The organism is Curvibacter sp. T50, assembly GCF_057219955.1.
The window spans coordinates 504,753-956,030 of sequence record NZ_JBXVVU010000001.1; the positions used below are offsets into that span (position 1 = coordinate 504,753).

Annotated in this window: 421 protein-coding genes, 6 tRNA genes and 5 pseudogenes (1 of these 432 cut by a window edge); 197 read left to right on the forward strand and 235 right to left on the reverse strand. The window is 64.6% G+C overall.

Going from position 1 to position 451,278, the window contains the following annotated elements; translation table 11 throughout:
* Positions 1-321, forward strand: partial view of a LysE family translocator gene (locus AC2EBU_RS02395; RefSeq protein ID WP_484608782.1) — the 3' portion only. Its footprint begins 312 nt before the window's first position; the window shows 321 of its 633 coding nt (coding positions 313-633); its start codon lies off the left edge, out of view; the stop codon is at positions 319-321.
* Here AC2EBU_RS02395 and AC2EBU_RS02400 read toward each other — a convergent pair.
* The 3 genes from AC2EBU_RS02400 to AC2EBU_RS02410 are packed head-to-tail and all read right to left on the reverse strand — an operon-like array spanning position 284 to position 3,023.
* Positions 284-844 carry a DUF1499 domain-containing protein gene (locus AC2EBU_RS02400; protein ID WP_484608783.1) on the reverse strand — a complete coding sequence of 187 codons (561 nt, stop codon included), beginning with the start codon at positions 842-844 and terminating at the stop codon, positions 284-286. The two genes, AC2EBU_RS02395 and AC2EBU_RS02400, sit on opposite strands and share 38 nt — an antisense overlap.
* A gap of 3 nt (positions 845-847) precedes the next feature.
* On the reverse strand, positions 848-1,477 hold the full coding sequence (gene upp / locus AC2EBU_RS02405) for a uracil phosphoribosyltransferase (protein WP_484608784.1): 630 nt from the start codon (positions 1,475-1,477) through the stop codon (positions 848-850).
* A gap of 28 nt (positions 1,478-1,505) precedes the next feature.
* The gene (locus AC2EBU_RS02410; protein WP_484608785.1) at positions 1,506-3,023 is read right to left on the reverse strand and encodes a helicase HerA-like C-terminal domain-containing protein; all 1,518 of its coding nucleotides are present in this window, start codon (positions 3,021-3,023) and stop codon (positions 1,506-1,508) included.
* Between the two features lie 72 nt (positions 3,024-3,095).
* On the opposite strand from AC2EBU_RS02410, the gene AC2EBU_RS02415 reads away from it, so the two are divergent.
* The 8 genes from AC2EBU_RS02415 (at position 3,096) to rng (ending at position 10,169) form a co-directional block, all read left to right on the forward strand.
* Entirely contained in the window at positions 3,096-3,821 is a 726-nt protein-coding gene (locus tag AC2EBU_RS02415) for a YebC/PmpR family DNA-binding transcriptional regulator (RefSeq protein WP_484608786.1), read from the forward strand.
* 11 nt (positions 3,822-3,832) lie between these two features.
* A complete protein-coding gene (purD, locus tag AC2EBU_RS02420) occupies positions 3,833-5,113 on the forward strand; it encodes a phosphoribosylamine--glycine ligase (protein ID WP_484608787.1) in 1,281 nt (426 codons plus the stop codon).
* Between the two features lie 67 nt (positions 5,114-5,180).
* Positions 5,181-6,098 carry an oxygen-dependent coproporphyrinogen oxidase gene (gene hemF / locus AC2EBU_RS02425; protein WP_484608788.1) on the forward strand — a complete coding sequence of 306 codons (918 nt, stop codon included), beginning with the start codon at positions 5,181-5,183 and terminating at the stop codon, positions 6,096-6,098.
* A complete protein-coding gene (nadD, locus tag AC2EBU_RS02430) occupies positions 6,089-6,721 on the forward strand; it encodes a nicotinate (nicotinamide) nucleotide adenylyltransferase (protein ID WP_484608789.1) in 633 nt (210 codons plus the stop codon). Before hemF ends, nadD begins: the two co-directional genes overlap by 10 nt.
* Entirely contained in the window at positions 6,714-7,499 is a 786-nt protein-coding gene (rsfS, locus tag AC2EBU_RS02435; protein ID WP_484608790.1) for a ribosome silencing factor, read from the forward strand. The genes nadD and rsfS overlap by 8 nt, the downstream gene beginning before the upstream one ends.
* A 15-nt stretch (positions 7,500-7,514) precedes the next feature.
* Positions 7,515-7,982: a 23S rRNA (pseudouridine(1915)-N(3))-methyltransferase RlmH gene (gene rlmH, locus AC2EBU_RS02440; RefSeq protein WP_484608791.1), complete on the forward strand. Its 468-nt coding sequence runs from the start codon at positions 7,515-7,517 to the stop codon at positions 7,980-7,982.
* Between the two features lie 13 nt (positions 7,983-7,995).
* A complete protein-coding gene (locus AC2EBU_RS02445) occupies positions 7,996-8,670 on the forward strand; it encodes a Maf family protein (RefSeq protein ID WP_484608792.1) in 675 nt (224 codons plus the stop codon).
* Between the two features lie 11 nt (positions 8,671-8,681).
* Positions 8,682-10,169: a ribonuclease G gene (gene rng / locus AC2EBU_RS02450; protein ID WP_484608793.1), complete on the forward strand. Its 1,488-nt coding sequence runs from the start codon at positions 8,682-8,684 to the stop codon at positions 10,167-10,169.
* A gap of 18 nt (positions 10,170-10,187) precedes the next feature.
* On the opposite strand, the gene msbA is transcribed toward rng, so the two are convergent.
* Positions 10,188-11,978 (reverse strand): lipid A export permease/ATP-binding protein MsbA, encoded by a 1,791-nt coding sequence (gene msbA, locus AC2EBU_RS02455; protein ID WP_484608794.1) that lies wholly within the window; start codon positions 11,976-11,978, stop codon positions 10,188-10,190.
* 125 nt (positions 11,979-12,103) lie between these two features.
* Between msbA and tolB the strand changes: the two genes are divergently transcribed.
* From tolB to AC2EBU_RS02485, 6 genes are all read left to right on the forward strand, one after another.
* Positions 12,104-13,414 carry a Tol-Pal system beta propeller repeat protein TolB gene (gene tolB, locus AC2EBU_RS02460; protein WP_484608795.1) on the forward strand — a complete coding sequence of 437 codons (1,311 nt, stop codon included), beginning with the start codon at positions 12,104-12,106 and terminating at the stop codon, positions 13,412-13,414.
* Between the two features lie 42 nt (positions 13,415-13,456).
* On the forward strand, positions 13,457-14,047 hold the full coding sequence (gene pal / locus AC2EBU_RS02465; protein WP_484608796.1) for a peptidoglycan-associated lipoprotein Pal: 591 nt from the start codon (positions 13,457-13,459) through the stop codon (positions 14,045-14,047).
* Positions 14,047-14,898 (forward strand): tol-pal system protein YbgF, encoded by an 852-nt coding sequence (gene ybgF, locus AC2EBU_RS02470; protein WP_484608797.1) that lies wholly within the window; start codon positions 14,047-14,049, stop codon positions 14,896-14,898. Before pal ends, ybgF begins: the two co-directional genes overlap by 1 nt.
* A gap of 36 nt (positions 14,899-14,934) precedes the next feature.
* On the forward strand, positions 14,935-16,050 hold the full coding sequence (locus AC2EBU_RS02475; RefSeq protein WP_484608798.1) for a YeeE/YedE family protein: 1,116 nt from the start codon (positions 14,935-14,937) through the stop codon (positions 16,048-16,050).
* Complete coding sequence (locus AC2EBU_RS02480) at positions 16,050-16,874, forward strand: tRNA threonylcarbamoyladenosine dehydratase (protein ID WP_484608799.1); 825 nt, start codon at positions 16,050-16,052, stop codon at positions 16,872-16,874. Before AC2EBU_RS02475 ends, AC2EBU_RS02480 begins: the two co-directional genes overlap by 1 nt.
* Positions 16,875-16,915: 41 nt before the next feature.
* Positions 16,916-16,991: transfer RNA gene (locus AC2EBU_RS02485), tRNA-Lys, on the forward strand.
* 104 nt (positions 16,992-17,095) lie between these two features.
* Here the strand turns inward: AC2EBU_RS02485 and AC2EBU_RS02490 are convergent.
* From AC2EBU_RS02490 to dapC, 9 genes are all read right to left on the reverse strand, one after another.
* Positions 17,096-17,314: an HP1242/YdcH family protein gene (locus AC2EBU_RS02490; protein ID WP_484608800.1), complete on the reverse strand. Its 219-nt coding sequence runs from the start codon at positions 17,312-17,314 to the stop codon at positions 17,096-17,098.
* A 119-nt stretch (positions 17,315-17,433) separates the two neighbouring features.
* A complete protein-coding gene (locus tag AC2EBU_RS02495; protein ID WP_484608801.1) occupies positions 17,434-17,979 on the reverse strand; it encodes a hypothetical protein in 546 nt (181 codons plus the stop codon).
* Positions 17,979-18,236, reverse strand: a complete 258-nt coding sequence (locus AC2EBU_RS02500; RefSeq protein ID WP_484608802.1) for a GlsB/YeaQ/YmgE family stress response membrane protein — start codon at positions 18,234-18,236, stop codon at positions 17,979-17,981. Before AC2EBU_RS02500 ends, AC2EBU_RS02495 begins: the two co-directional genes overlap by 1 nt.
* Positions 18,237-18,394: 158 nt before the next feature.
* On the reverse strand, positions 18,395-20,434 hold the full coding sequence (locus AC2EBU_RS02505; protein WP_484608803.1) for an ABC-F family ATP-binding cassette domain-containing protein: 2,040 nt from the start codon (positions 20,432-20,434) through the stop codon (positions 18,395-18,397).
* The gene (gene prmB / locus AC2EBU_RS02510) at positions 20,431-21,366 is read right to left on the reverse strand and encodes a 50S ribosomal protein L3 N(5)-glutamine methyltransferase (protein ID WP_484608804.1); all 936 of its coding nucleotides are present in this window, start codon (positions 21,364-21,366) and stop codon (positions 20,431-20,433) included. Before prmB ends, AC2EBU_RS02505 begins: the two co-directional genes overlap by 4 nt.
* Positions 21,363-22,532 (reverse strand): succinyl-diaminopimelate desuccinylase, encoded by a 1,170-nt coding sequence (gene dapE / locus AC2EBU_RS02515; RefSeq protein WP_484608805.1) that lies wholly within the window; start codon positions 22,530-22,532, stop codon positions 21,363-21,365. The genes prmB and dapE overlap by 4 nt, the downstream gene beginning before the upstream one ends.
* Before the next feature lie 10 nt (positions 22,533-22,542).
* Entirely contained in the window at positions 22,543-23,691 is a 1,149-nt protein-coding gene (locus tag AC2EBU_RS02520) for a PilT/PilU family type 4a pilus ATPase (RefSeq protein WP_484608806.1), read from the reverse strand.
* A 24-nt stretch (positions 23,692-23,715) separates the two neighbouring features.
* A complete protein-coding gene (dapD, locus tag AC2EBU_RS02525) occupies positions 23,716-24,540 on the reverse strand; it encodes a 2,3,4,5-tetrahydropyridine-2,6-dicarboxylate N-succinyltransferase (RefSeq protein ID WP_484608807.1) in 825 nt (274 codons plus the stop codon).
* Positions 24,537-25,757: a succinyldiaminopimelate transaminase gene (dapC, locus tag AC2EBU_RS02530; protein WP_484608808.1), complete on the reverse strand. Its 1,221-nt coding sequence runs from the start codon at positions 25,755-25,757 to the stop codon at positions 24,537-24,539. The genes dapD and dapC overlap by 4 nt, the downstream gene beginning before the upstream one ends.
* Positions 25,758-26,012: 255 nt before the next feature.
* Here dapC and smc point away from each other — a divergent pair, with 255 nt between their 5' ends.
* The 5 genes from smc (at position 26,013) to AC2EBU_RS02555 (ending at position 33,962) form a co-directional block, all read left to right on the forward strand.
* The gene (gene smc / locus AC2EBU_RS02535) at positions 26,013-29,525 is read left to right on the forward strand and encodes a chromosome segregation protein SMC (protein WP_484608809.1); all 3,513 of its coding nucleotides are present in this window, start codon (positions 26,013-26,015) and stop codon (positions 29,523-29,525) included.
* A 19-nt stretch (positions 29,526-29,544) separates the two neighbouring features.
* Complete coding sequence (locus tag AC2EBU_RS02540; RefSeq protein ID WP_484608810.1) at positions 29,545-30,585, forward strand: cell division protein ZipA C-terminal FtsZ-binding domain-containing protein; 1,041 nt, start codon at positions 29,545-29,547, stop codon at positions 30,583-30,585.
* 23 nt (positions 30,586-30,608) lie between these two features.
* Positions 30,609-32,729: an NAD-dependent DNA ligase LigA gene (gene ligA, locus AC2EBU_RS02545; RefSeq protein ID WP_484608811.1), complete on the forward strand. Its 2,121-nt coding sequence runs from the start codon at positions 30,609-30,611 to the stop codon at positions 32,727-32,729.
* Complete coding sequence (gene def, locus AC2EBU_RS02550; RefSeq protein ID WP_484608812.1) at positions 32,716-33,255, forward strand: peptide deformylase; 540 nt, start codon at positions 32,716-32,718, stop codon at positions 33,253-33,255. The genes ligA and def overlap by 14 nt, the downstream gene beginning before the upstream one ends.
* Before the next feature lie 95 nt (positions 33,256-33,350).
* Entirely contained in the window at positions 33,351-33,962 is a 612-nt protein-coding gene (locus tag AC2EBU_RS02555; RefSeq protein WP_484608813.1) for a class I SAM-dependent methyltransferase, read from the forward strand.
* A 5-nt stretch (positions 33,963-33,967) separates the two neighbouring features.
* Here AC2EBU_RS02555 and AC2EBU_RS02560 read toward each other — a convergent pair whose 3' ends face one another.
* Together AC2EBU_RS02560 and map are read right to left on the reverse strand one after the other, a co-directional pair.
* Entirely contained in the window at positions 33,968-36,634 is a 2,667-nt protein-coding gene (locus tag AC2EBU_RS02560) for a [protein-PII] uridylyltransferase (RefSeq protein ID WP_484608814.1), read from the reverse strand.
* Positions 36,635-37,459, reverse strand: coding sequence for a type I methionyl aminopeptidase (gene map, locus AC2EBU_RS02565; RefSeq protein WP_484608815.1), 825 nt, complete (start codon positions 37,457-37,459; stop codon positions 36,635-36,637). It abuts the gene before it with no gap.
* A 172-nt stretch (positions 37,460-37,631) separates the two neighbouring features.
* On the opposite strand from map, the gene purL reads away from it, so the two are divergent.
* A complete protein-coding gene (gene purL / locus AC2EBU_RS02570) occupies positions 37,632-41,720 on the forward strand; it encodes a phosphoribosylformylglycinamidine synthase (RefSeq protein ID WP_484610098.1) in 4,089 nt (1,362 codons plus the stop codon).
* The gene (locus tag AC2EBU_RS02575; RefSeq protein ID WP_484608816.1) at positions 41,717-42,703 is read left to right on the forward strand and encodes a DUF808 domain-containing protein; all 987 of its coding nucleotides are present in this window, start codon (positions 41,717-41,719) and stop codon (positions 42,701-42,703) included. The genes purL and AC2EBU_RS02575 overlap by 4 nt, the downstream gene beginning before the upstream one ends.
* Positions 42,704-42,734: 31 nt before the next feature.
* Here the strand turns inward: AC2EBU_RS02575 and AC2EBU_RS02580 are convergent, their stop codons facing one another.
* The 5 genes from AC2EBU_RS02580 to AC2EBU_RS02600 form a co-directional block, all read right to left on the reverse strand.
* A complete protein-coding gene (locus AC2EBU_RS02580; protein WP_484608817.1) occupies positions 42,735-43,241 on the reverse strand; it encodes a phasin family protein in 507 nt (168 codons plus the stop codon).
* A gap of 202 nt (positions 43,242-43,443) precedes the next feature.
* The gene (locus tag AC2EBU_RS02585; protein WP_484608818.1) at positions 43,444-43,905 is read right to left on the reverse strand and encodes a universal stress protein; all 462 of its coding nucleotides are present in this window, start codon (positions 43,903-43,905) and stop codon (positions 43,444-43,446) included.
* Between the two features lie 32 nt (positions 43,906-43,937).
* Entirely contained in the window at positions 43,938-45,905 is a 1,968-nt protein-coding gene (locus AC2EBU_RS02590) for a peptidase U32 family protein (protein ID WP_484608819.1), read from the reverse strand.
* Between the two features lie 73 nt (positions 45,906-45,978).
* Positions 45,979-46,878, reverse strand: a complete 900-nt coding sequence (locus tag AC2EBU_RS02595; protein ID WP_484608820.1) for a transporter substrate-binding domain-containing protein — start codon at positions 46,876-46,878, stop codon at positions 45,979-45,981.
* A gap of 30 nt (positions 46,879-46,908) precedes the next feature.
* On the reverse strand, positions 46,909-47,526 hold the full coding sequence (locus AC2EBU_RS02600; protein WP_484608821.1) for a DUF3011 domain-containing protein: 618 nt from the start codon (positions 47,524-47,526) through the stop codon (positions 46,909-46,911).
* An 85-nt stretch (positions 47,527-47,611) separates the two neighbouring features.
* Here AC2EBU_RS02600 and AC2EBU_RS02605 point away from each other — a divergent pair, with 85 nt between their 5' ends.
* Together AC2EBU_RS02605 and AC2EBU_RS02610 are read left to right on the forward strand one after the other, a co-directional pair.
* A complete protein-coding gene (locus AC2EBU_RS02605; protein WP_484608822.1) occupies positions 47,612-48,382 on the forward strand; it encodes a heparan-alpha-glucosaminide N-acetyltransferase in 771 nt (256 codons plus the stop codon).
* Between the two features lie 135 nt (positions 48,383-48,517).
* Positions 48,518-50,221, forward strand: coding sequence for a hypothetical protein (locus tag AC2EBU_RS02610; protein WP_484608823.1), 1,704 nt, complete (start codon positions 48,518-48,520; stop codon positions 50,219-50,221).
* A 156-nt stretch (positions 50,222-50,377) separates the two neighbouring features.
* On the opposite strand, the gene AC2EBU_RS02615 is transcribed toward AC2EBU_RS02610, so the two are convergent.
* The 6 genes from AC2EBU_RS02615 to AC2EBU_RS02640 form a co-directional block, all read right to left on the reverse strand.
* Entirely contained in the window at positions 50,378-51,157 is a 780-nt protein-coding gene (locus AC2EBU_RS02615) for a peptidylprolyl isomerase (RefSeq protein WP_484608824.1), read from the reverse strand.
* Positions 51,158-51,222: 65 nt separating this feature from the next.
* The gene (locus tag AC2EBU_RS02620; RefSeq protein WP_484608825.1) at positions 51,223-51,501 is read right to left on the reverse strand and encodes a BolA family protein; all 279 of its coding nucleotides are present in this window, start codon (positions 51,499-51,501) and stop codon (positions 51,223-51,225) included.
* The gene (locus AC2EBU_RS02625; RefSeq protein WP_484608826.1) at positions 51,498-52,043 is read right to left on the reverse strand and encodes a septation protein A; all 546 of its coding nucleotides are present in this window, start codon (positions 52,041-52,043) and stop codon (positions 51,498-51,500) included. The genes AC2EBU_RS02620 and AC2EBU_RS02625 overlap by 4 nt, the downstream gene beginning before the upstream one ends.
* Positions 52,044-52,153: 110 nt before the next feature.
* A complete protein-coding gene (locus AC2EBU_RS02630; protein WP_484608827.1) occupies positions 52,154-53,164 on the reverse strand; it encodes an LLM class flavin-dependent oxidoreductase in 1,011 nt (336 codons plus the stop codon).
* Positions 53,161-53,571, reverse strand: coding sequence for a peptide-methionine (R)-S-oxide reductase MsrB (gene msrB / locus AC2EBU_RS02635; protein ID WP_484608828.1), 411 nt, complete (start codon positions 53,569-53,571; stop codon positions 53,161-53,163). Before msrB ends, AC2EBU_RS02630 begins: the two co-directional genes overlap by 4 nt.
* Positions 53,572-53,710: 139 nt before the next feature.
* Positions 53,711-54,406 (reverse strand): Crp/Fnr family transcriptional regulator, encoded by a 696-nt coding sequence (locus AC2EBU_RS02640; protein ID WP_484608829.1) that lies wholly within the window; start codon positions 54,404-54,406, stop codon positions 53,711-53,713.
* Between the two features lie 162 nt (positions 54,407-54,568).
* On the opposite strand from AC2EBU_RS02640, the gene AC2EBU_RS02645 reads away from it, so the two are divergent.
* The 14 genes from AC2EBU_RS02645 (at position 54,569) to AC2EBU_RS02710 (ending at position 70,125) form a co-directional block, all read left to right on the forward strand.
* The gene (locus tag AC2EBU_RS02645) at positions 54,569-56,197 is read left to right on the forward strand and encodes a 3-(methylthio)propionyl-CoA ligase (protein ID WP_484608830.1); all 1,629 of its coding nucleotides are present in this window, start codon (positions 54,569-54,571) and stop codon (positions 56,195-56,197) included.
* Positions 56,198-56,393: 196 nt separating this feature from the next.
* Positions 56,394-57,341 carry a branched-chain amino acid ABC transporter permease gene (locus AC2EBU_RS02650; RefSeq protein WP_484608831.1) on the forward strand — a complete coding sequence of 316 codons (948 nt, stop codon included), beginning with the start codon at positions 56,394-56,396 and terminating at the stop codon, positions 57,339-57,341.
* A gap of 3 nt (positions 57,342-57,344) precedes the next feature.
* A complete protein-coding gene (locus AC2EBU_RS02655) occupies positions 57,345-58,646 on the forward strand; it encodes a branched-chain amino acid ABC transporter permease (RefSeq protein WP_484608832.1) in 1,302 nt (433 codons plus the stop codon).
* Positions 58,643-59,416 (forward strand): ABC transporter ATP-binding protein, encoded by a 774-nt coding sequence (locus tag AC2EBU_RS02660; RefSeq protein WP_484608833.1) that lies wholly within the window; start codon positions 58,643-58,645, stop codon positions 59,414-59,416. The genes AC2EBU_RS02655 and AC2EBU_RS02660 overlap by 4 nt, the downstream gene beginning before the upstream one ends.
* A gap of 1 nt (position 59,417) precedes the next feature.
* Positions 59,418-60,116, forward strand: coding sequence for an ABC transporter ATP-binding protein (locus AC2EBU_RS02665; protein WP_484608834.1), 699 nt, complete (start codon positions 59,418-59,420; stop codon positions 60,114-60,116).
* Positions 60,117-60,239: 123 nt separating this feature from the next.
* Positions 60,240-62,348 carry a 3-hydroxyacyl-CoA dehydrogenase NAD-binding domain-containing protein gene (locus AC2EBU_RS02670; protein WP_484608835.1) on the forward strand — a complete coding sequence of 703 codons (2,109 nt, stop codon included), beginning with the start codon at positions 60,240-60,242 and terminating at the stop codon, positions 62,346-62,348.
* A gap of 41 nt (positions 62,349-62,389) precedes the next feature.
* Entirely contained in the window at positions 62,390-63,565 is a 1,176-nt protein-coding gene (locus AC2EBU_RS02675; protein WP_484608836.1) for an acetyl-CoA C-acyltransferase, read from the forward strand.
* Between the two features lie 9 nt (positions 63,566-63,574).
* On the forward strand, positions 63,575-64,015 hold the full coding sequence (locus tag AC2EBU_RS02680; RefSeq protein WP_484608837.1) for a PaaI family thioesterase: 441 nt from the start codon (positions 63,575-63,577) through the stop codon (positions 64,013-64,015).
* A gap of 38 nt (positions 64,016-64,053) precedes the next feature.
* A complete protein-coding gene (locus tag AC2EBU_RS02685; protein ID WP_484608838.1) occupies positions 64,054-65,877 on the forward strand; it encodes an acyl-CoA dehydrogenase in 1,824 nt (607 codons plus the stop codon).
* 22 nt (positions 65,878-65,899) lie between these two features.
* Positions 65,900-66,691 carry an SDR family oxidoreductase gene (locus AC2EBU_RS02690; RefSeq protein WP_484608839.1) on the forward strand — a complete coding sequence of 264 codons (792 nt, stop codon included), beginning with the start codon at positions 65,900-65,902 and terminating at the stop codon, positions 66,689-66,691.
* A gap of 4 nt (positions 66,692-66,695) precedes the next feature.
* Positions 66,696-67,127 (forward strand): PaaI family thioesterase, encoded by a 432-nt coding sequence (locus AC2EBU_RS02695; RefSeq protein WP_484608840.1) that lies wholly within the window; start codon positions 66,696-66,698, stop codon positions 67,125-67,127.
* Positions 67,128-67,206: 79 nt separating this feature from the next.
* Positions 67,207-68,223: an NADP-dependent oxidoreductase gene (locus tag AC2EBU_RS02700; protein WP_484608841.1), complete on the forward strand. Its 1,017-nt coding sequence runs from the start codon at positions 67,207-67,209 to the stop codon at positions 68,221-68,223.
* 25 nt (positions 68,224-68,248) lie between these two features.
* Positions 68,249-69,208, forward strand: a complete 960-nt coding sequence (locus tag AC2EBU_RS02705) for a glutathione S-transferase family protein (RefSeq protein ID WP_484608842.1) — start codon at positions 68,249-68,251, stop codon at positions 69,206-69,208.
* Entirely contained in the window at positions 69,205-70,125 is a 921-nt protein-coding gene (locus AC2EBU_RS02710) for an SDR family oxidoreductase (RefSeq protein WP_484608843.1), read from the forward strand. Before AC2EBU_RS02705 ends, AC2EBU_RS02710 begins: the two co-directional genes overlap by 4 nt.
* A 39-nt stretch (positions 70,126-70,164) precedes the next feature.
* Here AC2EBU_RS02710 and AC2EBU_RS02715 read toward each other — a convergent pair whose 3' ends face one another.
* Complete coding sequence (locus AC2EBU_RS02715; RefSeq protein WP_484608844.1) at positions 70,165-70,926, reverse strand: PP2C family protein-serine/threonine phosphatase; 762 nt, start codon at positions 70,924-70,926, stop codon at positions 70,165-70,167.
* 31 nt (positions 70,927-70,957) lie between these two features.
* The gene (locus AC2EBU_RS02720; RefSeq protein WP_484608845.1) at positions 70,958-71,764 is read right to left on the reverse strand and encodes an outer membrane protein assembly factor BamD; all 807 of its coding nucleotides are present in this window, start codon (positions 71,762-71,764) and stop codon (positions 70,958-70,960) included.
* Positions 71,765-71,778: 14 nt separating this feature from the next.
* Between AC2EBU_RS02720 and AC2EBU_RS02725 the strand changes: the two genes are divergently transcribed.
* The 22 genes from AC2EBU_RS02725 (at position 71,779) to AC2EBU_RS02830 (ending at position 93,776) form a co-directional block, all read left to right on the forward strand.
* Positions 71,779-72,810: an RluA family pseudouridine synthase gene (locus AC2EBU_RS02725; RefSeq protein ID WP_484608846.1), complete on the forward strand. Its 1,032-nt coding sequence runs from the start codon at positions 71,779-71,781 to the stop codon at positions 72,808-72,810.
* 119 nt (positions 72,811-72,929) lie between these two features.
* Positions 72,930-73,586 carry an SMC-Scp complex subunit ScpB gene (gene scpB / locus AC2EBU_RS02730; protein WP_484610099.1) on the forward strand — a complete coding sequence of 219 codons (657 nt, stop codon included), beginning with the start codon at positions 72,930-72,932 and terminating at the stop codon, positions 73,584-73,586.
* Positions 73,583-74,827 (forward strand): pseudouridine synthase, encoded by a 1,245-nt coding sequence (locus AC2EBU_RS02735; RefSeq protein WP_484608847.1) that lies wholly within the window; start codon positions 73,583-73,585, stop codon positions 74,825-74,827. The genes scpB and AC2EBU_RS02735 overlap by 4 nt, the downstream gene beginning before the upstream one ends.
* A gap of 120 nt (positions 74,828-74,947) precedes the next feature.
* Positions 74,948-75,373, forward strand: a complete 426-nt coding sequence (gene ndk, locus AC2EBU_RS02740) for a nucleoside-diphosphate kinase (protein WP_484608848.1) — start codon at positions 74,948-74,950, stop codon at positions 75,371-75,373.
* A gap of 22 nt (positions 75,374-75,395) precedes the next feature.
* On the forward strand, positions 75,396-76,547 hold the full coding sequence (rlmN, locus tag AC2EBU_RS02745) for a dual-specificity RNA methyltransferase RlmN (RefSeq protein ID WP_484608849.1): 1,152 nt from the start codon (positions 75,396-75,398) through the stop codon (positions 76,545-76,547).
* Positions 76,548-76,576: 29 nt separating this feature from the next.
* Positions 76,577-77,380 (forward strand): type IV pilus biogenesis/stability protein PilW, encoded by an 804-nt coding sequence (pilW, locus tag AC2EBU_RS02750; protein ID WP_484608850.1) that lies wholly within the window; start codon positions 76,577-76,579, stop codon positions 77,378-77,380.
* 43 nt (positions 77,381-77,423) lie between these two features.
* Positions 77,424-78,341 (forward strand): helix-turn-helix domain-containing protein, encoded by a 918-nt coding sequence (locus AC2EBU_RS02755; RefSeq protein ID WP_484608851.1) that lies wholly within the window; start codon positions 77,424-77,426, stop codon positions 78,339-78,341.
* 2 nt (positions 78,342-78,343) lie between these two features.
* Positions 78,344-79,615: a flavodoxin-dependent (E)-4-hydroxy-3-methylbut-2-enyl-diphosphate synthase gene (gene ispG, locus AC2EBU_RS02760; RefSeq protein WP_484608852.1), complete on the forward strand. Its 1,272-nt coding sequence runs from the start codon at positions 78,344-78,346 to the stop codon at positions 79,613-79,615.
* A gap of 2 nt (positions 79,616-79,617) precedes the next feature.
* Positions 79,618-80,952: a histidine--tRNA ligase gene (hisS, locus tag AC2EBU_RS02765; RefSeq protein WP_484608853.1), complete on the forward strand. Its 1,335-nt coding sequence runs from the start codon at positions 79,618-79,620 to the stop codon at positions 80,950-80,952.
* Positions 80,952-81,632, forward strand: a complete 681-nt coding sequence (locus AC2EBU_RS02770; protein ID WP_484608854.1) for a YfgM family protein — start codon at positions 80,952-80,954, stop codon at positions 81,630-81,632. Before hisS ends, AC2EBU_RS02770 begins: the two co-directional genes overlap by 1 nt.
* Entirely contained in the window at positions 81,629-82,777 is a 1,149-nt protein-coding gene (gene bamB / locus AC2EBU_RS02775) for an outer membrane protein assembly factor BamB (protein ID WP_484608855.1), read from the forward strand. The genes AC2EBU_RS02770 and bamB overlap by 4 nt, the downstream gene beginning before the upstream one ends.
* A 16-nt stretch (positions 82,778-82,793) precedes the next feature.
* Positions 82,794-84,128 carry a ribosome biogenesis GTPase Der gene (gene der / locus AC2EBU_RS02780; protein ID WP_484608856.1) on the forward strand — a complete coding sequence of 445 codons (1,335 nt, stop codon included), beginning with the start codon at positions 82,794-82,796 and terminating at the stop codon, positions 84,126-84,128.
* Between the two features lie 106 nt (positions 84,129-84,234).
* Positions 84,235-84,483 (forward strand): RNA chaperone Hfq, encoded by a 249-nt coding sequence (hfq, locus tag AC2EBU_RS02785; protein ID WP_484608857.1) that lies wholly within the window; start codon positions 84,235-84,237, stop codon positions 84,481-84,483.
* Positions 84,484-84,571: 88 nt separating this feature from the next.
* The gene (gene hflX / locus AC2EBU_RS02790; RefSeq protein WP_484608858.1) at positions 84,572-85,726 is read left to right on the forward strand and encodes a GTPase HflX; all 1,155 of its coding nucleotides are present in this window, start codon (positions 84,572-84,574) and stop codon (positions 85,724-85,726) included.
* Positions 85,727-85,819: 93 nt separating this feature from the next.
* Positions 85,820-87,178 (forward strand): FtsH protease activity modulator HflK, encoded by a 1,359-nt coding sequence (gene hflK / locus AC2EBU_RS02795; RefSeq protein WP_484608859.1) that lies wholly within the window; start codon positions 85,820-85,822, stop codon positions 87,176-87,178.
* 15 nt (positions 87,179-87,193) lie between these two features.
* Entirely contained in the window at positions 87,194-88,105 is a 912-nt protein-coding gene (gene hflC / locus AC2EBU_RS02800; RefSeq protein WP_484608860.1) for a protease modulator HflC, read from the forward strand.
* On the forward strand, positions 88,102-88,296 hold the full coding sequence (locus AC2EBU_RS02805) for a DUF2065 domain-containing protein (protein WP_484608861.1): 195 nt from the start codon (positions 88,102-88,104) through the stop codon (positions 88,294-88,296). The genes hflC and AC2EBU_RS02805 overlap by 4 nt, the downstream gene beginning before the upstream one ends.
* 49 nt (positions 88,297-88,345) lie before the next feature.
* On the forward strand, positions 88,346-89,506 hold the full coding sequence (locus AC2EBU_RS02810; protein WP_484608862.1) for an ATP phosphoribosyltransferase regulatory subunit: 1,161 nt from the start codon (positions 88,346-88,348) through the stop codon (positions 89,504-89,506).
* Positions 89,507-89,530: 24 nt separating this feature from the next.
* Positions 89,531-90,907, forward strand: a complete 1,377-nt coding sequence (locus tag AC2EBU_RS02815) for an adenylosuccinate synthase (RefSeq protein WP_484608863.1) — start codon at positions 89,531-89,533, stop codon at positions 90,905-90,907.
* Between the two features lie 69 nt (positions 90,908-90,976).
* Positions 90,977-91,501 carry a phosphoribosyltransferase gene (locus AC2EBU_RS02820; protein WP_484608864.1) on the forward strand — a complete coding sequence of 175 codons (525 nt, stop codon included), beginning with the start codon at positions 90,977-90,979 and terminating at the stop codon, positions 91,499-91,501.
* Between the two features lie 77 nt (positions 91,502-91,578).
* Positions 91,579-92,808: a PLP-dependent transferase gene (locus AC2EBU_RS02825; protein WP_484608865.1), complete on the forward strand. Its 1,230-nt coding sequence runs from the start codon at positions 91,579-91,581 to the stop codon at positions 92,806-92,808.
* Positions 92,809-92,903: 95 nt separating this feature from the next.
* The gene (locus AC2EBU_RS02830; protein ID WP_484608866.1) at positions 92,904-93,776 is read left to right on the forward strand and encodes a DUF2189 domain-containing protein; all 873 of its coding nucleotides are present in this window, start codon (positions 92,904-92,906) and stop codon (positions 93,774-93,776) included.
* Here AC2EBU_RS02830 and AC2EBU_RS02835 read toward each other — a convergent pair.
* From AC2EBU_RS02835 to AC2EBU_RS02845, 3 genes are read right to left on the reverse strand one after another with little or no spacing between them, the layout of a single operon-like run.
* Entirely contained in the window at positions 93,722-94,954 is a 1,233-nt protein-coding gene (locus AC2EBU_RS02835; protein WP_484608867.1) for an SMP-30/gluconolactonase/LRE family protein, read from the reverse strand. The two genes, AC2EBU_RS02830 and AC2EBU_RS02835, sit on opposite strands and share 55 nt — an antisense overlap.
* Positions 94,951-96,015, reverse strand: coding sequence for a tRNA 2-selenouridine(34) synthase MnmH (gene mnmH, locus AC2EBU_RS02840; protein ID WP_484608868.1), 1,065 nt, complete (start codon positions 96,013-96,015; stop codon positions 94,951-94,953). The genes AC2EBU_RS02835 and mnmH overlap by 4 nt, the downstream gene beginning before the upstream one ends.
* Positions 96,012-96,683 carry an arylesterase gene (locus tag AC2EBU_RS02845; protein ID WP_484608869.1) on the reverse strand — a complete coding sequence of 224 codons (672 nt, stop codon included), beginning with the start codon at positions 96,681-96,683 and terminating at the stop codon, positions 96,012-96,014. The genes mnmH and AC2EBU_RS02845 overlap by 4 nt, the downstream gene beginning before the upstream one ends.
* Here AC2EBU_RS02845 and AC2EBU_RS02850 point away from each other — a divergent pair.
* The gene (locus tag AC2EBU_RS02850) at positions 96,682-97,356 is read left to right on the forward strand and encodes an ABC transporter ATP-binding protein (protein ID WP_484608870.1); all 675 of its coding nucleotides are present in this window, start codon (positions 96,682-96,684) and stop codon (positions 97,354-97,356) included. The genes AC2EBU_RS02845 and AC2EBU_RS02850 overlap by 2 nt on opposite strands.
* A 79-nt stretch (positions 97,357-97,435) precedes the next feature.
* Here AC2EBU_RS02850 and AC2EBU_RS02855 read toward each other — a convergent pair whose 3' ends face one another.
* Positions 97,436-97,687 carry a hypothetical protein gene (locus AC2EBU_RS02855; protein WP_484608871.1) on the reverse strand — a complete coding sequence of 84 codons (252 nt, stop codon included), beginning with the start codon at positions 97,685-97,687 and terminating at the stop codon, positions 97,436-97,438.
* A 109-nt stretch (positions 97,688-97,796) separates the two neighbouring features.
* Here AC2EBU_RS02855 and rlmB point away from each other — a divergent pair, with 109 nt between their 5' ends.
* Genes rlmB through AC2EBU_RS02870 form a run of 3 tightly spaced genes read left to right on the forward strand, consistent with a single transcriptional unit; the run spans position 97,797 to position 99,722 of the window.
* The gene (gene rlmB / locus AC2EBU_RS02860; RefSeq protein ID WP_484608872.1) at positions 97,797-98,540 is read left to right on the forward strand and encodes a 23S rRNA (guanosine(2251)-2'-O)-methyltransferase RlmB; all 744 of its coding nucleotides are present in this window, start codon (positions 97,797-97,799) and stop codon (positions 98,538-98,540) included.
* A 21-nt stretch (positions 98,541-98,561) separates the two neighbouring features.
* Entirely contained in the window at positions 98,562-99,347 is a 786-nt protein-coding gene (locus AC2EBU_RS02865; RefSeq protein ID WP_484608873.1) for an SIR2 family NAD-dependent protein deacylase, read from the forward strand.
* Positions 99,348-99,380: 33 nt separating this feature from the next.
* Positions 99,381-99,722 carry a hypothetical protein gene (locus AC2EBU_RS02870; protein ID WP_484608874.1) on the forward strand — a complete coding sequence of 114 codons (342 nt, stop codon included), beginning with the start codon at positions 99,381-99,383 and terminating at the stop codon, positions 99,720-99,722.
* A 139-nt stretch (positions 99,723-99,861) separates the two neighbouring features.
* On the opposite strand, the gene AC2EBU_RS02875 is transcribed toward AC2EBU_RS02870, so the two are convergent.
* On the reverse strand, positions 99,862-101,010 hold the full coding sequence (locus AC2EBU_RS02875) for an ABC transporter substrate-binding protein (protein WP_484608875.1): 1,149 nt from the start codon (positions 101,008-101,010) through the stop codon (positions 99,862-99,864).
* A 155-nt stretch (positions 101,011-101,165) separates the two neighbouring features.
* Here AC2EBU_RS02875 and AC2EBU_RS02880 point away from each other — a divergent pair, with 155 nt between their 5' ends.
* Positions 101,166-101,861, forward strand: a complete 696-nt coding sequence (locus AC2EBU_RS02880; protein ID WP_484608876.1) for a Crp/Fnr family transcriptional regulator — start codon at positions 101,166-101,168, stop codon at positions 101,859-101,861.
* A 125-nt stretch (positions 101,862-101,986) separates the two neighbouring features.
* On the forward strand, positions 101,987-102,208 hold the full coding sequence (locus AC2EBU_RS02885; RefSeq protein WP_484608877.1) for a hypothetical protein: 222 nt from the start codon (positions 101,987-101,989) through the stop codon (positions 102,206-102,208).
* Between the two features lie 111 nt (positions 102,209-102,319).
* Here the strand turns inward: AC2EBU_RS02885 and AC2EBU_RS02890 are convergent, their stop codons facing one another.
* The 15 genes from AC2EBU_RS02890 to AC2EBU_RS02960 form a co-directional block, all read right to left on the reverse strand.
* Positions 102,320-102,916 (reverse strand): chromate transporter, encoded by a 597-nt coding sequence (locus AC2EBU_RS02890; RefSeq protein WP_484608878.1) that lies wholly within the window; start codon positions 102,914-102,916, stop codon positions 102,320-102,322.
* Positions 102,913-103,554 (reverse strand): chromate transporter, encoded by a 642-nt coding sequence (locus AC2EBU_RS02895; protein WP_484608879.1) that lies wholly within the window; start codon positions 103,552-103,554, stop codon positions 102,913-102,915. Before AC2EBU_RS02895 ends, AC2EBU_RS02890 begins: the two co-directional genes overlap by 4 nt.
* Before the next feature lie 42 nt (positions 103,555-103,596).
* Complete coding sequence (locus tag AC2EBU_RS02900) at positions 103,597-104,091, reverse strand: GNAT family N-acetyltransferase (protein ID WP_484608880.1); 495 nt, start codon at positions 104,089-104,091, stop codon at positions 103,597-103,599.
* 10 nt (positions 104,092-104,101) lie between these two features.
* The gene (fabG, locus tag AC2EBU_RS02905; RefSeq protein WP_484608881.1) at positions 104,102-104,845 is read right to left on the reverse strand and encodes a 3-oxoacyl-ACP reductase FabG; all 744 of its coding nucleotides are present in this window, start codon (positions 104,843-104,845) and stop codon (positions 104,102-104,104) included.
* Between the two features lie 102 nt (positions 104,846-104,947).
* Positions 104,948-105,154 carry a hypothetical protein gene (locus AC2EBU_RS02910; RefSeq protein ID WP_484608882.1) on the reverse strand — a complete coding sequence of 69 codons (207 nt, stop codon included), beginning with the start codon at positions 105,152-105,154 and terminating at the stop codon, positions 104,948-104,950.
* A 110-nt stretch (positions 105,155-105,264) separates the two neighbouring features.
* The gene (locus tag AC2EBU_RS02915) at positions 105,265-105,672 is read right to left on the reverse strand and encodes a hypothetical protein (protein ID WP_484608883.1); all 408 of its coding nucleotides are present in this window, start codon (positions 105,670-105,672) and stop codon (positions 105,265-105,267) included.
* Between the two features lie 218 nt (positions 105,673-105,890).
* Entirely contained in the window at positions 105,891-106,313 is a 423-nt protein-coding gene (locus AC2EBU_RS02920) for a hypothetical protein (protein WP_484608884.1), read from the reverse strand.
* Positions 106,314-106,592: 279 nt separating this feature from the next.
* On the reverse strand, positions 106,593-106,889 hold the full coding sequence (locus AC2EBU_RS02925) for a putative quinol monooxygenase (RefSeq protein WP_484608885.1): 297 nt from the start codon (positions 106,887-106,889) through the stop codon (positions 106,593-106,595).
* A gap of 176 nt (positions 106,890-107,065) precedes the next feature.
* A complete protein-coding gene (locus tag AC2EBU_RS02930) occupies positions 107,066-107,866 on the reverse strand; it encodes a Rossmann-fold NAD(P)-binding domain-containing protein (protein WP_484608886.1) in 801 nt (266 codons plus the stop codon).
* 47 nt (positions 107,867-107,913) lie between these two features.
* The gene (eda, locus tag AC2EBU_RS02935) at positions 107,914-108,561 is read right to left on the reverse strand and encodes a bifunctional 4-hydroxy-2-oxoglutarate aldolase/2-dehydro-3-deoxy-phosphogluconate aldolase (RefSeq protein ID WP_484608887.1); all 648 of its coding nucleotides are present in this window, start codon (positions 108,559-108,561) and stop codon (positions 107,914-107,916) included.
* Positions 108,558-110,459 (reverse strand): phosphogluconate dehydratase, encoded by a 1,902-nt coding sequence (gene edd / locus AC2EBU_RS02940; protein WP_484608888.1) that lies wholly within the window; start codon positions 110,457-110,459, stop codon positions 108,558-108,560. Before edd ends, eda begins: the two co-directional genes overlap by 4 nt.
* 60 nt (positions 110,460-110,519) lie before the next feature.
* Positions 110,520-111,539: a TRAP transporter substrate-binding protein gene (locus tag AC2EBU_RS02945; protein ID WP_484608889.1), complete on the reverse strand. Its 1,020-nt coding sequence runs from the start codon at positions 111,537-111,539 to the stop codon at positions 110,520-110,522.
* 42 nt (positions 111,540-111,581) lie between these two features.
* On the reverse strand, positions 111,582-112,892 hold the full coding sequence (locus AC2EBU_RS02950) for a TRAP transporter large permease (protein WP_484608890.1): 1,311 nt from the start codon (positions 112,890-112,892) through the stop codon (positions 111,582-111,584).
* Positions 112,889-113,407: a TRAP transporter small permease gene (locus AC2EBU_RS02955; protein WP_484608891.1), complete on the reverse strand. Its 519-nt coding sequence runs from the start codon at positions 113,405-113,407 to the stop codon at positions 112,889-112,891. Before AC2EBU_RS02955 ends, AC2EBU_RS02950 begins: the two co-directional genes overlap by 4 nt.
* A complete protein-coding gene (locus tag AC2EBU_RS02960) occupies positions 113,400-113,906 on the reverse strand; it encodes a gluconokinase (protein WP_484608892.1) in 507 nt (168 codons plus the stop codon). The genes AC2EBU_RS02955 and AC2EBU_RS02960 overlap by 8 nt, the downstream gene beginning before the upstream one ends.
* 171 nt (positions 113,907-114,077) lie before the next feature.
* Between AC2EBU_RS02960 and gntR the strand changes: the two genes are divergently transcribed.
* A complete protein-coding gene (gene gntR / locus AC2EBU_RS02965; RefSeq protein ID WP_484608893.1) occupies positions 114,078-115,103 on the forward strand; it encodes an HTH-type transcriptional regulator GntR in 1,026 nt (341 codons plus the stop codon).
* A gap of 170 nt (positions 115,104-115,273) precedes the next feature.
* Here gntR and AC2EBU_RS02970 read toward each other — a convergent pair whose 3' ends face one another.
* Positions 115,274-117,433, reverse strand: coding sequence for a 3-hydroxyacyl-CoA dehydrogenase NAD-binding domain-containing protein (locus AC2EBU_RS02970; RefSeq protein ID WP_484608894.1), 2,160 nt, complete (start codon positions 117,431-117,433; stop codon positions 115,274-115,276).
* Between the two features lie 20 nt (positions 117,434-117,453).
* Complete coding sequence (locus AC2EBU_RS02975) at positions 117,454-118,659, reverse strand: acetyl-CoA C-acetyltransferase (RefSeq protein WP_484608895.1); 1,206 nt, start codon at positions 118,657-118,659, stop codon at positions 117,454-117,456.
* Positions 118,660-118,927: 268 nt separating this feature from the next.
* On the opposite strand from AC2EBU_RS02975, the gene AC2EBU_RS02980 reads away from it, so the two are divergent.
* Together AC2EBU_RS02980 and AC2EBU_RS02985 are read left to right on the forward strand one after the other, a co-directional pair.
* On the forward strand, positions 118,928-119,674 hold the full coding sequence (locus AC2EBU_RS02980) for a metallophosphoesterase family protein (protein WP_484608896.1): 747 nt from the start codon (positions 118,928-118,930) through the stop codon (positions 119,672-119,674).
* Positions 119,675-119,712: 38 nt separating this feature from the next.
* The gene (locus tag AC2EBU_RS02985) at positions 119,713-120,876 is read left to right on the forward strand and encodes an acyl-CoA dehydrogenase family protein (protein ID WP_484608897.1); all 1,164 of its coding nucleotides are present in this window, start codon (positions 119,713-119,715) and stop codon (positions 120,874-120,876) included.
* 202 nt (positions 120,877-121,078) lie between these two features.
* Here the strand turns inward: AC2EBU_RS02985 and AC2EBU_RS02990 are convergent, their stop codons facing one another.
* The 5 genes and pseudogenes from AC2EBU_RS02990 to AC2EBU_RS03010 all read right to left on the reverse strand — a co-directional run bounded on the left by AC2EBU_RS02990 (position 121,079) and on the right by AC2EBU_RS03010 (position 125,139).
* The gene (locus AC2EBU_RS02990) at positions 121,079-121,423 is read right to left on the reverse strand and encodes a type II toxin-antitoxin system PemK/MazF family toxin (RefSeq protein ID WP_484608898.1); all 345 of its coding nucleotides are present in this window, start codon (positions 121,421-121,423) and stop codon (positions 121,079-121,081) included.
* A 212-nt stretch (positions 121,424-121,635) separates the two neighbouring features.
* Positions 121,636-121,878: an oxidoreductase-like domain-containing protein gene (locus AC2EBU_RS02995; protein ID WP_484610100.1), complete on the reverse strand. Its 243-nt coding sequence runs from the start codon at positions 121,876-121,878 to the stop codon at positions 121,636-121,638.
* 3 nt (positions 121,879-121,881) lie between these two features.
* A pseudogene (locus AC2EBU_RS03000) lies at positions 121,882-122,142 on the reverse strand (DUF1653 domain-containing protein); the annotation flags it as partial.
* Positions 122,142-122,567 (reverse strand): MAPEG family protein, encoded by a 426-nt coding sequence (locus AC2EBU_RS03005; protein WP_484608899.1) that lies wholly within the window; start codon positions 122,565-122,567, stop codon positions 122,142-122,144. The gene AC2EBU_RS03005 and the pseudogene AC2EBU_RS03000, both read right to left, overlap by 1 nt.
* 133 nt (positions 122,568-122,700) lie before the next feature.
* Complete coding sequence (locus AC2EBU_RS03010) at positions 122,701-125,139, reverse strand: alpha/beta hydrolase fold domain-containing protein (protein ID WP_484608900.1); 2,439 nt, start codon at positions 125,137-125,139, stop codon at positions 122,701-122,703.
* 145 nt (positions 125,140-125,284) lie between these two features.
* Here AC2EBU_RS03010 and AC2EBU_RS03015 point away from each other — a divergent pair, with 145 nt between their 5' ends.
* Positions 125,285-125,833: a DUF4124 domain-containing protein gene (locus tag AC2EBU_RS03015; protein ID WP_484608901.1), complete on the forward strand. Its 549-nt coding sequence runs from the start codon at positions 125,285-125,287 to the stop codon at positions 125,831-125,833.
* Positions 125,830-126,381 carry a DUF4124 domain-containing protein gene (locus AC2EBU_RS03020; RefSeq protein WP_484608902.1) on the forward strand — a complete coding sequence of 184 codons (552 nt, stop codon included), beginning with the start codon at positions 125,830-125,832 and terminating at the stop codon, positions 126,379-126,381. The genes AC2EBU_RS03015 and AC2EBU_RS03020 overlap by 4 nt, the downstream gene beginning before the upstream one ends.
* A gap of 21 nt (positions 126,382-126,402) precedes the next feature.
* Here AC2EBU_RS03020 and AC2EBU_RS03025 read toward each other — a convergent pair whose 3' ends face one another.
* Positions 126,403-127,050, reverse strand: coding sequence for an ABC transporter ATP-binding protein (locus AC2EBU_RS03025; protein WP_484608903.1), 648 nt, complete (start codon positions 127,048-127,050; stop codon positions 126,403-126,405).
* Positions 127,051-127,110: 60 nt separating this feature from the next.
* Here AC2EBU_RS03025 and AC2EBU_RS03030 point away from each other — a divergent pair, with 60 nt between their 5' ends.
* From AC2EBU_RS03030 to AC2EBU_RS03045, 4 genes are all read left to right on the forward strand, one after another.
* On the forward strand, positions 127,111-128,811 hold the full coding sequence (locus AC2EBU_RS03030) for a phospholipase D-like domain-containing protein (protein WP_484608904.1): 1,701 nt from the start codon (positions 127,111-127,113) through the stop codon (positions 128,809-128,811).
* A gap of 47 nt (positions 128,812-128,858) precedes the next feature.
* Positions 128,859-130,781, forward strand: coding sequence for a B12-binding domain-containing radical SAM protein (locus AC2EBU_RS03035; RefSeq protein ID WP_484608905.1), 1,923 nt, complete (start codon positions 128,859-128,861; stop codon positions 130,779-130,781).
* A 77-nt stretch (positions 130,782-130,858) separates the two neighbouring features.
* Positions 130,859-132,025 (forward strand): DUF1513 domain-containing protein, encoded by a 1,167-nt coding sequence (locus AC2EBU_RS03040; protein WP_484608906.1) that lies wholly within the window; start codon positions 130,859-130,861, stop codon positions 132,023-132,025.
* A gap of 102 nt (positions 132,026-132,127) precedes the next feature.
* Positions 132,128-133,732, forward strand: coding sequence for a WS/DGAT/MGAT family O-acyltransferase (locus tag AC2EBU_RS03045; protein ID WP_484608907.1), 1,605 nt, complete (start codon positions 132,128-132,130; stop codon positions 133,730-133,732).
* Positions 133,733-133,802: 70 nt separating this feature from the next.
* Here AC2EBU_RS03045 and AC2EBU_RS03050 read toward each other — a convergent pair whose 3' ends face one another.
* The 6 genes from AC2EBU_RS03050 to AC2EBU_RS03075 form a co-directional block, all read right to left on the reverse strand.
* Positions 133,803-134,639 (reverse strand): general secretion pathway protein GspB, encoded by an 837-nt coding sequence (locus AC2EBU_RS03050; protein ID WP_484608908.1) that lies wholly within the window; start codon positions 134,637-134,639, stop codon positions 133,803-133,805.
* Positions 134,639-136,402, reverse strand: a complete 1,764-nt coding sequence (locus AC2EBU_RS03055; RefSeq protein WP_484608909.1) for an ExeA family protein — start codon at positions 136,400-136,402, stop codon at positions 134,639-134,641. The genes AC2EBU_RS03050 and AC2EBU_RS03055 overlap by 1 nt, the downstream gene beginning before the upstream one ends.
* Positions 136,403-136,460: 58 nt before the next feature.
* Positions 136,461-137,411: a diacylglycerol/lipid kinase family protein gene (locus tag AC2EBU_RS03060; protein WP_484608910.1), complete on the reverse strand. Its 951-nt coding sequence runs from the start codon at positions 137,409-137,411 to the stop codon at positions 136,461-136,463.
* Between the two features lie 67 nt (positions 137,412-137,478).
* On the reverse strand, positions 137,479-138,831 hold the full coding sequence (locus tag AC2EBU_RS03065; protein ID WP_484608911.1) for a serine hydrolase domain-containing protein: 1,353 nt from the start codon (positions 138,829-138,831) through the stop codon (positions 137,479-137,481).
* A 134-nt stretch (positions 138,832-138,965) separates the two neighbouring features.
* On the reverse strand, positions 138,966-139,877 hold the full coding sequence (locus AC2EBU_RS03070) for a crotonase/enoyl-CoA hydratase family protein (protein WP_484608912.1): 912 nt from the start codon (positions 139,875-139,877) through the stop codon (positions 138,966-138,968).
* 211 nt (positions 139,878-140,088) lie between these two features.
* The gene (locus AC2EBU_RS03075; RefSeq protein ID WP_484608913.1) at positions 140,089-140,241 is read right to left on the reverse strand and encodes a hypothetical protein; all 153 of its coding nucleotides are present in this window, start codon (positions 140,239-140,241) and stop codon (positions 140,089-140,091) included.
* Between AC2EBU_RS03075 and AC2EBU_RS03080 the strand changes: the two genes are divergently transcribed.
* The 12 genes and pseudogenes from AC2EBU_RS03080 to AC2EBU_RS03135 all read left to right on the forward strand — a co-directional run bounded on the left by AC2EBU_RS03080 (position 140,240) and on the right by AC2EBU_RS03135 (position 148,336).
* Entirely contained in the window at positions 140,240-140,947 is a 708-nt protein-coding gene (locus AC2EBU_RS03080) for a HEAT repeat domain-containing protein (RefSeq protein WP_484608914.1), read from the forward strand. The two genes, AC2EBU_RS03075 and AC2EBU_RS03080, sit on opposite strands and share 2 nt — an antisense overlap.
* A 475-nt stretch (positions 140,948-141,422) precedes the next feature.
* A complete protein-coding gene (locus tag AC2EBU_RS03085) occupies positions 141,423-141,548 on the forward strand; it encodes a DUF6855 family protein (RefSeq protein ID WP_484610101.1) in 126 nt (41 codons plus the stop codon).
* Entirely contained in the window at positions 141,545-142,258 is a 714-nt protein-coding gene (locus AC2EBU_RS03090; protein ID WP_484608915.1) for a hypothetical protein, read from the forward strand. The genes AC2EBU_RS03085 and AC2EBU_RS03090 overlap by 4 nt, the downstream gene beginning before the upstream one ends.
* 374 nt (positions 142,259-142,632) lie before the next feature.
* Positions 142,633-142,914: pseudogene (locus AC2EBU_RS03095) on the forward strand (transposase); the annotation flags it as partial.
* A 290-nt stretch (positions 142,915-143,204) separates the two neighbouring features.
* Positions 143,205-143,657 (forward strand): hypothetical protein, encoded by a 453-nt coding sequence (locus AC2EBU_RS03100; protein ID WP_484608916.1) that lies wholly within the window; start codon positions 143,205-143,207, stop codon positions 143,655-143,657.
* Positions 143,658-143,838: 181 nt separating this feature from the next.
* Entirely contained in the window at positions 143,839-144,510 is a 672-nt protein-coding gene (locus AC2EBU_RS03105) for a hypothetical protein (RefSeq protein WP_484608917.1), read from the forward strand.
* A gap of 52 nt (positions 144,511-144,562) precedes the next feature.
* Positions 144,563-145,000 (forward strand): hypothetical protein, encoded by a 438-nt coding sequence (locus AC2EBU_RS03110; protein WP_484608918.1) that lies wholly within the window; start codon positions 144,563-144,565, stop codon positions 144,998-145,000.
* 38 nt (positions 145,001-145,038) lie between these two features.
* Positions 145,039-145,308: a hypothetical protein gene (locus AC2EBU_RS03115; RefSeq protein ID WP_484608919.1), complete on the forward strand. Its 270-nt coding sequence runs from the start codon at positions 145,039-145,041 to the stop codon at positions 145,306-145,308.
* A 159-nt stretch (positions 145,309-145,467) separates the two neighbouring features.
* Positions 145,468-146,064, forward strand: coding sequence for a DUF6151 family protein (locus tag AC2EBU_RS03120; RefSeq protein WP_484608920.1), 597 nt, complete (start codon positions 145,468-145,470; stop codon positions 146,062-146,064).
* A gap of 117 nt (positions 146,065-146,181) precedes the next feature.
* Complete coding sequence (locus AC2EBU_RS03125) at positions 146,182-146,907, forward strand: hypothetical protein (protein ID WP_484608921.1); 726 nt, start codon at positions 146,182-146,184, stop codon at positions 146,905-146,907.
* Between the two features lie 2 nt (positions 146,908-146,909).
* Positions 146,910-147,929, forward strand: a complete 1,020-nt coding sequence (locus AC2EBU_RS03130; protein WP_484608922.1) for a Bug family tripartite tricarboxylate transporter substrate binding protein — start codon at positions 146,910-146,912, stop codon at positions 147,927-147,929.
* 14 nt (positions 147,930-147,943) lie between these two features.
* Positions 147,944-148,336, forward strand: coding sequence for a VOC family protein (locus AC2EBU_RS03135; protein WP_484608923.1), 393 nt, complete (start codon positions 147,944-147,946; stop codon positions 148,334-148,336).
* A gap of 70 nt (positions 148,337-148,406) precedes the next feature.
* On the opposite strand, the gene AC2EBU_RS03140 is transcribed toward AC2EBU_RS03135, so the two are convergent.
* Positions 148,407-149,012, reverse strand: coding sequence for a chalcone isomerase family protein (locus AC2EBU_RS03140; RefSeq protein ID WP_484608924.1), 606 nt, complete (start codon positions 149,010-149,012; stop codon positions 148,407-148,409).
* Between the two features lie 556 nt (positions 149,013-149,568).
* Between AC2EBU_RS03140 and AC2EBU_RS03145 the strand changes: the two genes are divergently transcribed.
* The 4 genes and pseudogenes from AC2EBU_RS03145 to AC2EBU_RS03160 all read left to right on the forward strand — a co-directional run bounded on the left by AC2EBU_RS03145 (position 149,569) and on the right by AC2EBU_RS03160 (position 151,888).
* Complete coding sequence (locus AC2EBU_RS03145; protein ID WP_484608925.1) at positions 149,569-150,558, forward strand: hypothetical protein; 990 nt, start codon at positions 149,569-149,571, stop codon at positions 150,556-150,558.
* Between the two features lie 85 nt (positions 150,559-150,643).
* Positions 150,644-151,044: pseudogene (locus tag AC2EBU_RS03150) on the forward strand (VOC family protein).
* 252 nt (positions 151,045-151,296) lie between these two features.
* Positions 151,297-151,581 (forward strand): BrnT family toxin, encoded by a 285-nt coding sequence (locus tag AC2EBU_RS03155; RefSeq protein WP_484608926.1) that lies wholly within the window; start codon positions 151,297-151,299, stop codon positions 151,579-151,581.
* Positions 151,559-151,888: a hypothetical protein gene (locus tag AC2EBU_RS03160; protein ID WP_484608927.1), complete on the forward strand. Its 330-nt coding sequence runs from the start codon at positions 151,559-151,561 to the stop codon at positions 151,886-151,888. Before AC2EBU_RS03155 ends, AC2EBU_RS03160 begins: the two co-directional genes overlap by 23 nt.
* A 38-nt stretch (positions 151,889-151,926) precedes the next feature.
* Here AC2EBU_RS03160 and AC2EBU_RS03165 read toward each other — a convergent pair whose 3' ends face one another.
* On the reverse strand, positions 151,927-152,400 hold the full coding sequence (locus AC2EBU_RS03165) for an Lrp/AsnC family transcriptional regulator (RefSeq protein ID WP_484608928.1): 474 nt from the start codon (positions 152,398-152,400) through the stop codon (positions 151,927-151,929).
* A 106-nt stretch (positions 152,401-152,506) separates the two neighbouring features.
* On the opposite strand from AC2EBU_RS03165, the gene AC2EBU_RS03170 reads away from it, so the two are divergent.
* Positions 152,507-153,139, forward strand: a complete 633-nt coding sequence (locus AC2EBU_RS03170) for a LysE family translocator (protein WP_484608929.1) — start codon at positions 152,507-152,509, stop codon at positions 153,137-153,139.
* A 113-nt stretch (positions 153,140-153,252) separates the two neighbouring features.
* Here AC2EBU_RS03170 and mnmC read toward each other — a convergent pair whose 3' ends face one another.
* Entirely contained in the window at positions 153,253-155,190 is a 1,938-nt protein-coding gene (gene mnmC, locus AC2EBU_RS03175; RefSeq protein ID WP_484608930.1) for a bifunctional tRNA (5-methylaminomethyl-2-thiouridine)(34)-methyltransferase MnmC2/FAD-dependent 5-carboxymethylaminomethyl-2-thiouridine(34) oxidoreductase MnmC1, read from the reverse strand.
* Between the two features lie 107 nt (positions 155,191-155,297).
* Positions 155,298-155,570: an oxidative damage protection protein gene (locus AC2EBU_RS03180; RefSeq protein ID WP_484608931.1), complete on the reverse strand. Its 273-nt coding sequence runs from the start codon at positions 155,568-155,570 to the stop codon at positions 155,298-155,300.
* 141 nt (positions 155,571-155,711) lie between these two features.
* Between AC2EBU_RS03180 and AC2EBU_RS03185 the strand changes: the two genes are divergently transcribed.
* From AC2EBU_RS03185 to AC2EBU_RS03215, 7 genes are all read left to right on the forward strand, one after another.
* Positions 155,712-156,725 (forward strand): sulfate ABC transporter substrate-binding protein, encoded by a 1,014-nt coding sequence (locus AC2EBU_RS03185; protein ID WP_484608932.1) that lies wholly within the window; start codon positions 155,712-155,714, stop codon positions 156,723-156,725.
* Positions 156,726-156,880: 155 nt separating this feature from the next.
* Positions 156,881-157,651, forward strand: a complete 771-nt coding sequence (locus AC2EBU_RS03190) for a ferredoxin--NADP reductase (protein ID WP_484608933.1) — start codon at positions 156,881-156,883, stop codon at positions 157,649-157,651.
* A 273-nt stretch (positions 157,652-157,924) separates the two neighbouring features.
* Entirely contained in the window at positions 157,925-158,929 is a 1,005-nt protein-coding gene (locus tag AC2EBU_RS03195; protein WP_484608934.1) for a sulfate ABC transporter substrate-binding protein, read from the forward strand.
* 3 nt (positions 158,930-158,932) lie between these two features.
* Positions 158,933-159,817, forward strand: a complete 885-nt coding sequence (gene cysT, locus AC2EBU_RS03200; RefSeq protein ID WP_484608935.1) for a sulfate ABC transporter permease subunit CysT — start codon at positions 158,933-158,935, stop codon at positions 159,815-159,817.
* Positions 159,814-160,728, forward strand: a complete 915-nt coding sequence (cysW, locus tag AC2EBU_RS03205; RefSeq protein WP_484608936.1) for a sulfate ABC transporter permease subunit CysW — start codon at positions 159,814-159,816, stop codon at positions 160,726-160,728. Before cysT ends, cysW begins: the two co-directional genes overlap by 4 nt.
* Positions 160,729-160,751: 23 nt before the next feature.
* A complete protein-coding gene (locus AC2EBU_RS03210; RefSeq protein WP_484608937.1) occupies positions 160,752-161,840 on the forward strand; it encodes a sulfate/molybdate ABC transporter ATP-binding protein in 1,089 nt (362 codons plus the stop codon).
* Positions 161,840-162,355, forward strand: a complete 516-nt coding sequence (locus AC2EBU_RS03215; RefSeq protein ID WP_484608938.1) for a disulfide bond formation protein B — start codon at positions 161,840-161,842, stop codon at positions 162,353-162,355. Before AC2EBU_RS03210 ends, AC2EBU_RS03215 begins: the two co-directional genes overlap by 1 nt.
* 116 nt (positions 162,356-162,471) lie before the next feature.
* On the opposite strand, the gene argA is transcribed toward AC2EBU_RS03215, so the two are convergent.
* Positions 162,472-163,821, reverse strand: coding sequence for an amino-acid N-acetyltransferase (argA, locus tag AC2EBU_RS03220; protein WP_484608939.1), 1,350 nt, complete (start codon positions 163,819-163,821; stop codon positions 162,472-162,474).
* Positions 163,822-163,957: 136 nt separating this feature from the next.
* Here argA and hrpA point away from each other — a divergent pair, with 136 nt between their 5' ends.
* A complete protein-coding gene (hrpA, locus tag AC2EBU_RS03225) occupies positions 163,958-168,127 on the forward strand; it encodes an ATP-dependent RNA helicase HrpA (RefSeq protein ID WP_484610102.1) in 4,170 nt (1,389 codons plus the stop codon).
* A 17-nt stretch (positions 168,128-168,144) separates the two neighbouring features.
* Here the strand turns inward: hrpA and AC2EBU_RS03230 are convergent, their stop codons facing one another.
* Positions 168,145-169,212: a YcjF family protein gene (locus tag AC2EBU_RS03230; protein WP_484610103.1), complete on the reverse strand. Its 1,068-nt coding sequence runs from the start codon at positions 169,210-169,212 to the stop codon at positions 168,145-168,147.
* Between the two features lie 101 nt (positions 169,213-169,313).
* A complete protein-coding gene (locus tag AC2EBU_RS03235) occupies positions 169,314-169,742 on the reverse strand; it encodes a hypothetical protein (RefSeq protein WP_484608940.1) in 429 nt (142 codons plus the stop codon).
* A gap of 176 nt (positions 169,743-169,918) precedes the next feature.
* Between AC2EBU_RS03235 and AC2EBU_RS03240 the strand changes: the two genes are divergently transcribed.
* Positions 169,919-170,635 (forward strand): Rieske (2Fe-2S) protein, encoded by a 717-nt coding sequence (locus AC2EBU_RS03240; protein ID WP_484608941.1) that lies wholly within the window; start codon positions 169,919-169,921, stop codon positions 170,633-170,635.
* 52 nt (positions 170,636-170,687) lie between these two features.
* On the opposite strand, the gene AC2EBU_RS03245 is transcribed toward AC2EBU_RS03240, so the two are convergent.
* Genes AC2EBU_RS03245 through lptF form a run of 5 tightly spaced genes read right to left on the reverse strand, consistent with a single transcriptional unit; the run spans position 170,688 to position 175,479 of the window.
* On the reverse strand, positions 170,688-171,866 hold the full coding sequence (locus AC2EBU_RS03245) for a pyridoxal phosphate-dependent aminotransferase (RefSeq protein WP_484608942.1): 1,179 nt from the start codon (positions 171,864-171,866) through the stop codon (positions 170,688-170,690).
* An 11-nt stretch (positions 171,867-171,877) separates the two neighbouring features.
* Positions 171,878-172,831 (reverse strand): CysB family HTH-type transcriptional regulator, encoded by a 954-nt coding sequence (locus AC2EBU_RS03250; protein WP_484608943.1) that lies wholly within the window; start codon positions 172,829-172,831, stop codon positions 171,878-171,880.
* Between the two features lie 43 nt (positions 172,832-172,874).
* Entirely contained in the window at positions 172,875-173,261 is a 387-nt protein-coding gene (locus AC2EBU_RS03255) for a sirohydrochlorin chelatase (RefSeq protein ID WP_484608944.1), read from the reverse strand.
* A complete protein-coding gene (gene lptG / locus AC2EBU_RS03260; RefSeq protein WP_484608945.1) occupies positions 173,258-174,364 on the reverse strand; it encodes an LPS export ABC transporter permease LptG in 1,107 nt (368 codons plus the stop codon). Before lptG ends, AC2EBU_RS03255 begins: the two co-directional genes overlap by 4 nt.
* Positions 174,361-175,479 carry an LPS export ABC transporter permease LptF gene (gene lptF / locus AC2EBU_RS03265; RefSeq protein WP_484608946.1) on the reverse strand — a complete coding sequence of 373 codons (1,119 nt, stop codon included), beginning with the start codon at positions 175,477-175,479 and terminating at the stop codon, positions 174,361-174,363. The genes lptG and lptF overlap by 4 nt, the downstream gene beginning before the upstream one ends.
* A gap of 24 nt (positions 175,480-175,503) precedes the next feature.
* Between lptF and AC2EBU_RS03270 the strand changes: the two genes are divergently transcribed.
* The 3 genes from AC2EBU_RS03270 to AC2EBU_RS03280 all read left to right on the forward strand — a co-directional run bounded on the left by AC2EBU_RS03270 (position 175,504) and on the right by AC2EBU_RS03280 (position 178,768).
* On the forward strand, positions 175,504-176,994 hold the full coding sequence (locus AC2EBU_RS03270; RefSeq protein WP_484608947.1) for a leucyl aminopeptidase: 1,491 nt from the start codon (positions 175,504-175,506) through the stop codon (positions 176,992-176,994).
* A gap of 36 nt (positions 176,995-177,030) precedes the next feature.
* Entirely contained in the window at positions 177,031-177,462 is a 432-nt protein-coding gene (locus AC2EBU_RS03275) for a DNA polymerase III subunit chi (protein WP_484608948.1), read from the forward strand.
* Positions 177,463-177,634: 172 nt separating this feature from the next.
* Positions 177,635-178,768, forward strand: a complete 1,134-nt coding sequence (locus tag AC2EBU_RS03280; protein ID WP_484608949.1) for a branched-chain amino acid ABC transporter substrate-binding protein — start codon at positions 177,635-177,637, stop codon at positions 178,766-178,768.
* Positions 178,769-178,956: 188 nt separating this feature from the next.
* On the opposite strand, the gene AC2EBU_RS03285 is transcribed toward AC2EBU_RS03280, so the two are convergent.
* The 6 genes from AC2EBU_RS03285 to mltG form a co-directional block, all read right to left on the reverse strand.
* Positions 178,957-179,601: an ankyrin repeat domain-containing protein gene (locus AC2EBU_RS03285; protein ID WP_484608950.1), complete on the reverse strand. Its 645-nt coding sequence runs from the start codon at positions 179,599-179,601 to the stop codon at positions 178,957-178,959.
* A 14-nt stretch (positions 179,602-179,615) separates the two neighbouring features.
* Positions 179,616-180,431: a TatD family hydrolase gene (locus tag AC2EBU_RS03290; RefSeq protein WP_484610104.1), complete on the reverse strand. Its 816-nt coding sequence runs from the start codon at positions 180,429-180,431 to the stop codon at positions 179,616-179,618.
* Positions 180,432-180,497: 66 nt separating this feature from the next.
* On the reverse strand, positions 180,498-180,860 hold the full coding sequence (locus AC2EBU_RS03295) for a PilZ domain-containing protein (RefSeq protein ID WP_484608951.1): 363 nt from the start codon (positions 180,858-180,860) through the stop codon (positions 180,498-180,500).
* 10 nt (positions 180,861-180,870) lie between these two features.
* Positions 180,871-181,896 carry a DNA polymerase III subunit delta' gene (locus AC2EBU_RS03300; protein ID WP_484608952.1) on the reverse strand — a complete coding sequence of 342 codons (1,026 nt, stop codon included), beginning with the start codon at positions 181,894-181,896 and terminating at the stop codon, positions 180,871-180,873.
* Positions 181,893-182,570 (reverse strand): dTMP kinase, encoded by a 678-nt coding sequence (tmk, locus tag AC2EBU_RS03305; RefSeq protein WP_484608953.1) that lies wholly within the window; start codon positions 182,568-182,570, stop codon positions 181,893-181,895. Before tmk ends, AC2EBU_RS03300 begins: the two co-directional genes overlap by 4 nt.
* A gap of 5 nt (positions 182,571-182,575) precedes the next feature.
* On the reverse strand, positions 182,576-183,574 hold the full coding sequence (gene mltG / locus AC2EBU_RS03310) for an endolytic transglycosylase MltG (protein WP_484608954.1): 999 nt from the start codon (positions 183,572-183,574) through the stop codon (positions 182,576-182,578).
* 46 nt (positions 183,575-183,620) lie between these two features.
* Here mltG and ygfZ point away from each other — a divergent pair, with 46 nt between their 5' ends.
* The gene (gene ygfZ, locus AC2EBU_RS03315; RefSeq protein WP_484608955.1) at positions 183,621-184,544 is read left to right on the forward strand and encodes a CAF17-like 4Fe-4S cluster assembly/insertion protein YgfZ; all 924 of its coding nucleotides are present in this window, start codon (positions 183,621-183,623) and stop codon (positions 184,542-184,544) included.
* 24 nt (positions 184,545-184,568) lie between these two features.
* Here ygfZ and AC2EBU_RS03320 read toward each other — a convergent pair whose 3' ends face one another.
* From AC2EBU_RS03320 to AC2EBU_RS03330, 3 genes are all read right to left on the reverse strand, one after another.
* Positions 184,569-186,935 (reverse strand): O-antigen ligase family protein, encoded by a 2,367-nt coding sequence (locus AC2EBU_RS03320; protein ID WP_484608956.1) that lies wholly within the window; start codon positions 186,933-186,935, stop codon positions 184,569-184,571.
* Positions 186,936-187,066: 131 nt separating this feature from the next.
* A complete protein-coding gene (locus tag AC2EBU_RS03325) occupies positions 187,067-187,576 on the reverse strand; it encodes a GNAT family N-acetyltransferase (protein ID WP_484608957.1) in 510 nt (169 codons plus the stop codon).
* 13 nt (positions 187,577-187,589) lie between these two features.
* Complete coding sequence (locus tag AC2EBU_RS03330; RefSeq protein WP_484608958.1) at positions 187,590-188,609, reverse strand: alpha/beta hydrolase; 1,020 nt, start codon at positions 188,607-188,609, stop codon at positions 187,590-187,592.
* Positions 188,610-188,674: 65 nt separating this feature from the next.
* Between AC2EBU_RS03330 and AC2EBU_RS03335 the strand changes: the two genes are divergently transcribed.
* The 3 genes from AC2EBU_RS03335 (at position 188,675) to AC2EBU_RS03345 (ending at position 191,577) form a co-directional block, all read left to right on the forward strand.
* A complete protein-coding gene (locus tag AC2EBU_RS03335) occupies positions 188,675-189,811 on the forward strand; it encodes an iron-containing alcohol dehydrogenase (protein WP_484608959.1) in 1,137 nt (378 codons plus the stop codon).
* 341 nt (positions 189,812-190,152) lie between these two features.
* Positions 190,153-190,839: a hypothetical protein gene (locus tag AC2EBU_RS03340; protein ID WP_484608960.1), complete on the forward strand. Its 687-nt coding sequence runs from the start codon at positions 190,153-190,155 to the stop codon at positions 190,837-190,839.
* A gap of 111 nt (positions 190,840-190,950) precedes the next feature.
* The gene (locus tag AC2EBU_RS03345) at positions 190,951-191,577 is read left to right on the forward strand and encodes a hypothetical protein (protein WP_484608961.1); all 627 of its coding nucleotides are present in this window, start codon (positions 190,951-190,953) and stop codon (positions 191,575-191,577) included.
* Positions 191,578-191,796: 219 nt separating this feature from the next.
* Here AC2EBU_RS03345 and AC2EBU_RS03350 read toward each other — a convergent pair whose 3' ends face one another.
* The 4 genes from AC2EBU_RS03350 to acuI all read right to left on the reverse strand — a co-directional run bounded on the left by AC2EBU_RS03350 (position 191,797) and on the right by acuI (position 197,694).
* The gene (locus AC2EBU_RS03350; RefSeq protein ID WP_484608962.1) at positions 191,797-192,846 is read right to left on the reverse strand and encodes an STAS-like domain-containing protein; all 1,050 of its coding nucleotides are present in this window, start codon (positions 192,844-192,846) and stop codon (positions 191,797-191,799) included.
* Between the two features lie 164 nt (positions 192,847-193,010).
* Positions 193,011-194,096, reverse strand: a complete 1,086-nt coding sequence (locus tag AC2EBU_RS03355; protein ID WP_484608963.1) for a patatin-like phospholipase domain-containing protein — start codon at positions 194,094-194,096, stop codon at positions 193,011-193,013.
* Between the two features lie 93 nt (positions 194,097-194,189).
* Entirely contained in the window at positions 194,190-196,586 is a 2,397-nt protein-coding gene (locus AC2EBU_RS03360; protein WP_484608964.1) for a Tex family protein, read from the reverse strand.
* 127 nt (positions 196,587-196,713) lie between these two features.
* Complete coding sequence (gene acuI, locus AC2EBU_RS03365; RefSeq protein ID WP_484608965.1) at positions 196,714-197,694, reverse strand: acrylyl-CoA reductase (NADPH); 981 nt, start codon at positions 197,692-197,694, stop codon at positions 196,714-196,716.
* 192 nt (positions 197,695-197,886) lie between these two features.
* On the opposite strand from acuI, the gene AC2EBU_RS03370 reads away from it, so the two are divergent.
* The 4 genes from AC2EBU_RS03370 (at position 197,887) to AC2EBU_RS03385 (ending at position 200,918) form a co-directional block, all read left to right on the forward strand.
* Positions 197,887-198,450, forward strand: coding sequence for a C40 family peptidase (locus AC2EBU_RS03370; protein WP_484608966.1), 564 nt, complete (start codon positions 197,887-197,889; stop codon positions 198,448-198,450).
* Positions 198,451-198,855: 405 nt separating this feature from the next.
* Entirely contained in the window at positions 198,856-199,020 is a 165-nt protein-coding gene (locus tag AC2EBU_RS03375) for a hypothetical protein (RefSeq protein ID WP_484608967.1), read from the forward strand.
* A 229-nt stretch (positions 199,021-199,249) separates the two neighbouring features.
* Positions 199,250-199,954 (forward strand): SOUL family heme-binding protein, encoded by a 705-nt coding sequence (locus AC2EBU_RS03380; protein WP_484608968.1) that lies wholly within the window; start codon positions 199,250-199,252, stop codon positions 199,952-199,954.
* Between the two features lie 109 nt (positions 199,955-200,063).
* Entirely contained in the window at positions 200,064-200,918 is an 855-nt protein-coding gene (locus tag AC2EBU_RS03385) for a MipA/OmpV family protein (RefSeq protein WP_484608969.1), read from the forward strand.
* A gap of 109 nt (positions 200,919-201,027) precedes the next feature.
* Here the strand turns inward: AC2EBU_RS03385 and AC2EBU_RS03390 are convergent.
* From AC2EBU_RS03390 to uvrB, 10 genes are all read right to left on the reverse strand, one after another.
* A tRNA-Val gene (locus AC2EBU_RS03390) sits at positions 201,028-201,102 on the reverse strand.
* Positions 201,103-201,167: 65 nt separating this feature from the next.
* Positions 201,168-201,878 (reverse strand): DNA polymerase III subunit epsilon, encoded by a 711-nt coding sequence (gene dnaQ / locus AC2EBU_RS03395; RefSeq protein WP_484608970.1) that lies wholly within the window; start codon positions 201,876-201,878, stop codon positions 201,168-201,170.
* An 18-nt stretch (positions 201,879-201,896) separates the two neighbouring features.
* On the reverse strand, positions 201,897-202,235 hold the full coding sequence (fdx, locus tag AC2EBU_RS03400; RefSeq protein ID WP_484608971.1) for an ISC system 2Fe-2S type ferredoxin: 339 nt from the start codon (positions 202,233-202,235) through the stop codon (positions 201,897-201,899).
* A 14-nt stretch (positions 202,236-202,249) separates the two neighbouring features.
* The gene (gene hscA / locus AC2EBU_RS03405; RefSeq protein ID WP_484608972.1) at positions 202,250-204,109 is read right to left on the reverse strand and encodes a Fe-S protein assembly chaperone HscA; all 1,860 of its coding nucleotides are present in this window, start codon (positions 204,107-204,109) and stop codon (positions 202,250-202,252) included.
* 35 nt (positions 204,110-204,144) lie between these two features.
* Positions 204,145-204,705, reverse strand: a complete 561-nt coding sequence (hscB, locus tag AC2EBU_RS03410) for a Fe-S protein assembly co-chaperone HscB (protein ID WP_484608973.1) — start codon at positions 204,703-204,705, stop codon at positions 204,145-204,147.
* Positions 204,706-204,759: 54 nt separating this feature from the next.
* Entirely contained in the window at positions 204,760-205,083 is a 324-nt protein-coding gene (gene iscA / locus AC2EBU_RS03415; RefSeq protein ID WP_484608974.1) for an iron-sulfur cluster assembly protein IscA, read from the reverse strand.
* A gap of 13 nt (positions 205,084-205,096) precedes the next feature.
* Positions 205,097-205,483: a Fe-S cluster assembly scaffold IscU gene (gene iscU, locus AC2EBU_RS03420; protein ID WP_484608975.1), complete on the reverse strand. Its 387-nt coding sequence runs from the start codon at positions 205,481-205,483 to the stop codon at positions 205,097-205,099.
* A gap of 36 nt (positions 205,484-205,519) precedes the next feature.
* Positions 205,520-206,740 (reverse strand): IscS subfamily cysteine desulfurase, encoded by a 1,221-nt coding sequence (locus AC2EBU_RS03425; RefSeq protein ID WP_484608976.1) that lies wholly within the window; start codon positions 206,738-206,740, stop codon positions 205,520-205,522.
* A 79-nt stretch (positions 206,741-206,819) separates the two neighbouring features.
* A complete protein-coding gene (gene iscR, locus AC2EBU_RS03430; RefSeq protein ID WP_484608977.1) occupies positions 206,820-207,356 on the reverse strand; it encodes a Fe-S cluster assembly transcriptional regulator IscR in 537 nt (178 codons plus the stop codon).
* A gap of 215 nt (positions 207,357-207,571) precedes the next feature.
* On the reverse strand, positions 207,572-209,674 hold the full coding sequence (gene uvrB / locus AC2EBU_RS03435) for an excinuclease ABC subunit UvrB (protein WP_484608978.1): 2,103 nt from the start codon (positions 209,672-209,674) through the stop codon (positions 207,572-207,574).
* A 110-nt stretch (positions 209,675-209,784) separates the two neighbouring features.
* On the opposite strand from uvrB, the gene AC2EBU_RS03440 reads away from it, so the two are divergent.
* The 3 genes from AC2EBU_RS03440 (at position 209,785) to rsxB (ending at position 213,517) form a co-directional block, all read left to right on the forward strand.
* Positions 209,785-210,993, forward strand: coding sequence for an amino acid aminotransferase (locus tag AC2EBU_RS03440; RefSeq protein WP_484608979.1), 1,209 nt, complete (start codon positions 209,785-209,787; stop codon positions 210,991-210,993).
* A 264-nt stretch (positions 210,994-211,257) separates the two neighbouring features.
* Positions 211,258-212,757: a polyhydroxyalkanoate depolymerase gene (locus tag AC2EBU_RS03445; RefSeq protein ID WP_484608980.1), complete on the forward strand. Its 1,500-nt coding sequence runs from the start codon at positions 211,258-211,260 to the stop codon at positions 212,755-212,757.
* 91 nt (positions 212,758-212,848) lie between these two features.
* A complete protein-coding gene (rsxB, locus tag AC2EBU_RS03450) occupies positions 212,849-213,517 on the forward strand; it encodes an electron transport complex subunit RsxB (protein ID WP_484610105.1) in 669 nt (222 codons plus the stop codon).
* A 25-nt stretch (positions 213,518-213,542) separates the two neighbouring features.
* Here rsxB and AC2EBU_RS03455 read toward each other — a convergent pair whose 3' ends face one another.
* The 10 genes from AC2EBU_RS03455 to scpA form a co-directional block, all read right to left on the reverse strand.
* Positions 213,543-213,983 (reverse strand): CBS domain-containing protein, encoded by a 441-nt coding sequence (locus AC2EBU_RS03455; protein ID WP_484608981.1) that lies wholly within the window; start codon positions 213,981-213,983, stop codon positions 213,543-213,545.
* 30 nt (positions 213,984-214,013) lie between these two features.
* Positions 214,014-215,069, reverse strand: a complete 1,056-nt coding sequence (locus AC2EBU_RS03460) for a 2-oxoacid:ferredoxin oxidoreductase subunit beta (RefSeq protein ID WP_484608982.1) — start codon at positions 215,067-215,069, stop codon at positions 214,014-214,016.
* Entirely contained in the window at positions 215,066-216,904 is a 1,839-nt protein-coding gene (locus AC2EBU_RS03465) for a 2-oxoacid:acceptor oxidoreductase subunit alpha (protein ID WP_484608983.1), read from the reverse strand. Before AC2EBU_RS03465 ends, AC2EBU_RS03460 begins: the two co-directional genes overlap by 4 nt.
* The gene (locus tag AC2EBU_RS03470; RefSeq protein WP_484608984.1) at positions 216,901-218,745 is read right to left on the reverse strand and encodes an FAD-dependent oxidoreductase; all 1,845 of its coding nucleotides are present in this window, start codon (positions 218,743-218,745) and stop codon (positions 216,901-216,903) included. Before AC2EBU_RS03470 ends, AC2EBU_RS03465 begins: the two co-directional genes overlap by 4 nt.
* Before the next feature lie 117 nt (positions 218,746-218,862).
* Entirely contained in the window at positions 218,863-219,348 is a 486-nt protein-coding gene (locus AC2EBU_RS03475) for a VOC family protein (RefSeq protein ID WP_484608985.1), read from the reverse strand.
* A 13-nt stretch (positions 219,349-219,361) separates the two neighbouring features.
* Positions 219,362-221,413: an acetyl-CoA carboxylase biotin carboxylase subunit gene (locus AC2EBU_RS03480; RefSeq protein ID WP_484608986.1), complete on the reverse strand. Its 2,052-nt coding sequence runs from the start codon at positions 221,411-221,413 to the stop codon at positions 219,362-219,364.
* A 20-nt stretch (positions 221,414-221,433) separates the two neighbouring features.
* Positions 221,434-222,966: an acyl-CoA carboxylase subunit beta gene (locus AC2EBU_RS03485; protein ID WP_484608987.1), complete on the reverse strand. Its 1,533-nt coding sequence runs from the start codon at positions 222,964-222,966 to the stop codon at positions 221,434-221,436.
* Between the two features lie 51 nt (positions 222,967-223,017).
* On the reverse strand, positions 223,018-224,031 hold the full coding sequence (gene meaB / locus AC2EBU_RS03490) for a methylmalonyl Co-A mutase-associated GTPase MeaB (protein WP_484608988.1): 1,014 nt from the start codon (positions 224,029-224,031) through the stop codon (positions 223,018-223,020).
* Entirely contained in the window at positions 224,031-224,174 is a 144-nt protein-coding gene (locus AC2EBU_RS03495) for a hypothetical protein (protein ID WP_484608989.1), read from the reverse strand. Before AC2EBU_RS03495 ends, meaB begins: the two co-directional genes overlap by 1 nt.
* A 226-nt stretch (positions 224,175-224,400) precedes the next feature.
* Positions 224,401-226,560 (reverse strand): methylmalonyl-CoA mutase, encoded by a 2,160-nt coding sequence (gene scpA / locus AC2EBU_RS03500; protein WP_484608990.1) that lies wholly within the window; start codon positions 226,558-226,560, stop codon positions 224,401-224,403.
* A gap of 147 nt (positions 226,561-226,707) precedes the next feature.
* On the opposite strand from scpA, the gene AC2EBU_RS03505 reads away from it, so the two are divergent.
* Entirely contained in the window at positions 226,708-227,343 is a 636-nt protein-coding gene (locus tag AC2EBU_RS03505; protein WP_484608991.1) for a GntR family transcriptional regulator, read from the forward strand.
* Positions 227,344-227,358: 15 nt separating this feature from the next.
* On the opposite strand, the gene AC2EBU_RS03510 is transcribed toward AC2EBU_RS03505, so the two are convergent.
* A complete protein-coding gene (locus tag AC2EBU_RS03510) occupies positions 227,359-227,718 on the reverse strand; it encodes a DUF779 domain-containing protein (RefSeq protein ID WP_484608992.1) in 360 nt (119 codons plus the stop codon).
* A gap of 78 nt (positions 227,719-227,796) precedes the next feature.
* Complete coding sequence (gene adh / locus AC2EBU_RS03515; RefSeq protein ID WP_484608993.1) at positions 227,797-229,317, reverse strand: aldehyde dehydrogenase; 1,521 nt, start codon at positions 229,315-229,317, stop codon at positions 227,797-227,799.
* Positions 229,318-229,613: 296 nt separating this feature from the next.
* Between adh and AC2EBU_RS03520 the strand changes: the two genes are divergently transcribed.
* A complete protein-coding gene (locus AC2EBU_RS03520) occupies positions 229,614-231,602 on the forward strand; it encodes a sigma-54-dependent Fis family transcriptional regulator (protein WP_484608994.1) in 1,989 nt (662 codons plus the stop codon).
* A 30-nt stretch (positions 231,603-231,632) separates the two neighbouring features.
* Here AC2EBU_RS03520 and AC2EBU_RS03525 read toward each other — a convergent pair whose 3' ends face one another.
* The 8 genes from AC2EBU_RS03525 to AC2EBU_RS03560 all read right to left on the reverse strand — a co-directional run bounded on the left by AC2EBU_RS03525 (position 231,633) and on the right by AC2EBU_RS03560 (position 239,530).
* Entirely contained in the window at positions 231,633-232,106 is a 474-nt protein-coding gene (locus AC2EBU_RS03525) for an FKBP-type peptidyl-prolyl cis-trans isomerase (RefSeq protein ID WP_484608995.1), read from the reverse strand.
* 102 nt (positions 232,107-232,208) lie between these two features.
* Positions 232,209-233,216, reverse strand: coding sequence for a tRNA dihydrouridine(20/20a) synthase DusA (gene dusA / locus AC2EBU_RS03530; RefSeq protein WP_484608996.1), 1,008 nt, complete (start codon positions 233,214-233,216; stop codon positions 232,209-232,211).
* A 12-nt stretch (positions 233,217-233,228) separates the two neighbouring features.
* Positions 233,229-234,521 carry a TIGR03862 family flavoprotein gene (locus tag AC2EBU_RS03535; RefSeq protein ID WP_484608997.1) on the reverse strand — a complete coding sequence of 431 codons (1,293 nt, stop codon included), beginning with the start codon at positions 234,519-234,521 and terminating at the stop codon, positions 233,229-233,231.
* Between the two features lie 69 nt (positions 234,522-234,590).
* Complete coding sequence (locus AC2EBU_RS03540; protein WP_484608998.1) at positions 234,591-235,028, reverse strand: hypothetical protein; 438 nt, start codon at positions 235,026-235,028, stop codon at positions 234,591-234,593.
* Positions 235,029-235,254: 226 nt separating this feature from the next.
* The gene (locus AC2EBU_RS03545) at positions 235,255-236,793 is read right to left on the reverse strand and encodes an SLC13 family permease (RefSeq protein WP_484608999.1); all 1,539 of its coding nucleotides are present in this window, start codon (positions 236,791-236,793) and stop codon (positions 235,255-235,257) included.
* Between the two features lie 169 nt (positions 236,794-236,962).
* Entirely contained in the window at positions 236,963-238,129 is a 1,167-nt protein-coding gene (locus AC2EBU_RS03550; RefSeq protein WP_484610106.1) for a metallophosphoesterase, read from the reverse strand.
* Between the two features lie 145 nt (positions 238,130-238,274).
* Complete coding sequence (locus AC2EBU_RS03555; protein WP_484609000.1) at positions 238,275-239,078, reverse strand: SDR family NAD(P)-dependent oxidoreductase; 804 nt, start codon at positions 239,076-239,078, stop codon at positions 238,275-238,277.
* An 86-nt stretch (positions 239,079-239,164) separates the two neighbouring features.
* Positions 239,165-239,530 (reverse strand): ArsR/SmtB family transcription factor, encoded by a 366-nt coding sequence (locus AC2EBU_RS03560; RefSeq protein WP_484609001.1) that lies wholly within the window; start codon positions 239,528-239,530, stop codon positions 239,165-239,167.
* 79 nt (positions 239,531-239,609) lie between these two features.
* Here AC2EBU_RS03560 and AC2EBU_RS03565 point away from each other — a divergent pair, with 79 nt between their 5' ends.
* From AC2EBU_RS03565 to AC2EBU_RS03595, 7 genes and pseudogenes are all read left to right on the forward strand, one after another.
* Positions 239,610-240,506 (forward strand): NUDIX hydrolase, encoded by an 897-nt coding sequence (locus AC2EBU_RS03565; protein ID WP_484609002.1) that lies wholly within the window; start codon positions 239,610-239,612, stop codon positions 240,504-240,506.
* Positions 240,507-240,593: 87 nt separating this feature from the next.
* Entirely contained in the window at positions 240,594-242,285 is a 1,692-nt protein-coding gene (locus tag AC2EBU_RS03570) for an FAD-binding oxidoreductase (RefSeq protein WP_484609003.1), read from the forward strand.
* A 106-nt stretch (positions 242,286-242,391) separates the two neighbouring features.
* Complete coding sequence (locus AC2EBU_RS03575; RefSeq protein WP_484609004.1) at positions 242,392-243,399, forward strand: metal-dependent hydrolase; 1,008 nt, start codon at positions 242,392-242,394, stop codon at positions 243,397-243,399.
* 38 nt (positions 243,400-243,437) lie between these two features.
* Positions 243,438-244,184: a formylglycine-generating enzyme family protein gene (locus AC2EBU_RS03580; protein WP_484609005.1), complete on the forward strand. Its 747-nt coding sequence runs from the start codon at positions 243,438-243,440 to the stop codon at positions 244,182-244,184.
* Between the two features lie 254 nt (positions 244,185-244,438).
* Positions 244,439-244,681, forward strand: a complete 243-nt coding sequence (locus AC2EBU_RS03585) for an AbrB/MazE/SpoVT family DNA-binding domain-containing protein (RefSeq protein ID WP_484609006.1) — start codon at positions 244,439-244,441, stop codon at positions 244,679-244,681.
* Positions 244,681-245,021 (forward strand): annotated as a pseudogene (gene mazF / locus AC2EBU_RS03590) (endoribonuclease MazF). The gene AC2EBU_RS03585 and the pseudogene mazF overlap by 1 nt, the downstream one beginning before the upstream one ends.
* 412 nt (positions 245,022-245,433) lie before the next feature.
* Positions 245,434-246,345: a restriction endonuclease gene (locus tag AC2EBU_RS03595; RefSeq protein ID WP_484609007.1), complete on the forward strand. Its 912-nt coding sequence runs from the start codon at positions 245,434-245,436 to the stop codon at positions 246,343-246,345.
* A 16-nt stretch (positions 246,346-246,361) separates the two neighbouring features.
* Here AC2EBU_RS03595 and AC2EBU_RS03600 read toward each other — a convergent pair whose 3' ends face one another.
* Together AC2EBU_RS03600 and AC2EBU_RS03605 are read right to left on the reverse strand one after the other, a co-directional pair.
* Positions 246,362-249,790 (reverse strand): UvrD-helicase domain-containing protein, encoded by a 3,429-nt coding sequence (locus AC2EBU_RS03600; RefSeq protein WP_484609008.1) that lies wholly within the window; start codon positions 249,788-249,790, stop codon positions 246,362-246,364.
* Entirely contained in the window at positions 249,787-252,375 is a 2,589-nt protein-coding gene (locus AC2EBU_RS03605) for a PD-(D/E)XK nuclease family protein (RefSeq protein WP_484609009.1), read from the reverse strand. Before AC2EBU_RS03605 ends, AC2EBU_RS03600 begins: the two co-directional genes overlap by 4 nt.
* Positions 252,376-252,470: 95 nt before the next feature.
* On the opposite strand from AC2EBU_RS03605, the gene trxA reads away from it, so the two are divergent.
* The 5 genes from trxA to AC2EBU_RS03630 all read left to right on the forward strand — a co-directional run bounded on the left by trxA (position 252,471) and on the right by AC2EBU_RS03630 (position 257,926).
* Positions 252,471-252,803 carry a thioredoxin TrxA gene (trxA, locus tag AC2EBU_RS03610; RefSeq protein WP_484609010.1) on the forward strand — a complete coding sequence of 111 codons (333 nt, stop codon included), beginning with the start codon at positions 252,471-252,473 and terminating at the stop codon, positions 252,801-252,803.
* Between the two features lie 229 nt (positions 252,804-253,032).
* Entirely contained in the window at positions 253,033-254,295 is a 1,263-nt protein-coding gene (gene rho, locus AC2EBU_RS03615) for a transcription termination factor Rho (protein ID WP_484609011.1), read from the forward strand.
* A gap of 167 nt (positions 254,296-254,462) precedes the next feature.
* On the forward strand, positions 254,463-254,723 hold the full coding sequence (locus AC2EBU_RS03620) for a type B 50S ribosomal protein L31 (protein WP_484609012.1): 261 nt from the start codon (positions 254,463-254,465) through the stop codon (positions 254,721-254,723).
* An 84-nt stretch (positions 254,724-254,807) separates the two neighbouring features.
* Positions 254,808-256,535: a hypothetical protein gene (locus AC2EBU_RS03625; protein WP_484609013.1), complete on the forward strand. Its 1,728-nt coding sequence runs from the start codon at positions 254,808-254,810 to the stop codon at positions 256,533-256,535.
* A complete protein-coding gene (locus tag AC2EBU_RS03630; protein WP_484609014.1) occupies positions 256,532-257,926 on the forward strand; it encodes an MATE family efflux transporter in 1,395 nt (464 codons plus the stop codon). Before AC2EBU_RS03625 ends, AC2EBU_RS03630 begins: the two co-directional genes overlap by 4 nt.
* Here AC2EBU_RS03630 and phoR read toward each other — a convergent pair.
* From phoR to pstS, 7 genes are all read right to left on the reverse strand, one after another.
* Positions 257,923-259,257 (reverse strand): phosphate regulon sensor histidine kinase PhoR, encoded by a 1,335-nt coding sequence (phoR, locus tag AC2EBU_RS03635; protein WP_484609015.1) that lies wholly within the window; start codon positions 259,255-259,257, stop codon positions 257,923-257,925. The two genes, AC2EBU_RS03630 and phoR, sit on opposite strands and share 4 nt — an antisense overlap.
* Positions 259,258-259,291: 34 nt before the next feature.
* Entirely contained in the window at positions 259,292-260,014 is a 723-nt protein-coding gene (phoB, locus tag AC2EBU_RS03640) for a phosphate regulon transcriptional regulator PhoB (RefSeq protein ID WP_484609016.1), read from the reverse strand.
* The gene (phoU, locus tag AC2EBU_RS03645) at positions 260,011-260,712 is read right to left on the reverse strand and encodes a phosphate signaling complex protein PhoU (RefSeq protein ID WP_484609017.1); all 702 of its coding nucleotides are present in this window, start codon (positions 260,710-260,712) and stop codon (positions 260,011-260,013) included. Before phoU ends, phoB begins: the two co-directional genes overlap by 4 nt.
* 2 nt (positions 260,713-260,714) lie before the next feature.
* Positions 260,715-261,506: a phosphate ABC transporter ATP-binding protein PstB gene (gene pstB / locus AC2EBU_RS03650; RefSeq protein WP_484609018.1), complete on the reverse strand. Its 792-nt coding sequence runs from the start codon at positions 261,504-261,506 to the stop codon at positions 260,715-260,717.
* 28 nt (positions 261,507-261,534) lie between these two features.
* Entirely contained in the window at positions 261,535-262,392 is an 858-nt protein-coding gene (pstA, locus tag AC2EBU_RS03655; protein ID WP_484609019.1) for a phosphate ABC transporter permease PstA, read from the reverse strand.
* A gap of 48 nt (positions 262,393-262,440) precedes the next feature.
* Positions 262,441-263,427: a phosphate ABC transporter permease subunit PstC gene (pstC, locus tag AC2EBU_RS03660; RefSeq protein WP_484609020.1), complete on the reverse strand. Its 987-nt coding sequence runs from the start codon at positions 263,425-263,427 to the stop codon at positions 262,441-262,443.
* Positions 263,428-263,544: 117 nt separating this feature from the next.
* Positions 263,545-264,582: a phosphate ABC transporter substrate-binding protein PstS gene (gene pstS, locus AC2EBU_RS03665; RefSeq protein WP_484609021.1), complete on the reverse strand. Its 1,038-nt coding sequence runs from the start codon at positions 264,580-264,582 to the stop codon at positions 263,545-263,547.
* 268 nt (positions 264,583-264,850) lie between these two features.
* On the opposite strand from pstS, the gene AC2EBU_RS03670 reads away from it, so the two are divergent.
* A complete protein-coding gene (locus AC2EBU_RS03670) occupies positions 264,851-266,350 on the forward strand; it encodes a Ppx/GppA phosphatase family protein (protein ID WP_484610107.1) in 1,500 nt (499 codons plus the stop codon).
* A 338-nt stretch (positions 266,351-266,688) separates the two neighbouring features.
* Positions 266,689-266,973, forward strand: coding sequence for a hypothetical protein (locus AC2EBU_RS03675; RefSeq protein ID WP_484609022.1), 285 nt, complete (start codon positions 266,689-266,691; stop codon positions 266,971-266,973).
* On the opposite strand, the gene AC2EBU_RS03680 is transcribed toward AC2EBU_RS03675, so the two are convergent.
* Genes AC2EBU_RS03680 through AC2EBU_RS03700 form a run of 5 tightly spaced genes read right to left on the reverse strand, consistent with a single transcriptional unit; the run spans position 266,974 to position 272,396 of the window.
* Positions 266,974-267,435: a SixA phosphatase family protein gene (locus AC2EBU_RS03680; RefSeq protein ID WP_484609023.1), complete on the reverse strand. Its 462-nt coding sequence runs from the start codon at positions 267,433-267,435 to the stop codon at positions 266,974-266,976.
* Between the two features lies 1 nt (position 267,436).
* Entirely contained in the window at positions 267,437-269,521 is a 2,085-nt protein-coding gene (gene ppk1 / locus AC2EBU_RS03685; protein ID WP_484609024.1) for a polyphosphate kinase 1, read from the reverse strand.
* Between the two features lie 39 nt (positions 269,522-269,560).
* Positions 269,561-270,631, reverse strand: coding sequence for a glycosyltransferase family 4 protein (locus tag AC2EBU_RS03690; RefSeq protein WP_484609025.1), 1,071 nt, complete (start codon positions 270,629-270,631; stop codon positions 269,561-269,563).
* Entirely contained in the window at positions 270,628-271,509 is an 882-nt protein-coding gene (locus AC2EBU_RS03695; RefSeq protein ID WP_484610108.1) for a UDP-2,3-diacylglucosamine diphosphatase, read from the reverse strand. Before AC2EBU_RS03695 ends, AC2EBU_RS03690 begins: the two co-directional genes overlap by 4 nt.
* Before the next feature lie 44 nt (positions 271,510-271,553).
* Positions 271,554-272,396, reverse strand: a complete 843-nt coding sequence (locus AC2EBU_RS03700; RefSeq protein ID WP_484609026.1) for a GNAT family N-acetyltransferase — start codon at positions 272,394-272,396, stop codon at positions 271,554-271,556.
* Between the two features lie 203 nt (positions 272,397-272,599).
* Between AC2EBU_RS03700 and AC2EBU_RS03705 the strand changes: the two genes are divergently transcribed.
* The 6 genes from AC2EBU_RS03705 to arsB all read left to right on the forward strand — a co-directional run bounded on the left by AC2EBU_RS03705 (position 272,600) and on the right by arsB (position 277,553).
* Entirely contained in the window at positions 272,600-272,971 is a 372-nt protein-coding gene (locus AC2EBU_RS03705) for an ArsR/SmtB family transcription factor (RefSeq protein ID WP_484609027.1), read from the forward strand.
* Positions 272,972-273,018: 47 nt separating this feature from the next.
* On the forward strand, positions 273,019-273,519 hold the full coding sequence (locus AC2EBU_RS03710; RefSeq protein WP_484609028.1) for an ArsI/CadI family heavy metal resistance metalloenzyme: 501 nt from the start codon (positions 273,019-273,021) through the stop codon (positions 273,517-273,519).
* Positions 273,520-273,637: 118 nt separating this feature from the next.
* A complete protein-coding gene (locus tag AC2EBU_RS03715; RefSeq protein WP_484609029.1) occupies positions 273,638-274,681 on the forward strand; it encodes an ArsJ-associated glyceraldehyde-3-phosphate dehydrogenase in 1,044 nt (347 codons plus the stop codon).
* On the forward strand, positions 274,681-275,970 hold the full coding sequence (gene arsJ, locus AC2EBU_RS03720) for an organoarsenical effux MFS transporter ArsJ (protein WP_484609030.1): 1,290 nt from the start codon (positions 274,681-274,683) through the stop codon (positions 275,968-275,970). Before AC2EBU_RS03715 ends, arsJ begins: the two co-directional genes overlap by 1 nt.
* A 27-nt stretch (positions 275,971-275,997) precedes the next feature.
* Positions 275,998-276,510, forward strand: a complete 513-nt coding sequence (locus AC2EBU_RS03725) for an arsenate reductase ArsC (protein ID WP_484609031.1) — start codon at positions 275,998-276,000, stop codon at positions 276,508-276,510.
* Positions 276,511-276,530: 20 nt separating this feature from the next.
* Entirely contained in the window at positions 276,531-277,553 is a 1,023-nt protein-coding gene (gene arsB, locus AC2EBU_RS03730; protein ID WP_484609032.1) for an ACR3 family arsenite efflux transporter, read from the forward strand.
* 129 nt (positions 277,554-277,682) lie between these two features.
* Here the strand turns inward: arsB and AC2EBU_RS03735 are convergent, their stop codons facing one another.
* The 14 genes from AC2EBU_RS03735 to AC2EBU_RS03800 all read right to left on the reverse strand — a co-directional run bounded on the left by AC2EBU_RS03735 (position 277,683) and on the right by AC2EBU_RS03800 (position 294,863).
* Positions 277,683-278,798, reverse strand: coding sequence for a glutaredoxin family protein (locus AC2EBU_RS03735; protein ID WP_484609033.1), 1,116 nt, complete (start codon positions 278,796-278,798; stop codon positions 277,683-277,685).
* 96 nt (positions 278,799-278,894) lie between these two features.
* A complete protein-coding gene (locus AC2EBU_RS03740) occupies positions 278,895-279,128 on the reverse strand; it encodes a thioredoxin family protein (RefSeq protein ID WP_484609034.1) in 234 nt (77 codons plus the stop codon).
* 3 nt (positions 279,129-279,131) lie between these two features.
* Positions 279,132-280,070: an MBL fold metallo-hydrolase gene (locus tag AC2EBU_RS03745; protein ID WP_484609035.1), complete on the reverse strand. Its 939-nt coding sequence runs from the start codon at positions 280,068-280,070 to the stop codon at positions 279,132-279,134.
* Positions 280,071-280,117: 47 nt separating this feature from the next.
* Positions 280,118-281,161: a permease gene (locus tag AC2EBU_RS03750; protein WP_484609036.1), complete on the reverse strand. Its 1,044-nt coding sequence runs from the start codon at positions 281,159-281,161 to the stop codon at positions 280,118-280,120.
* Between the two features lie 109 nt (positions 281,162-281,270).
* Positions 281,271-281,858, reverse strand: a complete 588-nt coding sequence (locus tag AC2EBU_RS03755; RefSeq protein WP_484609037.1) for a sigma-70 family RNA polymerase sigma factor — start codon at positions 281,856-281,858, stop codon at positions 281,271-281,273.
* 47 nt (positions 281,859-281,905) lie between these two features.
* Complete coding sequence (locus tag AC2EBU_RS03760; protein WP_484609038.1) at positions 281,906-284,167, reverse strand: fatty acid desaturase; 2,262 nt, start codon at positions 284,165-284,167, stop codon at positions 281,906-281,908.
* Between the two features lie 305 nt (positions 284,168-284,472).
* A complete protein-coding gene (locus AC2EBU_RS03765; protein ID WP_484609039.1) occupies positions 284,473-286,368 on the reverse strand; it encodes a propionate--CoA ligase in 1,896 nt (631 codons plus the stop codon).
* Positions 286,369-286,518: 150 nt separating this feature from the next.
* Entirely contained in the window at positions 286,519-286,956 is a 438-nt protein-coding gene (locus AC2EBU_RS03770) for a hypothetical protein (RefSeq protein ID WP_484609040.1), read from the reverse strand.
* Entirely contained in the window at positions 286,956-288,053 is a 1,098-nt protein-coding gene (gene zapE / locus AC2EBU_RS03775) for a cell division protein ZapE (protein WP_484609041.1), read from the reverse strand. The genes AC2EBU_RS03770 and zapE overlap by 1 nt, the downstream gene beginning before the upstream one ends.
* 75 nt (positions 288,054-288,128) lie before the next feature.
* Complete coding sequence (lpdA, locus tag AC2EBU_RS03780; protein ID WP_484609042.1) at positions 288,129-289,556, reverse strand: dihydrolipoyl dehydrogenase; 1,428 nt, start codon at positions 289,554-289,556, stop codon at positions 288,129-288,131.
* A 93-nt stretch (positions 289,557-289,649) separates the two neighbouring features.
* A complete protein-coding gene (gene odhB, locus AC2EBU_RS03785; protein WP_484609043.1) occupies positions 289,650-290,927 on the reverse strand; it encodes a 2-oxoglutarate dehydrogenase complex dihydrolipoyllysine-residue succinyltransferase in 1,278 nt (425 codons plus the stop codon).
* A 54-nt stretch (positions 290,928-290,981) separates the two neighbouring features.
* Positions 290,982-293,858 carry a 2-oxoglutarate dehydrogenase E1 component gene (locus tag AC2EBU_RS03790; RefSeq protein WP_484609044.1) on the reverse strand — a complete coding sequence of 959 codons (2,877 nt, stop codon included), beginning with the start codon at positions 293,856-293,858 and terminating at the stop codon, positions 290,982-290,984.
* Positions 293,859-294,059: 201 nt separating this feature from the next.
* Complete coding sequence (locus AC2EBU_RS03795) at positions 294,060-294,662, reverse strand: isochorismatase family protein (protein ID WP_484609045.1); 603 nt, start codon at positions 294,660-294,662, stop codon at positions 294,060-294,062.
* A 54-nt stretch (positions 294,663-294,716) separates the two neighbouring features.
* Complete coding sequence (locus tag AC2EBU_RS03800) at positions 294,717-294,863, reverse strand: hypothetical protein (RefSeq protein WP_484609046.1); 147 nt, start codon at positions 294,861-294,863, stop codon at positions 294,717-294,719.
* A 101-nt stretch (positions 294,864-294,964) separates the two neighbouring features.
* Between AC2EBU_RS03800 and AC2EBU_RS03805 the strand changes: the two genes are divergently transcribed.
* Positions 294,965-296,623, forward strand: a complete 1,659-nt coding sequence (locus tag AC2EBU_RS03805; protein ID WP_484609047.1) for a 4-hydroxyphenylacetate 3-hydroxylase family protein — start codon at positions 294,965-294,967, stop codon at positions 296,621-296,623.
* 83 nt (positions 296,624-296,706) lie between these two features.
* On the opposite strand, the gene AC2EBU_RS03810 is transcribed toward AC2EBU_RS03805, so the two are convergent.
* The 4 genes from AC2EBU_RS03810 to AC2EBU_RS03825 form a co-directional block, all read right to left on the reverse strand.
* Positions 296,707-298,221, reverse strand: coding sequence for a Fic family protein (locus AC2EBU_RS03810; RefSeq protein ID WP_484609048.1), 1,515 nt, complete (start codon positions 298,219-298,221; stop codon positions 296,707-296,709).
* A gap of 81 nt (positions 298,222-298,302) precedes the next feature.
* Entirely contained in the window at positions 298,303-298,428 is a 126-nt protein-coding gene (locus tag AC2EBU_RS03815) for a hypothetical protein (protein ID WP_484609049.1), read from the reverse strand.
* Between the two features lie 229 nt (positions 298,429-298,657).
* Positions 298,658-299,851, reverse strand: a complete 1,194-nt coding sequence (locus AC2EBU_RS03820; protein ID WP_484610109.1) for a PQQ-dependent sugar dehydrogenase — start codon at positions 299,849-299,851, stop codon at positions 298,658-298,660.
* Positions 299,852-299,910: 59 nt separating this feature from the next.
* On the reverse strand, positions 299,911-300,399 hold the full coding sequence (locus AC2EBU_RS03825; protein WP_484609050.1) for a GNAT family N-acetyltransferase: 489 nt from the start codon (positions 300,397-300,399) through the stop codon (positions 299,911-299,913).
* An 85-nt stretch (positions 300,400-300,484) separates the two neighbouring features.
* Here AC2EBU_RS03825 and AC2EBU_RS03830 point away from each other — a divergent pair, with 85 nt between their 5' ends.
* Entirely contained in the window at positions 300,485-301,690 is a 1,206-nt protein-coding gene (locus tag AC2EBU_RS03830) for an MFS transporter (protein WP_484609051.1), read from the forward strand.
* Positions 301,691-301,745: 55 nt separating this feature from the next.
* Here AC2EBU_RS03830 and AC2EBU_RS03835 read toward each other — a convergent pair whose 3' ends face one another.
* The 5 genes from AC2EBU_RS03835 to AC2EBU_RS03855 all read right to left on the reverse strand — a co-directional run bounded on the left by AC2EBU_RS03835 (position 301,746) and on the right by AC2EBU_RS03855 (position 308,145).
* Complete coding sequence (locus AC2EBU_RS03835) at positions 301,746-303,050, reverse strand: anion transporter (protein WP_484609052.1); 1,305 nt, start codon at positions 303,048-303,050, stop codon at positions 301,746-301,748.
* A 24-nt stretch (positions 303,051-303,074) separates the two neighbouring features.
* A complete protein-coding gene (glmM, locus tag AC2EBU_RS03840) occupies positions 303,075-304,403 on the reverse strand; it encodes a phosphoglucosamine mutase (protein WP_484609053.1) in 1,329 nt (442 codons plus the stop codon).
* Positions 304,404-304,499: 96 nt separating this feature from the next.
* The gene (gene folP / locus AC2EBU_RS03845; RefSeq protein WP_484609054.1) at positions 304,500-305,348 is read right to left on the reverse strand and encodes a dihydropteroate synthase; all 849 of its coding nucleotides are present in this window, start codon (positions 305,346-305,348) and stop codon (positions 304,500-304,502) included.
* Between the two features lie 65 nt (positions 305,349-305,413).
* Positions 305,414-307,324 carry an ATP-dependent zinc metalloprotease FtsH gene (gene ftsH, locus AC2EBU_RS03850; RefSeq protein WP_484609055.1) on the reverse strand — a complete coding sequence of 637 codons (1,911 nt, stop codon included), beginning with the start codon at positions 307,322-307,324 and terminating at the stop codon, positions 305,414-305,416.
* A 152-nt stretch (positions 307,325-307,476) separates the two neighbouring features.
* Complete coding sequence (locus AC2EBU_RS03855) at positions 307,477-308,145, reverse strand: RlmE family RNA methyltransferase (protein ID WP_484609056.1); 669 nt, start codon at positions 308,143-308,145, stop codon at positions 307,477-307,479.
* Positions 308,146-308,178: 33 nt separating this feature from the next.
* Here AC2EBU_RS03855 and AC2EBU_RS03860 point away from each other — a divergent pair, with 33 nt between their 5' ends.
* Both AC2EBU_RS03860 and AC2EBU_RS03865 read left to right on the forward strand, forming a co-directional pair.
* Positions 308,179-308,652, forward strand: coding sequence for a YhbY family RNA-binding protein (locus AC2EBU_RS03860; RefSeq protein ID WP_484609057.1), 474 nt, complete (start codon positions 308,179-308,181; stop codon positions 308,650-308,652).
* Positions 308,653-308,672: 20 nt separating this feature from the next.
* A complete protein-coding gene (locus AC2EBU_RS03865) occupies positions 308,673-309,416 on the forward strand; it encodes a glycosyltransferase (RefSeq protein WP_484609058.1) in 744 nt (247 codons plus the stop codon).
* Positions 309,417-309,528: 112 nt separating this feature from the next.
* On the opposite strand, the gene AC2EBU_RS03870 is transcribed toward AC2EBU_RS03865, so the two are convergent.
* A complete protein-coding gene (locus tag AC2EBU_RS03870) occupies positions 309,529-309,771 on the reverse strand; it encodes a hypothetical protein (RefSeq protein ID WP_484609059.1) in 243 nt (80 codons plus the stop codon).
* 86 nt (positions 309,772-309,857) lie between these two features.
* On the opposite strand from AC2EBU_RS03870, the gene AC2EBU_RS03875 reads away from it, so the two are divergent.
* Positions 309,858-310,136 carry a type II toxin-antitoxin system RelE/ParE family toxin gene (locus tag AC2EBU_RS03875; protein ID WP_484610110.1) on the forward strand — a complete coding sequence of 93 codons (279 nt, stop codon included), beginning with the start codon at positions 309,858-309,860 and terminating at the stop codon, positions 310,134-310,136.
* A gap of 11 nt (positions 310,137-310,147) precedes the next feature.
* Entirely contained in the window at positions 310,148-310,456 is a 309-nt protein-coding gene (locus tag AC2EBU_RS03880) for a HigA family addiction module antitoxin (protein ID WP_484609060.1), read from the forward strand.
* Positions 310,457-310,531: 75 nt separating this feature from the next.
* Here AC2EBU_RS03880 and AC2EBU_RS03885 read toward each other — a convergent pair whose 3' ends face one another.
* The 20 genes from AC2EBU_RS03885 to rpsB form a co-directional block, all read right to left on the reverse strand.
* The gene (locus AC2EBU_RS03885) at positions 310,532-310,897 is read right to left on the reverse strand and encodes a hypothetical protein (protein WP_484609061.1); all 366 of its coding nucleotides are present in this window, start codon (positions 310,895-310,897) and stop codon (positions 310,532-310,534) included.
* A gap of 195 nt (positions 310,898-311,092) precedes the next feature.
* The gene (locus tag AC2EBU_RS03890) at positions 311,093-311,539 is read right to left on the reverse strand and encodes a DUF4149 domain-containing protein (protein ID WP_484609062.1); all 447 of its coding nucleotides are present in this window, start codon (positions 311,537-311,539) and stop codon (positions 311,093-311,095) included.
* Positions 311,540-311,564: 25 nt separating this feature from the next.
* On the reverse strand, positions 311,565-312,041 hold the full coding sequence (gene greA / locus AC2EBU_RS03895) for a transcription elongation factor GreA (protein ID WP_484609063.1): 477 nt from the start codon (positions 312,039-312,041) through the stop codon (positions 311,565-311,567).
* Positions 312,042-312,121: 80 nt separating this feature from the next.
* Entirely contained in the window at positions 312,122-315,391 is a 3,270-nt protein-coding gene (gene carB, locus AC2EBU_RS03900) for a carbamoyl-phosphate synthase large subunit (RefSeq protein WP_484609064.1), read from the reverse strand.
* Entirely contained in the window at positions 315,384-316,565 is a 1,182-nt protein-coding gene (gene carA, locus AC2EBU_RS03905; RefSeq protein WP_484609065.1) for a glutamine-hydrolyzing carbamoyl-phosphate synthase small subunit, read from the reverse strand. Before carA ends, carB begins: the two co-directional genes overlap by 8 nt.
* Positions 316,566-316,792: 227 nt before the next feature.
* Positions 316,793-317,572, reverse strand: coding sequence for a TrmH family RNA methyltransferase (locus tag AC2EBU_RS03910; protein ID WP_484609066.1), 780 nt, complete (start codon positions 317,570-317,572; stop codon positions 316,793-316,795).
* Positions 317,569-318,186 (reverse strand): ribonuclease HII, encoded by a 618-nt coding sequence (rnhB, locus tag AC2EBU_RS03915; RefSeq protein ID WP_484609067.1) that lies wholly within the window; start codon positions 318,184-318,186, stop codon positions 317,569-317,571. The genes AC2EBU_RS03910 and rnhB overlap by 4 nt, the downstream gene beginning before the upstream one ends.
* A complete protein-coding gene (gene lpxB / locus AC2EBU_RS03920) occupies positions 318,158-319,318 on the reverse strand; it encodes a lipid-A-disaccharide synthase (RefSeq protein WP_484609068.1) in 1,161 nt (386 codons plus the stop codon). Before lpxB ends, rnhB begins: the two co-directional genes overlap by 29 nt.
* 4 nt (positions 319,319-319,322) lie before the next feature.
* Positions 319,323-320,117, reverse strand: coding sequence for an acyl-ACP--UDP-N-acetylglucosamine O-acyltransferase (lpxA, locus tag AC2EBU_RS03925; RefSeq protein ID WP_484609069.1), 795 nt, complete (start codon positions 320,115-320,117; stop codon positions 319,323-319,325).
* A 14-nt stretch (positions 320,118-320,131) separates the two neighbouring features.
* Positions 320,132-320,569 carry a 3-hydroxyacyl-ACP dehydratase FabZ gene (gene fabZ, locus AC2EBU_RS03930; RefSeq protein WP_484609070.1) on the reverse strand — a complete coding sequence of 146 codons (438 nt, stop codon included), beginning with the start codon at positions 320,567-320,569 and terminating at the stop codon, positions 320,132-320,134.
* A gap of 42 nt (positions 320,570-320,611) precedes the next feature.
* Entirely contained in the window at positions 320,612-321,589 is a 978-nt protein-coding gene (gene lpxD / locus AC2EBU_RS03935; RefSeq protein WP_484609071.1) for a UDP-3-O-(3-hydroxymyristoyl)glucosamine N-acyltransferase, read from the reverse strand.
* A gap of 19 nt (positions 321,590-321,608) precedes the next feature.
* Positions 321,609-322,139: an OmpH/Skp family outer membrane protein gene (locus AC2EBU_RS03940; RefSeq protein ID WP_484609072.1), complete on the reverse strand. Its 531-nt coding sequence runs from the start codon at positions 322,137-322,139 to the stop codon at positions 321,609-321,611.
* Positions 322,139-324,436, reverse strand: a complete 2,298-nt coding sequence (bamA, locus tag AC2EBU_RS03945) for an outer membrane protein assembly factor BamA (RefSeq protein WP_484609073.1) — start codon at positions 324,434-324,436, stop codon at positions 322,139-322,141. The genes AC2EBU_RS03940 and bamA overlap by 1 nt, the downstream gene beginning before the upstream one ends.
* Before the next feature lie 51 nt (positions 324,437-324,487).
* Positions 324,488-325,849 carry an RIP metalloprotease RseP gene (gene rseP, locus AC2EBU_RS03950; protein ID WP_484609074.1) on the reverse strand — a complete coding sequence of 454 codons (1,362 nt, stop codon included), beginning with the start codon at positions 325,847-325,849 and terminating at the stop codon, positions 324,488-324,490.
* Between the two features lie 67 nt (positions 325,850-325,916).
* The gene (ispC, locus tag AC2EBU_RS03955) at positions 325,917-327,107 is read right to left on the reverse strand and encodes a 1-deoxy-D-xylulose-5-phosphate reductoisomerase (RefSeq protein ID WP_484609075.1); all 1,191 of its coding nucleotides are present in this window, start codon (positions 327,105-327,107) and stop codon (positions 325,917-325,919) included.
* Positions 327,104-327,958: a phosphatidate cytidylyltransferase gene (locus tag AC2EBU_RS03960; RefSeq protein ID WP_484610111.1), complete on the reverse strand. Its 855-nt coding sequence runs from the start codon at positions 327,956-327,958 to the stop codon at positions 327,104-327,106. The genes ispC and AC2EBU_RS03960 overlap by 4 nt, the downstream gene beginning before the upstream one ends.
* A 170-nt stretch (positions 327,959-328,128) precedes the next feature.
* Positions 328,129-328,692 carry a ribosome recycling factor gene (frr, locus tag AC2EBU_RS03965; protein WP_484609076.1) on the reverse strand — a complete coding sequence of 188 codons (564 nt, stop codon included), beginning with the start codon at positions 328,690-328,692 and terminating at the stop codon, positions 328,129-328,131.
* A 33-nt stretch (positions 328,693-328,725) separates the two neighbouring features.
* The gene (pyrH, locus tag AC2EBU_RS03970) at positions 328,726-329,448 is read right to left on the reverse strand and encodes a UMP kinase (RefSeq protein ID WP_484609077.1); all 723 of its coding nucleotides are present in this window, start codon (positions 329,446-329,448) and stop codon (positions 328,726-328,728) included.
* Positions 329,449-329,511: 63 nt separating this feature from the next.
* Positions 329,512-330,405, reverse strand: coding sequence for a translation elongation factor Ts (gene tsf, locus AC2EBU_RS03975; protein WP_484609078.1), 894 nt, complete (start codon positions 330,403-330,405; stop codon positions 329,512-329,514).
* An 83-nt stretch (positions 330,406-330,488) separates the two neighbouring features.
* Positions 330,489-331,238, reverse strand: coding sequence for a 30S ribosomal protein S2 (rpsB, locus tag AC2EBU_RS03980; RefSeq protein WP_484609079.1), 750 nt, complete (start codon positions 331,236-331,238; stop codon positions 330,489-330,491).
* Between the two features lie 382 nt (positions 331,239-331,620).
* Between rpsB and AC2EBU_RS03985 the strand changes: the two genes are divergently transcribed.
* Both AC2EBU_RS03985 and AC2EBU_RS03990 read left to right on the forward strand, forming a co-directional pair.
* Positions 331,621-332,874 carry a D-amino acid dehydrogenase gene (locus tag AC2EBU_RS03985; RefSeq protein ID WP_484610112.1) on the forward strand — a complete coding sequence of 418 codons (1,254 nt, stop codon included), beginning with the start codon at positions 331,621-331,623 and terminating at the stop codon, positions 332,872-332,874.
* A 32-nt stretch (positions 332,875-332,906) separates the two neighbouring features.
* Positions 332,907-334,421 (forward strand): NAD(P)H-hydrate dehydratase, encoded by a 1,515-nt coding sequence (locus tag AC2EBU_RS03990; RefSeq protein ID WP_484609080.1) that lies wholly within the window; start codon positions 332,907-332,909, stop codon positions 334,419-334,421.
* 29 nt (positions 334,422-334,450) lie between these two features.
* Here AC2EBU_RS03990 and rnr read toward each other — a convergent pair whose 3' ends face one another.
* Positions 334,451-336,703, reverse strand: coding sequence for a ribonuclease R (gene rnr, locus AC2EBU_RS03995; RefSeq protein ID WP_484609081.1), 2,253 nt, complete (start codon positions 336,701-336,703; stop codon positions 334,451-334,453).
* Positions 336,704-336,759: 56 nt separating this feature from the next.
* On the opposite strand from rnr, the gene AC2EBU_RS04000 reads away from it, so the two are divergent.
* A tRNA-Leu gene (locus tag AC2EBU_RS04000) sits at positions 336,760-336,844 on the forward strand.
* Positions 336,845-336,912: 68 nt separating this feature from the next.
* Here AC2EBU_RS04000 and rimO read toward each other — a convergent pair.
* The 5 genes from rimO to AC2EBU_RS04025 all read right to left on the reverse strand — a co-directional run bounded on the left by rimO (position 336,913) and on the right by AC2EBU_RS04025 (position 342,290).
* Positions 336,913-338,319 carry a 30S ribosomal protein S12 methylthiotransferase RimO gene (rimO, locus tag AC2EBU_RS04005; protein WP_484609082.1) on the reverse strand — a complete coding sequence of 469 codons (1,407 nt, stop codon included), beginning with the start codon at positions 338,317-338,319 and terminating at the stop codon, positions 336,913-336,915.
* Between the two features lie 33 nt (positions 338,320-338,352).
* Positions 338,353-338,886: a polyhydroxyalkanoate synthesis repressor PhaR gene (gene phaR, locus AC2EBU_RS04010; protein WP_484609083.1), complete on the reverse strand. Its 534-nt coding sequence runs from the start codon at positions 338,884-338,886 to the stop codon at positions 338,353-338,355.
* 138 nt (positions 338,887-339,024) lie between these two features.
* Positions 339,025-339,101 (reverse strand) — tRNA-Val (locus AC2EBU_RS04015).
* A 60-nt stretch (positions 339,102-339,161) separates the two neighbouring features.
* Positions 339,162-341,381, reverse strand: a complete 2,220-nt coding sequence (locus tag AC2EBU_RS04020) for a RelA/SpoT family protein (protein ID WP_484609084.1) — start codon at positions 341,379-341,381, stop codon at positions 339,162-339,164.
* Between the two features lie 6 nt (positions 341,382-341,387).
* Positions 341,388-342,290 (reverse strand): alpha/beta fold hydrolase, encoded by a 903-nt coding sequence (locus tag AC2EBU_RS04025; RefSeq protein ID WP_484609085.1) that lies wholly within the window; start codon positions 342,288-342,290, stop codon positions 341,388-341,390.
* A gap of 62 nt (positions 342,291-342,352) precedes the next feature.
* Here AC2EBU_RS04025 and AC2EBU_RS04030 point away from each other — a divergent pair, with 62 nt between their 5' ends.
* Positions 342,353-343,123 (forward strand): 3-hydroxybutyrate dehydrogenase, encoded by a 771-nt coding sequence (locus tag AC2EBU_RS04030; protein WP_484609086.1) that lies wholly within the window; start codon positions 342,353-342,355, stop codon positions 343,121-343,123.
* Between the two features lie 49 nt (positions 343,124-343,172).
* Here the strand turns inward: AC2EBU_RS04030 and AC2EBU_RS04035 are convergent, their stop codons facing one another.
* Together AC2EBU_RS04035 and AC2EBU_RS04040 are read right to left on the reverse strand one after the other, a co-directional pair.
* Positions 343,173-343,865, reverse strand: coding sequence for an SIMPL domain-containing protein (locus AC2EBU_RS04035; protein ID WP_484609087.1), 693 nt, complete (start codon positions 343,863-343,865; stop codon positions 343,173-343,175).
* 98 nt (positions 343,866-343,963) lie between these two features.
* A complete protein-coding gene (locus AC2EBU_RS04040; protein WP_484609088.1) occupies positions 343,964-344,245 on the reverse strand; it encodes a hypothetical protein in 282 nt (93 codons plus the stop codon).
* Between the two features lie 152 nt (positions 344,246-344,397).
* Between AC2EBU_RS04040 and ompR the strand changes: the two genes are divergently transcribed.
* Both ompR and AC2EBU_RS04050 read left to right on the forward strand, forming a co-directional pair.
* Positions 344,398-345,126, forward strand: a complete 729-nt coding sequence (gene ompR / locus AC2EBU_RS04045; protein WP_484609089.1) for an osmolarity response regulator transcription factor OmpR — start codon at positions 344,398-344,400, stop codon at positions 345,124-345,126.
* An 81-nt stretch (positions 345,127-345,207) separates the two neighbouring features.
* Positions 345,208-346,575 (forward strand): sensor histidine kinase, encoded by a 1,368-nt coding sequence (locus AC2EBU_RS04050; RefSeq protein WP_484610113.1) that lies wholly within the window; start codon positions 345,208-345,210, stop codon positions 346,573-346,575.
* Positions 346,576-346,629: 54 nt separating this feature from the next.
* Here the strand turns inward: AC2EBU_RS04050 and ispF are convergent, their stop codons facing one another.
* Positions 346,630-347,145, reverse strand: coding sequence for a 2-C-methyl-D-erythritol 2,4-cyclodiphosphate synthase (gene ispF, locus AC2EBU_RS04055; RefSeq protein WP_484609090.1), 516 nt, complete (start codon positions 347,143-347,145; stop codon positions 346,630-346,632).
* A complete protein-coding gene (gene ispD, locus AC2EBU_RS04060; protein ID WP_484609091.1) occupies positions 347,142-347,903 on the reverse strand; it encodes a 2-C-methyl-D-erythritol 4-phosphate cytidylyltransferase in 762 nt (253 codons plus the stop codon). The genes ispF and ispD overlap by 4 nt, the downstream gene beginning before the upstream one ends.
* 75 nt (positions 347,904-347,978) lie before the next feature.
* Between ispD and mfd the strand changes: the two genes are divergently transcribed.
* The 4 genes from mfd to AC2EBU_RS04080 all read left to right on the forward strand — a co-directional run bounded on the left by mfd (position 347,979) and on the right by AC2EBU_RS04080 (position 353,284).
* On the forward strand, positions 347,979-351,491 hold the full coding sequence (gene mfd, locus AC2EBU_RS04065) for a transcription-repair coupling factor (RefSeq protein ID WP_484609092.1): 3,513 nt from the start codon (positions 347,979-347,981) through the stop codon (positions 351,489-351,491).
* Positions 351,492-351,560: 69 nt separating this feature from the next.
* Positions 351,561-351,953 carry a VOC family protein gene (locus AC2EBU_RS04070; protein WP_484609093.1) on the forward strand — a complete coding sequence of 131 codons (393 nt, stop codon included), beginning with the start codon at positions 351,561-351,563 and terminating at the stop codon, positions 351,951-351,953.
* A gap of 42 nt (positions 351,954-351,995) precedes the next feature.
* Positions 351,996-352,715, forward strand: coding sequence for a phosphoserine phosphatase SerB (serB, locus tag AC2EBU_RS04075; RefSeq protein WP_484609094.1), 720 nt, complete (start codon positions 351,996-351,998; stop codon positions 352,713-352,715).
* Positions 352,712-353,284: a thioredoxin domain-containing protein gene (locus AC2EBU_RS04080; protein ID WP_484609095.1), complete on the forward strand. Its 573-nt coding sequence runs from the start codon at positions 352,712-352,714 to the stop codon at positions 353,282-353,284. The genes serB and AC2EBU_RS04080 overlap by 4 nt, the downstream gene beginning before the upstream one ends.
* Positions 353,285-353,311: 27 nt before the next feature.
* On the opposite strand, the gene AC2EBU_RS04085 is transcribed toward AC2EBU_RS04080, so the two are convergent.
* The 3 genes from AC2EBU_RS04085 to AC2EBU_RS04095 all read right to left on the reverse strand — a co-directional run bounded on the left by AC2EBU_RS04085 (position 353,312) and on the right by AC2EBU_RS04095 (position 356,366).
* Positions 353,312-354,682, reverse strand: coding sequence for a TrpB-like pyridoxal phosphate-dependent enzyme (locus AC2EBU_RS04085; RefSeq protein WP_484609096.1), 1,371 nt, complete (start codon positions 354,680-354,682; stop codon positions 353,312-353,314).
* A 150-nt stretch (positions 354,683-354,832) separates the two neighbouring features.
* Positions 354,833-355,762: a hypothetical protein gene (locus tag AC2EBU_RS04090; protein WP_484609097.1), complete on the reverse strand. Its 930-nt coding sequence runs from the start codon at positions 355,760-355,762 to the stop codon at positions 354,833-354,835.
* Positions 355,763-355,826: 64 nt separating this feature from the next.
* On the reverse strand, positions 355,827-356,366 hold the full coding sequence (locus AC2EBU_RS04095) for an RrF2 family transcriptional regulator (RefSeq protein ID WP_484609098.1): 540 nt from the start codon (positions 356,364-356,366) through the stop codon (positions 355,827-355,829).
* A gap of 173 nt (positions 356,367-356,539) precedes the next feature.
* Between AC2EBU_RS04095 and ytfE the strand changes: the two genes are divergently transcribed.
* Together ytfE and AC2EBU_RS04105 are read left to right on the forward strand one after the other, a co-directional pair.
* A complete protein-coding gene (gene ytfE / locus AC2EBU_RS04100) occupies positions 356,540-357,244 on the forward strand; it encodes an iron-sulfur cluster repair protein YtfE (RefSeq protein WP_484609099.1) in 705 nt (234 codons plus the stop codon).
* Positions 357,245-357,331: 87 nt separating this feature from the next.
* The gene (locus tag AC2EBU_RS04105; RefSeq protein WP_484609100.1) at positions 357,332-359,644 is read left to right on the forward strand and encodes a penicillin-binding protein 1A; all 2,313 of its coding nucleotides are present in this window, start codon (positions 357,332-357,334) and stop codon (positions 359,642-359,644) included.
* 22 nt (positions 359,645-359,666) lie between these two features.
* On the opposite strand, the gene AC2EBU_RS04110 is transcribed toward AC2EBU_RS04105, so the two are convergent.
* The 4 genes from AC2EBU_RS04110 to AC2EBU_RS04125 all read right to left on the reverse strand — a co-directional run bounded on the left by AC2EBU_RS04110 (position 359,667) and on the right by AC2EBU_RS04125 (position 364,372).
* Complete coding sequence (locus tag AC2EBU_RS04110) at positions 359,667-360,635, reverse strand: NAD(P)H-dependent flavin oxidoreductase (RefSeq protein WP_484609101.1); 969 nt, start codon at positions 360,633-360,635, stop codon at positions 359,667-359,669.
* A 136-nt stretch (positions 360,636-360,771) separates the two neighbouring features.
* Positions 360,772-362,562, reverse strand: coding sequence for an acyl-CoA dehydrogenase (locus AC2EBU_RS04115; RefSeq protein WP_484609102.1), 1,791 nt, complete (start codon positions 362,560-362,562; stop codon positions 360,772-360,774).
* An 84-nt stretch (positions 362,563-362,646) separates the two neighbouring features.
* On the reverse strand, positions 362,647-363,579 hold the full coding sequence (locus AC2EBU_RS04120; protein WP_484609103.1) for an electron transfer flavoprotein subunit alpha/FixB family protein: 933 nt from the start codon (positions 363,577-363,579) through the stop codon (positions 362,647-362,649).
* A gap of 37 nt (positions 363,580-363,616) precedes the next feature.
* Positions 363,617-364,372 (reverse strand): electron transfer flavoprotein subunit beta/FixA family protein, encoded by a 756-nt coding sequence (locus AC2EBU_RS04125; RefSeq protein WP_484609104.1) that lies wholly within the window; start codon positions 364,370-364,372, stop codon positions 363,617-363,619.
* 276 nt (positions 364,373-364,648) lie between these two features.
* On the opposite strand from AC2EBU_RS04125, the gene AC2EBU_RS04130 reads away from it, so the two are divergent.
* From AC2EBU_RS04130 to AC2EBU_RS04140, 3 genes are all read left to right on the forward strand, one after another.
* Positions 364,649-365,665, forward strand: coding sequence for a TRAP transporter substrate-binding protein (locus AC2EBU_RS04130; protein WP_484609105.1), 1,017 nt, complete (start codon positions 364,649-364,651; stop codon positions 365,663-365,665).
* 83 nt (positions 365,666-365,748) lie between these two features.
* Positions 365,749-366,237: a TRAP transporter small permease gene (locus AC2EBU_RS04135; protein ID WP_484610114.1), complete on the forward strand. Its 489-nt coding sequence runs from the start codon at positions 365,749-365,751 to the stop codon at positions 366,235-366,237.
* The gene (locus tag AC2EBU_RS04140; RefSeq protein WP_484609106.1) at positions 366,234-367,526 is read left to right on the forward strand and encodes a TRAP transporter large permease; all 1,293 of its coding nucleotides are present in this window, start codon (positions 366,234-366,236) and stop codon (positions 367,524-367,526) included. The genes AC2EBU_RS04135 and AC2EBU_RS04140 overlap by 4 nt, the downstream gene beginning before the upstream one ends.
* 62 nt (positions 367,527-367,588) lie before the next feature.
* Here the strand turns inward: AC2EBU_RS04140 and AC2EBU_RS04145 are convergent, their stop codons facing one another.
* Genes AC2EBU_RS04145 through AC2EBU_RS04155 form a run of 3 tightly spaced genes read right to left on the reverse strand, consistent with a single transcriptional unit; the run spans position 367,589 to position 370,680 of the window.
* On the reverse strand, positions 367,589-368,866 hold the full coding sequence (locus AC2EBU_RS04145; protein WP_484609107.1) for a mechanosensitive ion channel family protein: 1,278 nt from the start codon (positions 368,864-368,866) through the stop codon (positions 367,589-367,591).
* Positions 368,854-369,672, reverse strand: coding sequence for an enoyl-CoA hydratase (locus AC2EBU_RS04150; protein WP_484609108.1), 819 nt, complete (start codon positions 369,670-369,672; stop codon positions 368,854-368,856). Before AC2EBU_RS04150 ends, AC2EBU_RS04145 begins: the two co-directional genes overlap by 13 nt.
* A 54-nt stretch (positions 369,673-369,726) precedes the next feature.
* A complete protein-coding gene (locus AC2EBU_RS04155; protein ID WP_484610115.1) occupies positions 369,727-370,680 on the reverse strand; it encodes a histone deacetylase family protein in 954 nt (317 codons plus the stop codon).
* 31 nt (positions 370,681-370,711) lie between these two features.
* On the opposite strand from AC2EBU_RS04155, the gene AC2EBU_RS04160 reads away from it, so the two are divergent.
* Genes AC2EBU_RS04160 through mltB form a run of 4 tightly spaced genes read left to right on the forward strand, consistent with a single transcriptional unit; the run spans position 370,712 to position 375,827 of the window.
* Positions 370,712-371,632 (forward strand): AAA family ATPase, encoded by a 921-nt coding sequence (locus AC2EBU_RS04160; protein WP_484609109.1) that lies wholly within the window; start codon positions 370,712-370,714, stop codon positions 371,630-371,632.
* Positions 371,633-371,653: 21 nt separating this feature from the next.
* A complete protein-coding gene (locus AC2EBU_RS04165; RefSeq protein WP_484609110.1) occupies positions 371,654-372,652 on the forward strand; it encodes a DUF58 domain-containing protein in 999 nt (332 codons plus the stop codon).
* A complete protein-coding gene (locus AC2EBU_RS04170; RefSeq protein ID WP_484609111.1) occupies positions 372,646-374,715 on the forward strand; it encodes a transglutaminase TgpA family protein in 2,070 nt (689 codons plus the stop codon). The genes AC2EBU_RS04165 and AC2EBU_RS04170 overlap by 7 nt, the downstream gene beginning before the upstream one ends.
* A complete protein-coding gene (gene mltB / locus AC2EBU_RS04175) occupies positions 374,712-375,827 on the forward strand; it encodes a lytic murein transglycosylase B (protein ID WP_484609112.1) in 1,116 nt (371 codons plus the stop codon). Before AC2EBU_RS04170 ends, mltB begins: the two co-directional genes overlap by 4 nt.
* 66 nt (positions 375,828-375,893) lie before the next feature.
* On the opposite strand, the gene AC2EBU_RS04180 is transcribed toward mltB, so the two are convergent.
* From AC2EBU_RS04180 to surE, 3 genes are read right to left on the reverse strand one after another with little or no spacing between them, the layout of a single operon-like run.
* Positions 375,894-376,886: a peptidoglycan DD-metalloendopeptidase family protein gene (locus tag AC2EBU_RS04180; RefSeq protein WP_484609113.1), complete on the reverse strand. Its 993-nt coding sequence runs from the start codon at positions 376,884-376,886 to the stop codon at positions 375,894-375,896.
* A gap of 14 nt (positions 376,887-376,900) precedes the next feature.
* Positions 376,901-377,755, reverse strand: coding sequence for a protein-L-isoaspartate(D-aspartate) O-methyltransferase (locus AC2EBU_RS04185; protein ID WP_484609114.1), 855 nt, complete (start codon positions 377,753-377,755; stop codon positions 376,901-376,903).
* The gene (gene surE, locus AC2EBU_RS04190) at positions 377,752-378,528 is read right to left on the reverse strand and encodes a 5'/3'-nucleotidase SurE (protein ID WP_484609115.1); all 777 of its coding nucleotides are present in this window, start codon (positions 378,526-378,528) and stop codon (positions 377,752-377,754) included. Before surE ends, AC2EBU_RS04185 begins: the two co-directional genes overlap by 4 nt.
* A gap of 138 nt (positions 378,529-378,666) precedes the next feature.
* On the opposite strand from surE, the gene AC2EBU_RS04195 reads away from it, so the two are divergent.
* Positions 378,667-379,641: an NADPH:quinone oxidoreductase family protein gene (locus AC2EBU_RS04195; RefSeq protein ID WP_484609116.1), complete on the forward strand. Its 975-nt coding sequence runs from the start codon at positions 378,667-378,669 to the stop codon at positions 379,639-379,641.
* 57 nt (positions 379,642-379,698) lie between these two features.
* On the opposite strand, the gene AC2EBU_RS04200 is transcribed toward AC2EBU_RS04195, so the two are convergent.
* The 4 genes from AC2EBU_RS04200 to polA form a co-directional block, all read right to left on the reverse strand.
* Positions 379,699-380,589, reverse strand: coding sequence for a ZIP family metal transporter (locus AC2EBU_RS04200; protein ID WP_484609117.1), 891 nt, complete (start codon positions 380,587-380,589; stop codon positions 379,699-379,701).
* 131 nt (positions 380,590-380,720) lie between these two features.
* A complete protein-coding gene (locus tag AC2EBU_RS04205) occupies positions 380,721-382,745 on the reverse strand; it encodes an SMP-30/gluconolactonase/LRE family protein (RefSeq protein ID WP_484609118.1) in 2,025 nt (674 codons plus the stop codon).
* Between the two features lie 206 nt (positions 382,746-382,951).
* On the reverse strand, positions 382,952-383,851 hold the full coding sequence (locus AC2EBU_RS04210; RefSeq protein WP_484609119.1) for a dienelactone hydrolase family protein: 900 nt from the start codon (positions 383,849-383,851) through the stop codon (positions 382,952-382,954).
* A 154-nt stretch (positions 383,852-384,005) separates the two neighbouring features.
* Positions 384,006-386,810, reverse strand: coding sequence for a DNA polymerase I (gene polA, locus AC2EBU_RS04215; RefSeq protein WP_484609120.1), 2,805 nt, complete (start codon positions 386,808-386,810; stop codon positions 384,006-384,008).
* Positions 386,811-387,025: 215 nt separating this feature from the next.
* Here polA and AC2EBU_RS04220 point away from each other — a divergent pair, with 215 nt between their 5' ends.
* Genes AC2EBU_RS04220 through AC2EBU_RS04230 form a run of 3 tightly spaced genes read left to right on the forward strand, consistent with a single transcriptional unit; the run spans position 387,026 to position 389,581 of the window.
* Positions 387,026-387,976 (forward strand): homoserine kinase, encoded by a 951-nt coding sequence (locus AC2EBU_RS04220; protein WP_484609121.1) that lies wholly within the window; start codon positions 387,026-387,028, stop codon positions 387,974-387,976.
* Between the two features lie 58 nt (positions 387,977-388,034).
* On the forward strand, positions 388,035-388,823 hold the full coding sequence (locus AC2EBU_RS04225; protein WP_484609122.1) for a BPSS1780 family membrane protein: 789 nt from the start codon (positions 388,035-388,037) through the stop codon (positions 388,821-388,823).
* Complete coding sequence (locus AC2EBU_RS04230; RefSeq protein WP_484609123.1) at positions 388,820-389,581, forward strand: FecR family protein; 762 nt, start codon at positions 388,820-388,822, stop codon at positions 389,579-389,581. The genes AC2EBU_RS04225 and AC2EBU_RS04230 overlap by 4 nt, the downstream gene beginning before the upstream one ends.
* 96 nt (positions 389,582-389,677) lie before the next feature.
* Here the strand turns inward: AC2EBU_RS04230 and AC2EBU_RS04235 are convergent, their stop codons facing one another.
* From AC2EBU_RS04235 to AC2EBU_RS04245, 3 genes are all read right to left on the reverse strand, one after another.
* Positions 389,678-391,405 carry a hypothetical protein gene (locus tag AC2EBU_RS04235; RefSeq protein ID WP_484609124.1) on the reverse strand — a complete coding sequence of 576 codons (1,728 nt, stop codon included), beginning with the start codon at positions 391,403-391,405 and terminating at the stop codon, positions 389,678-389,680.
* A 151-nt stretch (positions 391,406-391,556) separates the two neighbouring features.
* The gene (locus AC2EBU_RS04240; protein WP_484609125.1) at positions 391,557-391,778 is read right to left on the reverse strand and encodes a hypothetical protein; all 222 of its coding nucleotides are present in this window, start codon (positions 391,776-391,778) and stop codon (positions 391,557-391,559) included.
* Complete coding sequence (locus AC2EBU_RS04245) at positions 391,775-394,210, reverse strand: UvrD-helicase domain-containing protein (protein WP_484609126.1); 2,436 nt, start codon at positions 394,208-394,210, stop codon at positions 391,775-391,777. Before AC2EBU_RS04245 ends, AC2EBU_RS04240 begins: the two co-directional genes overlap by 4 nt.
* 87 nt (positions 394,211-394,297) lie before the next feature.
* On the opposite strand from AC2EBU_RS04245, the gene AC2EBU_RS04250 reads away from it, so the two are divergent.
* From AC2EBU_RS04250 to AC2EBU_RS04265, 4 genes are all read left to right on the forward strand, one after another.
* Positions 394,298-394,993, forward strand: a complete 696-nt coding sequence (locus AC2EBU_RS04250; protein ID WP_484609127.1) for a hypothetical protein — start codon at positions 394,298-394,300, stop codon at positions 394,991-394,993.
* A gap of 30 nt (positions 394,994-395,023) precedes the next feature.
* The gene (locus tag AC2EBU_RS04255) at positions 395,024-396,349 is read left to right on the forward strand and encodes a methyltransferase domain-containing protein (RefSeq protein WP_484609128.1); all 1,326 of its coding nucleotides are present in this window, start codon (positions 395,024-395,026) and stop codon (positions 396,347-396,349) included.
* 79 nt (positions 396,350-396,428) lie between these two features.
* Complete coding sequence (locus AC2EBU_RS04260; protein WP_484609129.1) at positions 396,429-398,267, forward strand: bifunctional metallophosphatase/5'-nucleotidase; 1,839 nt, start codon at positions 396,429-396,431, stop codon at positions 398,265-398,267.
* Between the two features lie 158 nt (positions 398,268-398,425).
* Entirely contained in the window at positions 398,426-399,403 is a 978-nt protein-coding gene (locus tag AC2EBU_RS04265) for a GMP reductase (RefSeq protein WP_484609130.1), read from the forward strand.
* Between the two features lie 24 nt (positions 399,404-399,427).
* On the opposite strand, the gene AC2EBU_RS04270 is transcribed toward AC2EBU_RS04265, so the two are convergent.
* The 3 genes from AC2EBU_RS04270 to AC2EBU_RS04280 form a co-directional block, all read right to left on the reverse strand.
* Positions 399,428-400,201 (reverse strand): TSUP family transporter, encoded by a 774-nt coding sequence (locus AC2EBU_RS04270; protein WP_484609131.1) that lies wholly within the window; start codon positions 400,199-400,201, stop codon positions 399,428-399,430.
* Between the two features lie 21 nt (positions 400,202-400,222).
* The gene (locus AC2EBU_RS04275) at positions 400,223-401,122 is read right to left on the reverse strand and encodes a LysR family transcriptional regulator (protein WP_484609132.1); all 900 of its coding nucleotides are present in this window, start codon (positions 401,120-401,122) and stop codon (positions 400,223-400,225) included.
* A 442-nt stretch (positions 401,123-401,564) separates the two neighbouring features.
* Positions 401,565-402,437, reverse strand: a complete 873-nt coding sequence (locus tag AC2EBU_RS04280; RefSeq protein ID WP_484609133.1) for an alpha/beta hydrolase — start codon at positions 402,435-402,437, stop codon at positions 401,565-401,567.
* Positions 402,438-402,584: 147 nt separating this feature from the next.
* Between AC2EBU_RS04280 and AC2EBU_RS04285 the strand changes: the two genes are divergently transcribed.
* The 6 genes from AC2EBU_RS04285 (at position 402,585) to AC2EBU_RS04310 (ending at position 406,138) form a co-directional block, all read left to right on the forward strand.
* On the forward strand, positions 402,585-403,508 hold the full coding sequence (locus tag AC2EBU_RS04285) for an NAD(P)-dependent oxidoreductase (protein WP_484609134.1): 924 nt from the start codon (positions 402,585-402,587) through the stop codon (positions 403,506-403,508).
* A gap of 52 nt (positions 403,509-403,560) precedes the next feature.
* Positions 403,561-403,636 (forward strand) — tRNA-Ala (locus AC2EBU_RS04290).
* A gap of 22 nt (positions 403,637-403,658) precedes the next feature.
* Positions 403,659-403,734, forward strand: a tRNA-Lys gene (locus AC2EBU_RS04295).
* A gap of 33 nt (positions 403,735-403,767) precedes the next feature.
* Complete coding sequence (gene aat / locus AC2EBU_RS04300) at positions 403,768-404,532, forward strand: leucyl/phenylalanyl-tRNA--protein transferase (protein ID WP_484609135.1); 765 nt, start codon at positions 403,768-403,770, stop codon at positions 404,530-404,532.
* Positions 404,529-405,269, forward strand: a complete 741-nt coding sequence (locus AC2EBU_RS04305; protein WP_484609136.1) for an arginyltransferase — start codon at positions 404,529-404,531, stop codon at positions 405,267-405,269. The genes aat and AC2EBU_RS04305 overlap by 4 nt, the downstream gene beginning before the upstream one ends.
* A 74-nt stretch (positions 405,270-405,343) precedes the next feature.
* A complete protein-coding gene (locus AC2EBU_RS04310) occupies positions 405,344-406,138 on the forward strand; it encodes an IclR family transcriptional regulator (protein ID WP_484609137.1) in 795 nt (264 codons plus the stop codon).
* A gap of 37 nt (positions 406,139-406,175) precedes the next feature.
* Here AC2EBU_RS04310 and pbpG read toward each other — a convergent pair whose 3' ends face one another.
* The 5 genes from pbpG to AC2EBU_RS04335 form a co-directional block, all read right to left on the reverse strand.
* Entirely contained in the window at positions 406,176-407,222 is a 1,047-nt protein-coding gene (pbpG, locus tag AC2EBU_RS04315; protein WP_484610116.1) for a D-alanyl-D-alanine endopeptidase, read from the reverse strand.
* A 180-nt stretch (positions 407,223-407,402) separates the two neighbouring features.
* Entirely contained in the window at positions 407,403-408,941 is a 1,539-nt protein-coding gene (locus AC2EBU_RS04320) for a 2-isopropylmalate synthase (protein ID WP_484609138.1), read from the reverse strand.
* Positions 408,942-409,229: 288 nt separating this feature from the next.
* Positions 409,230-410,246, reverse strand: a complete 1,017-nt coding sequence (ilvC, locus tag AC2EBU_RS04325) for a ketol-acid reductoisomerase (protein ID WP_484609139.1) — start codon at positions 410,244-410,246, stop codon at positions 409,230-409,232.
* 35 nt (positions 410,247-410,281) lie between these two features.
* Positions 410,282-410,773, reverse strand: a complete 492-nt coding sequence (gene ilvN / locus AC2EBU_RS04330) for an acetolactate synthase small subunit (RefSeq protein ID WP_484609140.1) — start codon at positions 410,771-410,773, stop codon at positions 410,282-410,284.
* 124 nt (positions 410,774-410,897) lie between these two features.
* Complete coding sequence (locus tag AC2EBU_RS04335; protein WP_484609141.1) at positions 410,898-412,676, reverse strand: acetolactate synthase 3 catalytic subunit; 1,779 nt, start codon at positions 412,674-412,676, stop codon at positions 410,898-410,900.
* 274 nt (positions 412,677-412,950) lie between these two features.
* On the opposite strand from AC2EBU_RS04335, the gene AC2EBU_RS04340 reads away from it, so the two are divergent.
* The 6 genes from AC2EBU_RS04340 to AC2EBU_RS04365 all read left to right on the forward strand — a co-directional run bounded on the left by AC2EBU_RS04340 (position 412,951) and on the right by AC2EBU_RS04365 (position 416,263).
* Positions 412,951-413,517, forward strand: coding sequence for an RNA polymerase sigma factor (locus tag AC2EBU_RS04340; RefSeq protein WP_484610117.1), 567 nt, complete (start codon positions 412,951-412,953; stop codon positions 413,515-413,517).
* Positions 413,514-413,972: a DUF3619 family protein gene (locus AC2EBU_RS04345; protein WP_484609142.1), complete on the forward strand. Its 459-nt coding sequence runs from the start codon at positions 413,514-413,516 to the stop codon at positions 413,970-413,972. Before AC2EBU_RS04340 ends, AC2EBU_RS04345 begins: the two co-directional genes overlap by 4 nt.
* Before the next feature lie 62 nt (positions 413,973-414,034).
* Positions 414,035-414,658 (forward strand): DUF3106 domain-containing protein, encoded by a 624-nt coding sequence (locus tag AC2EBU_RS04350; protein WP_484609143.1) that lies wholly within the window; start codon positions 414,035-414,037, stop codon positions 414,656-414,658.
* A 47-nt stretch (positions 414,659-414,705) separates the two neighbouring features.
* Positions 414,706-415,254, forward strand: coding sequence for an RDD family protein (locus AC2EBU_RS04355; protein ID WP_484609144.1), 549 nt, complete (start codon positions 414,706-414,708; stop codon positions 415,252-415,254).
* 29 nt (positions 415,255-415,283) lie between these two features.
* On the forward strand, positions 415,284-415,679 hold the full coding sequence (locus AC2EBU_RS04360) for a diacylglycerol kinase (RefSeq protein WP_484610118.1): 396 nt from the start codon (positions 415,284-415,286) through the stop codon (positions 415,677-415,679).
* Entirely contained in the window at positions 415,676-416,263 is a 588-nt protein-coding gene (locus tag AC2EBU_RS04365) for an LOG family protein (RefSeq protein WP_484609145.1), read from the forward strand. Before AC2EBU_RS04360 ends, AC2EBU_RS04365 begins: the two co-directional genes overlap by 4 nt.
* A gap of 22 nt (positions 416,264-416,285) precedes the next feature.
* On the opposite strand, the gene AC2EBU_RS04370 is transcribed toward AC2EBU_RS04365, so the two are convergent.
* Together AC2EBU_RS04370 and AC2EBU_RS04375 are read right to left on the reverse strand one after the other, a co-directional pair.
* Positions 416,286-416,624, reverse strand: coding sequence for a P-II family nitrogen regulator (locus AC2EBU_RS04370; protein ID WP_484609146.1), 339 nt, complete (start codon positions 416,622-416,624; stop codon positions 416,286-416,288).
* A gap of 39 nt (positions 416,625-416,663) precedes the next feature.
* A complete protein-coding gene (locus AC2EBU_RS04375) occupies positions 416,664-418,328 on the reverse strand; it encodes an NAD+ synthase (RefSeq protein WP_484610119.1) in 1,665 nt (554 codons plus the stop codon).
* Between AC2EBU_RS04375 and AC2EBU_RS04380 the strand changes: the two genes are divergently transcribed.
* Positions 418,327-419,547 (forward strand): GNAT family N-acetyltransferase, encoded by a 1,221-nt coding sequence (locus tag AC2EBU_RS04380; RefSeq protein ID WP_484609147.1) that lies wholly within the window; start codon positions 418,327-418,329, stop codon positions 419,545-419,547. The genes AC2EBU_RS04375 and AC2EBU_RS04380 overlap by 2 nt on opposite strands.
* 13 nt (positions 419,548-419,560) lie before the next feature.
* On the opposite strand, the gene AC2EBU_RS04385 is transcribed toward AC2EBU_RS04380, so the two are convergent.
* The 6 genes from AC2EBU_RS04385 to AC2EBU_RS04410 form a co-directional block, all read right to left on the reverse strand.
* The gene (locus AC2EBU_RS04385; RefSeq protein WP_484609148.1) at positions 419,561-420,676 is read right to left on the reverse strand and encodes an NAD(P)/FAD-dependent oxidoreductase; all 1,116 of its coding nucleotides are present in this window, start codon (positions 420,674-420,676) and stop codon (positions 419,561-419,563) included.
* A gap of 15 nt (positions 420,677-420,691) precedes the next feature.
* Complete coding sequence (locus AC2EBU_RS04390) at positions 420,692-421,729, reverse strand: histone deacetylase family protein (RefSeq protein WP_484609149.1); 1,038 nt, start codon at positions 421,727-421,729, stop codon at positions 420,692-420,694.
* Between the two features lie 13 nt (positions 421,730-421,742).
* Entirely contained in the window at positions 421,743-422,588 is an 846-nt protein-coding gene (locus tag AC2EBU_RS04395) for an N-formylglutamate amidohydrolase (protein WP_484609150.1), read from the reverse strand.
* Positions 422,589-422,680: 92 nt separating this feature from the next.
* Positions 422,681-423,418, reverse strand: coding sequence for an acetoacetyl-CoA reductase (phbB, locus tag AC2EBU_RS04400; protein WP_484609151.1), 738 nt, complete (start codon positions 423,416-423,418; stop codon positions 422,681-422,683).
* A 91-nt stretch (positions 423,419-423,509) separates the two neighbouring features.
* Positions 423,510-424,688 carry an acetyl-CoA C-acetyltransferase gene (locus tag AC2EBU_RS04405; protein WP_484609152.1) on the reverse strand — a complete coding sequence of 393 codons (1,179 nt, stop codon included), beginning with the start codon at positions 424,686-424,688 and terminating at the stop codon, positions 423,510-423,512.
* A gap of 51 nt (positions 424,689-424,739) precedes the next feature.
* Positions 424,740-426,455, reverse strand: a complete 1,716-nt coding sequence (locus tag AC2EBU_RS04410; RefSeq protein WP_484609153.1) for a PHA/PHB synthase family protein — start codon at positions 426,453-426,455, stop codon at positions 424,740-424,742.
* A 94-nt stretch (positions 426,456-426,549) separates the two neighbouring features.
* On the opposite strand from AC2EBU_RS04410, the gene AC2EBU_RS04415 reads away from it, so the two are divergent.
* Positions 426,550-426,882: a hypothetical protein gene (locus AC2EBU_RS04415; protein WP_484609154.1), complete on the forward strand. Its 333-nt coding sequence runs from the start codon at positions 426,550-426,552 to the stop codon at positions 426,880-426,882.
* On the opposite strand, the pseudogene pgeF reads toward AC2EBU_RS04415, so the two are convergent.
* Together pgeF and maiA are read right to left on the reverse strand one after the other, a co-directional pair.
* Positions 426,775-427,590, reverse strand: a pseudogene (pgeF, locus tag AC2EBU_RS04420) (peptidoglycan editing factor PgeF); the annotation flags it as partial. The gene AC2EBU_RS04415 and the pseudogene pgeF sit on opposite strands and share 108 nt — an antisense overlap.
* 7 nt (positions 427,591-427,597) lie before the next feature.
* Positions 427,598-428,239, reverse strand: coding sequence for a maleylacetoacetate isomerase (gene maiA / locus AC2EBU_RS04425; RefSeq protein ID WP_484609155.1), 642 nt, complete (start codon positions 428,237-428,239; stop codon positions 427,598-427,600).
* Positions 428,240-428,356: 117 nt separating this feature from the next.
* On the opposite strand from maiA, the gene AC2EBU_RS04430 reads away from it, so the two are divergent.
* On the forward strand, positions 428,357-428,635 hold the full coding sequence (locus tag AC2EBU_RS04430; protein WP_484609156.1) for a hypothetical protein: 279 nt from the start codon (positions 428,357-428,359) through the stop codon (positions 428,633-428,635).
* Between the two features lie 21 nt (positions 428,636-428,656).
* Here the strand turns inward: AC2EBU_RS04430 and AC2EBU_RS04435 are convergent, their stop codons facing one another.
* The 3 genes from AC2EBU_RS04435 to AC2EBU_RS04445 all read right to left on the reverse strand — a co-directional run bounded on the left by AC2EBU_RS04435 (position 428,657) and on the right by AC2EBU_RS04445 (position 430,033).
* Positions 428,657-429,154 carry an Lcl C-terminal domain-containing protein gene (locus AC2EBU_RS04435; RefSeq protein WP_484609157.1) on the reverse strand — a complete coding sequence of 166 codons (498 nt, stop codon included), beginning with the start codon at positions 429,152-429,154 and terminating at the stop codon, positions 428,657-428,659.
* A gap of 221 nt (positions 429,155-429,375) precedes the next feature.
* Positions 429,376-429,735, reverse strand: a complete 360-nt coding sequence (locus tag AC2EBU_RS04440) for a helix-turn-helix domain-containing protein (RefSeq protein WP_484609158.1) — start codon at positions 429,733-429,735, stop codon at positions 429,376-429,378.
* Positions 429,725-430,033 carry a type II toxin-antitoxin system HigB family toxin gene (locus tag AC2EBU_RS04445; protein ID WP_484609159.1) on the reverse strand — a complete coding sequence of 103 codons (309 nt, stop codon included), beginning with the start codon at positions 430,031-430,033 and terminating at the stop codon, positions 429,725-429,727. The genes AC2EBU_RS04440 and AC2EBU_RS04445 overlap by 11 nt, the downstream gene beginning before the upstream one ends.
* A gap of 187 nt (positions 430,034-430,220) precedes the next feature.
* On the opposite strand from AC2EBU_RS04445, the gene AC2EBU_RS04450 reads away from it, so the two are divergent.
* The 3 genes from AC2EBU_RS04450 to AC2EBU_RS04460 all read left to right on the forward strand — a co-directional run bounded on the left by AC2EBU_RS04450 (position 430,221) and on the right by AC2EBU_RS04460 (position 437,193).
* The gene (locus AC2EBU_RS04450; protein ID WP_484609160.1) at positions 430,221-432,434 is read left to right on the forward strand and encodes a transglutaminase family protein; all 2,214 of its coding nucleotides are present in this window, start codon (positions 430,221-430,223) and stop codon (positions 432,432-432,434) included.
* Between the two features lie 476 nt (positions 432,435-432,910).
* A complete protein-coding gene (locus AC2EBU_RS04455; protein WP_484609161.1) occupies positions 432,911-433,675 on the forward strand; it encodes a Hachiman antiphage defense system protein HamA in 765 nt (254 codons plus the stop codon).
* The gene (locus tag AC2EBU_RS04460; RefSeq protein ID WP_484609162.1) at positions 433,675-437,193 is read left to right on the forward strand and encodes a DEAD/DEAH box helicase; all 3,519 of its coding nucleotides are present in this window, start codon (positions 433,675-433,677) and stop codon (positions 437,191-437,193) included. Before AC2EBU_RS04455 ends, AC2EBU_RS04460 begins: the two co-directional genes overlap by 1 nt.
* Before the next feature lie 259 nt (positions 437,194-437,452).
* Here AC2EBU_RS04460 and AC2EBU_RS04465 read toward each other — a convergent pair whose 3' ends face one another.
* The 7 genes from AC2EBU_RS04465 to AC2EBU_RS04495 all read right to left on the reverse strand — a co-directional run bounded on the left by AC2EBU_RS04465 (position 437,453) and on the right by AC2EBU_RS04495 (position 441,704).
* Positions 437,453-437,644, reverse strand: a complete 192-nt coding sequence (locus AC2EBU_RS04465) for a hypothetical protein (protein WP_484609163.1) — start codon at positions 437,642-437,644, stop codon at positions 437,453-437,455.
* A 107-nt stretch (positions 437,645-437,751) separates the two neighbouring features.
* On the reverse strand, positions 437,752-438,552 hold the full coding sequence (locus AC2EBU_RS04470) for an amino acid ABC transporter permease (RefSeq protein WP_484609164.1): 801 nt from the start codon (positions 438,550-438,552) through the stop codon (positions 437,752-437,754).
* On the reverse strand, positions 438,549-439,211 hold the full coding sequence (locus AC2EBU_RS04475; protein ID WP_484609165.1) for an amino acid ABC transporter permease: 663 nt from the start codon (positions 439,209-439,211) through the stop codon (positions 438,549-438,551). The genes AC2EBU_RS04470 and AC2EBU_RS04475 overlap by 4 nt, the downstream gene beginning before the upstream one ends.
* A 7-nt stretch (positions 439,212-439,218) precedes the next feature.
* Positions 439,219-440,121 (reverse strand): glutamate ABC transporter substrate-binding protein, encoded by a 903-nt coding sequence (locus tag AC2EBU_RS04480; protein ID WP_484609166.1) that lies wholly within the window; start codon positions 440,119-440,121, stop codon positions 439,219-439,221.
* 123 nt (positions 440,122-440,244) lie between these two features.
* A complete protein-coding gene (locus AC2EBU_RS04485; RefSeq protein ID WP_484609167.1) occupies positions 440,245-440,514 on the reverse strand; it encodes a type II toxin-antitoxin system HicB family antitoxin in 270 nt (89 codons plus the stop codon).
* Between the two features lie 5 nt (positions 440,515-440,519).
* Positions 440,520-440,840, reverse strand: a complete 321-nt coding sequence (locus tag AC2EBU_RS04490) for a helix-turn-helix domain-containing transcriptional regulator (RefSeq protein WP_484609168.1) — start codon at positions 440,838-440,840, stop codon at positions 440,520-440,522.
* A gap of 144 nt (positions 440,841-440,984) precedes the next feature.
* Positions 440,985-441,704 (reverse strand): GntR family transcriptional regulator, encoded by a 720-nt coding sequence (locus AC2EBU_RS04495; RefSeq protein WP_484609169.1) that lies wholly within the window; start codon positions 441,702-441,704, stop codon positions 440,985-440,987.
* A 62-nt stretch (positions 441,705-441,766) separates the two neighbouring features.
* Between AC2EBU_RS04495 and AC2EBU_RS04500 the strand changes: the two genes are divergently transcribed.
* Genes AC2EBU_RS04500 through AC2EBU_RS04515 form a run of 4 tightly spaced genes read left to right on the forward strand, consistent with a single transcriptional unit; the run spans position 441,767 to position 445,369 of the window.
* Positions 441,767-443,173: a Rieske 2Fe-2S domain-containing protein gene (locus AC2EBU_RS04500; RefSeq protein ID WP_484609170.1), complete on the forward strand. Its 1,407-nt coding sequence runs from the start codon at positions 441,767-441,769 to the stop codon at positions 443,171-443,173.
* The gene (locus tag AC2EBU_RS04505; RefSeq protein WP_484609171.1) at positions 443,170-444,684 is read left to right on the forward strand and encodes a type I glutamate--ammonia ligase; all 1,515 of its coding nucleotides are present in this window, start codon (positions 443,170-443,172) and stop codon (positions 444,682-444,684) included. Before AC2EBU_RS04500 ends, AC2EBU_RS04505 begins: the two co-directional genes overlap by 4 nt.
* Positions 444,685-444,710: 26 nt before the next feature.
* Positions 444,711-445,046: a 2Fe-2S iron-sulfur cluster-binding protein gene (locus tag AC2EBU_RS04510; protein ID WP_484609172.1), complete on the forward strand. Its 336-nt coding sequence runs from the start codon at positions 444,711-444,713 to the stop codon at positions 445,044-445,046.
* Positions 445,047-445,066: 20 nt separating this feature from the next.
* On the forward strand, positions 445,067-445,369 hold the full coding sequence (locus AC2EBU_RS04515; protein ID WP_484609173.1) for an antibiotic biosynthesis monooxygenase family protein: 303 nt from the start codon (positions 445,067-445,069) through the stop codon (positions 445,367-445,369).
* Between the two features lie 20 nt (positions 445,370-445,389).
* Here AC2EBU_RS04515 and AC2EBU_RS04520 read toward each other — a convergent pair whose 3' ends face one another.
* Both AC2EBU_RS04520 and AC2EBU_RS04525 read right to left on the reverse strand, forming a co-directional pair.
* On the reverse strand, positions 445,390-446,046 hold the full coding sequence (locus tag AC2EBU_RS04520; RefSeq protein WP_484609174.1) for a YiaD family glycine zipper/OmpA-like lipoprotein: 657 nt from the start codon (positions 446,044-446,046) through the stop codon (positions 445,390-445,392).
* Between the two features lie 52 nt (positions 446,047-446,098).
* Positions 446,099-446,581, reverse strand: coding sequence for a MarR family winged helix-turn-helix transcriptional regulator (locus AC2EBU_RS04525; RefSeq protein ID WP_484609175.1), 483 nt, complete (start codon positions 446,579-446,581; stop codon positions 446,099-446,101).
* Positions 446,582-446,793: 212 nt separating this feature from the next.
* Between AC2EBU_RS04525 and AC2EBU_RS04530 the strand changes: the two genes are divergently transcribed.
* From AC2EBU_RS04530 to AC2EBU_RS04550, 5 genes are all read left to right on the forward strand, one after another.
* The gene (locus AC2EBU_RS04530; RefSeq protein ID WP_484609176.1) at positions 446,794-447,501 is read left to right on the forward strand and encodes a fumarylacetoacetate hydrolase family protein; all 708 of its coding nucleotides are present in this window, start codon (positions 446,794-446,796) and stop codon (positions 447,499-447,501) included.
* Between the two features lie 88 nt (positions 447,502-447,589).
* Positions 447,590-448,072, forward strand: a complete 483-nt coding sequence (locus tag AC2EBU_RS04535; RefSeq protein WP_484609177.1) for a TRAP transporter small permease — start codon at positions 447,590-447,592, stop codon at positions 448,070-448,072.
* On the forward strand, positions 448,069-449,391 hold the full coding sequence (locus AC2EBU_RS04540) for a TRAP transporter large permease (RefSeq protein ID WP_484609178.1): 1,323 nt from the start codon (positions 448,069-448,071) through the stop codon (positions 449,389-449,391). The genes AC2EBU_RS04535 and AC2EBU_RS04540 overlap by 4 nt, the downstream gene beginning before the upstream one ends.
* A 76-nt stretch (positions 449,392-449,467) precedes the next feature.
* The gene (locus AC2EBU_RS04545; RefSeq protein WP_484609179.1) at positions 449,468-450,547 is read left to right on the forward strand and encodes a TRAP transporter substrate-binding protein; all 1,080 of its coding nucleotides are present in this window, start codon (positions 449,468-449,470) and stop codon (positions 450,545-450,547) included.
* Between the two features lie 69 nt (positions 450,548-450,616).
* Positions 450,617-451,162 (forward strand): NUDIX hydrolase, encoded by a 546-nt coding sequence (locus AC2EBU_RS04550; protein ID WP_484609180.1) that lies wholly within the window; start codon positions 450,617-450,619, stop codon positions 451,160-451,162.
* Positions 451,163-451,278: the final 116 nt, after the last annotated feature.

Below are 451,278 nucleotides of genomic sequence, written 5' to 3' on the forward strand. Positions count from 1 at the left end.
TCGGCGCTGTCTGCCTTTCGCGCGGGCTTCTTTACCAGTGTGCTGAACCCGAAAATTGCGCTCTTTTATGGCAGCGTTTTCGCGACCGCGTTGCCGGCCGATCCCCCTGCACGGATGGCGGCGGCGGCGGTGGCGCTGGTCTACCTCAACTCATGGGTCTGGCACGGTGCGCTGGCGCTCGTGCTGTCCTTGCCGGGGGTTCAGAATGCCTACAGCGCTCGTCACCGGGCGTTGACGCGTGGCTCGGCGGTGCTGGTCGGCGCCTTCGGACTGCGATGGCTGGTTACGGCGTTGCTGGACGGGGGCGCGCGCCTGCCTTAGGCTCGACCGAAGTGTCGAAGGCGCGGCGGATGTCTTCGATGCGGGCGCGATTCACGCCCCGATCCCCGTAACCGATGCGGCTGGCCGAACGCAAGTGAATGACGCCTTCAGTCTCGGCCAGCAGAAACTCCAGGTCATCGGTAAAGCGCATGAGCGCCGTCTGGCTTTCGGCGTGCAGGTAGCCCGGCTCGTTGCGTACCACCACCGTGCGGTCCTGGCGCGCGAGGACGGCGGCGAGGCGTTGCATCGCGGCCTGCCCGCTGCCTTCATAGCGCAGCGGCGCAATCTGCGCGCGTTCGCGTTGCGGATGGTCCGGATGCCGGTTGGCCTGGCTACTGACGCTGTTGGGCGTGTGCGATGGCGGTCTGAGCAGCCCGCCCACCGCGCCAAGGTCCGACGGGCGGCTGCCGGCAAAAGCGCCCGCCTGGCCGGCCGCGACGGCCAGCAAGGCGATCGTCAGCAGGGTGGCCGGAATGCCCAGGAGCCATGCCTGCCATCGGCGCGAGGAGGGCGGTGTGGCCATGGATCAGCCGGTGCCGAACTGGCGGTCACCGGCATCACCCAGCCCGGGCAGGATGTACCCATGGGCGTCCAGGCCGCGGTCCACCGCGGCGGTCACGATGGCGACGTCCGGGTGCGCCGCCTGGACCGCCGCTATGCCTTCGGGGCAACCGACCAGGCAGACCAGCCCCAGGGTGCGCGGCCGCGCGGCGCGCACCCGCTGCAGCGCGGCGACCGCGGAATGACCGGTGGCGAGCATGGGGTCCAGCACCAGGGCGTCGCAGTCTTCCAGGCCGTCGGGCAGTTTGCAGTAGTAGTCGATGGCCTCAAGGCTTTGCGGGTCCCGGTACAGGCCGACATGGCCAATCCGGGCCTCGGGGACCAGCGTCAGAAAGCTGTCGAGCAGGCCCAGGCCGGCGCGCAGCACCGGCACCAGAACCAGGCCGCCGCCGGCGAGGGTCTGACCCGTGCAGGTTTCCAGCGGGGTCTGAAAGGAACATGGCCGGGTGGGCAGGTGGCGGGTCGCTTCCACGGCCAGCAGCAACCCCAGTTCATGCACCAGACGGCGGAACTGGTCCGGCGGCGTCGCCCGGTCGCGCAGGCGCGCCAGCTTGTGGTGGACCAGCGGGTGCCGGACGGTGTGGACGTCAGCCATGATCGTGTCGTGAGGTCGGGACCTGGCCTCAGCGCCGCCGTCCGCCCAGAAGGCTGCCCAGCACGCCGCGCAGGATCTCGCGCCCCAGGGTTGTGCCCATGGTGCGTACCGCCGATTTGGCCATGGTCTGGACCAGGCCATCGTGCTGGGCGCCCCGCGGGCCGGTGCGACCGAACAGCACGTCATTGAGTTTGCCACCCAGCCCCTCGCCGCCACCGGCGGTAGCGCCTGCGGTGTCCCCGGTGGCCCCGCCCGCCGCGGCCGGCGCGCCGGCGGCGTGCTGGCGCAGCATTTCATAGGCGCTTTCCCGGTCGACCAGTTTTTCGTAGACGCCGGCCACGAGGGAGCCCTCCAGCAGGGCCTTGCGTTGCTCGGCGGCGATGGGCCCGATCTGGCTTCCGGGCGGCAGGACGTAGACCCGGGCGGTTTCCGTGGGGCGACCCTTGGCATCAAGGAAACTGACCAGGGCCTCACCGACGGCCAGCTCCGTGATGGCGGCTTCAATGTCCAGCCCGGCGCGGGGCCGCATGGTCTCGGCCGTGGCGCGAACAGCCTTCTGGTCGCGCGGGGTGAAGGCGCGCAGGGCGTGCTGGACCCGGTGACCCAGCTGGCCCAGGACGCTGTCGGGGATGTCCAGCGGGTTCTGTGTGACGAAATAGACGCCCACGCCTTTCGAACGCACCAGGCGGACCACCAGTTCGATGCGCTCGACCAGGACTTTGGGCGCTTCGTTGAACAACAGGTGGGCTTCGTCGAAGAAAAACACCAGTTTGGGTTTTTCCGGATCGCCGATTTCGGGCAGCAGCTCAAACAGCTCCGACAACATCCACAGCAGGAAGGTGGCGTACAGGCGCGGCGAGTTGAGCAGTTTGTCGGCCGCCAGGATGTTGATCATGCCCCGGCCGTCGACGGTCTGCATGAAGTCGTTGATGTCCAGCATGGGCTCGCCGAAGAAGCGGTCGCCGCCTTGCTGTTCGATCTGCAGCAGGCCGCGCTGTATGGCGCCCACGCTGGCGGCGCTGATGTTGCCGTACTGGGTGGTGAACTGTTTGGCGTTTTCGCCCACATGTTGCAGCATGGCCCGCAGGTCCTTGAGGTCCAGCAGCAGCATGCCGTTGTCGTCGGCAATCTTGAACACCAGGTTGAGCACACCGGTCTGGGTTTCGTTCAGATTGAGCATGCGGGCCAGCAGCAAGGGCCCCATGTCGCTGATCGTGGTGCGCACGGGGTGGCCCTGTTCGCCGAACACATCCCACACCGTTGCCGGGCAGGCGCGGGATGGCGGGGTCGGCAGCCCGCGTTCGGCCAGCACCTTGGCCATTTTTTCGCCCACATGGCCCGCCTGGCTGATGCCGGTGAGGTCGCCCTTGATGTCGGCCATGAAGACGGGCACCCCGATGGCTGAAAACTGCTCCGCCATCGCCTGCAGGGTGACGGTCTTGCCGGTTCCGGTGGCGCCCGTGATCAGCCCGTGGCGGTTGGCCAGGCCGGGCAGGATGAGGCATTCGGTGTCGCGGTTGCGTGCAATCAGCAGGGGTTCGGCCATGGCGGGAGCCCTTCGGAGGGGCAAAAAGTAAAATCGGGGTGACTAGATTAAATCAATGCAGAAGGGTTTGTGATGGCCGGCCACAGCAAATGGGCAAATATTCAGCACCGCAAGGGCAGACAGGACGAAAAGCGCCAGCGTATCTGGACCCGGGTGGTCCGCGAGATCATGGTGTCCGCCCGCACCGGCGGTGGTGATCCGGCGGCCAATCCGCGCCTGCGCCTGGCCATCGAGAAGGCCAAGGCGGCCAACATGCCGGCCGACACGGTCAAGCGCAACATCGACAAGGCCACCGGCAACCTGGAAGGCGTCAACTACGAAGAAATCCGTTATGAAGGGTATGGCATCGGTGGCGCGGCCATCATTGTCGACACCATGACCGACAACCGCGTCCGTACGGTGGCCGAAGTGCGCCACATCTTCAGCAAGTACGGCGGCAACATGGGCACCGAAGGTTCGGTGGCGTTCCAGTTCAAGCATTGCGGCCAGCTGGTTTTTGCGCCGGGTACCAGTGAGGACAAGGTCATGGAAGTGGCGCTCGATGCCGGCGCCGAGGATGTGATTGCCGACGAAGAGGGCGCCATCGAGGTGCTGACGGCGCCGGGCGAATTCGAGGCGGTCAAGAATGCGCTCGAGGCCAGCGGCCTGGCGGCCGACATGGCGGAAGTGACGATGCGTCCGGAGAACACGATCGAACTGGCCGGCGAGGATGCGTCCCGGATGCAAAAACTGCTGGACATGCTGGAGGACCTGGATGATGTGCAGGCGGTTTTCCACAACGCCGAGCTGGCCGAATGAAGGGCGCCGGCATGAAGGTTCTGGTCATTGGGGGTGGCGGCCGTGAACACGCGCTGGCCTGGAAGCTGGCGCAGTCGCCCAAGGTGCAGCAAGTCTATGTGGCCCCGGGCAATGGCGGCACGGCGCGCGACCGGCGGCTGGTCAACCTCGCGTTGACCGATATCCGGGCACTGCGTGAATGGGCGCAGGCCGAAAAAGTCGGGCTCACGGTGGTGGGGCCGGAGGGCCCGCTGGCAGGCGGTGTGGTGGACGAGTTTCGTGCCCACGGATTGCGGATTTTCGGCCCCACGCAGGCCGCCGCGCAGCTGGAGAGTTCCAAGGCCTTTTCCAAGGCGTTCATGAAGCGCCATGGCATCCCGACGGCTGAATACGAAACCTTCTCTGACCCGGCCGAGGCCCATGCCTACGTGGCCCGCAAAGGCGCGCCGATTGTGGTCAAGGCCGACGGACTGGCCGCCGGGAAAGGCGTGGTGGTGGCCCAGACTTTGGCCGAGGCCCACGAGGCGATCGATTTCATGCTGCTGGACAACCCGCTGGGCGTGAGCCACAACGCCGGAGGTGCGCGGGTGGTCATCGAGGACTTCCTGCAGGGCGAGGAGGCCAGCTTCATCGTGATGTGCGACGGCAAGAACGTCGAGGCCATGGCCACCAGCCAGGACCACAAGCGCTTGCTCGATGGCGATGAAGGGCCGAACACCGGCGGCATGGGTGCCTATTCGCCCGCCCCGGTGGTGACGGCCGACGTGCATGCCCGCGCCATGCGCGAGATCATCCTGCCGACCATCCGCGGCATGGAAAAAGACGGTGTCCCGTTCACCGGCTTCCTGTATGCCGGCCTGATGATCGACGCCACCGGCCACCCGAAGACGCTGGAGTTCAACTGCCGCATGGGCGACCCGGAAACCCAGCCCATCCTGATGCGGCTCAAGACAGACCTGTTCGACGTGATGATGGCGGCGACCTGTGGCCAGCTCGACACGGTGGAACTGGTGTGGGACCGGCGCCCGGCGCTGGGGGTGGTGATGGCGGCCGCCGGTTATCCGCTCAACCCTCGCAAAGGTGACGCCATTACCGGTCTGCCACCCGAAGCCGACGACGCCATGGTTTTCCACGCCGGTACCGTCGAGCACGACGGCGAGGTGCTGACGTCCGGCGGTCGGGTGCTGTGTGTGACCGCGCTGGCCGATTCGGTCAAGCTGGCCCAGCAGCGTGCCTACGAGGTGGCGCGCGGCATCCGTTTCGAAGGCATGCAGATGCGGCGCGATATCGGCCATCGCGCGCTGCGCCCATGACAGTCCAACCCGCACGGGCAGGCGCTGGCCGGCCGCTGTGCATTGCGGCATCCCACCCCATCCGACCATGAACCCACCCGATATGGCTGCCGTCAGCCCCTATTTGCAGAGCCTGCAGCGCCGGATCACCGACTCGGTCACGGCCATGGACGGCGCCGCCTTTCTTGTCGATGAGTGGCGCAAAGCGCCGGGCGAGCCGCTGCAGGGCTGGGGACGCACTGCCATTGTGGAAGGGGGCGCGGTGTTCGAGCGGGCCGGCTGCGGGTTCTCGCACGTCAGCGGCCCGCGCCTGCCGCCGTCGGCGACCCAGCATCGCCCCGAGCTGGCCGGCGCACCGTTCGAAGCCATGGGCGTTTCGCTGGTGTTCCACCCCCGCAATCCCTATGTGCCGACCGTGCACATGAATGTGCGCATGATCAGCGCCGCGGCGCCCGGGCAGGCGCCCGTTGCATGGTTCGGCGGCGGCATGGACCTGACGCCGTATTACGGCTTCGACGACGACGCGGTGCATTTCCATACCGTCTGCCGGGATGCGCTGGCGCCGTTCGGCGCTGACAAATATCCGCGTTTCAAGACCTGGTGTGACGAATATTTCTGCCTCAAGCACCGCGGCGAGCAGCGCGGTGTGGGCGGCGTGTTTTTTGACGATTTTTCCGAAGGCGGCTTTGACAACGGCTTTGCCATGATCCGCGCCGTGGGTGATGCATTCCTGGTGGCCTATGAACCCATCGTCGCACGCCGGCGTGACACGCCGTATGGCGAGCGCGAACGCGATTTCCAGCTGTACCGCCGCGGTCGCTATGTGGAGTTCAACCTGGTCTGGGACCGGGGAACCCATTTCGGATTGCAGTCCGGGGGGCGCACCGAGTCCATCCTGTTGTCGATGCCGCCGCTGGTGAGTTGGTCCTACCAGCGCACCGACGGCGCCGGTTCGCCCGAAGCGGCGCTGCGGGAGCGCTTTCTGGTGCGCAAGGATTGGATTTGACGCGTCGGCAGCCGCTGCGGATCGGCGTGTTCGGCGGCGCGTTCGACCCGCCCCACCGGGCGCACGAGGCGCTGGCACGCGCGGCGATACACCGCCTGGCGCTGGACGCGCTGCGGGTGATACCCACCGGGCAGGCCTGGCACCGCCCGGCCCGGACCAGCGCCGCAGCGCACCGTGTTGCGATGGCGCAACTGGCGTTTGCCTCGGTGCCCGGCGCACAGGTCGACGACCGCGAGACCCGCCGCACCGGCGCCAGCTATACCGTGGACACCCTGCGCGAATTGCAGGCCGAGGAACCCGGCGTGCACTGGTTCCTTTTGATCGGTGAGGACCAGGCGGTTGCCTTTCGTCATTGGCGGGGCTGGGCCGAGATTTTGCAAATTGCTACACTCGTGATAGCTGAGAGAGACCAGAATACGCTGGGTACTGCCGAAAAAGAGGCCGAATTCGCGGTTTTGGCCCGCCAGGGGGAACTGGTACGGCTGCAGTGGCCACTCCAGCCGCTCAGCGCCACCACCATCCGCCACCGAGTGGCCGCGGGCGAGGGTATTGACGATCTGGTCCTTCCGTCCGTTGCACGTTATATTGAAACCAACCACCTCTACCACCACGCTGATGACTGATTCCACCGCCAAGAAAAACACCCAGAAACTCCAGCGGGCCGTCGTCGATGGCCTGGAAGATGTCAAGGCCCAGAATATTGTGGTGTTCAACACCGAACACCTGTCGGCGCTGTTCGAGCGGGTGGTGGTGGCCTCGGGGACGTCCAATCGGCAGACCAAGGCTTTGGCAGCGAGTGTGCGCGATGCGGTGCGGGAAGCCGGTTTCCCCAAACCCCGCGTCGAGGGCGAGGAGAACGGGGAGTGGATCATCGTCGACTGCGGCCAGGTCGTGGTTCACATCATGCAGCCGGCGATCCGCCAGTACTACAACCTGGAGGAGATCTGGGGTGACAAGCCCGTGCATCTCAAAGGCCCCGCGAGCCGCGTCCAGGTCGCTGCCGCCGCAAAGCCGGACACCAAACCGGCTCCTCGCGCGACTGCCGGCCGCGCAAAAGCCGTGACGCGGGCCGAATCGGAAGAAAAACAGGCGATACCCAGCGCAAAAAGGTCATCTTCTGCTGCAAAAAAGGTAGCTACGGCACCGGCTTCGAAGAAGCCGGCAGCGACGCCCGCCCGGGTTGCGGCGAAGAAGACCGCCGCACCACGCACCGCCGCATCGACCGCCCCGAAAGTCGGCGCCGCGCCCGCCAAAAAAGCATCCGCCGCAACCCGGAAAACGCCTGCGGCCGCCAAATCGGCCCCAGGAGCCGAATCGGCCACCGGTGCCAAAGCAGCGCCCGCTGCCGGCCGAAAGGCGCCCGCACGCAAATCGGCCAGCCGCACCGCGCCGAAGTCCTGACCGCCCGGCACGGCCATGAAGCTGCTGATTGTGGCCGTCGGTCAGCGTATCCCCGACTGGGCCCAGTCCGCATGGGATGACTACGCCAAGCGGTTTCCGCCCGAGTTGCGGGTCGAATTGCGGGCGGTGAAGACCGAGCCGCGGGCCTCGCGCACCCTGGAGACGTTGCTGGCCGCCGAGCGCCAGCGCATCGAATCGCAAATCGCGCGGGGCATGCGGGTGGTGGTGCTGGACGAACGCGGCGAGACCCTGACCACGCTGGCACTGGCCAGGCGCCTGCGCGACTGGCAGGGCGGTGGCGATGACGTTGCCCTGGTGATTGGCGGCCCGGACGGCCTGGAGCCCGACTTTCGCGCCGCCGCGCACGAACGCATCCGCTTGTCCGATCTGACCTTGCCCCATGCGCTGGCCCGGGTTCTGCTGGTCGAGCAGCTCTACCGCGCCTGGTCCGTCAACGCCCATCATCCCTACCATCGTGAATGAAAGCTGCGTTGCCATGACCCCGTTCCCGGAAGCAGGCGGTGGCATTTACCTGGCTTCCCAGAGCCCGCGCCGGCGGCAACTGCTGGACCAGATCGGCGTTCCCTGGTGTTTGCTCTTGCCCTCCGATGCGGCCGAGGAGGCCGCGCTGGAGTCCCTGGAGGCGGCGCGACCCGGGGAGGCTCCGGCCCGCTATGTTCAACGGGTCACCGGGCTGAAACTTGACGCGGCGGTGGCCCGCCGCGACCGCCTGGGCCTGCCGGACGCGCCGGTGCTGTGCGCCGACACCACGGTGGCGTTGGGGCGCCAGATTCTGGGCAAACCCGACAGCCCCGAGGCCGCCCGCACCATGCTGCAGGCCCTGGCCGGGAGGTCGCACCGGGTCCTGACCGCGGTGGCGGCACAGCTCGGACCGCGCCGCGAAAGCCGCCTGTCCATCTCGACGGTCTGGTTTGCGCCGCTCGATGCCAGGCGCATCGACGCCTATGTGGCATCGGCTGAGCCGTTCGGCAAAGCGGGCGGTTATGGCATTCAGGGACTGGCGGCCACCTTTGTGCGGCGCATCAGCGGCAGCTACACCGGCATCATGGGCTTGCCGCTGTATGAGACGGCAGAGTTGCTGGCGGCGTTGCGGGCGCCCGTCGGCAGGGCCCCACAGGCCGGAACCGGCCGTGCCGGCCCAAAGCGATGACAATGGCGGGCATGCAGCAGGACATCCTCATCAACTGGGCGCCCCAGGAAACCCGCGTGGCCGTGGTGGAAAACGGCGCCGTGCAGGAAATCCATGTCGAACGGACGCTGGAGCGTGGTCTGGTCGGCAATGTCTACCTGGGCAAGGTTGCGCGGGTGCTGCCCGGCATGCAGTCGGCATTCATCGACATCGGGTTGGACCGCGCGGCGTTCCTGCATGTCGCGGACGTCTGGCAACGCCAGGAGGGCGGGGAAACTCCGGCACAGTTGCGACAGGCGAATGGCAATGGGCAAGTGCCCAAGCCCATCGAAAAGCAGATATTCGAGGGTCAGGCGATCATGGTGCAGGTCATCAAGGACCCGATCGGCACCAAAGGCGCACGGCTTTCCACCCAGATCAGCATTGCCGGCCGAATGCTGGTGTTTCTGCCCCAGGACGACCATATCGGCGTTTCGCAGAAGATCGCGCCCGACCAGCGCGACAGTCTGCGCTCGCGGGTGCAGGCGCTTGCCGGTAGCGCAGGCGGGGGCTTCATCCTGCGTACCAACGCCGAAGATGCCACCGATGCAGAACTGGCCGACGACATCGCCTATTTGCGCAAGGCCTGGGCCCGGACGCGCGAGCGCGCAGGCAAACTGCCGCCGGCATCCCTCCTGCATCAGGATCTGGATCTGCTGCAGCGGGTTTTGCGCGATCTGGTTGGCGAAGGGACCCAGGCAATTCGGATCGATTCGAACGAACAGTTCCATCGTCTGATGACGTTCGGCCGGGAGTTCATGCCGGCTGCCGCCGCACGTCTTCAGCACTACAAGGGCGAGCGTCCCATTTTTGACCTTTATGGCATCGATGACGAGATTCTTCGCGCGCTGGGCCGGCGGGTCGAACTGAAGTCCGGTGGATACCTGATCGTGGATCAGACCGAGGCACTCACCACCATCGACGTCAATACCGGCGGTTTTGTGGGTGCCCGCAATTTCGACGACACCATCTTCAAGACCAATCTTGAAGCGGCCCAGGCCATTGCCCGCCAGCTGCGACTGCGCAATCTGGGCGGTATCGTCATTGTGGATTTCATCGACATGTCACGCGAAGACCACCAGGAGGCGGTTCTGGCGGAGTTGCGCCGCCAGCTCGCGCGCGACCGGGTCAAGACCTCGTCGGGCAGTTTCTCGCAGCTGGGGCTGGTCGAGATGACCCGCAAGCGCACCCGCGAATCGCTGGCCCATCTGCTGTGTCAGCCCTGTCCGGCCTGCGATGGCCGTGGCGTGGTGCGCACCGCGCGCACGGTGGCCTATGACATCCTGCGCGAGATCCTGCGGGAAGCGCGGCAGTTCAATCCGCGCGAATTCCGGGTGGTGGCCGCACCGGCGGTGATCGAACTGCTGCTGGACGAGGAAAACCAGCACCTTGCGGGCCTGTCGGATTTCATCGGCAAACCGATCTCCCTGCAGACCGAGGCTGCGCTCGGGCCTGAACAATACGACATCGTGCTCCTGTGAGCAGTGGCCGGCAGGCCGTCAGGCGGTGTCGGGCAGTGCGCCGCTGGGGTCAGCCGCCCGGTGCAGTCGTGCGTACAAGCCACCTTGCTCCAGCAGTGCGGCATGGGTGCCCTGTTCGACCACCCGGCCGCGGTTCATCACCACCACGCGGTCGGCATGTTCAATTGTGGACAGACGGTGCGCGACGATAAGGGTTGTGCGTCCCTGCATCAGGTGGGCCAAGGCGGCTTGCACGGCCCGTTCCGATTCCCCGTCGAGGGCTGACGTGGCTTCGTCAAGAATCAGGATGGGGGCGTCCTTGTAGAGGGCGCGCGCAATGGCCAGGCGCTGACGCTGTCCGCCGGACAACTGGGCCGCGTTGTGACCGAGTCGGGTGTCCATGCCCTGCGGCAGTCCGTCCACATGGTCGGCCAGATGGGCGGCCCGCAGGCACCGGGTGATGCGCTCCCGGTCGGGGATTTCTCCCAGGGCCACATTGGCGGCCAGCGTGTCGTTGAGCATCACGACATCCTGGCTGACCATGGCTAACTGGCGGCGCAGATCGGTCAGGCGGTAGTCCCGGATGTCCACACCATCAAGCAGTATCCTGCCGGCGCTGGCGGCAACAAAACGGGGCAACAGGTTGACCAGGGTCGTCTTTCCGGCGCCGGAGGGCCCGACAAAAGCGATCACTTCCCCGGCCCCGACCTGCAGATCGACTTGGTCAAGCGCGCAAACGCCGTCGGCAAAGCGCAACTGCGCCTTCTGCCACTCGATTTCCCCTCGGCACCGGCCGAGTGGGCGGCTGCCCGGCGTTTCGACCGGCACCTCGTCGAGCAGGCGCAGACCACGTTCGAGGGCAGCAACGCCACGGGTGATGGGGCCGGCGACATCGGCCAGGCGCCGGATCGGCGCGATCAGCATCAGCATGGCAGTGATGAAGGCGACAAACCCGCCAACCGTCACCGCATCGTGACCACCGGACTGGCTCTGCCACAACGCGATGGCTATCACCGCAGACAGCGCGACCGCCGCGAGCAACTGGGTCAGTGGGGTCGTGGCGGCCGAGGCCATGGTCGCGCGCACCGCCAGCCGCCGCAACTGCTGGCTCAACTGCCCGAACCGGCCGGCCTGCCCGGTTTGCGCGCCGTGCAGGCGAACCACGCGGTGCGCCAGGACGTTCTCTTCCACAACGTACGCCAGTTCATCGGTCGCTGCCTGGCTGTCACGGGTGAGGTGGTACAGACGCCGGGAAAACACCTTCATGATCCAGGCCACCCCCGGAACCGTCACACCGACGATCAGCGTCAGCTTCCAGTTCAGAAACAGCAGGTACGCGAGCAGCGCGAGCAAGGTGAAGCCGTCGCGAAAAACGGCCAGCAGCGCCTGGACCAGCAGCAGCGCCCCGGTCTGCACTTCGTAGACCACGGTGTTGGACAAGGCGCTGGCGGACTGGCGGCTGAACAGGCCCGGCTCGGCCTGCAGCAAACGGTCAAACAGGGCCTTGCGCAGGTCCAGCATGCCGTCGTTGGCGATTCGGGCCAGACCCACCTGGGAAACGAACTGCGCCAGGCCCCGGATGGCAAAGAGCCCGATCAGCGCGGCCGGTATCTGCCACAGCGGCAAGGCTCCGGCACTGAAGCCACGATCCAGCAGCGGCTGGAGCAGGGCGGGTATCAGGGGTTCCGTTGCAGCGCCGACCAATGCCGTGAGCAAAACCAGCGCCCAGAGGCTTCGCGGCCTGGAAAACCACGGAAGCAAGGCCCGAAGCCGATCGACCAATCGCGCAGGCGCGGGCGGTGTGGTCTCGGATGCAGCGTGGTCGGACATGGTGGCGGAGGATTCTACGGGCGGCCCCACGGTTGGGCCGGTAAAGGCGGCGCACCGGCCCGAAAGGCAGCGGCGGCCGTGCGATACTGCGCTTCCGTTTGAATCAGCCGCATAGCATTTCGGGCATGGATCTTTCCTTTCAGTTGCAGCAGTCCCGCTTTTTCCTTTCCCGGCGGCATGCCTTGGCCGCCATGGCGGCATGGCCGGTTGTGCCGGCCCTGGCCCAGTTTCGGGTCGAAGTAACCGGTGTGGGACTGACGCAACTTCCTTTGGCCGTGGCGCCATTGCGAGGCGAGACGGCCGGGCTGCCCTCTGTCAGCGCCATCGTTGCCGCCGACCTGGAACGCAGCGGCCAGTTTCGGCTGGCGGATACCGCCGGTGCGCCACCGCTGGACGAACTCAGCCGCCCTGACCTGGCCGCGTGGCGTCAGCGTGGCGCGGACTCTCTGGTCACGGGAAGCATCAATCGCCTGGCCGATGGCCGCATGGATGTCCGGTTTCGCTTGTGGGACCTTGTCCGGGGCCAGGACCTTGGCGGCCAGAGTTACGCGGTTGACGCGGGCGAATTGCGGCTGGTCGCGCATCGGGTGGCCGATTTCGTCTATGAAAAGCTGACGGGCGAACGGGGCGTTTTCTCATCGCGGATCGCCTATGTGACCCGTGTGGGGGGGCGCCACACCGTGTGGGTGGCTGATTCGGATGGGGAAAGCCCTCGTTCGGCGCTTGTCAGTCCCGAGCCGATCATTTCCCCGACCTGGTCACCCAACGGGCAGTCGCTGGCTTACGTTTCTTTCGAATCGCGCAAGCCGGTGGTCTTCATTCATGATGTGGCAACCGGTCGTCGGCGTCTGCTGGCCAATTTCCGCGGGTCCAACAGCGCGCCTGCCTGGGCGCCGAACGGCGCGACGGTGGCCCTCACCCTCAGCCGTGACGGCGGATCGCAATTGTTTCTCATGGATGCGACGGGTGGCGAACCGCGCCGGCTGGAAACCAGTTCGTCGATTGATACCGAACCCTGTTTTTCGCCGGACGGGCGGTGGGTCTATTTCGTCAGCGACCGAGGCGGTTCGCCCCAGATCTACCGCATTGCCGTACGCGGGGGGACGGCGGAGCGGGTGAGCTTTGACGGAACGTACAACATATCGCCGGCGTTGAGTCCGGATGGCCGCTTCATGGCCTTTGTCAGTCGCAGCGCGAGCGCCTTTCGACTACAGCTGATGGAGCTGTCCTCGGGGACAGTCACGGCGCTGACCGACACGCAGCACGACGAAAGTCCCAGTTTTGCCCCCAACAGCCGGCTCATCATGTACGCCACGCAGGTTCAGGGACGGGAGGCGTTGATGACAACGACGGTGGATGGGCGTATCAAGACGCGGTTGGCTGGACAGGCGGGTGACATTCGCGAGCCGGCCTGGGGGCCGTTTCCAAACGCCTGAACCCGGATAACCACGAACACCTGTATCGAGGGAGAAACATTGATGACTGTTCGAAACCATCGCACGCATCTCGCGGGTCTGGCCTTTGCGCTGTTGCTGACCGCCTGCGGAACGGGTGTCAAGCTCGACGAGGGCGCCCCGGTCGAAGACCGCACCGGAACGGCGGTGACGGGTGTCCCGTCAGGGCAACCGTCTTCCGGCGCGGAGGCCGGTCGCACGTCGCCGACGCCGCCGAGCACGAGCCAGGGCACCCAGGTTGCCCCGGTGACCGTGACACCGAGCCCGACCGAGCCAGCCTCGCCGGTCGGTGCCAACCTGGTGTTTTTCGACTACGACAGTTTTGTCATCAAGCCCGAGTTTCAGCTTGTGGTGGATGCCCATGCGCGTTATCTGCGCGCAAATCCTGGCAAGCGGGCCGTGGTCGAAGGGCATACGGACGAACGGGGCGGTCGGGAGTACAACGTCGCGCTGGGTCAAAAGCGGGCCGAAGCGGTGCAGCGGGCACTGGGCATCCTGGGTGTGGAATCGGCCCGTGTCGAGGCAATCAGCTTCGGCAAGGAAAAGCCCGCCCAGGCCGGTCAGGATGAGGCTGCGCACGCCCGCAACCGGCGTGCGGTGATTGTGGTGCGCTGATGAGGGAGCTGTCTGGTTTCCACGCGGTGCTGCGTCCTGTCCTGCCGATTTTGGCGGCGGGTTGTCTGCTGTGGCCCGGGACTGCTGCGGCGCTTTTTTCTGACGACGAAGCGCGCAAGGCAATCCTGGATCTCCGTGCCCGGGTTGAGGCCAACCGCGGACAAGCCGAATCGGCCGACACGCGACTGGCCGACGAAAATGCAGTGCTCCGACGCAGTCTGCTGGACCTGCAGAATCAGATAGAGGCGCTGAAGGCCGATCTGGCCCGTCAGCGGGGCGCCAATGAACAACTGGCGCGCGAGATTGCCGAAGGGCAGCGACGTGAACGAGACGGCGCCCAAGGCGCGGTCCAGCGGGTCCAGGCGGTCGACGAGCGGATGCGATCGCTGGACGACCGGCTCAAGGTGATTGACGAACGGCTGCGCTCGCTGGAGCCGCTGAAGGTTCAGGCCGACGGTCGCGAACTCCTGGTCAGTGCGGCGGAAAAACGCGACTTCGATGCCGCATTTGCCGCGTTCCGTGCCGGTGACTTCGCCGCGGCCCAGTCGGGACTGCAGAACTTCCTGCGCCGGCATCCCGCCAGCGCGTACCAGCCGTCAGTGCATTTCTGGCTGGGCAACGCCCAGTACGCCCAGAAAGACTTCAAGGACGCGTTGGCGAGTTTTCGCGCCATGTTGGCGGATGCCGGTGATCATCCGCGCGTTCCCGATGCCCTCCTGTCCGTGGCCAACTGCCAGATCGAACTCAAGGACATCCGTGGGGCGCGCAAGACCCTGGAAGACCTGGTGCGACTGCACCCGAAAAGCGAAGCGGCCACGGCCGCGCGGGAACGCTTGCCCAAGCTGCGGTGAAATAGCGGCCTTCGGGCAAGGACTTAAAATCGCTTGATGCAAGCGAACGAACTTTCCGCGCTCAGCCAGCAGGTGCTCTGGGCTGTATTCATTGTTTCCGCCCTGTTTGGCGTGATTGCCCAGAAAACCCATTTTTGCACCATGGGAGCGATCAGTGATGTCGTCAACATGGGCGACTGGAACCGCCTGCGGCAATGGGCGATGGCCGTTGGCGTCGGCATGATCGGCTTTGCCTCCATGGTCTGGCTGGGTTGGATCGATCCCGGCAAGAGCATTTATGCGGGTACCCGGTGGATCTGGTTGTCGGCATTGGTGGGTGGCGCATTCTTCGGGTTCGGCATGGTTCTCGCCTCCGGCTGCGGAAGCAAGACCCTCGTCCGGATCGGTGGCGGCAACCTGAAAGCCCTGGTGGTGTTTTTTGTCATGGGGTTTGCAGCGTTCGCGACCCTGAAAGGAATCACCGCCGTGTTGCGTGTCGCAACGGTCGATCGAGTCGCGGTGGAAATCAAGTCAGGCACCCAATTGCCGGGAATGGTGGCCTCGGTGCTCGGGCTGGACGCGCGGATTGCCGGCCTTGTTCTGGCCGGTCTGATCGGTGGTGCTCTGATCGTTTGGGCCCTGGCCGGCAGGGATTTTCGCAAGGCAGACAACCTGCTTGCCGGCTTCGGAATTGGCGCGGTGGTGGTGGCGATGTGGTGGGTGAGTGGCCGGCTTGGCTATGTTGCCGAACATCCGGAAACGCTTCAGGAGGCTTTTCTGGGGACTACGACCGGCCGAATGGAAGCACTGACCTTCACTGCACCGATGGCCTACACGCTGGACTGGTTTGTCTTTTTCAGTGACAAAAGCAAGGTGCTGACCCTGGCGGTGGTTTCGGTCTTCGGTGTCGTGGCGGGCTCGGCATTGTGGGCCTTGCTCAGCCGCTCCTTCCGCTGGGAGGGTTTTGCGAGCACGGAAGATCTCGCCAATCACCTGGTTGGCGCCACGCTCATGGGGATCGGGGGGGTGACCGCCATGGGCTGCACGGTCGGTCAGGGGCTCAGCGGAATGTCCACTTTGAGCATCACGAGTATGGTGGCGGTGCTTGGCATTGCGGCTGGCGCCGTTGCCGCATTTCGCTATCAGATGTGGCGCCTGGAACGCACCCTCTGATGGTGCCGCCGGAAGCGGACGGGTCGAAGAAATCATCGGCTGCGCCGACTGCGGATTTGCAGCGCCGGTTCGGCGGGCTTGATCGCCTCGTGGGCGGGCAGGCGGCAAATCGGGTGCGCCAGGGGCATGTTCTGGTGGTGGGGATCGGGGGGGTTGGTTCATGGGCTGCAGAAGCTCTGGCCCGAACCGGTATGTGCCGTATCAGTCTGGTGGACCTGGACCATGTTGCCGAATCCAACATCAATCGTCAGGTGCATGCGCTCGACAGCACGATCGGGCAAGCCAAAGTGGAAGCCATGCGCGCCCGGATTGCCGAGATTCATCCGGCCTGTCGCGTCGACGCCATAGACGACTTCGTTACGCCAGAGAACTGGGAGACCCTCTGCCCGGATGGGGTCGACGTGGTGATCGACGCCTGCGACGAGGTGCGTGTAAAAACAGCTCTGGCGGCGTGGGCACGGCGCACAGGCCGAGCGCTTGTTTTGGTCGGTGCTGCGGGTGGCAAGCGATCTGCGCAGGCGGTTGAACTTGACGATCTTGCGGCAGTGACCCACGACCCCTTGCTCGCTCAGGTTCGATACCGATTGCGCAAACACCACGCGGCGCCGCGAGGTACGGGCCGGATGAGGCTGGTGTGTGTTTTCAGCCGCGAACCGGTGATCGGCCCATCGCAATCCTGTGATGCGGCGGGGGATGGGAGCCTCAACTGTCACGGATACGGGTCGCTGGTGACGGTGACCGCAACGTTCGGTTTGTGTGCGGCCAATTGGGCGATCAATTACCTTGCCGACCAGGAAAAGCGTGAAAAACACGCTATAATCTAGGGCTTGTCGCGATGCATTCACAGTGTGAGTGCGGATCGTGTGGGACGTTAGCTCAGTTGGTAGAGCAGCGGACTTTTAATCCGTTGGTCGCAGGTTCGAATCCTGCACGTCCTACCAGAACATCAAGGCCCGCAAACTTTCGGTTTGCGGGCTTTTCTGTTTTCCGGGCCCCAAAAAACTGACGCGCCCCGGAGGCGCGTCGATTCAGACATGCTTTCGGATCAGGCTGCTGCGGCTTTGCGAAGGATCACGTACAACTGGTCCTTCAGGTGCAGCTTTTCCTTCTTGAGGGTTTCAATCTCCTCGTGGGTTCCCGGGAGGATATGGTTTTCCATGTTCTTGATTTTCTGGTCCAGATCGTTGTGCTTGTCAAACAGATGCTGGAAATGGTGGTCCGTGGTCTTGAGTCGGCTGATGAGGTCGCGATATTCGGGAAACATGGGCTCTCCTTGGTTGGGCGAAAGGCGGCAGCGACGCCGCCCTGCCGATGTAACTGTACCCGATCATGCCCACGTGCCCGCCATCCGGGACGGACGACCTAGGCCATGATTTCGGGGCGTCAGCCGGGGTGAGGGAAGTCAACCCGTTCGACCATTTCGGTTTGTGCAGCGGACGGAATTCGCAACTGCGCTGCGACGGCAACGCGGACGCAGTCACGGATATGTTGCTCGCCGAGGTATCGAATGGCGGTATAGCCCATGACCGCAGCAGCTGCCTGTCCGGCCAGCGGCACATACCGCGCAGCCTGCTTCGCTGTCAGCCGTACACCAACTGCCTGCGCGGCGCGAAGGATCAGATCGCGGGTGATGAGTTTGCCGATCAGGATGGTTCCGACCATACCGACCGCCTTCTGGATGCGCTCTCGCTGTCCCGGCGTCAAGCGGTCGATCTGATCCGGTAGCAGGCCGAATTCTCCGCTGATCCGGGGGATCAGGCGTGACAGCAACGCGGCGTCCACCGCCCAGTCAACGCCCGGTATCGGCACGGTGCTTGCCACACCCGCAACCAAGGCCCGCCGATGCAAAAGGGCGCGGCTGCGCCGAACCGCTTGTTCAAGGGCCGGGTTGCCGGCCGCCAGTTCCAGGGAAGACGGTGGCCGTGCCATCAGCTTGACGATTTGCTTTTGACGAAGGCGTAGGCGTACAGAAGCACGATGGCGCCGATCACAGAAGCAATGAAGCCTGGAGCCGACCCGGGCGCGTACAGGCCCAGGGCAGCGCCGCCGTAACCGGCGACGAAGGATCCCCCCACCCCGAGCAATGCGGTCATGATCAGGCCCAGTTTGTCATCACCCGGTTTCAGCGCCCGGGCGACGAAACCGACGATCAGGCCAATGAACAGTGAACCCAGAATCGACATCATGGCAAGCTCCTTGCAAAGGGTGGAAACACAACGCACTGTACCGTGCAGGGTTGACAAGCCAATGAACGCCAGCCGGTAACCGCGCTCGCGCAGGGAATTTTTGGCGGCCCTGTGGCGGGCCCATTACAGCGACGCCGAACGCTTGCCCGGCCCTCGTATCAGTCTTCCGCTGCCCTGCCGGCAAGTACCTCCAACTGGCCAGACAGTTCCAGCCATCTATCCTCGATCTCGTCCAATTCGGTTTGCAACAGCTTCAGACGTCGACCGGCCTGTGCGAGTTCGTGGGGCGGTATCGGTGAGCTCAGTCGCCCCTCCAGCAATGACTTTTCCGCGTTCAGCTGTTCCAGGGCCTGTTCGCACGCCAGCAGTTGCTTGCGCAGGGGGCGGCTTTGCTGCGCGAGTCCCTGGCGGCGTTGGGCATCCAGGCGCCGCTGTTCGCGTGCATCGGCAGCCCCCACCGGGGCGGAAACCGTCGGTTTGGAGGACTTTTCGACCATACCCAAAGGAAAAAGGTCGCTTGATGCTACGATATTTATAGCTTCCGCAGCGGGTTCGCGATCGGTGGCTGCGCGCAGGCGCTCCCGCGTTTGCCGCGCTTCGTCCAGCAGGTACTGCTGGTAGTCGTCCAGATCCCCGTCGAACGGCGCGACACCGCCACGGCCGACCAGCCAGAACTCGTCGCACACGGCCCGCAGCAAGGCGCGGTCGTGGCTGACCAGCATCACGGTGCCTTCGAACTCGTTGAGGGCGATGGACAGCGCCTCGCGGGTGGCCAGGTCCAGGTGGTTGGTGGGTTCGTCCAGCAGCAGCAGGTTGGGGCGCTGCCAGACCATCATGGCCAGGACCAGCCGGGCCTTTTCGCCACCGCTCATGGTGCCCACGGCCTGTTTGACCATGTCGCCGCTGAAGTTGAAGCTGCCCAGGAAGTTGCGCAGGTCCTGTTCGCGACCGGATTCGCGGGCGTTCGGGCCGAGCTCCCTGGCCAGGCGCACCATGTGTTCCAGCGGGTTGTCCTGGGGGCGCAGCACGTCAAGTTCCTGCTGGGCGAAATAGCCGATCGACAGGCCTTTGCCCTCGGTCACGGTGCCGGCCAGCGGGCGCATTTCGCGGGCAATGGTCTTGACCAGGGTGGACTTGCCCTGGCCGTTGGCGCCCAGAATGCCGATGCGCTGGCCCGCCAGCACCGATCGGTTCACGCCGCGCAGGATCGTCTTGGTGCCGTCTTCGCCGACGTAGCCGAAATCGGCGTCGGTGATCGCCAGCATGGGGTTGGGCAGGTTGACCGGTTCCTTGAACTCGAAGCTGAAATCGGCCTCGGCCAGCAGCGGGGCCACTTTTTCCATGCGTTCCAGCGCCTTGACCCGGCTTTGGGCCTGCTTGGCCTTGCTGGCCTTGGCCTTGAAGCGGTCGATGAACTTCTGCAGGTGGGCGATCTTGTCCTGCTGTTTGGCGAACGCCGCCTGCTGCAGTTCCATCTGCTGGGCGCGCAGTTCCTCGAACTTGCTGTAGTTGCCGCCGTAACGGGTCAGGCGGGCGTTTTCGATGTGCAGCGTCACGCCCGTCACCGCGTCCAGGAATTCGCGGTCGTGGCTGATGACGATCATGGTGCCGGCATAGCGCTGCAGCCAGCCTTCCAGCCAGACCAGGGCGTCCAGGTCCAGGTGGTTGGTGGGTTCGTCCAGCAGCAGCAGGTCGGACGGGCACATCAGGGCGCGGGCCAGCTGCAGCCGCATGCGCCAGCCGCCCGAAAAACTGTTCACCGGGGCCTGGAGTTCGCCCACCTTGAAGCCCAGGCCCAGGATCAGGGCCTGCGCGCGGGGCACCGCATCGTGCTCGCCGGCGTCGGCCAGGTCGGTGTACGCATGGGCCAGGGCCATGCCGTCGCCCGAGTCTTCAGCCTCCCGCAGTGCGGCCCGCAGCTCGGTCAGCCGGGTGTCGCCGCCGAGGACGAAGTCGGTGGCGCTGTCGTCGGTTTCGGGCATGTTCTGCGCCACCTGCGCCATACGCCAGCCACGCGGGAGGTCGAAATCGCCGCCGTCCTCGTGCAGGCTGCCGTTGAGCAGTGCGAACAGCGTCGACTTGCCGGCGCCGTTGCGGCCGACCAGGCCGACTTTTTCGCCGGGGTTGATGACGGTGGAGGCGCCGTCGAGCAACACCTTCGCGCTGCGGCGAAGGACTACATTTTTCAGGATGATCATGGGGCGGGAGGGTGTCCGGCCAGCGCCTCGCGCGTGACCAGCAGCACCTGATCGTCGCCGGCGCTGGTGTCCAGCCAGACGACTTCGAGGTGCGGGAAGGCGTTTTCAAAGTGGGGGCGCTCGTTGCCGATCTCCAGCACCAGCACCGCGTCGTCGCTCATGTGTGCGGGCGCCTCGCGCAGCAGGGCGCGCACAAAGTTCATGCCGTCACAGCCACCGGCCAGCGCCAGCGCGGGTTCGGCGCGGTACTCCGCCGGCAGGTGGTCCATGCTGGCGCTGTTGACATAGGGCGGGTTGCAGAGGATGAGGTCGAAGCGGCCCGGCACGGCCGCCAGACCATCCGATTCGAGCAGGGTGATGCGGTCGGCCAGCGCGTGCCGGTCGACATTGATGCGGGCCACGGCCAGGGCATCGGCGGAGATATCGGCGCCGACCACCCGGACGTCCGGCCAGACCATCGCGGCCAGCACGGCCAGGCTGCCGTTGCCGGTGCACAGGTCCAGCACCTGCCGGGTGTGTTCCCCCAGCCAGGGATCGATGCTGCCGTCGGCCAGCAGTTCGGCGATGAAGCTGCGCGGCACGATGGCACGCTCGTCCACATAGAACGGCACGCCTTGCAGCCAGGCTTCGCGCGTGAGGTACGCAGCCGGCTTGCGGGTGCTGATGCGGGCGGTCACCAGCGCGGCCACACGGGCCTGCGTGGCGTCATCGACCAGGTCTTCGGCGACCGAATCGGGGCCCTCCAGCGCGCTGTCCAGCGGCAGGCCCAGGCCCCAGAGCACCAGCCAGGCGGCTTCGTCGAAGGCGTTGGTGGTACCGTGGCCGAAGGCGATGCCGGCTTCGGTGAAATCGCGGGCCGCGGCCTCGATCAGACCTTGCACGGTGGCCGTGGTGTGCGCACGAGTTTGGGCGGGGCCCGGCGTGTCGCTCATGTGCGCAGCCCCTCGTCCAGGTTTTCCAGCACGCGGCGGTAGATGGCCGTCAGCGGCTCGATGTCGGACAGCGGCACGTTTTCGTCGATTTTGTGAATGGTGGCATTGGTCGGGCCGAGCTCGATGACTTCCGGACAGATGCGGGCGATGAAGCGGCCGTCGCTGGTGCCTCCGGTGGTGGACAGCTGGGTTTCGACGCCGGTTTCGGCACGGATGGCCGCCTGCACCGCCGCCACCAGCGTGCCCGGCCGCGTGAGAAACGGCAGTCCGCCGAGTGTCCACTGCAGATCGAAGGTCAGGCCGTGCCGCTCCAGCACGGCCTGCAGGCGCTGTTGCAGGCCTTCAGGGGTGGATTCCGTGGAAAAACGGAAATTGAAATCCACCACCACGGTGCCGGGAATCACGTTGCTGGCACCGGTGCCGCCGTGGATGTTGCTGACCTGCCAGGTGGTGGGCGGGAAGAAATCGTTGCCGCGGTCCCATTCGACAGCGACCAGTTCGGCCAGCGCCGGTGCGAGCCGGTGAATGGGGTTGTCGGCCAGGTGCGGGTAGGCGATGTGGCCCTGTATGCCCTTGACCGTGAGACGGCCGCTCATGGTGCCGCGTCGCCCGTTCTTGATCATGTCGCCGGTGCGCTCCACCGAGGTGGGTTCGCCGACGATGCACCAGTCGAGCCGCTGACCCCGCGCGCGCAAGCGGTCGCAGACGATCACGGTGCCGTCGCGTGCCGGCCCTTCTTCATCACTGGTCAGCAGGAAGGCCAGCCCCAGCGGCGCCTTCGGAGAATCGGCAAGAAATTGTTCGGTGGCCACCACCATCGCCGCCAGCGAGGTTTTCATGTCGCTGGCGCCGCGGCCCCACAGCCTGCCGTCACGATGCGTGGGCACAAACGGTGGGCTGGTCCATTGGTCAACCGGACCGGTGGGGACGACGTCCGTGTGGCCGGCAAAAACCAGTGTCGGCGTGTCCCGCTCGCTGGCACCTTCCGGGATGCGCAAGGCCCAGAGGTTGCGAACCCGGAAATCCTCAGGACCACTGTCAATGATTTCGCATTGAAAACCCAGCGGTTTCAGCCGATCGACGAGGATGTCCATGCAGCCCTTGTCCGCAGGTGTTACCGAGGCGCGGGATATCAATTGTTCGGCCAGCCGAACGGTGGGTGTCATGCTGAGCCCGTCAGTGGTGGACGTCGAGAGTGATCTCGGTGAAAGATGCCTGATCGCTGGGCTCTTCCGGTGCCGCCGCCTGTGCCGCTTTCTGCTGGGCGAAATCGTTTTGCAGACGCCACATCAGGTTGGTGGGGGAGTCGGCGTGGGCGATACCTTCCTTGCGATCAATCTTGCCCTCGACGATCAGGCGGGCGATGTCCTGCTCGAAAGTCTGCGAACCCTCCGCCATGGCGTTGTTCATCGCTTCCTTCACACCGGAGAAGTCGCCTTTTTCGATCAGGTCGGACACCAGGCGGGAGTTGAGCATGACCTCCATCGCCGGAACCCGCGAGTTGGTGGTCGTGCGCAGCAATCGCTGTGAAATGATGGCTTTGAGCGCAGACGCCAGGTCGCCCAGCAGGGCCGGACGGACTTCGACGGGATAAAAACTCAGCACCCGGTTGAGAGCCTGGTAGCTGTTGTTGGCGTGCATGGTCGCCAGGCACAGATGCCCCGATTGCGCGTAGGCAATAGCGGCCGACATGGTTTCGCGGTCGCGGATTTCGCCGATCATGATCACGTCAGGCGCCTGGCGAAGGGCGTTTTTCAACCCGACCGACAAAGTGGCCGTGTCGGTGCCGACTTCGCGCTGGTTGACGATGGATTTCTTGTTCCGGAAGATGAACTCCACCGGGTCTTCCACCGTCAGGATGTGACCCATGACCTGCTCGTTGCGGTGGTCGATCATCGAGGCCAGGGTGGTGCTCTTGCCGGCCCCGGTGGAGCCGACCATCAGGATCAGCCCGCGCTTTTCCATGATCAGACTCTCCAGCACCAGCGGCACGTTCAAGGTTCGCAGCGGGGGAATGTCGGGCGTGATGAAGCGGATGACGACTGCATAGGTACCGCGTTGGCGCATGGCACTGACCCGGAAGTTGCCTATCCCTTCCAGCGGAACCGCCATGTTGAGCTCGCCGGTTTCCTTGAGTTCCTCAATGCGGATCGGTGCCACCACCTCCGAGATCAGGCTCAAAGGCGCCTCGGGCGGCAGGATCTGACTGTTGATCGGGATGCACTGGCCGTTGATTTTTATGACTGCCGGCGCATTGGCCGACAGGTAGACATCCGAGGCCTTGCGTTCCGCCATCAGGCGAAGAATTCGCTCCATCATGCTCATGGTTCAGCCTCGCTCTCTTGGAAATCAATCGCGCAGCAAATCGTTCAAACTGGTTTTGGCACGGGTCTGGGCGTCCACCCGCTTGACGATCACAGCGCAGTACAAACTGTACTTGCCGTCCGCGCTGGGCAAATTGCCGCTGACCACGACGGAGCCGGCCGGTATGCGGCCGTAACTTACTTCGCCGGTGGCACGGTCATAGATTTTGGTGCTTTGACCGATGTACACCCCCATGGAGATCACCGAGTTTTCTTCGACGATCACACCTTCCACCACTTCCGAGCGGGCGCCAATGAAACAGTTGTCCTCGATGATGGTCGGGTTGGCCTGCAGCGGCTCCAGCACACCGCCCAGGCCCACGCCTCCGGACAGGTGCACATTCTTGCCGACCTGCGCGCAGCTGCCCACCGTGGCCCAGGTGTCGACCATGGTGCCTTCACCGACGTGGGCGCCGATGTTGACGTAGCTGGGCATCAGGATGGCGCCGGGGGCGATGAAACTGCCGCGGCGGGCCACGGCCGGGGGCACCACACGCACGCCGGTGGCGCGCAGTTGCTCTTCGCTCAGGCCGGAAAACTTGGTCGGCACCTTGTCATAGAAGCCCAGGTCACCTGCGGCGACCACTTCGTTGTCCCGCAGCCGGAACGACAGCAGGACGGCTTTCTTGATCCACTGGTGCACCGTCCACTGGCCGACCGCCTCGCGGGTGGCGACGCGCAGGCGTCCGGCGTCCAGTTCGGCAATCACGTGCTCGACGGCGTCGACGGTCTCGCTTGGAGCCGCTTTGGGTGACAGGTTGGCCCGGTTTTCCCAGGCGGCGTCGATGATCTGCTGCAGTTGTTGGCTCATTGTCTGGACGGATTGGAGTTAAATTGGACGAACTGGACGATTCGCTGGGCGGCTTCCAGGCATTCGGCGGTTTGCGCCACAAGCGCCATGCGGACGCGGCCGCGTCCGGGATTGAACCCTTGTGCTTCCCGGGCAAGGTAACTGCCCGGCAGGACGGTGACATTGTATTGGGCGAACAAGTCTCGGGCGAAGGCCTGGTCGTCGCCATTCCATGCCGGCGGCACGCCCGCCCACAGGTAGAAGCCGGCGTCCGGCAAGGCAACGTCGAGGACCGTGGCCAGCAAAGGCGTGACCTGCGCGAACTTCTCGCGGTACAGGTGACGGTTGTCGACGACATGCGACTCATCGCCCCAGGCCGCGACGCTCGCCGTCTGGACGACCGGACTCATGGCGCTGCCGTGGTAGGTGCGGTAGAGCAGGAAGCTTTTGATCAGCCGCGCGTCGCCAGCGACAAAACCTGAGCGCATTCCGGGTACGTTGCTGCGTTTCGACAGGCTGGTCAACATGATCAGGTTGCGAAAGTCCGTGCGCCCCAGACGGCGGGCCGCTTCAAGCCCGCCCAGCGGCGGCTCTTCACGGAAATAAATTTCGCTGTAGCACTCATCCGACGCAATGACAAAGCCGTAGCGGTCCGACAGGGCGAAAAGTCGCTCCCACTCGGCCAGCGGCATTACGGCTCCGGTGGGGTTGCCCGGCGAGCAGACGACCAGCAATTGGGTCTGTGCCCAGACCGTCTCGGGAACGCGGTCCCAGTCGACGCCAAAGTTGCGGGCCGCGTCACTGGGCGCGTAATACGGGGTGGCACCTGCCAGCAGCGCGGCGCCCTCGTAGATCTGATAGAAGGGATTGGGACACACCACGGTGGCGCCCGGGCGAGAAGAGTCGACCACGGTCTGGGTCAGCGAGAACAAGGCCTCGCGCGATCCAAGAACCGGCAGCACCTGGGTCGCCGGGTCCACCGCCAGCCCGTAACGCCGCTGCATCCAATCGGCGCAGGCATTGCGCAGCGCCGGCTCGCCCGCTGTCGCCGGGTAGCCAGCCAGACCCTTGTCCAGCGCACCGGCCATGGCCTGCTTGATGAAGTCCGGCGTGGCGTGTCGCGGCTCCCCGATGCCCAGGCTGATCGCTTGCAGCGCCGGGTTCGGCGTCACTCCGGCAAACAGTTGACGCAAGCGCTCGAACGGATAAGGCTGCAGACGGTTCAGGAGGGGATTCATGGCGCCCGATTATCGTCCGCTGCCGTGGTGGTCGTCCGCAACCGGGCTCCGCCAGCAGAAAAAGTAATGAAAACAGGCGATACCCATGGGGAAAAGGTCGCTTGTTGCTATGAAAAGGATACTGACCGATGCTCCGCAGGATATCGGTCTGGGGCGCGGTATCATGTTCGCCCGTCCCGGTGCCACTTCAGCACGCTGCAAATCCTTTGAAATCAATGACTTGGCCCACCTGAGGGGCCTTGCGGAACGTTCACGGTGCGTCTCAACTCGATCAAGCTCTCCGGCTTCAAGTCCTTTGCCGAGCCAACCAATTTCATGCTGCCAGGGCGGCTGGTCGGTGTCGTGGGGCCGAACGGCTGCGGCAAGTCCAACATCATGGACGCCGTACGCTGGGTTTTGGGCGAGTCCAAGGCGTCGGAGCTGCGCGGTGAGTCCATGCAGGACGTCATCTTCAATGGAACCACCCACCGCAAGCCTGCCAGCCGATCCAGCGTTGAGCTGGTGTTTGACAACAGCGACCACCGCGCCGGCGGACAGTGGAGCCAGTTCACCGAAATTGCTGTCAAGCGGGTGCTGACACGCGACGGAACCAGCAGCTACTACATCAACAACCAGCCGGTTCGGCGGCGCGATGTCCAGGATGTGTTTCTGGGTACTGGCCTGGGTCCTCGCGCCTACGCCATCATCGGACAGGGCACGATCAGCCGCATCATCGAGAGCAGGCCGGAGGAGCTGCGCCTGTTTCTGGAAGAGGCCGCTGGCGTCTCCAAATACAAGGAGCGTCGGCGGGAGACGGAGAACCGGCTTGCCGATACCCGGGAGAATCTGACGCGGGTCGACGATATTCTGCGTGAGCTCCATGCCAACCTCGAAAAACTCGAAAAGCAGGCAGAGGTCGCGCAGCGCTATCACCATCTGCAAGGTGATGCAACCTTGCGCCAGCACCAGCTTTGGTTTCTCAAACGGGCAGAAGCGCAGGCCGATCAGTTGCGGCTGAAGGCCGAGTCCGATCGTGCCTCGGTGGATCTGGAATCCCGCACGGCGGCTTTGCGCCATGTGGAAAGCGAGCTGGAAACGCTGCGCCAGGCCCACTACGAAGCCGGTGACCAGGTCAATCAGGCACAGGGTCGCCTGTACGAGGCCAGTGCCGAAGTGGGTCGCCTGGAGGCCGAAATCCGCTTTGTGGTCGAAGGGCGACAACGGGTTGAGCAACGCCTGGTGCAGCTGGATGAACAGGCTCGCCTGTGGGCCGACCGTGGCGAGACAGCCCGGCAAGACTCCCAGGCCCTTGCCGCCCAACAGGAGCAAGCGTCTGAGTCCGCTGAATTGCTTGCGGCGCAGGTGGATGAGCAGGGCGCGAACCAGCCCGGGCTGGAGGATGCGTTGCGCCAGGCGCAACTGCGTGCCAACGAACAACGGGGCACGGTGGTTCAGATCCAGCAGCAGATCCAGGTTTTGTCTGCCGAACAGCGGGGTATCGAGGAACAGGCACGGCAGGCCGGTCAGCGACGCGAACGGCTGTTGGCAGATCGCAGGGCGCTGATTGTCCCGGATGGGGAGCACTTGCATGCGATGCAGTCCCAGCTGGCGCAATCGACCGAGGCAGCCGAAATGGCCGAAGCAAGGCTGCACGAGCTGCAGGAACAACTGCCTCGACTGGATGACGAACGGCGACATCGCCAGAGTGCCGTCAATGACGAGGCCGCTCGGCTGGCTGCGCTGAATGCACGGCACCAGGCCCTGAAGGCGCTGCAGGAAAAGGTTCGTACCGATGGCAAGCTCAAGCCCTGGCTGATCCGCCATGGGCTCGATGGTCTGCAGGCGCTGTGGAGTCGTATCCATATCGAACCGGGCTGGGAGGCTGCCCTGGAAGCGGCGCTGCGGGAGCGCTTGTCCGCGCTGGCAGTGTCTCGACTGGAAATGGTGCGGGCCTTCGAGAGTGATCCCCCGGCCGCGCGGTGTGCGTTCTATCAGGCCCCGGTGGCCCCCGTTTGTGCGGGCAATGCCTCACGGCCGTCTCTGGCGGACCTGTTGCGCCTGGCCGAGCCGGCCGAGATGGCTATCGCCGGCGAGTGGCTCAAGGGGTGCTACACGGCACCCAGTCTGGAGCAGGCGCTGGCCGACCGCAGCTTGCTGCAACCCGGTGAAGCGTGGTACGTGCCGTCCGGACACGTGGTCACGCCGCACAGTGTCAGCTTCTACGCCCCCGACTCCGAACAGTCCGGGCTGCTGGCGCGGGCGCAGGAGATCGAAAACCTTGACAAACAGATTCGGGCCCAGGGTCTGATCGCCGAGGAGTCCCGCACCGCGCTGGCGCGGGCGGAAGCTGCCTACGCGGACGCGTCGCAGCGGCTGGTGGCGGTGCGGCGCGAGGCCGTCGAGACCCGCTCACGCGCCCACCAGCTGCAGGTCGAGACCCTGCGACTGACCCAGCTGGTGGAGCAGGCCCGCAGTCGAGGCGAGCAACTGGACAGCGATCTGGCAGAGCTCGACAGCCAGCTGGAGGCGCTGCAGGAGCGTAGGATTACGGCAGAAGCGCGTTTCGAAACCCTGGACATGCAACTTGCCGATACCCAGGAACGGCACGCTCAGCTGGACGAAAAGGTCATCGAAGCCGAACGGCGTCTGAACGAAAGCCGGGAACAGCTGCGGGCTCTGGAGCGCAAGGCGCAAGAGGCGGTTTTCGCCCAGCGCAGCCTGCATGCGCGGCAAGATGAGCTGGCCCGGACCATCGAAACGGCTGAAAGCCAGAGTCTCTCCGTTGCAGCCGAACGCCAGCGCGCACTTGACGAGCTGTCCCGATTGACCGATGCGGCCGCCCAGGCGGGATTGCAAAGCGCGCTGGCCCTCAAGCTGGACCGGGAGCAGGCGCTGGGCCACAGGCGCAGTCAGTACGACGACCTCACCGCGCGTTTGCGCGCCAGTGATGAAATGCGCCTGAAGCTCGAGCGCGAGCTCGATCCCCTGCGCCAGCGCATTACCGATTGTCAGCTCAAGGAACAGGCGGCTCGGCTGGGTCTGGAGCAATACCACCAGCTTCTTTCCGACGGGCAGGCCGATCTTGATGCGATCGCGCGATCCATCGAAGCCGGCGCGGTCCGCCTGGCCGGATTGCAGGCGGAAATCGACCGGCTGCACCGCGAGATTCAGGCCCTGGGCGCCGTGAACCTCGCTGCCCTGGACGAGTTGAGCACCGCCCGGGAGCGCAAAGGGTTCCTTGATTCCCAGAACGCGGACCTCAACGAGGCCATGCGGACCCTGGAAGACGCGATTCGCAAGATTGACGCCGAAACCCGCGAGCTTTTGGGCAGCACCTTCGAGACCGTCAATACCCATTTCGGCCGGATGTTTCCCGAATTGTTCGGTGGCGGAAACGCCCGACTGGTCATGACGGGCGAGGAAATCCTCGACTCAGGCGTGCAGGTCATGGCCCAGCCGCCGGGCAAGAAGAACCAGACCATCCACCTGCTGTCGGGCGGCGAGAAGGCGCTGACGGCGATTGCCTTGGTTTTTGCCATCTTCCAGCTCAATCCGGCGCCGTTTTGTCTGCTCGACGAAGTCGACGCTCCCTTGGATGATGCCAACACCGAACGCTATGCCAAGCTGGTAACGAGCATGGCACGGAGCACGCAGTTCCTGTTCATCAGCCACAACAAGATCGCGATGGAAATGGCCGAACAGTTGATCGGTGTCACGATGCAGGAGCAAGGCGTTTCGCGTATTGTTGCCGTCGATATGGAATCAGCCATCGGCATGACGCAGGAATAAGTGCGGGAGCAACAAGACAATGAACTCTTTGCAGGTTTGGCTGGCAATCGCGGGGGGCGTGGTGCTGGCGGTGGTTGTCGCCCATGGGGCCTGGGTGGCGCGGCGGAAAGCGCCCCGACAGGCCGACCCCGCCGACGGGCCGACGTCCCCCGATCATGGTGAGGGCGCCGGCCGCCGCACCGAGCCCACCCTTGATGGCGCTGCCATGGCGCCCCTGGCGGTTCCCGCTCCCGAGCGCCGTCCACCGCTTGACGCGTTGATCGACTGTCTGGCCTCGATCGCCGTCGATGGCGTCGTCTCCGGTGACGCGGCTCTGGCAGCCATGCCGGCGACGCGGAGAGCGGGCAGCAAGCCGACAGGCATCGAAGGCCTCAACGAGGTGACGGGACACTGGGAGTTCCCGGTTGCCGGGCAGCGCTACCGGGCGTTTCAGGCCGGGGTCCAGCTGGCCAACCGCAGCGGCCCGCTCAATGAGATCGAATTCTCGGAGTTTGTTGTCAAGGCGCAGGCTTTTGCCGACGCGGTAGGCGGCATGCCAGACTTTCCCAACATGCTCACTGAAGTGGCACGAGGCCGGGAACTGGACCAGTTTTCCGGCACCCATGATGCGCAGCTGGGGTTTACTCTGCGCGCGCGCCAGACGGCCTGGAGTGCCGGGTACGTCCACCAGCAGGCGGCTCGTCTCGGATTTGTGGCAGGGGCGATTCCCGGTCGTCTGGTCCTTCCCGGCAGCGTACCGGGCGTGCCGGCCATACTGGAGTTGGGCTTCGATACCCGTGCGGCTTTGTCTGACGATCCCGCACTGTCGTCCATCCAGCAGGTCACGCTGAGTCTGGATGTGCCCCATGTCGCCCGTATCGAACGTCCGTTCGTCCGTTTGCGTGAGGCTGCCCAAGCCCTTGCTGCCGCCATGGATGGCGTTGTCACCGACGATAACGGCCAGCCCCTCAGCACGGATACGCTTGATCGCATCGGTGCTGACCTGGAGCAGTTGTACGACGCGCTGGAGGAGCGTGACCTGGCTGCCGGGTCGCCGCAGGCGCGGCGCCTGTTTTCCTGAGCTGCCTCGAACCGTCGTCTGGCATGTCCACCGCCGATCTTTTTACCCCCGAGGAACCCGATGGGGCAGGCGATCCGCCCCTCGTCGAACGCGCTGCGTGGCTACGTGCCGTCTTGCACCACCATGCCTGGCGTTACTACACGCTGGATGAGCCTGAGATTCCGGACGCGGAATACGACCGGTTGTTCCAGGAACTGCAGGCGCTGGAAGCTGAGCATCCGGAACTGCAGACGGTCGATTCGCCGACCCAGCGGGTCGGCGGCCGAATACTGGAAGGACTGAGCCCGGTAACCCATGTGGTACCCATGCTGTCGATTCAGACGGAGACCGACACCACGGCAGCGGGCGCCGCAGCGTTCGATTCCCGTGTCCGCCGGGAGTTGGGTCTGGCCGATGGCGATCCGCCGCTGGAGTACGCTGCCGAGCTCAAATTTGACGGCCTGGCCATCAATCTGCGCTACGAAAGAGGTGTTCTTGTTCTGGCCGCCACCCGAGGGGATGGAGAAACCGGCGAAGACGTCACGCAGAACATTCGAACCATTGGCCAGATACCGCTGGTTCTGCAAGGCCCGGCCCCAGAGGTGGTCGAGGTTCGCGGCGAGGTCTACATGCGCCGAGATGATTTCGAGAGGTTGAACGAACGACAACGGGAAAAGGGTGACAAAACCTATGTCAACCCGCGCAACACGGCGGCCGGCGCGGTTCGCAACCTGGACCCGGCGGTGACGGCGCAGCGCCCTTTGTCCTTTTTTGCCTACGGTGTGGGAGATATCCGGGGTTGGGACTTGCCGGCCACACACAGCGCACTACTGGATGCGCTGTTGTCCTTCGGCCTGCCGGTCTGCGACGATCGCTGTGTGGCGCACGGCGCACCGGGTCTTGTGGCGTTCCACGACCAGGTCAGCGCCCGGCGGGATGCGCTTCCGTTCGACATTGACGGTGTGGTCTACAAGGTGAATTCGCTCGCCCTGCAACGGGCCTTGGGATTCAAGACGCGCGAACCCCGCTGGGCGGTGGCTCACAAGTATCCAGCCCAGGAGCAAGTGACCACGGTACTGGCCATCGATGTACAGGTAGGCCGCACCGGCAAACTGACACCGGTGGCGAAATTGGCGCCGGTTTTTGTGGGCGGTGTGACGGTGACCAATGCCACTTTGCATAACGAGGACGAAGCTCGGCGCAAGGACGTGCGGGTGGGCGACACGGTTTTCATACGCCGCGCCGGTGACGTCATACCCGAGGTCGTTGCCGTGCTGGCGGACCGACGTCCGGAGGGCACCACGGTCTTCACCATGCCCGCGCACTGCCCGGTCTGCGGTAGCGCGGCCGTGCGCGAGGACGGTGAGGTGGACAGCCGGTGTACCGGGGGCCTTTTCTGTGGCGCACAGCGAAAACAGGCGATCCTTCATTTCGCCCAACGGCGGGCGCTGGACATTGAGGGCCTCGGCGAAAAGCTGGTGGATCAGCTGGTGGATTCCGGAATCGTCAGAGCGCTCCCCGACCTTTACCGCATGGGTCTGTCTGCACTGGCCAGCCTGGATCGAATGGCTGACAAATCGGCTCAGAACATTCTTTTCGCACTGGAACATTCCAAACGGACCACGTTGCCGCGTTTCCTTTTCGGACTGGGTATCCGGCACGTCGGAGAAGCCACCGGCAAGGATCTGGCGTCGCATTTCGGCACGCTCGATGGCATCATGAACGCGTCGATTGACCAACTTTTGCAGGTCTCGGACGTCGGGCCGGTGGTTGCCAAAAGCATCCGCACCTTTTTTGACCAGCCCCATAACCGCGAGGTCGTCGAGCAGTTGCGCGCCTGCGGCGTCACCTGGGAGGAGGGTGAACCCGCGGCGCAGGTGCCCAAGCCGCTCGCGGGCCGGACCGTTGTGCTGACCGGCACGTTGCCCACGCTGAGCCGTGATCAGGCCAAAGACCTTCTGGAGGCGTCAGGCGCCAAGGTATCCGGTTCGGTGAGTAAAAAGACCCACTACGTTGTGGCCGGCTCGGAGGCCGGCAGCAAGCTGGACAAGGCCCGCGAACTGGGTGTGCCGGTGCTGGACGAGGCAGGTCTGATGGCTCTGCTGGCAGGAGGGCCCGGACCCAGCGACATGCCGAACCGGGAGGTGACCGATGGCGATTCGTGAAATCCTGAAAATGGGCGATCCCCGCCTGTTGCGTGTGGCGCAGCCTGTCATCGCCTTTGACACCGAGGCGGTGCATCAACTGGTACGCGACCTGCTGGAAACCATGGCGGCGGTCAACGGCGCGGGGCTGGCGGCGCCTCAGATCGGCGTGGACCTGCAACTCGTGGTGTTTGGCACCAATGCACCAAACCCGCGATACCCCGACGCTCCCCTGGTTCCCCGCACGGTACTGTGCAACCCGGTGATCACGCCGCTGGGTGATACCGAGGAGGAGGGGTGGGAGGGGTGTCTCTCTGTGCCCGGCTTACGTGGCGTGGTGCCCCGCTGGTCCCGAATCCGCTACACCGGTTTCGATCCTTTTGGTGACCCGATCGACCGCTGCGTGGAGGGTTTTCATGCCCGGGTGGTGCAACACGAATGCGACCACCTGGTGGGCAAGCTCTATCCGATGCGCATGCGCGATTTCAGCCGATTTGGCTTCACTGAGGTGCTTTTCCCGGGCCTGGACGCTGCCCAGGACGATTGAATCGGTTGAAAACGCCCATTGCCGACGACGGCTCACCCTCTCTCGGTTATGCGGTCAAGTACGAAACGGTTCGCGGCAGTGGTGCCGACCTGCGGATGCGCTCGCTGCAGGACCGGCAGCAGTTTCACGATCCAGACGGTGAGGCGGAGCGTGCCGGCATTTCCTCGGCCCTGTGGCCACTCTTTGGCCTGCTCTGGCCCTCGGGCAAGGTGCTGGCGCACGCCATGTTGGCCTTTGAGCTGGACGGAAAGCGCATTCTTGAACTTGGCTGTGGTCTCGCGCTGGCGAGCATGGTCATCCATCGGCGCGGGGGGGATGTCACTGCCAGCGATTGCCACCCGCTGGCTGAAACTTTCCTGAAAGAGAACCTGCGCCTGAACCATCTGCCGCCCATGAAATACCAGACCGGTAACTGGGGGCGCTCGGCGAGCGATATGGGGCGGTTCGATCTGATCATCGGCAGCGACCTGCTTTACGACCGGAACCAGCCGCAGGCTTTGTCAGCCTTCATTGACGAACATTCGTGTTCGACCGTCGAGGTGGTGATCGTCGATCCCGACCGCGGAAACATATCGGGTTTCAATCGTTGCATGCACGGCCTGGGTTACACGCACTCCCAAAGTCGCGTCTCATTGCTGCCCGATGGCATCACATCCTTCAAAGGGCGCGTGCACAGCTACGGGCGGTCGTCCTTGCCCGCTCCCTGATTGGATCAGGCGGCCAGGGCTTCCAGCAGCTCGGTTTCGATTTCGATCTGGCGGCGACTTTGTTGCAACTCAGGGCCGTCGATCAGAAAAGTGTCTTCCACTCGTTCACCCAGGGTGGTGATCTTGGCCAGTTGCAAGTTGATCTGATGGCGGGCCAACACCCGGGCCACCCGGTACAACAGTCCGACCCGGTCACTGGCCGACACGCTCAGAAGCCAGCGCTGAGCCTTCTCATCCGGACGGAGACTGATGCGAGGCGTGATCGGAAAGCTCTTGACGCGCCGTGAGACACGGCCCCGGCTGGGTGCTGGCAAGGGCCCGGGATGGGTCAGCGTATGGGTGAGATCGCTTTCGACCATGGTGATCAGTTCGCGGTAGTGGTCTGCCAGCAAGGTGGTCACTACCTGGAAGGTATCCAGAGCGTAGCCGTTCCCCGTGGTGTGCACTTTCGCATCAAGAATGCTGAAGCCGGCATGATCGAAGTAGCCACAGATGCGGGCAAACAGGTCGGTCTGGTCGGGGGTGTAGACCAACACCTGCAGACCTTCGCCGACGGGTGACCGGCGTGCACGCACCACCGTGGGCCCCGCGATGGTTTGTGCCGCAGCGGTCGCCCGGACCACATGACGCGCCAGATTGCGGGTATGCCAGGCAATGTCGGCCGCATCGTGTCGCATGAAGTAACCCACGTCCAGCGTGTCCCACAGGGCTTTGTGGCCCTCGAAGGGTTCGGCGTGCAGGGCGAGCTGTACCAGTGCCTCCCGTTTGCGGGCCTCGACGTCGGCGGCGGCGTCGGGCGCGCGTCCGCCCAGTACCCGCAAGGTGTACCGATACAGGTCTTCGAGCAGCTTGCCCTTCCAGGCGTTCCAGACCTTGGGGCTGGTGCCGCGGATGTCCGCCACGGTCAGAAGGTACAACGCCGTCAGCCGCCGCTCGGTGCCGACACGACGTGCGAAAGCAGCGATGACGTCCGGATCGCCCAGGTCTTCCTTCTGGGCAATGCGGCTCATGCTCAGATGCTCGGATACCAGGAACACCACGAGATTCGCGTCATCGCCGTCAATGCCATGTTGACGACAGAAGCGGCGCATTTCGGTAGCGCCCAGCGCCGAGTGGTCACCGCCACGCCCTTTGGCGATGTCATGAAACAAGGCGGCAACATAGAGCAGCCAGGGCTTGTCCCAGCCAGCGGCCAGTTGCGAACAGAACGGGTACTCGTGCGCATGCTCGGCAATGAAAAAACGCCGAACATTGCGCAGCACCATCAGGATGTGCTGGTCCACCGTGTAAACATGGAACAGGTCATGCTGCATCTGGCCCACAATGCGTCGGAACACCCAAAGGTAGCGTCCAAGCACCGAAGTCTGGTTCATCAGCCGAATGACATGGGTGATGCCTGTGGGTTGCTGAAGGATCTGCAGGAACATGGCCCGATTGGCCGGATCGGCACGGAAACGGGCGTTCATCACGCCTCTGACGTTGTAGAGCGCCCTGAGCGTTCGCACCGACAGTCCCTGGATGCCCACGGCAGTCTGAAAAACCCGGAAGGTCTCCAGAATGGCCCGGGGCTCGCGCTGGTACAGCCCATCGTCGACCACTTCCAGCATGGCGGCCTTTTCGACGAACCGAGGGTGAGGGGGATTCAGCGGACGCGCCTGCGCCTGTTGCTGCGGATTGAGTTGCTCTTCAATGTTGAGCAGGAGAATCTGGTTGAGCTGCACCACGGCCTTGGCAGCCCAGTAATAGCGCCGCATCAGGCGCTCGCTGGCGCGTTCGGCCAGGCGTCCGTCGGGTGTGCTGGTTGCTTCCAGCCCGAAGGATTCCGCGACGGCGGTCTGCAGATCAAAGACCAGGCGATCCTCGCGGCGCTGGGCGATCAGATGGAGCCGGGCGCGGATCATGGACAACACGGCTTCGTTGTGGCGAATCTGGCGAGCTTCGAACGGTGTTGCCAGGCCCCGCCGGGCGAGTTCGTCCCAGCTGCGGCCTAAGCCGGCGGCCCGCGCCACCCAGAGGATGACCTGCAAGTCTCGCAGGCCCCCGGGTGACTCCTTGCAATTGGGTTCCAGCGCATACGGCGTGTTTTCGAATTTCGTGTGCCGCTGACGCATCTCCAGTGTCTTCGCGATCAGGAAGGCGTGGGGGTCCATCGCGGTGTCAAAGCGTTCGCGGAAAGCATCGAACAGATCGCTGCTGCCAACGATCAGGCGCGATTCGAGCAATGATGTCTGCACCGTGACATCACGGGTCGCCTCCTCGACACACTCTCGCAGAGTGCGCACGCTGGAGCCGATCTCCAGCCCGGCGTCCCAGCAGCGACCGATGAAGGTTTCGATCCGTGTCTTGAGATCCTCGTCTCGGTGGGGGTCGGTGCCGTCAGGCAGGAGCAAAAGCACGTCGACGTCGGATCGAGGGAACAGTTCACCGCGCCCGTATCCGCCCACGGCGACCAATGCCAGGTCAGGGCCGAATTCGCTGGCCTGCCACAGCTGGATCAGTGTCTGGTCCGCCAGGCGCGCGAGTTTTTGCAGCGTCGCGCGGACCCCTCGGACCGAGCCGCCCCGCGCGGCCAGTGCCTTCAGCAACGCGGATTTTTCTGACAGGTAACGCTCGCGCCAGACGGCCGGACCTTCCGTCGCGCGGGGGGGGGAATCAGGGACTGGGGAATTCACTCAGGCAGCGATTGCGGGGGTCGAACGGGTGATCCAGGACGGTGGCGGCGGGCTGCCGGCCGAAACCGTCAAAACCTCGTAGCCGGTCTCGGTCACCAGCACGGTGTGTTCCCACTGGGCTGAAAGCGAGCGGTCACGGGTTACGATGGTCCAACCGTCGCCCAGTTCCTTGATGTCCCGTCGCCCGGCATTGATCATCGGCTCGATCGTAAAAGTCATTCCAGGCGCCAGTTCCGCCAGGGTGCCGGGTTTGCCGTAGTGCAGGATTTGTGGCTCTTCATGAAAAACACGGCCGATGCCGTGACCACAGAACTCGCGAACAATGGAAAAGCCATGACCCTCGGCAAAGCGCTGAATGGCGTGGCCGATGTCCCCCAGCCGGGCGCCCGGGCGAACCTGTTCGATTCCCTTCCACATGGCCTCATACGTCAGTGCCGCCAGACGCCGGGTGGCGATCGAGCAGTCGCCGACCAGGAACATTCGGCTGGTGTCACCGTGCCAGCCGTCCTTGATCACCGTAATGTCGATATTGAGCGAGTCGCCTTTCTTCAGCGGCTTGTCGTTCGGAATGCCATGGCAGACCTGGTGGTTGATTGAAGTGCAGATCGATTTCGGATAGGGGATGTACCCCGGGGGCTGATAGTTCAGCGGCGCGGGAGTGGCGCCTTGCACCTGGACGATGTAGTCGTGCGCCAGGCGATCAAGCGCATTGGTTGTCACGCCCGGCTTCACATGCGGGGTCAGGTAGTCGAGAACCTCGGAGGCCAGTCGGCCGGCGGTGCGCATGCCGGCGATGCCTTCGGCGTCTTTGATCGAAATCGTCATGGGCGCGGATTATCCCATCCGTTGGTGCGACCGGCCCACCCGCTCGAACGCGGGTGTGCGCGGGCGCAGAAGCGGTTCGTGCCAACCGGGCGGGTAAAATCGCGGCTTGCGCGCGGTGCCCCAGTCAGCGGCCTGCGCAACGGCTTCTCTGCCCATCACCCAGGCCTTGCTTGTGACCTACCCGATCTCCACATTCCCCGGCGGCAACGCCCTCAGCGGTTTCCGCGTGCAGCAGCTTTTGCCCCGTTTGGCTGCCGTTGATACGCGCATCCATGGTCTGTCGGCGCGTTTTGTCCATCTGGTGCTGTCCGACGCACCACTGGCCGATGGCGACCGGCAGCGCCTTTCCGCGCTGCTGACCTACGGCGAGCCTGCCGACGGCCGTGACGAGGGAGAATCGATCGTGGTGTCGCCCCGACTGGGCACGGTGTCACCCTGGGCATCCAAGGCGACCGACATCACCCACAACTGCGGCCTGGCGATCCGGCGTGTGGAGCGCATCACCGAGTACCGGGTGGTGCTGAAGCAGCCGCTGCTGGGCCAGGCCCGCCTGACGCCGGCACAGCGGGACGCTGTGGCCGCGGTGCTGCACGACCGCATGACCGAATCGGTGCTGGCCGACCGCGACGCTGCAGCGCTGCTGTTCTCCGAGCTGCACCCGGCGCCCATGGAGCATGTGGACGTGCTCGGTGGCGGGCGCGCCGCGCTGGAGCGGGCCAACACCGACTGGGGTCTGGCGCTGGCGGGCGACGAAATCGATTACCTCGTCAACGCCTTCACCACACTGGGACGCAACCCCACCGACGTGGAGCTGATGATGTTCGCCCAGGCCAACAGCGAACACTGCCGGCACAAGATTTTCAATGCCCAGTTCACCGTCGACGGGGTGGCGCAACCCCACAGCCTGTTCGGCATGATCCGCAACACCCACCGCCTGGCGCCGCAGCACACCGTGGTGGCCTACTCGGACAACGCCTCGGTCATGGAAGGGGGCGTTATCGAGCGTTTTGTGGCAAAAATGACCCATAGCCAGCGTGAAAAGGTCACTTTCTGCTATGAAAAAAGTATCGAAACGGCGCATGTCCTGATGAAGGTGGAAACCCACAACCACCCCACCGCCATCTCGCCGTTCCCCGGCGCGGCCACCGGCGCCGGCGGTGAAATCCGCGACGAGGGGGCCACCGGGCGCGGCTCCGAGCCCAAGGCCGGCCTGACCGGATTCACCGTGGGCAAACTCTGGGACGGCCTGTCCGACCAGCCGGGCGGCAAACCCGGCCACATCGCCAGCCCCCTGCAGATCATGACCGAAGGCCCGCTGGGCGGCGCGGCCTTCAACAACGAGTTCGGCCGGCCGAACCTGGCGGGGTATTTCCGCGAATACGAACTGGCGGTGGGCGGCGTGCAGCGCGGCTACCACAAGCCCATCATGATCGCCGGCGGCCTGGGAACCATCGCCGCGGACCAGACGACCAAAATCGAGTTTCCCGCCGGCACGCTGCTGATCCAGCTGGGCGGCCCGGGCATGCGCATCGGCATGGGCGGCGGCGCGGCCAGCTCCCTGGCCACGGGCACCAACGCGGCCGAGCTGGATTTTGATTCGGTGCAGCGCGGCAACCCCGAGATCGAGCGCCGGGCGCAGGAGGTGATCAACCACTGCTGGGCCCAGGGCGCGGACAACCCGATCCTGGCCATTCATGACGTGGGCGCGGGCGGCCTGTCCAACGCCTTCCCGGAACTGACCAACGACGCCGGCCGCGGCGCGCGTTTTGACCTCCGGGCCGTGCCGCTGGAAGAGTCGGGCCTGGCGCCCAAGGAAATCTGGTGCAACGAAAGCCAGGAACGCTATGTACTGGCCATCGCGCCCGAATCGCTGGAGACCTTTCGGGCCTTCTGCGAGCGCGAGCGCTGCCCGTTCGCGGTGGTGGGGGTGGCGACGGAACAGCGGGAACTGTTGGTGTACGAGGGAGACGGCGTGAGCGGCGCCGGGCCGTCCCAAGCCGCGAGGGCCCCCTCGGGGGGCAGCGAATCACGCGAAGTGGAGAGCGTGGGGGCACCCGTCCACATGCCCATGGACGTGCTGCTGGGCAAACCGCCCAAGATGCACCGTGACGTCCGGACCGTGGCGCGCGAATTCCAGCCGCTGGACCTGTCCGGCATCACCCTGCAGCAGGCGGTGATCGACGTTCTGAGCCACCCGACCGTGGCGTCCAAGCGGTTCCTGGTCACCATCGGTGACCGCACCGTGGGCGGCCTGACCCACCGCGATCAGATGGTCGGCCCGTGGCAGGTGCCGGTGGCGGATTGCGCCGTCACGCTGGCCGACTACGCCGGCTTTGCCGGTGAAGCCATGAGCATGGGCGAGCGCACGCCGCTGGCCGCGCTGGACGCCGCGGCCTCTGGACGCATGGCGGTGGCCGAGGCCATCACCAACCTGCTGGCCGCACCGATCGAGCTGCCCCGCGTCAAGCTGTCGGCCAACTGGATGGCCGCCTGCGGCGAGCCCGGCGAGGACGCCGACCTGTACGCCACGGTGCGGGCCGTGGGCATGGAGTTGTGCCCGGCGCTGGGCATTTCCATCCCGGTGGGCAAGGACAGCCTGTCCATGCGCACCCAGTGGCAGTACGCGGGCGAGACGAAGAAGGTGACCTCCCCAGTCAGCCTGATCGTCAGCGCCTTTGCCACGCTGGCCGACGTGCGCGGCACCCTGACTCCGCAGCTCGATGCCACCACCGAAGACACCACGCTGATCCTGGTCGACCTCGGCCAGGGCCGCAACCGTCTGGCCGGCAGCATCCTGGGGCAGACCCGCGGGCAGGGCGGCTGCCCGGTGCGTGACGGGGTGCCGGACCTGGACAACGCGCAGGATCTGGTCCGCCTGGTCGATGCGGTCAATGCGCTGCGCGCCGCGGGCAAGGTCCTCGCCTACCACGACCGCAGCGACGGCGGCCTGCTGGCCACCGTGGCCGAAATGGCCTTTGCCGGCCACGTCGGGGTGGCGCTGAACGTGGACATGCTGATCACCGAAGGCGACGGCATCAGCGACAGCCGCATGGATGCCGGTGACGCCAAAAACTGGGCCACGCAGGTCAGTGCCCGGCGCGAAGAGCTCACGCTCAAGGCCCTGTTTGCCGAAGAACTGGGCGTGGTGTTGCAGGTGCGCACGGCCGAGCGCAACGACGTGATGCAGGTGCTGCGCGCGCACGGTCTGTCGCGATACAGCCATTTCATCGGCAAAACCCGGCCGGCGGCGTCGCCGCTGGACGCCGGCAAAGGCGCGCTGTCGATCTGGCGCGACACCAAGGAAGTGTTCAGCGCCAGCCTGCACGATCTGCACCAGGTCTGGGACAGCGTCAGCTGGAAGATCTGCCAGCAGCGCGACAACCCGGCCTGCGCCGATGCCGAACACGTCGCCGCGGGTGCACCGGCCGATCCCGGCCTGCACCTGTCGCTGCGCTTCGACCCGTCTGACAACGTGGCGGCGCCCTTCCTGAACCTGGCGCGGCCGAAGGTCGCCATCCTGCGCGAGCAGGGCGTGAACTCCCATGTGGAAATGGCCTACGCGTTCACCGAAGCCGGCTTCGAGGCCCACGACGTCCACATGACCGACCTGCAGACCGGCCGCGCCCGGCTGGCCGATTTCAACGGTGTGGTGGCCTGCGGTGGCTTCAGCTACGGCGACACGCTGGGCGCCGGTATCGGGTGGGCCCGCAGCATCACCTTCAACCCGGTGCTGGCCGCGCAATTCCAGGGCTTTTTCGGCCGCGCGGACACCTTCGGCCTCGGGGTGTGCAACGGCTGCCAGATGTTTGCCGAACTCGCCGACATCATTCCCGGCGCGCAGGACTGGCCCCGCTTCACCACCAACCAGAGCGAGCGTTTCGAAGCCCGCTATGCGATGGTCGAAGTGCTGGAGTCACCCAGCCTGTTCCTGCAGGGCATGGCCGGCAGCCGGCTGCCGATCGCGGTGGCGCACGGCGAAGGCTATGCCAATTTCCGCTTCCGCGGCCATGCCGGCAAAGCCATCGCCGCGATGCGTTTTGTCGACAACCATGGCACGGCCACTGAAACCTACCCCTTCAACCCCAACGGCAGCCCGGGCGGCCTGACGGCCGTCACCACCGCCGATGGCCGCTTCACGGCCATGATGCCGCACCCCGAGCGGGTGTTCCGCAACATCCAGATGAGCTGGACCAGCGGCGACCCGGCCGCCGCCAGCCCTTGGATGCGGATCTGGCGCAACGCGAGAAAGTGGGTGGGATGATGGCGACCAGTCTGCTGGCCCTGCTGGACGATATCGCCACCTTGCTCGACGACGTGGCCGCGATGGCCAAGGTCGCCGCCCGCCAGGGGGTGGCCGCGGCCGATGATGTGGCAGCAATGACACAACTGGCGGCGAAAAAGACGGCAGGAGTTCTGGGCGATGACCTGGCGCTGAATGCTCAGCAGGTGACGGGCGTGCGGGCCGACCGTGAGTTGCCGGTGGTCTGGGCGGTGGCCAAAGGTTCTCTTGTCAACAAAGCGATCCTCGTGCCGGCCGCGCTGGCCATCAGCGCCCTGGCACCGTGGCTGATCACCCCGTTGTTGATGGCGGGCGGTGCTTTCCTGTGTTTCGAGGGAGCGGAGAAGCTGCTGCACAAGTTGTTCCACAAACCGTCGGACGATGCGGCCCGGCATGCGCAGCGGGTATCTGCCGTGTCGAACGAATCCATCGATATCGTTGCCTTCGAAAAAGAAAAGATCAAAGGCGCAGTGCGCACCGATTTCATTCTCTCGGCAGAGATCATCGTCATCTCGCTCGGGACCGTCGCCGCCGCCAGCTTTGCGCAGCGGGTGTCCGTCCTGGTCGGGATTTCTATCCTGATGACCGTCGGGGTCTATGGACTGGTCGCGGGGATAGTGAAACTGGACGACCTGGGTCTTTATCTGACGCGCCAGGTGTCAACGACGCGCCAAACGCTCGGTCGAGGCATTCTGGCGCTGGCCCCGTGGCTGATGAGGGCCTTGTCCGTCCTGGGAACTGCGGCGATGTTCCTGGTCGGCGGCGGGATTCTGGTTCACGGGGTGCCTTGGTTGCACCACGTGGCTGGTTCGGTCGAGGGGTTTTTTCCGCCGGGACCCTTCGCCGGCCTGTGGCAAGGGCTCGCCGCCGCAGCATTCAACGGTTTGGCCGGTGTGATGGCGGGCGCGGCGGTGGTTGCTCTGGTTGCCCTCGCGCACCGGCTCCGGCCAAAAGGCGCCCACTAGCGGGCCGTTTCCGGCCCGCTGATCCGTGCCATCAGGCCGCTTTTTTGCGGTAACCGAGGCGCGTGAGCGCGTCCTTGATCCGAACGTCAACGACGTTGCTGACGGTTCCGATGCCTTGATCGACGGCCTCCGTTGCGCTGTTGATGCGGTCCTTGATGAGGTCGGTGTTGGAATCAATCGCACCACGGGCCTGCGATTCAAATTTCTCGCCGGCCTTGACCAGGGCTTCGAAAGCCTTCTCGCCGCGTTCGCCGGTCGAGGTGGTGACTTTTGCCAATGCGCCCAGGCCAGCGAGCCAGATCGAGCGCTGCGTGTCGATCAAGCGAAACGATGCATCACGGGTCATGTGTACAACGCTGGAGACTTTGCGCGTGCTCTTGGTAGCCACCTGTTTGAGTGTGGGCTTGGCCGCAACGGCTTTTTTTGCCCGGGTGGCTGTGGCGGTTGCGGTTGCCTTGGCGCGGGATTTGACGGCCTTGACCGTGGTCGTGACTTCGGCGGCCGTGTTTTCTACGGGAGTTTTGGCGCGGGTTGCCATGTTGGTGTTCCTTCAGGATGTTCCGGCCATTCAGAGGTTGCAAGGCCGTGGTGCAGGCTGAAGTATTTCCGGCCGGCCTAGAGAAGACAACTTAACGGCCTAGGGAAGCATGCTTAACTTCGCGCGTGGGTGACCGCTGCGCCGCAACGGCCCCGGCCTGACCCGCGATGCCCCCTCGGCGCTGTCGCAGGTTTCAACGCGCTCAAGGGGTGTCTTCGGGGGCCGGTTCGGGTGGCACAGGCGGTTTGACCACAAGCACCGGCACGGGCGACGCCTTGACCAGATCCAGTGCGACCGATCCGGACCACGCCTTGCGCAGCAAGCCCATCGCATGGGTGCCGATGATGATCAGGTCACAGGCATGTTCCTCCACCAGGTCGACCACGGCATGGGCCGGATCGCCCGTAACGACGGCCACATCGGCATCGAAACCCGCCTGGCGCAGCAGTTCGAGTGCCGGCTGCAGCATGTGTTCACCGGCCGCGTGGCTGACGTTCTCCAGGACTTGCGGGTCGTGCGCTGTGACAATCTCGTACAAGCTGGCCGGCTCCTGAACGTTGGCAAGCAGAAACTCGGTTTTCAGACCTTCGGCGGCAAGTGACAGTGCAAAACGCACTTCGTGCAGGGCCAGTTCGGAACCGTCGATAGGCAGCAGAATTTTCATGTTCGTTCAGGGTTGGCAGGTCAATCGGATCGTCATTGCCCGGATGTCGGGCGGGTCTTGTAGAAGGTCAGGGGCTGCGGCCGGGTCAGGATTTGACGCCGCATGCGGCCCACCACATGCATTTCACAAGGCTTGCAGTCGAAACGCAAGGTGAGTTTTTCGTTGCCATTGACCAGCGTCAACGGTTCCGCCCGTATCGTGCCCTGCACGCCGGTGACGCCTTTGGCCTGCTTCGGGCACAGGCTCATGGACCAGCGCACGCAGTGTTTGGTGATCATGAGGCTGACCTCGCCTTCCTCCTCATGGCTTTCGTAGGCGGCGGCGATGACCTGGACGCCGTGTTTTGCGTAGAAGTCGCGCGCCTTGTGGTTGAACACGTTGGCCAGGTAGGTCAGCGTGTCTTCCGGGTAGGTGGCCGGCGGGTCCACCGGCCGGGCGCGGGGCAGCCGCTGCCAGGCGGCGGCGCGGGCGCATTCCAGCGCCTCGGTGGCGGCGCGCCTCAGCGTGTTGAGCTGGGATGCCGGCACAAACCACGGGCGGGGCAGCTCGATGGCCACGTCCAGGGGCTCAAAAATCGTGTCGCCCAGACGTGCAAGTTGCCCACGCAGGGTGTCCAGAGCCTGCTCCGGGTTTTTCGCGGCCTGGAATGGCAGGGTGAGTGTGGCTTCGCCGGTGTGGCCGTCCTCATCGGTGAGGATCAGGCGCAGGCCGTCGGGCGTCTCGGACAGCCGCAGCCACACGCCGATGCGCCGCTCGGCGGATTTCTTCTCCAGGCCGCGCACCCAGTCCATGTCGCGGTTGCGGTTGATGCGGGTGCCCTTGCGCAGGTCCTTGAAGCCGGCCATCGGATCTTTCGGGTACGCGCGCCAGTGGCCGGGCGCGCCCGCGGGCTCGGCGCGGTTGATCTGCACACCGACCAGCTCCTTTTGCAGGTCGTGGTAGCACAGGCCGTCGCCGTTGTGCAGCACCAGCGCCGGGTCGTCCGCCTCGAATTCGAGGAAGTTGGGCCCGGTCTTCGTCACCCAGCCGATGGCGCGACCCGGGTTCTTGGGCGAATCGAAGGCGCCGATGTCGATCTGGCGGCCATTGACGAAGTAATCGGTGAACTCGCGGTTGAAGTTCTGGTCCGGATCGGGTGTGAAGCTGAAGGTGCAGCGGCCCGAGGAGCCGCGTGCCAGCTCGGGCCGCTCCTCCAGGATGGCGTCGAACAGGGTGCGGTAGTGGGCGGTGATGTTCTTCACGTAGCCCATGTCCTTGTAGCGGCCCTCAATTTTGAAGCTGCGGGCGCCAGCGTCGATCAGCGCGCGCAGGTTGTCGCTCTGGTTGTTGTCCTTCATCGACAGCACGTGCTTGTCGTGCGCGATGAAGCGGCCCTGGGCATCGGTCACCTGGTAGGGCAGGCGGCAGGCCTGGGAGCAGTCGCCGCGGTTGGCGCTGCGCCCGGTGTGGGCTTCGCTGATGTAGCACTGGCCGCTGTAGGCCACACACAGCGCGCCGTGGATGAAAAATTCGAGCGTGCAGCGAGCCGGGTCGGTGGCGGCACGGATGGCGGCGATCTGCTCCAGCGTCAGCTCGCGCGCCAGCACGATCTGGTTCAGGCCCACGTCCTGCAGGAAGCGAGCTTTTTCGGGCGTGCGGATGTCGGTCTGCGTGCTGGCATGCAGCTGGATCGGGGGCAGGTCGATCTCCAGCAGACCCATATCCTGGATGATCAGCGCATCGACGCCCGCGTCATACAGCTGCCAGGCCAGCTTGCGCGCCGGCTCCAGTTCGTCGTCGCGCAGGATGGTGTTGAGGGTGACGAAGATGCGGCTGCCGAAGCGGTGCGCGTGTTTCACCAGCCGGGCGATGTCCTGCACCCGGTTGTCGGCGCTGGAGCGGGCACCGAAGGAAGGCCCGCCGATGTAGACGGCGTCGGCGCCGTGGTTCACGGCTTCGATGCCGATGTCGGCGTCGCGCGCGGGGGCGAGCAGTTCGAGTTGGTGGGGCTGCAGGGACATGGCTCAATTATCCCCGCTGCCCGCCCCGCAAGGCGGTGCAAAAGGGCGCGTCCACCTCAATGTGGACGGGGGATTACTTCAGCCAGTCGGTATTGTGTGCCCAATGGGCAGCACGCTCAGCCAGCCAGCCCTGTTCACGTTGCAGGTCGATCCAGGTGTTGAGGAAACTCAGGAAGTCGCCGTCACCCTTGCGGATCGCCATGGCAGCCGGAGTGCGACTGACCGGGTCCGCCAGGGGCGCAAACAGCCGATCGCCCGTGCGCTGGAGCAGTGCTTCCGGTGCCATGGTGGAAACCAGTGCCGCATGGGCCTTGTTTTCCAGCACCGGGGTGACGGTGTCGATGTCGACTCGCAACAGGTTGGCGCGCGGGAAGAGCCGCTGAGCCACTTTCTCCTGCTCACTGCCGGCGTTGACAGCCAGGGTAACGCCGCTCTGGTTGTAGTCCTGAAGGTTGCGCCAGCTACCGGCACGCGCCCGACTGGCCATCAGGTGGACCCCTTCGACCGCCGTGGGCTGGGTGTAATTGACGATCAGGGCCCGCGGAACCGTCACCCACAGTCCGGTGATGATCACGTCAAAGCGACGATCAAGCAGGTCGGGCATCAACTGGGGCCACGATGTCGGCACAAACTCCACGCCGACACCGATATCGGCCGCCAGTTTTCGGGCCAGGTCGACGCTGAAGCCCACCAACTCGCCCTGGCGGTTGTGCATGACCATGGGCTCCACGGCCACCACGCCAACCCGCAACTGCCCGCGCACACGGACCGTGGCGAGGGTGTCGATGGACGGACCGCGGTAGACCGGCGGAATGTCAACCGCAGGCCCGCGCCGCCCGAGGGTGGACGACGCGTCGGGCGCTTCAGCGGGGCTCCAGTTGCTGGCCGTTTGAGCCGCAGCGCCGCCGCCGAGTGCCAGCCATGCCGCGCAGAGGAATCCGGCGAAACGGTTGCGATGATTCGGTGCAAACATAAAAAAGCTCCTGTTCATTCGACGCGGGACTCAATAGCCGCTACCAGTTCTTTGGAAAACGATCTGATTGCCCGGGTTGTTGTCACTGGTCGCGACAAATCCGTTTCCCTGCGGTGCGATCCGGAAGCGCTGTCGGCCCGCCTGGAGGCTGTCGCCCTGGAGGTTGCCGCTGAATGCGTTTGTGCCCGCGCGACCCGTCAACGACCCGCCCGGCAGAATGTTGAGTTCCACCTGAACTCTTTCAACGCGGTCGTAGCCGCTGAAGTTGCCTACTGCCCAACTGGCGACCTCTTGCGAGTCCTGCTTGCTTTTGCTGGACGCAATGGCGGCAATGGCAGCAAGCCCGATCAGCGCTGCAACGGCTTTGCCGCCACTGCTGTCGCGACCGACCCGAAAATCACCGGCGCATCCGTTGTCGACCCAGACGCCATTGCGGTCATGTCCCCAGTTGCGACCTTCACGACATTCGATGAATGAGGTTTGTCGCACCAGTTCGACTCGTCCGTGGGTTTCAATGGGGCAGTATCGGTAATTGAATCCGCCGCTTCGGCAATGAATGGTCTGGTCTGCGAGTGCCGGCAAGGGTGCCAGTAGCAGGGCCAGGCTGACCGCGCCGGTGGTCAGGCGCGCAACGAGTTTCTGGGGCATGGTGAATTCCCGGTCAATGGAGGCGAGGAGCACTATAGCGGACGGTTGCCGCCGCTCGCAAACCGGCTTGCGGTAAGGTTGCGTCATGCACGCAAGCGCTGTTCCGCCTCTGACAAGCCCCCCACGCCATGACACCCTCGATGCCTTTCGGGGGCTGGCCATCGTGTGGATGACGGGGTTTCATTTCTGTTTCGACCTCAATGCGTTCGGCTACATCCGGCAGAACTTTCTTGGCGATCCGTTCTGGACCAGCCAACGCACCGCCATCGTCAGCCTGTTTCTGTTCGCTGCCGGTTTCGGCCAGGCGATTGCGGTCCGGCAAGGGCAGCGCTGGGGACGCTTCTGGCGGCGATGGGCCCAGGTAGCCGGTTGCGCCGTGCTGGTTTCGGCGGGTTCGTACTGGATGTATCCGAAGTCCTACATTCATTTCGGCGTTTTGCACGGGCTGGCCGTGATGCTCATCGTTGCCCGCCTGAGCGCCGGCTGGGGGCGCTGGTTGTGGCCGGCAGGCTTGCTCGCCATCACTATGCCTTTGATAGCAAAAAGTGGCCATTTTGCGCTGGGTATGCCCGAATTTTCGTCGATTTTTGACGGGAAAGCCCTCAACTGGCTGGGCCTGGTCAGTCGCAAGCCGTTCACGGAGGACTATGTGCCGGTTTTCCCCTGGCTGGGCGTGGTGTGGTGGGGGGTGGCGGCGGGGCAGTGGGTGCAGACCGAGCGGCCGCGCTGGCTCAGTCGCGCCTCGGTGGTTGGGGTGCAACCGCTCGCTTTTCTGGGGCGCTGGAGTCTGACCTGGTACATGCTGCACCAGCCCGTGATGATCGGGGCGTTCATGGCGGTGGCGGCGCTGCGCTGAATCCTCCCCTACGCCGCGCGTGGTCGGCGGCACGCACACCAACATCCGCAGCCGGCGAACGTTCCCCCGAACGGGTGGGGGTTTTTCGTGGGCACTCAGGCATGGTCATGGTTCGTCCAATCTGAGAAAGAGCCCATGAAAACAGATCAACTCAAGACCTTTCGGCGAATAGCCATTGCCGTTGCGGCAGGATCCGCAGGCGCCGTCGGTCTGGTCGCGTGCGGCGGCGGCACCGAGCCGACCGTCGCGCTGGTGCCGACGACTCCGCCTACCGCCGCGCTCGCCTCGGCGGCCAAATACCTTGTCACGGTGCGGGATGCCGCGACGGGCGCGTTGGTCACAGATGCAACCACGGTGAGTTTTTCGGGTGCCGGTGTCGTCAATCTGGACAACGCCGCCGTCACCAGCCTGACGGTGCGCGACGGAACGGCCGCGTTCGGAACCGCGCCCAATGTATCGGCGGGCTCCCGTCTGACGATACGTACCCAGAGCCGTGCCGCGGGATGGTCAGACGGGTCCGCCACGGTGGACGTCACCGCGTCCGGCGCGGTGCGCGTGATCGATATCCTGGTGACCAACAGCCGCAATGTTGCCGCATTGAACGCCAGTGCCGTACCCATCGTGGCTGCGGCGGCGCCCGCGCCGACTACCAATGGCGTGGTCGCGGCGACGGTCGCCGCGACCACTCCGGCCAAGACCGTAACCAACGTGACGGGCGTCGCCGAAGTGCTGGCACCGGCCGGCGTCTCCATCCCCGCAGGCGTCCGGATCACCAACGCGGCCGGCCAGCCTCCCGCCGGAACGCTGACTTTGTCGATCACTTCGCCGTCCACCGCTGCCGCAGAGGGGCTTGCGGCCATCCCGGGTGGCGCACGTACCGCCGAAGGTCGTCCGGTGCGGGTTGCCGGCATGGTGACGACGACGCTGCAGGATGCCGCAGGCAACCGTTTTACCCGGTTCAGCAGTCCCGTCACGGTGCAGATGCCCCTGGCGGCCGGTACCCGCCGGGCAGACCGATCCGGTCCTCTCCTGCCCGGCGACAGCTTTCCGGTTTCGGTCTGGAACGAAACGACGGGGCGATGGGATGCGGGCCCTGCAGGTGTCGTGAAGGCCGTCGGTGGTGGGCTGGTTCTGGAGTTTCAGACCGCGTCTTTTTCAACCCGCGCGGCGTTGGACCCGATCGACCCGGCCAATCCGCCGGAGGGTTCGGTTCGTTGCAACACGGGTTCCGTGCTGCTGACCGGCTGGCCGCCGACGATTTCCGATGACGACACCGTTGATGTCTACGTCACACGCCAAGGGTTAACCTGGCTTGCTTGGCCACAATATTCTTTCGGCCAACGGATGGACGACGAGTGGAGGGTTCCCCTCCTGGATAGTCTGTTTCTCCCCGGTGAGAGCCGGGCGGCGTCCATTTTGGTCAGACGATCCTCGGATCAGAGCTTGCTCGCGGAGGTGCCCGTGGCGGACTACTGCGCGCAGAACACGGTGACCATGCAGTGGCCGGCAATTCCCCCCGTTTCCGTTGAGGTCCGCGTCACCGAATCCTGTCCTGATGGTTCGGGCACTCGACCTGTGCGAACAACGGTTACCGGGTACCGGCCGCCAATCGGTGCAGACTTGTACGGCAGGACTCTTTCCGGTTACACCGATGCCGATGGTCGGGTAGTGTTCAAGGGGTTGCCTTCATCCAATATTGCATATGACTTCACGGCAGAAGGAACCCGTCGCCGTGCAGACAAATCGAGCTTACAAATTCTTATCCTTGGCAACACGACATCGACGGTCGGCACCACCATTGACTTCGAGATGGCTTGTGCCAACCCGACCGGAAGCTGAACGGCGTACCCCCCGCAGGGGCGCAGGGCACAGTCGCTTTTCTGCGAGGCTGTGAACCCGTGACCAGAAGCGCAAGGCTTGTCAAGGACTGCCGCGCGAACGAAAAAAGCGACCCGCGGGTCGCTTTTTTTCTCCGAGACCTGAGTTGCTATCCGGTTACTGAATCTTCGCCTTGGCGCGCAGGTCTTCCTGGAACTTGGCGATCTTCTGTTGTTGCAGTTGCTGCACGATCTGCGGCTTGACCTCTTCGAACTTGGGCAACTCGGCCTCGCGCGTGTCGTCGACACGGATGATGTGCCAGCCGAACTGGCTCTTGACCGGTGTGTCGGTCATCTGGCCTTTGGGCAGTTTGACCATGGCGTCAGAGAACTCTTTCACATAGCTGCCGGCATTGGCCCAGTCCAGATCGCCGCCATTGGCGCCGGATCCGGGGTCCTTGGACGATTTCTTGGCCAGCTCTTCGAATTTCGCGCCCTTCTTGATCTGGTCGATCAAGGCTTTGGCCTCGTCTTCCTTCTCGACCAGGATATGACGAGCCCGATATTCTTTGCCGCCATTGGCCGTGACAAACTTGTCGTACTCGGCCTTGGCCTCGGCATCGGTCACCGCGTTTTTCTTCTGTACGTCGGCGAAAAGCTCACGGATCAGGATGGTCTGGCGGGCCAGTTCGACTTGATTGCGGTAGTCGGCGCCAGTCTCCAAGCCGCGGCGCTGCGCTTCCTGCATGAAGATTTCCCGCATGATGACTTCCTCACGCAGTTGGGCGGCCGCTTCCGGACCCACGGGGCGGCCGGAACGCGCGAGCTGCTGCTCCAGTGCGGTCAGGCGGGCCTTGGGTACCGCCTTGCCGTTGACGATGGCGACGTTCTGGGCGATGGCGGGGGCGGCCAGCACCAGGGTCAGGGCCGACAGCGCGGCCAGGAGCGGTTTTTTCATGGTTTTTCCTTGATAGCCAGCGTCAAAAGGTGCGTTGACGCTATAAAAAAATGACAAATTGGGGATCAGACGATTTCGATGGCCAGCGCGTGCAGGCCCTTGTCGAGGTATTTTTGCAGCGCATCATACACAAGGCGGTGTTGCCGGACGCGGCTGAGTCCGGCGAACGCCGGACCGCCGATGCGCACGCGAAAATGGGTGCCATAGCCGAGTCCGTTGGCGCCCGCGTGGCCGGCATGGGCGGCGCTCTCATCGAGCACCTCAAGAAAACGCGGAGCGAGTGCGGCGCGCAGATCGGCCTCCAGTGCGGGCGCGGTCGGAATGCCGCCGGCAGAGGTGTTCATGGTTTGCCCGCCTCGCCATCATCCTTGATGAAGCGGGCGATATAGAGCCCTTGCGCAATGATGAACGCCACCGGAAAGATGTAGCCCCACAACTTGAAATCCACCCATTCATCCGTCGTATGGAAGGCGGCAAACCAGGCGTTGATGCCCGCCATGAAGAGGAAGTAAGCGATCCATGCCGCGGCCAGACGGTTCCAGACCAAGTCAGGCAAACTCAACTGGCTGCCCAGCAAGGCCTGCAGGAAATTTTTCTTCCAGACCAGGATGGCAATCGCGAGCACCAGCGCCATGCTGGCGTACAGCACAGTGGGTTTCCATTTGATGAAGCGTTCGTCCTGCAGGAACAGGGTCAGGCTGCCGAAAACCAGCACCAGGGCGAGTGTGACCTTGTGGATGGTTTGCAGCTTGCGGTCCATGGCATAGATCAGTCCGGTCTGGACGACGGTGGCTGCCATGAGCACCCCCGTGGCGGCGTAGATGCCCTGCATCTTGTAGGCCAGGACAAACAGCGCAATGGGGAAAAAATCGATCAGAAGTCGCATGCGCCGGATTATCGTGTCTGCTGCCTTGCCCCCGCCGGCCAGGGGCTGCCCGGGCAGGCCGGATCCGGGCCCGGGCGGGTCCCTGGCGTGTTGGCCCTCTGGGGCGGCTCTCAGCGATAGCGCCGCTCCATGGCGGCCGCCGTCAGACTCAGCGAGCGCAGTCGCAGTTCGGGATCGAAAACATCCGTGACGACCATGAACTCGTCGGCCTGTGTGGCTTCGAGGTGGCGGGCCAGTCCCTCGCGGACCCGCTGGGGTCCGCCAAACACCGCACAGGCCAGGAAATCGTCCAGTGCGCGCCGAGCGTGGTCGTCCAGTTGCGCCCGAAAGCCCTCCACCGGTGGTTGCAGGCGCCCGCGCCGGCCGGTCAGGATGCCATAGATCCGTTGTTCGACGCTGCTGGCAAGCCAGTTCGCCTCGTCATCACTGGCGGCCGCGATGACCGGAACCCCCACGATGACGCGGGGGCGCTCGCATCGGGGCGATGGCTGGAAGCTGCTTCGGTAGACGGCCAGCGCCTCATGCAACAGCGCCGGCGCGAAATGGGATGCAAAGGCGTACGGCAGGCCCCGTTGCCCCGCCAATCGGGCGGAGAACAGGCTGGAGCCCAGCAGCCAGATGGGTACCTCGCTGCCCGCGCCTGGAATGGCAACCAGACGCTGACCGGGTTGCGCGGGCCCCAGAAGGCGTTGCAACTCCTCGACGTCGCGGGGAAAGTCCTCTTCGCGCTCGACGCGGTCGCGCCGGAGGGCGCGCAGCGTGTGGGGATCGGTCCCGGGCGCACGGCCCAGCCCCAGGTCGATGCGCCCGGGGTACAGCTCGGCCAAGGTGCCAAAGGCTTCGGCAACGACCAGCGGGGCATGGTTGGGCAGCATGACCCCCCCGGAACCGACGCGTATGCGGTGGGTTCCACCGGCAATGTGTCCGATCAGCACCGCCGTCGCGGAGCTGGCAATTCCCGGCATGTTGTGGTGCTCCGCCAGCCAGTACCGTGTGAAGCCCAGGCTCTCGGCATGTTGTGCCGTTCGCAGCGCCAGAGACAGCGCTTGGGCGATGGTGCCGCCCTCGCGAACAGCGACCAGGTCCAGAAACGACAACCCGGTTTCGGCGAGCGTCCTCATGCTTTGGTGTGCTGCAGCGCGGCAGAATTCATGCAATAGCGCAGACCCGACGGTTCGGGGCCATCGTTGAACACATGGCCGAGGTGGGCGCCGCATCGGCTGCACACCGTTTCGGCGCGCACCATGCCGTGGCTGCGGTCAATGCGTTCGGTAATGGCACCTGGGCGGGCGTGATAGAAGCTGGGCCAGCCACAACCGGCATCGAACTTGGTGTCGGCATCAAACAGGTGCTGACCGCAGCAGATGCAGTGGTATCGGCCATCGACCCAAAAATTCTCGTACCGTCCGGTAAAAGGTCGCTCGGTCGCCGCGCGGCGGGTGACCTCAAAGGCCAGCGGCTCGGCATCGCGGGCCGCCAGATGGGCCCGCCACTGGTCATCGGTTTCGGGCAGTTTGGGCGTGTCCATGGGTGCTCTCCGTTCAATAGCGCAAGGCTGGGGTGTGCGCCTCGTGTGGGTGACTGTGGTCGATACGGTACGGCAAGCGGTATTCCCCAGCGGCGAAGGGGTGTTTGGCCGCCGCCGGGGCCAAAGCCACGTGTGGTGGTCAACCGCGTCGTATCGGCGGCATCAAGGCCACGGCAGTCAGCGCGGCTTCGTCGAGGATGGTGACCCGTCCGAACTCCAGGGTAATCAAGCCCTGTTCCTCCAGTGCGCCCAGTGCCCGGTTGACCGTCTGGCGCGCGAGGCCGGCAAGGTGCCCAAGCTCTTCCTGGCTGAGTGCGAGCTGGCGGGCGCCTGGCCAGAAAAGCCGGCTCAGGTACAAAGCTACGCGCTGTTCGGGTGAACGCAGGCGGCCTGCCTCGACCACGGCCATGGCCTGACCCAGACGCCGGTTCAGGTGTGCCACGAGGCACTGATTGAACGTCAGATCCTGCCGGAACAGCGCCTGGAAGTGTTCCAGCGGCAGACACATCACGGTGGTATCACGCAGGGCAATCACTTCGTAACGACGAACCTCCGATTTCAAAGCGGAACCTTCGCCGAACCATTCACCGGCCGGCACACCCAGGAAGGCAGAGACCCGCCCATCGTCCGTGCAACTTTGCAGCTTGACCAGGCCGGTCAGAACCGCGTACCAGCCTTCCACCGGCTGCCCGGATTGCAGCAAAACCTCACCTTTGCTGCCGCGTTGAACGGTACAGGCGTTGCCTACCCGCGCCTGGAATTCCGGCGAGAGGGCGTTGAACCAGGCCTGTTCGGCAAGAAACAGGCGAACGGCCGTGGAGTAGGGAGCGGTCATGGCGCGATTGTGCCTGCGGCCCGGCCTCGCCACGGGTTTTCCCTTGGAAACTGTCCGGGCTGAGACAGGGTTTCCCCAGCCGCAGCCCGTTGGCGGGGGCCCGCGGATACGATACGCCTTCGTGATCGACACCCGAGCCATTCGAACGAAGGAGACTGTCCCATGTTGGGCCTGATGCAAAACCAACCGCTGCTGATCTCGTCGCTGATCGACTTTGCGGAAAAACACCACGGTGATGGCGAGATCGTCTCGCGCCGGGTTGAAGGCGACATCCACCGCTACGCCTGGCGCGATGTGGCCGGGCGTTCACGCCAGGTGGCCCATGCGCTGGACGCGGAACAGCTGGCGTTCAGCGACCGCGTGGCCACGCTGGCCTGGAACGGCTACCGCCACCTGGAGCTGTACTTTGGCGTGAGCGGCTCCGGCCGTGTGCTGCACACCATCAACCCACGCCTGCACCCGGAGCAGATCGCCTGGATCGTGAACCATGCCGAAGACCAGGTGCTGTGCTTCGACATGACCTTTCTGCCGCTGATCCAGGCGGTGCACGCCCACTGCCCCACGGTGCGCCGGTGGGTGGCCCTGGGCGACGCCGACAAACTGCCGCAGGGCACGGGCATTCCGAACCTGGTCAGCTACGAAGCATGGATCGCCGGCCATCCCAGCACCTACGCCTGGCCGCGTTTTGACGAAAACTCGGCGTCCAGCCTGTGCTACACCAGCGGCACCACCGGCAACCCCAAAGGCGCGCTGTACAGCCACCGGTCGACCATCCTGCACGCGTATGCGGCGGCGCTGCCGGACGTGATGTGCCTGAGCGCGCGCGACGCCATCCTGCCCGTGGTGCCGATGTTCCACGTCAACGCCTGGGGCATTCCGTATTCGGCGGCGCTGACCGGCGCCAAACTGGTTTTCCCGGGCCCGGCGCTGGACGGCAAATCGGTCTACGAGCTGATCGAAGGCGAGGGGGTGACCTATGCCGCCGGTGTGCCCACGGTGTGGCAGATGCTGCTGGGCCACATGAAGCCGGCTGGTCTGCGCTTCTCGACGCTCAGGCGCACGGTCATCGGCGGCTCGGCTTGCCCGCCCGCCATGATCGCGGCCTTCAAGGACGAGTACGGCGTGGACGTGCTGCACGCCTGGGGCATGACCGAGCTGAGCCCGCTGGGCACGTTGTGCACGCTCAAGAACAAGCACCAGAGCCTGTCCGACGACGAACGGATGAAGATCCGCCTCAAGCAGGGCCGGGCCATTTTCGGCATCGACATGAAGATCATCGGCGACAACGGTTCCGAGCTGCCGTGGGATGGCAAGGCCGCGGGCGATCTGCTGGTGCGCGGCCCCTGGGTGGTGCGCGAATACTTCAAGGGCGAAGGCGGCGACCCACTGGTCGAAGGCTGGTTTCCCACCGGCGACGTGGCCACCATCGACGCCGACGGCTACATGCAGATCACCGACCGCAGCAAGGACGTGATCAAGTCCGGCGGCGAATGGATCAGCTCCATCGACGTGGAAAACATCGCCATGGGCCACCCGGCCGTCGCGATGGCCGCCTGTGTGGGCATGCGGCACCCGAAATGGGACGAGCGCCCGATCGTGGTGGTGGTCAGAAAGCCTGGCGCCGAGGTCACGCGCGAGGAGCTGCTGGCCTATTACGAAGGCAAGACCGCCAAGTGGCAGATTCCGGACGACGTGGTGTTCGTCGATGCCATTCCGATCGGGGCGACGGGCAAGATGCTCAAGACCCGGCTTCGGGACCTGCTCAAGGACTACACCCTGCCGGGAGTCTGAACCTGAGGGCTCCACGACAATTCCTTCTGCCCCCAAACGGTCGTTTGCGGCGTTTTTCGCGAGAAATGGGCAATACCCAGCGTGAAAAGGTCGTTTGTAGCTATGAATAACCTAGCGTTTTCTGCTTCTTCCTTTCGCCGCCTGAGGCACTGAGCCGGCGGCCGAGGGCTCTCGTTCCTGCAATCGGCTGGTTTCCATGGAGTATTTCGCGGTTTCCCTGCTCAACGGTCTTAGCTACGGTTTGCTGCTGTTCATGCTCAGTTCAGGCCTCACGCTGATCTTCAGCATGATGGGTGTACTGAACTTTGCCCATGCCAGTTTCTACATGCTGGGGGCCTACATCGGTTACTCCGTCAGCGAAGTGGCGGGATTCTGGCCGGGACTCCTGATCGCGCCGCTGGTGGTCGGTGGCCTTGGTGCCTTGTTTCAGCGCTTTTTGCTCCGCCGGGCTCATGCGTTCGGCCATGTGCCGGAACTGCTGATCACTTTCGGGCTGAGTTATCTGATCGTCGAGGTGGTTCAGTTGATCTGGGGGCGTTCGGCGGTGGACTATCGCAAACCGCCGGAGCTGGATTTCGCAGCGTTCAGTATCTACGGCACCCAATTCCCTGCGTATCGGCTGTTCCTGATGGGAGTTGCGCTGGCCATGCTGGCCTGTCTGAGTCTGGTCCTGAAGAAGTCCCGGCTTGGCCTGATCATTCAGGCTGCGCTGACGCATCCCCAGACCCTGGAGGCACTCGGACACAACGTGCCGCGGGTTTTCATGCTGGTTTTCGGGGGCGGTGCGGCGTTGGCTGGTCTGGCCGGTGCCGTGGGCGGCGCGCAGTTTGTGACCGAGCCGGCCATGGCGGCGACGGTCGGTTCGATCGTTTTTGTCGTGGTTGTGGTCGGTGGCCTGGGCTCGGTGCGGGGCGCCTTCGTCGCCTCCATGCTGATCGGCCTGTTGGACGCGTTTGCGGCGGGCAGTGACCGAAGTCTGGCCGACGTGGTGCACTGGCTGGGCCTGGCATCCGAGCCCGCCGGTGTCGCCGAGATGGTGCTCAGGGTGCGCTTTTCACAGGTCGCAGCCATTCTTCCGTATCTGTTGCTGGTGCTGGTGCTGGTTTTTCGACCGCGAGGCCTTTTTGGCGTGCGTGAGGGCTGACCGGTGTTCACACAATATTTCCCGTCCCGCAGCCGCCGTTGGGGCACGGCTTTTTCCTGGGGCATGTTCGGCCTGATCCTGATTCTGGCCCCGCTGGCGCTGTCCAGTTCCTTCTCGCATACGCTGCTCAGCCAGATCGGTATCGCGATCATCGTCTGTCTGGCCTACAACATTCTGCTCGGTCAGGGCGGCATGCTCAGCTTCGGGCATGCGGTCTATTCCGGCCTGGGTGCGTTCATGGCAATTCACACCTTGAACCTCGTCTCGGCCGGCCGTCTGGCGCTGCCGGTCAGTCTGATTCCGCTGGTCGGGGGACTTGCGGGTCTGGCGATGGCACTGCTGCTGGGATGGGTGTCGACGCGCAGGGCCGCCACTCCCTTTGCGATGATCACCCTCGGTGTGGGGGAGCTGGTCTGGGCCATCACCTTGATGTTCCCCGGAATTTTTGGTGGTGAAACGGGGATTGCCGGTAACCGGGTGACAGGCAGCGGACTGTTTGGCATCACTTTCGGCCCCCAGATCCAGTTGTATTACCTGATCGCCGCCTACACCTTGGTGTGTGTCCTCCTGATGTACGCTTTTACCCGCACCCCATTGGGGCGGCTGCTCAACGCGGTGCGCGACAACCCCGAACGGGTGGAGTTCATCGGTTTCGACCCGCAGATGGTGCGTTACCTGGCCTTCTGTGTCAGCGGGTTTTTTGCCGGAGTTTCGGGCGGTCTGGGCGCATTGCAGTTCGAAATCGTCAGTTCCGAGGTTGTCGGCGCGGCGCGGTCCGGGGCCTATCTGCTGTTTGTTGTTCTGGGGGGAACCAGCCTGTTTTTCGGGCCGATCATTGGCGCGGTGCTCATGGTGCTCGCCTCGGTCTGGCTTTCTGAGCTGACCGCCGCGTGGCTACTGTATCTCGGCCTGGTTTTCGTGGTGATGGTGCTGGTCGCTCCGGGTGGGCTTGCGAGCCTGGTGGTTGTTCACCTGCGCTACGTCGCGGCCAAGGGCTTGCGCAATGTGGGTGCCTCGTACCTGGCGTTGGCCTCCAGTGCCGCGGTCATGCTGCTGGGGGGGGTGCTGTTGGTCGAAATGATCTATCACCGCCAGGTCAACGCGGTTCTCGGGCCAACACTGGTTCTCATGGGTGTCTCGCTGGACCTGAGCCGACTGGATGTCTGGTTCGGCGCTACGTTGCTTTTTGTTGTCGGCGCCTTGTTGTTTGCGGTCAGCCGCAGGCCGTTCGACCGCGCGTGGGCTGAATTCCACCGCCAGGGTCAAGACGGTCGGGTTGACCGGCCGTCGGGGGAACCTGCGTGACGCCGGCCCTGGAACTGTGCGAGCTCCACAAGCGGTTCGGCAATACGGAGATCATTCGGGGCATCAGCCTTGCAGTCCGCGCTGGTGAGCGGATTGCGGTGATCGGCCCCAACGGTGCCGGCAAGTCCACACTGTTCAACCTGGTGAGCGGCCGGTATGCGCCCAGTGGCGGGAAGGTCTTCCTGCAGGGCAAACGCATTGATGGCATGCGACCGTTTGCGATCAACCGTCTGGGACTGGCGCGCAGCTTTCAGATTACCAGCCTGTTCTCCCAGCTCAGTGTCTTCGACAACCTGCGTTGCGCCGTTCTCTGGAGTCTGGGTTACCGCTACACGGTCTGGCGCCGCTTGTCCGGCCTGGCGGATGCCAATACGCGGGCCGGGCAGCTTATGGACAGGCTGGGTCTCGGGCATAAACGCGACGAGCTGGTCAAACACCTGACGTATGCCGAACAGCGCGCCCTCGAGATCGGGGTGACGGTGGCAGGCGGAGCGTCGGTGATCCTGCTGGATGAACCCACGTCAGGCATGAGCCACAGCGAGACGACGCGCTTCATTGCCCTGATTCGCGAGGTCACGGCCGGCAAGACCCTGCTGACGGTTGAACACGATATGGGGGTTGTCTTTGAACTGGCAGACCGGATTGCGGTCTTGGTCCATGGGGAGTTGCTGGCATTTGACACACCACAGGCCGTTCGCGCCAACCCGGCGGTCCAGGACGCCTACCTGGGGTTGATGAAGACCGCGGGTCTGAAAAGAGTGGGTCGTTGACATGTTGGAGGTACGCGCACTCCACGCTGGCTATGGAACAAGTCGTGTGCTGCATGGGGTGGATCTGTGCGTCGGCTCCGGAGAAATTGTTGCCCTGCTGGGGCGAAACGGCTCTGGTCGATCGACGGTCGCGAAGGCGCTGATGGGCCTGGTGGTGGCCGAGGGTAGCGTGCGATGGCATGGACGGGAACTGGTGGGCGAACGGCCCTATGAAATTGCCCGTGCGGGCCTGGGATATGTGCCGGAGGGCCGTGATGTCTTTCCGACCTTGACCGTGCACCAGAATCTGCTGTTGGGGCAAAAGCGGTCCCCTGTGAGCGGAAATGCCTGGACGTTCGACGAGATGTACGCCTTGTTTCCGGCGCTGGCGTGCCGGCGCGATACCGAGGCGGGCGTGTTGTCGGGCGGTGAACAGCAAATGCTGACCCTGTGCCGGACGATGATGGGCGGGCCGCAACTGGTCATCATTGACGAACCGACAGAAGGCCTCGCGCCGCAGGTGGTGGAGCAAGTGGCCAGCTTCCTCAAGACGCTCAGGAGTCGGGGCGTCTCGGTTCTGCTGATCGAACAGAAGCTCACCATTGCGCTGACGATTTCAGACCGGATCGCAGTGATGGGACAGGGCAGGGTGGTCTTTGAAGGCGCCGGTACTGCGCTGCTAGGGGATAGTCAGGTACGCCAGGAGTGGCTTGAGGTCTGATACTTGCGGACGTCCCGACAGTGACAAGCGGTTGTTGCTCAGTCGAGCGGACAACCTAGAATCAATAAATCGAACGCTCGTTCGTTTTTCTGTTATCCGTTTCGTTCAATAAGGAACCACAGCATGACAGCTGAGTACAAAGTCCACGGCGACGTGGCGGTGATCACGCTCAACAACCCGCCGGTCAACGGTCTGGGTTACGAGACCCGGCTTGGCATCACCAACGCCCTGGCACAGGCCAATGCGGACGCGGCGGTGAAAGCGGTGGTGCTGACCGGCGCCGGCAAGGCCTTTTCCGGCGGCGCGGACATCCGCGAATTCGGCAGCCCCAAGGCGCTCCAGGAGCCGAACCTGCTCAGCGTGATCCTGGCGCTCGAGAATTCCGCCAAGCCGGTGGTTGCCGCGATCCATTCGGTGGCCATGGGCGGCGGGCTCGAACTGGCCCTCGGCTGCCACTACCGCATCGCCGCGCCCGGATGCAACGTGGCCTTGCCCGAGGTCAAGCTGGGCCTGATTCCGGGGGCGGGCGGCACGCAGCGCCTGCCGCGCGTTCTCGGTGTCGAGCCGGCGCTGAACATGATCGTCAGCGGCGAGCCGATCAAGAGCGAGATGCTGGCCATGCTGCCCGGGCAGAAGCTGTTCGACCGGATGGCCGCCTCGGTCGAGTCGCTGCCCGACGAGGCCCTGGCGCTGGCGCGCGAGATGGCGGCGAAACACGCCGACGGCAGTGCCCTGCCGCTGGTGCGCAACCTCCCCTGCAAGCACAAGGACGGCGACGCCTACTTCCAGTTCGCGCGCAACATGGTCAAGGGCATGGCCAAGAATTTCCCGGCACCCGCCAAGTGCGTGGATGCCGTCGAAGCAGCCACCAGGAAGAAGTTCGCCGAAGGCATGGCTTTCGAGCGCGAGATCTTCATCAACCTGATGTGGACGCCCGAGTGCAAGTCCTTGCGCCACCTGTTCACTGCCGAGCGCGCCGCCAGCAAGATCCCCGATGTGCCCGAGAGCACGCCCCGGCGCGAGATCGCCTCCGTGGCCGTGATCGGCGCCGGCACCATGGGCGGCGGCATTGCCATGAACTTCCTCAACGCCGGCATCCCGGTGAAGATTCTGGAAATGAAGCAGGAAGCGCTGGATCGCGGCATTGCCACGATCCGCAGGAACTACGAAGCCCAGGTCAAGAAGGGCAAGCTCAAGCAGGACAAGTACGAGCAGCGCATGAGCCTGCTGAGCACCACGCTGCGCTACGACGACATCGGCTCGGCCGACCTGGTGATCGAGGCCGTGTTCGAGGAGATCGGCGTCAAGGAAGCCGTGTTCAAGGAACTCGACCGCGTGATGAAACCGGGCGCCATCCTGGCCTCCAACACCTCCACGCTGGACGTCAACAAGATCGCGAACTTCACGAAGCGGCCCCAGGATGTGGTGGGCCTGCATTTCTTCAGCCCGGCCAACGTGATGAAACTGCTGGAAGTGGTGCGGGGCGACGCCACCGCCAAGGACGTGCTGGCCACGGTGATGGCCGTGGCCAAGAAGATCCGCAAGACGGCGGTGGTCTCCGGCGTCTGCGACGGCTTCATCGGCAACCGCATGATCGAGCAGTACGGCCGCCAGGGCGGCTTCCTGCTCGACGAAGGCTGCACACCCGCGCAGGTCGACAAGGCGATGGAGAAATTCGGCATGGCCATGGGCCCGTTCCGCATGGGCGATCTGGCGGGCAACGACATCGGCTGGGCGATCCGCAAGCGCCGCTACCAGGAAAAACCGGACATGAAGTACAGCAAGACCGCCGACCTGCTGTGCGAGAAGGGCCGTTTCGGCCAGAAGACCGGCGCCGGCTGGTACGACTATGTGCCAGGCAAGCGCGACGCGATCCCGAACGCCGAGGTGGTGGCGATGATCGAGGAACACCGCAAGTCGCTGGGCATCACGCCGCGCAAGATCTCCGACGAGGAAATCGTGCAGCGGCTGGTGTTCGCGCTGGTCAACGAAGCGGCGCACATCCTGGAAGAAGGCATCGCCAACAAGGCCAGCGACATCGACGTGGTCTACATCTTCGGCTATGGCTTCCCGGTGCACCGGGGCGGCCCGCTGAACTACGCCAACGAGGTCGGCCTGTTCAACGTGGTGCAGGCGATGAAGCGCTTTGCGAAAAACCCGCTGGACGACGCGAAGTTCTGGGAGCCGGCGCCGCTGCTGGCCCGGCTTGTCGCAGAAGGCAAAACCTTCTGACCCACACCGAACGATCACACCGAACTGAACAGGAACCAACCATGACCAACGCCGTCATCGTTTCCACCGCCCGCACGCCCCTGACCAAGAGCTGGAAGGGCGCCTTCAACATGACCCATGGCGCCACGCTCGGCGGCCACGCGGTGCAGCATGCCGTACAGCGTGCCGGCATCGACGCCGCCGAAGTCGAAGACGTCATCATGGGTTGTGCCAACCCGGAAGGCGCGACTGGCGCCAACATCGCCCGCCAGATCGCCCTGAGGGCCGGCCTGCCGATCACCACATCCGGCATGACAGTGAACCGTTTCTGCTCGTCGGGCCTGCAGACCATCGCGCTGGCCGCGCAACGCATCATCGCCGGTGAAGGCTCGGTGTACGTGGCCGGTGGCGTGGAAAGCATTTCCTGCGTGCAACAGGAGATGAACCAGCACATGCTCAAGGACCTGGCACTGGAAAAGCAGAAACCCGAGATCTACTGGAACATGCTCCAGACCGCCGAACAGGTGGCCAAGCGCTACCACATCGGCCGCGACGCGATGGACGAATACGGCGCCGCCAGCCAGCAGAAGGCCGCGGCCGCGCTGGAGGCCGGCCTGTTCAAGGCGGAGATCGCCCCGATCACCGTGACCGCCGGTGTCGCCGACAAGGTCATGGGCCTGATGACCAAACAGGTCACGGTCGAGAACGACGAGGGCATCCGCCCCGGCACCACGTTCGACGCCATTCATGGTCTGCGCTCGGCCTTGCCCGGCGGACTGGTTTCGGCCGGCAACGCCAGCCAGTTCAGCGACGGCGCCGGCGCCTGTGTGCTGATGGACGAAACCCTCGCACAAAAGCGTGGTTTGCAGCCGCTGGGCCGTTTCCTCGGTTTTGCCGTCGCGGGCTGCGAGCCCGACGAAATGGGCATCGGCCCGGTGTTTGCCATTCCCAAAGTGCTGTCACGCCTGGGGCTGAAGATGGACGACATCGACCTGTGGGAGCTCAACGAGGCCTTCGCGGTGCAGGTGATCTACTGCCGCGACAAGCTGGGCATTCCCGCTGACCGCCTGAACGTCAACGGCGGTGCCATCGCCGTGGGCCACCCCTACGGCGTCTCGGGCCAACGCCTCACCGGCCACGCACTGATCGAAGGCAAGCGCCGCGGCGCGAAGCGGGTCTGCGTCACCATGTGCATCGGCGGCGGCATGGGCGCGGCCGGCGTTTTCGAAGTCCTTTGAGGACCGAAAATGAAGAACGCCATGATCAGCGCGGAGGCCTTTCTTGCCATGGGCCGCGAGATCCTGGCGAAACAGCCTTTTTCCGTGCTGATCGGCGCTGAACTGGCAGCTTTGTCCCCCGGCCGATGCGAACTGCATGTACCGATTTCTGACTCGGTAAGGCAACAACACGGCTTTGTCCACGGTGGCGTACTCAGTTACGCCGCCGACAATGCCCTGACCTATGCCGGGGGATCGGCACTGCAGGTTCCGGTTGTTACCTCCGAATTCAAGATCAACTACGTCCGGCCGGCGGTGGGTGAGCGACTGATCGCGCGGGCCGAAACGATTCATGTCGGCAAGACCCAGGCGGTGTGCCGCTGCGACGTGTTTGTAAGCCAGGGTGGTGAAGAAAAGCTGTGTGCCGTGGCGCAGGGCACCATTGCCGCGCTCCCGGCCAAAGACGACTGACGGCTCTCACCAGCCATCACGACCCAGAAGAGAGCCCCATGAGCCTTCGCCCGACCATCGACTTCCTGCTCAACGACTGGCTCGGAGTCGAGAACCTGAACCAGCGTCAGCGCTTTGCCGACCACAGTCGCGAAACCTTTGACGCGGTGCTCGACACCTGCGAGCGCATCGCGCGTGAAAAGTACGCCCCCTTCAACCGCCTGGTGGACACGCAGGAGCCGCACTTCGACGGCGAGAGGGTGGTCCTGCCGCAGGCCACGCACGACGCGCAGAAGGCCTACGCCGAGAGCGGCATGCTCAGTGCGGCGCAGGACTACGACATCGGCGGAATGCAGCTGCCCTACACGGTGGAGGCAGCGGCCAACGCGTTCTTCGCGATGGCCTCGGTCTCCATCGGCAGCGGCATGCTGTCGGTGGGCAACGCCAACCTGTTGATGACGCACGGCTTGGAACTGCAGAAGAAGGTGTTCGCGCTCAACGAGTTCTCGGGCCGCTGGTCGGGGACCATGTGCCTGTCCGAGCCGCAGGCCGGCTCGTCGCTGAGCGACCTCGCAACGCGCGCCGTGCCGGACGGGGAGGGCTACGAAGCCGACCCACTCGGCCCGCGCTACCGCCTCACAGGCAACAAGATGTGGATCTCGGCCGGCGAACACGAGCTGACTGAGAACATCATCCATCTGGTTCTGGCCAAAATCCCAGATGAGCACGGCAGACTGGTGCCGGGCGTCAAAGGCATCTCGCTGTTCATCGTGCCCAAGAAGCTGGTGGACATCGAGGGCAACCTCACCGGCGAACGCAACGACGTGGCGCTGGCGGGCCTGAACCATAAGTGCGGCTGGCGCGGCACCACCAACACCTTGCTGAACTTCGGCGAAGGCAAGTACCCGGTGCGCGGCAGTTCCGGCGCCATCGGCTACCTGGTCGGCCAGCCCGGCCGGGGTCTGCAGTGCATGTTCCACATGATGAACGAGGCCCGCATTGGTGTGGGTATGGCCGCCACCATGCTGGGCATGGCGGGTTACCACGCGTCGCTCGACTATGCGAAGAACCGCCCACAAGGAAGACCGCTGACATCGGGCGGGAAGGATGCCGCCACGCCGCAGGTCCGCATCATCGAACACGCGGACGTCAAGCGCATGCTGCTGGCGCAAAAGAGTTACGCCGAAGGCGCGCTGGCGCTGGAGCTGTACTGCGCCCGGCTGGTGGACGAGCAGCACACCGGCGCCCCCGAGGCGGCCGACGACGCGCGCCTGTTGCTGGAGGTGCTGACCCCGATTGCCAAGAGCTGGCCCAGTGAATGGTGCCTGGAAGCCAACTCGCTGGCCATCCAGATCCACGGCGGCTACGGTTACACACGTGACTTTCCTGTCGAACAGTACTGGCGCGACAACCGCCTGAACATGATTCACGAGGGGACTCACGGAATCCAGGCCATGGACTTGCTGGGTCGCAAGGTGCTGATGGAAAACGGCAAAGGCCTGACGCTGCTGGCCAGCCGCATCCAGACGACGATTGAGCGCGCCAGGCGGGTGTCCACCTTGGCTGCGCACGCCGATGCCTTGGGCCAGGCCTTGAAAGAGATTGGTTCTGCAACACAGGCGGCCTGGGCGACCGGCAATCCGAAGGAGGCGCTTGCCAACGCCGTGCCGTACCTGCAAGCCTTCGGCCACACCGTACTGGCCTGGATCTGGCTGGACGTGGCCTTGACCGCCCATGTTGCTCCGCCCGACGGCCCGCGGAGCGGGCGCCTGGCAGCGACGCAGTATTTCTTCCACTATGAGTTGCCGAAGATCGGTGCGTGGCTGGCCGTCGTTCGCCAGCGCGACCTGACCTGCGCTGATCTTGCCGAAGACGCATTTTGAAATTCACCCTGAAGGAGACACCATGACCCGTACCGTGACCGAATTGCTTGACCTGCGCGGAAAAACCGCGCTGATTACCGGAGGCTCGCGAGGATTGGGGCTGCAGATGGCTCACGCGTTAGGCGAGGCCGGTGCTCGCGTGCTGATCAGTTCGCGCAAGGCGTCGGACCTGGAAGAGGCGTGCGCAGAACTGCAGTCAGCGGGGATTGACGCCCGCTGGGTGGCTGCCGACTGCCAGCAGGAAGCCGATATCCGGCATCTGGCGTCTGAAACGGCGCAACGCCTGGGTGACGTCGACATTCTTGTCAACAACGCTGGCGCGGCCTGGGGTGCCCCGGCAGAGGACTACCCGCTCGAAGCCTGGGACAAGGTGATGAACCTGAATGTGCGCAGCTATTTCCTGCTGAGCCAGCTTGTTGCCAAGGCCAGCATGATCCCGCGTCGCAAGGGCAGCATCATCAACACGGCCTCCATCGCGGGGCTGGGTGGCAATCCGTCCGGGATGGAGACGATTGCCTACAACACGTCAAAAGGCGCAGTGATCAATTTCACGCGGGCCCTGGCTGCCGAGTGGGGCGAGCATGGCATCCGCGTCAACGCCATCTGCCCTGGCTTTTTCCCCAGCAAGATGACCGCCGGGACGCTCAAGGCCATGGGCGAAGAAAAGCTCGCCGCGCATGCGCCGCTTCGCCGACTGGGCGACGATGAAGACCTCAAGGGCATCACCTTGCTGTACGCCTCGGACGCTGGGAAACACATCACCGGCCAGTGGCTGGCCGTAGATGGTGGTGTCAGTGTGATCACCGGGGGTTGATGTCGTGTCGATTGCCTTTGGCGCGAACATTCCGTTTGTCGAACATCTGGGCTTTACTCTGGAGCAGTTTGCCGACGGAAATTCGACACTGCACTTTGCGCCCCGGCCGGAACATCTGAATTCCTTTGCGGTCACCCATGGCGGCGCGCTGATGACCTTTCTGGATGTGGTGATGGCCACTGCTGCCCGCAGTGTGTTGCCCGAGTCCGGTGTCGTGACGATCGAGATGAAAACCAGTTTCATGCGCCCGGCGCGCGCTGCGGCCGGTGGATTTCTGATCGGTCGCGGACGGCTCTTGCACCGTACGCGCTCGACGGCGTTCACCGAAGGAACGGTATACGACGACGCGGGCGAAGCCTGTGCCCATGCAACCGGTACGTTCCGATACGTCCAGCGACACCTCGGGGGCCCCCAGGCACCGCTTTCGACCGACTGAGTCCGGATTTTGACCGAAATAGGTCAATACCCAGCGTAAAACGGTCACTTCGTGCTATCAACTTCATAAGGAAACCGTCATGCCCCAGAACAAACAAGTCCTGCTCGACAACCGCCCCGAGGGCGAAGCCACGGCCGCCAACTTCAAGCTTCTCACCACGGAAACCCCGCCGCTCCAGGACGGCCAGGTGCTGGTGCAGCACCACTACCTGAGCCTGGACCCCTACATGCGCGGGCGCATGAACGCGGGCAAAAGCTATGCCCAGCCACAGCCGCTGGGCGAGGTGATGCAGGGCGGCACCGTGGGCGAAGTGGTCGAGTCCCGCAACCCGCGCTACAAGCCCGGCGACAAGGTCGTCGGCATGGGCGGCTGGCAGGAATACGGTGTGGTGAACGCCGACCAGCCCGGCGCGCTGCGCAAGGTAGACACCACCCACGTGCCACTGAGCCACTACCTGGGCGCGGTCGGCATGCCGGGCGTCACCGCCTGGTACGGGCTGGTGAAGATCATCGCGCCCAAGGCGGGCGACACGGTGGCCATCAGTGCGGCCACCGGTGCCGTGGGCAGCGCCTTCGCGGCCCTGGCCAAAGCGCGCGGCTGCCGCGTGGTGGGCATCGCCGGCGGGCCGGACAAATGCGCGTACGCGGTGAACGAGCTCGGCTACGACGCCTGCATCGACTACAAGGTCCATGCGGACGCGGCCTCGCTCGCCAAGGCGCTCAAGGACGCCTGCCCGAACGGCATCGACGGCTACTTCGAGAACGTCGGCGGCATGGTGCTGGACGCCGTGCTGCTGCGCATGAACGCCTTCGGCCGCATTGCGCTGTGCGGCATGATCGCCGGCTACGACGGCGCGCCGCTGCCGCTGACCTACCCGGCGCTGATCTTGGTGAACCGCCTGAAGATCGAGGGCTTCATCGTCAGCGAGCACATGGAAGTCTGGCCCGAGGCGCTGGCCGAACTGGGCCAGCTGGTGGGCAGCGGCAAGCTGCGCCCGCGCGAGTCCGTCGCCCAGGGTATCGAGTCGGCTCCCGAGGCCTTCATCGGCCTGCTCAAGGGCAAGAACTTCGGCAAGCAGCTGGTCAGGCTGATCTGATCCAACACGCTGGACTGGAGCCCCGATGAGCACGCCCACGCTGATCCTGCACCACTACCCGAACTCGCCGTTTTCCGAGAAGGTCCGCCTGATCCTGGGCGCCAAGCAACTGGCCTGGCAGTCGGTGCTGGTCCCGGCCATCATGCCCAAGCCCGATGTGCAGGCCTTGACCGGCGGCTACCGCAAGACGCCGTTCCTGCAGGTCGGCGCGGATATCTACTGTGACACCGCGCTGATCGCCGATGTGCTGGAGCATGTGCAGCCCGAGCCCGCGCTGTACCCGCCCCACCTCAAGGGCGTGAGCCGGGTGTTCGCGCAGTGGGCCGACAGCACCCTGTTCTGGGCCGCCATGGGCTACAACCTGAGTCCCCGAGGCGCGGCCGAGATGTTTGCCGGCGCGCCGCCCGAGGCGGCCCGGGCCTTCGCCGAGGACCGCAAGGCGATGTCCGCGGGCATGGCGCGGCTGCGGCCGGGCGATGCGGCATCCGCCTACCGCTCCTACCTGCGGCGCATCGCGCACATGGTCGAGGAGCACGAGTTTCTCTTTGGCGCCGAGCCCTGCATCGCCGACTTCGCCACCTACCACCCGTTGTGGTTCACGCGCACCCGGGTGCCCGGCATGGCGCCGATCCTGGACGCGACGCCAGCCGTGCTGGAGTGGATGGACCGCCTCGCGAGGGGCGGTCATGGCCGGCCCGAAAAGCTAAGCGGGACCGACGCCGTCGCGGTGGCGTGCGCGGCCGATCCCTTGCCGGCCGGTGCCAACCTGCTGCTCGACAGCGCCTTCCAGGACGACCACGGCATCCCGCTGGGCAGCCGTGTCACGGTGGCCGCCGAAAGTTTCGGCCCCGAAGCCACCGAGGGCGAGCTGATCGCCGCCACACGCACCCATTACACGCTGCGCCGCACCGACCCCCGGGCCGGCACGGTGCACGTGCATTTCCCCCGCATCGGTTACATCTTGAAGAAGGCAGAGACGCCATGATCGACGATTTCAAAGGCAAGACCGCCGTCCTGACCGGTGCCGGCTCGGGCTTTGGCCTGGAGTGCGCGCGCATCGGCGCCCGGCTGGGCATGAACCTGGTGCTGGCCGACGTGCAGCAGGACGCGCTGGACGCCGCCGCCGCCGAGCTTCGCGCCGCCGGTGCGACGGTGCTGGCGCGCAAGGTCGATGTGTCCAGCGCCGAGCAGATGGAGGCCCTGGCGGTGGCGACGCGCTCGCAGTTCGGCGCGCCGCATTTCGTGTTCAACAACGCCGGTGTGGGCGCGGGCGGCCTGGTGTGGGAAAACTCCATCCGCGACTGGGAATGGGTGCTGGGCGTCAACCTCTGGGGCGTGATCCACGGCGTGCGCCTGTTCACGCCGATGATGCTCGAGGCTGCCGGGGCCGACCCCAACTACTCGGGTCACATCGTCAACACCGCCAGCATGGCCGGCCTGCTGACACCGCCCAACATGGGCATCTACAACGTCAGCAAGCATGCCGTGGTCAGCCTGACCGAAACGCTGTACCAGGACCTGAGGCTGGTCACCGACCAGATCGGCGCCAGCGTGCTGTGCCCCTACTTTGTGCCCACCGGCATCAGCCAGAGCCACCGCAACCGCCCGGCCGACCTGGCCGACCAGCAGCCCACCCGCAGCCAGCTGATCGGGCAGGCCATGAGCGACAAGGCCGTGGGCTCGGGCAAGGTCACCGCCGCCGAGGTGGCGCAGAAGGTCTTCGACGCCATGATGGCCGACCAGTTCTACATCTTCAGCCACCCCAAGGCGCTGGGCAACGTTCAAGCGAGGATGGACTGCATCGTGCAACAGCGCAATCCCGAAGATCCGTTCGCCGAACGCCCAGAAATCGGTACCCAGCTTCGTGAAGCGCTGCGTGAGGACACGACAAGAACCAATTGACGGCCCGCCAGCCGGGCGCCCTGGCAGTCTGCTATCGACTCAATCGCCGTCCAGGGGGTCAAGGCGGACGACGACCAGCGACAAGTTATCGCCGCCGCCTCGGGCGCGGGTGCGGGCCTTTTCGATGAGGAATTCGCTGGCCTCCCGAGGACCAAGAGATCCCAACACATAACCCATTTCTTCGTTGGTGAAGTAATGCCAGAGTCCGTCGCTGCATGCCATCAGGATGTCGCCGGTGCTTACCTGCAGATGGTCATGGGTGAAAGTCGGATCGTCTTCGGTACCGAGACACCCCATCAGGATGTTGGATTGCGGATGTACGTTGGCCTCTGCCTCGGTCAGTTCCCCGCGTTCCACCAGAGTCTGAACGTAGGAGTGATCGAAGGTCCGCTTGACGAAAGACCCGCCTCGAAACAGATAGACCCGGGAATCGCCCGCATGCAGCCAATAGCACTCCCCCCCGGGATTGATCAGGAACATCGCGATGGTACTGTGCGGTTCCTGCTCCGCCGATATGGCGGTCAGCCGAATGACAATATGCGCCTCTTCGGCAATCTGCCGCAGCAGGGAAGGGGCATCGTCGGCCGAAGGCAGATAAGACTCGAATAGCTGGCGCGCTGTCAGCATCACCTGATCCGAAGCCTTGCGCCCCCCGCTGCGTCCGCCCATGCCGTCTGCGACCACGCCGAGGACGCAACCGGCAACACGTGGGTGGCTCAACAGTGCGACCTGGTCCTGCTGGTACTCCCGGTCTCCCTTGTGGATGCCGGTCGCGGCATTGATTCGATAGCCTTTTTGCATGGTGTGGGGGCCAATTTCTGAATCTAGCGGCCTACCAGAATTTCCACCACGGATTGCCTTTCGGGCGGAATCCTTTGCTCAGGAAATCACTGTTGGGATAATTTTTCTCAAGTACACGTCGAGCATCATCCCGAAGTTTGTCCATGCCCATGGCGTCGTAAGACTGAATCAATATGAACAGGGCTTCCTCCTGGGCCGGTACGTCCCGGTAGTCCGCCAAAGCAAGTTGCGCCCGGTTGACAGCCGCAACGTAGGCGCCCCGGCTGTAGTAATAGCGGGCGACATGGACTTCATATTCCGCGAGGGAATTCAAGATGTAAGTCATGCGCGCGCGCGCGTCCGGTGTGTAACGACTGTCCGGAAATCGGGTGACAAGTTCACGAAAAGACTCAAAGGACTCTTTGGCGGCTTTCTGGTCGCGCTCGGACAAATCCTGCCGGGTCAGAAACGAGAACATGCCCAATCTGTCGTTGAAGTTCACCACTCCCTTGAGGTACAGGGCGTAATCAATCCCCGGGCTGGTCGGATGCAACCGCATGAATCGGTCCAGAACAGCGATCGCCTGCGCTTTCTCGCCGCCTTTGTAATGGGCGTAAGCCTTTTCAATCTGTGCCTGCTGGGCGAGGGGAGTGCCTGCAGCGCGTCCTTCCAGCTTTTCATACAAGCTGACGGCTTTGTCGAAGCCGCCGGAGTTCAACTCGTCTTTCGCTTCCGCATAAATACGGTTCGGGCTCCATCCGGCGGTGTTGTCGACAGGTGTCGAAGAGCAGGCTGCCAGGAGCATCAGCAGCGCCAGACAAGTGCCGGTCGAGACCATCGATAATTGCAAACGTGCCATCAGGACCGACTCTCTTGAAACAGAAGACAGAAATTATATCGACCGCCCCCCTTGCGACCGGTGCAATGCCCGCAGACATCGAAGACACGGAACTCGATTCGGAAACGGAAGTACGAACCCTGGAGGTTGGGATCGCCGGACATGGGCAGCGTCTGGACCATTTTCTTGTCGAAGCGTTTCCGGAATTCTCCCGCAGCTTTCTCCAGTCGGCCGTGTTAGCAGGGTGGCTGGCGCACAACGGTCATGTAGCCACACGACCCGCAACCAAGGTGCGGGTAGGTGATGAAGTTGCGATCGAACTCAGGCCGACGGCGAAGAGCTTGGCTTTTCGTGCGGAGCCCATGCACCTGGATATCGCCTATGAAGATGCTAGCTTGGCGGTGATCAATAAGCCGGCGGGACTGGTCGTCCATCCTGCGCCGGGAAATTGGAGTGGAACCCTTTTGAACGGATTGCTCGCCCGATATGAAACAGCCGGAAATTTGCCTCGGGCTGGCATCGTGCATCGGCTTGACAAGGACACGAGCGGCTTGATGGTTGTCGCGAAAACGCGGGAAACGATGGATCGGTTGGTTGGCCTGATTGCGACCCGCTTGGTCTCCCGTCACTACCTGGCAGTCTCACCGCACCCTTGGCGGGGGGAAAGGGAGTTTTCGGTCTCTGCGCCCATCGGTCGTGATCCAAAGAACAGGCTTCGTATGGCCGTTGTGGAATCAGGGTCGGGCAAGCCCGCACGAACTGATTTCAAAGTAGTCGACTCCAGTTCGTCAGGCACCCTTTTCCATTGCGCACTCCATACAGGACGCACGCACCAGATTCGCGTTCACCTGGGCAGCATCGGAATGCCGTTGGCGGGTGATGCCGTTTACGGCCGAGATACCGCACGTGACCCGATAGCGCGCCAGGCTCTTCACGCCTTCTCTTTGGCGTTCGTCCATCCGACCAGTGCGGCACCCCTGAGGTGGTTTTGCCAGCCACCTCAAGATTTCGCCAAGCTGCTGGAAATTTGGGGCCTCCGATACAATGCTTCCATTGCAGGGGCTTGAATGTCCCCGGCCCACCTTGCTCCGGCGCGATGGCCTTCGTTGCCGAGACAGTCGGAATGTGCGTTCGTTAGTTGTCGACGGCGCTGAGTATCAATCCAACCCATCCTTTTGCCTTTGCCATGAACACGGCGGACGCCCGGCGTATTCTCGAAGCAGCGTTGATCTGCTCCTCTCAGGCCGTGCCCGTGCGAGAGTTGCGGTTACTCTTCAATGACGAACTTGGGGCGGATTCCATCAAGTGTCTTTTGTCGGATTTGCAGCAAAGTTGGTCACAGCGTGGGATAGAACTGGTGCAGGTGGCCAGTGGCTGGCGCTTTCAAAGTCGGCCCGAAATGCGGCCGTACCTTGAACGGCTACATCCCGAAAAACCTCCCAAGTACACCCGAGCGACATTGGAAACGCTCGCAATCATTGCCTATCGCCAGCCGGTGAGTCGTGGCGATATGGAGGATATTCGGGGTGTCATGATCAATTCCTTGATCCTCAAGCAACTCGAAGACCGGGGATGGGTCGAAGTCATCGGACATCGAGACGCACCTGGTCGCCCGGCGCTGTACGCCACGACTCGGCAATTCCTCGATGATCTGGGAATAAGTTCGCTGAATGAATTGCCCGAAATGCAAGCTGGGCTTCTTCCTGAGGTCGATGCGATGGGTGGGTTTTTGCAGTCCGCTGCGCCTGTTGAGGGTACTGCCGGTTCAGATGTGCGCTTGTCGGACAGGTCTGGCGCGCCAGCTGGTGTGTCGGACGATTTCTTTGCAGGGTCCATGAGATGAACAGTACTTCGAAAGCCGATGTCGCCGCTGGTGCCCAGGACTTGCCGATTCCGGAAGCTGCGGCACCGGAGTCAAGTGATGCCCCACAAATGAGCGCCGATCGCAGTCCTCTGGGAGAGGTCAGCATGACCGTCTCCCGATCGACCCGAGACGCTGTCGCGTTTTCGGACGTGATCTCCGGTGACTATGACCAAGTTCGCGACGACACTGAGATTGGTCCTGTCAAGAGGGTACTGAATCCCCAGCCGGAATCGCCCAAGTTGCACAAGGTCCTTGCGCAGGCGGGTCTCGGTAGCCGGCTCGAGATGGAGCAGCTGATTCTCGAAGGACGCATTTCGGTAAACAACGAGCCCGCTCACATTGGCCAGCGCATTCAGTTTGGTGACAGGGTAAAGATCAACGGCAAACCCGTCCACCTGCGCATCGCTCCTCCGCCCCCACGAATCATTGCCTATCACAAACCGGCCGGCGAAGTGGTGACTCATGACGACCCCCAGAACCGGCCGACTGTATTTCGCCGGCTTCCGCGGTTGGCATCCGGAAAATGGCAATCTGTGGGACGTCTTGACCTGAACACCGAAGGGCTGCTGCTTTTCACCAATTCGGGCGAGCTGGCCAATCGTCTTATGCATCCTCGTTTCGGGCTGGAACGGGAGTATGCCGTTCGGGTACTAGGGGCCTTGAGCAAAGATGAAAAGCAACGCCTGCTTGATGGCGTGCCGCTGGTCGATGGCCCGGCCAAATTTTCGTCCATTGAGGACGGTGGCGGCGAAGGCTCGAATTGTTGGTACCGCGTGACGATCGCCGAGGGACGAAATCGGGAAGTCCGTCGAATGTTGGAATCGGTCGGTCATGCGGTCAGCCGACTGATTCGCATCCGGTACGGCGCCATGTTGTTGCCGCGCGGTCTTCGGCGCGGTACTTGGACAGAGCTTGACGAAACTGATATTCGCGCGCTTTCCGCTGCTGCGGGCCTGGGCCCCGTAGGCGCTCGCCAAAATCCCGCCCCCCGCGGTGCTCGGAACGGAAACCGTCCAAAGCGAAGTGGTCAGGAGCACTCCATCGGGAGGAAAACCGGCGCGAATTCCGGTGACGGTCAACGCGTGACGACGGAAAGACCCAGGAAGGACTCGGCGGGACAACCCGATCCAATGAAAACTTCGCTTGGCTACATTGGCGAGGACAGCTACCGACGCAATCAACGCCTGCAGTCACAGGGGCGGCGCAGGGGTAGCCGTTGAACCGAAGTTGCGGCAGGAATTCCTTCTCTGTCAGGTGGGGACCGATTCGGTTGTGCATCACGGTAGAATCGAAGGCTTTCCATCAAGCAGACGCTTGATTAATTCTCAGGAGTGAAAATAATGGCTATTGAGCGCACGCTTTCCATCATCAAGCCCGATGCTGTGGCAAAAAATGTTATCGGGCAGATTTATGCACGCTTCGAAGCGGCTGGTCTGAAAATTGCCGCTGCTCGCCTGGTCCAGCTCTCGCGGGCTGAAGCCGAAGCGTTTTACGCCGTGCACAAAGCCCGTCCTTTCTTCAAGGATTTGGTCGAATTCATGATTTCCGGCCCCGTGATGGTGCAGGTGCTTGAGGGCGAAAACGCAATCTTGAAGAACCGTGACCTGATGGGTGCAACGGACCCGAAAAAGGCGGCTCCGGGTACGATTCGCGCCGATTTCGCTGACAGCATCGATGCGAACGCCGTCCACGGGTCGGATGCGGCTGAGACAGCGGCGGTCGAAATTGCTTTCTTTTTCCCCGGCTTGAATATTTACAGTCGCTGATTCTCCGAACAGCGTGACTGCGATGGCGATCAACCTTCTTGATCTGGATCACGAAGGTCTGGTCGCGGTCTGCAGTTCGTTCGGCGAGAAGCGTTTCCGGGCGACGCAGTTGTTTCGGTGGATTCACCAGAAAGGAATCGCCGATTTTTCCGCAATGTCCGACCTGGCCCAGTCGTTTCGAGAAAAGCTTTCGAACCTCGCCCGAATCGCGGCGCTGCCGGTCGTCAGTCAGCACCAGTCCGGTGACGGGACTATCAAATGGTTGTTTGATGCCGGCGAGGGAAATGCCGTTGAGGCTGTTTTTATTCCCGAGGCTGATCGAGGGACTTTATGCATTTCATCCCAGGCGGGATGCGCGGTCGGTTGCCGATTCTGCTCGACAGGGCACCAGGGGTTCAACCGGAACCTGACATCGGGAGAAATCGTTGCCCAATTGTGGTTTGCCGAGCGATTCCTTCGCCGCCACGTTGGTAAGGATGAGCGCATCATCTCCAATGTTGTCCTTATGGGGATGGGCGAGCCCCTTCAAAATTACGGCAATCTGGTGCCTGCTTTGCGTGTCATGCTGGACGACAATGCCTACGGCATTTCTCGCCGTCGGCTGACCGTATCTACCTCTGGGGTGGTACCGATGATTGACCGCCTCAGCGCGGATTGCCCTGTAGCCCTGGCCGTCTCGCTCCATGCACCAAACGACCTGCTCAGGGACCACTTGGTTCCATTGAATCGTAAATATCCGATTGATGAACTGATGCATGCCTGCAAACGTTACCTTGAGTTTGCGCCTCGCGATTTCATTACTTTCGAGTATTGTCTGCTTCAGGAAGTGAATGATTCGTTGCAGCATGTCGACGAACTTGTCAGCCTGATTCGCCGTATCGGTATCCGTTGCAAAGTCAACCTCATACCGTTCAACCCGTTTCCCGGCTCCGGATTGATGCGGTCTAGTCCCGAGCGTATCGACATGTTCTTCAGGGCATTGTCCGGTGCTGGAATCGTGACGACGATCCGCAAAACCCGCGGAGACGACATCGACGCGGCCTGTGGTCAACTTGCGGGGGAAGTTCGCGACCGAACAGGGGCAGTCGAACGGATGGCCAAGCAGCGAACAGTTTTCCCGATCGCGCCGATAAGCAGTTCAACGTCCGCGAAGCAAGGGACGGTCGCCCGTTAATCGGCAGGCAAACCGTTGCAGGAGCATTGATGGCAAGCTGGAAGAAACTCACCGTATCCCTCAGCGTGTTTGGATGTCTGCTGGGCGTGTCCGGTTGCGCGACTGATCGCTCGAAAGACGAGTGGACTCCCAATGTTGTCACGCCTTCCGACGAGACGGATACCCGGCGGCGAGCCCGAATCAAGCTAGAGCTTGCCTCAGGGTATCTCGAAGCCGGAAAACCGGAAATTGCGCTTGACGAGGTGAAACAGGTTTTGGCGCTGGAGCCGGATTTCGCCGACGCGCACAATCTGCGTGGCCTTATCTTCCTGCAACTCAATGATTTGCGCACCGCTGAAGATTCGCTGCGACGAAGTGTCTCGCTGAACGGGCGCGATCCAAATACTTGGCACAATCTGGGCTGGGTGTACTGTCAGCAGCAGAAATGGGCGGAAAGTAACTCCGCCTTTCAGCGCGCCTTGGCTCAACCTAATTATGCGGGGCAACCGCGTACCCATCTGTTAATGGGACTTTGTCAGGCCCGTGCCGGGCAGATGGCTGATGCGGTGAGAAGTTTGACACGTTCCGTCGAAATGGATCCGGCAAACCCACTTGCGGCTTATAACCTCTCGCTCCTTCTATATCGAAGTCACAACAATCAGCAGGCGCAGTTCTATATTCGCCGTTTGAATAACTCCGAAAGTGCCAATTCGGAATCCTTGTGGCTTGGTATCCGTATAGAGCACCGTCTTGGAAACGCTGACGCAGTAAAGCAGCTCGCTGACCAACTCAAACGTCGCTTCCCTCAGGCTCAGGAGCTTGGGAAGTATGAGCGGGGACTCTTCGATGAATGAGTCGGGACAATCTGTGCAATGTGAGGGGCCGGACCAAGCCCTGATGGTTTCCGCAGGCGCCATGATTCGAGGCTACCGCGAAAAGTCGGGGGTGCACATTGCCGCGCTTGCTGTCGCCCTGAAAATCCCGGTGCGCAAACTGGAGGCCCTGGAGGCTGATCAATGGGGGCAGTTGTCGGACCTGACATTCGTACGCGCCTTGGCCGCGAGCGTTTGTCGGCATCTGAAAGCCGATCCGGTACCGGTATTGGCACTTCTCCCCGCCGTTGCCAAAAACGTTGAGTTACCCCAGACCAATGTTGGTCCAACATTTCCCAGGGAAGTTGTTCCGGCGGCCGTACGTTTTGGCTCTGGTCCTTTGCCGCATGGTCTGATCGTTGCGGTAGCGATTCTTCTGGTCGGGGCGGCCATTCTCTGGTTTTGGCCTTTTCATGCATCGGTAACCAATGAACGCGTCAGCAACAATCCAGGAGGCGCTTCGCGCTCGGAGGTTTCGGCTCTGCCGGCAGTTTCAGAGGCAGTAGTCGATCGGGCGAAGATTTTGCAGCCCTCGCCGCAGGCAAATGCGGAGCGATCAATGCCAAACCGGGAAATGGGGACAACTACGGTTCCGAGCTCGATACCCGCGATGGCTACGGCGCAGCTCAATTCCGGCAGACTGGTCAGCCCTCAGACGATCGACGCCAGGACGTTACCGCCGGTTGACGGCGCGGGTTCGGACGCCGACGCATCCGTGGTTTTCTCTGTGTCCGATAGCTCCTGGGTACGTGTTGTCGACAATTTTGGTGCCCCGCTGATCAGTCGAATGCTTGCGCCAGGCGAGACCGTTCGGGTCTCTGGGCGCCCCCCGTTGGGTGTAACGGTCGGTAACTCGGACGCCACACGTGTGATGGTTCAGGGAAAGGCGTTCGATTTGAAAGTGGTCGCAAAAGACAACGTGGCCCGTTTTGAAGTGAAGTGATCATGAGCCTCGCATCCACAAGCGTTAGTGACAAGGGCGTTCATACCTTACGCAGTGATGTGCGGTGGGGCAGTCACGTCGTTACGGTCGGGGGCGGCGCTCCGGTGCGTATTCAGTCGATGACCAACACCGACACGGTCGACTCGATCGCAACCGCGATTCAGGTTAAAGAGCTTTCTCTGGCTGGTTCCGAGTTGGTTCGAATTACGGTCAACACGCCGGAAGCGGCGAGGGCTGTTCCGTATATCAGAGAGCAGCTTGACAGGATGGGCATCCCGACACCGCTCATTGGCGATTTTCACTTCAACGGTCATCGGCTCTTGACAGACTTTCCTGAGTGTGCCCAGGCGCTTTCGAAGTACCGGATCAACCCTGGAAATGTCGGCAAGGGTGACAAAAGGGACCGCCAGTTCGGACAAATGGTTGAAGCTGCGATGCGATGGGACAAGCCGGTGCGAATCGGCGTGAACTGGGGTAGCCTGGATCAGGAGTTGCTCGCGGAAATGATGGATTCCAATCTCCGCTCGGCTTTTCCGCTGAGTGCGGCCGAGATCATGCATGAAGCGCTGATCGTGTCCGCCATCACCTCGGCGGAACGGGCCACAAACATGGGCTTGCGGCCCGAACAAATCATGCTTTCCTGCAAGGTCAGCGGCGTCCAGGACCTTATCGCTCTTTATAGGAAGTTGTCCAAGCGTTGCAACTATCCGTTGCATCTCGGATTGACAGAAGCGGGCATGGGAACGAAAGGAACGGTCGCCTCGACGGCTGCATTGTCCATCCTGCTTCAGGAGGGAATCGGCGATACGATCCGCGTTTCCCTGACCCCGCTCCCCGGCGAGTCACGCACTCAGGAGGTTGTTGTTGCGAGCGAGATTCTCCAGGCCTTGGGCTTGCGCAGCTTTGTCCCGAGTGTCACTGCGTGCCCCGGTTGTGGACGGACAACGAGCACAGGTTTTCAGGAGTTGGCCAAGCAAATCGATGATTACCTTCGCGCGCGGATGCCGGAGTGGAAAGGGCGATATGCGGGTGTCGAGAAAATGAAGGTTGCTGTGATGGGCTGTATTGTTAACGGCCCCGGTGAAAGCAAGCATGCTGACATCGGCATCAGTCTGCCGGGAACCGGCGAGGCTCCGATCGCACCGGTCTTTATTGATGGCGAGAAGCGGATGACCTTACGAGGCGACAACATCGCGACGGAGTTTCAAAGCATTGTGGATCAGTATGTCGCTTCGCGTTTTGGCGTGTCCGCGAAAATCGGTACTTCGAATTGAAAATGAATGATCAACCCAACCCCCACCCGTCGATGAAAAAATTGGCAGGTGTGAAAGGGATGAATGACATTCTTCCCGACGAGTCCTTCGAATGGGAATGGCTCGAAGAGGTCGTCCGCAGCCTGATGCGACAGTACGCCTATCGCAATATACGCACCCCGATACTGGAGCATACGCAGCTATTTGTAAGGGGCATTGGCGAGGTCACCGATATTGTCGAGAAGGAAATGTATTCCTTCGAAGACCGCCTTAATGGCGAGGCCTTGACGCTCAGGCCCGAAAATACTGCCAGTGTCGTCCGATCGGTGATTGAACATTCTTTATTGCATGAAGGTGGCCGGCGTCTGTACTACATGGGTCCGATGTTTCGGCATGAGCGGCCTCAGCGAGGTCGATATCGACAATTTCACCAGATTGGCGCCGAAGTCCTGGGATACAGCGGTCCAGAGGTAGACGCCGAATTGATCCTACTCGCATCCGCACTGTGGCGTAAGTTGGGGTTGCACGATGTCAGGCTGGAGCTCAACAGTCTCGGTCAAGCGTCCGAACGCGCGACCTACCGTGATGCATTGATTGGATATCTCGAAAGGCATCGCGATGCGTTGGATGAGGACGCATGCCGACGCCTCTACACTAACCCGTTGCGGATACTGGATTCCAAGAACTCGCAGCTTGCCCCAGTCCTGGCGTCGGCACCGCGACTTTTTGACTTCCTTGGTGCAGCCTCAAAGGCCCATTTCCAAGCGCTCACGGATATTCTTGACGCCAATGGCGTTGCCTACACGCTCAACCATCGTCTCGTACGGGGGCTGGACTACTACAACCTAAGCGTTTTCGAGTTCGTGACAGACCGGTTGGGAGCCCAAGGAACCGTGTGTGCCGGTGGACGCTATGACGACCTGATAGCGCAGGTTGGTGGTAAATCTGCTCCGGCTGTGGGCTGGGCGCTGGGTGTGGAGCGAATTCTTTCCTTGATGAAGGAATCGGGTCGCACTCTGGATGAACCGCTGCCTGCTGCTTTTGCAATTGTTCCTGACGCTGCTGCATTTCCTGTCGCGATGAAGGTCCTGCAGCAACTGCGCGAACTTGGACTTAGCATTCAGATGCACGCGGGATCGGCGTCGGGCCTTGGCAGCATGAAATCCCAGTTCAAGAAAGCCGACAACTCTGGCGCTTCCTACGCACTGATCTTCGGCGCTGAAGAGCTTGCGCGAGGATCGGTTGCAATCAAGAGTTTGCGTGACGGCGTGGGACAGCAAAGCACCTGGATGCTGGACCAGCTTCCAGCATGGGCGGCAACCCTACAATCCCAGTCTCCCTCTCCAACGAATCTCTAATGGCCAAGCATCTCGACCTCGAAGAACAGGAACAAATTGACCAGCTCAAGCATTTCTGGAAAACCTACGGCAATCTGATTACGTGGGTCCTGATTGTTGTGTTCGGTGCGATTGCCGCGTGGAACGGTTTCAATTATTGGCAGCGCTCGCAAGCGACCCAATCGGCCGCAATGTACGACGAGGTGGAAAAGGCGGCACGTGCCAATGATGTTGTCCGTCTTGAACGCGCCTTTGCCGATATGAAAGAACGCTTCGGCAAGACAACCTATGCACAGCAGGCTGCCTTGCTGACGTCGAAGGCTCTTCTTGATTCAGGAAAGGCTGACGGGGCGGAAGCGGCTCTTTCATGGCTTGCAGAAAGCGCCTCGGACCCCGCCTACCGGAGCATTGCAAGGCTTCGCCTTTCCAGCCTGATGGTGGACAGGAAGGCCTATGACGCCGCGATGAAGCTCTTGACCGAAGAAGTCCCGAAAGAGTTTGCCCCCCTGGTGGCGGACCGAAAAGGCGATCTTTTCGCTCTTACGGGTAAGCAAGCCGAGGCCATAACAGAGTATCAGCGTGCCCTCGCGCTGATGGACAAGGATTCCGACTACCGTCGAATTGTTGAAGTGAAACTGGGCGCGGCAGGTGGCGCTTCGAGTTCTGCGATCAACGAAAAGCCCCCCGGGAAAACCCCATGACCTATTCAGTCAACGGCGAATACCCGCCGCTTCTTTGGGCGCGTGTTGGCGCACTGGCATTGGTTGCGCTTATTGGCGCCTGCTCATCCGGGCCCGAAAAACCCAAACCGACCGAACTGGAAGCTGCAGTCTCCTTGTTGGGTGTGCGTCAGATATGGACCACGCGAACTGCGGAAATCCAGACTCCCATGAGTCCGATTGCGGTCGGCGGTCGGCTGGTCATTGCTGGTTCAGATGGGAGCGTAGCCGCGCTTGACCCAGACACTGGTAACGCTATTTGGAAGGGCGGGGCGGGTGAGCCTGTCTCTGCTGGTGTCGGCAGCGACGGACGAATCGCAGCCCTGGTGACACGGCAAAATCAACTGGTGGTTTTCGAGGCGGGAAAGGAACTCTGGCGGCAAAGATTGTCGTCCCAGGTCGTCACCGCGCCACTGGTAGCGGGCGGGCGTGTCTTTGTCCTCGCTGGCGACCGCACTGCCTCGGCATACGATGCGGCCAGCGGACATCGACTTTGGTCGATCGCCAGGCCAGGAGATCCGTTGCTGTTACGCCAACCCGGCGTACTTACTGCGGTTGGTGACACGCTGGTAACCGGTTTCTCAGGGCGCCTCATTGGACTGAATCCCAGCAACGGTTCCACCCGATGGGAGGCCCCGATCGCGAGCCCGCGCGGCACCAATGATATTGAACGGCTCGTCGATCTGGTCGGTCCGTTCAGTCGCGAAGGCAACTCGATCTGTGTGCGAGCCTTCCAGACAGCGATCGGCTGTGTTGACGCCAGCCGTGGCAATGTTCAATGGACCCGATCCGCAACGGGTTTTGCCGGGATTCACGGAAATGACACAACTCTGTTCGGAACGGAGAGCGACGGACGGGTCATCGCCTGGCGGCGGCAGAGCGGCGAGAGACTGTGGAGCGTCGATCGACTGAAGCACCGTGGGCTGACCGCACCGTTGGCTCTCGGTCGATCGGTGGTTGTTGGCGATAGCGCGGGCATGGTCCATTTCTTGTCACGTGACGACGGAACACTCCTGAACCGCCTTTCGACGGACGGCAGCCCGATTGTGGTAGCCCCTTTGCGTGTAGGCGAGACCCTTGTAGTCGTAACTCGCAATGGCGGCGTCTTCGGGTTCCGCCCCCAGTAATAGACTCGAAGCCCCAGTGAAGCCGGTTCTTGCTATTGTTGGCCGACCAAATGTTGGCAAATCGACCTTGTTCAACCGGCTCACCAAATCGCGGGACGCAATCGTTGCCGATTTTGCCGGGCTCACGCGTGACCGGCATTACGGCAACGGACGTCTTGGGAAGCGGGAATTCATTGTCGTTGATACCGGGGGCATAGAACCGGAATCGGCCGATGGCATTTTTCGGGAAATGGCGCGCCAGACCCGGCAGGCGATCGCCGAAGCAGATGTTGTGGTTTTTGTGGTGGATGCCCGCCAAGGTCTGTCGGCGCAGGATCACGAGATCGGACGATATCTTCGCAAGTTGGGCAAACCGACCCTACTGGTTGCCAACAAGTCAGAGGGTATGCAAGAAGGAGCGCATACCGCCGAGTTCTTCGAACTGGGGCTCGGGGCGGTAATTCCTGTTTCGGCGGCACACGGCCAAGGCATTCGCAGTTTGCTCGAAACGGCCTTGGACCAGGTTCCGCTGGAACCCGCCGAAGACGAAGAAGCCAACTCCGATGTTGCAGCTATCAAACTCGCAGTAGCCGGTCGCCCGAATGTTGGCAAATCAACTCTGATCAATACATGGCTTGGCGAGGAGCGATTGATTGCCTTTGACATGCCAGGGACGACCCGTGATGCGATCCGTGTTCCGTTCGAGCGTGACGGACAGCAATTCGAACTCGTAGATACCGCAGGTTTGCGGCGCAGGGGAAAAGTCTTTGAGGCTATTGAAAAGTTTTCGGTGGTAAAGACCCTGCAGGCCATCGAGTCAGCGCATGTTGTCCTGTTGCTGCTGGATGCGACGCAAGGCGTCACTGACCAGGATGCGCATATCGCCGGTTATGCGCTAGAGAGCGGGCGCGCGGTTGTTCTTGCGGTCAACAAATGGGACGCCGTCGACGACTACCACCGCAACCTGCTGCAGCGATCTATCGAGCAGCGCCTGGCCTTTCTGCGCTTTGCGTCGGTACATTTCATCTCGGCCCGTAAGCGGCAAGGACTCGGACCACTATGGAAGTCGATACTCGACGCCTACCGGGCAGCGATGTGCAAGATGCCAACTCCGGTGCTGACACGCCTGCTACTGGAGGCAGTTCAGTTCCAAAGTCCGAAAAAAGTCGGCATGTTCCGCCCTAAACTGAGATACGCCCACCAAGGGGGAATGAATCCACCGGTCATTGTGATCCACGGAAACTCGCTGGAACACGTTCCGGAAGCCTACAAGCGCTTCCTGGAAGGCCGATTTCGCAAGGAATTCAACCTGGTTGGTACACCGCTGCGGATTGAAATGAAGACAACTGTCAACCCGTACGCCGAAAAATAGCGCCGAATCGGCGCTTTCCGCTTCAGTAAGCAGCCTTTTGTCCGCCAAGGAATGCTGCCTGTGGTAAGGTCGACCGCTTAGTAACTACTTGAACACGGAGAATATCGTGAGCAATAAAGGGCAACTTCTGCAAGACCCGTTCCTGAACATTCTGCGTCGGGAGCACGTACCGGTATCGATCTATCTGGTCAACGGCATCAAGCTGCAGGGCCAGATTGAATCTTTCGACCAGTACGTCGTGCTTCTCAGAAATACCGTAACGCAGATGGTTTACAAGCACGCGATTTCCACCATCGTGCCCGGTCGGGCAGTCAACTTCACGGTTGCCGACACCCCTGAATCCGCTGCAACTTGACACGACCCCGATCGCGCGGCCCGTTCATTTCAAGATGTGGTCGTTCACCCCGCGTCCGAAATTTGGGTATGAAGCGCCCGCTTGATCTGTGAGTCCTCCGAAGGTCATACTGGTCGGAGTCGATCTGGGCCAGGATCATTTCGATATGGGCTTGGTTGAACTGGGTCTTCTGGCTGGCACCGCGGGGATGGAGCCCGTCGCGCGCCTTGTCTGCAAACGTCGGGCGCCTGACGCGGCCCTGTTTGTCGGTTCCGGAAAGGCCGACGAACTTCGGTTGCTCGCCCAGATGGAGGGCGCGCACGAAGTACTTTTTGATCAGACCCTCAGTCCCGCGCAGCAACGCAATCTCGAGCGGCATATCGGTCTGCCCGTAAACGATCGAACGCTGCTTATTCTGGAGATATTCGCCCAGCGCGCCCGAAGCCACGAGGGCAAATTGCAAGTTGAACTTGCGCGATTGCAATACGTCAGCACGCGACTTGTGCGCCGATGGTCTCACCTTGAGCGCCAGCAGGGGGGCATCGGAACCCGGGGTGGGCCGGGGGAGACCCAGATCGAACTTGATCGGCGCATGATTGGCGACGCCATCCGGCGTACCCGTGAACGTCTCGAGAAAGTCAAGCGTCAGCGTGCTACGCAGCGTCGGCAGCGCAACCGTCGGGATGTCTTCGGCGTTTCTCTGGTGGGTTACACCAATGCCGGAAAGTCCACGCTGTTCAATGCCCTGGTCAAAGCCCGGGCCTACGCGGCAGACCAGTTGTTTGCGACGCTTGACACGACAACGCGAAATCTGTTCATCGTCGAGGCGGGCCGTTCCGTATCTCTTTCCGACACAGTGGGGTTCATCCGTGATCTCCCGCACGGCCTGATCGAAGCGTTTGCTGCAACTTTGCAGGAAGCAGCGGATGCCGATCTCCTCTTGCACGTTGTTGATGCCGCAAGTCCCGACTTCATGCAGCAGATTGCTCAGGTTCAGCGGGTTCTGCGGGAGATTGGCGCAGGCTCGGTGCCGCAAATACTCGTTTTCAACAAACTCGATGCCATTGCGTCCGACAGGCGTCCAATCCTGCTTCAGGATCTCTATGAACTGGATGGAGTTCCGGTGCCCAGAATCTATCTCAGTGCTTCCAGCGGTGAGGGATTGAGTCTGTTGCGCCAGTCTCTCGCGGACGCTGTGCTCCGGTCCTATTCCACTGCTGCTGGGACGGAATGCCGTGCCGAGGCGGATGCACCTACCTCCTGATTGGGCACAATCAGGCCTTCGCTGAAACGATCGAAATCAATGACAATCCCGCTTCACTCCCGATGGGCGGTCCTCCAAGGCCGCATTCGAGGCATGTTCAACCTCAACGATCCCCGGTGGGGACGTGGCGACGACAAGGCCGATGGCGAGCGTCCGAACGACAAGCCGGAAGCACCATCGCCCGCGCAAGAGCCGCCTCAGTCGTCTGACCCACGCCGTCCGACCCAAGGCGGGAACAGTGGCCCTCCTGATCTGGACGAGTTGTGGCGCGACTTCAATCGCAAACTCGGGGGATTGTTCGGTGGCAATCGTTCCGGTGGTCGGGTACCTGGTCGTGCCAATCCCCCACCTCCAGGCGGGGGCGGTGGGGGTGGTTTCCAGCCGGACATGAAGAGCGCAGGCATCGGCGTGGGGTTGATCGCCGGCGTTGCCGCATTGATCTGGCTCGGCACCGGTTTCTTCATCGTGCAGGAAGGCCAGCAAGCTGTCATCACCCAGTTCGGCAAATACAAATCCACAGTGGGCGCCGGTTTCAACTGGCGGCTGCCGTACCCGATCGAACGCCATGAGCTGGTTTTTGTCACCCAGATCCGCTCGCTGGATGTCGGTCGAGACACCGTAATCAAGGCAACGGGGCTGCGCGAATCGGCGATGCTGACTGAAGATGAAAATATCGTCGAAATCAAATTTGCCGTGCAATATCGTCTCAACGATGCGCGCGCGTTCCTTTTCGAAAGCCGAAACCCGACCGAGGCGGTCGTCCAGGCCGCTGAAACGGCCGTGCGTGAGGTAGTCGGAAAGATGAAAATGGATTCAGCGCTCGCTGAAGAACGTGACCAGATCGCCCCCCGGGTCCGCCAGTTGATGCAAGCTATCCTGGATCGATACAAAGTCGGAATCGAAGTCGTCGGAATCAACCTCCAGCAAGGTGGGGTGCGGCCACCCGAACAGGTGCAGGCTGCGTTCGATGACGTGCTCAAGGCCGGTCAGGAGCGCGAACGTGCCAAGAATGAGGCTGAAGCCTATGCCAACGATGTCATTCCCCGCGCCGTCGGCTCCGCGTCTCGACTGAAGGAAGAGGCCGAAGCCTACAAGTCGCGGATCGTGGCCCAGGCTCAAGGTGATGCGCAGCGGTTCCGGGCCATCCTGACGGAGTATCAAAAGGCGCCGCAGGTTACGCGCGACCGCCTCTACTTGGAAAGCATGCAGCAGATGTATGGCAACGTCACAAAAGTCATGATTGAAAGCCGACAGGGCTCCAATCTGCTGTATCTGCCTCTGGAAAAAATCATGCAAATGAGTACAACGACCACAGAGTCGGCCATCGCGGCCAGCCCCGCGGCGGCGCCTGGTGGCAGCAACCCACCGGCCCAGACGACCGCACCAGCGACTCCCTCGGGCGACGCGCGCTCCCGCGACACGGCGCGCAGTCGTGAGCGCGAAAACCGTTGAGGAGAAGAGGGCACCATGAATCGAATCGGTTTTATTGTCTCCGGCCTTCTGGTGGGCCTTGCACTGCTCAGCTCGATGCTTTTCGTCGTCGATCAGCGCCAATTCGGCGTTGTCTACGCCTTGGGTCAGATCAAGGAAGTCATCACTGAACCCGGCCTGAACATCAAATTGCCGCCGCCGTTCCAGAATGTTTCCTATATCGACAAACGTCTTCTCACGCTGGATAGCGCGGATACCGAGCCGATGCTCACGGCGGAAAAGCAGCGTGTGGTCATTGACTGGTACGTGCGTTGGCGAATCAGTGATCCGCAGGCCTACATCCGCAACGTCGGTCTCGATGAGAAAGTCGGCGCCAATCGGCTCAACCAAGTGGTACGCAATGCCTTCCAGGAGGAGATCAACAAGCGGACCGTGAAGGACCTGCTGTCACTCAAACGCGAGGCCCTGATGGCGGATGTCAAGCGCGAGGTTCTGGAGGTGGTGATGGGTGCCAAGCCCTGGGGCGTTGACATTGTCGATGTCCGTATCACGCGCGTCGATTATGTGGATGCCATCACCGAATCCGTCTACCGTCGCATGGAAGCGGAACGCAAACGTGTGGCCAATGAACTGCGATCCACCGGGGGGGCAGAGGGCGAAAAGATTCGTGCCGATGCCGACCGTCAGCGCGAAGTGACCATCGCCAATGCGTACCGGGATGCCCAGAAGGTCAAAGGCGAAGGAGACGCCGAGGCCGCCCGGATTTACGCAGAGGCGTTTGGCCGCGACCCGCAGTTTGCCCAGTTCTACCGAAGCCTGGAAGCCTACAAGGCAAGTTTCAACAAGAAGAGTGATCTGATGGTTGTGGACCCCTCGTCGGAGTTTTTCAAGGTCATGCGCGGCGCCGGTGGGAATTCCGCGCCAGCGGTACCGCCCCGCAAGCCATGAATCTGGACGGGCAGGTCCTCTGGGCCGCCCTCGCCCTGATGCTGGTGTTCGAAGGCCTCCTGCCATTTGTGGCACCCGCGCGGTGGCGGCGACTGTTTGAGCAGGTCCAGGGTCTCGGCGATGGCCAGATCCGTTTCATGGGGCTGGTGTGCCTCCTGACCGGTTGCCTGGCGCTGTGGCTGGTGCTCTGAGACAGGGCCCCGCCCGGTAGAATGACATTTTTAACAGCGCTGCTTGCCCATGTCCCCCTGGCTTTTGCCGGACCACATCGCCGACGCCCTGCCTTCCGAGGCACGCCGGATTGAAGATCTCCGTCGCGACCTGCTCGACATTGCCCGTTCATACGGCTACGAGTTGGTCATCCCCCCACTCATCGAACACCTTGATTCACTGCTTACCGGCACCGGCGAAGCACTGGATTTGCGTACTTTCAAGCTTGTAGACCAGCTTTCCGGCCGTTCACTGGGTATTCGCGCCGATACCACGCCGCAAGTGGCCCGTATCGATGCCCACCTGCTCGGGCGCGCTGCCATGACCCGTTTGTGTTACTGCGGCCCGGTATTGCACACACGGCCCGATGGTCCGCAGGCGACACGCGAGCCCCTGCAGCTTGGCGCCGAAATCTATGGCCACGCCGGCCTGGAGGCCGATCTGGAGAGCCAGCAGCTCGCGCTGGACTGCCTGGCCGCCGCTGGTGTCGGGTCCTTGAGCCTGGATCTGGCCGACGTTCGCATTGTCCAATCCCTGCTGGCAGCCCAGCCGATCGCTGACGCGCAACAAGCCGACATTCACCTGGCTCTGGCGACAAAAGATGGGGCGGCGCTTGCATCCCTGACTGCCGGCTGTGATCCCCAGGCCCGTCAAGCTCTCTTGGCGTTGCTGCAACTGTATGGCGATACGGCGGTTCTTGCCGAAGCCCGCAAAGTGCTGCCCGCACAGCCGGCGATTTGCCGGGCGCTGGACGATCTGACCTGGCTGGCGCAGCGCACCGCGGGCGCCCGTGTCAGTATTGACCTGGCCGATCTGCGCGGTTATGCCTACTACAGCGGCACGCGCTTTGCGATTTATGCCGACGGCGCACCCGACGCCCTGGTGCGGGGGGGGCGCTACGACGGTATTGGCGCGGTATTTGGGCACAAGCTTGACCGCGACCGTCCTGCCGTTGGCTTCAGTCTCGACCTGCGCCAGTTGGTTGCGGTCGCCTCCGTGCCGGCGCGCCGTGCCGCGATTCGTGCGCCATGGCGCGACAGCGAGAACCTGCGCAAGGCTGTTGCCGCATTGCGTTCGCGCGGTGAAACGGTCCTTTGCGTACTGCCGGGACACGAGAACGAAACCGATGAATTCCACTGTGATCGCGAACTGATCGAAGCGGCCGATCAGTGGGTCGTCCAAGCCATCTGAACCATCCCTTCAACTACGAAATTCATGACAACAACCAAAGGACGAAATGTCGTTGTCGTCGGCACCCAGTGGGGCGACGAGGGCAAAGGCAAACTGGTGGATTGGCTGACCGAAAGCGCGCAAGGCGTCGTGCGCTTCCAGGGCGGACACAATGCCGGCCACACCCTGGTCATCAACGGCGTCAAGACCGCCCTTCACCTGATTCCCAGCGGCATCATGCGCCCGGGCGTCAGGTGCTACATCGGCAACGGTGTGGTGTTGTCGGTTGGCAAGCTTTTCGAAGAGATTGCCGGGCTGGAGAAGGCCGGTGTTGAAGTTCGATCCCGTCTGCGCATCAGCGAAGCGTGTCCGCTGATTTTGCCGTTCCACGCCGCGCTGGATGTGGCCAGGGAAGCGGCCCGGGAGCAGGGCGGCAGCGAAAAGATCGGCACCACAGGTCGCGGCATCGGCCCGGCCTACGAAGACAAGATCGCGCGGCGCGCACTTCGCGTGCAGGATCTGAAGTACCCCGAGCGCTTCGCGGCCAGGCTGCGCGAACTGCTCGCACTGCACAACCATGTGCTGACGAGTTTTCTGGGGTCGGGGCAGTTCGTTTTTGGCGATGCCCTGCAGCCTTACCTGGCCGACGGTCGGGTGCAGTTCGAGCCGGTCTACGCCGAGGCCATGAAACAGGCCGAATTGCTCAAGCCCATGATGGCCGATGTTTCCCGCGAGCTGAACGAGGCCCACCAGCATGGTGCCAATCTGCTGTTTGAGGGGGCGCAGGGAACCTTGCTGGACGTTGACCACGGCACCTATCCGTACGTGACCTCAAGCAATTGCGTGGCTGGCAACGCTTCGGCGGGCTCAGGCGTCGGCCCAGGCATGCTGCACTATGTATTGGGCATCACCAAAGCCTACTGCACCCGGGTGGGCGGTGGCCCGTTCCCGACCGAGCTGGAGTGGGAAAAAGAGGGAACGCCCGGCTGGCACATGAGCACGGTGGGTGCAGAAAAAGGTGTCACCACCGGTCGCAGCCGCCGCTGCGGCTGGTTCGACGCAGCGTTGCTCAAGCGATCGGCCCAGGTCAATGGTCTGTCGGGCCTGTGCATCACCAAACTCGATGTGCTCGACGGGCTCAAGGAGCTCAAGCTGTGCACCGGCTACGAACTGGACGGTGAACTGATCGACATCCTGCCCATGGGCGCCGATGACATCGCCCGCTGCAAGCCCGTCTATGAAACCATCGAGGGCTGGACCGACACCACAGTGGGCATTACGCACTACGACCGGCTGCCGGTCAACGCGCGACTGTATCTGCAGCGCATCGAGCAGGTCACGGGGGTGCCGATCCACATCGTTTCCACCAGTCCGGACCGTGACCACACCATTTTGCTGCGTCACCCCTACCTGGCAGACTGATTTTTGCCAAAATTGGCCCATACCCAGCGCGATATGGTCACCTAGCGCTATTAAAACAGGAGTCTATTCATGTTGACGGAAGACGGCAAACACCTTTACGTGAGTTACGACGAGTATCACAACCTCATCGAAAAACTCGCGCTCAAGGTCTATCAGTCAGGCTGGCAATTCGACACCATTCTGTGCTTGGCCCGTGGTGGCATGCGTCCGGGTGACATCCTGTCGCGCATATTCGACAAGCCGCTCGCCATCATGTCCACCAGCTCCTACCGCGCCGAAGCGGGCACGATTCAGGGCCATCTGGACATTGCGCGCTACATCACCACACCCAAGGGGGAAATCGCCGGCAAGGTCCTGCTGGTCGACGACCTGGCCGATTCCGGCCACACACTGCGCGCGGTGATCGACTCGCTGCGCAACAACTATGCGCCGATCACGGAACTGCGCAGTGCCGTCATCTGGACCAAAGGGGTGTCGACCTTCACCGCGGACTATTCGGTGGAATTCCTGCCGACCAATCCCTGGATTCACCAGCCTTTCGAGGGTTATGACAGCCTGTCGCCCGAAAAACTGCTGGAGAAGTGGCAGCTCTGAGCGCTGCTTGGGCGGTGAACTGAAAAGGACGGGAGCTGGCGCTCCCGTTTTGTTGCGGGGGCAGCTACCATCCGGGCATGAACACCACGCCTGAGCACCTGTCCACCCAGCTGATCCACCACCCCTACAACCCACCCGAAGGTTTTTCGGCGCCGCAACCGGGGATATTCAAGGCGTCGACCGTCATTTTCCCGAACGTCGCCGCCATGCGCGCGCGCAACTGGAAACGCAAGGACGGCTACACCTACGGGTTGCACGGGACACCCACCACCTTCCAGCTCGAAGAGCGCCTCAGCGCGCTGGAGGGCGGACTGCAATGTGTGCTTGCACCCAGCGGACTGGCGGCCATCGCCACCGTGGCCTTGTCCATGCTTGCGACCGGTGACGAGCTCTTGATTCCCGACAACGCCTACGGCCCGAACAAGGCCCTGGCCGATGGCGAACTGGCCGCCTGGGGCATCACCTATCGTGGCTACGACCCCTTGAATCCGGCTGACCTGGTGGCCAAGCTGGGGGAGCGCACCCGACTGGTCTGGCTGGAAGCGCCCGGGTCCGTCACGATGGAGTTTCCCGACCTGCCGGAACTGGTGCGCCAGTGCCGCATGCGCGGCGTTCCCACGGCGCTGGACAACACCTGGGGCGCCGGGTTGGCCTTCCGGCCCTTTGACCTGGACGGGCACGGTCTGGGCGTGGACATTTCGGTACAGGCGCTGACCAAGTACCCCAGTGGCGGCGGCGATGTGCTGATGGGGAGTGTGGTCACCCGCGACGAGGCCTTGCACCTGCGCATCAAACTCACCCACATGCGTCTGGGTCTGGGCGTTGGCGCCAACGACGCCGAGGCCGTGCTGCGTTCCTTGCCCAGCATCGCACTGCGCTACCACGCGCATGACCGCGCCGCGCGCGAGCTGGCGGCCTGGTGCCAGGGACAAAGAGCGTTTGTCCAGGTGCTCCATCCGGCGCTGGAGGGCTCCCCCGGGCACAGTGCCTGGCGGTCCCTGTGTGCCGCTGACGGCGGGGCGGGCGCGGCGGCGGGTCTTTTCAGTGTGATCGTTGATCCGGCCTTTCCGCAGCCGGCGGTAGACCGCTTCTGCGACAGCCTGCGGCGCTTCCGCCTGGGCTATAGCTGGGGTGGGCCGATGAGCCTGGTGGTTCCCTACGAACTGGAGACCATGCGACCCGCCTGGCCCGCCGCCGTCGCCCGCGGCAGTCTGGTGCGCTTTTCCATCGGACTGGAAGCGGTCGAGGACCTGCGCGCCGACCTGGCCCAGGCCATCCGGCAGGCTTTCGGCGGCGTCGGACAATAACCTTTCGGAAACTTGGTGTTTTCCAGACTGGCGCGGGAACCTGGCGCGGTCTATCCTCAGCTTTGATCTTTCTCAAAGACGAGGCCGCCGTTTCCATGCAGTCCCTCCCGCCTGTCGCGAACCCTGATCCGTCCACCGCTGGGCCCTCTGGGGCCTCTGATCCGGCTGTCACCCCTTACATTCCGCCGCCACCGGTCGGCCCGCAGGCCCTGATGCAGGAACTGACAACCGGCGCACCCTTTCACTGGCTGGGCGCCGGCTGGGCCGATTTCCGCGCCCATCCGGCCCATGCACTGTTCTACGGTGCCTGCTTCTGGGGCATGGCACTCATTTTGGGTGTTGTTTTTCGTACCAAGCCGGAATACGTGATGTCCATCGCTTCCGGCTGCCTTCTGGTCGGGCCGTTTCTCGCCATGGGCCTGTACGAAGCAAGCCGCCGTCGCGAAAGTGGCGAAGCGGTCGCACTGGGCCACACCTTGTTTTGCTGGGCGCCCCATGTGCGCAGCATGGCGCTGCTGGTCCTGATCCTGATTGTTCTGGAACTGCTGTGGGGCCGTGCTTCGCTGGTGGTGTTTGCGGTGTTTTTCAATACCGGCATGCCCTCGACCGCCGGTGTCATGGACGCGGTCTTCAACCCCGACAACCTGGAGTTTGTCCTGGTCTACATCGGGGTGGGCAGTGTTTTTGCCGCCTTGGTGTTCTCCACCGCCGTGGTGTCGATTCCGATGATTCTCGACCGTGACAAAGACGCCATTTCTGCGGCCATCACCAGTATTCGTGTGGTTTTCAGCAATCCCGGCGTCTTGCTGATCTGGGGTTTCCTGATTACCAGCCTGGTGGTGGCTGCCCTGCTGCCCTGGGGCGCCGGACTGCTGGTGGTCGGGCCCTGGTTGGGCCATGCCACCTGGCACGCCTATCGTGCCACCGTGCGCTGGCAGGAGGCGCCAGAAGAAGCCGCCGCGGGCTGAACCGGCTTTGCTGCGGACGACGCGCCCGCCGCCACCCCGTCCAGCGGACAGGCACCTGCTCCCGGCCGTGGCATCCAGCCCAGGCTACGGGCATGCAGACTCTGGATGTACAGTCGGTCGGCGGTTTCCGTGACCGCCGTGGTCTCAGGGTAGGCACCACTGGGGTCCTGCAGATCGGCAAGGATGCGCCCGTTGTCATCAAACGCGACCACATGCCCGTAGGCCGGCGGTATCGGCCACAGTGCGCGGGGCAGGCGCAAGGTCAGACTGCGCAGCCACGGGTACGCTGCCATCCGGTCGACGACGGCATTGCGCGGTTTGGCAAAGCCCATCCAGGTCTTGCCATCCAGACCCCGCATCAGGTTGTCGGGGTAGCCGGGCAGGTTGTCCAGCAAAACCTGTGCCTTGGGTGAGGCACGGCTCAGATCCAGGTCGCGGGCGTCGATGGCAATTTTCCAGACGCGGTAACGTCCGGTTTCGGCCACCAGGAGGTGTCGGGCGTCCGCCGTCAGGGCCACACCGTTGGCAAAACTCAGCCCGGCGGCCATCACCCGGGTGCGCCCGCTTTCCGGTTCGTACACCAGCACGCGGCCGGTTGCACGTTGCTCCAGAATGTCCAGCACACTGGCTTCGAAGGTGCCGCCCCATTGCGCCGGCGCGAAGCGGGTCGATGCGTCGCTGAAATACATGCGTCCGTCCGGCGCCACCACCACCGCGTCGGCATAGCGGATCGGGTCCGGCTTCCCGTCCACCGTGACCGTGTCGGCCAGCACCCGCACCGCGCGGTCGGGGCCGGCCGCAATGGACAACAACCCGCGAAACGCATCGGCCGCGATCAGATTGCCTGCCGAGTCGAAGTCGAAACCCAGCACCCGACCGCCGGTACGTGCCCACACCTCGCGCTGGCTGCCGTCAGGTGCCATCCGCACAATGGCGCCGCTGGCTACGGTGGTGTAGAGCCAGCCGTCCGGGCCCAGGACAATGTGCTCCGGTCCCTCGTCATTGCCGAGCGAAATGCTCTTGAGACCCGCCAGTCGCTGGTTGACCGCGTGAGGGCCGGCATACCCCGGCGGCAAAGGGGCCGCCCACGCAACCGGCTCGATGGGCACCGGCCAGGCCAGCAGGTAGGCAAGGGCGGCGGCCAGTGCGGTTCCGACCACGGCGAGGCTTTTTCTCATGGACTTTCCCCCGCCAGGATCTGTTGCGCCAGTGAGCGCATGGCGCCGGGCGAATGGTCTGTTGCCAGCCAGCTTCGGGCGCCGGCAAACTGCACGAAGTGCGACCGGGTGGAGGCCGCGTACCCCGGGTCGTAGTGTTCGGTCAGCAACTCGCGCACGACCTGGGCAAACGCGCCGGCCTGCACCAGCGCCTGCCATCGCGACACCACCTCATGGCCACAGCGGGGGCGCAGCACTTCCAGCCGCCGCTGAAAAAGGGTGGGGTCGTCGGTGAAATGCGCGTAGTCTTCCAGCAGCAGCGCGACCCGGTTGTCGTCGGGCAACTCCATGCTCAGGCACGGCGCCGCGCGCATGGCCTCCATCAGCGCACCTGGCACCGCCAGGTTGCCTACCTTGCGGCTTTCTGCCTCGACATAGACCGGCCGCGACGGGTCAAACTGGCGCAGCGCCTGCCACAGGCGAGTTTCAAAATGCTTTTGGGACGGTTGCGGCTGCCCGGGCATCCGACCCAGCACCGAGGAGCGGTGGCACGCCAGCGCCTCCAGATCCAGCGCCTGGGCGCCGGCTTCCGCCAGTGCCGCCAACAAGCGGGTTTTTCCCGAACCGGTTGGCCCGCACACCACACGCCACGACAGCCTGGCGGCCAGTTCGGGGGTTTGGGCAATGACCAGACCGCGAAACGCCTTGTAGCCGCCCTCCAGCAACGCCACCCGAAAACCGATTTGCCCCAGCACCAACGCCAGCGAATGGCTGCGTTGGCCGCCACGCCAGCAGTACACCAGCGGTTGCCAGTTTTTCGGTTTGTCCTGGACTTCCCGTTCAATATGGGCCGCAATGTTGCGGGCAACAAGCGCCGCGCCGCGCTTGCGCGCCTCAAACGGACTGACCTGTTTGTACATCGTGCCCACTTCAATGCGCTCGGCATTGTTGAGGGAGGGCCAATTGACCGCGCCGGGCAGGTGGTCCAGCGCATGTTCGGCCTCGCTGCGCGCATCGATCACCGCGGAAAACGCGGCGAGGCGCTCCACGGCCTCGGCCGGCGTCACAGTAAAAACGCTCATGGTCGCAGCAGCGGCAACAGCGCCGGCAATACGGTGGCCAGCATCACCGGCTGGGCCTCTTCTCTGGGGTGGATGCGATCGGCCTGGAACAGGGCGGTCGCATCCGCCTGGTCGGCCACGCCCTTGAGGAAAAACGGCACCAGTGCCGCCTTGCGCTCGCGCGCGACCGCGGCAAACAGCGCCGAAAACCGCTGCGCGTAGTCGGCGCCGTAGTTGGGCGGCACCTGCATGCCCAGCAGCAGCACCCGGGCACCGGCCTGTTGGGCGGCGGTGGTCATGGTCAGGAGGTTGTCGCGGGTCATCTCCAACGGCAAACCGCGCAGTGCATCATTGCCACCGAGCTCGATGATCACCACCGCCGGCTTGTGCTGCACCAGCAATGCGGGCAGCCGCGAGCGCCCTCCCGACGTGGTGTCGCCGCTGATACTGGCGTTGATCACGGTGGCGCGGATCTTGTCCCTGGCCAGGCGCTGCTCGAGCAACGCCACCCATCCGCTGCCCCGGCGCAGACCGTATTCGGCGCTGAGCGAATCACCCACCACCAGCACGGTGCGCGCAGGCGGCGCGGCACGCGCCTGCGCGGCGCAAAGGCCCGGCCAAACCCACAGTCCGGCGGCGGCAAGGGCCAGCACGCTACAGTGTCGTCGTCTCAAGGAAAGTCCCTGCATGTCTGCTTCCATCATTGCCGTCGAACATGTCTTCAAGTCGGTTACCGACTCCACCGGCACGCTCGACATTTTGCGCGATATCGACTTTGCCCTGGCCCCCCGGGAAACGGCCGCCATTGTGGGGGCGTCGGGCTCGGGGAAAAGCACGCTGCTGTCCATCATCGCCGGCCTGGACACCCCCACGCGGGGAACCGTGCGCCTTGACGGCGAGGACCTGTTCGCCCGCTCTGAAGACGAACGTGCCGCGCTGCGCGCCCGCAAGGTGGGTTTTGTGTTCCAGAGCTTTCAGTTGCTGGGCAACCTGAACGCGCTGGAGAACGTGATGTTGCCGCTGGAACTGGCCGGCCGCCGCGATGCCCGCAGCGCCGCACGGGAGATGTTGGCCCGTGTGGGCCTGGGCGAACGCCTGGGCCACTATCCGAAGGTGCTCTCCGGTGGCGAGCAGCAGCGCGTGGCGTTGGCACGCGCCTTTGTTGTGCAGCCGGCGGTCCTCCTGGCGGACGAACCCACCGGCAGCCTGGATTTCGCCACCGGCGAAAAGGTCATGGAATTGATGTTTGACCTCAATCGCGAACAGGGCACCACGCTGGTCCTGGTGACCCACGATCGCGCCATTGCCGCCCGCTGCGAGCGCCGCATCACCATCGAAGCAGGCCAGATTGCCTCCGACTGAGCGATTTGCAACAGAAAGAGCAGATACCTAGCGTAAAAAGGTGCTCTTTAGCTATTGAATCAGGAGTTGATCGCTTGCCTCAAGTCGGTCGCGATGACGCTGACCTGGCAGATTTCCCGTTGCGGGCGGGCGATTTGGCGGCCGTCCTGGCCGTCGGACGCGATCCGGCCTTGCTTTTGCCGCTGCCGGCCTTGGGTGCCGCCACCGGCTTTTCGTTCGGCGTCTCGGCGGCGCGCGGCGGCGCATCGCCCAGCACCCCCTTGAGCGGACAGACTTTGACGACAGGACACTTGGCGCAACCGACGGCAATGGCGATGGGGCAGACTTTCATGGGTTTCCTTGGAGTGGTTCGGAGACAGGCGTTCCAGTATGGGCCCGGGCGGTGCCAAAACCCCGGGGCCACGTCACTTTAGGGAGCTTGGCCGGTCGATAATGCGGCGATGTCTGCCCCCAAAGTCCTGTTCGGCTTTCACGCCGTGGGCGTGCGCCTGAAAACCGCGCCGCAATCCATCGTCGAGATCTATTTCGAGCCCACCCGCCGCGACGCGCGCATGCGGCAGTTCATCGAACGGGTGAAGGAAGCGGGCGTGCGCCTGATCGAGGCCGACAGCCTTCGCCTGGCCAAGCTGGCCGGCAGCCACGGCCACCAGGGCGTGGCCGCGCGGGTGGAGCCGGTGGCGCAGGTGACCTCGCTGGACGAACTGCTCGAAGGCCTGGAAGCCAAAGGCATCGCGCCGCTGCTGCTGGTGCTGGATGGCATCACCGACCCGCACAACCTGGGCGCCTGCCTGCGCGTGGCCGACGGCGCCGGCGCGCACGCGGTGATTGCCCCCAAGGACCATGCCGCCGGCATCAACGCCACCGTGGCCAAGGTGGCCAGCGGCGCGGCCGAGACCATGCCGTATTTCATGGTCACCAACCTGGCGCGCACGCTGAACGAACTCAAGGAACGCAACATCTGGATCATCGGCACCAGCGACGACGCGCCGAAAACCCTGTACCAGGTGGATCTGAAAGGCCCGGTGGCCCTGGTGCTGGGGGCCGAAGGCGACGGCATGCGCCAGCTCACCCGCAAAACCTGCGACGAACTCGTCGGCATTCCGATGAAAGGCGCGGTGGAAAGCCTGAACGTGTCGGTGGCCAGCGGCGTGTGCCTGTACGAGGCACTGCGCCAGCGCGGCTGAAGGCGGGCGCACCCTCCGGCCATGACGCATTCCTCCCTGCCTGAACCGCCCGGCGCCGATCTCGGCAGGGTGCGCGACTGGGTGCGTGAAGCCGTGCAGTTGTCCCGCCCCATCGCCGTGCTGACCGGCGCCGGCATGAGCGCCGAATCCGGTGTGCCCACCTTTCGCGACGCGCTCACCGGGCTGTGGGCACATTTCCGGCCGGAAGAACTCGCCACCGAAACCGCATTCCGCGCCCGGCCCCAACAGGTCTGGGACTGGTACGCCAGCCGCCGCGCCGCAGTGGCGGGGGTGGAGCCCAACGCCGGCCATCGCGCGCTGGCCACCTTCCAGGCCCGCGAGCCGGGCCGCCTGACGCTGATCACCCAGAACGTCGACGGTCTGCACCAGGCCGCCGGCAGCCCTGGCGTGCTGGCGCTGCACGGCAATCTGGCCGAAGACCGCTGGCTGGACAGCCCGCGCGCCTGCTGCGACGCCAGCGTGGCCGCTGGCACCCTGACAGACGCCTGTCCGCCGGCCTGCCCGGCGTGTGGCAACCTGCGCCGCCCCGCGGTGGTCTGGTTTGGTGAATTCCTTCCCGAGCAGGCACTACGCGACGCCGAAACCGCCGCCCGGACCTGTGCGCTGATGCTGGTGGTGGGCACCTCGGGCGCGGTCTACCCGGCGGCCGGCCTGGCCTTCACCGCCCACCAGGCCGGCGCGAGGGTGGTGGTGGTCAACCCCGAGCCAAGCGAACTCGACCCCGTGGCCGATGTGGTGCTGCGCGGCACGGCGGCCACGCTGCTGCCCGCCCTGCTGTCGCCCTGAAACCCTTTCTTCACCCGTAGAATTGCAACCAAAATGAGAGCAAACAAACACCTGTTCACGGTGGGTATCGCGTTATTTTTGCTGTCAGCCTGCACCCAGGAGCAGCAGAACAAGATCAGCCGCGACATCCAGAACTGGACCGGCACCAACGGCGTGATGGAAATCTACGCCGGTGACAAAGTGGTGCGCCGCTTTCTGAAGGTGGACAAGGTCAGCACCGCGCTGGGCACAGACGACGGCAAGCCCCGCGCCTACCGCTTCGGGTACGGCGTGCTCGACGAAAACCTGAACTTCCAGGTCGATCCGACCGAAAAGAAGGTGTACTTTGAGGTCAGCGATTTCGCGACCTACGTGTTCTTCGAAAATCCGCGCTGAAGCGCCCCTCTTCCGGGCCAAAGACCCCCCGAGTTTGACCCGGGACTTCACGCGATCCGAGTGACCAGTTGCCAGGCTGAGCCCGATGCAAGGCTGACTTCCAAGACCGGGTCAACCGAAAACTACGAGGCTGATTCGTTTACCGTATAAACCGACCACTCGCCCCGATAATCGTGAGTTCCACGTATCTGGAGCCTTGCCGAGAGTCTTTCGAAAAATTCACTCCAAATTCGCCGAGGTTGAATCCTGAGATGTTCTCGGCAGCACTGATGAATCTTTGGCGCGTCAGCTCTTTCCCGGATCTTCGTAGCGCCTCCACCAGTACGCGCGCATTTATATAGCTTTCGAAGCTTACGAACGAATATTCGGTCACTCCGATGTTGTGCATCGCAGCACGGTATTCCTTGGCCAACGGGCTGGCATGACTCCAGGGAAAAGGAACTACCGACGCAACAACTGTTCCCACTCCGTCTTTTCCAAGTGCTTTAATATTCGATTGAGCACCCATTACCGACAGGGTGTAAAATTGAGCGCCTTTTGCAATGCGGTTGTAAGCTTTGATAAGCTCGTTCGTTGCCCGGCCGGCTGTAATGAGGATAATGGCGTTTGGCCGTGACTTGGCGATATGGCTCGCGGCCTCGTTGGCGTCAGAGGCGTCCGTCTTGATTGACGCATTCGCCCACGGTTTGATTCCGCGTGCATTCATCGATGATTCAACTGCGGCAAGGCCCTCCTTGCCGAAGCTGTTTTCCTGACTGACCACGGCAATACGGCTTACGCCAATGGTTTGCAGGTGCCGCACCAGTTTTTCTATTTCATCCCGATAACCTGCGCGGATGTTGAAAACATTCGCCCGGAAGGGCGTCCGTACGATTTCAGCCCCTGTCAACGGCGAAAATAATGGGATACCCGTCTTGTCAATCAGCGGCATGACGGCGGCGCTGTTGGGGGTACCCATGATATTGAGCAATGCAAAAACCTTATCCTGCTCCAGAAGGCGTTCAACGTTTTTAAAGGTATTGGCTGGCACGTAGCCATCATCAAGCGTTACGAGACGGATTTTTCTGCCATTTATGCCTCCTTTTTCGTTCAACGCTTCAATGTATGCTCGTGAACCGTTCGAAATTTCCACACCCAGTTCAGCCAGGGGTCCAGTCAAGCCCAGTGATTGACCGATCACTATCTCCGATTCGCTGACTCCTGATTCTGTCGGCATCGCATACGCGCCGGACATACCCAAGGCCACGGAGATAATAAAACCGATAAAGATGCGCAGGGATATCGCCATGGTGTCGCCTCATAGTTTGAATGAGGATCGACTGTCGATCGTTTCGGCCCGCATCGCAATTTATGTCGGCATGGCGGCATCACCTGTCGGCCGATGGACAAGCGCTGTCTTTCAAACGACGCGCTGATTCTTCGGTTGCACGTTAAGATCACCCAATGATGATCGGAAGAGCATTCGCCCATCAATTTCTGGCGGCCCAGCCTTGGTTTGCAACGGTGCCAGCAGATCTCCGGGAAAGGATTTTTTCCGAGGTTTCAACGCTGGCGGGTGACAAGAACAATGTTTTGCTTCCTGCCGGTGAAAAGACGAGTGGTTGGTATGCTGTTCTTTCCGGGTTGGTCAAGCTTCAAAGTTGTTCGACTGATGGTGATTTATCTGTCTTTCTTGGGGTTCCCGCCGGAGAATGGTTCGGAGAAGGCACGGTATTGAAAGCGGAGGCCCGCCGGTACGATGTGATTGCCTTGCGGGAGACCGAAATTCTTTGCGTTCCGAACGCGTTGTTCAATGAATTGCGCCTGACGAGTCTTCCGTTCAACTACAGCCTGGTGTCCCAAATGAACCGGCGACTCGGGCAGGCAATGGCGATCATTGAGGCTGGCCGAACGCGTTCTCCTGAACAGCGGGTCGCGCTCTACCTCGGGCGGCTCTTCTGGGATGGACTCAGAAACATTCGACTTACCCAGGAGGAACTCGCGAACCTCGTCGGGCTCTCGCGTCAGACGGTGAACAAATCCTTGCACTCCCTTGCGCACCGGGGCCTGGTAAAAGTTGAATTCGGCCGGATTACGGTATTGGACGAATCTGGCCTGGCAGATCATTCGATGGGGAAGGCGAGCGGCCCTCAACCTTGACATCGACCCGCCCGCACTGGTCTGGTCCGGCGAATTTCTGCCCTGGCAGGTGCCGAGCGGCCCCGGAGCAGCTGCCGGACAACGCAAGCAGCCGTGACATCCGGAACTGGACCGACACCAGCGGCGTGATGGAAATCTACGCCGGTGACAAGGTGGTGCGCCGCTTTCTGAAGGTGGACAAGGTCAGCACCGCGCTGGGTACGGACGACGGCAAGCCCCGCGCCTACCACTTCGGGTACGGCGTGCTCGACGAAAACCTGAACTTCCAGGTCGACCCGACCGAAAAGAAGGTGTACTTTGAGGTCAGCGATTTCGCGACCTGCTTGTTTTTCGAGAATCCGCGCTGAGCGTCGACCGCGCCACCGTCGCGCATCCGTTAACTATCGATTAGATAGCAAAAGGCGACCTTTTTACGCTGGGTATCGGCACTTTTCGATAAATTTCGCCGACCGTGGGCCTTACACCCAGCCCAGAACCCCCGCGACCGCCCCGGCGCCCAGCAGCCACAGCAGGTGCACCTTGGTACGCCAGACGATCAGCGCGCTGGCGGCGGTCAGCAGCCACAGAGGCCAGTCGCGGGCGGGCTGGTTGTGGGTGGCGGTCAGCAGCCAGCCGGTGGCGATCAGCAGCGCAATCACCACCGGCGCCATGCCGGTCTTGAAGGCGCGCACCGCGCGCAGCTCGCGGTTGCGGTGCGCCCACTGGGTCGCGCTGTAGGTCAGCACCGACGACGGCAGCAGGATGCCGGCCATGGCAACGCCCACCCCCGCCAGTCCCAGCACCGCCGCATGCCAGCCTGCACCCAGGCCGCCGCCGGCGTTCAGGCCGACGTTCCAGCCCATCAGCGCCACAAACAGCACGTTCGGGCCGGGTGCGGCCTGCGCCAGCGCAATCGACGAGGTGAACTGCGCCTCGGTCAGCCAGCGCTGGTCGGTGACGAGGTAGCGGTGCATGTCGGGCGCGGTGGTGATGGCGCCGCCCACCGCCAGCAGCGACAGCGTCAGGAAGTGGGTGAACAGGGCCAGCCAGTCCGCGGCGGCGAAACTCAGAGTCATGCCGATGCCCCTCCGCCAGCCGCGCCCAGCTTCACCCAGGCCCAGCCGCAGGCCAGACTGCCCAGGCCGAGCAGCACCCAGGCCAGTGGCCAGCGCAGCAGCGCCACCGCGACAAACGTGGCGACCGCAAAGCCGATGCAGGCGCCCCAGCCCATCGCGTTCTTGCCCAGCGCACCGATGAGTTTCAGGCCGGTGGCGGTGATCAGGCCCGCCGCCACCGCGCCCATGCCGCGCAGCGCGCCCTGGGCAGCCGGTGTGTCCGCCACGCCCGCAAACAGTACGGCCACGATGAGCACCACCACCAGCGGTGCGGTCAGCATGCCGGCCAGCGCCGCCAGCGCGCCCGACAGCCCCAAACACCGCCCGCCGATCATCATCGACAGGTTCACCACGTTGGGGCCGGGCATGATCTGGGCCACCGCCCAGTCTTCGACAAACTGCTCGCGCGTCATCCAGCGCTTTTTTTCCACCAGCTCCCGTTGCACCACGGCCAGCACCCCGCCAAAGCCCTGCAGGGCCAGCCAGGTGAACGACCAGAACAGGTCGGCGTGGGAGCGCGGGTGGTTGGGCGGGGGAGGTGACAGAGGCGAGATGGCGGCGGTATCCGAGGCGGTGCCGGGGCGGGAGTCCAGGGGCATCCGGCGATTATCCCCGTGGCAGCGTCATGGACACGGTCCGGCTCACAAGTCCAATTTCCAGGTCTCGCTGACCAGGTCATGCCCATAGCCGTGATAGGGCTCGCTGGCCGTGAGCCGGAAACCCCGGCGGCCGTACAGGGCGCGCGCCGCCAGCAGGTTGGCATTGGTCCACAGCACCATCTGCCGGTAGCCTTTGGTGCGGGCAAAAGCCAGGCAGCGGTCGGTGAGCTGCGCACCCAGGCCGATGCCGCGGGCCTCGGGTCGTACCAGCACCAGCCGCAGCTGGGCCACCCCCTCGCTCTTGCGCACCACAAAGGCGCTGCCCAGGCGTTCGGCGCCGCCGGGGGCGGGGCGCTCGGCAATCCAGCCGGCTTCCCAGGCTGGGTCGTGGGTGCGGATCATGCCGGCCACAATTTCGGCCACCAGCGCTTCGAATTCGGCGTTCCAGCCGTATTCCTGCGCGTACAGCGCGCCGTGCTGCTCCACCACCCAGCCCATGTCGCCGGGGTGCGGGGCACGCAGTGTGATGCCGGTCACAAGGGCCCGTTCAGAGGGTGATGCCGCCCGATACCTCGATCACGGCGCCGTTGATGTAGCTGGCTTCGTCACTGGCCAGGAAGGCATAGGCATTGGCGATCTCTTCCGGGCGGCCCAGGCGGCCCATGGGGATCTTGGCTTCCATGCCGTGGATTACCTTGTCGGGCATGCTCGCCAGAATGGGGGTGGCGATGAAGCCCGGCGCCACGGCGTTCACGCGGATGCCCTTGGGGCCGAGTTCGCGGCTCCAGGTCTTGGTGAAACCGATCACGCCGAACTTGGTGGCGGCGTAGTTGGTCTGGCCGAAATTGCCGTACAGGCCCACCACCGAGCTGGCGTTCAGGATCACGCCACTGCCCTGGGCGATCATGCCGTCGGCCACGGCCTGCGCACAGTGAAAGACGCCGCGCAGGTTCACGTCGATCACGCGGTCAAACTGCTCCAGCGTCATCTTTTGCAGGCGCGCGTCTTGGGTGATGCCGGCGTTGTTGACCAGCACGTCGATGCGGCCGAAGCGCTCTTTCACCGCCGCCACCACCGCGTCCACCATGGTGCGGTCGGTCACGTCCATGACAAAACCGGCCGCCGTGGCGCCCAGCGCCTGGCACTGCGCCACGGCCGCATCCACACCGGCCTGGCGCATGTCACACACGATGACGGTGGCGCCTTCGGCGGCAAATTTCAGCGCGGTGGCCAGGCCGATGCCCTGGGCTGCGCCGGTGATGACGGAAATCTTGTTCTCAAGTCGTTTCATGGTCGTGTCGGGAAAAAACAGACAAAAATATGGCCGGTCGGGCGTTGTCCCGCCGGCACGGTCGAGTGTAGCCAGCGCAGGCTGGCGCCGGGCTGACGCGCCTCAAGCGCCGGGCACCGCTGCCGCGACCGCCCCGTCCGCCGACACCCGCACCAGCGGCACGGCGTCGTCGATTCCCCCGGCAAACACATACACACCCGCCGCCTTGGCCGCCTCGATGACCGCATGGGCATCACGGCCGACGGCTTCCAGCTCGGACGGCGGCACGACCATGGCGGCGCGGGGGAAGGAAATGAGGTACTTGGGCATGGTGGAGGGGGGTGGGAAGGGGTGAGGGAATTTTCGGGTGGTTGCGCTCGGGGCTCTCCGGAGCGCAGCGGCCTGGCCTGCGCCCGCTTGCTTCCATGGGGCAGGGCCCGTCATGCCTCGGTCTGGGTCCGGAGATGAAAGCGAACCAGCTTGATGGCCAGCACGATGGACGGAAGAAAGAAGACGCAGACCAGTGCCACCATCGTGAGCACGCCTTGAAGCTGGCGCAGACGGTCGGCAGGCAGGCTGCCGTACAGCAAAAGCAGGGGGCTTGCCAGGCTGAACAGGCCTGCGGCGGTTCCCCACAGGGGCCAGCGTCGGTCCACGGTGTGATCGCGAACCCAGGCCACGCTCATTCGGACATGGGCAACCCAGGCAAAGACCCAGACCAGGGGAACCAGCTTCGTGAACCATGCGAATTCGCCGCCCAGGAAGGGAAAGGCGCCAATGAGCATGAACATGAAGCCAGCGCCCGATAACGCGTAGGCCAGAATCACGACGAGCGCGCGGCGGAGCATGGTGGGCTGCGATCCGTGTCGAATGATCCCGCCAGGACCCTACGGCAGGGCGACAGGCCGGGCGGCGGAAAAATGCATCCCAGCGGGTGCGGGACCTGGAGCCCTGCGGTTGCCGTCCGGCTTGCGTGAGGGGCCGGGCGCCCGTCTGGCGCCGCGGGCGGGCCAGCGCCTCAAACCGCCTGCCGGTTCACACAGCGTGCGCAAGCTGACCGGTGCCGTCATTTCTCGGCGTGATTGACGGTCTTGACCAGGACCGGGCAGTCAGGCCGCTTCCTGGCGCCGCAGAATTCGTCCGCCCACACGGCGCCGTTCCCGAACATGACGCCCTGGTAGTTCTGGAACAGATCGGCCGGGTTCTGGTCCAGAACCTGTTTCACAACCGCCCTGGAAAAAATAAGGTCGAACTCCTTCACCAGTTGGGTCTTTCCGACGCGCAATGTCTTCGCTCCTTGCGCGTTGACCCGCAGCGGGAACTTCACCATCGAGACGACGCGGTCGACATCGCGCTTGCCCAGTGCGTCCTGAAATTCGCGAGCGAATTTCTCGACAACGGGTGGCGGAATGTCAAATTCGTCCGCCTGCGCGGCAGCGTGCGCCAGAAGCGCCAGGGCAAACACGAAAACGGGGGTCTTGAAGTTCATGAGCGAAACGGCGGAGAAAGTGGATCACGCCACCTGGCGCAAGGGGCTGGCAGATTCTGCCGGAGAAGCGGGACGTTGTGGAAGACCCGCAGCACGACAGGTTGCTGAAAGTCGAACAGGATCCGCCGCCTGGGCGTGATCGACGGCCCATATCGGCGCATCAGGCCATTTTTCAGAGGTGTTTTGAGCCTTTCCCATCGCCGAATGGTCATCACATGCTATGGATTCAGGACTGAATCCTTGCCCGCGCCGTCGGCCAGTCTGGGCGCCGCCACCCACTCACAGCGCCAGCGGCGCCGCGTCGTACACCACCATCTGGGGCGGTTGCACCGCCAGGGCGCCGAGCTGGCGGGCAAAGGTGCGGGACGCCGGCACCTTGAAGTGCGCCAGCAGTGCCGTCTGGTTTTGCCACTCCTCGACAAACACCAGGATGTTCGGGTTGTCGGCGTCCTGGCTGACGCGGTGCGACACACAGCCGGGCTCGGTCCGGGAGCGGGCCACGTGTTCCAGGCTCAGCACCAGGGCCTGGGGCAGGTTTTCTGCCGTGACATGAACGGTGCCGACAACAAGGATCATGGGGGTGCTCCGGGGTTGAACCGGGGGATTGTCCGCGGCCGGTGTTCGACATGCAGTCGCCAGGTGGACCGGCTGCGTCGGCTTGCGCGCCGGGCGATGTCAGCGCATGGAGCCGCAGCGGCCTGGTGGCAGGAATTCCAACGAAATGGGTCATTACCCATCGTAAAATGGTCTTTTTATGCTCCGTTTTCAGGAGTATCCACGGGCGATTCACCCGCGCTGGCGCCAAACCAGCTGCGCACGGTGGCGTCCGTGTTGCCGGTACAGGCCTGGCGGATGCGTGCGTGCGGCACCACATGGACGCCGGGCGGGGCGTGTTGCAGCACCCGTGCCAGCACCTGGGCCACCTGCGCTGCGCGCAGCGGCTGTTCGGACGCCGGCACCATGTAGGCCAAGGTGGACAGCACCAGGTCGCGGGCGCGGTGCAGCAGGCTGGCGGCCGGCGGTTTCAGGCGTTTTTCGGCGCTGCGCAGCCACACCACCCGCTCGAACCCCAGCGACGAGACCACCTGTTCCGACAGGCTGGCCAGCCCGTGGGCAAGTGCGGGCGGCAGCGCGCCCTGAGCATGGGGCAGCACCACCACCAGCGTGTGCACCCCACAGCCGTGCAGCCAGTGCGCCAATGCCGCGACCTGGTCGGCGCGGGGGACCCACAGAGCCCGTTCCCGTTGATAGAAAAGCCGCGGTGGCTCAAACATCACGACGGCCACATCCGCAGGGAGTGAGGGCCAGTCGGAAACGACATCGCCGGTGCACACAGCCAGCGAAACCCGGGCGATCCCGGTACGGACCGGCTCGCGCGCGAGCACATGGACCGCGCCGAAGCGGGTCGAACCCGCCAGGATACGGACAACCTCATTGCCCAGTATCCCGGTCGCGCCCGCGATCAGCAATGAGGGCCGCAGCGGCAGCGGCCCACCCGGCGGCGGCCGCTGCGCGCCACGCAATACGTTCAGAACCTGGGGGGCGGTGTGCATCCGGACCGGAGCTTACCGCGCCCAGCCGTGGCCTGTCGGCGCGCCGATCAGGTCGCGGGAGAATCCGTTGCCGGCCCCCAAAGCGCGCTGGCAGCCCGCGCCAATGCGGTGATGCCGGCCCAGTCGCGCCTTTCGAGCATGTCCGGCGGCGTCAGCCAGCTGCCACCGACAAAGGCCACATTGCGCTGCGCCAGATAACTGCCCAGGTTGTCGGGGTGGATGCCGCCCGTGGGGCAAAAGCGAATCTCGGGCAAGGGCCCGGCCAGCGCCTGCAGCATGGCCAGGCCGCCAGCCTGGGCCGCCGGAAACAGTTTGAGCAGACCAAAACCTTGTTCGCGTGCCGCCAGCACTTCGCCGGGGGTCATCACACCGGGGATGAAGGGCAGCCCGGCATCACACGCCGCCCGGACCAGCGTCTGGGTCAGCCCGGGTGACAGCGCCAGGCGGGCACCGGCCGCGCACACCGAAGCGACTTCGGCCGCGCGGGTGACCGTGCCGGCCGCCACGACCATCTGCGGCACGTCGCGCGCCACGGCCTCGATGGCCTGCAGCGCCTGGGGGGTTCGCAATGTGATCTCCATCACATCGATGCCACCGTCCAGGAGGGCGTGTGCCAGCCGGACCGCCTGGGTGGCATCGTGCAAGGCAATGACCGGCACGACACGGGACTGAAACCGGGGCAGGGCGATCATCATGAGTCCCACAGAGGTGATGCGCCGGCCTCGGCGGCGCCGACATGGCGTCGAAACAGGCTGAAGAGTTCCCGCCCGCTGCCGGTTTCATGGGCCGTCATCCGGGGATGGACGATCGGCCGGGCGGCGAGTGTGCTGGCATCGACTTCCAGCCGCAGCTCCCCACGCTCACAGTCCAGTGTGATCATGTCCCCGTCGCGCACACGGGCGATGGGGCCGTCGGCCAGCGCCTCAGGGCTGAGATGGATGGCCGCCGGCACCTTGCCCGAAGCACCGGACATGCGGCCGTCGGTTACCAGTGCGACGCGAAACCCCTGGTCCTGAAGATTGGCCAGAATCGGCGTCAGGGAATGCAGTTCCGGCATGCCGTTGGCACGGGGCCCCTGGTAGCGCACCACGGCGACCAGATCCCGCTGCAATTCGCCACGCTGGTACAGGCCCAGCAAAGCATGCTGGTCGGACACCACCACCGCCGGGGCGCGCACCACGCGATGTTCCGGTTTGACGGCGGAGACTTTCACCACGCTGCGACCCAGGTTGCCGCGCAGCAGGCGCACACCGCCGTCCGGGCTGAACGGGCGGCTGACCGGGCGCAAGACCGATTCATCGCCCGAGGCCTCCGGAGCCGAGCGCCACGCCAGGGCAGCCCCGTTGCCATCCGCACCGGCGCCGATCAATTCGGGCTCGCAGGCGTAGGCCAGCAGGCCGTGTCCCATGACCGTATCCACGTCCGGATGCAGCAGGCCGGCCTGCAGCAGCTCGCGGATCAGGAATCCCATGCCGCCCGCGGCGTGAAAATGGTTTACGTCGGCTGTGCCGTTGGGGTAGATGCGTGCCAGCAAGGGCACCACCGCCGACAGGTCGGCCATGTCGCCCCAGTCGATCAGAATGCCGGCCGCGCGCGCCATGGCCACCAGGTGCAGGGTGTGGTTGGTGCTTCCGCCGGTAGCCATGAGCCCGACGATGCCGTTGACAATTGTCTTTTCGGTCACGATGTCGGCCATGGTGACACGGGGCGGTGGCTTGCCGGAGGCCGGTGGCGTCGCCAGGCCTGTCAGCATCACCGCGCGGCGCACCGCCGCAGCGGTCAGGGCGGCCCGCAAGGGAGTGCCCGGCGGTACAAAACTGCTGCCGGGCAGGTGCAAGCCCATGATCTCCATCAGCATCTGGTTGCTGTTGGCCGTACCGTAGAACGTGCAGGTTCCAGCCCCGTGGTAGGCCTGGCTCTCGGCCTCCAGCAGGGCTGCGCGATCCACTTCGCCGCGCGCGTAGCGTTGCCGGATACGTGCCTTCTCGTCGTTGGACAGTCCCGACGTCATCGGCCCCGCCGGTACGAACACCACGGGCAGGTGCCCGAACTGCAGTGCGCCGATGAACAGTCCGGGGACAATCTTGTCGCAAACGCCCAGCATCAACGCGGCGTCGAACACGTTGTGCGACAGGGCCACCGCCGTGGCCAGCGCGATCACGTCGCGCGAGAAGAGCGACAGCTCCATCCCCGCCGTCCCTTGGGTGATGCCATCGCACATGGCGGGCACCCCACCGGCGACCTGGGCTGTCGCACCCACTGCGCGGGCCGCCGAACGGATGTGTTCCGGATAGGTTTCGTAGGGCTGGTGCGCCGACAGCATGTCGTTGTAGGCCGTCACAACCCCCAGGTGCGGCAGCCGTGCGGCATGGATGGCCAGCTTGTCCGGAGTTGCCAGCGCAGCGCCAACATGGGCCATGTTGGCACAGCCCATGCCCTGGCGCTGTGTCCCCGCCTTGAGCTGGGCCGCCATGCTCGCGCGGTAGGCCTCGCGGGTGGACTCACTGCGCCGGGCAATGCGTTCGGTGACCGACTTCAGGGTCGGGTGCAACGCCGGCAATGCAGGCGGCGGGTCGGCAATGCAATCACTCATGGTCAGTCCATCGTGGCGGATCGGCCGGCCCGGGCGACCCGGAGAGGCCGATGCAGCGAGTTATTTGCCCCCGCGCAGCTTGGCCAGCGCAGCCTGGGTTTCGTTCCACAGGTCCATGCCGACGTTGGTCGCGATGGTGGCGTTGACCGCGGTGAGCTTGTCGCGCATGCGGGCCGTTTCGGCGGGCGAAAGTTCGTTGATCTGCATGCCTTTGCCCTTGAGGTCGGCCAGCGCTTTGCCGGCTTCCTCACGGGTGTCCTTGCGCTCGAAATCGCGGCTGATGACGGCGGCATCCCGCAGGATCTTCTGCTCGTCCTTGGACAGCTGGTCCCACCACTTTTTGCTGACCGTGACGATCCAGGGGCTGTAGACGTGATTGGTCACGCTGAGATATTTCTGCACCTCGTAGAACTTGCTCGACAGGATGGTGTTGTACGGATTCTCCTGACCGTCGACCGTCTTGGTTTCCAGCGCCGTGAACAGCTCCGAGAAAGGCATCGGCACGGCGTTGGCACCCAGTGTGCGGAAGCTTTCCAGGAACACGTTGTTCTGCATCACGCGCAGCTTGATCCCTTCGAAGTCTTCAAACTTCTGCACCGGTCGCTTGCTGTTGGTCAGGTTGCGGAAACCGTTCTCCCAGTAAACCAGCCCGACGAGGCCTTTTTCCGGCAGCTTGTCCATCACCTTCTTGCCGATCGGGCCGTCCAGAATGGCGTCTGCTTCCTTGCTGTTGTTGAAAAGGAACGGGGTGTCCCACAGCGCCATCTCCTTGGTGATACCCACCAGGGTGGCGGTCGAGCCGACCATCATCTCCTGAGCGCCACCGATCAGCGCCTGCTGCATCTGCGTGTCGGGCCCGAGCGCGGCCGCGCCGATGGCTCGCACCTTCATCTTGCCGCCGGACGCTTTCTCCACATGGTCGGCGAAGACCTTGACGGCGCGACCCTGGTTGCTTTGTTCGTTCAGGCCATAACCGAAGCGGATGAGGCGCGGCTTGATGTCCTGAGCGACTGCCAGCATCGGGCTGGCGAACACGGCACAGGCAGTGGCAGCCAAGAGCGTGCGGCGAATATTGGTCATGGGATATCTCCTGTGGAAGGGTTGCCGGTGGTTACGGACGGATCAGCGCAGCCACGCCACCGGCGCTGTGACAAGCTGAGGAAAAGCGACCAACAGGGCCAGGAGGGCCAGGTAGGTCACAAGAAACGGATTGACGCCGCGAATAATCTCGGCGAGTGGTATGCGGCCGACGCCGGCCACCACATTGAGGACGGTGCCCACCGGCGGCGTGATCAGCCCGATCGCGCCGTTGAGTACGAACATCAGCCCGAAGTACACCGGGTCTATGCCCGCCTTGACCGCAACCGGCAACATCACCGGCGCCAGAATCAGTATGGTGGGTGTGAGGTCGAGCGCGGTGCCGATCAACACCAGCACCAGCATCATCACCACCATCAGCAGACGCGGGTGCTCGATCAGCGGACCCAGCCAGCCGGTCAGCACGCCAGGCAGGTCGGCCAGCGTAATCATGTAGCTGGCCACCTGCGCACCGGCGCACAGGAACATGACAATGGACGTGGTGCGTGCCGCGCGCACCAGCACCGGTCCGAGGGCCATGACCGACAATTCGCGGTGGACGAACAACGCCACCAGCAGCGCATAGAACGCCGCCACCACCGCCGCTTCCGTGGGTGTGAAGACGCCACTTTTCATGCCGCCGATGATGATCACCGGCATCAGAATGGCCCACACCGCCCGGGCGGTCGCACGCAGGCGCGAGGCAAGAGGCAGCCTGGCACCGCCGGGCAGATCGATACGCCGCAGCACCCATTTCCAGGCCACGATCAGGCCGGCGCCCATCATCAGGCCCGGCACGATGCCGGCAAGGAACAGCGCTGAAATCGAGGTGTTGGTGGTGACCCCGTAGATCACCAAAGGCATCGAAGGGGGAATGATGGGCGCGATGATGCCGCCCGACGCGATCAGCCCCGCCGAGGTGCGCATCGGGTACCCCTGGTCGCGCATCATGGGCAGCAAGATGGTGGCGAGGGCCGCCGTGTCGGCCAGGGCCGACCCGCTCATGCTGGCCATCAGCACGGCAGCGCCAATGGCCACGTAACCCAATCCACCCCGGATATGTCCCACCCAGGCCTGGGCCATGTCGATGATGCGCCGGCTGATGCCCCCCGCGTTCATGAGTTCGCCGGCCAGAATGAAGAACGGCACCGCCAGCAGCGGAAAGCTGTCCACGCCGCTGACGAGGTTCTGCGCCAGCAGTTGGGTATCCCAGAATCCCATCACCCACGCCATGCCCGCGCCGGTCAGCACCAGGGCCAGCGCCATGTTCATGCCGATGCCCATCAGCACCAGCATGCCCAGGCAGAATATGACGAAGGCTTGGGCCTCCATGCTCAGGCCGCCCAGAGGCATCATTCGGCCTCCAGACCGCTGTGGCGGTCAAAAGGCTGATTGCGGATCAGCTCGACCAGTGCCATGGTGCCGATGGCCAAAGCGCACAGCAGGGCGGGCAAGGGGAGCAACGCGGTCGAATAGCCCAGTACGACAGAGTGGCTGCCCAGGCCGACCACGACCTGTTGCCAGGCCCCCCAGCCGATCAGTGAGCAAGCCAGCAAGACCAGCAGACGGATCAGCACCGTCACGGCCTTCAAGGCCCGCTGACCCAATCGGTCGAGCAGGCTGGTAAATGCCATGTGCTCGCCGCGCGGATAGGCTGCCGAAGCGCCAATGAAAACCATCCAGACGAACAACAGGCGCGACAGCTCTTCACTGGCGGCCAGGCCCATGCCAAATCCGTAACGCAGCACCACGTTGACGAACACCGCCAGTGCCATGACCGCCAGGCACGTGGCCATCGCGACATTGGCCAGACGCTGGCTCCAGTGGACAGGCTCGTCGCCCGGGCCGGAGGGATGGGTGGTTTCAGACATGGGGTTTCTCCGCAAGCAGCCAGTCGCGCACTTGTTCGCACAGGTGCTGGGGACTTTGCATGGCGTCCAGCGTCAACACCCCGGGCTCGGCGTCCGGGCGTTGCAGGGTCTGGAACTGGCTGTCGACCAGACTGGCCGGGAAGACATGCCCCGGACGGGCGGAAACCCGTGCACGCGCCTGATCGGGGGTCAGATCGAGGAACACGAACCGCAATGAGGCCGCTGCCGCACGGAGCTGGTCCCGGTACGCCCGTTTGAGCGCCGAGCAGGTCAGGACGACGCCCTCGGGGTGGCCACGCAAGGCAGCGGCCAGCGTTGTCAGCCAGGCGGCGCGGTCATCGTCGGTCAGGGCGGCGCCGCTGCGCATCTTGGCCAGACTGGCCGGGGAATGAAAATGGTCTCCCTCCAGCAAAGGCAGACGCAGTGTCGCGGCGCAGAGGGCGCCGATACTGGACTTGCCACAGCCGGCAACACCCATGATCACCAACGGCGGTTTCACTTCGGTCTTTGGCATTGGTAGCGCTATCCCGGATGATCAAAAAAAATTGGAATGACCAAAACCCAAAAAAAACAATCGAGATCAACAACAATCGAGAAAATTACCGTTGTCGTCGATCTTGGATAGCGCTATCCTACCCATCTCATACCCCTTTTGCATCCGGAATAACCCTTGTCTCAAACCGAACGAAAGCGACGCCCGAGCGGCCGGGTCACGCTGGCCGAAGTCGCCCAACAGGCGGGCGTCAGCCCGATCACCGCGTCCCGCGCGCTCCGGGGTGAAAGAGCCGTCACCGCCGATCTCGTTGCCCGGGTCCAGGCGGCCGCAGACGCCCTCGGCTATATCCCCGACCCCGCCGCACGTGCGCTGGCTTCGCAGCGAAGCACCCAGGTTCCGATCCTCGTGCCGCTGTTGTCCAACGCGCTGTTTGTCGATCTTCTGGAGGCCGTCCACTCCACCCTGGCGCCCCATGGCTACCAGACGCTGATTGGCGTCACCCATTACCAGCCGGAGCAGGAGGAACAGCTGTTGCGTACCTACCTGACCCACCGCCCCGCCGGGTTGTTGCTGACCGGGTTCGACCGCACCGAGGCGGGCCGCCAGCTGCTCGCGCGCAGTGGTTTGCCCTGTGTGCACCTGATGGAGCTGACCCGTGCCGAAGGCGTCTATTGCGTGGGCTTTTCCCAGGAACAGGCGGGCGAGGCCATCACCACGCACCTGGTCGCGCGGGGCTATCAGCGTATTGCCTTTGTTGCGGCACAGCTTGACCCCCGTACCTTGCAACGGGCCTTGGGATACCGCCGCTGCCTGCAACAGCGCGGAATGTATGACCCCCGGCTGGAACTGCTGAGTCCCCAGCCGTCGTCCATGGAACTCGGCGGCCAGTTGCTGGCGCAACTGGTCCAGGCGCATCCGGATTGCGACGCGGTGTTCTTCTGCAACGACGACCTCGCCCAAGGCGCGCTGCTGATGGCCCTGCGACTGGGAATCGCCGTGCCCGGCCGCCTGGCGGTGGCCGGCTTCAACGACTTGTCCGGCAGTGACCAGATGGTGCCGCCGTTGACCACGGTGCGAACCCCACGCAAAGCCATTGGCGCGGAAGCCGCGGCCGTCTTGCTGCGGCTGATCCGTGGGGAATCGCCCGAGCCCGCCTCCCGCGATCTCGGTTTCGAGCTGATGGTGCGCCAGAGCACCTGAGATGCCGCCCGAGGTAATCCGGGCTCGTCCCCACACGGCCTGCCAACACCTTGTTCACTACATATTCGATAGCACGAACTCACCTTTTCGCGCTGGGTATCGCCTGATATCGCCATAAAAAAGGCCCGCCAGTCACCCGGCGGGCCATTTGGGCAAAGGTGACGGCGGCTTCAATACACCGGCTGGTGCTTCTTCAGCGCGTCAATCACCGCAGGCGTCAGCGCAAAGCCGGCGCCGAACTTGGCCGCCAGCTCACCGGCGCGTTGGGCAAACGCGTCCAGGCCCTGGCTGAAGATGAACTGCAGCGCGCCGCCGGTCCAGGCCGGGAAGCCGATGCCGAAGATGGAGCCGATGTTGCCGTCGTGCACCGTGGTCAGCACGCCTTCGCTCAGGCAGCGGGCGGTTTCCACCGCCTGGCGGTACAGGATGCGGTCTTTCACGTCCTGCAGGTTCCAGGCGACGCCGGGCTTCTCGAAGCGGGTCTTGAGCTCGGGCCACAGGCGCTTTTTCTGGCCTTCGGGGTAGTCGTAGAAGCCCCCGCCGGCGGCGCGGCCGGCGCGCTTGAATTCCTTCACCATGCGCTCGACCAGCAGCTCACCCGCGGTGGCGGTGTAGGCCTTGCCCTCGGCGGCGAAGTCGGCGCGGGTCTGCTCCATCACGTGCACGCTCAAGGAGAGCGAGGTTTCGTCGATCACCGCCAGCGGACCCACGGGCATGCCGACCTGCATCGCGGCGTTTTCGATCACCGGCGCGGGGATGCCTTCGTCCAGCATGGCCGCGCCTTCCATCACGAAGGTGCCGAAGGTGCGGCTGGTGTAGAAGCCGCGCGAGTCGTTCACGACGATGGGGATCTTGCCCAGCGCCTGCACGTAGTCGAAGGCGCGGGCCACGGTCTCGTCGTCGGTCTGCCGGCCGCGGATGATTTCCACCAGCTTCATCTTGTCCACCGGGCTGAAGAAGTGGATGCCGATGAATTTGTCCGGATGGGCGCTGGCGGTGGCCAGGCCGCTGATCGGCAGGGTGGAGGTGTTGCTGGCGAAGAAGCCGCCCGGCGCCAGCATGGGCTCGGCCTCTTTCGTGACCGTGGCCTTGAGCTCGCGGTTCTCGAACACCGCCTCGATGATCAGGTCGCTGCCTTGCAGGTCGGCGGCACTGGCGGTGGGCGTGATGCGGCGCAGCAGCTCGGCCTGGTCGTGCGGGCCCATGCGGCCCTTGTCCACGCGGGCCTGGGTGAGCTTGGCGCTGTAGGCCTTGCCGTGTTCGGCCTTCTCCACGCTCACGTCCTTCAGCACCGAGGCGATGCCGCGGCTGGCCTGCGCATAGGCGATGCCCGCGCCCATCATGCCGGCGCCCAGGATGCCGACCTTCTTCGGCTTGTAGCGCGGCACGTCCTTCGGCCGGCTCTGGCCGCTCTTGATGGCGTTGAGGTTGAAGAAGAACGTGTTGATCATGTTCTTCGCCACCGGGTTGACCATCAGGCCGGCCAGGTAGCGGCTCTCGATGCGCATCGCGGTGTCGAAGTCCACCTGTGCGCCTTCGACCATCGCGCACAGCGCCGCCTCGGGGGCGGGGTACAGGCCGCGGGTGGTCTTCTTGAGCATGGCGGGCGCCACCACCAGGCCCTGCGCGATGGCCGGGTTGCTGGGGGTGCCACCGGGCATCTTGTAGCCCTTGCGGTCCCAGGGGTGCTGGCAGGCATCCAGATTGCCCTGCACGCTGTCGATCCAGGCGCGGGCGGCGGGCATCAGCTCGGCGTCGCTGTCGACCAGCGCATGCACGAAGCCCAGTTTCTGCGCCTCGGCCGGGCCGAACAGCTTGCTCTCCAGCACGTAGGGCTGCGCGCCCATCAGGCCCAGCTGGCGCGTCATCTTGGTGATGCCGCCGCCGCCGGGGATCAGGCCCAGCGTCACCTCGGGCAGGCCGAACTGCGTCTTGGGGTTGTTCACCGCGATGCGGTGGTGGCCCACCAGCGCCACTTCCCAGCCGCCGCCCAGCGCGGTGCCGTTCAGGCAGCTCACCACCGGCTTGCCCAGGGTTTCGATGATGCGGAAGTTCTTCTTGATGCGCTCGATCTCGACAAAGACGCGTTTGGCGTCCTCGGGTTTCATGCGCATCACGCCCTTGAGGTCGGCGCCGGCGAAGAAGGTGCTTTTGGCCGAGGCCAGGATCACGCCGCGGATCGCGTCCTTGTCCTTGAGCACCTGGGCGGCCACGGCGTCCAGGTCGTCCTGCCATTGCAGGCACATGGTGTTGACGGGGGAGTTTTCTTCGTCGAAGGTGATGACGGCGATGCCGTCTTCGATGCCGTACTGGATGGTCTTGGTTTTCATGGGAGAGGGTTTCCGGTGAGTCAGATGCGCTCGACGATGGTGGCGATGCCCATGCCGCCGCCCACGCACAGCGTGGCCAGGCCATAGCGCAGCTGGCGACGGTGCAGCTCGTCGATGAGGGTGTTCAGGATCATGGCGCCGGTGGCGCCCAGGGGGTGGCCCATGGCAATGGCGCCGCCGTTGACGTTGACCTTGTCGTGCGGCACGCCCATCTCCTTCATGAACTTCATGGGCACGGCCGCGAAGGCCTCGTTGACCTCGAACAGGTCGATCTGGTCGATGGTCAGGCCGGCCTTGGCCAGCGCCTTGCGCGTGGCGGGCATGGGGCCGGTGAGCATGATGGTCGGGTCGGCACCCGACAGCGCCACCGCCACGATGCGCGCGCGCGGCTGCAGGTCGTGGGCCTTGGCGGCGGCCTCGCTGCCGATCAGCAGCGCGGCCGCGCCGTCCACGATGCCCGACGAATTGCCGGCATGGTGCACATGCTGGATGCGCTCGACCTGCGGGTAGCGTTGCAGTGCCACGGCATCGAAGCCCATCGCGCCCATCTGGTCGAACGCGGGCTTCAGCGAGGCCAGGCCTTCCAGTGTGGTGCGCGGCTTGATGAATTCGTCTTCCTCCAGGATGGTCTGGCCCAGCCAGTCGGTCACCGGCACCACCGAGCGGGCGAAACGGCCCTCGGCACGTGCGGCCGTCGCGCGCTTCTGGGATTCGAGCGCGTAAGCGTCGACGTCTTCGCGGCTGAAGCCTTCCATCGTGGCGATCAGGTCGGCGCCGATGCCCTGCGGCACGAACAGTGTCTTGCTGTTGGTTTCGGGGTCCATGGCCCAGGCGCCGCCGTCGGAGCCGATCGGCACGCGGCTCATGCTCTCCACGCCGCCGGCCACCACCAGGTCTTCCCAGCCCGAGCGCACTTTCTGCGCCGCCATGTTCACCGCTTCCAGGCCCGAGGCGCAGAAGCGGTTGAGCTGCACGCCGGCGCACTGGAAGTCCCAGCCCGCCTTCAGCGCGGCCACCTTGGGCAACACCGAGCCCTGCTCGCCCACCGGCGCGACGATGCCCATCACGATGTCGTCCACCTGCGCGGTGTCCAGATCGTTGCGGCGCTGCAGCTCGGTCAGCAGGCCGGCCAGCAGGTTGATCGGCTTGACCTCGTAGAGGCTGCCGTCTTTCTTGCCCTTGCCGCGCGGGGTGCGGATGGCGTCGAACACAAATGCTTCACTCATGGGAATCTCCGGGTTGTACGGGGAGGGTGGTCGCGGAAAAAGGCCCGCCTGGGGTGCCAGTATATATTTTTACAGAGCGTTTGCTTTGTATAAATCGCGAACTGTGGAGTTTGACCGGGTCCGCATGGTGCGCTGGCAGGGTGTGAGACCGCGGCTTTCCGGCCGCGGCACCGCGTTGCGGTCGGCCCGACCGTCGGGAAAACATGGACAGGGCCTCGTGTCCTGTGGTCCAATTTCACCAAGCAATCGCTTTGTAAAAATAAATCCGATGCGCATCGCCTTGTTATCCGACATTCACGGCAACCTGCCGGCCCTGGAGGCCGTCCGGGCCGACATGAGCGCGCGCGGCGTCGATGTCGTCATCAACGCGGGCGATCTGCTTTCCGGTCCGTTGTGGCCGGCCGAAACCGCCGACCTGCTGATGACGCTGGGCTGGCCCACCATCACCGGCAACCACGAACGCCAGTTGCTCGCCTGCGCCCGGCGCGCGGGGGGCGCCTCCGACCAGTTTGCCTGGCAGGCAACCACCGCGCGCCACCACGCCTGGCTGCGTTGCCTTCCCGCCACCCTGGCGCCGGCGCCGGACGTGCACGTCTGCCACGGCGCACCCGGCAATGATCTTGAATACCTGCTCGAAACCCTGGGCCCCGGCGGCTCCCGCCCGGCCACGGTGGATGAGGTGCGACTGCGGCTGCGCACGCCCGAGGCGCGTGCCGCGCGTCTGCTGCTGTGTGGCCACAGCCACGTGCCCCGCGTGCTCGCAGTCGATGGCACCTTGTGTGTCAATGGCGGCAGCGTGGGCCTGCCCGCCTACGACGACGACCATGGGGTCTTCCATGTCCATGAAACCGGTTCCCCCCACGCCCGCTACGCCTTGTGTTCGCGGGATCAGCCCGGGGGCGACTGGTCGGCCCTCGTGATCGCTGTCGAATACGACTGGGCTGCCGCTGCCGCCCGCGCCCAGGCCAACCAGGCCCCTGACTGGGCGCGCTGGCTGGCGACCGGGCGCGCCTGAATCCTTTTCCGATCCACTCCAACCCATCGAGGAATTCCATGATCGAACGCACCCTGTTCACCGCCGACCACGAAGCCTTCCGCGACAGCTTTCGCCGCTTCATCGAAAAAGAGATCACCCCCTTCCACGAGGCCTGGGAAGAGCAGGGTTACGTAGACCGCGCCGTCTGGAACAAGGCCGGCGACAACGGCTTTCTCTGCGCCACCATGCCCGAGGCCTACGGCGGCGCCGACGCGGACAAGCTGTATTCCGTGATCCAGTTCGAAGAACTGTCGCGCGCCGGCGTCACCGGCATTGGCTACAGCCTGCACAGCGAGATCGTGGCGCCCTACATCCTGCACTACGGCACCGAGGCCCAGAAGCAGAAGTACCTGCCCAGACTGGCCACCGGCGAGATGATCGGCGCCATCGCGATGAGCGAGCCGGCGGCGGGTTCCGACCTGCAGGGCATCAAGAGCACTGCAATCCAGCAGCCCGACGGGGCCTATCTGCTCAACGGCAGCAAGACCTTCATCACCAATGGCTGGCACGCCGATCTGGTGATCGTCGTGGCCAAGACCAACCCGGCCGCCGGCGGCAAAGGCACCAGCCTGCTGCTGGTGGAGCGCGGCATGCCGGGCTTTTCGGTTGGCAAGCGGCTGAAAAAGCTGGGCCTGCGGGCGCAGGACACCTCCGAGCTGTTCTTCGACAACGTGCGCGTGCCGGCCGAGAACCTGCTCGGTGGCCCGGCGATGGAAAACCGCGGCTTCATCTGCCTGATGGAGCAGTTGCCCTGGGAGCGGCTGCAGATCGCGATCACCGCGGTGGCCGCCGCGCAGTCGGCCATCGACCAGACCGTGGCCTATGTGAAGGAACGCAAGGTGTTCGGCCAGGCGGTGGGCGCGTTCCAGAACACGCGTTACACGCTGGCCGAGCTGCAGACCGAGGTGCAGGTGGCGCGCGTGTTCGTCGACAAATGCTGCGAGCTGGTCTGCCAGGACAAACTCGACACCGAGACCGCCAGCATGGCCAAGTACTGGTGCTCGGACCTGCAATGCAAGGTGATGGACGAATGCGTGCAGCTGTTCGGCGGCTACGGCTACATGTGGGAATACCCCATCACCCGCGCCTACGCCGACGCCCGCGTGCAGCGCATCTACGGCGGCACCAACGAAATCATGAAAGAGGTGATTTCGCGCGGCATGGGGCTGGGTGGGCGCTGAGGTGCTTCGCGAACGCCGAACCACTTCAGTATTGATAGCTGCTAGTGTCCATCCGGCGCTGGGAAAGTGCTCATCTGAGCTGAAAATTGGCTTCCTTGACCCGATTGATGTGGCCCGCAGGGCGTGACCTGGTGGGTGGCGCGGCGCGAGTTTGGCAAGGTCTGCGGCGGCGCATGCCGGCCCCGGCAGGCACTTAGCCCCTTCAGGCATCCAGCACGCGGCGCAGGCACATCAGCACCTCCTGCATCAGGACGTCGGGCGCGCGCTCCACCCGTGTGGCCTGGCGCGAGGCCCAGTCCAGCGACTTGATCTGGTGGGCATGCACCTGCCCGTCGGTGCGCAGCCCCTGGCCCATCAGCGACACCAGAAATCCGGCGCTGCGGGCCGCCTCTGCCGCTCCGCCGGAAATGGGGCACACCATGGCCAGCTTGAAGCGGGCGTTGAAGGCCCGGGGTGACACAACGAGGCAGAAGTGATTGCCCTTCATCTCCCGCCCGCTGGCCGGATCGAAGGCCAGGTGCAGGATGTCGTCCCGGTCGGGCGTCACAGTTCGGCTCCGGCCGGCCCCAGCTCGTCCCAGCCCTCGGCCCGACACAGGCCGGCGGGCGTCGCGTCCAGCAGTTCGGCCAGGGATTTGCGCGGACGCTTAGGCCGAAGACGGTGAATGCATCAAAAGTGCCACATCCCGGCGTCAAGGGTCGTGCGACGCTTTCGGGCATCACGGCGTGGTAGCGGTCTGCCTCAATACCCCCGCCCCGATCACGTGCCCGCCTGCCCCAGCCAGACCAGCGCGTCCGCCCGCCAGTGCGCCAGCGCAGCGTAGTAGCCTTCCCACACACACCCGTTGCAGCCGCGGCCGCAGCAGGTGTCGGGCTCGGGCGGCGGCGGGCGCAGGGCGGCGTCCAGGCAGGTGGCGCGCTCGCGCACGGCCCGCCCGCGCAGATGGGTGATCAGGGCGCGGGCTGCGGGCAAATCCGCCAGTGGCACGGTCGCCGCGTCCACCGGGGCAAACCGCGGCTGGCGGCGGCCATCGAATTCGCCCGTTTCCACAAACATGGCCGCCGGCCGCACCCACAGGCCGGCGGCGGGGTCGGGCCGGGCATCGCGCGGGTCGGCGGCTGCCAGCGCGCGGTACAGCGTCTGGGCCGTCAGCGTCTCGCTGCAGCGCACGGTGGCCAGCACTTCGTACCAGTTGCCTTTGTAATGGCGGTACAGGCCCGGCGGCGCCACCGGCGACAAAGGCGGCAGATCGTCGTCCGTCGCCATCAGAACACCCGCTGCGCCGCCGCCACGATCAGGCCGATCAGCGCCAGCGACGACAGGATGAACAGCACAAACCGCACCTCGATGCGGTTGATCAGCGCCTGCACCAGGCTGTGCACCACCCGCAAGCCGGTGTAGGCCCAGGCCAGCGCCACCTCGGCACCGCTGCCGCCGCCGGCCAGCACCAGCGCCAGCACCACGGCGTAAAACAGCGTGGGCTGCTCCATCAGGTGGTTGTAGTTGTCGGCCTTCCAGCGCACCGATGGCGGCAGTTGGTTCATCTGCTCGCCGCGCGGCGCGTTCGAGTCGGGCTTCATGCGCGCGCGGCGCATCGCCGGCAGCCGGGTGACGTACATCCACAGCCACATCACCATGGACCAGGCGGCGAGCGCCACCAGCGGCGCCAGCAGGGGGTTGGTTGGGGTCATGGGTAACTTCCTTTCATGAACTTTGATATGAAAACCATAGCTGAAAACGACCTTTTAATGCTGGGTATGGGCCGTTTTTATCCAAGAACGCACCCGCACAGCCACCACACCCTGCCCGGAGCGTCCAGCGCGCTCACTGCAACTCGTAATCCGCCAGGTTCGGCCGTCGCACCGCCTTCACGTATTCCGCGGTGAAGCCCGGAAACAGGGCGGTGATGCGTCCGTCCGGGGCGCGGTACCAGCTGCGGCACAGGCTCCAGACCGAGCCGGCCAGGCGCTGCTGCAGGGCGTTGTTGTGGGCGCGCATCACGTCGGGGAGCACGGCGATGCTGCGGTGGCCGCCGCGGCGCACCGCGTCCATGCAGGCCAGGGCGTGCTGCACGCCGGGCTCGATGTACAACAGGGTGCTGGTGTGGCCGGTGGCGGTGTTGGGGCCGAGCATCAGGAACAGGTTGGGAAAACCCGCCACGGTGATGCCGTGGTAGGCCTCCGGGCCACGGGCCCAGGTCTCGCGCAGCGTGCGCCCGCCCGCACCGGTGACGGTGACCGAGCCCAGCAGCTGCACCGTGTCAAAGCCGGTGGCGCAGACCAGCACGTCCAGCGGGTGTTCGCGGCCGTCGGCGGTGACGATGCCGCCGGGGGTGACCCGCTCGATGGCCGCCGTTTCCAGCGCCACGTTCGGGCGGGTGAGGGCGGGGTAGAAATCGTTGCTGTAGATGATGCGCTTGCAGCCCAGCGGGTAGGGCGGCACCAGTTTTTCCCGCAGGGCGGGGTCGGGCAGCTGGCGGCGGCGGTGGGCCTCGGCGGTGCGCAGCATGCCGCGGCGGGCCAGTGTGCCCTCGTCAAAGCCGCGCCGGCCCCATTCGAGCACCTGCGTCCAGCTCCAGCGCACCAGGCGCGCATAGGGCGGAAAGTGCGCCAGGGCATGGTCGAGGGCGTTGTAGCGCCGGTCCAGCCGGGGCAGCACCCAGTTGGCGGTGCGCTGGAACACCGTCAGGTGCCCGGCCTGCGCCGCAATCGGCGCCACCAGTTGCGACGCGGTCGATCCGGTGCCGATCACCGCCACACGCCGGCCGGCCAGTGGCACGGCGGCGTCCCAGCGGGCCGAGTGCAGGCGCTGGCCGGCAAAGTCGTCCAGACCGGGGATGTCCGGCCAGCGCGGCTGGTTCAGCGGGCCGGTGCTGCAGACAAAAAAGCGGCTGCGCAGCCGGTCGCCCCGGTCGGTGGTGAAGTGCCACAGGCCGCTGGCCTCGTCAAAGCGCGCGTCGGTCAGGCAGGTGCCCAGGCGCAGGTGGGCCAGCAGGCCACGCCGCTCGGCCAGCGCCTGCATGTAGCGCTGGATTTCGGGGGCGCCGGCAAAGCGCCGGCTCCAGCCGGGGTTGGGCGCAAAGCTGAACGAATACACCGGCGAGGGCACGTCCACATGCGCGCCGGGGTAGCGGTTGTCCCACCAGGTGCCGCCCAGGCCGGGCTGCTTTTCCAGCAGCACGAAGTTGTGCCGGCCGGCGTTCTGCAGGCCGATGGCCATGCACAGGCCGGACATGCCGGCGCCCAGGATCACCACCTCGTGTTCGGTGTCCTGCGGCGGCGTGGCGGCGGCCAGCGGCCCGGCCAGGAAGTGCGCCATGCGGTTGATGGCGGCGTCGGCGCTGGGCAGCGCGCCGGTGTGGGCCTGGAACACATGCCAGCGCCCGGGGGTGATTTCACAGCGCACGGCGTTGCCGGCGGCGGCCAGCGCGTCGTGCAGCGCCAGCGCCTGCGGGTGCAGCAGCTCGTCGGTGCCGGCCTGGATCAGCACCGGCGGCAGGCCGCGCAGGTCGGCCCGCAGCGGCGACACCAGCGGGTGGGCGCGCGGGTCGCCCCCGGGTTCGCGCGCCGCGTCGGCGGTGGCCGGTGCCCGCCAGCCGGCCACCGCCCCTTCACCCACGTAGAACGCCGCGCAGGCCTGCGCCCAGGCCACGCTCAGCATGGCTTCGCCCGGCGGTTCGGCAGGCTCCGGGTCGGGCGGCAGCAGATCCACCCAGGGCGAGAGCAGCAACAGGGCCGCCGGGGCGGGCCCGCCGGCGTCGCGCAGCGCCAGCGCGGTGGCCAGCGCCAGGCCACCGCCGGCGGAGTCACCCGCCAGCACCAGCGGGCCCTGGGTCGCCAGGGCGCGCGCGGCGGCGAGGGCGTCGTCCAGCCCGGCGGGGAAGGGGTGCTCGGGCGCCAGCCGGTAGTCGGCCGCAAACACCGGCAGGCCTGTGACCCAGGCCAGCCGGGCCACGAGCGCGCGGTGGGTGGCCGGGCTGCCCACACAGTAGGCGCCGCCGTGCAGGTAGAGCAGCGCACCGGGCCGGGCCGGACCGTGGCGGCGCCGCGCCCATTCGCCGGGCACACCGCCCACGCTGGCCGCTTCGATGGCCACGGCGCGGCTGACCAGCGCAATTTTGGACAGGCCCGCCAGCCAGCGGCGCTGGAACGGAATCGACACCCGCGGCGAAAACACCGGCTTGAGCAGGACTTTCAGCGTCCAGCGCAGCACAAGGGCAACAAAAGCCTCCCGCCATCCGGATGGGGGATACTGGTAAACCATGGACAGCTCTCCAGAAATGACGGTGCAGTGTAGCGAGGCCACCTGCGGCGGGTCTGGCACGTGGGCGACGCCCCGGTCGCCCCGCCTGGGGCCAGGCCAATCGCTACGGAAAAGAGAGCAAAAAGCGACCTTTTTCCGATGGATATTGACCATTTTTGCCATTTTTCTGGCGCCCGCCGTGCTGGCCAGCCCGCTGGTGCGATGTGAGGACGGTCAGGGCGGGGTAACGTATACCGACCAGCCCTGTCCGGCCGGTGAGGAGCAACGCCGCGTGGCGCCACCGCCGGGCAGCCGTCCGCGCTGGGAAATGCCACCGCCCGAGACCCGGGCCCGCATCGCCGCCGAGGCCCAGGTGGCGCTGGAGGCCCAGTGGCAGCGGGAGGTCGCGGTCACCCTGGACACCCGAGGCCTGCGCGCGCTCAACCTCACGCCACGGGACGTTTTCTGGCACCTGGGCACCGAAGAGCGCATCGCCTTCATCCCCGCCAGCCTGCCGGGCAACCGCATTGAGCCCGGCCGCAGCCTGAATCTGTCGGGGCGCGGAGCGCCCGCCGGCAAGGTTGTCGTCTTTTATTGGTGGTACAAAGGCGACGAAATCCAGCCGGGCAGTGGCATTCACGGCCCGGACCGGGTGCGCCGTGTCCTGCTGCAGGTACCGGGCCCGCCAACCGATCGAGATCGAGCCAAGCCATGACCCACAACCGAGCCCCGCACCACCGCCTCTGCCGGCACGCCCTGCTGCTGCTGGCCACCACGGCCGCCCTGTGTGGCCCCGCCGCTGCCGTCAACCGCTGCACCGACGCGCAAGGCAAGGTCACTTTTTCCGACCATCCCTGCCCGTCGGACACCCAGGGCGGCGCGATTGTGGTCAAACCCGCCACCGGCAACGCCGGTCCCACCACCCGCAGCGTGCGCACCTACACGCCCAGCAACCCGCCGCCGGCAACCGTGTCGGGCAAACGGGCGCGCATCGCGGCGCTGGACGAAGCGATCGCCAACCTGGTCAAGAAGATGGAAGCCGACAACCAGGAAAGCGCCCGCACCGTCGACAAGCTCTATCGCGAACTGGCCGACAAAGAGCGCATCGCCAACATGACGCCCGAGGCGGCGCGTGCCTCGCAGGCGGTCACCTTCAACCACATCCGTTCAATCCAGAACGCCGCCGGCGAGCGCAACCGCGAGTACCAGAGCCAGCTGATGCAGCTCCGGTCCGAAAAAGACGAACTGCAACGCATGCCCTGAGGGGCGCGGCGGCGCTGGCGTTCAGCCCAGATCGATCCGCTGGTCCGGGGTCACATCGGGCGGCACCGTGTAGTCCGCGACCACCCAGGCCCGGCGGGCGTGGCCGGCCACCGACGCCAGCAGTTCCCGCAGCAGCGCCACCGAGCGCCCGTCCAGCGCGGCAAACGGCTGATCCAGCAAGGTGACCGGGGCGCCGGCGGCCAGCGCGGCGGTCAGCCAGACTTTGCGCCGGCTGCCCGCCGACAGCATGGACAGCCGTTTGCCCCGGTGGGCTTGCAGTTGCAGATCGTCCATCAGGTCCGCGCAGGCCTCGACGGAGAAATGGGGGTGGCGGCGGGCCGCCGCCTGCAGCACCGCATCGGCCGTCGGATCGCTCTGGCCCGGCAGTCCGGTGGCGGCCGGGTCGAACCAGGCCACCCCGGCAGGGACGGCGGCCGGCCCTTCGCGGCAGGCCGGCGGCACGGCAGGGTCTCCGGCCAACATGCGCAGCAAAAGCGTCTTGCCCCGGCCTTCGTCGCCACAGATCCAGGTCAGTCCGGGCCGGATGTCCAGTTGCCAGTCAGCGCCCACGGCAAACGGCGCTGGCAGGCTGGGCACCGCTGGCTTCCCCTGCGGCCAGCGCAGGCGGAGCAGGGCCGGTGTCACGGGCGGGAGATCGGTGGTCGGCATCGCCGGCGATTGTAGGCAGCGGCCCAGGCCCCGCGGCGTGGTTCATGGCACCATTGCCGCATGCAAGCGAAACCCGGTCTGTTCCTGACGTTTGGCCAGGCACCCCCCGCGCCCCGACACGCCGGGTCGGTGGTCCGGGCGCGGGCGGCCCTGCACCGGGCGGCCGCCACGGCATTGATGCTGTTGCTGACCGCGTGGCTGGCCGCCTGCGGCAGCCTGCCGGTGGACGTCGAGCGCGATGAGCCGCCGCCCCTGACGGCCGGCGGCAATGCCGGCCCCAGCCGACTGCAGCAGCTGGCGGATGCCCAGCGGCCGGGCCCCGACAGCCCGCCCGGGGCGTCGGCCTTTGCCGTACTGGAAGACGGCACCCAGGCGCTGGGGACACGGCTGGCCCTGATCCGCCAGGCCGGCCAGCGGCTGGACATCCAGACCTATATCTGGGCCGACGACACCACCGGCCGCCTGCTGATGCGCGAACTGCTGCGCGCCGCCGACCGGGGCGTGCGGGTGCGCCTGCTGCTGGACGACAACAACACCGTCGGCCTCGACCCCTGGCTGCGCCTGCTGGATGCGCACCCCCACATCGCCGTGCGGCTGTTCAACCCGTTTCCCACCCGGGTGTTGCGCATGGCCGACTGGGTGACCGATTTCCGCCGGGTCAACCGGCGCATGCACAACAAATTGATGCTCGCGGACGATCGCCTGGCGGTGCTGGGCGGGCGCAATATCGGCGACACCTATTTCGGCACGGACCGGGAATTGCATTTCGAGGACACCGAACTGCTGGTGCTGGGCCCCGTGCTGGCCGAGGCGCGGGCCTCGTTCGAGCGCTACTGGAACAGCCCGCAGGCCTACAGCCTGGAGCGGCTGCTGGCACCGGAAACCGCCAGCCGCAGCGCGCTCGACCGCTCGGTTCGCGAGCGCCTGGCCACACTGACCGGCCAGCCCTGGCGGCAGGAATGGCGGGACACCCTGCTCAACCGCGCCCTGGCGGGCCAGCCCCTGCCCCTGACCTGGGCCCCCATGGAACTGCTGGACGACCCCCCGGTCAAGGTCGCGCGGGACCCGGCGGCCAGTGCCGGCGCCTTGCTGCCCCGGCTGGGCCAGTTGTTCGGGCAGGCACGCGAATCGCTGGATCTGGTTTCGGCCTATTTTGTGCCCGGGGACGAGGGCACCGAGGCCCTGGCGACGCTGGCCCGCGCGGGCGTGCAGGTGCGCCTGCTGACCAATTCGCTGGCCGCCACCGACGTGGCCGCCGCCCACGTCGGTTATGCCCGCCACCGCCTGCCGCTGGCGCAGGCCGGTGTGCGCTTGCTGGAGCTCAAACCGACGCCCAGCGCGCGCCTGGTCAAGCGGCGGCCCCAGCTGGCCGGCTCGCGCGCCAGCCTGCATGCCAAAACCTTTGCCGTGGACGGGCAGACGGTGTTCATCGGCTCACTCAATCTGGACCCGCGCTCGACCCGCCTCAACACCGAGGTCGGCCTGCTGGTGCACAGCCCGGCGCTGGCGCAGCAATTGCACCGCCGCCTGGACGATCTGGCGGGCGATTCCGCATGGTGGGTACACGCCGACGCCCAGGGCACGCTGGTCTGGGCCGATGCCCTGCCGGCGCAGCCGCGCGAGGGGTCCTCCCTTGCGGGAGCGCATTCCGCGACCGGGGAGGAACCGGGTCCCGAACCCGACCCGGAACCGGGCGCCAGCCTGGGCCGACGCCTCAGCGTGTGGCTGCTGTCGTGGTTTGACCTCGACTGGCTGCTGTAGGCCGGCCCGTCGGCACCAGGGGCCGAGGTGTGCCGTACAGTTGCGTGATGCCTGCCCCCCCGGACACACTTTCGCCCGCGCCCCGCATCCTGTCCGTCATCCCGCCGATGACGCAGCTGAACACGCCGTACCCGTCCACCGCCTTCCTCACCGGTTTCCTGCGCAGCCGCGGCTTTGACGCCCGGCAGGAAGACCTGGCGCTGGCGCTGGTGCTGCGGCTGCTGTCGCCCGCCGGGCTGGACGGCATCGCGGCCGACGCCCGGGCGCTGGCGGCCAAACGTCAGAGCCCGGCGGTGCGCTCGTTTCTGGACCAGTTCGCGCGCTACCGCGCCACCATCGGCCCGGCCATTGCCTTCCTGCAGGGGCGCGACGCCACGCTGGCGCACCGCATCGCCGGCCGCGCCTTTCTGCCCGAGGGGCCGCGTTTTGCGTCCCTCGACGTGTTTGTGGACGACGAAGGCGGCGACCCGCTGGGCTGGGCGTTCGGTGCTCTGGGCGTGCAGGACCGCGCCCGGCACCTGGCCACGCTGTACCTGAACGACATCGCCGACGTGCTGCGCGACGCGGTGGACCCGCGCTTCGAGTTCGTGCGCTACGCCGAATCACTGGCCGCCGCGCAGCCCACGTTCGACCCGCTGGCGCAGGCGCTGGCCGCGCCGCCCAACCGGGTCGATGCCACGCTGGCGGCGCTGACGCACGAGGCACTCACCCGCCACCGGCCCACGGTGGTGCTGCTGTCGGTGCCGTTTCCGGGCTCGGTGTACGGGGCGCTGCGCATCGCGCAGGCGGTGAAGGCGCACAACCCGGCCATCGTCACCGTGCTGGGGGGCGGTTTTGTCAACACCGAGCTGCGCGAGCTGGCCGAGCCGCGGCTGTTCGACGCCATCGATTACGTCACGCTCGACGGCGGCGAGCGCCCGCTGCTGGCGCTGCTGGAGCACCTGCAGGGCCGGCGCTCTCGCCAGCGCCTGGTGCGCACCTTTGTGCGCGAGGGCGACAGCGTGCGGTTCCTGAACTTCCCCGAGCCCGACATTCCGTTCGACGACGTCGGCACCCCCACCTGGGACGGCCTGCCCACCGGCGACTACCTGTCGCTGCTGGACATGCTCAACCCCATGCACCGGCTGTGGAGCGACGGCCGCTGGAACAAGCTGATGGTGGCGCACGGCTGCTATTGGAAAAAATGCAGCTTCTGCGACGTGAGCCTGGACTACATCTCGCGCTACGAAGCCGCCAGCGCCACCGTGCTGGCCGACCGCATCGACGCCATCGTGGCCGAGACCGGCCAGACGGGTTTCCACTTTGTGGACGAAGCCGCGCCCCCGAAGGCGCTGAAGGCGCTGGCCGCCGAGCTCACCCGTCGCGGCACCGCCATTTCCTGGTGGGGCAATGTGCGGTTCGAGAAAACCTTCACCCCCGAGCTGGCGCTGCAGCTGGCCGACAGCGGCTGCATCGCGATCTCCGGCGGGCTGGAGGTGGCGTCCGACCGGCTGCTGAACCTGATGAAAAAGGGCGTGTCGGTGGAGCAGGTGGCGCGGGTGACCAAAGGTTTTGCCGACGCCGGCATCCTGGTGCACGCCTACCTGATGTACGGCTTTCCCACCCAGACGGTGCAGGACACGGTGGACGCGCTGGAATGGGTGCGCCAGCTGTTCGAGAACGGCTGCATCCAGTCCGGCTTCTGGCACCGCTTTGTCTGCACCGTGCACTCGCCGGTGGGCCAGGCGCCACAGGACTACGGCGTGACGCTGGCGCCGCTGCCGCCCGGCGCCTTCGCCCGAAACGACGTGGCCTTCACCGACCCCACCGGCACCGACCACGACGCACTGGGCGTGGGCCTGAAAAAAGCGCTCTACAACTACATGCACGGCATCGGGCTGGAGCAGGACGTGCGCACCTGGTTCGACTTCCGGGTGCCCAAACCCACCGTGGCCCGCCACCGCATCGCCCGAGCGCTGGAGCGGGGATGATCGGTAATGCGAAGCATTCGCATTCAATCACGAAAAATGGCACAATACGGGCTTCATCCCACCGTAGCTTGCCTGCCATGTACGCCCCCTTGTCCCGCCGTGAATTCATCCTCCATGCTTTCGCCGGTGCCGGTGGGGGACTGGCCGCCGGGGCGGTCTGCGCGCAGCCGGCCACCGCGCGGCCTCCGGCCACCGACGGCCTGCGCCTGGGCGCCGCCTGGCGTGTCGCGGAGAACGGCCGGGCGGTAGACCACGTGGGGGTGCTGGCGGTGGACTGGGCGGCAGCCCAGGTGCGCATCGTCGCCAGCCAGGTGCTGCCCGAACGCGCCCACGGCCTGCTGGCGGAAGCCGGCGGTGGCCTGTTGGTGGTCGCCGCCCGGCCGGGGCGCTGGCTGATGCGCCTGGACGGCGAGGGCCAGGTGCTTGCCCGCCACCGGCTGGACACCGAGCAGCCGTTGCGCACCCTGGGCGGCCATGCCATCGCCAGCGCCGATGGCCAGTGGGTGCTGACCACCGAAACCGACACCCGCGACGGCAGTGGCTGGATTGGTGTGCGCGACGCGCGCACCCTGGCGCGGGTGCAGGCCTGGCCCACCCACGGACTGGATCCGCACCAGCACCTCTGGGCCCCCGACGGCAGTCTGCTGGTGGCCAACGGGGGCATTCCCCGCGACGCGCGGGGCGACAAACGCAATCTGGACGTGATGGCGCCGTCGCTGGTCCGCCTGGACGGCCACACCGGCGCGCTGCTGGGCCAGTGGCGCCTGGAAGACCCGCGCCTGAGCCTGCGCCACCTGGCCTGGAACCAGCGCCACGACGGCCAGCCCGTGCTGGGCGTGGCGCTGCAGGCCGAGCACGACACACCCGCGCAGCGTCGCGACGCGCCCATCCTGGCGCTGTGGGATGGCGACCACGGTCTGCGCCTGGCCACCCGCAGCGTGGCCGCAGCCGGCTACAGCGGCGACATCTGCGCCGGGCCGGGTGGTGGCTTTGTGCTGAGCGGCCAGCGCACGGGTGAAGGCCTGCTGTGGCACCCCGACGCGCCGGACCGCTGGACTACCCTGGCCCGCATCACCGAGCCCTGCGCGCTGGCCAACTGGCCCGACGCCGGTGGTGTGCTGGTAGGGGCGCAGTTTGGCATCGCCCGCTGGCGCGCTGCCGGTGCGCCCGCCATGCTGCCCTGGCCCCAGGCCCTGACGCCGGACAACCACTGGGTGGTGCTGGCGCCACCGGCGCCGGCCTGATCCACCGCCGGCCGGTGCGTGTGCGAAGCCGGCACCGGTTCGCCGCCCGGCCCGGTGTTTGCCCCATGGCCGCGCCGGCTCTTTGCCGCTATGGTGCCGGGCATGACCGAAACCCGACTCAACCCGCTCGACACCGCCTGGTTGTTCACCGAATCGCGCGCCACGCCCAACCACGTGGGGGGCTTGCTGCAGTTTCGGCTGCCCGACGACGCGCCCCGCGACTTCCTGCGCCAGCTGATGGCCGAATTCCGCCAGCACCGGCAATTTGCCGCGCCGTGGGACCGCCGGCTCAAATACCCTTTCATGGCCAACCCCCTGCCGGTATGGGTGCGCGATCGGTCCATCGATCTGGAATACCACGTGCGCCACGCCGCCTTGCCCTGGCCCGGCGGCGAGCGCGAACTCGGCGAACTGGTCGGCCGGCTGCAAAGCACCCCCATCGACCTGAGCCGCCCGCCGTGGGAGCTCACCATCATCGAAGGCCTGAGCGAGCGGCGCTTTGCGCTGTTCGTCAAGATGCACCATTCGCTGATCGACGGCATCAGCGGCATGAAACTGCTGCAACGGTCCATGGCCACCAGCCTGGAGGCCAGCCGCAGCTTGCCGCCGTTCTGGTCGGTGGGCATGGGCCAGGGGCATCACACCCACCACGCCCGCGACAGCGAAGGCGAGCTGCTGCCAACGGTCGCCAACAGCGTCGCGGCGGCCCTGACCGCGCTGCGCGGGCAGATCGACACCGTGCCCCATCTGGTGCAGGCCTTTGCCCGCCTGCTGCCACGCCTGGGCCGCGGGCCGGGGGGAATGGCCTTGCCGTTCAATGCCCCGCTGTCGGTGCTCAACGGCCGGGTGCGGGAAAAGCGCCGCTTTGCCACCCAGCAGATCCCCATGGCCCGGCTGCGGGCCGTGGCCCATGCGCAGGGCAGCACCCTCAACGATGTCGTGCTGACCCTGTGCGGCGGTGCGCTGCGCCGTTTCCTGCAGGAGCGCGGCGCCTTGCCCGCCAAGCCCTTGACGGCCGGTATCCCGGTATCGGTCCGGCCCGCCGACGATGAAGGGGTGGGCAACGCCATCAGTTTCATCGTCGCCACCCTGGGCACCGACATCGAAGACCCTCTGGCGCGGCTCGAGGCAGTGCGGGAGTCGGTGCAGCAAGCCAAGGCCCATGTGCAGAGCCTGCCGCGGCAGGCCATGCTGCAGTACACGCTGCTGCTGATGGCGCCCACGGTGCTGACCATGCTGACCGGCATCGGCGGGCGCATCCGCCCGATGTTCAACGTGACGGTCTCCAACGTGCCCGGCCCGGACCACAAGCTCTACTTTCGCGGCGCCGAACTGCTGGCGATCTATCCGGCCTCCATCGTCACCCACGGCCAGGCGATCAACATCACCTGCGAAAGCTATGCCGGGCAGATGAATTTCGGCTTCACCGCCTGCCACTCGTCGGTGCCCAGCATGCAAAAAGTGGCGGTGTATCTGGAAGAGTCGTTCGACGCGCTGGAGCGGGCGGCCCTGGCCGGCGATGTCGCAGCGGCCGACGCCAAGCCCGCAAAGCCCTCCGCGGCACGCCCGGCCCGGAAGCGGTCCACAGCCACGGCCCGCCGACCGGCCGCGGTGAAAACGCCGAAGCCGGCACCGACCCACGCCACGCCGATCAAGCCGTCCGCCGGTTCGCGCGGCACCGGCAGGAAAGCCCCGACCGCACGCTGACACCCGCGCAGCCGCACACAGGCCTGCGCGGCCCGCCGCCCCGGGCGTTCGCCGCGTGACGGGCCTTGTCTCAGTGCGGCAGGCGAAAGCGCGTCTGACCGCGAAACACCAGCACCGAGCTGTTCAGGCCAATCGACTCGATCACCAGATCGGGCGCAATCGCGGCGCCCTGGCCCAGCGCCTGGCCGTTGACGACCAGCAGACGCTGGGAAGGCTGGTCCGAATACATGGCCGCCTGCACCGCCAGCGCCGGCAATTGCGCACGCAACTCGGCGGGCAGATCGCTCAGGCGAACCACGGTGGCCGGGTCCGGCGCCGCGGTGGCGGACGGGGCCACCGGCCGGGCGCCTGCCGCAGGCGAGGCGGCCGTCGCCACCGTGGATGAAGCGGTACTTGGGACGGAAGGACTCCCGGCGCCCTGCGATGCGACGCCCGGCGCCCCCTTCGGCGCATCTTTCGTTGCGCCCGCCGTTGCCGCCGTTGCCGCGGTTGCTGCCGTGACACCCGCCGTGGTGGTGGTCGCGGGCGCGGTGCCGGCACGGACAACCGGCCCCGACAAGGCCGCCGACGGCGCAGCCGGGGTCGCCGGCTCGGTCGAGGATGCGGTGGCTGGCGTGGTCGCCGGAGCGGCCAAAGGTGTCGTTGGAGGCACTGCGGACGGCGCGGTCGCGGCGGCCACCGGGCCCGGGGCCGGCGGCGGCGGTGTGCCGGAACCCCGCAGCCACAGCACGGCGGCCACCAGCGCGGCCAGCACCAGGGCCGTGCCGCCCAGCCACCAGCCCAGCCGGGAACCCGGATCGGCCGCACGCGAACCACCCGCCACCAAGGGCTGCGCCTGCAGGCCGGGCACCTGGCCCCGTTGGCGTTCGGACTCCGCCCGCTTGAGGGCGTCAAGAATGAAAGACATCAGCGTTCCCGCGTGGCTGGGACCGGTGTGCCGGTCAGTTGGGGTTCGTCGTCGACCACCTGGCGGCGCAGCACCATCAGGGTCTGCGGACCGGGCAGTCCGTCCGGTTTGAGGCCTTGCGCGCGCTGAAAGGCCCGCATCTGCGCGCTCAGGCCCGGCCCGCTCTCGCCGATGCCCGCGCGCGACAGGGCGTCCGCGACCCAGCGCGCACCGGCGCCGGCCGGGCTGCTGGCGCCGGTGGCCGGGCCGGCAATCTGCAACACGGCATCCAGCCGCCCGGGGGGCGGGCGCCACAGGGTGATCCAGTCGCCGCTCCAGCGGGTGGCCAGGATGGCCAGCGGCATCCGGCGCACCGCGCCATCCGGGGCGGCCAGTTCGGCCTCGCCGTCGCGCAGGGCCAGCAGCCGGGCCCAGACCCGCCGGTCGTCGGCCAGGCGCAGGGCCAGCAGCCCGGGGCGGTCCAGGCGGCGCAGATCGGGGACGGTCAGCTGGGCCGCCCGCCAGCAACGCAGCGGCGCATCCGCGGCGGGCGGTACGGATGCGGCGCAGGGCGGCGCCACCGCCGGGTCCCAGAGCCGGGTCAAGGCGGCGTGCAAGGCATCCGGCTGCGCCGGCAGCGCGGCCAGCCAGGCCTCGTCGGCCAGCGCCGGTGGCTCCGGTTCGGTGGCGGCGCGGGTCACGGCGGGCAGCGGCGTTTTTGCCTCAGCGGCGCCCGAGGCGCCCGCCTGCGGGGCCGTGCCGGTCGCGGCACCGGCGGCCGCCGCGGGCGCGGCTTGCCCACCACGGGCCGGCCCCGGCGACTGCGGGGCCACCACCGCCAGCCAGGCCGCCGCACCCGTCAGCAGCGCCAGCGCCCCCAGCAGGGCCGGGCGGCGCCAGGCCGGGGCGACCGGGGTGCCCGCCGGCGCGCCGTCAAAAACTTCGTCGGCCGCCTGATCGACGGTGCGCCGGCCGACCTGCTGCTGCCCCTGCCCCCAGGCGCCGAGCAAAGCGCGGCCACAGAGCAGATTGATGCGCCGGGGTACCCCCCGCGAGCGGAGATGGATGCGTGTCAACGCCGCCGCGCTGAAGGGCAGGGGGCCCCGCAGCCCGGCCACGGCCATGCGGTGGGCGATGTAATGGCGGGTTTCTTCGGCGGTCAGCGGCCCCAAGTGGTAGCGCGCCACCACGCGCTGCGCCAGCTGCTCCAGCTCCGGCCGGGCCAGCAGGCTGCGCAGCTCGGGCTGGCCGATCAGCACAATCTGCAGCAGTTTGCGTTCGGCGGTTTCCAGGTTGGTCAGCAGGCGCAGCTGTTCCAGCACCTCGGCGCTGAGGTTTTGCGCTTCGTCGATGACCAGCACCGCCGATTCGCCCGCCGCGTGGGCGCGCAACAGGAAACCATTGAGCGCGTCCACATACGCCTTGACCCCGGTGTCGGCGCCGCCGGCCGCCGGTACGCCGTCCAGATGAAACTCGTCGCAAATGGTCCGCAGCAGCTCGGCCACTGTCAGTTTGGGGTTGAAGATGTAGGCCACATGGCAACCCGGCGGCGTCTGCTCCAGAAAGCAGCGGCTGATGGTGGTTTTTCCGGCGCCGATGTCGCCGGTCAGCAGAACGAAGCCGCCAGAGGCCATCTGGGCCGACCGGCCATCGGTGCCGCCGCCGGTCACCCCGAACAGCAGGTGTGCCAGCGCCTCGCGGTGGCGCTCGCTCATATACAGAAAGCGGGGGTCCGGGGCGATGGAGAACGGGTCTTGCGACAGGCCGAAAAACGCGGCGTACATGGGCCGCAAGCATAGCGCCTCACCGGCGGGCGGCCCGGGGCCTTTGGGGGGCGGGTGCTCAGTGGTCGCGCGCCGGTCCGCGCACCACCGCCAAGGCCGCCGGCAACACGTCAATCTGCCACGCGCGGGTGGCCCCCAGCGGCTCGCCTTCGGCCGCCAGCGGCACCGGCTGCGCCGCCACAAACCGCGCCTGGCGAAACGGGATGGCGCGCACCCGCGGCTGGCCCAGATGCCGGCCCATCAGCAGGCGCGGCAGCATCTGCAGCACGCCCGCGCGGCCAAACGGCCCGGCCAGCAGCAGGTCCAGCCGGCCGTCGGCAATGTCTGCATGGGGCACACAGGGCATGCCGCCGGCATAGGTGGCGGTGTTGAGGCTGGAGGCAAACAGCAGCGGGCCGGCCCCCGCAGCCTCCCCGTCCACCGTCACCGTGATCGGCCAGTTGCGCAGCGCCGCCAGCTCGCGCACGGTGGCCAGCAGGTAGCGGGGCAGGCCGCGCAGCCACCGCGGGCCGTGAATCGCCCGCAGGCCCACGGCCGAGTCAAACCCGGCTGTCAGGCTGGAGATGAACGGCACCACCGTTTCCGGCGTGCCCGGTGGCGCCCCCTCGGGGACAAAGCGGGCTTCGCCCAGATCGATGGCGGTTGCCTGGGCATGCAGCGCGTGGTGCAAGGCCTTTTCCGGGCGCACGCCGGCCCAACCCAGCGCCCGGGCGGTGTCGTTGCCACTGCCCGCCGGCACCAGGGCCAGACTGTGGCCGCCGCGCCGGATGGCCGGCAGCAGCGGGTGCAGGCTGCCGTCGCCACCCACCACCACCACCCGGCTGCCGGCGGGCAAGGCGTCGACCATGGCGCCGGCCGCCGACCCCGATTCGGCCACCTCCAGCCGCACCGGCGCGACCGCCGTCGCCGCTGCCGCCCGGATGCCCTCGGCAAGCGGCCCGCGCAGCGCCAGGGCCCGCCCGCCGCCGGCGAAGGGGTTGAGCAGGACACAAATGCAGGCCGGCGTCACGATTTCAGGCAAAAATGGCCCATACCCAGCGCAAAAAGGTGCTTTTTTGCTATCGATACCGAAGCGGTCAGCGCGGGTTGGCGATCAGGTGCCGCGCCAGCGCATGGTAGGCGGGCAGGGTGGTGGGGTCGTTGAACGCATTGGCCGGCATCGGGAACGACGCATACCGCGCGATCACCATCTCGGCCTTGGGATCGATGTAGAGGTTCTGTCCATGCACCCCGCGGGCCATGTAGGCGCCGTGGTCATTGTGTGACACCCACCACATGTTGCGATAGCTCCAGCCGGGCAGGGTGGGGTAGCCGGTGAAGGCCGCCCGGTCGCCACCCTTGCGAATGTCGTCGATTACCGCCTTGGGGATCACCTGCTGGCCGCCGGCCTGGCCGTCGTTGCGCAGCATTTCGCCAAAACGGGCCAGATCGCGCAGGCCGGTGTTCAGGCCGCCGCCGGCAAACTCGTTGCCCACGCTGTCGACGCTGAAAAACGCGTCCTGTTCCATGCCCAGGCGCCGCCACACCCGATCGCCCAGCGCTTCACCCACCGACTGCCCGGTGACGCGGCGGATGATCCAGCCCAGCGTATCGGTGTTGACCGTCTTGTAGGTGAAGTTGCCGCCGTGTTCACCTTCTTTCTTGACCGTCTGCAGGAACTCATAGAAGGTCTGTGGCCCGGCATAACCCGGCGGGCGGGGCAGGACTCCGCCGGAGCGGATATGGTCCCAGACCTCGGCCTTGGGGTCGGCGTAGTTTTCGCTGTATTTCAGGCCGGTCCGCATGTCCAGCACCTGGCGGACGGTGGCGTCGCCGAAAGCGCTGTCCTTGAGCTCGGGCACGTACTGGGACACCCGGGCGTTCTCGTCGAGTTTGCCCTCGGCCACCAGCATCTGCCCGATCAGGCCGAAAAACGACTTGGTGACCGATTGCGCCACATGCTGCTTGTCTTCACGGAACACGCCGCCATAGCGCTCGTACACCACCCGACCCTTGTGCAACACAACAATGCCGTCGGTGAAGTTGGCGTTGAACGCCTGCGCCCAGGTCATGGGCTCGGACTTGCCCAGGGGCGTGAAGCTGACGGCATCCAGATCGGCCCGTTCGGCACGCGGCAGCGGCGACACCGCGCCGACGCCCCGCGACACATTGGTGGTCGGCCCGAACTGGCGCGTGTTGGAAAAGGTCCAGCGAAACCGCGGAAAGGTATAGAACGAACCGTCGGCAAAGCGGATCAGTTTGTCCGCCGGCGGCGGCGAGCCCACCATCCAGCCCAGGCGCGCCGGGTCGGTCTGCTCGGCGGTCGGCAGGGCCGGTGGAGCGGCCGGCGCGGCGGCGGGCGCCGGCGTCTGCGCCAGGGCGGCGCCAGCGGCCAGGGTAGCGATCAACGCGGCGCCCAGGTGCGAAAGCGGGACGGTGTTTTTCTTCATGCAAAGTCTCCTTGTGGGTTGTTGTTGCCGTTCAGCGAGCCGATGCTAGACGCACCGGGCCGGTGCGCGCCATGCGCGAAAGCCATACGTCTGACGCCTGGGCGACAGCGCGCCGGGGGTGCCCGCAGCGCCGATCAGCCGCCGGGCGGGCCTTTGCGCGCCTCCATCTCGCGGATCAGCGCGCGGGCCTCGTCGCCCTCGGGGATCGGCTGGCCGCCGTCGCGCCATTGCACCGCCGCCTTGAAACCGTTCTCCTGCGCATAGCGGCGAAACCACAGGCCCTCGGGGTTGTGCCGCGTGATGCCGTCGAACACCGTGGCCATCTGCTGCGACTGCTCCAGCCCCATGGTCAGCATCACCTGGTTGACCACCATCTTGTGCATCGCCAGGTGGCTGGCCGGCACGCCGGCGATGCGGCTGGCTAGCGTCATCACGGCGGCCTCCAGTTGCTCGGCCGGCACGGCCTCATTGGCCAGGCCCCAGGCGGCGGCGGTGCGGCCGTCGATGACGTCACCGGTGAACATCAGCTGCTTGGCGCGCGTGGGGCCCAGGCGGTAAGTCCACATCGCGGTGGTGGGGCAGCCCCAGACGCGCGTGGGCATGTAGCCGATGCGCGCGTCCTCGGCCATCACCAGCAGGTCACAGCACAGCGCGATGTCGCTGCCGCCGGCCACCGCGGCGCCGTGCACCTTGGCAATCGTCGGCTTGGCGCTTTTCCACAACGTCATGAAGTCTTCGGTGTTGCGCTTCATGTAGGCGTAATCGACCATCGGGTCCCAGGGCGTGCGCTCCTGCTGGCAGGGGTGGTCGATCTCGCCCTCGCCAAACTGGCTCAGGTCATAGCCGCCGCAAAAGCCCTTGCCCGCGCCTTCGACCACGATGACATGGATGCCCGGCTCGGCATTGGCCCACTCCACCGCGGCCCGAATCTCGCGCGGCGTGGCGTCGTTGATGGCATTGAGCCGCTCCGGGCGGTTCAGCAGCAGGCGGGCGATGCGCGGGTTGGCGGGGTCGGGCGCGATGCGCAGGGTGGAAAAGTCGGGCATGGGGGTCTCCGGGGTGGTTTGGGGCGCAGTCTAGGCCGGCAGAAGGAAGGCCGCTGTCGCCGGGAGGGCAAATCGGTGGGTGGAAGGCGGCTGGGGGCGCTTCAAAATCGAAAATATCGATGAAAACAGGGCCTTTCCAGCGTTGAATGGTCGTGGATAGCTATTGTTTTTGATGATTCTCGGGGCTTTCGCTGGCCCCAAAACAGGCCCGTCAGGCCGCCGCCAGCGTGTCCAGCGGATGGAAAACGGCACCCAGTGCGGGTGCGCTTTCTGGCGTCTGAGGGCACCGAGGCGAAAACCGAGTGCGCTCGCGGACCTGGTCGAGCAAGCGGGTGGAACGAAGAGCAGGTGTGACGGGTTTCATGCCTGAGTTATACGTGTACGAATACACAGCATCAAGAGGGCAACCCGTTGATGCAGAACAACTTTCAGGAGGATTCAGTGTCCAGAATATCCCGCACAGCCCAACTTATCCGGCAGAATCTGCGGGAGGTACATTACGTTATGCATTCAGAGAGTCACGAATGATTAATTGGGAAGAACTCGCTAAAGAAGTAGGCGCTATCAAGAACGGCCAGGAATCTGGATCAAACATATTTGCACAGCGAGCTATCGAACTACTCATTGGGCCTGACAATATTCGAGAGGCTGTAAATTACTACATTAATGGCGGCCCAGGTGCTGAGCTAGCTAGGTGCGTGATTTGGCAAATTCATCCTATCAGCGCGATGGAGTATTGCTATGAAATCTACAAGACAGATGAAAATTTCGAAAATCGCCGAATGGCCGTTGAGCTACTAAGAGTTGCAGCAGATCGTAGAGTATTACCTTGGGTTCCAGAGTTATTGACAGACAGTGACCCCGGTATTCGAGCTTGGGGCTTCGGCATCATTGACCAGCTTCTATGGTCTAACTTGGTCGAGGAAGAAGAAGTCGAGCATCTAATTAATTTGGCACAAGCAAATTCAGACGAACATCTCAAAGAAAATATCGAGTTCGTTAAAGGATTTCTACGAGCCCGCAAAGAACGCGCAGATATTTTAGAGAGACATAAAGGTAAAAACGCATAACAAGGCGTTGCAGTGGATGCCCTACACTGCGGCCTTCTTGCGGAATGTGCTGCGCACATTTTATTGCGCAAGTCGGCACTCCGTTCCGGGCACCACTGAACTTGGCGTTAACGCTCATGTCTGAGTCACTTCAATATCGAGTCCTCGGCTGCGTCGTTGCGTTGCTCTTTGCTCTGGGAGTGCCGGCCTTTCTCTTGGGGCCATTCCTATTTGGCGGGGTTCAGTTCGAGCTAGTTTCAGGATCAGCGCTTTGGTCTTCTGTTGGAATAGCCATCGTTGGTATGTGGCTGGCCTTGGTCTGTGCTCTCGCCGATGCTGAGGTTGTGGAAAAAGTTGTGGCGCCGTTCGCGGGCGCCGAGGTTGTTGTCCTCTTCTTGCCCTATATGCTTTTTGTGGGAACAGTGGCCTTGTGGCGCCGCCTATTGAGCAGGAGCAAGGGTGCAGAGGTTTCTCATGGCCCGCATTGTCCTGACAGATCGGCGCCTGGGTCGAGCCTGGCGGGGCGAATGCGCAAACGTCCGTGAAGGTGGGCCCCATGGAAGCGTGTGCGCGGTCCCCGGTCAATCCGGTCGGCGGCTGGCCGACGAGGTCACAGGAATGAACTCCCTGAGCCACACCGCCAGATTGGCCATTGATGCCTATGGCGGCGCTGAACGATGGCTTGGCAGCAAGCGGGTGCGCGCCGTGGTCAGTGCCAACGGTCTGGCCTTCACCTTGAAACGGCGGCCCGCGTTCGAGCGCGCCCTTGTCGAGTGTGACATTCATCGCCCGTTCTGCCGCCTGACGCCGATCGGTCGCCGGCCCGATGTCACCGGCGTGTTGGATGGGCAGGACGTGCGGTTGGAGGACGCCTCGGGGGCGGTGATGGCCCAACGTGAATCGGCGCGAATGTTCTTCCCCTTTGGCCGGCGGACGTTCTGGTGGGACGACATGGATATGGCCTGGTTCGCCTGTTATGCGTTCTGGAACTACTTCACGCTGCCCCGCTTGCTCTTGAATCCTGACATCACCTGGAGCGAGCTGGAGGCGGGCCACCTGAAGGCGGAGTTTCCGGCGCACATTCCCACCCACTGCCCGACCCAGCATTTCCGTTTCGACACGATCAGCGGCCTCCTGATCCGGCATGACTACACAGCCGCTGTCGTCGCCCCCGTCGCGCACGCCGCCAACGTGGTGCTGCGCCATTCACAGCAAGCGGGCCTGTGTTACGCCGCAGAAAGACGGGTCACGCCCACCGGCTTTCGCAACCGGGCGTTGTCCGGGCCCGTGCTGATCCATATCCTGGTCCATGATTTCGCTTTGGAAGCGTAGACGGCACACCCCCAGGGGAGCGGACGCCAGATCAGGGCCCCCGCGGGCTGGCAGAGGGCGATTCAGGGCAAAAGTGGTCCATACCCAGCGTGAAATGGTCATTTTTTGCTATGGTTATTGATAGTTCGTCAGGACATGCAAACGGCAGCAAGGCCGGCGTGTGACGGTTGGTGGCTGCGTGGGCAAGCTGCATATGACACCGCTTTCGCCAAAGAGGCTCGCAAAGAGGCGTTGGCTGCCATTCCAAGGTGCTCACTCTTGGCTGCGTAGCGGGTGCGGACTATCCCATCAATCGACGGGACTCGCCCCGGTACGTCACCGACCGGCATATCGGAGCCACTCCGTGATCGCCGCAATGGAGCCAGTCGCGGGTCGGCACGGTGGAGCCGGCGTTTGGCAACATCCGGCATAACCAGCGGTTGAACCGCTTCACGCTGCGTGGGCAGCACAAGGTGGGCACGCAGTGGCGGCTGTACTGCCTGGTGCACAACATCGAGAAGCTGGCCGGGCGCGAGATGAATATGAAGATGCCGATGAAGAAGCAGGGTGGAAAGTCGGGCAGTATTGGTGCCAGAATGCTCGCCACCGGACGGGTCACAGCCCCTTGGGGCGGGCCGCTCCACCGCAAACGAGATCAGGAGGAAACGAGGCCATGATCGGCAAAATCACCGCAATCCCATACAAGCCGGTGGCTGAATTTGGGGTTTTTGCACAGCCTCGTTAGGTTTCATCAATGCCCCCACTCGTTCGGTACTTCTCCAAGACAAACGGGCAGGCCTTCGTGGCGCATGGGGAGGTTCTCTTCCGCGCCCTCTCTTATTTTCGAGACTACGAGGATAGTGGCGTTCGAGCGGACGAGCATGAGGGTACGCTAGTGCATAAACCTCTTGAGGGGCTGCAGGTGAACCTCGTAAGCACTGGTGCCGTTTTGGACTTACCCCATCGCATGGAAGCCACAGCGAAGGAGGACGACATCTTTGTCTATTGCATGAGCACGGAACTTTCGCCAGATATTGGTGCGCGGTTCAAAGCGGAAATGGCGGTGGAGATACTTGATCATGGGAAGTTCCTTGGCCGAGTACGGAACTGCCTCGCTTTGAGGAAGCGAATTAACGCGAAGGAACTCGTGTACGGACCCGTTCGCTACTACGAGTGGCATGAACCGCCCATCGTGGATTGGGCGCTACCGGAGCGCATCGTTATGCGTAAACCGAGGTCGTTCGAATGGCAGAAGGAGTATCGCATCGCGGCCCCTCTCGGCGACGCGTTTCGGGTTCAGAATGTCAGTGTCAAACTCGTGGCGCCAGGCACGCCTCGCCCGCCGCGCGCGACCGCGCACCCGGAAATGCGCCTAAAGCTGGGATGTCTTTCGAAAATCTGTCGCGTGCACATGCTATGAGGACGAAATCTAAGAATTCCTATATGGACTCCCCCCGAACGGCAAGGAACTAACCGACATATAGGATTCGTGGGAAGCGCCTGCAGTCAATTTCCCGGCATCTGAGGTGGACTCTATTGTGGTTCGTGCCGACATGGAATCTACGGGGCCTGCGCACCGGGCAGACTCATTATAAATTCCCATGAATATCAAAAACCCCGCACGCTTCAATCAGAAATTGCAGGAGGTCATGCAGGGCTTATATGAGTTGTTCGAATTATCCAGAGAGCACGAGTTAAGCCCCGTCGGTGAAGACGGTGTGGTTCGGTACGATGAGGCGTACGGCAAGACCAACTTTCAAGTATCCGGTCAATTCGATCGGCCATCGGAATTTCTGCAAACACTGCTCGACATCGTTCGGGTGAATTTTGAGCCAAGGGTGCTTGGCACTTTTTTTCTGAACTCCAATATCGGGCTTCTCCATGACGCAACCCCCGGTGTGCCGTTTCAGTTGGGCTATGTTTCCATCGTCAGCGCACCCAATAAGCCGTTCGGTGCGTTCTGGGAAGAAGATGTGGTTCCGTATATCAAAGAGTGCGGCTACTCCGTGGAAGATGCCTCCTCGATATTTGCCGTGGCATCAACCGGCGAAGGAAATTTCAACTTTAATTTAGTCAGGTCCGTAACCGCCACTTTGAAATCAGGATTTACTGTGGAAGAAGCGGTGCAGCTGATAGCCGCAGCGACCAACGAGACGGATGAGGAACCAGCCAAACGGATTCATGCCGGCTATTGTCTGGATGCTGCATTGGAGAATAAATCGCGATTATCGCTGTGGTTGTTTATCCAATCGCGCGGTCGCACCCTCCAATAGAAAATCTGGCAATATATTCATCCAGACCCCAAGACGTAACGGAGAATCGTCCATGCCCGCAGAAATCGTTCCGTCCAGTTTCTGGGTACGCTGGTTGCAGGCGGTGGCGGTGGGGGTCATCGCCTTCGGCTTGCTGCTGGTGCTGGCGCCGGGCCTTGCGCGGCAAGGGTTTTCACTGCTGGTCTACGCCGATACGGCCGGGATTGACGCCTTCGGTGACACCGCCGTACGGTATGTCGGCCTTACCCACGCGGTCATCGGGGGCCTGATGGTGGGCTGGGGCACGGCGATGCTGTACGCCGTACGGGTCCTGTTCGCCCGGGGCCGCGCCGAAGGCTGGACCCTGATTACGCTGTCGATCACGGCCTGGTACTTGCCGGACACCGCCTATTCGCTGCTGTCCGGTTTCTGGCAGAACGCGGTGCTCAACACGGTGTTCCTGACCCTGTTCGTGCTGCCGCTGTGGGCCACCCGCGCCATGCGGGGCTGAGGCAGGCGCCGGGCGACTGAAACCTTGGTGGCAACGCGATGCACCCGCTGCTGCAATCCCTCTCCGGCGGCGACCGTCGGTCCATCGGTCACGCCGGGCGGGCCGTGCAGGCGGTTCTGGCGCATCCGGAATGGCTCGCGGTTCTTTTTGAGGGCATCGAAGCCCCCGATCCGGTCTTGCGCATGCGTTGCGCGGATGCCATCGAGAAAATCACGGCCCGCCGGCCGGCGCTTTCTGCCCGATATCACCCGGCACCTCGCCGAGTTGGCCGCCACCGGCACCCCTGCCATGAGAGCGCGCGGGCATAAACTGCTGCGGGTTCTGCGAAAAGAATTTCCGGCATGAATGATGCGGACGAATCCGGTCATCCGGGTTCGGTCGTTTTGTCCAGATCACCTTGATCGAGAATGCCGAGGGCAACTTGATCTCTCGCGGCAGGCCGCCGACGCGGCAGAAAGGCAAACACCATGGCAACCGAGATTCAGTGTCAATGCGGGCTGTTTCGCGCCCGGCTCAAGGCGTTTCCGGGCGGCACGCCGGGGCGGCTGGTGTGTTATTGCGATGACTGCCAGACCTATCTGCGCCACCTTGGGCGCCGCGACCTGCTGGACGCCAACGGCGGCACGGAGGTGATTCCGGCCTATCCGGCCGATGTCGAGATCCTCAGCGGGCGCGAGCAGTTGGCCTGTGTGCGGCTGTCGCCCGGGGGAACCTACCGGTTTTTCACGCGCTGCTGCAATACGCCGGTGGCCAACACCCGGCCCGGGATGCCGTGGGCGGGTTTCTTGCGCGGGGTGTACACGGCCAACCCGTCCCTGGCGCTGGATGCAACCCTGGGCCCGGTGCGCAGCCGCATCATGGGCCGCTTCGCCACCGGGACGCCGCCGGCCGGCACCGCCGACAAGTTCAACCTGAAGGCCATGGCGTCGGTGATGCCGTTCATCGCGAAGGGCAAACTCACCGGCAAATCCGCGCCATCGCCCTTCTTCGAGGAAGACGGCCAGACGCCGATCGTGACGCCACAGGTGCTGACCAAAGCCGAGCGGCAGGCCGCGCGGCCGTGACACGGGCCCATTGGCCCCTTGGGCCCGCGCGGGGCTGCCCGGCGCAGATCGCTGCTAAAGTCAAAACCCCGGGGAGCCTTGCGGTGATTCCATGAATGCATTTGTCGGAGATCAGACATGCGGTTGACACACTCAGCCCGAACACGCTTCAGAGGCCACTTGACCAGTTGGGGGCTCGCAATACTCGCTGGCCCGGGTGCGGTGACGGGGGCGTTTGCCCAGACGGACGCAGCGCTGTCGGACGCCTGCTATCGCAAGGCCGTTGCGCTCGATCAGGCGCGGCTTGGTCTGGTGGAAACGACCTGCCGGAAGATTGCGCTCTACCAGGGCGAGTGCGCAGGTGCTCGGGGTGCGGCCGGATCGGTCGATCTCTGGCGCTCGACCCTGCAGGCGATGAACCGCAGTTGCTCCAGCGCGCCCGCACCCGCGCCCGCGCCCGCGCCTCAAGCTGCCGAGCCCGCCCCAAACCCGGCCAATCCGACCCGTCCGGTCAGACCCGGCGGCTGGGGCGCCAGCCACTGCCTGACCGTCGGCAAGGTCTGGAGCGGCGGCATCAGCAGTGAAAGCGCGGTGCTCAAGAACAGCTGCAACGAGATGGTCCGATACACCTACTGCGTGGACAGTGCCGGAGACGGTGTCGTGTCCTGCCGGAAGCAAAAGTTCGGCGCCGGCAGCGTCCGCGCCAACAGCGAATCGGCCATCACCGTCATGGGCGAGACAAGGCCAATGCGGGTGCACTGGAATGCCTGCTTCGACGGCGGGCAGTCCGTCTGGCCGCTGGATGGGCAATTCAACGGTGGTGAACTCGTTGCCGAGTGTCGGCCACTCATGGGAGGGCGCTAGACATGCCGCGTTTTCTGGTTGCCGTGTTCGGTCTGGCGTTGCCGCTGTGGCTGGCTTGCGGCGCTTCCCACGCGCAGTTTCCGTCCGGGCCGGTTCGGATTGTGGTTCCGTACCCGGCTGGCGGGGTTTCCGATCTGGCGACCCGTGCCCTGGCGCCCGGGTTGTCCGCCGCGCTGGGGAGCCCCGTGGTGGTCGAAAACCTGCCCGGGGCGAGTGGTCTGGTCGCAACACACAAGGTGTCCCAGTCGCCACCCGATGGCCACACGGTGCTGATGCATCAGGGCACTCTGGCGCTGTACCCCGGGCTGATCCGTTCCACCAGCTTCGACCCGCTCCAAATCCTCGAACCGTTGGGGGTGTTTGCCGAAGTCCCGCTGATCGTCGTCGGCAAACCGGGCCTCACCGCGCGCAGCGTGGCGGAGCTGGCGCGACAGGACACCCCGGTGCCCGCATCGCCGGGGCCGGGCTCGTTGTCCCATGTGTGCACACTGATGGTCATTCGCGCCGCGGGGATCGCCGCACGCGACATCGTGCATTACCGGGGCACCGGACCCGCGCTGATTGATCTGATGAGCGGCCAGACCGACTTCATGTGCATCGAAGCGACCGGTGCCGACGCGCAGATCGCTGCCGGACGCCTGAAGCGGCTGGGCCAGCCGGAGCCACCGGCGTCGAACTGGTTCGGACTGTATGCGCCCAAGGGCACACCGCCCGACCGCATCGCGCGAATCAACGAGGCCATCCGCAGCGCTGCGCGCGGCGATGCGGTCCTGGCGAACCTGCAGCATGCTTCGGGCACGGCGGTGCGCGATGAACGCTCCCGTCCGGAGGGTCACCGGCAATTCATGCAACGGGAGATCGCCCGATGGACGCCCCCGGCCGTCGCCAGCGGCAGCACGCTGGACATGCCGCCCATGAACGCGCCGACCGCTCCGCCGGCGGCGGCGCCCTCCCACAGCCCGCAGGGCGCCTCGCCATCAGGAGCGTCGGCGTCGCGCGGCGGGTCGGGAGTTCTGGACTAGGGTCCTGCGCTCCCATGAAACTCGGCTACACCATCATCTACGTGCCCGACGTCGCGGCGTCGCTGGCGTTTTTTGAGCAGGCGTTCGGGCTGTCGCGGCGGTTTCTGCACGAAGGCGGCGACTATGGCGAACTGGCCACGGGAGAGACCACCCTGGCGTTTGCGTCACTGGCCCTGGGCCGCGCCCATTTTCCGGACGGTTTTGTCGCGGCCAGCGAGTCGCGCTTGCCGCTGGGAATGGAGATCGCACTGGTGACGTCCGACGTTGCCGCTGCCTATGCCCGGGCGCTGGCTGCCGGTGCCACCGCCTTGCAAGCGCCCGAGTCCAAGCCGTGGGGGCAGGTGGTTTCGTACGTCCGCTGTCCGGACGGCACGCTGGTCGAGCTCTGTTCGCCGGTCGCGGGCTGAGGGGGCGCTCCGCCGGCCCGCGCGGGATGAGGTGGGGCGCGTTTGCCGCCTTCTTCGGGGCGCTGTCGGCTCAAAGACCCAGCAAATCCGCCTTGAGTCGACCGTCGGCGGGATTCGGGCCCAGCCAGATACGCATCATGGCGGGCATCAGCTTGGGCGAGGCAAACACCCTGGTGGCGGGCGCGTCCGCCCCGGCTCGCTGCACTGTAAGGGTCGTGCCGGCCTTGGGGCTCCAGTCGATCTGGAACCCGTCGCCGGGCTGCAGGCGGCCGGTCTCGGCAATCAGGCTGCCCAGCGCAAAGACCTCGGCCACCAGATCCGCCAACGCTTCGTTGCCGGAATTGTCGGTAAGGCCAGCCGAGAGCAGTTCGCCGATCTCGGTGGCGTTGAGCGCGCGCAGCGCGGTGACCGACAGCCGTTTGGCGCCCGGGTCGCCCACCGCGGCCTCTGCAGCGGTTTGCCGGTTTTCCAGATAAAGCGCCGCCGCGTACAAGTCCCCGGCGGGGTGCCGTCGTACCCCGGCCCCGTTGAGTTGGAGCGCCACCCCATCGACCTGGGTCGTCTGCGGACGTGGCGCCGCGCCTGCAGCCAGCGGCTGTGGGGTCATGGCCCACGTGTTGGCGGCCCACACCAGGCTGGCCGCCAGGACAAGTTCTGAAAATCTGCACGGGTTCATGGCAATCCTTCAGGTAGCGAGCGATCCTGCTCAGAGCCCAATCTAGGGGGCTGCCCGGAAGAAATTTAGGGTTGAGGGCTAAATCCAGCGATGCCTGTTGCATATGCGCCAATTTGTCGTCTGGCTGTCATGCACCCGACGGGGGGGGGGCAGCGGTCCCGCGGCAAGGGGAAAACGAATGGGCAGGCCCAAGGGCGTTCGCACGATGCCAAGGACAGTACCGGTACGGTTCGGCAGGAAAACCGACCTTGCGACCGATAAACCTTGGAAATGGGTCGTTTTCCGCCATCCCAAAGGAAGTAGTTGCCACCGCGGTACTGGTCGCCGTCCCGAATGTGCCGGAAAAACAGCGGCGTTGCGAATCTATCAGGCACACAATAGGCCCATGTCGATCGTCAGGCTGGGCGCGAGTCTCGGAGGCGAATCGCAGGCGTGTGGGGCACCCGTTGGCCATAGTTTCGTTCCGGGCGCTGGCCGGCACGGCCTGGGCGGATGCACAGCTTAGTTGGATCAGCCGGCCCAACCGGAATTAGAAACTTCAATCAGATTGCACAGGATGGATAAGCAGTTCTTAGCCGTGTTTTCGCTGGCACTTGCCAGTGGCGTCATGCTGCGTCGGAATTTTCCCGGTGATTTGGTGCCAAAAGCAGTCAACAGAATGGCGTGGCTATTCCTGATAGTGCTGGCTGCTGAAACTTTTTCGCGACACACACCGAATATCGTGTACTTTCTTGTCGGCATGGTGCTACTTCTGTTTGTGACGGGAATTGCTTTTATGGTGCGTGGTTTCGAAAGATCAGAAAGTTCTGATTTTCTGACGATAGCTTCAACAACCTTTGGCGGGGGAAATCGTGGATTTGCATTGATCTCCGTCATCAGTGCCTGGCCTATATTCTCTGATGATCAACGAAAGCGTATTATTGAAGCATTTATTCAAATGGATGTAATGATTCTGGCCTGGCTGATGTTTGCAGTGCCAACCCTTCTTTGGTATCGGAACAAGAAAAATCAAGCGGATCTTGTTGACTCAATAAAGAGTGTAGCCAAGGACATTGGAGCACCACCGTTGGCAGTAATGGCAATAGTGATTTTAAGTTGGGCTGTTCCGGCGAATCTGAAATCTCAGGTTGCGACCTTCTTGGAACCGAGCCACGCGGGCCGATCCGCGGTTCTTATGTACCTCTCGCTGACTTACGTGTTCATGATTACGACGATCGGGTCGTCCTCCGTGGGGAGCATTCTCCGGTCGGTAATAATTTTTTATGCACCTCGGTGGATCTCAGCGATTACCGCGATATTTATTATGTCGATTTTCTCGGTTCGTGATGACCTGGCTGCTGTACTGATTCCCCCGATAATTGTATTTGCTGTTTGTCCACCGTCCAGCGGAATAAACAACTTTCTCGAGAATTTTGGCGCCTCTGAAAAGTGCAAGGCTGAAATTGCAGACTTGAACCTCGTGACAACGCTCATTTTTGTTGGAATTCTTCTCGTTGCGACCGTATCAGGCCCGATTGCAGTGACATTTTTTCGTCCTTCTGCTTAGATTCGCTAGGGTGAATCTGAATACGGTGACTCCCGACGCGAGCATCGGGCGTCGACGCAACCCGCTTAGAGATCGCCAATTTATTATGAAACTCGGCTACACCATCATCTACGTGCCCGACGTCGCGGCGTCGCGGCGTCGCTGGCGTTTTTTGAGCAGGCGTTCGGGCTGTCGCGGCGGTTTCTGCACGAAGGCGGCGACTATGGCGAACTGGCCACGGGAGAGACCACCCTGGCGTTTGCGTCACTAGCCCTTGGCCGCGCCCATTTTCCGGACGGTTTTGTCGCAGCCAGCGAGTCGCGCTTGCCGCTGGGAATGGAGATCGCACTGGTGACGTCCGACGTCGCCGCTGCCCATGCCCGGGCGCTGGCTACCGGTGCCACCGCCTTGCAAGCGCCCGAGTCCAAGCCGTGGGGGCAGGTGGTTTCGTACGTCCGCTGTCCAGACGGCACGCTGGTCGAGCTCTGTTCGCCGGTCGCGGGCTGAGGGGGCGCTTCGCCGGGACCGTTTATGTGTTCGATTAGCACATACCCAGCGCAAAAAGGTCATCCAGCGCTATTTTTTGCAGAGTGATTCAGCGTTCCCTGAGCAGCCGTTGCGGCGCCAGCGCCCGCGCGTTCCGCGAGCGCATCCTGGGGGCAAGGGCGCGCTGAAGCGGTGAGCGGTCGCGGGATCGGCGCCTCTGGATAGCCATATCGGTGTATGGCTTCAAATATGGGTTTATGCTAGGCTGTGCCCATGGCAAAAGCTCGCTTTGACTGGGACCCTGACAAGGACAACCAGAATCAGTTGAAGCACGGTGTTGCTTTTTCCCGGGCCCAATACGCCTTCGCGGATCCCCGGCGTGTCATCGCCAGGGATGAGACACACAGCCACACCGAAGAGCGGTTTTATTGTTTTGACGCGGTGGATGGTGGCGTGCTGACCGTGCGGTTTACCTACCGGGCTTCGGTCATTCGAATCATCGGCGCCGGATACTGGCGCAAAGGAAAGGCGATTTATGAACGCGAAAACGCAAGGTAGTGGCGTCTCGGGGCAGGTGCCTGGCAGCAGCCGCCGACGTGGCGCCGCGACAGGCATCAACTACAGCGATGAGCCACTCGGCGATGTGCAGGTGGTTCCGGACTTCCTTCCGTCGCCGGCGGAATTGGCCTTTCGCGAAGAAGGCGTGAAAGTCACTTTGGCTTTGAGCAAGAAGAGCATCGATTTCTTCAAGTCCGAGGCCTCGAAGCACCACACGCAGTACCAGCGCATGATTCGCCGCCTGCTCGACGCGTATGTTGATGGTCAGACATCACCCCGGCCTTCCACACCGTCGCCGCGCAAATAGCCGCAACGGCATTGCCTCCTGATCCGTCCTTTGAGGGGTCAGGAGGCCGGAGATTCGGCCAGGCCGGCGCCCGGCCTCCCCACCCCCCGCCGTGGAATCGGCGTCGAGAACACGATCGACGTGCGCGTCTCGCCATAGATGTTGATCGACGCGATCAGCGTTTCCAGATGCACCAGGTCGGTGGCCACGACGGTCATCAGGTACGAGTCCGCGCCGCTCACGTGGTGGCACTCCAGCACCTCCGGCATCTGCGTGAGTCGCTCGATCAGCTGGCGCTTGCCCGGCTGCGGCACGTTGATGCCCACCACCGCGCGCACGCCGTAGCCCAGCGCGGCGGGCGACACCTCGGCGTGCATGCCAGTGATGACACCGGCTTCTTCCAGCCGTTTGATGCGCTCGGCCGTGGCCGGCAGTGAGAGACCCGCCACCTGCGCCAGCGCCTTCAGCGGCTGGCGTCCGTCGGCCTGCAGGGCTTGCAGCAGGCGCCAGGCTTTGTCATCGAGTTGCAACATGGGTTTTCTCCGCGAATCAACAAACGCCTGCCATTTTCTTGCAACCGATGCCGTTGGCCTGAATTCCGGCATGGTCCTGCGGCCGGCAAGCCCCTAGCATTCAGGCATGACCAACGATGTGTTCATCCTCTTTGCCAAGGCGCTGGCCGTGGGCCTGCTGATTGCCGCACCCGTGGGCCCGATCGGCCTGCTCACCATCAACCGCACCCTGGACCAAGGGCGCCTGGCCGGACTGGCCACCGGGCTGGGCGCGGCCTGCGCCGACGCGGTGTACGGCGCCATCGGCGCGTTCGGCGTGACGCAGGTGATCCACAGGCTGGTGGGCGCCCGTGATGCGCTGGCCCTTGGCGGTGGCGCGATGCTGCTGTGGATGGCCTGGCGCACGGTGACCCAACCCGTCGCCACGGAGGCTGCCGCGCTGCCCAGCCGCTCGGACCTGCTGCGCTGTTTTGCGGGCACCTTTGTGCTCACGTTGTCCAACCCGGCCACCATCGTCTCGTTCATCGCAGTCTTTGCCGCCATGGCCGGCGGCGGCACGCAGCACCTGAGCGCCGCCCCCATGGTGGCGGGCGTGTGGCTGGGCTCGGCGCTCTGGTGGCTGGGCCTGACCACCGTCGTGGGCCGCTGGCGCCACCATTTCAGCGCGGCCTGGCGGCGGCGGATCAATGTTCTGTCGGGTGCGCTGCTGGCCGGGTTTGCGCTGTGGCAGTGGGCGGGCGTGTTCTGGGGCCCAGGCTAGGCGGCGCGGCCTGTTCGCGGCATCCTGGAGGGCATTTCAGAGGTGATTTTGTGGTGTTTTATGCCACTTGCCAGCGCAGAATGGTCATCGGCAGCTATGAGTTCAGGAGTGGTTCAGGCGGTCTTCAGCAAGCGCTGCGGCGCCAGCGCACGCGCCTGTCGCAAGGGCACGGGCAACGGCTCACCGTCGAGCTGCGTCGCAAGCAGCTCGCCGCACAACACCGCCAGGGTCATGCCGCGCGCGCCCATGCCGGTGCTGACGAAGAGGCCGGGCAGGGCGGTGGCATCGGGCGCGCCGACCACGGGCAGGCGGTCGGGCACGGTGCAGCGCACGGCCGCCCAGGCCCGGGCGGCACCGCTGGCAATCTGCGGCGCCAGGGCCCGGGCGCTCTCAGGCAGCAAGGCGGCGAGCTTGGCGGCCACCTCGGCCGTGTCGGCGTCGCGCAGCACGGGCTCGCGGCAGCCGCGCTCGAAGCTGGAGCCCAGTACCCAGCTCGGCGTGCCGTCCACCGGCACCCCGGTGATGAAGTTGCCCAGCCCGTTGACCGGGAAGGGCGGCAACGGGTGCGGCGCCTCGGGCATGGGGCCGTACAACAACTGGCCGCGCAGCGGGTTGAGCGGCAGCGCGGGCGCGTCGGTGCTGGCCAGCAGCTCCAGGCTTTCAAAGCCGGCCGCCACGACGACCACCGGCGCCTGGGCCAGCACGGTGCCATCGGCGGCCAGGGCCGTCCAGCCGCCGGCATCGACATGTTCACCTTCGGCCTGAGCGGTGTCCTGCCGCAGCGTTGCCACGGCCGCATGGCCGTGCCAGGTGATGCCGGGGGCGGCCAGCATGGCGGCCACCAGTGCGGGCGCGCGCACCCAGCCGGCGCGGGCGTGCCAGTGGGCGGGGCTGCCGTCGCTCAGGGCGGCAGCGCTGCGCTGTGCGGCATCGGCGGCCCGGCTCCAGGCGTGGCCGGGCGAAGCGGGCGCCAGCCAGGCGTCGGGCAGTTCTCGGCTGTCTTTCAGACGGCGCTCCAGCACGCCGCTGGCGGCCCAGCCGTGTCCTTCGGGCAGCAACTCGGCGGCACGGGCCAGCGTGGCCATCACGCCGCTGCGGCTGAGCTGCGAGAGCAGCCGGTCGTCGGGCGAGACATGGGGCGCCACCACGCCGGCCGGCAGGCCGGAGGCCCCTGCCGCGGGGGTGCCAGCGCGGTCCAGCACCGTGACCTGCCAGCCGCGCTGCGCCAGGCTGTACGCCACTGAGGCGCCCGCCAGGCCGGCGCCGATGACGAGGGCGCGTCGGTCGACCCCAGGCCAGGGCGCCACGGGTGCGGGCTCGGGGCGGCGCGGGGTCCAGGCCGGGTCCCAGGTGGCGCGCAGGCAGTCGCGCTTGGGCGGCAGGCCGGGCGCTTTTTCCACCACAAAGCCGTTTTGCGCCAGGCCGTCGCGCACGCTGCGGGCAACGGTCCAGGTGGCCACCCGGGTGCCGCGCCGGCACAGGTGACTCACGGCTTTCAGCGTGGGGATGTCCCACATGTCGGGATTCAGCGCGGGGGTGAAGCCGTCCAGAAACACGGCATCGGCCTCGAAGCGCAACTCGCGCAGCATGGCGCGCACCTCGCCGATGCACAGCGTCAGCCGCACCCGGTCGTTGTCAAAGGCCAGGTGATGAAAGCCGGGCAGGAGGCCGGCCCAGCGCGCGGCCAGTTGCTGCGCCAGTGGGCCGAGTTCGGGGTAGGGTGCCACGCTGCGTTGCAGGTCATCGGCGGCCGGTGGCCAGGCTTCTATGGCCACGTAATGCAAATGGCGCGGGGCGTGCGGATCGTCGCGCCAGGCCTGCCAGGTGGCCAGGAAGTTCAGGCCCAGGCCAAAGCCGGTTTCCAGAATCGTCCAGCGCGGTGCCCCGCGCCAGGCATGGGGCAGCGCGCAACCCTCCAGAAAGACGTGGCGGGCCTGCAGAAGGCCGCCGCGCCCGTCGTCGCCGTCGCCGCGGTAGCGGTCGTTGAAGCGCGGGTTGTGCGGCGTGCCGTCGGGCAGCCAGTGCACCGGGGAGTGGATTGAAGGGTTCACTCAGGTTGCCAGAGGGCTCTGCCGGCCCTGTCTGCCTGGCCGGTAGCCGCGCCCGGCACCCGCCATGGCGTGCGCGCGGGCGCCATCAGGCCACAGGGACCGCCCGGTCAGGGCGTTGGCGGGACGTAACCGGCGGCCTGGTCCGCGCCTTCGCCGAAAAAGTGCTTTTCCATCTGGCGGGCCAGGTATTGGCGGGCGCGCAGGTCGGCCAGATTGAGGCGGTTTTCATTGACCAGCATGGTCTGGTGCTTCAGCCAGGCCGCCCAGGCCTCCTTGCTCACACTTTCCCAGATGCGTTTGCCCAGGTCCCCCGGGTAGGGCGGAAAGTCCAGACCTTCGGCTTCCTTGCCGAGTTTGATGCAGTTGACGGTACGGGCCATGTGCGCCTCCAGAGGCAGTTCTTTAGATGATTCGGTTATTTGGAACTGAAAAAACAGTAGTTCCAGTTTTTACGGCTCGCCATCAGACTCCGTTCCGTTGTCCATCAAACGGTACTTTTCAACTCTCAAGGGAATCCGACCATGCAAACCCGCCGACACTTTAGCAAGCTTTCCCTGGCCCTCGCCCTCGCAGGGACGGCCTGGAGCGCTTCGGCGCAAAACGCCGTGACCTTGCTCAATGTTTCCTACGATCCTACCCGCGAGCTGTACGTTGAATACAACGCGGCGTTCCAGAAGCACTGGAAGGCCAAGACCGGCCAGGACGTGACCATCAAACAGTCGCACGGCGGCTCGGGCAAGCAGGCGCGTTCGATCATCGAAGGGCTGGACGCCGACGTGGCCACGCTCGCGCTGGCCGGCGACACCGACGCGCTGCACGCCAACGGCAACTGGATTCCCAAAGACTGGCAAAAGCGCCTGCCCCACAACAGCTCGCCCTACACCTCCACCATCGTGCTGGTGGTTCGCCAAGGCAACCCCAAGGGCATCAAGGATTGGGACGATCTGGTCCGCCCGGACGTCAAGGTCATCACGCCCAACCCCAAGACTTCGGGCGGCGCCCGCTGGAACTACCTGGCCGCCTGGGAATTCGCCAAACGCAAATACGGCGGCGATGCCAAGGCCAAAGAGTTCATCACCAGGCTGTATGGCAACGTGCCGGTGCTGGACACCGGCGCCCGCGGCTCGTCGGTGACCTTTGCCCAGCGCAACCAGGGCGATGTGTTCATCAGCTGGGAGAACGAGGCGTATCTGCTGGAGAAGGAATTCGGCAGCAAGGTGGACTTCATCTACCCGTCGCTGTCCATCCTGGCCGAGCCCGCCGTGACGGTGGTCGACAAGAACGTGGACAAGAAGGGCACCCGCGCCGTGGCCGAGGAGTACCTGAAATACCTCTACACCGAGGAAGCGCAGGACCTGATCGGCAAACATTTCTACCGCCCGATCTCGGCCAAGGCCCAGGCGAAATACGCCAAACAACTGCCCAAACTGAACCTGTTCCGCATCGAGGACGCCTTTGGCGGATGGGAGCAGGCCACCAAGGTCCACTTTGTCGATGGCGCGGTGTTTGACCAGATCTTTGTCGCTCGAAAATAGGCACCGCCGAAACCCGAAACCGGGCCGACACCGATTGATTTGTGTCAAGCCTGTCAGATCGGGCCCCTTTAGAATCGCGGCTCTTGTCAACTCCCGAACTGACCTCTGCCCGGCGCCGTTTGTGCAGTGCCGGTGTATGCCGCCAACAACCCCGAATGAGCGCCTTTCACGAAGAAAAAGTCCTGACGGTTCACCACTGGACTGACCGCCTGTTTTCCTTCACCACCACCCGGGATCCCGGGCTGCGGTTTTCCAACGGGCATTTCACGATGATCGGCCTGCGGGTTGACGGCAAGCCTTTGTTGCGCGCCTACAGCATTGCCAGCGCCAACTATGAAGAGACGATGGAGTTCCTGTCCATCAAGGTGCAAAACGGTCCGCTGACGTCCCGCCTGCAGCACATCCAGCCGGGTGACACCATCATCGTCGGCAAAAAACCCACCGGCACGCTGCTGATCGACTACCTGCTGCCAGCCAAGCGGCTGTACCTGCTGGGCACCGGAACCGGGCTGGCACCGTACATGAGCATCATCCGCGACCCGGAAACCTACGAAAAATTCCAGCAGGTGGTGCTGATTCACGGCGTGCGCCAGGTCAACGAGCTGGCCTACCACGACTACATCACGAAGGAGCTGCCCCAGCACGAGTTCCTGGGCGAGATGGTCAGCAAGCAGCTGCTGTACTACCCCACGGTGACGCGCGAGCCGTTCCGCAACCAGGGGCGTATTCCCACGCTGCTGGAAAACGGCACCATCGCCAAGGCGTTTGGCATCCCCGAACTCAGCCCGCTCGAAGACCGCGTGATGATCTGCGGCAGCCCCGAGATGCTGCGCGACCTGAAATCCCTGTGCGAGCGGCGGGACTTCGCCGAAGGCAGCACCACCACACCGGGTGATTTTGTCATCGAGCGCGCCTTTGTGAGCTGAACACCCCGCCCACCGCCCTCCAGCCGCCCGTGAGGCGGCTTTTTTTCGTCTTTTTCGGCCATACCCACCGTAAAAAGGTGATTTCTAGCTATTGTTTCGGGAGTGAATGAAAACCCTTTCAAGGTCGCCGTTCGCACCGATAGTTGGCTGGCAGGGATCTTTAATGTCAAAAACGAATTAACAAACAACTATTTATTCGTTTGTGATCTGACGGACCGGTTCCAGAATCCGCCGCATTCGACTCACCCTCACGCTGTTACCGGGAACCTGTTCATGATCCAACCTGCCCTCCGCCTCACCCTGGCCGCGCTGGCCCTGTCCACCGCGACGCTGGCCTCCGCGCAAACCTCCACGCTCCTCAATGCCTCGTATGACGTGGCGCGCGAGTTCTACAAGGACTTCAACGCCGCCTACGTGGCCCATGTGAAGAAAACCACCGGCAAGGACATCAAGATCGACCAGTCGCACGGCGGCTCCAGTGCGCAGGCCCGCGCGGTGGCCGACGGGCTGGACGCCGATGTGGTGACCATGAACACCACCACCGACGTCGACTTCCTGGCCGAAAAGGGGGTGGTGGCCAAGGACTGGCGCCAGAAATTCCCCAACAACGCCGCGCCCACCACCTCGACCATGCTGTTCCTGGTGCGCAACGGCAACCCCAAGGGCATCAAGGACTGGGACGACCTGGTCAAGCCCGGCGTGCAGGTCATTGTGGTGAACCCCAAGACCGGCGGCAACGGCCGCATGGCCTATCTGGCGGCCTGGGGTTCGGTGCGGGCCAAGGGCGGCACCGACGCGCAGGCGGCGGAGTTCGTCAGCAAGCTCTACAAGAACGTGCCGGTGCTGGCGCGCGGCGGGCGCGATGCCACCGGCATCTTTTTGCAGCGCAACATCGGCGATGTGCTGGTGACCTTCGAGTCCGAAGTGGTGTCGGTGGACAACGAATTCGGCGCCGGCAAGGTGGACGCCATCCACCCCAGCGCGTCCATCGTGGCCGAGAACCCGGTCGCGGTGGTCGAGCGCACCGCGGCCAAGAAGGGCTCCGGCGACGCGGCGCGGGCCTACCTGAACTTCCTCTACAGCCCCGAGGGGCAGGACATCGCCGCCAGACACAACATCCGCCCCCGCAACGAGGCGGTGCTGAAGAAATACGCTGCGGCGTTCAAGCCGATCAAGCTGTTCACCGTGGAGCAGTATTTCGGCTCGCTGGCCGAGGCACAGAAAGTGCACTTCAACGACGGCGGCCAGTTCGACAAGCTCTACACCCAGGGCAAATAAACCATGTCCGCTTCTGTGACGGCGCTGCCGCTGCCGGCCGCCGGGGCCGGCGCGCGCCGCGCCAGCGCCCGGGTGCTGCCCGGCTTCAACCTCACGCTGGGCTTTGCGGTGCTGTACCTGAGCCTGATCGTGCTGATTCCGCTATCGGCGCTGGTGCTCAAGACACTGACACTCACCTGGCCGCAATTCTGGGACGCGGTGACCTCGCCCCGGGTGATGGCCTCGTACCGGCTCACGTTCGGCGCATCGCTGATTGCGGCGCTGGTCAACGTGGTATTTGGCCTGCTGGTGGCCTGGGTGCTGGTGCGCTATCCGTTTCCGGGCAAGAAGTTTGTCGATGCGCTGGTGGACCTGCCGTTTGCGCTGCCCACCGCCGTGGCCGGCATCTCGCTGACGGCGCTGCTGGCCGGCAACGGCTGGGTGGGGCAGTTCTTTGAGCCTTACGGCATCCAGCTCGCCTTCAACCCCAACGGCGTGGTGATCGCGCTGATCTTCATCGGTCTGCCGTTTGTGGTGCGCACGGTGCAGCCGGTGCTGGAAGACACCGAAAAAGAGCTCGAAGAAGCCGCCACCTGCCTGGGCGCCACGCGCTGGCAGACCTTCCGCCATGTGATCTTTCCGAGCATCGCGCCCGCGCTGCTGACCGGTTTTGCGATGGCGTTTGCCCGCGCGGTGGGGGAATACGGCTCGGTGATCTTCATTGCCGGCAACATGCCCATGGTGTCCGAGATCACGCCGCTGATCATCATCGGCAAGCTGGAGCAGTACGACTACGCCGGCGCCACCGCGGTGGCCTCGGTCATGCTGGTGATCTCCTTCATCCTGCTGCTGGTCATCAACGGCCTGCAGGGCTGGCAGCGCAAGCGCTCCGCGGGAGCAATGGCATGAGCAACACCTCTTTGCGCTCGTCCCGCCGCGGCACCACCGAGGCGCCGTGGATCCGCTGGACGCTCACCTCCCTGGCGCTGGTGTTCATGGCCCTGTTTCTGGTGCTGCCGCTGGCCGCCGTCTTCACCGAGGCGCTGCGCAAAGGCGTGGCCGCCTATTGGGAGGCGCTGAAGGAGCCCGATGCCTGGGCCGCGATCCGGCTGACGCTGATCACCGCCGCCGTCGCGGTGCCGATGAACCTGGTGTTCGGCGTGGCGGCCGCCTGGGCGATTGCCAAGTTCGAGTTCCGGGGCAAGTCCTTTCTGACCACGCTGATCGACCTGCCGTTTTCCGTCTCGCCGGTGGTGGCGGGCCTGATCTATGTGCTGGTGTTCGGCGCCCAGGGCTGGCTGGGCCCATGGCTGGCGCAGCACGACATCAAGATCGTGTTCGCCGTGCCCGGCATCATCCTGGCCACCGTGTTCGTGACCTTCCCGTTCATCGCGCGTGAGCTGATCCCGCTGATGCAGGCACAGGGCACCGACGACGAGCAGGCCGCCATCGTGCTGGGCGCCACCGGCTGGCAGACCTTCTGGCACGTGACGCTGCCCAACATCAAGTGGGGGCTGGTCTACGGCGTGATCCTGTGCAACGCCCGGGCGATGGGCGAATTCGGCGCGGTGTCGGTGGTGTCGGGCCACATCCGGGGCCAGACCAACACCATGCCGCTGCACGTGGAAGTGCTCTACAACGAGTACCAGTCGGTGGCCGCCTTCGCCGTGGCTTCGCTGCTGGCGCTGCTGGCGGTGCTGACGCTGGCGATCAAGAGTGTGGTGGAGTGGCGCTTCGAGCGCGACCGCCGGGCCGCCGCCGAACTGCCGCCCGAGCGTCCGGCGGTGCCCGAGCCGGTGGCACGACCGGCCGCCGCCTGAATTCCTTTCAGAGAGCTGATTCCATGAGCATCCAGATCCGTGACGTGAACAAGCATTTCGGCAGCTTCCACGCGCTGAAGAACGTCAACCTCGACATCGACTCCGGCGAACTGCTGGCGCTGCTGGGCCCGTCGGGCTGCGGCAAGACCACGCTGCTGCGCATCATTGCCGGCCTGGAAACGCCCGACACCGGCAGCATCCTGTTCAGCGGCGAGGACACCACCGACGTGCATGTGCGCGAGCGCAACGTGGGTTTTGTGTTCCAGCACTACGCGCTGTTTCGCCACATGACGGTGTTCGACAACGTGGCGTTCGGTCTGCGCATGAAGCCGCGCGGCCAGCGCCCGGGCGAGGCGCAGATCAAACAGAAGGTGACCGAGCTGCTCAAGCTGGTGCAACTGGACTGGATCGCCGACCGGTATCCGTCGCAGCTGTCGGGCGGCCAGCGCCAGCGCATCGCCCTGGCGCGGGCGCTGGCGGTGGAGCCCAAGGTGCTGCTGCTGGACGAACCCTTTGGCGCGCTGGACGCCAAGGTGCGCAAGGAACTGCGCCGCTGGCTGCGCCGCCTGCACGATGAGCTGCATGTCACCTCCATCTTCGTCACCCACGACCAGGAAGAGGCCCTGGAAGTGGCCGACCGCGTGGTGCTGATGAACCACGGCGTGATCGAGCAGGTCGGCTCGCCGCAGGATGTGTGGGACCACCCGGCCAGCCCCTTCGTCTACGGATTCCTCGGCGACGTGAACCTGTTCCACGGCCGCGCACACGAGGGCGAGGTGTTGATCGGTGAAGACCACCACGGCATCCGCCTGCACGCGCCCGAGCACCACGAGGCGCAGGACGCGAAGGCGTTCGCCTACGTTCGCCCGCATGACCTGGAAGTTAACCGCTACACGCCGGGCGCGAGCGGCCTGGTGGCGACACTGGAGCGGGCCATTGTGGTCGGCCCGATCGCCCGGCTGGAACTAATCCACGCCGGCGGCACTCCATCGGGCAGTCCTGAACTGATCGAGGCGCACCTGAGTGCGCAACAATTCAGGGATCTGGGCCTGAAGGACGGCGAAACGCTGGTGTTGACGCCACGCAAGGCCCGCGTCTTTGTGGAAGCCTGATGCTCTCTTCGCTGCTGAACCGCCTGTTCTCCGAACCCCGCCTTTTTTTCGCCGCCGTCGCGGCCACCTGCCTGGCATTGCTGGTCTATGGCATTGGCTACCTGCAACTGGTGGTCGGGCTGCATCCGTGCCCGATGTGCATCGTGCAGCGCTATGCGCTCATCGGGGTCATGCTGTTCGCGGCCGCCATCGCGCTGAGCAGCCGGCGCGGCGTTCACACGGCGGGCGGCGTGCTGGTGGTGCTGATGGCGGGTTTTGGCGCCTTCACGGCCGCGCGGCAGAGCTGGCTGCAGTGGTACCCGCCCGAGGTGGTCAGCTGCGGGCGCGACTTTTACGGAATGATCGAAAACTTCCCGCTCAAGCGGGCGCTGCCGATGATTTTCAAAGGCAGCGGCGATTGCAGCGCCGTGGACTGGACTTTTCTGGGCGGCACCATCGCCAACTGGTCGTTTGTGGTCTTCAGCGCGGTGATTGGCAGCACGCTGGTGCTGCTGTGGCGTCAGCGCCGGGCGTAATCCAATCCGTCGATCGCTATATTAAACATAGCTGAAAGTGACCTTTTTACGCTGGGTATGGGCGGTTTTCGCTCAAAACCGACGCGCTGGACGCGCCGCGCGCTCCCCGTCCGCCTTCAAGACAGCTTCTTGACCAGCACCTGGCTGCGGCGGTCCCAGTTGTATTTGCGCTTGCGCGCTTCGGGCAGCCAGTCCGGGTCGGCCTGGACAAAGCCACGCTTGATGAACCAGTGCATGGTTCGGGTGGTCAGCACGAAGATGCTCTCCAGACCCATGGCGCGGGCGCGCTGTTCGACGCGCTTGAGCACTTTTTCGCCGTCCCCCTGGCCCTGACTCTGCGGCGAAACGGTGAGGGCGGCCATTTCGGCGGTTCGGCCTTCCGGGTAGGGGTAGAGCGCAGCGCAGGCGAAGATGACGCCGTCGTGCTCGATGATGGTGTAGTTGGCGATGTCGCGCTCGATTTCGGTGCGGCTGCGCTTGACCAGGGTGCCGTCTTTCTCGAACGGCTCGATCAGCTGCAGGATGCCGCCCACGTCGTCGGCGGTGGCCTCACGCAGGCTTTCGAGTTTTTCGTCGATCACCATGGTGCCAATGCCGTCGTGCACATAGATTTCCAGCAGCAGCGAGCCGTCCACCGCGAACGGAATGATGTGGCTGCGCTCCACCCCGGCCTTGCAGGCCTTGACACAGTGCTGCAGGTAGAACGCGATGTCGGTGGGTTCCCGGGCGCCGGGCAGGCGGGCAAGCAATGCCTCGGCGGCGGCCAGCGGCAATTCGGTGTCGATCGGGTTGTCGTCGCCTGCCGGGGCGTCGGGCTGGACCCGGATGCCGGGGATTTCGGTGACAAAAATCAGTTTGTCGGCCTGCAAGGCAATGGCCACTGACGTGGCCACTTCCTCCATGGTGAGGTTGAAGGCCTCGCCGGTCGGCGAAAAACCGAACGGCGACAGCAGCACCAGGGCCCCCATGTCCAGCGTGCGGCTGATACCGGCGACATCGACCTTGCGCACCAGTCCGGAGTGCTGAAAGTCCACTCCGTCCACGATCCCCACCGGTCGGGCGGTGATGAAGTTGCCGCTGATGACCCGCACGGTGGAGCCCGCCATCGGCGTGTTGGGCAGGCCCTGGCTGAAGGCGGCCTCGATCTCGTAGCGCAGCTGGCCGGCCGCCTCCTGGGCGCAGTCGAGCGCCACTTCGTCGGTGATGCGCATGCCGTGCGAATAGCGCGCCTCGTGGCCTTTGGCGCGCAGTTGCTCGTTGACCTGGGGGCGAAAACCGTGCACCAGCACGATCTTCACGCCCATGCTCTGGATCATCGCCAGGTCCTGCGCCAGGTTGGGCAGCTTGCCGGCGGCAATCGCCTCGCCACAGACGCCGACAACAAAGGTCTGGTTGCGGAACTTGTGGATGTAGGGCGCCACCGACCGGAACAAGGGGACAAAGGTGAAATTGAAGACGGTGGACATGCGGCGCAGGCGGCTCGGTGACAGGGATAATCGTCGATTCTCCACCAAGTCTCCCCCGCCTGTGCCTCTTGCCCCGTCGCGCCTGCCGATCGAATTCCCGGACTCGCTGCCCGTGTCGGGCCGCCGCCACGAGATCATGGCGGCGCTGGAGCAGCACCAGGTCATCATCGTCTGCGGCGAAACCGGCTCGGGCAAGACCACGCAGCTGCCCAAGATCGCCCTGGCCCTGGGCCGGGGCCGCCTGAACGCACCGCCCGGGCCGGACGGCAAACCGCCGCGCGGGCGCCTGATCGGGCACACCCAGCCGCGCCGGATCGCTGCCAGCAGCGTGGCCAAACGCATCGCCGAAGAGCTCAAGACCCCGCTGGGCGAGGTGGTGGGCTACAAGGTGCGCTTCAACGACCGGCTGGGCCCGAACGCCTCGGTCAAGCTGATGACCGACGGCATTTTGCTGGCCGAAACGCAGACCGACCCGCTGCTCAAGGCCTACGACACGATCATCATCGACGAGGCCCACGAGCGCAGCCTGAACATCGACTTCCTGCTGGGTTACCTCAAGCAGATCCTGCCGCGCCGCCCGGACCTGAAGGTGATCGTCACCTCGGCCACCATCGACGCCGACCGGTTCGCCCAGCACTTCGGCACCCGCCAGCGCCTGCCGCGCGGGCGGCGCAAGGGCGAGCCTGCGCCCGGCACCGAGGGCGCGGAAGCCTCCATCGAATGGGGGCCATTGATTCCCGCGCCGGTGATCATGGTGTCCGGGCGCACCTTTCCGGTGGAGCAGCGCTGGAAACCGTTCGAAGAGACCAAGGATTTCGGGCTGAACGAGGCCATTGCCGACGCGGTGGATGAGCTGTGGATGGGCGTCCGGCCGGCGCCGGGCCGCCCCAAGCCGGACGGGGCCCCCTCGGGGGGCAGCGACGACGCGCAGCGCGGAGCGTGGGGGCCACCACCCGGAGGCGACATCCTGGTCTTCCTGCCCGGCGAGCGCGAAATCCGCGAAGCCGCCGACCACCTGCGCGGCCACCTGTCGCACTCGGCGCTGACCCGCAATGCCGAGGTGCTGCCGCTGTTCGCCCGCCTGTCCCAGGCCGAGCAGGACCGCATCTTTGACAGCCACAGCGGCCGGCGCATCGTGCTGGCCACCAACGTGGCGGAAACGTCGCTCACGGTGCCGGGCATCCGCTACGTGATCGACGCGGGCACCGCGCGCGTCAAGCGCTACAGCCTGCGCAGCAAGGTGGAGCAGCTGCTGGTCGAGCCCGTCAGCCAGGCGGCGGCCAACCAGCGCGCCGGCCGTTGCGGCCGGGTGGCGAACGGCATCTGCATCCGCCTGTACGACGAGGCCGACTTCAACGGCCGGGCGCGCTTCACCGACCCGGAAATCCTGCGCTCGTCGCTGGCGGGCGTGATTCTGCGCATGAAATCGCTGCGCCTGGGCTCGGTGGAAGACTTCCCGTTCCTGGAGGCGCCGTCGCGCCGCGCCATCACCGACGGTTACCTGCTGCTGCAGGAGCTGGGCGCGTTGAGCGAAGCGAACGAACTCACCGCACTTGGGCGTGAGCTGGCCAAACTGCCGCTGGACCCCCGGGTGGGCCGCATGATTCTGGAAGGCCGCGAACGCGGTGCGCTGGCCGAGGTGCTGGTGATCGCCGCCGCGCTGTCGGTGCAGGACGTGCGCGACCGCCCGATGGACGCCCAGCAACAGGCCGACCAGCAGCACGCCAAGTTCGACGACGAGAAAAGCGAGTTCTCCGGTTACCTGAAGCTGTGGAAATGGCTGGGTGACGCCCGCGGGGGTGTGCCCGCGCTGCCCTCCGCCCGCGCCCAGAAGGACGCCGCCCGCAAGGGGGCACCTTCGCAAGCCGTGCTGCCGGTGGCCCAGCGCGCCGCCGCGGCCCTGGCCGCCGCCCGTCAGGCCCTGGCCGCCCAGGGGCAGGCGGCGCCGGAAATGGCCGCCGCGCCCACCCACAAGCTGAGCAACCGTCAGTACGAACAGCTGCTGCGCCAGAACTACATCAGCATCCGCCGGGTGCGCGAGTGGCGCGACATCCACTCCCAGCTGCTGACCGTGGTCACCGAGCACCAGTGGAAGCTCAACCCGCAGCCCGCCAGCTATGAGGCGCTGCACCTGTCGATGCTGGCCGGTCTGCTGGGCAACGTGGGCTACCGCCCGGAAGACCTGGCGGCCGGCGCCAGCCAGGCCGAATACCTGGGCGCGCGGGGCATCAAGTTCCACCGCCACCCGGGTGCGCACCTGAGCAAGAAGCCCGGGCGCTGGATCGTGGTGGCCGAGCTGGTGGAAACCACCCGCCTGTTCGGGCGGGGCATTGCCGCCATCGAGCCGCAGTGGCTGGAAGAGGTGGGCGGCCATCTGCTGAAAAAGCAGCTGCTCGACCCGCACTGGGAGAAAAAGGCCGGCGAGGTGGTGGCGCTGGAGCGCGCCACGCTGTACGGGCTGGTGGTCTACAACAACCGGCGCGTGAGCTACGGCCGGGTGGACCCGCACGCGGCACGCGAAATCTTCATCCGCGAAGCGCTGGTGGCCGGCGAGTGGGAGACGAAGCTGCCGTTCCTGGCCGCCAACCAGAAGCTGGTGGCCAAGGTGGAGGAGCTGGAGCACAAGTCCCGCCGGCAGGACGTGCTGGTGGACGAGGAACTGATCTACGCCTTCTACGACCAGCAGCTGCCCAAAGACCTGTGCACCGCGCGCGAGCTGGAAGCCTGGTGGCGCGACGCTTCGAAAACGAACCCGAAACTGCTGCAGCTCTCGCGCGACGAGCTGATGCGCCACGAGGCCGCCGGCATCACCACCGCCGCTTTCCCCCGCACCGTGCGCCTGGGCGGCACCGACTGCGCGGCCAGCTACCTGCACGAGCCGGGCGACGCCAAGGACGGCCTGACGGTGACGGTGCCGCTGTTTGTGCTGAACCAGGTCAGCGACGAGCGCTGCGAATGGCTGGTGCCCGGCATGCTCAAGGACAAGATTCAGGCGCTGCTCAAGAGCCTGCCGCAAAAGCCCCGCAGCCGCTTCGTGCCGCTGCCCGACAACGCGGCCCGGCTGGCCGAGGCGCTGTCCGAGCCCACCGCCTTTGGCCACGGCAGCCTGCTGGAGGTGCTGCTCAAGCGGGTGCGCGACGAGACCAGCCTGGACGTCAAACGCACCGATTTCAAGCTCGACATGGTCAGCGCGCACCTGTTCATGAACTTCCGGGTGGTGGACGAACACGGCCGCCAGCTGGGCCACGGGCGCAACCTCGGCGCGCTGAAAGCCGAGCTCGGGGCCCGGGCGCGCGGCGCGTTCCAGGCGCTGGCGACGCTGAAAGTGAACCAGGCGGCCGAGCAGGCCGCGGCGGAAGCCGTTTCGGAACAAAAACAGGCATTACCCAGCGTAAAACGGTCTTCTATTGCTACAAAAACAGAATCAAAAGTGGCGCCCGCCAGTGCCGCGTTCGAGCCCCAGCGCACCACCACATGGAGCTTTGGCGAACTGCCCGAGCTGATGGAAATCCGCAAGGGCGGCGCCAGCCTGATCGGGTTTCCGGCCCTGATCGACCAGGGCGATGCGGTCACCATCGAGGTGTTCGACGAACCGCAGATCGCCGCAACCCGCCACCGCGCCGGCTTGCGCCGGCTGTTCGCACTGCAGATCCGCGATGCGCTGAAATACCTGGAAAAGAACATCCCCGATCTGCAGAAAATGGCCGTCGCGTTCATGCCACTGGGCACGCTGGAAGAACTGCGTGGCCAGATCATCGAGGTGGCGCTCGACCGCGCCTTTCTGCTGGAGCCTTTACCGACCTGCGAGGCGGACTTCAGGCGCCGTGTCGAAGAGGGACGCGCCCGCCTGACGCTGATTGCCAACGAAGTCGCGCGGCTGGCCGGCGTGGTGCTGGCCGAATACGCCAGCGCAAGTCGCAAGATCCGCGACACCAAAGGGGCACCGGATGCGGTGGCCGACTGCACGCAGCAACTGGCACGCCTGATGCCGAAGAATTTCCTGGCCGCGACGCCGTGGTCGCAACTGCAGCATCTGGCGCGCTATCTCAAGGCCATCGTGCTGCGCCTGGACAAATTCCGCGCCGACCCGGCCCGCGACGCCGCCCGCCTGGCCGACCTGCGGGCCCAGGAAACCCGCTACTGGCGCCTGGTGTCCGAGCGCAAAGGGGCCGTGGACGAGCGCATGACGGAATTGCGCTGGCTGCTGGAAGAGCTGCGCGTGAGCTTTTTCGCCCAGGAATTGCGCACCCCGCAACCGGTCAGTGTCAAACGGCTGGACAAGGTGTGGGCGCAGCTGCAGAGCTGACCCGCCAGTCGGAACGACTACTGTCCGCGAACCATCGCCAGCACCTGGCCAGCGTCCAGCGTGGCGGCTTTTTGCCGGATCTGGGGCAGATACTGTGTCTGCATCTGCTTGGCCGGGCCCAGCAGGCCCTGGAAAGTGTCGCGCAGCATCGCGGTGTTCATGACCCGCCCGCCGCCGTAGTACCGTTTGGCCAGCTGGCCCAGCGCATAGGTGGTGGCAAACGAAAAGGCCATGCCGGTTGCCGCACCACCGATTTTTCCCATGGTTTTGCCCGCCGCCTTGCCCAGCAGGCCGCCGAGCAGTTTGCGACCGAACTGCTCCAGGTACTGCGAGGTCATGCCCACACCGGCGGCGGCAATGAATTCCTTGATGTGGCCCTGGTCGAGGGATACCCCATGGGCCTGCCCGATGCCATAGACCATCTTGATCTGCAGCGGGATGATCGCCATGGACGCCCAGGACTGGGGCAACAGCTCCAGAGCGCCGTTGAGGAGCGCGTAATTGAGGATCGAACGATCCACTTCGGCCTCATTGACCGCCGGGCTTGCCCCCGGCTGCAGTGAGGTGGCGGCAACAGGCCGTGGCGCGGCGGCCGCTTCGGCAGGGACAAAGGGCTCGACCGCCTGTTCGATGGCACGGGCCTGATCGTTACCGGTGCCGAGCGCGGACTTGAGCCGGTCAAGAAAAGCCCGCTCGGAGTCGGTGGTGCGACCGTCCGCCTCACACACACACAGGGCCATTTCGTAGGCGTAAAGACGCAGGTTGTCGTCTTTCAGGGCGGCGGCGGCATCGTCCAGGCTGACGCGTTTGAGCATCACATCCTGCACCAGCATGCGCAGGTCGATGGTGGCCGAGTCCGGTGCGAGCGACTCCGCCATGCGGCGGATCTCTTCGCGCTCGCGTTCGTCTTTTGAGCCGTCGGCGATGGCCGCGTGAAGGGCAATGGCAAGAATGGCTTTCTGGTCGTCGGGGTGCATGGAACATCTTTCAGGAGGTACCACCCGCGCGCCACGCGCATTTTTCTTGACGGCTTGGCAAACGGGCGCTGCGATGATGCTACCAAGGCGGCCGCCCGGGCGAACAATTCCTCACCGCGGGTATCCCTTTGGCGGCATCAGGCCATCGGGCTTCGGGAAGTGCGGCCGATCACCCCGTGGCGACAGCCCTCAGGCGAGGCCGGCCGGAATCAGCCGCGTGGCGTATCGCCACGCAATCCTTTGCGTTTGCGCTGGCGATCAAGGTACCAGGCCAGAAACGGCAGCAATGCCATGGAACCCGGAATGGCCCAGATGAACAGGTAAGGACTGACCGACGACGCCGAACGAACCATGGACTGAAGGCGCACCTTGTCGTCATCGGTCCAAGTGCCACCCCGACGCTCTTTCATCAGCAAGGGCCAGGCACCTTTGATATGCGCCAGTTCGTCGCGAAAGCGCCGCGTCTCGCGTCGATTGCTGGCCAGAAACGAGCAAAACCAGACTGGCGCCTTGGGCATCCTGGCCTGAAAGTGGGTCGTTTCGTCAGCATTGAACCCGCCGGGAGCGCCCACAGCATTGTCAGCACGCGCCCGCGTGTCGCCAGCAGGAAGGGAAACCGGGAGGGAAGGGTCTGACATGGCGTCGATTATCGCGGTGAGACCCGGATCCGGCTGTGGCATTTTCCCCACCCGAACCGGGTTTGCAGCGGGGATGAACATCTGCCAGGTAACCCTGCTACCCGATACCCGATACCCGAAGTTGACAGACGCCGGCACATGGGCTTCACTGCGGGTTTCGACCGCCGGAGGGATTGATGGACCGACGCGATTTCGTGGAAAGTTGCGCTTTGGGGGCAGGCGCCCTGGCAGCGACACTGGCTGGCCCCGGCTGGGCAGCGACCGTGGTGCCCCGCAGCTATGCGCGCACCGTGCTCGTTGATGAGTATGACCGTCCGATCCTGGCGTCCCGGCTGAAGCCCAAGATCAATTACGTGTTTCACTATCCGTTCGAAGCCACGCCGGTGTTCCTGCTGGAACTGGGCAAAGCAGCGGCGCCGGTGGCGCTGCAGACGAAGGATCGCCAGGACTACCAATGGCCCGGTGGTGTTGGCCCCGGCCGCAGCATCGTTGCCTTCAGTGCGATCTGCGCGCACCAGCTGGTCTACCCGACGCGGGAGGTAAGTTTCATCAGTTTTCGCAAAGGCCCGGCGGTCAACCCCAAGACGCCCAGCAAAGGGGAAGACCTGATCCACTGTTGCGCGGACCATAGCCAGTACGACCCGTCACGCGGCGCCCATGTCCTGGGCGGACCCGCGGAACAGCCCCTGTGCGCGGTGCTGCTGGAGCATGATCCGCGTAACGACCAGCTCACAGCGACGGGCACACTGGGCGGCGAACTTTTCGAGGCATTTTTTCGCAAGTACGAAATGAAGCTCAGCCTGGAGGTCGGCTTCCATGCGCGCAACCGCGTTGCCGCGCGCAGCACGGTGCGGGAACTGGAGCGGTTTTGCCGCAATCCCGTGCGCTGCTGATGGCCGAGGTCGGCTTCCCCCTGCGTCCCCTGTGCCGGTGCGGCAAGGGCCTTTACAGGCGCGCCAGGCGTGCCAGCGCGGCGCGCAGCGTGTCGTCTTTCTTGGCGTAGCAGAAGCGGATCACCTTCTGGTCGAAGCCGTTGCCGTAGAACGCGGACAGCGGAATGGCCGCCACGCCGACTTCGGTGGTGAGCCAGCGGCAAAAATCGGCCTCCGGCAGGTCACGCTCCGGCACAGCCAGCCCCGAGATGTCCACACACTGGAAGTAGCTGCCCTCGCTGGGCAGCAATCTGAAACGGGTTTGCGCCAGTCCGTCGCGGAACAGGTCACGTTTGGCGGCGTAGAACGCCGGCAGTTGCAGGTAGGGTGCCGGATCGGCCAGGTAGGCGGCCAGGCCGTGCTGCATGGGGGTGTTCACGGTGAACACGTTGAACTGGTGCACCTTGCGGAATTCCGCCGTCAGGGTCGCCGGGGCGCAGACGGTGCCTACCTTCCACCCGGTGACATGGAAGGTCTTGCCGAAGCTGCTGACGATGAAGCTTCGCGCGGCCAGCCCCGGGTAGCGGGCGGCGCTGAGGTGCTCGTTCGGCGCGTAGACCATGTGCTCGTAGACCTCGTCGCTGATGACGAACACGTCGGTCGGAGCCAGCAGCGCGTCCAGGCGGCGCATGTCCGCGTCGCTCCAGATCGTCGCGCTGGGGTTGTGCGGGCTGTTGATCAGGATCGCGCGGGTGCGCGGTGACAGGGCTGCCGCGATGCGGTCGAAATCCGGGCGGAAGGTGCCCGGCGTCAGCGGCACCGGAACGGCCACGCCGCCGGCGAGTTCGATGTTGGGCACGTAGCTGTCATAGCAGGGTTCGAGCACGATGACTTCGTCCCCCGCACGGACAATCGCCAGGACAGCGGTCAGGATGGCCTGGGTGGCGCCGGCGGTGATGGTGACTTCGGTGCCCGGGTCGTAGCGTCGGCCGTGCAGCGCCTGCACCTTGGCCGACACCGCATCGCGCAGGGCGGGTACACCAGGCATCGGCGGGTACTGGTTCAGGCCGCGCCGCATGGCGCCCGTGACGGCATCGACCAGTTGGGAATCGCAATCGAAGTCCGGAAAACCCTGGCCGAGATTGACCGCGCCTTTTTCGGCAGCCAGGGCCGACATCACGCTGAAAATGGTGGTGCCCACCTTGGGCAGCTTGGATTGCAGGGCAGGGCTGTGGTCGGGGGAAGCGGTCATGGGGATGCGGTTCAGAGGTCGTAATCGGTTTCATGGCCGCTCAGGGCCAGCGTGATGAGCTTGCGGTCGAGCCGGTCGGACAACAATTCGGCGAAGCGATAGACAAAGTTGCGCAGCCAGGCCCCTCGCTTGAACGCAACACGGGTGACGTTCTGACCGAGCAGTGCGCCCAAGGGGCGGGTGACCAGATCGGCGTTGCCGTCGCGGGCCGCCAGGTCCCGCACCGCCATTTCGGCGACGATGCCGATTCCGAGCCCCAGCCGGACATAGGTGGTGATGACGTCGGAATCAATGGCTTCCAGGGCAATGCGTGGCACCAGTTTGCGGCTCTCGAAGGCTTTGTCAATGCGCGTACGCCCGGTAAAGGAGGGGTGGTAGGTGATCAGGGGCTCATGGGCCAGGTCTTCGAGAGTCAGTCGCTCGACCCGGGCCAGCGGATGATCGGCCGGCACAACCAGCATGTGCTGCCAGTCGTAACAGGGCAATGTGACCAGCGCGTCGTAGTCCGCCAGGGATTCGGTGGCAATGCCAATTTCGGCGACATCGTCGATGAGCATGCGCGCCACCTGATCCGGGGTGCCCTGATGCAACGCGACGTTGACTTTGGGAAAGGCGGCACGCAGTCGGGATACCGGTACCGGCAGTACGTAACGGGCCTGGGTATGGGTTGTCGCGATCGAGAGCACGCCGCTGTCCTGCGCGGAATAATGCTCGCCAATTCGCCGCAGGTTGCCGACCTCGCGCATGATCAGGTCAATGCTGCGCAGCACATGCTGCCCTGGTTCGGTGACCCGTTTGAGGCGTTTGCCGTGTCGGGCAAATATCTCGATGCCCAACTCTTCTTCCAGCTCAATGATGGCTTTGGAAACACCCGGTTGCGAGGTGTGAAGTGCTTTGGCGGTTTCGGTGAGGTTGAGGTTGCGCCGCGCGGCTTCCTGGACAAATCGGAACTGGTGAAGATTCATCGCGAACTCTTATATTGATCGCGATCATTATTTCATATCACATCTAACTAACAGCAATGCGGCCAAGCACTTCGATCAAGCGGGGGTCTTCACCGACCGAGGGTCGCAAGTCGAACTCCACGTTGGGATACTGATCGCGCAATTCCGCGACCATGCGTGGCAGGTCCTCGCGGGCGTGCTTGCCGACACCCAGAAACAAGGGAAGCACCACCATGTGGTTGACCCCGCGACCTGCCAGATCGGCCACCGCAGACGCCAGGTCCGGCTCAGACCATTCGAGGTAGGCACAGCGGACCACCGTGGCGGGCTCCATTGCGAGAACCTGCGCGGCGACTGCCTCGATGGGGGCGCGCCAGGCTGCATCGCGCGAGCCATGGGCGAACAGCACGACCGCACGTTGGCGAAAAGAGGAGAGTCCTGCGCAGGTCATCGTCGAAGCACCAGCCATCCGAATGCCGCCAGCGACAAGGCACTGTAGAGCAAGCCCGGCGCGGCGGCAGCCAGCCATGGTTGCCAGTTTTGGAGATTGCCCACAAAACCGAACACGTTGTTCAGAAGGAAAAAGCTGATGCCCACAATCACGCCCAGGAACACATAACCGGTGATGCTCCCCGAACGGAAGTGAAGGTAGGCGAAGGGCAGGGCAAGTACCACCATGACAAGGCAACTCAAGGGGTAGAAGACCTTGCGCCAGAACTCGATCTCGTAGCGCTGGGCGGTCTGACCGTTGTCGCGCAAATGGCGGATGTAGGTGAAAAGGTCCACCGTCCGCATACGGTCGGGCTTGAGCAGTGCGGCCGAGACCATCTCTGCGCTCAAGCTGTTGGGCCACTCCAGTGAATCCCGCACCATCCGGCGCACCGATGGCGCCGTTGCGCCCATGATTTCGAATTCGGTCCGCTGGACCTGATGCAGCATCCATCGACCATTCTTGCCAAATGTGCCGGAATCGGCCTCGGTCAGCGACCGCATCTGGCCGCTACGGTCGAACTCGAACAGAGTCACGTTGCGCAGGCTGCCGTCGGGTGCCAGAGAACGCACGTTGACCGAAAAGGCCGATTCCTGCTGACGCTCCTTGAGCCATGCACCTGTCTGTCCCGTGGTCAGGTTGCCCTGATGGCGTGCCTTCAGCAATTGGGCGCTGCGATCGCTCCAGGGCGCCACATAGTCACCGAGCAAGAATGTCAGGACAACAAAAAAACCACCGAGCAACAACAGGGTTTTGAGCGCCAGGGCAGGTCCCAGGCCGCTGGTCCGCAAGATCGTGTACTCCGAACTTTGGGCCAACCGCGCCATGACGTAAATGCATCCAATCAGGACGGTAATCGGCAGCAACTCGTACAGATGATTGGGAATCAACAACACCACGTACGTCAGCGCGTGTTCGAACTGATAGCCAGAGGCGCCGCCGCGGCCGATGGCCGGCAATTCGTCGACCAGGTCGAAGAACAGGAACAGGGAAAGGAAACCCGCGGTCACAAAGGCCACAGACAGTGCGACCTCGCGGTAAAGGAGACGTCGGACGGTTCTCACACACTCGCCTCACGGTGGTGCGGGCGGCGTGACAGCCATGAGCGCCAGCTCCAACCCTGGTGTCGAGCAATCAACCACGCCATGGCGACTGCGAGCACACCGCCGTGCAGACCGATCAGCCAGGCAAGCAGCGTGACCTGACCGGCGGCTACCCAACTTTGCCCCAGGTTGAGCAGGTTGTAATAGATAACAAAGGCGAACAGGGCAAAAACCAGACTGCCGCTGCGACCCGCTCGCGGGTTGACATTGGCCACAGCCAAGGCAAGCATCAGCAGGTTCAATGCGGAAAAGATCAGCCCGATCCGCCAACCCAGCTCACCCTGATTCTCGGGGGTCGGCTCACGCAAAAGGCGCAAGGTGGATCGCGAACGGGCGGGTAGTTCCTGCAGCGGCGCCAGCCGTTTCTCGTCGATCACCGTCCGGTATTCTTCGAACTCGCTGAGTTTGATGGGCCGGTCCCGGTTGACCGACTGGTCCATTTCAAGACGTTGACCTTTGTTGAGTATGAGGATCCGGCGCCCGTCGACGATTTCGATACGCGCGCTGCGGGCCGACGTGACCGAATGTGTACCGCGCTCGCGGGCGGCGATGAAAACGTTACTTCCCCACTGACCATCAGTTGATTCCTTGTCAACGAAGAAAACCCGATTCCCGTCCGCGCTCTCCTGGAACTGTCCGGGCGCGATGCGCTCGATATCGCCCCGGCGCTCATAGCGATCACGCAATTCACGAATTTGCTGGTTGGACCAGGGCCAGATCAGCAGCGACAGCACCGGGATCATCAGCAGCACCGGCCAGGCGAAGCGCAACAGGGGGGTTAGAAACCGCAGGCTACCCTGGCCGCTGGAAAACCAGATCACCATCTCCCGGTCCGCGTACATCCGTGACAAGGTGGCAACAATAGAAATGAACAGGCTCAGGCTGAGCAGGGTTGGCAGGTAACCCAGCACGGTGAACCCCAGGATCAACAACACCTCGGAGGGATTCACGACCCCCCTGGAAGCCTGTCCCAGGGTACGAATCAGCATCATCGTCATCACGATGGTGGCCAGAACGACCAGCGTCGCCCCGAAGCTTCGTGCCAGTTCCCGGCGGATCGAGGAATGGAATAACATCAATCGTCAACTCAAAACGCGATTATGGACTTTGAACTGCTTGCGCTTGATTCCCGCACTGCCCCCGCGCTTGAAACCGAGACACTTGTCGTCCTGGTTCCCGAGGGCTTCAACGATCTGAGCTGCCCGCTGTCGGCCTTGGTCAGCGATACGCTGCGCAGTGGTCACCTCAGTGCCAAGCCGGGGAAAATGCTCCCGCTGTACCAGCACCCGGCCATCAAAGCGCCTCGAGCCGTCTTGGTGGGTTGCGGCGACGGGAAAGCCAAGGCGCTTGGTCTGGCCGTGGAAGCAGCCATTGCCGCTTTGAAGTCCGGACCAACCCGGGAGATCACCGTCGCGTGTTTGTCTCCTTGCGACGGGCCGGGTATCCGGGCCGCTGTGCTGGCCGCGTCACGCGCGACTTACGAATACACCGAAACAAAAACGACGTTTGAGCCGTCAGTGCTTCTCAGAGTGAGGCTCGGTGTGCCAGAGCCAGACTTGGTGCAATCCGCCTTCAACGAAGCAGTTGGAATCGCAGCGGGAATCGGCCTCGCACGACATTGGGCTGATCGTCCGGGCAATCACGCCACACCGACCGGGCTGGCCAAGGCGGCAAAAGATATTGCCCGCTACGCGGATATCCGATGCAGGGTCCGCGGTCCCGACGAGGTGAACAAACTCGGCATGGGCGCGTTCCTTGCGGTAGCGAAGGGTTCAGCCGAGCCGTTGCGATTCATCGAATTGAGCTACTCGGGGGCAAACGGGAGCCAAGCCCCCATCGTTCTGATTGGCAAAGGAATCACCTTTGATTCCGGCGGGATCTCACTCAAGCCAGCCGCCGAGATGGATGAGATGAAATTCGATATGGGCGGAGCCGCCAGTGTTCTGGGTGTTTTTCGCGCACTTGCCGAGATCCGGCCGGCCGTCAATGTGATTGGTCTGATTCCTGCCTGTGAGAACCTGCCCTCGGGGACCGCCGTGAAACCTGGCGATGTGGTCACCAGTCTGTCGGGCCAGACCATCGAGATATTGAACACCGATGCCGAAGGTCGCCTGATCCTGTGCGATGCACTGACCTATGCCGCCCGATTCAAGCCGGCGGCCATCATCGATATCGCCACCTTGACCGGTGCCTGCGTGATTGCCCTAGGTCACCTCCGGACCGGCCTTTTCGCGAACGATGACGAACTCGCCAAGGCATTGCAGGAAGCGGGCGAGCTTGCGCAGGATACCTGCTGGCGCATGCCATTGGACGACGAATATGCGGAAGGCCTGAAATCGCGATTCGCCGATGTCGCCAACGTGGGGGGGCGCCCGGGCGGCGCGGTGACTGCGGCGAAGTTCCTGCAACGATTTGTCGAAGGGCAGAAGTGGGCGCACCTGGATATTGCCGGAACCGCGTGGAAGAGCGGGGCGGCCAAGGGCGCTACCGGACGGCCAGTTGGGCTTCTGGTTTCCTACTTGCTGAAGCAGTCCGCCTCCGCTGACCGGGGGGCACCGTCCAAATCCCGGACACGGCGACCCAAAAAATAGTCAAGTCCCCAAGGAACAGCCCCGAAGCAATCGCGAATGACCGAAGTTTCGTTTCATTTCAACGCAACTGACCGCCTGGAGCACGCCTGCAAGGTGATTCGCAAGGCAGCCACAAGCGGGACCCGGGTCTTTGTCCTGGGCGAACGACCGCTTCTTGAGGAACTGGACCTGAAGCTGTGGGTCATAACATCGACCAGCTTCATCAGCCACCATTGGGTCGACCAAGACCCGTTCAACCCGGGGGACGCAACGGCAGTGCTGGGCGAACAGGTGCAGAAACTCGCCAACCGACCTGTCCTGCTGAACCTGACCGATGCCGTTCCCGAGAGTCTGCAGGATTTCAGCCGCGTGATCGAGATCGTCTCGACCGCCGAGTCGGATCGCGCTGCCGCGCGCCAGCGATGGCGAAACTACCTTGCACTCGGGTGTCCACTGGAGCGGCATGATCTGGCAGCACCACGTGAATGACGCCGATAGCTGCCAGAGGGTCTTTCATCAGCATTTCCAATAGGCAAGTAATTCACCTACTTTCGGTGTACCTATCGCATTCCCTATGGTCCACGCTCATCTTTTGCGATAAGGTCTACGCCTGTTGAGTCACAACAACCAACCTCAACTTTTATTCGACTGGAGTTTTTTTATGCAGATGAAGTTGAAATTGACTGTCGTTGCTGGTCTGGCTGCCTTTGCTGGCATTGCCGCTGCCCAGGACGTCCAAGTCGTCAAGATTGGCCACGTTGCCCCGATTTCCGGCGCGCAGGCACACTACGGCAAGGACAATGAGAACGGCGTCCGCATGGCCATTGAAGAGCTCAATGCGCAGAACATCTCGATCGGCGGCAAGCGCATCCGTTTCGAGATTCAGGCTGAAGACGACGCTGCCGATCCGAAGCAGGGCACCGCTGCCGCACAGAAACTGTGTGATGCCAAAGTCGCTGGCGTAGTCGGGCACCTCAATTCCGGCACAACCATTCCAGCTTCCAAGGTGTACAACGACTGCGGCATTCCGCACGTCACAGGCGCGGCGACCAACCCGAACCTGACCAAGCCTGGCTACAAGACCACCTTCCGAATCATCGCCAACGACAACTCGCTGGGCGCCGGTCTGGCGTTCTACGCAGCGGATGCTCTCAAGCTCAAGCGCGTGGCGATCATTGATGACCGCACCGCATACGGCCAAGGTGTTGCCGAGGTGTTCAAGAGAACAGCCCAGGCCAAAGGCATGCAAATCGTTGACGAGCAGTTCACGACGGACAAGGCCACGGACTTCATGGCCATCCTGACTGCCATCAAGTCCAAGAATCCCGACGCGATTTTCTACGGTGGCATGGATCCGCAAGCTGGTCCGATGCTGCGTCAGATGGAACAACTCGGCCTGTCGAACGTCAAGTACTTCGGTGGCGACGGCATCTGCACCTCCGAGATTGCCAAGCTGGCGGCTGGTGCCAAGACGCTTAACAACGTGGTTTGTGCAGAAGGCGGCTCCTCGCTGCAGAAGATGCCTGGTGGTACGGCTTGGAAAGCAAAGTACGATGCCAAGTACCCTGGTCAGTTCCAGGTTTACAGCCCGTACACCTATGACGCGACTTTCCTGATTGTCGACGCGATGAAGCGCGCCAATTCCGTCGATCCGAAGGTCTACACCCCCAAGCTCGCTGAGTCGAACTTCAAGGGCGTGACCTCGACGATTCAGTTCGAATCCAACGGTGAACTGAAGAACCCCGCGATCACCTTGTACGTCTACAAGGATGGCAAGAAGGTTCCTCTGAACTGATAGCGCGACGGTCATTTGAACCGAAAAGGGCCACCGCAAGGTGGCCTTTTTTTTCGCCGATGCGGATTCATGGCTTTCGGGGGACTTTTACTGAAGCCTGTGCCATCTTCATTCGTCTCTTAGACTTTACATAATATACATCGTATAAAATTGAAAGAGTCAATCGCTGACGGACAGACATGCGGTTGTTACCACTTGCCTTTGGGTTGTCGCGCCCGGACAAAAGCGCCAATCAATTCTGCGGAGTCTCTGCGTTCTGCACCCAATGCAAAATCTATCGCGCTCAAGTGCAACTGGTTCTTCAGCATCGGATCGGCACCTTCTTCCAGAAGGACTTTGACCGCCCCAGGAGATCCATAGCGTGCGGCCATCATCAGCGGCGTCGTACCGTTTGGCGACTCCGCATCAATGTAGGCATGCTGTTCCAGGAGAACCCGAACAATGGCCACGTTCCCGGCGGTCGCTGCGTAATGCAATGGAGTCCACCCCGTCTTGTTGACATCCGCTCCAGCCTTGATCAAACGCTCCACCAGACCCAGATGCCCTTTGAGTGCCGCCATCATCAAGGGAGTTTCATCCTGTGCCGTGCGCGGATCCACATCGATTCGCGGCCAGGACACGAGAAGATCAGCACAGCGCAAGGATCCGTCACGGATCGCCAGAAACAAGCCCGCAAAGCCGGCCGGGTTGCGGGTATTCGGGTCCATCCCGCGCTCAAGCAATCCTCGAAGAGCGCCGACATCGTCGCGCGAAATCGCTGCGAAATAATCCTCGTACGCTCCCGCGACAGCCTGCCGACTCACCAGCAAAGGCGCACCGAACAGACCAAGCATCAGTGTGCGCCGGATCATGCCGCAGCGCTTTCTGTCTTCTTGAACAGGCGATGGAAGTTTTCACTGGTCATTGAACCGACAACTTCCGGACTGACGCAGTGAACTTCGGCGATGGTTTTTGCAACCCACGGAACATACGACGGCTCGTTGGTTTTGCCGCGGAAAGGAACCGGCGCCAGATACGGACTGTCTGTTTCGATCAACATCCGATCAAGTGGCACCAGTCTGACCACATCACGGAGTTCCGTCGCGCTCTTGAAGGTGATGATGCCGGAAAACGAGACGTAATAACCGAAATCCAGCGCAGTGCGGGCCACTTCCCGTGTTTCGGTGAAACAGTGGAAAACGCCGCCCGCCGGGTGATCATCACCCGTTGCGCGTTCATCCCGAAGAATGCCCAGGGTGTCGTCAGAGGCCGCACGGGTATGAATCACCATCGGCAATCCACAGGACCTGGCCGCCCGGATATGAACGCGAAAGCGCTCACGCTGCCACTCCATCTCCGCGACAGAGCGCCCGCCTTTTCGCTCGGCCATCTGGTAGTAGTCAAGACCGGTCTCCCCGATTGCAACGACCCGCGGCAAACTGGCGGCGGCGACCAGGGCGGCCACGTCGGGTTCCTGAACCTCTTCGTTATCGGGATGAACACCAACCGTGGCCCAGAAATTGTCGTATCTCATCGCCAGACCATGCACCAGAGGGAACTCCTCCATGGTCGTGCAAATACAAAGGGCGCGGTCAACCCGAGCCGTCGCCATCGCATCGCGTATCTCGCCAATTCGCCCGGACAACTCGGGGAAACTCAGATGACAGTGTGAATCAATAAACATGGCGCGCACACCGGGAAGCTCGATCCACCGAATCGGCGGAGAGACCCGGCCATTGGTGAAATCGTCTCAGATCGTCTGGGTCGGTCGGTCGGAGCCCAGATGCGTCCCGAGAATTTCTTCGATCCGGATCTTCAGCAGGCGCGACTTCTCATCCGACGGAAACCGCACACCGACCCCCTGGCTCCGGTTCCCGGCAGCCCGGGCCGGCGTAATCCACGCAACCTTTCCTGCGATCGGGTACCGCTGGGGGTCGTCTGGCAATGACAGCAATACATATACGTCATCGCCCAGGCGGTACTCCCGAGTCGACGGAATGAATACCCCCCCGTCAGCAAACAAGGGAATGTAGGCCGCATAAAGCGCCGCTTTTTCCTTGATCGCCAGTTGAATGACGCTCGGGCGGACTTGATTGGGTGGTGCTTGGCTCATAAATGTCGGCTCAAGCCGTGGAGTTTAGGGTGTTTGCCGCCTGATCGACAAGTGCATCGACCAGCAAACCCGGATGGAAGGGATGGTCGATCTGCTCCTCCATTCGGGCAAGATACCGGTTCCAGGCAGTCAAGGTCCCGACATGAACCGGAGTCTTGAAACTCGGCAGGTCTTCGGACCGAAAAAAGCGCGGTGGGCACCCCTGCGAGAAAACCAAGAGGTCGTGACAAAGCTTTTGCATCGACTCGACCATTTCCCGGGGCGAAAATCCGTCGAGTACCTCGGTCCGCCCCTGCTGCAGGCCCCGCGGAATGGCTGCCCAGGACCTGGCGGACCGCCCGGCCTGCGACCACTGCACCGCGAGGCCCGGACGTCCCCCACAGGCCGCCAGCAGAACCGTTGCGTCCGCCTCGGGCACCCCGGACCGGGTCATCCATTGCCGCGCTTCCTGCGGATCGGGAAGATGAAGGGCATGGGCCAGGCACCGACTGCGTATCGTGGGCAACAATTCATGGGCCGCCTCGGTTGCCAGGATAAAGCGTACCGATCCCGGCGGTTCTTCCAGTGTCTTGAGCAAGGCGTTGGCTGCCACCGCATTCATTTTTTCTGCCGGATACACCAGGACAATCTTGCTCTGCCCTCTTCCGCTGGTCCGTTGAGCAAATTCGACTGCATCGCGCATCGCATCAACCCTGATTTCCCGGCTCGCCTTGCGGCGCTTCTCGTCGATGTCCGACTGCGCCTTCTCCGGCAAAGGCCAGCCGAGTTCCATCTGAACGGTTTCGGGCATCAAGACCAGCAAATCCGCATGGGTACGAACCTCGATGGCATGGCAGCTTCCGCAGGTCCCACAGGCACGGCCGATACGGTCCCGTTGCTGGGGAGACTCGCACAACCAGGCCCTCGCAAGATCGAGCGCCAGCTCGTATTGCCCGATTCCGCCTGACCCGAACAACAGCACGGCGTGGCTGCGCTCCTGCACCAACGTGTCGAGTTGACGCTGCAACCACGGCGGCGTCGCGACCGGCGCATTCATGGTGAGGCCACCGGGGGCGAGAACGGCGAAAAGCGCGCGTCAACAACCCGGATCAGTTCGGACCACACCGCTTCGCGGCTTTGGTCCGCCGCGAGTCGTTCGAAGCGCCCGGGCGAAAGCGCCATGCGACGTGCATACCCATCAATGACACGCTGGAAAAAACTCTCCGGCTGGGCTTCGAAACGATCAGGGGTCCGCGCCGACGCGAGTCTTCGGGCGGCCAGTTCCGCAGGGACATCAAACCACAGCGTCAGATCTGGCTGCAGAAGGTTCTCCGACCCATCCGGACCCTGATCCCGGGTCTGAACCCACTGCTCCAATCGGTCCAGGACGGCAAAGTCAAACCCGCGACCTCCTCCCTGGTACGCAAACGTCGCATCGCTGAAGCGGTCACTCAGGACAACCTCACCGCGGTTCAATGCGGGCAGGATGACCGAGACGACATGGTCCCGACGCGCCGCAAAGACCAGCAGCGCCTCGGTCAGCGCATCCATGGCTTCATGGAGCACCAGTGCGCGGATGGACTCCGCCAATGGTGTCCCGCCGGGCTCACGGGTAAGGAGAACCGTCCTGCCCTGGGCCCGCAAGTGATCCGCCAGAGCTTCGATGTGGCTCGACTTGCCGGCGCCGTCAATGCCCTCGAACGTAATGAAAATTCCGGATCGGGTGCCCATGCCTGCTATTGTCGCCCGCGCTGATACCGGTTGACCGCCTGATTGTGTTCATCCAGTGTCCGGCTGAAGTGGCTGCTGCCGTCACCTCGGGCGACGAAATACAGCGCAGGCGTTGCGGCCGGCTGAACTGCGGCCACCAGCGACGCCTTGCCTGGCAACGCGATCGCCGTCGGCGGCAGTCCCGCGCGGGTGTAGGTATTCCAAGGCGTGTCCGTGGTCAGATCACGCCGCCTCAGATTGCCGTCAAAGGCCTCGCCCAGCCCGTAGATCACGGTGGGGTCGGTTTGCAGACGCATCCCGATCCGAAGGCGGTTGACAAAAACGCCCGCAATCTGCGCGCGGTCATCCGGGCGCCCGGTTTCCTTCTCCACGATGCTGGCCAGAATCAGAGCTTCATCTGCAGAGCGCAGCGGGCTATCGGCACTCCGTTGTGCCCAGGCCGCATCGAGCCGCCGATCCATGCTTTTCAGGGCGCGACGAAGCACATCCAGGTCGCTGCTGCCTCGCGCATAGGCATAGGTATCCGGGAAAAATCGCCCTTCAGCGGCGATTCCCGGGCGGCCCAGCTGGGCCATCACGGCTGCATCGGTCAAACCCCGGGTGTCCGCGCGCAAGCCGTCGGCGCCAGCCAGCGCACTACGCACCTGCCGAAACGTCCAGCCTTCGATGAAAGTAATGGTCTTGAGGCTTTCGTCGCCCCGAACCAGTTTGCTCAGAAGCGCACGGGGGCTGGTGCCGGTCTGTATCTCGTAGCTTCCGGCCCGGATCTTGCGCGCGTCCCCGGAGAGACGAAACCACAGGAAAAGCCATTCCGGAGAAACCTGCGCCCCCGCAGCAACCACCGCTTCCGCCACCTTTCGGGGGCTCATGCCCGGCTCAATGGCCAGCTCGATCGTTGGTTCCGCCAGGGTCAAAGGCGCGCCCACCCAGCGCACTGCGAAGGCAGCCAATGCGATCGCGGCCGCCGCCAGACTCACCGCAACGCCCAACAGCAATCGACGCACGACCCTTTGATCCTTCGGGAGTAAAGCCCGCGATCATAATGCAGGCATGAACGCACAGGACCCTGTCTCCCTCCCTCTGGGTATTGCCCGCCTGACCGATCTTGGGGTGATTCGCGCCAGTGGCGACGATGCCGCCAGCTTCCTGCATGGCCAGCTGACGCAGGACATGCTTTCCATCAGGCCGGGCCAGACCCGGCTCGCGGCATGGTGCTCTGCCAAGGGCCGCATGCTTGCCTCGTTCTGGGTGATCCGCCTCGAACCGAACGATTTTCTGCTGATCACCAGTGTGGACACGCTTGCCGCAACCTTGCGGCGCCTTTCGCTTTTTGTCCTTCGCGCGCGTGTGCGCCTGAGCGATGCGAGCAGCGAATGGCTGTGCTGGGGCCAGACCGAATCGGTGGGTGCCCACCCGACACCACCCGCGGCCGCCGCTGAGCAGGTTTCCGGGATTGTTCGTGTTGCCCTCCCCGCCGTGCGCGCCTGCACGCGCACCCTGCTGCTTTCGGCCGCAGACGGGCCGGAACCCGAAGGCCTGCGCGTCGGACCGGATGGCTGGAACGCGCTTGAGGTTTTCAGCGGCATCGCTCGGATCACGGCGCCGGTGTCCGACCTTTTTGTGCCGCAGACCGTCAACTTCGAATCCGTTGATGGCGTGCATTTCAAGAAAGGGTGTTATCCCGGCCAGGAAGTCGTCGCGCGCAGCCAGTTTCGGGGAACGGTCAAACGCCGGGGCTACCTCGTGACCGGTGCCCAGCCGATTGCGGCCGGCCAAGAGCTGTACTCGACGCTGGATCCGGAGCAAGCCTGCGGCACTGTCGCCATGGCTGCGCCCCTGCCGGACGGAAAGGCTGTCGCCTTTGCATCGGTTCAGGTCGGCGCAGCCGAGGCGTCCGGCTTGCAACTGGGTCGCGTTGACGGCCCCCCCCTGCGCGTGTCGGCACCGCCTTACACCTTGCGCGACGACATCTGAACCGCCCGCACCAGCGGGCGCAGATCACAGCCGGGGCTGATACAAGCTGGGTATCTTGGCGCGGGTGGCCGTTTTCTGATCTTCCGGGCTGGCGGCAAGGGCCGCCTTGTAGGCTTCCAGGGCCTTTTTCTCATCCTTCACAGCGGCGACGGAAGCATAGACATTGCCCATCTTGAGCCAGTTGTCCACCGCACTGGCGGGCCAGCCCTTGACCAACAGTTCCAGCGATTGCAGCGCCATCGGCCAATCGTTGGCCCGAGCCGCCAGGATGTACCCGGCGTTGACCATGTCGAAATCGTAAATGCCCTGGGCAATCATCTCTTTGGCCTGTTTGTAGCCCTCGGCCTCACGACCGGTACGGGTCAGCAAAACCACCTCCAGCGAATTCACCGATGGCGCTTTGGGCTGCAGCTTCTTGGCCCGCGCGATGACCTCGAATGCCTTGTCGTTCTGCCCGATCTGGGTGTACCCCCGCGCAATGTTGGACATGATGGCCACCACATACGGGCGTGAACCGATCACCGATTCCCAGATCCAGATCGCGTTGTTCCAGTCACCCCATTTCGCCAGCTCATCGGCGATCATGGGCGTGATCTTGCGGTAGTGCGGATTGATGTCGACGCCCTCGCGGATCAAGGTCAGCATTTCCCGCTTCATCTTGTCCCATTTCGGATTGTTGTAATCACCCGACTGCGTCACCGTCAGCGCAATCTTGGTTGCCTTGACGATCTTGCTTTCACACGCCGCAGCCTGCTGGGTGATGTACGCCGCCAATGCCAGGCACACCATGGTGACGACCGCCGCGGTCTGTGACACCGCCGGGCCCCAGTGCAATCGCATGGCGTCGATCCAGCCACGGTAGCCCAGCCGCGCGTCCGATGCGGCCAGTATGGCCAGACCCATCGCAAAAATCGCCCCGGTGCTGGCCATGCGCCACGGGAAACCGGCGTTGCTGACGATCAGGAACATCAGCAGCCCCAACAGGGTGAACGCCCGCAACGGCGCCTCCGCCTGTCCCTCCGGTGTCTTGTTGCGCAGCGTGCGCCAGAACGCCCGGAGCAGGTAGCCAAACAGCAACAGCAGGAAAATCCAGCCGACCAGGCCGTATTCGGCCAGCAGTTGCAGGATTTCGTTGTGGACGTAGTAATCGGTCTCCAGCTGCGAGCCCTCTTTCTGGTACAGCGGAATATCCACTTCCCACGCCCCGGCCCCGACCCCGGTCAGCGGACGCTGCTGAATGATGCGCATCGTCGCCTTCCACATCACCAGACGGACCGAGAACGAGCGCTCGGTGTATTCCTCGGTCTGGGTGATCGACTTGGACCGCGCAAAAGCCCGCTCCAGCGCATTGGTGCCGCGCTGCTCCAGGCGGTGTTCCTCCAGCAATTTGGCATTGCCGGTCTGGATCAGGCCCAGACCCAGCACCGTGGCAAACAGCACCCCGAACAACAGGATGCGATTGCCGCTGCTGAACTGACTGAATCCCAACTGCTTGCGGTACAGGTACAGGATGACCGGCAGGATCAACGAGAAAGCCATGAACGCGATCAATGCCGAGCGCGTACCGGTCATGAAGATCGCGACGATGTTGAAACCGGTGGTGAACGCCAGGAAGGCGATCAGCCCCGACTGCCGTGCCCGCGCCAGCAGCAGCACGGAAAACGGCAGGGTACACACCGCGAATTCGGCAAAGAAGTTCCGGTTGACAAAGGTCGATGCCGGATTGGGCCCCTGCGGGAAATACTTCATCTCGAACCAGAACTGCATCGCCGTCCACAGCGAAGCCACGACCGCCCCCATGTGAATGCCCCAGGCCAGCGTCGGAATGCGGTCGCGCGACAGCGTGTTCAGGCCCAGCCAGAGCAGAACACTGAAGATGAACCACCGGATCGCCTCCACCCCGCCCAGATAGGTGTGCGACCAGATCATGCTGCCCAATGCATACACCATCAGCATCAGCGGCAACCACATCAGGGCGTGCCAGCGCACGGCATCGCGGCGGTTGCGTTGCTGCCAGAAAAACAGCAGGGCCCCACCCAGCGCGGCAAACGACACCACAATGGACTTGAGGGTGTCCTGCAGCATCTCCTCGTGCGGTACGCCGATGGCTGGCGCCAGGAACATCATCATGCCGAGGATGAACGCCGTCCAGTCGCCCCGGGTGATTTCGTTTGGCAAAGGCCCGACCACCGGCCGGGCAACGGGCCGGCTGGTGCGATCGGACTGCCCCCGTCCGTTGCCGTTGCCGCTGCCGTTGGCATTCGCGCCAGCGCCCGCCGCCACCGCAGACGCGGCTGCAGCAGCGCCCGCGGGTGCCGTTGTCGCCACCGGTGCGGTGTTGCGGGGGGCCGGCGGAGTCGGGCCTGGGCCGGTACGTTTCTTTTTCGCCATGGGATGCTCGATGTGCTGCGTCGACTGCAAAACAGGCCAGGCCGGTCACGATGCCCGGTCTGGCAAACCGCCTATTGTCGCCGCAGTCCGGGGCTATTTCCCGGCCGAGCGCTCAAGACCGCCCGCCGAGGTCACAAGGGCGCGGACATTTGCACATGGTCTATGCCCGCCTCCTGAAAAATTTCGCCGTTCGCCTGAAAACCCAAGGCCACATAAAACGGGATCGCCGCGCACTGGGCGTTCAGAATCACCCGCCGGTCGCCACGTTGGCGCGCCTGCTCCATCAGGGTGCGCACCAGCAAGGCCCCGATTCCGGTGCGCCGCGCCGGCCGCAACACCGCCAGGCGACCGATCTGCGCCACACCGGGCTCCGGTGCCAGCAGCCGGCCGGTGCCCACCGCGTCACCTTGTTCCGAAAACACCACCACATGCAGGGCCGGCTGATCGGCCTCATCCCATTCCAGTTCCTCGGCGATCTGTTGCTCCTGCACAAACACCGCCCGCCGAACCTGGGCTGCGGGCGCTTGCAACTCACCCCAGCTCCCGCAGCGCACCCGGCCCGCTGCGGCATTCCGCGTGGCGCCGGCGGATTGCACAGTGGGTGCTGCTGCCGAACCAGCGGCCTCAGGATTTGCGGTCATGCCAGTCGTCCTTTCAATGGTGTTTTCGCGCATGGGGGGTGGCGGGCTGGGTACCCAGCGCGTGGCGCAGCGCCCGCGCCGCGTCGGCATGCGCCGTCAGCGCCTCGGGGATGGCGCGGCCCAGGTTGATGAAGCCGTGCACCACACCGCGGTAGATCTCCAGGTCCACCGGCACACCGGCGGCGCGCAGGCGGTCGGCGTAGGCGACGCCTTCGTCGGTCAGCGGGTCGCACTCGGCCAGGCCGATCCAGGCCGGGGCCACGCCGTCCAGTTCGCGGACCTGGCCGGCCTCGTCCACGCCATCCAGCGGGGCAAAGCGCCAGTCGGCATGGTCGGTGGGGCGCTGCAGGTACTGGCTGAAAAAGTAGCGGATGTGCGCCTCTTCCAGCAAAAAGCCGTGGCGGAAGGTGTGGTGCGAGGCCGTGTCCTGCCGGGCGCAGGTGCCGGGGTAGAACAGCAGCTGCAGCGCCAGCGGCCAGCCCGCATCGCGCGCCTGGAGGGCGCACACCGCCGCCAGCGTGCCGCCGGCGCTGTCGCCGCCCACGGCCAGGCGCGTGCCGTCCAGCCCCAGCGCGGCGGCCTGCGCGCGCAGCCAGGCCAGGCTGTCCCAGGCGTCGAACACGGCGGTGGGAAACGGATGCTCCGGCGCCAGGCGGTAGTCCACCGAAAGCACAGCGCAATGCGCCAGGTGCGCCAGGTGGCGGCACAACACATCATGGGTGGCGACGCTGCCCACCGTGAAGCCGCCGCCGTGGCAATACATCAGCACCGGCAGCGCGGCGCCCGCCTCGGCGTGCGGGGCATACAAGCGGGCCGGAATGGCGTGGCCGTCCCGCGCGGGGATGTGCAGGTCTTCAACCCGGGGCAGCTTGTGTGGGGCCAGTTCCAGCACACCGGCGCTGGCTTCGTAGGCGGCGCGGGCCTGCGCGGGCGTGAGCGCGTGCAGCGGCGGGCGGCCGGCGCGCTCGATGCGGTCGAGCACGCCGCGCATCAGGGGCGTGAGCAAGGCGCGCGGGTTGCGGTGGTGACTCATGACGGGCCGGGTTCTGATTACAGTGAAGGCTTGGCATCGTACAGGGCAACCCGGAGACAAACCCCATGGCTTTCATCTACTACCTGACCCAGATCCAGATCGACTTTGGCGCCATCAACCTGCTGGCCGCCGAGTGCGAGCGCGTGGGCATCCGCCGCCCGCTGATCGTGACCGACCCCGGCGTCAAAGCCGTCGGCATCCTGCAGCAGGCGCTGGACGCCCTGCCCGGATTGAGCGTGGCCGTGTACGACCAGACCCCCTCCAACCCCACCGAAGCCGCCGTGCGCGCCGCCGCCGAGGTCTACCGCACCCAGGGCTGCGACGGCCTGATCGCCGTGGGCGGCGGCTCGGCCATTGACTGCGCCAAGGGCGTGGCCATTGCCGCCACGCACGAAGGCCCCCTGAAAACCTACGCCACCATCGAAGGCGGCTCGCCCAGGATCACCGAGCGCGTGGCCCCGCTGATTGCCGTGCCCACCACCGCCGGCACCGGCAGCGAAGTGGCGCGCGGCGCCATCGTCATCGTGGATGACGGCCGCAAGCTGGGTTTTCACAGCTGGCACCTGCTGCCCAAGACCGCCATCTGCGACCCCGGCCTCACGCTGGGCCTGCCGCCGCTGCTGACGGCCGCCACCGGCATGGACGCCATCGCCCACTGCATGGAAACCTTCATGGCCGCGCCCTTCAACCCGCCGGCCGACGGCATCGCGCTGGACGGCCTGGCCCGCGGCTGGGCGCACATCGAGCGCGCCACCCGCGACGGCCAGGACCGCGAAGCCCGCCTGAACATGATGAGCGCCAGCATGCAGGGCGCCATGGCCTTCCAGAAAGGCCTGGGCTGCGTGCACTCCTTGAGCCACAGCCTGGGCGGCGTGAACCCGCGCCTGCACCACGGCACGCTGAACGCCCTCTTCCTGCCGGCCGTGATCCGCTTCAACGCCACGGCCGAATCGGTGCAGAAAGAGCGCCGCCTGGACCGCATGGCCCAGGCCATGGGCCTGGCCCGTGGCGACGACATCCCCGACGCCATCCGCGCGCTGAACGCCCGCCTGGGCCTGCCCAGCGGCCTGGCGGCGGTGGGCGTGACCGAGGACCTGTTCGACGCCGTGATCACCGGCGCCCTGGCCGACCACTGCCACAAGACCAACCCGCGGCTGGCGAGTGCGGAGGAGTACCGGGGGATGTTGCGGGAGAGTCTGTGAGGCGAATCGGCTGCTGAATCCCGCCCGTGGCCCGTGAGCACAAAGTCCTAATTTGATAGCTGGAAACGACCTTTTTCCGATGGGTATGAGCCGAAAAGTTCCCAAAACCTCTAAAAAGGGCATTCGAGGGTGTCCGGGTGGTTGAACCGCTGGCTCCTGTGGCGGCCGCCCGAGGTCGGGCGCACAGCCAAGGCCATTAGACTTTTGGCCCCGGCGAATAATCGATTGATGTAGGACAACGTTTCCGTCGGTTTCGTCAGAAAAAATGCTCCGCGCTCCCATTCTTTCCCAGCTTCAGTGGCGTTACAGGTTGGGTTGAACCTCTCACTTCGGAAAATCCCGTGCACAAAATACCGTTACTCGCGGCGACCACGTCGAAACTTGCCCTGTTCACTGCATTGGTTTTCGTACCACTCACCTGTCTGGCGCAGATCGAATGCCAGATTCGGGTAATTCAGGACGGAAGAGAAGTCGTGCCGATCGTCAACCTTCCGATTCCCATCTTGATTTTGAAAGCCGCGGAATTTCAGCTTGAGGTATCGCCATCAGCCTGCGCACCAAGCATTGCGAGCATTCCGAATCCGGAGATCGCCAGAGAAATTGCAGAGAAGCGGTTGATCTATGGTGCCCGATGGACACAACTCATGGCGGCGAGTCCGGACGATGGTGACAAATTACTCTGGTGGGCAAGGACGGCTTTTGATCCAGAACTGCGCGATCCTCCAGATCCGCGTTCTTTTCAGGGAAAGCAATATCTTGCCCTGTGCGAAGAATTGAAGTATTGCCCAAAAGTATACCCCATGTACTCTTCAAACCATCCGTTCTCACAATCTCAAACTGGCTCAAAATCCATCGCCGTATTCAAACGTCTTGATGAGTCGCGTAGTTTGGCAGACGCGAAAGGCAAGTCACTCCTCAATGTCATTTACACACACTGGCGTTCGCTGCCGTCAGAATTTCCAATGGCGAATCCTGAGCCACTGCTTTTTCGGCCAAACATTATTCAATTCGTTTTCCGCAACGACTGACGTTTTTTCACGCACAATGCCAAGGTCACGAATTCACCGCTTCTTCAATCTACACAGCTGAATGCCCCAGCTGTAGCGTTAAAAACTTTCTATTCTTGATTCAATTCCATCATGACCTGGAAAATTATTCGTACATATATAATAATATCATTGTCGATATTTTTTCACCAATCCCATGCAGCGGAACCCTATTTCAACTATATAGCAGACTATTACCTTCACGAACATCATCAAGCTCGCAATCCGCATCAGGTCATTCGATACTCTGATGGGGAAAGAGGATTGCATCTTCAATCACTGCTTACGCCAGCACGGGTAAAAGCAGCACTGACCGAATATTTTGCTTCGAAAAAGCGCGGTGAAAATATTCCGGATTTGCCAAGACTGTTGCAACCATTAGCTGGACGATATGAAGAAGCTTTCAAGAAGGACCGAGCAAACTACGAAGATGAGTATTTGGACAGTCTAGACGCGACAGCAGAAATATTGCTTATTGCAGCTGAAATGGTAAATATAGGCTCAACCTCGTTTCAGACCCATCGCAGTTCCGGGAAAGGTACCGAACAGGAGAAGGCCTTGATGGATAGCATGGAACCTTTGCTAAAAATGTCCCGAGAATTTACAGCCATGGCAAATAAAGCCGTCGCGTTGGAAATTCGAAAAAAGGTGAATCAAGGTATGTTCACGAAAAATGGCGCCAAGCGCGCGCTCGAAATCGCCGCGAGAATTTCACCGTAACAAGCGTGACCGCAACCATGACAGCGAGGCATCCGGGAATGACACGGCTGAAAGGGGGATCGCAAGCGATCAACAATCCACCTCAGTCATTTATTAATGCTGTCGGATGTTGCACTTCAGACTTGAGACCGCCCAGCGTAAAAAGGTCGCTTTCAGCTATTGAATCAGTAGCGAATGGCGGCTGGTCTGGTCCGCCATGACCCTCACAATGCGGCAACCCTACACGTCACGCGACTCCGAAGCCAATGCCTCGGCGCGCGAGATCATTCGGCGGACCTCGGACGACGCATGGACAGGAAGCAACTGCACTTCCGGATGTTTGGCCCTGAAGACCCGAAACACTTCGTCGGCGAACGCCTGACCAATGGATGCCACGCCAGAAAAGTCCAGCATCACAACTTTGAATCGATCGACCCGCGCCAAGAGTCGCTTCGCCTGAGACCGCGACACCAGGTTGTCATCCCCGTACCGCATCAGCTTGACCGGCACCACGGTCGTATTGAAACCGTAGTCGTCACCCGAAGAGAACTTGTCAAACACCTTCTTGGTTGTTCGCGCCGTGTGATTGTGCAGAACCATGGTCACGAGCGTGCCGCCGCTGGGTCTGCTGCGCTGCAAAATCCAGTCTTCTTTCTTGTCAAACTCGTGCGCGAAGTAGACGCCGCCCGAAAGAATGTCAAATTCATCGAACATCCGGGACGAAAAGAAAATTCCTTCGCCCGAATGATTTGCCGGATCGGTCGTGAACTTGCCTTTGGCCAGTTCCAGTACGGAATGCCGTTCATCCACGAGATTCAGCGCCGCCTGAATCTTCTTGAAGATGCCGACTCCGTTGTCGAATATCTCGATTCTCGTGGTGGCCGACGTCTTTCGGACAGACACAGTCACTGCTGACGCCCCCGAGTGATCGATCACGTTGTTGAACATCTCGGTGAAGCCGTAATGCCAGATGTTGAGAACGTTTTCGGGGAGTTTCCCTAGCAATGGGGCAACATCGGTCCGCCAGACCGTGTCTTCGGCCAAGTCCGGACTGACCGAATACTCGCGCGTCCATTCAAGCAGTGGCGCCAGGCTGTACCGCTTGCTGCGCGTGTTCCCGGCAACTTGAACGGCGCCCTCGTCAACCAGCCGTTTCAGGTGCTTGTGAACCGCTTGCCTGGTGCAGCCAAATTTCTCGCTTGCGACTTTCACGATGTCCGAAGCATGGGCATCCATGTTGTCAATCAAGAACTTGCGCACAGGCTCTCCACCAGCGCGTACCTTGGTCATTTGTCAACCTTTCTTTTAATTATTGTCAACCGAAAACGTTCGTTTGTCAACCAAGGCAGATTGGGACTTGCCCACTATCAGTGAAGTGACCCGGCCGCGCTGCGCCGCTTTATCGCGGAGTTGACGCACCGATTTCATTGCGACGCCCCTCCGCAATCCGGCCATCACAACGTCTCCACCCGCCCCAAATCCCCCCTCTCCACCCACTCCCCAAACTCCTCCGCCAGTTGCTTCGCGGCTGAGGTGGCCGCGTTCCACGCCTTCACCCGCGCCGCCAGGTCGTTGCCGTAGCGGGTGAAATCGGTGCGGTCGGGCAGTTTGCGGTTCGGCAGCGTGGCCACCCAGGCGGGGTCGGGGGCGAGCACGATAGTGGTGTCGAGGAATGGGGTGGCGCCGTGGCGCCATTTGAGGGCTTTGTCCAGCCAGCCGGGCACCACGGCCTGCTGAAAGTGCGGGTACAGCACCAGGCCGGCGCCGCCCTGCCCCGCCGCCTCCCGGTAATCCAGGTGCAGGTGGTAGTCGGTGATGCCGCCGTCCCAATAGGCGCCGGGCGGCGCGCCGGGGACGTCGTGCACGGCGCGCAGCACAAACGGGATGGAGCAGCTGGCCTGCAGCGCGGGCATGAAGTTGGCCTCGGTCAGGTCGATTTGCCGCGTGCGGTAGTCCTGCGTGGCAAAGGGCAGCGCCGCGCCTGCGGATGAAAACACCACCCGCTCCAGCCAGGCGCCCATGGCCTTGCGGCGCACGGCGTTGGTGAAGAAGGCGCCGGCATAGCCCAGCGGTGTGCGCAGGCCGTGCTCGCGCGCCAGCACATGGCGCCCGCGCGAGGTGACGATGTGCAGGCGGTAGCGCGGGTGGTTCAGCACCTCGCCAATGCGCCCGCCGTAGAAGGCTTGCAGGCTGTCGCCAAAGCGCTCGCTCACGAAGTCGGCCGTGGGGCGCTTCTGGCCGGGCAGCAGCTCGTAGTGCTGGTGGATGTAGTCGTGCTCCAGCCGGTGGAAGGCGGCCACCGGCTCTATCAGGCAGGCGGTGGCCATGCGCCAGGCGCCGATGGAGCCGCCCACCAGATGCACCGGCTGGCTGCTCTGCGGCAGCCAGTGGCCGAACAGAAAGCGGTCCAGCGGGCCGAGGATCAGGCCCTTGGGGCCGCCGGCGGCGCCGGGGATCACGCCGATGTCCTGCGGGCGCAGGCCGTGTTGCTCGATGTGGCGCCGGGCGGCGGGGCCGGCATGGATGCGCAGGGCTTTCATGGCCTCATGGTAGCGCTGGAATCACATTTTATGGATGTTTTTGGCACGATCCCGGCGTGGAATGGTCACCAGCCGCTATCAAACCAGGATTGATCAACGCCCGGGCTGGCGCAGCTTGGCAAAGGCCGAGGCCATGGCGGTGGATGCTGCTGGCGCCGGTGCGCCGCGATGGGGCGCCCGCTGGCCGCGCCCCGCCCCTTCGAACCGGTTGTCACGCGGACCGTCCCGGCGTGGGGGCGCCTCGCCCAGCTTCATGCTCAGGCCAATGCGCTTGCGGTCCACGTCCACCTCAACCACGCGCACCTTCACGATGTCGCCGGTCTTGACGACTTCGCGCGCGTCCGTGGTGAATTTGTGGCTGAGCTGGCTGACGTGCACCAGCCCGTCCTGGTGCACGCCCAGGTCCACAAAGGCGCCAAAGGCCGCCACGTTGCTGACCGTGCCCTCCAGAATCATGCCGGGCTGCAGGTCGCGGATGTCTTCCACGCCCTCGTTGAAGCGCGCCACCTTGAAGTCCGGGCGCGGGTCGCGGCCGGGCTTTTCCAGCTCGCCCAGGATGTCTTTCACCGTGATGACGCCAAACCTTTCATTGGCAAACAGCTCAGGCCTGAGGGCTTTCAGCATCTCGGCGCGGCCCATCAGCTCGGCCACGGGTTTGCCGGTGGCGGTGATGATCTGCTCCACCACCGGGTAGGTTTCGGGGTGCACGCCGGTCATGTCCAGCGGGTTGTCGCCGCCGCGGATACGCAAAAAGCCCGCGCTCTGCTCGAAGGTCTTGGCGCCCAGGCCGGCCACGTCGAGCAGTTGCTTGCGGCTGCGAAACGCGCCGTGCGCCTCGCGCCAGCGCACCACGGCGCGCGCCACGCTGCCCGACAGGCCTGACACCCGGGTCAGCAGCGGCACGCTGGCGGTGTTGAGGTCCACACCGACGCCGTTCACACAGTCTTCCACCACCGCGTCCAGCGTGCGGGCTAGTTCGCCCTGGTTCACGTCGTGCTGGTACTGGCCCACGCCGATGGATTTGGGGTCGATCTTGACCAGCTCGGCCAGCGGGTCTTGCAGGCGCCGGGCAATGCTGGCGGCGCCGCGCAGGCTGACGTCCACGTCGGGCAGCTCCTGGGAGGCGTATTCGCTGGCGGAATAGACCGAGGCGCCCGCTTCGCTGACCACTATCTTTTGAATAGCGGCTGGTGACCATTCCGCGCTGGGTATGGCCGCTTTTTGCATCAATTTCAGCAAATCGGCGGCCAGGCGGTCGGTTTCGCGGCTGGCGGTGCCGTTGCCGATGGCGATCAGCGCCACCTGGTGCTTTTCACACAGCTTGGCCAGGGTGTGCAGCGCGCCGTCCCAGTCTTTGCGGGGTTCGTGCGGGAAGACGGTGGCGGTGTCCACCAGCTTGCCGGTGGCGTCCACCACCGCCACTTTCACGCCGGTGCGGATGCCGGGGTCCAGCCCCATGACGGCCTTGGGGCCGGCCGGCGCGGCCAGCAGCAGGTCGCGCAGGTTGTCGGCAAAGACCTTGATCGCCACCTTCTCCGCGTCTTCGCGCAGGCGGGTGAACAGGTCGCGCTCGGTGGACAGGCTCAGCTTGACGCGCCAGGTCCAGGCCACGCACTTGCGCAGCAGGTCGTCGGCGGCGCGGCCCTGGTGGCTCCAGCCCAGGTGCAGCGCGATGCGGCCTTCGGCCAGTGAGGGCACGACCACCGTTCGGGCGGTGCCGGTGGCAGCCGGCGCCTCCGGCGGCTCGGGCAGCACCAGCTTGACGTCCAGGATTTCCAGCGCCCGGCCACGAAACACCGCCAGCGCCCGGTGCGAGGGCACGCGGCCGATGGGCTCGTCGTAGTCAAAATAGTCGCGGAACTTGGCCACGTCGGGGTGGTTTTCATCCTTGCCGGCGGCCAGCGTGCTGCGCAGCAGGCCCTCGGCCCACAGCCATTCGCGCAGCTGCTGCACCAGCGCGGCGTCTTCGGCCCAGCGTTCGGACAGGATGTCGCGCACACCGTCCAGCACGGCGGGCACGGTGGAAAAGTCCGCACCTTCCACGCTGCCGGCGGGGGTGGTGAAGGCGGCGGCTTCCTCGGCGGGGTTCAGCGTGGGGTCGGCCCACAGGCGGTCGGCCAGGGGTTCGATGCCGGCTTCGCGGGCGATCATGCCCTTGGTGCGGCGCTTGGGTTTGTAGGGCAGGTACAGGTCTTCCAGCTCCTGCTTGGTGGGCGCGGCCTCGATGGCGGCGCGCAGCTCGGGCGTGAGCTTGCCCTGCTCGTCGATGCTTTTGAGGATGGCGGCGCGGCGCTCTTCCAGCTCGCGCAGGTAGCCCAGGCGGTAATCCAGCTCGCGCAGCTGCACGTCGTCCAGGCCGCCTGTGGCCTCTTTGCGGTAGCGGGCGATGAAGGGCACGGTGGCGCCGCCATCCAGCAGCGTGACGGCCGCCTGCACCTGCTGGACAGACACGCGGATTTCACCCGCGATTTGCGAAAGGATCTTCTGCATGGAGAAAGGCGTCGGGTTCAGGCAAAGCGCGGGAGTGTGCCACAGGCCACCTGCCCGGCCCGGGGTCCCTGCCCGCCCAGCGGGAAACGGCCGCTCCGGTCCAGAAAGCGGCTGAAAGCAGGGTGAATCAGCCGCCGATGCGCACCACCACCCGCCCGCGCACCTGACCGGCCATCAGCGCGTGGGCCTTGTCGATGGCGCCGGACAGCGGCACTTCCTCGATCATGGTGTCGAGCAGCGCCGGGTCGAGGTCGCGCGCCAGGCGGTCCCAGGCCCGCTGGCGCCTGGCCAGGGGCGCCATCACCGAATCGACCCCCGCCAGCGTCACGCCGCGCAGGATGAACGGCATCACCGTGGTGGGGAGATCTGCGCCCTGGGCCAGGCCGCAGGCGGCGACGACCCCGCCGTAGCGCGTCTGCGCCAGCGCGTTGGCCAGCGTGTGCGAGCCCACCGCGTCCACCACGCCGGCCCAGCGCTCCTTCTGGAACGGTTTGCCGGGCGCGGCGAGTTCGGCGCGGTCGATCACGGCGCTGGCGCCCAGGTGTCTCAGGTAATCCCCCTCTGCCGCCTTGCCGGTGGCCGCGAACACCGTGTAGCCCAGCCGCCCCAGCAGGGCCACGGCCACGCTGCCCACGCCGCCAGTGGCGCCGGTGACCAGCACCTCGCCCGCGCCGGGCTTCACGCCGTGGTCTTCCAGCGCCATCACACACAGCATGGCGGTGTAGCCCGCCGTGCCGATGGCCATGGCCTGGCGGGCGGTGAAGGCGGCGGGCAGCTTGACCAGCCAGTCACCCTTGAGGCGGGCTTTCTCGGCCAGGCAGCCCCAGTGCGTTTCGCCCACGCCCCAGCCGTTGTGCACGAAGGCGTCGCCCGGCTGCCAGCCGGGGTGGCTGGATTCGAGCACCACGCCGGCGCCGTCGATGCCCGCGACCATCGGCCACTGGCGCACCACAGGGCCTTTGTTGGTGATGGCCAGGCCGTCCTTGTAATTCAGGCAGGACCAGTCCACCCGCACGGTGACATCACCCGCCGGCAGGGCGGATTCGTCCACCGGCTGGACGCGGGCGGTGAAGGTGTCGGACTTTTCGAGCAGCAGGGCCTGGAACATGGGGTGCCTTTTTGACGGAGGAGAACCCTCGCAGCCTAACAAAAAGCCCGCTACGTCGATGTCATGTTTCGGACTGGTCGGTCCGAAAGACTACAATAGTCACTAAGTATTAACACCAACACAATACGAATCAACAGGTTAAGTTCGAAAGTTAACTTGTTTTCGAGATTCAAGCTCCGTACACTCCCGCCTGTGCTGCGATCCACCACCCTTCTGAGCTGTTGCCTGTGCCTGTGCCTGAACGCTTGGGCTGCGCCAGACGATCGCGATGACCGGCTGGCGAGCCTGTTGCCGGACCGCAGCGTGGTAACCCAGATCTCCGAGCGACTGGACGATGTGCGTCAGGTGGTCGGTGAACACGCGTCTACCCTGGTCGGGCACGCCATGGGTTTTCTGGGGGTGCCCTACCGCCGCGGCGGGGATTCGGCAGAAACCGGCTTTGACTGCAGCGGCTTCGTCCGCTCGGTCTATGAACAGACCATCGGCCTGGTGCTGCCGCGCCGTGCTGCCGAGCAGGCCGCCGCCACCCAGAACATCGACCGGCAGGATCTGCGTCCGGGCGACCTGGTGTTCTTCAACACTATGCGCCGCGCCTTCAGCCATGTGGGCATCTATGTTGGCGACGGCAAGTTCATCCACGCCCCGCGTGCCGGTGAGAAAGTCCGCGTCGAGGACATGCGGATCGCCTACTGGAATACGCGCTTCAACGGCGCCCGCCGCGTTGTCGGCGACGAGGCCAACACGCCCCGCCGCTGAACCCGCCAGTCCGCCAGCCCGCCCGCCCGCTGGCCGACCCGCTCACCTGATTTTTTCACTTTCCAGGCCGCGCACCGCAGCCCGGCGTTCGGCTGCATGCCACCGCGTGCCGAGTGGCAACGTCGTGAATCGGGGACGTATTTTCGGGTTTATTTCCACACTGATCGTACTGTTGAAATACTCCATGGTTCATGTGGTTACCGATAAGTCTAATAATCCACTCTCACTTGATTCAACGTGGACCTGCGGCTCACGATGGGCAAGTGAACCACGGACTCAGCCCTGGCCACAGGACTGATGCTCCGGGTGGAGCGTTCGGCGCCTGAATCCTTTCTCGCCCGGTATTCGCAGGGATGCACCGGGGGAAGAAAGCAGGCTAAACCATTGTCAGTCAAGGAGATAGTCATGGAAGTACTTTCGATGCTGTTTGACTCCAAGTACGGGGTCGCCGCTCTCGGGTCGGTCACACTGGCCGTTGCCATGCTGGCGAGCACCTTCGTTGTCCTGGCGCAAAAAGCAGCCAGAACGCCCGACGCGCGCTCCATGCCTCAAAACGACTCGGGCCGTTGACGGCGCAGCGCGGCGACGGAGACCCCATGCAAGACGACGCGCGCTGCTGCGGCACCGGAACCTGCATCATTGACAGCGAGGGGCGGTGCTGGTGCGGCCAGCAATGGGATGGCGAAAAAATGTGCCCACCGGTATTCGTTGCCCCGTCAACGGCGCCTGATGAGCCGACACCGAGCTCAGCGGCCAACGCAGCGATGCCGCCGCGAGCCGGACAATGAGAACCAACTTCATGAAACACCACCTCCCGGTCGTCGCCGTTCTGGCACTGGGTCTGTCCGGGAGCCCCGCCATGGCCACCGAAGAGCCGAAGTTCGAAACCCTCTCGCGACACGGACACATCGAGCTGCGCCGATACGCGCCCTTCATCGTGGCCGAAACGTTCGTGGAGGGCGACATGGATGCGGCATCCGGCAAAGGCTTTCGCGCGATCGCAGACTACATCTTCGGCAACAACGTCGCAGCCGGCCAGGCCGCTGTCCAGAGGGCTGAAAAAATTTCCATGACCGTGCCGGTCACGATGGAGCCTGTCCCTGCGCCGGCAAAACCCGCGTCCCAGAAGATCGCCATGACGGCGCCTGTGGCGATGGAACCGCTCGCTGGCGCCCTGCAGACGGGTACCCAGTTGCCGGCAATGCAAGGGGCCAACCGGTGGCGGGTTCATTTTGTGATGCCCAGCGCCTACACCCTGGCGAGCCTGCCCAAGCCCAACAACCCCGCCGTGCAGCTGCGTGAAGTGCCCGCCAAGACATGGGCCGTGCTGAGCTACTCGGGCTTCAATACCGAAGCAGGCATCCAACAGCGCACCGACGAACTGTTGGCGTGGCTGGCGGGGCGCAACATCAAAGTCATCGGCAGTCCCCAACTGGCGCGGTACAACCCGCCCTGGACCCTGCCCATGGTTCGTCGCAACGAAATCATGCTCGAGGTCGAATGAATCCGGGCGCGGCCGTTCGACGGCTTGACGCGTCTGCGCATTGCTGCCGGGGGCCAGCCCGCCACGGCGCCCTGTCACCTCGTTTCCTCCTATTTTCGCGAGCCGCCTCATGAAACCTGCTTCCCACTGCTTCACCCTTTCCCCGTCTGCTGCAAGCGTGGCCGGGCTGGTTCTTGCCGCATCCAGCGGTGCGGTGCTGGCGCAGGCGCCGGCGGGTCAGCCTTTGTGGGAAGTCGGGGGCTTTGCGCTCGGGGTATCCCAGCAGGCCTACCCGGGGTCGGACCAGCGTGTCAACCGTGCCCTGGCGCTGCCGTACTTTGTGTACCGGGGCGAGGTGTTGCGCGCCGATCGCGACACGGTGGGACTGCGGGCCTTCAAGACCAGGGATTTCGAGCTGGACGTGGGCTTTGCAGGTTCGTTTGGCAGCAACAGCGACCGCATCGATGCACGCCAGGGCATGAAGGACCTGGGAACACTGGTCGAGTTGGGGCCCCGCCTGAAATGGAACCTGGGTGCCGGACCTGCCGGCGGCAGCTTGCGGGCCGAATTGCCGCTCCGCGCGGTATTTGACATCAGCGACAGCTTTGCGCACCGTGGCCTGTCGTTCGAACCTGAACTGGTGTATGACCGACGGTCGCAGGGGGGCTGGCGCTACAGCGCGAGCATCGGCGCCATCGTGGCCGACCGCAAACTGGCCAGGACTTTCTATGAGGTTTCGGCGGCCGAGGCCACGCTGGCGCGCCCCGCCTACACTGCGCAAAGCGGTCTGGTGGGCTGGCGGTTGGCGACCTCGGTATCGCGCAGTCTCACGCCCGACTGGCGATTGTTCGGCTTTGCCCGCATCGACTCCGTCGCGGGCAGTGCCAACAAGAACAGCCCGCTGGTGCGCCAGACCACGGGCGCCACCATAGGAATCGGGGTCACGTACACTTGGATGCGGTCCAGCGAGCGGGCGCGGGACTGAGGCGCGCGGGCAACCGCCAGGTGTTTCGGGGCGACAGAACCCGGCAGTGGCCGGCCAACAAAAAAGGACTAGGCATTGCTGCGAAGTCCTTGATTTGCCTGATGGAACGTGGTGGGTGATGCAGGGTTTGAACCTGCGACCCCTGCCGTGTGAAGGCAGTGCTCTACCGCTGAGCTAATCACCCGGTCTGTGCCGCCTTGAGGACGGCTACCGACGAAAACCGAAATTATGCCAGAGAAACAGAGGGTTTCAGGCCGTGACGGCGCGCCAGACGGTTTTTCCGCCGCTGGCCTTGTCCAGCTCGGCAAGGACGCCTTCATGCGCCTGAACTTCCTGGTCGTGGGCCCTCAGCACCGGCAGGTCAAAGCGGCGCAGATCCACCGCCACAACGGCTCGAACATCGCCCTGTGCCGCCACATCGGCCTCGATCAGCAGGGCATCCTGGCCGCGCGTGAGGTTGATGTAGACCTCGGCCAGCAGTTCGGCATCGAGCAGGGCGCCGTGCAAGGTGCGACCCGAGTTGTCGACGCCCAGGCGGGAGCACAGGGCGTCCAGGCTGTTGCGTTTGCCCGGAAACAGTTCCTTGGCCATGGCCAGTGTGTCGGTAACCTCCGCGACATGCCGTGAAAACGCCGCCCGCCCGGTCCGCTCCAGCTCCTTGTCGAGAAACGCCACATCGAAGGCGGCGTTGTGGATGATGATTTCGGCCCCCTCGACGTACCGCAGGATATCGTCTGCGACCTCCGCGAACTTGGGTTTGTCGCGCAGAAATTCGTTGCTGATGCCGTGAACCTTGAGTGCCTCCTCGTGGCTGTCGCGCTCGGGGTTGAGGTAGAAGTGCAGGTTGTTGCCGGTCGGGCGCCGATTGACCAGTTCCACACAACCGATTTCGATGATGCGGTCGCCGCCCTCGGCCGACAGGCCGGTGGTTTCGGTATCCAGAACAATCTGTCGGGTCATGCGTGGCACCCCTGGGGCTCAATGATTTTCACGGGCATGGTTGATCGTGTACCGGGGGATCTCGACCACCAGATCCTGCCGGCCGACGATGGCCTGGCACGCCAGGCGCGACTGCGGTTCCAGGCCCCAGGCGCGGTCCAGCAGGTCGTCCTCGTCTTCCTCGGCCGGGTTCAGGCTGGCGTAACCCTCCCGCACAATGACATGACAGGTGGTGCAGGCGCAGCTCATGTCGCAGGCGTGCTCGATGGCAATGCCATTGTCGAGCAAGGCCTCACAGATCGACGTGCCTGTCGGCACGTTGAGGCTGGCGCCCTGGGGACAGAACTCGGTGTGGGCAAGGATCTTGATCACGGGCATGGGCGGAGTGCCTCTCAGATGGTGTCAACCGCACGGCCAGCCAGCGCCTTGCGGATACCGTGGTTCATGCGTTCGGCGGCGAAGGCCTCGGTGCCTTTGGCCAGCGCGGTCGTCGCGGCCTCAATGACCTGGGCATCGGTGCTGGTCTCTGCCGTATTGCGCAAGGTCTGCATCAGGGCGTCGATGGCGGCGCGGTCATCGGCGTCGAGCAAATCGCCGTCCGCCTCCAGCGCGCTGCGGGTCGCCAGGAGCATCCGGTCGGCGTCAACCCGGGCTTCGGCCAGCGCTCGGGCTGCCATGTCGGCCTCGGCGGTGGTGAAACTTTCCTGCAGCATGGTCGCGATCTGGTCGTCGGAAAGGCCGTAGGAGGGTTTGACGTCGATGTGTGCCTCTGCCCCACTGCCCTGCTCTTTCGCGCTGACGCTCAGCAGGCCATCGGCGTCCACGGTGAAGGTCACGCGGATACGCGCAGCGCCGGCCGCCATCGGCGGAATGCCGCGCAGCTCGAAGCGCGCCAGGCTGCGGCAGTCGGCCACCAGGTCGCGTTCACCCTGCACCACGTGCAGCGCCAGCGCGGTCTGGCCGTCCTTGTAGGTGGTGAAGTCCTGCGCCATGGCGGTGGGAATGGTCTGGTTGCGCGGCACGATGCGCTCCACCAGGCCGCCCATGGTTTCAATGCCCAGCGACAGGGGAATCACGTCCAGCAGCAGCAGGTCGCCCGCGGCGTCGTTGCCGGCCAGCTGGTTGGCCTGGATGGCGGCGCCCAGCGCCACCACTTCGTCCGGGTTCAGGTTATTCAGTGGCGCGCGGCCGAAAAAGTCGGCCACCGCCTGCTGGATCTGGGGCATCCGGGTCGAACCCCCGACCATCACCACCCCCTGTATGTCGTCGCGGGTCAGCCGGGCGTCACGCAGGGTTTTGCGCACCGCACCCATGCACCGGGTCGTCAGGTGGGCCGTTGCGGCCTCAAAATCGGACCGTTTGAGCACTTTTTGGGCCATACCCAGCGTCAAAGGGACATCGAATGCTACTGATTCAGTAGTGGTCAAGGCCTCTTTGGCCGCCCGGGCCGCGGTTTTCAGGCGGGTTTTGTCGGTTGCCGACGAGGCTTCCAGCCCGGTCTGGGCCAGCAGCCAGTCGACGAGCGCACGGTCGTAGTCGTCGCCGCCGAGGGCCGAGTCCCCGCCCGTGGCGATGACCTCGAACACGCCGCGTGTCAGGCGCAGGATGGAGATGTCGAAGGTGCCGCCGCCCAGGTCGAACACGGCGTAGATGCCCTCGCTGGCGTTGTCCAGCCCGTAGGCAATGGCGGCGGCGGTGGGTTCGTTGATCAGGCGCAGCACGTTCAGGCCGGCCAGTTGGGCGGCGTCCTTGGTGGCCTGGCGCTGGGCATCGTCGAAGTAGGCCGGTACGGTGATGACCGCGCCGTACAGATCGTCGTTGAAGGTGTCCTCGGCCCGGTAGCGCAGGGTGGCGAGAATTTCCGCGCTGATTTCCACCGGCGATTTCGGGCCCGCGACGGTCTCCAGCACCACCATCCCCGGCTGGTCGACAAATCGGTACGGCAGTTTGTCGCGCCCGGGGATGTCGGCCAGTCCGCGGCCCATGAAGCGTTTGACGGACGCGATGGTGTTTTCCGGGTCGGCCGCCGCGTTGTCCTGGGCCTCAAGCCCGATCTGGCGCCCTCCCCCCACCAGATACCGCACGACAGACGGCAGGATCACCCGCCCGGCGGCATCCGGCAGGCATTCTGCCGTGCCGTGGCGCACCGCCGCGACCAGGGAATGGGTGGTGCCCAGATCAATGCCCACCGCAATTCGTCGCTGGTGAGGATCGGGAGATTGGCCGGGTTCGGAAATCTGCAGAAGCGCCATGGGATTTTGTTCTTGTTGTCGCGATGTCGAACCGCTTATTGTCCCTGCTTGGCTGAAAGCGCCGTCGCGGGGGGTGGCGTGTCCTGCAGGGCGTCCAGCCGGGCATCGACTTCCACAGCGAAGCGCTCGATGAACATGAGTGCACGCACCTGCGAGACGGCGCCGGCGTAGTCGCCGGCGCCGTCGATCAGGCGCTCGCAGGACTGCAGCGCTTCACGGCGGGCGCGGGACACAGCCGCGGCGAGGTCGTCAAGTTCACTGATCGCCCGGGCGTCTTCGAGGGCTTCGCGCCACGCCATCTGTTGCATCAGAAACGCGGGGGGCATGGCGGTATTGCTTTCCGCCTGGACCGGCGCGCCATGCAATTCACACAGGTAAGCTGCCCGGCGCAGCGGGTCTTTCAGCCGCTGCCAGGCTTCGTTGATGCGAACCGACCACTGCAAGGCCACGCGCTGCGCTGCCGCACCCTGGGCAGAAAATCGGTCAGGGTGCGCCTCGCGTTGCAGTTCTTTCCAGCGTGACTCCAGTACCGCCCGCTCCTGTGCGAATCGGCGGGGCACACCAAACAGCTCGAAATCGTCGGTTTGCAGGTTCATGTCGAAGAAAACCGCCGCCGCGTTCGGCCAGCGGCGATGCCGTGCTACGCCGCGTCAGACCCGAAAACTTTCGCCGCAACCGCAGCGATCGCGCTCTTTCGGATTGTTGAACCGGAATCCCTCGTTCAGACCTTCCCGGACAAAGTCCAGTTCGGTTCCATCCAGGTAGGCCATGCTCTTGGGATCAATCAGAACCTTGACACCGTGGCCCTCGAATACCTGGTCTTCCGGTGCGATTTCATCCACATATTCGAGTTTGTAAGCCAGACCGGAACAACCGGTGGTCTTGACGCCCAGTCGCACACCCACGCCTTTGCCCCGGCGGCTCAGGTACTTGGTCACATGCCGTGCGGCGGCCTCGGTCAGGGTAACAGCCATGGTGAATTCCGGATCAGTTGGCGTGCTTTTTCTTGTAGTCGTCGACTGCCGCCTTGATGGCGTCCTCAGCCAGGATCGAACAGTGGATCTTGACCGGCGGCAGCGCCAGCTCTTCGGCAATCTGGCTGTTCTTGAGCGCGGCGGCTTCGTCCAGCGTCTTGCCCTTGACCCATTCGGTCACCAGCGAACTGGACGCGATGGCGGAGCCGCAGCCGTAGGTCTTGAAGCGTGCGTCCTCGATGACGCCGGTGCTCGGATTGACCTTGATCTGGAGCTTCATCACATCACCGCAGGCGGGCGCGCCCACCATGCCGGTGCCAACGGACTCGTCGCCCTTGTCAAAGGAGCCGACGTTGCGGGGGTTTTCGTAGTGGTCAACGACTTTTTCGGAATAGGCCATTTCGGGTTCCTCGTGTGCTCGGGTCTCGGGGCGGCGTCAGTGCGCCGCCCACTGGATCGTGGACAGGTCCACACCGTCCTGGTACATCTCCCACAGCGGGCTGAGCTCGCGCAGCTTGGCCACGTTGCGGCGGATGGTGTCGACGGCGTAGTCGATTTCTTCTTCGGTGGTCCAGCGGCCGATGGTCATGCGCAGGCTGCTGTGCGCAAGCTCGTCGCTGCGGCCCAGGGCCCGCAGCACGTAGCTGGGCTCCAGGCTGGCCGAGGTGCAGGCCGAGCCGGACGACACCGCCAGCCCCTTGATGCCCATGATGAGCGATTCGCCTTCGACGAAGTTGAAACTCATGTTGATGTTCTGCGGCACCCGCTGCGTCGGGTGGCCGTTCAGGAAGACCTGGTCGATGTCCTTGAGGCCGTCGATCAGACGCTGGTGCAAGGCCCGGGCCTTGGTGTTGTCGCGCTCCATTTCAAGGCGCGCCAGGCGGAACGCTTCGCCCATGCCCACGCACTGGTGCGTCGGCAAGGTGCCCGAGCGCATGCCGCGTTCGTGCCCGCCGCCGTGCATCTGCGCTTCCAGCCGCACACGCGGCTTGCGGCGCACATACAGCGCACCGATGCCCTTGGGGCCGTAGGTCTTGTGCGAGGCCAGGCTCATCAGGTCCACCGGCAGGGTTTTCAGGTCGATGGCGATCTTGCCGGTGGCCTGCGCGGCATCGACATGGAACAGCACGCCCTTTTCACGGCAGATCGTGCCCAGCGCGACCATGTCCTGGATCACGCCGATTTCATTGTTGACCGCCATGACACTGGCCAGGATGGTGTCGGGACGGATCGCGGCCCGGAAGGTGTCCAGGTTCAGCAGACCGTCGTCCTGAACATCCAGGTAGGTGACGTCAAAGCCCTGGCGTTCCAGCTCACGCATGGTGTCCAGCACGGCCTTGTGTTCGGTTTTCACCGTGATCAGGTGTTTGCCCTTGCCCTGGTAAAAATGGGCGGCGCCCTTAAGCGCCAGGTTGTTCGACTCGGTGGCGCCAGAGGTCCAGACAATCTCGCGCGGGTCGGCACCGATCAGTTCCGCCACCTGCTCCCGGGCGGTTTCCACCGCTTTTTCGGCCTCCCAGCCCCAGGCGTGGCTGCGCGAGGCCGGGTTGCCGAAATGTTCGCGCAACCACGGGATCATGGCGTCAACCACGCGCGGATCGCAGGGCGTGGTGGCGCCATAGTCCATGTAAATGGGGAAATGGGGTGTCTGGCTCATGGTTGCATGCTTCTGTTGGGTTCAGGCAAACGGCACAAAACGCGGCCCGGGCGCCGAAAGCGACCGCCGGGCAGCAAACTCAGGATTTCGCGAACACGTTGCCAAGGGCAAAGACCGAATTCGGGGCGTTGACCCGGATGGGCTTGACCACCGGAACACTGGAAATCGCCCGCTTGACTGCCGTTTTTTCCTCCACACGGACGCCTTTGGCCAGCTGGTCATCCACCAGCTTTTGCAAAGACACGGAGTCGAGGTATTCGACCATCCGCTCGTTCAGCGACGCCCACAGCTCATGGGTCATACAACGGCCACCGTCGCCCTGGCAGTTTTCCTTGCCGCCGCAGTGGGTCGCATCGATGGGCTCATCCACCGAGACGATGATGTCGGCAACAGAAATCTCGGCCGCTTTGCGGCCCAGGGTGTACCCGCCGCCCGGACCGCGGGTGGACTCGACCAGCTCGTGGCGGCGAAGCTTGCCGAAGAGCTGCTCAAGATACGACAGGGAAATTTGCTGACGCTGGCTGATCGCAGCAAGGGTGACCGGGCCGGCGCTTTGCCGCAGCGCCAGATCGATCATCGCGGTGACGGCAAACCGGCCTTTGGTGGTGAGACGCATGGCTAACTCCTGATTGGACTCGCTAAGCCTGGACAGATCGGACGGACACGCCGCCGGGAGATTGCCGGTTGGGGGTTTCGCGACGCGCCACCCTTTTTCCGAGCAATTAACTCGACTATACCAGAATTCCGAATGAATTGCTCGGGTAAAAGACTGAGCAGTTCATTTCGCGCCCAAACGGTTCCTCAACCCAGGTGTTCCGCGGGTGGATCGGTTCAGACGGCAGGCAGATCACGGCCTTCAGCGCCGAATGCGAGCTGGCGCAAATGCGCCAACTGGTCGCGTACGGCCGCGGCCTTTTCGAACTCCAGATCCCGGGCAAACGCCAGCATCTGCTTCTCCAGGCGTTTGATTTCGCGGGCGATTTCCTTCTCGCTCATGTCTTCGACACGCGCCCGCTCCAGCGCCGCCTGTTCCTGCCGGGCGGCTTCCTTACCCGCCTTTTGGCTATAAACACCGTCAATCAGGTCGCGCACCTGTTTGACGATGCTGCGCGGGGTCACGCCATGGGCTTCATTGAACGCCAGTTGCCGGGCCCGTCGGCGCTCCGTTTCACCGATGGCCTTCTTCATGGAATCGGTCACCCGATCGGCATAAAGAATGGCCGTTCCGTTCAGATTGCGCGCCGCCCGGCCGATGGTCTGGATCAGGCTGCGCTCCGCGCGCAAAAAGCCTTCCTTGTCCGCGTCCAGGATGGCAACCAGCGAAACCTCTGGAATGTCCAGCCCCTCACGCAGCAGGTTGATGCCGACCAGCACATCGAAAGCCCCCAGCCGCAGGTCACGGATGATTTCCACACGTTCCACCGTATCGATGTCCGAGTGCAGGTAGCGCACACGCACGCCGTTCTCGGCCAGATAGTCGGTCAACTGCTCGGCCATACGCTTGGTCAGAGTCGTGATCAGCACCCGCTCCTGCCGCTCGACCCGAATGCGGATTTCCTGCAGCACATCGTCGACCTGGTGGATGGCCGGGCGCACCTCTACTGCCGGATCCACCAGGCCGGTCGGTCGAACCACCTGCTCGACGACCTGGCCGGCATGCTGCTTTTCATAGTCGGCGGGTGTCGCCGAGACAAATATGCACTGGCGCATGCGCCGCTCGAATTCCTCGAATTTCAGCGGCCGGTTGTCCAGCGCGCTGGGCAAGCGAAAGCCGTATTCGACCAGCGTGGTCTTGCGCGAGCGGTCGCCGTTGTACATGGCGTTGAGCTGCCCGATCATCTGGTGGCTTTCGTCCAGGAACATGATCGCGTCCGCAGGCAGGTAGTCGGTCAAGGTCGCGGGCGGCTCACCCGGTGCCGCCCCGGACAGGTGGCGGGTGTAATTCTCGATGCCCTTGCAATGGCCCAGTTCACTGAGCATTTCCAGATCGAACCGGGTGCGTTGCTCCAGCCGCTGCGCTTCGACCAGTTTGCCCGCGCCGACCAGTTCTTTCAGGCGCTGGTCCAGTTCGATCTTGATGGTCTCCACCGCTGCCAGTACCTTGTCGCGGGGCGTTACATAGTGGCTGGACGGATAAACGGTAAAACGCGCCAGAGTCTGGCGGATGCGGCCGGTCAGCGGATCGAACAGTTGCAGACTGTCCACCTCCTCGTCAAACAGGTCGATACGCAGGGCCAGCTCGGAATGCTCGGCCGGAAACACGTCGATGGTGTCGCCCCGCACCCGGAAACGCCCGCGGGCGAAATCCTGATCGTTGCGCTGGTACTGCATGCGAATCAGCTGGGCAATGATGTCTCGCTGACCGATGCGATCACCTTTGCGAATGGTCATGATCATCCGGTGGTAACTCTCGGGCTCACCGATGCCGTAAATGGCCGACACCGTCGCGACGATCACCACATCCCGCCGTTCCATGATGCTTTTGGTGCAGGACAGGCGCATCTGCTCGATGTGCTCATTGATGGCGCTGTCCTTTTCAATGAACAGGTCGCGCTGGGGCACATAGGCTTCGGGCTGGTAATAGTCGTAATAACTGACGAAATACTCCACCGCGTTCTTCGGGAAAAACTCGCGGAACTCGCTGTACAGCTGCGCGGCCAGGGTTTTGTTGGGCGCGAACACGATGGCCGGGCGGCCCAGGCGCGCGATGACGTTGGCCATCGTGAAAGTTTTTCCGGACCCGGTGACCCCCAGAAGGGTCTGGAACACTTCGCCGTCGCGCACACCTTCGACCAGTTTGGCGATCGCACCGGGTTGATCGCCGGCAGGCGGATACGGCTGAAACAGCGCGAATGGCGAGTCGGGAAAATGGATGAACTGGCCTGATGCCGGTGTTTCGCGGGTGTCCGGATCGACAGCGGGAATAGGAAGCATGGAGTCAGCCCTGCGGCCGCCGACGCGGCCCGTTAAAATTGCGGGTTTTCCGCAAAGCCTAACGCAGCCGGGCCGACCCTGCCACACACCCATTCATCCAAGGACCTTTCATGTCTCTGTTTTCTGCCGTCGAAATGGCCCCCCGCGACCCGATTCTGGGTCTGAACGAGCAATTCGCCGCCGACACCAACCCCAACAAGGTCAACCTCGGCGTGGGGGTGTATTTCGACGACAACGGCAAACTGCCCCTGCTGCAGTGTGTGCAGGCGGCGGAAAAGGCCATGATGGACAAGCCCGCCGCGCGCGGCTATCTGCCGATCGACGGCATCGCGGCCTATGACAGCGCGGTCAAGGGGCTGGTGTTCGGCGCGGAATCGGACGTGGTCAAAAGCGGCCGCGTGGCCACCGTGCAGGCCATCGGCGGCACCGGCGGCCTGAAGATCGGTGCCGATTTCCTGAAAAAGGTCAGCCCCAACGCCACGGTGCTGATCTCCGACCCCAGCTGGGAAAACCACCGCGCCCTGTTCACCAACGCCGGCTTCGCGGTCGACACCTACCCCTACTTCGACCAGAGCGCCAACGGCGGCCTGGGCGGCATCAACTTCGACGGCATGCTGGCCGCGCTGAATGCGGCCGCCGAGGGCACCATCGTGCTGCTGCACGCCTGCTGCCACAACCCCACCGGCTACGACATCACCCCCGCGCAGTGGGATCAGGTGATTGCCGCCGTGAAGGCCCGCAACCTCACCGCCTTCCTGGACATGGCCTATCAGGGCTTCGGCTACGGCATCGCCGAAGATGGCGCCGTGATCGGCAAGTTCGTGGCGGCGGGCCTGAACATCTTTGTGTCCACCAGCTTCTCAAAGAGTTTCAGCCTGTACGGCGAGCGTGTCGGCGCCCTGAGTGTCGTGGGCAGCAGCAAGGAAGAAACCGATCGTGTGCTCTCCCAGCTGAAGATCGCCATCCGCACCAACTACTCCAACCCGCCCACCCATGGCGGCGCCATCGTGGCCGCGGTGCTGAACAACCCCGAGCTGCGCGCCCAGTGGGAAGGTGAACTGGCCGAAATGCGCGTGCGCATCAAGGCCATGCGCCAGAAGCTGGTGGACGGCCTCAAGGCAGCCGGCGTGAGCAAGGACATGTCCTTCATCACCACCCAGAGCGGCATGTTCAGCTATTCGGGCCTGTCCAAGGACCAGATGGTGCGCCTGCGCAGCGAGTTCGGTGTGTACGGCACCGACACCGGCCGCATGTGTGTGGCGGCGCTGAACAGCAAGAACATCGACTACGTCTGCCAGGCTGTCGCCAAGGTGATCTGACCGCCAGGTAAAGGCTGGCGGCACCCGCCAGGTGCCGTCTTCCACCGATTGATGAAGAAATCGCCCCATACCCAGCGTAAAAAGGTCACTTACAGCTATCATTTTTTTAGTGCACACGGGGGCGTTCGCTGGCACCGGAACGTCCCGCGGGCTTGTCCTCCGGGATAGTGAAAGCAGCGCGAAAGCCTGTCGTTATCCACTCGACACTTGACATGGGTTAAGTGTTATATTGCAGCGCAGCATTTTTTACAAAGGTGGTTCCCGATGCTCTACCAGATCTATGAAACCCAGCGCTCCCTGATGGAGCCCTTCACCGACCTGGCACAGGCAACCGCCAAGCTGTTTGCCAATCCGCTCAGCCCCCTGGGCCAAATGCCGATGGCACAGCGCATTGCCGCCGCCTATGCATTGATCCATCGGCTGGGCAAGGACTACGAGAAGCCCGAATTCGGTATCCGCACGGTCAGTGTCGACGGGGTGGATGTCGCGATCCATGAGCGCATTGAGGTGGACAAGCCGTTCTGTGAGCTGCGCCGCTTCAAGCGCTTCTCGGACGACCCGCACACCCTCGCGCGGCTGAAAGTCCAGCCGCCGATCCTGATCGTTGCGCCGCTGTCGGGGCACTACGCCACGCTGCTGCGCGACACCGTAAAGACCATGCTCAAAGACCACAAGGTCTACATCACCGACTGGAAAAACGCCCGCACAGTGCCCCTGTCCGAAGGTGAATTCCACCTCGACGACTATGTCAACTACGTGCAGGAGTTCATTCGCCATCTGCAGCGCCAGTACGGCAACTGCCATGTGATGAGCGTGTGCCAGCCGACGGTGCCGGTTCTGGCGGCGGTGTCGCTGATGGCCTCGCGCGGCGAAACCACGCCTTTGTCGATGACCATGATGGGAGGTCCCATCGACGCCCGTCGCTCTCCGACCGCCGTCAACAACCTGGCCATGCAACGCAGCTTCAGCTGGTTCGAAAACAACGTGATCTACCGGGTGCCGCCAAACTTTCCTGGCGCTGGCCGCCGGGTGTATCCGGGTTTCATGCAACACGCCGGGTTCATCGCGATGAATCCGGACCGCCATGCCAACAGTCATTACGACTACTTCCAGGACCTGATCAAAGGCGACGAGTCCAGCGCTGAAGCCCACCGCAAGTTCTACGACGAGTACAACGCCGTGCTCGACATGGACGCCGATTACTACCTGGAGACCATTCGGACGGTGTTCCAGGAGTTCAAGCTGTGCAATGGCACCTGGGACGTTCGCTCGCCGGAAGGCAAGATCGAGCGGGTCCGCCCGCAGGACATCACCGGCACCGCCTTGCTGACGGTGGAAGGCGAACTGGACGATATCTCCGGCTCCGGCCAGACGGAGGCTGCCCACGATCTGTGTACCGGCATCGTGCGCAAAGAGCACCACCACCTGTGCGTCAAGGGCGCCGGCCACTACGGCATTTTCAGTGGCCGCCGCTGGCGCGAGATGGTCTACCCTCAGGTCAAGGCCTTCATCATCGAGCACACGCCGGCCGTCAGCGTCAAAGTCGTCGAAGCCGACACCCCCTCCTTCGCGATCGAGCCGGTTCTTGAGCAAGCCGTTGTGCCGGTCGTCGAACTGGCAGAACCCGCGCCCAAGGCCGCGGTGAGCGAAACCGCCGCAAAAGCTCCGGCTCGCCGGCCCGCCGCCCGCAAGAGCGCGCCGGCACCGGCCAAAGCGGCCACCGCTGCGCCCCGGCCGGCCCGCAAGGGTACCCGCGGCCAGTAAGCCGGTGGGCCCTGCCCTGCCCGAGCAAGCTGCAGCGGCCCGCGACAACGAGGCCGCAAATCGCGTCGCGGCTGGGTCAACTCCCGACGCCGTGGAGGCGCGAGCCCGAGCCATTGACGCCGTGCTGCCGCAGACGCAGTGCACCCGCTGCGGTTTACCGGATTGTCTGGCCTACGCACGCGCCATCGCTGCAGGCGAAGCGGCGATCAACCAATGCCCGCCCGGTGGCGCCGAAGGCATCCGGCGGCTGGCAGAAGTGACCGGGCTGCCAGTTGTGGCGCTCAATCCGGACAACGGAGTCGAAGTGCCCCGAACGGTCGCGTGGATCGACGAGAACTGGTGCATCGGCTGTACGCTGTGCATCACCGCCTGCCCCACCGACGCCATCATCGGCAGCAACAAACGCATGCACACCGTCATCGAACGGTGGTGCACCGGTTGCGAACTGTGCATTCCGGTCTGCCCGGTCGACTGCATCGTGCTGGAGACCGCCAGTGGCACCAGAACCGGATGGGACGCCTGGTCAGCAACCCAGGCGGAAACCGCCCGCAAGCGATACGAATTTCATAGCGAAAAAGCACGCAAAAACGCTGGGTATCTACTGGAAAGGCACATCAAAGAGGCCGAAACCAAGCTGGCCGACCTGCCGGCCCACTCCCACCACACCGATCCCCAGGTGCTCGACCGGAAACGACAGGTCATCGAAGCGGCGCTGGCACGCGCCCGCGAACGCAAGAACCGGACCGAAAGCGGCGGCTGACCCACGGCCCAGGCGACGGGGACGCTCAGCCCAGGGCGTCGTTGACCTGTTCGCGAAACTCGGCAAGCTCCACCGCCGTGTTGATTTCCCGGGGCAAAGCGTCGCGAACCGAGAAAACCCCCAGGAGCCGTCCCCCCTCGGCCATCACCGGCAGGTGCCGGAATCCCCGCTCGATCATGATCAGCACCGCCTCGGAAACCGGCAGAGTCGGTCCGACGCAGATCGGATTGGCGGTCATGACCGAAGAAACGATGGTCGTCTGCGGATTAAGCGCCTTGGCAAGCACCCGCGTCATCAGGTCGCGCTCGGTCAGTATGCCCAGCAGCTTTCCCGGTGGCTCGACGATCAGCACACTGCCGCAGTTGGCGCCGGTCATCAGGCAGGCGGCCTCCCATATCGTGGCATGGCCCGCCAGACTGAGGACGTGTTTTTGGGACATGGACTGGAAAACGGTCCGCTCGGTCATGGTGTTGCTCCGGAAACGAATGGGGGGCTCTCAGCGAAAAGTGGCGTTGATGCGCTCCAGCGCCGGCGTGCCGGGGCATAGCCGCGCAGCGTCCATGGAGTTGAGCGGCTGGTCCGACGTGTTCAGCGCCGTGTGCAGATCGGTCGCCAGCGGGTCGACATACAGCAATCCGGTCACGATCTCGCCCCGCGCCTGATGCGCCTGCATGTAGGCCATGGCGGACACCCGGTTTGTGGGGTCGTAGTCGGTGTGCAGCTTGCGCAGACGCAGGATGCTGCCGTCATGCTGGCGTACATCCACCGCCTCGCCCGGGGCGTACTGGGTGGTGATCTCGTCGGCGGTGGTGATGAAGTCGATACGGCTGACCGCATCATTGTGCTCGCGCACATAGTCGTAACTCTTGGTGCTGCCACCGTGGTTGTTGAACGTCACACACGGACTGATGATGTCGATGAACGCGGCACCTCCATGGGACAAGGCGCCCTTGATCAGGGGCACCAGCTGGGCTTTGTCGCCGGAAAAACTGCGTGCCACGTAGGTCGCGCCCAACTGCAGCGCCAGTGCCACCAGGTCCACCGGGCTTTCGCTGTTGACCACGCCCTTCTTGCTTTTGGAGCCGCGATCGGCGGTGGCGGAGAACTGCCCTTTGGTCAGACCGTAAACACCATTGTTCTCCACGATGTAGGCCATGCGCACGCCGCGCCGCATGGCGTTGGCGAACTGTCCCAAGCCGATCGACGCGGAATCGCCATCGCCGGAAACGCCCAGGTACAGCAGGTCGCGATTGGCCAGATTGGCCCCCGTCAGAACCGAGGGCATGCGGCCATGCACCGAATTGAAGCCGTGCGACGCGCCCAGGAAATAATCCGGCGTCTTGGAGCTGCACCCGATGCCGGACAGCTTGGCCACGCGGTGCGGCTGGATGTCCAGTTCCCAGCAGGCCTGCACGATGGCGGCCGAGATCGAGTCGTGCCCGCAGCCCGCACACAGGGTCGATATCCGCCCCTCATAGTCGCGCCGCGTGTAGCCGACCTTGTTGCGGGTCAGTGTCGGGTGATGCAGAACAGGTTTGGCGATCCAGGTCATGCAGCCTCCTTGTGCGTTTGCGTGGCTTCGGCGGGTGCCAGGTGCGCGCGAATGGCCTGGGTGATGAATCGGGCGGTGATGGGTGTGCCGTCGAAATGCAGCACACGCACCAGTCGGGCAGGGTCAACATCCAGCTCGTTGATCAGCATCGCGCGCATCTGGGCGTCGCGGTTTTGCTCGACAACAAATACAAGGTCGTGCGCTGCGATGAAATCGGGCACCGAATCGGGGAACGGGAACGCGCGCAGCCGCAGGGCGTCCAGGTGGATGCCCTCCGCCTCCAGCACGTCCAGCGCCTCGTGCATTGCCGGTGTGGTGGAGCCGAAATAGATCACCCCCGCACTGGAGCCCTGCCGGGCCTTGCGCAGGACAGGAGGGGGCACCAGCGTCGCCGCCGTGCGGAACTTGCGCAGCAGCCGCTCCATGTTGTAGATGTAGTCGGGCCCCCGTTCAGAATACCGCGCATACGGGTCCCGCGTCGTGCCGCGGGTGAAGTAGGCCCCTTTGCTCGGGTGGGTGCCGGGCAGCGTGCGCCAGGGAATGCCGTCACCATCCACGTCCTTGTAGCGGCCGAAGTCCCTCCCCGCCTCCAGCTCCTCGGCCGTCATCACCTTGCCGCGGTCATATTGCTTGCTGCCATCCCAGGCAAACGGGCGGCACAGACGCTGATTCATGCCGATGTCCAGGTCCGTCATCACAAACACCGGTGTCTGCAAGCGATCGGCCAGGTCCAGGGCGGCGGCGGCATGTTCGAAACACTCATGCGGGTCCTGGGGCAGCAGCAGCACGTGCCGTGTGTCGCCGTGCGACGCATACGCCGCCGCGAACAGGTCGGACTGTTGCGTGCGGGTCGGCATGCCGGTCGACGGACCGCCGCGCTGCACGTCGACGATGGTGACCGGGATTTCCGCGAAATACGCCAACCCGATGAACTCGGCCATCAGCGAAATGCCGGGTCCGGACGTGGCGGTGAACGCCCGGGCACCGTTCCAGCCGGCACCCACGACCATGCCGATCGACGCCAGTTCATCTTCAGCCTGCACGATGGCGAAGTTGTGCTGGCCCGTGGCCGGGTCGACCCGGTACTTCGAACAGTATTTCTGAAACGCTTCGGGGATCGAGGTCGATGGCGTGATCGGATACCAGGCAGCCACCGTCGCCCCTCCGTAGACCAGCCCGAGCCCGGCGGCGGTATTGCCGTCAACAAAAATCTGGTCGCCGACACGGTCGGCGCGCTGCACTCGAATCCCCAGGGGATGCGGCAGGTGCGCCTTCACATGGTCCAGCCCCAGGCGCAGCGCCCGGATGTTGGAGTCCAACAGCCGCTCCTTGCCTTTGTACTGCTCGGCAAACAGGGTTTCGAAGACGGCCGCATCAACGTCCAGCAGAGCCGCCAGGGCACCGACGTAGACGATGTTCTTGAACAGCTGGCGCTGGCGAGGGTCCGAATAGGCGGCATTGGTGATTTCGGTCAAGGGTACGCCGATGACGTGCACGTCCGGCCGGAACTTCGACGCCGGCATGGGCCGCGTGCTGTCATAGAACAGGTAACCGCCCGGCTCGATTTCGGCGATGTCGGCATCCCAGGTCTGGGGGTTCATGGCCACCATCATGTCGACACCACCACGGCGCCCGTGGTAGCCCTTTTCGCAAACCCGCGCCTCATACCAGGTCGGCATGCCCTGAATGTTGCTGGGAAAGATGTTGCGCGGGGCCACGGGCACCCCCATGCGCAGGATGGCTTTTGCAAACAGCTCATTGGCCGAGGCCGAGCCCGAGCCGTTGACATTGGCGAACTTGATGACAAAGTCGTTGATCGCGCTGATGGTTTTCATGCCGGCACCTCCGCCTGTTGGCTACGCGTCCCTTTAATCGCGGCGTCCCGGCACCCCGCGCCCGCCTTGGTCGTGTTGAGCAGGAATTTCTGCATGTCCCAGGCGCCGGTCGGACAGCGTTCGGCGCACAGGCCGCAGTGCAGGCACACGTCTTCGTCCTTTGCCATGACATTCCCGGTCTTGAGCTCTCCGGACACCAGCAGGGGCTGCTCCAGGTTGGTCGCGGGAGCCCGCAGCCGGGTGCGCAGGTCTGCCTCTTCGCCCGGGGCGGTGAAGGTGATGCAGTCCGTCGGACAAATGTCCACACAGCCGTCACATTCGATACACAAGGCAGCAGTGAACACCGTCTGCACATCGCAGTTGAGACATCGTCCGGCTTCCCGAACCGCGGTGGCCGCATCAAAACCCAGTTCCACTTCCACCGAAATACTGGCCAACGCCGCTTCGGCCTTGGCCCACGGCACCTTGAAGCGCGCGTCGTTCGACGTGTCGTTGTCGTAGCTCCACTCGTGGATGCCCATCTTCTGGGACAGCAGCGACGTCATGGGCGGGGGGCGGACTGCCACGTCCTCGCCCTGCAGAAAGCGGTCGATCGACACCGCCGCCTCATGGCCCTGCGCCACCGCCGTGATGATGTTCTTGGGGCCGAAAGCCGCGTCACCACCGAAAAACACCTTCGGATGAGAGGACTGGAAGGTTTCCTGACCCAGCCGTGGGAGCCCCCAGTCGTCAAACTCCACACCCGCATCACGCTCGATCCACGGGAACGCGTTTTCCTGACCCACGGCAATCAGCACGTCGTCACAGGGAAAAAACACATCGGGTTGGCCGGTCGGCACGAGCGAGCGCCGTCCGCGCACGTCGTATTCGGCTCGCACAATCTCGAACGTCATGCCCGTCAACCGTCCTTGTTCGTGCACAAAGGACTTGGGCACGTGGAAGTTGATGATGGGAATGCCTTCATGAATGGCATCTTCCTTCTCCCAGGGCGAGGCCTTCATCTCGTCAAAACCACTGCGCACGATCACCCTCACATCCTCGCCGCCCAGGCGCCGTGACGATCGGCAGCAGTCCATGGCCGTATTGCCTCCACCCAGCACGATCACCCGGCGGCCGATGGACGTCACATGCCCGAAGGAAACCGAGGCCAGCCAGTCGATGCCGATGTGGATGTGGGCCGCCGCCTCCGCCCGGCCGGGGATGTCGAGGTCTCGCCCCCGTGGTGCGCCGGAGCCGACAAAAATCGCGTCGTAGTCCTGATCCAGCAGGGCCTTGAGCGATTCGATCCGTTGTCCTGAGCGAAAGCGCACACCCAGGTCCAGCACGTAGCCGGTTTCCTCGTCAATGACTGATTCCGGCAGGCGAAAGCGCGGAATCTGCGAACGCATGAAGCCGCCGGCCTTGGCCTCGCCATCAAAAACAGTCACCTCATAGCCCAGCGGCGCCAGATCACGGGCCACCGTCAGCGAGGCGGGGCCGGCTCCGACACAGGCCACCCGTTTGCCGTTCTTCGCCGCCACGGCGGGCATGCGGTCGCGGACCCCGGACTTCATGTCCGCCGCCACCCGCTTGAGGCGGCAGATCGCCACCGGCTCAGGATGGGCACCGTTGTTCTGCTCCACGCGGCCCCGGCGACAGGCCGGCTCACAAGGCCGGTCACAGGTACGCCCGAGCACGCCCGGAAACACATTCGAGACCCAGTTGATCAGGTAGGCGTCGTCATAACGCCCCTGGGCAACCAGCCGGATGTATTCAGGAACGGGGGTGTGGGCCGGGCAGGCCCACTGGCAGTCGACCACCCGGTGAAGGGTGTCGGTCTGTTGGGGGATGGTGGGATGCAAACCAGTCTCCTTCGGCGCCGGAAAACCGCCGCCTCCGCAGTCTAGTCAGACTCCCCGTTGTGGTGCGTCGGTAAAAGCCCGCACCATTGATGTGCCGAGATCAAACCTTGCGCCAGATCAAGCCGCTGCCAGCCTGGAGAAGGCGTCAACGACTTCCGGTGGGGCTTGTACCAGTTCGATCAGCACGCCCTCGCCACCAATCGGGAACTCGTCGTTGCCCTTGGGGTGCAGGAACGTGATGTCGAACCCGGCGGCGCCCTTGCGGATGCCGCCCGGCGCAAAACGCACGCCCTGCTCGCTCAGCCACTGCACCGCCAACGGCAAATCGTCGATCCACAGGCCGATGTGGTTCAGTGGCGTGGCATGCACCGCCGGCTTCTTTTCCGGGTCCAGCGGTTGCATCAGGTCCACTTCGACCTTGAACGGCCCGGTGCCAATGGCGCAGATGTCTTCGTCAACATTTTCGCGCTCGCTGCGAAACGTGCCCGTCACCTCCAGGCCGAACATGTCGACCCAGAGTTTTTGCAACCGGGTCTTGTCCGGCCCGCCGATGGCAATCTGCTGGATGCCGAGCACCTTGAAGGGGCGTTGGATGGAGCTCATGTTCGGTTTCCGTTCATTTCTCGAACTCGACGATGGGCTGGTCCACCGCCAGGCTCTCGCCTTTGGTTGCCAGGACCTTGGCCACCACACCGTCTGCCACCGCAAACAGCACGTTTTCCATCTTCATCGCCTCAATGACCGCCACGCGTTCGCCGGCCTGGACTTTCTGGCCCGGGTGGACAGCCACGTCCACCAGCAGGCCGGGCATGGGCGACAGCACATATTTGCTCATATCCGGCGGCGCCTTGAAAGGCATCAGGCGGTGCAATTCGGCCATGCGGGGTGACACCACCAAAGCTTCGATGCGCGTGCCGTTGTGCTGCAGGCGCAGGGCCAGCGGGTTCTTGGGTGTGCCGCGCTCCACCTGGGCGGTGAAGGCTTCGCCATTGACCGTTCCGGTGATGCAGATGTCGTTCAGACGCGAGCGGCTGCGGATCTCGTAGGTCCGCGAGCCCATCGCCACCCGCGCTGATCCGGTTTCCCCGACGAACTCGTCGACATGGGCCGATGTGTAGACATGCTGGCCGTCCGCGCCCAGGGTGATGACCACATAGTCTTTGCCCGCATTGACCGCATACCCCGGGAGTTGCCCGCTGATGGCGGCAGCACGCTCGCGCGACTTGCGCCGCACAAAAGCGGCCAGTGCGACCAGAAATTCAGGATCTTCGTGGGGCACATCCTCCGCGGCGAACCCCTTTGCATAGTGCTCGGCGATGAAGCCTGTGTTGAACTCACCCGACACGAACTTCGGGTGGGCCAGCAACGCCGCCTGGAACGGAATGTTGCTGCTGATGCCCCGGATCACAAAGCCGTTGAGCGCCTCGCGCATCTTGGCAATCGCGTCATTGCGGTCGGTGCCGTGGACGATCAGCTTGGCGATCATCGAGTCGTAGTACATCGGGATCTCGCCACCGTCCTGCACGCCGGTGTCCACCCGCACACCGTACAGCGCGCTGGTGTCGGCCTGGGTCATGCTGGTGGACGGGGGCGCGAAGCGCACCAGACGTCCGGTGCTCGGCAGGAAGTTTCGGAACGGGTCTTCCGCGTTGATGCGGCATTCGATGGCCCAGCCTTCGCGCTTCACGTCCGCCTGCGTGATCGGCAACTTTTCGCCCGCCGCCACGCGGATCATCAGTTCCACCAGGTCGAGGCCCGTGATGCACTCGGTCACCGGGTGCTCGACCTGCAGTCGCGTGTTCATTTCCAGGAAATAGAAATCCTGGTCCTTGCCAACCACAAATTCCACCGTGCCGGCGCTCTGGTATTTCACCGCCTTGGCCAGGGCCACGGCCTGCTCGCCCATGGCCTTGCGGGTGGCGTCGCTGATGAAGGGGCTCGGCGCCTCTTCGATCACCTTCTGGTGGCGGCGCTGGATCGAGCACTCCCGCTCATTGAGGTACACCACGTTGCCATGGCTGTCGCCCAGCACCTGGATTTCGATGTGGCGGGGCTCCTGCACGTATTTCTCGATGAAGACCCGGTCGTCGCCGAAGCTGTTGCGCGCCTCGTTGCGGCAGGAGGAAAATCCCTCGAAGGCCTCCTTGTCGTTGAAGGCCACCCGCAAACCCTTGCCGCCACCGCCGGCCGACGCCTTGATCATGACGGGATAGCCGATGCCCTTGGCGATCTCCACCGCCTGCTCGGCGGTGTCGATGGCATCGTTGTAGCCGGGAATGGTGTTGACCCTGGCTTCGTTGGCCAGCTTCTTGGACGCGATCTTGTCACCCATCGCGGCGATGGAATAGTGCTTCGGACCGATGAAAGCAATGCCCTCGTCTTCGCAGCGCTTGGCAAAGGCTTCGTTTTCACTCAGAAAGCCGTATCCCGGGTGCACCGCCTGCGCGCCGGTCTGTTTGCAGGCGGCGATGATCTTGTCGGCCACCAGATACGACTCGCGGCTCGGCGCGGGGCCGAGCAGCACCGCTTCATCGGCCATCAGCACATGGCGGGCGTCGCGATCGGCCTCGGAATAGACGGCCACGGTGGCGATGCCCATCTTGCGGGCGGTGGCGATGACCCGACAGGCGATCTCACCGCGGTTGGCAATCAGAATCTTGGTAAACATCTTGTTGTTCTCCTCGGGTCTCACAGCGGAATGTTCCCGTGCTTGCGCCACGGGTTTTCAAGTTTCTTGTCCTTGAGCATCACCAGCGAGCGGCAGATGCGTTTGCGGGTTTCATGTGGCAGGATCACATCGTCGATGAACCCCCGGCTGCCGGCCACAAAGGGGTTGGCAAAACGGGCCTTGTATTCCGCCTCACGCTCGGCCAGCTTGGCCGGGTCTTTCTTTTCTTCCCGGAAGATGATCTCGACGGCACCTTTGGCGCCCATCACTGCGATCTCCGCGTTCGGCCAGGCCAGGTTGACATCCCCGCGCAGGTGCTTGGAGGCCATCACGTCGTAGGCACCGCCGTAGGCCTTGCGGGTGATCACCGTGATCTTGGGCACCGTGCATTCGGCATAGGCGTACAGCAGCTTGGCGCCGTGCTTGATGATGCCGCCGTACTCCTGGCTGGTGCCGGGCATGAAGCCGGGCACATCGACGAAAGTGATCACCGGAATGTTGAACGCATCACAAAAGCGCACGAAGCGTGCGGCCTTGATGGAGCTCTTGATGTCCAGGCAACCCGCCAGCACCAGCGGCTGGTTGGCCACGATGCCCACCGTCTGGCCGTCCATGCGGGCGAATCCGACAAGGATGTTTTTGGCGTAATCGGGCTGGATTTCGAAGAAGTCGCCGTCGTCGACTGTTTTGAGGATCAACTCCTTCATGTCGTAGGGCTTGTTGGGGTTGTCCGGCACCAGGGTGTCCAGACTGCGGTCGGCGCGATCCATCGGGTCGCCGCAGGGCCGCACCGGGGCTTTTTCACGGTTGTTGAGCGGCAGGTAGTTATACAGGCGGCGCAACATCAGCAACGCCTCCACATCGTTTTCGAACGCGCCGTCGGCCACGCCACTCTTGGTGTTGTGGGTGATGGCGCCACCCAGTTCCTCGGCGGTCACTTCCTCGTGCGTCACTGTCTTCACCACCTCCGGCCCGGTCACGAACATGTAGGAGCTGTCCTTGACCATGAAGATGAAGTCGGTCATGGCCGGCGAATACACCGCGCCACCGGCGCTCGGGCCCATGATCATGCTGATCTGCGGAATCACACCGCTGGCCATCACGTTGCGCTGGAACACCTCGGCATAGCCGCCCAGGGAGGCCACGCCTTCCTGGATGCGGGCGCCGCCCGAATCGTTCAGGCCGATCACCGGCGCGCCGACCTTCATGGCCTGGTCCATGATCTTGCAGATTTTTTCGGCATGGGCCTCGCTCAGGGCACCGCCAAACACCGTGAAGTCCTGGCTGAACACGAACACCAGGCGGCCATTGATCATGCCGTAGCCGGTGACCACGCCGTCACCGGGAATCTTGGTGTCCTGCATGCCGAAGTCGGCACAGCGGTGCTCGACGAACATGTCCCACTCTTCGAAGGTGCCTTCGTCCAGCAGCACCTCGATGCGCTCACGCGCGGTGAGCTTGCCCTTGGCGTGCTGCGCGTCTATGCGCTTTTGTCCGCCACCCAGCCGGGCGGCGGCGCGCTTTTTTTCCAGTTGTTCCAGGATGTCGTGCATGGTCGTTCCTCGTTGGTATGGCTTGGTCGGTATCAGGGTTGTGGAGGGGTGTCAGGGTGTGCCTGCGTGTGCCGCGAGCAGTTGCCGCGCTGCCGTGGATGCGGCCAGCGTGCCAGCACCCACCTGCTGCTCCAGCAGCGGAAGGCGCTCGCGCACCTGCGGGTTCTGGCGAAACGCCTGTTTCAGGCCGGCATCGATGCGTTCCCACATCCAGGCCAGCGCCTGGTGCTGGCGGCGCGCGGCCAGCTGGCCGTTGGCGGTCTGCAGCCGGCGGAAATCGCTGACGGCGCGCCAGAAGGTGTCGACGCCCTGCCCCAGCAAGGCGCTGATCTGGATCGCCTGCGGGTGCCAGACGGAGTCGTTGTGGTGGGCGTGATCCGGGTTGCCGTGCAGGCCCAGCAGCCGCAGGCTGGACGTGATCTGCGCCTGCGCCCGCGTCGCGGCCGCCGCATCGATGTCGGCCTTGTTGATAACCACCAGGTCGGCCAGCTCCATCACGCCCTTCTTGATGGCCTGCAGGTCGTCGCCGGCGTTGGGCAGCTGCAGCAGGCAGAACATGTCGGTCATGCCGGACACCGCGGTTTCGCTCTGCCCCACCCCCACGGTTTCGACGATGACCACGTCGTAGCCGGCGGCTTCGCACACCAGCATGGCCTCGCGCGTCTTCTCGGCGACGCCGCCCAGCGTGCCGCTGGACGGGCTGGGGCGGATGTAGGCTTTCTCGTGCACGGAGAGCTGTTCCATGCGCGTCTTGTCGCCCAGGATGGAGCCACCCGACACGGTGCTGGACGGGTCCACCGCGAGCACCGCCACGCGGTGGCCCTGTCCGATCAGGTACAGACCCAGCGCCTCGATGAAGGTGCTCTTGCCCACGCCGGGCACCCCGCTGATGCCCAGGCGGAACGCCTTGCCGGTGTGCGGCAACAAGGCCGTCAGCAATTCGTCCGCCTGTACGCGGTGGTCGGCGCGGGTGGACTCCAGCAACGTGATCGCCTTGGCCATCGCGCGGCGCTGGGGTTTGTCCATTCGAATGATCAACTCGATATTGACTGACTCAGTCGTCATCAACGGCCCTTGTTCTTCTCTGAATCCGATGGCAACGAAAAGTCAGGCAGGCCTTGTTCAAACGCGCCGTCACAGAGCTTGCCTGAATATTCTTCGCTCCAGGATTCAAACTGCCGAAGATGCGAAACAAGGGTCAGCTGCATGTATTCGTCCTGTGCCGGTGCTTCCAATTGACGGACATACTTGGGAAGGACTTCCAGCAGGCTGCGTGAGTAAACGTAATGCCGTTCTCTGCTCGAGTACTTTTTCAGACAAAAGGTATATATGGCGACTGTCACTGCTTCGCCACTGAACCGGGAGTATGGGTAGCCCGCCCCTGGAAGCGATGCTCCCAAGAAAAATGTCAGTCCCAGCCAGACCTTCCGCATATCACGATCCCGATGCCTTCCGAATCTGCTCCAGCACATCCTTCGCGCTGGCGGGAATCGGCGTGCCGGGGCCGTAGATGCCCTTGACGCCGGCCTCGTACAGCACGTCGTAGTCCTGGCGCGGGATCACGCCGCCGACAAACACGATGATGTCGTCGGCGCCCTGGTCTTTCAGGGCCTGGATGATGGCCGGCACCAGGGTCTTGTGGCCGGCGGCCAGTGTGGAGACGCCCACGGCGTGCACATCGTTCTCGATCGCCTGGCGCGCGCACTCCTCGGGGGTCTGGAACAGCGGGCCCATGTCCACGTCAAAGCCCAGGTCGGCAAAGGCGGTGGCCACCACCTTGGCGCCGCGGTCGTGGCCGTCCTGGCCCAGCTTGGCGATCATCACGCGCGGGCGGCGGCCTTCGCTCGCGGCGAAATCGGCGATTTCGGTCTTGAGCTTGTCCCAGCCCTCGGCACTGTCGTAAGCGGCTGCGTACACCCCGGTCACCTTCTGGGTATCGGCGCGGTGGCGCCCGAAAACTTTCTCCAGCGCGTCCGACACCTCGCCCACCGTGGCGCGCAGGCGGATGGCCTGGATCGAGAGGTCCAGCAGGTTGCCCTGGCCGGACTCGGCCGAGGCCGTCAGCGCGTCCAGCGCCGCCTGCACCTTGCCGCTGTCGCGCGTGGCGCGGATCTGCTGCAGGCGGGCAATCTGGCCTTCACGCACCTTGACGTTGTCCACGTCCAGGATGTCGATCGGGTCTTCCTTGGCCAGCTTGTACTTGTTGACGCCGACGATCACATCCTTGCCCGAGTCGATGCGGGCCTGCTTCTCGGCCGCGGCGGCCTCGATCTTGAGCTTGGCCCAGCCGGAATCGACCGCCTTGGTCATGCCGCCCATGGCGTCGACCTCTTCGATGATCTTCCAGGCCTCGTCGGCCATTTGCTGCGTCAGCGTCTCCATCATGTAGCTGCCGGCCCAGGGGTCGACCACGCTGGTGATGTGGGTCTCTTCCTGGATGATCAGCTGGGTGTTGCGCGCGATGCGGGCGCTGAACTCGGTGGGCAGCGCGATGGCTTCGTCGAGCGAGTTGGTGTGCAGGCTCTGGGTGCCGCCGAACACCGCCGCCATGGCCTCGATGGTGGTGCGCACCACGTTGTTGTACGGGTCCTGCTCGGTCAGGCTCCAGCCGCTGGTCTGGCTGTGTGTGCGCAGCATCAGGCTCTTGGGGTTCTTGGCGTTGAAGCCCTTCATGATGCGGCACCACAGCAGGCGGGCGGCGCGCATCTTGGCGATCTCCAAGTAGAAGTTCATGCCCACGGCCCAGAAGAAGCTCAGGCGGCCAGCGAACTCGTCCACGTCCAGCCCGGAGGCGATGGCCGTCTTCACATATTCCTTGCCGTCGGCCAGCGTGAAGGCCATCTCCAGCGCCTGGTTGGCGCCGGCTTCCTGCATGTGGTAGCCGGAAATCGAGATCGAGTTGAACTTCGGCATGTTCCGCGCCGTGTACCCGATGATGTCGCCGATGATGCGCATGCTCGGCTCGGGTGGGTAGATGTAGGTGTTGCGGACCATGAACTCCTTGAGGATGTCGTTCTGGATGGTTCCGGCCAGCTTGTCCTGGCTCACGCCCTGCTCTTCGGCCGCCACCACGTAGCCGGCCAGGATCGGCAGCACCGCGCCGTTCATCGTCATCGACACCGACACCTTGTCCAGCGGAATGCCGTCGAACAGGATCTTCATGTCTTCCACGCTGTCAATGGCCACGCCGGCCTTGCCCACGTCACCGGTCACGCGCGGGTGGTCGCTGTCGTAGCCGCGGTGGGTCGCGAGGTCGAACGCCACCGACACGCCCTGCCCGCCGGCCGCCAGCGCCTTGCGGTAGAAGGCGTTGGATTCTTCGGCGGTGGAAAAGCCCGCGTACTGGCGGATCGTCCACGGGCGCACGGCATACATGGTGGCCTGCGGGCCGCGCAGGAAGGGCTCGAAGCCGGGCAGCGTGTTCGCGTACGGCAGGTTCTTCACATCGTCGGCCGTGTACAGCGGCTTGACAGTGATGCCGTCGGGGGTGATCCAGTTCAGGGCGTCCACCTGGCCGCCGGGCGCGGACTTGGCGGCGGCCTTGTGCCAGGCTTCAAGGCTGGCGGTCTGGAAGGTGGGATGGTTGTCGGCCATGGTGAAAGCGCTTTCGGGTTCGGAACGGGTCGGTTGGCGGAAAACTGCGGTGTTTTCCCTGAAATTTCGACCGAAGTTTACATCATTCATAATTATTGATGCAAAATATTGGCTACGAAATTTCGCTGATCCGTCAGAAACCCCGTCATGTCCGCCTTGTCCCTGGCTCCCCGCGCTTTGTATGAAGAAGTCGCCGAACTGCTGCGCCAGCGCATCTTCCGCCGCGAGCTGCAGCCGGGCAGCTGGATCGATGAGCTCAAGATCGCCGAGGAATACGGCATCAGCCGCACGCCGCTGCGCGAGGCGCTGAAGGTGCTGGCCGCGGAAGGCCTGGTCACCATGAAGGTGCGCCGGGGCGCCTATGTCACCGAGGTTTCAGAGAAAGACCTGGCCAACGTCTACCACCTGCTCGGCCTGCTGGAAGCGGACGCGGCCGCTGTGGTGGCCCGCACCGCCTCGGCCGAACAGCTGGCCGAACTGCGGGGCCTGCACGCCGAACTGGCCGCAGCCACCGGTGATCGCGACCACTTCTTTGAACTCAACGAACGGTTTCACCTGCGCCTGCTGGAAATTGCCGACAACCGCTGGCGCGACCAGATGGTGGCTGACCTGCGCAAGGTGATGAAGCTCAACCGCCACAACTCGTTGTTCAAGAGCGGGCGGATGCAGGAATCCCTGGCGGAACACCAGCGCATCCTGGATGCCCTGCTTGCCCGCGACGCCGATGCCGCCCAGGCCCGCATGCGCGAACACTTCACCAACGGGCTGGAAGCGGCCGCCTGAACGCGTAAACCGGCGTCAGACATCCAGAACGGCACGTTCCTCCGGCGTAAACACGCGCGAGCGGGTGTGGAAGGCCTTGCCTTCCGGTCCTTCCAGTGAAAACGTGCCGCCATGGCCGTCGATCACGTCGATGATCAGCTGCGTGTGGCGCCAGGTTTCGTACTGCGCCTTGCCGATGTAGAACGGGCAGCCGCCAATGTCGCCCAGGTACACGTCGCCGGCGCCGATGGTCAGCTCTCCCAGCAGATAGCAGTTGGCCGCGCTGTTGTCGCAGCAGCCGCCGCTCTGGTGAAACATCAGCCCCGGGCCATGCTGGGCCTTGAGGTGTTCGATCAGTTCCACCGCGGCGGGTGTGGCGATGACTTTGTCAACCATGAGGGTCTCCTGTTGCTGAAACGACCGACAGGGAAAGCGGTTTCCCGCCTCCCCTGACCTTCGGGTTGCCGAGCCGGATCAGAAGAATCCGAGCTTGTTCTCCGAGTACGACACCAGCAGGTTCTTGGTCTGCTGGTAGTGGTCCAGCATCATCTTGTGGGTTTCACGGCCGATGCCCGATTCCTTGTAGCCACCGAAGGCAGCGTGCGCCGGGTAGGCGTGGTAGCAGTTGGTCCAGACGCGGCCGGCCTTGATGGCGCGGCCCATGCGGTAGGCCACGTTGCCGTTGCGGCTCCAAACACCGGCGCCCAGGCCGTACAGCGTGTCGTTGGCAATCGCCAGCGCTTCGGCTTCATCCTTGAAGGTGGTCACCGCCAGCACCGGGCCGAAGATTTCCTCCTGGAAGATGCGCATCTTGTTGTGGCCCTTGAACAGCGTGGGCTGCACGTAGTATCCGCCGCCCAGTTCACCGCCGAGGTCGGCCTGCGAACCGCCGCACAGCACTTGCGCACCTTCCTGCTTGCCCAGATCGAGGTAGGACAGGATCTTGGTCAGCTGCTCCTTGGACGCCTGCGCGCCCATCATGGTGTCGGTGTCCAACGGGTTGCCTTGCTTGATGGCAGCCACACGCTGAAGCACTCGCTCCATGAACCGGTCGTAGATGCTTTCCTGGATCAGCGCGCGGCTGGGGCAGGTACAGACCTCGCCCTGGTTGAAGGCGAACAGCACCAGGCCTTCGATGGCTTTGTCCAGGAAAGCGTCGTCCTTGTCCATCACGTCGGCAAAGAAGACGTTGGGGCTCTTGCCACCCAGCTCGAGCGTGGCCGGAATCAGGTTGTTGGCAGCCGCCTGGGCGATCACCCGGCCGGTGCTGGTGGAGCCGGTAAAGGCGATCTTGGCGATGCGTTTGCTGGTAGCCAGCGGCATGCCGGCCTCGCGGCCATAGCCGTTGACAATGTTCAGCACGCCTGGCGGCAACAGGTCGGCGATCAGCTCGGCCAGGATCAGGATGGAAATCGGCGTGTTTTCCGCCGGCTTGAGCACCACCGCGTTGCCGGCCCCCAGGGCTGGCGCCAGTTTCCACGCGGCCATCAGGATGGGAAAGTTCCATGGAATGATCTGGCCCACCACACCCAGCGGCTCATGGATGTGATACGCCATGGTGTTCTCGTCGATCTCGCTGATGCCACCTTCCTGCGCGCGCAGGGCGCCCGCGAAGTAGCGGAAATGGTCGACGGACAGCGGCAGGTCGGCGTTCAGCGTCTCGCGTATCGGCTTGCCGTTGTCAATGGTCTCCGCGTAGGCCAGCAGTTCCAGATTGGCCTCCAGACGATCGGCGATCTTCAGCAGAACGTTGCTGCGGGTGGCGGCGTCGGTTTTGCCCCATTTGTCGGCAGCGGCGTGGGCGGCGTCCAGCGCGAGTTCGATGTCTTCTGCGGTCGAGCGTGCCGCCTGGGTGTAGACCTTGCCGGTGGTCGGGGTGATCACGTCGAAGTACTGACCTTTGACCGGAGCGACCCACCGCCCCCCGATGAAGTTGTCGTAACGGGTTTTGAATTGGACCGGTGCGCCCTGGGCGCCGGGTGCGGCATACAACATGGCAGATGTCTCCTGGAAGGTTGAGGTGGTGAATCGGGCCCGCCGTCGCTGGCGGACGCCGACCTTCAACGCAGGGTTTATGCCAGTCCGCGCAATTCATGCACGTCATTGAAATAAAAGGCTTTTTTTCCGATATCAGGGAAAACCCGTTGTAACCTCCCGACGTCAAAACCTTCCACAGTTGTCCAGAAATGGAACAGTCGGGCGGCCATCGGACACCGCAAGGACACCATCTGCCGGTGGCCGGCCGATAATGCGCCGACAAGGCGGGCGATGACCCGCTGACAGGAGACAGCGTGAACGCCATCCACCCCCTCGCGGACCTGCGCCGCGCGCGTCAGAGTCTGATCGAACAGGGTCGTTGTCCCGAGGGGCTGGTTTCCGGCCCGGTCGCCCGCTCCTGGCAGCGCAGCCTGGCCCACGGGCTTCAGCCCATGGGCCGCCTCGATCTGCCCGATCCGGCGGCCGATGGGCAACTGCGGCGGGCGCAGGCCGTCAGCCACGACCTGATCGCCCATTCGTCGCCCGTCATGGAGTTCCTGTTCGAACAAGTCCGCCACAGCGGCAGCGTGGTGGTGCTGGCCGACCGATCAGGCATGCTGGTGCACAGCCTCGGCGACGCGGACTTCGTCTCCCGCGCGGAACGGGTAGCCCTGCGTTGCGGCGCCTCATGGCACGAACGCCATCGCGGAACCAATGCAATCGGAACGGCCCTCGCCGAGGACAAAGCGGTGGAAATCCACGGCGCCGAGCACTTCCTCGACAGAAACGCCTTCCTGACCTGCGCGGCCGCACCGATTGCCTCGGCCAGCGGCGAACTCATGGGCATCCTGGATATCTCCGGCGACCATCGGGGCGCGCACCCACACACCCTGGGCCTGGTCGCCACAGCCGCGCGCATGATCGAGAACCGGCTGCTCGCGGCCAGTTGCCGGCGGGAGCTGCGGCTGCACCTGCACGCCCGGCCTGAAGGGATTGGCACCTTGGCCGAGGGCATTCTGGCCCTGTCGCCGGACGGCTGGATCGTCGGCGCCAACCGCGCGGCGCTGGCCCTGCTCCGCATCCGACCCGTCGATTTGCGGGCAACGGCGCTGGACAACGTCGCCGAGACCCCCCTGCAGGCGCTGCTGGCGCGCGCCCGGCAACGCCCGGGCGAGGCCCAGCCGCTCCGCCTGCAGGACGGCCGAGTCCTTTACGCGCAGTTGCACGCCGACCCGCACGCCGTCACCATTCCCTTCGGCAATGCACCGGCCGTCGCCACGGACTGCAGCGAATCCGCCATGGAGGCCAGGCCGCAGGACGCGCTGGCGCGCCTGGACACGGGAGACAGCCGCTGGCACCTTGCCGCAGAAAAGGCGCGCCGGGTGCTGCAGAAGTCGATTTCCGTGCTGATCCTGGGCGAGTCCGGTGTCGGCAAGGAACTGTTCGCCCGCGCGTGCCACGATAGCGGGCCACGTCGGGCCGGGCCCTTCGTCGCCATCAATTGCGCCTCGATACCGGAGCACCTCATCGAATCCGAACTGTTCGGCTACGCGCCCGGCGCCTTCACCGGTGCGCGCCGAGAAGGCCTGCCGGGGCGCCTGCGGCAGGCGCATGGCGGGACCCTGTTCCTGGACGAAATCGGCGACATGCCGCTCGCACTGCAGTCGCACCTGCTGCGGGTCCTCCAGGAACGTCAGGTCACGCCCCTGGGCGGCGGCAAACCGGTCGATGTGGACTTCACGCTGATTTGCGCGACACATCACCCCCTGCGCGAGGAAGCAGCGGCCGGTCGTTTTCGCAACGATCTTTACTGGCGCATCAATGGACTGACCCTGGTGCTGCCGCCCCTGCGGGAACGCACCGACTTCGGCGCCCTCACCGCGCGCCTGCTGGTCGACCTGTGTCCAGACCGACGGCTGACAATCGCCGCCGACCTGATGGACGCGTTCCGCGCGCACGCCTGGCCGGGAAACCTGCGCGAATACGCCTCCATCCTGCGCACCGCCTGTGCGCTGATCAGCAATGACGAATCCCGTATCGGATGGGAACACCTCGCCGACGATATCGCCGAGGAACTGCGGTCGGCCGGCAGGGCCAGGCAGAAGCCGACAGAAGCGGACCCGCCGCCGCGCTCCGGTGACGAGCCGAGCCGCCAGCGGACCGACCTGCCTCCACGCAACCTGAGGGAATTGTCTCGCGCAGCCATCGCGCTGGCGTTGGAACAGCGTCGGGGCAACGTCTCGCAGGCGGCACGGGACCTGGGAATCAGCCGCCAGACCCTGTATCGGAAGATTCAGGACTGAACCACCCGGGCCGCGCGACCACGGGTTCCGTCAGCGCCCGGCAATGGCCAGCAGCTCCACCTCGAACAGCAGCGTGGCATTGGGCGGAATGACGTTGCCGGCCCCGCGCTCGCCGTACGCAATGGCGGGCGGACAGGTCAGGCTGGCCTTGCCACCCACCTTCATGCGCTGCACCCCTTCGGTCCAGCAGGCAATGACGCGGTTGAGCGGAAACTCGGCCGGCTTGCCGCGCGCGTAGGAGCTGTCGAACTCCTTGCCATCGGGCAAGGTACCCCGGTAATGCACCTGCACCCGGTCGGTCGCCGTGGGGCTGGCGCCGGTGCCCTCCTTCAGGGACCGGTACACCAGACCACTGGGCGTGGTGACGGCGGCCGGTGCCGCACCGGCGGCCGCCACAGAAGCTGCCGGCGCCTTTGCCGACGCTTGCGCGGGCGTCTGCGCCCAGGCCGAAACACCCGCGACCGCGGCACCCGCCAGCAGCATCCAGGGAATCAAACGGTTCATATCCATCGGACCTTTCAAAAATAGTATCGAAATAATAGCAAACAATGACCTTTTTACGCTGGGTATTGCCAGTTTTCGCGTAAAAATCTTCCTAAAGCCTCCTTACAGCGGCTCGACCACCGGTTGCGCCGCCTCCAGCCCGGTCCGGGCCTGCGCCAGCACCGCCCGGGGGGGCAGCGGCTTGAGGTGGTGGTCGCTCCAGATCTGCCGCCAGCGGCGCGCGCCGCGTTGGCCGTGGCGCAGGCCCAGCATGTGGCGGGCGATCGGGTACCAGGGGCAGTCGTCGTCCACCGCCTCGCGCTCCATGTAGGCCACCATGGCTTCTTCCACCGCCTCGCGCGTGACCGGGTTGGGCCCGGCGCCGAAAAAGGCCTCGTCCCAGCCGGCCAGCAACCAGGGGTTGTGGTAGGCCTCGCGCCCCACCATCACACCGTCCACGTGCTGCAGGTGGGTGGCGATCTGGTCGTTGCTGGTCACGCCGCCGTTCAGACAGATGGTCAGGTGCGGGAAGTCGCGCTTGAGCTGATAGACCATTTCATACCGCAGCGGCGGGATTTCGCGGTTTTCCTTCGGGCTCAGGCCCTGCAGCCAGGCGTTGCGGGCATGGACGATGAAGACCCGGCAGCCGGCTTCGCTCACCTGGCCGACAAAATCGCGCACGAAGGCGTAGCTCTCGATCCGGTCGATGCCGATGCGGTGTTTCACCGTCACCGGAATGTCCACCACATCCACCATGGCCTTCACGCCGTCGGCCACCAGCGCCGGCTCGGCCATCAGGCAGGCGCCGAAGGCCCCGCGCTGCACCCGCTCGCTGGGGCAGCCGCAGTTCAGGTTGATCTCGTCGTAGCCCCATTCCTGGCCCAGCCGGGCGGCAAAGGCCAGGTCTTCGGGCTCGCTGCCGCCGAGTTGCAGCGCCACCGGGTGTTCTTCTTCATGAAAGCGCAGGTGCCGGCGCAAGCTGCCGTGGCGCAGCGCGCCGGTGGTGACCATTTCGGTGTACAGGCGTGTGTGCCTGGACAGCAGGCGGTGGAAGTAACGGCAGTGCCGGTCGGTCCAGTCCAGCATCGGGGCGACACTTAATCTCCAAGGTGAGAATTCTTCAGTAACCATTTGATATACAAATCATTTTTCCAGAGACTGCAGCCACCCCAGCACGCCCTGCCCCGCCCTTCTCCCACTGGCGTAGCAGGCCGTGAGCAGGTAGCCGCCGGTGGGGGCTTCCCAGTCCAGCATCTCGCCGGCGCAGAACACGCCGGGCAGGTTGCGCAGCATCAGGTCCGGCTGGAGCGCTTCGAACGGCACACCGCCGGCGCTGCTGATGGCTTCGTCCAGCGGGCGCGTGGCGGTCAGGCCGACCGGCAGCGCCTTGATGGCGGCGGCCAGGCGCGCGGGATCGGCCATGGCCTCTTTGGGCAGCAGCTCGTGCAGGATGGCCATCTTGATGCCGTCCAGGCCCAGGCGGCTTTTCAGGTGGCTGCTCAGGCTGCGCGCGCCGCGGGGGTGTTTCACCTCGGCCAGCACCCGCTCGGCCGGGTGGTCGGGCAGCAGGTCCAGCGCAAAGGTGGCGCGGCCATGCGCGGCAATGGCGTCGCGCAGCAGGCCGGAGGCGGCATACACCAGGCTGCCCTCCACGCCGCTGGCGGTGGCGACAAACTCGCCTTTGCGCTGGAACACCACCTGCCCGGCCTCGTCCTGCACCCGCAGCGCAACCGATTTGAAGGGTTGCCCCGCAAAGCGTTCGCGAAACAGCGCCGTCCAGCCGGTGCCGTCCCGCCCGGCGGCGTCGAAGCCGCAATTCGACGGGCGCAGCTGCGCCACCGGCACCCCACGCGCCGCCAGCAATGGCACCCAGGCACCGTCCGAACCCAGCCGCGCCCAGCTGCCGCCGCCCAGCGCCAGCAGCACCGCGTGGGCGCGCACCCGGCGCGGGCCGGCGGGGGTGTCGAAGCTCAGCGCGCCATCGTCGGCCCAGCCCGTCCAGCGGTGGCGCATGTGAAACGTCACCGGCACACCATGGGCAGCGGGGTGGCGCAGGCGGTGCAGCCAGGCGCGCAGCAGCGGCGCGGCTTTCATGTCGGTCGGAAACACCCGTTGCGAGCTGCCGACAAAGGTGTCCACCCCCAGGCCGGTGGCCCAGGCGCGCAGCGCGTCGGCGCCAAAGTCGCGCAACAGCGGCTCCAGCACGGCGCGGCGCTCGCCGTAGCGGCTGGCAAAGGCGTCGAACGGTTCGGCGTGGGTGAGGTTCAGCCCGCCCTTGCCGGCCAGCAGAAATTTGCGGCCCACCGAAGGCATGGCGTCGAACAGGTGCACCGCCCGGCCGGCGCCCGACAGCACCTCCGCCGCGGCCAGGCCCGCCGGGCCGGCGCCGATGAGGGCGATGTCAAGTTTCGAGTCGTCGGGGATGGCAGCGGTCATCCCGGCATTGTCGCCGAGGGGTTGCGCCGGCCGGGCCCATCATCGGCCCCCGGCGCTGACAACGGATGCTCAGCCAATTTCGCGCAGATACCCCGCGACCACGCGCAATTGCGGCAGGTCCATGCGCAGAATGAAGCCCCGGCTGGCCGAGTTGATCATTTTCGCGGCGCCGCTCAGCCCCAGCTTGGCCGACTGCTCGGCCATGAAGCCGACCTGGGCGCGCTGCAGCGGACGCAGGAAATACCAGTCCATGCCCGCCTGCACCAGCTCAGCGACCAGGTCGGCAAACGCTTCGTTGTGCCCTTTCGGATGGCTGGCCGCTTCAATTTCATCCAGAAGCGCCCAGGTTTTCTGACGCAACGCGTGCGAGTGATGAAAGCGCAACGAGGGCAGTGCCGTGTCGTCGGTTGCCTTGGCGGCGGGCCGTTTGGCAGCCGACGCACGGGGCGCGCCCTGCGCGGCGGGCCGGGCGGCAACCCGCGCGGAGGGTTTTGGCGCCGGCTTCACGGCGGGCTTGGCAGCGACCGGGGCCGCAGCCTTCGCAGCCGGTCTGGTTTTTGCACCGCTTTTCGAGGCGCCCGATGGCGCCGGCGGCACTTTGGTTGCAGTTTTTGCCTTGGGGGCGCGGGTTTTGCTGGCAGGTGTCTTGGTGGCAGGTGTTTTGGTGGCGCTTGAGGTGGGCATGCTGTGGATCACGGAAGGTGGCGGTGCCAGAGCGTAGCAGGCAAGGCGCTCAACGCCCCGCGCCCAGCGTGGGCACCACCACCAGGTAGGTCAGCGCGAAGATCACGACGATGCCGGTCAGGTTGAGCCACAGCCCGGCGCGGATCATCTGCGGCATGCGCACCAGGCCGGTGCCGAAGACGATGGCGTTGGGCGGCGTGCCCACCGGCATCATGAACGCGCAGCTCGCCGCAATGGTGGCCGGCACCAGCAGCATGCCGGCCGGCACACCGAGCACCGGCGCCAGCGCGGCGAGGATCGGCAGCATCGTCGCCACCTGCGCCGTGTTGGAGGTCAGCTCCGACATGAACACCATGATGGCGATGATCGCCAGCAGCACCGCCCACACCGGCCAGCCGGCAAAGTCGGCCGCCAGCGCGCCGATGTACTGCGGCACGCCATTGGCCTCGGTCGCCGCGGCCAGCGCCAGCCCGCCGCCGAAGAGGATCAGCACACCCCAGGGCAGTTTCTGCGCCGTGGCCCAGTCCATCGCGCGCACACCGTTGGCCCGGTCCACCGGGATCAGGAACAGCGCCAGCGCCGCCAGGATCGCGATGCCCGCGTCCGAGAGCCCGGTCAGCGGGCGCAGGCCGGCCACCGACCAGTCCTTGAGCAGCGGCGAGCCCATCCACAGCACCACGGTAAAGGCGAACACCGCCAGCGTCACCCGCTCGCCGGCATTCAAGGCGCCCAGCTTCGCCCATTCGTCGCGCACGTACTCGCGCCCGCCCTCGATCTCGCCCATACGCGTGGGAAACAGCACGCTCGTGTTCAGGAACCAGGCCAGCGGCAGGAACGCCAGCATCGCCGGTACGCCGATCGCCATCCACTCCAGGAAACCGATGCGGATGCCGGCGCTCTGCTCGACAAAGCGCACCAGGATGCCGTTGGGCGGCGAGCCGATGATGGTGCCCAGCCCGCCGATCGAGGCCGCATAGGCCACGCCCAGCAGCGCCGAAAAGGCGAAATTGGACAGGTCGCGGTCTTCCTGCGGAATGCCGCCGTGCTCGGCCAGGCCGCGGCCGGTGCGCCGGCGCAGCGCCACGTCGATCACCGACAGCACGATGGGCACCATCATCGCGGCGGTCGCGGTGTTGGACACCCACATGCTGACGAACGCCGTCGCGGCCATGGTCCCGCCCACGATCGCCTTGGGCCGCGTGCCCACCAGCTTGAGCGTGGCAAAGGCGATGCGCCGGTCCAGCCCCCAGCGCTGGATGGCCAGCGCCAGCACGAAGCCGCCCAGGAACAGAAAGATCACATCCGCGCCGTAGTTCGCCGTGGTGCGCGCCAGCGGCATGATGCCGGCCAGCGGAAACGCCGCGATCGGCAGCAGCGCGGTGACCTCGATGTCCACCGCCTCGGTCATCCACCAGGTGGCCATCCACGCCATCATCGCCAGCGTGGCCCGGCCCGCCTGCGAAAACGCCACCACCTGGCCCTGCGCGTTGGCATAGCTCTCGGGCAACACCAGGTACAGCCCCAGCGCCAGCACCGGCCCCATCAGTAGGCCGACCCGTTGCACGCGTTGCTGAAGGCTCAGGATCATCGAGAAAACGGCAGAGTGGAGGCCAACGCATTGTCCGCGCCCAAGCCAGGCAAATGTTGACCCGAGTCAATAACGGGTTTCCGCCAGACCCCGCGCCGCGGCGGATGACACCAGATTTCGGAGAAACCGGCCGATATGCATCGTCAATTGGTCCCCGATAGCTATGCTTTCAGGATTGATCCGAAGCGCAAATGTCCCGATCTGCCGCCGGCACCAGGGTCAGCCGGGTGATTTCGCGCCGGAAATGGCGCTTGGGCGGGCCCCAGTAGCCGGTGCCCACCGAGGTGTAGCTCCACAGGCTGCCGAAGCGGTGCAGGCCCTTGACCACCGGCTGCTGCAGCCGCACAAAGTGGTTCCAGGGCCACCACTGGCCGCCGTGGGTGTGGCCGTGCAGCGCCAGGTGGTAGCCGGCCTCGACCGCGGCCAGGGCGGTGACGGGCTGGTGCGCCAGCAGCAGGCGCAGGTCGGCGGCCGCGCCGGCCCCGCGAATGGCGGCGTGTGGGTCGCAGGCCCAGTCGGGGTGGAAACGCGCGGTGGTGTGGTCGGTGACGCCCGCCACCGCCACCGTGGCGCCGCCGCGCGCCACCAGGAAATGCTCGTTCAGCAGCACCCGCAGCCCCAGGCGGCGGAATTCCTGCACCCAGGCGGGTGCGCCGCTGTAGAGCTCGTGGTTGCCCAGCACCAGGGCCACGCCCTCGCGCGCGCGCAGCCGCTGCAGTGGCGCCACGTGCTCGCGCAGCGTGGCCACGTCCCCGTCGACCACGTCGCCGGTGATGGCCACCAGGTCGGCCTCCAGAGCGTTGACCCGGTCCACGATGCGCTCCAGCGCGCCCCGGCGCACCGTGGGGCCGACGTGGATGTCGGTGATCTGGACGATGCGAAAGCCGTGCAGTGCCACCGGCAGGCCGGCCACGGGAATCGGCACCTCCACCACCGCCGGCGCCCACCGTGCCACCACAAAACCCGCCACCGTCATCAGCACGGCAGCGGCCACCACGGCCCAGGCCGACGCCTCGGCCCAGCCGAGCACCGGCAGGCCCAGCCCATCCAGCGCCGGCAGCAGCGCCGCGCGCAGCAGTGTCAGCACGAACAGGCTGGAAAACAGCCCCAGCGCCAGCAGCCCGGCCCAGGACAGCGCCGCGCCCAGCCCCTCGCGCCGGGTGCGGGTGGACAGCAGGCCGGCGGGAATCGCCAGCGCGCTGAGGGCCAGGCCCGCCGCCAGCGCAGTGTCGAACGTCCCGCCGCCCGGCCCATGGCCCGCCAGCAGCCACCAGACGGCGGCGTGCAAGCCCCCCACCAGCGCCGTCAGCACCAGCAGCGGCAGCACCCGCAGCAGACGGCGCCGAAACGGCCGGCGAGATGGCCGCCGACGGGGCGCGGCAGCGGAATCGGCCTCGGTGTCGGCGACTCGGGGTTCTGAAACGGTTTTCACAGATTCGATCTCCACAGGTGGGACGGGCGTGGCGTGGGCGTGAACGGATTCAGGCGCCGGCCGGGCGGGACATGCGCTGCACCAGGGCCGTCACCAGGCGCCGGGGCGTGACCCGCACGCTGTTTGCCAATGCCCAGTTGCGGCAACCCGGCACATGAACACGCTGCCCGCGCTGCAGCGCACGATAGCCGCTGGCCGCCACTTTTTCAGCCGAGGGCAGCGCTTTCCCTTTGACGAGCCCGGATTCGCCCATCGCGGCCTTGTCCTGGAAGCCGGAGGCCGTCGGGCCGGGACACAGCGCACTCACGTCCACACCATGCGGGGCCAGCTCGGCCGCGATGGCCTCGGAAAAACTCAGCACAAACGCCTTGGTGGCGTAGTACACCGCCATGTACGGACCGGGCTGGAACGCCGCGGTGGACGCGACGTTGAGCACCTTGCCCCGGCTGGCGATCAGGTCCGGCAGAAACAGGCGGGTCAGTGCCACCACGGTGTTCATGTTCAGCTGCATCATGGCCAGCGCCGGCGCCAGGGGCGCGTCCTTGAATTCGCCAAAGCTGCCATACCCGGCGTTGTTGACCAGTGCGGACAGGCGGATGCCACGCGCCTGCACCTGCTCAAACAGGCGGGTGGCGCCCTCCGCCGCTTCCAGGTCGGCGCCGATCACGGTCACCGTGACCGGGTAGCGCTGCTGCAGGCGGTCGGCCAGGGCCTGCATCCGGTCGACACGGCGGGCGGCCAGCACCAGGTCGTAGCCGTCGCGGGCGAACTCGGCGGCCAGCGCTTCGCCGATGCCGGACGAGGCGCCGGTGATCAGGGCGGTGGGGCGGGTGGTGGTTGGGGTGGTGGTCATTTCAGGCTCCTATTGGTTTAAGCGATTCGACGGATTGGGGTGAAAATTCGGCACCGCAGTGCCGTGGGAAAAGGCTGGACGCCGGCTCAGGTGCAGGACACCTCGGCCTGTTCCACGAGCCGGCGCAGGTCGGCCAGGGCCGTGTCCAGCGTCAGGCTGTAGAAGTTTTCACGCGAGACGCGGTCCTGGGCGATCAGTCCCGCCTGCATCAGCACCTTGAGGTGGTGCGAAATCGCCGGGCGCGACAGTGGCATGCGCTCGGCGATCTGGTTCACGTTCAGGCGTTGCTCCTGCGCCAGCAGCATGACGATGTCCTGGCGGAAGCGGTCGCCCAGCGCGTTGAACACCGGGGCGCAGGCCCGGAAACTGCCCAGCACGTCGTCCAGCGTGGCCGGGGGCCCGTCTGGTGCCGGGGCCGTGTCGGCGGGGGAAGGAAGGGTTTCGGGGTTCATTGGTTCAATTGTTTAAACGCATTGTTCCACAAATCCACGCCCGCTGCAAGCGCCCCATGGCCGCCCTACACTGCGCCTCATGTCCACCGCATCGCCCAACCCCACCCCAGCGCCGGCCTGGCCCGCCCTGCGTGCCGCGCGCCGCACCGAGGTGCCCCGCCGCGCGGTGATGCTGCGGGCCGCTGCGGGCCCGGTGACCATCGGCAGCGTGGCCGAGGCGCACCTGCCGGCCCTGGCCGCCTGGCCGCAGTGGGTCACGGTGGCGGCCGAGGCGGTGACGCTGGATTTCGGCGCCGGCCAGTCCGCCATCGACCGTCACTGGGCCACGCTGAACGAGGCCCTGCGCGCCCAGGGCCTGATCGTCGCCTGGCGGGACGAGCCCTACGGCGTGTGGGACGAGCAGGAAACCAGCCACGCCACCATCGAGCGCGCCGCCTCGCGCTTCTGGGGCACGCTGACGCTGGGCGCGCACTGCAACGGCTATGTGGCCGGTGCCGACGGCCGCCCCACGCACCTGTGGGTTGCGAAGCGCAGCCTGACCAAGCCCACCGACCCCGGCAAACTCGACAACCTGATCGGCGGCGGCGTGCCCCTGGGCCAGAGCCCGTGGGAGGCGCTGCAGCGCGAAGCGTACGAGGAAGCCGGCCTGGGCCCCGACGAAATTGCCCAGGCCACACCCGGGCGCATCGTGGCGCTGCACTGCGACATTCCCGAAGGCCTGCAGCGCGAGCACCTGCATGTGTACGACCTGCGCCTGCCCGAAGGCCGCACGCCGCAGAACCAGGACGGCGAAGTGGCCTGGCACCGGTGCTGGCCGGTGCATGAGGCCCTGGCGGCCGCGGCCGACGGCCGTTTCACCACCGACGCGGCGCTGGCGACGCTGGACTTTGCGCTGCGCCATGGGCTCGTGCCAGAGAACGACCCGCTGGCCACCACGTTCACGGCCCTGCTCGCAGGCGAGGCGACCCGCCTTTGAGCACATCGCCTGTCGCATTGCCCCGATCGCAAATTCGCGGTATACCGCCGCACAAGTCGCCACCTTCCTATCAGCCCACGGCCCGCCATGACCGATTCAAGCCATTCCCGCCGCCCGCCACGCCGCTTCTGGGGCTGGGGCCTGGCTGACGCCGCGCTCGATGCCCGTGAACAGGCCAACCTGCGCTTCATGCTCGACCAGCTCGGCGCGGTGCAAGGCGAGGCCACGCCGCCCCGGGTCGAGGACTTTGCGCTGCGCGCGCCGCGCATCACCCCGCCGTCCAGCCTGGCCGCGATGTGCTCCTGCCTGCCGCTGGCCCGGCTCAACCACAGCTACGGCAAGAGCTACGCCGACCTGGCGCGCATGTGGCAACGCGACGTGCCCGAGCCGCCGGACTGGGTGGCCTATCCGGACAACGAGCAGGCCATCGTCGACCTGCTGGACTGGGCGGCGCGCAGCAACGTGGCCGTGGTGCCCTACGGCGGCGGCAGCAGCGTGTGCGGCGGCGTCGAGCCCGCGGTGGGCGCCAGCTACGCGGGCACGGTGTCGATGGACCTGGAACGGCTCAACCGCGTGCTGGAAGTGGACCGCACCAGCCGCGCCGCACGCATCCAGGCCGGGGCGCTGGGCCCCGAGCTGGAAGCCCAGCTCAAACCGCACGGCCTGACGCTGCGGCACTTTCCGCAGAGCTTCGAGTTCTCCACGCTCGGCGGCTGGATCGCCACCCGCGCCGGCGGGCACTACGCGATGCAGCACACCCACATCGACGACTTCGTCGAAAACACCCGCCTGGTCACCCCCGCCGGCGTGATGCAGACGCGGCGCCTGCCCGGCTCCGGGGCCGGCCCGGCGCCGGATCGCCTCGTGCTGGGCTCCGAGGGCACGCTGGGCGTGATCACCGAGGCCTGGGTGCGGCTGCAAGACGCGCCGCGCTTTCGCGCCTCCGCCTCGGTGCGCTTCGAGGACTATTTCAAGGGCGTGGCCTGCGTGCGCGCGCTCTCGCAGTCGGGCCTGAACCCGGCCAACTGCCGCCTGCTGGACCCGCTGGAAACCGTGTTCTCCGGCGTCGGTGACGGCAGCCACGCGATCCTCGTGCTCGGCTTCGAGTCGGCCGACCACCCGCTGCAGCCCTGGATGGCGCGCGCACTGGAGCTGGTGCGCGAGCATGGCGGCCAGTTCGACGCCGAGGCGGTGGCGCGCTCGATGGCGCCCGATGGCGGCGACTCGCATCGCACCGGCGCGGCCGGCGCCTGGCGCGACGCCTTCCTTCGCATGCCCTACTGGCGCGACCCCGCGGTGGGCCTGGGCGTGATCATGGACACCTTCGAGACCGCCATCACCTGGGACCGCTTCGACGCCTTCTACACCGCCGTCAAGGCGGACGTCAGCGCCGCCATCGGGCGCGCCACCGGCCACGATGCGCTGCTGTCCTGCCGCTTTACCCACGTCTACCCCGACGGGCCGGCGCCCTACTTCACGCTGGCGGTCAATGGCGCGGCCGACGGCAGCGTGGCCAGCGCCCTGGCGGCCTGGCGCGACATCAAGGCCGCTGCCAATGAGGCCGTCGTCGCGCACGGCGGCACCATCACCCACCACCATGCCGTGGGGCGCGACCATCGCAGTGGCTACGAGCGCGAGGCCGACCCGCTGTTCCGCCGCATCCTCGCCGCGGCCAAGCACGAGGTCGATCCGCGGGCTGTACTGAATCCGGGCGTGCTGTTCGACCCGCTGGGGCGGCCCGTGGGCACCACCGGGGCGATGGCAGGGCGGCCACTATAGGCACCTGCCCGTCACCGGCAATCCCGGGGACGTACCCACCCGTTCGGTGCGGTCTACGAGCTGACACGCAACAGGCATCATTGACCCGCGCTAGCATCCCCGGCTTATGGATTCGCTCTCCCAACTCGCCCTGGGCGCCGCCTGTTCGGTGGCGGTCATGGGGCGGCGCACAGCGGTGTGGAAGGCCGCGCTATGGGGTGGCCTTGCCGGCACCCTGCCCGATCTGGACGCGCTGATCGACCTGGGCGACGCCGTCCGCAACATGACCGAGCACCGCGGCCTGAGCCACGGCCTCCTCATAGTCACACTGGTGGCCCCGGTATTGGGCACCATCGCCAGCCGAATGCACCGCGAAGGCGACCTGCTGCGCCGCTGGTGCCTGGCGATGTGGCTGGCGCTGTTCACCCACCCCCTGCTCGACACGCTCACCATCTACGGCACCCAGTTGCTGCAGCCTTTCAGCAATTACCCCTTTGGTGTGGGCAGCATGTTCATCATCGACCCGCTCTACACCCTGCCCTTGCTGATCGGCCTGGGGGTGGCCTTGGGGCGTCGGCAATTCGCCGGACTGCGGGCCAATGCCGCGGGTCTGGCCCTGTCCACGCTGTACCTGGCCTGGAGTGTGCTGGCGCAAGCGCAGGTGGAGCAGCGTGTGCGCGCCCAGCTGGCGCGCGAAGGCGAGGCCAGTGCCGCCATCCTGGTCACCCCCACCCCGCTGAACACCGTGGCCTGGCGCGTGCTGGTGATGCAGCCCGGCGGCTACCGCGAAGGCTTCTATTCCTTGCTGGACGGCAACCGCCCGATCCGTTTCGACACCTTCCCGTCGCAGACCGCGCTGCTGCCCGCACTGGGCGACAACCCCGGCCTGCTGCGCATGGTGGGGTTCACCCATGGCTTCTTCGGCCTGCGCGAGGAAGGCGGCCGCGCCATCCTGGCCGACCTGCGCATGGGGCAGGAGCCGTTTTACGTGTTCCAGTTCGCGCTGGCGCGCCGCGAGGGCGAGCGCTGGATCACCATTCCGCCCGAACCCGTCGGCAGCCGCGGCGACGTGGCGCAGGCGCTGCCTTGGCTGTGGGCCCGCATCCAGGGGCACGACGTGCCACCGCCGCGCTGACGGCCGCCGGCTGCTCGCTGCCGCACCAGCAAGCCCCCATGAAACGCCTTGCCGCCACCCTTGCCCTGTGCCTGGCCACCGCCTTCTGCCCGACCGCGTGGGCCGACGACATGCAGCCCATCCGCGGCTTTGCCATCGACCGCACCGAAGTCAGCATCGGCCAGTTTGCACGCTACGTGCACGCCACCGGCACCGTCACCGCCGCCGAAAAAGCCGGTGGCGGCAGCACCTACGAAGGCGGATGGGTGCAGCGCCCCGGCTGGACCTGGCGCAGCCCCTACGGCCTGCCCGCCGACCCGCGCGAGCCCGCCGTGCACATCAACTTCCACGAAGCCCGCGCCTACTGCCAGTGGGCCGGCAAACGCCTCCCCACCGACGCCGAATGGATGGAAGCCGCCTACACCGAGCGCCGCCCCAACCCGCCGTCCGGCTTCACCACCGGCCAGACCACCCCCTACCCCACCGGCAGCAGCCCGCAGGGCGCCCACTGCCTGGGCGACTGCGGCGCCGCCCCCACCCTGCCGGCCTATGCCCAAGCCGCCATCACCAGCCGCGGGCACGGCCATGTGCCCACCGGCCGCACCAAAGCCGGCGTCAACGGCCTGTTCGACATGGGCGGCAACGTGTGGGAATGGACCGACGGCGGCACCGACGCCGCCCGCCCCACCCGCGGCGGCTCCTGGTGGTATGGCGCCGCGCAGATGCACCGCGAGCACCTGCAGACCAAACCGGCGGACACGGCGGTGGTGTACATCGGGTTCCGGTGTGCGAAAAGCGGGCCGTGATACCGGTGTCGAGTGCCGCAGATTCGGCGCAATTTAATCCTGAAACTGTAGCGAACAATGACCATTTGACGCTGGGTAACGGCCAAAAAGTTCTGAACCTTCCGGCATTCGGGCCGTTGTGGCCGCAACGGGAGGCCCAGGTGACCGTGAACACGCCGCCGCACACCCAGCGCACGCCCACATGGCAAAAGTGCCGAGCTTGCGTACCCGGCGCAAACGTATAAACAATGTAGAAACGTCAAAAGAACCCGTCCATGGAAGCCGTCATTCGCAAATGGGGAAACAGCCCTGCCCTTCGCCTGCCCACCACGGTCCTGAAGGAAGCGGGCTACCACATCGATCAAAAGGTCGAGCTGCTGGTTTCACGGGGCCGCATCATCATTCAGCCGACCGACAAGGTGGAATACGACCTGGACGCGCTCGTGAGCGGCATGGATGCGGACAACGCCCACGAAGAGGTCAGCTTTGGCGTGCCCATGGGCAAAGAGGCGCTGTGATGGCGTCCGCCTATGTGCCGGATGCTGGCGAGGTGGTGTGGCTGGAATTCGACCCCCAGGCCGGGCACGAACAGGCTGACCATCGCCCGGCGCTGGTCATCAGCCCCGCCAGTTACAACGCAAGGCCGGACTCATGGTGTGCTGCCCGTTGTCGACCCGGATCAAGGGCCATCCGTTCGAAGTGGTCACGCAGGTGGATGGCGTCGATTGCGCGGTTCTATCCGACCAGGTGAAATCACTGGACTGGAAGGTTCGAAAGGCCAAGAGGAAGGCCGTGGTCACCGCCGATGTCATGCTGCACGTCAGGGCCAAGATGAAGGCGCTGTTGCAGATATCGTGATGGCTGATCGGCTGACGCACGTGAACGATCCGGGCGCAAAAGCACAAGACAAAACTTGATCGCATCACCCGCACCAGCGATGTTTCTGCGAGCCACACGTCGGCCAGAACAACTCCTGACTTCATAGCGCATCATGACCTTTTGACGCTGGGTATGGGGCAAAAAGGCCATAAATTCCGCCTGACTGCGATTCCGCCGGCTCCCTGTGGGGGAGTGAGCGCCGCGACGGGCCCGAATGACCACCGTTTCGGCCCGCCAGCTTCAACATCCGGTCACAGTCGCGCTGGAACAGGTGGACTTGTGCGATACGGTATCGTGATAAGTCATCCGCGGCGGTTTTTCGGATGTCCCGGAAAGCCAAATACCGAGCCTTGAGCCAGGCCTCGCCGCCAACGCGCGCTATCCTTGCCCCATGGCCATACCCGATTACCAGACGTGCATGCTTCCGTTCCTTCGGCACCTTGCGGATGGCGCCGATCACACGCTGCGGGATACCGAAGAAAGCCTCGCGCAGCATTTCAGGCTGACGCCCGCAGAACGCGCCGAACGGCTTCCTTCCGGGCAACAGGGTGTGTTCAGGAACAGGGTCGGGTGGGCGCGAACCTACCTGAAGAAGGCCGGTTTGCTGGAGTCGCCGAAACGGGCCGTCTTTCGCATCACCGAGCGTGGGATGACGACCCTGGCATCCAACCCCGAGCGGATTGACGTCAAGGTCCTGGAACAGTTCCCTGAGTTCATCGAGTTTCGGGATGCTTCACGATCGGAGGGTGCCGCCACCGTTTCCGGGGAACTGCCGCTGGCAACCACCACACCGGAAGAATCCATCGAGCTGGCACACCAAAGCCTGCGCGAACAGTTGGCCGCCGAGCTGCTGCGCCGCATTCTGGGATGTTCACCGACGTTCTTCGAGCAGCTGGTGGTCGAACTGCTGGTGAAGATGGGCTACGGGGGTTCCCGCAAGGACGCGGGCGAGCGCATCGGTCAGACGGGCGATGGCGGCATTGACGGCATCATCAAGGAGGACCGGCTGGGCCTCGACACCCTGTTCATCCAGGCCAAGCGCTGGCAGGGCCCCGTCGGACGGCCGGAGATTCAGAAGTTTGTCGGCGCGCTGCAAGGCCAACGCGCAAAAAAGGGCGTCTTCATCACGACGTCAAACTACACCGCGGAAGCCACCGACTACGCGGGCCGGATCGATACCAAAGTGGTGCTCATCGACGGCAAGCAGCTGGCCGGACTAATGATTGACTTCGATGTCGGGGTGGCCCCTGCCGCGACCTACACCGTCAAGCGAATCGACTCGGACTACTTCGAGGACGCGTGAGGACTGCTCCAGCCATCTACGCAGCCTCCACCTCCACCACCCTTCCCTCCCCCGTCAGAAACGCCACCCGCACCGCCGCGCCGGGGTTGGCGTTTTGCACCGCCTCGCGATACCGGTTCAGCTGCGCCACCAGGCCCGGCTGGTCTTCTGGCCGGTCGGTGCTTTTGTAATCCAGCACCCACCAGTCGCCGGTGTCGCGGCGGCGCACCAGGCGGTCGAGGCGCAGGGTGTCGCCGCCGTGCAGCAGCGTGACTTCATTGCCCTGCCAGTCGATGACCGCGGCATCCCAGGCCCAGGCGCCGTCGCCGGTGCGGATGCGGCGGGCCGTGGCGGCGGCCTGGCGGATGGCGTCGGGGGGCAGGTCGAATTCGCGGGCGGCGCGGGCCAGCAGGGCTGGCGCGCCGTCAGTGGCGTCGGAGGCGTCCACCACGCCGTGTTCCAGCAGCCAGTGCATGGCCTGACCCTGGCGGGCGGCGGGGGAATCGGGCTCGGGCGGGGTGGAAAATACTTCGTTTTCGATAGCAGACAATGACCTTTTGATGCTGGGTATGGGCACAAAAGGCATGAAAAATGTCTGGGACGGCCCTTCGACAGGCTCAGGGCGAACGGGTTCCGGGGAAGCGGGCTCAGGGCGAACGGATGCGGCGGCATTGGGCGCTGGTTGAGTGGCCGGCGGGCGGTCAGCCAGTTCCGCGATTTGCCCCACCTCCGCCACCTCCGCCAGCGGCTGGATGCGGCGCCATGGGCTTTGTCCGGGGTCGCGGTGCGGCTCCACGGACGAGAGGGCCAGGGTGTTTCGGGCGCGGGTCATGGCGACATACAGAGCGTTGAGGTCTTCGCGCTGGCGTTCGGCCTGCTCGGTGGCCACGGCGTCGGCGGCGCTGGGGGGCGGGTTGCTTTCGCTGGCCAGGAAGATGAAACGGCGCGGCGCCGGAGCTTCGCCGGGCCAGTCGATCAGCACGCCCATGCTCTCGGCGTTCGGGGGCGGTGCGTCGGTGTCGAGCATCAGCACCACGTTGGCCTCCAGCCCTTTGGCGCCGTGGATGGTGAGCAGGCGCACGGCTTGCGCGTCGGCCCGGCCGGGCGCGGGGATGCCGCCGGCGCGCAGCGCGCGCACCAGGGCGTAGGGCGTCAGATACCGCCCGCCGCCCTGCCCGAGCGCGGCGCCCAGCAGCGCGCGCAGGTTGGCCAGCACTGCCGCGCGCTGCTCGGGCGGGGCCGCAGCGGCAAAACGGGCCAGCACGTCGCCGTGGTGAAAGATGGCGTCCAGCGCGTCGTGCGGCGGCAGGCGGTGCACCCAGGTCTGGTACTGATCCAGCGCGGTGGCGGCGGTTTGCAGGGTGGGCGGCAGACGGCTGGTTTCGCTGCGCAGCAGGGCCAGCCATGGCCGGCCCAGGTGCGCTTCCTCGCGGCGCAGCAGGGCCAGCGCGGTCAGGTCGGCGTCGCTGGCGCCGAACAGGGGCGACTTGAGCGCGCGGGCCAGCGAGAGGTCGTGCGCGGGCGAGAGCAGCACGTCCAGCAGCGCCACGAGGTCTTGCACCTCGGGCGCTTCGGCCAGATCCGCTTTTTCCGGCTGCACCGTGGGCACGCCCAGCAGGCGCAGCTCGTCGGCCAGCGGGCCCAGGCGGCTGCGCTGGCGCGCCAGCACCATGATCTCTTTGGCCGGTGTGCCGGCGGCGATCTGCGCCGCGATCCAGCGGGCGGCCTGGCGGCTTTCCAGTGTGCGCAGGGTTTCCTCGGCCGTTTCGCGCGGGGTGGTGAGGCTGTCGCGCCAGGGCAGATCGGCGGCGTCGGGAGCGTCGTCTTTGGCCGCCTTGGGCGGGCGCGCGATGGCGGGCAGGCACAGCACGGCGCCGGCGGCACCGGATTCGGTGGTGTGCGGGCGAAAGCCGCTCCAGGCGCCCTCTTCCTGCGCCTGCCCCATCACGGCGTTGACGGCGGCGATCACGGCGGGCGCGTTGCGGCGGGTGTGGTCGCAGGCCAGCAGGTCGCCGCCCAAGCCGTCGCGGATGAAGGCCTGCGCGGCCCGGAACACCTGCGGCTCGGCGCGGCGGAAGCGGTAGATGCTCTGCTTGGGGTCGCCCACGATGAACACGCTGGGCGCCTCGCCCGCACCGGCGTAGCCCGACAGCCAGGCGTGCAGCGCCTGCCACTGCAGCGGGTTGGTGTCCTGGAATTCGTCGATCAGCAGGTGTCTGACGCGTGCGTCCAGGCGTTCCTGCACCCAGCCGGAGAGCACCTCGTCGCCCAGCAGCACCCGGGCGGCGCGTTCGATGTCGTTCATGTCCACCCAGCCGCGGCTGCGCTTGAGGGCGGCGTATTCGGCCAGCAGGCAGCGCGTCAGCCGCGCCAGGCGCTGCTGGTGTTGCCAGGCGGTGTGCTGGCGGTCCGCCTGCAACACGCGCTGCACCGCCTCTTGAGCGGCACGCACGTCGGCGATGCCGGCGAGCTTGTCGTTGAACTTGCGCGGCTCGTTCTTCTGGGTCAAAAGAGCCGCCAGCACGCCGGGCCAGTCGCCGGCGCTGACGGCGGTTTCCAGCTCGACGCCTTTGGCCGAGAACGTGGGGGCGCTCGCCCGGCCCAGCGCTTGGGCGGCGGCCAGCAACATCGGGCGCGCGCCGGGGTGCGCGGCGAGCCACTGGGCGGGCTCTTCCAGCCCGGCGAATTCGGCAAACAGTGTGCCGAAAGCGGACACCGAGGTGTCCACCACACCCGCTTCGTCCGCCAGCGCAAATTCGGTGCGGCGGCTCAGGGCGGCGGCCAGGGCTTTCTGGGTCTGGCTGCGGCCGTACCCGGCGGCCACGGCAGCGTAGTCGGCGCGCAAGGCGGCATCGGCCGCCACCGTGGCCTGGAACGGCCGCCAGACGGCGGCCACGGCTTCGGCGTCGTTTTCCAGCAGGTCGTAGCGGCCGGGCAGCCCAAGCTGCTGCAACACCGCCAGCGGCGCGGTGCGCAGCAGCGCGGCAAACCAGCTGTGGAAGGTGCGGATCGGCACCGCGCGGTCGGCCGCCAGCACGGATCGGTACAGATTTTGTAGCGCCTCAGCACCGTTTGACGATGGGTAAGGGCCCATTCCGCGTGCAATCAGCTCCTGGACGAGCTTGTGCGGGTCGGGCTCGGCGGCGAAGGCGGCCAGCCACTCCTGCAGGCGCTGGCGCATCTCGCCGGCGGCCTTTTTGGTGAAGGTGATGGCCAGGATTTCATGCGGCTCGGCGCCGTCGAGCAGCGCGCGCACGATGCGCGAAACCAGCATCCAGGTCTTGCCGGCGCCGGCGCAGGCCTCCACCGCCACGCTGCGGCGCGGGTCGCAGGCGATGGCGTAGAAGGCTTCGCGGCTGGCGCTCGCCTCGTTGATGGTGTACGAGCCCCCACGCCCGCCCACTTCGTGTGGCTCGCTGCCCCCCGAGGGGGCCTTCGCGCCTTGGGACGGCCCGGCGGCGCTCATGCTGATGCCTCCCCGGTCGGTGTTGAGCCGCTGGCCCAGCTGTCGCGGCGGCACAGGCCGCGGGCGCTGCACCAGTCGCAGGCACTGCCTTCGCCCAGCGCGGGCAGCGGCGCGCCGTCGGCGATGCGGGCGAGGTCGTGCTGGATGCCGTCGAGCAGGCGGTCGCGCAGCGCGGTGACGTCGGTCTGTTCCACCAGTTGGGTGCCTTCGCGCTCCGACACGTTCAGGTAGGCGGCCAGCAGGGTGTCGTCGGGCAGCAGCGCGGCGTAGAAGGCCAGCTGCACGTCTTCGGCCGCGTCTTTCACGCGGCCCCGGGTGCGGCTGAGGGACTCGGTCTTGTAGTCGATGACCCGGCGCTGGCCGTCGGCGGCGTGGTCCACCCGGTCCAGCCGGCCGACCAGCAGCCATCGGCCCAGCGGGGTTTCGTACCACGCCTCGGCACCTGCGAAGCGCGCGCCGGTGGCGTCGTAATCGGCCAGCCAGCGCAGGTAGCCGTCCCGCATGGGGGGCCAGACGGCGGCAAAGGGCAGGAAGTCGCCCTCGTCCAGGCCGTGTTCGCGGGTGGTGTCCAGCGCGGCCTGGTCCAGCAGGGCCTGGCGGGCGGCGGCGTCGCCGGTGGGCGCGGCGGCCAGCGCCTCGTGGAAATGGCGCAGCACGGCGTGCAACCACAGGCCGAAATCGCGTTTGTCCACCTCGGTCTCCAGCTCGTCGGCTTCCTGCAGGCCCAGCTGGCGCAGCGCAAAAAAGCGGTACGGGCAGGCGCGCAGGTCGCTGTACGCACTGGCCGAGAGGCGCGAGACCGGCACGGCGGCGCCGAGCGGCTGCGGCGGCAGCACCGGAGCGGCGGTCAGCTCGCGCGGCGGGCGGGGGTCGGTGGCTTCGGCGGCAAAGCCGTCCAGCATCAGCGCCTGCACCAGCGGGCTGGGCAGCAGCGGCTCGCCGCTGTCGTCGCCCCGGCGCCAGAGGATGTCGCAGACAGGCGACTGCAAGGCATAGGCCCAGGCAGCGCGGTGGGCGGCGCCCAGGGCCGCACGGCTGGGCAGACCCAGGGCTTCACGCTGTGTGGCGGTCCAGGCGCCGGGCGGCTCCGGCGCGGCCGGCAGGCGCACCTCGTCGCAGCCGGGCAGCACGGCCGCGGCGAAGGGCCGCGCCAGCATCTGGCTCAGCGGCAGGATGGTGACCTGCTCGCGCAGCGGGTGTGGCGGCACGTGGCTGGCGGCCTCCAGCACCGCGTCGACCCAGGTGGTGAAGTCATTAAAGGCCAGCCGGCGGGCGGCGCCGGGCAGCGTGTCCAGGTCGGCAGCGGCGCCGTCGGGCAGGCGCAGCGCCTCCAGCAGGCGCTCGCCCGCGTCATCGGCAGCCAGCGGCTCGGCCAGGCCGGTGGTGTGCAGCAGCGTGCGCATTTCCGCCAGCCAGGCCGTCAGCGGCCGGGGAGCGCCGAAGCGCGCCCGAGCCGCCGACACGGCCTGCACCAGGGGGGCGAGGGTGGCGGCCTGCGGGTCCGGGCTGTCCGGCACGCAGCGACGCTCGGCCTCAGCCCATTCGCGCACACCCTGGCGGCGCAGCCAGGCTTCGAGCGCCGGGTGCAAACCAGGCTCCCCCCAGCCGGGCGTGTTTTTGAGTGCATCGAGCACGTCGTCGCTGCGGGCGCTCCAGCCCATGGCGCGCAGCAGCGCCATCACGGTGGCGGCGGCGCGGGTGGTGGAGAGTTTCCAGCCGTTTTCATCGCGCAGGGCCACACCCCGGGCGCCCAGCAATGCCCGCACACGGCGGGTCAGTGCGCGGTCGGTGGCGGCCAGCGCCACCGGCACCCGGCCGGCCTCGATGTGGGCCAGCACGCGGGTGGCGGCGCATTCGGCTTCGTCTTCGGCGTCGTCGGCGGCGAACAGGCTCACGGCGCCGCGCGGGGCGTCGACGGGCAGCGTCAGGGTTGTCGCGCGCTCACCCCAGCGGGCGGCCAGCGCGGTGGTCAGCGGATCGGGCTGAAAACCCTGCAGCACCAGCACGGCGTCCACCGATGCGAGCGCGGCGTCACTCCAGAGCACATCGGTGGCCTGGCTGGAGGTGGCTGCCCAGACCAGGGCCAGCCGGGCCACGGCGGCCTCCAGCGCCAGCGGGCCGGACTCCGCGCCGGCGACCACCGGGGTCAGGGCCTGCGCCCAGGCCAGGCGCTCGTGCGGCGCGCGGGCGGCCGCCAGCGGCGCCAGCTGCAGGGCGTTGTCCATCAGCAGCGGCGCCAGCACCTCGCGCTGCGCGCCCAGACCGGCGCGCTCCAGCAGGTTGCGGGCAATGGGCAGGTCACGGGCGGGGTCGCCGTTCAGATCCTCCGGGCCGGGGGAAAACGGCGCCAGCTGCCCGGCCCAGTTGCGGGTGGTTTCAAACCGCGGCGAAAAGCCGTCCGGGTGGCCGGCGGCCCACTGGCGCGCGGCCACCGGCATGAGCTGCGCGAACGGCACCAGCACCAGGGTGCGTGCGGGGTGGGCGCCGTGCGCGGTCAGGTGCCGGGCGATTTCGCGCACGGTCGACGGCCAGAGGCTCATCGCCGGATGGACCGCATCAACAGGAGGGGGTGGGGACTGGTTCATGGCGCGCCCAAGCACCCGCACGACGGACGTCCGGCGCTTGTTTCTGTCACAATTCCGGCACTTTAGCCGCAACTTCTGCAGACAAGGATTCCGTCATGGCCAGTGAGCTGATCAAACACATTTCCGACGCGTCGTTCGACGCGGACGTGCTCAAGTCGTCCACCCCGGTGCTGGTGGATTACTGGGCCGAATGGTGCGGCCCGTGCAAGATGATTGCCCCCATCCTCGACGAGGTCGCCGCCAGCTACGGCAGCAAGTTGCAGATTGCCAAGATGAACGTCGACGAAAACCGCGAAATCCCGGCCAAATTCGGCATTCGTGGCATTCCGACGCTGATGCTGTTCAAGGACGGCCAGCTTGCGGCGACGAAAGTCGGCGCCATGAGCAAAGCGCAGCTGACCGCGTTCATCGATCAGCAACTGGCCTGAAAGGCGAACGCCGCACCTCCCGCCGCCCGGACTGCCCACGCGCCATGGCATTCCGGGCTTTTTTTCCTGTCATAATCCGCGCACCTCGCTGCCCCGCACGACCGGGCAGCTCGATACCCCGATAACGAGAACTCCGAGGTCCGGCCTACCCGCCCACCTCCCCCCTCCCCCGAAGTTTTTCCAGTTTGCCGGTCCACCTTGCGGACCGCCTTCCGACGCAGGACGTTTCATGCACCTCAACGAACTCAAGGCACTGCACGTGTCTGAAGTCCTCAAGCAGGCCGAGGCCCTTGAGATTGAAAACACCGGCCGCATGCGCAAGCAGGAACTGATGTTTGCGATCATCAAGAAGCGCGCCCGTGCCGGCGAACAGGTTTTTGCCGACGGTGTGCTGGAAATCCTGCCCGACGGTTTCGGTTTCCTGCGCAGCCCGGACACCAGCTTCACCGCCAGCACGGACGACATCTACATCAGTCCCAGCCAGGTGCGCCGCTTCAACCTGCATACCGGCGACATGATCGAAGGTGAAGTGCGCATTCCCAAGGACGGCGAGCGCTACTTCGCGCTGACCAAGCTCGATTCGGTCAACGGCGGGCCACCCGAGCAGAACAAGCACAAGGTGATGTTCGAAAACCTGACGCCGCTGTTCCCCAAACAGCAGATGCGTCTGGAGCGCGACATCAAGAGCGACGAGAACATCACCAGCCGGGTGATCGACATCATTGCCCCGATCGGCCGCGGTCAGCGCGCGCTGATCGTCGCGCAGCCCAAATCGGGCAAAACGGTGATGATGCAGCACATCGCGCACGCGATCACGGCCAACTACCCCGACGTGCACCTGATGGTCTTGCTGGTGGATGAGCGCCCCGAAGAAGTGACTGAAATGCAGCGCAGCGTGCGCGGCGAGGTCATCAGCTCGACCTTCGATGAGCCGGCGGCGCGCCACGTGCATGTGGCCGAGATGGTCATCGAGCGTGCCAAGCGCCTGGTGGAGCTGAAAAAGGACGTGGTGATCCTGCTCGATTCCATCACCCGTCTGGCACGCGCCTACAACAACGTCGTGCCCAGCTCCGGCAAAGTGCTGACCGGCGGCGTCGATGCCAACGCGCTGCAGCGGCCCAAACGGTTTTTCGGCGCAGCGCGCAATGTCGAAGAAGGCGGCAGCCTGACCATCATCGCCACCGCGCTGGTGGACACTGGCAGCCGAATGGACGAAGTGATCTTCGAGGAATTCAAGGGCACCGGCAACTGCGAGGTTCATCTGGAACGCCGCCTGTACGAAAAGCGCGTGTTCCCCGCCATCAACCTCAACCGCAGCGGAACCCGCCGCGAAGAACTGTTGCTGGCGCCCGAAGTGCTGCAGAAAACCCGCATCCTGCGCCAGTTCATGTACAACATGGACGAGATCGAGGCGATGGAAATGGTGCTCAAGAGCATGAAGGCGACCAAGAGCAACGTCGAGTTCTTCGACATGATGCGCCGGGGCGGCTGAAGCGGCACATTGCTGCGCTCGCTGTGGATTGTGCGCCCTGCCCCCGGAGAGGCCTGCGTACCGTGAGCCGGCAAGGCGGAGCGCATTCATCGTGGCATAATGATGGGTTGAGCGAAAAGTACGCTGGATGGGCTGGCGCGGCTGTCGCAACTGAACAGGAAAGCATCATGAAAGAAGGCATTCACCCGAACTACCGCGAAGTCGTGTTCATGGACATGTCCAACGGTTTCAAGTTCGTCACGCGTTCGTGCGTGAACACCAAGGAAATGACCAAGCTCGAAGACGGCCGCGAATTGCCGGTTTTCAAGCTTGACACCTCCAGCGAGTCGCACCCCTTCTATACCGGCACGCAAAAATCCGTGGACAACATGGGCGGTCGCGTCGAGAAGTTCCGCAACCGCTTCGGCAAGAACGCTGTGGCCAAGTAATCCACGCGCTTTTCCTGCCAGGGCAGCCGGTTTGACCGCGCTGCCCTTTTGTTTTCCCCGCCCACCCCGATTCGCCCCACCGCCGTGAACCAGCCCAACCCCGCCATCGTCGCGCAAAGCGCCGTCCGGCGCCTGCCGCGCTGGGCCCTGGTCGGGTTCTGTCTGGCCTATGTGCTGCCCGGATTTGTGGGCCGGGAACCGTGGAAGAATGCCGACATCGCGGCCTACGGCATCATGGTGCAGCTGGCCCGAGCGCCCGGTGATCTGGCGGCGTGGTTGGCGCCGACACTGATGGGGCAGAGTCCTGAAGTGCCCGCCCTGCTGCCCTACTGGCTCGGCGCCTGGGCGATCTTGCTGGCGCCCGCCGGCATGGACCCGGCGTTCGCGGCACGCATCCCGTTCATTTTTCTGCTGGTCGGCGCGATGGTCGCTACCTGGTATGCGATCTTCCATCTGGCCCGCAGCCCGGCTGCGCAGCCCGTCGCCTTCGCCTTCGGTGGCGAAGCACAGCCCACCGACTATGCCCGCGCGCTGGCCGACGCCGGCCTTCTGGCGCTGATAGCCTGTTTGGGTCTGGCGCAACTGAGTCACGAAACCACCCCGGCGGTGGTGCAACTGGCAGGGGCGGCCTTGTTGTTGTACGGGTATGCCGCTCTGCCCAGACGGCCCCTGGGGGCCCCCGCCAGCGGGGTGGCCGGCCTGTTGTTGCTGACGCTGAGCGGAGCCCCCAGCATCGCCGCCTTGCTGGGTTGCGGCGCGGTGGTTTTGGCGTGGGGCGAGCGGTCCTTCGCCGCACGGGATGACGAGGATACGCATCCCGAAAAAACTGGCCTTGTGCTGCTCGCCGGCGGTTGGGCGCTTGCCCTGGTGCTTGCCACGCTGCTGGACCTGTGGAGTTGGCAGATCGCGCCGCCGGATTCGGTCGAGTCTGCGGCCAGTCTGGCCCGCCTGTTCCTGTGGTTCGGCTGGCCCGCCTGGCCTCTGGCGCTGTGGACGCTGTGGCGCTGGCGGCGGCAGGTTCGAGAGCCATTTGCCAACCGCCATCTGGGGGCTGCCGTGTGGTTTGCTGCCGTGCCCGTCATGACGGCGGTGCTGACCCAGTCTTCGGACCGCGCTTTGCTGCTGTCGCTGCCGGCGATGGCTGCTCTCGCCGGATTTGCCCTACCGACATTGCAACGGAGCGTGTCGGCGCTGATCGACTGGTTCACGCTGCTGTTCTTTTCGAGCTGCGCCGCGATCATCTGGATCGTATGGATTTCGATGATGACCGGTTTTCCGCGCCAGCCGGCCGGAAACGTCGCGAAGCTGGCGCCCGGTTTCGTGCCCACGTTTTCGTTGACTGCACTGGTGTTTGGCATCGGGGCAACCGCGGCCTGGCTGGCGCTGGTGCGCTGGCGTGTCAGCCGACAGCGCTCGGCCCTATGGAAAAGCCTGGTTCTGCCCGCGGGTGGCGCGGCGTTATGCTGGCTTCTGCTCATGACCTTGTGGCTGCCGCTACTGGATCATTCCCGCAGCTACACGCGGCTGGTGCAGTCGGTGGTAGCCCGCACCGGTGATGGCGTCTGTGTTCATGGCCTGGGTCTCAGCCGCGCACAGCGGGCGGCGCTGGTGGTCCACAGTGACCTGACAATCGCTCCACTGGGCGAAGGCACATCCTGCCCATGGCTGCTGCTAGATCTGGACAACGAGCGAAGCGGTCTTCTGGCCAGCGAAGTTCCGCCGGGATGGCGTCGCGAAGTGACTCTGTTTCGCCTCTCCGACCGCAAGGAAGGTCTGGTCCTGTACCGACAACCGGGATCAGTCATCCGTTGACGCCGGCACCCGATACTCCCACCTCGGAATGGCGCTGGATCACCGGTCATGCCGCAACCGTGCTGGTCGGCCAATTGGCCGTCATGGCATTTGGTGTCACCGACACCGTGCTGGCTGGCCGGTATGCGGAATCGGCACTTGCAGCGCTGTCGGTCGGGTCGGCGTATTACATCAGTGTGTTTGTTGCCCTCATGGGCATCATGCAGGCCTTGTTGCCAGTCTGGGCTGAACTGCATGGGGCACGGCGCCAGGCGGAGGTAGGGCATTCGTTGCGACAGGCCTTGTACCTGTGTCTGACGACAACGGCCGTTGGAACGTTCGCATTGCTCAATCCCGGCCCGCTGCTCCGCTGGGCATCCGTGCCAGCAGAAATGCACGGGCCGGTCAGCGACTATCTGGCAATCCTTTCCCTCGCACTGGGCCCGGCACTGCTGTTTCGGATGTTCAGCACCCTCAATCAGGCCCTGGGCAAACCTCGGCTGGTGACAGTGCTGCAGGTAGGCGCCCTGGCATTGAAGATTCCCCTGTCATGGTGGCTGACCTTCGGGGGTGGCGGTCTGGCAGCCATGGGGCTGCAGGGCTGCGCATGGGCAACCGTTGTGGTCAACGTGGGCATGGTGGGGGTGGCTTTGGTGCTGCTACGGTCCCAGGACTTGTACCGACCGTATGCGATCTGGCGGCGCCTGGAGCCCCCCGACTGGGCCCGCCTGCGCCAGTACACTCGGCTGGGTGTTCCAGCCGGGCTGGCCATTCTGGTGGAAGTCACATCGTTCACTCTGATGGCTTTGTTCATTGCCCGCATGGGGCAAACCGCCTCAGCGGCCCACCAGGTGGCGTCGAATCTCGCCGCCATCCTGTACATGGTGCCGCTGGCTTTCGCAATCGCCACCAGTGCGCGCACCAGCTATTGGCTTGGCGCGGCGCAACCGCAAAGGGCCCAGCGTGCTGCGGTTACGGGGCTCATCCTCGGCATGAGCCTGGCCATCCTGTTCGCAGCGCTTACCGCCTTGCTGCGTGAGCCTCTTGCATTGGCCTACACCTCCCGACCCGCGGTTGCAGCAACGGCGGCGACCCTGCTGGGATGGATAGCGCTTTATCACTGCGCCGATGCGCTTCAGGCACTCTGTGTGTTCCTGCTGCGTTGTTACAGGATCTCGGTCGCGCCACTGGTGGTGTACTGCCTATTGCTCTGGGGTCTGGGATTGTCGGGCGGCTACTGGTTAGCCTATATCGGCGGTGGACCGATTGCGGCAATGGGCAGGCCGGAGGCCTTCTGGATTACCAGTGCCGTGGCATTGCTGGGCGTTTCCGGGATTTTTTCCGTGATGCTCTGGCATGCCATGCGGTCCTCTCGGGCTGTGCGGGCTTGCGCCTCGCATCCCGACCCTTAGTCCGACAACACGCCAACACGCAGCCGCGCGACCGGGAAAATCAGGCTGAAACGGGCGCCTTTGCCCAACTCAGAACTCATGGACAATTCGCCGCCGTGTCGCTGCATCACGTGCTTGGTGATTGCGAGACCCAGGCCGGTTCCCCCGGTTTCCCGAGACCGACTGCGATCGACGCGATAGAAGCGCTCCGACAGCCGTGGAAGGTGTTCCTTGGCGATGCCCGGACCTGAATCGGTTACGGAGAATTCAAGACGCCCGTCGGGCAGGTATTGCCAGGACGCCCGGATTGAGCCACCAGCAGGGGTATAGCGCACCGCATTGCTGATCAGATTGGAGATGGCGCTGCGGATTTCGGTCAAAGACCCGCCGAGCATGACAGGTGGTGGCGCATCGAAGACGAGCTGCTGCTCAACCCCCTGAGTCTCGCCATGCAGTACCCGGGAGAGCCCCCGACCTTCCTCCTCCGCATGCGACACCAGCTCCGCGAGGGGTGTCCAGTCGGTCGTCCCCGGGGGCGGACTGCCTTCCAGGCGAGACAAGGTCAAAAGATCGTTGACCAGCGTCGTCATGCGGTGGGCCTGCGTCGACATCAGATCCAGGTACCGGGCCTGCTCTGCAGCATCAAGTGGTACCGACTGCATCGTCTCGATGAATCCCGCCAGCACGGTCAGGGGAGTGCGAATCTCATGGGATACGTTGGCAACAAAGTCGCGGCGCATCGCCTCGGCCTGCGCAACAGCCGTGACATCGCGCGACAACAAAAGCTTGCGTCCTTTTGCATAGGCGTGAATGCGCACAGCCAGCTTGACCGGCCGGCCGGGCAGATCCTGACGCCCGGGCATGAAAACCTCATGTTCGTAATGTTGACTGGCGTTGTACGAGGTAAACGCCGGGTCCCGTACGATGTAGCCGATCAGCTGCCGATAGTCACGCGCCGGATCCAGACCAAAATGGTCTGCGGCGGTCTGATTGCACCACTCGATCGAATCGTCCGGGCCAAGCAAAACGACACCATTGGGCGACCCCTGGATCGCGGCAAGGAACTCGGACAGGCGCGTTTCATGTTCCATTGCCTGCTGGTCCTTGAGGCGGATGGTTCGACCTGCACGATCGCAGGCCTCCCCCCATAGACCACCCATCGCGGGGGGGCGCTCAAGGCCTCCGGTGCGCATCCATTCGACAAACCGCATTCCGCGACGCAGGTCGATCAGAACCCACAACATGCCGCCAAGCGCAACACCGACCAGCGCCCCGGGCCATTCACGCAGGCTCCAGCCTATTCCAGCGGCACACAGAAGCGCCAGCATGTAGCTGGAAAGACGAAAGGTCATAGGGCAATTGTCGCCGAGCGATGGGCGGCTGAAATCAAGCTACCTGGCCTGGTGCACGCCCGGTGGCCAACGGTTGCGCCGTCAGCCGGTAGCCAGCACCCCGAACCGTTTCCACCATCGCTCCGGCTATCCCCAGCGACTCGCGAAGGCGCTTGACATGCACATCGACCGTACGTTCTTCTATGAAGACATGGTCGCCCCAGACCCGATCCAGCAACTGCCCTCGGCTATGCACCCGTTCCACATGGGTCATCAGGTACTGGAGCAACTTGAATTCGGTCGGACCGAGCTTGAGTGGCTGTCCCTGCCAGCTAACCCGGTAGGTGGCCGGATCGAGAACCAGGTCGCCCACGGAGAGCGCCTCGCCCGCTTGCTCCGGCGTTCGCCGTCGCAACACCGCGCGTATGCGAGCCAGCATTTCCTTGGTGGAGAAAGGCTTGGTGATGTAGTCGTCCGCACCGGCATCCAGACCCGCGACGCGGTCGGCCTCATCGCCCCGAGCAGTCAGCATCAGAATCGGGATGGATTTGGTCCGCGCGTCCGCCCGCCAGCGTCTGGCCAGCGTCAGCCCGCTCTCACCGGGCATCATCCAGTCAAGCAAGATCACGTCAGGCAAGACCGCATCAAGTTCCCGCTGCGCGGAATCTCCGTCGACCGCCCAGATCGGCGCAAACCCGTTGTGCCGCAAGTTGACTGCTATGAGTTCGGCTATCGCCGGCTCGTCCTCAACAACCAGGACGCGAGGCTGACTTCTCATCGAGCCGCACTTTCCACTGCTTCCAGCGGTACGTGACGGACATCCGTACCCCGGGTGATGTAGATGATCTGCTCGCCAAGGTTCTTGGCATGGTCGCCGATGCGTTCGATCGCCTTGGCGATGAACAGGAGATCCAGACTTTGGGAAATCGTGCGCGGGTCTTCCATCATGTAGGTAATCAGCTTGCGCAGAAAGCCGTTGAACTCTTCATCAATGGCAGAGTCCTCCTTGATGATGGCAACGGCAGCTTGCACGTCCAGTCGCGCGAAGGCATCAAGCGCTTTGCGCAACAGGGCAGTCGCCAGATCCCCGGCCACCCGGAGTTCCGAAGCCGGGAGGCTGCGCGGTGCCCCATGGGCCGTGATCGACTTGACCATCCGCGCGATTCGCGAGGCCTCGTCTCCCGCCCGTTCAAGATTGGCCGTCGCTTTGGAGACCGCAATAAGCAAACGCAGGTCTCGCGCCGTGGGTTGGCGCCGGCCGATGATGGACGATATTTCGCGGTCGATCTCGATTTCCAGCGAGTTGACGCGGGTTTCGATCTCCAGCACCTCGTCGGCAGCTTCCTGATGAAACTGACCCAGGGCATAAATCGCCAGCCGCAACTGTGACTCGACCAAACCGCCCATTTCCATGAGACGGGCCGAGGCGGTGTTCAGTTCCAGATCAAACTGGCTCGATATGTGTTTCTCGCTCATGGTCAGCCGAACCTTCCTGTGATGTAGTCTTCCGTCTCGGTGCGCTTGGGCTTGAAGAATATCTGCTCGGTTTCGCCGAACTCGATCAGTTCGCCCAGGTACATGTACGCCGTGAAATCGCTGCAACGGGCAGCCTGCTGCATGTTGTGGGTCACGATGGCAATCGTGTAGTCCTGCTTGAGCTCATGGACAAGTTCTTCGACTTTGCCGGTCGAGATCGGGTCCAGCGCCGAAGTGGGCTCGTCGAGCAGGAGCACGGAGGGCTTGACCGCAACGCTGCGGGCGATGCACAGCCGCTGCTGCTGGCCACCGGACAGGCTCATGCCGTTCTGGCCCAGCTTGTCCTTGACTTCGTTCCACAGCGCCGCCTTGGACAGCGCCCACTCGACCCGGTCGTCCATGTCGGACTTACTCAGGTTTTCGTAGAGTTTCACCCCAAACGCGATGTTGTCGTAAATCGTCATCGGGAACGGAGTGGGCTTCTGAAACACCATGCCAATACGGGCGCGCAGCAGGTTCAAATCCTGCTTGGAGTCCAGGATGTTCTGCCCGTAAAAGTTGATCTCCCCCTCAGCACGCTGCCCAGGGTAAAGGCTGTACATCCGGTTGAGTGTTCGCAAAAGGGTCGATTTGCCACAACCGGACGGACCGATGAAGGCCGTGACTTTGCGTTCGGCGATGTCCATGGTCACGTCGCGCAGGCCTTGGAATTTGCCATAGAAGAAATTGAGGTTGCGCACCTCGATGGCGTTCTTTTGGGCCACCGCAGCGGGAGCCAAGCTCGAATCAGTCATGTTTTTCCTCAATCAGTTTCGTTGGGTTTCAGCTGCCCACTTTTTCGCGGAAGAACACGCGGGCCAGAATATTGAGCAATAGCACTGCCAGGGTAATCAGCAGCGCACCACCCCAGGCAAGCCGGATCCAGTTGTCGTACGGACTCATGGCGAACTGGAAAATGACGACCGGCAAATTGGCCATCGGGCGTTCCATATCGGTGCTGAAGAACTGGTTGTTCAGCGCCGTGAACAGCAGCGGTGCGGTTTCGCCGCTGATGCGCGCGACGGCGAGGAGAACGCCTGTGATCACTCCACTCTTGGCGGCGCGAAGCGTCACCATGGTCGACACTTTCCAGCGCGGCGCGCCCAGCGCAAAAGCCGCCTCGCGCAGGCTGCCCGGAACCAGCCGCAGCATGTTTTCGGTGGTCCGCATCACAACCGGAATGGCAATCAGCGAAAGCGCCAGACTTCCCGCGTAGCCGGAAAAATTGCCGACAGTCGCCACCGCAATGGCGTAGACAAAAAGACCCAGGACAATCGAAGGCGCCGAAAGCATGATGTCAGTAATGAACCGCGTGAATTCGGCGGTCTTGCTCGTGTCGCCAAACTCGGTAAGGTAGACGCCGGCCAGGATTCCGATCGGTGTCGACACCAAAACGGACAAGCCGACGATCATCAGACTGCCGACGATCGCGTTGCGCAAGCCCCCCCCTTCGGTTCCGGGTGCCGGTGTGTCCTTGGTGAACATGTTGAAATCCAGAGCGGCGATCCCATTGGAAAGCAACACAAAAAGAATCCAGAGCAAGGCGAACAAGCCCATAACCATCGCCACCATGGACATGGAGGTTCCGATGATGTTGGCGCGTCGCCGACGGATATAAAGAGGAGTAATGTTTTCAGTCATGTCGGGGCCTGCCACGATTCGGTTGGTGGTGTTGAGGTGCGCAAAGTATCAGGTGCCCTTGGCCCGTTCCGCGCGGACGATCATCCATTTCGCCGCCGCGAGGACGACAAACGTGATGACGAAGAGCAGGAAGCCGAGGGCAAACAACGTGTTGAAGTGCAGAGCCTGCGCCTCGCCGAATTCGTTGGCGAGCACCGAGGCAATCGACGTACCGGGGGAAAACAGGGACGTCGGCATCCGGTTCGCGTTACCGATCACGAACGTGACCGCCATGGTTTCCCCCAGGGCCCGCCCGAGACCCAGCATGATGCCGCCAATCACGCCCTTCTGGGTATAGGGAAGGACCACCTTGCGCACCACCTCCCAGGTGGTGCATCCCAGACCATAGGCCGACTCACGCAGGATCGGCGGCGTGATCTCGAAAACATCGCGCATAACCGCTGCGATAAAGGGCAGAACCATGAACGCCAGGATGATGCCCGCAGCCAAAATGCCCAGACCGTTTGTCGCGCCGCCGAACAACCACCCGACCAGCGGCATGCCACCCAGCACCGACTGCAGTGGCACCTGCAGGTAGTCCGCATAGATCGGTGCAAACACGAAAAGGCCAAACATGCCATAGATGATGGACGGCACGGCGGCCAGCAGTTCGATCGCCGTACCCAATGGACGACGCAACCAGACCGGACAGGTTTCGGTCAGGAAAAAAGCGATGCCGAATGCCAGCGGCACCGCGATCAAGAGCGCGATGCTCGCGCTCACAACGGTTCCGACGATAGCGATGGCCGCGCCGAACTCCTCGTTGACGATGTCCCACTCGACGTACCACAGGAATTTGGCGCCGAATTTGGCGAATGTCGGCCAGGCATTGATGAACAGCGAAACGATGATGCCCGCAAGAGCAGCGAGAACCAGGAGCGAGAAGAACTGGGTCAGGCGATGAAAAATCGCATCCTGCAGGCGCTGCTTGCGGGCGACCGCAACCATGTTGGCACTGGGCAGTTCACTCGAAGAAGATTGGGCGGCTGGGTTCATGGTAGCTGTCACGGGCATCGGAATCTCCCGATCTTATAAAAAGGGTGCCGACAGGCCGCTTCGGCTTACCCGACTTGGCCCGTCGACAGGCCGGCGCCCCGCGCCGGCGCTGGCGCTTTATTTCGTATTGATCTGAGACCAGACACGCTGACGAATCTGGTTGGTCAAGGCGTCAGGCAGCGGGACATAGTCCAGTTCCGTCGCCAGACCTTTGCCGTTCTTGAATGCCCAGTCGAAGAACTTCAGCACTTCCGCGCTCTCGGCTTTGTTCGCCGGTTCCTTGTACATCAGGATGAACGAAGCGGTCACGACCGGATAGGCGTTGGCGCCCGGCTGGTTGACCAGCGAAATCCCCATGCCCGGCACGCTGAACCAGTTGGCACCGGCCGCAGCTGCGGCAAAGGTCAGGTCATCGGGCAGAACGAATTTGCCGTCCTTGTTCTCCAGGGCCAGCACCGGGATGTTGTTCTTCTTGGCATAGGCGTACTCGACATAACCCAAGGCACCTTTGGTTCGGCTGACGTTGGCCGCCACACCTTCATTGCCTTTGCCACCCACGGAGGTGGGAGCGGGCCACTTCACGGCGGCACCTTTGCCCACCTTGTCGGCCCAATCCTTGCTCACCGAGCTGAGGTAGTCGGTCCAGTTGAACGTTGTGCCCGAACCGTCCGCGCGGTGTACTACGGTAATGGTCTGGTCCGGCAGCTTTTTGCCCGGATTCAGCGCCGCCAGCTTCGGATCGTTCCACTTGCTGATCGTTCCCAGAAACATTTCGGCGAGAACCGGGCCGGTAACCCGCAGTTCACCGCTCTTGAATCCGTCGAGGTTGATCACCGGCACGGTGCCACCAATGATGGCGGGAAACTGGACCATGCCGTCCTTGTCCAGATCCGCTCCGGAGACCGGGGCATCCGTGGCGCCAAATGCGACCGTCTTGGCGCGAATCTGGCGAATGCCACCACTCGAACCGATCGACTGGTAGTTCAGGCCGGTGCCGGTTTCCTTCTTGTAAGCCTCGGCCCACTTGGCATAAATCGGGAACGGGAAGGTGGCGCCCGCGCCCGTGATGTCGGCGGCCATGGCAACACCGCTGAAACCCAGCGTTACGGTGGTCAGGGCGGCGGCGGCAATGGTTTTCAGGAAAGTGCGTTTCATCGAGAACCTTTCACAGGGTTGGTTGGAATGAACGCACTGTAGGTTTCGAATATGACATACATGTGACAGGACTTTGACTGCCCAGAGCTGACAACCGTTTCGTCGGGACAAGCGGGCGCCGGAACATCAACTGTCACCTTACTGTCATCCGACTGCCATATGATGCGGAGCAGGTCATCCGCAGGTTCGGAAAACGCGATCTCACCGCGCATGCCCCGCCGCCTCACAAAACCGGATGATCCTTTCGTCTGCAACCATTTGCTCTGTCATGCTCAACGGCACCCGCCTGGCCTCGGTCGACCTCGGTTCCAACAGTTTTCGCCTCGAAATCGGCCGATACGACCGCGGGCATATTCACCGTACCGAGTACCTGAAGGAGACGGTGCGACAAGGCAATGGTCTTGACGCCGAACGGAACCTGACCGCCCAGGCGATGCAGCGCGGTTGGGACTGTCTGGCCCGCTTCGGCGAGCGACTGCGGGAATTCGACCGCTCCCATGTGCGGGCGGTCGCAACACAGACACTGCGCGAGGCCCGCAACCGTGACCTTTTCATTGAACGTGGCAGCGAAATTCTCGGTTTCCCGATCAGCGTCATTTCAGGCCGGGAAGAGGCCCGGCTGATTTACCTGGGTGTCTCGCACTTGCTGCCGCAATCTGACGAGCGACGTCTGGTCGTCGATATTGGCGGGCGATCGACCGAACTCATCCTGGGCCGCAGTTTCGACGCCCACGTGATGGAGTCCTACCGCGTGGGCAGCGTCGCCTGGTCGATGAAGTATTTCCCCGAGGGCCTTTTTACCCCCATGGCGTTCCAGTTGGCGGAAATTGCCGCCAAGGCGGTGCTGGATGAAGCCCTGAACACCTACCGGCCCGATACCTGGGACGTCGCCTATGGCTCATCGGGCACCATTGGCGCAGTCATGGACATTCTGACCGCTGCCGGCTGGCCAGCGGGCAGTGTCACCCTCGAGGGGCTCGACTGGCTGCTGGAAACCATGCTCAGAGCGCGCCACGCCGACAGCCTGCGCCTGGAGGGCCTGAAGGAAGACCGGCGGGCTGTGCTGGGCGGTGGCGTCAGTGTGCTGCGTGCCGTGTTCGACCTGCTCGGCATTCGCCGGATGAACGCCGCACTGGGCGCCTTGCGTCAGGGCGTACTGTATGACCTTCTTGACCGCGAAAGCGAACAAACAGACATCCGTGCCGCCAGTGTCGATCGCCTGGCCGTCCGCTACGAGGTGGACGCCACCCAGTCGACCCGGGTCAGCCGGGTTGCAGTTTCGTTCCTGCGGCAGTTGCAGGGCACGGCCCCGGACGGCACCAATGGACGGGCCGCGCGAAAACTGGCCTGGGCTGGTCAGTTGCACGAAATCGGTACCCATATTGCCCATGCCGACTATCACAAACATGGGGCATACATCCTCGACCATGCCGACACGCCGGGGTTCTCGATGGCGGAACTGCACCGTCTGAGCCTTCTGGTGCTTGGGCATCGCGGCAAACTGCGCAAGCTGGACGTTGACTTCGAAGACGAGGGTTTCGCGCGGCAGTTGCTATGCCTGCGCCTGGCCGTGGTCCTGTGCCACGCGCGACGCGACCCCGACCTGCGCGGCCTCAAACTGGCGCCCGATCCGCAATCGAGCCGCGGCTTCGAGCTCACCGGCCGCAAAGGCTGGGCGGCCAGCTACCCACAGTCTGCCCACTTGCTGCGCGAAGAAATGGTCGCCTGGCAAAAAACCCCCTGGAGTTTCACCTTCCGGGAGAGTTGATGCCTGAAGGGGCTGCACTTGCGCGCCCGAAAACGGTATAAACTGTTTATATCGTTTTCAAGGACTCCCCCATGGCAAGCAAAAAGGCCCCGATCACAAGCACCAGCACAGTCGCCGCGGCAACGGCAAGCTCCACAAGCGGAGCCTCCGTCGCGGCGCCGGAACCGCTCAAGTCCCTTTCCCCAGCGCCTAAAGTGGCGCCCGCCAAGGTCACGAAGGCGGCAACGCAGCCAGCGGTTGCGGCAACCGCGGCAGCCGCCGCACCTTCGGCCCCGGAGGCGAAACCCGTGAAACCAGCGGCGAAAAGCGCCCCGAAAAAGCCGGCTGCAGACAAGTCCGTGCGAACGGCCCTTGCCGGCACCGGAACGAAACTGTCCCCGCCAAAAGACGCCGAGAAAGCTCGCAAGACCAAACTGGTTCGTGACAGCTTCGCCATGCCAAAGGCGGAATATGCCAGCCTGGCGTTCCTGAAACAGCGTGCGAACGAACTCGCCCGCCCGACCAAAAAGAGCGAGTTGCTACGCGCCGGCATCAAGGCTCTGGAGGCAATGAATGCGGCAAATTTCCTCGCGGCACTCGACAGTTTGCCGGCCATCAAGACCGGCCGCCCGCGCAAGGACTGATCAGAGCAGTTCGGGCGCCTGAACGGTCAGGACCACCGTCTGGAACACACCGTCGCGCTCGCGTCCGCGTAGCCACCAAACGGCGCCTTTACGCACGGCGCACTCGCTGTCGTGCATTTTCAGCAGCTGCGCGATGGTTTGCCCCAATGTGGGCTGGTGGCCTACAACCAGGACAGGCATGCGACTGCTTGGCCACATTGCCAGCTGCAACAGCTCTTGCGGTGTGCCGCCGGGTTTGAGCTCTTCCCGCAATTTGAACTTGCGCCCCAGCGCCCGCGCCGTCTGCTCGGTGCGACGCGCAGGACTGGCCATGACACGGGTGGCTTCGGGCAACTGGCGATCCAGCCAGGCCGCCATGCGGGCGGCCTGCTTTTCGCCGCGTGCCGTCAAGGCCCGGCTCAGGTCGTCTGTGTCGCCCTCTGCCTCGTCAGCTTCGGCGTGGCGCCAGAGAATCAGATCCATCTCAATCACTCCCGTTTTTTGGCTGATTGCCATACCGCGCAATGAGCGCCTGCTGGGCTGATGCACCGCCCGTCCGCTGCAAACGCCGGTAGCTGCCATCAGGCTCCAGTTCCCACGCGTCAAGACCATCGTGCAGATAGGCGGAGAGCCCCTCTTCGATGATGCGCTGGCGCAGCAGCGGGTCGGTGACCGGCCATGCCAGTTCGATACGGCGCAACATGTTGCGGTTCATCCAGTCGGCGCTCGACAGATACAGGTCCTCACGTTCACCGACCCGGAAATAGAAAACCCGTGTGTGCTCCAGAAAGCGCCCGATAACCGAACGAACCCGGATGTTTTCGGTCTGTCCGGGCACCCCCGCGGGCAACATGCAGGCACCACGCACGATCAGGTCGATGCGCGCGCCCCGTCGACCGGCCCGCACCAGCGCGTCAATCAGCGCCAGGTCAGTCAGCGCGTTCATCTTGGCAATCACCCGCCCTTCCCCGCCCGCGGCTGCGGCGCGGCCGGCGGCGTCGATCAGGCCGATCAACCGGCGTTGCAAGGCAAACGGTGCCACCAGTAACCGCTGCATGCGGGGCAAGCGGCTCTGGCTGGCCAGATGAACGAACAGGTGATCCATGTCCGTCGTCAGGCGCGCGTCGGCCGTGAGCACGCTGAAGTCGGTATACAGCCGTGCCGTACGGGGGTTGTAATTGCCGGTGGAGAGATGACCATATCGCCGCCAGGACCGCCCCTCGCGGCGTGTGACCAGCAGCATCTTGGCGTGGGTCTTGAGTCCGACCACGCCGTAAACCACCTGGGCACCGATCGCTTCCAGCTGTTCTGCCCAGTTGATGTTGGCCTCTTCGTCGAAACGCGCCTTGAGCTCCACAACCACCGTCACCTCTTTCCCGCGGCGAACGGCTTCGCGAAGGAGGTCCATCATCGCGGCGTCATTGCCCGTGCGGTAGATCGTCTGCTTGATGGCCAGCACCGCACTGTCGTTGACGGCTTCGCGCAGGAAATCGAGCACCGCATCGAAACTCTCAAACGGCTGGTGGACCAGCACGTCACCCGATTGGAGTCGGTCAAAAACCGACTCACCCCGCCGGCGCCCCGGGATCTCGGCGGGGCGATAGGTGGGATACAGCAGGTCGGCCCGTCCGGCCAGGTCAATCAGCTGGGTCAGCCGTGCCAGGTTGACCGGACCGGGTACCCGAAACAGGGCGACCGGGGGCAATCCGAATTCCCGCAACAGAAAGTCAGCCAGGAAGTCGGAACAACCGGCTGAGACCTCCAGTCGGACCGCCTGCCCGTAGTGGCGTTGCACCAGTCCCTGCCGAAGGGCCGTGCGAAGGTTTTCCACATCATCTTCATCGACCGACAGGTCCGAATGGCGAGTCACACGAAATTGTGAAAACTGACCCACGTCGCGCCCTGGGAAAAGGTCGGCCAGATGCGCACGGATCACGCTGGACAAGGACACAAAGACTTGTCGTCCCCCACTGACCCGATCGGGCATACGGATCAGGCGCGGCAACACCCGAGGAACCTTGACGATCGCTATTTCATTGGCACGCCCAAAAGCGTCCTGCCCGGCAAGGCGCGCAATGAAATTGAGCGATTTGTTCGCAACGCGCGGGAACGGATGGGCCGGGTCCAGGGCGACCGGCACCAGGATGGGCCGGACTTCGCGATCGAAATATTCATGAACCCATCGCCGCTGTGCCGGCGTTCGCTCACCGTGGGCAATGACCTGCATCCCCTCCCGCTCGAAGGCGGGGAGCAACTGATCGTTGTAGAGCGCGTACTGCTGATCCACCAGGCGACGGGCGGCCGCCATCAAGGCTTCAAAACTCTCCACGCTGTACAGGCCCTTGTTGTCGCCGGCTTGCGCGGCCTCCAGATGCGGCTCGACACGAACTTCGAAGAACTCATCCAGGTTGGACGAAACGATGCACAGGTAACGCAGGCGCTCAAGCAGCGGCACGTCCTCGCGCCGGGCCGAATCGAGCACGCGCGCATTGAAGGCCAGGATGCTGTGGTCCCGGTCCAGAAGAGGCAAGGTGCCCGTCGAGGGCTTGAGCAACGTGTTTTCAGTCATGAACAGCGAAAACGTTTCGATTTCATGACAAATTGTTGATTATTCCCGTGAATGTTTCATGACACAGGTCATGCCATGGGCCGATCGTGCGCGAGCGGGCACAAGATGGGACTCGAACAGGCGGGCGGTTTCCGACCAGCTGAAATCCAGTGCCCGGGCCCGGGCTTGCGACCGTGGCACCCGCCTGGCGCGCTCCCACGCAACACCCAGATCGGTGTGCAGCGCCCCACCCCGCACGCCGTCCGGCGCACCCAGAACTTCCGTGGGCCCGTCCACCGGAAACGCCGCAACGGGGGTCCCGGTGGCCATCGCTTCCAGCATCACCAGCCCGAAGGTGTCGGCGCGGCTGGGAAACACGAACACGTCCGCGCTCGCATACAGGCGGGCCAGTTCCTCGCGGGGCAACACGCCCAGCCATCGCACCTGCGGATGTCGCTCGCGCAGGCTATCGAGCACGGGGCCGACCCCACAGACCACCTTGGTTCCCGGCACGTTGAGGGCCAGAAAAGCCTCGATATTCTTCTCGTACGACACCCGCCCGACGTACAGCGACACGGGCCGCGGAAGGTCCCCCAACCCGTCAAAGCGGACCGGGTAGTCCACGTACCGGAACAGGCGGGTGTCCACACCGTGGGTCCAGCCGCGCAGATTGCGAAAACCACGCGCGTCCAGCATGCGCAACACGCCTTGGGTCGGCAACATCACCGCAGACGCCGGCCGGTGGAAATGCCGGAAAATCGCATAACCCAGCCCCAGTGGCAGCCCGGTCGCAGACTGGAGAATCTCCGGAAACTTGGTGTGAAATGCGGTACTGAAGGCCAAGCCACCACGCTGGCAGTATCGGCGTGCCGCCCAGCCCAGCGGACCCTCCGTGGCGATATGTACGGCATCCGGTACAAAGCGATCCAGCGCCGCAGCAAGCGCACGGGCCGGACGGACCGCCAGATCAATACCAGGGTAGCCCGGGCAGGGCCGTGTGCGGTACAGGCCCGGATGCTGAACCAACACCTCGTGACCCCGCGACAACAGCTCGGGAACCAGTTCGACCAGGGTCGTCACAACGCCGTTGACCTGGGGCGTCCACGCATCGGTGATCAGTGCGATCCTCATGGCAGGGTCACGGAAACCGGGTCCGAACGGGTTTCCGACCTTGCGATACCGGTAGAGTTCACGCCCCAGTGCACGATTTCGAGTCGCCCGTCGCGATGCTCGACCAGTGCCGTTCGGCTTTCGACCCAGTCGCCGTCATTGCAATAGAGCACGCCATCGATGAGGCGCATTTCGGCGCGGTGAATATGGCCACAGACCACGCCGTCCAGTCCCTGGCGACGCGCCTCGTGGGCGACCGCCTCCTCGAACGACGTCACGTAATTGATGGCTTTTTTCACCTTGTGCTTGAGATAGGCTGACAGCGACCAGTATGGCAGCCCCATCCGGGTGCGCCAGCGGTTGAGGTGCCGGTTCAGGCGGAGTGTGAACTCGTAGAGGTTGTCACCCACCACCGCCAGCCAGCGAGCGCATTGCACCACGCCGTCGAACTGGTCCCCGTGGATGACCCACAGGCGCCGGCCATCGGCGGTGGTGTGCACCGCATCAGCCACCACTTCGACCCCTCCGAACGAATGGCCGACGAAAGCGCGGGCAAACTCGTCATGGTTGCCCGGAACGAAAACCACCCGACAGCCTTTGCGGGCCTGACGCAACACCTTCTGGACCACATCGTTGTGCGTTTGCGGCCAGAACCAGCGCCGCTTGAGTTGCCAGCCGTCAATGATGTCGCCCACCAGGTACAAGGTGTCACTGGGATAGGCCTTGAGGAACTCCAGCAGCGCGCCCGCCTGGCAACCCGGGGTGCCCAGATGCAGGTCTGAAATGAATACCGCGCGCACGCGGCGGTCACCGCGCTCCGCTTCCTCGTCCTCCGATTGCGGGCTCTGGCCGGACCAGCCCGCCGTGACGGCCGCCGGTCCGGCTGCGGGCGACGGCATGTTGGTGCGCCACAGCACAGCGCCAGACACACCCTGCGTCAGGCTCACACGCCCCCCAGGAAGTGCTTGCGGTAGCGTGGATGCAGGTCTTGCAAGCGCATCAGAATCGGCAAGTCGGCCGAGTTGAAGTCTGGATCCCAGGCCGGCGCACCGAGCACCTTGGCACCCAATCGCAGATAGCCTTTGATCAGCGCCGGCGGCTCAATGGACAGACTGCCATCGAGTTGCTCCACCGGCAACGGCAGCCGAGGCAAAACGCGGTGCTCGATGGGCGCCAGATGGGTCTGGCTGACCTGGCGCCAGATGCTTGCGGCGGCATCGCCATTGAGCACTCCGTTGTGCATCATCGGAATGCTCGCGCAGCCGATCATGGTGTCCAGATCGTTGCGCACCATGAATTCGCCGAGCGCGGTCCACAACGCCATGATCACCCCGCCGTGGCGGAAATCGGCGTGAACGCAGCTTCGACCGAGTTCCACCATGCGCGGACGCAGACTGCGCAGGCGCGTCAGATCGAATTCGGTGTCGCTGTAGGTGCTGCCCACGCGCCGGGCCTGCACCGGGGTGAGAACGCGGTAGGTTCCGATCACCTCGCCCGACGTTTCGTCGCGCACCAGAAGGTGCTCGCAGAAGTCGTCAAACAGGTCGATGTCATGGCCGGGAATCGTAGCGGGCAGACGCGCTCCCATTTCGCCGGCAAACACCGCGTATCTCAGCCGTTGTGCGGCCCGGACCTCGTCCTGGTGGCGCGCCCACGCCACTGAAAGGCCGCCGCGCGCGCTCTGACCAGGCTGCTGCGCGCCCATCTCGATGCCCCCCGGATGAAGTGACCCCCGTGGCAAGGCGACCGGCGACAAGGCAAAGGTCGGATTTGGCAGTTCTTTCATGGTTTTGCTCCTGTTGGCTGAGATGCGTGGAGCTTCCCAAGCGACGGTGACGGCTTCATGGCAGCATCAAGTCGAATTTGTGAAACGATTTATACCGATACCCAGCGTGAAAACGTCGTTTCTTGCTATACCTATTGAATCGCCAGGGCCCACGTCGGTGCGGGGAATTCGCTATATTTCAATATTTCTTGTAAGATTGAAGCATGAACCTCGCCTCACCAGACTCTCCGACCGTCGATCGAGACGCCGAATCGGAAAACCGTGTTCTGCATGCGCTGGCGGCCCTGGCGCAGCCGCACAGGCTTCGCGCTTTTCGGGCCCTGGTCGTTGCCGGACCGCAGGGGCTGACGCCGGGCGCCTTGTCGACCACACTCGAACTGGCGCCCAGCGCCCTGTCCTTTCACCTGAAGGAACTGGCCTATTGCGGCCTGGTCAGCACCGAAGCCCGAGGACGCAACCTGATCTATCGCGCCGAGTTCTCCCGCATGCGCGAACTGCTGGATTACCTGACGCGCAACTGCTGCGAAGGCAGCGCCTGCGCCGTGGCTCCCGCGCCGGCATGCAGTACGTGCTGATTGCCGCCCCTTCGCCCACTCACACCCCTCACCCACTGGAGTCCCCCATGAAGCGTTTTCACGTCCATCTGCATGTGACCGACCTGGCAAAAAACATCAGCTTCTACAGCGCCCTGTTTGGCCAGGAGCCCACCCGCACCGAAACCGACTACGCCAAATGGATGCTGGCAGACCCACCCGTCAACTTTGCCATCTCCACCCGTGGCGCAAGCACCGGGCTGGACCATCTGGGCCTACAGGTCGATTCCGCCGATGACCTGCAGGCCCTCAAGGCGGGCGCCCGCGCCGCCGACCTGGCTTTGCTGGACGAAGGTGAAACCACCTGCTGCTACGCCCGCAGCGACAAATACTGGGTGACCGACCCCCAAGGTATCGCCTGGGAGCAGTTCCAGACACTCGACAGCATCCCGGTCTTCCGTGAAGCCGCCAGCTCGCCGTCGGCCAGCGCCTGCTGCACACCCGTGACAGCCCCGTCGTCGACAGCGCGGACCTGCTGCGCGCCCAGCGCCACACCGGTGGACCGAGCCCAGTCACGCTGCTGCGGGTAAGCACACGGGCGGCCGGTTCGGTTCACCGACCCGAGCGAACCACCGCGTTTCTGTCACACCACTGTCACATGCCCGGCTAACAATTCAATTTATATTGAACATATAGCGAGTCAACACCATGAAAGTGGGTATCAACGGCATGGGTCGCATGGGACGACTGGCCCTTCGCGCGGCCTGTGGCGCCATCGAGCGGGAAGCCTCCGATCCGCGCGCGGGCAACCGCCTGGAGGTGGTGCACCTCAACGAAATCAAGGGCGGCGCCGCCGCCGCCGCCCACCTGCTGGCGTTTGACACGGTGCAGGGCAAGTGGCGCGCCGACATCGCCGCCGAGGGCAGCGACGCGATCCGCATCGACGACAGCCGCCTGTCGTTCAGCGAACACGCCTCCGCCGCCGAAATCCCCTGGGGCGATCTGGGCGTGGAGGTGGTGCTCGAATGCACCGGCAAGTTCCTCACGACCGAGACCCTGCAAGGCCACCTGGACCGGGGTGCCAAGCGCGTGATCGTGGCCGCCCCAGTGAAGGTGGGGGGGGTGCTGAACATCGTGGTCGGCGTCAACGAGCATCTGTATGACCCGGCGCGCGACCGCATTGTCACCGCTGCCAGCTGCACCACCAACTGCCTGGCCCCGGTGGTGAAGGTGGTGCACGAAGCCATCGGCATCCGCCACGGCCAGATCACCACCCTGCACAACCCCACCAACACCAATCTGGTGGTGGACGCGCCGCACAAAGACCTTCGCCGCGCCCGCAGCGCCATGGTGAACATGGCGCCCACCACCACCGGCAGCGCCACCGCCATTGCGCTGATCTATCCGGAGCTCAAGGGCAAACTCAATGGCCACGCGGTGCGGGTGCCAGCGCTCAACGCCTCGCTGACCGACTGTGTGTTCGAACTCCACCGGGCCACGACGGCCGAGGAAGTGAATGCGCTGTTTGAAGCCGCCGCGAACGGACCGCTGGCCGGCATTCTGGGCTACGAGTCCCGCCCGCTGGTCAGCGCCGATTACGCCCGCGACACGCGCAGTTCCATCGTCGATGGCTTGTCCACCATGGTGACCGACGGCACGCTGCTCAAGGTCTATGCCTGGTACGACAACGAAATGGGCTACGCCACCCGCATGGTCGATCTGGCCTGCCATCTGCAGACCGCCGGGATCTGATGACTGCCACGACACCGCCCGCAGGCGCCAGCGCGGGTCACGCGGTGCGCAACTACGCCATCGTCACGGCCGCCTACTGGGGCTTCACGCTCACCGATGGCGCGCTGCGCATGCTGGTGCTGCTGCATTTCTACAAGCTGGGCTACTCCCCGTTCACGCTGGCTTTCCTCTTCTTGCTGTACGAGGCGGCGGGCGTGCTGGCCAACCTGATCGGCGGCTGGCTGGCCACGCGTTACGGCATCCAGCGCATGCTGACCGTGGGTCTGGTCACGCAGATCACCGGCTTCACCCTGCTCTCGCTGCTCAACCCGGCCTGGACGGCGGCGATGTCGGTGGCCTGGGTGGTGCTGGCGCAGGGCATCTGCGGTGTGGCCAAGGATCTGACCAAAACGGCCAGCAAGTCGGCGATCAAGATCACCCAGACACAGGCCAAGGCCCAAGACGGCGGCAACAACCAGCTCTTCAAGTGGGTGGCCTGGTTCACCGGCAGCAAGAATGCCATGAAGGGTCTGGGCTTTTTTCTTGGTGGCGTGATGCTGCAGACACTGGGCTTTCAGCATTCGCTCTGGGCCATGGCCGGGCTGCTGTTGCTGGTGCTCGCCGGGGTGGTGCTGTCCGTACCCTCGATGATGGGCAAGGCGAAGGCGTCGAAGTCTGCCAGGGAACTGTTTGCCAAGAGCGCCGGCATCAACTACCTCGCCGCCGCGCGGGTGGCGCTGTTCGGCGCGCGCGACGTCTGGTTTGTGGTCGGGGTGCCGGTGTTCCTGTACTCCCAGGGCTGGACCTTCACCATGGTGGGCGGCTTTCTGGCGGCCTGGACCATCGGCTACGGCCTGGTGCAGGCGCTGGCGCCCAACATCGTGCGGCGCAGCCCCGACGGCCTGAGCGCGGAGGTTCCGGCGGCGCGAACCTGGTCGCTGGTGCTGGCGTTGATTCCGGTGGGCATCGCGGCGGCCGTGCTGCTGGAGTTGCCAAACCTGCAGTGGTGGGTGGTCGGCGGGCTGGGCTTGTTCGGCTTCGCCTTTGCCATCAACTCGTCGGTGCATTCCTACCTGATCCTGGCCTATGCCGGCAGCGAAAAAGCGGCCGAGGACGTGGGCTTTTATTACGCGGCGAACGCGCTGGGCCGGTTTTTCGGCACCTTGCTGTCGGGACTGCTTTACCAATGGGGCGGGCTGCTGGCTGCCCTGACCGGATCCGCGCTGATGTTGCTGGTCTGCTGGCTGGTGACGCTGGCATTGCCCACACGGCTCACGCTGGCGGCGCCGCCGGCCTCCGCGCTTCGATAACCCTTCACCCCCGACAAAGGAAACCGAATGAACGCCCCCAAGGTCCACAACGTGCTGTTTCTGTGCACCGGAAACTCGGCGCGCAGCATCATGGCCGAAGCCATCATGAACGCCCAGTCCGCCGGGCGCATGCGAGCCTTCAGCGCCGGCAGCCAGGCTGTCGGCCAGGTCAACCCCCACGCCATGGCGCTGCTGCAACGCAACCACTACCGAACCGACGGGCTGCGCAGCAAGAGCTGGGATGAGTTTGCCGCACCGCAGGCCCCGGTCATGGACTTCGTCTTCACCGTCTGCGACCAGGCGGCAGCCGAGGTCTGCCCGGTCTGGCCCGGTCAGCCGATTTCGGCGCATTGGGGCGTACCGGACCCGGCCGCCGTGCGCGGTGACGATGCCAGGGTACAGCGCGCGTTCGCCGACGCGTTCTCGGTCTTGTCGCGCCGGATCTCGCTGCTGCTGTGCCTGCCCATCGACAAGCTCAGCCGGCTGGCGCTGACGCAGGAGGTCGAGAAAATCGGCCTGGCCCTGCCCGACACCCTCTGAAAATCCGGTACGCTGCCCGCATGGGACTGTTCGAGCGTTTTCTGACCGTCTGGGTCGGCCTGGGCATTGCGGCCGGCGTGGGCCTGGGCCTCCTGGCGCCCGGCGCCTTTGCCGCCCTTGCGGCCGTGGAGTACGCGCACGTCAACCTGATGGTTGCCGTGCTGATCTGGGTCATGATCTACCCGATGATGATCCAGATCGACTTTGCCGCCGTGCGTGACGTCGGCAAACGTCCGCAGGGTCTGCTGCTGACCGTGGTCATCAACTGGCTGATCAAGCCTTTCACCATGGCAGCACTGGGCGTGCTGTTTTTTCGCTACCTGTTCGCTGATTGGGTCGATCCGCAGTCGGCCAGCGAATACATCGCCGGCATGATCCTGCTGGGTGTGGCCCCTTGTACCGCGATGGTGTTTGTCTGGAGCCAGCTCACCCGGGGTGATCCCAACTACACCCTGGTGCAGGTGTCGGTGAACGACCTGATCATGGTCTTTGCCTTCGCGCCGATCGCCGCCTTGCTGCTCGGTGTGACCGACCTCACCGTGCCATGGCAGACGCTGCTGCTGTCCACCGTGCTCTACGTGGTGCTGCCGCTGGCCGCCGGGGTGATGACGCGCCAGGCATTGCATCGGCAAGGCGGCAACCCGGCGGTGGCCGCTTTTGTGCGGCAGCTCAAGCCCTGGTCGGTTGTCGGACTGATCGCCACCGTGGTGCTGCTGTTCGGCTTCCAGGCGGAAACCATCATCCAGCGGCCGCTGGTGATCGGCCTCATCGCGGTGCCGCTGCTGATCCAGACCTATGGCATCTTTTTCATCGGCTGGTGGGGCGCACGCTGGCTCAGATTGCCCCACGGCATCGCCGCGCCGGCCTGCCTGATCGGCACATCGAATTTCTTCGAACTGGCGGTGGCGGTGGCAATTTCGCTGTTTGGGCTGCATTCGGGGGCCGCACTGGCCACCGTGGTGGGTGTGCTGGTGGAGGTGCCGGTGATGCTGTCCCTGGTGGCGTGGATCAACGCCCGCCAGCCCGCTCAGACGGACGGATAGCCACCACCGGGGCCTCGGCGGCCGGATTTCACGTTGAATTCCGCCATACCCAGCGTAAAACGGTCGTTTACCGCTCTGTTTTTCATATCAAGAAAAGCAGCCGCCGAGCCGCCCTCCCGCCGCCGCCTCCTACAGCAGCCACTGCGGCCGCAGCAGCATCACCAGCCCGAGCAGCAGCATCACCACCCCGCTGACGCCTTTGAGCCAGCGGCCGGCGCCCTCGTCGAGTTTGCGCTGGCTCAGGGCGATCACGGCCAGGGCCACCATCAGACTGTCGTCGGCGATGTAGCCCAGGATGTAGAGCGCCAGGTAGGCGTAATGCGCGGTCGGCGACAGCCCCTGCTGGGTCAGGATGGCGGTGTACATCGCCGGCAGGCCCGCAGTGCACAGCAGTTCAATGAAATTGACCACAACGGCCAATGCCGCCACCCCCGCCAGCGCCAGCGGCAGTGATCGCGCCTGCATGACGGCGCGCATGCGCGCGTACAGACCGGGTTTTGCCGTGTCGGGAATCGACAGCGAAGGCCCGCGCAGCCCGACCAGAAAGTCCTTGAGGTGCACCGTCGCCATGCCCAGCGCAACCAGCGCGAGCGCAACCCGCACGGCAGCGGTCAGCCCGACCGCAAGAAAAACGTTCAGCCAGGCCGCCATGAAGGCGTAGTACACCGCGCCACTGACCAGCACGAAGGTGCCGGCGATCATCGCCATGCGCCGGCGGTCCCGCAGGTGAACCAGCAGCGACAGCAGGAACAAAAGCACCCACATGGCGCAGGGGTTGAAGCCATCGAGCAGACCGACCGCAAGCGTGAACAGGGGCAAGCCGAGCTCCGACAGGCTCAGGCGGCCCCAGCGGCCGGCGTCCAGGTGGCCGGGCGCCGGGCTGACCGCCGCCGGCAGAGCTGCCGGGGGTGCCAGCAGCCGCTCAAGCTCCGGCCCGGAGCTGCCCGCATCGGCGAAGCCGACCAGGACCCGGCCCTGATAGAAAAAGGTCGGCACGCCGGGCGGCCAGAACCCGCCCTCCCGCGCCCGCCGGCTGAGTTCGTCGCGCGCCGCCGGGTCTTCATCCACGGGCCGCAGCAGCACCACCAGGTCCGGGTGCCGGTCAGCCAGGGTGGGCCGGTAGGCTTTGGCCGCCGCACAGTGCGGGCAGTCGGCACGGACGAACACCTCCAGCACTGGCGCAGCCGTCACCGGACCGGCCGCGGTTGCCGCATTGACCGACGTCCCGGTGAGGGTCAGGGTCATGGCGCAGAGGAGCCACAGCAGCGCCTGCACCCATCGGCGTCTTGTCCGTATCAGCCAGGGACGGCATGCCATCGGTTGACCGCCGGTCATCGCCCATCAGGCGGCAAACCACTGAGCAATTTTCTCGCGCGCTGGTACGCCGCCGGCGTGCACCACATTGCCGTCCACCACCACGGCCGGGGTGGACATGACACCGTAGCCCATGATGGCGCGAATGTCTTCCACCTTCTCCAGCGTAAAGGCCACGCCGCTTTCGCGCGCCACGTCATCGACCAGCGCGACGGTCCGCTTGCAGTTGGCACAGCCGGTGCCCAGAACCTTGATGTCCATGTCTTACTCCTGTTCCATTTCCAGATAAGTGCGGTTGGCCAGCTGGGGCAGCCAGACTTCCACATGTTTGAGGTGCCGGTAGGGGGCGGCGTCGAAGCTCCTGACCGCGGCGCTGATGTCCGTGCCGGCTTCCACCGCCTTGCCCATGTGGGCGCGCAGGGCCTTGAGCAGACTGCCGGTGTCCTTCTGTGCCTGGGCCAGCGTGGTCACGCGGCCGTGACCGGGCACCACCACCTTCGGCGCCAGCGATTCGAGCGCTTCGAAGGATTTGACCCAGGTGCGGGTCATGCTGACGGGGTGCAGTCCCAGGATGCGATCGACATAGACCACGTCGCCGGCGAAAACCACCCCGGTCTGGGGCAACCAGACCATGCTGTCACCCGGGGTGTGGCCGCCGCCCCGGTACAGCACCTGCACGCTCACGCCCCCCAGGTTCAGTGCGGTGTCGGCGTCCTTGAGCCAGCGTGTCGGCAGGGTGATCTCCGTGCCTTCGATCTTTTCCTTGAGCACCGGGGTGTTGGCGGCCAGTTGCTCGGGGCCGCGGGCTTTCATGTCGGCCTCGGCCTGGGCGTGCGCGATGATTTCGGCGCCGTGTGCCCTGAAGTAGCCATTGCCCATCCAGCGGTGGTCTTGTCCTCCGGTGTTGATGACCCACCGGATCGGCTGCGCGGTCACCTTCTGCGCCGCAGCGGCAATCTGGCGGGCACTCTGGAAGGTAGCGCCCGAATCGATGAGCACCGCGCCGGCTGGTGTCACCACCAGGCCGATATTGGCGTTGAGCGCTTCGTTCTCGTAGGTGCGGCCTTCGGTGTCGCCCACAAAGGCATACACATCGGGTGCCACCGCTTGAAACTTCACGTCCAGCGCATGGGCATTCCACGCCAGGGTGCAGACCAGGGTGGCGATGGCGAGTTGCCGGATGCGATTCAAGTCAGGGAACATCGGGAGGAATCTCCAGCAGGGGAAAAAAGTTGAACCGGCGCAGGCGCTCACAGCACGACATTGAACAGAAAGCCGACCGCCAGGATGCCGGTGGCGACGATGGACACAAAAATCCCGATCAGCCGCAGTTTGAGCACCTTGCGCAGGATGATCAGTTCGGGCAGTGAAAGCCCCACCACACTCATCATGAAGGCCAGCGCCGTGCCCATGGCAGCGCCCTTGGCGGTCAGCGCCTCGATCACCGGCAGGATGCCAGCCGTGTTGGCATACATGGGGATCCCCATCAGCACCGCCAGTGGCACGGACCACCAGGCCGCGTCTTTGCCCATGAAAGAGGCCAGGAACTCGGCCGGCACATAGCCGTGGATGCCCGCCCCCACCGCAATGCCGACCAGCACATACGGCCAGACCTTGCCGACAATTTCGCGTACCGAGGCCATGCCCGCCTCCACCCGGTCGCCCAGGCTCAGCTGCTGGTCTTGCAGGTCCGATGACACCTGCGGCATGTCGCGTACCCAGTCTTCCAGATGGCGCTCCAGCTTCATCGCGCCCAGGATCAGCCCGGCCACGATACCCAGCAACATGCCAAAACCCAGGTAGAGCAGCGCCACCTTCCAGCCAAACAGTGAAAACAGAAGGGTCAAGGCCACCGTATCCACCAGGGGCGCCGTGATCAGAAAGGAAAACGTCACCCCCAGCGGCACGCCGGCTTGCACGAAGCCGATGAACAGCGGCACCGAAGAGCATGAACAAAATGGCGTGACCGCGCCCAGCGCCGACGCCAGACCGTTGGCCAGACCGTGGGAGCGGCCGGCCAGCAAAGCCCGGGTGCGTTCGGGGGTGAACCAGGTGTTGATCATCCCCATGACAAACACCACCCCGGTCAACAGCAGCAACACCTTGGGGGTGTCGTAGAAAAAGAACTGCAACGCGCTGCCCAAAGGGGTCTGCCGGTCAACCGGAAGCACGTTTACCAGCGCTTCCGACAGTGGAACCAGCGTCTGGTACAGGCCCCACCAGACCAGTGCCGCCACCAGCAGGAACCCGCCCGGCGACCGGCCCATCGCGTGCCGGAGGAAAGAAACAGCCATTTGCATGCCACGGAAGACGTTCATTCGGCCGAAAAGACGCCGCCCGGAAGAAAAAATGCCAGAAAATCCCCCATATCCATCGTAAAAAGGTCGCCCTTAGCTATATAAATCATAGTACGCCAGACGACGCCAGAGGCGTCTGATCGGGCATCGGGGCGGCCTGGGAAACTGCGGGAGGTCGTGGCACGAAGTCTTCCACCCGCCCTTGGTCGTCCAGCCGAACCTGGCAGACCTTGGCCATGTGGGATTTCAGGCGCAAGCGCGCCCGCTGGAGCCGGGATTTGGCCGCGCTCACGCCCAAGCCGCGCGTGCGGGCATAGTCCGCCTGTCGCATGCCTTGCAAGTCGCAAGCCAGCAACACGTCACGGTCTTCGGGAGCCAGTTCGCCCAGCACACGTGGCAGGCATGCGGTCAGGCCGTCGACGACGGGCGACTCCTCCGGCGGGGCCACCAGGTCATCGGGCAACTCCACCGTCGCGACCGCAACCCGCATCTGGTCCGCCAGCAGATGACGGGCAACGGTAAACATCCAGGCGCGCGGATTGCGGACAGCGCAAAACCCCGGCCCTTGCCGCAGCGCCCTGAGGAGTACCTCCTGCACCAGATCGTCGGCGGCGGCATCGTCGGGCAGGCGTCGGCGCGCCCAGCCCCGCAGTTCCGGTGCGTGGGCATCCATGGCAGCGTTCAGGCAGTGCATGCCAGCGGATTATCGACAAGCCCACGGGAATCGGGCGCAATGCGACGTCACCGTCCGTCCACAGCCTGCAGTGCCGCCAGCCCGCTGCGCGCATTGGCTGCCGCCGCCAGCACGCGCTCTTCTGCCGTGGCGTAGTCGCGGTCCCACGCCAGCACCTTGGGCGTCATCAACCGATGCCACAACGGCGGAATCAGGGCGATGACGATGGTGGTGAGGTAGCCGCTGATCATCATCGGCGCGTCGGGGAAGGGCCGCAGTGCGTGATACGGCACTTCGCCCTGCGCGTGATGGTGCGAATGGCGGGTCAGGTTGAACATCGACCACGAACTGACGCGCCGGTTGGTGTTCCACGAATGGCGGGGCTGCACCGGGGTGGCCGGGTTGCGCACCATGCCGTAGTGCTCCATGTAGTTGACGATCTCCAGCAGCGCCTTGCCCCACAGGCCGGCCAGGGTGAAAAACAGCGCGGCACGCCACCCGCCGATGCCCCAGGCGGTGGCCAGCAGCAGCAGGCTCATGCCGTGGCCCCGGATCACGGCATTGCGCCAGCTCAGCACGCCAAGGCCCAGGCGGCGCAGGCGCCGGCTTTCAATCGCCCAGGCACTGAGGTTGCCCGCGACGGTGGAGGCGACGATGTGGTGGTACACATTGCGTCCGCGCGGGGCGGTGGCCGGGTCGCGCTCGGTGGAGACATACCGGTGGTGCCCATAGACGTGTTCGATCGAGAAAATGGTGTCGAAGCTGAAGGCCAGCAGCCAGCGCCCGACCAGCATCGACACCTTGTCCCAGGTGCGGTGCGTCAGCTCATGCGCCGTGATGGTGCCGATCATGCCGATCATCAAGCCGGTCTGCAGCCACAATGCCACAAGATGGCCTGGCGGCCGGGCGGCCCGTGCGGCGACCACGTCGTAGCCGGTGAAAGCCGTCACCCAGGCGCCAAAACCGAGCGGATCACCGGGGCTGACGCTCCACAGCGCGGAAAAGACAATCAGGGCCAGCAAGGGCAAGGCAAGCCACAGCTGCGCGGTCAGGATGCCGGGGTGACGGAAATGCGGTGTGCGGACATCGTCGCCGCAAACGGCATCCCCCACCAGATAGAACACGGTGAACACCCCCAGGCCCACGCTGGCCCAGCCACCGCCGGCCAGAATGCCGACCACCGCCATCAGGCCGACGGCGTGGAAAAGAACGTATTTCAGGTAATCCAGCCATCCTGCAGCGTCACCATCGGCTGCTGCCTCATCCGCCAGGGCCCCGGTCGGAACCGGCGGCGGGACGGCGGCGGCTGCCAGGTCCTGCCGGGTGGTGAAGCGATCGGCATGAATGTGTTCGCGGCGCACGCCCCGCTGCTCCAGGACCGCAACCGCCGCGTCGATCATGGCGGGCGGGCCGCACAGATAGGCGTGGGCGCCCTCTTCCAGCAGACCGGCAATGTGTTCCGTGACCCGGCCGCGCGCACCGGACCAGGCCGCCCCGGGCGGAACCTCGGAGAGCACCGGAACAAAGCGCAAGCTGCCGCGCCAGTCGCGCGCCAGCGTCTGAATTTCGTCCAGCGCGAACAGGTCTTCAGGCGTGCGGGCGCCAAACAGCAAGGTGACGGAACGGGCAACGCCCGCAGCGGCCGCTTCCTGCAGCAGCGCCAGCACCGGCGCCAGGCCACTGCCGCCGGCCACCAGCAACATCGGCGCCCCGGACGGGCGCAGCCAGAAGTCGCCGTGTGGCCCCTCGACGGTCACGGCATCGCCCCGCAAATCGTGGTCGTTCACATGCGTCGAAAACACGCCGCCGGGCACCTTGCGTACAAAAAAACGGACCGGACCGTCCGGCTGCGACGCCGAGGCGAAGGAATAGCTGCGGCTGACGCCCGGCAGCGACGCCAACCCGATCAACGCATACTGCCCGCCACGGTAAGGCAAAGGCTCGTCGAGCGTGACGCTCAGGCAGCTGATGTCAGGCGTCAGCCGATCCTGCGCGACCACCCGCCCCGCCACGCGGTGTGCGGCGTACTCAGGCGGCAGATCGACCTCAACGCGCACATCGGTCAGCGGCACACTCTGGCAGGCCAGGATGGTGTGCCGTTGGAAATCTTCGTCCGACAGGATGTAGCTGGTTTCCGTCAGCTCTTTCACCCTCCCGTCGAGCAGCCGGCACTTGCAGCTGGCGCAGCCGCCGACGCGGCAACTGTGGGGAAAAGCAATGCCCTGGCGCAGCGCGGCGGCCAGCAGGGTTTCGCCGGGTACAACGGGAACGGTTTGCCCGTTGATCAGGGCGGTGGTGGAAACGTCCGGCGTCGAGTCAAGCAATTTCACAGGGCAGGAGATCCGCAGCGTGGTGTGCGGCCATGCTGAACGACCCGGTCGGACCTGTCAACGCCGGCTGTCCCGCGCGGTTGGCACGCTGGCGGCATCCGAAAACGCCAGAAACTCGCCGTATTCGATGAAATAGCCAGATACCCAGCGTAATAAGGTCATCTTTCGCTATTGTTTTTGATAAACCCGGGAGCCTTTCGGGGGGTATCCGCAGTGCCCGATAACAAAAAAACCCCGCCGCCTTGCGGCGTGCGGGGCGCAATCCGGCGCTTTTCGGGCCGGAAATCGGCGGGTTCGGCTTTGCCTTAACCCGCGACCAAATCCTTGATCTGCTGCAGCGCGGCCGGATCGTCCATGGTGGTCAGGTCACCGGTGTCGCGGGCTTCGCAGACGGCCTGGATGGCGCGGCGCAGCACCTTGCCGCTGCGGGTCTTGGGCAGCACGGTGACAAAACGCACGCGGGCCGGGCGGGCCACGGCGCCGAGGTCGCGGTCGACCAGCTTCATGATCTCGCCTTCGAGCTTGAGCTTGGCGGCTTCGTCGGTCAGGCCGCTGGCGTCCTTGACCACGGCAAACGCCATCGCCACCTGGCCCTTGAGCTGGTCGGCCACGCCCACCACCGCCACTTCGGCGATGTTCGGGTGGCCGGCAATGCTCTCTTCGATTTCGCGGGTGCCCAGGCGGTGGCCGGCCACGTTGATCACGTCGTCGGTGCGGCCGAGGATGAAGAAGTAGCCGTCCTTGTCGCGCACGCCCCAGTCGAAGGTGGAATACACCATCTTGTTGGGCATGCTCTTCCAGTAGGTGTTGACAAAACGCGCGTCGTCACGCCACACGGTCTGCATGCAGCCGGGGGGCAGCGGGCCTTCGACACAGACCACGCCCTTGACGTCGCCACCCACCAGCTCTTCACCGGTCTGGTCGTCCAGCAGCTTGACGTTGTAGCCGTACACCGGCTTGCCGGGCGAGCCGAACTTGCTGGCGGCGTCGTCCACCCCCTTGCAGATGCTGAGAATCGGCCAGCCGGTTTCGGTCTGCCAGTAGTTGTCGATGATGGGTTTGCCCAGGCCCTGGCTGATCCACTGTGCGGTGGGCTCGTCCAGCGGTTCGCCGGCCAGGAACAGCGCGCGCAGCGTGGACAGGTTGTACTTGGTCAGCAGGGCCGGATCCTGCTTCTTGAGCACGCGGATGGCGGTAGGGGCGCTGAACATGACGGTGACCTGGTACTTCTCGACCAGGCTCCACCAGATGCCGCCGTCCGGTCGGATCGGCAGGCCTTCGTACATGATGGTGGCCATGCCGGCGATCAGCGGGCCGTAGATGATGTAGCTGTGGCCCACCACCCAGCCGATGTCGGAGGTAGAGAAGTAGGTTTCGCCCGCGTTGCCGCAGTAGATGTGCTTCATCGACGCGGCCAGCGCCACGGCGTAGCCGCCGGTGTCGCGCTGCACCCCCTTGGGTTTGCCGGTGGTGCCGGACGTGTAGAGCGTGTAGCTGGGGTGGGTGGCGTCCACCCACTCGCAGGGCACGGTGGTGTTGAGGTGCTTTTCGCGCAGGGGCGCCCACAGGCGGTCACGGCCTTCGACCAGCGGCATCGGGGCGACCTGGCGGTCGACCAGCAGCACGGCTTCGGGTTTGTGCGCCGACAGGCGGATGGCTTCGTCCAGCAGCGGCTTGTATTCCACCGCCTTGCCGCCACGTAGGCCGCCGTCGGCGCTGACGATGACCCGCGGCTCGGAGTCCTCAATGCGCGAGGCCAGCGCGCCGGAGGCAAAACCGCCGAACACCACCGAGTGGATGGCGCCGATGCGGGTGCAGGCCAGCATGGCAAACGCGGCCTCGGGAATCATCGGCATGTAGATCAGGACGCGGTCGCCCTTTTGCACGCCCAGGTCCTTCAGCACCGCGGCCATGCGCTGCACCTCGGTGTGCAGTTCGCGGAAGGTGTAGACCTTTTCCTGGTGGGTCTCGGTGGAGACAAAAATCAGCGCGCGCTGGTCGCCGCGCTCGGCCACATGGCGGTCCACCGCGTTGTGGCACAGGTTGGTGGTGCCACCGACGAACCACTTGGCAAACGGGGGGTTGCTGAAGTCGCAGATCTGCTGCGGCGGGGTCTGCCAGTCCACCAGCTGGGCCTGTTCGGACCAGAAGCCCTCGCGGTCTTCAATGGAACGGCGGTGAAAGTCGTCGAATGCGCTCATGTCTTGTCTCCTGCCGGGTTCAGGGTTGGGGTTAATTTGAATTCATAATTATGTATGATGGACTTTCGGGAAACTGACGCTTTTTGCCCGGAAACAAGTCGTCCGCGGCGCAACGTCCGACCCGGCGCCGCATCAAGACGGCGCGTCTGATCAGGGCGGATTACTGCGTGACTCAGCCCGCCGAACCGCGTCGGCGGCCTTGCGCCGACGGTCCGCATCGTTGAGTGATATTTCCTGACGCCGCAAGTCACCGAGCTGTTCCCGCCGCAGGGACCGGGCCTGTTCCAGGCAATCGTTGACCGCGAACCGCTGGTAACAGGCACGGGACTCGTCTTCGAACCGCTGGTGCACCGCGCTGCGTTCCTGTGCAATGCGGGACCGTTCTGCCGCTTCGGCCGCGGGCCCGTTCACCCGGGAGCCCTCGCCGTCGACCCGGGGCGCGGAGGCGACCGACAGCGCCGGGACTCCCTGGGCAAGCACCGGATGATGGGTTGCCGCCATCACCACGCCGGCCCACCACATCAGCCAGAACAGGCGCGCGCCACCTTCGGAGAAACCGGCGCAACGGTGGATGGGGAGCAAGCGCATCAGGTGATCCGCGTGTCCACGGTTCGATGCTCCATCGCCAGGTACTCGCGGGACTGCATTTCGTTGAGCCGCGAAACGGTGCGCGGAAACTCGTGCGCCAGGGGTCCTTCGGTGTAGAGCTGTTCAGGCGGCACCGCCGCGGAAAGGATCAGGTTGACCCGCCGGTCGTACAACACATCCACCAGCCAGGTGAAGCGCCGCGCCTCCGACGCCATGCGCACCGGCATCTGCGGCACGTTGGACAACAACACGGTGTGAAACTGCGAGGCGATTTCCAGGTAATCGTTCTGCGATCGTGGCCCACCACACAGCGTGCGGAAATCGAACCAGACCACTCCCCCGGCCTTGCGCACGGCGCGGATGTCGCGGGCTTCGATATGCAGAACCGGCGCTTCGTCACGGGCCTCGGCCAATTGGTTGAACGCGTCTTCCATGCTGGCTTCGGCGGCCTCGCCGAGCGGACAGTGGTACAGCCGCACATGCTCCAGGGTGCGCTGCCGGTAGTCGGTGCCGTTGTCGACGTTGACCACCTCCATGCGCTCGTTGAGCAGGGCGATCGCGGGCAGGATGCGGTCCCGGTGCAGACCGTTGGGATACAGGTCGTCGGGCTTGAAATTGGACGTCGTGATGAAACCCACGCCGTTTTCGAACAAGGCCACCAGAAGGCGGTGCAGGATCATCGCATCGGTGATGTCCGCCACATGGAACTCGTCGAAACAGATCAGCTTGTAGCGTTTGGCGATGCGTCGGCCCAGCTCGTCCAGCGGGTTGACCGTACCTTGCAGTTCCGCCATCTCGCGGTGCACTTCGCGCATGAACTCATGGAAGTGCAGCCGTGTCTTGCGCTGTATCGGCACCGCGTTGTAGAAGCAATCCATCAGGAAGCTCTTGCCACGCCCCACCCCGCCATACATGTACACACCAAGCGGGATGTCGGGCCGGTTGATCAGCTTCTTGAAGGCATTGGAGCGCTTTTCCTTGTACGTTGACCATTCGGCGGCGCAGCGCTCCAGGGCATCGACCGCACGCAACTGGGCCGGGTCGCTGCGGTAAGCCCGCGCGGCAAGCTCGGCTTCGTAGTTCTGGCGGACGGACATGGCCCGGGAATGTTAACGAAGAAAAGCCGGCGCCCGGCGGCATTCAGGCCCTGCCGGTCACCGGGCTTCACAGGCTCAGAAGTTCAGCGTGCGCTTGTCCACCGCCAGTGCGGCTTCCTTGGTCGCTTCGCTCAGGCTGGGGTGCGCATGGCAGATGCGGGCGATGTCTTCGCTGCTGGCGCGGAACTCCATCGCCACCACCGCTTCGCTGATCAGCTCGCTGGCCATCGGACCGACGATGTGCACACCCAGGATCTCGTCGGTGGCCGCATCGGCCAGGAACTTGACCATGCCCGTGGTGTCGCCTAGCGCTCGGGCGCGCCCGTTGGCCAGGAAGGGGAAGGTGCCCGCCTTGTATTTCACGCCATCGGCCTTGAGCTGCTCTTCGGTGCGGCCCACCCAGGCGATCTCCGGGCTGGTGTAGATGACCCAGGGGATGGTGTTGAAGTTGACATGCCCGTGCTGGCCGGCGATGCGCTCGGCCACGGCAACGCCCTCTTCCTCGGCCTTGTGCGCCAGCATCGGGCCACGGACCACGTCGCCCACCGCCCAGACACCGGGCAGGTTGGTGCGGCAATCTCCGTCGACCACGATGGCGCCGCGTACATCCAGTTGCAGGCCCACGGCTTCGGCGTTCAGGCCGGTGGTGTTGGGCACCCGGCCAATCGACACGATCAGTTTGTCGACCTCCAGGGTCTGGGCTTCGCCTTTGGCGTCGGCGTAAGCAATGCTCACGCCCTTCTTTCCGGTCTTGATTTCGCCGACTTTCACGCCCAATTCGATCTTCAGGCCTTGCTTGTCGAACGCCTTCTTGGCCTCTTTGGCAATTTGCTGATCCACCGCACCCAGGAAGGTCGGCAGGCCTTCCAGCACGGTGACCTCGGCACCCAGCCGGCGCCAGACCGAGCCCATTTCCAGGCCGATCACGCCGGAACCGATCAGGCCCAGCTTCCTGGGCACCGCGCCCAGACGCAGCGCGCCGTCGTTGGACAGGATGTTTTCTTCGTCGAACGCCACACCCGGCAAGGCGCGTGCGTTGGAGCCGGTGGCAACAATGATCTGCTTGCCGGTCAGCGTCTCGCTGGCCGTGCCGGCGACGGCGATCTCGTAGCCGCCATCGACCGCTTTGGCAAACGAGCCGCGGCCGTGGAAGAAACTGACCTTGTTTTTCTTGAACAGGTACAGGATGCCGTCGTTGTTCTGCTTCACGACGGCGTCCTTGCGGGCCACCATCTTGGCCACATCCATCTTCACGTCCTTGACGGAGATGCCGTGGTCGGCGAAGTGTTTGTTGGCATGCTCGAAATGCTCGGACGACTGCAACAGCGCCTTGGACGGAATGCAACCCACGTTGGTGCATGTGCCACCGGGCGCGGGCCCACCGGCCGCGTTTTTCCATTCGTCGATACAGGCAACCTGGAAACCGAGCTGGGCTGCCCGGATGGCGGCGATATAGCCGCCGGGCCCGCCGCCGATGACGATGACGTCGAATTGTTTGCTCATGGTGAATTCGGATATTCGGTTGGAGAAAGACCCACCGGGGGTCGGCACAGGGGCCGGTTCCCCACGGGTGGGTCTGTCGGCTTCAGGATGCGATCAGAGGTCGAACAGCAGACGCGACGGATCTTCCAGCGCTTCTTTCATCGCCACCAGACCCAGCACGGCTTCGCGGCCGTCAATGATGCGGTGGTCGTAGCTCATGGCCAGATAGTTGATCGGACGCACCACCACCTGCCCGTTTTCGACCACGGCGCGGTCCTTGGTCGCATGGACGCCCAAAATGGCCGACTGCGGAGGATTGATGATGGGCGTGGACAGCATGGAGCCGAACGTGCCGCCGTTGGAGATGGAGAAGGTGCCACCGGTCATCTCTTCGAGGCCCAGCTTGCCGTCAGCGGCCTTCTTGCCGTACTCGGCAATCTTCTTTTCGATGTCGGCAAAGCTCATCTGGTCGGCATTGCGCAGGATCGGCACCACCAGGCCGCGCGGCGAACCCACCGCGATACCGATGTCGAAATAGCCGTGGTAGACGATGTCGTTGCCATCCACCGAGGCATTCAGGATCGGGAACTTGCGCAGCGCGTGCACCGCCGCCTTGACAAAAAAGCTCATGAAGCCGAGCTTGACACCATGGGTCTTCTCGAAACGCTCCTGATGCGTCTTGCGCAGGGCCATCACGGGCGCCATGTTCACTTCGTTGAACGTGGTCAGGATCGCGTTGGTCGCCTGGGATTGCAGCAGACGCTCGGCCACACGGGCGCGCAGGCGCGTCATGGGCACACGCTGCTCCGGGCGGTCGCCCAGGTCCACGGCCGGTGCCGCCACCTGCGGCAGCACCTTGGTCGGCACGCCGGTGGGAATGGCCACCGACGCCGCTGCGACGGGTGCGGCAGCCGGAGCCGAAGCACCACCGGCCACGGCGGCGAGCACATCGCCCTTGGTGACCCGGCCGTCACGACCACTGCCCGCCACGGAACCGGCGCTCAGGTTGTTGTCCGCCATCAGCTTGGCGGCTGCCGGCATGGCCACACCGGCCATAGCGCCGCCAACGGCTGCCGGTGCGGCGGCAGCGGGCGCCGCCGCTGCGGCGACGGGCGCCGCTGCTGGCGCGGCGGCAACCGCGCCGGCCTTGCCTTCGGTGTCGATACGGGCGATCAGCTGCTCGGCGACCACGGTGCCGCCATCCGCGACGACCAGCTCGGCCAGAACACCGGCGGCAGGAGCCGGCACTTCCAGCACCACCTTGTCGGTTTCGATCTCGATCAGGATTTCATCGGCAGCAACTGCCTCACCAGCTTTTTTCTTCCACTGCAACAGGGTAGCTTCGGCCACCGATTCGGACAGTTGCGGTACTTTGACTTCTACGAGTGCCATACGGATTCTTTCTGTGTCTTTTCAGTTCAATGTGCTGTGTCTCTGCAGCCCTGCTTATTTGGTGAGGATGAAGCCCTTGAGCTTGCCGAAGGCCGCTTCGATCAGCGCCTTTTGCTGCTCCTGGTGCAGGTGGGCGTAACCCACCGCCGGCGACGCGGACGCTGCGCGGCCGGCGTAACCGAGCCTCTGGCCTTCGGCCATGTTCTCGTGAATGTTGTGCTGGATGAAGAACCATGCGCCCTGGTTCTGCGGTTCGTCCTGGCACCACACGATTTCGGAAACATTGGGATAGCGTTTCATCTCGGCCGCGAAGGCCTTGTGCGGGAAGGGATACAGCTGTTCGACCCGAACGATGGCCACGTCGTCGGCGCCCTTGCTCTCGCGCTTCTTGACCAGGTCGTAATACACCTTGCCGGAGCAGGCAATGACCCGCTTGACCTTGTCACCTTTGCGCACGATCTCATCGTTTTGCTCGGGAATGACGGTCTGGAAGCCGCCCTTGGTGAATTCGGACAAGGGCGAGGTGGCGTCCTTGTTGCGCAGCAGCGATTTGGGCGTGAAGATGATGAGCGGCTTGCGCAGGTTGCGCACCATCTGGCGACGCAGCACATGGAAGATCTGGCTGGCCGTGGTCGGCTGCACGATCTGCATGTTGGTATCCGCCGCCAGTTGCATGAAGCGCTCCACCCGTGCCGAGCTGTGCTCGGGGCCTTGGCCTTCGTAGCCGTGCGGCAGCATCAGCGTGATGCCGTTGACACGCCCCCACTTGACTTCGCCCGAGGCGATGAACTGGTCGATCACCACCTGGGCGCCGTTGGCGAAGTCGCCGAACTGCGCTTCCCAGATGACCAGCGTGTTCGGGTCGTTCGAGGCGTAGCCGTATTCGAAGCCCAATACGGCCTCTTCGGACAGGATGGAGTCGATGACCACAAACGGTGCCTGGTTGTCGGCCGCATGCTGCAAGCCGATGTAGGTACCTTCATTCCACTTTTCACGGTTCTGGTCGTGAATGACCGCGTGGCGGTGGGTAAACGTGCCCCGGCCGCAGTCTTCGCCCGACAGGCGCACCGGGTAGCCGCTGGCCACCAGCGACGCAAACGCCATGTGCTCGCCCATGCCCCAGTCGACGTTGATGTCGCCCCGACCCATGGCGGCGCGATCGTCATAGACCTTTTTCACCAGCTGGTGCGGCGTGATGTTTGCCGGGATGGTGGTGATTCGCTCCGCCAGGCGCTTCCATTCGGTCAGCGGCAACGCGGTATCGGCCGCGTCGGTCCATTTCTTGCCCAGGAATGGCGACCAATCGACCGCGTACTTGCTCTTGAAGTTGGTCAGCACCGGATCGACCGTGTGCTTGCCGGCGTCCATGGCGGCACGGTATGCCTTGGCCATGTCGTCACCCAGCGTCTCGCCCAGACCTTGGGAGGCCAGGCGGTCGGCATACAGGCGGCGCGTGCCGGGATGCTGGGCAATCTTCTTGTACATCAGCGGCTGGGTCAGGCTCGGCGTGTCCTGCTCGTTGTGACCCAGCTTGCGGAAACAGATGATGTCCACCACCACGTCCTTGCGGAACTCCATGCGGTATTCCAGTGCCAGCTGAGCTGCCAGCACAACCGCTTCCGGGTCGTCGCCATTGACGTGCAGCACCGGCGACTCCACACCTTTGACGATATCCGTGCAATACAGGGTGGAGCGCAGGTCACGCGGGTCGGACGTCGTGAAGCCGATCTGGTTGTTGATGATCAGGTGCACCGTACCGCCGGTGGTGTAACCACGGGTCTGTGCCAGCGCCAGGGTTTCCTGGTTGACGCCCTGGCCTGCAAAGGCGGCGTCGCCGTGCACCAGCACCGGCAGCACCTGGCTGCCGCGGGTGTCGCCACGGCGGTCCATGCGGGCGCGCACCGAACCCTCCACCACCGGGTTGACGATTTCCAGGTGCGACGGGTTGAACGCCAGCGACAGGTGGACCGGGCCGCCGGGGGTGGACACATCGGAGCTGAAGCCCTGGTGGTACTTCACATCACCCGCAGGCAGGTCTTCGGGGGCGGTGTGGTCAAACTCGGCGAACAGGTCGGCCGGCATCTTGCCCAGCGTATTGACCAGCACGTTCAGGCGACCACGGTGGGCCATGCCGATGACAATTTCCTGCACCCCTTTGGCGCCGGCTTGCTGAATCAGCTCGTCCATCGCCGCGATGAAGCTTTCGCCGCCTTCGAGCGAGAAGCGCTTCTGGCCGACGTATTTGGTGTGCAGGAAGCGCTCCAGGCCTTCGGCGGCCGTCAGGCGGTCAAGAATGTGCTTCTTCTTTTCGGCATTGAAGCTGGGTTTGCTGCGGATGCTCTCCAGTTTCTGCTGCCACCAGCGCTTCTGGCTCTGGTCGGAAATGAACATGTACTCCGCGCCCACGGTGCCGCAGTACGTCTCACGCAGCGCGTTGAGCAGCTCGCGCAGGCTCATGCGGTCTTTGCCGAAGAAGGTGTTGCTGGTGTCGAACACCGCTTCCTGGTCGGCATCGCTGAAACCGTAGAACGACGGCTCCAGCTCGGGAATCTTGTCGCGCTCGGTCCGCTTGAGCGGATCGAGGTCCGCCCAATGGGACCCGACGTTGCGGTAGGCGGCAATCAGCTGCTGGACCGCCGTGCGCTTGCGGCCCATTTCCGCGTCGGCGCTGGCCAGCACCACCTTGGTGCCACCCTGGCGGGCGCGGTCGGCAAAGGCGTTGATGACCGGCAAGTGCGGTACATCACGGGCATTGGAGCCATCGACGGCCGGGACATGTTGCAGCGCGTCGAAGTATTCGCGCCACGAATCGGGCACGCTTCCGGGATTGGCCAGGTAGTTTTCGTACATCTCTTCGACGTAGGGCGCGTTGCCCCCGAAGAGATAGGTATTGCCGCGATAGGCGGCGTAGATGGACTTCGTCTCACTCATGCTTCGCTGACCTCCGTTTCCCTGAAGGAAACTGTGTCTGGTTAATCTACCTTCCGCGTCACGGCTGAACCGGTTGGCGGATGCGACTGTGCCTGGGAAGGGCTTTCGGTAACACGCTATTGTGCACCGGAACATGTCGGGTACCTGACAGGACCCCGACGAATCTGACGGATTTGCTCAGGGTTTACCCGAAGCGCATCTTTACTTGATCAGCGCCTGCACGGCCTTGAACTGCGCGTGCTCGGCACTGCGCAGCCACTCGAAGGCCACCATTTCCGTGGTCACCAGCTCGGCACCGGCCCCGGCCAGACGATCGAACGCGGCGTCGCGGTTGCGTTCGGTCCGCGAGCTGCAGGCATCGGAGACCACCCAGACCTCGAACTCGTCTTCCAGCAACTGCAGTGCGGTCTGCAACAGGCACACATGCGCCTCGCAGCCGGCGATGACGATCTGGTTTCGCTCCACCTCGGTGTCCTGGCTCTTTTGCAGGTGGCGCGGCAGGCTGCGGGCATTGCCCTGAGGCGGCTTGCGCGGCGGCCGCAGCATTTCGCCCAGACCTTCTTCCACCGCCCCGAAATGCAGCTTGCTCAGCGTCTGGCGGCACAGCGCACGCAGTTCGGGCGCGTTCTCGCCCAGGCGCGAGGGATTCTGCTCCGTCCCCCAGACGGGCACCTGCATCAATGCGGCAATGCGGGCCAGCCGCAGCGCCTGCGCCACCACCGCGGCGCCGTCGTGAATGGCCGGCATCAGGCGGGCCTGGTAGTCCACCAGCACGAGTTGGGATTGCGATGGGTCAAGCAGCATGGGGAACTCCAGGGGTCAAGAAAAAACAGGCAGGGGCAACGCGGCGGTACCAAGTCAGCCAAACAGATCAGCCTGCGGCGGCGGCTCGACCACGGCCGGCGCCGCGTTCAGGCGGATCAGCAGCGCATCAAGGTCCTGCGCAAACAGGGGCGACGCCGACGGGGCAAACAGGCGGATGCGGCCGGTGTGCTGCTGCAGCAACAGCCCCACACCATGCGCGAACAGCGCCGCATTCTCCCGCCGGGCATTTGAACATAATCCATCCGATCGACGATGGTTCGACTCTTCTTTCCGGTACCGCCATGAATGCTTCTCCGCCCAGCAGCCCGCCCTTGATGACCGGCAACGACTACCGCGAGTCCCTGCGCCGCTTCAAACCGCGGGTTTTTGTCGACGGCCGTGCGGTGGACAGCGTGGCCGATGAGGCGGCGCTGCAGCCGGGCATCAACGCCATCGCCCTGACCTACGACTTCGCCCACCGCGCCGATCTGGCGCCGCTGATGACGGCCGTGGAACACAGCAGCGGCCAGCGCGTCAACCGCATGACCCATGTCGACCGCAGCAGCGGCGACCTGCTCAACAAACTCGAAGCCGTCCGCCGCCTCTGCCAGGAAACCGGCTGCGCACAGCGCTACCTGATGCACGACGGGCTCGCCGCCATCGGCCAGTCTTGCGCGCGGCTTGACGACGCCGCCGGCACCCGCAGCTACCGCGACCGTTTCCAGGCCTTCCTGCACCGGGCGCAGCGCGAGGATCTGACGCTGGGCGTGGCCATGACCGACGCCAAAGGCGACCGCAGCCTCCGGCCCCATGCGCAGGCGCAGCCCGACAGCCATCTGCGCATCGTCGAGCGCCACGCCATCCACAACGGCCGCCGCGGCATCCGCATCAGTGGCACCAAGGCCATCGTGACCGGCGCGCCCTACCTGCACGGCCTGCTGGTGATGCCCGGCCGGGCCATGACCGCCGCCGACGCCGACTTCGCCGTGTGCTGCGCCGTACCCATTGACGCGCCCGGCCTGACCATCGTCGCCCGCCCGGCAGGGCGGCCCGGCGAAACCCCCGAGCACGGCCAGCCGCTGTTCAGCCGCCGCTACGGGCAAAGTACCGGCGTGTGCCTGTTCGACCGGGTTTTTGTGCCCGAGGAAGACGTCTTCCTCGACGGCGAATGGGCGCTGTCTGCGCAGCTGACCCACGACTACGCCACCCACCACCGCCACACTTGTATTGCCGCCCGCGCCGGGTTCGGTGACCTGCTGATCGGCGCAGGCGCCCTGATGACCGAGGCCAACGGACTCGACCCCGGGCGCGACAGCGGCCTGCGCGACGCCATGGTGGAACTGATCACCATCGTCGAAGGCTTCTACGCCTGCGGCGTGGCCGCCAGCGTGTACGCCCGCCCTGACCCGGCCAGCGGCATCTGGATGCCCGACCCGGTGTTTGCCAACATCGGCAAACTGCTGCTGGCCACCAAAATCTACGACATGCACCGCATCGCCCACACCGTCAGCGGCGGGCTGATTGTGGCCCTGCCCGGCCCGGATGAAGACCACAACCCCGAGACCGCCGTCCGCCTGGCCGACGTGCTGCGCGCCCACCCGGACATCCCCTACGACCAGCGCATCCAGACCGCCCGCTTCCTGGAAGACCTGACCGTCGGCTACCAGGCCGGCTGGACCAGCGTCATCAGCCTGCACGGCGGCGGCTCGCCGGCTGCCATGAAACAAGAGATCTGGCGCCGCTACCCGCTGGGCAACAAGGTCGAACTGGTCGAGCGCCTGCTGGAGCGCGGCCTGGCCCCCGACGGCAGCGCCGCCGCCGCGCCCCACGACGACACCCGCCCCATCACCGCCAACCGCCAACCGGGCCGCTGTTGCGACAGCGGTTGCACCGCCCCCGGCACCCCGGTGATGGTGGACCTGCCCGCTGTCGAGAGCACGCTGCCGTCGCGCCGCGGCTGACACCCGGCCAGATGGTGGCAGATGTCGCGCTCGAACTCGATCTCGTTGTGGATGGCCATCCGCTTGCTCCCTCGGGTCTGCGCTCAGTCCTGCGCCTTGTCTTCCAGCGGCTCACCACGCATACGGCGGGCCACGGCCGCTTCGATGTCCTCCAGCACGGCGGGCTGCACCCGGTCGGCAAAGCGCTTGCGCCGGTTGTTCGACAGTGTCCCCCCGTTCTGGAAGGCGGTCACGATCAGGGTGGCCAGGTCGCTGCCGCGCAGGTCGTGCCGGGCGTTGATGTGGCGCGCCACCTCGTCGAACAGGCCCAGAAACGCCACCTCCTGCCGCAAGTGCAGGTCCAGCGCGGCCTGCGCCATCTCCAGCATGAACTGAACGCCTTCGGTCAGGTCCATGCTGCGGAACCAGATGTCCGCATCCGCCCGCCACTGGTAGCGGTAGTGGTCGTCGCCCGCCCAGGTCACGTCGCACAGCGCGCGTGCCGGCTTGCTGAACGCCGTCAGTGCCTGCAGGTAGCGGTCTTCGTGCTTTTTCATGGCGACCGAAATCGGCAGCAGAAAACCCGCCGGCAACGCGCCCGACTGCCCCAGACAGTGGTGCACCAGAAAGCGTGACAGCCGCCCGTTGCCGTCCATGAACGGGTGGATGAACACGAACGCAAACGACACCACCGCCGCGTGGGCCAGCGGGTCCAGCCCGGCCGGCCGGTGGTTGGCCAGGTGCGTCAGGTGGTCCATCAGCTCGGCGGCCAGCTCGGGGGGCGGCGGTACATAGGTCACGCCCGCCGCGCCCAGGGCGTCGCCCTGCAGGCGGTTCTGTTCGGTGCGGAACTGCACCGCCTGGTCAAACGGGTTGGTGACGGTCGCGCTCTGCAGCTCCACCAGGTAGTCCTCGCTCAGCGGCCGCCGGTCGTGCGCACGCTGCAGCAGGCGCGCAAACAGCGCCGTCTTGTCGTGGCTGGGCGTTTCCCCCTCGATCGCGTACGACCCTTCGGTCTCGCTCAGGTAGGCCCACGACAAGGCACGCTCCAGCATCTGCGGGCCAATGGCTGCCGCAAACGCCGCCGCCTCGCCCAGCACCTGCGCGTCCAGCACGGCCTGCAGCGCCGGTGTGCGGCGCACCACCGGGCACAGAGGCAGGTCGCCCAGGCCGTTGAAGTCGATGCGCCAGCGCGGGTGCCGCCGCGACGCACCGGTCAGGTATTCCGCTTGGTCAAACAGCGGCACATACACCGCCCGGATGCCGGGGTCGTCCAGCCCCTCAATGGGCCGGCCGTTGAAGGCCTCCCACAGGAATCCCAGCTTGCGCAGATAGGCGCCATTGGGTGTCAGCGCCACCGCCTCGCGCAGGGTCGCATCGTCCACCTGCCGCAAGGCACCGGCCAGGTAGCCCAGGTGCACCCCTTCGTGCTTGATGGCGAACAGCGCCTGGTCCAGCCACCGCGGGGTCGGCGCCAGCCTGGGCGGCACCAGCAAAGCCCCCTCGGGCAGGCGCTGCAGACTTTGCACCGCGGCCACACGCGCCCGGCGCGGCCCCAGGAAGTCCGGGGCGCCAAGCTGTTCCTGTATCCAGGCGTAGCCGAGGGAATGGGCGGTCATGGGCGGTCTGCGTGCAACGGCGGAAAAATCTTCAGCGGCGATACATTTCGTTCATTTTCAGGCCGTTTCCGGATTTTTTTATCAGTCATTGGAGCCGCCGTTCAAAGATTCAGTGCCTGAATCGCCCGGCAGGTCGGCCGGAAAGATCGCCCGGGCAATGGTGTCCTTGAAGGCGTCAGGCAGCTTGAGCGAAGTGGTAGCGGGCATCACGTTATCCAACAGGTAGCACCATGGCAACACCTGAAGCGCGGTGCGGTGCACACCGTTTGGGGCGGCGACGGCAGCGGGACCCTGCCCCAAGCCCCTCAAAACCGAAATTTCGAATGAAACAGGCCAATACCCATCGTGAAATAGTCTTTGTTTGCTATGAACACCATAGTATCCGGATCACGTGGCAATGGCATCCCGCACGTCGATCTTGCCGCCGCGCGCCATCCTAGCGTGGCGCGGGCTCCAGGCGCAGCAGCTGGCCGCGGGGGCTGTCGGTCAGCAGGTAGATCCAGCCGTCCGGGCCCTGGCGCACGTCGCGCACGCGCTCGCCGAGGGTGGGCAACAGCTTCTCCTCACGCCGCACCCGGGGGCCGTCCAGCTCCAGACGGGCGAGGTACTGGAGCTTCAGCGCGCCCACCAGCAGGCTGCCCTTCCACCCCGGCCCGTAGCGCTCACTGGTCACAAACGCCATGCCCGAGGGGGCGATGGACGGTGTCCAGTGGTGCAGCGGCTGCTCCAGCCCGGCTTTTTCGGTCAGGCCTTCGCCGATCGCGCCGCCGCCGTATTGCTCGCCGTAGGTAATGACCGGCCAGCCGTAATTGCGGCCAGGCTCGGGCCGGTTGATTTCGTCGCCCCCCTGCGGCCCGTGTTCGTGTATCCACAACCGCCCGTCCGGGCCCAGCGCGGCGCCCTGGGGATTGCGGTGGCCCAGGCTCCAGATTTCGGGCAGCGCGCCGCTGCGGCCGACGAACGGGTTGTCCGGCGGCACCCGGCCGTCTTTGGTGATGCGGACCACCTTGCCGTGGTGGTTGTCCAGCTTCTGGGCGTCAGCGGCCCGAAAGTACCGTTCGCCCAGCGCCAGGAACAGCGTGCCGTCGGGGCGGCCGTCGACCCGGTTTTCCACGATCCGGCAGCCGAAATGCAGCCGGCTGGCCACCTTGGGCCGCTGGCTGAAAAGTACCCGCACCTCGTCCAGCCGGGTGCCGTCCGCCGACAGCCGGCCCCGCGCCAGCGCCGTGCTGTTGCCGGCACCGCCGTCGGCGGCCGGCTCGGCATAACACCAGTAGAGCGTGCGGTTGTCGGCAAAGGCGCTGTCGGCCACGACGTCGAGCAGCCCACCCTGCCCGCCGGCGGCCACCGGCGGCAGCCCGGTCAATGGGGCGGCCAGCGTTCCGTCCGGCCGGATCAGCCGCATGCGGCCCGGCCGCTCGGTGACCACCATGCCGGCGCCCGGCAAAAACGCCAGTGCCCAGGGGTTTTCCAGCCCCTGCGCCACGGGCACGGCCCGCACGGCCGCCGGGACCGGCACCTCTGCGCGCCCGGCGCCGCTGCCCTGGGCCGCCGCAGGACCGGCAACCCAGGCCGCGAACGCTATACTAAACGTAGCAATAAACGACCTTTTTACGCTGGGTATGGGCATAAAACGCATAAAAAACTCCGTCAAACCGGCGTGAGCGGACATTGTGGCGCAGGCAGCCGTCAATCGAGCCATTTCTGCAGAAACCGGGCCTCGCCCAGGCTGGGGTCCAGCGCGTAGCCGGCAAAACCCACCCGTTCGTACAGTCGCCAGGCCGGCCGGTTGCCGGACAGCACCTCCAGCGTGAGCTTGCAGGCGCCGCGCGCACGGGCGATCTGCGCCACCTGCTCCAGCATCTGTTCGCCCACCCGGCGGCCCCGGTGGCTGGCAAGCACCACCACGTCGTGCACGTTGACCAGCGGTCGGCAGGCAAAGGTGGAAAAGCCCTCCAGGCAGTTCACCAGGCCCACCGGATCGGCGCCGTCGAGCGCCAGCACGCTGAAGGCCTGCGGCCGCGCCGCCAGCGCCGGCACCAGGTTGGCGCGGGCAAATTCGGACAGGGGGGTGCCGCCACCGGCCGGGTCGCGGGCGTAGGCGTCCAGCAGGCTGACCAGCGCGCGGGCGTGGTCGGGGTTGGCATAGTCGGCGGTCAGAATGTGCAGGGTGGTCATGCCGCAAGGGTAACGCGAGCGGCGCCCCGCCGCACGGGCGACACCGGCGGCGCCGGCGGCGGAGGCCATCGTCCACAATGGCCTGATGCGAGATTCCCTCTGGCGCACCGTGGTGGCGCTGGGCACGGCCCAGACGCTGGCGTACGCGTCCACCTACTACCTGCCGGCGCTGGTGGCGGCGCCGATGGCGCGCGACCTGGGCGTGAGCCGCTCGCTCGTGCTGCTGGCGTTTTCCGTGGCGCTGGTCGTGTCGGCCCTGATCGGCCCCTGGGCCGGGCGGGCCATCGACCGGCACGGCGGGCAGCGCGTGCTGCCGTTCACCAGCCTGCTGTTTGCCGCGGGCCTGGTGGCGCTGGCCGCGGCCCAGGGGCCGGTCAGCCTGTTTGCGGCCTGGACGTTGCTGGGCCTGGCCATGGGCGCCGGCTTGTATGAAACGGCCTTTGCGGCGCTGGTGCGGCTGTATGGGCCACGCTCGCGCCAGGCGATCACCGGCATCACACTGATTGCGGGCTTTGCCAGCACCGTGGGCTGGCCCCTGACGGCCTGGTGGTTGACGCTGTGGGACTGGCGTGGCGCCTGCCTGGCCTGGGCGGCGCTGCACCTGGTGCTGGGCTGGCCGCTCAATGCGCGGCTGCCCCGGGGGCAGGCGCCGGTCGCGCCCCCGGCAGCCCTCCATCCGTCCGGGACGGCCGCCCAGGAACCGCGCCCGGCGGCCGGCGCGGGAACGGCCGTGGCGCTGGCGGCGGTGTTCGCCATCGCCTGGTTCATCAGCACCGCCATGGCGACCCACCTGCCGGCCATGTTGCAGGCGGCGGGCCTGGGCCTGGCGGCTGCGGTTGCGGTCGGCACGCTGGTGGGCCCGGCACAGGTGGCCGGTCGCCTGGCTGAATTCGGCCTGATGCACCGCCTGCCGCCGATACGGTCGGCGCAGCTTGCCGCGGCGCTGCATCCGCTGGCCGCACTGGCGCTGCTGCTGGCCGCTGGCCCCGGGCTGGCGGCGGCGGCCCCGGTGTTTGCGCTCCTGCACGGCGCCGGTGTGGGTATCCTGACCATTGCCAAAGGCAGCCTGCCGCTGGCGCTGTTCGGCCCGGCCGGCTACGGCGCGCGGCTGGGCCTGATCATGGCGCCGGCCCGGTTCGCGCAGGCGCTGGCGCCGCCGCTGTTCGGCATCGCCCTGGAGCGCTGGGGCCTGGGCGCCCTGGGGCTGACGGCTGCGCTCGGTCTGGTCGCGCTGGTCATCCTGCTGGGGCTGGGCCGTCGCACCCGGGGCCACGCCACCGCGCCCCGCTGACCGACACCCCGGAGCCCTGAGCCGGACCGAACGGGCGCGCCGCGCCCTGCACCGCTCAGCCTGCCCAGCGAAGCCAGCCCCAGGTGATGGCCAGCGTCAGAAGCGTCACCGGCACGCCAATGGCAGCATGGGCCCGCCAGTCGATGGTGATGCCGGCGTCGCGCGCCAGGTCGGCCACGATGAGGTTGGCAATGGAGCCCACCAGCAGCAGATTGCCCGCCAGGGTGCTGACCAGCGCCAGCAAGACCCCCGCTTCGGCCGACGGCAGATGCGGCAGCAGCAGCATCACCGCCGGCACGTTGGACACCAGGTTGGACAGCGCCACCCCGACCACCAGCAAGACACCGGGCTCGGCCAGGTGCACACCCTGCGCGGCCAGCCAGGCCACCGCCTGCGCCGCCAGACCGGTGGCTTCGAACGCGTGGTTGACGACAAACAGGCCCATGAACAGGATCAGCAGCTCCCAGTCGACAAAGCGCATCACCTCGGACGAGTGAAAGCGCCGGCTGAGCAACAGCACGCCGGCGCCGACCAGCGCAGCCACGTCGCGGGGCCAGTCGGTGAACAGGAAAACCGCCATCAGCGTGGCCGCGACGGTCAGCCCTTTGGCGGTCTGCCAGGCGTCGAACGGGGGCTCGTCGGCCGCGCCGGCACCGGTCACCGGCGCAGCGGCCGAACCCGACGCCGCGCCCGCCGACGCCACGGCGCCCAACCGGGCGCGCCCCGGCCCCCAGGCCAGCCACAGCCACAGCGCCGCCAGGGCCAGCGCCACCGGCGGCAGGGCCTGGCGCAGGTAGTCACCAAAGGGCAGCTGCAGTACCGAGCCGATCAGCATGTTCTGCGGATTGCCGATCAGCGTCGCGGCCGAACCGATGTTGGCCGCGCAGGCCAGGGCGACCAGGAACACCACGGGGTCGAGGCCGCGCCGCAGGCACAGCCGCGCCACCACCGGGGTCATGGCCAGGCAGATGACATCGTTGGAGAACACCGCCGACAGCGCCCCGGCCACCGCGATCAGCGCCGCCAGCAATCCCGCCGGCCCCAGCGGCAGCGCCGCCACCCGCCGTGTCACGGCGGTGTAGAAACCGCCCAGCCGCATCTGCGCGGCCACCACCATGAAGGAGAACAGCAGCACGATGGTCGGCAAGTCAATGGCGCGCGCCGCCTGTTCGACACTCATCGCTCCCAGGCCGATGACGGCAATCGCGCCCAGCAGGGCCACACCGGTGCGGTCCAGCTTCAGGCGCGGCAGGCCGCCGAGGAACATGCCCAGGTAGACCAGCGCAAAGACCGCGGCCACCGCCCAGGGCTCGCCGGTCGTTACACCGGTCATCGCCGGGGTCGCCGCGACGTCTGTCATGGGCGCACCGGCGAACGCGGCGGGTCAGCGCAGCGTGGCGACCAGGCGTTCGGCGGCGTTGCGGGCCACCACGTCGTCACGCGCTTCCACCATCACGCGCAGCAGCGGCTCGGTACCGCTGGCGCGGATCAGCACGCGCCCGCTGTCCCCCAGCTCGGCCTCCACGGCCGCCACTTCGGCCATCAGGCGGGCGTTGCCCTTCCAGTCGTAGCCGCGCGGCATCTTGACATTGAGCAGCACCTGGGGAAACAGGGTCACGCCGTCGAGCAGCTGGGCCATGGTGCGTCCGCTGCCCACACAGGCCTGCAGCACCTGCAAGGCGCTGACCAGGCCGTCGCCGGTGGTGTGACGGTCCAGCACCAGCAGATGGCCGGAGCCTTCGCCGCCCAGAATCCAGCCGTGGCGGTGCAGCTCTTCGAGCACATAACGGTCACCCACGTTGGCGCGCACGAATTTCACGCCCCGGGCCTTGAGCGCCACTTCGACCGCCTTGTTGGTCATGAGCGTGCCCACGCAGCCGGGCACGTCCTCATCACGCGCGATGCGGTCGGCCACCATGAGGTAGAGCAGCTCGTCGCCGTTGAACAGGCGTCCGCTGGCGTCCACCAGTTGCAGGCGGTCGGCGTCACCGTCCAGCGCCACACCGTAATCGGCGCCATGCGCCTTGACGGCCGCCACCAGCGCCTCGGGGTGGGTGGCGCCCACGTTGTGGTTGATGTTCAGCCCGTCGGGCGCACAGCCGATGGCAACGACCTCGGCACCCAGCTCGTGAAACACCTTGGGCGCGATCTGGTAGGCCGCGCCGTGCGCGGCGTCGACCACAATCTTCAGGCCCTTGAGGGTCAGGTCGTTGGCAAAGGTGCTTTTGCAAAATTCGATGTAGCGGCCGGCGGCATCGTCCAGGCGCCGCGCCTTGCCGATGTGGTCCGACTCGGCCCACGAGGGCGGCGCGTCGAGTTCGGCTTCGACGGCGCGCTCCCAGTCGTCGGGCAGTTTGGTGCCCTGGGCGCTGAAGAACTTGATGCCGTTGTCGCGAAACGGGTTGTGGCTGGCGCTGATGACAACCCCCAGGCTGGCGCGCTGGGCCCGTGTGAGGTAGGCCACCGCCGGCGTGGGCACCGGGCCCAGCAGCACGACATCGACCCCGGCCGAGTTGAAGCCGGACTCCAGCGCCGATTCGAGCATGTAGCCGGAGATGCGGGTGTCCTTGCCGATCAGCACCGTGGGGTGGTTTTCGGTGCGGTGCAGCACCCGCCCGACGGCATGGGCCAGGCGCAGCACAAAGTCGGGGGTGATGGGCGACTGCCCCACGGTGCCACGGATGCCATCGGTGCCGAAGTATTTACGGGTCATAACGATCAGGACGGGTGTTGGCGAAACCGGCGATTATCCCCGCAACGCGCCGGCGTTCGATCGAACCACCCGCTGCCGGGGGCCGCACCCCCCTGTTCAGGTAGGGTGACCGCTGCAGGCCTGCCAGACGCGCAGCGCCTGCACGGTCTCGCGCACATCGTGCACCCGAACCACGGCGGCGCCGCGCTCCACGGCAAGCAGCGCGGCCGCCACACTGGGCAGCAGCCGCTCGGCAGGCGGTGTTGCCACGCCATCCACGGCCGTGATGGCTCCCAGCGTGGACTTGCGCGACCAGCCCACCAGCAGCGGAAAGCCCAGATCCGCCAGCGCCCGCTGGCGGGCCAGCAGGGCACAGTTCTGCGCCACCGTCTTGCCAAAACCGATGCCGGGGTCCAGCACGATGCGGGTGTGCTCCACCCCCAGCACCTGCAGCCGCGCCGCGGCCTGCGCCAGAAAGGCCCGCACCACGGACACCGCGTCCCCTTCCATCGGGGCCAGTTGCATGGACTGCGGATCGCGGTGCATGTGCATCAGGCACACGCCGCAGCTGCCATGACGGGCCACCACCAGCGCCGAGCCGGCCTCCTGCAGCGCACGGACGTCATTGATGACGTCGACTCCCCAGTCCAGCACCCGCTGCATGACCTCCGGCTTGAAGGTGTCCACCGACACCGGCACGCCCAGTCTCAGCGCGCCCCGTATCACCGGCTCGATACGCGCCAGTTCCTCGGCCGGGGAAACCGGCGCCGCACCCGGGCGGGTAGATTCGCCGCCGATATCCAGGATGTCCGCGCCCTCGCCCACCAGCTGTTCACAGCGGCGCAGCGCCGCCCGGGGGTCGATGTGCCGCCCGCCGTCCGAAAACGAATCGGGGGTGACGTTGACGATGCCCATCACCTGCGGACGGGACAGGTCGATGCGGAATCGGGAGGTCTGCCAGAACATGAAAACAGGAAAAACGACGGGGCCGAAGCCCCGTCATGATCATTGCACCGTCGTAGCCCCGGCGGTCAGGCCGCCGTGGGGGCCGCGTCGGGCTTGACGGTCGCGCCGCCGCTGCCGCCGCCGGACGACGGCGTGCGTGGCGTGCCGTCCCGGGGTGGCCGCGGATCGCGCCCGGCCATGATGTCGTCGAGCTGGTCGGCGTCAATCGTCTCCCACTCCAGCAAGGCCTTGGCCATGGCATGCATCTTGTCGCTGTGCTCTTCGATCAGGCGGCGGGCCAGACTGTACTGCTGGTCGATGATGCGGCGCACCTCGGCGTCGACCTTCTGCATGGTCTCTTCGCTCATGTTGGTCGTTTTGGTGACCGAGCGGCCCAGGAACACTTCCCCTTCGTTTTCGGCGTAGACCATGGGGCCCAGGGCCTCGGTCATGCCGTAGCGCATGACCATGTCGCGCGCGATGTGGGTGGCGCGCTCGAAGTCGTTGCTCGCGCCGGTGGTCATCTGGTTCATGAAGACCTCTTCAGCAATACGACCGCCGAACAACATGCTGATCTGGTTGAGCATGTATTCCTTGTCGTAACTGTAGCGATCCTGCGCCGGCAGGCTCATGGTCACGCCCAGCGCCCGGCCACGCGGGATGATGGTGACCTTGTGCACCGGGTCGCACTTGGGCAGCAGCTTGCCGATGAGCGCATGCCCGGCCTCGTGGTAGGCCGTGTTGCGGCGCTCTTCCTCGGGCATGACCATGCTCTTGCGTTCCGGTCCCATCAGGATCTTGTCCTTGGCCTTCTCGAAATCCTGCATCTCGACCACACGGGCATTGCGCCGGGCGGCCATCAGTGCGGCTTCGTTGCACAGGTTGGCCAGGTCGGCACCGCTCATGCCCGGTGTGCCCCGCGCGATGATGGCCGGGGCGACGTCCTGGCCGATGGGAATCTTGCGCATGTGCACATTCAGGATCTGCTCGCGGCCACGAATGTCGGGCAGCGTCACATACACCTGGCGGTCAAAACGGCCCGGACGCAGCAGCGCCGCATCCAGGATGTCCGGACGGTTGGTGGCCGCCACCACAATCACGCCGAGATTGGTCTCGAAGCCGTCCATCTCGACCAGCATCTGGTTGAGGGTCTGCTCGCGTTCATCGTTGCCACCACCCAGACCGGCACCACGCTGGCGACCGACGGCGTCAATTTCGTCGATGAAGATGATGCAGGGCGCGTTTTTCTTGGCGTTCTCGAACATGTCGCGCACACGGGCCGCGCCCACGCCGACGAACATTTCCACAAAGTCGGAACCCGAGATGCTGAAGAACGGCACCTTGGCTTCGCCGGCAATACCCTTGGCCAGCAGCGTCTTGCCGGTCCCGGGGGGGCCGACCAGCAGCAGGCCACGCGGAATGCGGCCGCCCAGCTTCTGGAACTTCTGCGGGTCCTTGAGGAAGTCCACCACTTCCTTGACTTCTTCCTTGGCCTCGTCGCAACCGGCCACATCGGCAAAGGTCACCTGGTTGTTGTTTTCGTCGAGCATGCGCGCCTTGCTCTTGCCAAAGCTGAACGCCCCGCCCTTGCCGCCGCCCTGCATCTGGCGCATGAAGTAGATCCACACGCCGATCAGCAGCAGCATCGGGCCCCAGCTGACCAGCAACGTCATCAGCAGCGAGCCTTCTTCGCGCGGCTTGACATCAAACTTCACACCGCCGGCAATCAGGTCACCGACCAGGCCGCGGTCCAGATAGGTCGCGGTGGTGCGGATGCGGCGGTCATCGACGGTCACGGCGGAAATCTCCGTGCCGCCCTGCCCCTCCTGAATGGTGGCGCTCTTGATGCGGTTGCTGCGCACTTCTTCCAGGAAGTCGGAGTAACCCATGAAGCCCGCCCCGGCCGTGGCACGCCCGTCGAACTGCTTGAACACGGTGAACAGCACCATGGCAATCACCATCCAGACGGCAATTTTCGAGAACCACTGATTATTCAAGCAAGACTCCAGTCACAAGGGCACAGACACCAACGCTGCGCAGATGGGTGCCATTTTAGGCGTTTCAAGTCAAGTACCCCGCGTGATCGGGCCCGACAGCCACGGCAGCGGCAAGGATTTGTCGCATCGGGCCGACCGGCCCTTGACGCGGGTCAAGCCGCAGGCGGCGTCTTCAGGCCGATGCCCACCAGAAACGTCTCTGACGACTTGTCGCGCGAGGCCTTGGGTTTGAACGGCTTGACCGTGTGAAACGTATCGCGAAACAGCTGCACCAGCTGCGCATAGCCGCTGCCGTGAAACAGCTTGACCACCAGCGCCCCGCCCGGCTTGAGGTGCTGCACGGCAAAGTCCGCCGCCAGCTCCACCAGGTGGGCAATCCGCGCCGCATCCACCGATTCCACCCCCGACAGGTTGGGCGCCATGTCCGATACGACCACGTCCGCCTTGCGGCCGGCCACCGCGGCTTCCAGCCGGGCCAGCACCTCGGCTTCGCGGAAATCCCCCTGAATGAAGGTCACGCCCTCGATCGGCTCCATCGGCAGCAGGTCCAGCGCGATGATGGTGCCGTCCAGCTTGCCCACCGCAGCGCCGTCCGGCGCCAGCCGCCGACGCACATACTGGCTCCACGCGCCGGGGGTGGAGCCCAGGTCCACCACCAGATGACCGGGCCGGATCAGGCGCAAGGTTTCGTCGATTTCGCGCAGCTTGTAGGCGGCACGGGCGCGGTAACCCTCCTTGGCCGCGAGCTTGACCCACGGGTCGTTGACATGGTCGTTCAACCACGCCTTGTTCACCTTTTTGCTCTTGGTCTTGACTTTCATGGCCCGCCCGGATGGACCGGGGATAATACCCCCATGCCCCAGATCCAACTTACCCCCGCCCAGCGCAAGGTTCACCGTGCCGAGGCCCATCACCTGGACCCGGTTGTCATGATCGGCAACGACGGCCTCACCCCCGCCGTCGTCAAGGAAACCGACGCCGCGCTCAAGGCCCACGGGCTGATCAAGATCCGTGTGCTCGGCGACGACCGCGCCGCGCGTGAATCGGTCTACCAGCAACTGGCCGATACCCTGGACGCCGCGCCCATCCAGCACATCGGCAAACTGCTGGTGTTGTGGCGCCCCAAGCCCGAAAAAGAAAAAACGATCGATGAAGACCGCAAACGCGGCCCGCGCGAGTTCAAAGTCCTCAAGAACAGCAGCCGGGGCGGCCAGCGCCCCGAAGTGAAAATCCTGCGCGTGCTGGGCAACCAGCGCCTGACACCCGGAGGCCAGGTCAAACGCGCCAAACCCAAGCAGAAATCGGTCAAAAAAGGCCGCCACGACTGAGCCACCGCGCCGCTGCCACCATGAGCGAACCCGCCGCGCGCCAGCGCCACGTCATCTGCATGAAATGGGGCACCAAATACGGGCCCGAATACGTCAACCGCCTCTACGCCATGGTGCGCCGGCACCTGCGCGGCGACTTCCACATGGTCTGCCTGACCGACAACCGCCAGGGCATCCGCCCCGAGGTGTCGTGTTACCCCATCCCGCCACTGGACCTGCCCCCCGGCAGCCCCGAACGCGGCTGGACCAAACTGGTCAGCTTCTCCAAAGACCTGCACGGCCTGCGGGGCACCGCCCTGTTTCTGGACGTGGACGTGGTCATCACCGGCGCGCTGGACCCGTTTTTCGAGCAGCCGGGCGAATTCCTGATCATTCACGACTACAAACGCCCTTGGCGCATCACCGGCAACTCGTCGGTCTACCGCTTCGAGCTCGGCGCGCACCCCGACGTGCTGGAGTATTTCCGCACCCATGTGGACGAAGTGCGCGCGAAGTTCCGCAACGAACAGGCCTACCTGTCGGACTTTCTGCACCGCCAGGGCAAGCTGCAATACTGGCCCGCCGCCTGGTGCCCCAGCTTCAAATACCACAGCATTCCGCGCTGGCCCGCCAACTACTGGCAGGCCCCCTCCGTGCCGCCGGATGCCCGCATCGTCATCTTCCACGGCGAATGCAACCCGCCGGACGCCCTGGCCGGACGCCGCAACCGGCGGTTTCGCTACATCCGGCCCGCGACCTGGGTAGCCGAACACTGGCGGGAATAAGCCTCCCGCGCCGACCGGCCGCGCGACGGCGCCCCGAGAGGCCCGAAGTGGCCTGGCGCGGGGGTTTCACGGTCTTTTTGCCCCATACCCAGCGTCAAAAGGTCATTCTTCGCTATGGTTTTTGAGGATTCGTCGGGGGAAGGCCCGCGGGTGCCTGGGGGCGCATGGTGTTCGCCATGCCGCGAATCGCGTCGTCAAAACGCTGGCCCGCTTCGCGGTCGATGCGGTTCATGACCTGCATCACCCGCTGGGGCATCTCGATCACGTGGTGAAAGCCGTCGGGGTAGCGCAGCTTCTCTGCGTTCGGGGCGGAGATTCGACTGGACAGCGTGTCTCTGTTGTCGAAGTACTTCACCTGTAGTCTTCTTTAAATGAGGCAGGCGCCCGGATTTTTCGGTAGAAACGGTTGACGATACTATCGTGTGTCGTTACTATTTCCGCATGATCCTCGATTTCCAGTGTGCCGACACCGAGCGCCTGTTCAACGGCATGCGGGTCAAGCGCTGGGCCCACTTCGAAGCCGTTGCCCTGCGCAAACTGGCCATGTTGAACCGTGCGGCCACGCTGGACGACCTGCGCATCCCGCCGGGCAACCGCCTGGAAATGCTGCAAGGCGACCGCAAGGGGCAGCACAGCATCCGCATCAACGACCAGTGGCGCGTGTGCTTTGTCTGGGCCAACGGCCACGCCGGCCATGTCGAAATCGTGGACTATCACTGAAAGGAAACCCCATGCCTCGCGAAATCCCCTGGCCGCACCCCGGCGAAATCCTGCTGGAGGATTTCCTCAAACCCATGGGTTTGACGCAATACCGTTTGGCCAAGGAAATCGGCGTGCCCCAGCGCCGGATTGGCGAGATCGTCGCCGGCACGCGCGCGGTCACGGTGGACACCGATCTGCGTCTGGCCCGGTTTTTCGGCACCAGTGAAGGCTTCTGGACCGGCCTGCAGGCCGACTATGAACGCGCGCTCGCAAAAGAATCGATGGCCGATGTCCTGGCACGCATCCAGCGCTTCACGCAGGACGAGACCCACGCCTGACGCAATCGGTGTGGGAACGGAAACCGATCCCATCGGGCTCCGCGGACGGGGCCCGCCTGCGCGGCCCCGGCGCCTTCAGCTCGTGCGCAGCCTGGCTGGCAGGCCGATGCTCTTACCGGCCGTTGGCGCCGCAGTGCCCCGCGCCTGTACGGCCAGCGGCCCGAGGAGCGCCGCCAAACCCAGCACCGGCATCAGGCGCCCCAGAGTTACCACCGGCAATGGTTTCAAGCCTTTTTTGTCGGTTCCCAGCGTCATCCGGTCATTTCTTGCTATGTTTTTCTTCATCCTTGATCCCTTTCCCGATGCCCCGTCTGCAAGACAAGCCGCCAGGCGCCCCGCTTTGCCGCCCTGACTGGCCCCCAAACGCCGTTCAAAGCGCTTTTCACGGTCTTTTTGCCCCATACCCAGCGTCAAAAGGTCGTTGTTTGCTATGACCACCATAGCATTCACCGCTCCCGCCCCGCCTCGGCCGCCACCTTCTGCACCGGGCTTGGGCGACGCTTTTTGCGGAGCATGGGTCCGTGGAGGCCGTGCGCGGCGCGGCCGGGGCGCACGGGGGCCATCTTAGTCAGGCCGAAGGGCCTGCAAAAGGAGGAAAAGGGGTACGGTGAGGGCCCGCGCGGGCCGGGGATTGCTTCAGGCGGCGCGGCGCGCGGCGCCCTGGCGCCAGAGCACGGCGGCGGCGCACAGCCATTGCAGGGCGTACAGGCCGGTGCCGACGCTGTGCCACAGGCGCAGGTTCTCGCGCGCCACGATGCGCGGAGCCACGGCAAATTCCACCAGCAGCGCCAGCAGCATGCCGGCCGTGACGAAATGCAGGGCTCGGTCCGGGCCCGCCGCCGCGCGGGCGGCCGGCGCGACGCTGTCGGCCTCCACCAGGAGCTGGCGCCGGTGTGCCATCAACAGCACCAGGCCGCAGGCCAGCGTGACCCAGGTCTGTGCCGCAAACAAGCGGGCCGCGGTGTTGCCCGCCAGAGCCGGTGTGGGCAGGTGGGCAAACAGCAAGGGGACGGCCAGAAAGCCGATGGTGCTCAGGCTGCCCCACCACAGGGCGGCGGCGAACAGGGGCAGGCGGTCGAGCACGGGGGGTGGCGCGCCGGCGGGCGCGTCAGACGTAGGAGACGCCGATGATTTCGTAGCGGCGCAGGCCGCCCGGGGCCTGCACTTCGGCGGTGTCGCCCTCTTCCTTGCCGATCAATGCGCGGGCGATGGGGCTGCTGATGTTGATCAGGCCGAGCTTGAGGTCGGCTTCGTCTTCGCCGACGATCTGGTAACGGACGGTGTCGCCGCTGTCTTCGTCTTCCAGTTCCACGGTGGCGCCAAAGACGACTTTGCCGCCGGCATCGAGTGTGGCCGGGTCGATGATCTGCGCGGCCGACAGCTTGCCTTCCAGCTCGCGGATGCGGCCTTCGATGAAGCCCTGGCGGTCTTTGGCGGCGTCGTATTCGGCGTTTTCGCTCAGGTCGCCCTGGGCGCGCGCTTCGGCGATGGCGTTGATGACCCAGGGACGTTGTACGGTCTTGAGGTCGTGCAGTTCGGCCTTGAGTTTTTCAACGCCGCGTTTGGTGATGGGGATGGTGGCCATGGGGGTCGTTCTCCAAAAGCAAACCGCCGGGCGTTGCCGTCCGGCGGGTTCATGGGGGCGGATTATGCCGCGACTGGGGCTCAGGCGGCCAGTTGGGCGTGCATGTCCTGCACGGAAATCACGTCGAGCTGGTCCACGTACTTCATGCCCTCCACCGCGGCTTCGGCGCCGGCGATGGTGGTGAAGGTGGTCACCCGGGCCAGCAGGGCCGAGGTGCGGATCTGGCGCGAGTCGGCGATGGCATTGCGGCGCTCTTCCACGGTGTTGATGACCAGCACGATTTCGTTGTTCTTGATCATGTCCACAATGTGCGGGCGGCCTTCGGTGACCTTGTTGACCACCTTGACCGGCACACCGGCCGCGGCAATGGCGGCGGCGGTGCCGCGGGTGGCCACCAGATCGAAACCCAGCGCCACCAGCTGGCGGGCCACCTCGACGGCGCGGCTCTTGTCGCCGTTCTTGACCGTCAGGAACACTTTGCCCGTGGGCGTGCCGTCGGCCTTGAAGGGGCGCGGCAGCTTGGTGCCGGCGCCGATCTGGCTCTTGACGAAGGCTTCGCCGAAGGTCTTGCCCACGCCCATGACTTCGCCGGTGGATTTCATCTCGGGGCCGAGGATGGTGTCCACACCCGGGAACTTGACGAAGGGGAACACCGCTTCCTTGACGCTGAAATACGGCGGGGTAACTTCCTGCGTGATCCCCTGCTCGGCCAGCGTCTGGCCGGCCATGCAGCGCGCCGCGACCTTGGCCAGCTGGATGCCGGTGGCTTTGGACACATAAGGCACGGTGCGGCTGGCGCGGGGGTTGACTTCCAGCACGTAGATGACGTCCTGGCCGTCGATCTGCTGGATGGCGAACTGCACGTTCATCAGGCCCACCACGTTCAACGCGCCGGCCATGGCGGCGGACTGGCGCTTGAGCTCGGCCACGGTGTCGGCGCTCAGGCTGTAGGGCGGCAGCGAGCAGGCGGAGTCGCCGCTGTGCACGCCGGCCTGCTCGATGTGTTCCATGACACCGCCGATGAAGGTGCGGCCGGAGGGGTCGCGCAGGCAGTCCACATCGCATTCGATGGCGTCGTTGAGGAAGCGGTCCAGCAGCACCGGGCTGTCGTTGCTGACCTTGACGGCCTCGCGCATGTAGCGCTCCAGGTCACGCTGTTCGTGCACGATTTCCATCGCACGACCACCGAGCACGTAGCTGGGGCGCACCACCAGCGGGTAACCCAGCGCGGCGGCTTTCTCCAGCGCCTCGGCCTCGGTGCGGGCGGTGGCGTTGGGCGGCTGGCGCAGGCCCAGGTCGTGCAGCAGCTTCTGGAAGCGTTCGCGGTCTTCGGCGGCGTCAATCATGTCCGGGCTGGTGCCGATGATGGGCACGCCATTGGCCTCCAGGCCCAGCGCGAGCTTGAGCGGCGTCTGGCCGCCGTACTGCACGATCACGCCCGCCGGCTTTTCCTTGTCGACGATTTCGAGCACGTCTTCCAGCGTCAGCGGCTCGAAATACAGGCGGTCAGAGGTGTCGTAATCGGTGGAGACGGTTTCGGGGTTGCAGTTGACCATGATGGTCTCGTAGCCGTCTTCGCGCATGGCCAGCGCGGCGTGCACACAGCAGTAGTCGAACTCGATGCCCTGGCCGATGCGGTTGGGACCGCCGCCCAGCACCATGATCTTCTTCTTGTCGGTCGGCTCGGCCTCGCACTCGTCCTCATAGGTGGAGTACAGGTAGGCGGTGTCGGTGGCGAATTCGGCCGCGCAGGTGTCCACGCGCTTGTAGACCGGGCGCACGCCCAGGGCGCGCCGGGCGTCGCGCACGGCTTTTTCGGTGGTCTTCAGCAGTTTGGCCAGACGGCGGTCGGAGAAGCCCTTTTTCTTCAGCGTGCGCAGCGTCGTGGCGTCCAGCGCGGCCAGGGCGCCCTCGCCTTGGGCAGCAGCCAACTGGTCGAGTTCGAGTTCGATGCGGACGATTTCTTCAATCTGCACCAGGAACCATTTGTCGATCTTGGTTAGGTCGTGCACCTCGTCGACCGACCAGCCGGCGGCGAAGGCATCGCCCACATACCAGATGCGGTCCGGGCCGGGCTCGCCCAGCTCTTTTTCCAGGATTTCGCGGTCCTGGGTTTTTTCGTTCATGCCGTCCACGCCCACTTCCAGGCCGCGCAGGGCTTTCTGGAAGCTCTCCTGGAAGGTGCGGCCCATGGCCATGACCTCACCCACGCTCTTCATCTGCGTGGTCAGGCGGCTGTCGGCCGCGGGGAACTTTTCAAACGCGAAGCGCGGAATCTTGGTGACCACGTAGTCGATGCTGGGCTCGAAGCTGGCCGGCGTGGCGCCGCCGGTGATTTCGTTGCGCAACTCGTCCAGCGTGTAGCCCACGGCCAGCTTGGCCGCCACCTTGGCAATGGGGAAACCCGTGGCCTTGGAGGCCAGCGCCGAGCTGCGGCTGACCCGCGGGTTCATCTCGATGACGATCATGCGACCGTCCTGGGGGTTGACCGAGAACTGCACGTTGGAGCCGCCGGTGTCCACGCCGATCTCGCGCAGCACCGCCAGGCTGGCGTTGCGCATGATCTGGTATTCCTTGTCGGTCAGGGTCTGCGCCGGGGCGACGGTGATGGAGTCGCCGGTGTGCACGCCCATGGGGTCGAGGTTTTCGATGGAGCAGACGATGATGCAGTTGTCGGCCTTGTCGCGCACCACCTCCATCTCGTACTCTTTCCAGCCGAGCAGTGATTCTTCGATCAGCAGCTCGTTGGTGGGCGAGGCTTCCAGGCCGCGTTTGCAGATGGTTTCGAACTCTTCGGCGTTGTAGGCGATGCCGCCACCGGTGCCACCCAGGGTGAAGCTGGGGCGAATCACGGTCGGGAAACCGACGCGCTTTTGCACCTCCCATGCTTCGGCCATGCTGTGGGCAATGCCCGAGCGGGCCGAGCCCAGGCCGATCTTGGTCATCGCGTCCTTGAACTTCAGGCGGTCTTCGGCCTTGTCGATGGCCTCGGGCGTGGCGCCGATCAGCTCGACGTCGTACTTGGCCAACACGCCATGGCGCCACAGATCGAGCGCGCAGTTCAGCGCGGTCTGGCCACCCATGGTGGGCAGGATCGCGTCCGGGCGCTCGCGGGCGATGATTTTTTCAACCGTCTGCCAGGTGATGGGTTCGATGTAGGTGACATCGGCCGTGGCCGGGTCGGTCATGATCGTCGCAGGGTTGCTGTTGATCAGGATGACCTTGTAGCCCTCCTCGCGTAGCGCCTTGCAGGCCTGGACACCGGAGTAGTCGAACTCGCAGGCCTGGCCGATGATGATCGGGCCGGCGCCGATGATGAGAATGCTTTTGAGGTCGGTGCGCTTAGGCATGGGTCTTCTCCTGGGCGTGCTGCATCAGCGCGGTGAACCGGTCGAACAGGTAGGCGATGTCGTGCGGACCGGGTGAGGCTTCGGGGTGGCCCTGGAAGCAGAAGGCCGGCCGGTCGGTGCGGGCCAGGCCCTGCAGCGTGCCGTCGAACAGGCTGACGTGGGTCGCGCGCAGGTTGGCGGGCAGGGTTTTCTCGTCGACCGCGAAGCCGTGGTTCTGGCTGGTGATGCTGACGCGGCCGCTGTCCAGGTCTTTGACCGGGTGGTTGGCGCCATGGTGGCCGAACTTCATCTTGAAGGTCTTGGCCCCGGAGGCCAGCGCCATGATCTGGTGGCCCAGGCAGATGCCGAAGGTGGGGATGCCGGTGTCGATCAGTTCGCGGGCGGCGGTGATGGCGTAGTCGCAGGGCTCGGGGTCGCCGGGGCCGTTGGACAGGAAGATGCCGTCGGGCTGGTGCTTCAGCACCTCGGCCGCGGGCGTCTGCGCTGGCACCACGGTGACTTTGCAGCCGCGCTCGGCCAGCATGCGCAGGATGTTCTTCTTGACGCCGAAGTCGTAGGCGACGACATGATAACGCGGGGCGCTCTGGCTGCCGTAACCGTCGCCGAGTTTCCATTCGGTCTGGGTCCAGTCGTAGGCGGCGGGCGCCGAAACGACCCGGGCCAGGTCCTGCCCGGCCATGCTGGGCGCGGCCTGGGCGGCGGCGATGGCGCGGTCGATGACGGTTTGCGTGACGGCCTCACCGGCGGCCAGGCCGACGATGGCGCCGTTCTGCGCGCCTTTGGTGCGCAACAGACGAGTGAGCTTTCGCGTGTCGATGTTGGCGATGGCGACCGTGTTCTCACGCACCAGATACTGCGACAGCGTTTCGGTGGCGCGGAAGTTGGACGCCAGCAGCGGCAAATCCTTGATGATCAGACCGGCGGCGTGGACCTTGTCGGCTTCGATGTCCTCGGTGTTGACGCCATAGTTGCCGATGTGCGGATACGTGAGCGTCACGATCTGCCGGCAGTAGCTGGGGTCGGTGAGGATTTCCTGGTAGCCGGTGATGGCGGTGTTGAACACCACCTCGCCAACCGTGGTGCCGGTGGCACCGATGGAATTGCCGATAAAGACCGTGCCGTCTGCGAGCGCCAGGATGGCGGGGGGGACATTTCCCTTGAGAGACAAAAGCACTGGGTTCTCCGTTGGTTGCGGGTACGCCCAAACGCGCACAGGAAACAAGTCTCCTGGTGGCTGCTTTTGTGGGATTTTGGCTCGGTTGCGGCTAGGGCGTACGGTGAATTGCTGGAAAGCCTCCCATTATAGCCGGGCAAACCCTGAGCTGACCGGCCGCTGACAGCAATGGCGCATGCCGTTTCGGGGAAATCGGGGGGTTCTTTGCGTGTCCCCGCCGGGGGTGCTCAGCGCATCCCGGCCAGCGCGCTGGCGTGCAGGCAAATGGCGGCGGCGGCGGCGACATTCAGGGACTCTTCGCCCCCCGGCTGGGCGATACGGACCGCCCACTGTGCCCGGGCGGCCAGGGTTTCGCCCACGCCCTGCCCTTCATGGCCCATGACCCAGGCACACGGAAACGGTGGCGGCGACTCATGCAGAAAACGGCCCTGGTGCGAGCTGGTGACCACCAGCGGAACCGCCAACGCGTCCAGCGCCGAAGGATCCGCCGATTCGATCAGGTGCAGGCCGAAATGGGCGCCCATGCCGGCGCGCAGCACTTTGGGCGACCACAGCGCGGCCGTGCCCCGCAACGCAATGACCTGAGCGAATCCGAACGCGGCGGCGCTGCGCAGGATGGAGCCGACATTGCCGGCGTCCTGAACCCGGTCGAGCACCACGGTGGCGGCTTGTGGCAACACGGGGGCCGCCTGCGGCGCGGGCAACACGAAGGCCAGCGGTGCGGGCGACTCCAGCGAGCTGATGGTGGCCCACAAGGCATCGGCTACGACTATATTTTTAGTAGCAAATAAAGACCATTTTTCGCTGGCTATTGACCAAAAAGACTCGGAAAACGCCGCCAGCACCGGTTTTTGGCCCCGCTCGAGCGCGGCGCGGCACAGGTGATCGCCCTCCAGCCAGATGCGGCCCTGTTTGCGGTAGGCCGCGCTGTCCTGCGCCAGCCGGCGCAGCTCCTTGAGCACGGTGTTGTCGCGCGAGCGAATGACGGGGATCTGGGCTTCAGTCATCGCAACAGAGCCGCCACCGGGGCAAAAGATTTGCGGTGCAGCGGCGTCGGCCCCAGTTGCTTCAGCGCACGCAGGTGTTCGGCCGTGCCGTAGCCTTTGTGGCTGGCAAATCCGTAGCCGGGATACCGGGCATCGTGCTCCAGGCACAGGTGGTCACGGTGGACTTTGGCCAGGATCGACGCGGCCGAGATGGCGGGCACACACGCGTCGCCGCCCACCACCGCCTCGGCCCGCATGTCCAGCCGGGGCAGGCGGTTGCCATCCACCAGCACCTTCGCCGGCTTGAGCCGCAGGCCTTGAACCGCACGCTGCATGGCCAGCAGGGTCGCCTGCAGAATGTTGAGCTGGTCGATTTCTTCGACCGAGGCGAGTCCGATACCGGTGCACAGGGCACTGGCGCGAATTTCGTCGGCAAGGCGCTCACGCCGGGCGGCGCTGAGTTTCTTGGAATCGGCCAGGCCGCGAATGGGTCGCTGGTCGTCCAGGATGACCGCCGCCGCGACCACCGGGCCGGAGAGCGGGCCCCGACCGGCTTCGTCCACGCCGGCCAGCAAGCCGGGCGTATCCCAGGGCAAAGCGGCCTGCTCAGCGCGCAAGAATTTTTTCGATCGCATCGGTCGCCAGACGGGCCGTATCGCGCCGCAGTTCGTCATGGAGGGCGGTAAACCGCCGGGATAGCTGCTGGCAACGGGCCGGGTCGTCCAGCCACGCGAGTGTGGCACTGGCCAACGCCTGCGGGGTCGCCTGCTGCTGGAGCAGCTCGGGAACAGCAAAGTCCTGGCAGAGGATATTGGGCAGGCCGACCCAGGGCTGCAGCTTCTTGCGCCGCATGATCTGCCAGGACAGCCAGTTCATGTTGTAGGCAATGACCATGGGCCGCTTGAACAGCGCAGCCTCCAGCGTGGCCGTGCCGCTGGCAATGAGGGTCACGTCACAGGCAGCCAGCGCAGTGTGCGATTGGCCGTCCAGCACGGTGAGCGTGGCTTCGCCCAGGCCGCTGGCGCGCACCGCGGCATCCACCCGTGCGCGCACGGCCGGCACGGCGGGCAACAAGAACCGCAAGGCTGGACGCTGGCGCACCATCTGTGCCGCCGCCTGCAGAAACCGGGGCGCAAGGTAATCGATTTCGGATGCCCGGCTGCCGGGCAGCAAAGCCACCACCGCATCATCCGCGGCAAGGCCCAGCCGCTGACGGGCGCCGGCACGGTCCGGCTCGGCCGCAATGACCGACGCCAGCGGATGGCCGACATAGGTGGCGGCGATGCCATGCCGCTGCAGCAGCGCCGGCTCGAACGGGAACAGGCACAGCACGTGGTCGACACTGCGCCGGATTTTTTGCAGGCGGTCCGCCCGCCAGGCCCATACCGACGGGCAGACGAAATGAATGACCGGGATGCCGGCCCGTTTCAGCGCGGCCTCCAGATCGAGGTTGAAGTCGGGCGCGTCGATGCCGATGAACGCGGTGGGCGGCTTGTCGAGCAGCCGCTGGCGCAATTGGTGGCGGAGGGCAACGATGCCACGGTAATGACGCAGCACCTCCACATAACCGCGCACGGCCAGGCGCTCGGCCGGCCACCAGGCGTCGAATCCGCGGCGTACCATCTGCGGCCCACCGATACCGGCCAGAGCAAGCTGGGGCCATCGGGCCTGAAGCGCGTCGATCAGCAGGCCGGCCAGCAGGTCGCCGGAGGTTTCGCCGGCCACCATCGCCAGGCTCGGCGTGGTCGGGACAGGCCCTGCGGTCATGAGGTCAGCGGACGATGCCGCGCTGCGGCGAGACCTGTTGCAGGAAGCCCAGCATCATGGCCACGTCCGCTTCGGCCTCGGGGTGACTGGTGTGCAGGGTGGCAATGCGTTGTCGGGCCTGCTCCAGGGTCAGGTCGTCACGATAGAGCGCCTTGTGCATCGCCTTCACGGCGGCGATTCGCTCGGCGCTGAAGCCGCGCCGGCGCAGGCCCTCGAAATTCATGGAACGGGCCTGGGCCGGCTGGCCCTGACTCATCACAAAGGGCGGCTGGTCGGCAAAGAGCAGCGAGCACATGGCGGTCATGCCATGGGCGCCGATTCGCACAAACTGGTGGACCACGGTGAAACCGCCAAGGATGACCCAGTCCCCGACTTCGACATGCCCCGCAAGCTGGGCATTGTTGGCAAAAATCGTGTGATTTCCCACGAGGCAATCGTGCGCCAGGTGCACGTAGGCCATGACCCAGTTGTCGTCGCCCAGCCGCGTAACGCCGCCGCCGCCCGGCGAGCCGATATTGAACGTGCAGAACTCGCGGATGGTGTTGCCGTCGCCGATGATGAGCTCACACGGCTCGCCGGCATATTTCTTGTCCTGCGGAATCGCGCCCAGCGAGTTGAACTGGAAGATGCGGTTGTTGCGCCCGATGGTCGTGTGACCTTCGATGACACAGTGCGCGCCGACCGTGGTGCCCGCACCGATGCGCACATGGGGCCCGATGACGGTATACGGCCCGACACGGACCGAAGCATCCAGCTGCGCCGAAGGATCTACCAACGCGGAGGGATGAATGGTGGTCATCGCCGCACCCGCCCTCAGGCCACGGTCCGCATGGTGCACATCAGTTCCGCCTCGGTGGCGACTTCCTCGCCCACCATGGCTTTGGCGCGGAACTTGAAGATGCCGGCCCGAACGCGGTCCAGCTCGACTTCGAGAATCAGCTGGTCGCCCGGTTCCACCGGTCGCTTGAAGCGGGCCCCGTCGATGCCGGCAAAGTAGTAGACCGTCTTGTCGTCCGGGGTGACCCCCTGCATGTCGAAGGCCAGGATCGCTGCGGCCTGCGCAAGGGCCTCCAGCATCAGCACGCCGGGCATCACCGGCCGGTGCGGAAAATGGCCGAGGAACTGGGGCTCATTGATGCTGACGTTCTTGATGGCCCGGATGCGTTTGCCGCGCTCGATCTCCAGGACGCGGTCCACGAGCAAAATGGGATAACGGTGGGGCAGCTTCTTGAGGATCTGGTGGATGTCCATCGCTTGTCTCGAATGTCCGGCAGGTTTTCTGCCGCGGCCGGTTCAACGGCCAGGGGTCTGTTTTTCCAGGGCGCGCAGCCGCTCACGCAGGCTGTGCAGATGCCGCAGCGTTGCGGCATTCTTTTCCCAGTTCGCATTGTCGTCGATGGGAAACATGCCGGTGTAGTGCCCCGGCCGGGTGATGGATCGGGTGACGACGGTGGCCGCGGAAATGTGCACGTGATCGGCCAGGTGCAAATGGCCCAGAACGATGGCGCCGCCACCCAAGGTGCAGTGCGCGCCGATCACGGCGCTTCCGGCGACACCGACACAGCCGGCCATGGCCGTGTGCCGGCCGACCCGCACGTTGTGACCGATCTGGATCAGGTTGTCGAGTTTGACGCCATCTTCCAGCACCGTGTCGGCCAGCGCTCCGCGGTCAATACAGGTGTTGGCACCGATTTCCACGTCGTCCCCGATCTGTACGGAACCCAGTTGCTCGATTTTCTCCCAGGCGCCGTTGTTCGGCGCGAAGCCGAATCCGTCGGCGCCAATGACAACACCGGCATGCACGATGGCGCGGGCGCCGATACGGCAACTCTCGCCCACCGTGACGCGGGAATGCAGCACCGAGTTTTCGCCGACCGACGCAGCGCTCTCGATCACACACAGCGGGCCGATCCAGGCGGACGGATGAACATGGGCAGTGGGGTCGACCACCGCCGTCGGGTGGACCCCCGTGCGACGCGGAGCGCCCGATCGGCGCCGCCACAGTTGCGTCACCCGGGCGAAGTACAGGTAGGGCTCATCGACCACGATACAGGCGCCCCGGGCCTGTGCGACCGCGGCCATGGCCGGCGGAACAATAACGCAGCCGGCCCGTGTTGAGGACAGCTGCGCACCGTAGCGGGGATTGCTCAGGAAACTGATCTGCGAAGGCAGAGCCGATTCCAGCGGCGCAATGCCTTCGATTACCGCGTCGGGGTCGCCCCGCAGTTCGCCGCCGAGAGCGGCAATCAATTCGCCAAGTCGCAATGCCACCCGACCACTGCCCGCGCGCTTACTTGCTCGCGGAGCCATTGGCCCCGGCATTGAGCGCCTTCAGGACCTTTTCCGTGATGTCGTGCTTGGGATTGAAATAGACGGCTTCCTGAAGAATGACGTCGTATTTCTCCGCCTCAGCGACCTGCTTCACCACCCGGTTGGCCCGATCCAGCACGGCCTGCAATTCTTCGTTCTTGCGTGCGTTCAGGTCTTCCTGGAACTCGCGGCGCTTACGCTGGAAATCGCGATCCTGGTCTGCCAGCTGCCGCTGACGGGTATTGCGCTGGCTCTCTGAGAGCGTCGGGGCCTCGCGTTCGTACTTTTCGGAGGCGGTCTTGAGCGTTTCACCGGCGGTGACCAGCTCTTTCTCACGCCGCGAGAATTCCTGTTCCAGCTTGGTCTGCGCGGCCTTGGCCGAATTGGCCTCCCGAAACAGGCGGTCGGTATTGACAAATCCGATCTTGAACTCCTGGGCCTGCACGGAAAAAGCGAGCAGCAAACCCGAGAGGGTCAGACCAAGAAGACGGGAAAGGCGAAGGCGTGTCATCAAAATGAGGTTCCGATCTGGAATTGAAGTTTCTGGATTCTATCCCCGGCAAACTTGCGCACCGGGTTGGCATAGGCAAAACGCAGCGGCCCCAGCGGCGACACCCAGCTGATGCCCACCCCGACGGACGCGCGCAGCTGGTCCGTGGCGAATTTCTCGGATTCGCCAAAGACACTGCCGACATCGGCGAAGGCGAACATCCGCAAGGTGCGGTCGTTTCCGGCGCCGGGGAAAGGCGTGACCAATTCACCGTTGAGGTTGAACTTTTTCGTCCCACCGATGAACGATCCGGTCACATCACGGGGGCCCAAGGTTGCTTGCTCAAAGCCTCGCACCGAACCCAGGCCACCGGAGTAGAAATTCTTGAAAACGGGAAACGGTCTGCCGCCCATTCCCTTGCCCCAGCCGACGTCCGAGTTGAACGCCAGCGTGAACTGCCTGTTCAAGGCGATGTACTGCTGGATTTGGTAACTGGCCTTGACGTAACGGGCGTCACCACCGACGCCCCATTCGGCGTTCAGCCGCTGGTAGCGCCCGTTGTTGGGTGCCAATGCGCTGTCGCGATCGTCACGGGTCCAGCCGATGGTCAGCGGGATGGCGGAACTGTTGTAGCCAAACCGGTCTGCATAGGACAGATACGCGGCCGGTATGTTGGTGCCGACCTTGATGCTGGTGCGCTCGAAGTTGGCCCCGAAATACACGGTGTCGGACTCGCTGAAAGGGACACCGAAGCGGAGACCGGCACCGGTTGTCGTCAGCTGGTAGTTACCCCCCTGCTCCTCGTAGGGCTGGGTATTGCGGTGATAGATATCGATCGTGCGGGAAATGCCGTCAGCCGTGAAATAAGGATCAACGGTGTTGAATACCAGCGCACGGTTGTATTTGCTGGTGTTGACTTCGACACCCAGGTAATTGCCGGACCCGAACGCGTTCTCCTGTTTGAGGTTGAAAGATACAGAGAATTTGTCAGACGAAGAAAAGCCAGCGCCCAGCTGCACGCTGCCGGTGGGCTTTTCGGCGACGTTGAGGCTCAGGTCGACCTGATCGGGAGCACCTGCAACTTCCCCGGTCTCCAGCCCGACCTCGGTAAAGAACCCCAGCCGATCAACTCGGTCGCGCGACAGGCGAATCTTGGCGCCGTCATACCAGGCGCCTTCGAGCTGGCGGAATTCGCGCCGGATGACTTCGTCGCGTGTCCGGTCGTTACCAGTGATGTTGATGCGGCGCACGTAGGCCCGCCGCGAGGGGTCAGCCTGGAGAACCAACGAGACCAGATTATTGGCCCGATCAAGCTCAGGGCGGGCTTCGACGCGCGCGAACGCATAGCCGAAATTGCCGAAATGATCTTGAAACGCCTTCGTGGTCGCGGCGACTGACTCGGCGTTGTAGGGTTCGCCTGGCCGGATGGTCACCAATGATTTGAATTCGTCGGTCTTGTCCAGATAGTTGCCTTCCAGCTTGATTGAAGAGACAACAAACTTGGGACCTTCGGTAATGTTGATCGCAATGGAGATATCTTGCTTGTCGGGCGAAATGGCAACCTGGGTCGAATCAATCTGGAACTCCAGATATCCGCGCGAAAGGTAATAACTGCGCAAGGTCTCCAGATCCGCATTGAGCTTGGCGCGAGAATACCGATCACTCTTGGTATACCAACTGAGCCAGCCACCCGTATCTTGCTCGAAGAGTCCTTTCAGCGTGGACTCAGAAAACGACTTTGCCCCGACGATGCGGATTTCACGAATCTTCGCCGGGCCGCCTTCCGTGATGGAAAAACTGACATTGACCCGGTTTCGTTCGATAGGCGTTACGGTAGTGACCACCTCCGCACCGTACAGGCTGCGGTTGATGTACTGACGCTTGAGTTCCTGCTCGGCCCGATCCGACAAAGCCTTGTCGAACGGACGCCCTTCTGTCAGGCCGATTTCCCGCAAGGACTTCTGGAGTACTTCCTTGTCGAACTCCTTTGACCCTGAAAACTCGATGGAAGCCACGGTGGGCCGCTCTTCAACGATCACTACCAGGACGTCACCATTGGTTTCCAGACGAACATCTTTGAACAATCCAAGCGAGAAGAGTGCGCGGATCGCGGCCGCCCCTTTCTCATCGTTGTACGTCTCGCCAACACGGAAGGGTAACGAGCCAAAGATGGTTCCGGGCTCGACACGCTGCAGGCCTTCGACCCGAATATCACGTACCGTGAAGGGATTCACCGCCCATGCGGAGTGCCCGGCAAGAGCCAGACCGGCAACAAGGCAAACGGTGCGAATGCGGAAACGCTGGATGGACTTTTTCATGCGATGAAGACACTGGGCGTGCCAGGAAAGTAGGTCGGATCGCCGGTGCGTTCAGCCGAACAATCGGGTAAGGTCGTTGAACAACGCGAGGGACATCATGAGAAGCAGTACACCGACGCCGGCCCGCTGAAACCTTTCCAGCCATGGCTCCGATACCGGCCGCCCTGTCAGGAACTCCCAAAGATAATACATCAGGTGCCCTCCATCGAGGACTGGCAAGGGCAGCAGATTCAGTACGCCCAGGCTGACACTGATCAAGGCAAGAAAAACCAGGTACTGGGTCAGGCCCATACTCGCCGACTTGCCGGCATAGTCAGCGATGGTGAGCGGACCACTGAGATTACGCAGAGAGGCTTCCCCGATCAGCATCCGGCCGATCATGCGCACAGTCAGATCGCCGACTTCCCAGGTCTTGGCCACAGCTTTGTGCAGCCCTTCAAAGAAACCACTTCGAACGGTAACCATCGCCGGCGAAGTCCCGACCAGAGCTCCGATTTTTCCCACCATGCGCCCGCCTTCGCTGCGGGAATCAGGTTTGACGACCACCGTGACTTCCCTGCCCTGGCGCTGAACCAGCCAGGGAACAGCCACTCCGTTGTTCGCACGAATCAGGTCTCGAAGATGCTGCGCGTCGACGATGCTTTCGTTTCCCACCTTGAGTATCCGATCAGAGGGCAACAAACCATCCCGCGCGGCAGCCCCCCCGGGCGATACGTCGCCGATCAACGGCTCTGAATAGGGCCGCTGGATCCCAATGCGCCGAAAAAGCTCGGCGTCTGCATCGACACCGGCCAACTCACTCAAAGGCAAGACGACCTGACGTCGGACACCCGACAAACCGTCACCGACTTCCAGCACCACGGAGTGCCCATCAAGCACCGCCCTTGCAAGCAACCACCGTAGCCCCTCGAACGAGGCGATCGGTTCGAGTTCTTCGTTCTCGAATGCTCCACGAAAAACCGTTTCCCCACCAGCCAACGTGGAACGCCCGGCGACGGATTCAGGGGACGGTCGCGAAAGCCGGGCTGCGGGCTCTTCAACTCCCACCCAGTTGACGCCGGCATACAAGGCCACAGCCAGTAGAAGGTTGGCGAGGGGCCCGGCTGCAACAATCGCAAAGCGCGAACGAAGCGGCTGTCGGTTAAAAGCGAATGACTGCGCAGATGCTTCAACAGCGGCTTCCCGCTCGTCGAGCATCCGAACGTAACCCCCTACCGGAAACAGTCCGACTACAAATTCCGTTTGGTGACCGGACGAATCAGGGCGGCCCATCCGCCGAAACAGGGGACGGCCGAAACCCACCGAGAACCTTAGCACCCGCACGCCACAGGCCACCGCAATTCGGTAGTGCCCGTACTCATGCACTGCGATCAACAAGGCGATCGCAACCAGAAACGCGATAATGGTCAGCATGGCGGCCAGCCTTCTAACGCCTCTTCGGGAGCAGAGCTTGCCACGATGCGTTCCTCCGACCGAATGCTCAAGAGTAACTCTGACGCACTATGGTTCGGGCCAGGCTGCGCGCCCGGGCGTCCAACTCCTGGAGATCACCCAGACTACGAGGGGTCGGACATTCCAGTCGCTCAAGCGTTTCCCGATTGACCGCATAAATCTGATCGAAACGGATAGAGCGATCGAGGAATGATTCCACAGCGATCTCGTTGGCCGCGTTCAAGATCGCGCAGGAGCCTTCCTGAGCATCCAATACTTGCCATGCAAGTGCGAGACAGGGAAACCGCTGCCGGTGACCGTGATCTTCGAGCGATTCGAAGGTCAGCGCCTGCAATTCGCGGAAGTTCAACGCGCTGGCACCCGACTCGATTCTTTCCGGCCAGGACAGGCCGTACGCAATGGGTACACGCATATCGGGAGTACCCAACTGGGCGACAACTGACGCATCGCGATACTGGACCATAGAGTGAATGACACTTTGCGGATGAATCACAACGTCCAGTCGAGCGGCCTCCACCCCAAACAGAAAATGGGCTTCAATGACCTCGAGAGCCTTGTTCATCATCGTTGCAGAGTCCACCGAAATCTTGCGTCCCATCACCCAGTTCGGATGCGCGCAGGCTTCTTCCGGCGTCACAGCGTGGAGTGTGGACACGTCCCGGCGCCGGAACGGACCACCGGATGCCGTGAGCACAATCCGCTCGATTCGCCGCTCCCAGGTCTTCGGGTCATCCGGCAAAGACTGAAAGATCGCCGAATGTTCGCTGTCGATCGGCAGCAAAGTTGCCCCGCCGGAATGGACAGCGGCCATAAACACGCTGCCGCCGACAACCAAGGCCTCCTTGTTGGCCAACAACAGCCGCTTACCCGCCCTGGCCGCCGCCAGACAGGGAGCGAGCCCTGCCGCGCCAACGATCGCAGCCATGACCATATCGACCTCGCGGTGGCCGGCAACGTCGCAAATTGCCTCGACGCCCGAGCGAACTTCGATACACAACCCGGCAGCCTTGATTCGCTTTTCCAGTTCACTCGCACCGGCCGCATCCGCCAGGACTGCAATCCGCGGCCGATGGCGAACACACTGCGCAAAAAGCAGATCAATCTGCGTGGCAGCCACCAGTGCAAAAACCTCGAAGCGGTCCGGATGACGAGCGAGAACGTCCAAGGTGTTCGAACCGATAGAACCGGTCGAACCAAGCACAGAGATTTTCTGGATCATGAATTCGTCAGCACGCTGAGCATGAGCGCCAAAGGCAGGGTTGGCAGGATCGCATCGATCCGATCCAAAACTCCGCCATGCCCCGGCAATAACGCGCTGCTGTCCTTTACTTGCGCATTTCGTTTGACAAGTGATTCCACCAGATCTCCCACAACACTCATGGCTGCAAGCAGAATCGTCCCCCCGACGAACCAGGGAATACCGGCCCGATATAACTGCGAAAAGAGGCTGGGGCTGTCCAAAACGAATGTCTGATCAACCCAAACCCATCCGACTCCAAAAAGAAAAACGCAGAGCATTCCGCCCCAGACGCCCTCCCAACTTTTGCCTGGACTGATTGACGGAGCCAGTTTGCCTTTGACAAATCGCCCTCCCAATGCCCGCCCAAAAAAATAGGCCCCGACATCCGCCACCCATACGAGTGCCAGGACTGACAACAAGAAGTTGTGCCCAACAGATCGGGCCTGAGCAACCGCGAGCCATGCCAGCCAAAGGAAAACAACACCGACCAGCCAGCGCAGAGCCGAGGGTATGCGTCCCCAGCCAGCAACGCCCCTGGAAAGAACAACGGAACCGGCAATCACCCAAGCGATGCCACCGGATACCCACAAGAAGCCGACCTCTTTGGAGACCCCGCCCGCACCCCATGTAACACCGCAGAGCGTCAGGCATATCATCGCAGTCAACAAGGAGTTTGACTGACTGAGCTGATTGAGTCGGCCCCACTCCCAAGCTCCTGCCGCCAGGAAAACAAGGATCAGAAAGAGAAAGGGCGTCGGATCGGTATAAAAGAGCGCGGGCAGGAGAAGCGCCAGAAGGATGAGTGCGGTGACTACGCGCTGCCTAAGCATGGGACTGCCAATAAAAAAACTCCGGCCGATAACGGCAGCCTGCAGCTCGCCTGTATGCGCGGTCACTGGCCCCGGACATAGAAGATTGGCCCGCCGGCTCGCGGGTTTCGGCAACAGGGCGTTGCAGATTCACTCGCAGAAAAAGGAAAGGATCCGAACTCTCCACGAAGCTATACGGCCATTATCTCTTGTTCTTTTGCCGCGACCAGTTGATCGACTTCAACAATATGACGGTCGGTCAGTTTCTGGATGTCTGCTTCCGAACGCTTCTGATCATCTTCGGAAGCCAATTTGTCTTTCACCAGCTTTTTGACCGATTCGTTGGCATCGCGCCGGAGATTGCGAATTGCAACCTTGGCATGTTCACCCTCGCCCCGGACGACCTTGGTCATCTCTTTGCGACGCTCCTCGCTCATGGGCGGCATGGGAACACGGATGAGGTCACCCATCGAGGCCGGATTCAGTCCGAGATCGCTTTCCCGAATCGCCTTCTCAATCTTCGCCCCCATACCCTTCTCCCAGGGCTGCACACTGATCGTCCTGGCGTCAAGCAACGAAACATTTGCCACCTGGCTGATAGGAACCATGGAGCCGTAGTAGTCGACATGGACCGTATCAAGAAGCGCTGGATTCGCACGCCCCGTCCGAACTTTGGTCAGGTTGTGCTTGAAAGACTGGATGGACTGATCCATCTTGGTTTCGATCGTTTTTCTGATATCGCCAATGGTCGTCATCGATCAACTCCTCGTCGTTAGTGCGAAGGAAACTCAAACATGAACCAGCGTACCTTCATCTTCTCCCAAGACAACCCGGCGAAGGGCTCCATGCTTGAAGATTGAGAACACCTTGACCGGCAACTTCTGATCCCGACACAGGGCAAATGCCGTCGCGTCCATTATTCCAAGATTCTGGGACATGGCGTCATCGAAACTGATTCGGCTGTACCGTGTCGCCGTGGGATCTTTTTTCGGGTCTGCGGAGTAAACACCATCAACTTTGGTTGCCTTGAGAACCAGTTCAGCCCCGATTTCCGCACCGCGCAATGCTGCCGCAGTATCTGTTGTGAAGAACGGATTGCCTGTACCGGCGGCGAAAACGACTACTTTGCCTTCTTCGAGGTACTGAAGCGCCTTCGGCCGCACGTAGGGTTCAACAACCTGTTCAATTCCGATAGCTGACATCACCCGCGCGGTCAAACCGGCCTTGTTCATGGTATCGGCCAATGCCAATGCATTCATGACCGTCGCCAGCATCCCCATGTAGTCGGCCGTTGCCCGATCCATACCGACCGCGCCACCGGCGACACCCCGGAAGATGTTCCCACCACCAATCACAACGGCGACTTCGACACCCAGGCGCGTAACGTCCGCGATCTCTTCCACCATTCGCACGATCGTCGCCCGATTGATACCGAAGGCATCATCACCCATGAGGGCTTCACCGGAGAGTTTGAGGAGAATCCGTTTGTGCTGGGGGCTTTTGGTCGTCATGTTTCGGTTTATCTCCGGCGCTGTTGAGATGTCTGGCCACGAATTCTCTTACCAGACGGCGATTTACGCCGAGCCCTTTGCCGCAGCAACTTGGGCTGCGACCTCGGCCGCGAAATCGTCGACCTTCTTTTCAATACCCTCGCCGACGACGTACAGGGTAAAGGCTGCGACGTTTGTCGAGGCGGACTTGAGCATCTGCTCGACCGTTTGCTTGTCGTTCTTTACAAAAGGCTGATTGAACAGTGAGACCTCTTTGAGGTACTTCTGCACGGAACCTTCGATCATTTTCGCAGCGATATCCGCGGGCTTACCCGATTCGGCGGCTTTTGCCGTGGCTACCGAACGCTCCCGCTCAATTAATTCGGCAGGCACATCGGCAGTGGAAATCGCGACGGGCTTCATGGCCGCAACATGCATTGCAACGTCCTTGGCAGCCACCTCATCTCCGGTATATTCAACAACAACGCCGATACGGGTTCCATGCAAGTAAGCGGCCAGTTGGGCGCCACTGTTGAATCGCTTGAAGCGCCGAAAACTCATGTTTTCGCCGATTTTCCCGATCAGACCTTTTCGAACATCTTCCAGCGTCGGACCAAAGCCGTCCTGAGAGTATGGCAAAGCACCGAGCGCAGCAATGTCAATAGGATCCTTTTCTGCGATCAGTTCGGCCGCTGCCCTGGCGAGCGAGAGAAAGCTGTCATTTTTCGTGACAAAGTCGGTTTCGCAATTCACCTCAATCATTGCACCGGTCGAGCCACGGATGCAAGACGCCACGACCCCTTCAGCGGTCACTCGGGAGGCGGCCTTGCCGGCTTTCGTCCCAAGTTTCACCCGTAACAATTCTTCGGCCTTGGCCATATCTCCGTCCGCCTCGGTGAGTGCCTTTTTGCACTCCATCATCGGTGCGTCAGTTTTCCCCCGAAGCTCAGCAACCATGCTCGCTGTAATTGCAGCCATTTCAATATCTCCTGATTAGACGATAAAAACCAGATTAAAAAAAAGGGGCAGATCTGCCCCTTTTTCCGAATTAGACCCCGGAATCAGGCGGCGGATTCCTCGACTTCAACAAATTCATCCCCACCCTCAGAGACAACCTTGACCACGTCGGAAACTGCGTTTTCCCGACCCTCAATGATGGCATCGGCAATTCCGCGAGCGTACAAAGTCACCGCCTTGGAAGAGTCGTCGTTACCGGGAATAAGATAATCGATACCTTCCGGAGAATGGTTCGAATCAACGACACCAATCAAGGGAATACCGAGTTTCCGAGCTTCGGCTACAGCAATCTTGTGGTACCCGACGTCAATGACAAAAATCGCGTCCGGAAGACTGTTCATATCCTGAATGCCGCCAATGTCACGCTCCAGTTTCTCCAACTCACGCTTGAACATGAGTTGCTCTTTTTTGCTCAGCGCGTCAAGGCCTGCTTCCTGCTGGGCCTTCATGTCCTTGAGCCGCTTGATCGATGTCTTGACCGTTTTGAAGTTGGTCAACATACCGCCAAGCCAACGCTGGTCGACAAAGGGAACGCCAGCACGCCGGGCCTCGCCGGCAACAATTTCGCGCGCCTGCCGTTTGGTGCCAACCATCAGAATGGTGCCCCGGTTAGCAGCCAGCTGGCGAGCGAACTTGGCCGCCTCCTGAAACATAGGAAGCGACTTTTCCAGATTGATGATATGAATCTTGTTGCGATGGCCAAAAATATAGGGGGCCATCTTAGGGTTCCAGAAGCGCGTCTGATGTCCAAAATGGACACCTGCTTCCAGCATCTCACGCATGCTGATCGACATAAAAACTCCGAAGGTTTGGTCTGAGCGCCAACTCACAGATTTCGAGTCCACACGCTACCGGGTCGGGCCGAAGCCAGAGCATCGATAACGGATCGGTCGAAACACCTTTGAGGGAGTTGGGCCGCGATTGCTAGCTAACTTGCAGTTGCTCCCTGCATCGTGCCAGCTTAGCCTTAAGAGTATACCACGCTGGCCGGCTCTCCCCCTATTGGCGAATACGGGCCTGAGCAATCGCACCCGCAAAACAACGCACAAGACAGGGAAAAACTTTTCGTGCGTACCCGAAAGAGCGTCATACGCAGGATCTTTGCACGCCAAGGCCTATACTGACCGCGACACTGATCTTGCACGTCACCGCTTTGCGACCGTGCCCGCTTTAACCATGAGAGTTGCAATTGTCGGCGCTGGCATCATTGGCGTCACTACCGCTTACGAAATTTCGTCAGATGGCCATGAGGTCACTGTTTTTGAGCGACGCGCCAATGCAGGTGAAGAAACCAGCTTCGCCAATGCGGGTGTTATATCGCCCGGGTACGTCGCCCCATGGGCCGCCCCGGGAATGTCCACGAAGGTGCTCAAGCAGATGCTCGGTCTGCACGCATCCGTCCGACTTAGCCTGCCCCTGACTTTCGCGGATTTCAATTGGATGTGGCGTTGGTGGCGGGCCTGCGACCCTGACACTTTCCGCGCGAATCGGAAGCGAATGCAACGACTTGCCTTCTACAGCCGGCAGCGACTCGCGACTCTCCGGCGAGAGCTTGATCTGGATTTCGAAGGTTCAAAGGGATACATGGTCGTTCTTCGCACTGACCAGGATCGGCATCTCATCGAACCCGGTCTCGCCATACTTCGCGAATCCGGCGTGCGGTTCAACGACCTTGACATGGCGGAAGCGCGCGCCATTGAGCCAGCCTTGAATCCAGATTTGAGTTTCGCCGGTGGCATACACCTTCCCGACGACGAGATTGGAAATTGTCGCCAGTTCACACTACTCCTCAAATCCGCGGCCACTCATGCTGGGGTGAAATTCCGGTTCGGCACAACGGTTTGCTCTGTCACTCCCGGTGACCATCCCTCCTTGAAAGTTCACGGTCAGTCCAATAGCGAGAGTTTCGATGCGATCATCCTGTGTGCGGGAGTTGCGAGTGCAGATCTTCTGCGCGATATCGGGATCGCTATTCCTCTTGTTCCGGTTTACGGCTACTCCATCAGCGCCCCTGTCCGCGAGCCACTCAACGCGCCCAAATCGGCAATCATGGATGAACGCTTCAAAGTCGCAATCAGCCGACTGGGAAATCGGGTACGCGTGGCTGGCAGCGCTGAGTTGGGAGGTGAGTTTGGAAAATTTCGCAAAGAATCGATCCGGACGCTTTATAAGGTGCTTCTCGACTGGTTCCCTGGCGCGGCTGTAACCACTCAAGGCGTGCAGCAGTGGAAGGGCGCGCGCCCCATGCTCCCCGAAGGCCCCCCCGTGCTCGGAAGGAGCCCTCGTCCCGGCATCTGGCTGAACCTAGGTCACGGTTCAAGTGGCTGGGCAATGGCATGCGGATGCGCGAGAGTTCTGGCAGACGAAATCCTTGGCAGGAAACCTGAACTGGACTTGGAAGGCCTCCGTGTCGACCGATATTTGCGCTGATCGAGGTGGCTCCACGTCTGAATGGCACTTCAATGATCCGCTACAAACCCGGTGATGCGCTCCCCCTGTCTCTGGTATCCACAACCCGAGAAACGGAACGCGCCGCCTCGGGAATTCTCCCGTCCCACGAATTGATGAAGCGAGCAGGACTCGCGGTTGCGCAACTCGCCCGGGCCATCTCCCCCCACGCTCAGACCATCTGGATCGCCTGCGGGCCGGGGAACAATGGCGGCGACGGTCTCGAAGCCGCACGTGTCCTGCGACGGTCTGGTATCGAAGCCGTTGTCACCCTGGCAGGAGATCCGGCAAAACGACCTGCCGACGCGGGGCAATCGCTATGTGAGGCAATGCGGGAGGGCGTGCGAATCAGCGATTCACCGCCAACCGTGCTGACTGATGAGGATATCTGCATTGACGCACTTCTGGGTATTGGAGCCAAACACGCACCCAAAGGGGTTATCGCAGATTGGCTTCGGGTCATGAAGGCCAGCCCGGCCGCCATTTTGGCTGTAGACGTACCAACCGGTTTGGATGCTGACACCGGATATCTACATCAGGGTCAAAGCTCCTTGACAACAGCGAGTGGTGGTCTCCATGGCCTAGTTCAATCGCGACACCATACGCTGGCGCTGCTGACATTGAAACCCGGGCTTTTCATGGGATGCGGACGAGATGCCGCCGGAACGATTTGGTTCGACGATCTTGGCATAAGTGACGCCTACCGCCCGCGAGTCGATGCACGGCTGAACCCCGAGCCAGCCTATCGAGATCGCCCCCATCACAGCCACAAGGGCTCGTTCGGAATGGTTGCCGTTTTGGGTGGAGAGAGCATTCAGCATCGCGGACAAGGGATGACTGGAGCCGCGTTACTTGCGGCAAGGGCAGCATTGTGTGGAGGAGCAGGACGCGTTTTGGTAGGACTGCTGGACGACGCACCAATGACCGTTGATACAAACCTACCCGAATTGATGTTCCGTGCGACGACCGCAATTCCATGGGGCGAAAGCACAACCGTGTGCGGCTGCGGCGGCGGAGAGAGGATTCGCCCTTGGCTGCCGATCCTCTTTCGCGATGTACAGAGACTGGTCCTTGATGCCGACGCGCTCAATGCACTGGCACATGACCCATCACTTCAAACGATGCTGGCGCAAAGAGCATCGCGCCGTGATTGCGCAACGGTGATTACTCCACATCCTTTAGAGGCAGCACGGCTCCTGGGATGCGATGTGAACGAAATACAGCGGGACCGACTTAGAGCGGCGTGGCAATTGGGCGAACGACTAGGCTGCACAGTCGTCTTGAAAGGTTCAGGAACCGTGATTGCCAAGCCTGATCGACCCCCTACTATCAATCCCACCGGGAATGGAAGGCTCGCAACTGCCGGAACAGGCGATGTTCTCGCCGGCTTGATTGGAGCGCGCTTGTCCGGCGGTTTAAGCGAGTACGACGCAGCCTGCCAAGCCGTTTATCAGCATGGCATGGTTGCCGACAGATGGGCGCGGCTTGAACCATTGACAGCCATGGCTTTGGCACAAGCCATGAGCTGAACTAGACTGAGTCAAGGCCCCACATTCCATCATCGCCTGGGAGGCGCGCGCCGGGTAGCAGCACTCGCCTTGCCGGGTTGGCGGGCCTTTCGCTGACCCTGAGCTCTGCCCATGGCGGATTCGCGACTACGAACGCTACGAACCCTATCGTTCGCTTCATTGATCCGTGAGGTATTTTCTTGATTTTGTTTACGGGGAGAACCTTCCCCTTCGGAGAGATCGCGGGCAATTCGCCTGGGGGTAAGTTCTGGGTCATCGACCATCCGAAAGTCAACCTTTCGGCCATCCAGATCAACCCTGCTGACTTGTACCCGCAACCTGCTGCCGATAACGAATCGCATTCCGGACCGCTCGCCGCGAAGTTCCTGACGGACATCATCGAAGCGAAAATATTCGCCACCCAATTCCGAAATGTGGATCAGTCCTTCAACGAAGAGGTCGTCCAGAGTGACGAAGAGGCCGAATGACGTCACCGCAGTCACCACACCGCCATACTCTTCGCCCAAGTGCTCCCTCATGTATTTGCACTTCAGCCAAGCCTCGACGTCGCGGCTGGCTTCGTCCGCTCGGCGTTCATTTGCACTGCAGTGCAGGCCTGCAGCCTGCCAGGCGATGTCATCTTTACTCCCAGACGGTGATTCGCGACGCTCACCTTCTTTTCCTTGAGCAACTGCGTTTCGGGGTAGTCGGCGCGCGAGCTTGAATTGAGCCTCACCCGGAACGGGCAACTCGGGCAACTCATAGCGTCGACCCCGAAGTACAGCCTTGATAACCCGGTGAACAAGCAGGTCAGGATAGCGACGAATCGGGCTTGTGAAGTGGGTATAGGCTTCGTAGGCCAAACCGAAATGCCCGCTGTTGACGGGGGTGTAGATGGCCTGCTGCATCGACCGAAGCAACATCGAGTGAATCTGCTGGGCGTCAGGCCTACCCTTCGTTTCATCCGCGATACGCTGGAAGTCTCGTGGCTGGGGATCCGCCGACATGGATAAACCAATTCCCAGAGCCTTGAGGTAATTGCGCAGAGTTTCCCGCTTTTCGGCTGTCGGGCCTTCATGTACTCTGAAAAGCCCGGGATGGTTCATGTCTCGGATGAAGTCCGCACTGCACACATTGGCAGCCAACATCGCCTCCTCAATCAAGCGATGCGCTTCATTACGAATCCTCGGCACGATTTTTTCGATCCGACCACTTTCGTCACAAACGATCTGAGTCTCGGTCGTTTCAAAGTCGACCGCACCGCGTTGTTTTCTTGACGTCAAAAGCGCCCGGTATACATCATGCAAATGAAGCAATGCCGCCACCAAATCCGCACGCTTGTTGGCTTCCGGGCCCCGGGTATTGGCGAGGATGGCAGCAACCTCGGTGTAAGTGAAGCGCGCATGACTGAACATGACAGCAGGATAAAACTGATAGGCGGCAATCTCGCCCTTCGTTGAAATCAGCATGTCACAGACCATGCAGAGACGGCGGACGCCCGGATTCAGGGAGCACAAGCCGTTGGACAGCTTTTCCGGGAGCATTGGAATCACGCGACGAGGAAAGTAGACGCTAGTTGCCCGCTCGTAGGCATCAATGTCGATCGCCGACCCTGTTTCGACATAGTGGCTTACGTCTGCGATCGCAACGATCAGGCGCCAACCCTTTCCACGCCCAACCTTGGCAGGTTCACAATAGACTGCGTCATCAAAATCGCGCGCGTCTTCTCCATCAATCGTTACCAGAGGCACATCGGACAAATCGATCCGATCAAGCTGATCCGAGGCCTCGACCGCGTCCGGCAATGCTCTTGCCTGCGCAAGACAAGCTTCGCTAAACTCATGCGGGACGCCATACTTGCGGACTGCGATGGCGATTTCCATGCCGGGGTCATCAATCTCTCCCAGTATTTCTTTCACTCGCCCGACCGGCTGTCCGAAAAGGGCAGGAGGTTCAGTCAGCTCTACGACAACCACCACTCCCGTCTTTGCGCCCCCGGTACCCCCCCTCGGGATGAGAACGTCCTGTCCATACCGCTTGTCTTCGGGAGCAACAAGCCAGATTCCGCCTTCGTTTAGGAGACGCCCGATGATTGGAAGCTTCGGGCGTTCGATGATTTCAACCACCCTGCCTTCCGGGCGTCCGCGTCGATCATGCCGCACGATACGAACCTTGACGCGGTCCTGATGGAGCACTGCCCTCATCTCGTTCGGGGCCAGATAGATATCCCCTGCGCCATCGTCTCGGATCACGAAGCCGTGCCCATCCCGATGGCCCTGCACGGTCCCTTCAATTTCTTCCATGGAGCAATTCAATTGGTTAGTTTTTCTGTTGTACAATCTTCCCTTGTTCCTGAGATGCCCAGGTGGCGGAATTGGTAGACGCACTAGTTTCAGGTACTAGCGCTGAGAGGCGTGGGGGTTCGAGTCCCTTCCTGGGCACCACAAGTGAAATGCGACCGAAAGCCGCTGACGAGTCTGCGGCTTTTTTCATTGGCGTCTGCTGCACGCGATCAGGTGGGTAAAGCAATCAGATCATGTCCTTGCGTGTCCACAATTCTGGCACGGGTGAACTCTCCGACGCGGTAGGTCTTGCTGATTTTCTCGGATGGGAGCAACTTCACCCGTCCATCAATCTCTGGCGCATCCGCATAAGTACGCCCCTCGCCGCCTCTGCGCCCCTGAGCCGCAGCAGCGTCGACAATGACCTGCATCGTTGAACCAATCCTGCTTTTCAGCTTCGCGACGGATACGGCTTCCGCCACCTCCATGAATCGGGCCAATCGCTGCTCGCGCACATCAACGGGCAACTGCTCCGGGATCGAATTGGCAGCAGCACCGTCCACTGGGCTGTAGGCAAAACACCCGGCCCTGTCAAGCTGTGCTTCGCGAACGAAATCCAGCAGATGCTGGAACTCGGCTTCTGATTCACCAGGAAAACCGGCTATGAAAGTACTCCGCAAAACCAGCTGGGGACACATCTCACGCCATCGAAGAATGCGCTCGAGATTTCTCTCTCCGCTGGCCGGACGTTTCATCCTGCGCAGAACATCCGGATGGCTATGTTGAAACGGGACATCCAGATAAGGGAGGATCCGCCCGGTCGACATCAGAGGAAGCAGTTCGTCGACATGCGGATAAGGATAGACATAGTGCAAGCGAACCCAGGCGCCATAGTGTTCTGCGATTTCTCCTAAATGACTGGCCAATTCGGTGATGCGGGTACGAACCGGGCGTCCATTCCAGAAGCCAATCCGAAACTGCACATCAACGCCATAGGCCGAGGTATCCTGGCTGACAATCAGCAACTCTTTCACGCCGCCTTCAAACAACGCCTGCGCTTCATTTAGGACGTCACCGACCGGTCTGCTGACCAGATTACCCCTCATCGAGGGAATGATGCAAAAAGTGCACCGATGATTGCATCCTTCACTGATCTTCAGATACGCATAGTGGCGGGGGGTCAGTTTTACCCCTGCGTTTCCGACACGGCCGGGAATCAGGTCGACAAGCGGATCATGCGGTTTAGGTAAATGCTGGTGAACCGCATTCATTACATCCTGCGTCGCATGGGGCCCCGTTACCGCCAGAACACTCGGATGCAGTTGCCGGACCATATTGGCCCCATCCCGATCAGTCTTTGCGCCCAGGCAACCCGTAACGATCACCTTCCCGTTCCTTGCAATGGCTTCGCCGATGGCGTCCAGGCTTTCCTTGACTGCGTCGTCGATGAATCCGCAAGTATTCACAATGACGAGATCGGCTCCTTCGAACGTCTTCGACGTCTGATACCCCTCCGCGCTGAGCTGGGTCAGAATAAGCTCCGAATCTGTCAAAGCCTTCGGACAGCCGAGGCTGACAAAACCTACGCGCGGAGAATGTCCCGACGCTGAATTCACAACATTCAATAGATCAGGCATAAATAACGAGCCTTCGAACGATCGGGCTCCACGTTACCTCTTTCGGCCAAACGCACCCAGCATCTGTTCGGTTTGCTTTTGCATCTGCTCTTGCATCTGCAAGAACAGATTCTTCGATTGGTCGACGTAACTACCCATCATGTTCTGGATCACCGGCGACTGCAGGTTGATCAACTGCGCCCACCCCTCCGGTGTCAATCCTTTCGACTGCTCAGACATCTTGGCCTGAATATCCATGAACGTTTGCACATTCTTCTCGAGGTAAGTCCCCATGAATCCTTGCATGGCGTTCCCATAGAAACGAATGATATTGGCGAGCACCGCCTCGGACAGGATTGGCGCACCACCGGCCTCTTCTTCAAGAATGATCTGCAGAAGAATACTGCGGGTAATGTCATCGCCACTTTTCGCGTCAACCACACGAAAAGCCTCATTTGACATGACAAGTTGACGTACCTCAGCAAGGGTAATGTACGACGAGGTATCCGTATCGTAGAGGCGCCGATTGGGATATTTCTTAATCACCCGCCAGGCCTCGCCGCCCGGTGCAGCCGCTGAATTGGGCACGACATTTCTCCTCTGGTTGGGTCACTTGCAGACTGCATAAGGCAGTCATTTTTTGCAGCGCAGCAGATTTTAGGTGCTTCGTACCTGCTGCCCCACAAGGATTACCCTTGGTGGGGTTGAACCAGAAGGAATTGGAATTGGTAGGCGCGATTGGACTCGAACCAACGACCCCCACCATGTCAAGGTGGTGCTCTAACCAGCTGAGCTACGCGCCTGAGTTTGTCCGAGACCTCGATTATAGCACGACTTCAGGCTCACCCGTCGCAACTTTGGAACTAGCGGCGCCTGGCAGACTTCACGGCGGGAACATCACGAACCTGCCCAAGTACCTTGCTCAAACGGGACGAGTCAGCCAATTCAATTGTAAAAGTCATCCAGGCAATACCTTTGACGGATTGAGTTTGAACGCCGATCACATTCATCCGTTCCCTGGCGAAGACTTCGGAAATGTCGCGCAACAGGCCTTGACGGTCCCACGCTTCAATTGCCACATCAACTGGAAAGACGGCGGCATCGCGGCCTTTGGACACCTCCCACGCGACTTGGATGACCCGGTCGGCTGACCTCATCGACAGTTGGCGAAAATTGGCGCAATCGCTACGGTGAATGCTGACACCTTTGCCCCTGGTTACGTAGCCGACGATCCGGTCAGGAGGTGCCGGGCGACAGCAGCGCGCCAGCTGAGTGAGAAGTGAATCAATCCCAACGACCAAAACGCCACCACTACCATCCTGCGTGCGGCTGCGCGCGGGCTTAAGCAGCGACGCCTCGTCTACCGTTGGCGACGGTTCGGTGGGTCGCAAGAAAAGCTCGATGTTACGAAGCGAATACTCGTCTTTGCCGACCACCTCGAACAAATCATCGGATGACTTGAAACCCAACTGGGTCGCGAGACTGTCGAGGCGAAGGGCTGTGCGTCCTTCGCGCTGCAGCAGCTTTTCAACCGCTTCACGTCCGCGCGCAACGGTATCCTGCACTGCGCGGGCGTTGAACCAGGCACGTACTTTCGCGCGTGCGCGGTTGCTGACGAGGTAGCCCAGCTCTAGGTTCAACCAGTCCCGCGACGGTCCTCCATCTTTCGTCGAAACGACCTCGACCATTTGTCCGTTGGACAATGCGGTGTTAAGCGGGACCAGTGCTCCGTCCACCCGCGCACCGCGGCATCTGTGACCCAGATCGGTGTGGACGGAATAGGCGAAATCGACGGGAGTTGCGCCTCGGGGCAGTTCAACGACGGCAGCGGCGGGTGTCAGTACGTAGATGCGATCCTCAAAGAGGCCTTGGCTCGCACCAGTCCCTGACAGGTCACGCTCCCATGCAAGCAACTGGCGCAGCACGGCAATCCGCGCGTCATAGTCGCCGCTTGCCGAAACACCCGCATAGCCTTTCGAGCCGGCCTCTTTGTAAGCCCAGTGCGCGGCAACCCCATGTTCAGCATGCTCGTGCATCTCACGGGTGCGGATTTGTATTTCGATTGCCCGGCCGGCACTGTCCCGAACGACGGTATGCAATGACCGATACCCGTTCGTCTTCGGCCTGGCAATGTAGTCATCGAACTCCTCTTGGACGGGCACGAACACTTCGTGAATCCAAGCCAATGCTGTGTAGCAATCCGCCAGTGAGGCGACGATAACCCGCAAGGCGCGCAGGTCATACACCTGCTCAAACCCCAAGGACTTTCCGCGCATCTTGCGGACGATGCTGTAGATGTGCTTTGGGCGCCCCTGGACCTCACACGCAATGCCTCGGAGCCGCAATTCCCGTTCAAACTGCTGGCGCAGACTTGCCATGTAGGCTTCACGCTCGATCCGTTTCTCATCGAGGAGTCGGGCAACGGATCGGTAGGTTTCTGGCTCCAGAAAGCGAAACGCAAGGTCTTCCAGTTCCCATTTGATCTGCCAGATGCCCAGCCGGTTTGCCAGCGGCGCGAAGATGCTCAGCGTTTCCGTTGCCATGGACTCCGGAACGGCTTGGCGACTTACCGCATACCACCGAAGCGTTTGCAACCGAGATGCCAACCGAAGCAGCACCACCCGCAAATCGCGGCTGAACGCCAAAAGCATTTTGCGGACGGTTTCCACCTGAACTTTCGGGTCGGTGACCCGTTGAACCGGTGTTTCGGCAGCGCGTGAAAGGCGTTGTACCTTGACCAGGCGGGATGTCTCGACGGCCAGTCGGGCATACGCCTCGCCGAATGCCTGACCGATCACCTCTTCGGGGCGATTGAGGTGCTCGCTGGCATAGACAAGGTAGCTCGCCGCCTGCATCGCCGGTGATCCACCCAGCGCGCGCAATATGTCCGCCACGGCATCGGCGTGGGAGAGCATTTCCTCGCCGGTGTCGAGCAATCGCCCGGTCAGAAGCGGTTGCGAGAACTGGCGGGCCTTGAGGACCGAGTCGTCATCGCCGGGAATCGGGGTAGAGGTCGCCGCAATCAACCGTGGAACCTGGGCCCACGCAGCATTGCCATCGGTCTGGTTGCTGAAAGTGCTCACCCGAAATCACCGTTGCAAAAAGCGAACAACTTGCCCGACCTGATCGGCGGCCACCAAGGTTGGCGCGTGCCCGACGCCCTCGAATTCAATGCACCGTGCCCGCGGACCGCGTTGGCCCATCTGAACGGCCGTCGCGCGGGACAAAAGGTCCGACACCGCGCCACGCAACAGAAGGGTGTCAGCCTGGATCGCGTCATACGCCATCCACAATGCCGCCTCGCCAGCTTGTGCCTGCTGGGGTGTCAAGGCCCGAAACGGCACGGCAATCGCCGGGTCGTAGTGCAACACCCAGTCCCCCTGCTCGGTGAGACGTACCATGTGCCGGCACAACTCCCGCCATTGCTCCGGGTTATGGGGGCCAAACGACTGCGAAATGTCCCACAATGCGTGTGATGCATGTTCGAGGTCAGTAAAACGGTCGGGCCGCCCGAGGTAGGCACCGATCCGGGCCAGCGCCTGCCATTCGATGACAGGACCGACGTCATTGAGCACCAGGCGCCGAACGGGAACTGGCAGCGGCAAATCCGGCGTGCCGCAGATCCCCATGCCAATCAGCCCGCCCATGCTCGTTCCGACCCAATCAAGCACCCGAACCGGCGCGCGCGCCTGCAAGGCGCCCAGCATCGTAAGCAGGTCGGAAACATACTGCGGAATCTGGTAGCCGGCCGGATCAGACAACCAATCGCTGCGGCCTCTTCCCACAACATCCGGACAGACTACGCGAACCGGTTCTGAAGCGGCGGCAACCAGATTGCGAGCCAGAACATCGAAATCCCGCCCCTGGCGCGCCAGACCGTGTACGCAGACAACGACCGAGGGTGCATGGGGATCTCCCCATTCCCACCAGACCATCCGATGACCACCCGATGGGTCGTTGCAGAAAACATGGTTCAGGACGGGTTCGGACATAACGCACAGGAACAGGTTCGATAATCGGTGCATTCAATCGTAAATCATCAGGAGTTCACACCATGCTCAAAGGCAAAACCGCCCTCGTCACCGGTTCCACCAGCGGAATCGGCCTTGGCATCGCCAAGGCGCTCGCCCGGCAAGGGGCCAACATCGTGCTCAACGGCTTCGGTGATTCCGAGGGGCCAACCAGCGAAATCGCCGCGTTGGGCGTTCAGGTCGCCTTCCACGGAGCGGACATGAGCAAACCGGCGGAAATTGCGGACATGATGGCCTTTGCTGCCAGCCGTTTCGGGCGTGTCGACATCCTGGTCAACAACGCCGGCATTCAGCATGTCGCACGCATCGAAAGCTTCCCGGTCGAGCGCTGGGACGCGATCATCGCTATCAACCTCAGCAGCGCGTTCCACGCCACCCGGCTCGCGCTTCCTGCCATGCGCGAGGCCAATTGGGGCCGCATCATCAACGTTGCCTCAGTGCACGGGCTGGTGGCGTCGGCCGAAAAGTCCGCCTATGTCGCCGCCAAACACGGTGTGGTCGGGTTGACCAAAGTCACGGCGCTGGAGACCGCACCCACGGGGGTGACCTGCAACGCCATCTGTCCGGGCTGGGTTCTGACCCCGCTGGTCCAGAAGCAAGTGGATGCCAGAGCCGCCGCGCTGGGCGTCTCCAACGAGGAAGCAAAACGCGTGCTGCTGGGAGAAAAAGAGCCATCCATGCAGTTCACCACCCCCGAGGAGCTGGGTGAACTGGCCGTCTTCTTCTGCTCGCCAGCAGGTGCCAACGTCCGCGGTGTGGCGTGGAACATGGACGGCGGCTGGACCGCCCAATAAGCCCAAAGAGTTGTCCCCGGCGTGCACCGGAGTGCCAGTGCACGCCCGGTCAGCGCATCTGCACCGTGCCCGAGACGGTGACCGTCACGGCAATGCGCCCGGCTTCGATCGGAACGGCCGCTTCGGCCATGGGCGCGGCTGCGGCCATCGCCATGGTCCGCAGACGCGGATAGGGAGCGGGCTCCTGGCCGCTCACCTGCAGCTCGCGCAGACCGTAGCCGGAAAACCCAAAAGCACGACTGACATCCTCAGCGCGGGATTTGAAGCGATTGATCGCAGAGGTCTGGGCCTCTGTCTCGGCCTGCCGGCGAAGATCTCTGCTGAGTCCATGCTGGATCGAGACGACGGAAAGCCCGCCAAGCTTGCCCGCAAGCGCGGCAATGGCAGGCCCGTCGCGCCCTTCGAGAACCAGCTCCGCCTGCCCTTGCCAACCGGAGATCTTGCCGTCCCTGCCGTGTCGCGGATAGATGCCGAAACTGCCTGTCCGCACGTCCAACCGCCCCTTTTCGACCGCTTTTCGGGCCTCTGACAAGGCCGAGTCCAATGCAGCCTTCACTTGCGCCTGGACGGTTGCCGCGTCGGCGCCTTCGCGAGTGACATTGAGCACGATGGTTGTCAGGTCAGGCAACACGTCCACGGTGGCGGACGCACTGAGCTGGACCACGTTTTGCACCATTACGGCGGAATGCGCTTGCGCCAGCGCAGTGCCCGGGAAAATCCCCAGTCCGAGACATGCCGCCACGAGACAACTCCTGGCCGGCGAGAGTACGCGATGGGCCATCAAAAACCTCCGAAAATTACGAAGACCGCGAAATGCCCAAACGCCGACGCGCCCGCCGGTCACCGGGACCCAGCCGGGCTGGCCAAGGACTGCTCGCGCAAGGTCTGGCGCAGGCGCGCACGCTCGGCATCCCCCAGCTGAAACGACGTCCCGCCCGCAGGGGCCGGCGCCGACACCTTGCCCACCGTGCGGACAGGACCGACAGACTGCCGCAATTCGACCCGTCGCTGGGCCGATACGCCCGACTCCAGGACTTTTGGTTCCGGCTCGGGCGCCGCCATAACGGATGCGGCGAACAAGCCGAAGGCCAACAGGACGGCAGGGGACGACGGACGGGCCATAAGAACTACAACGGATGGAGAGCAAGTATGGATGAACCACCGGATACTCCCTTCAGGCAAAGTTGTAACAGTGTGAAAAGGTACTCAAAATGTTCACATTCCGCAGCGGCCCAGTCGCAGAATTCGGACTGTTACAACTGAGGAGTTTCCCGATGTCCACAAGCGCGCGCCCCGACAAGCTGCTGGTCGTCGACGACGACGCGCGTATTCGCGACCTGCTGCGCCGCTACCTCGCCCAGGAGGGGTTCGACGTCGTGGTTGCCGATGATGGCAAAGCGCTGACCCGCATCCTGCTGCGCGAAAGTGTCGACCTGATCGTGCTGGACCTGATGTTGCCCGGTGAGGACGGACTTTCGATCTGCCGGCGGCTGCGGGCTGCGGGTGACCGGACACCCATCATCATGCTGACTGCGAAAGGCGAAGACGTGGACCGCATCGTCGGCCTGGAAGTCGGCGCTGACGACTACCTGGGAAAACCGTTCAACCCCCGCGAGCTTCTGGCCAGAATCCATGCCGTTCTGCGACGCCGCCCCGCCCACGAAGCCCCCGGTGCGCCGTCGACCGACAACGAAATCATCCACTTCGGTGCCTTCGTGTTCGACCTCGCCGCTCGAAGCTTGCAGCGCAGCGGCGAGAACATTCCGCTGACCACCGGCGAATTTGCGATGCTCAAGGCGCTCGTCCGCAATGCTCGTCAGCCCCTCTCGCGCGAAAAGCTCGCGCAGCTTGCGCGAGGCCGCGAGTTCGAGCCGTTTGACCGCAGCCTTGATGTGCAGGTTTCGCGGTTGCGCAAGCTCATCGAAAGCGACCCTGCCAACCCGCGCCACATCCAGACGGTTTGGGGGGTCGGATATGTCTTTGTCCCCGATGGCACACCCTGATTGTGATCACACCTGGCGGCCCCCGAGCGGCCGCTCGCCCACGTGATCCGCCAAGCGGGGCGATCGCCCGACGCTGCAACCATTGAGGCCGACGTCGCGGAAGGCGCTGCCGGGCCAGAACGGCGGGCCCCGATGACGCTCAGCCTTTTCTGGCGGACGTTTGTACTGCTGGTCCTGTTTCTCGCCGGCAGTACGGTGGCCTGGATCCAGACATTCCGGGCACTCGAACACGAGCCCCGTGCCATCCTGACAGCCCAACAGATCGCGACCCTGGTCAACCTCAGCCGCGCGGCGCTGGTCCATTCCGATGCGATCGCGCGTCTGTCGCTGATCAAGACGCTGGCCGAACAGGAGGCGGTGCGCATCGTGCCGCGTGAACCGCCTGACATCGTCGAACTCGGCGGTTTCGCCACGCTCGATGCGCTGGTGCAAGACGAACTCGCCCGACGTCTGGGGGGCGGAACCACGATTGCCAGTCGGGTCAACGGTGAAGCAGGCCTGTGGGTGGCGTTCACGATCGAGGGCGATGCCTATTGGTTACGCACCGACCCGGAGCGGCTGCGGCCGGTCAGTGGCCGGACCTGGCTGATCTGGCTGGTCGTCGCCGCGGCTTTGTCGCTGGTCGGCGCGGCGGCCATTGCGCGGCTCATCAACCGGCCACTCAAGCAGCTGTCGTTTGCGGCCAGCCGGGTCCGCGAGGGCGATTTCGATGCCAGCCGATTGGACGAACTGTCCAAAACAGAAGAGATTCGCGAGGTCAACATCGGTTTCAACCGCATGGCCCAGCAGTTGGCCAAGATCGAACAGGACCGCGCTGTGATGCTGGCGGGCATCTCGCACGATCTGCGCACACCCCTGGCACGTATGCGCCTGGAGACGGAAATGAGTGTCACCGACCCGGTGGCGCGCGACCATATGGCAGCCGACATCGCGCAGCTGGACGCCATCATCGACAAGTTTCTCGACTATGCGCGGCCCGACCAGGTTCGGCTGCAGCCGGTGAACCTGGACACGGTGGTCGAAGCCAGTACCTATCCCTTCCTCAGTTCCGACGACATCCGGATCACGGTCGACATCCCGCCCGGACTGATCGTTCTGGGCGACGAGGTGGAACTCATCCGGGTCCTGTCGAACCTGCTGGAAAATGCCCGCCGCTACGGAAAAACCCCGGAGACCGGGGTTGCCGCCGTCGAGCTGGCAGCACGTTCACGCAACGAATGGGTGGCTGTTCGGGTGCGAGATCAGGGTCTGGGCGTGGCGCCCGACGTGCTGGGGCGCCTGACCAAACCGTTCTTTCGGGGCGACGCAGCCCGCACTGCCGCATCGGGCGCCGGGCTGGGGCTGGCGATTGTGGAGAAAACCGTGCAGCGCATGGGTGGCAGCCTGAGTCTGTCCAATGGCAGTGCCGGCGGGTTTGTCGCCCTCGTCCGGCTCAAAAAAGCCACCTGAGCCGGATTTTCAGGTGTTTTAGCCAGATACCCATCGTAAAAAGGTCACTTTTAGCTATCTAAATAATAGCACAACCGACCGGGCTTCAATCGCCTGTCCCTGACCCACCGGCCCCAGTTTCTCGGCGGTTTTGGCCTTGACATTGACCTGCGTGCCATCCAGTCCCAGCACCTGCGCGATGCGCGCGCACATGGCGGGAATGTGCGTTGCCAGACGCGGCGCCTGAGCAACCACCGTGCTGTCGACATTGCCAATGTGCCACCCCGCCGCCGCGACGCGCCGGGCGGCCTCGGCCAGCAGCTGTGCAGAATCGGCGCCGCGAAAGCGGGCGTCGGAATCGGGAAAATGGCGCCCGATGTCGCCCAGACCGGCCGCACCCAGCAAGGCGTCGGTGATGGCGTGCAGCAGGACGTCGGCGTCGGAGTGACCCAGCAGCCCGCAGGGGTGAGGAATGTCCACACCGCCGATCACCAGGCGCCGTCCGGGCACCAGGGCATGGACGTCCCAGCCCTCCCCGATGCGAAACGGCGGCAGCGCCACGGGCGCGTCAACAATGGGGGCGGTATTCATGGTCGGCTTCGGAGGATGGCGTCGGCGAGGGCAAAGTCCTCGGGATAGGTGACCTTGAAATTCTGCGCGCTGCCGGGCACGAGCAGCGGCCGCAGCCCGGTGGCTTCGATGGCGCTGGCTTCGTCGGTAATGCCGGCGAAACCCTGCTGCGCGGCGTCCGCCAGCGCCGCTTGCAGCGTGCCGAGTCGAAACATCTGTGGTGTCTGGGCCAGCCATTTGTCCCCGCGGTCCACCGTGGCGGCCACCCGACCACCCTGCTCTACCTTCAGTGTGTCGGGCAGCTTGAGGGCCAGCAACCCCCCCACGGCATCGTTATGGCAGGCGTCGATCAGCGCATTGATCTGCATCGGCGTGATGAGGCAGCGCGCCGCGTCGTGCACCAGCACCCAGTCATGCGGCCAAGCGCCCTGGGCGAGCAGATGGTTCACGCCGTTGAACACACTGGCAGCCCGGCTGGTGCCGCCGCAGTCGGCGACCTCCACCCGGGCGCTGTCCACAGGCAGGAAATTGTCACCCGGCGCCACCACCACCAGAACACGGCACAACCGCATCACCGCGGCGAAGGCCTGCAACGTATGCACAACCAGCGGCCGGCCGGCGACCAGTTCGTACTGTTTTGGCCCGACAGTGCCCGCCCGCGAGCCGCTGCCCGCACAGGGCAGCAAGGCGAAACAACGGGCGTCGGCGGAGGGCGTGGAAAACGATCCGCCATCGGACGACGCGGAAGAGAGGTTATCGGAGCGGAGGGTGACGGTCATGGCGTACCCCATTCTAAAATCCCGGCCTTCGCACCCCCCGGCACGATGCCGGGGGGTGCTTGTCATTGGTGCCCCATGGAACTGCCCAAACTCAATCCCGGCAAACGCTTCACGCTGCCGCGCCCGACCGGCTCCGCCGACGCCTTATTGCTGGCCCAACTGGCCGAGCGCGACAGAACGGCCGGTCGCCTGACCGCCATCGTCACCGCCGACGCCACCGACGCACAGCGCCTGATCGACGAAATCGCCTTTTTTGCCCCCACGCTGCGCTGCGCCCTGTTCCCGGACTGGGAAACCCTGCCCTACGACACCTTCTCTCCGCACCAGGACTTGATCAGCGAGCGCCTGGCCACGCTGTGGCGCATCCAGCAGCGCGACAAGGACACCGGCGCCGACGTGGTGTTCGTACCCGCCACCACCGCGCTGGTCCGGCTGGCACCGCCGGCCTTCCTGGCCGGCTACACCTTTCACTTCAAGGTCAAGCAAAAGCTCGACGAGGCCAAACTCAAGGGCCAGCTCACCCTGGCCGGCTACAGCCATGTGACGCAGGTGGTGAGCCCCGGCGAGTACGCGGTCCGCGGCGGCCTGATCGACCTGTTTCCGATGGGCAGCCCGGTGCCCTACCGGGTGGACCTGTTCGACGACGAAATCGACAGCATCCGGACTTTCGACCCCGACAGCCAGCGCAGCCTCTACCCGGTGCCGGAGGTGCGGCTGCTGCCGGGCCGCGAGTTTCCGATGGACGAAGCGGCCCGCGCCCGCTTTCGCAGCCGATGGCGCGAGATGCTGGAGGGCGACCCGACCCGCAGCCGCATCTACAAGGACATGGGCAACGGGGTGGCGACCGCCGGTATCGAGTACTACCTGCCACTGTTCTTCGACGACACCGCCACCGTTTTCGATTATCTGGGCGCCGACGCAACCGTTGTTTTCCACGGCGATCTGGAGCCCGCCTTCCAGCGCTTCTGGCAAGACACCCGTGACCGCCATCGCATGGTGCAGGGTGACGCCGAGCGGCCAGTGCTGCCGCCTGACGCCTTGTTCCTCAGCGCCGAGCAGTTCTACACCCAGGCCAACGCCCACGCCCAGCTGGCGATCAAGTCCGCTCGGGCTGAGCCTGCCGAAGCCCTTGTGAGCCCTTCGGCGGGCTCAGGGCGAACGGAGTTTGTGGAGATTGAACGGTTGCCAGACCTGACCGTCCTCCGCGGCGCCGAGGAACCCCTGTCTCGTTTGCAGACCCACCTGCGCAATACCGCCCACCGCATGTTGCTGCTGGCCGAGAGCGACGGGCGGCGCGAAAGCCTGCTGGATTTCCTCCGCGCCAGCGGACTGAACCCGCCAGTTTTCGACTCGCTGGCCGAGTTCCAGGGAAGCGATGAAAAGGTCGGCATCGCCACCGCCGCGTTGTCCACCGGTTTTGCCTGGATAGAAGCGGGCATCGACTTCGTCACAGAAACCGAGCTGTTTGCGGCCGGCCCGACCACGCGGCGGCGCAAGAAGCAGGAACAGGTCAGCGATGTGGATGCGCTGATCAAGGATCTGGCCGAGCTCAACGTCGGCGATCCTGTGGTCCACAACGCGCATGGCATCGGCCGCTACAGGGGTCTGGTCAATCTGGACATGGGCGACAGAAATCCCGACGGTACGCCGGCCCTGCAGGAGTTTTTGCACCTGGAATATGCCGACAAGGCGGTTTTATATGTTCCGGTCAGCCAGTTGCAACTGATTGGTCGCTACACGGGTGTCAGTGCCGACGAGGCACCACTGCACCGTTTGGGCTCCGGCCAATGGGAAAAGGCCAAACGCAAAGCGGCCGAGCAGGTGCGCGATACGGCCGCCGAGTTGCTCAACATCTACGCCCGACGTGCCGCCCGCGAAGGCCACGCTTTCCGTTACAGCCCCCAGGACTACGAGCAGTTCGCCAATGACTTCGGCTTTGAGGAGACAGCGGACCAGAACGCTGCGATCCACGCCGTCATCCAGGACATGATCAGCCCGCGCCCGATGGACCGCCTGGTCTGCGGCGACGTGGGCTTTGGCAAGACCGAAGTCGCCCTGCGCGCCGCCTTTGTCGCGGTGACCGGCGGCAAACAAGTCGCCTTTCTGGCGCCCACCACCCTGCTGGCCGAACAGCACTATCAGACCCTGGTCGACCGATTCTCCCGCTGGCCGGTGAAGGTAGCGGAGATGAGCCGCTTTCGTACCCAAAAGGAAATCACGGCCGCCATGAAAGGCATTGCCGACGGCAGTGTGGACATCGTCGTCGGCACCCACAAGCTGCTTTCCGAGAAAACCCACTTCAAGAACCTGGGCTTGCTGATCATCGACGAGGAGCACCGCTTTGGCGTGCGCCACAAGGAACAGATGAAAGCCCTGCGCGCCGAGGTGGACGTGCTGACGCTCACCGCCACGCCCATCCCCCGCACGCTGGGAATGGCGCTGGAGGGCCTGCGCGACCTGTCGGTCATTGCGACCGCGCCGCAACGCCGCCTGGCGATCAAGACCTTTGTGCGCAACGAAGGCCACGGCGTGATCCGCGAAGCGGTGCTGCGCGAATTAAAGCGCGGCGGGCAGGTGTATTTCCTCCATAACGAGGTGGAAACCATCGAAAACCGGCGCCAGAAGCTCGAAGAAATCCTGCCCGAGGCGCGCATTGCCGTCGCCCATGGCCAGATGCCCGAGCGCGAACTGGAGCGGGTGATGCGCGACTTTGTGGCGCAGCGCAGCAACCTGCTGCTGTGCTCGACCATCATCGAGACCGGCATCGACGTGCCCACGGCCAACACTATCGTCATGAGCCGCGCCGACAAGTTCGGCCTGGCCCAGCTGCACCAGTTGCGCGGCCGTGTGGGCCGCAGCCACCACCAGGCTTACGCCTACCTGATGGTCCCCGACATTGAAGGCCTGACCAAGCAAGCGCAGCAGCGCCTGGACGCGATTCAGGCCATGGAGGAACTAGGTAGCGGCTTCTACCTGGCGATGCACGACCTGGAAATCCGCGGCGCCGGCGAGGTGCTGGGCGAAAGCCAGAGCGGCAACATGCTGGAAGTGGGCTTCCAGCTCTACAACGAAATGCTGGCCGAGGCGGTGCGGTGTCTGAAAAACGGCAAAGAGCCCGACCTGCTGGCGCCCCTGAGTGTCACCACCGACATCAACCTGCACGCCCCCGCCCTGCTGCCCGACGACTACTGCGGCGATGTGCATCTGCGCCTGTCGTTCTACAAGAAACTGGCCACGGCCAGAACCACCGAGCAGGTCGACAGTCTGCTGGAGGAAATCGTCGACCGGTTCGGCAAATTGCCGCCGCCGACTCAGACGCTGATCGACGTCCACCGGCTGCGGGTGCTGAGCCAGCCCTACGGCGTGGTCAAGGTGGATGCGGCGCCCGGCGTGATCCACATCACGTTCAGGCCGAACCCACCGGTGGATTCGATGCGCATCATCGAGCTGATCCAGAAAAACCGCCACATCAAGCTGGTGGGCAATGAAAAGCTGCGCATCGAAAAGGCCTTGAGCGAACCCAAGGCCCGGGCACAGATGGTGCGCGACGTGCTGCGCTCACTGGGGCAACCGGTAGCGGCGGGCTGAGCGGCGCGGCGGGAGGTGCCACAATCCGCGGCACCCACAACCACCCATTTTTCTGACCGGAGACCCCGAATGTTCAGCCACATCATGCTCGGCACCAACGACATCGACCGCGCACAGCGCTTTTACGACGCCGTGCTCGGCGTGCTGGGGGCGGGCGCGCCAATGCGCAACCAGAACAAGACCGGGCAGACCCGCCTGTTCTACCGCCACGACGGCGGCACGTTCTGTCTCAGTGAGCCCATCGACGGCGAGCCCGCCACTGTGGCCAATGGCGGCACCGTGGGCTTCAAGTGCACGTCGCCCGAGCAAGTGCAGCGCTTTCACGATGTGGCGGTGGCCCACGGCGGCCGCTCAATCGAAGAACCGCCAGGCCTGCGTGAGGGAAAAATGGGCGCGCTCTACCTGGCCTACGTGCGCGACCCGGACGGCCACAAGCTCTGCGCGTTGTACCGGCCCCAATAAGCCCCGAGGCAGCCGCCCGGGTGCGGCTCGATAATACGCGGCATGACTTCCCGCATTGAATACGCCCCCGGTCTCGTGATTCAGGGCTTCACCCCGCCGCTTCGCCTGCGCGATTTCAAGCTGATCGCGTTCGACATGGATTCGACCCTCATCAACATCGAATGCGTGGACGAAATTGCCGACGCCGCCGGCCGCAAGGCCGAGGTGGCCGCCATCACCGAAGCCGCCATGCGGGGCGAAATCACCGACTACAAGGACAGCCTGCGCCGACGCGTGGCGCTGCTCGAAGGCGTGACCGAAGGCCACCTGGCCCACGTCTACCGCTCGCGGCTGCGGCTGAACCCCGGCGCGGCCGAGCTGGTGCTGGCCTGCAAGGCGGCGGGGCTCAAGGTGCTGCTGGTCAGTGGCGGCTTCACGTATTTTGCCGAGCGGCTGCGCGACCGCCTGGCGCTGGACTTTGCCCGCAGCAACCAGCTTGAAATCGTGGACAGCCGCCTCACCGGCCGCCTGCTCGATCAAAGCTGGGGCGACATCTGCGACGGCGCGATGAAAAAAGAGACCCTGCTGCGCACCTGCAGCCTGATCGGTTGTGACCCCTCCCAGGCCATTGCCATGGGCGATGGCGCCAATGACCTGGAGATGATGGGCGTGGCCGGCCTGTCCGTGGCCTACCGTGCCAAACCCAGGGTACGGGCCCAGGCCAAGGTGGCCATCGACACGGGTGGACTGGACCGGCTGCTGGACCTGTTCCAGGGCCCATGAGTGCCCCAGCATCTCTCGGGGGATGGATCGCAGAGGCTGCACGGTTCGGCAGACGGCACGTGGGCACGCTCGCGCTGTTTGCCACGGTGTTCCTGGCGGTGCAGATCTGGCAGATTCGGAATGTGGATTCGGGCCCATTGCCCGCGGCCGCTCTGGACGCCCCGCTGCCGGTGCTGTCACCGGACGGCAGCCAGCGCACCAGCAGCCTGCGCCACGAGATCGCCACGCTGCAGGCGCGCTACCCCGGTCGCAACATCGGGCTGTACATCTGGGCGGACTGGTGCCCGATCTGCTCGACCATCCGTGGCACGGTCGACGGTGTCGCGCAGGACCATCCGGTGCTCACCGTGGCGATGCAGTCGGGCGCACCGGACAAGGTGGCACGTCACCTCGCAGCCAAAGGCGTCGCCTGGCACACCATGGTGGATTCCGGCTCGGTGATTCCCGGTGCCCTGGGTTTCGGCAGCGTGCCCGCGTTTGCGGTGATCACACCCCAGGGCAGCCTGCGCTGGCCGACCCTGGGGCTGAGCAGTGGCTGGGGACTGCGCCTGCGGCTCTTGCTGGCCTGACACGCGCACCCCCGCCGGGTTCGGCTCTCAGGCGCCTTCAGGCACGCTGGGCAGGCCCGACAAGGCCATGGCGAGTTCCTTCTCGTCGTACTGCTCGTCCTTCAGCTCGCCGGCAAAGTACTTCTGGTAGGCCGTCATGTCGAAGTGGCCGTGGCCGCAGAGGTTGAACAGGATGGTCTCGCTCTTGCCCTCGCGCTTGCAGCGCAGGGCTTCCTCGATGGCGCCCTTGACGGCGTGATTGGCCTCGGGCGCGGGCACGATGCCTTCGGCGCGCGCAAACTGCACGCCAGCCTCGAAGCACTGGCCCTGGGTGTACGCCACGGCCTCCATCAGGCCCAGTTCCTTTAGGTGCGACACCAGTGGCGCCATGCCGTGGTAGCGCAGCCCCCCGGCGTGGAAGCCCGGCGGCGTGAAGGTGCTGCCCAGCGTGTGCATCTTGGTCAGCGGCGTCATGTGGCCGGTGTCGCCGAAGTCATACGCATACTTGCCACGCGTGAGCGAGGGGCAAGCCGCCGGCTCCACCGCGACGATGCGCGGCTTGGCGCCACCGCGCAGGCCGTGGCCGATGAAGGGGAAGGCGATGCCGGCAAAGTTCGATCCGCCGCCGGTGCAGCCCACCACCACATCGGGCCACACATCGGCCATCTGCAGCTGCTCCATGGCCTCCAGGCCGATGATGGTCTGGTGCAGCAGCACGTGGTTCAGCACCGAGCCCAGCGCGTACTTGGTGTCCTCGCGCTGCACGGCCAGCTCCACCGCTTCGGAGATGGCAATGCCCAGGCTGCCCGGATGGTCGGGGCGTTCGGCCAGCACGCTGCGGCCGTACTGCGTTTCGTTGCTGGGTGACGGCAGGCAGCGCGCGCCATAGGTTTCCATCACGGCGCGGCGGTAGGGCTTCTGGTCATACGACACCCGCACCTGGAACACCAGCACTTCGAGCCCGAAAATCTGGCCGGCGAAGGACAGCGAGGTGCCCCACTGCCCTGCCCCCGTCTCGGTGGTCAGCCGCTTGGTGCCCGCGGCGGCGTTGTAGAAAGCCTGCGGCACGGCGGTGTTGGGCTTGTGGCTGCCGGCCGGGCTGACGCCTTCGTACTTGTAGAAGATCTTGGCCGGGGTGCCCAGCGCCTTTTCCAGCCGGTGGGCGCGGTACAGCGGCGCGGGGCGCCAGAGCTGGTAGATGTCGCGCACGGGCTCGGGGATTTCGATCTCGCGCTCGGTGCTGACCTCCTGCAGGATCAGCTCCATCGGGAACAGCGGCGCCAGATCGGCCGGACCCACCGGCTGCATGGTGCCGGGGTGCAGCACCGGCGGCAGGGCCTTGGGCAGATCGGCCTGAATGTTGTACCAGAACTTGGGCATCTGGCTTTCCTGAAGCAGGAACTTGGTCTGCATGCTCATCGGCGCTTTCTCCTCTTGGAACGGTGGAAACATCTTTTGGATCCGGGCCCCGCCGTACCGGGCGGCCGGCCGGACCCCCCACAGTATGCACCCGCCGCGGTGCGCGCCGGCCACCTCAGCAGCGGTACGCCACCGTCATGGGGGCGTCGATCAGGCCGGCGGAAGTCCCGAAATCCGTTCGAAATAGGAAACATGGGCGTCAGACCCCGCAGGCCAGTTGGCCAGAAACAGCGTCTGCCAGCAAGCTGCGTCATAGGCCACCGGCAGTGCATCCACCCAGGCGCCACACAGTTGCATGCCATAGGCCACCGGGTGTGGTGACGGGGTGAGTGCAACCCGCGTGATCAGCCCCGGCCACCGCCCGCGCGCGTTGGGCATGCCGGCGGCGCCGTTGTTGATCACGGCGCGCCGGTGCCCGTCGGCCGACCATTCGCGCAACACCGGCTCGCAGGTGTGACTGGACGCAAACAGATCGACGGCAGCACGCGGGAACCAGCCTGTCAACGCGGCGAGTTGCTCGGGCCGGTCGATTTCGTCGACACCAAAGCGCCAGCCCGCCAGCGATTCGGCGTCGCCGTGCACTACCCCGACGCGACAGACACCCACCCGATAGCGCCGCACCATGGGCAAGGCCTGCAGCGACGCGCACAGCATCGGATGGCGTCGAGCGGTGGCCTTGAGCCGGGCGTGAATTCGGTTGGAGCGGTCGACCACGGCGGCGTCCACCGAATCGGGGTAGGCACAGCCGCATCCGGCCTCGTCGCGTTCCGCGCCCAGCTCGGCTTCCACATTGCCCGCCAGGGCGTCATGGCACAACACACGCCGGTTAATCGCCGCAAAACCGGCGTCATCCACGTTGAACCAGTTGAAGTCGCCGTTGAAGCACAGCCTGACCGGGCCGGCTTCGGCGGCGGCCATAGCCTCTATGGTGTCGAGTGCCGGCAGATTGCCGTACAGCCCGCCGATCACGTACAGGGTCGCGACCGACTGTTCGGGTGCGGCCGCAATGGCCTGCGGCCCGTAGCGGTAGCGCAGCGGGCAGGTGCGTCCGGCAAGCGCCGGGGGCGTTTCTTCGATCATGGGGCCATTGTGCCGGCGGGACGGTTCGGATCGGTACGGATCCCCCTTACCTGCGCACGCGTCATCAGGCCGCTGCGGACGTGCCGGGGTCGGCGCACGCACCAGCAGACGGGTCCGCCGGGCCTGCGCTGCCTGCCCGGCGGGGCGGCAGCCAGTGCAGGGGCTGGATGCCGGCTGGCGCACCGGTCGTGCTGCGGGGAGCAATGAGGTCGGCCAGGGCGGTTTGATCGAGCACCTGCATGAAGGCGTCCAGCGCCCGACCCAAGGTGGCCTGGAGACCACAGTGGCCGGTCAGCTGGCACTGGTTGATCTCGGGGTCAAAACACTCCACCAGCACCAGGTCACGTTCGCCCAGACGCACCACGTCGCCCAAGCGGATTTCCTCCGCCGGGCGCAGCAGGCGCAAACCCCCACCCCGACCGCGGGTTGTCTCCAGCAGGCCGTGGGCAGCCAGGTCCATGACAATTTTGGTCAGGTGACTGCGCGAGATGCCGTGCGCCTGGGCAATTTCGGTAATCGTGACCGGTGCCTCGCGCCCCGCAGGAATGGCGGCGCAGTACATCAACACCCGCAGGCTGTAGTCGGTCCACTGGGTCAGGCGCATGTGGCGGGTCTTTCGGCAGCTTTTTGTGCGATCGATCGAAAAGCACCGTTCAGGCGCGGGCCCGGCCGACATGACGGTGGGTATTGCCATGTTGTCACCGGGGTCAAAAGATTCATATGGAATGTATTTTATGGCAGAATAGATTCATATCAAATGAATCTATAAATACACCTATGACCGACACCACGCTTGCGCCTCCCGACTCCGTTACGCTGGCCGACCAAACCCTGGCACAGCTGGCCATTGCTCTGCCTGGCGCCACGGCGCTTTTTCGCCGCCACAAGCTCGACTTCTGCTGTGGCGGTCAGATCAGCCTGCGCGATGCGGCGGCCGCCAAAAGGCTGGATTTGCCCACCCTGGAGGCCACCCTTGCCGCCTTTGAACGCCCTGACCGCTCCACCGAGCCTATGGATCCGGCCGCTCTGATCGACCATATCCTGAACCGATACCACGCCGTCCACCGCGAACAATTGCCGGAGCTGATCCGCATGGCGCGCCGGGTGGAAGCGGTTCACCGCGATCACCCGCAAGTGCCTGCCGGCCTGTCCGCCCTGCTGGAGGAGGCCGAGCACGAGTTGCTGGACCACATGGCCAAAGAGGAGGAGATCCTGTTTCCCATGATGCGCCGCGGGTCTGGCGGCGGCATGGCGCAATATCCCATCCGCGTGATGCGCCAGGAGCACCACAGCCATGGCGAGTTGATTGCAGCGCTGATGGCCCGAACCCAGGACGCCACACCGCCCGAGGGCGCCTGCACCACCTGGAGGGCGCTGTACGCCGGCCTGGCCAGCCTGGTCGATGACCTGATGCAACACATTCACCTGGAGAACAACCAGCTGTTCCCGGCTTTTGAGCCCTCGATAGCCGCCGCAGCTTGAATCGAGCCGCGATTTTCGCTTTGTTTTTAATAGCGTAAAGCGACCTTTTTACGGTGGGTATTGCCATTTTTCGCCGATAATTCGGCCATGACACCGGTTTTTGACGCTCGACGCCGCCTGCTGGCGACCGCGGGGGCGCTGGCGACACTCGCCGCCCTGGCTTTGGGCCCGGCCGCCGCGCAGGCCAATCCATTCGATCTGCCACCGATCGACCGTATCGTGAATTACCAGCCGCGCCAGCCTTTGCAGGTGCTGACGGCCGACGGACACGAGATCGCCCAGTTTGGTTCGGAACGACGGGAATATGTTCCGCTGGCCCGCATTCCCCGCCAATTGCAGGATGCCGTCCTCGCCGTCGAAGACGCCCGCTTTCGCGAACACGCGGGCATCGACCCGCGTGGCATGGCCCGCGCCGCCCTCGCGCTGGTCACGGGCGGGCGCCGCCAGGGCGCCAGCACCATCACGCAGCAGCTGGTGCGCACCATGCTGCTGACGCGCGAGTTCTCCGTGGAACGCAAGACCAAGGAAATCGTTCTGGCGCTTCGGGTGGAACAGGCGCTGAGCAAAGACCGAATTCTGGAAATTTACCTCAACGAGATTTTTCTTGGACAACGCGCCTACGGCATGGCAGCCGCCGCGCAGACCTACTTCGGCAAGCGGCTGGAGCAACTGACCCTGGCCGAAAACGCGATGCTGGCCGGTCTGCCGCAAAACCCCTACTACGCCAATCCGGTTGCCAATCTGGAACGGGCGACCCAGCGACAGCGGGTCGTCCTGGAACGCATGCGGGCCACCGGTGTCATCACCGACGCGCAACTGGCGGCCGCCCGTGCCGAAAAACTGGCGCTGCGCCCGCCGGGCAGCCGATCGGTACCCGCCGGCCACGTGGCCGAAATGGCCCGGCGCGCGGTGGTCGAGCGGTTTGGCACCGAGGCTTACAGCGCCGGGCTGCGGGTCACCACCTCACTGCGCGCTGCCGACCAGCGCGCCGCTCACGAAGCGGTGCAGCGTGGTGTCCTGGCGCATGACCGTCGCACCCCGTGGCGCGGCCCCGAGGACGAAGAGGACCTGCCTGCCAAACTGACCGGTGCCGAACTGGAGCGCGCCGCCGCAGCTGCGTTGAAGGACCATGCCGACGACGAGTTGCTGCGGGTCGCCATCGTGTTGCAGGCCAGCGCCCGTGCGGTGGTGGCGCAACTGGCCAGCGGCGAACGCATCACGCTGGAGGGGGAAGGTCTGCGCTGGGCGGCTGCCGCCCTGGCACCCGGGGCTCGGGCGCCGCTGCAGCTGCGCCGAGGCGCTGTGATCCGCGTCACACGGGCCAATGGATCGTCATGGGCCATTTCGCAGTGGCCCGAGGCCGAGGCCGCCCTGGTCGCGCTGGATCCGCGAACGGGCCGCGTGCGGGCTTTGGTGGGCGGATTCGATTTCGGCCGCCAGCCCTTCAATCACGCCACCCAGGGCTGGCGACAGCCGGGGTCAGCCTTCAAGCCGGTCCTGTTCTCCGCCGCGCTGGAAGAGCGCATCATGCCGGCCACCGTGGTAGATGACCTGCCGTTCACCGCTCCCGACGGCTGGAGCCCCGCCAACGCCGGTGGTGGCTACGCCGGGCCGATCACCGTGCGTGAGGCGCTGGCGCGTTCGAGCAACCTGGCCAGCGTGCGCATCCTGCAGCACACCGGCATCACCCGCGTGCGCGACTGGGCAGGCCGCCTGGGTCTGGATGCCGCCCGGCAGAGCGACAACCTGACACTGGCGCTGGGCACAGGCAGCGCAACGCCGATGCAGATGGCACGCGCCTTTGCCACTCTGGCCAACGGGGGCTGGCGGGTCCAGCCCGTGGTCATCGAGCGGATCACCGACGCGCAAGGCAAGGTGCTGTTCGAAGCGCCCGCGCCCGACCCCCAGACGGAGGACAACCGCGCCGTTTCGGCCCGTAACGCCTGGCTGACCGGCAGCCTGCTCCAGGAGGTGACCCGCACCGGAACCGCCGCGCGGGTACAGGCCCAGTTGCGTCGGGCCGATCTGTACGGCAAGACAGGCACCACCGACAACGTGGCCGATGCCTGGTTCGCGGGCTACCACCCCACCCTGTCCGCCACCGTCTGGATGGGACACAGCAAGCCCCGCAGTCTGGGCGACCACGAATCCGGCTCACGCCTGGCCTTGCCGATCTGGATGGACTTCATGGGCGCGGCGCTCAAGAACGTGCCTGAGCAGCCGCCCGCCGATCCGCCGGAGGGCATCAGCCGGCAGGGCAGTGACTGGATCTACACCGAATGGCAGCAGGGCGGCTGGGTCGCGCGCCTATCGGACGGACGGGAGCCGGTTTACGCCCCCGCGCCGGGCGAGGCAAACACCGTCCCGGCAACGCCGGCCGCCGTGTTCAACGCCAACTGAGAGGTGGCGCCGTGCCGATGGCTCAGCCACGGCACAGGCGCTCGCGGGCCTGGGCGTATTCCCGCTTGAAGCGGGCGATCAGCTCGGCCGCCGGCAGGACCTCGCGGATCGCGCCGATGCCTTGGCCACATCCCCAGATGTCCTTCCAGGCTTTGGCGGCGTTGGCGCCCTCGCCGGTACTGAAATTCATCTTGCTCGGATCGCTGACCGGCAGGTTGTCAGGGTCCATGCCGGCGTTGCGGATGCTGCCCTTGAGGTAGTTGCCGTGCACCCCGGTGTAGAAGTTGGAGTAGACGATGTCGTCGGAATTGCATTCCGTGATCATCTGTTTGTAGCCATCGACCGCGCGCGCCTCCTCGGTCGCAATAAAGGCCGAGCCGATGTAGGCGAAATCCGCCCCCATCGCCTGCGCGGCCAGGACCGCGCCGCCCGAGGCGATGGAGCCCGACAGCGCCACCGGGCCGTCGAACCACTCGCGGATTTCCTGGATCATGGCGAACGGACTCTTGACGCTGGCATGGCCACCCGCGCCGGCGGCCACGGGAATGAGGCCGTCGGCGCCCTTTTCAATGGCTTTGCGGGCAAACACATTGTTGATGACGTCATGCAGCACCACGCCACCCCAGCTGTGCACCGCCTGATTGACGTCCTCGCGCGCACCCAGGCTGGTGATGATGATGGGTACCTTGTACTTGGCGCACAGCTGCATGTCGTGCTCCAGCCGGTCGTTGCTTTTGTGCACGATCTGGTTGATGGCAAAGGGCGCAGCCTTCTGGTCGGGGTGATCCCGGTCATGGGCGGCCAGGGCCTCGGTGATTTCGGCAAGCCACTCATCAAGTTGCGCAGCCGGGCGGGCATTGAGTGCCGGCATGGACCCCACCACACCGGCCTTGCATTGGGCAATGACGAGCTTGGGGTTGCTGATGATGAACAGCGGCGAACCGATAACCGGAAACGGCAGGCGATCGAGCGGGGCAGGCAGACGAGACATGGTTTCTCCGAAGTTGCAGCGGATCATTGTGACCACGGCGGGGGGACGCCGGGTGTCAATCGGGGGACAAGGGAGCGCGGCCGGCGGAACCCGGTCCGCCGCCGCGCCGACGCATCCGAGGGGGGAGGGCTCTGCCTCAGAATGCGTCGAGCGCCATCGCCAGCGTGCCTTCTGCGCCGCTGACGACACTGTCGCGCAGACCCGGGGTGCGGCTGAGCAGGTGGTCACCGTAGAACCGCGCCGTAGCCACTTTGGCTTGCATGAAGGGCACATCGTTGCACGACGCGATCTGCTCCAGGGCGACCAGCATCGAGCGGCCGAGCTGCCAGCCGGCCATCAGGTTGCCGGCCAGCATCAGGTAGGGCACGCTGCCCGCGTAGGCGGCGGCCGGGTTGGCGCGCGACTGCGCAGCGATGAAATCGACCACATCCAGGAATGCCTGGCGCGCGGCACGCAGGCGCTGGCCCAGGGCCTTGGCGTCAGCATGGGCATGTGCCAGCAACTGCGACTCGGTGGCTTCGATCTGCGCGGCGATGGCACGCGCGGTCTGACCACCGTCCCGACCGGTCTTGCGACCCACCAGGTCATTGGCCTGAATCGCGGTTGTCCCTTCGTAGATGGTGAGAATCTTGGCATCGCGGTAATACTGGGCAGCACCGGTTTCTTCGATAAACCCCATCCCCCCATGGACCTGGACGCCGAGCGAGCTGACCTCCAGACTCATTTCGGTGCTGTAACCCTTGACCAGCGGCACCATGAATTCGTAGAAGGCGGCATTTTGTTTGCGCACTTCGGCATCCGGATGGTGGTGCGCAGCGTCGTAGGCGGCGGCAGCCACACTGGCCATGGCCCGGCAACCCTCGGTAGCGGCGCGCATGGTCATCAGCATGCGACGCACGTCCGGATGGTGAATGATGGGGCCGGCCGCGTTCAGGCTGCCATCGACCGGGCGGCTTTGGACGCGATCGCGGGCATAGACGACGGCCTTCTGATAGGCCCGCTCCGAGATGGCGATCCCCTGCACGCCCACCCCATAACGGGCGGCGTTCATCATGATGAACATGTATTCGAGGCCGCGATTCTCCTGGCCCACCAGGTAACCGATCGCCCCGCCATGGTCGCCGTACTGCAGCACGGCGGTCGGGCTGGCCTTGATGCCCATCTTGTGTTCGATGCTCACGCAGTGCACATCGTTGCGCGCACCCAGGCTGCCATCGGCATTCACGAGGAATTTGGGCACCACAAACAGGGAGATGCCCTTGACGCCTTCTGGCGCGCCCTGCACCCGGGCCAGCACCAGATGCACGATGTTCTGTGCCATGTCGTGCTCGCCGTAGGTGATGAAGATCTTGGTGCCGAAGATCTTGTAGGAGCTGTCAGGCTGCGGCTCGGCACGGGTACGGACTGCGGCCAGATCGCTGCCCGCCTGCGGCTCGGTGAGATTCATGGTTCCGGTCCACTCGCCGGAAACGAGCTTTTCGAGATAGACCGCCTTCAGTTCGTCGCTGCCGGCCGTCAGCAGCGCCTCGATCGCCCCATCCGTCAGCAGCGGACAGAGCGCAAAACTCATGTTGGCGGCATTGATCATCTCGCCGCAGGCAGCGCCGATCGTCTTGGGCAAGCCCTGCCCACCGAAGTCGGCCGGGTGCTGCAGCCCTTGCCAGCCACCGGCAGTGAACTGGGCATAGGCCTCGCGAAAACCCGGTGTGGTGGTGACCTTGCCATCATGGAAAGACGAGGGGTATTTGTCCCCTTCCCAGTTCAGCGGGGCGATGACCCCCTCGTTGAACTTGGCGCACTCTTCCAGGACGGCCTGCGCGGTCTCCAGCCCGGCATCTTCAAAACCGGGAATACGGGCAACCTGGTCAATGCGGGCCAGGTGCTCGATGTTGAACAACATGTCCTTGAGGGGGGCTTGGTAGGTCATGGAATGTCTCCGGGATTCGATCAATCGGGGGGCCGATGGAAAAAAGGGCATCACGGTGGATGCCCCTGGAATGGTGGTGGATGCTCAAAGCGCCTTGACCAGTTCCGGCACCGCCGCAAACAGGTCGGCCTCCAGGCCGTAGTCGGCCACGGAGAAGATCGGCGCCTCGGGATCCTTGTTGATCGCCACGATCACCTTGGAGTCCTTCATGCCGGCCAGGTGCTGGATGGCGCCGCTGATGCCGGCGGCGATGTACAACTGCGGTGCCACGATCTTGCCGGTCTGGCCGACCTGCAGGTCGTTGGCGGCGTAACCCGCGTCCACCGCGGCACGGCTGGCACCAATAGCGGCGCCCAGCTTGTCGGCCAGCGGCGTCATCACTTCGTTGAATTTCTCGCTGCTGCCCAGGGCGCGGCCGCCGGAAACGATGATTTTGGCTGCCGTCAGTTCCGGACGATCACTCTTGGCGATTTCGCTGCCCAGGTAGGTGGTCTTTGCACTCGCTGCCACGGCCGCAACGGTTTCAACGGTGGCGCTGCCGCCGGTGGCGGCCGCGGCGTCGAATCCGGTGGTCCGCACGGTGATCACCTTGACCGCGTCGGCGCTTTGCACCGTGGCAATGGCGTTGCCGGCGTATATCGGGCGCTCAAAGGTGTCGGCACTCTCCACCTTGGTGATTTCGCTGATCTGCGCGACATCGAGCCGGGCCGCGACCCGCGGGCCGATGTTCTTGCCCGATGCGGTGGCCGGCAGCAGGATGTGGCTGTAGGAGGCGGCAAGCGTCAGGATCTGAGCGGTGATGTTTTCCGCCAGGCCATGGGCAAAGCCTTCGCCGTCGGCATGCAGGACTTTGGCGACGCCGGCGATCTGCGCGGCGGCGGCCGCTGCGGCGCCAGCGTGGTGGCCGGCCACCAGCACATGCACATCACCGCCGCAGGCTGCGGCAGCGGTGACGGTGTTGAGCGTTGCACCCTTGATGGAGGTGTTGTCGTGCTCGGCGATGACAAGAGCGGTCATGTTCGGTTTTCCTCGGAATCGTTGCGGGCGGCGGCGGTCAGATGACCTTGGCTTCGTTCTTGAGCTTGTCCACCAGTGTGGCGACATCGGGCACCTTGATGCCGGCGCCCCGCTTGGGTGGTTCGCAAACCTTCAGGGTTTTCAGGCGCGGGCTCACATCCACACCCAGGTCTTCAGGCTTGACGGTTTCCAGCGGCTTTTTCTTGGCCTTCATGATGTTGGGCAATGTCACGTAGCGCGGTTCGTTCAGGCGCAGGTCGGTCGTGATGATTGCAGGCAGGGACACTTCCAGAGTTTCCAGGCCACCGTCGACCTCACGGGTGACTTTGGCTTTGTCGCCGGCCAATTCCACCTTCGACGCAAAAGTCGCCTGCGGCAGATCGGCCAGCGCCGCCAGCATCTGGCCGGTCTGGTTGGCGTCGTCATCAATGGCCTGTTTGCCAAGGATCACCAGTCCAGGTTGCTCTTTGTCGATGAGCGCTTTGATCAGCTTGGCCACCGCCAGTGGCTGCAGTTCCAGGTCTGCCGGTGTCTCGACCAGAATTGCGCGGTCCGCGCCGATAGCCATCGCAGTGCGCAGCGTTTCCTGGCACTGCGTCACACCACAGGAAACGGCAATGATCTCGGTGGCCACGCCTTTTTCCTTCAGGCGAACGGCTTCTTCGACGGCAATCTCGTCAAACGGGTTCATGCTCATCTTGACATTGGCGATGTCAACGCCAGTGTTGTCGCTCTTGACTCGAACCTTGACGTTGTAGTCCACCACACGCTTGACGGGGACGAGGATTTTCATGACGGCGGCTCCAGGAGTTGGTGTTTTGATTGACGTTTACGTAAACGTCACATTCTAGGACGAATCGCAATGGTCGAATAGAACGATCGTGCTTTTTTCATTATAGGTGGCGCAGACTCTTAGTTTAGAGTCACGCGCCAAAACCCGCTGTCCATGCGACGACATTTGATTTACCGACCGCATGGTTGGTTAATTCGGGAAAGCCACTAGAACGAAACCGCAGCCGGGCGGGTACATTGCGCACTGCAACAAACTGCTGCTTTCGGAGAACCCCGCATGAAGACCTTCGCCCTTTCCGCCGTCACCGCCGCCGCCTTGTTCAGTGCGGGTGGCGTCAGTGCCCAGACCGTGTTCACGGTGTCCAGCTGGTTGCCACCAACCCACACTCTGAGCATGGCTCAAAAGGAATGGTGCGACCAGCTAGAGAAAAACAGTAGCGGGAGAATGAAATGCAACATCTTGCCCAGAGGCGTGACCGCTGCTCCCGGAACCTACGATGCAGTCAAGAACGGCCTGGCCGACATTTCGTACACGGTTCATGGCTACACACCGGGGCGCTTTGTGCTGACCCAGATGTCCGAACTACCGTTTCTGGGCAACAACGCGGAACCGGTAGCAGTGGCTTTCAATCGCATTGCCAGCAAATACCCGGAATTCGCAGCCGAACATGTGGGAGTCAAGGTTCTTTCCTACTTCACCCACGGTCCTGGCATTGTCTTCAACACCAAACGGCCAATCGCCAAAGTGGAAGACCTTTCCGGTTTGAAGTTTCGGGTCGGTGGCGGCATGGTCAACGAGATTGCCAAGACCCTCGGCATGAACGTCACACTCAAGCCGGCGCCGGATTCCTATGAGCTGTTGTCCACCGGTGTGATGGATGGGACGCTCTTCCCGGCCGAGTCGACGGAGTCGTTCAAAATCGACAAGATCATCCGCCACGCAACAACCTTCCCCGGTGGTCTATACAACACCAGCTTTGTCTTCATGATGAACAGTGCTAAGTTCGACAAGCTGTCGCCGGAAGACAAAAAGGTCGTCGATGCGCTCAGCGGGGAGCCCGCCGCGCGGATCTTTGGACGCGGCTGGGACAAGGTCGACACCCGCGCGTTTGGACTCATGCAGGCCAACGGCGTGGTTGTGACCAAGGCGGACGCCAAATTCGTTGCCGACGTCAAGAGCAAAACTGCCGGCCTGGAACAGAACTGGGTGAAGGCCGCCGAAGCAAAGGGACTTAAGAATGCCTCAAAAGTTCTGGCGGATTTCCGAGCCGAAATCGCCAAACTCGAGAAGTAAGTCACTCCTAAAAAACTTGATTGTCACCGCGCAAAGGCGGGCCGGCGGTACTTGCAACGCATGTACCGCCTTTTTTCCTCGGAGTGTCCTTGAAACGCCTTCTTGAAGCGAGCTGCGGTCTTCTGGCCGGGTTAGCACTCTTCTCCATCATGGCCCTGACCTTCCTCGACGTCAGCGGCCGAAAACTGCTCGATCACTCCATCACCGGATCACTCGAACTGACCGAGTTGCTCATGGTAGTGGTCATATTTGCCTCGCTGCCACTGGTTTCCTTGCGCGGAGAACATGTTGTGTTCGACTCACTGGATTCCTACCTGCCGGACACTGTCCGTAAAGTTCAGCGCATCATCGTCAACCTGATCTGTGCAATCGCCTTGATCGGACTGGGCTGGCTGATGTGGAGAACCGGTGGAGACTTCAGTGAAAGTCGGGAGACGACTGCCCAACTCGGCATCCTGAAAGCGCCGTTCGTCTACGGCATGGGCATCTTGTGCGCGTTGACCGGTCTCGTGCATCTTTCATTGATCGTGAGCGGTGGCAACGACTCTAGTAGCGACGGGGGCACGCTGTGACCGAAGCCCTCATCGGATTTTTCGCCATCTTTGTCATGGCATTGCTTCGTATCCCGCTGGCTTTTGCCATGGGCACCGTCGGCATTGTTGGCATGGGGCTCACTCGGGGATGGATGCCCGCAATGGCCAGCACAGCCCAGGTCGTCCATGAGACCGGTTTCGCCTATCTGCTTTCCGTGATCCCGTTGTTCATCCTGATGGGCAACTTTGTTGCGCGCGCCGGTTTGGCCCATGAATTGTTCCGGGCGGCCTACATGTTCATCGGCCACCTGCGCGGGGGGCTCGCCCACGCGACCATCCTGGCCTGTGCCGGTTTCGGAGCCATCTGCGGCTCGTCCATCGCCACTGCCGCGACCATGAGCAAGGTCGCTTACCCGTCGATGAAAAAGCTGGGCTACAGTGACACCTTGTCGACCGGCGTCATTGCGGCGGGCGGCACACTGGGAATCATGATTCCCCCGTCGACGATCATGGTGATTTATGGGATCGTCACGGAAACCCACATCGGGAAACTTTTCGCGGCCGGTGTGATCCCGGGTCTGTTGACCGCGTTGCTCATGATGGTCGGTATTGTCATCATGGCGTCACATGATCCCGAGCATGCGCCGGCGGGTGAGAGAGCAAGCTGGCGAGAACGTTTGGCGGCGCTTCGGGGTATCTGGGGCGTCCTGCTGTTGGTTTTTGTGGTCCTCGGCGGCATTTATGGCGGCGTCTTTACCGCCACAGAAGGGGCCGGGATGGGTGCGGCTGGCGCATTTCTGTTTGCGCTTGCGCGACGGGCGCTCACGGTCCGGGTCTTACTCGAGATCCTCGCCGAGTCCGCGCGAACCACCGCCATGCTATTCACCCTATTGATCGCGGCCAACCTGTTCTCAAATTTTGTCAATTTCACAACAATGCCGGGTGATCTGAAGGAGTGGATCGTCCACCTGAACATGTCGCCCATCATGCTGGTTGGAGCCATGATGTTCATCTACATTCTTCTGGGGACCGTCATGGAAGAACTGAGCATGGTTCTCTTGACCATTCCGCTGTTCTTTCCGATCGTGGTATCCCTAGGTTTTGACCCCATCTGGTTCGGGGTTCTGATCGTCATGGTGATCCAGATCGGTCTGATCTCGCCCCCGGTGGGCATGAATCTGTTTGTGATCAATACGCTGCTCCCCCGCGTTGGCCTGATCAGCATTTTTCGGGGCGTCTGGCCGATGGTGATCGTTCAAATCATTACCTTGGTGATCCTGATGGCCTTCCCGTCCCTCAGCTTGTGGCTGCCCTCGTTCATGCGCTAAGAATTGCCGACCCAGAACGGACGTTTGGCGTTGGCCTCAAGTTTCCCCGACGTGGTAGAAGGTCAATTGGAAGGCTGGGTATGAACCACCCGCTGCGGAAACGGAATCTCCACCTGCTCCCTCCGGAACGCCTCCAGGATGGCAATGTTGATGGCAGAGCGGACATTGAGCTGGCCGTTCTCGGGATCGGCAATCCAATAGCCCAAGGTAAATTCCAGGCCGTCGGCACCGAAGGCGGACAGGGATGCAGTGGGGGCGGGGTCACGAAGAACCCGCTCCTCCCGTAGAGCAGCTGCCAGCAGCAATTCGCGTACTTTGGCGATATCGCTGCCGTAACCGACCGAAACCACCGTCGTCTGCAAGACACGGCTGTCAGCCAGGGACAGGTTCTCCACACGGTTCGTGATCAGCAGCTCGTTGGGCACAATGGCCTCGCGTCCGGTCATCGAGCGGATCACGGTGTAGCGGGCCTTGATGTCCGAGATGCGTCCCTCGAAGTTGTCCACCCGCACGTTGTCGCCGATCCGCATGCTGCGCTCGGCAAGGATGACAAAACCACTGACATAGTTGGCCGCGAGCCGCTGCAGGCCCAGGCCCACGCCGACACCCAAGGCCCCGCCCAGCACCGACAAGGCCGTCAGGTCTATGCCCACCGCGGAAAGCGCCAGCAACAGGCCCACCAGCAACAGAAGAGCCCGCGTCGCATTGCTTGCCGCCATCCGCAGGGACAGGTCACCGCCCCGTGCCTCGCGCAACAGGCGCGACTCGATCGCCGACGACACCCACAGAGCCACAATCAGCACGGCGCCCGCTGTCAGCGCACCCTCGATCATGGTGCGGACTGAAATATGCGATGAGCCCACCTTCCAGGTGATCTGGTCAAGTTCGTCGAGCACCAGGGGCAGCAGGCCACTCACCCACATGACCATGGCGCCCCAGGCGACCCAGGAGATCGTTCGCTCCAGCACGACGATCCATCCGGTCGACGCAAAAGCCAGATGCAGCACCTTGACACCCATCCGGATCGCCGCCAGTGCCATCAGGGCGGGGATTGCGACATGAAACAAGGCACCACCCGCCGGGAAGTAGCGCGCCACCAGTCCCCGCGCAATGACGGCCAGACCCAGCCACAAAAAGGGAAACAGTACGCCGTCAACCAGACGGCGCCCGAACAGGACCGAACGGGTGCGCTTCTCTGCGGCGGCCGGCCGCATCAGGGCGACCAGCCCAGCGGCCGCCAGCGCACAAACGGCCAGTGCACCCAGCCCCACCAGGGAAGCCGGCTGCAGCAAGGCGGCGAACCAGTCCCCCAGATCGTCCACCCGCTTCACGCCCGCCATGACGCTGGTCGCTTGTCGATGAACGCCTGCACACCCTCTTGCGCCACATCCAGGGCCAGATTGCAGGCCATGGTCTGGCCCGCAAGCTGGTAGGCCGCCTCAATTCCCATCTCGCGCTGACGGTAGAACAGATCCTTGCCCATGGCAACCGCATCCCGCGGTTTGTCCAGGATCGCATCCACCAGCCCGGCAACGGCTTGGTCGAGATCAGCCTCGGCAACGGCCCGGTTGATCAGCCCGCATTCGAGCGCCTGCCGCGCATCGAGGAATCCGCCGGTGAGGAGCATCTCAAGGGCTTTTTTGGGCGGGATGGAGCGCACCAGGGGCACGCTCGGGGTGGAGCAGAAAAGGCCCAGATCAATGCCGTTGACACCGAACCGTGCCGTGTCGGCGGCAACCGCCAGGTCACATTGGGCCACCAGCTGACACCCGGCGGCCGCCGCCACCGCCTGCACCCGTGCAATCACCGGTACCGGGAGCTTCTGGATGGACAGCATCAGCCGGGAACACCGAGCAAACAAGTCCTGATAGTAGGCCAGCTCCGGGCGGGCCTTCATTTCGCGCAGGTTGTGCCCGGCACAGAAGGCCTTGCCGGTCGCAGCCAGGACGACGACCCGCGCGCGCGGGTCGTCACGCACGCCATCCAGGGCGGACTGCAAAGATGCCAGCATGGATTCACCGAGCACATTCAACGACCTAGGGGCATTGAGCGTAATTGTGTGGACTCCGCGCGAATCGCTGGCGTGCAAAAGCTCCGGCGCCTCCGCTGCGGCCGGTGAACGGGAAACGGGTGATTCGAGGTTCATCCGCGCATTCTGGCCCAAAATGCGACGATCCCGTAAATCCCCGAAAGGCGCCGCTCAGGCGCCCGCCAGTGCCGCCACGTGCGCCTCGACACTGCGCGCCAGAGCGTTCAGGTTGTAGCCCCCCTCCAGGCAGCTGACAACACGTCCGTGGGCGTGGCGGTCGGCAATATCGACCAGTCGGTGAGTGATCCAGGCATAGTCCGCCTCGACCAGCCCAAGCTGGCCCAGGTCGTCGTCGCGGTGGGCATCGAAGCCGGCGCTGATGAACAGCATCTGGGGCCGAAACCGCTCCAGGCGCGGCAGCCACATCACGTCGATGAGCTCCCGGATGTCCATGCCCGAAGTGTAGGCCGGGACCGGCATGTTGATCAGGTTGGCCGCGTTCGACCGGGAGCCGCCGACGGGATAGAACGGGTGCTGATAGAAGCCACACATGAGGATGCGGTCGTCGCCCGCCACAATATCTTCCGTGCCATTGCCGTGGTGGACATCGAAGTCCACGATCGCCACGCGCTCCAGCCCGTGCCGGTCCAGCGCATACCGGGCGGCAATCGCCACATTGTTGAAAAAGCAAAAACCCATGGCCTTCTCGCGGGTGGCGTGGTGGCCGGGTGGGCGGACGGCGCAAAAAGCGCGACTCATTTCACCGGCGATCACCGCATCGGTCGCGTCCAAGGCGGCGCCCGCGGCGGCCAGCGCTGCGTCCCAGGTGTGGATATTGAGCGTCGTGTCCGGATCAACCGGGGTGTGGGTTGGCCCACCCGCGTCGATTTCCTCTCGCAGCACCTCGGTCAAACCCCGCAGTGCCGCGACATGGAACCGATCGTGCGCCAGCTCGACGTCCGTCAATGATGCGGGATTGCTTTCCCGCCAGAGCAGACGGTCACCGAAATGCGCGGCGCGCAGGCGTTTTTCGATCGCGACCAGGCGGTCGGGGCATTCGGGATGCCCGGCGCCCATTTCGTGGCGCAGACAGTCGGCATGGGTAAATAGACCGGTAGGACGCATCGAGGACTCGTTTTTCGGGTAACGTCGTGCCATGGATACACAGCACACACTCAGGCTGGTTCTGAACCAGCTTAACACGGTGATGGTCGGCAAATCGGCCCAGGTCAGCGACAGCCTGGCCTGTCTGCTGGCGGGTGGCCACCTGCTGATCGAAGACGTCCCCGGCGTCGGCAAAACCACCCTGGCCCATGCTCTGGCGCGAACACTGGGTCTGCAATTCTCACGGGTGCAGTTCACGGCCGACCTCATGCCCAGCGATCTCACCGGAGTTTCGGTTTTCGACCGCGGCCGGGAAGCTTTTGTCTTCCATCCCGGTCCGGTGTTCGCGCAGGTGCTGCTGGCCGACGAGATCAACCGTGCCAGCCCCAAGACCCAAAGCGCGCTGCTGGAGGCCATGGAAGAAAAGCAGGTCAGTGTGGAAGGCGAAACCCGTCCCCTGCCCTCACCCTTTTTCGTCATTGCCACCCAAAACCCCCACGACCAGTTGGGCACCTACGCCCTGCCCGAATCCCAGCTCGACCGTTTCCTGATGCGGGTTTCGCTGGGCTACCCCGATCGCGCAGCCGAACGCGATCTGCTGGCCGGAAGCGACCGCCGCCAGATGGTCGAGCAACTTGCAGCGCTGCTGGACCCTGCCTCGCTGCACACCCTGCAGCAAGCCGTGCTGGCCGTCCATGTTTCGCCCGCCCTGCTGGACTATGTTCAGGACCTGATCGAAGCCACGCGCAACGGGCGCTGGTTCCTGCAGGGGCTTTCACCCCGCGCCGGCATTGCACTGGTGCGTGCGGCGCGCGCGCAGGCACTGCTGGCCGGGCGCGACTACGCCGCCGCGGACGACGTGCAGGCCATCCTGCCGCAGTGTGTTGCCCACCGCCTGATTCCGGTCAGCGATGCCGGCCGCGGCTCGGTGGAGCAGGTGCGCGCCCTGATTGACGCGGTACCCCTGCGCTGAGCAAACGGCCCGCTTCCAGCGATGTCGGACAACGCGCCTGTCGATCCCCCGCTGGCCGGCCCACGCTGGCGGCCTTTCGTGCCCGTGCGGCAGCGGATGCAGCAGTGGTTCGAATCGCGACTGCGTCGCACCGATACCCTGACGCTGACGCAGCGCAACGTCTACATCCTGCCGACCCGGCCGGGATTCATGCTGGCACTGACCCTGGCCGTGTTGCTGGTCGGCTCGATCAACTACCAGCTCAATCTGGGCTACCTGCTGACCTTCCTGCTGGCCGGCAGCGCGGTGGTGGGAATGCATGTGTGCCACAACAACCTGCGTGGGCTGGTCTTGCACATGACGCCGCCGGCACCTGCCTTTGCAGGCACCGCCTCACCCCTGGAACTGCGGCTCAGCAGTGAACGACCGGGCGACCGCCCGGCCATCGGTCTGGCCGTGGTCGGCAGCGACCGCTGGGCCTGGGTCGATGTTCCCGGCCAGGGCAGCGCCACGGTGCAGGTTGCCTTCACCCCGCAGCGGCGCGGTCTGCAGCCCGTGCCCACACTGACCGCTGAAACACGCTATCCGCTCGGGACCTTCCGGGTCTGGACGGTATGGCGACCGGCCAGCCCGATCCTGGTCTACCCGCGCGCCGAACTGCGGCCGCCACCTCTGCCACCCGGCGAAGCCCGCGCCGGCGGTGGTGCGGCCAGCCGCCGCCAGAGCAGCGGCGAATTCGACGGCGTACGCGCCTATCAGCGCGGCGACCCGGTCAAACTGGTCGTCTGGAAGAAATTCGCCCGCTCGCAGGAACTGGTCAGCCGCGATCAGCAGGCCAGCCAGTATCACGAACTGTGGCTGGATTTCACCGGCACGGGGGTCTCCGACATCGAAGCGCGGCTGTCGCGCCTGTGCGCCTGGGTGTTGCTGGCCGACCGGCTGGGCCAGGCCTATGGCCTGCGACTGCCCGGCCGCGAAATCCGCCCGGACACCGGCACCGCCCACCGGCTGCGCTGCCTGGAGGCACTGGCACTGTGCTGAACCGTCTCCACGCGCTGCCCCGCGACACACGCGACACCTTGTTCCTGCTGGGCGTCATTGCCTGGGTGGTCCTGCCGCAGGTGCCAAACCTGCCGGTCTGGTGTGTCGCGCTGGCGGCGACCATGCTGACCTGGCGCGGCTGGCTGGCCTGGCAGGCCCGGCCCCTGCCGGGGCGCTGGTGGCTCCTGGCATTGCTGGTGGTGACCATCGCGGCCACAGTCGCCACGCACCGGACGGTGCTGGGACGCGATGCCGGCGTGACGCTGATCGTGGTCCTGCTGGCGCTCAAGACCCTGGAGCTGCGCGCGCGGCGCGACGCCTTCGTGATCTTCTTTCTGGGCTTCTTCACGATGCTCACCAACTTTTTCTTCTCGCAATCCCTGCTGACCGCCGCGGCCATGCTCGTTGCCCTGCTGGGTTTGCTGGCGGCGGTGGTCAATGCCCACATGCCGGTGGGCCGGCCGCCGCTGATCCGGTCGATCCGCGTTGCCGGTCGCATGGCCCTGTTGGGCGCTCCGATCATGGCCGTCCTGTTCGCCCTGTTCCCGCGCCTGGCGCCGCTGTGGGGCATACCAGGTGATGCATTGACGGGTCGCAGTGGCCTGTCGGCCAGCATGCAGGTGGGCACCATCGCCAAGCTGGCCCTGGATGAGACCATCGCCATGCGCCTGCGGTTCGACGGCCCCCCGCCCGCGCAGAGTGACCTCTACTTCCGCGGCCCGGTGCTGTCGCGGTTCGACGGGCGCGAGTGGCAACCACGCCGGGATGAGCCCTGGCGCTACGGCCCTGACAGTCCCGCAGCCGGACTGCGCCTGCAGGGCCCGGCCGTGCGCTATGAAGTCACGCTGGAGCCAAGCAGCCGCCCGTGGATTTTCCTGCTCGAAGCAGCCAGCCAGCCCCCCCAGCTACCCGGCGGTCTGGTCGCGACACAAACCCGCGATCTGCAATGGATGGTCTCGCGCCCGGTCACCGACATCCTGCGTTACCGGGGCGAGAGCCATCCCCAGTTCGCCTACGGCCCGGTCATGTCCGACCGGGCGACACAGCCGCGCCTGCTCGACGAACTGGAGCTGCCCAGTGGCTTCAATCCGCGGACCCTGCAGCTCGCGCTCGATATCCGCCGGGAAGCCGCCGCTGCGGGGGACAACCCCGCCGCCATCGTTCGCCGCGTCCTGGATCGATTGCGCACGGGCGGCTACACGTACACCCTGGAACCGGGCGTCACCGGCATCCACAGTGCCGACGAATTCTGGTTCGACACCCGGGCCGGCTTCTGCGAACACATTGCCTCCGCGTTTGTCATCCTGATGCGGGCGCTGGACATCCCCGCCCGGGTGGTCACCGGTTACCAGGGTGGACAGATCAACCCGATCGACGGCTACTGGACCATCCGCCAGAGCGATGCGCACGCCTGGGCCGAGGTCTGGCTCGCCGGCCAGGGCTGGGTGCGGGTCGACCCGACCAGTGCGGTTGCCCCGGGGCGCACCGGCGCGTTCGAACGGCTGGTGGCGCCCCAGGGCGTCATCGGCGGAGCCATCGCCACATTGAGCCCGGGCCTGGCCCAGCAACTGCGGGCCACCTGGGAGGCGGTCAACAACCGCTGGAACCAGTGGGTGCTGAACTACAGCCAAAGCCGCCAGCTCGATCTGCTGCGCAACATCGGCTTCGAATCACCGAGCTGGCAGGACCTGGGCAAGGTGCTGGCGGGACTGCTGGCCCTGGCCGCACTGGTCGGTGTGGTCTGGGCCCGCTGGGAACGCAGCCGGCACGACCCCTGGTTGCGGCTTCTGGCGCGCGCCAGCGCGCAACTGCGCAAGAGCGGACTGAGCCTGCCCCCGCAATGCCCCCCGCGCGAGATCGCGCGCCGCCTGACCCCACGGGCCGACGCGGTCACCCCTGCGCCCGCGGAGGCTGTCGCCCCGATCGATGCCCAGCGCGCAGCGGCCTGGGCCACGTGGCTCGACCGCATGGACCGTTACCGCTACGCGCCCGCCACCCCCCATCGCGAGCAACTTTCCGCACTGGAACAGGCCTTCCGCCAACTGCCCCGTCTCACGCCATGATTTCTCGTCTGCTCCGCAGCCTGCCTTTGGTTACTGCGTTTTTGATAGCATCAACTCACCTTTCCACGCTGGCTGTTGACAAAAAACCCGCTAAAAAGGCCCGCCCCAAGGCGACACAGCCGCTTCGGGCCGATACGGGGGTGCCGTATGCCAGCCGCGCCGAGGTCATGGCCCTGGCGGACGACCTGGCCAGCCGCCGCAGTCTGGACCCCGACTGGGTACGCCGGGCCCTGGCATCGGCGCGCAAACAGCCGGTCATCACCCGCCTGGTCCTGCCGCCCCCCGTCGGCACCGCCAAGAACTGGGCGGCCTACCGCAGCCGGTTCATTGACCCGGTGCGCATCCAGGCCGGTAGCGCCTTCTGGCAGGCCCACCAGGACACCCTGGCCCGGGCCGAGGCGCAATACGGTGTGCCCGCCGCCGTGGTCGTAGGCATCATCGGCGTCGAGACCCTGTACGGCCGCCAGACCGGCAACTTCCGCGTCATCGACGCGCTGGCCACTCTGGCGTTCGACTTCCCGCAGGCCCATCCCCGGGCTGCGGCGCGCCAGGCCTTTTTTCGCGATGAACTGGAGCAATTCCTCAGCCTGTGCCACCGGTCCGGCATGGACCCGCTGGAGCCCCGCGGAAGCTACGCCGGCGCCATGGGTCTGCCCCAGTTCATGCCCTCCAGCTGGGTGCGCTACGCGACCGACTTCGATGGCGACGGCAAGATCGATCTGTGGAACAGCCCGGCGGATGCCATTGGCTCGGTGGCCGCATATTTCCAGGGCTTCAACTGGATCACCGGCATGCCGACCCACTACCCCGTACGATTTGACGACAGCCGCCTGAATCTGGACACCCTGCTGGCGCCCGACATCCTGCCCAGCTTCAGTGTGGACCGTTTCCAGAGCCTGGGCGCCGTGCTCGAAGGGCCGGCCCTGAGCCACACCGGCCCGCTGGCGCTGATCGAGCTGCAAAACGGTGCGGCACCACCCAGCTACGTCGCCGGTACCGAAAATTTCTACGCCCTGACCCGCTACAACTGGAGCAGCTATTACGCGATGGCGGTGATCGACCTCGCCCAGGCCGTGACCGAGGCGCGGGAAGCCGCCCTGCGCGGGCGCTGAAGCCCTCGCGAAAAAGCGAATGTCCCCTGGCGCCCCGCCCCGCCCCGGCCAAGCCCGGCGCGCCCCTCAGCGCGTCGGCAGGTGCTTGAGCGGGTCGACCGGCTTGCCCTGGCGCCGCACCTCGAAATGCAGCTTGACGCGGTCTGCGTCAGAGCTGCCCATCTCGGCGATCTTCTGACCTTTGCGCACGGTCTGGTCTTCCTTGACCAGCAGCGTCTGGTTGTGGGCGTAGGCCGTGAGGTAGGTGTTGTTGTGCTTGAGGATGATGAGATTGCCGTATCCGCGCAACCCGGCGCCCGCGTAGACCACCCTTCCATCGGCGGAAGCGACGACCGCGTCGCCCGCTTTGCCGGCAATACCGATGCCCTTGTTGCGCGGATCGTCAAACGGGGCCACCACCGTGCCCGCTGCCGGCCAGATGAAACCGGGCTCGTCCTCGCCCGCCGCAGCGGATGACGCCGGCGCCGGCGCCGGAGCCGCAGCAGTGGCGGTGGCGGGCGCCGCAGCCGTTGCCGGCGCGCTCGCCGGGCGGGTGGCCGGCGCGGGCAAGGCACCGGACGCCACCGCCGCTGGTGGCGCCACCGGCCGGGTCACCACGCCCCCCTCGACCCCCGGGGCGGTGGCCACTGCGGCCACCGAAGGCTCGTTGCCGGTGGGGCGAGCCACGCGCAACACCTGCCCAACTTCGATCAGGTTCGGGTTGTCCAGATTGTTCCAGCGCACAATGTCGCGCCAATTCTGGCCGGTTTCCAGCCCGATGCGGATCAGGGTATCGCCGGGACGCACGGTGTAGTAACCGGGCTTGCCGGCGTTTTCGGCACCGGGCGGCAATCGCGGCGGCGCCTCGGCGCCCGCCAGGGCGGATCCGGCGGGTGTTGCCGCTGCTCCGGCGGGTGCGCCAACCGGGGCGGCAACCGCCCCGGCGGGGGTGCGCGTGGTCGGGGCACGCTCTTCCACCGGCGCGCGGTTGCGGGTGGGGCTGGAGCAGGCGGCCAGCACTACTGCCAGCAGCACCACGGCGCCAAAGCGCACCCCAAATCCCGGCTTGCTTGTTGTCATACGGTCCAGTCCCTTCATGCGATGCCGGATTTTAGGGGGACAAAATGCACCGCCTCCAGCACCCGGCGGCTGAATCCCTGGGCCTGCCGATCGATCACCACCAGCGCCTGTTGCCCGGTCGCCGTGACCAGCGGCGCCACCAGACGTCCGCCCACGGCCAGCTGGTCCAGCCAGGCCTGCGGCACCGCCTCGCCGCCGGCCGCCGCCACAATGCCGGCGTAGGGGGCACCCTGGGCAAAGCCCGCCATGCCGTCACCGAAAATCAGATGCACATTGGCCAGCCGGAACGGGCGCAGGTTCTCGCGCGCGCGCTCGTGCAGGCCACGCAAGCGCTCGATGCTGTAGACCTCTGTCGCCAGGTGGCTCATCACCGCAGCCTGATAGCCGCAGCCGGTGCCAATCTCAAGCAGCCGGCCGCCCATGGGCCCATCCCCCGTCACCAGACCGGCGCGCAACAGCGACAACATCCGCGCGACGACACTGGGTTTGGAAATGGTCTGCTCCAGCCCGATCGGCAGGCTGGTGTCTTCATAGGCCTGATTGACCAGCGCGGAGTCAACAAACCGGTGCCGCTCCACGGCCTGCAACGCGGCCAGCACCGCAGCGTCGTCAATGCCACCGGCAGCGATTTTCTGCACCATGCGGTTGCGCACGGCCGCCGAGTCCATGCCCAGCCCTCGCGGTATCGCCAAAGCGACGGGCGCCGGCAACACCCGGCCCACGGCAGCGGTCGATGCGGGCTTGTGCACTGAAGCGGACGGGGCGGCAGCCCCGCGCTGCGGCACCGCACCACCGGCTGGCGTCGCCGGACGCGGCCGCCCGGACTGCAGATCGAGCCGTGCCGGAAAACCGGGGCGGCGCGCCGTCATGCCCCGCCCTGCCCGCCGGTCTGCAGCGCAGCGGCCGCCTGCGCCCACCAGGCCAGCCGGTCGTGATCGGTCAGATCGACCTTCAGCGGGGTCATCACCACATGGCCGTGATCGCTGGCATGGAAGTCGGTGCCTTCCGCTTCGTCCAGCGCCGGGCCGGCGGCACCGATCCAGTACATGGTCTCACCGCGCGGACTGACCTGGGTGATCACCGGCTCGGCGGCATGGCGCCGGCCCAGCCGAACCACCTTCAGCGGCCGGATCTGCTCCAGCGGCAGATTGGGAATGTTCACATTCAGCAGCCAGGGCGCGCGGCCGATCAAGCCGCCGGCCGCACACTGCTGCACCAGTTCACGCGCCTTGGCCGCGGCGGCGTCGATATGCGCCCAGCCTTTTTCAATCTGAGAAAACGCGATCGCCGGAATGCCGAACAGGTAACCCTCCATCGCCGCGCCCACGGTGCCGGAATAGATGGTGTCGTCACCCATGTTGGCGCCGTTGTTGATGCCGCTGACCACCAGATCGGGCCGATAGCCCAGCAGGCCGGTCAGCGCAATGTGCACACAGTCCGCCGGGGTACCGTTGACGTAGCGGAAGCCGTTGGCCGCCCGGTGCACATACAGCGGCGCATTGAGCGTCAGCGCGTTGGACTTGGCGCTGTTGTTGTGCTCCGGCGCCACCACCTCGACATCCCCAAGGGGTTTCAGGGCCTCATAAAGCGCCACGATGCCTGGCGCCTGGTAGCCGTCGTCATTGCAGATCAGAATCTTCATGAATAAATGCCGCCACGGGAAGCGGCCCATTGTAGAAGCGCGCGCCCGCGCCGTCGTTTGGTCCCGCAGGGGACATTGCCGCCCATGGGCCGCGCCCTATCATGCGGCCCTTTTTCACCCTCTGCTGGAGACTGGCCCGTGCACGCTTGGCTTTGCGAAAACCCCGTGGGCGTCGACGCCCTGACCTGGAAAGAACTGCCCACGCCCGCGCCGGGCGCCGGCGAGGTGCTGATCCGCATCGAAGCGGCCAGCCTGAACTTCCCGGATCTGCTGATCGTGCAGAACAAATACCAGATGAAGCCGCCCCTGCCGTTCGTCCCCGGCTCGGAATACGCCGGTGTCATCGAGGCGGTGGGTGACGGCGTGAAGGGCCTGGCGGTGGGCCAGCGGGTGGCCTGCCTGTCGGGCACTGGCGGCTTTGGCACCCACACGCTGGCCAAGGCGGCGCTGTGCATGCCGCTGCCACCCGGTTTTCCGGCCGTGGACGCCGCTGCCTTCATCATGATCTACGCCACCAGCCACCACGCGCTGGTGGACCGTGCGCAGCTCACGGCCGGTGAAACCGTGCTGGTGCTGGGCGCGGCCGGCGGCGTGGGCACCGCCGCCATCCAGATCGCCAAGGCAGCCGGCGCAAAAGTGATCGCCGCCGCCTCCACCGACGATAAGTGCGCGCTGTGCGCCCGCATCGGCGCCGACGCCACCATCAACTACAGCCGCGAAAACCTGCGCGACGCGCTCAAGGCATTGACCGACGGCAAAGGCCCGGACGTGATCTACGACCCGGTGGGCGGCGACTTTGCCGAGCCGGCCTTCCGCTCCATCGCCTGGCGCGGCCGCTACCTGGTGGTGGGCTTTGCCAGCGGCCCGATCCCGTCCCTGCCCCTGAACCTGGCGCTGCTCAAGGGTGCGTCCATCGTCGGGGTGTTCTGGGGCGATTTCGCCCGCCGCGAGCCCCAGGCCAACGCCGCGATGATGATGGAGCTGGCCCGCTGGTATGGCGAAGGCAAGGTCAAACCGGTGATCGACCGCACCATGCCCATGAGCGAGCTGAAAGCCGCTTACGCCCACATGGGCTCACGCGGGGTCATGGGCAAGCTGGTGATGGTGAACTGAGCCGGCGCAAGGCACGGCGCGGGCCACCGCCATCCGCACCGTACCTGGCTGCACGGCTCAATGGCTGTGCGCCAGTCCGCTGACCACGGTCACCAGAGCAATGCCCGCCACCAGCCAGGCCACCTGCGCGGCGGTTTCGCGGGTGGTCAGGCGCTTTTGCAGCTGCGGAATCAGATCGGCCAGCGCCACATAGATGAAGCTGCTGCTGGCCACCACCAGAAAATACGGCAGCCAGTCGTGCAACTGCCCCACCAGGGCATAGCCCACCAGCCCGCCCAGCGCGGTCACCGCACCGGCCAGGGACACCTTGACCACGGCCATGCGCCGGTCGCCGCCACTGCCGCCGCGCAACACGACCAGGTCCCCCATATGGTGCGGCACCTCGTGCGCCAGCACGGCCAGCGCCGCAATCACCCCCAGGCGCAGATCCGCCACAAAGGCCGACGCGATCAGAATGCCGTCGCCAAAGCAGTGCACGCTGTCGCCGGCCAGCACCGCCCAGCTGCCGGGGCGGTGACCGTGGGTTGACCGGCCGTCCGGCGCCAGGGCGTGGACATGGGCGTGGACATGGGCGTGCTGCCCGGCATGGTGATGGGCGTGCACAGGGTCGTGTGCGTCACCGTGAGCGTGCGCGTGGTCGTGCGCAGGGTGGCGCGGCGCGGGCCCATGGTGGTGCTCATGGCCGTGATGCCACAGCTCGGCCTTGTCCAGCAGGAAAAAGAACACCAGCCCCACCAGCAGCACCAGAAAAAGATCGTGCGCACCCGCCTGGCTCTCGAACGCCTCGGGCAACAAATGCATGAACGCGGTCGCCAGCAGCGCACCCGCGGCCAGACTGAGCATGTGCTGCGTGTAGCGCGCCAGCGCGCCAAAGCTCAGCAGCGCCGCCAGCCACACACTGCCAATGCCGGCCACCAGGGTGCCGACCAGAATCGCTATTAATGCCATAGCTTTAGAAGACCGATTTCTTGTAGGTATCGGCCATTTTGTACAGGGAATTCGATTCCGGAGCTTCTGCCACCCCACCCGGCGCACCGGCGGTGCCATCCAAATGCCGGACGGCCGGAAAAGGCGTCATCTTAGGGCTTGCGCAGGTTCCAGCTGTCCCAAGCGGACAGCAAAGCCACCAGCGCCTGGACGCCCACCACCTGCAGCGCCATCGACGGGTCCACCGCCGCACGCGGTCCGGCCAGTGTCCAGACCAGCGGGATGACCCCCCCGACCGCCACGAACGCTGCAGGAATAAAAAACAACAGGGCACTGCGTCCGCGTCCCTGCATCCACTGGCCCAGCCCGGGTAGCAGCAGCGACGCGAGCACTGGTCGCCAGTCACCTCGCGCGGCGACCGTCCCAGCGGTCGGACCCCTCACGGACGACGGCCCGGGGGTGGGGTCTTCAACCCGATCGGCCCCCACCCCACCCGCCCGGGGCCGTCGCATCGACAGCAGTTCGGCCACTCGACGGGCGGTGCGAGGCGAGTGGGACAAGCCCTCGGCAAAGACCTGGCCGGCGCGATCGGTGACCCGCAAGTAGGCCTGTGCCGCGGAAATCCACGCCAGCACACGCCACCCGGCCGATGCTTTCGACGCCCGGCGCAGGGACACCCGCCCAAGCCCATCGAGTGCCAGAGATTGCCTCAGTTGCACTTCCAGCTTGTTGGCTCCGAACAAAAGGAGCCGTTGCGTCGTCAACACCAGCAGTTGGCCATTCATGCTGCGCATCAGCATGATCACCTCACGTACCCGCTCCTGGGGCTCCAACGTGGCGGCAAGGCCGGGCGACGGCAGGCGCTGCAGGCCGGCGTGGTTAAGAATCGGCTCCATGTCCGGCCTCCGGGCCAGCCATGCTACGGCGCGTCCGGTCAGCCACGGCGCCACCAGCAAGGCAACCCCGGCGAGCGCCAGCGGCGAGCCCGATACGAGCGCGGTCACCGCCAAAAGCGCCAGCAACAGCATCACGACGGCACCGAACACGCCCGCAGAGAGCAGCTGGGTCTGCCAGGTCGCCGGCGGCATACCGCATTCGGCGGCCGACAGAATCCGTTCCCCGCGAGCCCGGCGCTCGCGTTTTTGTTGCACCAGCGCCAGCACAAATCCAGCACCAAACAGCACCAGGGCAGACCCCAGCGCCAGCAGGTAGGCCAGCCGGTAGCGGTCTTTGGCGTGTTGCAACTCGGCCAAAGCCTTGACAAACGCTGCGTCGCCGAAAGGCGCCAGCGCCTTGCCGTCGGCGCCGAAGCGGCGTAGCGCAAACGGTGCGCCGTCGACCGCCAGCAGGACCCGGCCCTGCCACGCGAGGTCGCGGACCTCCATGCCAGCCGAGCCCTCGAATTCACGTTCGGTTCCATCGGCGAACACATCGACGATGCGCCCCCGACGCATGTCGCCGCCAAAACGCACCAGCGACGCCAGCGGCGCGTCTTCCGTCCCACTGTCGCGCGGCGTGCCGCGCGAGGGCTGCGCCATGGCGAGAAAACTGCCTCCAAGCCCCGACGGCAAGCGCAGCTGCTGGCGCGGCGCCAGTTCCGGTGTCGTCAGCGCCACCAGCGTGAAGGCATTCGTGTTGGTCGTCCACAGCGTATCGCCGGCCCACCACAACCCATTGGTGAATTCGTACAGGCCGGGCGCCGTGCGCGCGATGTAGCGACCATCGGGCCCGAACAGCGCCACCGCATGGCCGCCCCCGGTCGCAATAGCCAGGCGGCCATCGGCCGCGAAGGCAAAGTAAATGGCCCGGCTGCCGTGACGGGCCAGTGAATCAGGCCACTGCGGCCGAATGCTGCCGGTCACACGCCGGGTCGAGGGGTCGAACAGGGCCAGGGTTTCGACGTCACGAATGCCCAGTGCAAGGCGACCGGCCGGGTCGCGAACCAGCGCACCTACACGCCCGGCGATTCCCAACTGCGCGACGCTCAGCCTCTCCAGAAGCTGCCCTTCGGGCGACAGACGCCACAACTCATGGTCGACCGACAGCCAGACACTGCCATCATCCATCACTGCCAACGCCGAGGGCCCTTGGATCTGTACCCGCGCGTTGCTGAACCAAAACGACAGGCCCAACGCCACAATGGCTGCGCCCAGAAAGGCGATGGCCCACTTTTTCATGCGTTTCCTCCCTGGAACCCGATTTTTTGACGCGAGATTGTCCGGATTCGTCCGGCTCTGTCAACGCAAAAGGTCCACAATTCCGCCTGAAACACTATCAATAACGTAGCTGAAGGCGACCAGATACCGCTGGGTATCGGCCAAAAAACCTTCAAAAAGACCAAAAAGCCGCCCGAAGGCGGCCCGTGCGGCTGAATCCGGTGGAATCAGGCCACGCCGTGCTGCGCAAACCAGGCCAGGGCCCGCTTCCAGCCGTCTTCGGCCGGTTCTTTGCGGAAGCTCGGGCGATAGTCGGCATGAAAGGCGTGCGGCGCGTCAGGGTACACCACAAACTGTGACGCCTTGGCCGCCGCGTTGCCGGCCGCCAGTGCCGCTTTCATCTTATCGACCGTGTCAAGCGGGATACCGGTATCAGCGGCCCCATACAGGCCCAGCACCGGGCCGTTCAGCCGGGCCGCGACATCCACCGGGTGACGCGGGTTCAACGGGCTCTGCGCACCGACCAGGCGGCCGTACCAGGCCACCCCCGCCTTCACCGCCGGGTTGTGCGCCGCATACAGCCAGGTCTGACGCCCACCCCAGCAAAAGCCGGTCACGCCCAGTTTGGCTGCATTGCCGCCATTCGCGGCCGCCCATTTCACGGTGGCATCCAGATCGCCCAGCACTTGCTCGTCGGGCACCTTGGAGATTACCTCGGCGATCAGTTTGGCCATCTCGCCATAGCTTTGCGCATCGCCCTGGCGGACAAACAGCTCGGGCGCAATGGCCAGGTAGCCCGCCCGCGCGAACCGCCGCGCGGTATCGGCAATGTATTCATGCACGCCAAAAATCTCCGACAGCACCAGCACCACCGGCAGCCCGGTCTTGCCCGCCGGCGCGGCCCGGTAGGCCGGCATCTTGAAGCCATTGACGTCGATGGTCACCTCCCCCGCCGTCAGCCCGTCGGCCGGCGTCTTGATCGCCGTCTGCGCCATGATGGGCAGCGCGGACGCCGCATAGCCCACGCCCAGCGCCGCTTTCAGCGCCGTGCGGCGCGACGGGCCGGCTTCGGTGGTGGTGCCGGGCAGCAGGGCGTTGAAATCGGCATGTTGATCGGTGCGCAGCATGGTGTCTCCTGAATGGGTGAGGGAAAAAGAACGAACCGATGATCGCGCCCGCAAGCCCGATCGCCGGCCCTTTACTAATGAGACCCTGTCGGGAGCAAGGTTCCCGCAGTTGGGCAGGGGGAAACCCGCATCAGCCCGCGGCGTCGCAAGCCCCTCAATGCGCCGCCTCCCAGTTCGCCCCCACGCCGACTTCGGCCAGCAGCGGCACGCTGAGTTCAGCCACGCCGGCCATCAGGCGGGGAATTTCGGTCTTGAGCCAGTCCACCTCGGCCTCGGGCACTTCGAACACCAGTTCGTCGTGCACCTGCATGATCATCTTCGTGGCGCGTTGTTCGTCGTCCAGCGTGTGCTGGACGGCCACCATGGCCTTCTTGATCAGGTCCGCCGCCGTGCCTTGCATCGGGGCGTTGATGGCGGCGCGTTCGGCGCCGGCGCGGCGGGGGCCGTTGGGGCTGTTGATTTCGGGCAGCACCAGGCGGCGGCCGAACACGGTTTCCACATAGCCCTGGGCCTTGGCCTGGGCGCGGGTCTCGTCCATGTAGCGTTTCACGCCGGGGTAGCGCTGGAAGTAGCGGTCGATCCACGCCGCGGCGGCCTTGGTTTCGATGCCCAGGTTTTTGGCCAGGCCGAAGCTGCTCATGCCGTAGATCAGGCCGAAGTTGATCACCTTGGCGTAGCGGCGCTGCTCGCTGCTGACCTGGTCCGGCGCCACGCCAAACACTTCCGACGCGGTGGCGCGGTGCACGTCCTGCCCCTGGCGGAACGCGGCCAGCAGGGCTTCGTCTCCCGAGAGGTGGGCCATGATGCGCAGCTCGATCTGGCTGTAGTCGGCGCTGGCGATCACGCAGCCCGCCGGCGGCACAAAGGCCTCGCGCACGCGCCGGCCCTCGGCGGTGCGGATGGGGATGTTCTGCAGGTTGGGGTCATTGCTGGACAAGCGCCCGGTCACCGCCACGGCCTGCGCGTAGTGGGTGTGCACCCGGCCGGTGCGCGGCAGCGCCATCTGGGCCAGCTTGTCGGTGTAGGTGCCTTTGAGCTTGGACAGCGAGCGGTGCTCCAGGATCTTGGCGGGCAGCGGGTAGTCTTCGGCCAGCTTTTCCAGCACCTCTTCGTCGGTGCTGCGCGCGCCGGTGGCGGTTTTCTTGATGACCGGCAGGCCGAGCTTGTCGAAGAAGATTTCGCCCAGCTGCTTGGGGCTGCTGAGGTTAAAAGGCTGGCCGGCGATGGCGTAGGCGTCTTGCTCCAGCGCCAGGATGCGCTGGCCCAGCTCGTGGCTTTGCGCCGCCAGTGTGGGCGCGTCGATCAGCACGCCGTTGCGCTCGATGCGGTAGAGCACCTCGCTGCTGGCGATCTCCAGTTCGTAGATGGCGCGCAGCTTGTCCTGCGCCAGCAACTGCGGCCACAGGGCACGGTGCACGTCCAGCGTCTGGTCGGCGTCTTCGCAGGAGTATTGCGCGGCCTTGTCCACCGGCACCTGGGCAAACGGAATCTGGTGCGCGCCTTTGCCACACAGGTCTTCATAGCTGATGCCGCTGCGGCCCAGGTGACGCTCGGCCAGGCTGGCCAGGCCGTGGGGCTTGTGCACTTCCAGCACATAGCTTTGCAGCATGGTGTCGTGGGCGTAGCCCTGCACCTCGATGCCGTGGTTGGCCAACACATGCCGGTCGTACTTGACGTGCTGGCCCAGCTTGGGGCGCGTGGCGTCCTCCAGCCAGGGCTTCAGGCGCGCCAGCACCTCGTCAAAGGGCAGCTGCGCGGGCGCCTCCGGCCCGGCGTGGCGCAACGGGATGTAGGCGGCCTCGCCCGGGGTCACGCTGAGGCTGATGCCGACGATCTCGGCCTTCATCTCGTCCAGCGAGGTGGTCTCGGTGTCCAGCGCCACCAGCTCGGCGGCTTCGACCTTCGCCAGCCAGCGCTCGAAGTCCGGCCAGGTCAGGACGGTGTCGTAGCGGGTGTCGCGGGCGGGCGCGGGTGGCGCGGTGGTTTCAGCCAGCGGGTCGGAGAACAGGTCCCGCTCCGGCGAAGCGTGCCGTAGGGCTTCGACCGGCTCCGCGCGGGCGGACGTGGTGCCTTCGCCGCCCCCCAGCGCCTTCGCCAGGCCCTTGAAGCCGAATTTCTCGTAAAAATTCTTCAGACCCAGCGTATTCTGGTCACTGAACGCTATGGATTCGAGAGCAGGCAATGCGGGCAGCCAGCCCGACAGGTCGCAGTCGGTCTTGATGGTCAGCAGCTGCCGGCCGGTGGGCAGCCAGGGCAGCGCCTTGCGCAGGTTCTCGCCGGCCACGCCCTTGATGCTGTCGGCCCTGGCGACCAGCGCGTCCAGCGAGCCGTGTTCCTGCAGCCACTTGGCCGCCGTCTTGGGGCCGACCTTTTCCACACCGGGCACGTTGTCCACGGCGTCGCCCACCAGGGTCTGGAAATCGACCATCAGCCGGGCGGGCACGCCGAATTCGGCCTCCACACCGGCCAGGTCGCGGCGTTTGCCGTTCATGGTGTCGATGATGGTGATGTGCTCGTTCACCAGCTGGGCCAGGTCCTTGTCGCCGCTGGAGATGACCACCTCCACCCCCTGCGCGGCCGCCGTCACGGCCAGGGTGCCGATCACGTCGTCGGCCTCGACGCCAGGCACGTCCAGCACCGTCCAGCCCAGCAGGCGCACCACCTCGTGGATGGGCGCAATCTGCGCGCGCAGGTCGTCGGGCATGGGGCTGCGCTGCTGCTTGTAGGCAGGGTAGATCGCGTCGCGGAAGGTCGGGCCGGAGGCGTCGAACACACAGGCGGCGTAGTCGGCGCGCACGTCCTTCTTCAGCGACTGCATCATGTTGATCATGCCGCGGATGGCGCCGGTGGCCGGGCTGGCGGGGTCGCCCGGCACGGCGCGCAGGTCGGGCATGGCGTGGAACGCGCGGTAGAGGTAGCTGGAGCCGTCCACCAGCAGCAGGGTCTTCTTGTCGGTCATGGGCGCATTGTGCATGGGCCCGCCGCAGCCTGGGGCCTTGCACCCCTACAATGACGGCCGATCGTCCGCCCCGGGCTCCGCACCCGCGTTTCAGCGATAAAAAGTGCCAATACCCAGCGTGAAAAGGTCGCTTCTTGCTATTGTTTTTTACAGATTATTATTGCCCTGACCGGTCCTGGCACCCCACTGCCGCGGCCGCAGTGGCCTGACAACCGATGGCCGTTTTCACCGAAGTTTCCCCGGACGAGGCCCAGCGCCTCCTGACGGCCCTGAATCTGGGCACCCTCAAGAGCCTGCGCGGCATTGAAGGCGGCATCGAGAACACCAACTATTTCGCCACCACCGACCAGGGCGACTGGGTGCTGACGCTGTTCGAGCGGCTGACCGCGCAGCAGCTGCCGTTTTACCTGCACCTGATGAAACACCTGGCCCACCGCGGCATTCCGGTGCCGGACCCGGCCGCCAACCGCGACGGCGACATCCTGCACACCGTCTGTGGCAAACCGGCTGCCGTCGTCAACCGGCTGGACGGCAAGAGCCAGCTGGCGCCGCAACCGGGCCATTGCGCGGCCGTCGGCGCGATGCTGGCCCGCATGCACCTGGCCGGGCGCGACTATGACCGCGAGCAGCCCAACCTGCGCGGCTTGCCCTGGTGGAACGAAACGGTGCCGGTGGTGTTGCCCTATCTGGACGAGAGCCAAAGCCGCCTGATTCGCCAGGAGCTGGCCTTCCAGAACCACATCGCCGACGGTGCCGACTATGCCGCCCTGCCCCGGGGCCCGGTGCATGCCGACCTGTTTCGCGACAACGTCATGTTCGATGGCGAGCGGCTGACCGGGTTTTTCGACTTCTACTTCGCCGGGGTCGATACCTGGTTGTTCGACATCGCCGTGTGCCTGAACGACTGGTGTATCGACCTGCCCACCGGGCGCCATGATGCCGCGCGGGCGCGCGCCCTGCTGGATGCCTACGGCACGGTGCGCCCCCTGTGCGCGGCCGAGCGGCGCCTGCTGCCCGCGCTGCTGCGGGCGGGCGCGTTGCGCTTTTGGGTATCGCGACTGTGGGACTATTTCCTGCCCCGCGAGGCCAGCATGCTCAAGCCCCACGACCCCACCCACTTCGAGCGCGTGCTGCGCGAACGGGTGGCACACCCGGTTTCGCCCTGACGGACCGTCGCCACCGCCGCACTCTTCCTCGCCCTCCGCCCTCCGCCCCCCCGCCGCCATGAAACTCAACATCGTTCCCGCGCGCACCGGCCTGACCTGGGTCAAGCTGGGCCTGAAGACTTTTGCCGGCCAGCCACTGGCCATGGCCGGCCTGTTTTTCATGTACATGGCCGCCGCGTCGGTGCTCGGGCTGGTGCCGATCGTGGGCGTGGTCGCGGCGCTGGCCATCGTGCCGGCCGCCACACTGGGGCTGATGGCGGCGTCGGCCGAGGCCAGCCGGGGCAAGTTTCCGATGCCATCGATCCTGATCTCGGCGTTTCGCGCCGGCCAGCAGCGGCTGCGTGCCATGCTCACTCTGGGCGCGCTGTATGCCGCCGCCTGCCTGCTGATCACTCTGGTGGCCGGGTTGATTTTTCCCCTGCCGGCTGGCGGCAAGGAAGCCGACATGCAAACGGTGGTCACGTCCCCCGCGTTTCAGCAGTCCATGATGCTGACCCTGCTGCTGTATCTGCCGGTGAGCGTGATGTTCTGGCACGCGCCGGCGTTGGTGCACTGGCACGGCATCACACCGGCGAAGTCGCTTTTTTTCAGCTCGGTGGCGATTGTCCGCAACCTGCCGGCCTACCTGGTCTATGGTTTTGGCTGGCTTGCCGTTTTCATGATCGCCGGCCTGCTGGTCACCACGCTGGGCAGTCTGCTGGGCGGGCCCGAAATGATCGGCACCATCATGCTGCCCACGGCGCTGATCATGGCCAGCATGTTTTTTGCTTCCCTGTATTTCACCTTCCGTGACAGCTTTGTCGACGACAATGGCGCCACACCCGAATCTGCCGGAGATGCCCCATGAGCCACCATGAACTGTACGGACGCACGGACTCTGAACTGCTGTGGTTTCAGCGCCGCAGCTTTCTGAAGGCCGCTGCGGCCTGGACCGCCGCCGGTGGCGCGGCGGGCGCCGTGGCCCAGTCGCGTGGCAATGTGGTTGAACTCACCGGAGAGGTGCAGGTCAATGGCAGCCGGCTGTTGCCGGATCAGACGGTGCTGACCGGGGATCGCGTGGAAACCGGGCCGGGCGCCAACCTGGTCTTTGTGATCGGCAACGCGTCGTTCCTGGTGCGGCAGAACTCCCGCCTGGTGGTCGAGCGCGGCAGCAGCCTGAACGTGGCCAGCGTGCTGCGCCTGGTTACCGGCGCCGTCGCCAGCGTCTGGGGCAAAGGCGGCGCGCGGCAGATCATCACCCCCACCATGACCGCCGGCATCCGCGGCACCGGCGTCTACACCGAGGTCTTTCCGCAGCAGAATCACCGCAGCTACTTCTGCAACTGCTACGGCGTTGTCGACATGAGTGCCGGTGCCGATGCGGTCACCAGCCGGGCAAGCTACCACCAGGCCTTCTGGGGCGAGCCCCAGCCCCGCAACGGCCGCATGCTCACCCCGGCCAAAGCGATCAACCACACCGACGAAGAACTGGAATACCTCGCCCGCCTGGTCAACCAGCGCACCGCCTGGCAGATTGCCGGCAAGAAAGGGGTCAAGGACGGCAAAGGGTACATGGAAGAAAAGCCGGGCCAAGGGCACCCGGCCGATCGACCCGCCGGCAGTTGACCTGCCGCGCCCCGCAGCGGGCGAAAAAAAGCCGGCCTCGCGGCCGGCTTTTTTTCGTGGGAACCAGGCGCAAGCGCCCGGCCCCCGGGATGCCGATCAGAGTGGGGCGCCACCCGTCGTGCACTGCAGGTTCGGGAAATTGAAGTTCACCGTCGTGGTCTGACCATTGGTCAGAGTGATCGCCTGAGTCACCCACCGATTGGTGTAGCGGTTCCAGGCGTATGCGGTTCCGGTGACCGGCGACGACGGCAGGCTCTGGTTACCCAGCGTAATGGTCGCTGCTGCCGTGGTCGCTGCACCGGTCGGACGGTTGGCGGTACCACTGGTCCAGGTGCGGCCGTTATAGACATACACCATCGCGGGGCTGCCACGCAGACCACCGGTACCGTTGGCACAGGACTCGGTCACGTTGACCACGGCCGTGGCCGGCGGCGGCGGGGCGGGGATCGTCAGCGGAATCTGGGTTCCCGTCGAGCAGGTGCTGATGGGAGAAGACGTACCGCCAACCCGAACACCGGCACTGTTGAATACCGCAACATTCAGCTGGGAGCCGCCGGGCGAACGCAACAGGTTCTGCACGGAATCGGTCACATTTGACAAGGTGCGGCTGAAGTTCCAGCCATTGGCGCCGGTGATGACCACCCGCAGGGGTTGTGTATCCGTTCCACGGTTCAAGGTGAACGTTGTGGTACAGGAATTCTGGTAGTAGTCCAGATTCCACGACGACAAGTGATTGGATTCAAACACCACTTCGAAGTTGGCCGGATCCACCGGGGTTTTCTCCCGGACCTTGCCCATTTTTTCGAATTTCCAGACCCCGGTCACCTCATCGAAGCTCCACACCGGGAAATCGTCCCCGGCGGCGATGGCGCCTCCGGCGGCATTGCGGGTGGATTTCGGCAGGGGGATCGTCAAGGTCAGCGGCTTGTCGAAGGTCTTGAGCGCATTGCCCGCCGAGTCCGTCATGTTGAACTGGGCAAAACCACCGGAAACGAAGGATCCGCCCGACGTGTTCGACGCACCGGAGCCGAGGTTGGCGGCAGGGCTGCCTGCCGGCACGTTGACGTTGGCGGCAAAACCACCGGGGAACGCCTCCAGGCTACCCTCGGTATTCGGCGAATAGGCGGTCACCGTGAGGCTCACCGTGCCAACCGGCGTGATCGGCTGTCCCTGCGCGTTCAGCGCCCGTGTTCCGGCCGGCACGCTGACACCGGCCGAACCGGTGTTGGTGGTGATGCCTTCTGTTGTGGAAATCTGGCGGTTCACCGACGCCACCTGGGTGGCATTGATCGCGCCACCCGTCGTCGACGCAACACCGGCAGCAACGGCAACACCCACGGTGCTGCTGCTGTTGACCGCCGCAATATCGGCCGCCGTGCCGACCTTCACGATCGGAATCGTGACGTTGAGGTCGCCGGCGCGCGAAGTGGCCAGCGTGAATTGTTTGCCCGACTCGTTCCACCCCAGCAGGCGGTTTCCGGCAACAACGCTGAAGGACGTGGTTTCCGTCAGTTCGGCACCCAGGGCCAGCAGGCCGTTGGTCACCGTCAGGATACGCCCCTTGACGCTTTGGCCGGCGGCATCGACCACCTTGTCGGCATCGACCGCAGTCCCTTTGACTTCTACCTGCAGCGTGTCGGTGATCGCCGCGCCGCTGAGCGCATTGGCCAGGACCAACTGGTAACGGAAGGTGGACGCGAGGTTGGCCGGCGCGGCGGTGGTCGGAACCTGCTCGGTCGACGGCGTTGACGACGAACTGCACGCGGCCAGCACAGCCAGTGCAACAGCCCCCAGCGCGGCATGGGCCAAGTAAGACTTTTTCATGAATAAACCCTTTCAGACAAACAAGAATCACCGCGCAAGCGGGCTTATCCCATTTTTGCACGGGAAATTGACTGCATCAAGGGAAAAGTTTGCTTACATGTCGGTCGGTGGCGACATCGGGGCAAGGGCCTGGGCAGCCCGGCGCATGACCTCAGGGACTACCCTCGCGCCAAAGCCGAGCAAGCCAGTAGGCGCCGGCGACCACATTTCCCAGTGCCAACAAGCCCAGCACCCACCGACCCGCCGGTGCCGGATCGGCCAACTGAATGATCAGCACCAGCAGGGACGACAAGGCGTTGAAGACCAGCACCAGCCAGAAAGCCGGCCGGTGCGGCCGCCAGAGGCGGCGCAGGGTGTCCGCAAGCGGGTTCATGGAATGGGGGTGAGCTTGGCCACCGACAGCGCCAGCCACTTGGTGCCGTGGCGCGGAAAACTCACCTGCGCCCGGGCGTCGTCGCCGGCGCCCTCCACCGCCAGCACCTTGCCTTCGCCGAACTTGGCATGGAACACCGCGATGCCGGCCCGGATGCCGTGCGCGGGCTCGGCTTTTTGCGCCGGCACCGGCGGGCTCTTGAAGCTCTCGCTGTTCAGGCCGCTGTTGCCCCAGGCCGGCCGCGCGCCGCCGCGCCCGCCCGCACCGGCGCCGAAACCCGCCCCGTAACCGCTGCCATGGCCACCGCCGTAACTGCTGCCAAAGCCGGCCGAACCGGTGCCGAAACCGGGGTTTTTCGGTGTGAGCCACTTGAGCGTCTCTTCGGGCAGCTCGTCAAAGAACCGGCTCTTCACGTTGTACCGGGTCTGGCCGTGCAGCAGCCGGGTCTGCGAGTGGCTGAGGTACAGCCGCTGGCGCGCGCGGGTGATGGCCACGTACATCAGGCGGCGCTCTTCCTCCAGCCCGTCGCGGTCGCTCATCGAGTTTTCGTGCGGGAACAGGCCTTCTTCCAGCCCGGTGATGAACACCGCGTCGAATTCCAGCCCCTTGCTGGCGTGCACCGTCATCAGCTGCACCGCGTCCTGCCCGGCCTGGGCCTGGTTGTCGCCGGCCTCCAGCGCCGCGTGGGTCAGGAAGGCGGCCAGCGGCGACAGGGTTTCACCGGTCTCGGCGTCGGGCGCGAGCGCCTGCGCGAGCGCCTCAGGGGGGGCGTCCGGGTCCAGCCCCTGGCTGACCGGGCTTTGCGTCAGCGGCGCGCCCAGCTCGTCCACCGGCAGCGCCACCGCGTCGCGGCCGAAACCTTCCTGGGTGACAAAGCTCTCGGCGGCATTGACCAGTTCGTCCAGGTTTTCCAGCCGGTCGGCGCCTTCCTTGTCGGCCTTGTAGTGGTCGACCAGGCCGCTGTGCTCCAGCACCTGTTCGATGATCTCGCGCAGCGTCAGGCCCGCGGTCTGCTCCCGCAGCACGTCGATCTTCGCGACAAACGCGCCCAGGTTGGCGCCGGCCTTGCCGGGCACGGCGCTGACGGCGTCGTGCAGCGCGCAGCCGGTGTCGCGGGCGATGTCCTGCAGCTGCTCGATGCTGCGAGCGCCGATGCCCCGCGGCGGAAAGTTCACCACCCGCAAAAAGCTGGTGTCGTCGCGCGGGTTCTCCAGCAGGCGCAGGTAGGCCAGCGCGTGCTTGATCTCGGCGCGCTCGAAAAAGCGCAGGCCGCCATACACCCGGTAGGGCACGCCGGCGTTGAACAGCGCGGTTTCCATGGCCCGGCTCTGGGCGTTGCTGCGGTACAGCACGGCAATCTCGCTGCGCGCCAGGCCGTCGCCCTTGACCAGCTGGCGGATTTCGTCCACCAGCCACTGGGCCTCGGCCAGGTCGCTGGTGGCCTCGTACACCCGCACCGGCTCGCCCGCGCCCTGCGTGGTGCGCAGGTTCTTGCCCAGACGCCGGCTGTTGTGGCTGATCAGGGCATTGGCCGAATCCAGGATGTTGCTGTGGCTGCGGTAGTTCTGCTCCAGCTTGATCTGGTGCGCCACGGCAAATTCGCGCACGAAGTCGGCCATGTTGCCCACCCGCGCGCCGCGGAAGGCGTAGATGCTCTGGTCGTCGTCGCCCACGGCCATGATGGCGCCGCCGCCCTCGCCCGGCAGGCCGGCGATCATCTTGATCCACGCGTACTGCAGCCGGTTCGTGTCCTGGAATTCGTCGATCAGGATGTGGCGGAAACGGCGCCGGTAGTGCTCGCGCACCGGGTCGTTGTCGCGCAGCAGCTCATAGCTGCGCAGCATCAGCTCGCCGAAATCCACCACGCCCTCGCGCTGGCACTGGGCCTCGTACAGCGCGTAGATCTCCACCTTCTTGCGGGTTTCTTCGTCGCGCGCCTGCACGTCGGCCGGGCGCAGGCCGTCTTCCTTGTTGCCGGCGATGAACCACTGCAGCTGCTTGGGCGGGAAGCGCTCTTCATCGACATTGAACTGCTTGCACAGGCGCTTGATGGCCGAGAGCTGGTCCTGGGTGTCCAGAATCTGGAACGCCTGGGGCAGATCGGCCAGCTTGTGGTGGGCGCGCAGGAAGCGGTTGCACAGGCCGTGAAAGGTGCCGATCCACATGCCGCGGGCGTTGACCGGCAGCATGCCGCCCAGGCGGGTGAGCATTTCCCTGGCCGCCTTGTTGGTGAAGGTCACCGCCAGCACACCACCGGGGGAGACCTGGCCGGTCTGCAGCAGCCAGGCGATGCGGGTGGTGAGCACGCGGGTTTTGCCCGAACCCGCCCCAGCCAATATCAGGGCATGCTCCGCAGGCAGTGTGACGGCCTGGTGTTGTTCCGGGTTGAGCGACTGTAAGAGCGGCGAGCCGACCGCGACATCTGAAATCATTGCTGCATTGTAGAAAGCACCATGTCCCGATCTCCGCTCCTCCCCTCTTGCCCCGGTTCTGGCCAATACCCATCGCGCGGCGTTCGCATGGCTGCGGCGGCCCGAACCGTCACGGCGGCGCTTCTGGTCCTGCTGCCAGCGCTTGCCCCGGCCCAATCGGTCTGCACCAACGAAGGCCAGCCCGCAGCCGGCCGATGGCTCGAACGCTTCGTCTCAGCCGATTGCGCCGATTGCTGGACGGATCCTTCGACACCCGCCGCAGGGCATGAGACGCAGGTTCTGGACTGGGTGGTGCCCGGAACCCAGGGCGATGACGCGCCCCTGTCGGCCGTGGCGCGCCGAGAAGCATCGGAGCGCCTGGAGGCGCTGCGACTCGATCGACCGCCGCGCACCACCACCCAGTCCGCGACATTGCCCCGCAGACCGGTGCCGACGCTGCGGATCGCACGAGGGCCCGCCCTCAATGGTTACATCGGAATCGGCCTGCGGATCGGCCCCGTCCCCCGGGCTCTGGAAGGAGCCCAGATTGCCATTGCGTTGATTGAAACACTGCCCGCGGGCACCGAAGGCAGCCCGGTGGCCAGAAATCTGGTCAGGAATGTGCACTACCCAGCGTGGAAAGGTCACTTCTCGCTATCAAAAACGAAGAAGTCGGTTTTCTCCGAAACCCGAACCATGAACATTCCCGAAGGCGCGCAGCCCGACCGCTTGCAGTTGGTGGCCTGGGTCTGGGATCGTCACGGGCAGGTTATCGCGGCGTACCAAACCGCCTGCCGGGACTGAATCACCGCCCGGGCGCAGGATAATCCGGGTATGAATACCCAAGCAGCACCTATTGATCGCAATCTTGCAGCTTTGCAGTCCGCTCGTCTTGCGCTGCATGAAAATCGTCTTCGCGACGCCGCCGAAACACTCAACGCCGCACGCAGGAAATTCCCGCGCGATCCTCGGGTCTGGCTGCTCGCGGCGCTGCTGGCCGAAAAAAGCGGCCGCACCGACGAAGCCGTCCGCGCCCTGGAAACCGCCAATCAGATGGCGCCTGACTGGGCACCCGGCCTTCTGGAACTGGCACTGCTGCACGCACGTCTGGATCAGAGCGAGAAATCCATCGCGCTGGCCCGCAAAGTCCACGCACTGGAACCTGCGAACCCGATCGTGCTGGGTGGTGTGGTGGACATTGCCCGCAGGGCGCGCGACTACAGCCTCTCGGTTCAATGGCTGAACGAAGCCCTGGCGCTGACGCCGTCAAACCCGCAGTTGCTTGACATGCTGGCCCACGACTACCAGGTTTTGGGCCGGTTTGAAGACAGCTTGTCGGCGCTCAACCAGCTTGCCACGGTGACCGAGAACGGTTCCCGGGCCTTGCTGGGCCGTGCCCGACTGCTGATCGAAATGGGCCGGGGTGGCGACGCGCTGGAGGACTTGCGTGTTCTGCAGCAGCGCGAACCCGATCAACCCACCTACGCCTACCTCCAGGCGCTGGCCCGCGGCGAAACACCGCCGCAGCTTCCGCCCGGCATGGTGGAGCAGGTTTTCAACGGCATGGCAGCGGTCTTCGACGAGCATCTGGTGCGGGGGCTGGGCTACCAGCTCCCGCGCATGGTTGCCGACAGGATCCTCGCAGAGCACCCCGACAGGCGCATCAACGTGCTGGACCTCGGTTGCGGCACCGGATTGCTGGGAGCTTGCCTGGGCCGCCTCTCCGGCGCGCTGGTCGGCGTGGACCTGTCAGAAAAAATGGTCGACCAGGCAGCACGGCATGGCGTCTACAACAAGTTTCACCTGGTCAGCGTCCAGGACGCCTTGACGTCAACCCCCGACGGCCTGTACGACGTGCTCGCCGCACTCGATGTACTGATTTACATCGGCGACCTGGAATCCATTTTTCCCCATGCGCTGCGGCTGCTCAAGCCAGGCGGCACGTTCTACTTCTCGATCGAAACCGCTGCCGCTGATGCGGCGGCCAACTACCAGCTGCTGCCGGCACAGCGCTACGCCCATCGGGCCGACTACGTGATGGGACTGGTCGAGGCGGCCGGTTTCGTCGTTGAATCGCAACCCGTCACTTTGCGCAAGGAGCGCGGCGTACCGATCGCCGGGCTGCTGGTACGGGCCCAGCGCCCCGCCGTTCATCACTGAGCGGGAGCGATTCGGCCGCCATCAATTTGTCACAGGGGATCGGCAGGATAGGGGCTCCCTCCCATCCGGTCCGATTCCCATGAAACTCCGTCGTTCCCCGCCCTTGCTCGCCGTACTTGCCGCCGCTGCGCTGCTGACCGCCTGTTTCGGCGATGATGAGCCTGTTTTCCCGCCGGTTTCCGTGACACTGGCGCACATCAACGATCACCATTCCCAGCTGGACCCCTTCGCCAACACCGAGTTGCAGCTTGGCGGTGTGGCAACCCAGGTCGATCTCGGCGGCTTCGCGCGGGTCACTGCCGCGTTCCGGCGTTACGACGGCCGCAGCGACGTCATCAAGCTGCACGCTGGCGACGCCATCACGGGCTCCCTCTACTACACCTTGTTCAAAGGTGCTGCCGACGCCGCCCTGATGAACACCGTCTGTTTCGATGCCTTCGCGGTGGGGAATCACGAGTTCGACGACGGCGACGCAGGCCTGCGAACTTTTGTCGACGAGCTGCACAAGGGCGCTTGCAAGACGCCCATCCTGTCGGCCAACATTGCGCCGGCCGCCGGCACACCCATGAGCGGCCGGATTGCGCCGTCGACCGTCAAGACGGTCAACGGGGTCCGCATCGGCATCGTGGGCCTGACCATCAAAGGCAAGACTACCAATTCGTCCCGGCCCCTGGCAAGTACGGTGTTCGAAGACGAAGTGACGGCAGCGCAAACCGCCATTGACGCGCTGAAGAGGCAAGAGATTCGCCACATTGTGCTGCTCAGCCACCAGGGTTATGAAGCCGACAAGGCCATTGCCGCGCGGCTGACCGATGTCGACGCCATCATCGGTGGCGATTCGCACAGCTTGCTGGGTGACTTCAGCGCCCAGGGACTCAGCAGTTCAGGCCCCTACCCCACCCGTGTTGTCAACAAAGACGGCAAAACGGTGTGTATCGGCCAAGCGTGGGAATATGCCAAAGCCATCGGCGAGATGGCAATTCAGTTCAACGACCGTGGCGAAGTGGCATCCTGCACCGGCCAGGCGTCCTTGCTGCTGGGCAGCAGTTTCAAGCGCAAGAATGCCGCCGGCGCATGGACAACTTTGCCCGAGGCGGATCGCCAGGGGCTGCTGGCCAGCCTGTCCGCGGCGGGCAACCTGAAGGTGATGGAGCCCGACACGGCGGCAGCGGCCCAGCTGGCCAACTTTTCCGGCCAGGTGGAGTCCCGCAAAGCCGAGGTGATCGGTAGCGCGGCCGAAGCCCTGTGTCTGGTGCGGGTGCCCGGCGAATCGACCAACCGCAGCGCAGGTGTTGCGGGGTGCGAGGCGGCCAATACCCTCGCCCGCGGCAGCGACGCCGCTCAGGTGGTTGCCGAGGCCTTCCTCGCCGGCAGCCTGGCGGCCGATGTTGCGATCCAGAACGCCGGGGGCGTGCGCGTGGCGCTCCCGGCGGGGCCGCTGAGCATGAACAGCGCGTTCACGCTGCTGCCCTTCACGAACGTCCTGGTCGAACTCAAGCTCACCGGCTCCCAGATCGCCGCCGTATTGGAAGATGCGGTCGCCAATCACCTGGACAATGGCCAAAGCAACGGCTCCCATCCCTACGCCGCAGGCCTGCGCTGGAGTCTGGACCTGAGCAAACCCAAGGGTCAGCGCTTTTCGAATCTGCAGGTGCGCAGCCGCACCGCTGGCACCTGGAGCGCCCTGGAGCCAGCCCGGACCTACACGGTCGCCACGAACGACTTCATCGCCAGCGGCAAAGACGGCTACACCACCTTCGGCACCGTTTTCGCAGCGGGCAACTATGTCAACAATTACCTGCTCTATTCCCAGACCTTTGTGGACTATGTGAAGGTGCGCTCCACCATCCGCCGCCCTTCCGCCGCCGACTACTCGCACCAATCGGTGCGTACCGCCGCGGGCGTCACCTTGCCCTGAGCGCACGGGTCGTCCCAAAGCCGGTAGAATCAGTCACCGGGCCCAAGTTTCTTGCGCCCGGTTTTTTTCTGCCTTTGGCGCCGGCCGGGGCAGCGAAAGCCGGTCTCAAGCCAAGCGCTCACTCGTTCTGCAACGACTTCTCCGGAGCTTGGTTTTTCATGGAAATTTTTGACTACGACAACATCCTGCTGCTGCCCCGCAAGTGCCGCGTGGAAAGCCGCTCCGAGTGCGACGCCAGCGTCGAATTGGGCGGACGCAGCTTTCGCATCCCGGCCGTCCCGGCGAATATGAAGACGGTGGTTGACGAAGCCACCTGCGTCTGGCTGGCCAAAAACGGCTACTTCTACGTCATGCACCGATTCGACCTGGACAACGTCCGGTTCGTGCGCGACATGCGTTCCGAAGGTGTCTACGCTTCGATCTCGCTGGGTGTCAAAGGCCCGGACTACGCCACCGTGGACCGTCTGGTTGCCGAAGGCCTGGCACCGGAATACATCACCATCGACATTGCCCACGGCCATGCGGACAGCGTGCAGCAGATGATCCGGTACCTGAAGGAGAAGTTGCCCTCCTCATTCATCATCGCGGGTAATGTCGCCACGCCCGAAGCCGTGATCGACCTGGAGAACTGGGGCGCCGACGCCACCAAGGTCGGCGTGGGGCCGGGCAAGGTCTGCATCACCAAGCTCAAGACCGGGTTCGGCACGGGCGGCTGGCAGTTGTCGGCGCTCAAGTGGTGCGCCCGCGTGGCGACCAAGCCCATCATCGCCGACGGCGGCATCCGCAGCCATGGCGATATCGCCAAGAGCATCCGTTTCGGCGCGACGATGGTCATGATCGGATCCCTGTTTGCCGGCCATGAGGAATCCCCCGGCAAGACGGTGGAGGTCGACGGTGAGCTCTACAAGGAGTACTACGGCTCCGCCAGCGATTTCAACAAGGGCGAGTACAAGCATGTGGAAGGCAAACGCATCCTGGAGCCCATCAAGGGCAAACTGGCCGACACCCTCATCGAGATGGAGCAGGATATTCAAAGCTCGATCAGCTATTCCGGCGGCAAGCGGCTGATGGACATCCGCAAAGTCAACTACGTCATTCTGGGCGGCGACAACGCGGGTGAACACCTGCTGATGTGAGCGCCTGTGCCGGCGCCAGCGGTCTCAGGCCAGCTGGCGCCCGGCATGGACCAGCAGCACCAGCCCGCTGAGCACCAGCAGGCCGCATATCACCCGCCGCAGCCCCTGCACCGGCACCCGGTGCGCCAGCGTGTGACCGGCCACCACCGCCACCAGCGCCGGCACCACCAGCAGCACCCGCGGCCACAACTGGGCGGCGGCCAGGCGGCCGTCCAGCGCCATCAGCACCAGCACGAATGACGCCACCCCGACCATGGTGACCGGCGTGCTGGCCCGCATCGCGTGTGCCGGCACCCCGCGGCGGGCCAGCCAGGCCAGCACCAGCGGACCGGCGGTGCCAAACAGCATCTGCACCAGACCGACCCCGGCGCCGTACAACAGCGCCGGGCCGTGGCGCCACCGGCGCGGTTCGGGCGGCGCGGCCGCCGCCTCGGCGACCGGCGGGGCGCGCAAGGCCCGCACCCCCACCCAGACCACATACAGGCCCAGCGCAGCCATGGCCCAGGCCGGCTGCGCGAGGCGGCCGACCCAAAGCCCCAGCAGCGCGCCGAGCAGCAGACCCGGCCACAGCGGCAGCACCACGTCCCAGCGCACCTGTCGCAGGTTCAGCCGGCCCAGCAGCAGCGAGGCCGCGACATCCATCGCCAGCACCAGCGGCACCACTTCGGACAGTGGCCAGTGCCAGGCCAGCAGCGGCACGATCACCAGCGCCGAGCCGAAGCCGGTCAGCCCCAGCACGGCATACCCCAGCAGCACCACGGCGCCCACGCCCAGCAGTCCGGTGATTGAAGAGTCCATGGGTGGCGTCCGGCGGTGGTTTCAGTCCCGCAGCCGCTGCGCCACAAAGTGGCGCAGGATGGCCATGGCGGGCGCTTCGGTGCGACCGGTCAGGGTCACATAGGCAAAGCGGGCACCGGCGCGCAGTGGCGGCTGCACCGTCAGCTCCACCAGCGTGCCCTGTTCCAGCCGCTCGCGCGCCGCCGCCACGATGCCCAGGTACACGGCATCGGTGTCGGCCACGGTCTCGACCAGGGCGGCGATGTCCTCGCACTGCAGGCTGGTGAGCTGGCCCGGGTCACCCGCCTCGCCATAGTGGTCCACCAGAATGCGTGCCACCTCATCCGACAGCGGGGTGGACGCCACCGGGAAACGGCACAGCGACGCGAACGGCACCGCCTTACCGGTGGCCAGCGGGTGCCCGCTGCGGCAGATGAAGCCGGTGCGCAGTTCGGCCAGTGATTCGATGCGCAAGTCTGGCGCCGGCGCGATGCGGCGCACGTCAATGACCAGCGCGTCCAGCTGACGCTGGCGCAGTGCGGTGAGCTGCAGTTCGGTCGACCCGCGGGCAATCTCCACCTTCACCCCCGGATGGTGCCGGGCGATGTGCTGCAGCAACGGTGTCATCAGCAGTGCACCGGGCCCCGAGCCCAGCCCGACCCGGATCGCGCCCAGGCCGCCCTGCTGCATCTGGTTGGCGCTGCGGCGCAGCTCCGACGCCTCCAGCGCGATGCGCCGGGCGCGCAGCAGGGCCACATGGCCCAGCGGCGTGAGTTCGTTGCGGCGCCCGACGCGGTCGAACAGCCGCCCGCCCAGCTCCGCTTCCAGCGACAGGATGCTGCGGCTGAGCGCCGACTGCGTCAGGTGCCGCTGCTGGGCGGCACGGCTGAACGAACCGGCTTCGGCGACCGCGATCAGGTGCTCCATCTGTTGCAGGTTCATCGGCAAATTCCATGAGTTTCAGTCATGACATTCAAGAGAATAAACCATTGGACACATGAAATGGCACCCCCTCGCATGAGACCGCCTGACCCAAACCCTCTCAGAGCGGAGACAACATGACCACCCGCAAGCGCCATTTCCTCAAAACCGTTGCCACCCTGCTCGGCAGCGCCGTGCTGGCCGGCGCTGCCTTTGCGCAGACCTTCCCGGCCAAGCCTGCATGGTCCACAACCCGGGCTATGACTTCAACGACGCCGCCCTGCCGGTGGGCGCCGCGTACTGGGCGCTGCTGACGGAGCGGTTTCTGGTCGACTGAGCCATCGCCCGCGCGGCCAGCACCCGATTTGTTCCTGAATTCATAGCAAACAATGACCTTTCCACGCTGGGAATCGGTCATTTTTGCTCGAAAGGTCGCGGCCAGCACGCCCGGGCGGTGAAAGCGTCAGGCCAGGCCGCTCAGCGCCAGCGTGTGCAGCCGGTGACCGGGCTCGGCCAGCGCTTCCAGCACACTGAAGTGGTTCAGGCCCGGCAGCGCTTCGCACACCGGCACCACCCGTTCGCCCCAGGCCGCGCGGATCAGGGCGTTCTGGCGCAGAAACTCGGCACTTTCGTCCCCTCCCACCACGCTGGCCAGTGTGCCCCGTCCGCGCCAGACCGTCGGCGCCGGCAGGCCGGCGGGGCTGGCCTGCCGCACCTGGGTCGGCGTCAGCCGCAAGGCGTCCTTCAGAAACGGGGTGAAACGCAGCGGCGCCAGGTCGTACAGCCCGGAAATCGACAGCGCATGACGGATCAGACTCGCCGGCAGGTCGCGCCCCACCTGCTTCCAGCGACAGGTCAGCAGCAAGGCGGCCAGGTGCCCGCCCGCTGAATGACCGGCCACCGTGATGCGGGCCGGATCACCGCCGTGGGCCGCGATGTTTCGCCAGGTCCAGGCCAGCGCCTGCACCATCTGCATCGTGATACCCGGGATCGTGGTGGCCGGGCACAGCGCATAGTTCGGCACCACCACACAGACGCCGGCCCGGGTGAACGCGGGCGCGAGAAAGGCGTGGTCCGACTTGTCCAGACTGCGCCAGTAACCGCCGTGCAGAAACACCAGCACCGGCGCCGATCCGGGGTGCGCCACCCCCTGTGCCGGAAAAATGTCCAGCCGCGCGGTGGGGTCGTCCCCGTAGGCCAGATCCAGCACACAGGGCTGGGTGGCGCGCACGCGGGCCGAACCGTCCGCCCAGCGGGCGAAATGGGTTGCGTGCCCGGGCACCAGGGCCCGGTTGTTGTACATGCGGTCAAACCAGTCGGGGTCAGGGCGGCGCACGGGCATCTCCGGGTCGGGTTGTTTGCCCCGATCTTGGCACAGATAACATCGGAGACACCCCTCCGCGCGATGGAAGACCGATTTACAGCAAAAAAGGCCGGTACCCAGCGTAAAAATGTGCTGTTGCGCTATAAAAAAGGAACCTACATGAACCCTGATCTCAACGTCGCCGTGCTTGGTATCGGGCTGATGGGCTATCCCATGGCAAAACAGCTCTGCCAAGCTGGCTATCGTGTGCATGCCTGGAACCGCAGCGCTGCCAAAGCCGAGCGGCTTGTGCCGTTTGGCGCGACCGTTCATGACAGTGCCGCCGCAGCAGCAAAACACGCCGACATCGTCATTACGATCCTGGAGAGCGGCCCCGTCGTTGACGCAGTGCTGTTCGGTGATGGCGCCACCACGCAGGGTGCCGCGTCGGCCTTGCGCCGCGGGGCGCTGGTCATCGACATGTCATCGATCAAGCCGCGCGAAGCGAAAGAGCATGCCGCGCGCCTGGCGGCCGGTGGCCTTGACTATCTCGATGCACCGGTTTCCGGCGGTACCGTTGGGGCGGAGGCTGCAACCCTGGCCATCATGGCCGGCGGCAGCGCGGCTGACTTCGAGCGCGCCTTGCCGCTGTTGCTGACCATGGGTCGCGCTACCCATGTCGGGCCGGTGGGCAGCGGACAACTGGCGAAACTGGCCAACCAGATGATCGTCGGCATCACCATTGGCGCGGTCGCCGAGGCATTGCTGCTGTGCGAAAAAGGCGGCGCCGATCCGGCCATGGTCCGCAAGGCGATCTCGGGTGGCTTTGCCGAAAGCCGGGTGCTCCAGGTTCACGGCGAGCGCATGGTGGAGCACGACTTCGCTCCACGCGCCCGCATGACCGTACAACTCAAGGACCTGCGCAACGCGCTCGACACCGCCGCCTCGTTGCAGTTCGACGCGCCGGTGACCGCCCTGTTCGCGCAGCTGTTTGCCGATGGGGTCAGTCACGGACTGGGCGAACTGGACCATGCCGGGCTTTTCGTCGAACTGGCCCGCCGCAACGCCCTGCTCCCGGCCGGTTTCGGAGATAAAGGGAAATGATCGATGCCTGGAGGGTCCGGGTTACTTGATACAATCAGGCGCGCTTTGAGATGGGGGGGTAGCTCAGCTGGGAGAGCGTCGCGTTCGCAATGCGAAGGTCGGGAGTTCGATCCTCCTCCTCTCCACCATCCAACAGCGGCCGGTTTACGGGGGTTCTTAGCTCAGTTGGTAGAGCAGCGGACTCTTAATCCGTAGGTCGTAGGTTCGAATCCTACAGGACCCACCAATCCCGCATCGCAGCCGTAGCGCCGATCACCCAATGGCCTCCGACACACCGTTTCTGTCCTGGCTCGAACCGGGTGACGCGTTTCCCGATGTCCATGCGGCGTGGAGCCAAGGCAGCGCAGCGCCCGGCCTGCTCGCTGCGGGCGGCGCACTTGATGTCGACAGCCTTCGCCGGGCGTACGCCAGTGGCATCTTTCCCTGGTTCAGTGCGGGACAGCCGATTCTGTGGTGGAGTCCGGATCCCCGCATGGTGCTGCGGACCGATCGATTCAAGCTGCATCACTCGCTGCGCCGGAAAATCCGCAGTCTGCTGCGACAGTCGCGACTTGAAGTGCGCTTCGACTCCCGCTTCGATACCGTCATCGAAGCCTGCGCGACTTCGCCCAGGGCCGGGCAAAACGGCACCTGGATCGTGCCCGAAATGATTGCTGCCTACAGGGCCTTGCATCGTTCGGGCGACGCCCATAGCGTCGAAACCTGGATAGACGGCGAGATCGCTGGCGGCCTGTACTTCGTCGCCCAAGGGCGGGCGGTATTCGGGGAGTCCATGTTCGCCCGGGTATCCGATGCATCCAAAATCGCCCTGGCGGCCTTGGTTGCGTTCAGCCGCCATCACGCCATCGACCGGATCGATTGCCAGCAAAATACTCGCCACCTGGCCTCGTTGGGAGCCACGGAAACTGCACGGTCGGAGTTTCTGGAACACCTCGCGATTGACCGGCGCAAACCGAGCCCCGCGTGGCGTTTCGCCGCCGTATACTGGGACACACTGCTGCACCAGCCTGACCGCCATCCGTGACGCGTCTCAAAGACCTCCCCCTCCAGACACTGCAGTTCTACGCCACAGCGCCGTACCCCTGCAGTTATCTCGCTGACCATGTCGCACGGTCGCAGGTTGCAACACCCAGCCACCTGATCCGCAACGACCAGTATTCTGAATTGGTCGAAAGAGGCTTTCGCCGCAGCGGTCTTTTCACCTATCGGCCGTACTGCGACGGCTGCATGGACTGTGTACCGATCCGGATTCCGGTGGACCGGTTTGCGCCAAATCGAAGCCAGCGGCGCGCCTGGAAACAGCATCAGGGTTTGCAGGCCCGAGTGCTACGGCTTGGATTCGATCCCGAACACTATGCGCTGTATCTGCGCTATCAGACGAGCCGCCATGCGGGAAGCGGCATGGACCACGATAGCGTGGACCAATACAGTCAGTTCCTGTTGCAAAGCCGGGTCAATTCCCGCTTGGTGGAGTTCCGCGAAGCAGCGGAACCCGGCACTCTTGGCGCGCTGCGCATGGTCTCCATCCTTGACGTTCTCAACGGCGGACTTTCTGCCGTATACACATTTTTCGACCCGGCGCCGCAATCGAGCCTGGGAACGTTCAACATCCTGTGGCAGATCGCCCAAGCCCGTCAGCTGGGTTTGCAGTTCGTCTATCTCGGCTACTGGATCGGTGCGAGCAACAAGATGGCATACAAGGCCCGCTTCCGGCCACACCAGCGTCTTGTCGGCGAGCAATGGATTGACGCGACGGACTGAATCCGCCGAACCCGCGGTGATACGGACCCTTCGGATCCCGCATCGTAAAATCAAGACCCCTTCGCGCCCGCCCTATGCACAAGAAAAACGATCCGAACCTGTCCGTCCCGACCATTCAGGTGCTCGAACGGGCTTTTGCATTGATTGACGTCATGGCTTCCCGGGAAGATGCGCTTTCGCTCAAGGAAATCAGCGAGAAAACCGGTTTGCATCCGTCAACGGCTCATCGCATCCTCAATGACCTTGCCATCGGGCGATTCGTTGACCGACCCGAGGCCGGACACTACCGCCTTGGAATGCGTTTGCTCGAACTGGGAAACGTCGTCAAGGGCCGGCTCAATGTCCGAGATGCTGCGGTCGGGCCAATGCGCGAGCTGCACAAACAGATTCAGCAGCCAGTCAACCTGAGCCTGCGCCAAGGCGACGAAATCGTCTATATCGAGCGGGCTTTCAGCGAACGCTCAGGCATGCAGGTGGTTCGTGCCATTGGTGGCCGCGCGGCATTGCATCTGACGTCTGTCGGCAAATTGTTCCTTGCGGCCGATGATCCAGAGCGCGTGCGCAACTATGCAGCCCGCACCGGCCTGAGTGGTCAGACCCGCAACAGCATCACCCAGCTCAGTGCGTTGGAACGCGAACTGGCAAAGGTACGCCAGCTCGGCATCGCACGGGACAACGAAGAACTTGAACTTGGGGTTAGGTGTATGGCCGCAGGCATCTACGACGACCAAGACAAACTGATTGCAGGCTTGTCGATCTCCGCGCCGGCCGACCGACTTGACGAGGGATGGCTGCCACGTTTGCGATCCACGGCCGAAGCCATCTCGGCAACCATGGGTATGCATTCCGCCGGGACACCCAAACGCTGAAAGGCCAGCAATGCGGGCGCCCGTACTGCCCCCGGTTTCAGCCTTGTTGCACGGGGTTGCGCGCAGGCGCTGAAGTGACAGGACGATTGGTTTCAACCCACCGACGAACGCGCTCCGCGTCGCCGAGCCGACTGAGTTTTCCCGCCGAATCCAGAAAGACCATGATCAGTTTGCGGCCGGAGATTTTCGCCTGCATCACCAGGCATTGACCGGCCTCGGAGATGTAGCCTGTCTTTTGGAGGCCAATTTCCCATTCCGGGTTCTTGACCAGCCGGTTGGTATTGTTGAACTGCAGCGTCCGGTGTCCGACCGTGACCTCACGTCCCGGCGATGTCGAAAGATCCCGGAGCACGGCATCCTGGTAGGCGGTCGCCACCAAAACGGCGAGGTCCGACGCACTCGACTGGTTGCGGCTCGAAAGCCCGGTCGGCTCGACAAACCGGGTGTCCTGCATGCCCAATGAACGCGCCCGTTCATTCATCCGTTGTACGAATACACCCGATCCCCCCGGGTAGGTCCGACCCAATGCACTGGCGGCCCTGTTCTCGCTCGACATCAATGCCAGGTGCATCAGTTCGCCACGCGTCAGGGTGCTACCGACGGCAAGTCTTGAAGTGCTTCCCTTTTCCGTATCGACATCCTCGGCCGTGATGGTGACCGGTTCGTCCATCGGCAGTTTCGATTCACTGATGATCAACCCCGTCATCAGCTTGGTAATCGACGCGATCGGAAGGACCGCATGGTCATTCTTGCTGAACAGAACCTCGCGAGTGTCCTGATCCACAATCAGCGCCACGCTGGAGCGCAGGTCCAGAGGATCCTGCATTTCATGGAGGCCAGCGAGCTTTCCGTAAGAAGGACGAGCCGGGGCGACAACCCGCACGATGGCTTGATTGCGTTGCCTGGCCTTGGCGCCCCCTGCCAAGCGCGCCTCGCGTCCGCCGGAAGCTTTTCGCTGGGCGCTTCGCGCTTTCTGGGCAACCGGTTTGCGAACCACGGTCGCCTTGGTGGCCTGCTTTGTGACTGCCTGATTTCCGCGCGATGACGCTTCAGCCGAAGCGGCGATGGACAGGCTAGCGACCATCAACGCGCACCCCGTACAAAACCCGATCGTCCTGCGACGAAGCGATTCAGTCAATTTCACTTCATTTTTCATAGTGTCGGGCCACGCTTCTTCGGTCAATGGCCAGCAATATAAACGATGAATCCACGCAAGTTCAACAACTTGCGTGGATTTACTAGAAAAAAAATGAAGTATCGGCGGTCAGCCCTGCGCAGCCACCCGATCAGACTTGTCCTGCAGCTTGTTCAACGCGCTGAGGTAGGCTTTGGCCGATGCCACCACGATGTCGGGATCGGCACCGACGCCGTTCACAACCCGCCCACTGTTTTGAAGCCGGACGGTCACTTCGCCCTGGCTTTCCGTGGAACCACTGATGGCATTGACCGAATACAGCACCATTTCCGCACCGCTGCGGACATGCTGCTCAATCGCCTTGAGGGACGCGTCCACTGGCCCGTTGCCATCGGATTCCCCCCGAACCTCCTGCCCCCCTACGGTGAAAACGACACTGGCATGGGGGCGCTCGCCGGTTTCACTATGCTGGGACAACGATACGAGACCATAGTGCTCCCGCTCGGGCGTCACGCTTTCATCACTGACCAGAGCCAGGATGTCTTCGTCGAAAATCTCGCTCTTGCGATCGGCCAACTCTTTGAACCGGGTAAATGCGGTATTGATCGCGGTTTCACTGTCAAGCGCCGCACCCAGTTCCAACAAGCGCTGCTTGAATGCGTTCCGGCCGCTGAGTTTGCCCAGGACAATCTTGTTTGCGCTCCAGCCAACGTCTTCCGCTCGCATGATCTCGTAGGTATCACGGGCCTTGAGCACGCCATCCTGATGTATTCCGGACGCATGTGCGAACGCGTTGGCACCGACTACTGCCTTGTTGGGCTGCACAACGAAGCCCGTGGTCTGGCTGACCATCCGGCTGGCCGCCACAATGTGATGGGTATCAATTCCGACCTCAAGTCCGAAGTAATCCTTGCGCGTCTTCACGGCCATGACCACTTCTTCAAGCGAGCAATTGCCCGCCCGCTCACCAAGCCCGTTGATGGTGCACTCGACCTGGCGGGCGCCACCGATCTTCACGCCAGCCAGGGAGTTGGCCACTGCCATGCCCAGATCATTGTGGCAATGCACAGACCAGATCGCCTTGTCGCTGTTCGGAATGCGCTCCCGCAGTGTCTTGATGAAGTTCCCGTATAACTCGGGAACGGCATATCCCACCGTATCGGGCACATTGATCGTCGAGGCACCTGCGGTAATCACAGCCTCGAGAACACGGCAAAGGAAGTCCATGTCGCTACGGTAACCATCTTCTGGGCTGAACTCGACATCAGCGACCAGATTGCGTGCAAAACGAACCGAAAGTCTGGCCTGCTCAAGCACCTCTTCCGGTGTCATGCGCAGCTTTTTTTCCATGTGCAAAGGCGAAGTGGCAATGAAGGTATGGATACGCGCATTGGCCGCACCCTTCAGAGCCTCGGCGGCCCGGGAGATATCACGATCGTTGGCACGCGAAAGCGAACAGACCGTGGAATCCTTGATTGCATCTGCGATACAGCGCACCGCCTCGAAATCACCGTTGGAACTGGCAGCAAAGCCGGCCTCGATCACATCAACGCGAAGGCGCTCCAGTTGCCGAGCAATACGCAGCTTTTCGTCGCGAGTCATCGAGGCCCCGGGCGATTGTTCGCCGTCGCGCAAAGTCGTGTCGAAAATGATCAGCTTTTCGGTCATGGTTGGCTCCTGAGGTGCACGTTGTTGATGGAAAACGCAAGAATGTAAAAAGAAAAAGGCCCGTTGCAGGTGCAAACGGGCCTAGGTTCTGAGAGCAACTGCGCGCTACTGATCCCGCCCTGCGGACGAAGTTAGTAGCGAGAAAGGTGCGCGGCTCATGGCGTCAATGTAGCACAGTTCAACGCCAGACACCGAACGGACGGTCTTGCTGACCTTGCATACCTCTGTAATTCTGTCGTCCTGCAACGACGAGGGCTACAGGTCACAAAGCACTCTCTCGACTGCAAATCAGTTGCGGGTCTGGTCCACCAGCTTGTTCTTCGCAATCCAGGGCATCATGGCGCGCAACTGGGCACCCACCACTTCGATCTGGTGATCGGCGGTGTTGCGGCGGCGGGCTGTCATGCTCGGGTAGCCGGTGCGACCTTCCAGGATGAACATCTTGGCATAGTCACCGTTCTGAATGCGTTTGAGGGCGTTGCGCATGGCAACGCGAGACTGCTCATTGATGACCTCCGGGCCCGTCACGTACTCGCCGTACTCCGCGTTGTTGGAGATCGAGTAGTTCATGTTGGCGATGCCGCCTTCGTAGATCAGGTCCACGATGAGCTTGAGTTCGTGCAGGCACTCGAAATAGGCCATTTCCGGCGCGTAGCCGGCCTCGACCAGGGTCTCGTACCCCATCTTGATCAGTTCGACGGCGCCGCCGCACAGCACGGCCTGTTCGCCGAACAGGTCGGTCTCGGTTTCTTCCTTGAAGTTGGTCTCGATGATGCCGGCCTTGCCGCCGCCATTGGCCATGGCGTAGCTCAAGGCCAGGTCGCGGGCCTTGCCGGACTTGTCCTGATGCACCGCGATCAGGTGGGGCACGCCGCCGCCCTGCGTGTAGGTGTTGCGCACCGTGTGGCCCGGCGCCTTGGGCGCGACCATCCACACGTCCAGATCAGCGCGCGGCACGACCTGGTTGTAGTGCACGTTGAAGCCGTGCGCGAACACCAGGGAGGCGCCCTGCTTGATGTTGGGGGCCACATTGTTGTTGTAGACCTCGGCGATCTGCTCGTCGGGCAGCAGGATCATGACCACATCGGCCGCCTTGACGGCGTCATTGACTTCCATCACGTTCAGGCCGGCCTTGCCGACCTTGTCCCAGGAAGCGCCACCTTTGCGCAGACCGACCACGACCTTGACGCCGCTGTCGTTGAGGTTCTGGGCGTGCGCATGGCCCTGGCTGCCGTAGCCGATGATGGCGACGGTCTTGCCCTTGATCAGGCTCAGGTCACAGTCTTTGTCGTAGAAAACTTTCATTTTTTCTCCTGGTTGAGTATTGGTTCGGCGAAATTTCAAACGCGCAGGATTCTCTCACCGCGGCCGACTCCACAGGAACCGGTCCGAACGGTTTCAAGAATCGCGCTGCGATCAATCGCATTGAGGAACGCATCGTTCTTGGTCTGGTCGCCCGTCAATTCGATCGTGTAGCTCTTTTCGGTCACATCGATGATGTGCCCCCGGAAGATGTCAGCCATACGCTTCATTTCTTCCCGCTCCTTGCCCACCGCGCGCACCTTGACCAGCATCAGTTCGCGCTCGGTGTAGGCGCCTTCGGTCAGATCCACCACCTTCACCACCTCAATGAGGCGGTTCAGGTGCTTCGTGATCTGCTCGATCACATCATCCGATCCGGTGGTCTGGATGGTCATGCGAGAGAGAGACGGATCTTCCGTCGGAGCGACGCTGAGCGATTCAATGTTGTAGCCGCGAGCCGAAAACAGGCCCACGACCCGGGAGAGAGCGCCTGCTTCGTTTTCGAGCAGGACGGCAATGATGTGTTTCATAAAGAAGATTCCTCTTTTCTGAGCCCTCACCTGCGCACGGTAATGCGCAGGCTCGGCTGCAAATAGATTCGTCAAAAAGGCCGGCGGCAACAGCGGCCACCGGAAGGGAGAAAAAGCTTGGCGCTTAAAGGTCTTCCGAACCCAACAGCATTTCGGTGATGCCCTTGCCCGCCTTGACCATGGGGAAGACGTTTTCGGTGGGGTCGGTGCGAAAGTCCATGAACACCGTGCGGTCCTTGAGCTTGCGCGCCTCATGCAACGCCGCTTCGACATCCTGTGGACGCTCGATCAGCATACCCACGTGGCCGTAGGCCTCAGCAAGCTTCACAAAATTGGGCAGCGCATCCATGTAGCTGTGGCTGTAGCGGCCCTCGTAGTCGAGCTCCTGCCACTGCCTCACCATGCCAAGGTAGCGGTTGTTGAGCGCCACGATCTTGATCGGCGTGTTGTATTGCAGGCAAGTGGAAAGCTCCTGGATGCACATCTGCACCGAACCTTCCCCTGTCACACAGTAGACCTCGCTGTCGGGTTTGGCCAGCTTGATGCCCATCGCGTAAGGAATGCCAACGCCCATCGTGCCCAAGCCGCCCGAATTGATCCAGCGACGCGGTTCATTGAACTTGTAATACTGGGCGGCCCACATCTGGTGCTGACCAACGTCAGACGTGATGTAGGCATCGGCATCGCGGGTCATGTTCCAAAGAGTCTCGATGACCCGCTGCGGCTTGATGACATCGCGGCTTGAACGGTCATAACTGAGGCAGTCCCGCTTGCGCCATCCGTCAATCGACTCCCACCAGCTTGCGAGAGCCTGAGCATCCGGCTTCAGGCCGCTTTCGCGAATCATGGCCAGCAATTCGGTCAGAACATCGCGTACATCGCCCACAATCGGAATATCGACTTTGACCCGTTTGGAAATGCTCGAAGGGTCGATATCAATGTGAATGATTTTGCGTTCGTTCTGGGCGAAATGCTTCGGATTTCCGATCACTCGATCATCGAAACGGGCGCCGACGGCCAGCAGCACATCACAGTGCTGCATTGCATTGTTGGCTTCTATCGTGCCATGCATACCCAGCATGCCAAGGAACTTTGGATCGGTCGCCGGATAGGCCCCCAGGCCCATGAGCGTATTTGTGCAGGGATAGCCCAGCATATCGACCAATGCGCGCAACTCGTTCGAGGCGTTGGCCATCAGCACGCCGCCACCGGTGTAGATGTAGGGCCGCTTAGCCGACAACAGCAGCTGCAAAGCCTTGCGAATCTGTCCGCCGTGACCCTTCCGTACCGGGTTGTAAGAGCGCATCTCAATGCTGGACGGATAACCGGAATACGCCGTCTTGTTGAAAGATACGTCCTTCGGAATATCGACAACGACTGGGCCGGGCCGGCCGCTGCGGGCAATATGAAAGGCCTTTTTCATGACCATCGCCAGGTCACGAACATCCTTGACCAGGAAATTGTGCTTGACCACTGGGCGGGTTATTCCCACCGTGTCGCATTCCTGAAACGCATCCAGCCCGATGGCGGCTGTGGGAACCTGCCCTGTCACGATGACCATCGGAATGCTGTCCATGTAGGCGGTGGCAATTCCGGTCACGGCGTTGGTCACACCCGGCCCGGACGTCACCAACGCTACACCGACTTCGCCGGTTGCGCGGGCGTACCCATCAGCCGCGTGCACCGCAGCCTGTTCATGACGCACCAGCACATGCTGGATCGTGTCCTGCTTGTAGAACGCGTCGTAAATGTGAAGTACGGCCCCTCCGGGATATCCCCAGATGTACTTCACGCCTTCAGCCTGCAGAGCCTTGACGAGGATTTCCGCGCCGCGCAAATCCTGCACGCCGTTGCTGCCCGACGCCGCTGCGGCCGAGGCCATTTCTGCTTTTGTGATTTCCATTTTGTTCAACCTTTGCGAATTTCTCTGACGAAAAACCTTGGGTGCCCCTCGGCGGAACTCTTGTGGAGCAGCGTCGGGACTTTGGACCAAGACCATGGGCGTGCAGCTCGCACCGCCGGATCAGGATCCGTTTGCTTCTTGATGATGCAGCTCGCATTATCGCACTGCAACACGGAATGGCGAAATCCGGCCGCAGATCGCTCGTGCAAATGCCATAATTCCTTCAAAAAATGGGGGCTTGAGCCCCGAGAAGAGCCCCACAACCGAGACCTCCTTGGCCACAGAAAAAGAACTCTCCGACTTCCTCAGGGGCGTCGAGAGAAAGGCATTCAAGCGTTCGCTCTACCATGTGCGGGACGACGAAGCTGCGCTCGACATCGTGCAGGACAGCATGATGAAACTGGCTGAGCACTACGGCGACAAGCCGCCAGAGGAACTGCCGCTGTTGTTCCAGCGCATTCTGTCCAACACCACGCTCGACTGGTTTCGTCGTCAGAAAACGCGCCAGGCATTGTTCTCGAACGCCAGCGACTTCGAATCTGCCGATGACGACGGTGACTTCGACATTCTGGAAACTTTTTCCGGCCCTGAGGGCTCTACCGCTACGGAAAGTGCCGAGGACCACGTCCGGCGACGCCAGGTACTGATCGAAATCGAAAAGGAAGTGCAGGCATTGCCGGCACGTCAACGAGAAGCCTTCCTGTTGCGTTATTGGGATGAGCTGGACGTTGCCGAGACCGCTGCAGCGATGGGCTGCTCGGAGGGCAGCGTGAAGACACATTGCTCGCGTGCAGTTCAGGCCTTGGGGAAAGCCCTCCAGGCCAAAGGAATCAAGCCATGACAACCATTTCCCCAAACCAGACCGATTGCCTGCAGGATCGCTATGGCCGTCGGGTGGCGGCGCGGCTGACCGACAGCACCGACACGCTGCCCCATGACATCACCGAGCGACTTCGCGCGGCGCGTGTTCGTGCCGTCTCGCACCGAAAGATCGCCCGGGTCCAAAGCGCCCCGGCGATCCAGGTCTCTGGCGGTGGCGCCACACTCGGTTTCGACACCGAAGGTTTGAACCTCTGGAGCCGTCTGGCATCCGCACTGCCCATCGTCGCTCTGGTGATCGGCCTGGCGGGGATTGCCCAGTACCAGGGGGATGATCGTGCGCAAGAGTTGGCTGATGTTGATGCGGCATTGCTGGTTGACGATTTGCCCCCGGCTGCCTATACGGATGCCGGCTTTGCCCAGTATCTCAAGATTGCCAGCCTGACGCCGGTGACCGGATCGCACCAGCAGCCTTGAACGCCACGCTTATCCTTGCCGGTCTTCGAACGACCATGCGTGTCGGGCTTCGCATTGGCTGCGTGACCACCTTCTCGCTGGCAGCGATCGCGGCACATGCCCAGGTGGACACACGAACAAGCACAACGACAATGGCGAATGGCAGCAAGTCGGCGGTCGGCGCAGGTTCGGCAACGCACAGCAGCCGCGCTGCCTGGGACCAGTTGACGCCCGAACAGAAGTCCGCTTTGGCCCCGTTGAGGGCCTCATGGGCCGGATTGACCGACGGCCATCGGAACAAATGGCTGGCCTTGACCCGCAATTTTTCAGCGATGCCCGCATCCGAACAGTCAATCCTGCAGGGGCGGATGCGCGAATGGGCGGCGCTGACACCCCAGCAGCGTGCGCAGGCACGACTGACTTTCGGCGAAACACGCAGGCTTTCGCCCGATGATCGCCGTGCCAGCTGGGAGGCCTACCAGGCCCTGAGTGAAGAGGAAAAGCGACGCTTGGCCGCGAGCCGACTTTCACCCCGCAGTGTTGCGACGGCGCCCCGACCGGTCGCATCAGGCAAGCTGGCGCCCGTGCCCCCTCAAACGACCCACAACCTCAATCCTCCGACGGTCGTTATTCCGACACCACAGGTTGATCCGCATACACTCCTGCCCCGTAAGGCGGCTTCGTCTGCGCGCGCGCAAACTCGGTAATCCGTGACGGGCGCGCCTGCCGCGCCTGCAACCGAGCGCCCGCAACCATGTCCGCATCCCTGTCATCCGCCACTCCGGAACCCGCCTTGTCCGAACTTGTTGCGCCGAGCCTGCGACGGCGCCTGGCCTGCTGGCTGTATGAAGGCATGCTGATGTTTGGTGTCGTCTTCATCGCCGGTTATCTGTTCGGGACACTCAGCCAGACCCGTCATGCGCTGGACAACCGGCATCCCCTGCAGGCTTTCCTGTTTGTGGTGTTCGGCATCTATTTCACCTGGTTCTGGTCCAAGGGGCAGACGCTGGCCATGAAGACCTGGCATATCCGCCTCGTCGATCGGACGGGGCGGCCAGTCCGCCAGGGACGCGCCTTGCTGCGCTACGTGCTCTCCTGGGTCTGGCTCCTGCCACCGTTGGCTGCCGTGGCGCCTTTTTCCCTGCCAGCCGGGGAAGTCGTCCTGCTGACCGTCGGCTGGGTGCTGGTCTATGCCCTGCTGAGCCGTTTTCATCCGCAGCGGCAATATCTGCACGATGTCTGGGCGGGAACGCGGCTGATCAGTGTCGAAACGCGCTCCGCCACAGCAACCACCGGTCGGTGACCACCGAACAAACCGTGAAGTCCAACGTCATGCCCGAGGCACCCGATCCCGTCAACCCCCAAAAAGCCCGCCGTGGTCTGCATCGCATCTGGCACGCCACCGGGTACTCGCTGCAGGGACTGCAAGCCGGCTGGCAGGAAACGGCATTCCGCCAGGAGGCCATCGCCGCGCTGCTGATGCTGCCAGCAGCCCTCTGGATCGGGCAATCCTGGGTGGAGACGGCCCTGCTGGCCGGTTCGGTGCTCCTGGTGATGATCGTCGAGCTGCTCAATACCGGGATCGAAACCGCGATCGACCGTATCGGAACCGAGTGGCATGACCTGTCCAAGCGCGCCAAAGACATGGGCAGCGCGGCCGTCTTGCTCAGCCTGGTTCTCGCGGGGGGTGTCTGGTCGGCGGCCATTTTTCACCGCTTCTTTCCATGAAAACGATTCAGTTCTCTGTGTGTGTGTACTGCGGTTCCCGGCCAGGCAACGACGCCCGTTATGCCGAAGTCGCCCGCGAGGTCGGTCACTGGATCGGCTCGCGCGGGGGCCAGCTGGTCTACGGCGGCGGGCGCAGCGGCCTGATGGGAATCGTCGCCGATTCTGCGCTGGCGGCTGGGGGCACGGTGGTCGGCATCATTCCGCAGGCCCTGGTCGACCGCGAGTTGGCCCACAAGGGCTGCCAGGAGCTGCTTGTCGTCGAGACCATGCACGAACGCAAACGCCTGATGGCCGAGCGCGCCGATGCCTTTATGGCGTTGCCCGGGGGCATAGGCACCTTCGAGGAATTCTTCGAGGTCTGGACCTGGCGCCAGCTTGGCTACCACGACAAGCCGGTGGGACTGCTCAACACCGGCGGGTACTACGACGGCCTGGTGCGGTTTCTGGAATCAACCGTCACCCACGGATTCCTCGCAGACTGGCAGATGGACCTGATCCGCGTTGACTCCGCAGCCGACCGGCTTTTGCCGGCGCTGGTGCAAGCGGCCGGCTTTTCCGCCGCTGCACACCTGGACGCCATCTGACCGCGCCCCGACAGGGCCCGCCTCAGACGGCCGTGTCGTTTTCTTCGCCGGTACGAATGCGCACCACCCGTTCAACGGTGGTGACAAAAATCTTGCCGTCCCCGATCTTGCCGGTGCGGGCGGCACTGACGATGGCGTCGACGCAGCGGTCGACATCCTCGTCCTTGACCACCACCTCGACCTTGACCTTGGGCAGGAAATCCACCACGTACTCGGCGCCGCGGTACAGCTCGGTGTGGCCTTTCTGACGGCCGAAACCCTTGACTTCGGTCACCGTCAGGCCGGTGACGCCGCATTCGGCCAGGGCTTCACGCACTTCTTCCAGCTTGAAGGGTTTGATGACGGCGGTGATCTGTTTCATGAAGTGATGTCCTGCTGAAAGATGGAAAACCGGGCCCATTCAAGCCCGGAACTTGCTGGTTATAGGATAACGCCAATCCTTGCCGAAGCTGCGGTGCGTGATCCGGATGCCCACCGCAGCCTGCCGGCGTTTGTATTCGTTGATCTTGATCAGGCGGGTGACTTTCTCCACGTCAGCCCGGTCGAAGCCGGCAGCGATCAGTTCGGCGATGCCTTCGTCGTTTTCCATGTAGCGCTCGATGATCGCGTCCAGCACCTCATAGGGCGGCAGGCTGTCCTGGTCTTTCTGGTCCGGGCGCAGTTCGGCGCTCGGGGGCCGGGTGATGATGCGCTCGGGAATGGGATTGGCGCCGGTGCCGTACGGGTCATGGGCATTGCGCCAGCGGGCCAGTCGGAACACCACGGTCTTGGCCACGTCCTTGATGACGGCAAAGCCGCCGGCCATGTCGCCGTAGAGCGTGCAGTACCCGGTGGCCATCTCGCTCTTGTTGCCGGTGGTCAGCACGATGGCGCCGAACTTGTTGGACAGCGCCATCAGCAACGTGCCGCGGATGCGGGCCTGGATGTTTTCTTCGGTGGTGTCCTCCGGACGGCCCTCGAACAGCGGCCCGAGCGAGCCGCGAAACGCGTCGAATTCCGGGGCGATCGAGATTTCGTCGTGCCGGACACCGAGGCGGTTGGCCATCTCGCGGGCATCGATCCAGCTGATGTCGGCGGTGTAGGGCGAGGGCATCATCACGGTGCGCACCCGATCCTTGCCCAGCGCATCCACCGCAACCGCCAGCACCAGCGCCGAGTCGATGCCGCCCGACAGACCGATGAGGGCGCCCGGGAAACCGTTCTTGCCGATGTAGTCGCGCACACCCAGCACCAGCGCGTCCCACAGATCGGCGTCGGCACTGCGTTCCGGTACAACATCTGCTTTGATTTCGAGAGCAGACAATGACCGTTCCACGCTGGATACGAACAGTTTTTCTTCAAAACTCGGCGCCCGGCCGGCCAGCGAGCCGTCGGCGTTCAATGCAAACGAGTGGCCTTCGAACACCACCTCGTCCTGGCCACCCACCAGGTGGGCATAGACCATGGGCAGCCCGACGTCGCGCACGCGCTCGCGCATCATGGCCTCGCGCTCGTAGCCCTTGCCCACATGAAACGGCGACGCGTTGATGACCGCCAGCAGCTCGGCGCCGGCGGCGCGCGTTTCACGGGCCGGCGCTTCAAACCAGGCGTCTTCGCAGATCAGCAGGCCCACACGCACGCCCGCGACCTCGAACACACAGGGCGCCGTGCCGGGCGCGAAATAGCGGCGCTCGTCAAACACCTGGTAGTTGGGCAGCTCACGTTTGGCATAGGTGGCGATCACCTCGCCGCCGCGCAGCACACTGGCGCTGTTGAAGCGCTGTTGCACCGCCACACTGCGCGAGCGGTGCCCGCCGCCGGTGGGGTGGCCCACCACCACCGTCAGGTCGGGCAACCCCGCCAGCTCGCGGGCCACCGTTTTGACGGCATCATCACAGGCGGCGATGAACGAGGGCCGCAAAAACAGGTCTTCGGCCGCATAGCCGCAGATGGACAGTTCGGGGGTCAGCAGCAGGCGGGCGCCGTCGGCATGGGCCTGACGGGCCGCTTCGACGATGCGCCGGGCGTTGCCAGCCATGTCGCCGACCACAAAATTGAGCTGGGCGACGCAGATCGGGAGAGTCATGGGCATGCAGAAAATGGGTTCGGACGATTATGTCATCCGGGTTTGCGACCAGCCGGCGCAGGTCGATGCGGCGGCCTGGGACGCCTTGCTGGCCCGGCAGACCCACCCCACCCCGTTCATGCGCCATGCCTGTCTGGCCGCCCTGCACACCAGCGGCAGCGCAACTCCGGCCAGCGGGTGGACCCTGCGCTGGATCACGCTCTGGCGCGGCGGGCAGCTGGCGGCGGCCTGCCCGCTGTACGTCAAGGATCACTCCTACGGGGAATACGTGTTCGACTGGGCCTGGGCCGAGGCCTACGCGCGGCACGGCCTGGATTACTACCCCAAAGGCGTGGTCGCGGTGCCGTTCACGCCGGTGCCCGGCAGCCGGCTGCTGGCCGACAGCCCGCAGGCCCGGGCCGCGCTGCTGCAGGCGCTACTGGCGGAGGGCCAACGGCTGAAGCTGTCGTCGCTGCACCTGCTGTTTGCCGCCGATGACGACCTGGCCGCCTGCGAAACCGCCGGCCTGATGCGCCGCGACACGGTGCAGTTTCACTGGTTCAACGCCAACTGGCCGGATTTCGACGCTTTTCTGGCCAGCCTGACGCAGGACAAGCGCAAGAAGATCCGGCAGGAGCGCCGCAAGGTTGCCGAAGCCGGTGTGACCTTTCGCTGGGCGCGCGGCACGGACATCCGCCCCGCCGACTGGGATTTTTTCTACCGCTGCTACGAACGCACCTACCGCGAACACGGCAACCCGCCCTACCTGACGCCGGATTTCTTCGCCCGCATGGCGCGCGAGCTGCCGCAGGCCTGGCTGCTGTTTGTGGCCGAGCGCGACGGGCAGCCGATTGCTTCCAGTTTGATAGCAATACAAGACCATTTGACGCTGGGTAACGGCCAAAAAGACTCCAAAACCGTCCCGGACCACCCGCCCGCCGTGGCCTACGGCCGCTACTGGGGTGCACTGGAGCGGGTGGACTGCCTGCACTTCGAGGCCTGCTACTACCAGCCGATCGACTGGTGCATCGCCCACGGTGTGGCCCGCTTCGAGGGCGGCGCCCAGGGCGAGCACAAGATGGCGCGCGCGCTGCTGCCGGTGCAGGCCTCCAGCGCCCACTGGCTGGCGCATCCGGGCTTTGCCGACGCGGTGGACCGCTTTCTGGACCGCGAGCGCGACGGGGTGCGCCACTACCTGGACGAGCTCGCCACCCGCAGCCCGCTGCGCCGCCCCGGCTGATCCCGGGGCCCGCTCAGTGCGCGTGCAGCAGCGCCACCACCGCTTCGCCGATGGCCAGGCAACTGGTCAGACCGGGCGATTCGATGCCAAACAGGTTCACCAGACCCGGCACACCATGCACGGCCGGGCCCTGGATGACAAAGTCCGCCGCCGCCTCGCCCGGGCCACTGATTTTGGGCCGGATGCCGGCGTACCCGGGCTGCAGGGCCCCGTCGGGCAGCGCCGGCCAGTAGCGGCGCACCTCGGCGTAGAACGCGTCCCCCCGCGCGGCGTCCACCTCCAGGTCGTCCGGCCCGTCCACCCATTGCACGTCCGGGCCGAACTTGGCCTGCCCGCCCAGGTCCAGCGTCAGGTGCACGCCCAGGCCGGCCGCCTCGGGCACCGGGTAGATCAGGTGGGAAAACGGCGCCCGGCCCGCCAGGGTGAAATAGTTGCCCTTGGCGTAAAAGGCCGTCGGAACATGGCGGACGTCCAGACCCTGAAACCGCCGCGCCAGCGCCGGCGCCTGCAGACCGGCGGCGTTGACCACCGTTCGCGCCGCGATCTCCGTGCCGTCATTCGCTACCAGAACAAGAGCATCATGCGACCTTTCCACGATGGGTAGGGCCGATTTCAGCGGTGAAAGCAGCGCCAGCAGTCCGCCCGCGTTCTCCAGGTCGCCCAGCAGGGCCAGCATCAGCGCGTGGCTGTCCACAATGCCCGTGGACGGCGAATGCAGCGCCGCCACACAGGCCAGCGCCGGCTCCAGTGCCCGGGCATCCGCGCCGGTCAGCGGCGCCAGATCGTGCACGCCGTTCGCCGCCGCCCGCGCGGCAATCCGTTGCAGCTCGCCCGCCTGCGCATCGCTGGTGGCCACAATCAGCTTGCCGCAGCGCTGGTGCGGCACGCCGCGTTCGGCGCAGTAGCGGTAGAGCAGTTCGCGCCCGCGCACACACAGCCGGGCCTTGAGCGAGCCCGGTTCGTAATACAGGCCGGCGTGGATCACCTCGCTGTTGCGCGAGCTGGTGCCGGTGCCGATGGCGTCGGCCGCCTCCATCACCAGCACTTCGTGCCCCGCCAGCGCCAAGGCGCGCGCCACGGCCAGGCCGACCACCCCGGCACCCACCACCACCGTCTCGATCTGGTCCATCGGGGAATCCTCTCCTCAGGCGGCGTCGAAGGCTTCGATCACGCGAACCGCGTTCAGGCCGAGGTCGGCCGCCGCGTAGCCGCCCTCCAGCACCAGCACCGTGGGCAGACCCAGCCGCGCCAGGCGCTGGCCCAGGCGTGAAAAGTCGTTTGCCTGCAGCGCAAAGGTCGAAATCGGGTCCCCCGCGTAGGTGTCCAGCCCCAGCGACACCACCAGCGCGTCGGCCCGGTGCCGGTCAATGCGGGCGCAGGCCTGCTCCAGTGCGTCGAACCAGCGCGCCACGTCACTGCCGGCCGGCAGCGGCAGGTTCAGGTTGAAACCCTCGCCCGCCCCCTGCCCGCTTTCGTCGGCATGGCCCAGGTAGAACGGATATTCGGTGCGCGGGTCGCCATGGATGCTGACAAACAGCACGTCGTCCCGGTGGTAGAAGAGGCTCTGGGTGCCGTTGCCGTGGTGGTAGTCCACGTCCAGCACCGCCACCCGGCCGCAGCCGCCGTTGCGCAAGGCCTGCGCGGCCACGGCGGCGTTGTTCAGGAAGCAGTAGCCGCCCATGAAGTCGGCGCCGGCATGGTGCCCGGGTGGGCGGGTGGCGCAAAACACCGCCCTCACCCCCTCGGCCAGCCGGGCCGCCGCGCTGGCGGCCGCATCGGCAGCGGCCTTGGCAGCCGCCCAGGTGCCGGCGCACAACGGGCTGCCGTTGTCCATCGAATACAGGCCGAGGCGCGCCGTGAAGTTCAGCGGCTCGACATCGCTGCGCAGCGTGCGCACCGGCCAGACCGACGGAAACGGCTGGCGGGTGGCGTTGCCGGGCTCCAGCGCCAGCCACTGGTCCCAGGCCGTCTGCAGAAACTGCAGGTAGCGGGCATCGTGCACCTGGGCCAGCACGGGGCGGCTGTCGGTGTCCGGCTCGTGCAGCGCCAGGCCGCGGGCCAGCAGCGCCTCCCGCACAAAGCCGGCGCGCGCGGGCGATTCGAAGCAGGGCACGCGTTCGCCGCGGAAGAATTCGGTTTCTGGCGCGTGCAGCGCCTGCGCCGACGGGAAATAAGTCAGCATGGCGGTTCCGGGTTCAGAGGGTGCGCGGATCGAGCGCCAGCAGACGGGTCACCAGGCCCGACAAGGTGGCCTGGAGCGGCACAAAACCGTCGTGCACCGCCAGCGTCGCCTCGTCCATGTAGAGGCGGCGGTTGATTTCCAGCTGCACGCTGTGGCGGTGCCGGGCCGGTTCGCCATACCGCCGCACCAGCTCCACGCCTTTGTAGGGATGGTTCAGCGCCACCGAATAGCCCTGCTCACGCAGCCAGTCGCCCATCCACGCGATCAGCGCCGGGCTGGCCGTCTGGCCGTCGCGGTTGCCGATGACAAAGTCGGCATGTACCAGCCCGGGGAAATCGGTCGCATGGCTGGACGCCACCGCCGGCATCGAGTGGCAGTTGATGTGCAGGCTGTAGCCATGGCGCGCGTGGGCGGCGTCGATGGCCTGCGCCACGGCCGCGTGATACGGCTGCCAGCAGCGCGCGATGCGCTGCTCGATCTCCGCCACGGACAGCTGGCGCTGGTACAGCGGCACACCGTCGTCGGTGCAGCGCCAGATCAGGCCTTTGCCCAGCCGCACCTTGGACAGCACCGCCGGGTCGCTCGCCACCGGATGCGGCCAGGGGGCGTCGAGCAGGCCGGTGTCGATCTCCGTGGTGTCGCGGTTGGCGTCCAGGTAGCTGCGCGGGAAATGCGCTTCGATCCAGGCCACGCCCAGGGCCGGGGCAAAGTCGTAGAGCTTTTCGACGTGGGTGTCTTCCGCGCGGCGCAGCGTCGCCAGGTCGCAGGCGTGGCCGAAGTCGTCCGGGTAGTCGACGCCGCTGTGCGGCGAGTCCAGCACCAGTGGGGTGGTGCCGGCATGGTAGGTCACAGTCTCCATGCGGCCATTGTGACCCAAGCCGCTGCGGGCAAAAAAAAAGGCCCCGCAGGCGGGGCCGTTTCGGGCCGGGGGCAAGACCCCGGACGGGGCGATCAGCCCATGTGCAGGCCGCCGTTGACCGAGAAGTCGGCGCCGGTGGCGTAGCCACCTTCTTCGCTGGCCAGCCAGGCGATGATGGAGGCGATTTCGCTGGGCTTGCCCAGACGCTTGACCGGCACGGTGGCCACGATTTTTTCCAGCACGTCCGGACGGATGGCGTTGACCATGTCGGTGCCGATGTAGCCCGGGCTGACGGTGTTGACCGTCACACCCTTGTTGGCCAGTTCCTGGGCCAGAGCCATGGAGAAACCGTGCATGCCGGCCTTGGCCGCCGAATAGTTGGTCTGGCCGGCCTGGCCTTTTTCACCGTTCACCGACGAGATGTTGACGATGCGGCCCCAGCCCTTTTCCACCATGTCCGCCACGACCTGCTTGGTCACGTTGAACATGGAATTCAGGTTGGTGCTCATGACCGCGTCCCAGTCGTCCTTGGACATCTTCAGGAACATGCGGTCGCGGGTGATGCCGGCGTTGTTCACCAGCACGTCAATGACGCCATGCTCGGCCTTGGTCTTGGCGAAGGCTTCGACGGTGGAATCCCAGTCGGCCACGTTGCCGACGCTGGCGTAGAAGGTGTAGCCCTCGGCCTTTTGCTCGTCCAGCCACTTCTGGAAATCGCGGGTCGGGCCGCAACCGGCGATGACTTTGAAACCGTCCTTGTGCAAACGCTGGCAAATGGCGGTACCGATACCACCCATGCCACCGGTGACGTAGGCAACTTTCTGACTCATGGAAATGCTCCTCTGTGTTGGCCTCTAGGGCCGTTGAAATGAAGGGTCGTCCGATCCGTTCGAGACCCGACCCCCCGATTGAAACCCGAAATCAGCGCTCCAGCGCGAGGGAAACCCCCATGCCGCCGCCGATGCACAAGGCTGCCAGCCCCTTTCTGGCATCCCGGCGCTGCATCTCGTGCAGCAGGGTGACCAGGATGCGGCAACCCGACGCGCCAATGGGGTGACCGATGGCAATGGCGCCGCCGTTCACGTTGACCTTGGCCGGATCGATGTCCAGCGCCTTGTTGACCGCGCAGGCCTGTGCGGCAAAGGCTTCGTTGAGCTCGAACAGATCCACGTCCGACGCGTTCCAGCCGGCGCGGGCCAGCGCCTTCTGCGACGCCGGCACCGGGCCCATGCCCATGGTGGCGGGGTCCAGACCGCTGGTGCCGAAAGCGGCAATGCGCGCCAGGGGCTTGAGGCCCAGCGCGGCGGCCTTCTTCGCGCTCATCACCACCACGGCAGCCGCGCCGTCGTTGATGCCCGAGGCGTTGCCGGCGGTCACCGACCCGGCCTTGTCGAAGGCGGGGCGCAGACCGGCCAGGGCTTCCGCACTGGTCTTCTTGTTGATGAATTCGTCTGTGGCGAAAACGACCGGGTCACCCTTGCGCTGCGGAATGCTGACCGGAACGATTTCGTCCTTGAACTTGCCCGCATCCTGCGCAGCGGACGCCTTTTGCTGGCTGCCCAGGGCCAGGGCGTCCTGCATGTCGCGGGTGATGCCATGGGCCTTGGCGACGTTCTCGGCGGTGATGCCCATGTGGTACTGGTTGTAGACGTCCCACAGGCCGTCAACAATCATGGAGTCGACCATCTTCCAGTCGCCCATGCGCTGGCCATCGCGCGAGTTCAGCAGCACGTGCGGGCTGGCGCTCATGTTTTCCTGGCCACCGGCCACCACGATCTCGCTGTCGCCCCAGGCCACGGCCTGGGCCGCCAGCATCACGGCCTTCAGGCCCGAACCGCAGACGGCGTTGATGGTCAGCGCCGGGGTTTCCTTGGCAATGCCGGCCTTCATCAGGGCCTGGCGGGCGGGGTTCTGGCCCGCACCCGCCGCCAGCACCTGGCCCATGATGACTTCGCCGACCTGGTCCAGGCCGACATTGGCACGGGCCAGCGCCTCGCGAATGACGATGCTGCCCAGTTCCGCCGCCGAAACCTTGGCCAGCGAGCCACCAAACTTGCCAACGGCCGTGCGTGCAGCCGAGACGATGACGATATCTTGCATGCGTGTTCTCCTTGAATGCAGGTGCGAAAGGCAGGGCCGGGCCGGCCCCGATCAGGCTTTCGCCTTGACGTACCGGCCGGGTGCCGACTCGGTCGCCTTGTATTTTGGCGCCTTGCCATAGGTTTTCGGCGCCGCGACCTGTTTGCCGGCGTTTTTCTTGAGCCAGTTGCCCCAGTCGGTCCACCAGCTGCCGGGCAGTTCGGTGGCGCCGGCGATCCACTCATTGACATCGGCGGGGAACTGTCCGTCTTCCCGCAGCCAATGGCTGCGCTTCTTGGCAGCCGGCGGGTTGATCACGCCGGCGATATGGCCGGACGCGCCCATGACGAAGCGCTTCTTGCCGGGCAGGACCTGGGTGGTGCCATAGGCGCCGCCGATCGGAACGATATGGTCTTCGCGCGAGCCATAGATGTAGACCGGAATATCGATCCGGGTCAGATCGATTTTTTCCCCGCAAACGGTGCACTTGCCCGGCTTGATCAGGTTGTTTTCCAGATAGGTGTTGCGCAGGTACCAGGCGTAGAACGGGCCGGGCAGGTTGGTGCTGTCACTGTTCCAGTACAGCAGGTCGAACGGCGGGGGAGTCTCGCCCTTGAGGTAGTTGCCCACCACGTAGTTCCAGACCAGATCGTTCGGACGCAGGAAACTGAAGGTGGAGGCGAGGTCCTGACCCTTGAGCAGGCCGCCCTTGCCCATCTGCAACTCGCGGAACTTGACGAAATTTTCGTCAATGAAAATGTCCAGGATGCCGGTATCGGTGAAGTCGATCAGTGTTGTCAGGAAGGTGGCGCTGGCCACCGCCTCGTCGCCCCGCGCGGCCAGCACGGCCAGCGCATTGCTCAGGATGGTTCCGCCGACACAGAATCCCAGGGCGTTGATCTTGGGCGCGCCAGTGATGTCCTGAACCGTCTTGATGGCCTTGATCGCGGCGTTTTCGATGTAGTCGTCCCAGGTCTTGTGGGCCATCGACTGGTCGGGGTTGCGCCAGCTGACAACAAAGGTGCGGTGACCGAGCGCGACCGCGTTGCGGATGAAGGAGTTCTCCGGCTGCAGGTCAAGAATGTAGAACTTGTTGATGCACGGCGGAATCAGCAGGAACGGCCGCTCGTAGACCTTGGCGGTCAGCGGCGTGTATTCGATCAGCTGGAAATACTCGTTTTCGAACACCACGGCGCCTTCGGTGGTGGCCACATTGCGCCCCACTTCGAACAGGCTTTCGTCGGTCATGGACACATGGCCCTGCCGCAGGTCACCCAGCAGGTTCTGCATGCCCTTGGCAATGGTTTCGCCCTTGCTCTCGATGGCCTTTTTCTGCGCGTCGGCATTCATCGCCAGGAAGTTGCTGGGCGCTGCCGCAGCCAGCCACTGTTCGACCGCGAACCGGATGCGGTTCTGGGTCTTGCCATCGGACTGCACGGCCTCGGCCAGACGCATCAGCGTGCGGGCGTTGAGCAGATAGGTGGCCGCAGAAAACGCCGAAACCGGGTTTTTCGCCCAGGCATCACCGGAAAATCGCCGGTCTTTCGGCACCACCGAGCCCGACAGGCTCTGGTTCCACAGCTCGGTCATTTCCTGCAGGTAGGTTTGCTGGATTTCCTGCAGCTTCTCGGGCGCAATGCTCACCTGCGGCATGTTCACCTGCGGCGCCGGCAGACCGCCGACATCCATCTGCTGAAAGGCCTCGAAGACCTTACCCCAGGTGTCGCCAAACTGCTGGCCAAGCGGCGCGGTTGCCTGTTTCCAGATATCTTCGGGCTTGAAATTCACGCTGTCTCCTTGGGTATGGTTCAACCTTGGTGTAAACCCTAGTTTTACTTCAGAAACCTTCTGGTGCCTGACAACACCGATTTTGCCTGCAACCATGTATCTCGTCGCAATCGGCTGGCTCTATGTCGCCCTGATGATGGCGGTGGCCGAAGCCACCCATTCCAACGGTTCCGTGCTGGGCGCGGTGATCACTTTTGTGCTGTACGGGCTGGCGCCGACCGCGCTGGTGCTCTACATCCTGAACACCCCGCACCGCAAACGCGCCCTGCGCCAGCGGGAGCTGGACGAGGCCCAGGCCGCCTCAGCCGCCGCCGCGGCCGCTGAGCCAGATGCAGGCGGCGAAGCGCCCGCTGCCGCCCAGGCGGGCGCTGTCGCGCCGGTGCGAGAAGAAGCGCTCCGACTCACCGACGGTGCACCAGGCCGCTGAGCCGTCATTGCCCCCGATGGACCCAATCCCCAGGGCCTGCAGGCGCAGGCGCGCCAGCGCCGGCAAGCTGGCCAGGAAGCGCCCGCCGCCGCCGGGCTGAAACGCCGCTTCGGCAGCGGCATGGCCCCGGACAAAGGCGTCGCGAACCTCCGCGCCCACCTCAAAGCGCTCCGGCCCGATACAGGGCCCCAGCCAGACCAGCAGCTCGGCAGCTACTTTTTCAGGAGCATCAAGTGACGCTTTTACGCTGGGTATGGCACAAAATTGCTTGAAAACCGCCTCCAGAACGCCTGCACCGGTGGCACCCCCGGCTCCGGCCAGCCCGCGCCAGCCGGCATGGGCCGCCGCCACCGCCCTGCCCTGCCGGTCGGTCATCAGCACCGGCAGGCAGTCGGCCACCATGACCGTGCAGGCCAGCCCCGGCCGGTCGGCCACCGCCGCGTCGGCGCGGGTGCCGTCGGCGGTGTCCGGCTGCAACATCACCACATCCACCCCATGCACCTGCGACAGGAAAACCGGACGCACCCCCAGCGCCGACTGCAGCAGCGCACGGTTACCCGCAACGGCCGCAGGATCATCGCCGACATGGTCGCCCAGGTTCATGCTGGCATAGGGCGCGGCCGACACACCGCCGCAGCGCGTGGTGCACAGCGCCCGCACGTGCGCCGGCGCCGGCCAGTCGGGAATGATCCAGTCGGGGTGCGGCACTACCCGCTCAGCCCTGCGCGTCCGGACAGGCCGACGGTTGCGCCTTCTGGAACGCCTCCAGCGCCATGCAGGCGTCGAACGCGGCCATGGTGCGTGGCAGGCCGTCGAGGGGTGTGTCAAAGCGCCGGGCGTTGAAGATCTGGGGCACCAGGCAGCAGTCCGCCAGGGTCGGGCTGTCGCCGTGGCAGAACGCACCCGCCGGCCCCTGGGCCAGCTGCCGCTCGAACGCCTCCAGCCCGGTGCGCACCCAATGCCGGTACCAGGTGTTCTTGACATCCTCGCTCACGCCCAGCTCCTTGCTGAGGTATTTGAGTACCCGCAAGTTGTTCAGCGGATGGATCTCGCAGGCGATGGACTGCGCCAGCGCCCGCACGCGCGCCCGCGCCACCGGATCGGCGGGCACCAGGCGCACTCCACCATGGGCCTCGTCCAGATATTCGATGATGGCCATCGACTGCGACAGCCGCGTGCCGTCGGGCAGCTCCAGCAAAGGCACGAGCTGATCGGCGGACACCGCAGCGAAGGCCTCGCGCAGATGCTCGCCCTGCGCCAGGTGAACCGGAACGTACTCATAGGCCAGGCCCTTGAGCTGCAACGCAATGCGCACCCGGAAGGACGCGGAGGAACGGAAGTAGTTGTAGAGCTTCATGGGCGCAAGGATAAACCGGGCCGGGCGGGCGGGCTTGCTGGCCCCGCGTTCACTGGCCGTTCGCATCCGCTTTGATAGCATCTGATGACCATTCCACGCTGGGTACCCACCAAAAAAATGCCTGATTTGCCCGAACCGCCCGCTCCGCGCAGCGTTGCCGACGTGGACGGCTTTGTGGATCTGCTGCGCGCCGCCTGTGACGAGCCCGCGATGGCGCGCACGCTGCTGGCGCTGCTGGACCAGCCCGCAGACCGTCGCGGCCACGTCATTGAACGGCTGGCGGCCCACCTGCGCCGGCAGGGCGCACCCGCCCGGCTGGTGGCCGCGATCAGCTGCCTGGCCGACGATGCGGTGGCGCAGCAGGCCCAGGCGGTGATCCGGCGCGGCGGCGCCTGACCGCGCCCCCGGTGAACGCCCTCAGTTGGGGCTGCGCACCAGCCGCATGGCCGCCGGAAGCGTGCGGGTGTTCTCGCCGACATCCGCGTCCTTGAAACCCACGTACATGAAATAGTGCGGGCCGGCCGAGCTGGAGGTCCAGAACCGCAGGGCCGGGGTGCCCGGAAAGGCCGTCGCGTCAATGGCCGCGACCCCGCTGGTCGGGTCTGCTTCGGCGACCGACGCAATCGCCGACAGCTCTTTCATGGTCGGCAGACGCCAGGCTTTGCCGGAGCGCGCCGCCTCGTCGGCCGCGCGGGAGACTGCCGACGGATGCGGCACCGTCAACGCTTTGCCGTCACAGCGACCCGCCTTCCAGGTCATGCCCTCGGCGCAGCGGCGCCAGACCAGACCGGAGCGCGCATCGCGAATCTCGTCGCCGTCCGGCAGTGGCTGAAACCGCCCCTGGGCCGCCGCCCCGCCCGAACCGATGCCCGCCAACAGCGCAAACCCAGACAACACCCAAGAACGCCACATCATCGACAGCCTTTCTGTTTACTTACAGCGCACTATCGTAGGGAGAAAATCCGCGCCCTCCATGCGCAATCTCACGTAGAGGGTTGCACGTAAGAAATTGGTACGCACGCTCCCGGGCCCCGGCAGCGAGGCCTTTTCCAATTTGACCATCGCCCCGGACCACGACAGTAACTGCGGGCGCAAGCAAAGGGGCACGATTCGCGCTGGCGTTCAGACTGAGCCGCTCATCGGACGTCGGCCAGAAGGCTCTCGTAGGGAATGTTCAGCGCGTCATGCAGGTTCTTGACCATGCGCAGGCTCAGGCGCCGCTTGCGATTGAGCACTTCGGACACCCGGCCACTCGGGCCGATGAAGGGCTCGAGGTCCCGCGCCGACAGGCCCTGTTGCTCCATCCGGAACTTGATGGCCTCCACGGGGTCGGCGGGGCCAAAGTCGTAGTGCTTGTTCTCATAGGCTTCGACCAGTGTCACGAGCACGTCGCGCTCGTCCGCCTCCGGGGTCTGTTCCTCGGCCTGGAAGATGGACTCCAGCCGGCGGAACACCGCCTTCAGGTCGTCGTCGTTTCGAATCGGCTTAATAGTCATTCACGTTCTCCACATCGATGCGGTCGTATTGGGCATGGGTGCCGACAAACTTCACCCAGGCGATGCCCGCCCGGTATTGCATTTCCACCACCAGCCGGTACTTGTTGCCGCCAATGTTGAACACCACGCGGTTGTTGCCGCAGATGCTGGCGCTGGCGTACTGGTCCTTGACATCCTGGGGAGACCGCCAAGTCGCCTTGATGGCTTCGCCGTACCAACTGTGCAGCGGGCCGCGCGCATCACCGCACCCGGGTTGGTCCCAGAACTTCTTCAGACTGCTCTTCGCGATCACCCTCATCGGGCTCAGTATCTCCCATTTTGGGAGCACCGTCAATCGTTTCACAAGACTTGGTCAAACCACGCAGGGCGGGCAGCTCATCGGCTCGCTGGCGCGCAACTTGCATCACGTTGGGGCCCACAGCCGCCGCTGAAACTTGACTGACATCAAGTGATGCAAGGCTCGGCAATTCCGGAGTCACCCACGAATGGAGACCGACGCCTCGTTCGAACAGGCCGTTCAGCGCCACGACGCGCAGGTGGCGGCGCTGGGCCTGCCGCTGTGGGTGGGGTCCGAGCCCACCTTCACCGACCGGCTGGCCCAGACGCCGGCCTGGCTGCACGCCGCGCTGGGCGACGACAAAGAGCCCCGCGCCCGCGCCCTGACCGCCACCCTGAGCCGGCTGATGCCGGGCGCGCTGGTGTTGCGCAGCGTCGGGCGGCTGTATCCCGGTGAAAAAGCGCCCCGCTGGAACCTGGGCCTGCTGCGGCGGCGCGACGGCGAGCCGCTGTGGAACGGCCCGCCGGACCCGCTGCTGGCGACCGAACCGCTTGCCGCCGGGCCACCGGACATCGCCGCCTTCGCCCACGCCCTGGCCGACGCCTTCGCCCGCCAGCCGTGGGCCACCGAATGCACTGAAGCGGCCGAGGCCGAAGACGGCGCGGGCGGCGCACCGGCCTGGACGGTCACCACCCGCTGTGACACCGCCGCAGAGCCGCTGCGCTTTGCCGTGCGCCCCCATGCCGACCCGGCCCGCCCGCAGCACGGCGAAACCGACGCCGCCACGCCGGCCAGCATCGCCGCCGCCGATGACGCCGCCGCTGCAGCCGCCGATGGAGCGCCCGGCGCGCAAACCCAGCCCGCCGCCGCCCACCCCGCCCCACCCGCCTGCGCCGCCATCGACCTGCCCGAGATCGCCCGCGTCGACACGCTGCTCGCCGTACTGCCCTGCATCGCACACGGAGCGCGGGCCTGCGGATTGGGCGCGCTGGTGATCGCCGGCGCCAGCCCGCCGGTGGACGCCACGCTGGAGCTCACCACCGTCACGCCCGACCCGGCCGTCATTGAAATCAACTCCGCCCCCAGCCGCACCTGTGCCGAGTTTTTCTGGCGCAGCCAGCAGGTCTATGCCGCCGCTGCGGCGCACGGGTTGTCGCCCTATCGGCTGTATTTCAACGGGCAGGTGGCCGACTCCGGCGGCGCCGGCCAGATCACCTTCGGCGGCCCGACGCCCGAGGCCAGCCCCTTCGTCACCCACCTGCAGCTGCTGCCTCGGCTGGTGCGCTTTTTCAACCGGCACCCGGCGCTGAGCTACCTGTTCGCGCACGATTTTGTCGGCGGCAGCGGCCAGTCCGTCCGGGCGGATGAGCGCGGCACCGGTGCCTTCGACGACCTGGTGCTGGCCCTGGCGCTGCTGGAGCGCGGAACGGTCACGGAGCCTGAACTGCTGTGGAAAAGCCTGGCGTCGTTCCTGTGCGACGCGGTGGGCAACAGCCACCGCGCCGAGATCAACATCGAAAAGCTCTGGAACCCCTATCTGCCCGGCCGTGGACGCCTGGGCCTGGTCGAATTTCGCGGCCTGCGCATGCAGCACACGCCGCAGCGCGCCACGGCCATCGCCTGCCTGCTGCGCGCCGTGATCGCCCTGCTGGCCACGCGCCCCTACGCGCTGCCGCTGATCGACTGGGGGCGCGAGCTGCACGACCGCTTTGCCTTGCCGTTCTACCTGCAGGCCGATCTGGACACCGTGCTGGCCGAGCTGGACGCAGCCGGCCTTGGCCTGGAGGCACCCATCCAGGCCGTGCTGCGCCACGACGCGTTCCGCTTTCTGGGCCAGGTGGACTTGCCCTGTGGCACGCTGGAGCTGTGGCGCGGCCTGGAGTTCTGGCCGCTGGTGGGCGACGCCGCCAGCCCCGAGCAAAGCGGCAGCTCCCGCTTCGTCGACGCCAGCACCACGCGCATCGAAATCCGCTGGCGGCCACCATCAACCGGCGCAGTGGACACGCCGAATGCCGCCCACTGGCAGGACTGGGCCATCACCGTGGACGGCGTCACCCTGCCGCTGCGCCCCGAGCGCGAAAACCGGGGCGACCTCAAGGTCTTCGGCGTGCGCTATGCCAGCTTTGCCCCCCGCTCCGGCCTGCATCCCGTGCTGGGCAGCCAGGCCCCGCTGACGCTGACCCTGGGCCATGTCGACCACGACGTGCAATACGACATCACGCTGCATGAATGGCGGCCGGATGGGGAGGCCTATCCCGGGCTGCCGGCGGATCTGCTGGAAGCGGGTGAACGGCGTGCTGCCCGCATGACCGTGGTCGCGAGGGAACGGCCCGAGAAGGCTCCCCCGGGCGATTCTTGCAGCGAGGCCAGCCCCGCTAGCCCGGGGCTGACGGCGTACAGCCTGGATCGGCGATACCGGTGAACAGTTTGCGGGCTGAGGACGTCGGAAACCGCGTTTGTGACGTGTGTTCAGAACAAACCCATCAGTTCTAGTTTGATAGCGGATAGTGACCATTCCACGCTGGGAACAGGCTATTTTTGTATGAAATTGTGATTGAAAAATTCATTGCAGGCTGTTGCGTAACGCCGAGCATGTCCGCGAATAGCAAAGGCCAGCTATAGGCCGTTGGCCATCGAGCTTCCACCATCTAAGGACTACTCTCGGCAAGGCACTGAAGTTGGCAAAGGGCGGCTTTCGAGCTGCCTACATGTTGATAGGCATTGCATCCAAACTGCGAAGCTGAGTCCGGAGACCCGGACATCTGGTAAGTTACTGTTGTTTCCCTGAGCCCCACGTGCGCGGCGGCATGGGCCCCGCCCTCATAGTCCATCCGCGCTGCGATCGGAATTGCTGGCCGCGCGGGTGCGAGAGCATTCCATAGTCGAAGGATATATCGCATGACGCGTTTCGCCGAATGGTGCACAGAGGTCGTCGTTGGGTGCGGAGTGCCGCACAGCCACACGATGCTGACCGCGGATACATCAAAGTTTGATGCATCGGTCGCCATCGTGGCAGATGTGATACCTGATCATTTCTTGCCGCCGAGCCGCCTGGCCGAGATGTTCGCTCGCCTGCAGCGGCACGAAGTTGCGGAGTTAATTCAGAACAGACTGCCGGAGAGTGCGCAGATCAAGTCCGGCGATCTCGGCGAGGTGTTGTGCACAACTTTCGTCCGTGAGAAGACGCCGTTTACGCAGGGCATCAAACGCCTACAGTTCAAGGACCACCGCAACATGTCGATGCGAGGTGACGACATGCTGGGCTTCAACCTGAACCCCATTACTGGAAAGCTCACTGTGCTCAAGGCGGAATCCAAGAGCAATGCGGTCATGCCCGCTTCCACCGTGACGACCGCTCGCAAGGCGCTTTCCGGCTTTGGCGAGCTTCCTTCGCCCCATTCAATGGGATTCGTCGCCGACCGGCTGCTTGACCCTGCTGACAAACCTCTGCGTGACGCTATCGACGATGCACTGCTGAAGAAGTCGTTAAAGCCAACGGACGTCACGCATATGTTGTTCGCCTTTACCGGCAACGACACCACCAAGCTGCTAAAAGCCAACTTGAGCGGCTACACAGGAGGAGCGACCCAGCACTATGTCGGGCTGCGGGTCGCCGAGCATCAGAAGTTCATCAAAGCCGTTTTCACGGCCGTGGGGGCTTGATGGCATCCACACTCGAGGAGCTGCGCTCCAATATAAGCGAAGCGGTTGAGGCGGGTTATCGTCAACAGCTACTTGCACGAGGGCAAGCGCGCGGCATGATTTGGCGCGCGGGCGAGCTGCCAATCGATGCGCCGGATTTCAGCCCGCTCCTGTCGGAGGACCTGCTCTCGTTCGGATACTCGCTGCTGCTCCATGGCTTGCGGTATCTCGATCTGGACGGCGACTTCGCGACTGCACGACAAGCTTTCGAGGTTGCGGCGGAGTCCATCGAGGCGGTCGTTGCCCGAGGGGCGCCGGATGAGACGCGGGATTTCCACCGCCTGGTCGCAGGCTGCGCGTACCACCTGGGGCGGTTCTCTGCGCGCTCCTACTCACTCCTGAGATCGGATTTCGAGCAAGCCAACCTGTCTGTCGTTGAGAGATGCCTCGCACAGCTGGTGCTGCGCGACCTTGCCGGGGTGAACCGTGCGGTCTCTGGCTGGTTCGAGTCCGGCGCCGGTTCCGACGAGACCGTCATTGCTGCGCTGGATCCCCTTTTCGGAGTAGACGGGCAGGGGGATGCCCTGGAAGACGGCGAAGGTGTGGCTGAGGCCCTCTTGCTTGGCTTGGAGGGCAACTTCATGTCGGCGATGTCGCAGACGCTGCTCGCTCTGGAGCGGGGCGAACAGCAACTCATCGGCGAAGCGCAGGCGCGTCTCAGACAGGGCCTGGCCGTTGCGGGGGACATGAACTTCGTCGGCCAGTGGTGGGTGCATCGCTTGGCGCTGTACATCGTCGACAGCCTTTGGTCCAGCAGCTTTCACGCGATCCTGCCCATGTCCGGTCCCGATGGTGCACCAATCGGCGATTGGGTATCGTTGCGCAAGCTGTTCATCAGCTCGCTGCACTGCCGAGGTCGGTCGGAGATTGAGCTCTGGCCGTCTCAGATTGAAGCGGCGAAGCGTGTGCTGGAGTACGACGCCAATCTTGTGCTGTCACTGCCTACAAGCGCGGGAAAGACGCGCATCGCAGAGCTATGCATCCTCGCGTGTCTGGCGGCTGGCAAGCGAGTCGTTTTCGTGACGCCCTTGCGTGCGCTGTCTGCCCAAACAGAGGTCTCGCTGCGCCGCACGTTTGGCGCGCTCGGCAAAAGCGTCTCAAGCCTCTATGGCAGCATCGGTGCCAGCAGTAGCGATGTCGACACGCTCAAGTCGCGCGACATCGTGGTGTCGACGCCCGAAAAGCTCGATTTCGCCCTTCGGAGCGACCCGACGCTCTTGGACGATGTGGGGTTGGTGGTCCTTGACGAAGGCCACATGATCGGGCTCGGCGAGCGGGAGGTGCGCTACGAAGCACAGATTCAGCGGCTGCTTCGGAGACCTGACGCAGCTTCCCGGCGCATCGTCTGCCTTTCCGCCATCCTGCCTGATGGTGACCAGCTCGCTGACTTCACCGCTTGGCTCACCGCCGACCGGCCCGATGGACTCATCAAGAACGGTTGGCGTCCAACGCGGCTTCGATTTGGTGAAGTTGACTGGAACCCCGAGTCCAAGGTCGCGCAGTTGAACGTGGTGGTGGGGGACGAGCATCCGTTCATTCCCAAGTTTGTCGTCGGCAAGAGGACATCCAATCGCGCAAACGCGGCGATAGTCCCCGGATCGCAGACCGACCTGTGCATTTTCACGGCGTGGCGTCTGATTGAAGATGGTCAGTCGGTGCTGGTCTTCTGTCCGATCCGCGCGTCGGTCATGCCATTCGCCAAGCGCATCATCAAACTAAGCACCGGGGGACTGCTCCCGCCGATCATTACGCCTCCGGCCTCCGCTATCGCGTCCGCTTTGGCCGTCGGGGCCGAGTGGTTTGGTCCGGATCACGACATTTTGAAGTGCCTTCACATGGGCGTGGCGGTCCACCATGGCGAGTTGCCCACCCAGTTCCGCAAGGAAGTGGAGCACTTGCTCAGAGAAGGGATTTTGAAGCTCACGGTGTCGTCACCGACCCTCGCCCAGGGTCTCAACCTGGCGGCCACCAGCCTCATCTTTCACGGGCATTTCAGGCATGGCGAGGCGATCGACGAGTCGGAGTTCCGAAATGTTGTCGGTCGGGCTGGCCGCGCCTATGTCGACATTGAAGGTTTGGTGCTCTACCCGATGTTCGACGAGCATAACAAGCGCCGAGAAGCATGGAAGGGGCTCATTCGCGGCGATAAACGCCGTGAGATGGAGAGCGGCATCCTGCGTCTGCTTTCCTGGTTACTCGTACGCATGGCGAAGAAGCTCGGAACTACTGACGTCGCTACCTTGGTGACATATGTGGCGGGGCAAAGTGCTTGGAGTTTCGCGGCGGTGCCTGGCGAACGTGCAAGGTTGGCAGAGGCTGCAGCCGCCGATTGGCCGCGTCATCTCATGAGCCTGGACACTGCCATATTCAGCTTGCTTGGGGACGCACAAGTTAGCGATGAAGAGCTCGAGTCAAAACTCGATGAGGTGCTGACGTCATCGCTGCTGATGCGCCGGCTTGCTCGAAAGAGCGAGGGTGTTCAAAAGGCGCTTCTCGCTGGTTTGAAGGCCCGCGCCAAGCTGATATGGACCAGTTCCACAGCGGCGCAACGGCGCGGCTATTTTCTCGCCGGAGTTGGCCTTGAGACAGGGCAGAAGCTCGATGAAAAGGCCGACGAGCTTGAGTCCTTGCTGCTCAGGGCGAATACAACAATAGACGGCGGACAGACCGATGAAGCCGTGCAGGCGATCATCACTTTCGCGGAGATTGCCTTCGAGATCACCCCGTTCAGGCCGAGATCGTTGCCCCTCGATTGGCGAAATTTCTTGGATAGGTGGCTGAGGGGCGCGCCGGTCACCGAGCTGGGGGATGAAGATGCTGACGAGGCGATATCCCTCATCGAGCATGCATTCGTCTACAACTTGCCGTGGGCAATGGAAGCCGTGCGGGTTCGCGCGCAAGCCCACGCGCCTGTAGAGGATCCATTCGACATGGACGTCGACCTGCAGCCGAGTTTGGGCAGCGGCAGCGCCGTTGCTGCAGTCGAGACGGGAACGTTGTCCATCCCGGCTGCAGTGCTGATCAAGGCCGGTTTCGCGTCAAGGCTTGGCGCCATCAGCGCGGTGGTCTCGACAAGCGCAAATTTTGACGATGGCAGGGGCCTACGGGCTTGGCTTGCCTCAGACACCGTGCGGGCTTGGAGCGTCATACCCTCCTGGCCGACCGAAAACTCGCACGCGCTGTGGAAGGAGTTCACTGCTCCGCACGGAGCAGGCAACGTAGTACCGTGGACCACAACGGCGTACACCGGACCGGTTAAGTGGAACGGTGGCGTGCCGATACCACCCGGGATGCCCCTGCGCATCGCCGGCTCCGGGCCGAAGGCCGGCGTGATCTACAGCAGCGACTACCGAGAGTTGGGCAGAGTTCGTTATTCCTTCAGTCAGACGGCCGTCGGCCTCACAGTGGCAACGTCGAACGGCACGGCAGACCAGTTCTCGTTCGAGTACACCGGACCGAATGACCTGATTCCGTCCTGATGTACTCGCGTCGGATCTAGGCGCTGGCGCTTGCGGCCATCAATTAGCCGTGAGTAGCTAAGCTTCAAAGGCGCCATTTGCCCCGGCTTAACCTGTCGGTGCAGCTAGAGTTGCATACGAGCCTTTGAGTCGTAACGCATAAGGCCACCGATGGGAGGGGCACACTCGCGAATCTCGCCGGCCGCACCGGGTCGATACGTGCCGGCCAACCCGTTCCGCCCAATCTCCACTTCCGCTTTGGACCTGCCGGCCTTTTCGGCTACCCTCGATCGACCGCCCCCCGACGACGCAGATCGACGTCGAGAGGATGGCCCACCAGCGAGAGGACGGCGTCTTTGCTCCAAACGAAGCTCCCCTCGGCGTTGATCTGCTTGGGGTCTTTGCCCTCGCTGCGCATGCCGTCGAACATGCGTCGGCGCTGCGGCGAGAGAGTCTGAGCCGAAGGGGTCATGATCGCGCTCCTGTCGAAAAACGAGGCCAATGGCCTCATTCGCCAACATGAAGACGGTGCAATGTTTACCCTCCATCAGGGGCGTTTGGCCGCCAGGCGACCCACCCTCAATACACCGGCCGCCCCAGCCTGTGGCTCGCCCGTGAGATGGCATAGTTCACCAGGCAATACAGCACCGCCACCATCAGGTACACCGGCACGAGCGAGCGGTAGTTGGCGATGAGCACCTTGGCGTTCTGCATCAGTTCGCCGTAGGTGACCACATAGCCGAACGTGGTGTCCTTGACCACGATGACCAGTTGGGCCACCAGGGCCGGGACGATGTAGCGGAAGGCCTGGGGGAAGACGATCAACGCGAACACTTGGGCCTGGCTGAGGCCCAGCGCGCGGGCCGCATCGGTCTGGCCGCGGGGAACGGCGAGCACGCCTGCGCGGTACACCTCGGCCACCACGGCGGCGGTGCTGAGGCCGACGGGCAAGGTAAGCATCCAGTAGGCACTGAGCTTGATGCCGACGGAGGGCAGCACCAGAAAGCACACATAGATGAGCAGCAGCGTGGGCACGCCGCGCAGGAATTCGATGACGGCCACCGCGGGCCAGCGCACGATCCGCGACGGTGAGAGGCGGCCGACCAGCAGCACCAGGCCCAGCACGAGCGCGATGACGGCCGCTGCGGCCGCGGAGGCCAGCGTGCCGAGCAGGCCTTTGCCGAGAAAGGCCCAGGTGGTCTGCCAGGCGAAGAATTCCCACAGCCGTCCGGCGAACTGCCCCGCATCATGAAAGCGGTACACGATGGCCGCGACAAGCGCCAGCAGCGCCGCCGCGACGCTCACGCTCACGACGCGGGTGATGGCCTGTGCCTTGTGGGTCAGGTCACCGAAGAGAACGTCTTCCAGGGCGCGGCTCATCGCAGGATGCGGACCTTCCGGTCCAGGGTGGCGCCCGCCCAGGCGATGACCAGGCCAGAGGCCAGGTACATCGCCGCCGCCACGGCGAAGGCGGCGATGCCGGCGGCGGAGTCGTTGGCGATCTTGGCCACCAGCGCCGTGAGCTCCTTGCCGGGCAGGGGCACCTGGGATGCCAGCGCCGTCGAGAGCATCAGCGCGATGAGCAGCGAAGTCATGGGCTGCACCACCGAACGCAGCGCCTGCGGCAGCACCACCGAGGTGATGACGGTCATGGGCCGCATGCCCAGGCTGCGCGCCGCGTCGATCTGCCCGCCACCGACGGTGTTGATGCCCGTGCGCAGGTAGTCTGCCGTGAAGGCAGAGCACACCAGGCACAGGGTCAGGATGACGCTCGGCTCATAGTCGATCACGACGTTGAGATCGGGCAGCGCGAACACGATGAAGATCAGCAGCGCCACGCTGGGGATGTTGCGAAAGACCTCGACGTACAGGGTCAAGACGATTCGAAGCGGCCGCAGCGGCAGCAAGCGTGCCACCGTGATGACGATGCCCAGCGCGAAGCCGGCCACGAAGGACAGCACCGTGAGCTTCCAGGTGAGCAAAAGGGCCTGCACGAAGGCAGGCCCGTACTCGGCCCAGAGCGGCGACACGCTCCCCATCGTCGACTTACTGAACGGCCGGCGGCGTGGGAACGTTGGTGCTGCCGGTGCGCTGGCCGATGCTCACCGTCCACAGCTTGGCCCAGGTGCCATCGGCCTGGATCTTCTTCAGAAAGGCATTGACAAACGCCACACCGTCCGAACCCTTGGGCAGACCGATGCCATACGGGTCTTGCGGCCCGAACGGCGCACCCGCGAGTTGCGCCTCGCCGGTGCCTTGGCTCAGCACATTGAGCAGCAGGGTGTAGTCGGTCACGTAGGCTTCCACACGGCCCTGGCGCAGGGCATCGAGGGCTTCCTGGTGCGTCTGGAATTCCTGCACGGTGGCCTTGGGCGCAAACTGCGCCAGGATGGCGGGGCCGGTCGATCCGGCCTGGGTGGCGGTCCGCTTGCCGGCGAGATCGTTGTAGGACTGGATCGCCTTGTTGCTGGACTTGACCAGCACGCCGGCCTGCGAGCTGTAGTACGGCCCGGCAAAGGAAATCTTCTCGGCGCGCGCCGGGGTGATGGAATACGTCGCCAGCACCATGTCCACCTGGTCGTTGATGAGCACCTGCTCGCGCGTGGACGAAGTCACCTGCGTGAATTTGTACTTGGACCCATCGCCCAGGATGTAGCGGGTGAGCATCTGGGCCAGGCCCGCATCGAAGCCGCGGATCTTGCCGTCCTTCTCGTTGAGCTGCGAGAACAGGTTCGAGGTCTGCGTGGCACCCAGGCGCAGCGTGTCGGCCTGCTTGATCTTGCTGGCCCATTTGTTGGCGGCAATGGTCGCAGCGTCGGCGACCGGCCCCTGCGCGACCAGCGCGTCAAACGCCGCCGCGTTGATGGGGGTGCCTTGCGCATAGGCTGACGCACCGGCGGCGACGGCAAATGCAAGCACGGTGGTCTTCAGCATGGATGAAATGGACATATGGTTTCTCTCGGTTGGTGAGTCACGCCAAGAATGAATAGCAGTCCTGCGGGGGCTGCACATCAGACGGATGGCCTGCCTGCAGGACAAAGACGGGTGCGCGGCGCAGCGGGGGGCGCGCCGTCAGGTGCGTGCTGTGTCTGGCTTCACCAAGGCCCACAGCCAGCCCTTGAACTCGGGATGGGCCGCGCGCAGCGTTTCGATGGGGGATGGCCGGGGAATGTCCTGCCCGGCGTCCAGCGTGGCTTCGATCCATCCGGTGATGGCTGCTTCGGCCTGCGTCATGGCGTCTTCCAGCGTGTCCCCCGCCGAAAAGCAGCCCGGCAGATCAGGCACGACCACGCCCCAGGCCGTGGCGTCGGTTCCGGGTTCAATGGCGATGGGGTAGCGCATGGGGTTCAGGCGGCCACAGAGTGCGCAGTCAGGCGGACCTGCAGCTTTTCGCGCACCGCCGCAAAGATAGCGGCCAGGTTGTCCATGCTGGGGTTGCCGGTGGGCGACAGCATCCGGTGCAGACTCTTGCTGGGTTTGGCGGTCAGCGTTGCGAGTTGCTCGAAACCCAAGGTCGCGTTCACCAGGTCCCGCAGGATCAGGCGCGCGGTCTCGGGCTCGCCGTTGAGGAACAGCGTCGCGGCCTCATCCAGGAGTGCCTGTGCAAATGCCGGGTCACTCTGGACGCGCTGGATGACGGTTTCTTTGTTGCTTCTGGTCAGTGCCATGGTCTTACCCCTTGTGAAATGAAGCCAACAACGCCCAACCCAAAATAATATCGATTCAATAGCAAACTATGACCATTCCACGCTGGGTAATGGCCATTTTCATGCATATTCCGCCCCCAAACCCGAATGTGGGGCCCTTCCCCGCTACCCCACCACCAGCCGGATCCCCGGCATCACCTGCTCCGCCTGCGCGCGGCGCTCCAGGGCCAGGCGCATGTTCATCTGGGCGACTTCGGTGTGTTCCACCGCCAGGTTCTGGGCACGGGTGCCTTCGCCGCGCTGGAGCGCATCGAACAGCATGTGGTGCTGGCGGTGGGCGTAGAGCATCCAGTCCCGGTCCAGCGCCACGGTGCCCTGCATGGGCAGCATGGCGGACGCTGGGGCGAAGGGCAGTTTGTCGTTCAGCGCCACGGCGCGCTGCAGGGCGCGGTTGCCGCAGGCGTCCAGGATCAGCGCGTGAAAGCGGTCGTTCATGCCGGCGTAGGCGGCGTAGCTTTCCAGCGTGAGCGGGTTGTCGGCCAGCAGGCGGTCGCCCGCCTCCAGGCAGGCCTGCAGGTCGCCCTGCAGCTGGCGCGACACGCCGTGCTCGGCCACCAGGCGCGCGGCCATGCCTTCCAGGTGGCCGCGCACGGCAATGGCATCGGCCACTTCTCGCGGGGTGAACTGGCGCACCAGGTATTTGCCGGTGTCGCTGGCTTCGATCAGGCCCTCCTGCTCCAGCGTGACGAGGGCGCTGCGCACCGGCGTGCGCGAGGCGCCCAGGCGCTCGGCCAGTTGCTGCTCCGCCAGGCGCTGGCCGGGCTCGAACGTGCCGCGCAGGATCAGGTCGCGCAGCTGCATCAACACGGTTTCTTGCAGGTTCATGGGGCGAACTGTACACTGGCTGCACATTTCGGTATACCGTTTTTGATTGACAGGACACCATCATGAAAGCCGAGCACAACGAACTTCTCACCCGCGTCGGGCCGGGCACGCCGGGCGGCACGCTGCTGCGCCACTATTGGCAGCCGGTGGCGCTGCTGGACGAGTTTGACCCGGCGTTGGACCCGCGCATGGCGGTGCGGCCGGTGAAGGCGGTGCGGGTGCTGGGGCAGGATCTCGTGCTGTTTCGCAATGCCGACGGCAGCTTTGGCCTGCTGGACCGCGACTGCCCGCACCGCGGCGCAGACCTGAGCTTTGGCCGGCACGAGGGCGACGGCCTGCGCTGCCCGTTTCACGGCTGGAAGTTTGACGCTGGCGGCCAGTGCACCGACACCCCGGGCGAGCCCACCGGCAGCACGCTGTGCCAGCGGGTGCGCCAGCGCAGCTACCCGCTGGTGGAAAAGGCGGGTGTGCTGTTCGGCTGGTTCGGGCCCGAGGGCAGCACGGCGCCGCCCTTCCCGGCGCTGGACTGCTTCACCGCGCCGGCCAGCCACAGTTTTGCCTTCAAGGGGCTGTGGCACTGCAACTGGCTGCAGGCGTTTGAGGTGGGCATCGACCCGGCGCATGCGTCGTTTCTGCACCGGTTTTTCAACGACGAATCGCTGGACGAGAGCTACGGCCGCCAGTTTCGCGGCGCCAGCCTGGGCGAGCTGGACGGCCAGCGCCTGCCGATGACCAAGGTGATGCGCGAATTTGACCAGCCGGACATCTCGTTCGAGTCCATGCCCTGGGGCCTGCGGCTGACGGCGCTGCGCCGCATCAGCGAAACCATCACCCACGTGCGGGTGACGAACGCGCTGTTTCCGCAGACCTTTGTGATTCCGCTGTCGGAAACCATGACCATCACCCAGATGCATGTGCCGGTGGACGACACCCGCAACTACTGGTATGCCTTTTTCACCAGCTTTGCCGAGCCGGTGGACAAGACCACCATGCGCAACCAGCGGCTGGAAGCCGTCACCCTGCCCGACTACATCCCCAAAATGGGCCGCCACAACCACTGGGGCTTCAGCGCGGAAGAGCAGATCTCGCGCACCTACCTGGGCATGGGCGAGAGCGACATCAACGTGCACGACCAGTGGGCCTGCGAAAGCATGGGCGCCATCCAGGACCGCACCCGCGAGCACCTGGGCACCACCGACAAGGTGATCATGGCCAACCGCCGCCAGCTGATGAAAGCCATTGAATCCGTGCAGGCCGGCGGCCCGGCCCCCGGCCTGGCCGACCCGGCCGTGGCCGCGCAGCGGGTGGGCCCGGACACGGTGGACGGCATCGCCCCGGTGGCGGGCTGGGCCCAGTGGTGGCGCGACGCCGTCAGCGCCAAACGCGCCGGGGCGCCCTGGCCAGGCGCGGCCGATGTGCCGGCGCCTGCACCCGCAGCACCCGCCACGGTGGCCGGGAGCCCGGCGTGAGTGCTGACGGCGGCGCGCCCACGGGGCCGGCCAGCTTCGCCCACCGCTGCGGCCAGTGGAGCGCCGGGCGCGAGGTGGCGGCGCTGGAGACCGCGCGGCGCATCCACGACAGCGGCGTGGAGCTGGTGCGGGTGGGCTGGTGCGACACCCACGGCGTGCTGCGCGGCAAGACGCTGACCGCCCGCGCGGCCATCCGCGCGCTGCACGAGGGGGTGGGCCTGGTCAGCACCCTGCTGCTGAAGGACACGTCCGACCGCACCGCGTTCAAGGTGTTCGAGCCCGGCGGCGCGGACGAGCTGCCCGGCTTTGCCTTTGCCAGTAACCTGATCCTGCTGCCCGACCCGGCCAGCTTCACCCTGCTGCCCTGGGCGCCCGGCACCGGCTGGCTGCGCGGCCAGCCGTGGTTTCAGGACGGCACACCGGTGCCCTACGACACCCGCCGGGTGCTGCAGCTGGCGCTGGCGCGGTTGGCCGGCCAGGGCTTTGGCCTGACCTGCGGGCTGGAAGTGGAATTTCACATCTACCGCCTGAAGGACGGCGCCCATGGGCCGGACCTGGACCCCGATCTGTCCGCCTGGCCGGGGCTGCCGCCGGCCGTGAGCCTGATCCACCCCGGCTACAACCTGCTGGCCGAGGGCTGGATCGACCTGGCGGACGAGCCGCTGCGCATCGTGCAGCGCACGGCGCAGGCGCTGGGCCTGCCGCTGCAGTCGCTGGAGATCGAACTCGGCCCCAGCCAGGTGGAGGCGGTGTTCGACGCCACCGACGCCCTCACCGCCGCCGACAACATGGTGCTGTTTCGCAACGGGGTGCGCCAGGCGCTGCGCCGCGCCGGCTACCACGCCAGCTTCATGTGCCGCCCGCCCTTCCCCGGCATCATGTCCAGCGGCTGGCACCTGCACCAGTCGGTGTCGCGGCAGGCCGATGGCAGCAACGCCTTTGTGCGCGCCGCGCCGGCGCCGGGCACCACGCCCGCCGACGCCACGCACACGCTGTCCGACACCGGCGCAGCCTGGCTGGGCGGCCTGCTGGCCCACGCCCAAGGCATGACAGTGCTGTGCACACCCACGGCCAACGGCTTCGGGCGCTTTCGGCCCAACGCGCTGGCACCGCAGGCGGTGGTGTGGGGGCGCGACAACCGCGGCGCGATGCTGCGCGTGGTGGGCGGCGCGGGCGACGGCGCCACCCGCATCGAAAACCGCATCGGCGAGCCGGCGGCCAATCCGTACCTGTACATGGCCGCACAGATCCACGCCGGGCTGGACGGCCTGGCGCGCGGCCTGCTGCCGCCCCCCGCCACCGAGGCGCCTTACGCACTGGACGCCGAACGCATCCCCACCCACCTGCCCGACGCGCTGGCCGCGTTGCAGGCCGACGACGCGCTGGCGGGCGGCCTGGGCGCGGACGTGGTGCGCTGGTTCAGCCGCGTGAAACAATCGGAACACCAGCGCCACGCCCAGGCCGAAGACAAGGCCGATTTCGAGCGGCGCGAGTACTTCAGCCGGTTCTGAGCCCGTTCCACCCCCGTCACCGCACCATGATTACTCTTCATTTCATAGCAAACAATGACCCGACGGCGCTGGGTAGTTCCAGTTTTCCTTCAAAACCCGGCCGCAGCCTGATGCAGGCGGCCCAAAGCGGCGGTGTGGAGGGCATTGCGGCCGACTGCGGCGGCTGCCTGACCTGCGCCACCTGCCATGTGGTGGTGCGCGAGCCCTGGGCCAGCCAGCTGCCGCCACCCGCCGCGGACGAGCTGGCCATGCTGGAGTTCACCGCCGTGCCCCGCCAGCCGGGCAGCCGCCTGTCCTGCCAGATCCCGCTGACCGACGCGCTGGACGGGCTGACGGTAGACTTGCCGGCCACCCAATACTGAGCCCGACGCGGGAATACACCATGATTCTGGAAATCGCCGACATCCGTATCCAGCCCGGCCAGCAGGCCGCCTTCGAGCAAGCCATCCAGCGCGGGCTGGACACCGTGATCCGCTCGGCCACCGGGTTTCAGGGCGCCAAGGTGAACCGCGGCATCGAATCGCCCGAGCGCTATGTGCTGCAGATTCTCTGGGCCACGCTGGAAGACCACACGGTGGGCTTTCGCCAGTCACCCGCCTTTGCCGAGTGGCGGGCCATCGTCGGGCCGTTTTTTGCCGCCCCGCCGCAGGTGGAGCATTTCGAGCTGGTGACCAAGGTCAGCTGAGCGCCGACCGGGCGCAGCGGTCAGTAGCGCGTCGCCGGGGCGCGTTCCGCAAGGAAGATTTCGACCCGGCGGTTGCGGGCGCGGCCGGATTCCGACGCGTTGTCGGCCACCGGCTCGCGCGCACCCCGTCCGTCGATCGCCACCCGGCGGGAATCGACGCCCCGGCTGCCCAGGTAGTTGCGCACGCTGGCGGCGCGATTGACCGACAGCGGGTCGTTGATGGCATCGGTGCCGGTGCTGTCGGTATGGCCGACGATGCGGATCTCCAGGCTGGGCTGATCGGACAGCCCCTGGGCAAACGCGTTCAGGACCGGCTGCAACGCCGGCTTGATGTCGGCGCGGCCGACGTCAAAGGAGACGTCACTGGGTACGTGCAGCTTGAGCTGGTTGTCCGCCGTCTGGGTCACGGTAACACCGGTGCCCGCTGTCGCTCGCTCCATGGCCGCGCGCTTTTCCTGCATGTTGCGGGACCAGACATATCCCCCTGCCGCGCCCAGCCCGGCGCCGATCAGCGCACCTTGCTTGCTGTCACCGATGGCCGCGCCCGCCAGGGCACCGATTCCCGCACCAATGGCGGCATGGCGCTGCGTTTCCGTCATGTTGGCACAGCCGGCCAACACCGCCACCGACACGGCCAGCGCGCTGACGCGCCGGATACGGCTTCCGAATTTTTCCATAACGCCTCCTTGCAAAAAATGTCCGTCAGGCCATCGTGGCCCGCCCGCCAGCTTAACTGCTTGCGCCGGCACCGTCATCTGCGGCAGCGCCGGCCCGCCCTGGATCCTCTTGCAGCAAGCGCTCCAGCAGCCGCAGGAGACTGGCCTGCTCCTGCGGTGACAGCGGCGCCAACATCACGGCCTGCGCACGGGCCACGACCGGCTGCATGGCCAGGGCCAGTCGTTCGCCTTCGGGTGTGAGCCACAGCAGCTTGCGGCGACGATCTCCGGGGTCGGCCTGGCGCCGCACCCACCCCTTGGCTTCCAGACGACCGATCACCGAGCCCGAGGTCGCTGCATCGAATGCCACACGCCCCGCCAAGGTGACCTGGTCCACACCGGGTCGGTCCATCAGGGCATTGAGAATGGCAAATTGCACCGGGGTGACATCGAATCCGGTCGTTTGTTCGGCAAACACCGCCACGGCCAGTTGATGGGCGCGACGGATCAGGTGGCCCGGTGCCTGCTCGAAGGGAAACGGCCGTTCAGCGCTCATGACGGCGCAAGTGTAGCGGCCGGCTTGTTCGGGAACCGACGCACCCGCCACCCCGGTCCATCGTGATGCAGGCGCCCGTTGCCAAGACCAGCCATAACGAACAGGGATATCAGCAAGGGCCCTATGCATCTTTCGTCAGTGCGCGGACATGGCACACTGCAAGGGCAAACAGCCGCGCCCGGCTGGACAAGCCCTTCAGGAGCCCTGGTCCCATGAGCACAGAAACCCTCTTCGCGCCCCCGCCGCCCGTGACGGCTGCCATCGTGGGGCACCGCGCCCGTTTTCCGGTTCACCGCATCTACTGTGTCGGGCGCAACTACGAAGAACACGCCAAGGAGATGGGCTTTACCGGCCGCGAACCCCCATTCTTTTTCCTCAAGCCTGCGGACGCCCTGGTGCCGCTGGAGGCGGGGCAGACGGGTTCGATCCCCTACCCGAGCCTGACGAAGAATCTTCATCACGAAATAGAACTGGTGGTCGCCATCGGCCGTGGCGGTCGCGACATCCCGGCCGCGGACGCGCTGTCGCATGTGTACGGCTTTGCCGTGGGCCTGGACATGACCCGTCGCGATCTTCAGAACGACATGAAAAAGCAGGGGCGGCCCTGGTGCATCGGCAAGGCGTTTGACCAGTCCGCGCCCATGGGCCCGATCCAACCCGCCGACGGCGTCGGCGACATCACCCGGGCCAGCATCAGCTTGACGGTCAACGGACAGTTGCGTCAACGCAGCACGATCGACAAGCTGATCTGGAACATTGCGGAAACCATCGAACATCTTTCGGCGGCGTGGACACTGCAGCCCGGCGACCTGATATTCACCGGCACCCCGGAAGGAGTCGGTGCGGTGGTTCCCGGCGACTTGCTAGTCGGCAGTATTGATGGTCTGGCGACGTTGGCCGTGCGAATCGATGGCGCTTGATGCCGGGTCGTGGCTACCGATGCATGCACAATAATGCAATAATCGATTTCGCATGAAATAACTCGTTTACCTATTCGAAACGGCGACCATGAATCTGTTGACACCTCTTGCGAAGGCTTGTGCGATCCTGGCGGGAGTCCTTTTGACGTTCATCACCTTGATGACCTGCGTCAGCCTGATCGGGCGCAACACCATCGGCCAGACGCTTGTCGGCGATTTCGAATTGACCGGTGTGGCCGCCGGTGCAGCCATTTCGCTGTTTCTGCCGTGGTGCCAGATTCGACGAGGCCACATCATCGTGGACTTCTTCACGGCCAAAGCCAGTGAGGGCACCCGCAACGGCCTTGACCGCATCGGTCTGCTCTGTACCGCCCTGCTGTTCGGGGTTCTGGCCTGGCGCACCGGCATCGGGGGCTGGGATGCCTGGGAAACAAAATCGGGGACCATGATGCTGGGCTTTCCCGAGTGGCTGGTGTATCTCGTCATGACCCCAGCGCTTGCGCTGACCACGGTGATTGCCCTCTGGCAGGCCGCCATCGGTCATACCGCGTCCCTGGAGCATCCGGCATGAGCTCCATACAACTGACCCTGCTCATATTTGCCGTCATGCTGGGCTGCATGGCGCTGCGGGTGCCGATTGCCGTGAGCATGTTTGCCGCAGGCTTTATCGGCTATGTGCTCCAGGCGGGCTGGATGCCGCTGGCCAATTTTCTCAACGGCCATGTCTATGCGCGTCTGGCGAGTTTTGACCTGTCGGTGATCCCGCTGTTCATTCTCATGGGCAATTTCGCCACCCAGGGCGGCATCTCCAAAGCACTGTTCGAGGTCGCCAGCGCACTGATGGGGCGATTCCGTGGTGGCCTGGCGATGGCATCCGTCGTCGCCAGCGCAGCCTTCGGCTCGATTTGCGGCTCGTCGGTGGCCACCGCCGCGACGGTGACGTCGGTGGCACTGCCCGAGATGCGTCGGCATGGATATTCCGGCCGCCTGTCCACCGGTACGCTGGCTGCCGGCGGCACGCTGGGCATCCTGATACCGCCGTCGGTGCCCCTGGTGATCTACGCGATCCTGACCGAGCAGAACATTGCCAAGTTGTTTGCGGCAGCGATGATTCCCGGCATCATCGCCATGCTGGGCTACATCGCGGCAATTGCCGTGTATGTACGTCTGGTTCCCGGTCAGGCACCTGACCATGACACCGAACCACCCCCCGCCCTGACCGGTGCGGCGCTGCTGGGTGTGGTTCCGATCGCCCTGGTCTTCGCGCTGGTCTTCGGAGGCATCTACGGCGGGCTGTTCTCCCCGACCGAGGGGGCCGCCGTCGGCGCCGCCGCCACCTTTGTGGCGGCGCTGCTCAAGCGCGAACTGACCTGGGACAAGTTGAAGCAGTGCTTTTACTCGACCGCGGAAAGTGCCGCGATGATTTTTCTGATCTTCATCGGCGCCGACCTGATGAACTCGGCCCTGGCCCTGACCCAGGTACCGACCCAACTGGCCGAGGCGGTCGGCTCCTGGGGGCTGTCTCCCTGGACCGTCATCGCCATGGTTCTGCTGCTGTACATCATGCTTGGGTTCATCATGGATGAGCTGTCGGTGCTGCTGCTGACCATTCCGATCTTTTTCCCCATGATCATGGCGCTCGACTTCGGCATGCCGCAGGAGTCGGTGGCGATCTGGTTTGGCATTCTGGTCCTGATGACCGTGGGTTTCGGGCTGTTGTCCCCGCCGGTCGGCTTGAACGTCTATGTGGTCAACGGACTGGCACGAACGGTACCGATTGCAGAGAGCTACCGCGGGGTTCTGCCCTTCCTTGTCAGCGATCTGCTGCGTCTGGTTCTGATCTTCGTGTTCCCGCCGGTTGCCCTGTGGCTGGTGGGCATTCTGACCTGAGCTGCGGGTAAGCCCGATCTCCCAATTTCAACCGTCTGCGTTAACTTCCTGTCAACACCAACCCGGAGACTTCTTCATGATCCAACGACGCACCCTCTTGCAATCGACCGCTGCGGTGGCCCTTGGCGCCCCCGCCCTGACCGGTTTTGCCCAGCAGACGGTCACCCTGAAGTTCCACACCTTCATGGCACCGCTGTCCAACGTCTGGCTGAACATGCATAAAGCCTGGATGAACAAGGTGGAGAAGGATTCCGGCGGCCGGATCAAATTCGAGGCGTACCCCGCCATGCAACTGGGCGGCACGCCGCCCCAGCTCTACGACCAGGCCAAGGATGGCGTTGTCGATATCGTCTGGACCTTGCCTGGCAATACCGCCGGACGCTTCCCCCGGATCGAGGTGTTTGAGCTTCCCTTCATGATGAACAATGCGGAGGCAACCTCCAAGGCCTATTGGGAGTACGTGCAGACCGTGGCCCCCGACGAATTCAAGGACACCCATGTGCTCGCGCTGCAAGTCCACGGGCCCGGTATGTTCCACACCAAAACCCGGCAAATCAAGACGGCAGATGATCTCAAGGGTCTGAAAATGCGCGGGCCGACCCGCCAGATCACGAAGATGCTGGGCTACCTGGGCGCCACTCCGGTCGGCATGCCGCTGCCGGGCATTCCCGATGCCCTGTCCAAGGGCACCATCGACGGCGCGGTGATCCCGTGGGAGGTCGTGCCCTCCGTCAAGGTCAACGAACTCACCAAGTTTCACAGCGAGTTCGACCCCGCAGGTGGCGCGCTCTACACCACCACCTTCGTGATGGCAATGAACAAGGCCAAGTACAACAGCCTTCCACCGGACCTGAAGAAAGTCATCGACGCCAATTCGGGCCTTGAAACGTCGGGCTGGCTTGGCAAAACGCAGCAGGAGGGCGACATCGCCGGCCGCAAGTCGGCCACGGACCGCAACAACACGGTCTACACCATTCCTCCGGCAGACGCCCAGGAGTTCCGCCGCAAAGCCCGCCTGGTGGAAGTGGAGTGGATGGAAGACATGAACAAGCGCGGCTTTGACGGGCGCAAGCTCCTCGACACGGCCCGTTCGCTGATCGAAAAACACGGCAAGTCCGCAGCGGCACCGGCCAAGGCGCCCGCCAAGAAGGGCTGACCCCACATTCGGCATCGGCTCGGGGCTTCCCATGGAAGCCCCGTTTCGTTTCGGCCTACACTCCGGTGCATGATGGGCCGCTCGATCAAACATTGCCGCGCCTGCGGCGCCGCTGTCACGTATCGCCTGCCGGACGACGGGGATACCCGGGAGCGGGCGATCTGTACGGTCTGCCAGACGGTCCACTACGAGAACCCGCTCAATGTGGTTGGCACCGTGCCGTACCTGGGCGAACGGATCCTGCTGTGCAAGCGCAATATCGAACCCCGATGGGGGAAATGGACGCTTCCCGCCGGTTTCATGGAACTCGGCGAGACCACGTCCCAAGGCGCGGCGCGGGAAACGCAGGAAGAGTCTGGCGCCACATTCGAACTGGAGTCGCTTTTTTCGGTACTCAGCGTTCCGCGTGTGGGGCAGGTCCACCTTTTCTACCGTGCGCGACTGCTGCACGACCGCTTCGACCCGGGGCACGAAACCCAGGAGGCGCGGTTGTTCAGCGAGGCGGAAATCCCGTGGGACGAGATCGCTTTCCGGACGGTGAAGGAAACCCTGGAGCGGTACTTTTCGGATCGCCGCCGCGGCCAGTTTGGCGTCCATACGGTTGACATTGCCTGAGCCCCCAGAGCCTTTCGCGCCTGGACGGGGGGACACGCCCAGTCGCGCTGGCGACGGATTTGAAGGGGGAATACTCTAATCCGGCCGCCCCGGCGCGAATCGGTGCAGGGGACTGC

Bases quoted from the DNA above. Each gene is read 5' to 3' on its own strand.
- ilvC (WP_484609139.1), bottom strand. From the start codon at position 410,246: ATGAAAGTTTTCTACGACAAAGACTGTGACCTGAGCCTGATCAAGGGC.
- AC2EBU_RS03765 (WP_484609039.1), bottom strand. From the start codon at position 286,368: ATGAGCGCATTCGACGACTTTCACCGCCGTTCCATTGAAGACCGCGAG.
- AC2EBU_RS03145 (WP_484608925.1), top strand. From the start codon at position 149,569: ATGGATAAGCAGTTCTTAGCCGTGTTTTCGCTGGCACTTGCCAGTGGC.
- AC2EBU_RS03425 (WP_484608976.1), bottom strand. From the start codon at position 206,740: ATGAGCCAGACACCCCATTTCCCCATTTACATGGACTATGGCGCCACC.
- arsJ (WP_484609030.1), top strand. From the start codon at position 274,681: ATGACTGCCACGACACCGCCCGCAGGCGCCAGCGCGGGTCACGCGGTG.
- AC2EBU_RS03295 (WP_484608951.1), bottom strand. From the start codon at position 180,860: ATGAGCCAAGCACCACCCAATCAAGTCCGCCCGAGCGTCATTCAACTG.
- AC2EBU_RS02975 (WP_484608895.1), bottom strand. From the start codon at position 118,659: ATGAGTGAAGCATTTGTGTTCGACGCCATCCGCACCCCGCGCGGCAAG.
- dusA (WP_484608996.1), bottom strand. From the start codon at position 233,216: ATGGTTACTGAAGAATTCTCACCTTGGAGATTAAGTGTCGCCCCGATG.
- lpxA (WP_484609069.1), bottom strand. From the start codon at position 320,117: ATGACCACCATTCATCCCTCCGCGTTGGTAGATCCTTCGGCGCAGCTG.
- rng (WP_484608793.1), top strand. From the start codon at position 8,682: ATGCAGCAGGACATCCTCATCAACTGGGCGCCCCAGGAAACCCGCGTG.
- AC2EBU_RS02910 (WP_484608882.1), bottom strand. From the start codon at position 105,154: ATGCCCAAGTACCTCATTTCCTTCCCCCGCGCCGCCATGGTCGTGCCG.
- AC2EBU_RS03910 (WP_484609066.1), bottom strand. From the start codon at position 317,572: ATGACTGAAGCCCAGATCCCCGTCATTCGCTCGCGCGACAACACCGTG.
- AC2EBU_RS04415 (WP_484609154.1), top strand. From the start codon at position 426,550: ATGTATCTCGTCGCAATCGGCTGGCTCTATGTCGCCCTGATGATGGCG.
- AC2EBU_RS04530 (WP_484609176.1), top strand. From the start codon at position 446,794: ATGAGCACAGAAACCCTCTTCGCGCCCCCGCCGCCCGTGACGGCTGCC.
- pstS (WP_484609021.1), bottom strand. From the start codon at position 264,582: ATGAAACGCACTTTCCTGAAAACCATTGCCGCCGCCGCCCTGACCACC.
- AC2EBU_RS03245 (WP_484608942.1), bottom strand. From the start codon at position 171,866: ATGACCGCTTCCCCCGACCACAGCCCTGCCCTGCAATCCAAGCTGCCC.
- scpA (WP_484608990.1), bottom strand. From the start codon at position 226,560: ATGGCCGACAACCATCCCACCTTCCAGACCGCCAGCCTTGAAGCCTGG.
- AC2EBU_RS03285 (WP_484608950.1), bottom strand. From the start codon at position 179,601: ATGCTTGGTCTGTTCGGTGCGCCTTTGCTGGTGAGTCGGCAGGCTGTC.
- AC2EBU_RS02620 (WP_484608825.1), bottom strand. From the start codon at position 51,501: ATGAACACCTCTGCCGGCGGCATTCCGACCGCGCCCGCACTGGAGGCC.
- mltB (WP_484609112.1), top strand. From the start codon at position 374,712: ATGATTTCTCGTCTGCTCCGCAGCCTGCCTTTGGTTACTGCGTTTTTG.
- rnr (WP_484609081.1), bottom strand. From the start codon at position 336,703: ATGGAAGAAATTGAAGGGACCGTGCAGGGCCATCGGGATGGGCACGGC.
- AC2EBU_RS03790 (WP_484609044.1), bottom strand. From the start codon at position 293,858: ATGAGTGAGACGAAGTCCATCTACGCCGCCTATCGCGGCAATACCTAT.
- AC2EBU_RS04370 (WP_484609146.1), bottom strand. From the start codon at position 416,624: ATGAAACAGATCACCGCCGTCATCAAACCCTTCAAGCTGGAAGAAGTG.
- AC2EBU_RS03745 (WP_484609035.1), bottom strand. From the start codon at position 280,070: ATGTTCCCTGACTTGAATCGCATCCGGCAACTCGCCATCGCCACCCTG.
- AC2EBU_RS03250 (WP_484608943.1), bottom strand. From the start codon at position 172,831: ATGAATCTTCACCAGTTCCGATTTGTCCAGGAAGCCGCGCGGCGCAAC.
- AC2EBU_RS03005 (WP_484608899.1), bottom strand. From the start codon at position 122,567: ATGACCCCAACCAACCCCCTGCTGGCGCCGCTGGTGGCGCTCGCCGCC.
- AC2EBU_RS03300 (WP_484608952.1), bottom strand. From the start codon at position 181,896: ATGAATGCGCCGGTCGCGACGCCGCCGTGGTTGCAGCGTCAACTCGAC.
- cysW (WP_484608936.1), top strand. From the start codon at position 159,814: ATGAGCAACACCTCTTTGCGCTCGTCCCGCCGCGGCACCACCGAGGCG.
- AC2EBU_RS04085 (WP_484609096.1), bottom strand. From the start codon at position 354,682: ATGAGCATGCAGACCAAGTTCCTGCTTCAGGAAAGCCAGATGCCCAAG.
- glmM (WP_484609053.1), bottom strand. From the start codon at position 304,403: ATGACCCGTAAATACTTCGGCACCGATGGCATCCGTGGCACCGTGGGG.
- AC2EBU_RS03020 (WP_484608902.1), top strand. From the start codon at position 125,830: ATGACCCACAACCGAGCCCCGCACCACCGCCTCTGCCGGCACGCCCTG.
- hisS (WP_484608853.1), top strand. From the start codon at position 79,618: ATGAATGATCAACCCAACCCCCACCCGTCGATGAAAAAATTGGCAGGT.
- AC2EBU_RS03815 (WP_484609049.1), bottom strand. From the start codon at position 298,428: ATGCCCGCTACCACTTCGCTCAAGCTGCCTGACGCCTTCAAGGACACC.
- AC2EBU_RS03330 (WP_484608958.1), bottom strand. From the start codon at position 188,609: ATGAGTCACCACCGCAACCCGCGCGCCTTGCTCACGCCCCTGATGCGC.
- AC2EBU_RS04110 (WP_484609101.1), bottom strand. From the start codon at position 360,635: ATGTCTCGTCTGCCTGCCCCGCTCGATCGCCTGCCGTTTCCGGTTATC.
- AC2EBU_RS04250 (WP_484609127.1), top strand. From the start codon at position 394,298: ATGGCTGCGGCGGCCCGAACCGTCACGGCGGCGCTTCTGGTCCTGCTG.
- AC2EBU_RS03090 (WP_484608915.1), top strand. From the start codon at position 141,545: ATGAACTCCCTGAGCCACACCGCCAGATTGGCCATTGATGCCTATGGC.
- hflK (WP_484608859.1), top strand. From the start codon at position 85,820: ATGTTCAACCTCAACGATCCCCGGTGGGGACGTGGCGACGACAAGGCC.
- AC2EBU_RS03355 (WP_484608963.1), bottom strand. From the start codon at position 194,096: ATGAAAGCCCTGCGCATCCATGCCGGCCCCGCCGCCCGGCGCCACATC.
- mfd (WP_484609092.1), top strand. From the start codon at position 347,979: ATGGAACTGCCCAAACTCAATCCCGGCAAACGCTTCACGCTGCCGCGC.
- adh (WP_484608993.1), bottom strand. From the start codon at position 229,317: ATGTTGTATGCCGCACCCGGCGCCCAGGGCGCACCGGTCCAATTCAAA.
- AC2EBU_RS04375 (WP_484610119.1), bottom strand. From the start codon at position 418,328: ATGACTCTCCCGATCTGCGTCGCCCAGCTCAATTTTGTGGTCGGCGAC.
- AC2EBU_RS04200 (WP_484609117.1), bottom strand. From the start codon at position 380,589: ATGGCATTAATAGCGATTCTGGTCGGCACCCTGGTGGCCGGCATTGGC.
- AC2EBU_RS04260 (WP_484609129.1), top strand. From the start codon at position 396,429: ATGAAACTCCGTCGTTCCCCGCCCTTGCTCGCCGTACTTGCCGCCGCT.
- AC2EBU_RS04475 (WP_484609165.1), bottom strand. From the start codon at position 439,211: ATGGGGAGCGTGTCGCCGCTCTGGGCCGAGTACGGGCCTGCCTTCGTG.
- AC2EBU_RS02410 (WP_484608785.1), bottom strand. From the start codon at position 3,023: ATGGCCGAACCCCTGCTGATTGCACGCAACCGCGACACCGAATGCCTC.
- ligA (WP_484608811.1), top strand. From the start codon at position 30,609: ATGTCCACCGCCGATCTTTTTACCCCCGAGGAACCCGATGGGGCAGGC.
- AC2EBU_RS03585 (WP_484609006.1), top strand. From the start codon at position 244,439: ATGGAAGCCGTCATTCGCAAATGGGGAAACAGCCCTGCCCTTCGCCTG.
- AC2EBU_RS04150 (WP_484609108.1), bottom strand. From the start codon at position 369,672: ATGAACCTCGAATCACCCGTTTCCCGTTCACCGGCCGCAGCGGAGGCG.
- AC2EBU_RS03740 (WP_484609034.1), bottom strand. From the start codon at position 279,128: ATGGACATCAAGGTTCTGGGCACCGGCTGTGCCAACTGCAAGCGGACC.
- AC2EBU_RS03030 (WP_484608904.1), top strand. From the start codon at position 127,111: ATGCAAGCGAAACCCGGTCTGTTCCTGACGTTTGGCCAGGCACCCCCC.
- AC2EBU_RS03185 (WP_484608932.1), top strand. From the start codon at position 155,712: ATGCAAACCCGCCGACACTTTAGCAAGCTTTCCCTGGCCCTCGCCCTC.
- AC2EBU_RS02875 (WP_484608875.1), bottom strand. From the start codon at position 101,010: ATGGCGATATCCCTGCGCATCTTTATCGGTTTTATTATCTCCGTGGCC.
- rlmB (WP_484608872.1), top strand. From the start codon at position 97,797: ATGTCTGCCCCCAAAGTCCTGTTCGGCTTTCACGCCGTGGGCGTGCGC.
- AC2EBU_RS03115 (WP_484608919.1), top strand. From the start codon at position 145,039: ATGCACCCGCTGCTGCAATCCCTCTCCGGCGGCGACCGTCGGTCCATC.
- AC2EBU_RS04515 (WP_484609173.1), top strand. From the start codon at position 445,067: ATGATTCTGGAAATCGCCGACATCCGTATCCAGCCCGGCCAGCAGGCC.
- ispF (WP_484609090.1), bottom strand. From the start codon at position 347,145: ATGAATACCGCCCCCATTGTTGACGCGCCCGTGGCGCTGCCGCCGTTT.
- AC2EBU_RS03440 (WP_484608979.1), top strand. From the start codon at position 209,785: ATGTCTCTGTTTTCTGCCGTCGAAATGGCCCCCCGCGACCCGATTCTG.
- AC2EBU_RS03290 (WP_484610104.1), bottom strand. From the start codon at position 180,431: ATGTTTATTGATTCACACTGTCATCTGAGTTTCCCCGAGTTGTCCGGG.
- AC2EBU_RS03810 (WP_484609048.1), bottom strand. From the start codon at position 298,221: ATGACCGCCCATTCCCTCGGCTACGCCTGGATACAGGAACAGCTTGGC.
- tsf (WP_484609078.1), bottom strand. From the start codon at position 330,405: ATGGCTGCAATTACAGCGAGCATGGTTGCTGAGCTTCGGGGGAAAACT.
- AC2EBU_RS03130 (WP_484608922.1), top strand. From the start codon at position 146,910: ATGCCGCGTTTTCTGGTTGCCGTGTTCGGTCTGGCGTTGCCGCTGTGG.
- AC2EBU_RS02680 (WP_484608837.1), top strand. From the start codon at position 63,575: ATGAAGAACGCCATGATCAGCGCGGAGGCCTTTCTTGCCATGGGCCGC.
- AC2EBU_RS03880 (WP_484609060.1), top strand. From the start codon at position 310,148: ATGCCTCGCGAAATCCCCTGGCCGCACCCCGGCGAAATCCTGCTGGAG.
- AC2EBU_RS03140 (WP_484608924.1), bottom strand. From the start codon at position 149,012: ATGAACCCGTGCAGATTTTCAGAACTTGTCCTGGCGGCCAGCCTGGTG.
- rseP (WP_484609074.1), bottom strand. From the start codon at position 325,849: ATGCTGACCATTATCGCGTTTCTGGTTGCGATCGCCTTGTTGATCGCA.
- AC2EBU_RS03210 (WP_484608937.1), top strand. From the start codon at position 160,752: ATGAGCATCCAGATCCGTGACGTGAACAAGCATTTCGGCAGCTTCCAC.
- def (WP_484608812.1), top strand. From the start codon at position 32,716: ATGGCGATTCGTGAAATCCTGAAAATGGGCGATCCCCGCCTGTTGCGT.
- AC2EBU_RS04445 (WP_484609159.1), bottom strand. From the start codon at position 430,033: ATGAGGGTGATCGCGAAGAGCAGTCTGAAGAAGTTCTGGGACCAACCC.
- hscB (WP_484608973.1), bottom strand. From the start codon at position 204,705: ATGAACCTGCAAACCGACGATTTCGAGCTGTTTGGTGTGCCCCGCCGA.
- AC2EBU_RS02700 (WP_484608841.1), top strand. From the start codon at position 67,207: ATGCCCCAGAACAAACAAGTCCTGCTCGACAACCGCCCCGAGGGCGAA.
- uvrB (WP_484608978.1), bottom strand. From the start codon at position 209,674: ATGCTTCCTATTCCCGCTGTCGATCCGGACACCCGCGAAACACCGGCA.
- AC2EBU_RS02650 (WP_484608831.1), top strand. From the start codon at position 56,394: ATGGAGTATTTCGCGGTTTCCCTGCTCAACGGTCTTAGCTACGGTTTG.
- AC2EBU_RS03990 (WP_484609080.1), top strand. From the start codon at position 332,907: ATGATCCGCTACAAACCCGGTGATGCGCTCCCCCTGTCTCTGGTATCC.
- AC2EBU_RS02835 (WP_484608867.1), bottom strand. From the start codon at position 94,954: ATGAGAAAAAGCCTCGCCGTGGTCGGAACCGCACTGGCCGCCGCCCTT.
- hflC (WP_484608860.1), top strand. From the start codon at position 87,194: ATGAATCGAATCGGTTTTATTGTCTCCGGCCTTCTGGTGGGCCTTGCA.
- AC2EBU_RS04205 (WP_484609118.1), bottom strand. From the start codon at position 382,745: ATGAAAAAGTGGGCCATCGCCTTTCTGGGCGCAGCCATTGTGGCGTTG.
- AC2EBU_RS02500 (WP_484608802.1), bottom strand. From the start codon at position 18,236: ATGATGTCGATTCTGGGTTCACTGTTCATTGGCCTGATCGTCGGTTTC.
- AC2EBU_RS02945 (WP_484608889.1), bottom strand. From the start codon at position 111,539: ATGACCAATATTCGCCGCACGCTCTTGGCTGCCACTGCCTGTGCCGTG.
- AC2EBU_RS02590 (WP_484608819.1), bottom strand. From the start codon at position 45,905: ATGTCCCTGCAGCCCCACCAACTCGAACTGCTCGCCCCCGCGCGCGAC.
- AC2EBU_RS02575 (WP_484608816.1), top strand. From the start codon at position 41,717: ATGATGGCGACCAGTCTGCTGGCCCTGCTGGACGATATCGCCACCTTG.
- polA (WP_484609120.1), bottom strand. From the start codon at position 386,810: ATGACCGACAAGAAGACCCTGCTGCTGGTGGACGGCTCCAGCTACCTC.
- AC2EBU_RS03360 (WP_484608964.1), bottom strand. From the start codon at position 196,586: ATGCAGAAGATCCTTTCGCAAATCGCGGGTGAAATCCGCGTGTCTGTC.
- ndk (WP_484608848.1), top strand. From the start codon at position 74,948: ATGGCTATTGAGCGCACGCTTTCCATCATCAAGCCCGATGCTGTGGCA.
- AC2EBU_RS03125 (WP_484608921.1), top strand. From the start codon at position 146,182: ATGCGGTTGACACACTCAGCCCGAACACGCTTCAGAGGCCACTTGACC.
- AC2EBU_RS03480 (WP_484608986.1), bottom strand. From the start codon at position 221,413: ATGTTTACCAAGATTCTGATTGCCAACCGCGGTGAGATCGCCTGTCGG.
- AC2EBU_RS02610 (WP_484608823.1), top strand. From the start codon at position 48,518: ATGAAAACAGATCAACTCAAGACCTTTCGGCGAATAGCCATTGCCGTT.
- AC2EBU_RS02600 (WP_484608821.1), bottom strand. From the start codon at position 47,526: ATGCCCCAGAAACTCGTTGCGCGCCTGACCACCGGCGCGGTCAGCCTG.
- AC2EBU_RS04025 (WP_484609085.1), bottom strand. From the start codon at position 342,290: ATGTCCGAACCCGTCCTGAACCATGTTTTCTGCAACGACCCATCGGGT.
- AC2EBU_RS04535 (WP_484609177.1), top strand. From the start codon at position 447,590: ATGAATCTGTTGACACCTCTTGCGAAGGCTTGTGCGATCCTGGCGGGA.
- prmB (WP_484608804.1), bottom strand. From the start codon at position 21,366: ATGAGCGACACGCCGGGCCCCGCCCAAACTCGTGCGCACACCACGGCC.
- AC2EBU_RS03325 (WP_484608957.1), bottom strand. From the start codon at position 187,576: ATGACCGCAAATCCTGAGGCCGCTGGTTCGGCAGCAGCACCCACTGTG.
- AC2EBU_RS03010 (WP_484608900.1), bottom strand. From the start codon at position 125,139: ATGGTTTACCAGTATCCCCCATCCGGATGGCGGGAGGCTTTTGTTGCC.
- AC2EBU_RS03040 (WP_484608906.1), top strand. From the start codon at position 130,859: ATGTACGCCCCCTTGTCCCGCCGTGAATTCATCCTCCATGCTTTCGCC.
- AC2EBU_RS04510 (WP_484609172.1), top strand. From the start codon at position 444,711: ATGATTACTCTTCATTTCATAGCAAACAATGACCCGACGGCGCTGGGT.
- AC2EBU_RS04380 (WP_484609147.1), top strand. From the start codon at position 418,327: ATGGGCATGCAGAAAATGGGTTCGGACGATTATGTCATCCGGGTTTGC.
- rnhB (WP_484609067.1), bottom strand. From the start codon at position 318,186: ATGCGATCGAAAAAATTCTTGCGCGCTGAGCAGGCCGCTTTGCCCTGG.
- pstA (WP_484609019.1), bottom strand. From the start codon at position 262,392: ATGACTGAAAACATTACTCCTCTTTATATCCGTCGGCGACGCGCCAAC.
- AC2EBU_RS03280 (WP_484608949.1), top strand. From the start codon at position 177,635: ATGCAGATGAAGTTGAAATTGACTGTCGTTGCTGGTCTGGCTGCCTTT.
- AC2EBU_RS04480 (WP_484609166.1), bottom strand. From the start codon at position 440,121: ATGTCCATTTCATCCATGCTGAAGACCACCGTGCTTGCATTTGCCGTC.
- AC2EBU_RS02895 (WP_484608879.1), bottom strand. From the start codon at position 103,554: ATGCCCCTGGACTCCCGCCCCGGCACCGCCTCGGATACCGCCGCCATC.
- AC2EBU_RS03455 (WP_484608981.1), bottom strand. From the start codon at position 213,983: ATGACCGAGCGGACCGTTTTCCAGTCCATGTCCCAAAAACACGTCCTC.
- AC2EBU_RS03035 (WP_484608905.1), top strand. From the start codon at position 128,859: ATGCCTGCCCCCCCGGACACACTTTCGCCCGCGCCCCGCATCCTGTCC.
- AC2EBU_RS03165 (WP_484608928.1), bottom strand. From the start codon at position 152,400: ATGTTGCAACTCGATGACAAAGCCTGGCGCCTGCTGCAAGCCCTGCAG.
- AC2EBU_RS04210 (WP_484609119.1), bottom strand. From the start codon at position 383,851: ATGCTGCGCACCGATCAACATGCCGATTTCAACGCCCTGCTGCCCGGC.
- AC2EBU_RS03385 (WP_484608969.1), top strand. From the start codon at position 200,064: ATGAAACCTGCTTCCCACTGCTTCACCCTTTCCCCGTCTGCTGCAAGC.
- AC2EBU_RS03505 (WP_484608991.1), top strand. From the start codon at position 226,708: ATGTCCGCCTTGTCCCTGGCTCCCCGCGCTTTGTATGAAGAAGTCGCC.
- AC2EBU_RS02950 (WP_484608890.1), bottom strand. From the start codon at position 112,892: ATGATGCCTCTGGGCGGCCTGAGCATGGAGGCCCAAGCCTTCGTCATA.
- bamB (WP_484608855.1), top strand. From the start codon at position 81,629: ATGACCTATTCAGTCAACGGCGAATACCCGCCGCTTCTTTGGGCGCGT.
- surE (WP_484609115.1), bottom strand. From the start codon at position 378,528: ATGAAGATTCTGATCTGCAATGACGACGGCTACCAGGCGCCAGGCATC.
- AC2EBU_RS03135 (WP_484608923.1), top strand. From the start codon at position 147,944: ATGAAACTCGGCTACACCATCATCTACGTGCCCGACGTCGCGGCGTCG.
- AC2EBU_RS03485 (WP_484608987.1), bottom strand. From the start codon at position 222,966: ATGCACGACATCCTGGAACAACTGGAAAAAAAGCGCGCCGCCGCCCGG.
- rimO (WP_484609082.1), bottom strand. From the start codon at position 338,319: ATGCCTGATCTATTGAATGTTGTGAATTCAGCGTCGGGACATTCTCCG.
- AC2EBU_RS03565 (WP_484609002.1), top strand. From the start codon at position 239,610: ATGTCCACCGCATCGCCCAACCCCACCCCAGCGCCGGCCTGGCCCGCC.
- maiA (WP_484609155.1), bottom strand. From the start codon at position 428,239: ATGAAGCTCTACAACTACTTCCGTTCCTCCGCGTCCTTCCGGGTGCGC.
- rsfS (WP_484608790.1), top strand. From the start codon at position 6,714: ATGACTGATTCCACCGCCAAGAAAAACACCCAGAAACTCCAGCGGGCC.
- AC2EBU_RS03770 (WP_484609040.1), bottom strand. From the start codon at position 286,956: ATGCGCTTGCTCCCCATCCACCGTTGCGCCGGTTTCTCCGAAGGTGGC.
- AC2EBU_RS03555 (WP_484609000.1), bottom strand. From the start codon at position 239,078: ATGACCACCACCCCAACCACCACCCGCCCCACCGCCCTGATCACCGGC.
- AC2EBU_RS03050 (WP_484608908.1), bottom strand. From the start codon at position 134,639: ATGTCTTTCATTCTTGACGCCCTCAAGCGGGCGGAGTCCGAACGCCAA.
- AC2EBU_RS03120 (WP_484608920.1), top strand. From the start codon at position 145,468: ATGGCAACCGAGATTCAGTGTCAATGCGGGCTGTTTCGCGCCCGGCTC.
- AC2EBU_RS04235 (WP_484609124.1), bottom strand. From the start codon at position 391,405: ATGAAAAAGTCTTACTTGGCCCATGCCGCGCTGGGGGCTGTTGCACTG.
- AC2EBU_RS02490 (WP_484608800.1), bottom strand. From the start codon at position 17,314: ATGTTTCCCGAATATCGCGACCTCATCAGCCGACTCAAGACCACGGAC.
- AC2EBU_RS04125 (WP_484609104.1), bottom strand. From the start codon at position 364,372: ATGAAAATCCTCGTCCCCGTCAAGCGTGTGGTGGACTACAACGTCAAG.
- AC2EBU_RS02820 (WP_484608864.1), top strand. From the start codon at position 90,977: ATGTTGACGGAAGACGGCAAACACCTTTACGTGAGTTACGACGAGTAT.
- AC2EBU_RS04405 (WP_484609152.1), bottom strand. From the start codon at position 424,688: ATGCAAGATATCGTCATCGTCTCGGCTGCACGCACGGCCGTTGGCAAG.
- AC2EBU_RS04030 (WP_484609086.1), top strand. From the start codon at position 342,353: ATGCTCAAAGGCAAAACCGCCCTCGTCACCGGTTCCACCAGCGGAATC.
- AC2EBU_RS03670 (WP_484610107.1), top strand. From the start codon at position 264,851: ATGCTCAACGGCACCCGCCTGGCCTCGGTCGACCTCGGTTCCAACAGT.
- odhB (WP_484609043.1), bottom strand. From the start codon at position 290,927: ATGGCACTCGTAGAAGTCAAAGTACCGCAACTGTCCGAATCGGTGGCC.
- AC2EBU_RS04230 (WP_484609123.1), top strand. From the start codon at position 388,820: ATGAGCCACCATGAACTGTACGGACGCACGGACTCTGAACTGCTGTGG.
- AC2EBU_RS03700 (WP_484609026.1), bottom strand. From the start codon at position 272,396: ATGAAAGAACTGCCAAATCCGACCTTTGCCTTGTCGCCGGTCGCCTTG.
- AC2EBU_RS03375 (WP_484608967.1), top strand. From the start codon at position 198,856: ATGGAAGTACTTTCGATGCTGTTTGACTCCAAGTACGGGGTCGCCGCT.
- msrB (WP_484608828.1), bottom strand. From the start codon at position 53,571: ATGGACACGCCCAAACTGCCCGAAACCGATGACCAGTGGCGGGCCCAT.
- AC2EBU_RS02845 (WP_484608869.1), bottom strand. From the start codon at position 96,683: ATGCAGGGACTTTCCTTGAGACGACGACACTGTAGCGTGCTGGCCCTT.
- AC2EBU_RS04080 (WP_484609095.1), top strand. From the start codon at position 352,712: ATGAGTGCCCCAGCATCTCTCGGGGGATGGATCGCAGAGGCTGCACGG.
- AC2EBU_RS03240 (WP_484608941.1), top strand. From the start codon at position 169,919: ATGGACCGACGCGATTTCGTGGAAAGTTGCGCTTTGGGGGCAGGCGCC.
- AC2EBU_RS03695 (WP_484610108.1), bottom strand. From the start codon at position 271,509: ATGCCGTCGCCCGCAGCCGGACCGGCGGCCGTCACGGCGGGCTGGTCC.
- AC2EBU_RS04495 (WP_484609169.1), bottom strand. From the start codon at position 441,704: ATGAACCTGCAAGAAACCGTGTTGATGCAGCTGCGCGACCTGATCCTG.
- AC2EBU_RS02555 (WP_484608813.1), top strand. From the start codon at position 33,351: ATGCGCTCGCTGCAGGACCGGCAGCAGTTTCACGATCCAGACGGTGAG.
- AC2EBU_RS03985 (WP_484610112.1), top strand. From the start codon at position 331,621: ATGAGAGTTGCAATTGTCGGCGCTGGCATCATTGGCGTCACTACCGCT.
- AC2EBU_RS02980 (WP_484608896.1), top strand. From the start codon at position 118,928: ATGCGCATCGCCTTGTTATCCGACATTCACGGCAACCTGCCGGCCCTG.
- AC2EBU_RS03235 (WP_484608940.1), bottom strand. From the start codon at position 169,742: ATGTCAGACCCTTCCCTCCCGGTTTCCCTTCCTGCTGGCGACACGCGG.
- AC2EBU_RS02770 (WP_484608854.1), top strand. From the start codon at position 80,952: ATGGCCAAGCATCTCGACCTCGAAGAACAGGAACAAATTGACCAGCTC.
- AC2EBU_RS04160 (WP_484609109.1), top strand. From the start codon at position 370,712: ATGGATACACAGCACACACTCAGGCTGGTTCTGAACCAGCTTAACACG.
- ilvN (WP_484609140.1), bottom strand. From the start codon at position 410,773: ATGAAACACATCATTGCCGTCCTGCTCGAAAACGAAGCAGGCGCTCTC.
- AC2EBU_RS03570 (WP_484609003.1), top strand. From the start codon at position 240,594: ATGACCGATTCAAGCCATTCCCGCCGCCCGCCACGCCGCTTCTGGGGC.
- ppk1 (WP_484609024.1), bottom strand. From the start codon at position 269,521: ATGACTGAAAACACGTTGCTCAAGCCCTCGACGGGCACCTTGCCTCTT.
- lpdA (WP_484609042.1), bottom strand. From the start codon at position 289,556: ATGAGCAAACAATTCGACGTCATCGTCATCGGCGGCGGGCCCGGCGGC.
- pbpG (WP_484610116.1), bottom strand. From the start codon at position 407,222: ATGGTCGCTAGCCTGTCCATCGCCGCTTCGGCTGAAGCGTCATCGCGC.
- AC2EBU_RS03605 (WP_484609009.1), bottom strand. From the start codon at position 252,375: ATGAACCAGTCCCCACCCCCTCCTGTTGATGCGGTCCATCCGGCGATG.
- AC2EBU_RS03495 (WP_484608989.1), bottom strand. From the start codon at position 224,174: ATGCAGCTGACCCTTGTTTCGCATCTTCGGCAGTTTGAATCCTGGAGC.
- AC2EBU_RS03595 (WP_484609007.1), top strand. From the start codon at position 245,434: ATGGCCATACCCGATTACCAGACGTGCATGCTTCCGTTCCTTCGGCAC.
- greA (WP_484609063.1), bottom strand. From the start codon at position 312,041: ATGGCCACCATCCCCATCACCAAACGCGGCGTTGAAAAACTCAAGGCC.
- aat (WP_484609135.1), top strand. From the start codon at position 403,768: ATGGCCTCCGACACACCGTTTCTGTCCTGGCTCGAACCGGGTGACGCG.
- AC2EBU_RS02685 (WP_484608838.1), top strand. From the start codon at position 64,054: ATGAGCCTTCGCCCGACCATCGACTTCCTGCTCAACGACTGGCTCGGA.
- AC2EBU_RS04545 (WP_484609179.1), top strand. From the start codon at position 449,468: ATGATCCAACGACGCACCCTCTTGCAATCGACCGCTGCGGTGGCCCTT.
- AC2EBU_RS02855 (WP_484608871.1), bottom strand. From the start codon at position 97,687: ATGAAAGTCTGCCCCATCGCCATTGCCGTCGGTTGCGCCAAGTGTCCT.
- phbB (WP_484609151.1), bottom strand. From the start codon at position 423,418: ATGAGTCAGAAAGTTGCCTACGTCACCGGTGGCATGGGTGGTATCGGT.
- AC2EBU_RS04270 (WP_484609131.1), bottom strand. From the start codon at position 400,201: ATGGACTCTTCAATCACCGGACTGCTGGGCGTGGGCGCCGTGGTGCTG.
- msbA (WP_484608794.1), bottom strand. From the start codon at position 11,978: ATGTCCGACCACGCTGCATCCGAGACCACACCGCCCGCGCCTGCGCGA.
- AC2EBU_RS04320 (WP_484609138.1), bottom strand. From the start codon at position 408,941: ATGACCGAAAAGCTGATCATTTTCGACACGACTTTGCGCGACGGCGAA.
- AC2EBU_RS02475 (WP_484608798.1), top strand. From the start codon at position 14,935: ATGCAAGCGAACGAACTTTCCGCGCTCAGCCAGCAGGTGCTCTGGGCT.
- phoR (WP_484609015.1), bottom strand. From the start codon at position 259,257: ATGACCTTTCGTCTTTCCAGCTACATGCTGGCGCTTCTGTGTGCCGCT.
- AC2EBU_RS02850 (WP_484608870.1), top strand. From the start codon at position 96,682: ATGTCTGCTTCCATCATTGCCGTCGAACATGTCTTCAAGTCGGTTACC.
- AC2EBU_RS02930 (WP_484608886.1), bottom strand. From the start codon at position 107,866: ATGCACACCGCCCCCCAGGTTCTGAACGTATTGCGTGGCGCGCAGCGG.
- mnmH (WP_484608868.1), bottom strand. From the start codon at position 96,015: ATGAGCGTTTTTACTGTGACGCCGGCCGAGGCCGTGGAGCGCCTCGCC.
- folP (WP_484609054.1), bottom strand. From the start codon at position 305,348: ATGTTCTGGCAGACCTCCCGATTCCGCATCGACCTGTCCCGTCCGCAG.
- AC2EBU_RS04115 (WP_484609102.1), bottom strand. From the start codon at position 362,562: ATGACCTACCAAGCCCCCCTCAAGGACATGTTGTTCAACATCGAGCAC.
- AC2EBU_RS04255 (WP_484609128.1), top strand. From the start codon at position 395,024: ATGAATACCCAAGCAGCACCTATTGATCGCAATCTTGCAGCTTTGCAG.
- AC2EBU_RS04460 (WP_484609162.1), top strand. From the start codon at position 433,675: ATGGCATCCACACTCGAGGAGCTGCGCTCCAATATAAGCGAAGCGGTT.
- AC2EBU_RS03045 (WP_484608907.1), top strand. From the start codon at position 132,128: ATGACCGAAACCCGACTCAACCCGCTCGACACCGCCTGGTTGTTCACC.
- AC2EBU_RS03465 (WP_484608983.1), bottom strand. From the start codon at position 216,904: ATGAAAACCATCAGCGCGATCAACGACTTTGTCATCAAGTTCGCCAAT.
- AC2EBU_RS02670 (WP_484608835.1), top strand. From the start codon at position 60,240: ATGACAGCTGAGTACAAAGTCCACGGCGACGTGGCGGTGATCACGCTC.
- AC2EBU_RS02705 (WP_484608842.1), top strand. From the start codon at position 68,249: ATGAGCACGCCCACGCTGATCCTGCACCACTACCCGAACTCGCCGTTT.
- AC2EBU_RS02985 (WP_484608897.1), top strand. From the start codon at position 119,713: ATGATCGAACGCACCCTGTTCACCGCCGACCACGAAGCCTTCCGCGAC.
- pyrH (WP_484609077.1), bottom strand. From the start codon at position 329,448: ATGACGACCAAAAGCCCCCAGCACAAACGGATTCTCCTCAAACTCTCC.
- AC2EBU_RS03875 (WP_484610110.1), top strand. From the start codon at position 309,858: ATGATCCTCGATTTCCAGTGTGCCGACACCGAGCGCCTGTTCAACGGC.
- ygfZ (WP_484608955.1), top strand. From the start codon at position 183,621: ATGAACGCACAGGACCCTGTCTCCCTCCCTCTGGGTATTGCCCGCCTG.
- AC2EBU_RS04180 (WP_484609113.1), bottom strand. From the start codon at position 376,886: ATGACAACAAGCAAGCCGGGATTTGGGGTGCGCTTTGGCGCCGTGGTG.
- AC2EBU_RS03025 (WP_484608903.1), bottom strand. From the start codon at position 127,050: ATGCCGACCACCGATCTCCCGCCCGTGACACCGGCCCTGCTCCGCCTG.
- ispC (WP_484609075.1), bottom strand. From the start codon at position 327,107: ATGATCCAGAAAATCTCTGTGCTTGGTTCGACCGGTTCTATCGGTTCG.
- ybgF (WP_484608797.1), top strand. From the start codon at position 14,047: ATGAGGGAGCTGTCTGGTTTCCACGCGGTGCTGCGTCCTGTCCTGCCG.
- AC2EBU_RS02400 (WP_484608783.1), bottom strand. From the start codon at position 844: ATGGCCACACCGCCCTCCTCGCGCCGATGGCAGGCATGGCTCCTGGGC.
- AC2EBU_RS02630 (WP_484608827.1), bottom strand. From the start codon at position 53,164: ATGAGGACGCTCGCCGAAACCGGGTTGTCGTTTCTGGACCTGGTCGCT.
- AC2EBU_RS02615 (WP_484608824.1), bottom strand. From the start codon at position 51,157: ATGAAAAAACCGCTCCTGGCCGCGCTGTCGGCCCTGACCCTGGTGCTG.
- hscA (WP_484608972.1), bottom strand. From the start codon at position 204,109: ATGGCGCTTCTGCAGATTTCCGAACCCGGCCAATCTCCCGATCCTCAC.
- AC2EBU_RS04225 (WP_484609122.1), top strand. From the start codon at position 388,035: ATGAAACTCAACATCGTTCCCGCGCGCACCGGCCTGACCTGGGTCAAG.
- AC2EBU_RS04490 (WP_484609168.1), bottom strand. From the start codon at position 440,840: ATGGCACTGACCAGAAGCAACAAAGAAACCGTCATCCAGCGCGTCCAG.
- AC2EBU_RS03445 (WP_484608980.1), top strand. From the start codon at position 211,258: ATGCTCTACCAGATCTATGAAACCCAGCGCTCCCTGATGGAGCCCTTC.
- pilW (WP_484608850.1), top strand. From the start codon at position 76,577: ATGGCAAGCTGGAAGAAACTCACCGTATCCCTCAGCGTGTTTGGATGT.
- AC2EBU_RS02605 (WP_484608822.1), top strand. From the start codon at position 47,612: ATGCACGCAAGCGCTGTTCCGCCTCTGACAAGCCCCCCACGCCATGAC.
- ispD (WP_484609091.1), bottom strand. From the start codon at position 347,903: ATGACCGTCACCCTCCGCTCCGATAACCTCTCTTCCGCGTCGTCCGAT.
- dapD (WP_484608807.1), bottom strand. From the start codon at position 24,540: ATGAGCCAACAACTGCAGCAGATCATCGACGCCGCCTGGGAAAACCGG.
- ytfE (WP_484609099.1), top strand. From the start codon at position 356,540: ATGACCGACACCACGCTTGCGCCTCCCGACTCCGTTACGCTGGCCGAC.
- meaB (WP_484608988.1), bottom strand. From the start codon at position 224,031: ATGACGACTGAGTCAGTCAATATCGAGTTGATCATTCGAATGGACAAA.
- AC2EBU_RS04540 (WP_484609178.1), top strand. From the start codon at position 448,069: ATGAGCTCCATACAACTGACCCTGCTCATATTTGCCGTCATGCTGGGC.
- AC2EBU_RS02805 (WP_484608861.1), top strand. From the start codon at position 88,102: ATGAATCTGGACGGGCAGGTCCTCTGGGCCGCCCTCGCCCTGATGCTG.
- upp (WP_484608784.1), bottom strand. From the start codon at position 1,477: ATGGCTGACGTCCACACCGTCCGGCACCCGCTGGTCCACCACAAGCTG.
- AC2EBU_RS04165 (WP_484609110.1), top strand. From the start codon at position 371,654: ATGTCGGACAACGCGCCTGTCGATCCCCCGCTGGCCGGCCCACGCTGG.
- AC2EBU_RS04095 (WP_484609098.1), bottom strand. From the start codon at position 356,366: ATGCGCCTGACCCAGTGGACCGACTACAGCCTGCGGGTGTTGATGTAC.
- AC2EBU_RS03460 (WP_484608982.1), bottom strand. From the start codon at position 215,069: ATGACCTGGATCGCCAAACCTGTTCTGCATCACCCGACACTGACCCGC.
- edd (WP_484608888.1), bottom strand. From the start codon at position 110,459: ATGAGTGATTGCATTGCCGACCCGCCGCCTGCATTGCCGGCGTTGCAC.
- AC2EBU_RS04155 (WP_484610115.1), bottom strand. From the start codon at position 370,680: ATGCGTCCTACCGGTCTATTTACCCATGCCGACTGTCTGCGCCACGAA.
- AC2EBU_RS03345 (WP_484608961.1), top strand. From the start codon at position 190,951: ATGACCTGGAAAATTATTCGTACATATATAATAATATCATTGTCGATA.
- AC2EBU_RS02690 (WP_484608839.1), top strand. From the start codon at position 65,900: ATGACCCGTACCGTGACCGAATTGCTTGACCTGCGCGGAAAAACCGCG.
- AC2EBU_RS03110 (WP_484608918.1), top strand. From the start codon at position 144,563: ATGCCCGCAGAAATCGTTCCGTCCAGTTTCTGGGTACGCTGGTTGCAG.
- AC2EBU_RS04120 (WP_484609103.1), bottom strand. From the start codon at position 363,579: ATGACCGCTCTTGTCATCGCCGAGCACGACAACACCTCCATCAAGGGT.
- AC2EBU_RS03080 (WP_484608914.1), top strand. From the start codon at position 140,240: ATGCCTGAGTTATACGTGTACGAATACACAGCATCAAGAGGGCAACCC.
- AC2EBU_RS03070 (WP_484608912.1), bottom strand. From the start codon at position 139,877: ATGCCCGACTTTTCCACCCTGCGCATCGCGCCCGACCCCGCCAACCCG.
- fabG (WP_484608881.1), bottom strand. From the start codon at position 104,845: ATGAAACGACTTGAGAACAAGATTTCCGTCATCACCGGCGCAGCCCAG.
- AC2EBU_RS03510 (WP_484608992.1), bottom strand. From the start codon at position 227,718: ATGGTTGACAAAGTCATCGCCACACCCGCCGCGGTGGAACTGATCGAA.
- AC2EBU_RS03195 (WP_484608934.1), top strand. From the start codon at position 157,925: ATGATCCAACCTGCCCTCCGCCTCACCCTGGCCGCGCTGGCCCTGTCC.
- AC2EBU_RS03860 (WP_484609057.1), top strand. From the start codon at position 308,179: ATGCCCCAGATCCAACTTACCCCCGCCCAGCGCAAGGTTCACCGTGCC.
- ispG (WP_484608852.1), top strand. From the start codon at position 78,344: ATGAGCCTCGCATCCACAAGCGTTAGTGACAAGGGCGTTCATACCTTA.
- AC2EBU_RS04465 (WP_484609163.1), bottom strand. From the start codon at position 437,644: ATGACCCCTTCGGCTCAGACTCTCTCGCCGCAGCGCCGACGCATGTTC.
- AC2EBU_RS04430 (WP_484609156.1), top strand. From the start codon at position 428,357: ATGCCTGATTTGCCCGAACCGCCCGCTCCGCGCAGCGTTGCCGACGTG.
- AC2EBU_RS03545 (WP_484608999.1), bottom strand. From the start codon at position 236,793: ATGATCCTGAGCCTTCAGCAACGCGTGCAACGGGTCGGCCTACTGATG.
- AC2EBU_RS03755 (WP_484609037.1), bottom strand. From the start codon at position 281,858: ATGCACTGCCTGAACGCTGCCATGGATGCCCACGCACCGGAACTGCGG.
- AC2EBU_RS03255 (WP_484608944.1), bottom strand. From the start codon at position 173,261: ATGACCTGCGCAGGACTCTCCTCTTTTCGCCAACGTGCGGTCGTGCTG.
- zapE (WP_484609041.1), bottom strand. From the start codon at position 288,053: ATGTCCGTCCGCCAGAACTACGAAGCCGAGCTTGCCGCGCGGGCTTAC.
- AC2EBU_RS02445 (WP_484608792.1), top strand. From the start codon at position 7,996: ATGACCCCGTTCCCGGAAGCAGGCGGTGGCATTTACCTGGCTTCCCAG.
- AC2EBU_RS02915 (WP_484608883.1), bottom strand. From the start codon at position 105,672: ATGCTCCGCCGCGCGCTCGTCGTGATTCTGGCCTACGCGTTATCGGGC.
- AC2EBU_RS02865 (WP_484608873.1), top strand. From the start codon at position 98,562: ATGACGCATTCCTCCCTGCCTGAACCGCCCGGCGCCGATCTCGGCAGG.
- AC2EBU_RS03215 (WP_484608938.1), top strand. From the start codon at position 161,840: ATGCTCTCTTCGCTGCTGAACCGCCTGTTCTCCGAACCCCGCCTTTTT.
- acuI (WP_484608965.1), bottom strand. From the start codon at position 197,694: ATGTTCCAGGCCCTGCTGCTCGAAAAGTCCGACACCTTCACCGCCCGC.
- purD (WP_484608787.1), top strand. From the start codon at position 3,833: ATGAAGGTTCTGGTCATTGGGGGTGGCGGCCGTGAACACGCGCTGGCC.
- ompR (WP_484609089.1), top strand. From the start codon at position 344,398: ATGTCCACAAGCGCGCGCCCCGACAAGCTGCTGGTCGTCGACGACGAC.
- AC2EBU_RS03805 (WP_484609047.1), top strand. From the start codon at position 294,965: ATGAATGCTTCTCCGCCCAGCAGCCCGCCCTTGATGACCGGCAACGAC.
- iscA (WP_484608974.1), bottom strand. From the start codon at position 205,083: ATGGCTGTTACCCTGACCGAGGCCGCCGCACGGCATGTGACCAAGTAC.
- arsB (WP_484609032.1), top strand. From the start codon at position 276,531: ATGGGACTGTTCGAGCGTTTTCTGACCGTCTGGGTCGGCCTGGGCATT.
- AC2EBU_RS02415 (WP_484608786.1), top strand. From the start codon at position 3,096: ATGGCCGGCCACAGCAAATGGGCAAATATTCAGCACCGCAAGGGCAGA.
- AC2EBU_RS03710 (WP_484609028.1), top strand. From the start codon at position 273,019: ATGAAGCGTTTTCACGTCCATCTGCATGTGACCGACCTGGCAAAAAAC.
- iscU (WP_484608975.1), bottom strand. From the start codon at position 205,483: ATGGCCTATTCCGAAAAAGTCGTTGACCACTACGAAAACCCCCGCAAC.
- AC2EBU_RS04455 (WP_484609161.1), top strand. From the start codon at position 432,911: ATGACGCGTTTCGCCGAATGGTGCACAGAGGTCGTCGTTGGGTGCGGA.
- AC2EBU_RS02640 (WP_484608829.1), bottom strand. From the start codon at position 54,406: ATGACCGCTCCCTACTCCACGGCCGTTCGCCTGTTTCTTGCCGAACAG.
- AC2EBU_RS04360 (WP_484610118.1), top strand. From the start codon at position 415,284: ATGCCCGAGGCACCCGATCCCGTCAACCCCCAAAAAGCCCGCCGTGGT.
- AC2EBU_RS03580 (WP_484609005.1), top strand. From the start codon at position 243,438: ATGAAACGCCTTGCCGCCACCCTTGCCCTGTGCCTGGCCACCGCCTTC.
- AC2EBU_RS02580 (WP_484608817.1), bottom strand. From the start codon at position 43,241: ATGGCAACCCGCGCCAAAACTCCCGTAGAAAACACGGCCGCCGAAGTC.
- hemF (WP_484608788.1), top strand. From the start codon at position 5,181: ATGAACCCACCCGATATGGCTGCCGTCAGCCCCTATTTGCAGAGCCTG.
- AC2EBU_RS04525 (WP_484609175.1), bottom strand. From the start codon at position 446,581: ATGAGCGCTGAACGGCCGTTTCCCTTCGAGCAGGCACCGGGCCACCTG.
- AC2EBU_RS03190 (WP_484608933.1), top strand. From the start codon at position 156,881: ATGAGCGCCTTTCACGAAGAAAAAGTCCTGACGGTTCACCACTGGACT.
- AC2EBU_RS03940 (WP_484609072.1), bottom strand. From the start codon at position 322,139: ATGACACGCCTTCGCCTTTCCCGTCTTCTTGGTCTGACCCTCTCGGGT.
- AC2EBU_RS03620 (WP_484609012.1), top strand. From the start codon at position 254,463: ATGAAAGAAGGCATTCACCCGAACTACCGCGAAGTCGTGTTCATGGAC.
- AC2EBU_RS03270 (WP_484608947.1), top strand. From the start codon at position 175,504: ATGGACTTTGAACTGCTTGCGCTTGATTCCCGCACTGCCCCCGCGCTT.
- AC2EBU_RS02890 (WP_484608878.1), bottom strand. From the start codon at position 102,916: ATGACTCTGAGTTTCGCCGCCGCGGACTGGCTGGCCCTGTTCACCCAC.
- AC2EBU_RS04090 (WP_484609097.1), bottom strand. From the start codon at position 355,762: ATGATCGAAGAAACGCCCCCGGCGCTTGCCGGACGCACCTGCCCGCTG.
- dapC (WP_484608808.1), bottom strand. From the start codon at position 25,757: ATGAATCCCCTCCTGAACCGTCTGCAGCCTTATCCGTTCGAGCGCTTG.
- pstB (WP_484609018.1), bottom strand. From the start codon at position 261,506: ATGACTGATTCGAGCTTGGCTCCCGCTGCGGTGGCCCAAAAGAACGCC.
- lptF (WP_484608946.1), bottom strand. From the start codon at position 175,479: ATGTTATTCCATTCCTCGATCCGCCGGGAACTGGCACGAAGCTTCGGG.
- AC2EBU_RS02645 (WP_484608830.1), top strand. From the start codon at position 54,569: ATGTTGGGCCTGATGCAAAACCAACCGCTGCTGATCTCGTCGCTGATC.
- AC2EBU_RS02710 (WP_484608843.1), top strand. From the start codon at position 69,205: ATGATCGACGATTTCAAAGGCAAGACCGCCGTCCTGACCGGTGCCGGC.
- scpB (WP_484610099.1), top strand. From the start codon at position 72,930: ATGAACACGGCGGACGCCCGGCGTATTCTCGAAGCAGCGTTGATCTGC.
- dnaQ (WP_484608970.1), bottom strand. From the start codon at position 201,878: ATGACCCGACAGATTGTTCTGGATACCGAAACCACCGGCCTGTCGGCC.
- rpsB (WP_484609079.1), bottom strand. From the start codon at position 331,238: ATGTCGATCAGCATGCGTGAGATGCTGGAAGCAGGTGTCCATTTTGGA.
- dapE (WP_484608805.1), bottom strand. From the start codon at position 22,532: ATGACACCCACCGTTCGGCTGGCCGAACAATTGATATCCCGCGCCTCG.
- AC2EBU_RS04390 (WP_484609149.1), bottom strand. From the start codon at position 421,729: ATGCTGACTTATTTCCCGTCGGCGCAGGCGCTGCACGCGCCAGAAACC.
- AC2EBU_RS03180 (WP_484608931.1), bottom strand. From the start codon at position 155,570: ATGGCCCGTACCGTCAACTGCATCAAACTCGGCAAGGAAGCCGAAGGT.
- AC2EBU_RS04450 (WP_484609160.1), top strand. From the start codon at position 430,221: ATGGAGACCGACGCCTCGTTCGAACAGGCCGTTCAGCGCCACGACGCG.
- AC2EBU_RS03535 (WP_484608997.1), bottom strand. From the start codon at position 234,521: ATGACCGCTGCCATCCCCGACGACTCGAAACTTGACATCGCCCTCATC.
- AC2EBU_RS03575 (WP_484609004.1), top strand. From the start codon at position 242,392: ATGGATTCGCTCTCCCAACTCGCCCTGGGCGCCGCCTGTTCGGTGGCG.
- frr (WP_484609076.1), bottom strand. From the start codon at position 328,692: ATGACGACCATTGGCGATATCAGAAAAACGATCGAAACCAAGATGGAT.
- AC2EBU_RS03885 (WP_484609061.1), bottom strand. From the start codon at position 310,897: ATGGTGGTCATAGCAAACAACGACCTTTTGACGCTGGGTATGGGGCAA.
- AC2EBU_RS03170 (WP_484608929.1), top strand. From the start codon at position 152,507: ATGACCAACGATGTGTTCATCCTCTTTGCCAAGGCGCTGGCCGTGGGC.
- AC2EBU_RS04105 (WP_484609100.1), top strand. From the start codon at position 357,332: ATGACACCGGTTTTTGACGCTCGACGCCGCCTGCTGGCGACCGCGGGG.
- AC2EBU_RS02540 (WP_484608810.1), top strand. From the start codon at position 29,545: ATGAACTCTTTGCAGGTTTGGCTGGCAATCGCGGGGGGCGTGGTGCTG.
- AC2EBU_RS04500 (WP_484609170.1), top strand. From the start codon at position 441,767: ATGAAAGCCGAGCACAACGAACTTCTCACCCGCGTCGGGCCGGGCACG.
- AC2EBU_RS04040 (WP_484609088.1), bottom strand. From the start codon at position 344,245: ATGGCCCGTCCGTCGTCCCCTGCCGTCCTGTTGGCCTTCGGCTTGTTC.
- AC2EBU_RS03100 (WP_484608916.1), top strand. From the start codon at position 143,205: ATGGAAGCCACAGCGAAGGAGGACGACATCTTTGTCTATTGCATGAGC.
- AC2EBU_RS03825 (WP_484609050.1), bottom strand. From the start codon at position 300,399: ATGACCACCCTGCACATTCTGACCGCCGACTATGCCAACCCCGACCAC.
- AC2EBU_RS03380 (WP_484608968.1), top strand. From the start codon at position 199,250: ATGAAACACCACCTCCCGGTCGTCGCCGTTCTGGCACTGGGTCTGTCC.
- AC2EBU_RS03715 (WP_484609029.1), top strand. From the start codon at position 273,638: ATGAAAGTGGGTATCAACGGCATGGGTCGCATGGGACGACTGGCCCTT.
- AC2EBU_RS04345 (WP_484609142.1), top strand. From the start codon at position 413,514: ATGACAACCATTTCCCCAAACCAGACCGATTGCCTGCAGGATCGCTAT.
- AC2EBU_RS04485 (WP_484609167.1), bottom strand. From the start codon at position 440,514: ATGCGCTACCCCATCGCCATTGAACCCGGAACCGACGCCACGGCCTGG.
- AC2EBU_RS03525 (WP_484608995.1), bottom strand. From the start codon at position 232,106: ATGAACCGTTTGATTCCCTGGATGCTGCTGGCGGGTGCCGCGGTCGCG.
- AC2EBU_RS03855 (WP_484609056.1), bottom strand. From the start codon at position 308,145: ATGAAAGTCAAGACCAAGAGCAAAAAGGTGAACAAGGCGTGGTTGAAC.
- cysT (WP_484608935.1), top strand. From the start codon at position 158,933: ATGTCCGCTTCTGTGACGGCGCTGCCGCTGCCGGCCGCCGGGGCCGGC.
- AC2EBU_RS04470 (WP_484609164.1), bottom strand. From the start codon at position 438,552: ATGAGCCGCGCCCTGGAAGACGTTCTCTTCGGTGACCTGACCCACAAG.
- AC2EBU_RS04185 (WP_484609114.1), bottom strand. From the start codon at position 377,755: ATGACGGCGCGCCGCCCCGGTTTTCCGGCACGGCTCGATCTGCAGTCC.
- AC2EBU_RS04385 (WP_484609148.1), bottom strand. From the start codon at position 420,676: ATGGACCAGATCGAGACGGTGGTGGTGGGTGCCGGGGTGGTCGGCCTG.
- AC2EBU_RS03835 (WP_484609052.1), bottom strand. From the start codon at position 303,050: ATGACAGACGTCGCGGCGACCCCGGCGATGACCGGTGTAACGACCGGC.
- AC2EBU_RS02625 (WP_484608826.1), bottom strand. From the start codon at position 52,043: ATGCGACTTCTGATCGATTTTTTCCCCATTGCGCTGTTTGTCCTGGCC.
- AC2EBU_RS04550 (WP_484609180.1), top strand. From the start codon at position 450,617: ATGATGGGCCGCTCGATCAAACATTGCCGCGCCTGCGGCGCCGCTGTC.
- trxA (WP_484609010.1), top strand. From the start codon at position 252,471: ATGGCCAGTGAGCTGATCAAACACATTTCCGACGCGTCGTTCGACGCG.
- AC2EBU_RS02970 (WP_484608894.1), bottom strand. From the start codon at position 117,433: ATGAAAACCAAGACCATCCAGTACGGCATCGAAGACGGCATCGCCGTC.
- AC2EBU_RS04240 (WP_484609125.1), bottom strand. From the start codon at position 391,778: ATGAACCCGCTTGCGGACACCCTGCGCCGCCTCTGGCGGCCGCACCGG.
- AC2EBU_RS02675 (WP_484608836.1), top strand. From the start codon at position 62,390: ATGACCAACGCCGTCATCGTTTCCACCGCCCGCACGCCCCTGACCAAG.
- AC2EBU_RS02480 (WP_484608799.1), top strand. From the start codon at position 16,050: ATGGTGCCGCCGGAAGCGGACGGGTCGAAGAAATCATCGGCTGCGCCG.
- AC2EBU_RS03475 (WP_484608985.1), bottom strand. From the start codon at position 219,348: ATGAGCTCCATCCAACGCCCCTTCAAGGTGCTCGGCATCCAGCAGATT.
- AC2EBU_RS03820 (WP_484610109.1), bottom strand. From the start codon at position 299,851: ATGCCCATACCCAGCGTAAAAAGGTCGTTTATTGCTACGTTTAGTATA.
- AC2EBU_RS03795 (WP_484609045.1), bottom strand. From the start codon at position 294,662: ATGCTGCTTGACCCATCGCAATCCCAACTCGTGCTGGTGGACTACCAG.
- AC2EBU_RS03160 (WP_484608927.1), top strand. From the start codon at position 151,559: ATGAACGCGAAAACGCAAGGTAGTGGCGTCTCGGGGCAGGTGCCTGGC.
- tolB (WP_484608795.1), top strand. From the start codon at position 12,104: ATGGATCTTTCCTTTCAGTTGCAGCAGTCCCGCTTTTTCCTTTCCCGG.
- AC2EBU_RS02665 (WP_484608834.1), top strand. From the start codon at position 59,418: ATGTTGGAGGTACGCGCACTCCACGCTGGCTATGGAACAAGTCGTGTG.
- AC2EBU_RS03600 (WP_484609008.1), bottom strand. From the start codon at position 249,790: ATGAGCGCCGCCGGGCCGTCCCAAGGCGCGAAGGCCCCCTCGGGGGGC.
- AC2EBU_RS02810 (WP_484608862.1), top strand. From the start codon at position 88,346: ATGTCCCCCTGGCTTTTGCCGGACCACATCGCCGACGCCCTGCCTTCC.
- rho (WP_484609011.1), top strand. From the start codon at position 253,033: ATGCACCTCAACGAACTCAAGGCACTGCACGTGTCTGAAGTCCTCAAG.
- AC2EBU_RS02585 (WP_484608818.1), bottom strand. From the start codon at position 43,905: ATGAAAATTCTGCTGCCTATCGACGGTTCCGAACTGGCCCTGCACGAA.
- AC2EBU_RS03350 (WP_484608962.1), bottom strand. From the start codon at position 192,846: ATGACCAAGGTACGCGCTGGTGGAGAGCCTGTGCGCAAGTTCTTGATT.
- AC2EBU_RS02520 (WP_484608806.1), bottom strand. From the start codon at position 23,691: ATGAGCATGATGGAGCGAATTCTTCGCCTGATGGCGGAACGCAAGGCC.
- AC2EBU_RS04220 (WP_484609121.1), top strand. From the start codon at position 387,026: ATGGCCGTTTTCACCGAAGTTTCCCCGGACGAGGCCCAGCGCCTCCTG.
- pal (WP_484608796.1), top strand. From the start codon at position 13,457: ATGACTGTTCGAAACCATCGCACGCATCTCGCGGGTCTGGCCTTTGCG.
- AC2EBU_RS03335 (WP_484608959.1), top strand. From the start codon at position 188,675: ATGGCTTTCATCTACTACCTGACCCAGATCCAGATCGACTTTGGCGCC.
- AC2EBU_RS04440 (WP_484609158.1), bottom strand. From the start codon at position 429,735: ATGACTATTAAGCCGATTCGAAACGACGACGACCTGAAGGCGGTGTTC.
- AC2EBU_RS02955 (WP_484608891.1), bottom strand. From the start codon at position 113,407: ATGTCTGAAACCACCCATCCCTCCGGCCCGGGCGACGAGCCTGTCCAC.
- AC2EBU_RS02735 (WP_484608847.1), top strand. From the start codon at position 73,583: ATGAACAGTACTTCGAAAGCCGATGTCGCCGCTGGTGCCCAGGACTTG.
- AC2EBU_RS03155 (WP_484608926.1), top strand. From the start codon at position 151,297: ATGGCAAAAGCTCGCTTTGACTGGGACCCTGACAAGGACAACCAGAAT.
- lpxB (WP_484609068.1), bottom strand. From the start codon at position 319,318: ATGACCGCAGGGCCTGTCCCGACCACGCCGAGCCTGGCGATGGTGGCC.
- eda (WP_484608887.1), bottom strand. From the start codon at position 108,561: ATGATGATCGCCCTGCCCCGGTTTCAGTCCCGTGTCGTGCCGGTCATT.
- AC2EBU_RS04275 (WP_484609132.1), bottom strand. From the start codon at position 401,122: ATGAACCTGCAACAGATGGAGCACCTGATCGCGGTCGCCGAAGCCGGT.
- AC2EBU_RS02815 (WP_484608863.1), top strand. From the start codon at position 89,531: ATGACAACAACCAAAGGACGAAATGTCGTTGTCGTCGGCACCCAGTGG.
- map (WP_484608815.1), bottom strand. From the start codon at position 37,459: ATGACGATTTCGATCAAAGACGCCGAAGGCATCGCCGGCATGCGCACC.
- AC2EBU_RS03725 (WP_484609031.1), top strand. From the start codon at position 275,998: ATGAACGCCCCCAAGGTCCACAACGTGCTGTTTCTGTGCACCGGAAAC.
- AC2EBU_RS03275 (WP_484608948.1), top strand. From the start codon at position 177,031: ATGACCGAAGTTTCGTTTCATTTCAACGCAACTGACCGCCTGGAGCAC.
- AC2EBU_RS02825 (WP_484608865.1), top strand. From the start codon at position 91,579: ATGAACACCACGCCTGAGCACCTGTCCACCCAGCTGATCCACCACCCC.
- rlmH (WP_484608791.1), top strand. From the start codon at position 7,515: ATGAAGCTGCTGATTGTGGCCGTCGGTCAGCGTATCCCCGACTGGGCC.
- AC2EBU_RS03055 (WP_484608909.1), bottom strand. From the start codon at position 136,402: ATGTACGCCGCGTTTTTCGGCCTGTCGCAAGACCCGTTCTCCATCGCC.
- AC2EBU_RS03960 (WP_484610111.1), bottom strand. From the start codon at position 327,958: ATGCTTAGGCAGCGCGTAGTCACCGCACTCATCCTTCTGGCGCTTCTC.
- AC2EBU_RS03680 (WP_484609023.1), bottom strand. From the start codon at position 267,435: ATGGATCTGATTCTCTGGCGCCACGCCGAAGCTGACGAGGCAGAGGGC.
- AC2EBU_RS02595 (WP_484608820.1), bottom strand. From the start codon at position 46,878: ATGTTTGCACCGAATCATCGCAACCGTTTCGCCGGATTCCTCTGCGCG.
- AC2EBU_RS04335 (WP_484609141.1), bottom strand. From the start codon at position 412,676: ATGGAAATCACAAAAGCAGAAATGGCCTCGGCCGCAGCGGCGTCGGGC.
- AC2EBU_RS03830 (WP_484609051.1), top strand. From the start codon at position 300,485: ATGCGAGATTCCCTCTGGCGCACCGTGGTGGCGCTGGGCACGGCCCAG.
- tmk (WP_484608953.1), bottom strand. From the start codon at position 182,570: ATGGGCACCCGATCCGGAATTTTCATTACGTTCGAGGGCATTGACGGC.
- hrpA (WP_484610102.1), top strand. From the start codon at position 163,958: ATGGCGGCGCTGGAGCAGCACCAGGTCATCATCGTCTGCGGCGAAACC.
- AC2EBU_RS04265 (WP_484609130.1), top strand. From the start codon at position 398,426: ATGGAAATTTTTGACTACGACAACATCCTGCTGCTGCCCCGCAAGTGC.
- AC2EBU_RS04365 (WP_484609145.1), top strand. From the start codon at position 415,676: ATGAAAACGATTCAGTTCTCTGTGTGTGTGTACTGCGGTTCCCGGCCA.
- AC2EBU_RS02495 (WP_484608801.1), bottom strand. From the start codon at position 17,979: ATGGCACGGCCACCGTCTTCCCTGGAACTGGCGGCCGGCAACCCGGCC.
- AC2EBU_RS03320 (WP_484608956.1), bottom strand. From the start codon at position 186,935: ATGGCGAAAAAGAAACGTACCGGCCCAGGCCCGACTCCGCCGGCCCCC.
- phoB (WP_484609016.1), bottom strand. From the start codon at position 260,014: ATGAGAAGTCAGCCTCGCGTCCTGGTTGTTGAGGACGAGCCGGCGATA.
- AC2EBU_RS02925 (WP_484608885.1), bottom strand. From the start codon at position 106,889: ATGATCCTTGTTGTCGGCACCGTTCATGTCACGGCAGAAAACCTGCCC.
- AC2EBU_RS02920 (WP_484608884.1), bottom strand. From the start codon at position 106,313: ATGAACTTCAAGACCCCCGTTTTCGTGTTTGCCCTGGCGCTTCTGGCG.
- rlmN (WP_484608849.1), top strand. From the start codon at position 75,396: ATGGCGATCAACCTTCTTGATCTGGATCACGAAGGTCTGGTCGCGGTC.
- iscR (WP_484608977.1), bottom strand. From the start codon at position 207,356: ATGCGTCTCACCACCAAAGGCCGGTTTGCCGTCACCGCGATGATCGAT.
- AC2EBU_RS03075 (WP_484608913.1), bottom strand. From the start codon at position 140,241: ATGAAACCCGTCACACCTGCTCTTCGTTCCACCCGCTTGCTCGACCAG.
- AC2EBU_RS03705 (WP_484609027.1), top strand. From the start codon at position 272,600: ATGAACCTCGCCTCACCAGACTCTCCGACCGTCGATCGAGACGCCGAA.
- bamA (WP_484609073.1), bottom strand. From the start codon at position 324,436: ATGAAAAAGTCCATCCAGCGTTTCCGCATTCGCACCGTTTGCCTTGTT.
- AC2EBU_RS03865 (WP_484609058.1), top strand. From the start codon at position 308,673: ATGAGCGAACCCGCCGCGCGCCAGCGCCACGTCATCTGCATGAAATGG.
- AC2EBU_RS03560 (WP_484609001.1), bottom strand. From the start codon at position 239,530: ATGAACCCCGAAACCCTTCCTTCCCCCGCCGACACGGCCCCGGCACCA.
- fdx (WP_484608971.1), bottom strand. From the start codon at position 202,235: ATGCCCGTGATCAAGATCCTTGCCCACACCGAGTTCTGTCCCCAGGGC.
- AC2EBU_RS03105 (WP_484608917.1), top strand. From the start codon at position 143,839: ATGAATATCAAAAACCCCGCACGCTTCAATCAGAAATTGCAGGAGGTC.
- AC2EBU_RS04310 (WP_484609137.1), top strand. From the start codon at position 405,344: ATGCACAAGAAAAACGATCCGAACCTGTCCGTCCCGACCATTCAGGTG.
- argA (WP_484608939.1), bottom strand. From the start codon at position 163,821: ATGTCCACCGTCTTCAATTTCACCTTTGTCCCCTTGTTCCGGTCGGTG.
- AC2EBU_RS04145 (WP_484609107.1), bottom strand. From the start codon at position 368,866: ATGGCGGGCGTGAAGCGGGTGGACGATCTGGGGGACTGGTTCGCCGCC.
- AC2EBU_RS03690 (WP_484609025.1), bottom strand. From the start codon at position 270,631: ATGAGGATCGCACTGATCACCGATGCGTGGACGCCCCAGGTCAACGGC.
- carB (WP_484609064.1), bottom strand. From the start codon at position 315,391: ATGCCTAAGCGCACCGACCTCAAAAGCATTCTCATCATCGGCGCCGGC.
- fabZ (WP_484609070.1), bottom strand. From the start codon at position 320,569: ATGGACATCCACCAGATCCTCAAGAAGCTGCCCCACCGTTATCCCATT.
- AC2EBU_RS04285 (WP_484609134.1), top strand. From the start codon at position 402,585: ATGAACCCTGATCTCAACGTCGCCGTGCTTGGTATCGGGCTGATGGGC.
- AC2EBU_RS02755 (WP_484608851.1), top strand. From the start codon at position 77,424: ATGGTTTCCGCAGGCGCCATGATTCGAGGCTACCGCGAAAAGTCGGGG.
- AC2EBU_RS03735 (WP_484609033.1), bottom strand. From the start codon at position 278,798: ATGACCCTGACCCTCACCGGGACGTCGGTCAATGCGGCAACCGCGGCC.
- AC2EBU_RS04520 (WP_484609174.1), bottom strand. From the start codon at position 446,046: ATGGAAAAATTCGGAAGCCGTATCCGGCGCGTCAGCGCGCTGGCCGTG.
- AC2EBU_RS03750 (WP_484609036.1), bottom strand. From the start codon at position 281,161: ATGGCTGTTTCTTTCCTCCGGCACGCGATGGGCCGGTCGCCGGGCGGG.
- AC2EBU_RS03065 (WP_484608911.1), bottom strand. From the start codon at position 138,831: ATGAAGAAAAACACCGTCCCGCTTTCGCACCTGGGCGCCGCGTTGATC.
- phoU (WP_484609017.1), bottom strand. From the start codon at position 260,712: ATGAGCGAGAAACACATATCGAGCCAGTTTGATCTGGAACTGAACACC.
- AC2EBU_RS02715 (WP_484608844.1), bottom strand. From the start codon at position 70,926: ATGCAAAAAGGCTATCGAATCAATGCCGCGACCGGCATCCACAAGGGA.
- AC2EBU_RS04395 (WP_484609150.1), bottom strand. From the start codon at position 422,588: ATGGAGACTGTGACCTACCATGCCGGCACCACCCCACTGGTGCTGGAC.
- AC2EBU_RS02505 (WP_484608803.1), bottom strand. From the start codon at position 20,434: ATGATCATCCTGAAAAATGTAGTCCTTCGCCGCAGCGCGAAGGTGTTG.
- AC2EBU_RS02830 (WP_484608866.1), top strand. From the start codon at position 92,904: ATGCAGTCCCTCCCGCCTGTCGCGAACCCTGATCCGTCCACCGCTGGG.
- pstC (WP_484609020.1), bottom strand. From the start codon at position 263,427: ATGAACCCAGCCGCCCAATCTTCTTCGAGTGAACTGCCCAGTGCCAAC.
- AC2EBU_RS04130 (WP_484609105.1), top strand. From the start codon at position 364,649: ATGAAGACCTTCGCCCTTTCCGCCGTCACCGCCGCCGCCTTGTTCAGT.
- AC2EBU_RS02870 (WP_484608874.1), top strand. From the start codon at position 99,381: ATGAGAGCAAACAAACACCTGTTCACGGTGGGTATCGCGTTATTTTTG.
- AC2EBU_RS02720 (WP_484608845.1), bottom strand. From the start codon at position 71,764: ATGGCACGTTTGCAATTATCGATGGTCTCGACCGGCACTTGTCTGGCG.
- AC2EBU_RS04355 (WP_484609144.1), top strand. From the start codon at position 414,706: ATGTCCGCATCCCTGTCATCCGCCACTCCGGAACCCGCCTTGTCCGAA.
- AC2EBU_RS04435 (WP_484609157.1), bottom strand. From the start codon at position 429,154: ATGATGTGGCGTTCTTGGGTGTTGTCTGGGTTTGCGCTGTTGGCGGGC.
- AC2EBU_RS04070 (WP_484609093.1), top strand. From the start codon at position 351,561: ATGTTCAGCCACATCATGCTCGGCACCAACGACATCGACCGCGCACAG.
- serB (WP_484609094.1), top strand. From the start codon at position 351,996: ATGACTTCCCGCATTGAATACGCCCCCGGTCTCGTGATTCAGGGCTTC.
- AC2EBU_RS02880 (WP_484608876.1), top strand. From the start codon at position 101,166: ATGATGATCGGAAGAGCATTCGCCCATCAATTTCTGGCGGCCCAGCCT.
- AC2EBU_RS04245 (WP_484609126.1), bottom strand. From the start codon at position 394,210: ATGATTTCAGATGTCGCGGTCGGCTCGCCGCTCTTACAGTCGCTCAAC.